Source organism: Stieleria maiorica (assembly GCF_008035925.1).
GTDB lineage: Bacteria > Planctomycetota > Planctomycetia > Pirellulales > Pirellulaceae > Stieleria > Stieleria maiorica.
Genome location: NZ_CP036264.1, coordinates 8151685 through 8613057, shown reverse-complemented (window position 1 = coordinate 8613057; position 461373 = coordinate 8151685). Strand labels below are relative to the sequence as shown.

The following is a 461373-nucleotide window of genomic DNA, read 5'->3' as shown; positions in this document are numbered from 1 at the left end:
GATCCTTTCCCGCGATCGTCGCGTGCATTAGAACGTGGGAGCCTCCATAATCTTCATTTGAATCGCCGCATTCGAATCCCACTCCCATCTATTCCTAACACCCCTGCTGATTCGCATGACTTCTCATTCCGACTACCCGATGGACCTGTCAAAAAACACAATCGCGCTGATTCTCGGTGGCGGTCGCGGAACGCGGCTGTTCCCGTTGACAAAGATCCGCGCCAAACCCGCCGTCCCGCTGGCAGGGAAGTACCGCTTGATCGACATCCCGATTTCCAACTGCATCAATAGCGGCCTGCGACGTGTCTTCGTGTTGACCCAATTCCTCTCGGTCAGCCTTCACCGCCACCTGCGACAAACCTATCGATTCGACCAGTTCACCGGCGGCTTTGTCGAACTGCTCGCCGCCCAACAGACGGTCGATTCGGGAACCGATTGGTATCAGGGCACCGCCGATGCCGTTCGAAAAAACTTGCGCTACATCGATCAACCGGAAATCGAACACATCTTGATCCTATCCGGCGACCAACTGTATCGGATGGATTTTCGCGACATGATGAAGTCGCACATCGACTCGGGCGCCGACGCAACCATCGCGGGAATTCCTGTCGATCGCAAAGACGCCAGCGCGCTAGGCATCATGCAACTCAACGACGACGGACGAGTGACCGGCTTTGTGGAGAAACCGCAAACCGAAGAAGAAATCGCAAAGGTCCGTATGGACCCGGCCTGGATCGACGCCCGTGGCATCCCCAGCAAGGGACGCGACTGCCTTGCCAGCATGGGACTGTATATCTTCAAGAAAGACGTCATGATGGATCTGTTGCACGGCAACGACCATTCCGACTTCGGCAAAGAAGTGTTCCCCGCGGCGATCGACAACCGCAAAGTCCAGGTGCACCTGTTCGACGGCTACTGGGAAGACATCGGAACGATCCGAGCGTTCTACGAAGCCAACCTGTCGTTGGCCAGCAAAGCACCGCCGTTTCAACTCGGCAGCTTCGACGCGCCGATCTACAGCCGCCCGCGATTCTTGCCGCCCACCGTGGTCGGTGACGACGTCACCGTCCGCGGCAGCCTGATCGCCGACGGTTGTCACATCGGAAACAATGTCACGATCGAGCACAGCGTGATCGGGTTGCGGACCACCATCGGCGACAACGTCACGATCAAGAACAGCGTCGTCATGGGGGCCGATTACATCGAAGACCCCGAAACGTTGCCCCCCGGACGAATCCCCGTCGGTATCGGCAACAACAGCGTCATCAGCGGTGCCATTCTGGACAAGAACTCCCGCATCGGTACCGACGTTTCGATCACCAATGCGGAAAACGTCGATTCACTCGGCGAAGACGAAGCGCTGCAAGTCCGAGACGGGATCTCGATCGTGATCAAGAACGGTTCCATCCTGAATGGAACCAAGTTCTAAAACGCCCCCGCCATCCATAGCCGCGATTGTTCGTAAATCGTTTCATAGAAAAATGGAACGATTCCCAACAGAACCATCAGCACGGTCGAAAGCCCCAACGCCGCGACGATCGACGCCGACGGACGAATCGGTGGATCATCTTCAAATCCAGGCTCGATATACATCTGCCTGACGATCCGCAGATAGTAATACAGCGAGATCGTCGAATTGATCGCCGCGAGTGCGACCAACCAATGGAACCCGGCTTTGGACGCCACGCTGAACAAGAAGAACTTGCCGACGAACCCGGAAAGCGGCGGAATCCCGGCCAAGCTGAATAACCCCAACATCATTGTCAGAGCGACCAACGGATTCGTTCGCGCCAACCCGCGGTAGTCCTCGATCTGCTCCCGCCCGGTCTCGTTCAAATAAAACCCGACCACGCCGAAGACCAGCATGTTGGTGACCACATAGACCAGCATGTAATACACCATGCTCGCGGCACCGCTGCGATCAAGAAATCCCATGATCAGATAGCCCGCCTGTGAGATCGCGCTGAACGCCATGAATCGTTTGATGTTGGTTTGCACGACCGCCACGACGTTCCCCAAGGTCATCGTCACCGCGGCCAACACGGCCAGTGCCATGGAAACATCCGCCAAGGTATTTCCCAACACGCGATAGAACAGTTGGAACATGAACGCCAGACCGGCCGCCTTGGATGCAACCGACAAATAAGCCGCCACCGGAAGCGGGGCGCCGCGATAGACATCGGCGGCCCACATGTGAAACGGCACCAGCGTCAGCTTGAACCCGACTCCGACAACGACCATCGCGATCGCCAGTTTTGTCACCGGCCCAAAGCTCAACTGTTCGCCCATCGTCAACAGATCGACCGATCCGGTCAGCCCGTACAGCAGCCCCAGTCCGAACAGCAACGCGCCGGTGGAGGTGGCCCCTAGGATGCTGTACTTCATCCCGGCTTCGGACGACAGCGGGTCACCGCGCCGCCATGCGACCATCAGATACAGCGGGATCGTCGCCAATTCCAGACAGACATACAGATTGACCAGATTGGTGGCTGAAATCAGAAACATCGCCCCGACCAGATTGAACAGCATCACCGTGTAAAACTCGCCCCGATACAACAGGCCTCGATCTCGCCCCGCAGCCGCTTTGATCCTGCCACCCAGCAAATCAGCCGACAGCAAGACGGTCAGCAGCCCGGCCGACAAGAACGAGATTTTGAACCATCCGGTGACACCGTCGAATCGAAACTGACCATTCAAGAATTCACCATCGCCACGGATCATCAGATCGACGACCGCTACCAATCCGGTCGCCAACCCCAACACCATCACCGGCGTCTGCAAGGGGCGATGACGCGGCGGCAAAAACATTTCCATGCCCAGCACCGCAAAGGCGGTGACGATGACGATGATTTCCGGTTGTAGATACATGACGTCAATGATGTGGTGGTGCCGGCCGTTGGTTCAAAAACGATTGGCGATCGGAACAATCGCATGTTCGATCAAGTCGATCAGAACGGGCGGATACATCCCGACGATCGCCAACGTGGCGACCAGGATTCCCGTGCAAAGCTTTTCCGCCGCGGTGGCGTCGTTGAGCTGGTTGAATTTAGGATCGGAGATCTTGCCTTGAAACACACGGGCCAGCCCGCGTAACACATAGACCGCGGTCACCACGATCGAGGACGTCGCCAGCAAGGTGCAGATTCGCATCGTCATCGAATCGACCCAGCGGTTGCCGAAAAACCCGCCCAGAAACACCGTCGACTCGGCGACAAACCCGGACAATCCCGGCAGCCCCAGCGACGCCAAACCGCCGATGTAAAAACTGGTTGCCAACCAGGGCATGCGACCGGATAGCCCTCCCATCTTGGTCAAATCACGCGTCTTCGAACGCCCGTAAACCATCCCGATCAGCCCGAAAAACAGCCCCGTCATGATCCCGTGGCTGAACATCTGGATCACCGCCCCCTTGAATCCCATCAGGTTCAGCGAGCACAGCCCGAACAAGACAAACCCGCAATGGCTGACCGACGAATAGGCGGTGAAGTACTTCAGGTCGGTCTGTCTGATTGCCGCATACGCACCGTACACGATGTTGATCGTGGTCAGCACCAAAAAGAACAGCGCCCACTGCTTTGCCCCTTCGGGCATCAGGTACACCGCCACCCGCAACACGCCGTAACCGCCCAGCTTCATCAACACACCGGCGTGCAGCATCGAGACGGCCGTCGGCGCCGACGCGTGACCGTCGGGCGACCAGGTGTGAAACGGAAACAGTGCCCCGAGCACCCCGAACCCGACGAACACGCAGGGAAAGACCCACGATTGCAGGTCGGCGGAATAGTCGACCATCGCCAACTTGTTCAAGTCAAACGTCTCCGCCCCGGCAGCGTGATAGAGCGCCAACAATCCGACCAACACGAACGCCGATCCGACCATCAGCATCAACGTCAACTTCATGGCCGAGTATTCCTTGCGGCCCGTCCCCCACACGCCGATCAACAAGTACATCGGCAACACGGCGACTTCATAGAAGACGAAGAACAGGAACAGATCGACGCTGATGAACACGCCAAAAACACCGGTCACCAACACCAGCAGAAACGCATAAAACTCGCGTGATCGTTCCCTGACGTCCCAACTGGCCAGCACCCCGGTGAAAATGATGATCGCGGTCAACACGATCATTGCCATCGATATCCCGTCCACGCCGACGTGGTACTCGATTCCCATGCTGGAAAACCAAGGCACGGAGTGTTCGAATTCCATCTTGGAAACCGTCAACAGCGATGCGTCCCCCGCACGCTGCTGGACCGCCTGCATGTACGCCGCGCTCATCACAAACGACAGCGTTAGCACGATCCCCGTCCCCAACAGCGCAATCCAACGTCGGGCATACCACTTGGCATCAGGCGTCGCGACGACACCCAACGCCGTCGCCAGCGGAATCAAAATCAGCAGACTTAACCAACTCATTCGAGCCTTATTCCTTGCACCACTGCGCTACTGTTGAACGAGCCACAGAAACACGACGACCAAGATCGTTCCATTGATCATCCAGATCCCGTACGTCTGCACTTGACCGGTTTGAAAGCCGTTCATCCGGACCGCGAACCAACGCACCACCCCCGCCGACAAATTCATCGCACCATCGACGACATGGCGATCGAACCAGGCCGCCGGCGCCGCGACGAACCGAAAGATCATTCGCGTCAAAAACAGATAGACTTCGTCGATGTAAAACTTGTTCTTGACCAAACGGTAAACACCGCCGAGCGACCGCGCGATCGTTTCAGCGTGATTTGTCTGGCCCCCACCGTACAGCCAACCACCGTACAGCTGACCGCCATACAACCAAAACGCGGCTCCGATCCCGACCGCCGCGGCCGCCACTGAAATCCCCATCACCGCCAAATGGGCATGAAGCTCGACGCCCGGCAGGACGAACTGTGACACGCCGACCAAGCCGCCACACAACGACATCACGGAGAGTACGACCAGCGGGATCGTCATCACCGCCGGCGATTCGTGAGCACGCTCGGCCGCTCCCGATCGGCAACCGCCCAGGAACGTCAGAATGTACAACCGAAACATGTAAAACGCGGTCAAGGATGCCACGAACACCCCGACCCCGAAAACCAGAGAGTGATGCCCGTCCCAAGCCGCACCCAGGATCTCGTCCTTTGAAAAAAAACCGGCCAACGGTGGCACGCCGGCAATCGCAAGCGTCGCCGCCAGGAACGTCCCGTGCGTCCACGGCATCGATTTCCGCAACCCGCCCATGTCGGTCACCTCGTTGCTGTGAACCGCATGGATCACCGAACCGGCCCCCAAGAACAACAGCGCCTTGAAAAAGGCGTGCGTGTAAAGGTGAAACATCGCCGCCCCGAACCCGGCCGGATGTTCCGCCGACGCGACACCCAACGCCAACGTCATGTATCCGATCTGGCTGAGCGTCGAAAACGCGAGCACTCGTTTAATGTCCGTCTGGGTACACGCGATCACCGCCGCGAACAAGCATGTAAAACAGCCCACCGCGGCGACGACGCGGAGTGCATCTTCGGACGCCGCAAAGCCGGGAAACATCCGGGCCACCAGATACACACCGGCAACCACCATCGTCGCCGCGTGAATCAATGCCGACACCGGCGTCGGCCCGGCCATCGCGTCGGGCAGCCAGACGTGCAACGGAAACATTGCACTCTTGCCCGCCGCACCGACGAACACCAACAGCATCGCAACCGTCAACAAGTCGGCACCGAGGATGCCGGGCTGGCCCTTCAACGCCAGTAACACGCCGTCCGCATTGATCGTGGCGAAATCCAGTGCCTGGGTCTGCGCCGCCGTTTCGCCGCCGCTCTGACCGGCGACGACGAACTGATGCACATAGAAGCCCAGAACCAAAATACCGGCCAGAAAAAACAGGTCCGCAAACCGCGTCACAATGAACGCCTTCTTCGATGCCGCGATCGCTTCGGGCAACGTGTAATAGAACCCGATCAGCAGAAAAGAACTGACGCCGACCAGCTCCCAAAACACGTACATCTGCACCAGATTCGGCGCCAGCACCAAACCCAACATGCTGAACGTGAACAAGCTGAGAAAGACGTAGTAGCGAGCAAACCCTTCGTCATCAGCCATATAGCCGAGCGAATAGACGTGGACCAGCAAGCTGACACTGGTCACCACCACCAACAACAACAGCGAAATCGGATCGATCAGTGTCCCGAGCGAAACGACCAGATGATCCTGATAGCGCAACCACTCGATGCTCCACGTCACCGCCCCGGCACCCTGGCCCGCCCAGCGCAGGTAGGACACTCCCAGCCAACAGGTCAGCAGGAACGCCAAACCGATCGCCGCCGAACCGATGATCCCGGCCACGGCACGGTTTTCCCCGCGTGCGAACATCACGATCAGCACGATGGAGATCAACGGCAAAGCCGGAATCATCCAGGCATTTTCGAAAATGAATCCCGTCACGGCGTCGAGTTCCCCGATTCACAAAGACGGTCGGTCTGTTCAAAAATCTGGTTGGCCTGAGTCACATCCAGCGTGTGCCGATGCCGGTAAAATGAGACGAAGATCGCCAACGCCACCACCGCCTCGGCCGCCGCAACGGCGATCACAAACAACGCCATCACCTGACCATCGACATCGCCCGACGCGACAAAACGGTTGAAGATCACAAGGTTGAGCACGGCCGAATTCAGCATCAGCTCGATCGACAATAGAATCCCGACGGCATTACGCCGCGTGAAGATCCCGTACAGCCCGATCGAAAACAGCAGAGCCGATAGCGTCAGCCAATGCGTGATGGTTGGGTGGTGCAACATCGTCAACTTCCGACGTCGGTGGGATGGTTTGTCAGGTCCTGGTCATGGTCCTGGTCCTGGTCCTGGTCCTGGTCCTCCGGAGCATGCTTTCGGGCGATCACGATGCCGCCGATCAACGCCGACAACAGCAACAACGAAATCACTTCGAACGGCACGATGTAGCCGTCGCCTTGATTGCTGAGCAGCTTGCGACCGATTTCATCGGCACCTTCATGGGACACCGCCAGCTCCTCCGCCGACGGCACCGGAAAATCGGCGTTCATGTAAACCGACACCGTGACCGCGAAAAACGCCGCCGCCACAGAGGCCCCGGCGACCCGGCGGCGGAGCGTCGGTTGTTGCTCAAACGTGTGCCCTTGGCTGGTCATCATGATCGCGAACAACAACAAGACCACGATGCCGCCGATAAACACCAGCACCTGAATGCCCGCGACGAACTCAAACCCCAGCACCAGTGTCAAACCGGCACTGCAGCCGAGCACGCCGATCAAACAAATCGCCGATCGCAGCAACCGTCGTCCCAGCACGACGCCGAGCGCCAACGCGATCGAGGAAGCGGCGAAAAGATAAAAGAAAAAGGTCGAAATGGCCCCGTCATGCATCGTCTGATTTCCCCGTGTCCAACTTGGGAATCCCATCCAATTCGCCGCCGCACATCGGCACCGGGCCTTGATACTTTTTCATTGGTTTCATCTGAGCCTTGGCCAATTCTTCATCGCCGAGCTTTTCCAACTGATCCGCGGTGGGGCCGGCGTACTCGTTCAGGTTGAACACCAGCAGCCGTCGGTCGTAGACCGACGATTCAAAGTCGCCGGTCATCTCCAACGTGTCGAACGGACACACCAAGACGCAGATGTTGCAAAACGTGCAGGTGTCCTGCCGCCAAATGAATTGGTCCAGCGCCGGCTTACCGGTCGCCTCGTTCTTCTTGTCTTTGGTGACGATGATCGAACCGTTGGGGCAGAGACGCTCGCAAATCTGGCACCCCGTGCATCCGTGTTCGCCGTCCTCGTTGTGGATCAATGACAATCGCCCCCGGTACCGTTCGAACATCTGCAACGTGTCGCGGTTTTCGGGGTACTGTTGTGTGACCACCGTGGAAGGACGTCGAAAGTAGCTGAGCGTCGTCAGCAAGCCTCGCAAAATGCCCTTGGCCGACAACCACAAGATCCCTGAAAGACTGCGACGCCGCCCCATGATCGACGGACGCGGCGCGACGCATTGCGATTTCAAGTCGCCGAAATCCATCGGCGGGCTCTCAATATTCGCTTGGTCAGATGTCGTCGTGGTCATGGTGAATCACCGTTCATGTCGCGGTGGGGAAAAAATACAGTCCGGTCAGCACCACGGTTGCCGCCAGGATCAGGTTGGCAAACCCGAAAGGCAAAAGCACTTTCCATTCCAGCCGCATCAATTGATCCATGCGCAGCCGCGGAAAAGTCCAGCGAAACCACATCAACACAAAGATCAACACGGTGCACTTGGTGCCGAACCAAAACAACGGCGAAATCACCGGCGGCAGGATGTCCATCACACGGTTGAATGCTTCATAGTCGCCGATATGAAACGGCAACCAACCGCCCAGGAAGAACGTCGTCGCGAGGGCCGAAAAAACAAACAGGTTGGCAAACTCGGCAAGAAAAAAGAACGAAAACCGCAAGCCGCTGTATTCGGTGTGATAACCTCCGGTCAATTCGCTTTCGCCTTCGGGCAAATCGAACGGCGTCCGGTTCAATTCGGCCGTAGACGCGATCAGGTACAAACAAAACGCGACGATCGCGACGCCGTGGCCCCGCCAAATCCACCAGCCCTGTTGTTGACTTTCGATGATCTCGGAAACGCGCAGCGTGCCCGAAAACATGACCACGACCAAGATCGCGATCGTCAATGAGATCTCATAGGAAATCATCTGCGCGCCCGCTCGCATCGCCCCCAGCAGCGACCACTTGTTATCACTGCTCCAGCCGCCCATCAGGATTCCCATCACACCGATGCCGCTGACCGCCGCGATGTAGACCACCCCCACGTTCATATCGACGACCTGGATCCCGGGGGCCACCGGAACGATCGCCAGCAACAGGATCGTGGCCGTGATGCTGAAAATCGGCGCGCCGATGAAGATCACCTTGTCGCCGTGCCCCGGTTCGATGCCCTCCTTGAACAACAATTTGATGCCGTCGGCCAACGATTGCAGAATCCCGTGCGGGCCGACTCGCATCGGCCCCAGGCGGCATTGAAAATGACCGGCCACCTTGCGTTCAATGTAGCTCATCACCAACCCCAGCACCGACACGACGACCAGCACCGCGACCAGCCCGATCGCGATGTACAGCACCGCAGCCCAGATGCTGTACTGGAGTGCGTCTGCGGCGCGGTCGGACACCGTCCGTGCACGTTCCATCGACGGAGCAGCACCGGCAGCGGCCCGGCCGGCCTGGGCCAGCAGCGGCGCCGAAATCAGATTCATCAGAGCCTGTGCCACAGCGATGGAACCCTCTCTAGCGATCGATGTCCGGGATGACCAGATCCAGTGACGACATGGCCCCGATCAGTGATGCGATGTAGTCGCCTTTGATCATCGGTTCCAAGCACCACAGGTTGTTGAAGTTCGGCGAGCGATAGTGCAGTCGATACGGTTCGTCTTTTTTGTCCGAGGTGATGAACACACCGAGGATCCCGCGTGCCGTTTCGAGCTGGCTATAATAACGCCCCTCGGGAAGCTTGATTTTGGAATTCAGTTTCTTGACCAAATAATCGCCCGGCGGAATGTTGTCGAGCAGCTGTTCGACGATCCGCAACGACTGCCGCATCTCTTCGACGCGCACCCAATAGCGGTCCCAGCTGTCACCGACCGTGCCGACAGGAACTTCGAAATCGGCTTGATCATAGACGCCGTAGGGGTGGTCTTTTCTTAGGTCAAACGCGACGCCCGATCCACGCAGCACCGGCCCCGTCGCCCCATACTGGACCGCCGTTTGCGCCGACAAGACGCCCACATTGCGAAGCCGTTCCTGGATGATGACGTTGCCCGTCAACAAGTCGTCGTATTCATCCAGCTTGGGACGAAAATACTTGATGAACTCTTTGACACGGTTGACGAAATTCGGATGGATGTCCGCCATCAGCCCGCCCGGAAGCACGTAGTTCATCGTCAACCGGGCACCGATCGTTTCCTCCATCACGTCGTTCAGGACTTCGCGATCACGGATCCCGTACAAAAACGGTGTGAACGCTCCCAAGTCCATCCCCAACACGCCCCACCACAACTGATGGCTTTGAATCCGCTCCAGTTCGGCAAAGATCGTGCGGATGTATTGGATCCGATCGTTCACCTCGATGCCGGCCGCTTCCTCCACCGCCTTGGCCACCGCCCAGTTGTTCATGATCGACGACAGGTAATCCATGCGGTCGGTCAGATGAACACAATTCATGTAGTTCATGTGCTCGGAGATCTTCTCGATGCTGCGGTGGATATAACCCAGCACGGGGATACATCTCAGGACACGTTCGCCGTCCAGCTTCAACACCAGACGCAACACGCCGTGGGTCGACGGGTGCTGCGGCCCCATGTTGACGAAATACTCTTGGGTGTCCGGCGAACCGCTGGTCCCGCTGGCTTGTTCCACCAGCTCTTTCAGAGAAGAAACTTCTACGGTCATCTTGGCCTGTCGAGCATGAAGTCGTCCTGATAGTCCTTGCGCAACGGAAACCCGATCCAATCATCCTCCAGAAACAACCGCCTCAGATCCGGATGATCCTCGTACAGCACGCCGAACAGGTCGTAGACCTCGCGCTCCTGCCACTCGGCGACCGGGTACAGGCGACAGACCGTCGGCACCCGCGGATCCTCGCGAGGAATAAAGACAGAGACAAATAGAAAATGCTTGTGCTTGAAAGAATAAAGGTGATAGACCAGTTCGAATTGTTCGCGATCGATCCAGTCGACCGCCACATGGTCCAGCAACTGCGCGAACGCGAATTCGGGTTCGTCGCGCAGCCGCCGCAGGATCGCCGGCAGCGCGGCCGCCTCGACGACCACCGCCGCCCGATCCGCATTTTCCTCCAGCGGCCGAATCGACGAATCGAGCTGGCAGACCGCCGCTTGCAGGGCTTCACGATCCATCGTTGGTCCCGCTGGGCCATTTGAGTTTGTCGACCGCTTGGTGGACATCGACCACGTTTTCCTTGACCAGCAATTCCTTCATTTCGCCCTGAATGTCCTCCAGCGTCACGCCTTCGGGAAGCGCACTGATGACCGGTTTGCGGCGCACGCCGGGCTCGCGAATCGTCTCACCCTCCTTGATCATTTTTTGCAGCGTCAACAAGCCGTGGAACAATTGCTCCGGACGAGGCGGACAGCCGGGGACGTAAACGTCGACCGGAATGATCTCGTCGGCACCCCGCACGGTGGTGTAGGAGTGATAGATGAAAGGGCCACCGGAAATCGTGCAGGCCCCCGTAGCAATCACGTACCGCGGCTCGGCCATCTGTTCGTACAAGGTCCGCAATCGCGGGGCCATCCGTTTGACGATCGTTCCCGCCAGGATCAACAAATCAGCCTGACGCGGCGACGGCCGCGCCACCTCCGCGCCGAAACGTGCCATGTCGTGCCGCGGGCCGCCGGTGGCCATCAACATCTCGATCGCGCAACAACTGGTGCCGAACGTCAACGGCCAAAGGCTGTTGGCTCGCGCCCAGTTGATGATCTCGTCGAACCGAGTCACCAAGACGTTCCCACCGGGCACCTTCTCCAACGCACCGGGCAACTTGTCCGTTACGATTCCCATTCCAAAACCCCCTTCTTCCATGCATAGACGAGACCGACGACCAGAACCAGCACGAACATCACCACCTCGATCAGCCCAATGATCCCCAGCTCACGCAGCACCACCGCCCACGGAAACAGAAACGCCGCTTCGACGTCGAAAACCAAAAACAGAATCGCAAACAAATAATACGCAACGTTGAAGTTGATCGACGACGACCCGATCGTTTCCTCGCCGCATTCATACGGCGATTGTTTCACCGTCGTCGGATTCCGGGGCGCCAACAAGTACGACGCCAGGATACCGCCCAGCACCATCGCGACCCCCAGGCATACGAACAGAAAGACGAAGAGATAGTCCATGTCTGCTAATTGCACTCTACAACCAATGTTGAATGACACCAAACGCGACGGACATCCATTCCGCGGGCGAGTGATGATTCTCGGTGAGGCGACACTGGGTCCATTTTACAGGGTCCCGTGCACAGAATCTACACAAGCGGCTTTCATCAGCCGCATTCGCCCCAGCGGCGGGCAAGTCAAGTCGCGGACAGCGCCACGCCAACGAAGCCACGCTCGGTGCGAGCGTGGAAAACACCTGGGATCCACCTTCTGGCGAAGGTAGCGACGTCGTCCCGCCGAATGTCGTGCGCGACCTTTCACCACTGACCGGTTTCCAGGTACTCGTGCATGGAGCGTGCCGCGGTCCGTCCGGCGCCCATCGCCAAGATCACCGTGGCGGCACCGCTGACGATATCCCCACCGGCAAACACGCCACGTTTGTTCGTCCGCAAGGTTTCGTCATCGGCGACGATGTAGCCCCACTTGTTGGTCGCCATGTCCGGCGTGGTCGATTGCACCAACGGATTGGCGCCGGTGCCGATCGCGACGACCGCCACGTCGATCGGCATGACGAATTCGGAACCTTCGATCGGGACCGGTTTGCGGCGTCCCGATTCGTCCGCTTCGCCGAGTTCCATCTTGATCAGTTTGACGCCGGTCAGATTGCCGTCTTCGTTGCCGAGAAACTCCAACGGATTGTGCAGGTTCATGAACTGCACGCCTTCGTCCTTGGCGTGATGCACTTCTTCGCCCCTGGCGGGCATCTCCTGTTGGCTGCGGCGATAGATGATGTAGGCGTTCTTGGCGCCCAACCGTAACGCCGACCGGACGCTATCCATCGCCGTATTGCCGCCGCCGATGATCGCCACGTTGCGATCACGGCAATCGTAGATCGGCGAGTCGTATCGGTCGCGGTCATAGGCCTTCATCAGGTTCACACGCGTCAGGAACTCGTTGGCCGAATAGACCCCGGCCAACTCTTCGCCGGGGATGTTCATGAACTTGGGCAGCCCCGCGCCGGTGGCGATGAACACCGCATCGTAGCCTTCTTCCGCGAACAGCTCGTCGATCGTGACCGTTTTGCCGATGACGACATTGGTTTGAAAATCGATCCCCATCGCCCGCATGTTGTTGACCTCCTGCCGGACGATCTCCTTGGGCAAGCGGAACTCGGGGATCCCATAGATCAACACGCCGCCGATTTCGTGCAGGGCTTCAAACACCGTCACCTCATGCCCTTTAAGGGCCAGGTCGCCGGCGCAGCTCAACCCTGCCGGACCGCTGCCGACGATCGCGACTTTCTTGCCCGTCGATGGAGCCCGCTCGGGCAGCCCGACTTGGCCCGTCTCGCGTTCATAGTCCGCGACAAACCGCTCGATGTATCCGATCGCCAGCGAATTAAAACGTCTGGCCAGCACGCAGGCGCCCTCACACTGGTTTTCTTGTGGACAAACACGCCCGGTCACCGCCGGAAGCACATTGTCCTCGCGCAGCTTGGCGGCCGCGGAAAGGTACTCGCCCTCGCGAACCAAATCGACGACTTCACGGATCTGCACGCCCACCGGACAACCGTGGGTGCACTTGGGATCGGCGCAGGTCAAACAACGCTGCGATTCCCGCTGTGCGATCGCTTCGTCCAATCCCAAATTGACTTCGCGAAAGTTGTGCGCACTCTCACAGGCATCCTGCTCGGGCATCGTCTGACGAGGAATCTTGGTGCGTTCCTTGGGAGGCAGTTTATCGACCATTGTCGTCTTCGGGGGTGATGGTTGGTAAAGGGAACGTTTGCGTCGTGAACGTTAGACCGTTCTCGGCCCCACCTCGGGAAACCGCTGTTCCATCTGGCAATGATGGGCTTCCTCCAGATCGTGCGTGGGATCCTGTTCGAACTGCTCGAGCGACTCCTGCTCACGTTGGCGATACATTTGGTTGCGTTGGATCAGATTGGTGAAGTCGACTTGGTGGGCATCGAATTCCGGTCCGTCGACGCAGGCAAACTTGCACTGCCCGCCGACGTACACCCGGCATCCGCCACACATGCCCGTGCCGTCGACCATGATCGGGTTTAAGCTGACGATCGTGGGAATCTGATGCGGCCGAGTGACCTCGGCGACGGCCTGCATCATCGGAATCGGACCGATCGCCAGGACGTGATCGATCGTCCGCCCCTGGTCGATCAGCGATTGCAACTTTTGGGTGACGAATCCCTGTTCACCGTAGCTGCCGTCGTCGGTCATCAGATACAGCTCGTCGCTGGTCGCACGGACTTCGTCTTCCAAGATCAGCAATGACCGATCGCGGGCACCGACGATGGTGATCACATGGTTGCCGGCTTGCTTCATCGCCACCGCGGTCGGATAGGCGATGGCCGTTCCCACTCCGCCGCCGATGACGACGACCGTGCCGAAGTCCTTGACTTCCGAAGGTCCACCCAGCGGACCGACGACATCCAGAATCGCATCTCCGGCTTCCAGTTCATTCAGCAACCGTGTCGTCTTGCCGATGCCTTGGACGATGATCGTGATCGTGCCGTCGTCGACATCCGAGTCGGCGATCGTCAACGGGATTCGTTCACCGTGCTCGTGGATGCGGACGATGACGAACTGCCCGGCCTGCCGCTTGCGCGCGATCCGAGGCGTCTGGACACGAAACAGTTTGACGTCCTCGGACAGAAAACGCGATTCTTTGATGGGAAACATGGCGACCGGTGGTGGGCAATGCAATCCTGCTCTCTGGGCCGTAAGCTGATCTCGGGCCGCCACGCCCCACCGCAAATGCTGTGCCCGATGCCGAATCCCCCCGGGCGAACCGCTATCAGATGCACACAACGCATGATGTGGCGTGGACGCCGCCCCAGCCCCTCGGACTGGCCTGATGAAAATGACATCGCGGCTCAACGTAAGCGACCCGTATTGGAGCAGCAATTTCACAGGACAAAAATGATCGGACTCCGGGCCGGACAGGCATCGCCAAGCGAGAATTTCTTTTTGCCATCCCTCCGATGTGCCCGAATGCGGCGCGCCATCCGAGCGGACGTCACGCAGCGGCGCGCAATAACGCACGAATGGCACGAGCGGTTGCAGCGTCCCACAGACGACAGCTCGGAAGGGGCATCGTACCTGCGTCGCTCCCTCCGCTACCCGGCAACACGGCGGATCGCTGCCTGGACCGAACGTGTCACCGCAGCGGCGATCAAAAGAGTAGCCGAGGCGAACATGCCACTCGGCCGAATCCCTTCACCGCCACCTTCGGAGACATCCCCATGGCCAAGTACTTCGTCCAATCCGGAACACTTCGCACCACCGTCCAAGCCGAATCCTCTCGCAAGGCAGCGCTGTGGGCCGTTCACCAAGCCATGCTGCAGGTCTTGCCCGTGGACGACTCCGACGGCCAATCGGCAGAATCGAAAACGGAATCGGCCGCGACCCGCGGGATCCGCGTGATGGATCAAATCGTTCGGGTCAGCGAACTGGGGTTTGACCGCGACGACGCGCCGGCGCTGTCCACCATGGAAGTCGTTCAACAATGGAATGAGATGTTCGCCACGCTGGCCCGCTTGCAACAGATGCTGCACGACGGTGCGACGGCGGCATGATCGCACCCCACGTCATGACCACGGTGTTGGCTGCACCGCGATTCGCCCAACGCCGCACGACCTTAAACCGGCGAGATGATCCGGCAACGCGTTCAGCCGACTCGGTCGGCAACCACACGCAGACGTGCGGGGAAGTCGGCGGTGAACCCACTCGGTGCTTGGGCATCGGCGAAAGCGTCTTCTTCTTCCACCTCATCAAATTCAATGTACACCTCGTCGGTCGCATTGGCGGCATCGGTGACATTGCGTTCCGATGTCGCCGCCGGAATCGGGCCGCGGTGTCCGTCGTGAAAGCATTGTCGATCGCGACCGTGTTGCGGATCGCGTTGACAAGGGCGCACCTCGGGGACGATCCCCGCTTCCAACGCCGCTTGGGCCAATGATTCGCGCGTCTGCCGCCGCACACGGTCCCGTTGCTCCTCCCGCGATGCATCCGGAAACAAGCCTCCCCAGGGACGGTTGACCAAGGTCGCCACCAACAGACACAACGCGGCAACAATCCCGACGTGCGGAAAATCATAGGTGGACCCGATCACGATCGTCGTCGCCATCAGAAACGCGACCGTTGCTTTGATCAGAAAGTCCGATGCCGAAACCGCCAGTGAAACGCTGCGATAGGAATGTCGCGGCCGCATCGATCGACCGGGCCTGAAGATCAACAGGTGCGTGAACCGTGCAAACGCTCGCAACACGGCAAACGCGATCACCAGCATCGGAATCGGAAACGTCACGGCGCCCGAATGGTCAGGGAAGAACAGAAACAGAAACACCGCGACGACGCACAGCACGGCGATCATCCCCCGCGTGACCAGTCGCAACTGATGCGAGGCCTCGAACGCCGTGACGATCGCAGACCGAGGGCTTGAATTGCGATACAAGTCCGCTTGCGGTGGTGACGAACCCTCTCCGCCGGTTGCGGTCGACTTGCTGCTGATCATTCGATCCGATTGCCCCTCTGCTTGACTGACATTGTGCATGACCGTCAATCTCCACTGTGCCCTGTCATTGGAACGGAGCGGTCATTTCATGCCGCTTCGGGCCCTACCAGATCGGGGGCATCCTGCCATTTCTGGGCCACGAACTTCCGCTCGCTGCTTCGTAATGTTCTCCCTGCCGACGGTGTCTGCTCTTTCGTTATATTCAAGAACGAGACGCTGTCGAGCGAATTTAGTGCGGAACATTCAGCAAAAACGCGGCTGCGACGCGAAACGATGTCAAACTGACGCACCTGATCAGAAGATCAGAGTACAGGTGTGTTGCAACGCTGACGGCGCGCCCGGATGCGTCACTCGTCGTCTGCGCTGGCAACCGTTTTGTCTCCGGCCCGCCAGCGCAGAAACGCGTCCAAAAATCCCTGCAGCTCACTGCCGTCGATCACGCTGTTGAAGTTGCCGACATAGTGTCCGGTTCGGGCATCCTTGACACGTTGGTCGGGGTGCAAGAAGTAGTTGCGGATCTGGCTTCCGAACCCGGTTCTGGCTTGGGTGCCGTACTTGGCCGCGATTTCGGCCTCGCGTTTCTCCTCCTCCAACCGGGCCATTTTTGCGCGCAGCATCTTCCACGCGTTGGCTTTGTTCTGGTGCTGGCTGCGTTCGCTTTGACACTGCACGACGGTGTTGGTCGGGACGTGGGTCAACCGAATCGCGCTGTCGGTCTTGTTGACGTGTTGGCCGCCGGCACCGCTGGCCCGAAAGGTATCTGTCCGCACGTCCTTCTCTTCGATTTCGACTTCGATGCTGTCATCGATTTCCGGGGCGACGCTGACGGCGGCAAAACTGGTCTGACGTTTGCCTTCACTATTAAAGGGGCTAATACGCACCAAACGGTGCATCCCTTCCTCCCCTTTCAGGTAGCCGTAGGCCATCGGCCCCCGGATGGCGATCGAGGCGCTGTTGATCCCGGCTTCTTCGTTGTCGTGACGGTCGAGCAATTGGATCTTGTAGTCCTGGTCCACCGCCCAGGCGGAGTACATCCGCAGCATGATTTCGGCCCAGTCGTTGGCGTCGGTTCCGCCATCGCGGGCATTGATGGTCAAGATCGCGCCGGCGTTGTCGTTGGGACCACTCAGCAGCGCCTTGAGCTCCAAATCGTCCAGAATGTTGTCCAGCCGCTTGAGTTCCTCGGCGACCTCGGCGGCCACCGATTCATCTTCCTCGGCCATCTCCATCAGGACACTTAAGTCCTCGACGCTGCTGGACAATTCCTTCAGAGGGCCGACAATGGCTTTCAGGGCCTTGAGTTCACCGACCGTCTTTTGGGCCGCCTCGTTGTCGTCCCAAAAATCCGGTTGGCCCATCTTGGCTTCGATTTTTTTGACCTGCGATGCCTTGCCTTGATGGTCCAAGGACTCGGCGAGCAGTTTCAGGCGTTTCTTGATCTTTTCACTGCGCTGAACCATTTCCGCGTCCATCAGTGATCACATCCTTTTCGCCGATCACGACGAATTCTTAACTTTGAAGAGACATATCCGGGAGGTTGAAAACTATACATGGCACGCGTGGTCCTGGCGATGAGTGGGGGAGTCGATTCAAGTGTGGCGGCACATCTGTTGCTTGAGGCCGGACACGAGGTCATCGGCGTCTTCATGCGCCACGGGGAGGAATCCAGTCAGGTCTGCAAGATCGACGGCTCGGCCGAGGGCGGCAGCTCGACCTCCTCGCTTCCTGTCTTGGCGGGGCTGACCGGCGGACGCGCCGATCACAAACAAGGCTGCTGCACCGCCAGCGATGCCGCCGACGCCAAGCGTGTCGCAGCCAAATTCGGCATCCCATTCTACGCCTTGGACCTGCAAGCGGACTTTCGTCGCATCGTCGATTACTTCGTCGACGACTACCTCAACGGTCGCACGCCCAACCCCTGCGTGAAATGCAATCACTGGATCAAGTTCGGCCGATTGTTCGACTACGCCGAGGGCGTCGAGGCGGACTACCTGGCTACCGGACACTACGCCCGTATGATCGACGGCCAACTGCACCGCGGGCTGGACGGCAACAAAGATCAATCTTATGCGCTGTTCGGGATCGGTCGCGGGCGGCTGCCCAGGATGTTGCTGCCGGTCGGTGACTACCGAAAAACCGAAATCCGCTCCATCGCCGAAAGCCTTCAACTCGGTGTCGCCGGCAAACGCGACAGCCAAGAAATCTGCTTCGTCACCCAAGGTCACCACAGCGACTTCGTCAAAGCCCGACGCCCGAGTCGGGTCGGAACCACCGCCGGCGAGTTTGTCACGACCGACGGCCGAGTCGTCGGCACCCACGACGGCTACGAAGCCTTCACCGTCGGCCAACGCAAGGGTTTGGGGATCGCCCTGGGCACGCCGCACTTTGTCGTCCGAATCGACCCCCAGACCAATCAGGTGGTGCTCGGCGAAAAGGAATCGCTGGCCTGCGAGGAGTTTTCCGCTGCAGACGCAAATTGGTTGGTCGAGACGGAATCGCTGGCCTCACTCGGCCACGCGGGGGACCGAAGCGATGGCTTGGCCGTTCAGATCCGCTACAACGGATCCCCGCAACCGGCATCGATCCGAATCGACCCCGCCGCGCCGGATCGATTCCGCGTTCGCTTTGACCACCCCGTCGACGCAGTCGCCCCCGGGCAAGCCGCCGTCGTCTACCACGACACGCAAGTCCTGGGCGGCGGATGGATCGAATAGTATTCCGCCGCAGCTAAATTTGCGGGTAGCCGATGCGTTCGGAGAGTCGCCGTGTTCTCCGAACTCGGCACCCACAAAGCGAAGCTTTGCAATGCGCCGACCTCGGAGAGGACGGCGACTGTCGGGCCCAACCGAAAACCAAGCTGCGGCGGAATACTAGCCGGCATCGACAAAGACGCAACGATCCAGAGAATGACAACGGTCTTGCACGTCGAGCGTCGTGAACCGAGGATCAAACGTAGCTTCCTACGCCAGAAGGTGGTTCCCGCACGACCCCCACGCTCGCATCGAGCGTAGCTACCGCAGTATGGTTTCGCCCGAGAAGGCGTCCGACCTGAACGAGACATTCCGAAAATCGGCGACAGCATGGCAAAGAAAAAACAAAGCACGGCAACAAAATCACAAGCCGACAACGAGCCCCCGATCGACTTCGAATCCGCACTCGCGGAGGTCGAAACGGTCGTAGAAGCCCTCGAAGGCGGCGAGTTGGGGCTCTCCGAATCGCTGGTCCAGTACGAACGGGGCATCGAAAAAATCAAACTCTGTCACCAAGTTCTGCAGCGGGCGGAAAAACGCATCGCCGTGCTGACCAGCGTGGACGAAGACGGTACGGCGTCGGTCGAGCCGGTGGACACCGGACAGGGCAGCAAACTGCCCCCCAACGGAGCCGAGGCCGCAGCCGGCCGCAAACCTGCCAGAAAGTCCCGCGGCTCAGTCAGCGACGTGGACGAAACCGGGGGGCTTTTTTAAGCTGTACACTACGGGGATTTATCCCAGTTCACCCCTCTCCGCTCCAGTTGTCAGCCTTGCCCGCCTCTCCCATCGACCAAACTGAACCGCACGACGCCGAGCCGACGATTGATCACGCGCTCGGTGATCTGCTGCCCGCGATCGAACAGGCGCTCCAACAGGCGTGCAGGTTCGGCCGCGGTTGCCCTGACCGCTTGGCCGATGCAATCCGCTATGCCCTGTTGGCCCCCGGAAAACGCCTGCGACCGGCGTTGGTGCTGATGGCGGCGGAGGCCTGCGGCGGCTCGATCGACGATGCGATGCCCGGAGCGGTTGCGGTGGAAATGGTGCACGCCTACTCGCTGATCCACGATGACTTGCCGGCGATGGACGATGACGACCTCCGCCGCGGACGGCCGACCGTTCACCTGGAATTCGACGAAGCCACCGCGATTCTGGCCGGCGACGCCCTCCAGCCCTTGGCGTTTTCCCACCTCTGCCGCAACGTCGCTGATCCGCTGCGCAGGGCACGAGCCGTCGAAATTCTGGCCGCAGCCGCAGGCCCCGAACAGTTGGTCGGCGGCCAAGCCGATGACTTGGCGGCCGAGTCGGGGCAACTGCCTGACGCGGTTGTCGCGGACCTGAAACAGCTTGCCGCGGACCCGAAACGGCAGGCCACAGACCTTCAGCAGCAGGCTGCGGTGGCGAACGAACCATCGGAGGGGAATCGCCGTACTCCAGAGCAACACGCCTCGCTCGCGTTTTTGGAATCGATCCACCGCCGAAAAACGGGCGCCCTGTTCTCCGCCTCACTGCAACTCGGGGCCGCCCTGTGTGGCGCCGACGAGCGGCAATCACGGGGGCTCGCTGCGTTCGCCGCCGACCTCGGATTGGCCTTCCAGGTGGTCGACGACCTGCTGGACCACACCGCCGACGAATCGAGCATGGGCAAGCGAGTCGGCAAGGACAGCGGGCGGGGAAAACTCACCTACCCCCGACTGATGGGGCTCGATCAAGCACAAACCTTTGCAAGCGACCTGGTTCGATCCGCAAAATCTCACCTGGCTGTTTTAGGACCGTCCGCTTGGCGGTTAGAACGGCTGGCAGATTACGTCCTCGCTCGCTCCCACTAATTCCAAGTCATTTCAAGCCACCCCTTTGCCGCCGCAGCAACGGATTGACGCCGCGGACCGCCCCCAACAGGAAGCCACATTGAACGACCCGAAACACCCCCTTCTGGCGAGCTTGAAAGACGCGACGGGCCTGCGTGATTTTTCGCCCCAACAACTGGAGTCGACCGCCGACGAAATCCGTGACGTGCTGTGCAACCTGCTGGCGACCCGCACGGCTCACTTCGCCTCCAACCTGGGCGTCGTCGAACTCTGCCTAGCGCTGCACTGCGAATTCGACTTTCGCACCGATCGCCTGATCTGGGACACCGGGCACCAAATCTATCCTCACAAACTGGTCACCGGTCGCTACCACAGCTTCCCCTCGATCCGCACCCAGGGCGGACTGATGGGATACCCTAACCCGGAAGAGAGCGAGTACGACTTGTTCATGACCGGCCACGCGGGCTGCAGCGTCAGCACGGCGGTCGGTTTGCGCAGCGGCGATCTGATGGTCGGACAACCGGATCGCCGCACCGTCGCGGTGATCGGTGATGGCGCCTTCCCCAGTGGCATCGTGTTTGAAGCACTCAACAACGCCGGCCACCTGGAAGACGACCTGACCATCGTCCTGAATGACAACAAGATGTCGATCTGCCACCGCGTCGGGGCCGTGGCCGGCTATTTGGATCGACTGCGCAGCAACCCCTATTACACGGGCCTGAAAAGCGAAGTCGGAAAACTGCTCGAACAGATCCCGATGTTCGGCGATCCGGCCGAACGCTTTCTCGCCCAACTCAAGGAAGGCGTCAAAGCCGGGCTGGTCGGCGGCATGCTGTTCGAAGAATTAAACATCCGCTATGTCGGACCGATCGACGGACATGACATCGCGCTGGTCCGAAAGTACTTGGCGATGGCTCGCGAGATGAAAGGCCCGGTGCTGTTGCACGTGGTGACCGAAAAAGGCCACGGATACAAACCCGCCGCAGCCGACCCCGTGTTCTTCCATACCCCACCGGCATTCGAAGACCGCGACGGCAAACCGGTGCCGCGACACAGCGACGGACTGCCGCCGTTCACCCTGCACGCCCGCGACGCGATCAGCCAAGCGATGGCGGCCGACGAAAAGGTCAGCGTGATCACCGCAGCGATGTGCCAGGGCAACAAACTGGAACCGGTTCGCGAAAAATTCCCCAAGCAGTTTTTCGACGTCGGGATCTGCGAATCCCATGCGGTCGCCTTTGCGGCCGGCCAATGCAAGGCCGGTGCGCGGCCGATCGTCGACATCTACAGCACCTTTCTACAACGCAGCTATGACCAGATTTTCCAAGAGGTTTCGCTGCAAGACCTGCCGGTCGTGTTCATGCTCGATCGTGCCGGATTGACCGGTCCCGACGGACCCACCCACCACGGCGTGTACGACGTCGGCTACATGCGACTGTTCCCCAACATGGTCGTGATGGCGCCCGGGTACGCCGAAGAGCTCGGGATGATGCTGCGGTTCGCGCTCGATCAAGACCACCCCTGCAGCATTCGTTACCCCAAAGCCTCGGCCCTCCAGCGTGAGCAATCGATCCCGGAAATCGAACTGGGAAAAAGCGAAGTCATCCGTGAAGGCAACGACGGAACGATCGTCGCCTTCGGCGCTATGCTTGAAAACGCCCTCGAGGCAGCCGAACTGCTGGAAGGCGAATTGGACATCTGCGTCATCAACGCTCGGTTTGCCAAACCGATCGACGGGCAGATGGTCAAACAGACCATCGAAACCGGACGCTTTGTCCTGACCGTCGAAGAGAACGCGGTGATGGGCGGTTTCGGATCCGCCTTCCTGGAATCCGCCGTCGCACAACGACTGGACACCCGTGGCGTCCAAACACTCGGGCTTCCCGACCGCTTTGTCGAACACGGCGATCGAAATGACCTGCTGCACCAATGCGGCCTCAGTCCCGAAGCGATCGCCGAGCGGTGTCGCCAAGCAACCCCGGCGACGTCAACCGTTGCGTGAACCCGCTGCCCGGATCAAAATCGGGATGGTCAAGAACTGGGATCGGCCTCTCGCGGTCTAACTCAACTCCGCCTGCGAACCTCACGATGCGCTCCAAATGTCGCCGTGTTCTCCGAACTCGGCGCGGGCGCGAAAAAGCGAAGCTTTCCGCCGCGCCGACCTCGGAGACGACGGCGACTGCCGAGCCCAATCGAAAACGAAGCTGCGGTAGACTTGTAGTGATGTGCCGCCTTTTAACTTTAGGGTCCTGCCCCTCGGGGCGCTAGAAAGCCATGACGCGCAACGCCGCCGACTACCGCTCGAACAATCGAATCTGGCCCAGCGGTCACCGCAACGTCCCCCGTGTTGCCATCCTCGGCGCCCCGGATCGCGATCGCGTACGCAGCGAAGCGATCCGCTTGCGACCGCTGATCGCCCAACACGCCGAAATTGTCGCCGAAGATTTTCACTTCCAGTACGGCTTCGACGATCCAGACATTGATCTGGTCATCGTCCTGGGCGGTGACGGGTCGATCCTGCAAACCGCCCGTCAGCTGGCGGGAAAGAAAATCCCGGTACTGGGCATCAACTGCGGCAACCTCGGTTTTTTGGCAGCGCTTTCCCCCGACGATTTTTTGGAAGTCTGGCCCCAAGTCTGCTGCGGGGCATTTGAAGTCATCGACCACCTGATGCTGGAGGTCAGCTTGATTCGCGACGGGAAAACCGTCTGCGAGCAACTGGTTTTGAACGAAGTCGCCGTGCTGGGCGGGCCGCCGTACCAGATCCTGGGAATTGATTTATTCGCCGATGGAAACCTGGCGACACGTTATCGTTGTGACGGGTTGATCCTCGCGACGCCGGTCGGATCAACCGCGCACAACTTGTCAGCCGGCGGCCCGATCCTGCGACGCAACCTGCAGGCCGTCGTGATCTCACCGATCAGCCCCCACACGCTGACCTATCGCCCCCTGGTCGATTCGGCCGACACCCTGTTCGAATTGACCGTAAGCGAACCGAACGAATCGACCAGCGTGGTCGTCGACGGCCGGATCCTCAGCCAATTGCTGCCGGGTGACCGCGTCCAGGTGCAGCGATCGGACCACACCTTCGAAATGTTGTCCGTCCCTGGGCAAAATGATTACCGCACCCTGCGAGAGAAACTGGGCTGGGGCGGATCACTGTAGGCAAGTCACCGCGGACTTGCCCGCCGACCGTACGCCGGCCCTTCTGGGCGGGCGCTTGGCCGGTTCCCGGCCACCGGGTGCCGACAGTCGACCAGGGGGAAACAGGACCAATACGACACATGGGACGCATAGGTCCTATCGGTCGCATAGGTCCTATGGCAGCGCTGCCTGCACCGGGCGCGGACCGCCTGCGGCGGGCATTGCCGACCGTACGCCGGCCCAGAAGGGCCGGCGTACAGCAGACAACAGGGCGCGCACAAAAAAACCCTTCGACGGAGAACCGTCGAAGGGTTTTTTAAAAAATGGCGAGACCTACTTTCACGCTGGTGGGCACTATCATCGGCTCGGAAAGCTTAACTGCTGTGTTCGGGATGGGAACAGGTGGGACCTTTCCGATATGGTCGCCAAAAGACCGTGTGAGGGGTATTTCGCCCAGCACACGGCCGGTTGTCTGGTAATGGCAGCTACTTCGAACCAAACGTTATCCGAAGCGACGCATGACAGAATCATGAGTGCGGGATATCGATGGCCAACCCTTCGTCCGTTAGTACCGGTTAGCTGAACACGTTACCGTGCTTACACATCCGGCCTATCAACCTGGTCGTCTTCCAGGGGACTTTCGACAGTTGTCTACGAAACCTAATCTTAGAGCGGGCTTCACGCTTAGATGCTTTCAGCGTTTATCCTTTCCGAAGTTAGCTATCCAGCCGTGCCGCTAGCGCGACAACTGGTACACCAGAGCTTCGTCCAACTAAATCCTCTCGTACTAAAGTTGAATCTCTTCAAGTTTCGAACGCCCACGGCAGATAGGGACCGACCTGTCTCACGACGGTCTGAACCCAGCTCACGTACCACTTTCATTGGCGAACAGCCAAACCCTTGGGAGCTTCTACACCCCCAGGATGTGATGAGCCGACATCGAGGTGCCAAACCGCATCGCCGCTGTGGACGCTCGGATGCGATAAGCCTGTTATCCCCGGAGTACCTTTTATCTGATGAGCGATAACCCTTCCATTCGGGATTACCGGATCACTAAGGCCAACTTTCGTTCCTGCTCGAGTGATGGCTCTCGCAGTCAAGCACACTTCTACCTTTACGCTCTTCGCCTGATTGCCGACCAGGCTGAGTGTACCTTTGCACTCCTCCGTTACTCTTTGGGAGGAGACCGCCCCAGTCAAACTGCCCGACTGACATTGTCCTTTGCCTGGATTCACAGGATCAAAGTTAGAATTAAAATATGACCAGGCTGGTATTTCAACAACGGCTCCTTCGACACTGGCGTGCCGAGCTCAAAGCCTCCCAGCTATCCTACACAAGACATATCTCAACCCAATATCAGCCTACAGTAAAGGTTCACGGGGTCTTTCCGTCTAACCGCGGGTACGTGGCATCTTCACCACGACTACAATTTCACCGGGTCGGTGGTTGAGACAGTGCTGAATTCGTTACGCCTTTCATGCAGGTCGGAACTTACCCGACAAGGAACTTCGCTACCTTAGGACCCTCATAGTTAGGGCCGCCGTTTACTGGGGCTTCGGTCGCTTGCTTCGCTTGCGCTAACAATCTTCCTTAACCTACCAGCACCGGGCAGGCGTCAGTCTCTATACATCCACTTGCGTGTTAGCAGAGACCTGTGTTTTTGATAAACAGTCGATACAGCCGATTTTCTGTGGCCTCAGGTAGCGTGAACCACCCGAGGCGCCCCTTATCGCGAACTTACGGGGCCATTTTGCAGAGTTCCTTAACCACCGTTCTCCCGAGCGCCTTAGAATACTCTTCTCGCCTACCTGTGTCAGTTTTAGTACGGTCAGTTGCTTAACCTAGCAGCTTTTCTTGGACGTCCTTCCAATGACTTCGAGAACTTAAGTGCTCTCGAGCTACGCCTTGAATTGCGAGGGTGATTTAATCCCCTCCATCTCGGCCTTCGCTACGGACATTTCTATTCGTACCGCTCACTTTCTGGACGCCGTCCCTGCATCGGATACACAACCGGCGAAGGAATGTTGACCTTCTCTCCATCGTCTACGCCTTTCGGCCTCGACTAAGGTGCCGGCTAACCCTGGGCGGAATTGCCTTCCCCAGGAAACCTTAGGCTTTCGGCGAACAGGATTCTCACCTGTTTTATCGTTACTCATTCCGGCATAATCACTCGATGACCCCGACACCACTCGTTACCGTATGGCTCGTATCTGATCATCGACGCTCTCCTACCGCTTGTGCTAGGCACAAGCCCGCTGCTTCGGTGACACACTTACTCCCGTTCATTATCGGCGCAGAAATGCTCGACTGGTAAGCTGTTACGCACTTTTTAAATGGTGGCTGCTTCTAAGCCAACATCCCAGCTGTCACAGCACTTCAACTTCCTTAGTGACTAAGTATGTCTTAGGGACCTTAGCAGGCGATCTGGGTTGTTTCCCTCTCGACCCTGGAGCTTATCCCCCAGGGACTGACTGCCGAGATAATTTTACCGGTATTCGGAGTTTGGTTCGGTGAGGTACCCCGGGAAGGGCCCCCATCCGATTCAGTCTCTCTACCCCCGGTAAATAGTGGCTCGACGCTATCCCTCAAGATATTTCGGAGAGAACGAGCTATCTGCTGGTTTGATTACACTTTCAGTCCTCCCCACAGGTCATCCCCTCAGTTTTCAACCTAAGTGGGTTCGGTCCTCCACGCAGTTTAACCCACGCTTCAACCTGCCCATGGGTAGATCACACAGCTTTCGCGTCTGCAGCATACGACAATATTCGCCCTATTCAGACTCGGTTTCCCTTGGGCTTCGTTCCGGAGGAACTTAACCAAGCCGCATACCACAACTCGCCGGATCATTATGCAAAAGGCACGCCGTCACCCGTTCAAATCGGGCTCCGACCGCTTGTAGGCACATGGTTTCAGGTTCACTGTCCTCCCCTTACAGGGGTTCTTCTCACCATTCACTCACGCTACTGGTTAGCTATCGGTCATTAAGGAGTATTTAGCCTTGCGGGATGGTCCCCGCGGATTCAGTCCAGGTTTCACGTGACTGGACCTACTCAGGTGCTCCTACGATGCGTGTTTATTTTCGTGTACGGGACTGTCACCCTCTGTGGCGGAACTTTCCTGAACCTTCCACTAACAACACACAATTCGATATTGGAGTCCTACAACCCCCAGAGGGAAACCCTCTGAGTTTGGGCTATTCCGATTTCGCTCGCCGCTACTGACGGAATCGATTTTTCTTTCTCTTCCTCTGGTTACTTAGATGTTTCAGTTCACCAGGTTGGATAGGGTATCCCGGGATCATCGCTTGTTTGTCAACTCCCCCAGGCATTTCGCAGACTTCCACGCCCATTCTCTTAATGCCAAGGCATCCCCCATGTGCCCTTGGTAGATTGGCCAACGAAATCCCGAACTCAACACTCAAGTCGAACCGGCCGAAGCCGACGCAACCTGACGCCAAGAATCGTGATCGTCGTTTGTGCTAATCACCATAACGATATCACATGACTGGATTGATCGATCACAGCACCGCGGTCGCGATGCCACAACGTCACAAATCAGTATTCGCACAGAATCCTGTCAGATTCGCTTCTAATCGGCCAGCAACTTTTCGCCAGGGCTTAAGGAACCCTGTCGACGTTCACTGGCCACGCTTGTTCCGAAGAACTTTGTAGTCGCCGATCAATCGATTTCGATCGACCGGCAGATTACTGATGCCAATTACCAAACAACCAAATTGTCAAAAATCAGTTCTCCGTTTCCGGCCCGCGTCGCGGGGGAAAGCGAAGGACGCTGCGTGTGCAGCCGCCCGCCGCAGAACTTTGCGGCGAGCGGTCACTCACGAGCGAGGCGGGAAGATAGAGCCGTCAGGCTCGACCGTCAACCGTTCTTCACAAGAAAAATGACGAAACCTCAAAGACGCCTTCCCGATGCCGCTCGAAGCGGCGGAAAAGCCGGGAAAGACGGTCTATTTTACCGCGAATCCGGCCGGATTAGGGACGCCGGACCGGCAGAATTGGGAGCCGTACGGAGAACTTGACACGCGAAGAGGTACTGGCGAGGACGGCAGAATGCCCGCTGCCGTTCGTTCCCCACGCCAAGACCCAACAGCAAGTCCATACTCTCGACAGTTTTTTTGCATCCGCTGTCGATTTCAGTCTCCGCGATTCGACCAATGGTCAGAACGACACGTTACAAACCACCCCCTCTCCAACAATACCTACAACCAGGAGCATCGAATGAAAGTCATGGTGATCGTAAAAGCGACCGCAAGTTCCGAAGCGGGGGAACTACCAAGCGAAGAGCTGCTCATTGCGATGGGGCAGTTCAACGAGGCGTTGGTCAACGCCGGGATCATGAAGGCCGGCGAAGGCCTGAAACCCAGCAGCCAAGCGGTGCGAGTCCGTTTCAGTGGCGAGAATCGCACCGTGACCGATGGCCCCTTCGCAGAAACCAAAGAGCTGATCGCAGGCTATTGGCTGTGGGAAGTCAAGTCGATGGAGGAAGCCGTCGAGTGGGTCAAACGCTGCCCGAATCCGATGATGGAAGATTCGGACATCGACATTCGACCGATCTACGAAATGGAAGACTTCGCCGAAGTCGATCCGCAAGGCGAGGTGGAGAAACACGAAGACGAGCTACGCAGCCGCATCGCCACACATGACGCCGCCGTTCAACCCTACCTGTTCTTCGGCGGGAGATGCGAAGAGGCACTGGAATTCTACAAGCAAGCCATCGGCGCAACGGTTTCCATGTGCATGCGATTCAGCGAGAGCCCGGATCCGGCGCCGGAGGGCATGATCCCGGAGGGCTTTGAAAACAAGATCATGCACGCGTCCTTCCAAGTCGGCAAGATGACGCTGATGGCCTCCGACGGCTGCGGCGAAGACTCCGCGTTCGGTTCATTCCGCCTCACACTCACCGTGCCGTCCGTCGCCGACGCCGACCTGCTTTTCAACGCACTGGCCGACGGCGGAACCGTCGACATGCCGCTGACGAAGACGTTCTGGTCGCCACGCTACGGCATGGTCACTGACAAATTCGGCCTCGGCTGGATGGTGATGGTCCCCGGCGAACCGTGCTAACCAACTCCCAACTCTCAACTCCCAAACCAATGAAATACATGCTCCTGATCTACGGCGACGAAAGCTGCTGGACCAACGACGAGCGGCTGGAGTGCATGCTCGAATCGATGAGAATCTCCGACGAACTTCAGCAACAGGGAAAGCTGATCTCATCGGATCCATTGCATTCGGTCACCACGGCTACCAGCCTCCGCATCCGCAACGGCCACAAGCAAGTCACCGACGGGCCGTTCGCCGAAACGACCGAACAGCTCGGCGGCTACTACCTGATCGACGTCGACAACCTCGACGAAGCGATCGCAATCGCCGCACGACTTCCACCGGCGAAAAAGGGAACGATCGAAATCCGACCGCTGTTTCCCAAACCGCAGGTCGGCGCTGAAGGTTTAACCGACGAAACAGCAGAACCTTCGGCTTAGGATCGAATAAAGAACATCCCTTCAATCGTAGCGACCTTCGCCAGAAGGTGGATTCCCCGTGCTCCCCACGTCTTGGAGAGCGTGTCCACGCAGCCGCTACATCGCCCCCCCTGGAAGCCGACCCCACATCGCCCCATTCCGTTTCATCACACTGGAGTACACGTCATGAATCGCAATCCCGTCGGCTGGTTCGAAATCTACGTCGCAGACCTCGATCGAGCCAAGACCTTCTACGAAACCGTGCTGAAGGTTCAGCTCGAACGCCTGGAGACGCCGACTGCGGAACTCGAGATGCTCGCATTCCCGATGCAGTCGGACGCCGCCGGGGCCAGCGGTGCGATCGTCAAAGCGACCGGCTGCACCCCCAACGGCAACGGCACGCTCGTCTATTTCTCCTGCCAAGACTGCGCCGACGAAGCATCCCGCGTCGAAGCAGCCGGCGGCAAGATCCACAAACCAAAGTTTTCCATCGGGCCGTACGGTTTCATCGCGTTGGCGATCGACACCGAAGGCAACGTGATCGGGTTCCATTCACTCAGCTAAAGTGACCTCATGCAATTCAAACAAAAACTCACTCCGTTCCTCTCCTACACCGACCGGGCCGAAGCAGCGGCGGCGTTTTATAGCGACGTGATTCCTGGCGGCCGCGTCCTCCGCACCGTTCGCAATCCGCAGAACGATGCGGTTTTGACGGTCGAATTTGAAATGGCGGGGATGACCTTCGTCGCGCTCAACGCCGGCCAGAATTGGGAATTCAGCCCCGCCATTTCACTGGCATTGGCCTGTGACACCCAGGAAGAAATCGACACCGTGTGGCAACGCCTGACCGCCGACGGTGGCAACGAGGTCGCCTGCGGATGGCTGCAAGACAAGTTCGGGATGTCGTGGCAAATCGTGCCGTCGAAGATCCAGGCTTGGCTCGACAGCGGTGACGCGGCGGCGATCCAACGGATGTTCGAAGCGTTGTGGCAGATGAAAAAGCTGGACATCGCCGCCCTCCAAGATGCCTTCGATGGCAAGTAGGGGAGTCACACGACGCCATAAGCCAACATCGCGTCGGCGACCATTTTGAATCCGGCCAGACTCGTTCAGCAAGTTTCCTGGTCGGTTTCTGTTTGCTTTCTCGTCTCGCTAGGCTGACGCACTACTCGATGACGTCGACCGTTCCGTTGTGCATGTCGTAAACCGCACCGACGATGCGGACCTGCCCGGCCCCGATGCTTTGCCGGACGTCCGCAATGCTGGAGAGTTTTTGGACGGCGTGAATGACGTTGGTCCGCACGCATCCACTGACCCGCTCGGCATGCTCTGTGTCCTCGGGCAAGCTCTTCAGTGCGGGCTCGATCCGCTTGATCAGCGCGACCACCTCCTTGGGCTGTTCGCTGGGGTTGTCGTAATGATCGACGGTCGCCTTGACGGCTCCGCAACCGGTGTGCCCCAGGATCAGCACCAGCGGCGTTTGCAGATAGTGCACCGCATACTCGATGCTGGCGGTGACATCGGTGTCGACCACGTTGCCTGCAACGCGGATGACAAACAGGTCACCGAATCCCTGGTCGAACAATAACTCCGGCGGAACACGCGAATCGCTGCAGCCGAGGACGACGGCAAACGGATGCTGGCCCTGTTCCAGTTGGGCCCGCCAGTTTCGCGTTTCATGCGGGTGGATGGATTTGCCGGACACAAACCGGGCGTTGCCTTCTTTGAGACGACGCAGGGCATCGGCGGCCGCAGGCAGCGTGGTGATATCCGGCGTCCGCATCCCGAGCGCGACGTCGCTGACCGCAGACACCGCGCGCAGCCGCTGGCAGTCCGTCGCGTCGACCCGCATCTGTTTTGCCAGTCGCAGCCGCAATTCCGCGCACATCGGATCGGCCGTGCCCTTGATCAACGGCGTCAAACTTCGACCGCTGATGTTTCCCGGGATTTCGATTCCACACAGATCACACAGCGTCGGAAAGAGATCGATCGATTCGACCGGTGACGGCGTCGAAGCGATCGCTTGCCTCGAAGCCGGCCGAATGATCAACGGCACCCGAGTGGCATGTTCCAGAGGGCTGTTGACGCCCCACATGCCGTGATCGCCGAGATGAAAACCGTTGTCGCCCAAAAGAACCACCGTCGTGTTGTCCGCCAACCCCAGGGACTCGAGTTCAGCGAGCAACAAACCGATCTGGGCGTCAACATACGACGCACAGGCGTAATAGCCGTGAATCATCTCGCGTTGCAGTGCCTCCGGAATCGCACCCTGCCGCGGCACGCCTTCGAAGTTCCGCAGCATGCCACCCGGATGAACGGAAAACCCACTCGCGTAGTCGATCTCGCCGCGATGGGACGCCAACGCAAACTGATCGCGATGATAAAGATCCCAGTACTTTCTGGGCGCGACGAAGCGAGGATGCGGCTTGGTAAATCCGACGGCCAAACGCTCGGCCGGCCGTTTCGGGAGAAACGACAGGGCGCAGTTCACGCTTCGACCTGCTGGCGGATCCTTCCTGTCCCTTATCCGCTTTTAATGCGGTTCAACCGCCTGAGTGATTTCGCAGAAGCTCGATGGACTCCGTTCCGTCGGAGCCCCACGGGACGGCGGCGGTTCGCACCGTGCAACACTTGCGCGTCGATGAGTTTTCTTCGCACCATTCGGTTCCGGTAAAATGCGGCAACCAGCCCGCCTGCGGTCGACTTACATTCGCCCCTCTCAACCTGGAGTACACCATGACCAGCGAGCGTTTTCGGATCTTCGACGTTTCCTCGTGGGCACGGATCCAACTCGGCCTCGTCCGCCTCGGCCTTGCGTGGGTGTTCGTCAGCGCCGCACATCCAACTCCGCTTTTCGCTCAACGTCCGCTCGAACCATCGACGTCTGCCAAAGCCGATCCCGCCGGTCAATTGACGCCTCACTTAATCGGCCCCTGGGTGAAACTGGTCGGCCAGCCCCCACTTGAAAAATGGGCTTCGCCAAAGGCCGAGCCGGTCGATTTCACGGTCTTCCAAGCCGACGACGGGCGATGGCAACTGATCTCCTGTATTCGTCACACGACTCATCCCGGCGGCACCCGGCTTTTGTATCGCTGGTCCAGCCCGGAATTGACGCAGGAAGGCTGGAAGCCGGAGGGCATTTTCTTGTCGTCCAAGCCGGAATGGGATCATGCCGACGGCACGGTGCAGGCACCATTCCACGTCCGAGATGCGGACCGACACTACCTGTTTTACAACAGCCGCGGGGGACATCTGATGACCAGCATCGATGGAATCGATTTCGAGCCGGTGGGCAACCAAGCCGTGTTTCCGATGGGTCGCGATGTCTGCATCCTCGACGATCGCCAACGATCCGGTCAATGGATCGCCTACTACACCTCACCGGAACCGGGGATCAACCCGGCCACACGCGACCATACGATTCGAGCCCGCACCGCCAAAAACCTGGAGGGACCATGGAGCGATACGGCGATCGAGATTCCTCCGATCACACCGCCAGCGGAAGGCTACACGTTCGTGTATGCAGAAAGCCCGCTCGTGGTCAAACGCGGCGGCGTCTATTTCCGTTTTGAACAATTGGAAGTCTTTCGATCCGACGACCCGCTGAAGTGGGGCGGCCCACCGGTCGCGCGTCTGGCACCGCGAGATCCGCTCAAGCGACTCGCCCCGGAAATTGTCACCCACGACGGCCAAGACTATCTGGTTGCATACCAATGGCGTGGTCGCGATCCACGGGGGATCTACTTGGCCCGTCTTGTCTGGAAACCATGACCGAACCAGACATCCCCCCTCTGTACAAGAGACTCCGTTGTTGGCCGCTCAAACGTAGCTAGCTTCGCCAGACGGTGGTTGGCTTGTTTTTCCACGCTCAACAGACGCAGTGCTCACTCAGCCAATCGATGAGCGATTTGGGATTGAAGGGCTTCATGAGAAAACAGACGGCATGAAAACTCTCCAGTTGTGCCAAGACATCATCGTCCCGGTGCCCGCTGATCAAAACCGTCGGCACGGCCCGTCCTTCTTTGGTCAGTTGCTTCAACAAATCGATGCCACTTTTTCCCGGCAGACGCAAATCCACCACCATCGCGTCCGCCGTTTGTTCAGCCTCATCGTGCAGGAATTGCTCGGCACTTGCGGCACAATACGTCTCGAATCCGAACGCACCGAGCAACACGCTGACCGACTGCTGAACGGCGACGTCGTCGTCAACCACCCAAACTTTGGCTTTCATAGCATTCATGGACGGGTTCTCCGCTCAGTGGAAGGACCACAAGAAAAACAGTCCCGCCAGACGTGGATTCCTCGACGACCAGCGATCCCTCGTGGGCTTCGATGATCGAACGAGCAACGGCCAACCCCATCCCCATGCCCTCCGGTTTGGTCGTATAAAACGTTCGAAAGACGGTCTTGGTATCCTCTGACCTGATCCCATTGCCACGGTCCTCGACTCGAATTTCGACTTCGTCCGCTGTCGACGAAGTTCGGATGGTAAGTTGTCTTCGTTCGCGCTGGACCTGATCCATCGCTTGGACGGCGTTTTGAAACAGATTCATCAAGACCTGTTGAAGCTGGACCTGATTTCCGGAAACCGTCAACGACTCGGCGTGAAATTGAAGGTTCACGTCGACGCCATGGCCGCGCAAATCCGGTCCCATGATCCCCAGCGAACTTTCAATGAGTTGATGGATGTCGGTCTCTTCGTTGTCGTTCTCGTTCGGCTTGAGAAGACTTCGGATGCCGCGGACGATCTCTGCCGCACGCTCCGCCTGCTGGCGAATACTTGCCGCATGCTGTTCAATTTCGCCAGCCTTCAGAGGTGATTCGGTCGACAGTTTCTCGAGCACAAAGGCATAGTTGGTCGCCGCGGAAAGGGGTTGATTCAATTCGTGCGCGATCGAAGAGACGAGTTCGCCGAGCAGATTGACACGACTCGCGTGAGCCAGCTTGTCACGATGATGCTTCAGTTGCCTTTCGATGCGTCGTTTCTCGGTCACGTCTTCGGTGATCGCCAAGACGTGCACCACGTCCTCACCGCCATACCGGATCGGTACCTGCCGCGTCGTCATCGTGCGGCGTCTGCCCTTCAATCCGATGATCTCGAATTCCAGGCTATTCGATTCGCCTTCGAAAACCTCTTGGGTGCTTTCGATGAACCGCTTGCGATCGCCCTCGGAAATGACATCGAAAATGCACTTCCCCAACACATCATCACGCTCGGCCTCCAAGGATTGCAGTCCGGCAGGATTGATATCCACCAGACTGCCTGCGCGATCGACCAGCTTCACACAATGAGGCTCGGAATCAAAGATCAGACGGAAACGCTGATTGCTTTCCAAAACCCGGTTCAGCGCCTCCTCCCTCAGACGATCGTAGTCACGGAACCGGCGGACCACCAGCACCAGGAGTGTTGTCGACAAGCCGAGAAAGACGCATCCCAACAGCGCGCTCTCGATCCTGGTCTGTGCCAATACCGATGCGACTTCATCGTGAGACGACCCGTGCGCCGCATTGAGTCGCCCCAACAGGCCGGAGATGACTTCTCGGAACCGATCCACGTCGCGTTCAAAGGCACGAAAGTCAGCCGGTTCCACACCCCCGACGCGCTCGTATCGGTCGATCATCCGCCTGCCGCTGGCCACAAGCTGTTGCTGGCTCTGGACGACCGATTCGAACCGCTCGCGAGAACGTTCGTCCAGCATCGTCCCCTTCAGGAACGACTCTGACAGTGGCCCCAAGTCCGCGACCCGCTGCTCAAACTCTGCCCGTTTGGCGTCATCCCCGGCGATAACATACGCCAGGCACTCCTGCACCGCAGCGTTGGTTCTGCCGCGAAGGTCGATCAGTCGGCCGGCCGCCGGCGCCGTCCCGCTGGTCGTGCCAATGGCGCGATCGACCCGCCAAAACAAGTGGGCGCAATAAACAAAGCTCGCCACCAAGAGCACTGCAAAGGAGATCAGCAGCGTCCGGGAATACGCGGTGCGAGGAGCGTTGAATTGTTCGTTGATCATTCGACCGGCAGCCGTTCGTGGACCCAACGGTGGCTGTCTCGGCGCGTTGTCGACGGCTTCGGGTGCGCGGCAGGCATGTCCGACGCGATTGAGGCGGCGCAGAGAGTCTGCCCCAAAAGTATGAGCGAAGGATGCACGCCAGCCAAGACCAACGACGAATCAGGCACCGGGATGCCCCATCCTCGGTGATCCGGCGACGGCGAGAGAAGACGTGTGGTTTCGTCATCCCCTCAATCGGCACCGTCGCCGAAAGGCCGTTTCACGTCGCCTTCCCGGACGGCCACGCCCCGCAGAAGCCCGCGATCAGCGTTTGCCTGGACGTCTCGTCGACCGGTCCGATGTTGCCGCCGAATCGTTCGATGAAGCAGCCGACATCGGTCGTTGGCGTGATCCCGCCGGTCGTTGACGATCGCCTTCGCTCCTGCGATCGAGCTGACGCAGTGGCGCCACCTGAACATCCGGACGACGGACGGTTGGGCGTCGCTCGAGCGGTCGACTTGTCGATGGTATCTGATGTGGCCGACGTGGGGCAACGGACGGACTCGTGCGGATTCGCTGCGGCGTGCTCGGACGCGTCGCCGCCCCATCGGGCAATCGACGGGGTGCAGGAAACGTCATTCGCGGCACATCACGCGTTGTGCCGATCGGTCGACGCCGCAGCAAATGTTTCACGGTTCGATCGACCGTCGGCCTGACCCTGTCGGGACTGTCGGCGGGCGTCCGGATCAAACGCGGGCTCACCATCGGCGGAGCGATCAACAGCGGCCTTCGCAGGCCGGTCGATTGGGGCGCGATCCAGCGTGGGCTCGCGATGATGTCGCCCCGAGAAACCGGCGGTTCTAGGATCGGCATCCCGCCAGACGTTGAACCGGCCAGATCTTCGTTGAAGACGCCGCCGAGCGACGGATTGATGGTCCCGCACGCCAGATCGTTGGGCGCCGGGTACACCAGGTTCCGTTCACCTAAATCGCACCAGGGCAATGCTTCGCCATCCATCAACACAAACGGGGCCGTCTGACCGTTCGCGGCAGCCTGCGCCGCCGCTTGATCCGAAATGACATAGATCTGTCTGAAACCGATCGGACGACCGATCCCACTCTTGCTGATCTCGATGTGCAGGTGTGGATGCGAGGAATTTCCCGAGTTGCCGATACGGCCCAGGAACTGCCCCGCACTGACCGCCGCACCGACCTCCATCAACGCGCTGTTGAGTGTGTTCTTGCGAAAATGGTAATAGCTGGCGATTTCACTGCCGTGACGAATTCGGATGAAGTTCGCCCCACTCCCTTCTGCACCAGGCAAATGATCGTTCTTCCCGTCTTCGAAATCCAGCACGACGCCGTCTGCCATCGCATAGATCTTTTTGTTCCAGACCAGGTAATCTTCGTTCGCAGAGCCATTCGCATTGGGACACAGTTCCACCCAATCTCCCAGGCCGGCATCCCACCGCAGGATGCCGAGGTCCAGTGCGAACATCCCGGATTGCGATTCGCGATGATGCCCTCCGCCGGCATTGCTGCTGCCATTCCAAAACTGATTCGTCCCCAGACTATCCAACTTGGCAGGGTAACGGTACGAGCACACGCTGTTGTGATAGACCAGCACGTCACTGGTATACGTCGCAGCGCCGGCGAATCCGTGACAGTACAGAAACACTTTGACCAATGACGGGGTCTGTCCGGCAATCATCGGAAACGAAAGATCGGGCAACATCAACAATCGCACGACTTCGTCGGGCTCCAACGCCGCATCGTCGACCAACCAGGACGTGCCGCCACCGTCCTTTTTCTTCATCTTGTCGAACAGATTGACATTTTTCAGCACGGTGCCGGATTGCGAATACACCACGACCTGTGCGTTTTTCAGATCGATCGCGTTGGCGGAGGTGTTCTTGACCTTCAAATTGAAACACAACTCCCACCCCTTCGTTCCACCTTCATAAGACGGAGCTGTCGGAAACACGACCAGCTTCTGGCTCTCGGTCGGCTCGGCGCCCACAAAACTGATCGGCGGCGAGGCAAACAGTGACGCCTCGGACTGTATCCAACTCAACGGGAAAACCGCTGCGGTGACCACCGTGACCAGCAGACTTTGCTTCAACATCGAAATCGCCTCGTAAAAAGGAGTAAGTCAGAGGCACTAACGGATCGCCTCCGAACTCACATACGAGGTGCATTACACGGTCCGGCTAAATCCCGCCCGCGACGTCGATGAATTGACCGCTGGTGAAGCTGGCACGGTCGGACAGCAGCCACACAATCGCCTCGGCCACTTCTTCTGCTGTGCCGCAGCGCCCCAGCGGAAGTTTGGGGCCGATTCTCTGGGCTCGGCCGGGTTCGCCACCGTCGGCATGAATCTCGGTATCAATGATTCCAGGCCGCACCGCTTTGACGCGGATCCCTCGGCCGGCCACCTCTTTGGCCAATCCGATCGTCAGCGAATCGATCGCTCCCTTGGATGCCGCGTAGTCGACATATTCGTTCGGCGATCCCGTCCGCGAGGCGACCGACGACACGTTGACAATGCTGCCGCCGACTCCCATCCGTCGAATCGCTTCTCGGCAGCACAAAAATGGCCCCACCACGTTGACCGAAAACACCCGCTGCAATCGCTCGCGACTGATGCCTTCCAATGGCGATTGTTGCTCCAAGATGCCGGCGTTGTTGACTAGCGCATCCAGTCGGCCCCAATGATCGCGTGACTCAGGAATTCGACCCCGTGGCACGCTCGGGTGCAAGATATGTTCAGGCGAGTGCCGGTACGCGTTCTCCCTCAGCCTCCGCTCCTTCCGCAGACTCTGCTGGCGGCGTCGGCGAATCGCCCTTCCGATTCCGCTGCGTCTGCCGACGACGCGAGCCTGCACGTCGCCACCAAACGACCACGCCGGTCACGTACAGGACGGCCGGCGTCAATCCGATGACGAAAACGATCCAGCGACCGAGCAACCCGAACGCTTCACCGTTGTGAAGCGGAAACTGCCAGGCGAAAAACGCATCGGCCGACGTGCCGTCTTGGGGACGCCGCAGCGCGAGCAGCTCTCCGCTGTACTGATCGAGAAACACCTGGGAACGGCCGTAAGAGGTTTGCACCTCACCCGGCTGACGAAATGCGACTTCGTAGAAACCGTCTGCCCCCTGCGGAGGATGCAAATGATCAAACGTCGCCCCCGGAAATCGCTCCTGGGCAATCGCGATCGCTTCATCGGGACTCAATCGGTCCGCCTTTTCAATCACCGCCGATGTGAGCTCCCCGGGCGGATCGGTCACCTCAGCAAATGTCCCAATCGCCGCTCGAAACCAATCATGAAACTCCATGTAGACCCCCGTAAAGGCGATCACGAGCAAGAACACGGCACTCGCCATCCCTGCCGACTTGTGGAGATCAAAGCTGAAGCGTGCACCCTTGCGAATCGCAAACGCCGCCCGCCAACTGTTCTTCCACAGCGGCCACCATAAGTAGACTCCGGAGACAATTGAAACGATTGCGATGATCCCCACCAGCCCGACAATCACCGCCCCCGGCGTACCGGCCAGCAGCCGAAAGTGAAGCCGATAGACCCACGACATCAAATCCTCGCCCCAGACACGTTGCCCCGTCACGCCGGCCGTGAAGGGGTCGACATGAACAGCGACGAATCGGCGACCTTCCTCAGAGCGTTCGGAAAACCAGACCGTCCAGACGCCATGGTCGACGCGCGGTCGAGTGACGGAAACCGCCTGATTCGCCGAACCCTGGTACCCGGCCTCGGCGGCCGCGACGACTTCCGCCACCGGTTTTCGATCACCACTTTCTTGCGAAAGCAGCAGCGTCGGATTCAACCACTCATCGATGGCATGATCGAAGACCAGCAGGCTACCGGTCAAACCGACCAGCACCAGGACGGCTCCGACCGTCAAGCCCAGCCAACGATGGAGGATGAGCCACGATTTTCTCAGCGTGTTTTTCATTCGGTTTTGTCTCGGGCAGTTTTCCGGATTGAAGGATGACGAAGCACTAGTTGCCCACCGCGGGCCCCGGTGGGGCCTGCCGCGGGGGCCGAGCGCGTTCCTCGGACTGCACTTTCGCACCGGTAATCTCGATCGCCGGCAACGTGTTCTCTTCCTGCTTGACGGTAAACGTCCACGGTGATTTTTCCGCCGTCGAATAGGCTCCCGACAGGCGATCGGCAAAGGACGGTTTCGATGCGTCCGGAGGCCATCGGATCAACACGTCATACTCTCCCGCCGGAGCACCATCGCCGATCTCGTAGGTCGACAGCGCGAACGTGCCATCGGCTTCGACAAGCGCCCAGGGACGCGAGTTCCGCACGTCGGGCTGCGATCGCCCACTCGCTACCAATTCAACCACGGCCCCCTCGGGCGGCTCGCCGTTGACCGTGATCGTCCCGTGTGCCGGATAGGTGTCCGCTTGCCAAGCTTCGTCCGCACACCCCGGTAATAAGACCAAGCCCGGTAGGACCAGCAACAGCCCCAATCGATTTAACTGCCATTTCAGCATTCGAACGTTCATGTCACGGCCGCTCATGGAATCTCCTCCACCACTTCATTGCCGTCGATCGAGGTGTATCCACTGAGCGTCTCCAGGTCGATCGACTCGGTCACGAAACGCACCGAACCGTCGGCCAAGCTGATATGAATCCCGCCGGGATGAAAGGAGTAGGGGCTGCCCCAGTTGGCGACGTTGATGACGTCCGAGCCGACAAAATAGGTGACGTTCGGAGGCCCGCCGGCCGGATCCACCGTCACCTGGAACGGATACATCCAGCTGGAATCAAAGTGCCCCGCCCATGCCCGATACTCTCCGGTCCACCATGCCGGTGGTGTCGTTTGTCGACCGTGGACGTACAGGGTGGTGCGGCCGGCCGACTCGTACTGCATGATCGTGTTGGACAACCCGTCCAGGACGTCGCGGAACTTCCGAAACTCATTCTGCTCGAACATCGAATGGTTCGGCGACGGATCGGTGATCCAACCGGTATCACTGCGGATGTAGGTGTAATCGGATGTCTGGAACCCACTGGTCGGCTCACTCTCGCCCGCATTGGGCGTCGAAGGGCACTGGTAGGTCGCCGGCATCAGCGTTGCCAACTCCGCGTTGTTGGCGTGGTCCCATCGCACGTTGTAGTCATAGCGGTCTTCAATACTGCTGCCTTCCAATTGCGGCAGGATGGCGGCGTTGGCGTGGGCGGTTTGTAGCGGCGACGCCCACAACCCGTCCCAATCCGCCCAAGCCGGGGGCAGTGACCGAAACGTGTCGTGGTAGTTGTGCAACGCCAAGCTGATCTGCTTGAAGTTGTTGCTGCACTGCATCCGCCGGGCGGCCTCGCGAGCGGCCTGCACCGCGGGAAGCAACAAACCGACCAAAATGCCGATGATGGCGATGACCACCAAGAGTTCCACCAGGGTGAAGGCGGATCGAGAGCGGGAACGCGATACCTGAAGCATGAAAGCCTCGTCGTCAAAAAGGGGGGCATGGAGGTGGGTAACCGATCTGTCGGCGGGACCTTGCTGGCTGAGCCCAGCGTGAGGGACGCTGGCGATCGCTGGCTAACGAACAGCAGGAAGACAGATATTGAGAATCGTTATCATTAGCACCCTTTGTATTTCAACGCTCCGCCTCGTCAAGCGGAACAATCCCCAGAGAGCCCCAGAACCACATTGCGAGACCCTAAGGGACACCCAGACACCCCTTAGTCTTCGATTGGGCAGAACTGTCGCCGTCCTCTCCGAGGTCGGCGCGGGCAAAGATTCGCTTTTTCGCGCTCGCCGAGTTCGGAGAACACGGCGACTTTTGCGGCTCGCCGAGTTCGGAGAACACGGCGACTTTTTGTGGCTCGCCGAGTTCGGAGAACACGGCGACTGTTCGCAGACGTTGTCAGGTTCGCAACTTGAGTTGCGTAGATTACAAGTGAGCTTGGACGACTGCAGCAGGTCGCATTCCCCGGCCATTTCCTGCCAAATGGCCACAACCGATCCACGCCGGCGGTCAGTTCTTCTCGGGGAGTTCCAGCCGGACGAATTCACGGACCTGGTCTCGGATCGCGGTCTCGACCGGCAATCGCTCCATCGAACTGGCGCCGTAGAACCCGTGGATGTCACATCGCTCCAGCATGAACCGCGCGTCATCGGGCATCGAAATCGGCCCGCCGTGGCACAGCACGATGACATCGTCGCGAACGCCGCGCCCGGCATCGGCGATCGCGTTGACTCGTTCCACGCATTGCTCCAGCGTGCCTGATGTGTCTGCGCCGATGGCCCCTCCGGTGGTCAGCCCCATGTGGGCGACCAAGATGTCCGCGCCCGCTTCGGTCATCGCCTTGGCCTGATCGACATCAAACACATACGGCGTCGTCAACAGATCCAACTGATGCGCCGCCGCCACACATTCGACCTCCAGGTCATAGCCCATCCCGGTTTCTTCCAGGTTCGCGCGAAACGTCCCGTCGATCAGCCCGACGGTCGGAAAGTTCTGGATCCCGGAAAACCCCAATTCGATCAACTCACGCAGAAAATGATCACGAATCATGAACGGGTCGACGCCACACACACCGGCAATCACGGGCGTCCGCGTGACTGCGGTCAGGACTTCCCGAGCCATCTCCTTGACGATCTCGTTGGCGTTACCCAACGGTAAGAGCCCTGAAAGCGAACCGCGACCGGCCATCCGAAAGCGGCCGGAGTTGTAGATCACGATCAGGTCGATCTCGCCCGCCTCTTCACATTTCGCGCTGATCCCGGTTCCCGCCCCCCCGCCGATGATCGGTTGACGGTTGGCGATTTTGGATCGAAGCCGGTTCAGGATGGATTGGCGATCGTGACGCATGTTGCTGGCAGTGTTCTTCTGATGTAACGGGTATCGGTGACGTGTCACCGGGTGCTTTGTTTCAATTTGATTTTAGCTGGATAGCGCCGCATTGACGTAGCCGCACTCGATGCGAGCCTCCGCATCGGCGAGCAACTACCGCCAGCCCTCGACGAACTGGCATTGGCGACCGTTTTCGGGCGACGGGCGGTGGCGAGTGACCTCGTCGGCTTGACGAAGGGTCTCAAGGACCTCAATGGCATCGCCCGGCTGAACGAATCGGTGCCGAATCAGCCAGCAAGCGACCACCATTCCGGTCCGCCCCACGCCGCCGAAGCAATGGACAAACACCGGTCGGTCGGCGGCGAGTGACAGATCAACCGCGTCCAGGATGCACGCCATTCGATCCGTCGAAGGCACACCCAAATCTTTGATCGGAAAACGCAGATGCGTTGCAAAGTCGCCCGCGGGGGATGCGAGCTCACGGACCAGCCCGTCGTAGGCGAGAAACGGCTGACCGTAATGATTCGATTCATCTTCTTCGATCAAGTTGATGAAGGTGCGAATGCCAAGCTTCCAAAGCTGCTCCACGCGGTGTCGATGCCCTGGCGGATCCGCCGCACCGGGATAAGCACCGGCGAGAAACCTGGACTGGATCACCCAATACGTTCTCGCCACCGGTGATTTCGCAGGTTTCTGGAGTGACAATGACATAGACTCCTCGCTCCACTCGGCCAAACGTCAACCGGACCGCGACGGTAACCATCGGATCAAACACACGCACCCATCAGTGCATTTCTTGCATCCGACGTTGGATCTCTTCGTCGCTGACGTCCTCGACATGGGTTCCCAAACACCATTCGTAACCATAGGGATCGGTCAGCATGACCATCCGATCACCGTAGAACTGATCGGCCAATTCCCGCTTGACCGTCATTCCAGCGTCGATGGCTTGTTTGGCACGAGCATCGACGTCTTCGACGTACAACGTCAGTGTCAACGGGCACCCGCCAAGCGATTTCGCTCCCGTGATTCCCCACTGGGGAACCTCTTCGGCCAGCATGATCCGGGTCCGGCCGATGATGACTTCGGCGTGACCGACGGTACAGTCCTGCATCCTCAGCACGACGCCCGGCTTGCCTCCGAGCGCTTTGACGTAAAACGCGATCGCCTCGTCCGCTCCGTTGACGATCAAGTACGGAATGAACCCTTCGCAGTTGTCTGGGATTTTTTGAACGGACATTCGATCTTGCCGTCGAGGGAATGAGACTGCCTGGCACAGAACAGTCATTCTACCCAATCACGGGCAACCAAGTTGGCGCATCAAGAAAGTGATCCGGGAACCGATGCTGCGCGGGCTTTAGCCCAATACCGCTAGGTGAAGCGTTGTTTCCTGCGGGGAGGGCCCGTAGGCTTGCGTCAAACGCCTGATCATCGTCCGACATCAGCCGGTTCGCGCCAGCGTCCGGGCTTCTCCCTCGGCCTTAACTTAGCGGTATTGGGCTTTAGCCGCCCGCTGTCGCTGCAAAGCAGCGACCGGGAATCGCCTGAAGGCTAGACACCAGCGGTTGCTGAATCCCTTTTCGCTGATGCCCGTGCCATTGGCTGCGGGCACTTTTCCTAGTTCTTGCCAAGGTGGTTGAAGATTTCGTCGATCTCCGCGTGCGACAGGTTGTTGCCCGCGGTTGGTCGGAACTCCGTCGGCGTCGACTCCGGAACCTTGATTGTCGATGCCTCGCCTCGAATGCAACGCTGTGGATCAACCGACGTGCCTTCGGGAAACTCGTCGGCCGGCAGGTCGGCCGCTGACGTTCCATCGGTGATGTCGTCCAGGTCGACCAGAATCTGTCCTCCAAAAAAATTGGTCGAGTCGTATTCGTAGAGGTCAACGTCGAACGTTTCCATGTAAACCTCCTGTTGCCAAATCGGATTCTCCGCGTCTCGCCACGGATCGGCAACGTACCATTGACCGCTCGGATCATCTCGGAGCTGAAATCGAACGAATTTGTGTAGCAGGACGCCCGGTGTGATGATGATCGGTTGGACGTTGATGACTTGTTTTCGAGTTTCCGGGAACGTCTCAACCATCCAATTCTTCCATTCTTCGCAGCCGTCTCCGTAGGATCCGCCGGAAACAAACACGATCGCATTGCCAATGAGCCCACTGGACACCGAATCGACGTCTTCGAATCGCTGTTGTGTGCGGGCTTGTAATTCTTTGTAGAGCGCGGCGGGAAAGTGAAATAATCCGCGTTCGGCGGCAATGCCTGAATCGATCCGAACCTCTGCGGGGCCGTCGTCGACCGGACCGACCGGGTCACCGTGAAACAGCCGGCGTGCTTCTAATGTGTCGAGAGTCAAACGACGCGGACCACGTTTTCTTTTCTTGGACGTTACCGTACTCATGTTTTGCTCCGAATCGAAGGTGAAATGATTCGAGAGCAACTAACCACAAATCCGGCGGATCCTGCGCGGATTCAAGCCTTTGGGGCGGCAAAAACACGAAGTTTCATTAGAGGGCTCGTATCGCCGGTCAATTGTCGCTACGAGGTACACGTACAACGGGTCGGTGTTCGGGCAATTGGGCGTGACGAATGATTCACTGACATTGCCTGTCGAATCACGGTGAGCGTTCCACCGTCTGCTCCACCCATGCCCGATTGAACCGAGCCATGGTGAGATGTTGATGAGCAAAGCCGTCATCGCCGCCGCGTTCATAGAGGCAATAAACGGTGCCATCAGGGCCGACGGCAAGGTCGGAGTATCCGCTGATACCTGGCTGGAGCAACCGTGAGACTGGCCACGTCCTGCAATCATCGGTGCTCATGCGAATCGTCACGTTTTCGCGATGGCGGAATTGATTCTTTCCGTGAAAGGCGGGATTGGAAGAACTGTCCGGATTGCTGAACAGGAACGTACTCTGGTTGTTTGCGAACGGCTGCGGAAGCTGAACGATCGCCGCCATGCAGATCGGTTCATACAGCCCCTCGTCAAACATCACGGAGGACCAATTCGTCGCGCCGTCTCGGCTGAAGGCGAGCGCTCGGCGGTAGTTGCGATTCTCGCTGCGAATGTTCAGCACGACGCGGTCATCAGAAAGCTGAGCCGCGATGGTTTCGCTCGGGTTAATCAGCGGATCAGGATGTTGACAAACGACTTCGCCCACCTGCCAAGTCGTTCCGTGGTCATCACTGTAGATCACCGAGACCGCCGAGGGGCGATGATGCTTCAGCTCCGTCGACATCCAAATCGGCACGAGCAGGCGGCCGCTGCGCAGTTGAATGCCATGTCCGGGGCCCGTCGCCACAACCCTCCAATCGTACTCGCTTCGAATCGGTTCGATGTCCGATGTGATCTCACGCGGCTTGCTAAATGTGACTCCATCATCGTCACTGAACATGTAATAACACGCGTGGTAATTGATGCAATACAGAAAGTGAATCCGGCCGGAGTCTCGATCGACAATCGCGACGGGATTGTTAATCGTGTCGTTGCCTGAATCCGCGATCCGCTGCGGGGGCGACCACGTGCGACCGCCATTGGTGCTTCTTGTCAGCAGGATTTCGATGTCCGCCCAGTCGGACCGACTTCCTCGGCGCGCTTCACAGTACGCAAGCACCGTTCCCGCGTTGGTCACAACGACACCGGGGATTCGAAACGTCTCGTATCCGGCCTGCTTGGCAGTGAACAAGTCGGTCTTGTCCAGGAATGGCTCGGTGGCCGACAGCGTGGAAAGGTTGCACGCGACCACGCAAACAGAAAAAACAAATCGTCTCAACATCGTTCTCCCCCGAATCATACTGCCTTCCTTATCACGAGTCACTTGCGGGGCCACCAGTCGTCGTTCACTCAGCGGGCGAGCCGCTGGGAATCGCCAGCGGCGCCGCGGCATCTCCGTCCACTTGGGTCGGCAGTTGGAACACGTTGCCGTCGATGTCGGAAAAATAGAGTTGTGAATCGGACGGTTGCCGACCGTGTCCATCGGCCCAGATGCCGATGAAGTCCGGGTGGGCGTTTAATGCACGACGGACATAGGTGTGATTCTTGGAACTTCCCGCTGTCATCTGACGCGTACGTTTCCACGTGGTGCCCTGATCTCGACTCTGCCACATCGCGATTTCACCGCCCGGGTTGTAAGGCTGCGGTCCTGTTTCCGTCGGCCCGATGACTCTCCAGTCATCCGGGGCAATCATCCACAATTCGCCGAAGTCGTAGTTATTGTCCGATGTCGTGACGGTACCGTATTCCCACTGCTCCCCCGTCCACCGCGCGGTCGTCCAGGTTCGAGGATCATTCTTCGGTCCGGACTGGTATCCCTTGCTGGTGATGTACAGCAACACGGGCCGATCGTGCTGGTCAAATCGCAAGTCTTTCAGGTACACGTTCAGGCCTTCGCTTTGATAATCACGAATCAGCGCCGGGTTGATTGCAGTGGTCAGCGGAAGCGAGAGCGGTTTCCCATCGACCGTCTGCCACGAGTTGCCACCGTCGCTCGATTCCACGTAGTACAGATTGGTTCGCCAGTTCAGACCTTTGCCCTTGGGGTGAACGTTAAAAAACGAACCGATCTTGGAATTGCCGATTCCCGAAATCTGATAGTGCCCTTCTTCGATCGCGGCGATGCGTTGCCAGGGACTCCAGTTGACGCCGTCGTCACTGCTCATGAAGCAAATCGTTCGTTGTGCCGGGTAGCCGTAGCGAGTGAAGAAGACTTGGAACCCGTTTTCCGCCGAATGCCAAGCTTGCAAATAGGAGAAATTGTCGATCGGCTTTCGCGACTGGCCGTCCGATCGACTCGCGGAGACAAGCTTGAACGAATCGATGTCGTAGGGTCGTTCGCTACGATGGATGTACGACGGCCGCGCCCGCCCGTGCGACGTCGAAAAGATCCAAATGTAGCCGCTGTCGTCGACCGAGATCACGGGATTGTCGTGTGCATCGCTGGTCTTTTTGTCCAGCAGAATCGTCGGCCGCGGTACGGTTTTTGTTTCATGGTCAAAGTACGACACCATATGCAACAGCTTGCGACTATCATCTTTTGTCGCACCGCCATAACAGAAGAACGTCTTGTTGACCTGGGGACAATAAATGGCAAACGGCCGGTGCTTGGCACAGTACGTTCCCAAACCGCCGCTGTACTTGTAAACATATTCGTCGCCCGACGGCTGATTCATGTACCAAATACCGCGATAGCCGTCAGCCTTTTGATTCAGCGTCACCACATCGTCGGCGACACCGCAATCACCCAGGAGTCCCCAAAACACGATCGAGGCCACGCCGATTGTCACAGCTTGAAAAGAATTGCGAACGGATTTCGGGTTCATGATGACTCACTGCTTGAACAGGAAATGGCCGGGTCTCTGACTGACGTGATGGAATATCTCACTTAGACTATAACCGCCGAAGAAACTCGGCACACGTCTGACACCTCGCGAATGAAAGATTCATGAATCACTCCTCAGCAATTGGACTTCTTCTACTCTTCACCTTGCCATTGGCAGCGCATGCCCAAGAGCCTGGTTTGCCCGGGACCGATTCCCCAGACGCCATATCGTCCCGGTCCGCCGTGGACGGTGCGATGTTCCACGTCCCATGCGACGGGACCTACAAACATCATCTGCAAGGTATCTGCACCGACGAGACGTCGATCTATTGGTCGTTCACGACGACCCTGGTGAAGACGGACATGGATGGAACCGTGCTGAAGAAGACCCCGGTCGTCAACCATCACGGCGACCTCTGTCACCACGACGGCAAACTTTTCGTCGCCGTCAACCTTGGCAAATTCAACGATCCACAGGGAAACGCCGATTCCTGGGTTTACGTCTACGATGCCACTTCGCTGGAGGAACTTTCCCGCCACGAAACACAGGAGGTGTTCCACGGGGCCGGCGGGATCGCTGTTCGCGACGGCCACTTCTTTGTCGTCGGCGGACTACCCGATGGTGTCGACGAAAACTATGTCTATGAGTACGACGGCGAGTTCACCTTTCTGCGCAAGCACATCATCAACAGCGGTCACACACTGATGGGGATTCAAACCGCGACCTTCGCCCACGACCGTTGGTGGTTCGGTTGTTATGGCAATCCCACAACCCTGATCGTCACCGACGCCGACTTCACCATGCAGGGACGCTATCCGGTCAACTGCTCGCTCGGGATCGAAGGGATGACGGGCGGACGCCTCCTGGTCGGCAGCGGTCACTGCGACAAAGACCACGGATGCGACGGCATCGCAACGGTTGCGATTCCTGACCAGACGTCTGGATTCCTTTTGCGAAACGGTGCGGCGCCGTGATTCGCCGGCACAATTGCTACAGCGTGATCAATCGCCGAATCCGGGTCCGCAGACGGGCCGGTTTGAAATGCTTCGCCGATCTCGCCTAGAGCCCCCGCAACACGCGACTAGGGTGAGCGTCTTGATTTGTTGACGGCGAACCTTTTCTGGGAGCAACATTGGCGATGAAACCGGTCCTTCTGTTAATCGTACTTTCGACGATTTCGAGCGGCCTGAGCGTGACTTGTTCGGTGGCTGCGGAATTGCAGGACGGCGAAGTTTCCGCCGCCGAGTTGGCAACCGACAACGTCACTGCCGCGCGTGATCTGTTCGTGCAGTCGCTCAAAGCAACCGGCAGGGACCGCTTGGCAGGACTCAAGAAATCATTTGAACAACTGGAAGTGGCGGCGGCGGAAAGCGATCAACTGCCGCCCGCGCTGACGATGTGGGGTCGACTCCTGTTGGCGGCCGGCGATCAACGATCGGGGCTGCGGGCACTCCAGCAAGCCACGACCGCCCATTCGGACGGTCCCGATGCCTATGTGTCGCTCGGCAACCTGGCCGTCCGTCGCGGGCAACTTGCCGAAGCACGCTTGTGCTACAACGAAGCCGACCGCCTGATCGCGATCTGGTCGGAAACCCACCCACGCCGAACCTCGCTGCTGGCCCAGGTTGCCGCGGGTCGCGCCTCGGTCGCGCAAGCCCGCATTGCTCTTCTGGCCTCCACCGAGCAGCGTGAAATGACGGACCACTACCACGCCGTGGCGCTAGCGAACCTGCGAGAGTGGGTGTCGCTGGCCGCCGACGACCCGGTCGCACACCAACGCCTGGCCGAAGCGATGATCGCTGCGGGCGATGTCGACCAGGCGATCGCTGCGTTTGACAACGCACGAAAATTGGACGCCAGCCTTCCACTGACCGAATTCCGATTGGCCAAAGCCCTGCTGCGACAAGGCGATCGATCCCAGGCACTGATGCAGGTCCATCAAGCGGTGGCCCAGCACTCGGACTCTGCCAACGTCCGCCTGACCGCGGCTGATCTGCTGCTTTCGCTCGGCGAGATCGAATCGGCCGAGGAACAGATCTCGGCGGTGCAAACCCAGGACGCGGACAACACGGCTGCAAAGCTGTTGCAGGCCCAGAGCGAGCGGTTTCGCGGGGATTGGCAGGCTGCGGCCGACATCCTGCAGACGCTCCACACCCACCATCCGGCCAACGTCGAAGTCGCCAACATGCTGGCGTTGACGTTGTCGGAAGTCGATTCGCCCGAAGCCCAAAAGCGCGCGCTCGCCCTGGCCACGGTCAATGCCGAACGATTCGATCAACTGGAATCCGTCGCCGGACGTCGCGCACGAATCACGCTGGTCTGGACCACCTTCGCCGCGGGCCAGCCCCAGGCGGCCAAGAGGAGCTTTGCGGAGTTGCTCAAGGCGGGCATTGCGTCCAACCAAGTCAGCGGCGACGAAGCCTACTACGCCTCTCGGTTGTTGGTCGAATTCGGTCGGCCGGAACTGGCCGCGCCCCTGCTGGGCAGCGTGCTTGCGCGCGTCGATGCCTTCCCCAAACGGGCGGCCTGCGACGACCTGTTGAAGCAACTGCAGTAAGGCTCCCTCTTGCTTGAGTCGGGCGTCGCGGATCTCGATCGAAAGCGGCGGTTTTGATTGCGTCGAGAGGTGCTCTGTTTAGACTGATTCGTCGACGCTCACGAAGTATCTTTCGTTCTTAGGATGACTCCCGTGTCAATTACTGGTCTTCGTCCCAGTCGCGGACTCTGCGTTTTTGTCTGCGTGCTGATGCTTTTTCAATCCATCGTTCCTCCGGCCGTGGTGTGGGCCGACGGGGGCGGCACCGTTGTCGCCGGCAGCGCCACGATCGCCCAAAACGGCACGACGCTGAATGTGACCAGCCAGAGCGATCGCACGATCATCAATTGGCAAGGGTTTTCGATCGAAGCCGGCCAGACGGCGAACTTCTTGCAGCCCTCGGCCACCTCCGCCGTGCTCAATCGAGTCGTCACGCCCAACAATCCCTCGGCGATCTACGGAACGCTAAACTCCAACGGCAATGTCTTCTTGGTCAACCCCTCGGGAATCGTGGTGGGCGCCTCGGGCGTGATCAACACCAACGGATTTACGGCATCGGTTTTGGATATTCCGGACCACGAATTCATGCAGGGCGGTTCGCTCACCTTTCGCGGTGACTCCACCGCCAGCGTCTTGAACCGCGGCACGATCCGAACCGACTCGGGCGGGGCGGCGTTGATCGGGGCCAGCGTCACCAACGAAGGCACGATCACGTCCGACGGCGGTTCGATTTCGCTGGCCACCGGTGGCAGCGTGACGCTGGCCGATGGCAGCCGTTTCACGCACGCCGATCTGGCAACGATCGAATCAGGGATCAGCCCCTATGCAGGTGTGATCAAGAACTCGGGCAACATTCGAGCGACCGGAGCCCTGGAAGCGGGCGGTGAAGTGTACTTGGTCAATCCCGGCGGCAAGGTGATGCAACAGGGTTTAATCGCCGCCACCAAGACGACGTCCGACACCGCCGCCAAGACCGTCGGCGGAAACGTGGTCGTAACCGGCGACTCCGTGGAATTGTCTGCCGCAACGATCGACGCGTCTGGGGAACATGGCGGCGGTCAAATCAACATCGGCGGTGGCTACCAAGGCGGCGATCCGAACATCATCAATGCGGCCGAAACGTCGGTCGACGAGCACAGCGTCATTCGGGCCGATGCGTACGTCAGTGGAGACGGCGGGCAAGTCATCATTTGGTCGGACGGTAAAACGCACTTCACCGGCACGGCCGGGGCCCGGGGCGGCGTCGACGCAGGCGATGGCGGTTTCGTGGAGGTGTCCGGTCACGACGTCTATGTGGCCGGCCGCGTCGACGTCGGCGCCGATCGCGGCACGGGCGGCCTGTTCCTGCTCGACCCGACCAACGCCTGCTTGGCGTTCGACGCGTCGTCCTGTGCGCCGGGCGAGGGATTCGGAGACATCGACACGATCGTCGCGACACTTAACGGTGGAGGCAGCCTGTTGGTGGGGACCGCTGCGGGCGGAACCGACGCCGGCAACATCCGCATCGTCGACAGCATCCAAACGAACACCTCCGGCACCCAAACGCTCACCATCCGCGCCCACGGCGGTATCAGCCTGGAAAACGGTTCAGACATCATCGACAGCGGTGACGGACTGAATCTGCAACTCCTCGCCGACTTCGATGCCAGCGGCGGCGACACGATCAGCATCGCTTCCGGATCGACGATCGACACCAACGGCGGTTGGCTGCGGATGAGCGGCGCGGACAACGTGATCATCAGCGACAGCATCACCTCGGGCGGCGGCGCCATCTCCTTCCTCGCCGACGACTACTCGATCAATGCCACCGTGAATGCCGGCGCCGGAACCGTCCTGTTCGATCGCGCCACCGCGGGCAATTTCGGGCTCGGTTTTAACGGCGGCAATACCGCGACACTCAACGCCGCCGAGTTGGGCCGCATCTCGGCGGCCAATCTGGTCATCGGTGACCCGACGGCAGCCGACAACCAAATCGTCCAACTGGACGTGCAAAGCACGTTCGACCTGTCCGGCACCATCACCGGGCTGGTCCAGCTGAATGCCCTCAACCGTGCCGGCTCGTTCGTCTCGCCCTCCGGCGCACAGACCTTCCGTTCGATCGAGATCAATGCCAACGACGGGGTCACGTTCATCAACGATGCGAGCATGACCACCACAGTCGGTGACGCGATCTTCAACACCGACGCCGACGCGACCGGTGTCTCCGGCGGATTCGATGACTTTCGCGCCCAGGGCGGCGCCGTCAACATCACAAGCGCAGCCGACCTCATCGTGAACGCGCCTCAGTACAGCGAAGTCAACGGAGGGACCACGAGCCTGACCGCGGCCGATGCGATCACTTTCCAACGCAGTACCTCGGGAACCATCGGCGTCGGCACCGGCAGCGGATTGACCTTCAGCGACGCACAGCTGGCCAGAATGAACGCGGGCACGATCCGGTTCGGTGACCCGAGCACAACAAACAACACAACCGGGATCGACGTCGCCGACATCGATCTTCGCCACGTCGCCAATGTGGAATTCAACACCGCCGGCACCACCACCTTCGGCGGCACGACCAGCTTCGACGCCGTTTCAACCCACGGCGGGACGGCCACGACCGTCAGCAACGCAGCCTCCGTCGATGCAACGGACACGATCGCGTTCAACACCACGACGGTGAACTTGGACGGAAACTTGACCGCGACCGGCGGCATCAGCGGGAACGCGACAACGGTCAACGTGATCAGCCCTGATGCCGAAATCCAGGACGGCATCGCGGTCGCGGCCAACTCGGGCGCCACGGTCACGGTCGGCGACGGAACCTACGCCGAATCCGTTCTGCTGAACAAAGCAAACGTCATTCTGGTCGGCGGCGCCGACGCGATCATCGCCCCTGCCAGCCCGGCCGTCACCATCAGCGCCGCCGGCACGACGGTCGACGGGTTCACCTATTCCGGCACGTCGGGATCGCCCGCGATCCTGGTCACCAGCGGCGCAAACAATGTCACCCTCACCAACGGCGTGATCACCGGCACGACGGGCAATGGTGACGGAATCCGAATCGATAACACGGTGACCTCGGCGCTCGCCATCGAGATCAGCAACGTGACGATGACCGCCGTGGAACGAGACGGCATCCTGTTTAACAACTCGCTCAACGGCGCAGACATCGCCATCCGCGGCAATTCGATCCTCGGCGGACGGCACGGCGTCCACTTCGATAGCCCGATCACGGGCAACACGACCGTGATCGACATTGCGAACAACGCGTTGATCGAGGGCGCCAGCCAGGGCATCGTTTTCTCCACCAATGTCACCGACGCGACGGTCCGCATCCGTGGCAACGGCACGGATGCGTCGGGCGGCATTCGCGCGCCCTTCGACGCGATCGCGGTCAACGGCGGCACTCTCACCGATGCGACCTTTATCGTCGGCGGCGACGCGGCGGCCGACGGCAATTTCATCGTGTCCAGCAGCCAGGGGCTGGACATCGATGCGATCCACGGCGGGCGTTTCGTCGTCGCCAACAACGACCTGATCCAGGGTGCCGCGGCGATCGAGTTTGAACAATCGATCAGCAACGGTGCCGAGATCGTGGTTGTGAACAACGGCGATTTCAGCAGCGGGGGCATCGGAATTCAGTTCCGCGATGACATCGACGATGCCGTCATCACCATCGCCGGCAACGCCTTTGCCAACACCGCCGGCGATGCGATCCGTTTCAACGCCAACAACCTGTCCGGATTGTCCAATCGCATCACCGACGCGAACATAACCATCGGCGGCGCATCCAACGTATTGATCGACCAGACGACCGCCAGCTTCGCCGGCAACGCCATCAGCGGCAGCTCCAACGGCAACGGCATCAATGTGGCCGCGGCGGTGCAAGGTGACACCGATTTCGTCATCAGCGACAACTCCATCGGCGACAATGGAAGCCGTGTCGGCCAGGACGGTGTGCGGTTTTCCGGCGGCCTCCTCGACACGGCGACCGTTTCCATCGGCGGTACCAACCAGGTCTTCGCAACCGAACAAGCGATTCAGGTCGACGATCTGCAGTCAGCGTCCACCCTGGCGATCACCGGCGGCAGCTATGACGGCAGCGACGGGGCGTTGTTGATCGACAACACTGGCGTCGCCGGCAGCGCAGGCCGACTGGACATCGGCGCCGCGTCGCTGGCCGGAGGTGCAAGCAGCAACGTCGTCGAAATCATGACGGACACGGGCAACGCGGGAGTCGATCTGGAGATCACTGGCGGTGCAACGATCAGCGGGGGTGCGACCGGCATGCTGCTATCCGGCTCGGGCGTCAACATCCTGGGTGATTCGCTGGGCAGCCTCGCGTTCACCGGTCAGTCGTCCAGCTACATCGCCCTGGCCGACGGTGCCGAATTCTCGCCCGGCAGCCCGACCGTGATCGATGCCACGGCCGTGACGTTCGACGGTTTGACCGGTACCGCCATGACCTCGGCACAATTGATCGCGGTCGAAGAGATGCTCACCCACTTTCCCGATGACAACACGCTGGGCTTGATCGACATCTCGCCACTGTTCGTCGTCGACGGCGAAAGCATCCAATCGGCCATCAACGCGGCGGGCTTGTTGGCAGGCCCGCAAACGGTGACGGTCGGCTCCGGCACCTTCGGCGGATCGGTCGAGGTCTGGGTCGACGATCTGACCTTGGCGGGCGCGGGCGCCGCCACCATCATCGACACCGACGCCGTCGATCCCTTTGCCAACAACGGCGACGTCGACAACGGATTCCAAATCGCCGCAATCTCCGGCTCGTCGGGCGGCGGCGATGTCAGCGGTGTCACCATCGACGGTTTCAGCTTCGAGGCGTTGACCACCAGCGGCGGCAACACCGGAATCGAACTCGGCGCCGCAGGCTCCAGCAGTGCCGGCGGCACCACCGTGATCAACAACCACTTCACCGACCTGAACCACGGCATCCTCGCAACCGATCTTGTCGACACCACGCTCGTGCAGGACAACGTTCTCACCGGCGGGGCATTTGGCATTGTTGCCGACCAGTCGGCAGCCGGTGCGATCAACGGCCAAATTGCAATCGTCGAGACATCGGTCACTGGCGTGAGCGACACCGGACTGCTGTTCCGCAACAACACCCCCGGAAACACCCTCCACGTCACGTTGCAAGGAGTGACGATTCACGGAGGTTCATCCCCTACGGACCATGGAATCGTCTTTGACGGATCGGGTTTATCGCTCGATGGCAATTCATTGGGCGACACCGTTTTGCTCGCGCAGAACGGCAACTACATCGAACTGCGAAACGGCGGTTTGTTTGATCCCGGACGACCGACCTTGATTGATGCCACCGGAATCACGTTCGACAGTTTCGACGCGACGACACTGGCAGGTTGCGAAGCGGTCGAACTGAAGATCGTGCATTTCATTGATGATCCAACCTTGGGACTGATTTACCCCGGCGTCCAAATCGACCTGACCGATGAATTGACCTACGACCGGTTCACCCGATACGACGACTACTTCCGAACGATCGGAAGCCTGCTCGAACCGCGTTCGGGTGTCATTCGCTATCCGGCGAACGTGATCGTGATTGCCGATCCCCTGACGGAAGCAACCGATTGATCCAATCGTTCCCTGGCTCCGCCTGCGCTGTGCAAGATCGTTCGATTCTTTCGCGTTTTCGTTCGTAAAGGTTTGGCGTTTTCGATTCCGCTAAACGCTCTTGGCATCAGCCGTTTGGCGTCAGCCTACGGGCTCCCTATCAGCCTACGGGCCTCCATCGACACTGGGGCCCGAACGCTTGCGCGAATCGGCTAATGTCACTCGTGTTCCGTCGCCATATGGATGCATTGAGTCGACCATCCACCGCGTAATTATTTCACGTAATTGCTGCGTCACCGCAAAATCCAGATTCTGCTCAACCCAGGCTCCGCCTTCGGTCCGTGAGGCGGAGCCTCTAGAGTAACGTGTTCCCAGGCAGGAGCCAGGGAACAAGGCAATCCTCTCAGCCAACCCGATCGGCCTACGGACGTGGACCAAACAGAGAGACAAACCCGAGATGGATCCGGTCTCGGGTCGCCGCACCACCGACCGCCTCGAAACCGTGTGCATAGTCAACCCGCAGGTTGGTGCGGTCTCCCACCTTCCATCGCAGGCCGGCTCCCAGACTGATCAGAAACTCGTCGGTTCGTTCGCCAACTAACGGATCCTCCACGTAGGCTTCACCGGCATCGAACAATCCATAGACGCGGAGCGTGTGACAACGATCTCCGCAGCCCCATCTCCAGGGCTCGGGCCCGAGTTCAAAGTTGGTGATCCAGCCCGAGTCTCCCGAGAACACTCGTTGATCATACCCCCGCACCGAATCGAATCCGCCGAAGCCGAGTGTTTCGCTGAACAGCAACCGCTCGGAAGTGATTTGGCCGGTACCGCGAGCGACGAAATCCCATCCACTGGGCAAATCCCACATGCGTTCCAACCGACCACGTGCGTAGATGTAGTCGGGAGAGGTTCCGGCGCGAATTGTGTTCATGGCGGCCGTGTTGGCGTTGGAGGTGAATCCGCCGCCGGGACCGATAAACGTGTCGACCGACCACAACGAGTATTGGCGGTTGGCCATTCGATTGATGCCGCGAAGCCCGACGCGAAGTTGTGCCAGATCCGCATCGGAGTTTTGCACATTCACGCCACCAAATTCCAGGTTGTTGTTGGTCGATTTAAAATCAAACCCGAATGAGCCACTGATGTCTCGGCACCGGTTCTTGATCAGGTGCCGCGTCAGACCCACGCCGGCTTGCCAGCTCTCTCCGCCTTGCGAGAGCCCACCGGTCAACACGGGGTCGACTCCAGCCCAACTACCGTAGGTCTGGAAGCTCCAGTCTCGGTTCAGGGGCTCGGAATAGAATGCGGCGTGGGCATGCAGATGAGCGAAATCGGCATCGGCGGTGTACTGATAGCTCAACGTGGCGTCACGTCCGAACGCATTGCCCCACATCACGCCGGCGTACAACCGTTCCAGCATCAACGAACGCACGCCGGTGTCTTCGTATCCCAGGTAAGCGTTGATCGGGCGGACGTCGGTCATTTCAAAAATGACATCCGTCGTCCCGTCGGCTTCTCCTGGACGCAGGTCAACGTCGACCTTTCGAAACGGATTCTGGTTCAACCAAAACAGATCAGTGGCGATCGCCGATTCATAGATGCGTGAACCTCGCCGAGTGCACCCGATCCATTTCCCCATGTCACAGGGGTCGAAGTAGCAACCGCCCTCCACTCTGATCCTGCCGACACGTGACTCGACGACGACCAATTGCACCGTGCCGCCGGTGATTTTTTGCTCCGGAATGATCACATCGACCACCGGTTGGCCGCACCGGCGATAGTACAGAATGATGTCGCGCGCTAGCTGATTGAGATTCCGCAGCGTGACCGGGCCGCCGAGATAGCGATCGACGATCTGGGTCAAGCCCCGACTGTAGACCAGCGAACTGCGGGCGTCGAAATCGTAGTGGATTCCGGTCAGTTCCGCGTTGGCCTGGTCCGGTTGGACCTTGTCGTTGTGGTCCAGGATCACGACCGCGTCGAGCGATTCGAGCAATTGGCGATCGCTTCCCTCGACGGCCGGCAATTCGTCGGGCCGCATCGTCTGCTGTGCCGCGTGCGGGGGAACGGTCAGCGGCTTGTAGCGTTCAAAATTCTGGGCACGCGAGTCGTCCGCCTGCACGGAGATCAAAAGGCAGGCCAGCAAGAGGCTTACGGCGCGGCGCGTCTTCATGTTCCTGACCTTCCCTGGTGTGATGCGCCTCCTCCTGAGGCAAATCGGTCGACTCACCGATTGGTTCTTTGATCGGCGAGTCCATCACGCCCGGTGAAGGTCACCGGAGGATCTTCCTACACGTGGTACAAACCGAATGACCGGAATCGCTGGACGAACGCCGCTCCGATTGACCGTTCACCACGCTCCGGAGAACGACCGACCGGAGCGGAAAGCTGCCGACCGGCTATTGAACTTCGACGACCACGCGGTGAATCCGGCCGCTGAACTTGGTTTCGTGGGGGCCGTATCCGATGCCTTTAGCGACGGGGGTCTGGTTGTCGATTCCCACATCGGCCGTTTCGTCCGCCGAAAACAGGTTGGGCTGCGTCTTTTCGATTCGGCCTTGAGCGACCTGCCGTCCGTCTACCGAAAGTGTCGCGGTGCCGCCTTTACCGTAGCCGCCGCCGTCGTAGTCGAATTCCAGCCGGACGGTGGCCTTACCGGCGGGAAGCGCCGTGGGGCTTTCGACCAGGTAACGTTGCATGCCTAGCCAATTGTATTCGTAGGCCGGCTTGACCTCGCGCAAGTGCAGCGACCAACCGCCGAAACGGCCTCCCTGGACCAAGACGGCACCCGAGGCTCCGCCGTCGGGAATCTCCAATTCAGCGGTGATGGTGCAAGAGCGGTTTTTCACATTGATGAAGGTGTTCTCCAGCATCCCCTCCATCCCCTCGTAAAGCGTCAGTGAGGTTCGGTCGCCGAGGACATCGGGGCGGCCGGCCAGCGCGGGGTTGGCCCGTTCGATCGTGCGGTCGTCGATCGGCAAGACATGATGTTTGATCGCCTCGGTCATGAACAACGCTTTCATGTCAGCCAGCTTCTCAGGATGCTCCGCGGCCAAATCGACGGCCAGGCTGTAGTCTTCGTCGACGTGGTACAGCTCCCAGACGTCGCCGGTCAACGGAGGCAGGTCGGTCGTCTTCCAGGGGGCGCGGTGAATCGTTCGGGCGAGCCACCCGTCACGATAGATGGCCCGGTTTCCGAACATTTCAAAGTACTGCGTCGTGTGGCGATCGGGGGCGTCCGCTGAATCGAAGGTGTACAACAAACTTGTGCCTTCGATGGGCAATTGGGGGACTCCGTTGACCACGGTCGGCTCGGGCAATTGACAGGCTTCCAGGACCGTGGGGGCGACGTCGATCACGTGTCCAAACTGCGTGCGAATTGCTCCACCATTCTTAATCCCTTGTGGCCAGTGAACCACCATCCCGTTGCGTGTACCGCCGAAGTCCGATGCCACTTGCTTGGTCCACTTGAACGGTGCGTCAAACGCGACCGCCCATCCCGCTGCCATATGCGGGAACGTCTCTTTGCTACCCCATTTGTCGATCAACGGCAGCAGGTCTTTGACTTTCTCCGTGACGCCATTGAAGTACGTCATTTCGTTGTACATGCCGACCATCCCACCTTCGGCGCTCGTGCCGTTGTCGCCCGCGATGTAGAACACCAGCGTGTTGTCCATCTGGTCGATCGCTTCGATGGCGTCGACCAGGCGGCCGATGTGGTGGTCGGTATGTGCGACGAACGCACCGAACACCTCGGCCTGGCGACGAAAGAGTGTTTTGTGATCCTCCGGCAGCGAATCCCAGGCCGCAATGTCCTCCGGCCGCGGCGGAAGTTTCGTTTCAGCCGGGATGACGCCGGCGTCTTTTTGGCGTTCGTACGTGGCCTGACGAACCGCGTCCCAACCGTCGTCAAATTTGCCGTGAAACTTCTCGATCCAGTCCTTCGGCACATGATGCGGGGCATGGGTCGCGCCGGTTGCGAAGTACATGAAAAAGGGCTTGTCAGGCGTCATCGACTGCTGGGCCTTGACCCAGTTGATGGCCTGGTTCGTCATGTCCTCGGTGAAGTGATAGCCTTCGACCTGAGGCGGATTCACCTTCTTCACGCCGTCATAGATCAGCGGCGCCCACTGATCCGTTTCGCCACCGATGAAGCCGTAGAACTTGTCAAATCCCTGTCGAGTCGGCCAGCGATCGAACGGCCCCGAGACGCTCGTTTCCCAAGGCGCGGTTTCGTGCCACTTGCCGAACGCCGCCGTGCTAAACCCATTCAATCGCATCATCTCCGCAAGCGGTGCGACACTGTTGGGGATCGCCCCGGTGTTGCCCGGGAACGCCGTCGATGTCTCCATGATCGATCCCGCATTGGCGGTGTGATGGTTCCGTCCACACTTCAAAGCCACGCGTGTCGGAGAGCAAAGCGCGGTGGTGTGAAAGTTGTTGAATCGCAATCCCGTCTGGGCCAGACGATCCAGCGTCGGTGTCGGAATCGGACCTCCGAAGGTCGACGTGGCTCCGAATCCGAGGTCATCCACCAGGATGATCAGAACGTTCGGAGCCCCCTTGGGTGCCGTCACCTCGAATCGGGCCGGTGGTTTCGCGTCGCGCACATCCAATTCGGTGTACGTCGGACGCTGTGGTTGCGGAATCGGAAGCGTCGTGCGATTGAGCGACGCGGGTTGGCTGCCGGTCGCCGCCCCCACCTGCCCGAACGCACTGGCACCTAAAATGGTGGCACCCAAAATAGTGGTGCTGAAAACCAACGTCAGCGAAACCCATGACGCGAGAGAGCGATGCGGTCGATTCAAGGCGTAATTCCAGTTCATTAGGCGATTCCAGTGACAGAGCTTTTGTGCGGCCGGCGCGCATCTTAGTCCACAGCGAACAAAGATTGTGCGAAGGATGCGTGAAGAGATTGAAATCCTCGCGAGCCGATTCATCAATCGATCGCGAGACATTTGGCCGATGAAGACCATAGCCTTCTCCCGAGCCTACGACATCATGCGCACAATTGAATACTGCTTCATCTGTCAAGGAGCAACACGTTCCGGTCGCCGCACGATTCTGACGATGATCAGCAAGGTGGCGACCGCCAGGACGACTGCGATGGGACGATTCAGCAACCCCAACGGGTTACCGCCGGACGCGGTCAACGCTTGAATCAATCGTTCCTCCAAGGGTCCGCCGAGCACCAACCCCAGGACCACCGGCCCCAACGGGAACCCACGCCGATTCAAAATGAATCCGGCCAGTCCCATCACCAACATGACCGTGACGTCGAACAGGCTGCCGTTGAGCGAATAGGCTCCGGTGACACAAAACAAAACGATCACCGGCAATAGAATCTGTTTGGGAATCCGCACCAGATGAAGCCCCAACCGGATGGCAAGCATACCGATCGGCAACATCACCAGATTGGCAATCAGAAAGATAAGATAGATGCCGTAAACCAGTGACGGTTGATTTTCAAAGATCGCCGGCCCCGGTGTCACGTTCTTCATCAACAACACGCCGATCACGATCGCGGTGACGGAATCACCGGGGATCCCAAACACCAAGGTCGGGATCCAGCCGCCGGCCAAGGCGGCACTGTTGGCCGTCGTCGCATCGCCGATCGCATCAACCAATTCCTGATCCGCGTCGCAATCGCCCCCACGCTTGGCTGCAGCGAACGTCACCCAAGAAGCGATGTCCGCGCCGGCGCCGGGCAGCATGCCGATCAAGACCCCCATCAAACTCGATCGAGCCGTACCGGAGGGACGCGTGACGAACCGCGACACCATGGCCGCCCTGGAAGACCGAAGCATCGCCCCAAACGACCCCATCGGTACACCGGACGGCAAGTTGTCCTCACCTCGCTTGGCAGACGCCAGGTTCGCAAACACCTCCGACAACCCGAACAGCCCGATCATCGCCGAGATGAACGAGATCCCTTGATACAGATCCACGGACTGGAACGTGAATCGCGGCTGAAGGTGCACTGCACTCAGCCCAACCGTGGACAGCAGGATCCCCAAGATCAAACTCAACAGCGCCTTCCAGCGCGTCCCGACCGGTGCCACCAACACACAGCAGCTGAGTCCGATCAGGTACAGCCAAAAGTACTCGGTCACGGAAAACCAACTCGCGATCGCAGCGAACTGGTTGCCCAAAACCATCAAAAGAACGGCTCCGATGACGCCGCCGACGACGCTGCTGACCAACGAAACCGACAGAACCTGATGCGCCAGCCCCTTCTCCGTCAGCCGATACGCTTGATCGGCATAAGCGGCCGACGCCGGCGTGCCCGGAATCCGCAACAAGACGGTCGGGATGTCTCCCGCAAAAATCGCGCAGGCGACCATCGTCACGATCGCACCGATCGCGGCCACCGGATCCAACCAATAGGCCACCGGGACGAACAATGCGACCGCCATCGTTGCCGTCAAACCGGGGATGGCCCCCACGAAAATGCCATAGCAGGCCGCGGCGACAATGATCAACCAAAGGTCAACGCGGCCGAAAACTTCGCCGGCCGCTTGCAACAGCGATGGATTCATGTCACCAACCCAACCAGCCCCAGGGAAGGGGAACGCCCAGCATGCCCGCAAACCCGTGATACAAACTGGGAACGATCACCAAGGTCGCCGTCACCGCGATCGGTAATCGGACTCGCAACATCAACAACATCGCAATCAACATCACGCCCGCGGAAATCACGTAGCCCAGCGTTTCGCACGTCACGATGAACCACACGATGACTGCGGCAAAACCGAACAACCGTAATGTAGCGACGCTCGCAAGAGCGTGGAAAGCGTTGGGGAACCACCTTCTGGCGAAGGTAGCTACGGTTGCACGGCGACTCTCGATACCTTTAGAACGAAGTAGTGATTTCCAGTTAACCCTGCCCGTCGGTTCTGCCGTCACATCACTGCCCTGCGTCCTCCTGGAGACGCCCCAACCGAACACGGCGATCGCAAGTCCGAGCGCGGCCAGGATCGTTGGGAGAAAATAGGGACCGATCGCTGACGCAGACGATTGCGTCATCTGCGGTTGATTCAAGATTCTGCCAAAGTCCGCATCGGATTGAGCGAGAAAGGATGCGAATTGCTCCCCGTCGGCGACCGCCACCTGGAATCCAGACGCCTGCATGAACTGGCGAAACTCGTTGCTGCCTGCGACCCGCAAAACCGCCTGCCGCATCCCGGTGACGCGTTCGGCCGGTACGCCTTTGGGATACAGCAATCCCCGCCAAGCCCCGATCGACCAATCGACGCCCTGCTCGGCAAAGGTCGCGACGTCGGGCGCCGCCGGGCTGCGCTGGTTGCTCATCACGCCCAGGCATCGAATCTTTCCGGCATCAACGAGCGCGCGTGCTTCGGGGATCGAACAGCAGACAACCTCCACACCACCGGCCATCAGTTCCTGCAGCGACGGCGCCGCTCCGTTGATCGAGACCCAGGTCACCGCATCGCTGGGCAATTCACTGCGGTCCAACCACCCCAACAACGCCAAGTGCCAGATTCCGCCGGCCGCCGTTCCCGACGCACGCAACGGATCGGTTGATTCACGCAGCTTTCCTTCCAGATCCTCAATCGATTGCCACGGAGAATCCGTCGACACGAAGACCGCGGCTGCATCTTGATTGATCCTCGCCAACGGCTCAAAGCTGTCCGGCGTGATCGGACACAGGCTGCGCCAGTGCAGCATGTTCAGCTCGACCGTCGCCATGGTCAGCGTGTATCCGTCGGCCGGCGCGGTGGCGCCGCGCGTGTGCCCCGTCACGCCACCACCGCCCGTCGCATTGACGACGTTCACCGGCACGCCGAGTTCACTTTCAAGCTGCACCGCAAATTGCCGCGACACCCGATCGGTGCCGCCTCCGGCCGACCAAGGACAAACCAATGTGACCGGTCGATAAGGCCACTGCTCGCGCCGATTGCATCCGAGAGTCGCAAAGCAGACAGCCGCAAGACACGCGGCCAGCCAGACGATGGGCACAGACGTTTTCATTCCGCTCCCAGCGGGCCAGAAGCGTCGCTGACGATCTGCCGTAACGTTGCCCCGTCACTGACGATCTTTCCCGCCACCACGTCCTCTTCACGAAACGTCGCCATCAAAATATGACGTTCCCCGGTGCGACTGAAATCGTAAATGATTCGGATCGTCCCGTCGGATGTCTGTTGTCCATCGGGATACGAGACCTGATTGCGTTCGTCCAACAACAGCCCCCCGCTCCAGCTTTTCCCCTCGTCGTCGGAGACGAACGCGGTCAGGTGGGATCGGCCGATCCTTTGGTCGACCGGACCGTGTTTGACCAACAGCAGCTTGCCGGAGTTCAATCGACGAATGAAGAACCTGGCACTTGGGTGGGCGATGCCCGATGGAGTCAATTCCGGCCAGGTGCGTCCCTGGTCGGTCGAAACACTTTCGCCGATTCCGTAAGGGGTGCGCGCCAACATCCACAGCGTCCCGTCACGTCGCTCGATCAACATGTGTTCGTCAAATGCACGTTCATTTTCCGGAACGTTGCAACCGCCCCGCAACTCCCAGGTCGCACCGTCATCATCGGAAACGATCACGCGGGCGCTGTGGTCGGTCTTTCGCCACGTCGACGCCGGAAGCATCCACTCGCCGGAAGACGAAACCAGCGGCTTGCACATCATGATCCCGTCGGTGATGCGTTCGGGCGGCTCGTATTCTGGACGGGCATCGTCCGGATTGGTAATGGCCAGAAACCAAACCCCGGCGATGGTCCCTTCGTGTCCGATCGCCTGAGCCCATGCCAGACGAAGCTTGCCGTCCGGGGCCATCCACAATTCCGGATCATAAGCTCGAACCGGACCGCCTTCGTCGGGGTCGACGATCAGCACTTCGGTCCACGTCTTCCCATCGTCACCGCTGGTGCTCAGCACGACGTAATTGTTCTTGTCTTCACCGGGCGTGACACCTGCGTACCAGGTTGCCCACAATCGGCCGCCGGGAGCCACCGCCAGACTGGGAATCCCTTGAAACGCCCGATTGCTGGATGCATGAATCGGATTCCCCGATCGCACCACCGCGGGAGGTTTCAAAAACAGATCGCCGTCATCGGCAATCACCGAGACCGTCGGCATGAGGAACAGACAACTCATCGCGACAACGCGAATCAAACGGCAATGCATTGGGTATCCTATAGCAAATCAATGAAGTCGTACTTGTCCGCGCCACATCACGGGCACGTTTTTACAGACGCCACAGTCTAACCCGATCCGAAAGCCGCCGCACACGCGCCATCGGCCCGAATTGTTGAACGCTCAGTACGCTGGCGACGACACCAACTGACTAGCTGGACAGCGCCACTTTGGCGTGGCTACGCTCGATGCGAGCGTGGAAAACCCCGGGGATCCACCTTCTGGCGAAGGTAGCTACGTTCGACCGGCGATTCACGGCGTTTCTTGAGCAAAGTGGCGCTGTCCAGCTAGGCTCCGGTCTTGTTGGTCAAAAAATGGGGTGGTCAAAAAATCAAACCATACAGGAGTCGAGCTAACGCAAACACGACACATCTTTCGACCACCCCATCTCTTGCCCCCCATCTTTTAACCACCCCATTTTTTGACCACTCCATTTTTTGACCACCCAATTTTTTGACCACCCAATTTTTTGACCACCCAGTTTTCTGACCATTCCATTTTCTGACCATTCCCTCTTTGGACCTCCATTTCATCCCTACTGTGAACCGCCCCCGTGACGTTTCCGGTGCGTCCCGCGCGATGAATCGGAAGCGACGCATCGCAGCGCAGGCGTTCTGGCCTTGCCGTCGGAAGGTTGGGTCCCGGCAACGATCCGCTACAATGTCTCGTTGCATTTGGTGGGGCAGCGTTTGCATCCGCGACGACGGCCGTTTTTCAGCAGCGACGCCTGCCAAGCCATCTGGGCAACGGTTAGAGTGCTGTCGGAGTGAAACACCACTCCACGACCGAACCGATCTTCATTTGTTTCCCACCATGAGCTCCGAAAAGACTGTCAAAAGTTCGCCCCAGCAACGCACCGGCGCGGTAGCCGACGGAATCTTGGTTTCGGTTTTGCGGTTGTCGGCCTTTTTGTGTCTGGCCGGTTGGACGTGGCAGCATCTCTATTGGGAAGGCCCCTACGGCGTTCTGCTGTGGCAGGACTGGACGTACGATTTCGCGCAGTGGTTGGGGATCAGTTGGGAAGAATTTGTCGGAAACGGTGTCGACGATGGTTGGGTGCAACGCTGGATTTCTCGGATCGGTTGGATCTACCTTGTCTGCGCGATCCTGAGTCTCACGGCCGGAAGACGATCCTACCTACAGATGCTGGTTCTGCTGACCGGCACCGGGATGCTGGCCGTGTTGAGCTATGCCAAGTATGTCGCGGCGCAACGTCAGTTGCCGATGCTGGTGGAACACGGCGGGCAGGTGCTCGCCCCCGCGCTGTTGGCACTGGCGTTGGCACTGGGAGCGCGACATCGCGTCACTGTTCTGGTCGCCATGGTCGCCGTGGTCACCACCTTTGCCGGACACGGCGCCTACGCCTTGGGTTGGTGGCCCACCCCCGGCAATTTCTATGCGATGATTTCCCTGTCGTTGGGACTCGACTACGACTCGGCGACGATCATGCTACGGATCGCCGGAATCATGGACCTCGCCGTCGGCGTGCTGCTGTTCGTCCCCCCGTTGCGTCGGGTCGCCGCCGGGTACGCCGTCCTCTGGGGTCTGTTGACCGCGTTGGCCCGTCCCGTTGCCGGCATGTCGACCGGTCTGATCTACTGGGGAGCGGACCAGTATGTTCACGAGTCGGTACTGCGGGCGCCACACTTTCTGATACCGCTGTACCTTTTTCTGCTCTGGCGCCGCCCGCAGCCGGCGGATGCTACACTTGAATCCACTTCCTGAACTCGCCCGAATCTCCTGAAATCACCATGCACTTCCCGCCTCGAACTCTTTCGTGCTGTTTCCTGTTGTTGACGGCTTTCAACTTCGTCGCCGCCCCGTTTGCCGCGGCCCAAACGGGCCGAGCGCGCCCGCGAGGCCGTGTGGATCTGAGCATTCCGACGGTCGAGAAGAAGGACCTCATCTGCTTTGCCCTTTACACCGTCAGCGACAAGACGCTCAAGCTGACCGCCCAGCTGTACCCGCTCGCGGATGAGGATTCGAAAACCGTTCGACTGGAGATTGAAGCTGACGGCCGGTGGATCGAGGCGGCTCGTACGACCGCGATCGATCCCGGCTGGACGGCGACCTTCCGGATCGAAAACTGGGACGATACGAAACCGCACCACTACCGCGTCGCGCACGGGACGGAAGCGTTCTACGAAGGCACGATCCGCAAAAACCCGGTGGACAAGGATGAAATTGTCGTCGCGGCATTCACCGGTAATTCGATCAACCCCGCACACGGCGGCGACATCTCGCGCCAGGACTTGATCGACAACGTCGAACGAGCCGATGCCGATCTGCTGTTTTTCTCCGGCGACCAGGTCTACGACCACAATCGCCATTACGCCGCGTGGTTGAAATTCGGCCGCGACTTTGGAGACATCATCCGCAACCGCCCGACGGTCTGCCTGCCGGACGATCATGATGTCGGCCAGCCGAACCTGTGGGGCGAAAGCGGAAAGATTTCCACGCTCAGCGGCGCCGCCGACGGTGGTTATGCGAAACCGGCCGTCTACGTCAAAGAAGTCGAACGTGCGCAAACGAGCAATCTACCCGACCCGGTCGACCCTCACACGATCGGACAAGGCATCGGTGTTTACTTCACCAACCTGAACTGGGGCAACGTCGACTTTGCCATCTTGGAAGACCGCAAATTCAAAACCGGCCCCGCCGGCCGCGTTCCCAAGCAAGGCCCGCGTCCGGACCATATCCGAAACCCCGATTACGATCCGGCCAGCGTGGACGTCGAGGGCGCGGTCCTGTTAGGCGACCGCCAATTGCAATTCCTTCACGCATGGGCTCAAGATTGGCGCCACGCGGATCTGAAAGTCGCCCTCTCGCAAACCATCTTCTGTGGCGGTGCCCACATCCACGGATCTGCCAACGGGCGGTTGCATGCCGACATGGACTCCAACGGCTGGCCCCAATCCGGACGCAATCGAGCACTCGATGCGCTTCGCAAAGGTTTCGCATTCCACCTGGCCGGTGACCAGCACCTTGCCACGATTTTCCAACACGGGATCGAAGAACATCGTGATGCGATTTGGTCGTTCTGTGTTCCTTCGATCGCGAATCTCTACCTGCGCTGGTGGGAACCGGTTGACCCCGGAAAGAACCGTGAACCCGGAGCCCCCGAATACACCGGCGACCAACTGGACGGGTTTGCCAACAAGGTGACCAATTTCGCGGCCGCCAACCCTGAAAAGAAACCGGCCGGAAACTTGTTGAACACCCGTGCCGCCGGATTCGGCATCGTGCGATTGAACACCAAAGACCGCACGATCACGATGGAATGCTGGCCACGGAACGTGGACATCACCGACGCAGACGCGCAACAGTACCCCGGATGGCCGCGAACGATTTCCCAGTTCGACAATTACAACCCGCCGTCCTGGGGCAAGCTGGGTGAACTGACCTTCGATGTCGCCGATCCGGTCGTTCAAGTGATCGATGCGGACAGTGGCGACGTGCTGTATACCGTGCGTGCCGAGGGAACAGCGTTTGCCCCGACGGCACCAAACGGCAAGACATTCATCGTCAAAGCTGGCAAGGATGCCCCCACGACGGTGGTCAGTGAAAACGCGAAAGTCGGGGATGCGCCGATCGAAGTGTCACTGAAATAGCAAAGCGAGTTCCGGTGCAACTGTGGGTTGGTGCAGCACTTACGCGGCGGGGATTTGAAGGCAGAATGATGCGGGGCAGAATGATGTTGCGCGCCTAACCCTGCCCCGTATCATTCTGCCCCGTATCATTCTGCCCCGTATCATTCTGCCATCCGCAGCGGACGTCGCTGCCGACGGATACAAATCCCGCGACGGACGGGACGAAAAATACGCGTCGCACCAAATCGCTGTGCCGCCGGCGCTGTTACAATCGGGCCCCTGCAATGCCCCCCTCACCCTCTCGGCGATTCCGCATGAAGGTCCTTCCTGCCCCATTCGCGCACGCTTGTCGCCTCTTGGTCCTGGCGATTTGCCTCGGAACGCAGATCCAAGCCGCTGCTGAGGAGACGGATCCCGAGACAAGAACACCGAACGCCAGCACAGCGTCCGTCGACTTTCGTCGCGATATCCAACCGATCTTGCGCGAGCATTGTTACCAGTGTCATGCCGGGACGACCGAAGAAGGTGGCCTGAACCTGGGGATTAAAGCCGAAACGTTGCAGGGCGGGGACAGCGGTGCCGCGATCGTTGCGGGAAAGGGCGAAGACAGCTTGCTCGTCCAATTGGTCTCCGGCGCCGACGAAAGTCGCGTGATGCCGCCGGAAGGGAATCAGCCGCTCAACGAAAAACAGATCCGACTCCTGCGAACCTGGATCGATCAGGGCGCCCCATGGCCGGATGACGCGGATGTGGTGGATCCCAAACTGGATCGCGCCAAGACGCACTGGGCGTTTCAACGTCTTCACAAGCCCGCGGTGCCTGCACGACCATCCCATGACCGTTGGTCGAAGGGTCCGATCGACCGCTTCGTCCTTCAGCGATTAAGCGGCGCGGGACTTCGCCCTGCAGAGCCTGCCGATGCGCGAACGCTGGTGCGACGTTTGTACTATGACCTGATCGGGTTGCCGCCCACCGGGGCGCAGATCAGTCATTTCATCCGAGACCATGCCGAAGACCCCGACTCGGCAATCCAGAATCTAGTCGACCAATTGCTCGATTCTCCCCGCTACGGTGAGCGTTGGGGCAGACATTGGCTGGACGTGGCGCGGTATGCCGACAGCGACGGACAGGAAGCCGACCGAGATCGACCGCACGCGTACACCTACCGTGATTTTGTGATCGATGCATTCAATGACAACATGCCCTACGACCAATTCGTGCGTTGGCAGATTGCCGGCGACGAATTCCAGCCGGACAATGACGCTGCGATTTCGGCCACGGGATTTCTAACCGCCGGGCCGGCGTTCAAATTGCCCGAATCGTTTCTCGAAAGCGAACGCCTGTTGAATCGCTACAACGAGCTGGACGACGTGATCTCGACGCTCGGTTCGGGGTTGTTGGGAATCACCGTCGCCTGCGCCCGCTGTCACGATCACAAATACGACGCGTTTTCGGCGAAAGAGTATTACCAGTTGCTGGGGGTCTTTCACAGCGGCGATCGCGTGTCGGAGAAACTGCCCAGTGGGAAAGAGGCGTTCTTCTTTCGGGACTTTGACGACAACCGCCGAACGACCTGGTTGTTTCGCCGCAGCGACTTCTACGATCGCGACATCGAAGTCGACATCGGATTCCCCGCGATGCTTTCCTCCGGGGCCGACGCCGGCGACTATTGGCGGCAAGCCAAGGAAGACTATGCCAAGATCGGTCAAGCAAAAAGCACGCTGCAGCGTCGCGCCTTGGCCGACTGGATCACCGACACCGACCAGGGCGGCGGGGCACTGTTGGCCCGAGTCATCGTCAACCGAGTTTGGCACCATCACTTCGGCAAAGGCATCGTGGCCACGACAAGCGACTTCGGTGTTCGCGGCGATTCCCCGACACACCCGATGCTACTGGAGGACCTGACCTATGAATTCGTCCAGGATGGCTGGAATCTCAAGTCGCTCCATCGCAAGATTCTCACCAGCGCGGTTTGGCAACAAGCCGGCACGCCGGAGGCCATCGACGACCGGGGACCACAGATCGACCCGGCCAACGATCTGCTTTGGAGAATGACACCGCAACGCTTGGAAGTCGAAGTCATGCGGGACGCGATGCTGGCGGTCAGCGAAACGCTGAACCTTGAAGCGGGCGGGCCGGGATTCAAGCCGTACATCGCTCCCGAAGCCAACCTCGCCCGCAACATCCAGGGCGAACGCTATCCCAGCGACGCCAAGGACGACGCGACCACTCGGCGGCGCAGCGTTTACATGTTCCACAAGCGGCTGATCCCCTATCCGATGTTCCAGGCGTTCGACCGCCCGGACTTGATGACCAGCTGTGCGCAACGGCAAAACACGACCGTGGCCCCACAAGCCATGGTGATCCTGAACGATCGCTTTGTTCGATCCGTTGCTCGTGATTTCGCAATTCGTCTCGCTCAAGATCAAACCGAAACGCCAATTCCCAAAGACCTCGATCTGCAACCGATCATCGAACAGGCCTATGAAGCCTCGTTCGCGCGGTTGCCGACAAACAGCGAACTCGAGACCTCGATCCAGTTCATTCAATCCCAAACCCGATCGCGAACCGAGCGAGGTGAACCGGATCCGCGGCTTGAAGCACTGACCGACTATTGCCAGTCGTTGTTCGGGCTGAACGAATTCATCTACGTCGATTGAAAAAGCAAAGATGACCAAGAAGACTCCGTTGTATCCCTGCGGTCGTGTCGCCAACCTGCTCAGTCGTCGTGAATGGCTCTGCCGGGCCGGCGGCGGAGCCGGGATGATCGGCCTTGCGGGCCTGCTGGCTGAACAGAAGCTGCTTTCCGCTCCTCCGCCGGAAAATTTATCCGATCCGGCCACTTCCTTAGTTCCGCGCCCGGGCCACTTCCCCGCCAAAGCCAAATCGGTCATTTGGCTGTTCATGGAAGGTGCCCCCAGTGCAGTCGATATGTTCGACCGCAAGCCCGAACTGGATAAACGCGACGGCGACACCACCGACATCCAGGCGTTCTTCGGCAACCCCGGGCCGCTGATGAAGTCGCCGTTTTCCTTCAAACAATACGGTGATTGCGGACAGTGGGTTTGTGACAAGTACTCCAACGTCGCCAAGCATGTCGACAAGATGGCGTTCATCAAATCGTGCTACAGCGAATCGAATGACCACGTGCCGGCGATCTATCAAATCAACAGTGGACTGCCCCGCCCAGGCTTTCCCACCGCCGGGGCCTGGGTGACGTATGGACTGGGCAGCGAAAACCAAAGCTTGCCGGGCTACGTGGTGATGGGCAACACCAAGGGCGCCAAAGGCGGTCCACACAACTGGGGCTCCGGGTTCCTGCCGTCGACCTTCCAGGGAACGCTGTTCCGATCCCAGGGCACGCCCGTTCTGAACCTCAAACGTCAACCCCAGGTCACCCAGCAAGACCAACGCGCGCAACTGGACTTGATGGCCGAGCTGAACGACCAGCATCTGCGTCGTCACCCCCGTGACGCAGAATTCGCCAACCGCATGCAGTCCTTTGAATTGGCGTTTCGCATGCAGAAGGAAGCCACCGAAGTTGTCGACCTGTCACGAGAAACAAAGGCGACGCACGAGCTGTACGGCATCAACAACCCGAGATCAAATTCATTCGGTTCCAAATGCCTGATGGCCCGGCGGCTGGTCGAAAGCGGCGTCCGCTTCGTCCAGGTCTACAGCGATGGCGAATGGGACGCACACGACAATCTGGAAGAAAACCACACGCACCATTGTGCCGCCACGGATGTCCCGGTCGCCGGGCTGCTCGCCGATCTGGAGGCTCGCGGCTTGCTCGATTCCACGCTGGTGATTTGGGGCGCCGAATTCGGGCGCATGCCGATCTCGCAAAATGGAAAGGGACGCGATCACAACCCGAAAGGGTTCCTGCAATGGATGGCCGGTGCGGGCATCAAGGGAGGCGTCAGCTATGGCGAAACGGACGAAATCGGTTATGAAGCCGTGGAAAACCGAGTCAGCGTGAACGATTTTCACGCCACCATCCTACACCTGCTCGGCCTCGACCACGAACGACTGACCTACTTCCACAACGGCCGCAGCTACCGACTGACCGATGTCGCCGGAAACGTGATCCAAGAAATCCTCGCCTAACAGCCGCAAATCGCCGGAGCTGGCCCATTGCCCAAGTCGACACCCGCACGCCGCGATATCCAAATCGAGTCCGAACACGTTGAGATTTCGGCATTAACCGCTTGCTACAACCGACGGGTCCTCGATGCGTTCGGGTTCGGGCAAGCGTTTTGGGTGGTCAGCGATGATACGGTCGCCCATCGATCGGTTGCACTGTTGGGCAGGCAAACCCGCGACCACAAGGACGCGGGGACGGATTCCCCCGACGCCTGGTCAATTGTTCGGCTGAAGACGCGGCTATCAAAGCATTCGACCGACAAAGAGACCGACGATCCTGAATGCGTCGCCCGCGTCGGCGGGTGGATCTATGTTTTCGGATCGCACTTCGGCAGCAAATCCGGGCCTCTGGAGCCGGAACGTCACTTCGTGGCTCGGTTTAACGAGTCATTGGTGCGGATCAAGGGTAACAAACTGAAAACCGAGATGGACGTCTGTCGCGTCCCTTTCGCCTTGCACCGAGCGATCAATGACGCGATCGCACAGCGGGATATCGAACTCATCCCCGAAGGCCGACAAGTCCTGGCGAACTACATCCGGGCGACGATCGCGGCTTACGAAGACGAAAAACCAAAATGGCGACGACGACTGCACCATAGCGATCGGCCAATCAACATCGAAGGAACGGCATTCCTTCCCAATGGACGCTTGCTCGTCGGATTGCGATATCCGGTCACGTCAGAAGGGAACCCGATCCTCGTTGAAATCGACGGGATCGACCGACTGTTTGAAAAGCGAGGCGTGAAGCGGTTTGGACGATTGAAGGCGACTCGTGTGTTCGTTTTGGAGAACGTCGGCAATCCAGATCAACCGGCCGGCATTCGCGCCATGATCCAACGCGGCCATACCGTGTACGCGGTCAGCGGTGATTTAGACTCCGCCCCGGACGAATCCCAAGTGCTCGCCGACCATCCCGCCGGATTCGAGGCGCCAAACCGGTACCATGTGTTCGAGATTCCTGAAGGCCCCGACTACGGCGTCGCTCACATCAAGGTCGATACGAAACTGACGTTTGAGGACCAAGACAACATCGAAGGGATCGCCGTGACCGATGACGGCTTGGTCTGGCTTGCTCACGACCGCGACGAAACGATCCACTTGACAGTCTTGGAGCGATAAACCCTCCGCCGCGAGAACGGTTGTCACCGATGCTCTTTTCGGGCACGAACTCTCCTTCGTGTCCATGCTTGTGATTCATCGCCCCCAATCGTGCGGATGTTTCACTGAATATCTCACCCCGCGTTGGTGAGCATCTCGATGACTTCTGGATGCCCCCAACGCGGCCCCAGTTGGTCGCCTCGATGACGGGCCCACTGAAGCGCGGTTGCGTTGTGCTCGGGATCCTGCTTGGACGCATCGGCCCCGCGGCCGAGCAGAAACTCAACCATCCGGGGCTTCGCCTCCCATGCGGCCCAGTGAAGCGCGGTGGCCCCATCAAGATCCGCGTTCACATCAACGCCCTCGGCGAGCAGGAATTCGACGACCGGCACGCGGTCACAGACGACCGCACATCGAAACACGTCGAACTGTTTGTCCGGGTCATGCAGCGACGCCCACTCCGTTTGCACCCGTTCGATTTGCCCCGCCCCGGCCGCCATACGGGTCGAGAGCACCTTCGCTCCTCGTCGAACAAGCAGATCCACGACATCGACCATTCCGAAATGAACGGCGAAATCGAGGGGTGTGCCATCGGGGATACCTGGATAGTCGGCGACCGCCTCCGTGTTCGCGCCACAATCAATCAAGACTTCTGCCACGCCAGCTTCCCCCAGGCTCGCGGCGCCGTGCAGCGGTGTCTCACCGGACGTCGGCAACCCATCGACCGGTGCCCCCGCCTCGATCAGCACTCTCGCCAATTCCGCCTGCTTCCCATGATCCCACAAACGATTGAACGGAGCGTCGCTCAAGTAATGAAGCGGTTCGGTTTCGCAGGGACAGTGCGCCGGCCCCCACGTGATCAATGCCGATGCCTTCGCGGGATCGTCGGTCAGGATCGCACGCACTCGATCAACGTCACCGTTATCAATGGCCGCCTTTATTTCCCGATTCATCGATCGCTCCAACGTGCCTCGCCGACCTTTCAGTCTTGCTGTGAATTCCACAGCCTACCCGAAACCGGCCATCCGTTCCGGGCCAAACCATGGATTGTATCGGCGTGGTGATCGCGGTTCGGTTCACCCCCTGGTGTTTTGGTGCGGGGGGCAAATCAACCAACTCCGGCCCGAACACCTCCCACGTGGGGCCAGCAGACCGGTCCCGGCGGCCGGTCATTGCGGCAATCCACAACACGGGGCCCCGGCTTGCCTCCAATTTTCGACTCGCGAAGTGTGCACTAGACTAGCCGCAGTCCGCGTGCTTGGATGAAATAGCCACCGAGAGTTGGAAATGCGCACAGAATGGAACGTCTCCCCATCGGCGAACGCATTCGGCAATGCGGTGACATCGATCGACGTGGATGTGCTATCGAAACTGTTTGATTCGGCCCCTGATGTCGCGTTCTTCGTCAAAGACGCCGCGGGCCGATACGTTGCCGTCAATGAGTCGCTCGTCAAGCGACATGGCTTTAAGGCCAAATCCGATGTGATCGGACAACGCCCCCGCGACATTTGTCAGGGCGACTTTGGTCAGGTTCCGTCGAAACAAGACGAAAAAGTATTGCGGACCGGACGCCCGCTCCAAGAACATCTTGAGATGCAATGGCATCGGCCTCAAAACCCGGTCTGGTGCTTGACAACGAAGCTGCCGATTCACGATTCACAGGGGAACGTCGTCGGGCTGATCGGATTCTCCCGTGACGTCCGCGTTTCCATTCCCGCCCAAGAAATCCCGACGGCTTTCGCCGCCGCGTTGGAGGAGTTTGAACGGACACTTGGTGCCGCGGTCACGCCGGCTTGGCTGGCGGAACGTTCTGGTCTGACCTCCCAGAAACTTGCCCGATTCACGCGACGAATCTACGACCTGACGCCGACTCAATTGATCGCCAAGATTCGCATCGCAGCGGCATCCAGACTGTTGCGTGAGACCAACAAGCCGGTCGTTGAAATCGCGTTGGCCTGCGGTTTCTGTGATCACAGCGCGTTCACTCGAGCCTTTCGACGCGCGACGGGCGTCACGCCGTCGGTGTTCAGGAAACAATGCTAAAAGCGTTGGCGTGCCCCCGGTTGCTCATGCCCGCGGCGTGCCTGTCAGCACCTCTTCTCTGTGACGCACTGCCTTCCCTTTCTGCCGCTCTGTGGTAACTGACAAGCCGTTAGAAATCGAGTCCACCAGGGGCGACACATCGGGCCACCGCCGGTCCAACGGCGACCCTCGACGCAGGGCTGTTGTAAAGCACTCGCACTGTGCGCAGAAACATCGTTGCGAGGCGATCGAAGCATATTATTAAAAGTACGGACGCCTATCATTATTTTTCAGTTACTGCATTCCCATCGTCTTGTGGTTAGGGACTGTATCAAGGTCTCGCCCCCGAGTAACCGGGTCTGCATTTTTCTCTTTTTGGGTTCGATCTTTCCGTTAAGGAACTTTGCTATGCGTAGCTGTCATGGACGCAAAGGATTCACGCTTGTGGAACTTCTTGTCGTCATCGCCATCATCGGAATCTTGGTGGGCTTGCTTCTCCCCGCCGTTCAAGCGGCCCGCGAAGCCGCTCGCCGAATGAGTTGCAGCAACAATTTCAAGCAGGTCGGCTTGGCGATCCACAACTACCATTCGGCATACCAGCAACTGCCGAAACAAGGCGGCGGGACGTACTCGACGACCCGACGCGAATTCGCCCCCGGTGGCAACAGCGTGGAACTTTCCGCACTGGTCGGGCTTACTGCGTTCATTGAACAGCAGGCACTCTGGGACCAAATCTCCACCCCTTACAAAGTACCGGACGGGGAAATCGGCGCCGGAAACATCTATGCCCCGATGGGACCCTATCCGGGTCGAGTGTTTAGTCGTCTGATCCATTCAGACGCCGGGCCATACGATCCGTTCGAATCCGATATTCCAACATTCCGTTGCCCCAGCGATCCCGGTGTCGGGCTTCCGGCCATGGGACGCACCAATTACGGCGTTTGCATGGGCGACTCGGTCCACCGGACCAACTACGGAGCCGCCTACACCATCCGCGGGGACAGGAAGTCGTCGGACATCATCCAATCCGCGCGAATCAGCAACCGAGGTTTTTTCAATTGCCAGTTTAAAACCAAGTTTCGAGATGTACTCGACGGCCTGTCCAACACGATCGCCATGGGTGAGTTTATCACCGACCTGGGTGATGATGACAAACGCTCCCGACACGTCAACGGCACGACCGGGGCGACGGGGCCGATCAAGTCGCCCGGCGGTGCAATCGCTTGCGAGTCATTCGTTGATCCCGATCGACCGATGTTTTGGGGTCCCGCTGCGCCGTTCACCAGCAACCCCCACATCGACAACCGACGCGGATTTCGCTGGGCGTGGGGCTTGCACCTCCACACGGGCGTCTACACGATCCTGCCTCCCAACCGAGAATTGTGTTTCGACCAAAACTGGTACCAGTCCGAGGGGATCTGCCCGCCGAGTAGCCGGCACCAAGGGGGCGCGCACGTCTTGATGGGCGATGGTGCCGTCCGTTTCATCACGGACTCGATTGACGCGGGAAGTGTGTCGAGCCGAGCCATGGTGTCAAACGCCTCGGTGAACACCGACCCGATGTCGGTTCCCGGTTCACCCAGCCCCTTCGGACTTTGGGGAGCCCTCGGCACGCGCGCCGCATCGGAAGTGCTCGACGGTGAGTTTTAATCGCGTCTCACTCTCGGAATCTGTTGCCTTCTTCTTTTACCAGGGATCTGTGATCACAATGAAGTTTTTCGCCCATTCGCTCGTCTTGTTGTTGGTACTCTGCTCCGCGGGTTGTGCCGAAGAGAAACCGGAACGAACCTACGGCGCTTCCGAAATCGAGCAGTTGCTGATGGAGCATCCAGAATTAAATGATGCACCTCCTCCGGAATTCCAAGAAAAGGGAGAGGTCTACGACTGATCGGGCGTGATTCGTGATGCAACGATCGCACCCTAACAGGCATCACTGCGGTCGTTGCGTCGATCAGCGGAATTCACGTTCAGCAACCGTTGGTGTTTAGCCTTTAGGCGATTCCCGGTCGCTGCCACGCAGCGACCATGCGCTAAAGCCCCCACACCAGCACGTATGCCCGCGCCACTCATCCAGGGTCATGCCCGCCAAGTCATCCATCAAACACGACCAGACACATGAACTGCACGCTTCGTCTGCTCCCACTCCTCTTGATTGCCACCGTTGTCTCTGCGTCCAACGCCAAGCCGCCGAACGTCGTGTTGATCCTCTCGGACGACCAGGGTTACACCGACTACGGTTTCATGGGGCATGAGAAAATCGAAACCCCCAACCTGGACAAGCTGGCCCGCGAGAGCACCTTGTTTCGGCGGGGCTATGTTCCAACCGCATTGTGCCGTCCCGCATTGATGACGCTGGCAACGGGACTCTATTCGCATCAGAACAAGACGACCGGAAACGACCCCGCTCGCACCCCACAGAATAAAGCCCACGCCGAAAAGGCGGGCAAAGACGCTCGCGCGCTGCTGCTCGAACACATCGACCGTACCGGCGCCTTGCCTCAGTGGCTGGCCGAGAAGGGGTATGTCAGTTTCCAAAGCGGAAAATGGTGGGAAGGTTCTTATCAGCGCGGGGGTTTCACCGAAGGGATGACCAAGGGGTATCCCAATCCAGGCGGTCGACATGGTGATGCGGGACTGGCGATCGGACGCGAAACCATGACGCCAGTCACGGAGTTTATTGATCGCAGCGTGGAAGCGGACAAGCCGTTTTTTGTTTGGTACGCACCGGTCATGCCCCATACACCACACAACCCACCGGCTCGACTTTTAGACAAGTACCTCAAGAAAGGAGTGCAGGAACGAATCGCCAAGTACTACGCGATGTGTGAATGGTTCGATGAAACCTGCGGCGTTTTGTTGGACCACATCGACAACTCGAAAATTGCCGAAGAGACACTTGTCATTTACGTCACCGACAACGGCTGGATTCAAACGGAAGCCGGTCGCTACGGCCCGCGATCCAAACGGAGCCCCTACGAACATGGGACACGAACGCCGATCATGTTCCGCTGGCCAGGAAAAATTCCTCCGGCGGATCGTCCCGAACTCTGTTCGTCGATCGATTTCGTGCCCACCGTTCTGGCGGCTGCCCGCGCAAAAGGTCCCCACGACTTCCCCGGACTCAATCTGCTGCCGCAGCTGATGTCCGGCCAAACCATCGAACGTGACACAATATTTGGCGAAGCCTTTGCCCACGACATCGCCGACATCGAAAATCCTGAAGCATCGCTCCTTTATCGCTGGGTGATCAACGGCCACGACAAACTCCTGCTGACGTACGATGGAGCGCCTGGGTACATGAGGTATCCGCCCCAAGACGCCGCCCCCCAGCTCTACGATTTGAAAGTCGATCCCGGCGAAAACAAGAACCTCGCCGAGACGGATCCCAAGAAGGTCATGGAACTCAGTGCACTGCTGGACGAGTGGTATGTTCCCACCCAGCGCAAATCCGGCAAATTCGCCCCCGCCACGCCCTAGGCAGCCTGTTGATTCAATCAGCCGTTTGGCGCGAGCCTACGGGCGCCAGTGCGTATTCTTAGTATGGGAGGCCCGTTTCTTAGTATGGGAGGCCCGTTTCTTAGTATGGGAGGCCCGTACGCTCGCGCGAAACGGCTGATCCCACATCTGATCGGAACAAATCAACAGGCCGTCGAGAACTCCCCCATATCCCACAGCGAGCGCCAATCCTCCTTCCGCCATTCCACTTGCCGGTTCAACACGCGAGACAGCGATGAAAAACAAGACAGCGATCAATTCTCTATTGGCCTCGTTGGTTGCCCTCAGCATCCTTTCAACAACGGGATCCGGCCAAACACCACAGAAGAATGACAAAACGCCAAACATCGTGTTGATCATGGCCGATGACCTTGGCTGGAAGGACCTTCGTTGCTACGGCAACGACAAACTTGACACTCCCCACCTCGATCGGCTGGCAGAGCAAGGCCTGCTCTTCACCGATGCTTACTCAACTGCACCGGTTTGCACACCGACACGCGCGGCGCTGATGACGGGCGAATCACCGGCGCGTCTCAACATCACCAATCACGCCGGAGGACACCCTCCCAACTTTCGAAAACCCGGTACGGATTTGATCACCCCCATATGGTTGCGACACCTGCCGTTGGAACGGGTGACCTTGGCCGAGCAACTCAAGCAGGCGGGGTACGCGACAGGCTTTGTCGGAAAGTGGCATCTCTCCCATCGCAGCCGATCAGACTCCAATTCCGACCAGGAGCAGCCGACCGAACCAGAGTTGCGTCCTGAATATCAAGGCTTCGACATCAACATTGGAGGTTGCCGATTCGGGGGGCCGCCGAGCTATTTCAGTCCGTACAGGATTCCCAATCTGATCGGAAAAACCGACGGCGAGTACTTACCGGACCGATGCGCCGACGAATGCATCGACTTTATCAAGTCCGCCCAGGCCGATGGCAATCGCCCGTTCTTTCTTTGCTGGTGGAATTATTCGGTTCACTACCCCTTTCAAGCCCCCGCCGATTTGATCGCCAAATACGACCAACGGAAAGGACCGGGCGTCGAGAATCCGACTTACGCCGCGATGATTGAAGGCATGGACCGATCGATCGGCAAAGTTATCCAGGCGATCGACCAGCAGGGCCTGGGCGAACAGACATTGGTGATTTTCACATCGGACAACGGACCGTTCGGATCCGACGTTCAACCGCTGCGGGCAGAAAAAGGCTACCTGTATGAAGGCGGAATTCGCGTCCCGATGATTGTACGCTGGCCCGGCCGCGTCAGCCCGTCCACCCAGACGTCGACGCCGGTGATCACCATGGACATTCATGCGACGATTCTTGACGTGACAAACCTGAAACCTGATCCCTCCAATACGCCCGATGGGATCTCGCTGCTACCACTGATCAAAAACGAAAGTCAGCCCGAACGCGAATCGATCTACTTCCACTATCCCAATTATGCGTTCCACAAACAGAATCGATTGGGAAGCGCCGTTCGCTCGGGTGACTACAAACTGATCCTGTACTATGACGATGACTCGATCGAACTCTACAACCTCAAAGACGACATCAGCGAGTCGCATGATCTCGCCGACGAACTGCCCGAAAAGGCTCAGCAGCTTCGATCCGAGTTGGAGGCGTGGCTGAAAACGACCAACGCCAGTCGGCCACAGAGGGCGAAGTGATCTCCCGTCAAACGATGAAACCTTGTTACGAACATCCGGTATTTCCTGGAGCTACGAAATGAAGACCTGCCTCTGCTCACTGGCACTCTTGCTCATCGCCGGCTGCTTTGCACAGGCGTCCGACCGGCCACCCAACGTGGTCCTCTTTCTTGCCGATGACCTCGGCTATGGTGACCTCGCTTGCTACGGCAACCCGATTGTTCAGACGCCCCACCTGGACCGCTTCGCTTCGGAAGGCGTGCGCATGACCGACTGCCATTCCGGTGGCACGGTCTGCTCACCGTCACGCGCCGCGCTGCTGACCGGGCGCAATCCCTACCGCAGTGGTTTCTTCTACATCCACACCAAAAACACCTACCTGAAAGACGAGGAGGTCACCCTTGCCGAGGTGCTGAAGGAAAATGGCTATGAAACCGCATTCTGGGGCAAGTGGCATCTTTCCACACTCGAAAAGACAAACTACGTCCATCCCGGGCCTGGCGAGCAGGGCTTTGACTACTGGATGGGTACAACCCTCAACGCATTCGACAAGCTCGGCGGTCCGCGCAGCCCCAAGGCGTTTATCAAGAATGGCAATCCATTGGGCACGGTCGATGGCTGGTATTGCGACGTGATCGTTGACGATGCACGTGACTGGCTAACCAATCAACGTGACAAGCAGAAACCGTTCTTCATGTATGTCTGCTCGCACGAACCGCACACTCCGATTGATCCCCCAGAAGAATACAGCACCCGATACGACAACGCCGAAGTGGAGCGATTGGAGAAGCAAATCGGATACGGCAAGGTCAGTCGTCCGAAACGGGACATCTCCCGCTACAAGAAGGACTACTACGGAACGGTCAGCCAACTCGACGAGGCCTTCGGACGCCTGATGAAGACGCTCGACGAGGAGGGCCTCAAAGAGAATACGTTGGTACTGTTCACCAGCGACAACGGGCCGGAAACTCCGGTGACGTTCGAGGAATCACGGGGCCAGTGGCAAGATCCGATCCGCGACAAGTGTTTCGGCACCCCCGGCGTGCTGCGCGGCATGAAGCGCTATCCCTACGAAGGCGGCCACCGCGTCCCCGGGCTTGTCCGTTTTCCCGGAGTCATCCCCTCTGGCACCCAAAGCGATGTTCTCTTCAACGGTACCGATCTCCTTCCCACAGTCTGCGGGCTTGTCGGTGCCAAGGTGCCTGCCGATCGGAATGTGGATGGCGTCGATGCCTTTGATGCTTTCTTCGGAAAACCGGTTCGACGCCGCGATTCAGCCATCTGGTTCTTCCCACACCACGGTGACACGTGGTTCCGCATGCCACAGATTTCGATGCGGCGCGGCAACTACACCTTGGTCGCTTGGTTGCCAAAACGGGGCCAGGGCATTTCACTCGACCAGTGGCTCGCGACCTCCGATCCCGATCGAGTGGAATTGTATGATGTCTCGATCGATCCCGCGCAGAGTAACGACATCGCAAACGAACATCCCGAACTCGTCCGCACTATGAAGCAGGAAATGACCTCACTTTGGCGTGAAATGCGCGACGAAGGCTTGGCAAAGTAGCAGATCGCCGACTTTCAATCACTTATCGTGCATCCGGCTGGACCGGAAGCAGTTGCAGCGCGTCCACGATCACAAAACCGGTCGTGTCGGTGTTCGTGATTTGGATCACGGTTTCCGCATCCGCCTTCAGTTCGACCGTGCCGATCGAACGAAACGGTTTACCGCGGGGAAGTGGGCTGGTTTGGTCGACCAGGATCCTTTGGCTTTGATTCCCGGACGAGACGGTCACGGGGACCTGCTTTGCCCGGGTTTCGTGTGCCGAATACGCCATCAGCAGCTGATAGCGACCGGATCTCGGCACGGTGAACTGGAACGTCGCCGTCGCTTTCCCGTCGCCTTTTGTTTTCGGATCTTTGTCTCCGCAAAAGATGTACCCGCTGCCGATGTACGGTTTGAAATTTATTGACGGGGACCAGTTTCCGGTCCGCTTCGCTTGCGTGTCGTCGATCACGATCCCCGGTAAGGACTTTGCATCGATGGAGCCATCGACGGTTGGCAGCTCCGATTCGTCCGGCAGGTCCAGGACCTGTTTCTGGGCCAGCAGTCGCTCACGGAGGATTCGGTACTCCAATTCCTGTACTGCCACGTCGTCATGCGCCGCCATCGCTGCAGCGACGCCGGCAGCCTGCCCGATGACCATCCATGCGGCTTCGATCCTCAACGACGACATACCGACGTGGGTGCAGGACAGCGCAACCGGGACCAGCAGGTTGTCGCACTGGTCGGCCTTCGGCAGGATCGCACGGTAGGGCACGTGGTAAGCGTATCCCTGCCTCGGAAATCGCCGCACCGGAAAGATCGTGCCCTCGTTGATCACTCCCCCATCCTTCAGTGCGACGCGTTGGACATCGTGCGAGTCGATGGGGAATGACGAGACGGCGATGGGGTCATCCTTGCTGGGCTCATGCAGGATGTCCTTTTGGCTGATGACGTACAGCCCCTTCATCCGACGCGATTCGCGAACGTAAAGCGCCGGTGAGAAGTGTGCGTGACTTGCGAATTCGTCTTTGCAGAGGCCCAGACCGGCGTATCGGTCACGCATCGCCGCGGGAACGGCCGGGTCGGTTGTCAGAAAGTGAATGAACTCGAGCGTAAACTGTTTGTGCTGTTCCCAGATCCGTTTTCGCCCCGCTTCGTCCGCCGAGTGCCAGTTGTTTCCCCCGCCGACAAAGCCGATCGAAAACTGTCCGCCGATCGAATTGTTGCCATCAAACTTGTTTCCAGGTAGCGGATAGAGATCGAATCCGATGCGTCTTTCTCCCCCCTTCAAAGCACGCCGGACGATTTCGAAACGGGCCGGGTCGTAGTTTGTCGGCTTTGGCATCGGCACACGATTGACGGGGTCGGCCGTCAAACACAACCGAAAGCTGTACGTCATGATGCTCTCGTCCCCAACCTCCTCGGGGCCGGCATCGTCGGTGGTGACCAGCGGCAATAATTTGCCGTCATCGTCAAAGCCGTTGATGTTCATCGTCTGTTTCGGGTACTGCTTCCCCGCCAGTGACTCGCCGTACTCGCCACGGCCCTCGCGACCGATCGTCCAATCGACGCCCGCGGCAGCCATCAGATCGCCTTCGTAGCTGCCGTCGACAAAGACCTTGGCCGTGAAGGTCCCGTTGCTCGTGACCAGAGTCTTGATCTGGGAGCCTTCTTTCGTGACGGATTGCAGATAACGTTTTGTCAGGACGGTGACGCCGGCTTCATCGAGCATCTGCATCGTGATCCGCATCGCCACATGCGGCTCGAACGTCCATCGCGACTGATCTTTCACCGCCGGGTTGTACGGAGCCTCCATGCCGCGATCGGTGTAGTCCTTAACAACCCGCCGGTGCCACTCGTCAAAGAGTCCCATCAAGGTGCTGCGGACCATCTGGTTCGAATCGCAGTGGCTGAGCCCACCGGTGTTCATCGCCCCCACATGGTCCGTCGGCTCCAACAGAATCACCGAAGCATTCTCGCGGGCAGCGGCGATCGCGGCGCAAAACCCGCCCGGTGTCGAACCATAGACGATGACGTCTGCCGACGTGACCTCCGCGGAATCCTGAGCGTGCAACGGAACCGTCGACAGACTCGCTAGAGCAACAACAACAAGATGGATCATCTTCATGATTCTGTGTTCATTCCTTGGATGGAGGGCCCGAGGGGACATCAAACACAGTTTACCGGATCCCACACAGCGAGCGGGTGGCTACGTACTCGCGCAAGGGCTCCGAACGAGTCGTTGCACGCACAGGAACGAACGGCACTAGCGAAAGGGGCGAAGCCCCGACAATTTGCCTAGCCCAGCCCAGCGGGCTGGGGCACGGTAAGAATTAACGCTAGGGCCAACGGCCCGACCGTTTAAACGCGAGTGTGCTAAAACATTTCACCATCAGCCAATTCCAAGCTCACAGAGGCAATCGATCATGCCGCAATCTCATGCGCAAGTTTGGCTACACATCGTTTTCTCGACTAAAGATCGGCGAATCTTCTTGCAGAAGGACACGTTCCGAGCAGAAATGTTCCGTATGCTCTCCCATCATGTGAAACAGTCGAATTGCATACGTGCATCAGTAGGTGGCTATTATGATCATGTACATTTGTTGGTGGGGCTTTCGCGAACAATCACAATCGCGAAGTTGGTCGAGAAGGTGAAGACTGAAACTTCGAAATGGGCAAAGCATCACAAGGATGGAACCTCTATCTTTGCTTGGCAATCCGGATATGCTGCGTTTTCCGTCAGCCATTCATTGATGTCCACGGTTGACACGTACATTCGCAATCAGATCGAACACCACGCGAAGATGTCATTCCAAGATGAGTATCGACGCATCTGTGAGAAACACAATATCGAGATCGACGAGCGATACGTGTGGGATTGACCTCAGGCAAATGGTCGGGCCTTTGGCCCTCGGCTCCCGATGAGATTCGAGGTCCCAGCCCTTCGGGCTGGGCTAGGTAAACTACTGAGCCTTCGGCCCGAAGAGATTGCTGAGCCATTCTTCCTCGAACTTCGCACCCTCGAATGACAACGGCGCACTAAAGAGCGCAAGAGCGCTGGGGCCGTCTACTGTCGATTGCCTCAACCGGACGCACGCTGGGGTTTCGTTCAGCGCAGCGGTCGGTCCGGGCGGATCCCAATCTTGACGCCCCCTTTCAGTCGTCAACAAACAGCGGCTCCAACCACCCCGGACGTGCGGGTGTCGCTCGGTCGATGCGACCTTTCCACGACGTATCGTCGACAACCTTCTTGTCGGCGAACTCGTAATACGGAAACACCGCTCCGCGGCAAAGCAATTCCTGGCCTTGATGAGGGTACAACACATAGACCGCTTGGGGACGACTCACCGCGATGTGAACGTGATTTCCCTCGGCATCGGTCAGCACACTCACGCAACGCATCGCATCGTCCAGTGGACTCGCGGCCGAATACGCTTCGTAATTGAGTAGCCCCGCAAGTTTTTCGCCGTAGTTGGTGATGAATTGCTGGTCTTCGGCCGTGAGCGTCTGATCTTCAAGTTGTCGATCGGCCAAGTCCTGCAATCGCTCGCAGATTTCCGCCAAACGCAGCCAGCGGACACGATTCGAACTGCTTTCGCCCATCAGGATCGCTCCCCGGGCCGCGGGGTCGCTTGGCAATTCTCCTCGTTCAATGCAGTCTGATACCTGGACGATGGCGGCCAATGCGCGCCGGGACGTGCTGTCATCAAGACGGTCCGCCCCCAGCCATAACAGCGGATTCGATGCACCCAAGTTGTACAACACATCGAAGACAAACTCCCGATCTTCTCGCGTCAATTGTCCTTGGAATTCATCGATCCCGATCCCCTCCTGCTCCAACGCGTCCATCAGTTTGAAGCAACGGGCGAATTCGTTCAATCGAAAGTGCAAGTGATGATAGTTGATGTCAAACGCGCCCAACGCATCGAGCAAGGTTTCGATCCTGGAAGCCAATCGACCGAGACGGCGAAAAAACTCGGGATTGGGTTCGACGAAACCCGCCCCTACATGTGATGTTTCACTCAGAATCAGGGCGTTCTGTTTCGCCTGAAGTGCAAACGTGTGGCGCATCTGAACCCAACCACCCAGAACGGTCTGGCAACTCTTCAGTCGCCAGTCTCGCGTCGACATGAATTCCGGCGCCGCGTCAGTCGGTTTCAACAACGTCGCGAGGCATCGCAGGTAGTCTCCATAGACGGAATTGTCACCGTGCAACCCGTCGAAGCGATCGGTTTGATCAATCGAACCCAACACGTTCGATTCGGCAAGAGGCTCGGCTGCCAGCGTTGAACCGAGGGCAGCGCACAGCAGCAATCCGACGGAATCCAGAGAACGCGCCGATTCAGCGGCCTGCTGGAACAAGATCGCCTCGGGAGTGCGAAACGCGGAGAGCACACGGAGAGACAAGCTCTCAGGATCCGAAACGGAATCCACCAAGGCGACCTGATCGTTGATCCTGCTCGGCGTCTCCTCGCGGTGTCTTTTCAGAAGCAGGGATCGCATCACACGGATCGAATCCGGAGAATCGTCGAAGTCCGATTCCATCGCATGCACGGTCTGCAAATCAAAATCGTCGGCACCACCGAAGAAGTCACGATAGGTCTGTACGAACGAAACCCAGTCGGTGCCTTTGGCCGCCTCAGCAATCAGCCCCATTGCAATCAGCTGTTCGTCGTCGCCCACAAAAAAGGGAATCGTTTGCAGCCATCGGACCGCTCGGTAATGTCGCCGAAGCACATCGCTGCGGGCGTGAAGTCCCTCGGGCGTGAATCGCGAATAGTCGATCGCAAGAAATGCCGGCCTCGGTTCTCCCAGCCAATCGGGCATCGAACGGCCCATTCCGCTTTCCACCCGCCGCGTCTCCGCTCGCACAATCATGCGGATTTCCGATTCGGGATCGTAACCCGGATCGATCAGCTGGCGAGCGACGCCGACGACGATTCTCGCACGACGACGGGCGGACCGGATCATGTCGGAATCCGCGGACGGATCCGCCCCGGCAAGCCGCTCCTCGAGCGTCGGCAACAGCCGCTGCAGCCGTTCGATCTGGCGGAATTCCAGCTTGACAATCGAGTCTTCGAGAATCCGATGAAAGGCATTCAAAATCGAATCGGACGTGATGAACACCGGATGCGCTTGATTGGCGTAAGCTTGATAAAACTGCCGAAACGTTTCCGATGTCACGGCGACTTTACGCGCCGGTTCCTGCTCAAAGACGGCCAGTTGTTCCCGACGCTTCACCGGACCTGTCGGAGCGATCACCCGTGAACCAGCCAGCTTCGTCTGTTCAATCGGACGATCTGCGTATCGCTCGAAGGAGGAATCAAACTCGACCGAAATCCCTCGCAGCTGCCTTCGTTCATCGTCGGAAAGATCGAATTGACCAGCCTCCCAGCGTTCTCGCAAATGACGCGGGGGCCGGCCAAAGGCACCAGTGCGTTCAAGCAAAAATGCCATTGCGATGAAGGAGAGCAGGAGCGAAGCAGCGATCAGCAACCATCGCCGTTTGTCGTTGGTACCCCGGTCGGTACTTTCGCTCATATCCAAGCCAATAAAAACGTGAATCGCAAGCGACCTGTTGATTCAATCGTATTCGATGAACGGACAGGAGAATACGAGCCCGAAGCGCAAACGAGTGGATCCGTAGCAATCACTCCAACACCGCCGGCTGCCGGTCGATGCCGTGCTGCGACAGGTACCGCGGACTATGCTCGCGGCGCGTGTACCGCCACACTTCACGTTCTTGGTGACGCAACACGAGTGTGGTGTAACTGTGACGCCCGGCCAGGAAGAACCACCTCAGCCCGGCGTCGGTCATGCGGCTTTCAAGCAACAGAAGGATCTCCGGATCGGTCCCCATCACGAACGCAAACAGTGCACCATCGTTTTCCGCATCATCCTGTGAGGCATAACGATAGAGCGGAGCCGCCATCAACCGCAACGTTCGATCCTCGTCTCCGTCGGTGCCCCCAAGCAGTGCGGTGAACTGCCGAGACAGCGAACGCATTTGAAAAAGACGTCGCGAAGCCGAGTTTGCCACCTCGGGTGAACCCGGAACCATCTGCCACTCCTCTTTCGCCACCGGCGGCGCCTGCCAAAACGGTCGTCCATCGTCATCGGCCACCAGGGGCCCGTCGGCAAAAGAGTTGAACGCCCGCGCGACGTTCCGCTGATCGTTTTCAATCGGATAGGAAAAGATCGATGCGACGGCGAAGGCTTTTCCATCGCGCGTCCACACGAAACACTCGCCATGGGTCGTCGATCGCAGCGGGTTTTGCCAACGCAACACCGGCTCCGGAACCAAGGTCAACGTTTCGTCCCCCGGATCCGCCAGCCGCAATTCATAACTCTTCGCTTGCTGCAAATAGTAGGTCGACCATTTTTCGATTTGCTCTTTTTCCAGTGCGTCGTCACCCTCGACCGACTGGGGAATCAACGCGACCCAAAGGGCGATCGAACACACGCAACGAAAACCAATCATTTCAACTCCCCGCTGGATACAAATTAGACGGCGTGTCGATTTTACCAGAAGGAAAGTGCGTCAAATACTCCCCAAGATCGGACACCGCAGCTGATCAATGCGTTTGAATGAACCGTGTTGATTCCAGCGGTTTCGTAATCGGCGCTTCTGCCGTGTGGGCTGCTCCGCGTTTCACATTGCCTGCGTCGCGGTCAGAGAGAACCGTTGGGGAGAACGGGACTATAGTTTCCGTTCCGCAAATGGTGCCCGATGTGGGGACGCGAGCGATTGAAGGGATCGCAGCGGTGCTGCCGCTGACGCTCCCCTCTTCGCGGGTCGTCTTCGGCTCACGCGGTGTTGCGTTAGGCCACGTTTGTCTAATGGCAAGCTATTGATTGCTCGTTGTCGGTAAACCCGCACGTGCACTCAGCCCCCCATTTTGCCATGAACGACCTGTCACTCGACCCGTTGACTTCGTTGAACCATTTGACATCCGCCGAACCCGCCTTCGCGATCGCAACGCTGTTGGTGTGCGCGGTCATCACCGTTGCGTCCTTCAAAGTATTCATCGCTTGGTTCGGCGACGCCTCGCCGGGCTATGTCCAGTGCACCGCGTGGTTGCTGGCCATCTGTGTGGTGAATTATGTGGCGGCGTTCGTCGTGGAAGCGATCATGCGACAGCCCAACGCGGTGGTGACGCTGCCACTGGTGGGTTTCTTCACTCTGTACCTCACCTCCTGTGCGGCCAAGTCGGAACTCTTTACCTCGTTTGTGATCATGAGTTTGCATCTGATCGTTTCTGCGGTCGGTACGTGGGCCGTATTGTTAGCCGCGATACACGTGCAGGCGGCAACCGGAATTTCCAAACCTTTCGATGACACCGCGTTCGTTGTCGCGACCGAGTCAGAGTTCCGACGACCGCACTCGACCGACGGCTCCGAACAGATGGCAACCGTTTCCACCGACTCCGCCCGTTTCAAAACGGGGGTCTCCAAGACTGCTCGCGGCAAAACAATGTTAAATCCCTACTTCCAAAATTAGATTGAGAGCTGCCCCCGAATCGAAATCGGAATCTTTCCGGTGGGGACGAAAACACTCGTCAGAACGCCGGGCCCCGCTTCGACGCGTCATCGGCCGGTCGTCGATGTCGCTTGATCGCTTCGCTGATTTGTTGATCGGAATAAACCACGACGGAATAACCGATTCGCGCAAGCGGATCCATCTTTCGCAATTCATCCAACCCGACATTGCTGATCTGGTAGATCTCCCGGTTTCGGTCGTGAACGACGGCCGGGTAACCGTGCAGCAGGTTGACACCGATCGCATAGGAACCCGGTGGCACCTCAGGCGGAATCGTCCTCGCGATTCGAAACGGCCACGAATCGATGTCGCGGACGTCCAGGTCAAACGGGTTGTACTGGGACTGGAACGCCAGGTGGACGGGCAGATCAGACGGGTCGGCGGATTCCAAGATCCACTGTTCCAGGTTAAGAAGGTCCTGTCCCCAATCGATGTTGCTGTTGAGCAGATGGGCGGCACCGTTTCGGGGGCCGCCCGCGAATTCGTTGAAATACGACAAGCTATGCGGGAAGTACCACAGACTGGTCACGACGGAGTATGCCAACAATGCCGATGCCGCCATCACGATATAACACGACTCTGCAGGTCCCTTGTGACGGCCCGCCGTATGATCCTCCGATTGCATGGTATCGTCCGTCCGGGATGTGGCTAGGCGATCGCAAGGGTGCGGAGCAAAGCATTGGCTGACCCAAATGTACAAGAACGGAAAACTGGGCAGAACGTAACGGAGGTGGTGGCTGAATCCCGTCTTTGAGCTTGCCGCGATGAAGATGACGATTGCGGGGGACAGCAATACCAGATGGTCTCGCCAATCGACAACGCGATGTGCGCGACGAAATGGCATTGTCACCAGGGTTAAACCGAGCAGTCCCAGCACGCCGCCGGGGAGCTTTACCAGTGAAGCGTACAGATAGTAGTACCACCATCCTTTTGCTTGAAATTTGCCGCGGAGATACGAGGGGCGACTTAGACTTTCAAAGTCATTTTGTTGGGAATCGATTCCAAGAACATAATCAGCGGGAAGGGGCACGGGGACAGCGGCGAAGATCGTATTTTGAAACCGATTGTGTTCTGATCTTTCGTCACCGGATAACATCGCACTGACGAAACGAAACTCTCCCAGCGGCGTGCCCGTGCCTTTTCCGAGATAGCCAAGATTGAGCAGGTACAGCCCGATCCCCAGGATCGAAGCGATCATCTTTGCCTCGCGCCACCACCAATCCCGCGAAGGCCTGTCTTCTGCGCACCAGCGGTAGACCATCCAGATTGCGGGCCAGATGCCAACTAGCAAAACAGCCGTCGTCTTGCTCAACAGGGCGACACCGAGTACGCATCCGGTCACGAGAGCGCGTTTCCAACATGGAACGTTTAACCATCGCCAAAAGCAATAACTTGCCAGCACAAAGAGCGCCGCTGCCGCGCAATCGGGCGTCATCAGCGCTCCATGGCCGAGGATCAGCGGTGAAAAACACCACAAACTCGCGGCCACCAAACCCGACCGGGGTGAATACAGATCTTTGGCCCACAAAAAGCAGGTAACTGCTCCGACAACCGAAAAGCAGCTCAAGAGGACGCGTCCCAATCGAAAGTACAGTAAACTGCGCCGACCGTTCGCCCGCACAAAATCTTCTCCCACGGTGAACTCCGAGCGAGTCCCGGCATACGTTGCGAGTCGCCCCCAGTCGACTTGGCAATCCAGCAGGAGTGCCGGAACCGCTGCAATCAATCGCACCAACGGAGGGTTCACTCGATACAGCGAGTAGTCTCCGGTGCGACCGAGGTGAACCCCCGACGCCAAATGTGCCGGTTCGTCCAACGTCGGGCTGTGGATCCAAGCGGAATAGCAGAGCAGACTGACGTGAACCACTATCAGCGCCAGCATCGCAACCGCGTACGTTCGATGGTCACGGAGCGGTTTGAATCGATTCTTCAGTTCCATGGTTCTCGTTGAGTATCCAGTCCGAATGCCAAAAACTGATCTCCAACCGTGACAGATCGACGTTGGGATCAACCAGATAGCGAGGCCGCCTTCCGTTGAGCGACATCTTGACCTCGGCAACGTACGCGACATCCTCACCATACTTTTCGCCGAATCTGGTGCGCAGGTACTGACACAGTTGTGCGATCGCATCGGGAAACAAAAAGATTCGCTGCCGCTGGGCTTTGGTCGTCATCCCGGAAAGCACGACGGGGACTTTGTTCCTGCCTGAATCCGTGATCGCAAAAATCTCTCCCGTTGAACTCTTGTCGCAAAGCATCATCCGCCATGCGAACCGATTACCTTCGCCCGTCCATGTCGCGTTGCCTGGAATGAGGTACCCGCGCAAAGGAACGAGCAATTGGACCGCGAAAAAAACAGTCAACACCGTCGTGACCGCCCCTCTCGGAGCCCTACCGACGTAGGTTTGTCCGCCGCTCAGGATCCTGTTTTGAAGTGATCTCCAGATGCGATCGGGCAGAAACATGAAGGTCAATAAGATCGCCAAGAATGGAAAGAAATCGATATGAAACAAAAACCAATTCGTGAGGTGAAACGTCGTTGCAACGCCAATGGCAAGCCAGCGAGTTTGGTTGAAGAGCAAAGCCGGGGCGATTAGCAGGTCAAACAGCATCCCCGACCATGCGGCCGCGACAGGGAGAAAGTGAAAGCTGCTGGACAGTTCGTGATTCAAACGCGACTCCATGAACATCCGCATCGGCACGCCCGAGAGCCAGTCCGCATCGATCTTTGCGATGCCCGCAAAGAAGTACACGACTCCCATCTGAAATCGCAGCACCACCATCGGCCAGGCGGGAATCGTCGCCACCGACACCTCCGCTTTGGAATAAGTGTCGATCGACCAAGCCCGACCGGCCGGCGAACTGGCGAGCAGAAAACTCAAGAGACAAGTGAGGTAGTAGTGATTGACGTAATAGCTTGCATCGAGCAAGAACACGTACGTGAAGATCAGAGCAAAGCCCCAAGCAGCTGCACGAAAGAAAACGCCCGCAGCGATCAACAAAGCCAGGAATGCCATCAGATAGTGAACCGTGACATACCACTCACTCGGCAATTCCGGAATCCAGCGAAACCACAGATACTTGGGATGAAAGTCGGAATGCGTGTAATAGATATCGACGCCACGGTGCAGACACTTCAGGACCAAGAAACAACTCAGCAGCACACCGAAACCGATGCGAAACACCACCAAGGGGAGAATCGCGTGCGGTGCAAAAAAGGCCTTCCGGGCGTGTGCTGCCGAGGCGGATAGCATCGTCAATTCCCCGTCGTCTCTGCGGCAGATTCGCCGGCGCGATTGCCGCCAGCGTGCGGCCAGTCGAATACTTCGATCGCACGTTCGGTCGCTTCAACCAGCAATCGTTCACCGCCAGCGACGACATGGCGGCGATCCGAATCGGCGTGTTCAACGACGGTTCCGGGCAATAAGACCGGCAGTGATAAGGCAGTCGCCTTGACCTGATTCAACTGGATTTCCTCCACCGACACGCTGGCTTCACCGATGACTCCGAATTCACCCGCCGGCTCGCTGAGCCGACGCAATTGGCGAGAACGAATCTGAAACGGCAGCGACAACCCCGATCCGATGTCTCGATAGTCGCGGAACGAAACCTCCATTCGGCTGTCTTGCCGCGTCGGTACTCGAGACCGTTCCATCAATCGACGCCGCGGCATGAACCCCAACGCGGGGTCCAACCAGATCCGATCGACCCCTTCCGTCTCTCGGTCAATGACCACACATTCGAATCCATCGACCCGCTCCGTTGCAGTTGCCAAACGGGCTTGACCGACGATCAGGACCGACGGAAAAAAATAGTCCGGCCTCGTGGCAGGCCGGTCAGGATAGGGCCATACCCCGAGCTGTTCAAAGTACTCGACACTCAGCCCTTGATGCTGCTTGTCCGACAATTGGTACTCGAGCTTCCGAAAGCTCGGCCAATGTTTGGAAATCACACCTCCGTATTCCCGCATGATCGGCATTCCGGGATGAAGCGGATGATCGTGCAGTGAGCCCGCCACCGACTGCCGAAATAAGTTGCTGTGGCGTGGAGTCCAAATGTAGTGAACCGCCTCGACCACGGGATTCCCACGGTTTTGCTTTTGCAGCGACCAACGCTGATCACTGTAGCGAATCTCGATACTTTCGACGGACTCGATCCGGTCCGTTTGCGTGGATGCGATCTCTTGCAGATTGAAAGGATGATCACAAACACCGGCACACGGCCCGATCAACGACAGGGCCAACCACCATGCACAGCGGATGACAAGCTTACTTGGATGATAGACGGACATGTTTCTTTCGGTTTGCGCGTACGACTGCGAAGATCACGGCAATGGCCCCACCTGCCAGCAGGAACAGCAGGATGTTGCGGCGCCGCGCGGATGTGATGCGTGCCAGGGCACGGTTGATCGACCGTTCGGTCGCCTGAACATCTTCTCCGAGCACATACGACAACGTGGCCCGTTCGCCGCCGACCGAGTCGATGATCGTGTTGTCCATGACCGTGCTTCCCACCACCGGCTTGGGCTCGAAGAGTCCCTGCGAAACCTTCCCCCCGACGACGACCTCTTGGAGCGTCGCGATGGTGGCGAATTGCACGGTGTCCGCATCATGACCCGAATGGGTGTTACGATCGACCATGAACTCCCGTCGGGCTTTCCAGGGAAGCCACAGTCCGGGAGCGACGGAACGAAAGTCGGAATTGAGATACCGCATCATCAGTTCCCCGCCGTCGGCCCATCGCCACAGTCGCTTGACGAGCGCGAAGGAGTATTCCGGGGCCAGGAAAAGGGTGTCGCGGCCGGGACGCTCCCAGACATGGCAGGGGATTCCATCGACCTTCTCGGTCCGCTTGAATTCGTACGCGCCGCTGCGCAGCCCCTGGATGATCGAAAACTCAACGTCTCGGGGCGCCTCTGAGGTCTTGGCCCCGGCTCGCACCGCTTCGCGACGCCAAACATCCATGTAGATGCCGTCATAGAAGGGGCTCCCGATGAACTCCAGGTACTGGCAGGCCTGCTCCCGTTGCCCATTGTGTCGTTCATCGCCACCTTGATAGACATGGTAATTCTCCGCAGATTCTTCTCCGTCAGCGTTTTTTCGAATCGCTTGCGAATAATTTGTCTCTCCGTCGTTCCAGTATCGAGAGATCCTGACCTCACCGCTTTCCATCGCCTGCTCGAATTCCCGGTACTTGCTTTGCTTCAAGTCGAATGCGATCGCATATTGATCGGGGGTGTAGATTCCGAAGATTTGATGGGCGGCATCACCGAGATCCTGGACGACGTCAAATTCAAGAGTCCAGCTCAGGTGCAACCGATTTGCGTTTTCAAACGCGGATTGGATCCGGTCGGCGACGGTGTTCGGATCAGGCGGGGCGACGGTCCCATTGGTTGACTGGGCGACCGCCGGATGGCCGGCCCAACCGAGACCGGCCAAAAGCAGGCAGCAGATCCAGCGGATCCTGTGAAATCGAGACGTTCTCAGCTGTCGCATCATCGGCACTCCTAGAAAGTTTGTTGTTGAATTATGTTGCATCATCTTCAATCTCCAACGCGACTCGAATTGCATTGATTCCATGTGTCAGCAGACACGGTTCGCTATTCAAAAGCGAATCCGGAATGGTATCCAGGTATTCCACGACGTATCGGGCTGCGTCGGCGAGTTGTTTGTCGTTGACGCGTAGTTCCTTTTCGACACGCACCTGCCACTCGAGATGATGGCCGGTGATCCAAACGCCGTGCGCTTCGGGCTCGGCGTATCTGGACGCACCTGCCCCGTCACCGCTCCAATTCGGATGCCAGGCCCCGTCGGAGTCCTGAGAACGCTCCAGTAATCGAGATGCGGTGCCAAGGAAATGTCGGATCTCCACGGTCGTCGTGGGCGCGAGGATGTCCGACTGTTCATCGACCGCAAGCAGGGTCGTGAGCAGTTGCAACGCATGAGTGCCGCCACAAGGCCCCGAGTATTGTCGACCGTTTTTCGCAACCATCAAATGGTTGGCGATCTGGTCAAACGTAAAGACCTCTCCGAATTGGTTCGTCCACGATTTGGCAGGCGGAAGATAGGCCGCCAAAGCGTGAACCACCCAGTAGGGTTCCTCTTGCATGGAAAACGTTGCGATAGAGTCGTTGACGACATCCTGCAGCGTCATCGGGCCGGTCGAAGTCGTGATCGGCGTCGATGTGTCTAGTCCGATGTTGCTCAGCACGGCCAATGTTTGTCCGGCGTGTGCCTCCCTGGTATTCATTTCCTGATCCGACGGCGACCAAGTTCGATCAGAAAAACGCGCGCCGTAGCCGGTTGCGATCAAGTAGGGCGGGCTGTTGACACTTGCCCGCGGAAAAAACGTCAGGTACCGCGAATGGTGGAGCAACGCCTGGATGAAGTTCCCGAACGCCACCTCGTTGCGGTCGCGACACAGCGGTGCCAAATGCAACAGATCGGGAATGGTCCCGTTTTCGTCGATCGAACACCGCTCCAACACCGATCGGTATTTCTGGATGTCGATTTGACGAGGGTGAAGATGCCAGCGCACGGGGACGTCGACCGGCGCTCCCGATTGCCGCGGCAACTGTGCTGCCGGATGATCGACCGGGTGTGCCTGGGCGTGTCTCTCGATCGATGCTGTCTGCTCGGAAGATTTCTCGCAACCCGTCATCAAGACGTTCGCAGCGACGAGCGCCGCCACAGCCCCATACCCAGCCAGAGGGTGCAACCGAAAAACCCGGCGAGCAACCACTGCCCGCTGGCGACGGGCGCCTCGCTGGGGATCAAAACATAACCTGTCCATTCTCTCGATAGCTCCGCTGTTGATACGGTCGTAGTAAGCGTGGTCAATGGATCAAACAGTCGAAACCCCTGGCGATCGGATTCCGCTAATACAAAGTAATGGCCTGGCTGAGTGCCTTTGGCGTGGTAAAGAATCACACAGGGACACGGCAACGTCTTCAGAACCTCCGGTGAAGTCTGCACGATCCGGCTTTCCACTCCCAACGTTGCTGCCGCATCAGCCATCGACGCGAAGGACGCACCTTTTCGCGATACGGAAACCAAGTCCCTGACATCGGCCAGCGAAACGTCGGCTCCCTGACCTCGCAGATACACATAAAGTGCGTTGGGACCACAACTCACCGATTCCCGCCAACCCGGCGTCTCGCCGCGGGCCTGGACAATCCCACCGCATGCGAGGCCGATCAACAGACCGAATCGCAAGCACTGGCTCCACATAGCATTCACCTTCATTGCCTCCGCCCAAAGATTCATAAACACACAGTCTCTACCCGCCCCGAAATCCGACACGACGACCATCGCTTGGCCCTCCCCGATGCTTCGGCACACACCCCCGGCGGCAGATGAACCGAATCAGCGACGATTGCATGACAGAAAAACCCTCGCTGCCCCAGAGGCACTGCTCTTAGAGCAGCGAAAGTCATCGGGAGGAATCACGAACCGAACGTCGGTCGTCTAGCTCTCGTCACACGAGGTCTGGTTGACGTTTTCAAACACGCCACAACTTCCACCGGTCCCGCCGGCGCAGTACGAACTCTCCAGCTGGCCGTACGCGTAGTGCCAAAATGATGAGGGGCTATAGTCGGAACACTGTGCCGTGCAGCCCCCGGTTCCACAACCATCGCCGTCGTCATCCCATCCGCTGCACCCGGCACCGTAAAGTGCCGAGGCCTCCGAGATCGAAACGTGGCGCAGGTCTGTCGCCGTGGCACTTTCCTGAAACGTGATGCCGATCGTCAATAACGCGGCAGCGGCGATCGCCGCCAGAGCCAACCTTAGCATTGCTAAACCTTTCTCTTGAGGGAAACTTACAAAAGCTCCGTCAACGAGTCTAAAGGCAATAAGCCGCCGCGGCCTTTGATGGAGTGATGCGTTGCAGCGAGTCATCGACAAAATGACATGCCCGAAGAGAAGATTCCCGAACGAGCATTCTTAGCCAATCAGGCCACGAAGTGATCTTGCGCTGCTCACAAAAACGCGATGGCGACAACCGTCGTTGTCCCACGTGAATCAAGAATACACATCACTGCAGTAGGTGAAACTTTTGCCCCAGTCCCGATGACTCAAAGGAGTCAACTGGCGATCAATGTCTAGGTGCCGCAATCCGTTGTCAAGCAAATTCAGTGGTTTTTGTTTTATAATTTTCCGGCATGACATTTCATGTCTGATTCGGCGTCGTCATACAAAACGCGGAACCGCCGGCATGCATGACACTCAAAAACGATCGCGTCGACGTTGCCCGACACGCTCGCTGCGGTCCCGGTGATTGGTTGAAAAACCTTCGCTGCCCAGAGGCTTTACACTCGGAGCAGCGAAAGTCATCCGAAGGAATTACGAACCGAACAACGGCGCTTTAACTCTCGTCACACGCGGTCTGGTTGACGTTTTCAAAAACGCCGCAGCTTCCACCGGTCCCGCCGGCGCAATACGAACTTTCCAGTTGTCCGTACGCGTAGTGCCAGAAAGACGAGGGGCTATACTCGGATCCTTGTGCCGTGCAACCTCCGGTTCCACAACCATCACCGTCGTCATCCCATCCGCTGCATCCGGCACCGTACAGTGCGGAGGCCTCCGAGATCGAAACTTGACGCAGGTCGGTCGCCGTGCCACTTTCCTGAAACGTGATGCCGATCGTCAATAACGCAGCAGCGGCAATCGCCGCCAGAGTCAACCTTAGCATTACTAAACCTTTCTCTTGAGGGAAACTTACGAAAGCTCCATCAACGAATCTAAAGGCAAAAGGTTGCCGCGGACTTTAATTGAGTGATGCTTCGCAGCGAGCCATCGACAAAATGACATGCCCGAGGAGAGGATCTCGAACGAGCATTCTTAGCCAGTCAGGCCACGAAGTGATCTTGCGCTGCTTACAAAAACGCGATGACGACAACCGTCGTTGCCCCACGTGAATCTAGAAGACACATCACTGCAGGAAGTGAAACTTTTGCCCCAGTCTCGTTGACTCCATGGAGTCAATTGGTGATCAATGTCTAGGCGTCGATCAGCCATGTCAAGCAAAAACAGCGATTTCATTCGGTTTATTATCGACGCGGCGAATCGACTGCCGTCCGGCGATGTTGAAAGCCGCGATGTTGAAAGCGGCGATGCATCAACGCGTTGCTTTGCTGTTGATCCCGGCGATAACCCGCCGACCGCACCGCGTTCCATGCAGTCACTTCAGGCCGCCCTGCCCCGCCCGTTCTAACCAAACGCACCCGTTCGAGCCCAACGCAAGTTTGCAATGTTATCGACACGACAGTCCCGCGCCATGTCTGCCGTCGCGGCGTGACGACCATTGCGACAGCGTCGTTCACACCGGGTGCGAATTGATCTACAAGAATTGATCTACAAGAAAAATTTGACAACGTGCACTGATACCTCCATACTCCTGTTCGGCGATCCGGAATTCATGGTTCTCGGTTCGCCGTTCTACAATCGCGTCCGTGGGGCACATTGAGGCGACGCTCGAATGATTGATTACAATCTCGCACGTATGGTCGTGCGACATCGCGGTGTAAGACAACCACACACCCGGATTGATCCACCGCATCGGTTGATCAACGTCTGCGACGGGAGGATTTTCGAATGAATGTTTCGATTATCGTCCCCGTGTACAACGAGGCAAAGACGGTTGAACGCGTCTTGATGGAACTGGTGGCCGTTGCGAGTAACGACTGGGAGATCATCGTGGTGGACGACGGATCCACCGACGGGACTCGTTCGATCTTGCAAACAGTTTGCCAGGAGATCGGTGTCGCCGTCGTCTTCCGTGATCACAACGGAGGAAAAACGGCAGCGGTCAAAGACGGATTGGAACTTGCCTGCGGACGCTGGGTGATCTTTCAAGACGCAGACCTTGAGTATGATCCTCGCGATATCCATCGATTACTCGCGCACGCGGAAACGGGGCATCGAGTCGTTTATGGGAAACGCCGCGGCAGTTGGCATCGCCCGAATCGCTGGGTGTTTGCCTTGGGTGTCCTCGGAGTCGATTTGTCGATCCTCCTCCTGTTCGGCCGATTTGTTCGCGACCATGCGACATGCTACAAGCTGATCCCTCGGTCCGTCCTCACCTCGCTTCAACTGAGATCGGTGGGATTCGAGGGATGTGTTGAGATCACGGCGAAGTTGATGCGGTCGGGAATCCCGATCTCGCAAATCCCGATTGGTTACACACCACGTGCAATGTCCGACGGAAAAAAACTGACACCGGCGTACGGATTTCGAGCATTGGGGGCCGCGCTGCGGTGGCGCAATTGGCGCCCCTGCCCCTCGCCGGCCGAACACACCGGTTCTTCATCCACGTTGCCGGCCAAACGCGCAAACTCGGCATTGAATTGATCACTCCCGGACGCCGGTCATGGGCGACCGAGCGCCGCGATGGGACGGCGGGTCCCACGCATTTCAGGAGACAGCGACTTTGGCCGCCGGCGAGCGAGTTTGAACTCACCGATCGACGGCGAAACACACTTCGGCACTGACAAAATTTCTTCGAAGATTTTTATGAGTGGGGCACCCATGTCAAATGATGAGCTTGTCGACACGGTCTCGATCGTCGTTCCCTGTTTCAATGACGGTGCGTTATTGCAGGCACTGCTGACGCGCACGCGCGAGGCGTGCGAGAACTGCAATGTCGAGTTCGAATTGGTCATCGTCAACGATGGTTCCACCGATCGCAGTTGGGATCAAATCCGCGATCTCGTGACGACGGACCGACGTATTGTCGGTGTCGATCTGACACGGAACTTTGGCCAAGACCGCGCGATCCTTGCGGGACTCAGCTACTGCACGGGCGACTGTGTCTTCGTCCTGGATGCGGATCTTCAAGACCCGCCGGAGTTGTTGCCCGAAATGCTCCGCTGCATTCGCGACGGCGCAGACGTGGCCTACGGTCGCCGACTTTCTCGATCGGGCGAAACCATCGCGAAACGATTGACCGCTTGGGGATTCTACCACTTGATCAATTTGGTCTCGGACATCGAGGTGCCCAAGGGCGTCGGAAATTTTCGCCTCATGCGGCGCGAGGTGGCCCACACGATTGCGGGTTTGAAGCAGCAGCCCGATTTTTTTCGCGGCCTGTGCGCCTGGGTCGGTTATCGACAGGTCGCGGTGAACTTCCATCGAGATCCCAGGCACGGGGGCGTCACGCACTGGCCGCTACGGCGGATGCTGCAACTGGCCTCCCAAGCGATCGTGTCCTTGTCGTCGGCCCCACTGTTACTGCCGACCTGGATCGCCTCCTTTGCGACGCTTTCGTGCATTGCTCTTCTCGCCGTCCCCGCGGCTGCGACACCACTCCGCACGGGTGACTGGCATCTGCCAGCGATGATGTGCTTGGCGATCGCAAACGCCTGGGTGCTGGCAATTTTCGGACTCTACCTCATGAGGATCTATCACGATGCGAAAGGGACACCTCCATATTTGGTCAGGGAAACGGTCAGCAAGGTCAACTATCTCGAACCGGCACGCCAATCCAAGTGCCCGGTCGGGCATCACGCTTATTGAATTGCTGGTGGTCATCTCGGTGATCACCATCTTGATTGGATTGTTGCTTCCCGCAGTGCAGGCGGCCCGCGAGGCATCACGCCGCCTGTACTGCTCCAATCAGTTAAAACAGGTCGGGATCGCGATGCAGACGTACCACATCACGTACCGGATGTTTCCGATCAACTCCAACTTTGGCACACCGTTGGGGGAAGACGGCAGGACGCGGAGTTGGAATCAATGCCTGCTGTCTTTTCTCGAACTGGCAAGCGTCGAAGGGTTGATCAAAAGCGAGCACCCTCTCGCAGACAATCGTGCCGCCGCCGAAACGGCCGTGCCGGCCTACCTTTGCCCCTCGGGACATAGTTCGGTCAATGCATTCAACCGCGCCGACATCAGCCCTGACTGGCATTGCGGCGTCACCACTTATAAATCATGCGCCGGATCGAACTGGGACTGGGGACGGTTTGCGCGCGAAGAACCGACCGGCCGCTTTGCCGGTCAGCGAGACGGGATGGCAAAAGGAAACGGGTTCCTCTCGGCAGGTCGAGGAAAACTGGTCACGACACGGACACGCGACATTCGCGATGGATTGTCGAACACCTACTGCGTTGGCGAGACCCTGCCCGACCTGACGCGTTGGAGTTGGTGGTACCATTCCAACAGCGCCGCGGCGACGTGCGCCATTCCGCTCAATTTCGGCATCGACCTGAAGGATGAAGATGCCTGGCAGGAGAACAATGGCTTCATGAGCCGGCATCCCGGCGGCGCTCACTTCTTATTGTGTGATGGTAGCGTCCGCTTCGATTCGTCGAGTATCGCTGCGGACGTCTACTATGCGAGCGCCACGATCGATTCGCACGACGGGAAATGAGACGGTGAACCGAAAAGTGACTCAACGGGATTAGGGATCGACGCAAATCAATGAATGCTGAAATGGAATCGGCCGATCCCTCCAGCGATCCGCCAGCGGAACAGTCGACGACGTCCCCGAAGGAGCAGCGTCGAGACGGCAGCCTGGTCTACGCGCTCGTTTGTTACTACTTCACCAGCCTGATCGTGCTGGCGAGCGTATTCTTCAGCGCAGACTTTGTCAGGCTGTGCGACGCGCATCCCGACGCGCGACGTATGGATCGCATGAATCCGCTGGAGCGATTCGGTCCCTGGGACGGTGTTTGGTATCGCCAGATTGCGAACGACGGCTATAGCTACGATCCCAGCCGCATGTCGAACGTCGCCTTTTATCCACTCTATCCGACTTTCAGCTGGTTGTTGGGCGCCGCCACGGGCCTGAGCGCCGAAGCGTCTTTATTAGCGGTCTCGCAGCTGTTTCTTCTGTCTACCTTCGTGCTCTTGGCAAAGTACCTGCCCGGGCGTCCGGAACTCAATTGCCCGCTGGAGTGGAAAGGCGCTCTCTTGGTCTTTGCCCTGTTTCCGACGTCGTTCTATTTTCGCATGAGCTATTCGGAGTCGACGTTTTTGTTTTTTGTGCTTCTGTCGATGTACGGGATTCAAAAACGATGGCCTTTTGGGACCATCGCGTTCCTTGCAGGAGCCTCGACGGCGGCCAGGCCCGTGGGGCTTGCCGTCTATTTGCCATTCTTATGGTACGCCGCACACCGTTCGCAGACTTGGAAGCAAGCCGTCGTTCGAGCCGGGGTCTATTCCCCGATCTGCGTTTGGGGAATCATCGCTTACATGGTCTACCAACACTTCACCTTCGGCGATCCCCTGGCGTTCGTCCGCACCCAAATCCACTGGTATGATCGCATGCCACCGGAAGACATCGGCGGAAAGCTTTTGATGCTGGTTTCGCTGGAGCCTTTCTGGTCAGTCTACCAGCCGGATTGCGAATGCTATTGGGCGAACGTCCCCCCCAATCGAATTGCAGAATTCAACCTGCACTTCATGAATCCATTGTTTGTGCTGTTCGCCTGGGGGATGATCGCCATCGGGGCGGTCAAGAGAATCCTCACCGCGCCAGAGGTCCTGCTGAGCTGCGGGCTGCTGGCGATCCCCTACGCGACACATTCGTTTCGCGCCTGCATGGCCTCCGAGGCGAGGTATGCCGCGGTGGTCTTTCCGGTCTACATCGTGGTCGCCGCGATTTTGCAGCGTGCGGCAGCGGAGTACCGCGGGCTCGTTTACGCATGGATGGCTTTCATGCTCTCGATCGGGGCGATGATGTTCACCGCGTGGTACTGGTACTTTTGAAGTCACGGCCCACACGGGCCGGGCTCGGTGGTCCAACGATCGCCGTCTGTCCCGGGCGATGAGTTGCGATGAACACTCCCAGGCGATAGGATCGATCTTTCCGGGGGGCGATCTCCCGATCCACCTGTTTCACGGGAGTCACGATTCGATGGGATCCTGCATTCTTGCTTTTGGTTGGCGGTTTATCCAATCGAAGGGATACGTATCGGCGTTCTTAATGGTCGCTTTGCTGTGCGGGACCACCGGCTGCAAGGAATCCGTTCAAGACGATGCGGCGGACGGTTTGCAGCCGCCCGTCGTTGACGACTCGATGGCGGCTGATTCTAGCGACTCGGCATCGGCGTCATCGGATGCCGCTGGCAATAACGATTCCGGTCTTCCGACACTGCCCCCGCCCCCGGAAAAACTTGGTGTCGGCGACCCGAGCCCCGGCTTAGAGATTGCGAAGTGGATCCGCGGCGAGCCGGTCCAGGGTCCGCTTCGTGACCGCGTGCACGTGGTTGAATTCTGGGCCACCTGGTGCGGCCCGTGTCGCCGAGGCATGCCACACATCAGCGAGCTGCAATCTGAACTTGCCGATGAAGTGACGTTCATCGGAGTGACGAATGAGGACGAAGCAACCGTCGAAGGTTTCCTTGGCGAGACGGCCCTGGGCGAGAAAACGTGGGACGAGATCATTGAGTATCGCTTGGCCATCGATGATGAAAACTGGATGAACCTTGCCTACATGAAGGCCGCCAACCAAGGCGGCATCCCCTGTGCCTTTGTCGTCGGTCGCGACGGCGTGATCGAATGGATCGGCCACCCCGGATCCATCGACCAGCCGCTCCAAGAAATCGTCTCCGGAACCTGGGACCGCGCCGCTGCCATCGCAGAATACAAACAGCAGGAAAAGCTGCAGGAGTTGGCAGATAACGTGAGTTCGCTGCTACGCGAACAAGACTACGACGGCGCCTTGGAACAACTGAACAAGTTTGAAAAAGCAGAAGGGACTTCCAAGACGCTGCTGAACTATCGTGTCCGAGTTCTGGAAATCGCCGGCCGCAACACTGAAGCCGCCGTCGCCCGGGAAGCCCTCGTCGAAGCCGCCTGGGACGATGCCATGTTGCTGAGCCAAATCGCCTGGACCACCGCAACCAACGGCGACCCTTCCGATCTGGAACTCGCACTCAAGGCGGCCAAGCGGGCGTCACAGCTGCGAGAAAATGAAGACGGTCCGATCCTGGATACCCTGGCGCGCTGCTACTACGAACTCGGCCGACTCGACGAAGCGATCAAGTGGCAGCGGCAGGCCGTCGAACATTCCAATGGACAGCGGCAGATCGAAGCGACACTGCAAGGCTACTTGGACGAACAGGCCGCGGCGGAGAAATCCGACACGGAGAAAACGGACGCGGAGGAATCCGACGCGGGCGAGAAGGACTCCGAGCCCGAGGATGTGGCTCCCGAATCGGACGAAGCGTAATCGGCCCCCGGTCGCATCCCATGAAGACTTGTATCAGCTTCTACATACTGTACGTAAGTTTCCGCCGTTCCCTACTCGGCATTTAGGGTGAAACTGGGTGCCGCTAGCGGGGCCTGTGCCGATCGTTGACGAGATGCGATTGACGAGCAGGGCGTGAATCGAACAATCTGATGGCTGGCTTGTGCCCAGTCGCGTCCCCCCAATCGGCGACGCCCCACGTGTGCGTTGGCAAACGCTGGAACGCTGGCGCAGGCGAATCACCCCATTCGATCACGTCAAGGAAGCCAATGATGAATAACGCTCCGTCGACACTCAGCGAAGATCAGATCGCTCAAATCGAACAACACAAGTACTTCATGAGCGAAAAAGCCGGCTACGACGTCGGCTGGGAACACGCCGAACAGGATTGGCGTGAAAAATTTGGCCCCGCAGCGACCGGGCATGAGGCTGCCACCACGACGATGCCACGCCCCAAAGGTCTCGGCGGTTTCTTCCGGCGTTTGATTTCCCGAGCCGCGGTGTAGGGCATCTCGAGGTACGACATTATGTACGCCCCGGTGTCGAACACGACGTACGACATCCTCCATCGATCAAGACGCTGCGTCGGATGGCGGTTTGTCTGATGAAGTGTTTGCTTGGCTCGGTTGCGACGGATCGCCCGACGGCGTGCTTGGACATCGGGTCCCCGTAGGTGGCGACGCTTCAGGAGACGTTCCCGGGTCGGGCACCGATTCTTCGGTTGCATCAACCGGGGGCGGACCGTCGGGATGATGCGTTAGCGATTGCGATTGCTCGTCGATCGCGTTGCGGACGCGCCGTTGAACAAACTCGACGTGTAGTCGCAGGTTATAGAACTCCTCCATGTAGGACAGCGGGACGGATTTCAGGTCATCCAGTTCGCCTTGCATTTCCACCAGCGTCGTCTCGTCTTTGACCAGGCGTTCGACGTCTGTTTCGCCGCGTAATTCGGATTCGATCCCGCGCAGAATTTCGTACCAGCGATAGATCCGCGAGCGAATCCTCCAGCGGTACAGCGGCGGGGCCATGCGGAACAGCGGCAACAACAACGTCACCGCGGGCAGCAGCAAGATTTTGCCGCGATTGATGGCCGACGCGACCCAAAACGGCAAGTACTTTTGCAGAAACGGTGGCCCGTCCTCGAAGAACACCCGGGCGGATTGATTCAGTGGAAATTCGACGAACTCCGTCGACGGCAACCGGCCCGGTTGCAGCACGCTCTGTTCGCCGTGGTGCGTTTGCGTCGCGGCCCGCAACAACAACGGGATCAACGCGTCGTGCAGCGATCGGGTGGCGATCAAATTGGCGGCCGGTGCGATCAATTGAACATCGCGCGGCGGATAGTCGTGTTGCAGATCGATCACGCCGCGTTGGAGCGTGACGGCTGTTAGAAACGGGTGTCGCCGAGAATAGGCATCGTCACGTTGGAAATTCATCAGATGAATGTCTTCGTCGGCGATCAGCTGGCGGATCAGACCGGACTCGGGTGGCAAGACAAAGATGGCCGCGTCGATTTGCTTTTGTCTCAGTTGAGCGACCGCGTCGATGCCCCCCACCCCGACCAACGTTGCTCCCGACTGGGAATCGATCCCGTTCTCATCTAATAACAGTTTCGCGATCGATTCGGTGCCGCTTCCCCGGCGGCCGATGGCGATCCGCTTGCCGCCCAGGCCGCGTAAATCCGCCGGCGATGCTTCACCTCGATAAAACACCCAGATCGGTTCAAAGTACAAACTGGCCAGCGATTCGATCCTGGCCGAATTGCCGAACGTTTCCGGCGCCGTCCCGCCCTGAACGATGGCCAACGTGACCTGCGGATCCGAGTCCAGCAGTTGGTAGTTTTCGATCGAGCCGGCCGTCGGACGTAGTTCCAGTGTGACGCCCTGGCGACTTAAGTAATCACGGTACTGGAGCGCAAACCGATGGTACGCCCCGTCGGTCGGACCGGTCGCCATGACGATCGTCCGCGGGGGAGCCGGCTGGATGAAGAACCATGCCAGGGCGAACCCGAACAGGACGACCAGAAACCCGCCACCCCAAATCTTCAGCAACAGTCCCCGTACTTGGCGACGGGTTTCGCGAAAATGCTCGGCCAGCAAACTCTCCGAATGATCGCGCGTCGTTTCAGTCAAATGCCCGGCCCTGTGATCACGTCGTTTGCTCGCTCGCCTGCAATGCTTGTGAAGCGATTAATGTTGCTTGATGGAATCGATCGTCGGTGGCGCATAGTTGCCGTGCCACATCTGCTCGAACGTGTCGTGGTTGGATGCATGGGCGACCGCTTCGTCATGAGAGATCACGTCCCGCTTCGCCAGATCCACCAAGTATTTCTCAACGATAAACGATTCCGACATCACTTGCTGCATCCCGGCACGGATTCCCTGCGCGTCGCCGGACAAAATGCAGTCGGCGATTTGCTTCGTGTCGTTGAACAAGAACTCCAGCGCCGGAACACGTCCCCCTCGGACTTTTGCGACCAGCCGCTGACAGATGATGCATTTGACGCAGTCGCGAAGCTGGAGCCGTACCAGATCTCGCTCGATCGGGTCAAAGAAACTGACGATCCGCGTGATCACTTCCGAAGCCGTGTTGGCGTGCAGCGTACTGATCACCAAGTGACCGGTCGCCGCCGCACTGATCGCCGATCGGATCGTATCGCTGTCGCGCATTTCGCCGACAAAGATGACGTCGGGATCCTGACGCAGCGCCGCGCGTACGGCCTCATAAAACGACTCCACGTCCTCGCCGACTTGACGCTGCGAAATGATCGACTTCTTGTTCACCTGAGCGTATTCGATCGGGTCTTCGATCGTCAGGATATGGCGAGCCTGATGCTGATTGATCCAGTCGATCAGCGATGCGACCGTGGTCGATTTTCCGCTGCCGGTCATTCCGGTGACCAACACCAACCCGAAATGCAGCGCCCCGAGCTTCTTCATCACGTCCGGCGGTATTTGCAGATCGTCAAACGATGGAATCGCTTCGGGCAAAAACCGCATCGTGCAATGCGGCACCCCGCCCCGAATGAATGCCGAAACCCTGGCAAATCCGACGCCCGCCTGGTGGTACCGGAAACTGCATTGCGAATGCTCCTCGTACTCCATCCAGTCCTTTTCGGGTGCGAGCTCTTTGATCAATGCCGTGATCTGATCGGCCGTCAACGGGTGGCGCAGATCCGAACGTCGAATCGCGTTGTCGACGCGGAACACCGGATCGGCATCGGGATACAAATGCAGGTCGCTGGCGCGAAACTTCACCATCGCTTCCATCAAACGGTGCGGACGCAGCGTCTCTCGACGGAAACGCTCGCCTTGGAAACGCCAGACGTCCGGCAACAGCAGTTTCCCGGAAATCTCTTTGATTGCGGCAAGCGATGCGTCCAGATGATGGGCGATCTTAAGAAACTCGACGTCGAACACGCCCTCTTCGACTCTCACCGCCGCATTGGGAGGAAACGTCTTTGCCGCTTCCTGCAGCGCCGCCAGCGTCTCGCCGTCGGCACTGATGCGAAGCTTGTACGTGTCGAAGGGGCCATCAAAGCCCTTGCGGAGCGCCTGCAGCTCGATGCCACTGGCGTGGCCGACGATGATTTTTGCGCCGCCGTACGTCCGACGAATCTCCTGTTCAAGGATCTCGGCGATCACCGCCAAATCCGATTGCTGCCCGACGCCGATAATCTTTTCTGGCATGGCTGATCCCCCACTGACACGGCCACCTTGCCCGCAATTCATGATCCCCTGATTTTCGGAGCCGCGATCACCACGGTCAATCATCATCCGCGGCGATGAATTCACGAAACCGTGATTCGTTGCGTGACGTGGTGACGCCAGCGGCGCAGGATCGACCTGCCGAACCGGATCACCATGGATTGCCGGAATTGAGTTGACGCGGCAGCGCAAACGGTTTACTTTGCAATACAAAGCAATCCCACTTCGCTCCGATTCGGGTCACCGTGATGGAACTTCGCGAGGCGCTCCGCCAGATTTCCGAGATTCGCGTCTGTCTGTCTCGGGGCGAAGTGTTTCGCGGCTATCGATCCGCGACGGTCGGTTGTTCGGCCTTGATCGGGATGATCGCCGCGGGGTTGCAACCACACTGGGTTGCCGCACCGGCGACCGATCTGGGACGATACCTGCTCGGCTGGATCGCAGTGGCGGCAGTCAGCGTGATCGTGGTGGCCGCCGAACTCACCTGGCGAAGCGATCGGAATGGGCCCGGCCGCTCGCGCGAGATGACGCGTCTGGCGGTCGAACAGTTTTCCCCCTGCATCGTCGTCGGCGCGCTGCTGACACTTTCGATCTATCGTTACGCTCCCCAGGTCGGTTGGATGTTGCCGGGGCTGTGGTCGCTGGTCTTCGGACTCGGCGTGTTTGCGTCCTACCGATTGATGCCGCGTCAAGTGTTTTGGGTCGGCGCCTACTACATCGCCTGTGGCTGCGGATGTTTACGCTTCGGGCAGGGGGAGAACGCGTTTTCCCCTTGGTTGATGTTCATCAGCTTCGGCGGCGGCCAATTGCTGAGTGCCTCGATTCTCTACTGGACCCTGGAGCGTCCCGATGCCGGCTAAACGAAAAACCGATTCGAAAAAGCCCCCATCCGCCCCGGCATCTCAGCCTGCCCCCGCTGAATCGGGACGGTTCGCCTACAGCGGGCTCGATCGTGTCTTGCACGAAAAGGCTCGACTGGGAATCCTGGCCTCCCTGGCGGCGAATGACGCCGGATTGCTGTTCAACGATCTCAAACAACTCTGCTCGCTCACCGACGGCAATCTCAGTCGTCACTTGGGCGTCTTAAGTGACGCCGGACTGGTCGAGACCTGGAAAGGAACGGGCGGCACGGGCACCAGGGGAACTGGCGGATCACGGCCTCAAACCATGTACCGCCTGACCGACCAAGGACGCTGCCGGTTTGCCGATTACATCAACGAATTGGAACGTGTGATCGCCGACGCACAACGTGACGCCACGCCGCGGACCGAGCTGCCGAACGGACCTCCGCGCGCCGCGCACCGATGGTCCGCGACCTGATTGCGGGCTCTTTTTTTGCCACATCACTTTGCATTGCAAAGCTACTTAGATGCCCTTTTACCGACTCGATTGAAGAGCGACGCCATGAAACCCTGGATCCCCCGCGCCATGCGGATCGCGCCTCCGCTTGATCCCCACCCGCCGACGTCGCCGATCCGCCCGCGACAAGCCTTGCTGATCAATCCGTTCTATCCCAAGGATCCGCACGCCAGTTTCGGCAAGCACGTGTTGACGCCGACGTTGGCTTTGACCAGCGTGGCCGCGGCGACACCGGACGAGTGGCAGGTCAGCTATTGGGATGAAAACTTGCTGCAAGGTCCTCCGCCGAGCGACCCGATGCCGGCGGTCGTTGGCATCACGGTCCACCTGACCTTTGCCGAGCGAGCCTACGAGCTCGCACGATGGTATCGCCGGCGAGGCGCGGTCGTGGTCCTCGGCGGGCTGCACGTGATTTCGTGTCCCGACGAGGCCGCGCCGCACGCAGACGCCCTTGCCATCGGTGACGGCGTCTCGCTGTGGGGCCGAATCTTACGCGACGTCGACGATGGCACGCTGCAGCCCATCTACCGCGCCGATTTCCGCAAGCCCTATCGTGACGACCCGCCGCCGCGCCGGGATTTGCTTCCCCGCGAGAGTTTTTTGACGACCTCCAGCTTGATCGCAACACGCGGTTGCCATAACCGATGCGGATTCTGCTACCTCTCGACCAAGGGGCTGCACATGCCGTACTTGGTTCGCGATGTCCAGCAGATCGCCGACGAGTTTCATCGCGATGGGCAACCGTATGCGGTGTTCACCGACAACAACCTGGGCTCCAAACCGGAATACCTTCGACAATTGTGTCGCGCATTGCGACCGCTAGAGAAAATCTGGAGTGCCGCCGTCAGTATCGATGTCACCGATGACCCCAGTCTGGTCCGCGAGATGGCGTTGGCGGGGTGCACCGGTGTGTTCATCGGATTCGAGTCACTGCAGAATGACAACATCACCGACGCGAAAAAGAAGAGTCCCAGAACGGAAGACTACGCGCGGCGTGTCGCGCTGTTGCACGACAACGGGATTCAGGTCAACGGCAGCTTTGTATTGGGTTTTGACCATGATCGCGAGGACGTTTTTGAGAACACGATTCGCTGGGTCGAAGAGAATCGGTTGGAGTGTGCCACGTTTCACATCATGACACCCTATCCGGGCACGCCGCTGTTTCGTCAAATGGAATCCGAAGGCCGGCTGCTGCATCGCGATTGGTGCAAGTATGACACCGCCAACGTGGTCTTTCGGCCCAAGCACATGACCGAGGAACAATTAGCCGCCGGTTACGCGCGTTGTTACCAGCGTCTGTTTTCACACGCATCGATTTGGCGGCGTCGCCCGAAAGACTGGCGCGCGGTTCCGGCCTATCTGGCGATGTCGTACTTGTACAAACGGTCCAATTGGATGTGGCACTTGCTGATCAAGTACCGATTGACCGCACGCGTCTGGCGACCGTTGGTGGAATTGACGCGGCGGCGTCATGTCAAGTTTCGGCGGCGATTGCAGGCTCAACCCGAAACGCCCGCCCGCGGCAGCACGGTTGTTTCGGCAGGCGTGTAGTGGAACGCGCCGGCGGATGTTAAACCAACGAACTCAAGCCATCGAATCCGGCAAACAGCTCATCCACCGACCGCATCCGATCCTCGTCATCGTCGTCGTGAACAGCCAATTGGATGGAAACGGCAGATGCCGATGTCATCACCGGCGGCGGCTGCAGCGCCAAGAAGTTCAGGACATGAAGCGCATCGCGCGGCGTGATGTCCCCGTCACGATTGACATCAAACCTCCAGTCCGTGGCCGTCGGAAATCCAGACGCCAGTCGGTTCAGGACCGTCAACGCGTCCAGCGGTGAAACCTGGTCACGTCCATTGACGTTCAACGGATTGAGGACCGAGTTGAGTGCCCGCTGCAACTCGGCTTTGTCGATTAAATCCGGTGTGATCGGATCGGGCGCCCCCGGCAACGCAACCGCCGCGGCATACCGGTTCTCGAACGGGCCGAAGTCCAACTGGTCGACGCCTCCGGAAACATCCAGATCGACATACTCCGGAGCGACACCGGTCGACGTCCCGAACCAGTACGCGAAGGTTGCGAAGTCCAGCAGGTCGACGCGGGCGTTGCCGTTCCAATCGCCCTTGAGTGAGAAGAAGCGATTGATGCGGTCCCCGGTGAAGGTAAACTGCGGCCCCGACGTGACCTCGGGTGACAGCACCAATCGGTATCGCCCGTCGGGCAACTGGCCCTCGTCCAGCTGGATGGTGATCAATCGGCTGCCGGGGACGAAAGTGATCTGGTCGCCACGCAAGGTGATTTCGACGGGAGCCCCCGCGCCGGTCACGCCCAGATTGCTGAGCACGATGCCGCGCGGGGGGATCGTGTCGATGTTGTCACCGAGTTCGATCACGATGTCGCGGAGCTGGCTGCGTTGCCGCGCCCAAGACGTCGGCTGTGTTCCGTGCGGGAGGTCGTTCGGGTCGCTGCGCAGGCTGTTGATTGTCACCACCGGCGGATCGGCGGGATCGCCGATGATCGTCCCGCTGGCCGACGCCGTTGCGCCGACGATGTACGGTCGGCCCGTCAATTCCAATTCACGCGAACTGTCGCGGCTAAACTGGTTGACCTTCAGCATGGTGTGTCCGGCAAAGGCATAGCTGTCGTTGCCATCAAACGCCAACCCGAAGATCTCCGAAAACGCCTCACCGGGATCTTGTGCGGGTTTGGGTGCACTCTCGATGGTGCCGCCGGTTCCGGGGGTGCGAATCTCGATCAGCGAATCGGCCGCTTCGCCGGGCCGGTTCGCAGACAGGACCAGATGTCCGCCCGAAACATAGTCGAGATCACCGCTGGAGACATAATTGCTCGGCAACAATCGCGCGGCGAGCGCGCCGTCGATGTCGAAGACGGTGGTGACATTGTTCAGAACCCACTCGTCGTCGGCGACCTCCAGATCGAGCAAGTGCAGATCCAAAAAGTCCGCACCGACGGCAAACAGGTCGCCCTCTTCACTTCCAAAATCACCGTCGCGGCTATCAATCAACGCGTTAGCGCTCGGGATTCCGTGAGAATTGATAAACGTCGACGCGACGACACCACCCTCGATTTGGTCCGGGTGGACTTGGTACAGACGATCCTCGGTCAGGGCAAACAAGTCGCCTTCTTCGGTGAACGCGATGTCGGTGATCGTTTGCGTCGTGTTGATGGTGCCGATGACGTGCACGCATCCGGTTTCCACATCCACGGTGGCCAAGCGGTTTTCGTCATCAACGACGTAATAGTCGGTCAGCTGACGAGTGACGAAGTGTGCCGCGGCACCATAGACCGGCCCGAACTCGTCGGCCGAAACGATCGTCACGATGATATCTTCGTCGCGTTCGATCAGCGAATCGCGGATCGGTCGGACCGCCAGTTCGACCGTCGATTCCCCCGGATAAAAGGTCGCCGTTGCGGTCACCGGCCCGCTCGCCGGAGGCTGGTCGGGAAAGAAGATCGTGTCGTTTTCGACTTCCCGTGCGGTGTAGTCGACGCCATAGATCGCGTCGCCGGAAAGCTGAAATTTGACCGCCAGGATCTCATCGGTCTGATCACGCGTCAGCGAATAGACGATGCGTTTGGCCGGGTCTTCGGCGATGGCGACAGGAGACTCTGCCGTGACGGAAATCGTGGCCGCCAGCAACCGCCGATCCTCCAACGATTCCAGCCGCGACCGTCGGCGAAACGGCGATGGGCGACGTCGGTGCTTGAAGCGATCGTTCATCCTTCCGGAAAAATCGTGAGTGAATCGTGGATCGTCAGCGGCGGCAGCGATCACCGGTGGGGCAACTGCCGATCGCCGAACAGGGGGAACGGCCGTTCGGCCCCCCAGCGTGCCGGGGCTGATTGGACGCACCATTGTGCTCAAAGTTGCCAGCAAATCACGCACAGACAGGGATTTTTGCCAGTTCTTCCCACCAAGATGCTACTCGGGAAGCCTCCGCAGGAACCGCACGCCGAAATTCGCATAATCCTGACCATCGACATCGCCGTCTCCGTCAAAGTCCAGCGCGGGATTGAATGCGGGATTTGGCGAAGATTTCAGGAACGTCAGCCCCAGCCGGCCATAGTCCTGGCCATCGACGTCCCGGTCGCCGTCGGTGTCCCCGAAGAACCGGAAGAAATCGTCGACCGCATCGGTCCGCATCTTCAGCTCCCCTGCAACCACCCTGTCGTGAACGATCCTTAGGCGATAATTGCCGTCGGCAAGAGATCCGCCGATCGTGGATTGTCCCTGGAACGTCAGCGTTGCGACCGTCTTTCCGTTGACCACCTCGGTTGCCACGTCGGGTTGAATCGAACCGCCACCGATTTTTTGAATTTCAAACGCGCCGGGATCGAAAGTGACCAGCGTATCGAATCGAACGGTGATGCGACGAATGACACTCCGCTGGCGTGTTCCATCTCCGATCTGGATCGATTCCACCTCCGGAACGTTCGCCAGATTGATCGTGATCGTCGCCTGGTCCTTCAAACCATGACCATCGGTCACTTCAATGACCAAGGAGTACGAGTTGACCGACTCAAAGTCGAGTGCCGCCCCGTTGACGACCGTGATAATCCCACTGTTGTCGATCGCGAATCGCCCCAACCCCGATCCACCCACGATGGCGAATGATTGAGTGTCCTCATTCGGTGCGATCAGATCCGGGTCGGCGTTGATCAATTGGCCGACAATCTGACCATCGTCGGCCATCTCGTTGACCACCATCACCGCATCGTCAATCGATGGTGGTGCGTTGATCGGGGTCAACCGGATCCCACGGTTGGCACTGACGGTTGTGGAACCGTCGTCGCCGAGTGTGATGTTGATCGTGCGATCGATCGGTGTCAGACGCGACGGCACATTGAGGTAAATGTGCGGTACAGAAAACTCGCGACTGCCGACCGCAAGTGTCACCTGCTGTGTTGGGCTGCCGTCACCCCAATCGACGGACAACACGTGCGTGTCTGCTGTCCCGGGATCGCTAAACTGTCCCGTCAGTGTGAACTCCTGCCCCTCAGTGACATCGGTCGGCGCTGTCAAACTGGTCAGAACTGGAGCCACGTTGTGCACGGCAACTCCCATCGGACCGCTTGCGCCGCTGGATCGTCCTAGGTTGTTGACCAACGTGGCCGTGACAACGAACTGCCCACCAGCCGCGGGCACGCTGTCCTGTGCATAGGTCCGGTGGATTTGAAAGGACGTCTGTCCGGCGGAAATCGCATACGTCGCAATCGCGGTCCCATCGCCCCAATCGACTTGCACCGAATGCGATGTCGCCGCGCTATGGTCGATGATTTCACCCGAAAGCGTCGCCGTCCCGCCCTCATTCGCATTGGCGGAAAGCGAAAGAGAGGTGAATTCCGGTAGGAAAAAGACCTCGAATTCCCGCACGTAATTACCACCAGGATTCGCGTCACCGTCGCCGTCAATCAGCAAGCCCGCAGTGTCACGCACTCCGCCGGTCTGATCGCTTTGAACCGAAAAGCGGTAAGTGCCTTCAGGCAGAAAACCCTCAAGGAGGGACGGTGCGAGACTTTGTGAAATTGGGCCGTCCGCTATCGGGCTTTGCGAGAGCAGACTTTGCTGTGCCTGGGCAAACAGAATCTGAAGATCTACGAACGAGTTGCCCAGACTGAACTGCGGAACGAGCTGATAGACGACGTCATCGCCGTCACCGAACGTTCCGTTCGCGCCGGCCTCACGCAGCTCATACGCGGCAAAGGATCCGGCGTCAAAGTAATTCACCTCCTCACTGAACTGAATCCGAACCGAATCGATCAGTGCCGAAATCGGTTGTTGCTGCCCGATCGCACCGGGCAGCGTCGACGTGACAAGGGGGGCCAGATTGTCATCGCTGGACCCACGAAATTCGAGGGCGCCGCGATCCACCTGGCCGGGTCGCAGCTCGAAATCGATCGCCTGATTCGCAGCCGGCGATTGCGTCAATGGCGGCAAAACAAAGTGCGTCCTAGCGGATCGTGGATCCGCATACCCGGCTACAGGACTGCCGGAGACGTCGCTTCCATAGCTAAATCGGAACTCTCCGTCGGCATACAACGTGACCGCAAAATCGACGTCGCGCCCATCGTCGACATGGGTCGCGTCCCAACGTATCGTCACCTGATCCGCAGTCGATTCGTCGATAAAAATGTCGTCATCCGTTTCGTTGGTTCGCAAGTTGTCCCACAAGGCGGCGATTTGAGGCGCATCGGAGAATCGATCCGCGGCCGTCTCGTCCCAGTGGATAGAGCCAGTATTCTCAAACTGAATCAGGCCCCCAGTGGTGATCGTGACCGTCCCATAGACTTGGCCGAAGAACGGAAACGCGAATGGCAGCACGTACTGACTGGCGTAGTCGGGATACCCAGCTTTCCAATTCATCGCCGTTCCGGATGAAACAAAGGGCGTGTCGCTGATCGGCGTTTGAAAGTAGTCGAGCGATCCCGAATCTGGAGTCGCGACGTCGTCGCGACGCGGCGACCCGATGGCGTCAGACGCGAACGCAACCCAGCTAAACCCACTGTCGATCGCCGGCGACGCTTTTCCGAGCGTCCAGTTGTCGTCCCGTGAGTGATCCTGGCCGTCGACGTACCCGAGTCGGTTGTCGATCCCATTGACATCCAAGAACAACGGGTCAGCGGCGATCGAACGTGCCGCATCGCCGGTCGCCGCTTGCCAAGCCGCCAGATCGCTCTGAATTTGACCGGCAAAAATGCCGTAGCTGACCGAAGATCCGGTTCCCAAGTGCACTAGGTTGTAATCACTGGCAAATCCAAACTGGGCATCGGCGGCGACACTGATCGCCGCGCCGTTTTCCACCCACAGGATGTTGTTCGACAGACGCACGTCGCTGGACTGTTCGATCGTCACCGCATCGCCGACCGATTGGTAAATCGTGTTGCCGGTGATCCGGGGATGGGCCTCGCCGCTGCGATAGCCGCCCTTCAAATAGACCGCCGAGTTCGTGTTGGCGTAGACCAGGTTGTTTGAAATCGTGACATAGTTCTGGCCATCGATCCGAATCCCCTCGCTGTTGGAATACACGCGGTTGCCGACCAGCACCGTGTCATAGCCGCTGGTGGTTCGAATCCCGATCCGGTTGTCGTAAACCCAGTTGGAATCGACCGTGGCACCGTATTGGGTGCCGATCCCGACATCGTTGCCGTGCACCACGTTGCCACGCGCCACGCTGCCCGGTTCCATTTGGATACCGACCCCGCTGCTATGTCCGTAGACTTCGTTGTCGATCGCTTCGGTATTGAAACCGTACAAATAGATCCCCTGAGACGTGTTGGAGTGAACCACGTTGTCGATGATCGTTCGCTGGGTCTGTTGCCCCGTGTATCCGGCCGACACACCAGACTGGTTGGCGTACACGCGGTTGCCCGAGACCGTCGTCCGGTCACCGTCAATTCGAAGCCCGTAGTACACGTTGTCGTGAACGGAGTTGCCTTCGATCAGCGTGTCCGTGTTCCCGCCGAACACAACCACGCCGTGCGTTTGGTTGCCGAACAGATCATTCCCGACGATCGTCGTGTTCGTGTTGCCGGCACTTGTCCCCAGATGAATCCCGCTGTCGGCCCCGCTGATCGACAGGTTCGACAGCGTCACCGAATCGGTGCCCACCAGATCGAACACATAGCTGCCCGCGTTGGTGTTGCCGCGATCCAGGATCGCCGCCTTGCCGACCTCCGTCGGACCCACGATTCGCACACCCGAGTCTTCCGCATCGATCACGATGTTGGCAAGCAGGTCATACGTCCCGGTATCGACATAGATCGTGTCTCCGGGATTCAGGTCATAGGCCCGCAGCAGCGCCGCGATCGATGCCATCGGCGTCGACGGCGATCGACCATTGGCCGCGTTGTCACCGGCCGCGGTCGTGTACTGGTTGTCCGTCAAGTCTGCGTCACCGGCGACATTGACGTAAAACTGGTTGCCAGCCGGCGTGATCATGAACGCCGATGCCGAACGACCGCTTACACCGCCGCTGCGCACACGAACCAGCGCCGTCGACCCGGTGGTGATGAACCCGCTGAGGATCGTCCAGTCGTATCGGCCCACACCGCGGGTGTCTAACGCAATTCCCGTCGCGATTTCCGCCCAGCTGGCTCCGCCATCGGTCGAAACATCGATCGCGGCCGTCGGGTTCGCCGAACCGTTGGTGTTGGGCTGCAAGACCTCGATGCCCGCCAGACCTTCGGCAAACCAGCCGTTGACACTGGCCATCTCGATCACCAGCCCTTCATCACCGACCACCGTGACCGCAAACTCCTTGACCAGCCCTCGTTCCGTCCCGCCGGCTTGAGCATTCAGATCGACACTCGATTCCACCACCTGACCTTGCAGCGACAAATCGAACGTCGTGTAGGGTGTCGAGACGAAGTGCAGTCGGACGGTGTAGCTGCCGCTGCGAAGGGGCAACTCGTAGCGCAGTGGTTCGACGGAGTTGGCGCTGTACGCATAGCTTTGATAGATCTCCGCCGGTGCAGGGTTCGGCACCGCCGTCAGGTCCACCGGTTGTGCCACGTTGGCGCGATGGGAATTGCCCTGGAAAGCATTTCCACTCCAACCGCCGACGGCCGTTCCCCCGGCATTGAGCGCCAACGCGGTCCGCATCGCCGTCAAGCCACTGGAGCGGAATTCGATCGTTTCGGTGTCGCCCGCCGTCCACTTCTCCAGACCCACCGGCGACGTGACTTGAACGGTTTGCGAATCACTCGGCGTCGCTTCGGACGTGTTCCCGTAGGCACCCAGGTTGATACGATCGCCGCTGGGCAGCGGTTCCAGGAAGTACGGCGAGAGCGGATCGCCACGGTCGATCGCCGGCGAACCGCTACGCAAATGAAAATCATCGTCGATACCGCGATCCCCGGCGATCGCGTCCAAACGCATCGCATCGGCATACGAATAGCGGAACCCACCGGTATCGATCAGCGTGACCTGGATCGTGTCACCCGACGCCACATAGTGGCCGAACCATTCCCAACCGTGGCCGTCGGCGATGAAGTCGTCCGCCGCGTCGCCGCCGAACTCGTATTGTCGTTTGTTGACCACTCCGATCTCTCGACCGCCGCTGCTGACGCGGTATTGTGCGTCGGCGTAGTAGTCACCCCGCCACGTCGCAGCTAACCGGTACGTCGTGCCGGCGGTCAGGCCCGAGAACGTCCAGGTGGCCGTCCCGTTGTCCCCGAAATCTCCCTGCCGGTAATCGTCATCAAATCCGCCGGGGTTGCCGCCCCCGGTGGTGTACGTCGTCCAGGTTCCGGTCGTACTGAATCCCGCATCGCCGTCGTCGATGATCATCGTCGAAAGCACGTCGCGGTCGAAACCGACCAGGCCATCGTCACCATCGACATCCAAGAACATCGGGTCACCGGACAGACCGTCAAAATCAAACCCCAATTCGAATCGCCAACTGGCCAAGCCGTCGATCCCCTGTCCGTCCCAGCGAGACAGAATCCCCGCCCCGGCAAGATGGAACAGGTTGTAATCGCTGGCGAAGCCAACCTGGGCATCGGCGGCGACACTGATCGCCGCGCCGTTTTCCACCCACAGGATGTTGTTCGACAGACGCACCTCGCTGGACTGTTCGATCGTCACCGCATCGCCGACCGATTGGTAGATCGTGTTGCCGGTGATCCGGGGATGGGCCTCGCCGCTGCGATAGCCGCCCTTCAAATAGACCGCCGAGTTCGTGTTGGCGTAGACCAGGTTGTTTGAAATCGTGACATAGTTCTGGCCATCGATCCGAATCCCCTCGCTGTTGGAATACACGCGGTTGCCGACCAGCACCGTGTCATAGCCGCTGGTGGTTCGAATCCCGATCCGGTTGTCGTAAACCCGGTTGGAATCGACCGTGGCACCGTATTGGGTGCCGATCCCGACATCGTTGCCGTGCACCACGTTGCCACGCGCCACGCTGCCCGGTTCCATTTGGATACCGACCCCGCTGCTATGTCCGTAGACTTCGTTGTCGATCGCTTCGGTATTGAAACCGTACAAATAGATCCCCTGAGACGTGTTGGAGTGGACCACGTTGTCGATGATCGTTCGCTGGGTCTGTTGCCCCGTGTATCCGGCCGACACACCAGACTGGTTGGCGTACACCCGGTTGCCCGAGACCGTCGTCCGGTCACCGTCAATTCGAAGCCCGTAGTACACGTTGTCGTGAACGGAGTTGCCCTCGATCAGCGTGTCCGTGTTCCCGCCGAACACAACCACGCCGTGCGTTTGGTTGCCGAACAGATCATTCCCGACGATCGTCGTGTTCGTGTTGCCGGCACTTGTCCCCAGATGAATCCCGCTGTCGGCCCCGCTGATCGACAGGTTCGACAGCGTCACCGAATCGGTGCCCACCAGATCGAACACATAGCTGCCCGCGTTGGTGTTGCCGCGATCCAGGATCGCCGCCTTGCCGACCTCCGTCGGACCCACGATTCGCACCCCCGAATCCTCCGCATCGATCACGATGTTGGCTTCGACGGTGTACAGCCCCGTATCGACAAAGATAATGTCTCCCGGTTCCAGGTCGTAGGCGAACAAGATCTCGCGGATCGACGACTTGGGCGCATCGGGCGAGGTGCCGCTGAATGAGGGGTCGCCGGCGGCGGTGGTGTACTGGTTGTCGGTCAGGTCAGCGTCGCCGGGAATGTTGACGTAGTACGCATTGATTTGACCGGTGACATGGATCGGGAATGGGGTCATTCCGGCCAAGCCAGCCGCCGTTTCAACGCTGACGATATAGGCTCCCGGAGGGACGGACGTGTCAACGGTGAACGTGAATTGCCCGTCGTTGGTAGTGTCATCAGCAATCAAAATTGGCGTGCCGCCACCGTCGGGAACCAGTTGAATGTCAACCGTTCCCCCCGTCTCGCTGGTGCGCCAATGAATGGGGAAGGACTGACCGGCCGGCCAGTTGGCGGCCGCGGACGGTTTGGTCACCAACATGAACTGCGACGGGCTCTTGGATGCTGCGGTTGTTCCTCCATAGGCTCCCAAGTTGATGTAGCCGCCATTGTCGCTCGGTTCGTCACCCACCGGTATCGATTCATCCCCCCTGTCGATTCCGATGGATTGCCGTGCATCAAGCATCCAAGTCCCGATAGCCAACACCGGCAATCCGTTTGCGGGATCGATCACGGGGGCAAAGCTCTGACCATGCAAGCTGCCGAATTGGCTTTGCAAGTGGAAATCGTCGTCAAACCCGCGAGCCGTTCCGCTGGCACCAACAATTCCATCGGCTCCGGCAACGTCAACAAAGTGAGGGTCGCCGACCAAGCTGGAAGCATCGGCACCACTTGCAAGTTGCCATGCACTGAGCGTGCTTCGCGCCACCCCGGCCCAGACTCCCAGATTGCCCGTCCCTGTGACATGGTACAGGTTGTAATCCGACCGATGAGTCAACTGGCTGGGAGCGTTCAAATCGAACACGCTACCACCATCGACGACCAGAATATTGTTTGTGACGGACGGGCCGTGGCCATCCACGATACGCAACGCCGCAGCATGACCGCCGACCACGATCGTGTTGTTGCGAATTCGAGTTGTTTCCTGTGGCTGATTGAGCGAAACCGCGATCTCGGCAATGTCGTAAACCAGGTTATTGTTGACATCCTCTGAGCTGTTGAATGCCAGGATGCCATAATCGTTTGAATAGACGACGTTGTCCCGGATCGATTCATCGTAGTATCCACGAACGCCATCGCGATTGTCGTAGACGCGATTCCCGATCACCGGCCCATACGAATCGATTCCAACCAGATTTCCGAACGAGACATTGTTCTGAACCGTTCCGCCGGATCTGTTTCGCACACCGGCGCCGGAGGCGTTGCCGTAAGCGACGTTGCCGGCGATCAATGCGAGTCCACTGGCGTACACACCGTCGCCCGCGTTTTCATAGAACTGGTTGCCCGCCGCGAGTGAAAGGTCGCTGGTGCCGATCACTGCACCATCAACCAACCCGTAGGCGAAAAGGCCATGGCCGTCGTTTCGAGACGCCGTGCTGGATGTGATCGTGACCGACCCGGCTTGGTCCAGATACAGACCGCTGCCACCGTTGTTGTAGAACGCCGATTGGTTGATCAAGCCGACGTTTCCGGTGATGCGGACGCCGCCACTGGCATTGTCGGAAACATCAGCGGCGACCAATTCGCCCACCGATCCTTGGGAATAGATTCCGAACCGCCCGTTGTCAGCCGCCGTGATCTCGGTCAGTCGCTGTGCATGTCCACTACCTAGAGAGATCCCGTCCACGTCATGTCCGCTGACCTCAAGTCGCTCAGCCGTCAGCGAGGTCGTCCCGTCGCTCGCATACAAACCGTATTGGGCATCATTTAAGCGAAAATCCGAGACGGTCACGAAATCCGCGTCGAGCAGTTCGACCAAGGGCGCGACGGTCAATGGTCCGGCGTGACGCAGCGTCGTGGTCCCATTTAGAGCGCCGCGCATCACAAACCCTTCGTCGTCGCCGATTCCAGGAACATTCGAAATGGTGATGGGATAAAACAAGCGGTAATCACCGTTGTCCGCGTAAAGCGTGTCACCGGCCGACAACATGTATGCCTGCAGCACCGAATCGATCGACGGTTTCGGACTTGTGGGCAAGCGGCCGGTATTGCGGTGGCTACCGGCGGCCGTCGTGTATTCGTCTGCACCGCTCAGGACATCATTGACGAAGTACTGCGACGATTGCTCCGGGACGCTGAACGATTCAAAGCTGCGGTCAAACACGATCCGATCGTTTGCCAGGGAAAGTTGAAGCCGCAAGCCATGGGTGCCGAAATCAATCCCGCTGGACACGGGAGTCCATGTGTATTGCCCGTCGTTTGCCGTCGCGGTTGTGATCGTCGTCAAGAAGGCGGGACCATCGCTTGTGTCTTGCCACAATTCGATCCGAATCGGTTCGTTCGCCGGCACATCGTGTGAATCCCAGTGAATCGTTTTGGGAACATCGCGTTCCCAATCGAGATACAAGTCGGGACGGCGGAGATACAGACGTGGTCCGGCGATCTGGCCGGCATCGGATTCGGAGCCGCCGCCCGCTCCCAGGTCCGCCGCAAAGGCATCATCGACGAAGATCAACGATGCGTCGTCGATCAACTCCTGTGTTCCAACAGGCGCCGCACCATCGGACACCACGCGGTACGCCACGCTGCGCGTCAGCGGTGGGATCGCGACGCGGTCGCCGACCAGAGACCAGCGATCATCGGATGCGTCGGCATCGACCTGGACCGTCTTCAAGACGGAATCGGATGCCGAACGAAACTCCAACTCCAGCCGCAACGTTGACTTCGGTGGCCCGCCGCCTTCAACGCGTACACGAAGCGATGCGACCGCATCCATTCGTCCCGCATCAACTTTCGTCAGATCAACCCCGACTGAATTGAGACCAACAACTTGTGAAAGCGTTCCTGAGATCGAGGTGGCGATCCGCAGCGACTGGTTGCCCTGATAGAATGCTTCGGTACTGAGCGAACGTGATAGCGTCGGTGACGCCGTCCATCCGGTCATGCCGCCGGAGAACACGGGATTTGCGATCGTGTTTGCCGCGACCGAAGTCGCCACCGGCGTCAACGATGATCCGCCGTCGGTTCCCGGACCGGTCCGACGCTGATTCGCCGCGGCGCGGATCAAACGGTCCGGTGGTGATGTCCCGAGCGAATAAACCGGTTCGATGCCGGTCGGGGACACCACCGTCGTTCCGAACGAGTTCAAATCGAATTTGTGAAGATCGCGTTGCCAGTCCAAGATGTCATCGAAGTCCGTCACCGAGTAACGCACCAGATGCCCGCCGTCTTCCGCATGTAGCAAATTGTGATCGGAAAAGAACCCCGGCTCGCTATCGGGTTCGACGACGATGTTTGTTCCTCCCGACGTCGACATCAGGTTGCCACGAATCTCCGTCTCCATCGCTTGGTTGTGGAGATGGACGTGGGTGCCGCTGGTGTCGACGAAGGTATTGCTTTGAATTCGTGTGCTCGTCGTGCCGCTGACGTCGATCGATGTCGCACTGTTTTGAAAAACGTTGTGCGAAATCGTTTGCGTGGACGCGGCGCTGATGCCGACCGATCCGCCGATGATGGTATTGAATTCGATCGGTCCGGTTGTGGCGATGCCGGTCGTATTTCCGACCAACCGATTCGGCCGCAGCGGATCGAAGCCACCCGCACGGCCGACACCGCTGATGCCAACGCCATTGTTGTGAATCTCTTGTCCGGAAACGGTCGCATTGGTCGTATTCAGCAAGACGCCGGTCCCATTGCCTTCGATTTGATTGGTCGCGTGAACGCCGACCTGGCCGAAACCGGAAGCGGGATCGTTCCAATCGACCACGACACCGGTCTGGTTTCCATCGATTCGGTTGTCCCGCAGTTGCGCGGGCGCCGCGTAACGCACACCGACCGGTGAACCATGGAAACGGTTGTCCTCGATCGCGCCCGTCCATTCGGCTTGCAGATCGAGTGTGCCGACGACAGAATTGGCTCGCATGACACCGCTTGTCACGCCGAACACGTCGATCCCGTCTGACGCGACGATGTTGTCGTTGATCGCCACGTCGACGGCATTCCCGGTCAATTCCAGCCCCGATTGGAACCGGTTCTGCGACAGCAAGATTCCATTGCCGGCACCGGCCAGGGTCACGGGAAAGCCGAAGTCATTGCGGATGAAACTCAGGTTGTTTCCGCCGCTGACGAACACGCCGCCGACCAGAAGCGAGGAATCCCGCATGGTGAAGTTTGACGCGTCGAGGATCGACAACGAAGACTCAAGCTGCAGGTTTTGCAGCAGCACGCCGGTGGCGCCGTCGACGGCAACGGGGCCATGGATTGAAACTCCTGGTGCACCAAGGATCTGGACGCCGGAGTCCGCGGCGAGCACCGTGAACCCGACGGGCTGATCGCCGACGATCACGATCCTGTCGCCGGGATTCAGATCAGTCGTTGCCAGAATGTTGGCGACCGTGTTGGTTGAATCGGCCAGAAAGACGTTGGTTGCCGAGGTGCCTTGGCCGACCAATCCGATCGCCCCGACACCGTCATGTTGTCGCGCCCATGTCAACCAGAGTCGCCCCGACGAGTCGACCGACGACACGATCGTGTCAATGTCATCTTGCCCGCGGACGATGCCCGCACCGCTCGCATCGCCGCCAATTGCCGCTTGGAATTGCAGCCCCGACCATTGAAGCGAAAACACTTTGCCAGGATCAATCGCATCGCGGTGGTCGATCCAGCTGAGATACAATCGCCCGGCGTTGGACGAGAGTACGGGATCGTGTACCCTGCCGGTGGATTGGCGGATCGGCCCCGAAACACCTCGTTCGGCCGCCGATCCGGTTCCCGCATCAGTCCACGTCGTCCCTGTCCGGCGAAGGACATAAACTTCCGAGCCGAATGAGTCGGACGAAAGCGAATCGGTCCAGGCCGCAAACAGTTCGCCTTGGTGATAGGCGACGGACACTTCGGACGCCGATTCCGCCGCATCGCTGATTCCGGTGACCGGTGATGCGGACAAGTCCGTCCAACTGACTCCTCCGAACTCTTTCACATGGACGTTGGAGACCGTGCCGTCGGTCTTGGTGAATCCGATGGCGATTTTCGAACCGTCCACATCGACGGAATAGTCCAGCACGTTTTGTGTCAGGCAAACACCAAAACCGTTGGACGATCCGTCCAGCCCGACCCACTGGTTGGCGACGCCATCAAATCGAAACGCGGCCAGATCGCGTGTGCCGGTCAGTTCGTCGATCCAAAAGACGACGATGCCGGCGGTCGTTGAAACGATCTGAGGCTGGGACGCCCGCCCGCTTTCACTGGCACGGCTGGACTGCCCCGCCCCGGCCAGCGATTGCCAGTGGCCGTCAACAGGATTCCAGACCGCCACATGGATGTTCGACTGCGTCCCGGATCGTTCTGTCCAGGCAACGACCGGTCGGCCACTGGCATCGACCGTGATCGAAGGTGCCCGCGAAGACGATCCGCTGTTGGAGATGCCGCCGTAACCGGCGGACCGGTCCAACTCGGTCCAGCCGCTGGCGGAGTCATGGCGTGCGACGTAAATCTGGTAGGTTCCCGATCGGTCGTCCGCCCATGCGACGTAGCGCGCGTCACCAACAATGGCGATGGAGGGTTCGGTCGCCAACGCGACACGCCCGCTGATCCCGTCGGAACCGTTGGATCCGCCGACGCCATGCCATCGTCCGGCTTCATCGTCGCCGGTTGGCAATGTTGACGCTTGCGATTGTGGCAAATCCTGCGACTGGACCGCGGGGGCGGGGGTGGGACTGGGAGGGATGAAATCATTCGGGACGGCGGACTCACCCGAACCGAAATCGACGACGTCGCTCGCCCCGGCGCCCGGGTTGATCGCATCATCATCGCCTTCGCCGAACAGCAAGTCGTTCCCGCCGCCGCCGAACAGTTGGTCTCGTCCGGGATTGCCCATGGTGACCAGCACGGTCGTGCCGACGCTGCCGATGCCAAAGTCACCGTACAGATAATCGACCGCGTCGTCGTCATCACTGCCCACCGCGGTGTGTCCGTAGATCACATCGTGGTCCGCTTCGCCGAGCAACGTGTCGCTTCCCTGTCCGCCTTCGATCAGGTCGTCGCCCGATCCGCCATGAATCACGTCGTCGTCATCGCCGCCGGCCAACGAATCGTTTCCGCCGAATCCGTAGATCACATCTTTACCGGGTCCCCCGTCGGCGATGTCGGCACCGTCGTCGCTGCCGCGGATCACATCGTTGCCTGCACCGCCCGACAGTTGATCGCCGACGCCACCGCCGCCGATCAATTCATCATCTCCGGCGTCGCCGGAGATCACGTCCGTTCCGGTGCCGCCGTCCAACAGGTCGTCCCCGTCTCCGCCGTACAGGCCGTCGTTGCCGCCGCGGCCAAATAGTTTGTCATCGCCACTGTGACCGATCAGGATGTCGTCGCCGAACACGGATCCGTACAGCACGTCGTTGCCCTCATCACCGTGGCCGACGTCGTGGGTCCCGCTGCCGAGATCGATCAGGTCATCACCCCATCCGCCCTGGACAAAGTCGCCACCGGCTCCGGAACGAATCGTGTCGTTTCCGACGCCACCGAGGACATGATCGGCGCCGCCGAGCGCATCGATCGTGTCCGCCCCGGAGCCGCCGTCGATGAAGTCACCGAAGTAGGTCGCATCGCTGAAGTCGGGATCTGATTCACCACCTTCATCCGAACCGGTGATAAAGTCGTCGCCTGCGTCTCCGCGAATCACATTTCCGATTCCCGATCCGGCGATCAGACGGTCATCTCCCGAACCGCCTTGGAGGGTGTCGACCCCCGATCCACCCTCGATGGTGTCATTACCATCGTCGCCCAATAAATGATCGTTGCCTTGTTCTCCAAAAATTCGGTCGTCATCCTCACCGCCGGCGATCACATCGTCGCCCTCACCTCCGCGGAGTTCGTCCCTGCCCGTTCCTCCTTGAATCGAGTCGGCTGCCAAACCGCCTTGGACCCGATCATCCCCCGCGCCGCCAAAAATCGTGTCGGCCCCTTCACCGCCTTCGATTTCGTCGTTACCGTCGCCGCCGTCGATCGAGTCGGCGTCTTCACCACCAAACAATGCGTCATGACCGTCATCGCCGTTGATGACGTCGGCCCCCGCACCACCGATCAGGCTGTCGTTTCCGTGGCCACCAAAGATCGTATCCGGTCCTCCCTGCCCGAGAATCGTATCCTCGTGGTCGTCTCCATAGAGCGAATCGGCGGCTTCGTCGTCGGCGGTACCGCTGTTGCTGTGCCCATAGATCAAATCCTTGTCCGGACCACCGCGAATGTGATCGGGTCCGCCATTTCCGATCAGCAGATCGTCACCGTATCCGCCGAGCAACGAATCGCTGGCGAGATCATCGCCGGCCCCGCTGGCGGAATGTCCATAGACAAAGTCGTTCTGTGATCCGCCATCCAGGGTGTCGCTTCCGGTGCCCCCTTCGATCCGATCGATGCCTTGTTCGCCAAAGATTTCATCGTCGCCGTTTTGGCCGTACAGGAAATCGTTGTCGCCGCCGCCGCGGATGATATCGGGACCGCCGCCACCGTAGATGGTGTCCGCACCGAAGCTGCCGTTAAGACGGTCGCGTAAATTGTCATCCCCGGTGCCATCGATCGTATGACCATAGATGGTGTCGTTGCCCGATTGTCCGTCCACGAGGTCCGATCCGCTGCCACCTTCGATCGTATCGTTGTCGGGCCCCCCATAGAGCTCGTCGTTGCCACTTTCGCCACGCAGCGTGTCTTCGCCGAATCCACCTGACAACGTATCCATTCCCGGCCCGCCATACAGAACATCGTCTTGATTACCGCCGTCGACCGCATCATTACCGGCATCCCCATACAAGACGTCTTGTCCATCGCGTCCAAACAGTCGGTCGGTTCCGTCGCCGCCATGCAACGTGTCGGCGTCGTCGCCACCGTCCAGGAAATCGTCGCCGTCTTGGCCATGGAGTTCGTCATCGCCTCGTTGTCCATACAACACGTCGCCTGATAAATCTCCGGGCGAGTTGGTGCGATTGTTGCCGTACAAAACATCGTCATCATCTCCGCCGCGCAACAGGTCCGCGCCTGAGTCTCCTTCGAGTAAATCGACTCCGTCACCGCCGTCGAGCGTATCGTCGCCGGTCCCTCCGGACAGTCCGTCATTGCCACGGTTGCCGAACAGTTGATCGTGGCCCTCGTCGCCGGACAAGAAATCGTTGCCGAAGCCGCCGTCGAGAAAGTCGTTGCCTGTTCCACCGTGAAGCGAGTCGGGGGCGGAGTCATCGGACGTCCCCGGAGAGGCCGGATCGAGGTGTCCATACAACAGATCGGACCCGCTACCGCCTTGCAACACGTCGGTGCCGGTTCCGCCCACGAGCAGGTCATTGCCGGAATCACCATCGATTCGGTCATTGCCGCTGCCACCGTACAGGCTGTCCCAGCCCGTACCGCCGTACAGCGTGTCGGCGCCTTCTCCGCCGCGGACTTCGTCTGGATCGCCACCGCCGTCCATTTGATCGGCACCCAAACCGCCGACCAACGTGTCGCGTCCCGAACCGCCATTGATCGCATCGTTGAGCATGCCGCCGACCAAGAAATCGTTGCCGGCACCGCCGTAAAAATCGACTGCGATATTGAAGTCGTCGGCCGCGACGATCGTATCATCGCCTTGACCGCCGTCGGCGACGACCTTGGTAATCGTCTTGCCGGGTTGACCGTAGACTTGAACGAAGGGACCGAAAGTCACCCTCACGACGCCAGGCGTTCCGGTGTTTTCGACAGAAAACGTCTCATTGCCATCGGTCGTGTTGACCGTCTGCCGGAACCCCGCCCGCGGCCCCATATTCAACAATAACGTCAATTCGTCGGGTCCGCTTCCCGGCACGAGCGTCGCCAGCGTCGGCGGATTCACCCCGCAATCGGCCAATGCCACGTGCGCAAGATCATCGCCGGATTGATTGGCATTGATCAGGTCGATCAATCGATTGGTATCATTGGTCAAATTCGCCACGAAGTTGTGTGCGCTGTTGGAATGATACAAATTGATGCGGGCCAGATTCTTTTCATCGGAACCTGCCTTCCCGGCGCGGTAGAACGCTTCGATGACACCATCGATCTGTCCGTAGAAGTCGAATTTGCAGTGCATCCCGACCTGGGTCAGAATTGCCGACGCATCGAGCGCGCCGTCAGAACCGGTAGCGGTCAACTGATCGATGTTGTCACGATACTGCGCCGTTTGTTCCCACTCCGTCGCGCGGATTTTGCCGTCGCCGTCGGCATCTTTCGGCTTCAATGTGACGTTGACGTCGATGCCGCCGCGCAGCCCCGCGCGGCCGACTGCGATGCGTTGCTCGTCCACCCATTCCACGACTTTTGCGACGGAATCGCAAATCCCGGCGATCACCTTGTTGCATTTTTCGGTGACTTTCTTGACCGCTTCCAGGTAGGGCAAGCTGATCTCAAAAGTCGCCAAGTCGACTGTGATTTCGCCACCAAGCTCGATCAACGAATCATTGGCATAGACAAACGGGCCATCGATGTTGTCATATCCCAGATGAATGTTCGCCCTGACCCGGACTTCACCGCTGAGCCGGTTGCTGAACCCCGGCAGGAAGTCCCAGATCGTCACGCCAAAGCCACGGTTGATCGTGTGACGCAGATTCAACTCAGGCATCTGGAAATCGACGATCGTGACGGGCCGGCCGATCAACAGATCCGAAAAGCCACGTGCGTTTCGCAGCAAGTCGATTTGAAGGTCCCCACCGCCGTTGACTTTCAACTCGTTGATTTTAAAGGCGTACTCGCCCGACTGAGTATCAAAATCGGTGATCACGTTGGGGTTGTTGTCGTCATACAAGACGACGTCGATCCAGTCACGACGGTTGGTCGGCGACTCGGGTTGCAGCGGATCATAGTCATTCATCAACAATTGGAATCCGCCGATATCGATGAACCCGGCGCCCGGTTGCGACGGGTTCATGTCGGCGATGATGTCGATGACCTTGAAGAACTGGTCCATGTCTTCGAACGATTCGATATCGCCGGTGACGGATTCAACCATGTCCAAGATGGTCGTCGATCCGAAGACTCGACGCAGAGTCCAATGGGCATCCGATGACACGACCGGCTTGCGCAGCGATTCCACCGGGTCACGCAGCAACGTCGTCTGGGCTTTAAGTTCATCGATGACCGGTTTGGCGAATTGCCGAATGGCTTCACCGACGTTTAGTTCTAGCCCGACGAACTCCACCGATTGTTGGGCCAGTGAGATGCTGTCGGCCAACTCCTTCGGCGTGAACGCTCGCGGAACGTCAAAGTCGATGGGCCATTGGGTTTCGATGCCGAAACGCATCAGCGGTTCGTTGTGTCGCACCACCAGCTTTGCGTCGCTGAGCAACACGTCGCCCTGGAAACCATTGTCGACGCTCAGTTCATAGACCAGTTTGCGCGCCCCCGCGGGAACATCGACCAATCCACGCAACTGCACCCCCGCAGAATCCCATGCTGGCACGCCCACGATCGAAAACTGTTGCCCGACGATGTTCAACGACTGGCCCGAACCGACGGGTTGATTTGCAGCGTCCAAGAACCGAACGCGCAACACGCCGGTGTTGAATGTCGGCTGCTCGGTGGTTCGCACGCTGCCATCGAAAATGACGCGGAGTGTTCCACTGTCGAGTGTTGCCGGTGTGTACCCGGCACGCTCGACGAGATCCAACGTGCGGCTGACCGGACCGGGCGTGTCGGTCTCGATCGCCAAGTCGTCCAACGACAGATAATTAAATCCATCCTGCGAGTCACCTTCGACGACGACATCAAAGAACGCATCGCCCTTGACCTGCGATCGTTTGACCGGCGCCCTTTGGGGATCCGCCTTGATGTCGTCAACGGTCAACCCCTTATCGAGCTCGCTCTCATAAATGATGTCATCGCCTTTCCCGAGATCGAAGACAATCTTCTCTTGAATCCGAGTGCCACCGAACCAAGCGGCATAGCTGCCTGACGAGTTGGTGAAGTCATCAATTTCAATGACATACGTGCCGGCAACCGACGCGATCGCGTCCCGGCCGGCAAAGATCACCGGATCGCCTGGATTCGGCGACGACGAAAAAGTATCCAGAAACGGGGTACTGACATCCAACACAACCGAGCCGCCCCCCGGCTTGGTGACTTTGACACGGGGCCGCAACGTGGCACTGGGCATGACGACGACTTGAATCGGATCGCCGACATTTAAATCGACCGAGTAGCTGTGCCGATCTCCCTCGGCGAACGTCCGCGCATGGGTCAGGATCAGACTGTCGTCGCGGACGTAGGTTTCGATGCTGCCCTGGTTTCCTCTGACCGGTTCGAGCTGATTGAATTGCGGCACCGCTCCGACCAGGCTGAGATTCAATTCATCCAGCTCCTCCAGTCCGATCACGGGCTCATTGAGCACAAAGTCGTAACCGAAATTCATCGCCACGGTCCCGTCACCGACCAGGATCGCGTCGACATCGGTCGAAAGCCCAGGGATTCCGCTTGCGAGGGGTTGAATCCGGGTGATTCCCGGCAGCCCCGAAGTGATCTGCCCCGTCCAGAGAATGTCTTCCGGAGGAGCGGCGACCGGCGGAGGCACTGGTGCCGGCGGTGGTCCAAGATTGAAGGTTTGAAACACGGCCTGAACGTCCGTAAAACTTGTCCGGCCGGCGGCAAACTCCGACTCCAGTGCCGTTGCGATTTCGTTTCCTAAATCCGACAAGAATGTCGAATCCGAAAGCGACTGTCCGATAATCGGCTGATTGACATCACCCACCGACGCGTTGAACGTCGTCTGCAACAAATCGAAGACGCGTCGTACGAATCCCGGCATCGCACGCTGGTCGGCAAACGCATCGAACTGATCGACAATGTCGGCCAAGTCGGGGGTTGCGACCGAAAAGTCCATCGCTGACAAATCGGGGACGTCAATTCGCAATGCCGGACTCAAAGCGACCGAGGTTGTCGGATGAGTCAAAGGCAATGTCAGGGTCGACCGGCCTTGCACCGTTGCTTGCACTGCGCCACCGTCATTGATCGCCGAAGCGACGTAACGGCCACCGGCGATCACTGGCAGTGACAATTGATAACGGGCCGGTGCACCATTTCCATCGTCCAGCACGATCGAACCGCCCGAGACGGCCATGGACAGCGGCCCGGAATTGACTGTCGTGTTGAAATTGTTCTGATCGATTTGCACTGCCAGATCGACATTGCTCGTGTCGCTGACATAAAGCACTGGCTCCAGTCCCGGTGTCAACTGGAACCCGAAGTCCAAATGCACGTCACCGCCGCCGACCGTTTGGACGCTGCGTCGGTTAGACTCGTAGAGCGATCGTGAACGCGACCACTCGGGAATGCCACCGACCGTGGCATTGGACAACGCGGTCAGATCGATGTCGATCGAGGTCAACTGTTGTTTGGGATTCAGCTCCCAATCCAACCCGACGTTCAAGCTGCCATCGGTTGCGACCTGAAGTGTGACTTGCGAATCGGCCAATTCGAATGCGGATTCGATCGCAGATTCCAGCTGCTGCAAACTCGCGACCTGGGCCTGGGAAAATGTCGCTGATTTCCCCTCGTAGTCAGAAACCAGTTCCACCGCTTTGGCAGTCGTTTGCGGCGAGTACAACAACGGTTGGTTTACAGCTTGCGCAGAAAGAAACACGCCCAACACGCGGCCGATGTCTGTAAATCCGGCTACCACGTCGGCAAAGTCAAGCGTTAACAGCGGTTCCAATGCGCCCAAGTCTTGGCCCGACAACGCGATGACTCGATTTCCGAACAAGTCGTCGATCGACACATCTAACTGCGGCGAGCCGGTCAGCGTGAGCAGGTTGCCGGCCGGGGTGATGGGAAGACTGACGAACGCATTTCCGGTGCGCTCAATCTGAAACGTTGTGTCAGGCTTATTCCATTCGGCCAGCAGATCGTCCAGTGGAAGCGGTTGGTTGGCCGGCGACGCGATCAGCAGTGAATACGTATTGGAAACGCTGCCGTTGGAAATTCCAACATCGACGAATCCGTAGCGAGCATCGGCAGCAAAGACGTTGCTGGTGCCAGACACACCGACGTCGACAACCAGATTATCGAGCAACACTCGACCGTCGAGGGCATCGACGCCGCCACCGAGCGCGATCGGTCCGAGCGAAGCTAACTCAACGGCCAATCCCAGTTCCAGTACCGCCGGATCCCCAACCGTCGATGTCAGCACCAGACTGGGTGTTTCCACGTCGTCGGTCGTGAAAAATGTTAACGCGTCCTCGATCCGATCAACCCCGACATTACCGAGTCCTGATGCCGTCAATGCATCACGAATGTCGTCGAGCAACATGTCGGTCGACTGATTGTCGGCCGTGGATGCCGAGTTGACAGTGACCGCGACCGTTGGTTCACCGTGCACACTGAGGTTGAAGTGAGCATCGCCGGTCAATTGACCTGACGCGTTGAGCGATTGGACACCCGACACACTGGCAACCGTCGATTCAACTGGCCGCGCCAGCCCCAGTTCCGTAACCGCCGTGTCCAGTGGATCCGCGATCACGATCAACGCGCCCACGGAATCCGATTCAGGCGCTGTCATACGTAACCGTCCTTGGTCCAAGGTTACTTGAACGTCAGACAAGCCCGCAGCGCTGAGCGCGGTGAGGAAGTCATCGACCAAATCGGCGGGCCCGGTGTTATTGGTGTCGCGCGACACCAATACCGAGACGGGGGATTGTTCATTGATTGCCAATGCGAAACTGGCATCGGAGGATAATTGACCGTCGGCGGGCAAATCGACTTCGCCACGGAAAGTCGCCTGAAACGGTGAAAGGTCGATTTCAACGTCAAATCGAAGCTCGTTGTTGCTCGCCACCAACGAAATCGAATTCGTTTGATTGAGTAGTGTGAGCGGTGCCAGATCAACGTCGAACACTGCTGCCGCGGCCGACGCGTCGAATTGCACCCCGTTCAGCGGAAGGTGGAACGACAGACGGTTAGAAGCCGTGTCGTAGCGGGGATCGATCTCGGCGATCGGACGTCCGGTCGCAACGACAAGCTGCTCGGCCAGTTCCTGAACCGTTGCAAAGGTCGGGGCATCGCTATCATCGACCAATGGGCTGACGAGCTGCGTCGTCACAAGATCGCCAAAGTCAACCAGATCCCCAAAGGTCGTGTTCTGGACAAGTGGCAACTGGACCTGCAATGCGGATGTTTCGGCGAAGGCATCAAACCAGCGGGACAGTTCCTTAAAAAGGCTGACGGTTTGCCCCGCGTCAATCCGTCGAAAACTACGAAACTCCTCCAGCCCATCGCCGGCGTAGGTGATGGTCGGATCGACCCCTTCGTAAACGTCGTCGGAAACCGTGACGACCAGTGGCTTGCCGATGTCGAATCGGTTCGTCGCGTCACTGGCAAATTCAGAAACCAAAGGCAAGCGTGCTTCAAACGTCGACGCAAGGGTCGTTGTCGTAACGAACTCGGAAAGCGTCATTCCCCGAAGCTGGGCCGATGTGATTCGCGGTGACGATCCCTGATCGGGATCCGACAGTTCGGCCTTCACCTGGACGTCAACGTCCATCGCGCCGGACGACGTGTTCATCGACAAAAAACCGACGTCGGCATCCAGGATCAGATCACCAGCGTTGACCGAACTGGAGAACACCATTTCGGTCGGCTCGATAAAGAAACTGTCGATGGAGTCAATTTCGGGATCAAGATCCAATCCGAATCGGAGCCGAAGATCGACTCCACTTTCAACCGAAACGGTGACCTCCTGCGAGGCATCGATCCGCAACACCGACTCATCTTGCAATCGCGATAGATCGATCTGCTGTGTCGCTGTACGGATCTCATTGATATCCACTTCAAACAACAACTGATTCGAAGTGGAGAGGTCGGTCGCATTCAAAAGGGCTGCCAGCGCGGTGCTGTCGCCGACACCGCCTGCCAAGGAGGCAAAGTAAGACGAGACCGGGTCGACAAGTCTGGACTCCAGAATCGATCCGATCGGAAGATGATCGCCTACTGTCACACTCGCCTGGACCGCATCGGGGCGAATCACTGAGATAGGCAGGTCCAACTCGCCAAAGGAACGCAACGATTCGGACCATTGCGATAGATTCTCGAGCCCATCAACGAGCCGCTGTTGCGATGGTTGCGGCATCGCTACCGCGGTGAGCAGTCTGCGCTGCTCAAGACACTCCAGTTGCAAGCGTCGTCGGCGTTTTTCGGTGGCCCTAAGGCGACGTTGCGTAGCGAACCTTTCTCGCGAAACGGAAATGGATGACCGCACCACTAAAAACTCACGTGTCGAATAAAACCAAGATCAAATCGTGAACATCACCTCCATCACGGGAAAGAAGACGGGAGCAAGCATGCGAAGAAGGCTTGAGCACTTGCGTGCGACCAGTTTTGGCGCACATCAACCTCAGCACGCGGTGGCAGCCGCACCGGCTCTGCAGGGCCCGGCATGCCCCCTCTTCAGCACCGTAGAGAGGCAAGTGCAGATTCTAGTGACGCGAGCGATAAAGCACTGTACTTTTGTTGCAAAATCGGGAAAAACTTTCCCGCCGTTGCTCGCAGCGCAACGGGCAGCACCGCCTATCTCGAACGAGCCTTCGAGTGCTGTCGCGCGGTCATTGGAGAGTTCCCGTTCAGAGCCTACTGGGCGTTCTGTCTGGGTTACAAACACCAACTGGACCGGGCTCGAATATCGAGCATCGGGGCGCTGCGGTGCAGCGCCCCGATGCGGGCGGATTTCGGCGTGGAGCTACCACCGAAGACGGTTGACCCAGAAACCGTCGTCAGTCGCTTTGAACGCTCCGTCACCCAGAAAACCTGGGGACAGGAAACGATTCCCGCAAAACGTTTGCCTACGTTCGAAATCCGCCTTTGTGTGCGGTGTTTGTCGCTATCTCGGCCCGGACCGGTCACGTCAGCGGCCATCCGATCCAAGCCATAAACGCCGAAATAGCCGCCGACAAGCAGCCCTGTCAATGGCGATCTGACCGCCAGGGGCGAAACGGGCGACCGCGACCGAATCGATTCCGCCGATTTTCCTACCTCCAAAATCTTCCTATCTCCTCCGCCCCGCCACACTTTCCGGTCACATCGGAGGCGGGGTGTACGACGTCCTTTCGAGGTCGTCGCGCTGAGCCCCACGGTCGACGGCCCGGAAGGGCCATCGTATTTGCGGAAGTACGTCGCCCTCAGCTGGACGGTCCCAAGAGGGCGATTCGACGCGTTCCCCGGCGAATGCTCTTGTATTCATCGGTTCGCGATGCTTACAAGCCAATTGGAGCCATTCGATCTCCCAATACTTTTTTGGTCCCACCCTTTCGCTGCGGGCGGATGATGTCTTTTTTTCAGATCACTTCGCGAACACAATCGGCGTCCCCCAGACCGGTGCTGCGTCTGCTTTCGGCCGCCCTGCTGATCAGCGTCTCCATCCAATCGCCCAGCACGCTGCACGGGCAAGTCCCCGCGCTGCCGGTCGATCTGGCCCCGTTGCCCGATGATCCGGCCACGGTCATGGCCGTCGTCGGTCAATCGCCGATCCTGTGGGGTGACATCCAGCCCAAAGTGGACGGGCGAATCAATCAGGTGCTCGAAGAGAAAAACCTCCAACTGCCTCCGGAACAACTCGCCCCGGCCCGCATGAACCTGGCCCGCGGCGCGCTGACCCAAGCGATCCAGACCAAGATGATGAGCGAGTCGTTTTTGCTGGAACAGGTCGGAACCCAAGCCGCCGAAAAACGCCGCGAAGTCAGCGAGATGATGACCAGCCGGGCGCGACAGATGTTCTTCGAAAACGAGCTTCAAGGGCTGAAAGAAAAGTATGGCACCGAAGACCTGACCGAACTGGACGCCAAGCTGCGGGAAACGGGAACATCATTGCGAGCGCGGCAGCGTGAGTTCACCGACATGATGCTCGGCCACATGTACATGCGCAGCAAGATTGAAAAAGACCCGCCGGTCACGATCGCCGAAATCAATGCCGCCTACCAACATGACCTGGACTCCTATCGCCACAAAGCCAAAGCGCGTTGGGAACAACTCTCGGTGCTGTTTGCCAACCATCCGTCGCGGGAAGCAGCGAGGGCATTGATCGGCGAAATGGGACGCGAGGTCTGGTACAACGAAGGCTGGAAGGAAACCGCACGTCAAAAGAGCGAAGAACCGTTTGCGGCCGATGGCGGACAACATGACTGGACGTCCGAAGGGTCGCTGGCGTCCAAGCCGATCGAACAGCAGCTGTTTTCGATTCCGCTAGACAAGATGAGCGAGATCATCGAGGACGATCAGGGGCTGCACATCATTCGTGTCTTGGAACGCAAGGAAGCCGGAGTGACGCCGCTGGCCGAAGTGCAAGACGACATCCGCGAGAAGATCAAACAAGAAAAGATCGCCGCCTCCCAAGCCAAGATGATGCGTGAGATGCAAAAACAGGTTCCGGTCTGGTCGATGTATCCCGAGGACATGCCCGGTGCCAAGCCGCTACGTCCGACCAGCATCGCGACCGGGCCGACCAACGATGCGGATTACCGATAAGGCCGTTCGCGCTCTGCCAACTTGTTCCCAGGCTCCTGCCTGGGAACACACTGTCACGGAGGCTCCCGCCTCTTGACGACTATCGGCACGTGGCGGGAGCCACGCCGACCTCGCGTTCCAAGGCGGAGCCTTGGAACGAGTTCCACTCCAACCCATCCATGGCAAGCAGGATGCTGACCCCACGATTACCGAACGTCGCTTCCGTCCTGATGGTGCTGGGCACGTTGCTGGTGACTCAGGGTTGCGGACAGCTCGCTTATCGATTGGACCGTCGCGCGCCCGAACAGTTCATTCCTAACCCGTTGGAACTGCCACCACTGGAAGACCAATTCGTTTGGTCTCAAGTCGTCGACACGGTGGACGACTACTTCCGCATCTCGCGTGAACAACCGGTGCAAAACTCCAGCAACTATCTGTTGGATGGGCGTCTGGAAACCTCGTATCGCGTCGGCGCGTCGGTGTTGGAACCGTGGCGCAAGGACAGCACGGCGGGATTCGAGGCGTTGCAAAGCACGCTGCAATCGATCCGCCGCAAGGCGACCGTCATCGTCCGACCGCGCGGCGCCGCCTACACCGTCGAAGTCATCGTGCAAAAGGATCTCGAAGACACCGACCGGACACAGTATGCCACCGAGACCACCGCCACCCGGCGTCACGACGGGACGGTAATACGCCAGGTCAGCGGGGCGGGCGATTCCCCTCAGACACTGGGTTGGATTTCGCTGGGCCGCGACACTTCACTGGAACAACGGATTTTGAGGGACATTTTCCAGCGCGTGACCGAACAGGACGCTCGACGTTCCCACCTATAGCTTTTCTCGGAAACTAATCTTCCGCGTCCTCGCCGCCGATACCAACGCTGCAAAGGTGGCCGGTCGACGGAAGGTGTGGACTGGCTGCCGGGGCATTCGTCTCCCCACATCCGTCCACCACCCAGTGAATTTGCCTACATGATCGGGTTTTCTTCGCAAACCATTTCTTTCGACAAATTTTGCCGACACGTCGAAGCCTACCTGTGTCGGATCGGTCAATTGGAACCGGGGCAATTCCCGATGACGCGTCGACAGGTCTTACGTGGCGGAGAATCGTGTGGGTTGTATTTTTGCGTGCACGGGCCGCGGAGTGTGAAATTGACCGCCGTTTACGACCACCGCAAGAAAACGACCATCTACTACGGCACCGACGGTGTTCGCCGTAGCCAGGAATCGATCAGCGTGAAGCTGCCTTCTCCTCAGCCGCACTCGGCTTGAGATAGCGGGCGGAGAGCGCAAACGGATCGCTGAAACATTCCGGCGGCTGTGCCCGCGATCCGGCGACCAAGCCGGCCGCGACCAGCCCCACGCCGACGGCATCGGAGTTTTCACAGACGGACACCCGATCGGCCGCCGAATCGGCATGAATGGAACGATCCCCCGCGATCACCCGATCGGACAACTCGAGCGTTTCGGCGACGCGGCGATCCCAGTCGCCTCGCGCGAGTACCTGGGCACGGTCGTCGCAGCGGTGGATCAAATTGTCGCGGGTCAGTTCCTCGCGTGAGAATTCGGCGGCAAAAACTTGGCGGCGGTAGGCGTTCAGGCCCACCAGAACGTGCTCGGCGGGCTGCTCGTGCAGGGTCACCGCCGCGATCGCCGCGAGTGAACCGACCGGAATCACGGGGATTTCCAAGGCATAGGCCAGCGTTTTCGCCGTTGTGATCGCGATTCGCAGCCCCGTGAACGATCCCGGACCGACCGCCACCGCGATCGCGGCCGGCTGCAGCTCACGCTGGTCGCACCAGCGGAGTGCGGCATCCAATTGGCCCGCGATGTCGGCGGCGGTCCGACGCTGCCGGCCGAATCGCCGATCCCGCAGCACGTTTTTGCCATCCAAAACCGCGATCGAGCCGTTTGTTCCGGTGGTTTCCAGGGCGAGCTGAATCATCGAGGGTTGTAAGGAAACTAGAAATAATGCGGTGTCCGACGCGCCGAATCGCGTCTGTGCCGTGGGATTGTCGCGAATTTTTGGTTACCTTTACAATTCGCTGACCGATGGATTCGTTTGTCGAATCCCATTTGCATCCTCAGCCCTTTTTCCCCCGCCAGGACCAAACAAAGTGAAGCGAGCCCTGATCAGCGACATTCACGGCAACCTTGAAGCGCTGCTCGCGGTTCTGGCCGATATCGGTACCCAATCGGTAGACGAAATTTACTGCCTGGGCGACATCATTGGCTATGGGCCCAATCCCTGTGAATGCCTGGACCAGGTGATGCAACACTGCAAGGTCACCATCTTGGGCAACCACGATCAAGCCGCTTTGTTCGATCCCGACGGATTCAACCCGATGGCGTTGCAGGCGATCTACTGGACCCGCGACCAATTGGACAACGGCCCCGGCAACGCCTCCCAGGTCAACGGTCGCTGGGATTTCCTGGGCGAGCTGCCCCGCTACTACGACGAGGATCAATACAAGTTCGTCCACGGCTCCCCCCGTGACCCGACCAACGAATACGTTTTCCCCGAATACATCTTCGATCAGCGGAAAATGGAAATCCTGTTCGGCAAGGTCAAGCAATACTGCTTCATGGGACACACGCACCTGCCGGGCATCTTCACGACCAACTGCGAATTCATCCAGCCCGATGAGTGCGACTACCAATACCGGCTGACCAGCGAAAAAGCGATGGTCAACGTCGGCAGCGTCGGCCAACCGCGCGACGAAGACAACCGCGCGTGCTACGTCATCCTGGACAAAGACGCCCCCGGCGGGCCGTTGGTGACCTACCGCCGAGTCGAGTACGACATTGAAGCGACCGCCAACAAGATTTACGCCCAACCCGACTTGTCCGACCAACTCGGCGACCGAATCAAACACGGACGTTAAGTGACCCGAACTGCGATCCTAAGCGATATCCACGGCAACCTGACCGCGCTGCGCGCCGTGCTGGAACATGTCCAAACCCAACAAGTCGACCGCATCGTTTGTCTGGGCGACGTCGTCGGCTACGGCCCCCAGCCCTGCGAATGCCTGGACGTGGTGATGGAGTTCGCGTTCTGCGTGCTCGGCAACCACGACAGCAGCGCGCTGTTTGACCCCGAAGGCTTCAACGCGGCAGCCGAACAAGCGATCTTTTGGACCCGCAGCAAGCTGGAGAACCACGCCGGTGAGTCCGCCGAGGACTCCGGACATGCCAACGCCTCGCGGCGACGGTTGGATTTTCTGTGTGCCCTGCCACGCACCATCCGCGAAGAAAACATCCTGTTCGTGCACGGTTCCCCACGCGGACCGACCAACGAATATGTCATGCCCGAAGACATCCAGAACAGCAAGAAGATGGAAAAGCTGTTCTCGCTGGTCCCGCACCTGTGTTTCCAAGGCCACACCCACGTGCCAGGGATCTTCACCACCGACCTGCAGTTTCTCCGTCCCAATGACGTCGCCGAAGGCTATGACGTCAGTGATCCGTCGGCGCGGCTGATGATCAACGTCGGCAGCGTCGGACAACCACGTGATCTGGATCCGCGCAGCTGTTACGTGATCTACGACCAGCAACAGGTCTTCTTTCACCGCGTCGAATACGACATCGAAGACACGATCGCGAAGATCGAAGCCGAGACGGAACTCGATAATTTTCTCGGCTACCGACTCCGCGACGGCCGCTAGGGCTGTCTTTATGAGCCGACGGCGCTAGCCGCGGGCCTTGGATTGCCGTTCGCGACCTGTAAGGCCCGAGGCAAGCGCCGACGGCTCAGTTTGTGATCGAAAGAGAATGATGAGAGGCACCACTCATTCGATTCAGCTAATCTTCCTACCTCCAAAATCTTCCTACCTCCCCACCCCGCCACGACCTGGCGACACTCCCAATGAGCCGCGGGGAAACGAGTGCAAAATCATGGCCGAAAAACCACAAAAGCGACAATGAACCGCATTAACTGACATTTTCGCGGGTAGAACCACCCCAAAAAGGAATACATTGAAGGCTACCCTGCCATTCTTTTCGATTCCTTTTCAGGAGGTTTTTATGAAACGGCATGCGAAATCGGGCTTCACGCTTGTGGAGCTGTTGGTTGTCATCGCCATTATCGGCATTCTGGTCGGGCTGCTGCTGCCGGCAGTCCAAGCGGCTCGCGAGGCGGCGCGACGGATGAGCTGCAGTAACAATTTTCGGCAAATCGGGATCGCCGTGCACAACTACCACGCGGCCTACAAAGAGCTGCCGATGCACGGGGTGGGAACGACCAGCCCCGGCGGCGCCGCCCCCCCATTCGGCCAAACGGGACCGAACCATGACTGGTGGCGAAACTACTCCCACTCCAACTCGTGGCGGCTGAGCGCCCTGGTCGGGCTGACCCCGTTCATGGAGCAGCAAGGGATTTGGGACCAAATCTCCAACCCCAACAACAAGGACGCCGTCGACCCGACGGTGGTCTACAATCCGCCCTGGCCGCCGATGGGACCAGTCCCCACTCAGGCCAGGTACATCCCCTGGGTGACGGAAATCCCGACCCTGCGCTGCCCCAGTGACCCGGGCGTCGGCTTGCCGGCCCTGGGACGAACCAACTACGCCGTCAACTTGGGCGATTCCTGCTATTGGTCGATCCGAGGTGGGCGTCAATTCCCCAACCCGGAAGACGGAACGTACCCGGAAACCAACGGCTGGATGCGGCACTCATTAGCGACCGACCGCGGGATGTTTGTCCAGCACAAGCGGGCCAAATTCCGCGACGTGTTGGATGGCTTGTCCAACACGATCGCGATGGCCGAAATCGCGACCGACTTGGGTGACCGCGACAAACGGACGCTGGCTGATCATGAATCGACCCAAGCATGGGCGTTGATTCGGGACAATCCGAAATGGTGCGAAGATCAAGGTTACCTCGATCCCGATCGTCCTCGATTCTGGGAGCCGAACCTGCGGATGATGAACCGCACCAATGGGCGCGGCTTCCGCTGGGCGGATCACCGAGTCGAGATGACCACGATCCACACGATCCTGCCGCCCAACTCGGAAATCTGTGCCCAACGTAATCCCGGCGGGACCTTCCTGGCACCGCCCAGTAGCCGCCACCAAGGCGGTGCGCACATCCTGATGGGCGATGGGGCGGTCGTGTTCATGACCGATTCGGTCGAAGCCGGAAACAGTCGCGCCGGTATGGTTTGGCGAAATGGTACCGGTGGACAAACCCCCGGCAGCATCAGCCCCTACGGCCTTTGGGGTGCCCTGGGCACACGGGCGAGCAATGAAACGATTGAAGAACAGCTCAATCAATAGTCTTCCGCTTGTCCAAAGGATCCACGCAATGAAATCTCGTTTTTCATGGCCCGTTGTTTGTGCGGCCCTGCTGGCGTTGCCCTCGGCCGGATGCGGAGATCCGCAGCCGAGCAATGTGATGGAGAACGTCGACGAGCAAGCGTTTGCCGATTATGAACGCATGATCTCCGAAGACGCGAACGTCCAAAACGATGCGGAGCCGGATCAGCAGCGGCCCGAGTAGTCCGCCGCGGACCGATCGTGTGTTTACCTACAAAGCCCCCCGCGAGTCATCGCGGGGGGCTTTTTCTTTTAGCGCGATGTGGTGCTCGGCGCCACTCGTCGGCAGGGCGCCCAGCTACAATGTGGCCGAGACGACGCTGCGGTAGCGACGCCCGCCAACACCTGGAATGCGTATCGAGTTCTGGCTTCCTGTGACGGGCACACGCACCACAGACGAGGTTACCCTCCATCGCAAAGATCACGCGGAGTGTGTGGCGGGAGCCACTCACGCACCAGCGTTCCCGGGCGGAGCCTGGGAACGAGGCGTGGGGGGATGTCTTAGAATTGCTCTCCCTGTCAGCTCTTTTTCAAACTCCACCATTTTGTTCGACAACACCACCATCATGAATCGAGTCACTCGCCGCGCGATCACCGTCGCACTGCTGTCCGTCTTTGTCATCACAGCCCTTCCCGGATTTCAGGCCCAAGCGAGTGCTGAAGACGCGAAACTTCGGGCGTTGATCATCGACGGTCAAAACAATCACACCGCTTGGCCCCAAACCACGATGATGACGAAGAAATACCTGGAGGATTCAGGCCGCTTCACCGTCGACATCCAGCGGACGCAATTCACTTGGAAAGGCGGCAAACTGCTCGAACAATTCCCGCTCGAGGACGGCAAGCAGTACCAGGACCTGCCCCAACCCAAATCGGATCCGGATTTCAAACCCGACTTCGCCGACTACGACGTCGTGATCAGCAACTTCGGTTGGAACGCGGCGCCCTGGCCCGAAGCGACCCAAAAGGCATTGGAGGGCTTCATCGGAGGTGGCGGCGGTCTGGTCGTGATTCACGCCGCCGACAACTCGTTCGCCGAATGGAACGAGTTCAACAAGATGATCGGCCTGGGCGGCTGGGGCGGCCGAAACGAAGAATCCGGCCCCTACGTCTACCTGAATCTGGACGGCGAAGTCGTCCGCGACACCAGCGCCGGACCGGGCGGGAACCACGGGCCGGCGCACGAGTACCAGGTCGTCGTCCGCACGCCCGATCACCCGATCGTCAAAGGTCTGCCGAGCGCCTGGATGCACACCAAAGACGAACTGTATCAAAAGCTCCGCGGACCGGCGGTCAACATGACCATCCTGGCCACCGCCTACGCCGACCCCCAATACAAAGGGACCGGCCGCCACGAACCCAAGCTAATGACGATCGACTACGGCAAGGGGCGGATCTTCCACACCACGATGGGACACGACGCAGTCTCCTTCAGCGGCGTCGGGTTCATCACCACGTTGGTCCGCGGCTGTGAATGGGCGGCGACGGGCGACGTGACCTTGACCGACGTGCCGGAGGATTTCCCGAGTCCGACGGAAAGTAGCGCGCGGGAGTTTTAGCGGCTCAGGTCCGAGAGGACAGAAAAATGGGGGGCAGAAAAATGGAGTTGGGCTGAATCGAAGGACAAGAAAATGGGTGACAAGAAAATCGAATGCTCGGAAATACTTTCGATCACAAACTGAGCCGCGGGCGCTAGCCTCGGGCCTTACACGTCTCGAAGGGCGATCCAAGGCCCGCGGCTAGCGCCGTCGGCTCATAAAGTACGTGGCATTGGGCGCGAGCCTACGGGCCCATCCGTAGCGGTACTGGTCGTTGCAGGATGCTAAAGCCCGGGGATCCATAGCAGGCGATACTGGCGGCGCAGCGGTTCGGCGGCGCGCCGCTGGTTGGCGGGGTCATAGATTTCGAAACTTTGCTCAGCCACGATTTGGTCTTCCAAAGTGAGCGTCATTCGCCAGGTGCCGAGTTTGTCATGGATCGGTTCCCAAACGGTGTCGCCCAGATAGAAATCCCAGTCATTTGTTTTCACGTAGACCACGTCTTCGAAGGGTGGGCGACGTTTGCCCTTGGCATCTCGAATCCCGGGGTGGTCGATGCAAAAGTGCAGCGGCAGATTCTTGCCGCCGACCACGTTGATCACCAACCCGAATTCGACGTCCACCTCCGCCGGGATCCACGTCGTGCATTCCAGAAACGACGGCAATTCCTTCGACCCGGAATCCCATTTCGAATACCGTCCATAGGTTCGCACACTGACTTCAGGTCTCTGTTTCGTCATCGGTTTTGGTCCTCCGGTCGTTTTGGCGAATCTTCGAAAGTCTTGGCGACCTCCGCCACCGCATCAACCCTATCTTCAAAAATGGGCGACATCGATGATCGATCGCTTGGCACCCTCGCAACGACCTCCCGGAGCCAATTCAGGCACGCAACGTTGGGAATCATTGCTGTTTTGTCACTGGGAAATCGATCCGGCCCAACTGCGGCCCCATCTTCCCGCTGCGATGGAATTGGACACGTACGACGGCCGCGCGTTCGTCGGGATCGTTCCCTTTAAGATGCGCCACATTCGCCCGTCCTGGCTGCCACACCGCTTCGCATTCAACTTTCTGGAAACCAACGTCCGCACCTATGTGGTCCACAACGACCGCCCCGGCGTCTACTTCTTTTCACTTGACGCCAGTTCCCGTTTGGCGGTCATGGCGGCACGGATCGGTTGGTCGCTGCCCTACCATTTCGCTCGGATGTCCAGCGAACAATGTGGCGACGAGCAAATCTACCAGAGCGTTCGCCGCGGCGGACATGCCAAACACCGAGTCGCGTTTCGCGTGACCGATCACTTGGGCCCCTCCGTCCCCGACTCGCTGGAACACTTTTTGTTTGAACGCTACTTGTTGTTCGTCGAAAAGAACCGGCATGTGTATTGCGGCCAAGTCCACCACGATCCCTATGACGTCTGGTCGGCCGAAGTGACGGAGATCGACGACCAGCTGGTCACCGCCGCCGGGCTACCGAATCCGCAGCAACAGCCCGCACTCGCGCACTTCTCCCCCGGTGTGGACGTCGAAGTGTTCGCCATTGCAAGGTAGCGACCTTCGCCAGAAGCTGGATCCCGCCGTAACGTCCACGCTCTGGCGAGCGTAGCTACGACAACAGAGCCCTGACCAGCTGGAGCGGCGTGGCGTTGATCTGTCCGGGTAGCACCCTACCGACCGATCGACCGTAGATATGCCTCGGTCAGGTCCTGGTCCACGCGAATGTGGTGGTCACGAAGGGGCGGAAAGACCTTCCCTTGCGACGTGTCCATGAACATGTGTTCGCTCGCCCCGGCCGGCATGTGGCAATCGATACAGTTTTCCCCCAACTGCCGACCGAGCATCGGTTCCATGCCACAATTCGATGCCTGGTGACATTGCAGACAGCGTTTTGAAAACAGTTTGCGATTGCCGCGTTCGCTTTGGTGCGGATTGTGACACGTCGTGCACGTCATGTCGCTTTCGGTAAAACACGCACTTTCGCCCAATCGCACCAACTGGTTACTCGAATGAACGCCACCGGCCACGTCCGTCGGCGGCGGGTCATAGTGATCCGACAGCTCATCGCCGGGACGGAACTGATACGGCTGGCCTTTCAGCTTCGGCATCCCGTAATGGCACTGTCCGCAAATCTCCAATTGTTGTTGCCGCGAGAGCGATGCAGGATGCGTGATGAATCGCGATTTCTTCTCGTCGGGATTCTGTTGATGAAATTGCACATGATCTCGTCCCGGACCGTGGCAACGTTCGCATGAAATCCCCAGCACCAGCGACTCGGGGGTGTAGTGATTCGGCAAGCCCCGAACGTCTGCCCAGGTCGTATGACATTCCAAACAGCGGTAGGTGACCGGTCGGTTATAGATCGCTTGACCGTCAGGGTAGCCGGGGCTGTTGACCCAGCCGGCGGTGCTGGTGATGTACGAAACGTTCATTTGGAAAAGCGCATCGTCGTGCCAGAACAAATACGTCTGCCCGAGTTTGGACGACCCGGTTGACAGGTCGAACGGAATATCACATTTCCATCCGAACAGCGAAACCTGTTGAAACAATCGTTCGTCGCGCCGGATCATCTTGAACGATAGATTCGGGCTGGTCGTCGACAATGTGTTGGCGGGTGGCTGAAATGAACCGGCGATCGTCGCCTGGCTGGCGATCGCACTGGTGCGGTGATGAGCGGTGTGAACGAACGACGCATGGCGATCTTGGTGACACGGCTGGCACGCGTCGGCCCCCAGAAACCCTGGGTTCGCGTTGACCGGCGCCAAGTCCTTGGCAGGGCTGGGAATCATTTGCGGACGAAACGGCAGCATCAACTCACTCTCGTCTCCCCGTTTCGAAACGAACCAGTTGCCGCCCGGCTCCCAATCGACGGTGAAATCCGCCGGTGGGGGCGCATTGTTCGTCTTGGTTGATTGCGATGACGGATTCAATTCGGAATCGTTGTCCCAACCGTCGGCTCGGTCGACTTTTTCAAGCAGACGAGCGGCATCGCGTTCGGCATCTTGCCGCGAATTGATGTAAACGATCCCCGCGATCAACAGAATCGATAATCCGAACAGGATGCTTTTTCGCATGTTGATTCACGACGCGCAGTGAGCGGGCTTGGGGCGAGATCGCAGGTGACGTGTACCGCAAGATCTCGATCCATTGTATCGGGCGGATCATTGTATCGGGCGGATCGTCAGCAAGTCATGCAACGGTCACAGCGGAAACTCCGGCGGCTGCTCGTACAGCGGCAAGAACCGATAGTAGACTTCTAAAATCAGCGCGCACATCGCGGTCGTGTAGACACGACCGCCGACATCGCCCCATTGGTCCTGAAAATGCCAGCTGCCGGCTTCATGCCCTTCGGTCGCCTGGCTGCGCACCAGATGGTCACGCAATTGATCGTTCCAGGTCTCCCAGTCACGATGACGAAAATGGTGCAGCGCCATCGTCGCGTAATAATCGTGATACACGTTGGTCAGCGTCGGACCATCTTCGGCCAGTTTGTGAACCGCGTCATCAAACGGCGTGTACCCCGGCGTTTGTCCCAAATACATCAACAACGCCAGCGCGATCGCGGTCGTCGTCTTCTCCGCTTTCGGCGATCGATAACCGAACTGATACTCCGGTTCTTCGCGAACGCTCATCAGAAACGCTTTCGCCCGGCTGAACGTATCGCTGCGGGTTTGAATCCCTGCCTTGCGGGCGCCGATCAGCGACAGGATTTGCCAGCCGGTCAGAGTGGTGTCGCCGGGGCTTCCGGGCGTGTAGCCCCACGATCCGTTCTGGTGCTGGGCGATCACGGTAAACCGCGTGCCGAGGTTGGCGTAATGATACAAATCGCTGTCATAGCGCTCGTCATGCTTGGTCATCCCCAAGGCTTCGGAAATCGCCATCAGCGCGATCCCCTGCCCGTACATGCTGCCGCCTTGCTGCCAGTCGTATCCGAACTGAGACTCTGCCGCGGTGCTGCGCAGGTAGTAAAGCCCCCGCTGGACAACATCCTGGTATGGCCCGGTCTCGGAGGTGTAGCCTGCGCCCAAGAACGCCAGCAGTGCGAGTCCTGTCGCTGCGGTTGAGGGCGTCGGGGTGTCGTCGTTCTCCTTCCGGCCGTGCCGACATCGCCCCTCGCAGGGAGCCAAACGCAGATCGAACGACCAGGACCCGTCGTGTCGTTGATGGTTCGCCAGCCAGCGCAACGCGTTCTCCACCGCCGCCTCGCTGGCCGCCGTCGCGCCGTAGCGGTCACCGTACTTCTTTCTCCCCTCCGGCGTCCGCGCGGACATCCCACCACCGCCGATGAAGACGACTTGCTCGGATGCCAAAGCGGCACCGCCCGTCAGCGATCCGACCAACGATTTTTCGTCGATCGCCGTTGCTTGTTCGGGTGCGACGATCGACGCGTTGGCAAGGTGGTCGCTGACAACCAAAGCCTCGACTTCGACGGGCAACTCCTGCGACTCGTTCTGATTCTCCGACGTCGCCTCGGTAATGGTGATGCTTTCCAGCCGCGTCGTCGATTCCGGCCCCGACCAGGCCCCTTCGATCAACAGCCCCCGCTCGGTGCCTCCCAGCCGGTACGTTAAAAGCGCCAGAATGATCAATGCGATCAGGTGCAACGCGGCGCTGGCCAGCCAGGACGAATTGCGAATCGTCGCCAACCGGGCAAAGATCCCTCGCGGCTGCTGGTCCGCGGCCGCATCCGGGTCGACTGCCAGACTCCCGTCCTGGCCTTCCGATCGAGCCGTGACCGGCGGGACGGCCGTTGGTGGCGACGCCACCCCCACGCCAGATTCAGCTTGCGCCGACGTCCGACGCTGGCCTGTCGAAGCGATCGGCGGCGCGTCACGCCACCGCGCACTCGAATCGGTCGGCGTTGAATCGGTCTGCGTTGAATCGGTCAGGGCAGTTTTGCGGGTCACGGCAGGCCGGACTGACGGAAAAAGTTCGCCGCAAAAAGACAAAAGCGGCACCGTCCCAGTATAGCTCGCCGCTAAAAACCGGCCCTTCAGCAGCTGCCGGACCAATCTCCGACCGAAAAGTCCTTCGGGACGGGCACCTAGTTAAGACGAAACCCTCCCTGGCAAAGGCCGTGCGGTTTTTACCCCTGAGATAGCAGGAATTTAAGTTCCTCACCCTCTCTGGTAGGACCGTTTTTTATTGAGGTGGTGCGTTCGGGGTAGAGGTCTCGGGAAAACGAAAAAGCCCACGGATAGCAGCGAGAACCCACGGATCCCCGATCACAAAACATCCGTGGGTTCGCGCTGCCATCCGTGGACAATGAACTCGTTGTGGCCCAGGCGGGCGGGGAAAGTGCCTGTGGCCCTGCCCCCGCTACATCTCCGCCGGCGCCGCGACCACGGCGTCATCCAAGACCGGGATGTCGTCTTTGGCCGTTTGGCGACTGTCGAACAACGTGGCCATGATGAACAACCCGACAAACACAAACGATCCGATGAAGCACAGGATGTTGAACGGCTTGTCCCATGCCAAGTGCATGAAGATCGCACCGACCAAAACGGCCTTGATCGTTGCGATCACCATCACGATTAAAACGTCCAAGCTGCCAAAGTTGAAACTCGCTTGAGCGACCGTCAGTACGGTCAGCAGCGTCAGCACGAGGAAGGTCCCGGCCAACAGCGGCAGCGGCAACGGGTGGGCGAAATCGTACCCTTCTTGAGCGTTTTCGTGAGCGGACATGAGAAATCGATTGAATGAAAATGTTTGTTGGAGTTTCTGCCCGACGCCGGGCACCGATGGCAGGCGGCGTTATCGAATCAGGTACATCAGCGGGAACAGGTAGATCCAAATCATATCGACGATGTGCCAATACAATCCGACATAGTCGACTGGGCCGAAGTAGTTGCGATTGAAGTCTTGGCGGATCGAACGGACCAGCAGCCACACCAGGACACCGATCCCGGCGAGGATGTGGATCGCGTGGATCCCGGTCATGCAGTAGTAGATGCTGAAGAACACGCCCGCACGGCTCGGTCGCAGCACGTCTTCGGGGGCACTGGCGATGGTGGCGGCCGTGTCGTCGGTGACGTCATACAAAATGCCGCCGCCGGATCGCTGCGATTGAGCCCGGCGTGCGGCCAATTCGTCTTGCAGCCCCGTGTTGGTCGCATCACTCGCCAGACGCTCGATGACGGCCAAGTCGGTGCTCTGGTTCACCATCGCGCCAGCTGGCGGCAGCTCGACCACGGCTTCGGCCTCAGACGCTTCGGCATGCTCCGCGTGTTCGCCTTCTTTCTCATGCGAATGACCTTCGCCATGATCTGCCGCAGCACCGTGTTCGCCATCAACTGCAGCCACGACCGCGTGGCCATCCTCGTGATGCCCTTCGTCACCGCCGCTTTCCAGGATCGTTCCCAGGCCGACACCGACGAAAAAGCACAGGCAGACCACCATCAGCGGTTTGGCACATTCGAATTGAAACTTCGCTCCCCGTAGGAAACTGACCACCAACCAGACCGCAACGGCGGCAGTGATGACCACGAACGGGGCACAGATATAAGCCAGGTAATTCGGGCCGCCGACCGGATGCGGGTTGCTGGGGTCGTAGCTGAACAAGCCGGCGGGCAACAGTCCCAAATGCCACTTGTGTGAATACTCGATCGCTTTGACACCCAAGAACATGGTCGCACAGGAAAGCGTCGTCGCCAGCATCGCCGTCAGCAGCTTGTGCTGTTCTTTCTGGGCACAACGAACGCCCCAGGCCATCGTGAACGAGCTGAACAACAGCACGCCGGTGTTGATCGCGCCGAGCTTGGTATTCAAAAACTGGCTGCAGCCTTCGAACACCTCAGGCCGCCAGGCACGAAAAATCGCATAGGCACAGAACATCCCGCTGAAGAACAGGACTTCCGTCACTAGGAACAGCCACATTCCCAACTTGCCGCTGTCGAATTGCTGCTCGGGCGTGTCGAAATGGTGCGCCAGGTACGACGGATGATCGTGATCACCGTGGCCATGGTCGGAATGTCCGTGACCGGGTTGTTCATGTGCGTCGGACACGAGCCCAGCGTCGGTAGTAGCCATTGAATGAGTCAAGCAAGCGAAGGAATGAAAAACAAATACAACTTTTTACGATAACAATGGACCGAATCGCACGTCATCTGGATGCGAGGATCCGGTCGATGGTGAACCCGCCGGCGTTCTATTCACCGGCGTGGGCGGGCGTCTCCGCGGGCGTCTTTGACGGAACGACCTCGCGTTCCGGCACGACCTTCACATAGCGATCCAATTCGGTGTCCCAACGGATGTCGCCGAACTCGTAGGGGTCACCCACCACCGGAGCACGCTCGAAATTGTAAAACGGCGGCGGGGACGTGCAATTCCACTCCAGCGTCGCACCGCCCCAGGGGTTGGCCGGAGCCTTTTTGCCGTTGATCAGTGACATGATCAACACGAACAAGGCCACGAATAGACCGACGCCCAGGATCAGTGCCCCGTAGGTACTCATCTGGTGCAGCGGCGCGAACTCGGGGTCGTACGTCGCATAGCGACGCGGCATCCCGCGGCTGCCCAAAATGAACTGGGGCAGGAAGGTCAAGTTAAACCCGATGAAGACCAGTGCGGCGGAGATCAATCCGCCCGCCTCGCTGTACATCTTGCCGACCATCTTGGGCCACCAGTGGAACACACCGCCCAGGAAGGAGACCACGGTTCCGCCGACCATCACGTAGTGGAAGTGGGCCACCACGAAATAGGTGTCGTGCAGGTGCATGTCGGTCGCCAGCGTCCCCAGGTGCAACCCGGTCAAGCCGCCGATGGTGAACAGGAAGATGAAGGCGATCGCATAGACCATCGGGGTGGTCAAACTGATCGACCCTTTGAACATCGTCGCCACCCAGTTGAACACCTTGATCGCCGATGGCACCGAAACGGTGAACGTCAACGCGCTGAAGATGATCGTGGTGATCGGGCTCATCCCGCTGGTGAACATGTGGTGTCCCCACACGATGAAGCTCAACAGTGCGATCGCGATCGACGAATAGGCGATGAAGCGATAGCCGAAGATTCGCTTGTGGCTGTGCACGCTGATCAGCTCGCTGATAATGCCGAAGGCCGGCAAAATCATGATGTATACCGCCGGGTGGCTGTAGAACCAAAAGAAGTGCTGGAACGTCACCGGGTCCCCGTTGTACTCGGGATCAAAAATCCCGATGTGCATGGTGCGTTCGGCGATCAACAACAACAGCGTGATCCCCAACACCGGCGTGGCCAGAACTTGGATGATGCTGGTCGAATAGGTCGCCCAAAGGAACAGCGGCATGCGGAACCAAGTCATTCCCGGCGGCCGCATCGTGTTGATCGTGACGATGAAGTTCAACCCGGTGAAGATCGAACTGAAACCCAGGATAAACGCACCGGTGGTGGCCAAGATCACCGACGAATCGGTCGTCGTGCTGTAGGGCGTGTAGAACGTCCAACCGGTGTCCAATCCGCTGGCCAACAGCGCCATGACGAAGAACACCGCACCGCCGACCCACAGGTAGAAACTGCTCAGGTTCAAACGTGGAAACGCGACGTCCTTCGCTCCCAGCATCACCGGCACCAGGAAGTTGCCCAGTGCGGCCGGAATGCTGGGGATGATGAACAGGAACACCATGATCGCCCCGTGCAGCGTGAACACCTGGTTGTAGATGTCGTTGGGAGCCTTGTCCGGGGCCAGCCATTTGAACAGGCCGTTGTTGAACAGGATCCCGTCGGGGGCGAACAGGTGCAGACGGATGCCCAACGCCAGCAGCCCGCCCAACAGGAACGCGGACGACACGCCGACCAGATACATCATGCCGATGCGTTTGTGATCCAGCGTGAACGCCCAACTCAAGATCCCCTTGGAGTTGGTCAGGTAGTTCTCTTGCGGAGTCGGATAGCCAGGGTCTTTGACTTCATAGCCCGACGGCACGGATCCTGCAGACATCTCTTACCTCGATGGAAACTTCATTCGGTCAGAGCACGCGACCGACCTCCAAAGTGTTCCCGGCGGATGAATTCCGCGGGACGACCGGAGACCGCTTCGGCGGCGTACCTTGCTACTGAATGCTTTCTTTTGGATTCACAAATGGGTTGGTTGTTGATTCAGGGGTCAACCGCAACCGCGATTGTCCCAGATTTCCCGAGTGTTCGGGAGTCAAATTGCGGAGATCACTCCGATCTGTGTTTTGATTTACTGTGTGTTGATTTATTCTGTGGCGTCACCGCACCGCGATCATTCGACCGACACGGGCTCGGCGTCCTCGGCCGCCGCGTCGTCGGTCTGTTCGGCCACCGACGCGTCTCCCAGGCTCTTGATGAACTCGATCAGACTGTAAATGTCGTCGTCGGACAGCTGGCCTTTGTAGCTGGGCATCACCGGTTGGTAGGCAACGCCTTGCTGAATGGCAACTTTGGCTTTCGGGTTGAGGATTGATTCGCGGATGTAATTTTCGTCCACCTTGACCGGATCGCCGCCGACGATCTCTCGCATCGTGCCGAAGCTGCCCTGGTAGGAGGGGCCCACCATGCGTGTGCCATCGATCGAGTGGCAGCTCTTGCAACCGCGACGCTCGTACAACTTGGCACCATAGGCGGCCGGCGATTCGTCCGGGCCACGCGAACTGTATTTCTTGATCCAGGCCTCCAGCTCCGCTTGGGTCTCATGAACGACCACGACCGTCTGCATTTCCGAGTGGTTCGTTCCGCAGTATTCGGCACAGTAAAGGTCGTAGAAGGTGTATCCGTCGGGCGTGCACTGCCGCGCGTCGTAGTCCCAAGACAGATTTTCTTCCTTGTCCTTGGCGGCCAGCTGATTGAGCTCTTCGTCCGACATCACCTTTTCGCTCGGCTCCATCGCCTTGAACCAGAGATAGTTGAAGCGGCCCGGCACGATATCCTTCTTCACCCGAAATGCCGGGATGTACAGACTGTGAATGACGTCCTTGCTGGTCATCGTCAACTTGGTCGGTTCCCCGGCGACGACATGCAGTTCGGGGTGAATCACCCCGTTTCCGTAGTTCATCCCCCAGCCCCACTTGTAGGCGTCGACGCCGACGTTGTAGGCACCTTCGGGGATCGAACGCATGTCCAGGAAACCGCGGGCACCGAAGTAGAACATCACGACCAACAGAAACGATGGACCGATCGACCAAACCAATTCCAGAGTCGTGTTGTGATCAGTCTGGCTGTCGGCCGGTTCGCCCTTCGCCTTTCGATACTTCCACGCGAAGCCGAACAACGCCACCCCGATCGGGATGAAAAACACGACGCAGACGATGCTGATGAAGTGAAACACCCAGTCGGATTCGCCGGAAAACGACGACGCGGATTTTGGGAAAACCGAGAGCTTGCTGCTGGTGTAGTCGCCTAACAGAGACATCATCACGGGAGTTGTTTGTGTCATTGGAAAAGGAAAGTGTTCGTTTACCGACGGCTGCCTCCGGGCAGCCCTCATTGAGTGTCGTTATCTGCCGTTGTCGCTATCGCCAGGCGGCGACGTTTGATCGGCGGCCTTTGTTTCGCCAACGGCTTGTGAATCGCTAACGGCTTGGGGGTTGCCCTTGCGTCCGACCCAGTAGGGCACCAACGCGGTCAACAACACGCCGATGAATCCCAGACCGCACAGTCGCATGATTCGCCACGCGTGCGGGGTGTAGGAATTGGAATCCGGGTCGTAGCTGTAGCACCACAATATGAACTGATCGACCGCGTTACCCACGGTCCCCTCACCGGCCTCGACCAACGCTAATTTCAATTGCTCCGGCGGAAAGTCGATCGACAGCGAATAACGCGTGATCACACCGTCGGGCGAAACGAACGCCAGCATCGCCGGGTGGTTGTATTGTTTGTTGGCCGCGTCGTAGCGGTACTGGAACCCCAACGTGTCGGCGAGTTTGGTAATGATCGGTTGCTTGGCGGTGGCAAAGGTCCACCCCTGGGCCGCAGCGGGCTGGTTGGACAACACCGACACGTATTTGTCTTTGGTTTCCGCCGCACGACGACTCGTTTCCTTGGGGTCGATGCTGACGGTCAAAATCCGAAAGTCTTTATTCAGTTGTAATTCCAGCTGATTGAGCGACTCGGTCAACTTGTTCAGCTGGACGCTGCACAACATCGGACAATCGCTGTAATTGAGCGTCACGATGGTGGGCAGATTGCCATTGATGACGTACCCGGTCTTGATCGCCCGGCCTTCGGAATCGGTCAGCGGCAAATTGGTCGGAATCGTTTCGCCCAAGTTCTGAACGACGGTGATGCCCCGTGCCTCCGGCGGCAGCCCCTCGTTCAAATCGACTTTGGACCCCAGACGGACCGCATCCTGAGCCACCACGTCGCGCGGCGCGCACAGCACCGCGACGAGCGTCAAGGCGATCGCGGCGGCAAGGCACGCACTGCCTGGATGGCTGGATGGGACGGGTGCGTTAGGTGGCGTCTTTCGTGTCGGCATCGTTTGAGTGATTGTCGGATTCCGCTTGGCTTTCCTTCGCCACCAATTTCATCGCCTCGGAGATCGGAATGGTGACATTTCCGGTCAGCGGATCCGCCCCATAGTTGGAAACGGTATCGAGCTGTTTGTTCAAAATCGCATTCTGTCGCTTGTAGCTGCTCTCAGCCTGCAATTGGCTTTGATGGGCATCCACCAACAGAAAGTACACGTACTGAACCGCCAAAATGGTCACCGCCGTCACAACGACGGAGGCAATTCCGATGATGAAAATCTGTCGGGTGTTCAGGTCGTCGTATTTGGCCATGGCTCTCTTTCGAAGTTTATCGAGCGGACGATGTCTGGAGGGCTAAAAAACAGGGACGTGCGACGCGGTGTCCCCTAAAACGCTAAATATTTTCGAAAATGATCGATTCACGCAGCCGTGGATCACGCACCGGGACGATGCGATTGCCCCCCGCCACGCGAAGCACCAACCCGACCACCAGCGCCGTCATCCCGATCACACACAGCAGGCTCGCCAGGATCCCCAAGCCGCCGCCGAAGCTGGGAACGGTATGCTGCTCGACCATGCGGGCTTCGGGCATCACGATCCAGTAAATGTCGATGAAGTGGACGACCAGGATGTAGGCCGCCCAAAACGCCATCACACCGGGACGGCGGCGGACATGCCGGCTCATCGTCCCGAAGAACGGCAATAACCAGTGAAAGAAAATCAGCCCGATCGACAGGTATCCGAACCCGCCTTCCTGGCGGCTGAAGAACCATTCGGTTTCTTCCGGAATGTTGCCGTACCAGATCAGCATGTATTGGCTGAACGAGATGTACGTCCAGAAGACGATGAACCCGAAAATGTACTTGCCCAAGTCATGGTAGTGCTCCGGCGTGACTTCTTCTTTGAGCGCCCCGGCCCGCTGCAACACATAGGTCAGCAAGGTGATCGCACAGTGGGCGGCCAGGATTCCGCCGGCGAACATGTACACCCCGAACATGGTCGAGAACCACATCGGCGCCAGGCTCATGCCCCAGTCAAACGCGGCAAAGCTAAGCGAAAGCGAAAACGCCATCACGGCCGGGCCGGACCAATACTGCATCCGATCAGTCGCCGCCCGCTCGCCGGTCTCGTCCTGGTTGACGCTGCCCCGCCAGTAATAGACGGCCAGCGCTCCCCAGATGCCGAAGTAAATCAACGCACGCACCAGGAAAAACGGTCCGTTGAGAAACAGCTTTTTGGTTTCCCACATGTTTTCGTCCAAGTGCAGCTTGGACGCATATTCCGAATCGGTCCAGACGAACAGGGTTCCCTCGCTGAACACCGAAAACAGGATCGGCAGGAACAGGAACGCCATCGGGATGGTCATGATCATCATGCATTCGGCCACACGCCGTACCACGACGCTCCAACCGGCACGCACCAGGTGCTGGATCAAGACGAAGAACAAACATCCCAGCACGATCGTCAACACATACAGGAACGCCGTCAGGTAAGCCGACATTCCGAACCGCGGCATGTCCGCATCGCTGACGGAGAATGCCAAGCCCATGCCGATCAGCAGGGCGACAAGTCCGCCACCTAACAGCGGCATCTGCAAACTGCGGAGTGATGCAGGCAGCTGGAAGGCCGGGTCATCGGCCGGTTTAACAGCGGGAGCAGCGTGTTCTGACATGGTCAAATCGGTTGTCGTATAACTGCGGTGACGCGAGCGCGACCGCGTGGGCGTGTGAGGTTTGGGGGTTGGTTCTGCGACACCGACCGGGCGGTGTCTTTCGGGTGGTTATTGCTGTGCTTGCTGGCGCGCCGCCGCGGCCTTTTCGGCTTCTTCGGCCTGACGTTTCAGTTCGGCCTTGGCTTCTTCGACCGCTTTTTCAACGGCAGCCTTTTTCGCATCGGGCACCAAGTCCAGCGACGCGTTTTGGCTTTTCTGCAACGCTCGGACATAAGCGACGATCGCCCAGCGGTCTTTCAATTTGATTTGGCCCGCATATCCGGGCATCTTGCGAATGCCGTTGCTGATCGTTGAAAACAGCTTTCCGTCGGGGTACTTGTCGGCGTACAGGGTCTCTTGGTGCATCGATGCCGGCGGCACCCACGTCGGAGCACTGATCGATTGGGCTCGTTGGTTGACCAGTCCGTTGCCGTACCCGTCCATGCCGTGGCAGACGCTGCAGTAGATCGCGAATTGTTGTTGCCCGATGGCCAGCAACTCGGCGTCGACGGTCAACGGGTTGTTTTCGACCCAGGGCGTCGTGTCCATCACGCTCGCCGGGGCAGCCTCGGTCACTTCGGCGGCTTCTTCCGCTTCTTTTTCCAGCGTTTCCTGTTCCTCCGCTTTGGCTTCGTCGTCGGCTTGCATGTAGGCACGCACCAGACGCTCGACCCGCGGCGGGTCGGACAGCGTCAACGCTTCGACATCGATCCCGGACAGCATGTCCAGCGACTCTTCCATCTGCCCGCGGGCGACGGTGCCGGGGACATCGGACCGCATGGCACGGTTGTCGGCAAACAAACTGGTGACTTGTTGCGCATCCTTGGCCGGCGAGAAATCCATGTCGAAGAAGATATGAAACCGCGGTCTGGAGCTGTTGGTCACCCGCATCGTCAGGATGCAAATCAACGGCACCAGCGACGCGGCCACAGCCAGCCCCCAGATCAAGAAGACCGGCTTGGGCACTTCCTTGGGCGAATCGTCTTCGACCACTTCGTTGATATAGTCGCTGCCGGTATCGGCCATCAGACTGCGTACGCCCGCCGCATCGTAACGTTCATCGCTGGCGTCGACGTACAGGAAGAACCGGTCGTCGGTGGCCCGATCGAATCGCGGGTCGGTGAACATCGGGTTGCTGAACTTCGGCAACCCGTTCAGCGCCCACATCCCGAAGAACGCGCCGAAGGAGGCGAGCAGAATCGTCAGCTCGAACGCCACCGGGATGAACGCCGGCAACGACAGGTAGGGTTTGCCGGAGATGATGTATTTGTAATCGATGCTGTTCATCCAGATCTGCATCGCCAGCGCGATGCACGTCCCGGTCGCCCCCGCGATCAAGCAGATCCACGGCAGCGCCGTCGGCTTGATGCCCAACGCCTTGTCGATCCCGTGAACCGGGAACGGCGTGTAGGCGTCGGTCTTCGTGTAACCGGCGTCCCGAACCCGGCGACAGGCGCTCAGCAACGAATCGACCGTCGTGAACTCGGCCATCATTCCGTGAACGGTCGTTTCTATTTTCGTTTCCGACATAGTTTTTTGATCCATCGAAACAGATCGTTAATGCTTTAAAAATGAATGATTCAGTTTCTCAGTGACCTTCGCCAGCTTCTTCACCGTGACCGTGCAGATGAGCCATGTGCTCTTGCTTGGCCAGCGTCGCTTTGACCTCCGCCATGTTGATCACCGGCAAGGTGCGGCAGAACAACAAGAACAGCGTGAAGAACAACCCGAACGATCCGATCAGCATGCCCCAGTCGACCCAGGTCGGCGTGAAGTACGCCCAAGCACTCGGCAGGTAGTCCCGCGACAAACTGCTGATGACGATCACGAATCGTTCGAACCACATTCCGATATTCACAAAAATCGACACGACAACGATGATCCATGGCGTCGTGCGGGCTTTCTTGAACCAGAAGATCTGCGGGCTGATCACGTTGCACGAAATCATCGTCCAATAAGCCCAGGCGTACGGTCCGAACGCTCGGTTCAGGAACGCGAACTGCTCGGCGGGCACTTGGCCGTACCAGGCGATGAAGAACTCCGTCCCGTACGCCAAACCGACGATCGAGCCGGTCGCCAGGATGATCTTGCACATGTTTTCCAAGTGCCGGATCGTGATCAGTTTTTCCAGATTCAACATCTGACGTGCCGGCACCATCAACGTCAGCACCATCGCGAAACCGCTGAAGATCGCCCCGGCGACGAAGTACGGCGGGAAAATCGTGGTGTGCCAACCGGGGACCTGCGACACGGCAAAGTCGAACGAAACGATCGTATGGACCGACAAAACCAGCGGCGCGGCCAGGGCGGCCAGAATCGCGTAGGCCTTTTCATATCGCATCCAGTGACGCGACGAACCGCTCCAGCCCAGGCACAGAATTCCGTACGCCATGCGGCGGTATTTGTTTTTGGATCGATCACGGAACGTCGCCAAATCCGGCACCATCCCCATGTACCAGAACAGCAACGACACCGTCCCGTAGGTGGACACCGCGAACACGTCCCACAACAGCGGGCTGCGAAATTGCGGCCACATCCACAGATTCAAACTCGGATAGGGCGCCAACCAAAACGCCAACCAGGCACGCCCGACGTGAATCCCCGGGAACGTCCCCGCACAGGCGACCGCAAAAATCGTCATCGCCTCGGCCGCACGGTTGATACTGGTCCGCCATTCCTGACGGAACAGGAACAAAATCGCACTGATCAACGTCCCCGCGTGGCCGATCCCGACCCAAAACACGAAGTTCACGATCGGCCAACCCCAGAAGATCGGCGCCCGGTTACCCCAGACACCCACCCCGGTGTAGATCAAATACACGATCAGCAAACCGAGCATCTGCAGTAACGCAAACGCGACCAAAAAACCTCCGATCCAGCCCTTGCTGGGCGGACGCTCGGCGACCTTACAAACCGCTTCGGTGATGTCGTGGTACGTCGTTTCGCCGAGGACCAACGGGGCGCGTTCGCCGGGGCGTTCGACGGTGTTATCCAATCCGTTTGGAATGGCAAGTGACATGGTCAGTGTTAGCTAGAAAGTGGAAGTGGTTTGTTTGATTTGCTGTCTTCGGGGGACGGTCGCCGGGCACCGATTGCGATCGCCGCAGGATTCGTTTCCGCGAATCACCGCCGGCGACCGAATCGTCAGTGGGCCTTTTCTTTGTGATCACCGTCTTTGTGATCGTGATCATCGCCGTGGTCATCGTGATCACCATGACCGTCGTGATCATCGTGACCATGGTCACCGTGACCGTGATGCGACGTGATCGTTTCCAGGTCGTGCAGTTGCTGCAGCGTCATCAGACGCGGGTGGGGATTTCGAACCCGCGCCAGGTATTCCGTCCGCGGTTTGATGTTCAATTGTTCCAGCACGCCATAGGCCCGGACGTCGCTGTGCTTCTTGGCCACCGCGGAATTCGGATCGGCGATGTTGCCGAACTCGATCGCGTTGGTGGCGCAAGCCGCTTGGCATGCGGTCACGACGTCGCCGTCCTTGATCGCTCGCCCACCGTCTTTGCGAGCTTCGATCTTGGCTTTTTCGACCCGCTGGACACAGTAGGTGCACTTTTCCATCACACCGCGGCCACGCACCGTGACGTCGGGGTTGAGTACCAAGGCCTGCAGTTTTCGGTTGGCCGATTCGATCGCCCCCGGGAAGGCTTTGACCCCGTAGCCGACGCCGACGTCTTCGTTGTAATTGAAGTAGTTGAATCGACGGACTTTCAACGGGCAGTTGTTGGCACAGTAACGCGTTCCGATACAGCGGTTGTAGGCCATCGCGTTGATGCCCTCATTGGTGTGCACGGTCGCGGCGACCGGGCACACCTGCTCGCAAGGTGCCGTCTCACAATGCACACACGCGACCGGCATGTGAACGACCTGGGCGTCTTCGGCATCGCCTTGGAAATAGCGGTCGATTCGCAACCAATGCATTTCGCGGCTGTTTTTGACCTGTTCGGCACCGACGATCGGGATGTTGTTTTCACTCTGGCAGGCGACGACACAGGCGTTGCAGCCGGTGCATTTGGTCAAATCGATCGCCATGCCCCACTGCGGTATGAAATCGAGCGCCGGGTCGGACTCGATTTCTTCGATCGGCTCGGTGCCCAGCGAACCGTACTTGCCCACCTTGGGGACGTGCGGAGCCTTGGGTTGTTCGTTGGCAAACGTCGGCACGTCTTCGAGCAACTTGGTCGTGCCCTCACGGACCAGGTTGTAACTGCGGCGTTCGGTTTCTTCGCGCCCGATGTCGTCGATCGCCCAGTGGTCTTGGGTCGTGGCGAACTCGTATTCGTTGTAATTCGGCCGGCCTTCGACCTGGTACGCGATCATCATCGCGTCGCTGGTCCGCAGCGGCGAAACGTCAAAGCCGACCGCATCGATCCCTTCGGCGGTGAACCCGCCGACCTTGCCGACGCGGGTTCGTCCGTAACCGATCGACGTCATCACGACACCGGGAGCAACACCGGGGACTTCAAAGACGGGCAATTCGATCTTGCTGCCGCCCTTGCGAAGGGTGATGTACAAGCCGTGATGCAGATCCAGCGCCCGAGCGGTCGCGGGGCTCATCATCGCCGCGTTGCCCCAGGTCAACTTGGTGATCGACTGCGGCAATTCCTGCAGCCAACCGTTGTTGGCGAACCGTCCGTCGTACAACCCGTCGGCAGACGTGAAGACGACTTCGATGTCGTCTTGGTTGATGGTCTTGGCCGACGAGACCTCCGGGTCACCGCCGGGCAACTCCGGTGCGGTGCCGGTCACCTCGGCGGTTCGCGCCGCCGAGCGAATGTCTTCGGAGTAGCCGTCGTGAAGCAACTTCCGCCACGCACTCTCGCTGAGCGAGCGACCGCTGACTTCGTCGGCCGTTTGTCGGACGATCTGCATCGGATCGATGACTTCCTCGTCCAACATCAACGCCAAGACTTCCGCGACGGTTCGGCCACCCATCAAGGGCAGGATCTGCGGCTGGCAAACGCCGTACAAACCGTCGTCGTTGATGCAGTCGCTCCAGGATTCCAGCGGATGGGCCAGCGGCAACGACCAATCGCACAACACGGCGGTCTCGTCGTCGTATTCGCCAAGATAAAACGCTTTGCCGCCCTGGCGGACCTTGCCGATCATCCCGGCGACGTCGATGTCACTGGGCGAAGCGAACACGGGATTGTCGCCGAGGATCAACAACGATTCGATGTCGCCGGCGTTGACCGCAGCGGCCAACTCGGCCAGCGACTTGGCTTCCAGGCTCTCGTCCACGCACGGCGTGAACGACTGGGCCTTGCCCAGCGAGCCGAGCTTTTGATTCATCGCGATTCCGGCGGCGACCAGGTCTGCCCCGAGCGATTGGCCGACAATCACCACCGCATCCTCACCGGCTTCGACGATGTCGTGAGCCAAGCAATCCATGAACCGTGACTGTCGCTCGGCGGCCGTGATATCGGGATCGTTGAACGGCAACTCTTCGCCGCCGTGGTCATGCGTTTCGCCGTTCTTGAGTGCGTCGACCATGCGTCCCAACGCGGCCAGGAACGCCGGCATCTGGCTGGGGCGAACCGCCAAACGCGAATCCGCCATCGTGCCGGTCGTCGTGTAACCGCCTTCGACCACGTACAGACGGCTCATTTCGCCGGCCAGCGGGTCACGCCGCTCAGCGAAACTGGACGCCGCGGTGAGCGAACCGGGCTCGCTGCCCAGGAAGTCTGCGCCGAGCGAAAAGATCACCTTGGCCTTGCTGAGATCCAGCACCTGGTTCGACTCGGTCCCCAGCATCTGCTTGGTGGCGTTCCGCATGACGCCGTCGTTGACACCATCAAACCGAGCGATCGTTGCCGCGGGCAGCTTTGCCTTCAGTTTGCCCAGCATGCGAACCGTTGTTGGAGATGCCGTCGGCGACATCAGGACCGCAAAGCCTTTGCCGTCTTCATTGCTAGCCGCCTTTTGGACCGCCGCACGACCGACCGGGACAAACTCTTCCCACTGCGATTCCTGCTTCCGCTCGCCCTCACCGCGCATCAACACCGGTCCGTCGTCGCCGCGAGACCGATCCGGATCATACAGCGACAGGATGGACGCCTGGACATAGGCGTTCGTGCCGCCCGCCGAAGGGTGGCTTTTATTCGGCTCGATGTGTTGCGGGCGACCGTCGAAACAACGGACGAGCAAATTGTGCACCGAACCGGCCAATTCGAAGTTGGTCGCCCGCTCGTAGAACTCACCGGGAACTCGGCCTTCGGGGCGGATCACAAACGGCGCGATAATCTCTTCGGGATAGCGGCACCCCGACACGCCGGCCATCGCCAGCGAGGCACCCATCAGCTGCATCCAGCGTCGCCGCGAAACCCCCTCGGGGAACTCCGAAGCGGCCACCGGAAACTCCCGATGCAGATAATTGTTCTGGAACTCCTCGCTGCCGTGCAGCTCCGAAATACTGCGCCAGTAAGTCGGGGCGTTGCTTTTCGCGTTGGATTCGTTGTGGGTCATATTGGTTCGAATGGATCGGTCGTAAACGGTGTTTACTGGCCAGGGCGGTCAAGCGGACAGAAGGACGGGACTATCGGTGACAGACGGCACAGTGGCGCTGGGGATGGATGTTTTGCTCGGCACGCTGTTTTTCGGCAAACGCGTCTTGGTCCCAGTCCGCCGGCGGCTCCCAGTCCAGCTTGGTGACAAACTCTTTCGGCCGCAGGTGATCGTTGGGGTTTTCGTGGCACTCGATGCACCACGCCATGGAAAGCTGCTCGTGCTGGTACACGACTTCCATCTGGTCGATCCGCCCGTGGCAGCTGACACAACTGACGCCGGAATTCACGTGAGCGGCGTGATTGAAGTAAACGTATTCGGGCAAGTTGTGCACGCGTTTCCATTGCATGCTCTTGCCGGTCTTCCAGCTTTCGTGAATCGGTTTCAGCTTCACGCTGTCGGCATGCACGGCCGCCAACGCGGTTTGCCCCTGGTCGTTGGCCGGGCTGTGACAGTTCACACAGGTCGCCGTCGGCGGAACCGCAGCGTGAGCGGCGTCAAAGACGGTGTTGTGACAGTAACGGCAATCCAATTTCAGCTGGCCGGCGTGAATCGCATGGCTGAACGGCACCGGTTGCTCCGGCTCGTAGCCAATGTTCAAGGTCACCGGGTCGGTCACCAAACCCCCAACAGCGGCAGCAAACAAGCCACCGCCGCCCAAGGCGGCACCGAGAACCAGCAAGAAGGGGTTGGACCAGCGTGGAAACAAAAAACGTTGCATGATCATCGGCCGGGTCAAATCCGGACGCGTTGAAGCAGAAAAGAACGGAAGACAGTTCGGAGCGGAAGTATCGGTCGGGCACTAGCAAATTGGCAAGGGCAGCCGACAAGCGAGCGACATTGTGTCGCGAATTTTTCTTCAGTGGTGTGGGGCGGATCGTCGCACCGACGGTTCAAGCCGCCGATTTCACCACCAACCACCGTCCTCGGTCACCGGATGAGCCGAACAACGCATCGAATCGAGCGCCGAAGCAAGCTCCGAAACCGCCCAATCCAAATCGTCTATCTCCAGCCGGTACTCCGGCCAGCGCCAACCACCAGGCCACATCTGATGAGGCGCCGGCCATCCATTTTCGCTGCTCGTCTTTTGAATCCGAACCAGCAACCGGGGCAAGCCGTCCGACACCACTCCAGACAAGATGGGTCGGCCTTCGCGATCACGTGGCTTAACCCGATTGGGCAACTTTGGCAGAAAGCTGGAGACCCAACGCTGCCCGCCGCACGCGTCGGCGCCCTCTTCAATCGCTGACTCCTCGGTCCGAATAAAAACACCGTGCTCGCCCGCCAACCGGCGGCACAGCACGTCCCGTGTTTCTTGACGACCGGTCACCAGCGCCAGCGAAGCCGCGCCGGCCGATAAATGGTCGGAGATCTCTTGCAGCGTCCAGCCGAATCGCGGATCGCGAAAATGTGCCGCGACATCACAGGCCGGTTGCAACACAAATTGCCGCGCGGTGTAACGCGGATGCGGGACGACCAAGCCGGTGTTCCCGCCGACCAAGTTGCCATGCAAAACGACGTCCAAGTCGATCGATCGCGCATCCCAGCGTCGCCGTCGCTGACGGCCGAGTTCGTGCTCAAGCTGTTGCAGCATCGACAACACGGCCCGCGCCGGGGCCTCGGTTTGGAACACGCCGATCGCGTTGAGAAAGGGTTCCTGGCCCCCTGGGCCTCCGATCGGCGGCGTTTCAAACAGCCGACTGGTTTTCAGTGCATCGCCTTCCAGAATCAGATCGGATGAAGCGATCTGTTTCGCCGCCGACGCGATCAATTCACGTCGGTCCCCGAGGTTGCTGCCAAAACTGATCACGCACTGGGAAACCGGCCGGTGTTTGGCGGCCCGTGTGCCGGGCAGGGGAAGCGACTGGGGGTGACCGGGCTGGTTCATGCCCGGGATTGTAACCCGTTCGCCGCAAATCAGCGATATTCACCCCCGTGGGATATCGATTGTATTGCTGATGGGTTCAGCTTTCCTGGGGTGGCGGTCACTTCGCTGCGCTCGCTCCCTGACCCCAGGCTATGGATGTGGATGCCCTTTGGGCAAGTGCTGCGGAATTCATTCCGCAGCATCGTGAATCAGCTTTCGGAACATCAACAACCGCATCTCGGCGACTTGGGAACCGGGCACCTCGGTCGCTTTTAAACGCAGCGTTTTTCTGCCGGGACTCAATTCGATCGTGCCCAGCGTCATCGGCTGCCACCAGCGCACGTAGCCTTCCTGCCGCTCCACCCGGTCCTGCTCGGCACCGACCAGCGGACTTTCCACCGCCGTGGTGATCTTCGTCGTCAAAATGGCGTCACCGAGCGACAACTGGATCGTTGCCCCCACATCATCCTGCGGGCACACGTAATACAGTTGCACTTCGTAGCGTCCGCTGCCGAGCACATCGACGTCCCAGCGGATTTCGCTTTCGGTATCCTTCCAATTCAAAAGGTACGTGCAGTTGGGGAACCGATTGCTTCGTTTGATCGCACCGGTAAAGGTGGCGTCACGGGCGGGCAATTGCGTCCACTCGGCCTCCGGATGCCCCAGCGGGAACGGACGAGGCTGTTCGCCCAGGGTGCCGGAATAACTTTGCTTCCAGTCGTTGATTGCCTGCCCCAACCGCTGGGCGACTTCGGGTCGCTCATTCGCAAGGTCGGACTTCTCGCGGCGATCGGACTGAATGTCATACAACTGGCCGTTGTCGTGCATCCGGTATTGTTGTGTGCGGGCCGAGACGCCTTTGCGCCAGCGGCTGAAGATCACGCGGTCCTGCTGGCCGGCATCCGGTCCGCCACCGGCCAACTCGCCGGCGATGGAGAGACCGTCGAGCGGTTTTCCGGACCGCTGCTTCGATTTCCAGTCAATCCCCGCGAAATCGGCCAGCGTGGGCAGCAGATCGATCGCCCCGCTGATCGATCCGACGACCGTGCCGGGTTTGATCTTGTCCGGGTAGCGAATCAGGCACGGTGACCGTAGACCACCTTCATACGTCGACCCCTTGCGGCCGCGAAGCCCGCCGTTGAATCGCGCGCCGTTGGGGCCGTTGTCGCTGAAGTAGACCACAACAGTGTTCTGGTCCTTGCCGGTCGCTTTGAGGTGGGCCAGCAAGCGACCGACGTTGTCATCGATGTTCTCGCACATCGCCATCGCCGCGCGTGTGTGTGGCACGTCTTGTCGTTTGCTGTTTTCCGGTTCCGGATCGGGGACCATCGGCTTTTCGGCGAATCGGTCCCAATACTCTTGCGGGACTTGCATCGGCGAGTGCGGTGTGTTGAGCGCCAGATAGACAAAGAACGGCTGGTCACCCGATCGGCTGACGAAGTCCATCGCGTGATCGGTCAAATCGTCGACGATGAACCCTTTGCCTTTGACGATCCGGCCGTTGTGCTCCAGCATCGGGTCGAAGTAGTTGCCCCAGTGCCCGCTGCAAAAGCCGTAGTAGTCGTCGAAGCCGCGGGCGTTGGGATGGTACGGCCACTGCATCCCACTGTGCCATTTCCCGTAGGCCGCCGTCGCGTAACCGGCATCGCGAAACACTTCGGCAATCGTCTGTTCGCCGGCGTCAAAACGCTCTCCGCCGGCCGACGTGCTGTAGACCCCCATCCGCGTGTGGTACCGGCCGGTCAGAAACTCCGCCCGGGTCGGCGAGCACACGGCGCACACATAAAAGTTCTCCACGTGAGCCCCGTCGCGGGCCATCGAATCGATGTTCGGGGTCGACAAGTTCGGGTTGCCGTGCAGGCTCAAGTCGCCCCAGCCCTGGTCGTCGGCCAAGACGACGATCACGTTCGGCCGATCGGCAGCCCATCCGGTGCCGCCGGCAAGCAGCGAGAGAGCGAATCCGAGGAGGAGTGGTGATGGAAAGCGTCGAAGAAGCATCTCGAGCAGGTCTCGGTGGGGAGTGGGGAGTGGGGAGTGGGGAGTGGGGAGTGGGGAGTGGGGAGTGGGGAGTGGGGAGTTTAACCTGAGTGATCGGCCGCGTGGGATGGAGATTCACTTTGCCTCGTTGACCTCGTTCCAAGGCTCCGCCTTGGAACGCGCTGCAGGTGTGGCTCCAGCCACACGCCGCCGGGTAACGCGAGGCGGAGCCTCTTGAAAGCCCCGTTCCCAGGCGGAGCCCGGGAACGAGAACGGAAATACCTCGTTCCGAGGCTCCGCCTTGGAACGCGCTGCAGCTGTGGCTCCAGCCACACACCGCCGGGTAACGCGAGGCGGAGCCTCTTGAAAGCCCCGTTCCCAGGCGGAGCCCGGGAACGAGAACGGAGATTCACTTTGCCTCGTTGACCTCGTTCCGAGGCTCCGCCTTGGAACGCGCTGCAGCTGTGGCTCCAGCCACACACCGCCGGGCAACGCGAGGCGGAGCCTCTTGAAAGCCCCGTTCCCAGGTGGAGCCCGGAAACGAGGTGGGGCATTGCCCGGAAGGGCCGTCGTACAGCGAGATCTAAAACTCCATCAACGCGACGGCGAAGTGCACGGTCAAGACGAACAGCGTCGTCCACAGCACGGTCGACGTGATTGATCGGCTGACGTCACTGGCCGATCGCTTGGGTGCCAGTCCCTGGTAATACGCGATCGTCGCCGTCCCCAAGCCACAAACGACATTCTTCAGCAACACCCACTTCCATCCGTGGTGCAGCCAAGGCGACTCGCCCGCAAGGTTGCGGCCGAAGTGCTGGTCCCAGAAATGCGGACCGACGTCGGGAAACGAGGCCGAGAACGCGACCATGCTGATGAACCGCGCCGCGTAGAACGCCAGCGATTCCAACAGCGGTGTACCAACCACAAACGCAATCACGATCGGCAACAACAGGTACGCCCGCGGCGCAACCCCCAGCGTTCGCATCGCATCGACTTGACCGCCGTATTGCTTGACACCGACGTCCGCCGAAACCGCCGCGCCGCAGCGGGCCGCGACCAGGATCGTCGCCAAGATCGGCACCAACACCCGGTAGAGTGCAAATCCGATCGATGCCAACAACTCGTCGATCAACAGCGGCTGGGTGTACAAGCGAAAGGGCAAGAACCGAAACGTGAAGTACGTCGAAGTGAATCCGACGATCAGCCCGGCGATGATCAAATAAACCCATGCCGATGGCCCGGCAACCAACCGCAAGTAGTGCAGCGTGAATCGAAACGCCCAACGGACGCGGGGGACGATCGGCAACAAGTCCAGCGGCAACCAGAACGCCGCCGAAACCGCTCCCCCGGTCGTCTCGAACAACGGATTGAGCATCCGTCCGATCATCGACGCGGGTTTCGCCTGACCGGCCCCCGCCTCGTCTTCCAAACTGGAAACCGGGACCATCCGATCGGCGATTTCTCCCCACTGCTCGCGTGGGATTTCCACCAGGTCTCGTTTCTGAGGGTCCAGCAACAAGACCTTGTCCGCGATCGGCAGCAAGGTCTCGTAATCGTGCGTCACGACGATGCTGGTCCGGTGATACGTCGACTGTGTTTCCCGAATCAGCTCGGCGACCAATCGACCGCTGGCCGAATCCAGCCCGCTGGTCGGTTCGTCATACAGCACGACATCGGGCGACGCGGCCAACGTCCGCGCGATCGCAAGACGTTGTTTTTGGCCGCCGCTCAGATCGGCGACGGATGTTTTCAGCGGAACCCCCAAATGCTCCAACCACTCGGTCGCGCTCCACGAAACCGGTTGGCTTTTGGGATCCGTGGCAAGCCGCTTGGGGCGGTGGTCGATCGCAAATTGGACGTTCGCGGTTGCCGACAATTCGTCGAACAACGCGAATTGCTGGAACACGATCCCGACCCGAGGACGGTCTGATCCGGTTTCGTTGCGTCCGATCGCCCCGGACCAGCGGATCGATTCGCCGTGACGCGGCAGCAGCCCGGCCAAGATTCGCAGCAAGACGCTTTTGCCCGCGCCGCTGCCGCCGACGACCACCGTGATCTTGGCCTCGGGGAATCGTGCATCGACCTGATCCAGCAAACAGCGATCGCCGGCAACGACACACAGGTCTTTCAGGCACAGCGGGCTGACCGGCATGTCCTCCAGCGGAGGCGTCGTCGATGGGGTGGATTCAGAAGGCATGTGATCAGGGATGCCCCACGTGCTCCGTCAGATTCTGACTTTGGAGTAGCGGAACTCGCCAAGAGTTTCGCTTTCTCGTCAATTCGCCGAAAGTCTTGGCGACTTCCGCTACGGATTCAATCTCAATTCGTGAACGAAACCGATCAATCACGCTCGGCCGCCAGATAGACGATCGGATAGGGCATCGGCTTTCGGGCTACCTCGACCGTACCGTTGCTGGCACCGGTGTGCCAGGCGACGATCCAGCGACGGTCCTTCCGCAGGATCTGGCTGCGGAGCACGCGGGCGAAATCGGGATTGATGCCGTCTTGCTCGGAGCCAAAGATTTCGTCGCCGATTTTGCGGATCACCGGTTCCAGCCGCTCGCCGGCGATGTCAAAGGCCGCTTGGGCTTCCGGGCTGCTCCACACCCCGCGCCACACCTCGCGCAAGCGTTCATTTTCCACAAACGTTTCTTTCAAGATCGTTTGAATCAATTGTCGGCTCTCAGGATCCGACGCGATCTCTTCGGCCACGCCGGCCAGTTCCCTGCGGATCGCCGGGCTGGCCGAGATATCTCGGACGCTGCGTTGGATCGCGACGACGACTTCGTCCATGTGCTTTTCCAGCACCGGAACGGCTTCTTCTTCGACAAACCGCTGCCATTCTTCGCGCACCAGGTCCTTTCGCGGCAGCGGCGTTTTGTCGTAGATCGCCCGCCATCCGAAACGGAACAGTGACGCACGATCCCACATCTCGCGTCCGATTTCTTCGGCCGGCGGCTGACCGTGCTTTTTGACGATCGGCAAAATCTCCCGCCGCGCCAGCGGGATCAATCGTTCTTGGACCAATTGATCCTTCCAACGTTCCGCCGCGTCGTCCAGCTCGTCACGATGCCGGGCGACTGCCAGACGAAACTCGTCCTCGATCACCGGCAGCGACTGCTTCAAACTGTCTTCGACCAACGGGATGAACGCCCGGGATAAATCCTCGCCGTGGCGCGCCATCGCGGCAGACAGCTCTTGGCGAATCGCTTTCTGTTTCGCCGGCGGAAACAGCGTTTCGACCACTTCGCTCAGCCGCCCCGTGCTGTGGTATTGAAACAGCTGGCATTGATCGGCGGGGGCGTCTCGGTCGTACCACGTGATCGCGATCCGACGCCCGCCCGATGAAGCGGTGTCGGTCGGGACACCACGATCCGGCGGCAGAACCGATTCGACCCGTCCGGCCTGATGATACTGTCCCGTCTCAGTCGCCAAAAACACAGGGTCTCCCGGCCGCAAACGCCCGGCCGGGTCGTCCGCATGGATCGTCGTCTGCTGCCGCATTACATAGCGGGAGATCGAGGCGATCGTCCGTCGCGTCGTGTCGTCATGATCGGCCGTTCGCATCCAGTGAGCCGCTGCGGCGCCCGCGGAGATCAGTGCGATCGCCCACACCGTCACGCCCAGGAGCCGTTTTCTTGTCCGTTTCAAATCGATCGTGTTCCGTGGTGAAAAAAAGGCGTGGGAGCCCTGAGTCTATCGTTTTTCGCCCGCACTCACCTAAGCTTGGCAAACCAATTAGAATGGCGGCAACCTTCCTTTCCCACCCTCCGATTCCAGCTTATACGTGCGTCTAATGTCTGCCATGCAACAATTCGTCGCCCCGTCGCGTCTCCTTGTTCCCGTCCTGCTCGCTGCATTTCTAGCCGTCTCGGCACGCCCCGCCGTCTCCGACGACAAACCCGAGGCCGAAAAAACAGAAAACGTAGGCGCGCCGAAGCAAGATGCGGAAGCCGAAAAGCCTGCTGAAGCGAAGCCCGAAGAAAAGAAGCCCGAAGAAAAGAAGCCCGAAGAAAAGAAGCCTGAAGAAAAGAAGCCTGAAGAAAAGAAGCCTGAAGAAAAGAAGCCTGAGGAAAAGAAGCCTGAGGCGAAGAAACCTGCGGAGAAGAAAGCCGAACCGAAGAAAGAGGCTCCCAAGCCGGTCGTGTCGGCGTTCAAGGACAAGGCGCTCGAACAGGCGGTGCGGGCCGAAGTGTTCGCCAAGCGTTTCAATGACGAACCGATCACGAAGGAGGACGTGGCGAACATCTCACGCGTCGTCGGGGTCGGCAAACAAATCAAAGACCTATCGGGGTTGGAGCACTGCCATGCCCTGATGTTGATCGACTTGGCCGACAACCAGATTTCTGACCTGGCCCCGATCGCCAACCTGAAACGGTTGCAATCGGTCACCCTGGCTGGCAACCGAATCAAGACGCTCGAACCGATCAAGGAATTGACGGGGATGCAGTACCTGGATGTCTCCCGCAATGAGATCGATGACCTGAGCCCGCTGGGCAAGATGTCCAATTTGCGGACGCTTTATCTGGCCGAGAACCGAGTCGCATCGCTCGAGCCGATCGCGCCGCTGTCGAAGATCTGGTCGCTCGATGCGTCGGGAAACGAGCTGAAGACGGTGCAGCCGATCGCCGGACTGAAGTGGATCACGTCGCTGGACCTGCGCAACAACTACGTCGAAGACGTGACGCCGATCGCGCAGTTGCCGGGCTTGAACATCCTGCAACTGAACAACAACCCGATCAAAGACCTGTCGCCGTTGGTCAAGGCCTGTCAGGCGGATCAGGCCGGTGAGAATCGTTTCGCCCCCTACCTGCGGTTGTTCCTGGGCGGCAACGAGATCCCCGAAAAGGAAAAGACCGCCGCCATCGAAGCCCTCAAAGCCTGCGGCGTGAAGGTCAAGGAGTAAGGTCGCACAATGCGTGACCTTTGGCCGATCCCGAGTGGCATGCTCGGGATGTGAAACTTATTGCCCCCTTGCGAGCAAGACAATGTTGCCAGTCCAAGCTTGGTAGGCTCGTCTCTTTGCAAGACGGTCTTGATGATTCTGGCTCCCCTCTCCCCAAAACAGATCGCGCGAAAATAGTGATCAATCAGTGACGTTGACCGCGATCTGTTTTGGGGAGAGGGGAGCCATTTTAAAGAGGGAACGCATCGTAATGAATCAGCGATACATTTCAGGTCCCCAACATGCCCTACGCGTTTAGCATCTCCGCGTACGCATCGGTCAAATACTCCAGCGGATAGATGCAGAACGAGTGTTCGCGGCTGTTCCAGATCGTTGCCTCGCGGCGGCGATCTTGCAGTCCGACCTTTTCGGCGGTCAGGTGATTGCGCAGTGGTTGCAACTGCGACGCCAGTTGTTGATTCAGTGCCGTGATCTGCTGGTGCCAACCGCGACGCCGGCCCTGCGGTGGGATCGACTGCAGGAGCTGGTGTTTGGCCGCGACTTTGTCCGGATCCAGGCCGCCTTGCTCGGCATAACGCTCGGGTTGAAAGTCCAATTCGCGGAGTTGGCGATTGTGGCGGCGGATCGCATCGTCGATCTCCGCGACGGGATATTGTTGATGCCCGGGCAGCAAGACGGTCGCACTGATTACCATGATCCGGGAGGGATCCGTGCCCCAAAAGGCTCGGCAGATCAGATCGCCCAGTTGGTCGTACTTTCCGCCGCCGATCCCGTGCAGAAAGAGATCGCTGAGCACCATCCGCGCGTACATGGTCGTGATCAAAGCCCGGCTACGGATTTTGAACTCGGGGCTGGCCAGCGCCAGGAAAGCATCCGCGGCGGCGGGTTGCCCGGCCGCATGAATCTTACGGTGTCGCTTGTCGCGATCACTGATCTCCATCACCGCCCCGCCCTGCGACAAACGCACCCAAACGCTGCACCGCTTGGGCGATTGATTGCCGTACACCCAGAACGGCGCCTCGTACCAATCGCCGTCACGGCCCAGATTGGGAACCGGGTGGGCCTTGCTGCGAATCCCATGCGCCGCGCGATAGAATTCCGCCGCGGCGTTGTAACAGTCGTGAAACCTGGGCAAGTCGCGCAGGATCTGCATCGCGAACGCCGCGAACGCTTCGCCGCGACAAACGACGCTTTGAGGAATCTCCAGCGTCTGCAGCCCCAGATCGGCTTCCAGACTGTGCCTGCCCTGGGCGAGGGCGCATCCGGCGAATCCACAACGGTTGATCGCATCGCGGGCGTGCTGCCACAGCGAGTGGATCAAGGGGGCGTCAACGATTCCCGAAACCGACTCGGCCACGTTTCGATCAAACGCGTCGAACAGCTCGCGGTCTTCGATCAACGATTGTTCATACGGCACCCCACCGCCGCGACGGTCGAACGCGACGATGTCGTGTCGCAGCGCCCCGGTCTGGCGGTCCAGGTGTGGAACGCGCACGCTGCTGGAACCAGCGACGTCACTGTCGACGACCAGATTGACGGCCAGGGCGCCGGTCGTTTTGCCGACGTGATCGAGCGCAAAATTCTTGAACCAAACCCCCGGATGAAACAGCGTCGGCTGGTGACCGGCCATCACGATCTTCTGCGCAGACGTGCCCGCAAAATCCACGTCGCGATACGCCGACGTGTAGCGTCTGGCGTCTCGCACCAATTGATCGCGTGCCGGCCGGCGGAGCGACGAAACCTCTGCGGGATAGGCATCGCCACGCGACACATTCTCCGACATGACCTCGGCGGCAACATCGATCGCGGGCCGGACCAAGCGTTCGCAATGAACGCGCGGCGCCTGGTACGATTCAAAATTCGAGTCGAACTCCGTTTCAATCGATGGGTCTGGGGTGCTCATTCGGCGCCTAACGGGCCTCGTGGACGCAAACCAAATCCCCGCTCGACGCGTGGGTCACGTGACGGCCGGCGGCGCACAACCTGGCGATTTCATCATCGATCACCTGATTGTACAGGGCGAGCCGTGTTTCCGCGTGATCAAGTGCCCCGCCGAACGATCGTTGCAGATCCAGATAGATCAGCGGCACTGCCATTTCGACGATTCGCAGTCCCGCCTCGGCCGCCTGGACCCACAACTGCAGCGGCATCGCGTAACCGGTGTCGGTGATCGAAAAATGACGCAGCGCTTCGCTACGATAGGCTTTGAATCCACAAAACGCGTCGGTCAGTTTCAGCCCCAGCCGGCGGTTCAAATCCGCGGTGATGCGGCGGTTGATAAACATCCGCTCTTCCGGCGGCGCATCATCGCCCTCGAAATACTGCAGGTAACGGCTGCCGGAGACGATGTCGGCCTCGTCGGCCATGTCGATGAACGCGGGAATCCGCTTCGGTTGATGCTGGCCGTCGCAGTCGAGCGTCACGACGCCGTCAAATCCGTGCCGCAGCGTGTAATCGAATGCGGTTTGCAAGGCCGCCCCATAACCCCGATTCTGCTCGTGGCGAACCACTGTCACGTCGGCACGCTCGGCGAGAAGTTTGTCGGTCCCGTCGGTCGAGCCGTCATCGACAACCAACACGTTGGACGAGTATTGAACGACTTGGTCCAAAATCTCGCTCACGTAGTCGACTTCGTTGTAAACCGGCAGGGCGGCAAGCCATTTCTCTCGTCTCGTCATTTCGACTCCATCGTCACGGTCGGTTAACTTCATCAGGTCGGCGTCAGCGGCGGCGGGACGGACGCCCCGGATTTCCTAAGGAGAGTACTCGCCCGAACAGCCTGGCCTTACAGTGTGGGCATGGAATTCGGCGGCCCTGCGGCGGCACCAACCCCTCCATTGTCGCATGAATCCACGGCCTGGAAAACCACGCCGCAAATGGCATGCCATAGGCATCCTGTCGCGGAACCCGCGGCGGCCGGTCGTAGACGCCGATCCTGTACGATGGCCCTTCCGGGCCGTCGTTGCAAACGACTCGACGCGACGACCTGGAAAGGACGTCGTACATTCGATGCTCAGCAGCCGGGATGGGCCGCCGTGCGATTGGGACCGGCGCGAATGACGCCGCGTCCGGGAGCGTCAAATCATCTGGACCGGGTCGCTCTCGGCCCGGCTGGGCCAGACCGTCAGCGTGGGCAACGCCTCGCCGATCCGCACCGCCAGACGCTCCATCGCAAACCGTTCACTGTGGAAATGCCCCAGCAAGCCCAAGGCCATCCCACGCGATTCGGCTTCCAGGCAATCGTGAAAACTGGCCTCGCCGGTGACCAAAAGCTGGCAACCGCAGCGCGCCGCTTGGGCAACGAACGAGCCGCCGCTGCCGCAGGCAAAGCCGACCTTGGTGACCGGTTGATCCAGCGGTCCGACCCCGCGCGGCGGCGAAGTGGATTGGACCAGCGCCGCACAGCGGCGGATCACCTCACGCGCCGGAGCCTCGCTCTCCAGCAGACCATAGCGGCCACTGCCCAGGTTGTTCTCGGCTGAAGGGTCACTGGCTGAAGGGTCACTGGCTGAAGGGTCACTGATCGGGCGGACCGCTTGCAGCCCCAGCAATTCGGCCCAACTTTGGTTGATCCCCTCGGCGGCAGAATCGAACGCGGTGTGGGCGCTGTAGACGGCGATTTTGGCGCCGATCAATCGCCACAGGATTTCGCCGGTGATCGAATCACAATTGATGCGTGGCAGCGGGCGAAAGGGGATCGGGTGATGCGTGACGATCAGGTCGGCCTGCTGATCGACCGCTTCAGCCGCCACATCGGGCGTGAGGGTCAAGCAGGTCAGCACCCGTCTGATTTCGCGGGCCCGGTCCCCGACCAGCAAACCGACGTTGTCCCAGGATTCCGCCAGTTTCAGCGGAGCCCATTGGGCGAGGAGTTGGCAAACGGCATCGACGGTGACGGCGGACATAAAGCCCCAGCGAGGCGGAATAAATCAGCGCAGCGGAATAAAATCAGCATAGCGAATGGAAAGCAGTCGTGGACGACGCGAGGAGTCCTTGCAATTCGCAATCCGTATGGACTCGTCGCCTCGTCCACTACTCGAAAACCAAGCCGATCCCAGCGTCAGCCGCGGCGTTTCTAGCGCGGGGCGATCATGCAGATCATGCGGCGGCCGTGTTGCTGGGGGGCGGTTTCGACCTTGCCGACTTCGTCCAGCAATTCGATGACCTGCTCCATCACCTTGCGGCCTTCTTCGATGTGGGCCATCTCGCGACCGCGGAACAGCACACTGACCTGCACCTTGTCCTTGTGCTTCAAGAACTTTTCGGCGCGACGAATCTTGGTGCGGATATCTTCGTCGCCGGTTTTCGGCCGCAATCGAATTTCTTTCGTCTTGGTATGACTTTGGTTGCGGTTCGTTTTTTTGTTCTTGTCGTACTTGTATTTGCCGTAATCCATGATTCGGCAAACAGGGGGTCGCTCATTGGGAGCGACTTCAACCAGATCGAGTCCGACATCACGTGCCCGCTCGAGGGCGTCTTCGGTCGCGATCACTCCGAGTTGTTCGCCGGTTTCGCTGACGACTCGGATCGGACTGATGCGGATACTGGAATTGATGCGAACGGTGTCGCGATTATCTGGTTGAGGATTTCGTCGTGCCAACGCCACTAAAAGTTTCTGCTCCTGCCGGTGGGCATTCCGGACATCAAATGAAAATGGCCTCGAGACCGGAGCGGCATTGAATCAATCCATCTCCTGTCTTGGGGGTGCAACCACGATCCTTTGAAACGTTCAAAGAAACGGGTTCGTCAACTGTAGCTCACCGAGGTGATCTAAACCGAGAAGGGCGGAAATTTTGCCGCCGCCGGATTTCTCGATGCTTTCGCAGTATCCGGCGGGGGATCGGGGAGCGTCAACAGTGAAACTGCCGGTTTCACCGACTTTTCAGCTAACAATCGAAAAAGGTTTCGTCCAGCGTGACGCGTTGGCCCATGGTTTCCACCACGTCGCCCAAAAACAGCTGTTTTCGCCGCCGCGTCTCGACTTGGCCGTTGACGGTCACCTGGCCGTCCTGAATCCAGATCTTCGCCTGGCCGCCGGTCCCCACCAGTCCGGCCCGTTTGAGCGCATCGTCCAGCCGCATCATGGGCCGGTCGGCGGCGTCGCTGGCGGCCGGTTGCGGGGAGTCGTGGTCTGAGTTTTGGTCGGTCATCGGATCGAGAACATCGTCGGGAGAGAGACATGGTCGGTCGCACTGCCGACGTTGTGTAACGCCTATCGTATCTTGGCCGCCTGCGGAAATCGGGTAAGAAAATTTCGGAGGTAAGAAAATGATGGAATGCAGCATCCATTCGATTCAGGTAATTTTCCTACCCCGCAAATCTTCCTACCTGTCCACCCCGCCACAATGCGCGGTCCAGCTAGACACCAACGATTTTCGGGCGAATCGCTAGGCCGCTTTTTGGTCGTCCTCGCCGCCCAGGCCGCCGATCGAGCCCCGCTCGCGACGCAGCGATCGGATCGTGGCGGTATGGGCATGGATCTCGTTTTGCAGCTCGCGGATCGTGGTCTGGGCCTGCTCGTTGGCTTTCAGACTGTCCTCGTGTTCGGCACTGACGCGTTTCAGATGGGCAATCAGATCGGCACTTTTGGCGGCCAACATCTTGTTGGCCGCCCGCAATTCATCCAGCTCCTCCAATTGTGATTGCAGGCGTTTGACGGTTGCCGTTTGCTGCTGCAACTCCTCGGACGCCTGACGCAAGTCCGCGATCGCCGTGTCGTGCTGTTTGGATTTCGTCGCCAGGCGTCGATTCAGATCGTCGACCGAAACGGTTTGCACTTCCAGGTCTTTGCCGAGCTTGGCGAACTGAGTTTCCAGCGTCGCGTTGGCGGCCACCAATTCGTCGCACCGTGCGCTCGCCTTTTCCAGACGGTCGCGGGTGATCGCCAACTGTTTGTTGGTGGCTTCCAATTCGGCCACGTCGTGACGCAGCCGCAACAATTCGTCGCGTTGTTCGGCAAACGCCCGCGTCTGCAGATCGCTCTGCTCTTTCAGTGCGATCACGTCGCGATCCCGCATGTGCAATTGCTTTTCCAAATCGACCACGGACCCCATCCGCCGATTCAGGTCCGCGATCACCGCCTCACGCTCGGTCAGCTGCGCCGACAAGGTCTCCGACTGTCGGCCCGACTTGGCCAGCTGTTCGTCTTTCGCCTGCAATTCAGCCCGCAGCGAGTCGAGTTGCCCCAACTGACCTCGCAGCGCGTCGATTTCTGATTGATGGGCCTCGACGGTCTCAACCAGCGCGTTGCATTGGGCATCGGTTTGATGAAGTTCGGACTGCAATTGGTCATAGCGCTGCTGCAAACTCGCCAGCTCGCGTTCACCGTTTCGCAGCGTCTCGATCTCTCGATCCTGGTCGTTCAAGCATTCCCGCAGCCCGGCTTCGGCCCGTTCCAGTTTGGCCACCTTTTTCGCCAACGTTTGTTTCTCTTCGGTCAACAAATCGATGGCTTCGCAGCGTTCGGTCAGCTCGCGGATCTCGTCGTCTCGGCCGCCCAACTGGTCCGTCAATTCATCGATCGTTGCTTGACTTTCCTGGGCCTGTTGCGACAGCGACTCGATCTCGGCCTGGAGCCCCTCAAGCTGTTCACAGCGTTCGGTCAGTTCAACGATTTCGGCATCGCGATCACGCAGGTTGGTCGCCATGTGATCGAGTTTTTCGAGATTCGATTGCAGTTTTCCGGCAAGCGATTGATTGTCGTTCTCGAGTGCCTCCATCAACTCCAACTGATGCGAGTGGTGGGCGACGGCTGCTTCACTGTCTTGCAATTGTGTCGTCAATTGTTCGATCGAAGCCAACGAGGCTTCCAGTCGCTGCGACAGCGAACCCTTTTCGCCTTCCAGGGTGCCGATCAGCTCCAACCGCTCGGATTGCAAGGCGACGGTTTGCTCGGCTTCTTGCAGCTGTGCGGTCAACGATTCGATCGATTCTTGCGATTCGGCGAGCCGCCCGGCGAGCGATTGCGTTTCACTTTCCAGCTGCTCCATGTGATGCAGTTGCTCGGATTGCCGGGCGACCGTTCGCTCGCTCTCCTGCAGTTTTCCGGTCAGTCGGTCGATCGTCGCGGAGGCCTGATTCAGGTTCTCCAGCAGCGACTGTTGCTCGCTTTCCAGCGAATCGATCAGCTGCAATCGATCTTGCAGCTGGGTAACGATGTGGTTGCTTTCGTTCAGTTTGGCCGAAAGTCGATCGATGGTTTCCCGGCCCGTGGCGCACTGTCCGGTCAGCGATTTGACCTCGTTTTCCAGCGGCAGGATGGCTTCGCAGCGTTTGGACAGATCGGCGATGGTCGTCGTCTTTTCGCTCAGCTTGCGTTCCAGTTCGCTGCGGATGGCGCGTTCGTCATCGAGCTCGCTGGCGGAAAACTCCAATTCCGCATCTTGTTCTTCGATCCGTTCTTGCAACTCGGCCAGCTGTCGGAGCTGCTCGGCTTGAACGTTGTTCTTGTCGTGCAGCGCCTCATTGATCTGTTTCAGCTGATGCAATTGTTCGATCAGCTCTCGGACTTCTGCTTGGGCATCGGCACCTTCCTGTCTGGCGACCGTCAATTCGTCGATTTCGCTGCGGAGGGATTCCACGACGCCGTCACGCTGTTGCAACTCGGTCGTCATTGCGTCGAGTCGGATTTCCAGATCGGTCAGGGTTTCGTTTTTGGCGGCGAGTTCGGCACGCACCGTTTCCAAGTCTTCTTCGGCGGCGGTGATCTGGCTTTGTTTTTGCTCGATCAGATCGGCCAATCGTTCGTTCTGGTCGGCGGTCCGTTCGGCCTGGTCCAGGGCACTGGCGAGTTGTTGTTGCATCGTCTCGATGCTGGTGACGACCGACGCGTATTTCTGCGACGCCTCGTCGCGCTGTTGCCGGAACTCGTCGCGTTGCCGCTCGAGTGCTTCGATCGTCTGCTCCCTCTGTTCGGCGAGTTGCTGGGCGGACGTTTCGGAGGCTTCGATCTTGGCTTGGACCTCGTCCAATTTGTCTTGAGTCGCCTGGCGGTACATCTCGCTTTCGGCCAGTTCATTCTTCAGCCGCGCGATCAACGCCTCACGCTCGGCGACGTCCGATTCGCTGGTCTCGCCTAGCCGTTCGACTTGCTCTTTGAGGTGCTGAATTTCGCCGGCCTGCGTCTCGTTGGTCTGGGTCAGCGACTCGATGATTGCGGTTTGACGCCCCAGTTCGTCGCCCGCTTCCAGCGCGGCGGTTTCGTTGGCCGTGATCCGCAATTCCGCGGCATGTTTGTCGGCCAGCGTCTCTTCCAATTCACTCTTCAGCGAATCGTAGTCGTCTTGCAACGCTTGAAGTCGTTCTTGGGCACGTTGCAAGTCTTCGTGCAGGTCTTCGTTCCTGATCGTCGCGGTTTCATGCGTTTCGTCGATCGATGCTTGCAGCGTGGTGTTTTCCTGGCGCAGCGTCGCGGCTTCCTCACGGGCACGCTCCAAATCGGCGTCCTTCTGCTCCAGGGATTGCTCCAGCGAGCGGACCGCGTCTTCCCGATCGGATGAATCACCTCCTGCGGCGGCAAGCTGTTCCTCCAGCTCACTGATCTTCGCGTCCAGACCGCTGGTGTCGCGGTACCAGAACAGATGCCCGAGCAACAGGCCGGCGGCAATGAAGATGAATATCGAAACAACCGGTAAACCGAAGATTACGCCCATCAGTCGAATCCGTCCTGCGTCAATGACCAACCGCTGCGACCGGGCTGTCTCGCTGGCGAGAAACTCGGAAAGATACGGTGTTTTGCGAAATTGGGCTCGCCATCCCTTGGAAGCCCGGCACCGGAGTTTGGCACCACCCTGGCGGCTATAGCAAACGGCCGGAGAACACGTCGAGCCGAGTTTGCCAAGAATCGGTGCTACGGGTCTTGCGGGCCGTGATGGCCAAAACGGTGGCCGGTGAACCTTGCACCGTTCTAAGTCGATGAAGACGAAGCTCCACCCGTTACGTAGTTGGCATCAACAGGCCGCCGAAAGTCTTGGCGACTTCCGCTACGGCTTGAGCGAAAACTCTAGATCTGGATCAAAACAAACGTTAATGCCCCTGCAAGGACGCTCTCCCATGACGGTGAAAACCTTCCAATCCCTCGCAGCCCTGGCGTCTCTGCTGCTGTTGCAGTGTGCTGCCGTCGCCCACCATCCCGGGCGAAAATCCTTGGCCGACAAACATGGCCCGGCGGGGATCGCCGGCGACCACGTTCACGAAAAGGGGGAATGGATGGTCGAGTACAAGTACATGAACATGTACATGGAGGACAATCGGATCGGTGATCGGACGGTCAGCGATTCCGAAGCGATCGCCTTCGGTGCGACCAGTTCGCCGGTCACCAACCGGATGGCGGCACCGACCCAGATGACCATGGAAATGCACATGGCCCACATCATGTACGGTGCCACCGACAATGTGACGCTGTACACGATGCTGATGTTGCCGAGTTTGACGATGGACCACATCCGCGGTCCGATGAACCCGGCCGGACCGGGAACCGAGTTCACCACGCACAACAGCGGTTTCGGTGACACCACGATCGGCGCACTGCTGCGACTGTACAGCACCGAGCGCTGCGACTGGATGCTGAACCTGGGCGGTTCGGTGCCGACCGGCGACATCTTTCGCACCTCGACGACACCGACCGGAGGGATGATGTCCCAGGCGTTGCCCTACCCAATGCGACTGGGCAGCGGGACCTTCAACGCCCGCCCCGGCATGACCGTGCGCTACTTCGCCGACTGCTGGAGCTGGGGCGGACAGGTCCAATCCGATCTGCCGATGGGCAAGAACTATCGCGATTACCGTCTGGGGGCCGAAGTCCGGCTGAACACCTGGACCCAGTATCTGGTCTGTGACCACTTCGCGCTGTCGTTGCGTGGCGAACACGTCTGGCGCGAGGACATCCAGGGTGCGGACCCGGCGACCCCTGACATGGGAATCAGCACGAACGTCGAAAGTTTCCGCGGTGGGTACTGGTACAACCTGGGCGTCGGCGGCCAGCTGAACTGGCAAGGCCACTATTTGAACTTCGAAATCGTACCGACGCTGGCCCAGGACCTGGATGGAATCCAGCTGGAGACGGATTATTCGATCATTGCCAGTTGGTCGCGGGCGTTTTAGAGTGACGGGGAACGATCCCCCGTAAACACGCTTGCCATGCCACGCCCCTTCCCCCCACCAGCCTTTCGGATCGGCGATTTGGTCGTCGATCCGCCGATTCTGCAAGCCCCGATGGCGGGGTTCACCAACGCCGCGTTCCGACAGATGGTCCGCGAATACGGCGGCACAGGGCTGATTGCGACCGAGATGGTCAACGCTCGAGGCTTCGTCTGGATGGATGAAAACGAAGCCGAGCACCCCGAGCGTTTGTGGGGCGTGGCAGAGGAACCGCGGCCGTTGGCGGTGCAGATCTGGGACAATGATCCAGAAACCATGGCCAAGGTCGGTCACCGGTTGGTCGAAGAATACCGGGTCAGCGTGGTCGACATTAATTTCGGTTGTCCGGTCCGGCAGGTCACCGAAAAGGCACACAGCGGCAGCTATCTGCTGCGGACCCCGCAGCGGATGTTCGAGATCATTTCGCGGCTGGTCAAGGCCTGTGCCCCGACGCCCGTGACCGCAAAAATCCGACTCGGCTGCAGCCCCGAATCGGTCAATTGCAACGAGGTCGCTCGGGTGGTCGAAGAGGCCGGCGCGGCGGCGCTGACCGTTCACGGCCGCACCGCCAAAGACATGTTTCGCGGTCACGCCGATTGGGACCGCATCAGCGAAATCAAAGCCCACTTGACACAGATTCCGCTGATCGGAAACGGCGACCTGGACTCGGCGGAAAAGGTCGTCGATGCGTTTCGCAACTACGACGTCGACGGCGTCATGATCGCCCGCGCCTGCCTCGGTCGCCCCTGGCTGTTCGCCCAATCCGCCGCCGCACTCCGCGGCCAGCCGATCCCGCCCGAACCCAGCCTGCCCGAGCAACGTCAATGCATGCTGCACCATTACGACCTGGTCAAGGAACGTTTCGGTGAAGAAAAAGGCACGATCTTGATGCGGAAATACGCCTGCTGTTACGCCCAAGGAAAGTACGGGGCCAGACATTTCCGCACCCACGTGGCCGGCGTGTCCAGCGCCGAGGAGTTCTATCGCGTGGTCGAAGAGTATTTTCCGATGAAAACCAAAGAAGAAATCCGCGCCGAGCGTGAAGCCGAGCAGGCGGGTTCAATGACGTAGCCACTTGACGGTGTGTCGCAAGCGTCGCCGTGTTCTCCGAACTCGCTGTACGCGGAAAAGCAGAGCTTTGCCCCCGCGCCGACCTCGGAGAGGACGGCGACGGTTTGACCCGATCGAATACAATTTGATCGCCGGGTCGGGAATCCGCCGGCAATCCAAGATGCTCCCTGTGCAATGTTGCATTTCTTTCAGCCAATGACGGACGTTATCCCGATGTTGCTAGCGGCACGATATCGTGTTCACACGTTCGTCTCCCTTGTCGTCTTGACGATGCCTCTTGCCGGGGTGAGGGCGCAGGAAACGCAACCCGACGCGCCGGGCCCGGCGGAAACCACGCCCGATCTGGCCGCGCTCCGGCCTCTGTTCGCCCGGCTGAGCACCGCGAAATCGACGCGGGCGAGCGTCCAGTTGTCAGCCGATACGATCATCGACGGAGCTGTGATCAACACCCAAACATCGGTGTACCAGATCGCATCGCAGGCTCCCGATCAATTCACGATCTATTTGAAAGACCAGAACCAGCGGGTGCGGATTTTCAGCGACGGCCAAACCACGACGGTGGCCTTGTCCGAACAGGCATTCACCGTGCTCGATAAGCCGCTCGCGATGCAGCAAGCGGTGTTCGATTTGCCACTGCCGATGGGGCCGTATCCGGAACCCGTTTTGGCCCTGACGCTGGCCGGCATCGATCCCGCACTTTCGCTGACCGCGGGGATGAAATCGGTGCGATTGCTCGATCGCAATCCGTTTCGCGGCGAAACCCCGGCGATCCACTTCCAGGGCATCCAGGAAGACAACGTCCAATGGGACCTGTGGATCACCCAAGACCAATCGCCCCGACCGCTGCGGTTGCGTGTGGATCTGACGGAGATGTTACGGGCCAACGGCGGGTTGGAGCTGCCAGCCGGCTATCGCTATGCGCTGCGATTCGATTTCACCACTTGGCGGATCGATCATCCCAACGCCGCCTCGTTGTTTCGCTACGAAAAAATCCCCGGTGCGAAGGAGTACGAATCGATCGAGGCGTACTTCGATCAAACAAAGTGATCGATGTAATCGTCCTATCCTACCTCCAAAATCTTCCTACCTCTCCACGCAACCGCTCAGCGTGGACCTGGGGTTACGTCCGGATTCGCTGGGGCTCATCCGGTCTCACCCCAGGCCAAATTGTAGATCGCCGTTGGCGAACCGAGCGTAGTGATCTTTGATAACGCACGGAACAAAAGCAACTGAATCCATCAGTAATACAATCGACGTCCCACGCAGCGACCGTGGGCGGCTAAAGCCCAATACCGCGAAGCGAAGTTAAGCGTCGTTTCCACTGGGGAGGGCCCGTAGGCTCGCGTCAAACGGCTAATCATCACAAGTTCACCGCGCCAGTTCGATGCGTCGCAGCGCGACATCGGCGACGAAGACCGACATCGCGATCATCAGCAACCAGGGCCACAGCGGCATCGGTTCGCGGGCGGTCGCATCGATCGGCTCGGCGATCGATGCGGGCGTCGGATCGAATCGACCGCCGCTGACCGTCGCGATCCGCTCCAAGGTCGTCGTCGCGGTCGGCAACAACCGCAATTCGTCGCTGTAGCCGACCGAGATCCCGCGTGAGGAGCGCTGGGTCGATCCGGATTTCCGCGTCTGCGCCAGATCCAGGTGGTACGCCCCCCGTCGATCCGTTTTGATCTCGGCTTCAAAACGCCCCGGGGCGGTCTGACGCATCTCCAGCTTCTTGCGGTCCAGGCCGGGATCGATCAACGTCAATTCGGTGGTCGCGTTCTCGATGAACGCTCCGTTTTGGTCCACCGAATCGAGCGAGACGAAGGTGGTTTCGCCCTCACGACGGACATCGACGAACACGCCTCGATTGTCATCCTTGCGCATCGCGTGGCGGATGATCTGAGCCCAGAAGGGACCGAAGTCCGGCCACGCCAACCATTCACCGGCCCAACGGTTCTTGGCATCACTGGTGAACGCGACGGACATGCCCAATCCGTACCGCCACCACGCCAACAACGGGTCTCCCGACTCGCTGGCCAGAATGAACTCCGCGGTCGGCTTGGGACGGGTGACCACATAGCCGAGCAACAGCGGCGACAATTCCAAATCGATGCCTTCCAAGACCGTGGTGGGTCGGACCAGTTGGGCGGTGAAGGGCAATTCGTTGATCGCCGACTTGCTCGCTTCCACCGTTTCTTTGGCGAATACCTGAGGGACGGCGTCGGGCGAATCGCAGAAGTAATAACGTCCGCCCCCGATCTGTGCCAGTTCTTCCAACAGGTCTTCGCTAGCCCCTTGCCCGAGTGCGACGGTGGACAACGTGATTCGATTGGCGGACATGTCCGATGCGGCGCCCTGAAAATCTCCCGGGGACGACACGCCGTCGGTCATCAATATGACGTGCTTCAGCTTCGCCGTCGCTCCGCGAAGTGCGTCCAGGGCGTCGACCATGCCGGGATACATGTTCGTACCGCCGGAGGCTTCGATGGTGCTGATCGCATCGATGATCTGCCCCTTGTCCGACGTCGATCGCAATTCAGAAACGGTGTAGGCCGAACCGTCAAAGGCGATCACGCCGATCGCATCACGCGGCCCGAGCAACTCCACCGCGGCGCGGGCCGCATCCTTGGCAAGTTCGATCTTTTGGCCGCCCATCGATCCGCTCTTGTCGATGACCAGCATCATCGCCAGCGAAGGCTTCTCGCGTTCCTTTTCAAAGTTGCTGCGGACCGGCAAGATCTCTTCGACTTGAGTCCGGTAATAACCGCCCAGCCCGAACGACTGGTCACCGCCCAGCATGATCAACCCGCCGCCGAGTTCTTTCACGTAGATCCGAATCAAGTCCATCTGCCGCATCGACATCGCCGTCGCGGGAACGTTCGACAGGACCAGACACTCGTAACCTTGAATCTCCGTCAGATCGCTGGGGATCCCCTCCGGCGGACGCACTTCCACGTCGATCGATTGCTCGTCCAACGCCCAGCGCAGCGAATCGGTTTGGTCCAAATCGGGATCGACCAACAACACGCGTGGGCGTCCCTGGGCATAGACCACGGTTTCGGATGCGTTGTTGTCCAGCAACGTGTCATCGAATCCACGCAACCGCGCGGCAAAGGATTCTTGCCGCTTGCCCAAGACGGTTTGCCGGAATCGAAACGTGTTTTCGCCCTGTTTGATTTTGACCGGCTTGGGTTCTTCATCACCGATCTGGATATCACCGCGGTACAGATCGATGTAGCCCTCGGTATCGCGATTGCTGCTGACGACGACTTCGACGAAGAACGGTTGCCCTTGGCGGACCTGTGTGGGGGCATCGACGCGGGTCAGTTGGACTTCCGGATCGCTGCGCGAGGGCAGCGGCACGGTCCAGATCGGGACACCACCTTGGGCGGCGGCGGCGATCACGTCGCCTCCCTCGGTCGCATTGCCATCGGACAACAACACGACGCGGCGAACACGCGACGGCGGCATCGATGCGATCGCGGTCCGAACGGCGGCTTCCAAATCGGTTCCGCGACGCGACGCAGCCTCGTCCGGAGTGCTCCCCTGAGGCTGGGACGCTTCCTCCGCCGCAACCGAATCGTCCGTTGACTCCTCGTCGAGCGATGCGTCCTTTTCGGCGGCTTCGTCTGCGTCATCGGCCGACTGCGACGCTTCTCCGTCAACGACGTCGGCCGACCACTGCTCCTGCAGCTTTCTCGGTTGGCGGTCAAATTCCAGAAAGCGAACCTCGACGTCCGCCCGCTCGGCCGCCTTGACGGATTGCTGCAAAAATGTGTCCGCTTTGTCCCGCGCCGCTTGGTCAATGCTCTCGCTGCGATCGATCGCGAACACGACCATTTGCCGATCGGTTTCACGCATCAACACCGGCCCGGCCAGCGCCGCGACCAGCAGCCCAAGGACCACCGCCCGCAACACCAGCGAGACGCGTTTTTGCCAGCTCGGAAAATCGCTCAACGAGCGGAGGTGGTACCAGATCAAAAACGGCACTGCCGGGATCAACAGGTACAACCAATTGAAATCAGACCACTGCACTGAAACGTTACCCCGGATGAAAAACAGGAGGTCGCAACAGCGTAGACTATAGCAGTTTTCTGATCCCGATTTAGTCTTGGAACAATTCGCGGATGCCGAAGGTGAAGAACGTTGCGATGCCGAAATTCAGCATTTCTTCCTGGGGCTTGTATCGCAGGATCAGCGTGTCGCCAGGCTGCACGAGAATGTTCTCCCGCGAATTGTTCATCGCGACCTGCAAGTCGACGGCAATGTTGTAGGTCCGCCCGCAGGGCAACTTGCGAATGATGTACAGTTGTGACGGGCTTGGGCCACCTAATCCTCCGAGCATCCCTCCGGCTCCACCGCCACCGCCGCCGCCACCTCTGCCCGACGATGCCACACCCGAACCGGCGAGTGCGATCGCTCCCAACACGTCCAGGTCATAATCGCGCGGTAGCGGATGCTGGCCTCCGCCGAGCAACCCACCGGTGTAGAACAATTCGGTCTCCCTGGATTCGACCATCACGATGTCGCCGGTTTGCAGGATGACATCGGAGGGGCGAATGTTGGGCTCGTTCCCCGGATAATATCGCAGCGGAATCCGAACCACGAATTGTTTTTCCAACAGATGTTCGTCAAATGCGATGCAATTGGGGTCGGTCGTGAGATAGTCGTGCACGAGCGGGACGCCTTGGCCGAAACATCCGCCGCCGCAGTCCTGTGACAACAATTGGCTCATCAATTCATGGCGTCGCTCGGCGGGGATTTGCGATGTCTTGTAGATCACGACTTCATTTCGCTCGTTGAATCCGGGTAATCCGCCGGATCCCATCAGAGCGTTCAGCACGTCGTTTCGTTTTTCGGGCAGATCCAGCGTGTAACCGGCAGCGGTGCCGTCGGTGTTGGCACTGCTGGCGTTGAAACGAACGACGGTGACCGTGTGTGTGCGACGTTTCATCAACGACACCACCGGATAATTCACTCCGGGCGGCAAGATTTCCTCTTCCCGGTAACGTCGCGTGATTTCCTGACGTGCCTGTTCGAGCGTCATGCCGGAAACATTGAATGCCGGCAGCAAGGGCAGATTGATCAATCCACCTTCTTGAACGGGAATCGGGTACCCGATGGACGGTTGCAAGAATGATTGCTCGCCCGGCAGATTCACCGGTGGCGGTGTCGGAGGACTTTCGGGTGAGGAAAAGGGGAGCACTCCATCCAGGTAGACGCTCAATACATCCCCTTCGTCCAGCACGTAGACCTCGTCGTTGGGACGTGCGAGCAACACAACCGGGACCTCAACCTGGTCGCGTTTCGGCACTCCCAACAACTCATCGGGCAGATCGAAAACCGGAATCCCCGTCACCGGTGTCAACACGGAGGTGCAACCGCCGCCGACGACCAGCAGCAGGGAATAGAAGGCGAGCCTGCAAACAGAGGCGACGTGATGAATGTGGTTGTCCATTCTTGGCATCCTTGCCGAAACGGGATTCTAATGATTGGCTCGATCGTTCGATGGTGTCACACAGGTCCATGTGCGACGTTTGCTACGCAGTCACTTGACCTAAATCAAATCGTTGGTGTCAGCTTCGGGTGTCTCGGGAGCGGGCAGCATTTGCATATCCAGTTCCACCTCCGGCTCCGGTTGCAGCGGTTCTTGGGGAAGCAACTCGAAGGTCTCCGTCGGTTCCGGGGAAGTCGTTTGGGCTTCCCTGCGACAACCGCACAATGCCAACGCCAGTTCGGGATTCAGCGGTGCCAAACGCCACCGATCGACGCCGCGGGCGACCGCATCGACATGCCCAAAGTTGTAACCCTGGTACCACGGCACGGCGGCCGGATAGGTTTGGTGAATCGCATGGGCACTCAACAGGCGTCGCGCGGGCACCGGCGGCGGACACTCGCCCATCCCCATCGCGGTATCGACGTAGGCCGCGATGTATCCCGCTTCGGCGTCGGACGCGCAGGGCGACGAGGCATAGCTGCTCTGGTAGCTCTGTTCCCAATTTCGCCGCGCTTCCTTCGTGGCCCGAACCTTGATTTCGGTCCGCTTCTTGGCCGCCGCATACGGCTGCCACGTGGATCGAATCGCGTCGGCCACACAGCCGGCACTACAAAGTGTCGCGATTGCAACGATCATGCCGCCGCAGCGAAGCGAAGCCGAACGTGTGGCGGACCGTCGCGGGTTGCCCCGACGCTGATGATGGTTTTCGTGCATTGCGTCACTCCGTTGTCGCGCACCTGGCTGAGACTTCGTCCCGGATCGACGCATCGCTCGCGCTGCAAGCATTACCGACCGATCCAGTGTTCATGATCGGCAGCTCGCCGCGTCGATACGCCTGATTCCCGCGGAGTCGGTTTATCCGCGACAAGCGTTACGAGCGGAATGCATCGGCCGGGAGATCCCTGCGGCTTGTACCGATCGGGAGCGTGGAATCGGCGGACGAGACGCGTGGTCGCCGATTGCGACGTGGTCCCGCTAGGCAACGTGGTCCCGCTAGGCGACGTGGTCCCGCTAGGCGACGACACGGCGTTGGTAGAGCGCCCATTCGGTGATCACCAGCCCGGCGGCCAGCAGGATCAGGTAAAACCAGGGCGAGCGACCGGCCGGTGGTAATTCGCCGGCCGTCGTTTCGGGCAGTTCCGGTAATCGCAAATCGCTTTCGTTGGCATCGGACAGATTGACGGCAACCAGATTGGCGTCGTCACCAGCGATGGACGCTGCGGTTTCCGCAAACGCTGCCTCGGCGTCCTCTTCGCTGGCCAAACGATAAACGCCGGTCTGGGCCAACGGTCCCAGTTTCACCTTGCCACGCTGGACGGTGACCAACGACCGTTCACCCGACGGTGCAATCAGCCGGGCCGTTTGTGACGGTGATTCCTCGGCGACGTCCCAGAGGACATCGCTGGACTGGCCCGTCGCGATCGCGGGACGAATCTCGCCGGTTTCACGAAAAAACCAATTCATCGCATTGGTCATCAAGACGGGGAAGGCGATCCGCAGCGGCAGATCGCTGCTGTCCAAATCCGAGGCCAGCAACAAGATCCGCCCCTCGCTGCGTTCGATCGACACGCACACGCGATCCCCACCGGCTGTTTCCAACAACGTCGTCGGCGCGCCCAACGCTTCGTTGACCTCCAAATCACGGCCGCCGGACAAGATCACGTTCTGCAGTTGCACGTGCCGCAGCAGCGGGGATTGTTTGTCCTGCTTGGCGATGATCGGTTGCTCGACCCGCCGGCCCAATCGCCAGGCCGGTTGATTGCCCGGCCCGACCACCGGCCCCGATTCAGGGACATCCACCAACAACAGCGGTCCCTCGGGAACGGTCTCCGGGACGGTCCCGGCAAACACGGTCAATCGCGCCGAGGCGTCCGAGTCAACGATCCTCACCAACGGAATCGACTCCAACACGCGTCGCAAGTAATAGGACTCCGAGGCGTCGCCGGTGACCAACTTGACCGGGATTTCCGGTCGATCGGGCAAGATCGCCCTCGCGACATCGTCGACCGGAAACACGTCCTCCGTTTTCAACGTCCCCGTCAACACGCCTCCGCCGCGAGACGTGCCGTCGATCTGTTTTCGAAACGCTCCTTCGGCTTCGATCTCCAACGGGATCACGTCAACCATTGCGTCGTCCAGTTGAAGCGTCAGCCGAGTCTCGACCGGATCGGAGGAAAAGTTGCGAACTTCGACCAACAGTGAATAACCGATCGGATCGACGGTGGAACGCCTGACCTGGAACGTGGTGATCGCCAGATTGTCGACCGAAGCCCCGACTTGGATCCAGCGGACATCGTCGCCGGAGAACCAGTCGGGTGGCACGTCGGGCGTTTCGGATTCCGCGTCGTCGGCGGACAGCTCGGAGGACGACGATGGACCACCGCTCAGCAGGTCTCGATCGGGGACGCCGCCGTCGCTGAAGACGACGATCCGTCGCTTTTTGTCATCGGCCGCCAATCGCCGCGCCGCAGCGATCGCCTCGTCGATTCGGGTCGGGCCATCGGTCGGTTGAATTTCCAGCAGGGCCTCTTGCACGGTCGGCGCGAAATCCGACATCCCCACCACCACGCGGACACTGGCCCCGGCGGTGATCAAGGCAATGTTGTCGCCCGAACGCAGTGTCCCGGCGACGTCCGATGCCCGGTCGATCGCTTGCCGCAACCGGGTCTTGCCCGACGCCGGATCGACCGCCTGCATGCTGGCCGAATTGTCGACGACCAGGATTAGATCCTGGCCGCTGTCTTCTTGCGAATTCCACAGCGGATCTGCGATCGCCAAGCCCAGCAGGGTGACAAACACCAATTGCAGCAACAGCGAGATCCAGTGTCGCAGGTTCTGCCAAAGCGAACGTTGACGTTTCTGTTCGAAGACCTGGTCCCAGAACAACAACGTCGCCACCGACCGCCGACGCAGCCGAGTCTTCAGAATATAAAAGGCGATGATCGGCAGCGCGGCCAACAGCCAAATCAATTTGTCCGGTGAAGCAAATGACATCGATTACCCCACCGCCGCGGCGCGCATCATTTTCAACAGCACGGCATCAAACGGGACGTCCGTTGTGGTGCGTGTGTGGGCCAACCCGTGCGTCCGACAATACGTCTCGACGTCTTGCACAAACGATTCAAACAGTCGGCGGTACTGCCGAAGCTTTCGTTCGGTCACCGTCACTTTCTTCTCGGTGCCCGTTTCGCAATCGACCAATTGGACGTCCCCCAGCAGCTTCGGGTCGGCCTCGCTGCGCGTGTGAATTTGAATCACGTGGGGCTCGAATTGCGCGTATCGCAGCCGATCGACCCCTTCGCGAAATCCCTGTTGATCGAACAGGTCGCTGATCACGATTGCCAAACCGGTTCGGGGGGCGCGGCCGACGAACTCGCCGACGGTCCGGCGCAGGTCGGTTTTTTCCCCGTGGCAGGCCAACCCTTCTAAAAAACGCAGCACACTTAAAATCTGGTCTTTCCCGCGCACCAGCGGCATCACCACTTTGACACCGTCGGCATAGGCGACGATGGAGACACGGTCCAAGTCCGCTAGCGCGATGTAGGCCAACGCTGCGGCGATCTGCCGTGCGAGCGTGAATTTCGGCGGGTCCGGGTCGACCGCCCCGTTGGATTCCACGTGCATGCTCTGCGACGCATCGAGCAGCAGGTAGACGTGCAAGTCCTCTTCTTCTTGGAACCGTTTGAGCAGCAGATCACCGTGCCGCGCGTAGACGTTCCAGTCCAAGTAACGCAGGTCGTCGCCGTGCATGTACTCGCGGTGATCGGAAAACTCGATGCCGCCACCGGTCTGCATCGTCCGCCGTTGTGCGAGCAGTTGGCCCTGGAACATCCGCTTGCTGAGCAGAGACAGGTATTCGAGTTGTTTTAGGAAATCGGAGTCGAACATGAATGATGCGGCTACCCGGCCAACGCCGCTTCCTGCCCCACCTTCTCCAGCAGGTCATCGATGATCTTGTCGACCACGATCCCTTCGGCCTGGCCTTCAAAGTTCAACATCACACGATGCCGCAGCACGGCGTGGGCGACCGACCGCAGGTCGTCCTTGCAGACGTGGAAACGGCCGTCCAAGACGGCTTTGATCTTTGCACACAAGATCAACGCTTGGGCACCGCGGGGGCTGCTGCCGTATCGCACGAATTGACGCACCATCGCCGTGGCCGCCTCGTGTTCGGGATGGGTCCCCATCACCAACAAAATCGCATAGCGTCGCACTTCATCGGCGATCGGGATCTGCCGCGAAAGATCACGCAGCCGCAACACCCGCTCGCCCGAGATCACTTTGCCCGGCGGTGGGATTTCACCGGCGGTCGTCCGGTCCATGATCGTTTCCATTTCCTCGGTCGTCGGGAACGGAACAAGCAATTTCATCAGGAATCGATCCAACTGGGCTTCGGGCAACGGATACGTGCCTTCCATCTCCAACGGGTTTTGCGTCGCCAGCACAAAGAACACGCCCTCGAGCCGGTGCGACGTGCCGGCGACCGTGACGCTGTGTTCCTGCATCGCCTCCAGCAACGCGGATTGAGTTTTCGGCGTCGCGCGGTTGATTTCATCCGCCAGGATCACGTTGGCAAAAAGCGGGCCACGCTGAAATTGAAACTCCTTCTGCCCACCCTCGCCTTCGACCAGGATATTGGTCCCGATCAAATCGGCTGGCATCAAGTCGGGCGTGAACTGGATCCGGCTGAAGGGTGCCTCCAAGACTTCACTGAGCGTTCGCACCAGCAGCGTTTTGCCCAACCCCGGCACGCCTTCGAGTAACACGTGACCGCCGGCGATCATCGAGATCAACACGCCGTCGACGATCGGCTCCTGTCCGACGATTCGCTTGGCCACCTCGGACCGCAACTGCTCGAACTCGCTGCGGAAATTCCTCAGCTCGGCACGAAACTCTTCTTCGGACAACTGCATCTTCTATGTTCCGTCTCGCATTTGAAATCGACTGGGTCGGGATGGCAATCCGGTGGACATCCCGCCATCCCCCTGACATCCGGCCCCCCCGGCGTCGGGTACTTAGTGATAACCGTTCCCGTCACCAGATGCAAAGGAATTGGCCATTTTCGTTAGACGGATTGTCTGGAAAAAATCTTCCCCCAAGACGTCCGTCCCGATCGGCTGACACCAACCGTCGCGTCTTTGGTGCGATACATTGGTGGTCACCGGTGGCTTTTCGACCTTCATCAAACAATTCAATGCAAAACCCGATGCGTATCCTTTCATCGTTGACGCTTGCTCCCACCCTGGTCCTTGCCCTCGCGACGACACTGCCCGCACAGACCCGAGAAGAAATCGTCCGGAGCGACAAAGAGAAAGTTCAGCGGGAAGGATTCTGGATGTACAACGACATTCCGGGGGCTTTTGAAGAAGCCAAAAGGACGGGCAAGCCGATCGTCGTCGTGCTCCGCTGCCTGCCCTGTCACGAGTGTGTCAAATTGGACGACGAATTGGTCGATACCGATCCGGTGATCCGGCCGCTGCTGGAACAATTCGTCTGCGTGCGTCAGGTCGCGACCAACGGACTGGACCTGGACCTGTTTCAGTACGACACCGATCAATCCTTTGCCGTTTTCTTCCTGGCCGCCGACAAGACGATCTATGGACGCTTTGGCACCCGTTCGCACCGCACCGATTGGATGGGCGACGTCTCATTGAAAGGGCTCGCCGAAGCGCTGCAAGGTGCACTGGATCTGCATGCCGATCACGCAGAAGTCAAAGACGCCTTGGCGGGCAAACGCGGACAACCGATGGAAGTCGCTTCGCCGGAACGCTACCCGTCGCTGGAGGATAAGTTCACCGACGAATTGGATTATCAGGGCGATGTCGTGAAAAGCTGCATTCACTGTCACCAGATCGGCGACGCCCAACGCGAGTATTACTGGCACGCCAAGAAACCGATTCCCGACAAAGTGCTGTGGCCGTACCCGCATCCCAAATCGGTGGGATTGATCATGGACCCCAACGAAAAGGCCACGATCAAAGAGGTTTCCGCGAATTCGATTGCCGACCAGGCTGGACTTCGTAGCGGCGACGTGATCGCAACGCTGGACGGCCAGCCCTTGCTGTCGATCGCCGACATCCAGTGGGTGCTGCACAACACCGATCCCGACGGCGGCACGGTGCCCGCAAGCATCCAACGCGACGGATCACCGGTCGACATGCAATTGCGTTTTCCCAAGGATTGGCGCCGCGCCGGTGACCTGTCCTGGCGCGTGACCACGTGGGGGCTGCGTCGCATCGCTGCCGGAGGAATGGTGCTGGAACCGTCGACCCGATCCGATCCCCAGTCGGCCGCCGGCGACAATGCGACCATGGCATTGCACGTCAAACGTGTCGGCAAGTACGGCGCCCACGGAGCCGCTAAGCGATCCGGCTTTCGCGAGGGAGACGTGATCACGTCCTTCGACGGGCGAACGGATCTGTCGAGCGAACAGGAATTGTTGACGTATGTGGTCACGTCGAAGCAGCCCGGTGACAAGGTCGACGTCACCATCAAACGCGACGGAAAAGATCTGACCTACACGCTGCCGATTCAGAAATGAGTTGTCACTCGAAACAACACGCGATCACACTCGACGACATTCAATCGGCCGCACAGCGGATCGCCGACCACGTGGCGCGAACGCCCGCGATCGCCAGCGAAGTGATCTCCAGGCGGCTCGGTTGCCAGGTCGCGTTCAAGGCCGAGAACCTGCAGCATGTCGGCGCCTTCAAGGCGCGCGGTGCGGTCAACGCGGTGATGAGCTTAAGTGACGAAGATGCACACCGCGGCGTCGTGACTCATTCCTCGGGCAATCACGCCGCGGCACTCTCCCGGGCGGCCAAGCTTCGCGGCATCCCGGCGTTTGTCGTCATGCCTGAAAACTCATCCCCCATCAAGATCGCCGCGGTCCGATCGTATGGTGTCCAGCCGGTGTTTAGCGGCCCGTCGACGCAGCAACGCGAGCAGGCGGCTGACGAGCTGCAACGACAAAGCGGCGCGACGCTGATCCATCCCTTCGAAACTCCGGCGGTGATGGCCGGCCAGGGCACCGTTGCGTTGGAACTGCTGCAACAGCTCCACCAGCTGGACGCCGTCTTGGTCCCCGTCGGCGGCGGAGGCCTGTTGGCGGGCATCCTGGTCGCCATCAAATCGCTGCGGCCGGAGATCGAAGTCTATGCCGTCGAACCGGAACTGGCCGACGACACCGCACGCAGCCTGTCCGCCGGATCCCCGCAACCGCCGACACGCTACGACACGGTCGCCGACGGGCTGCGGACCGGGGTCGGCGACCACACGTTCCCGATCATCCGAGACCTGATCGATGACCTGTTTCTGGTTTCCGAAGATTCGATCCTGTCGGCGATGCGGGGAATCGCCGAAGACGCGCACCTGGTGGCCGAGCCGTCCGGCGCGGTTGCATACGCGGGATTGGTCGAAAACGCCGAACGTTTTGCCGGCCGTTGCGTCGCGGTTGTCGTCAGCGGCGGCAATTTAAATTTCGGCGATTGCAGCCTGGGCGGACAACGCCGCGTCACACCAAAAACATCATGAATTGCCCGTCATTCGTAGCCACCTTCGCCAGAAGGTGAATCCGCAGCGTTTCTCCACGCTCTGGCGGCCTGTTGATTTAATCGTTTTCGATGAACGAACAGGGCCATACGAGCCCGACACGCTGGCAGGCTGTCGATTTAGTGAGCCGACGGCGCTAGCCGCGGGCCTTGCGGTGCCAGCATCGCCCTTCGAGGCCCGTGGCTAGCGCCATCGGCTCACGATTGTTTCGGTTGCGATTAAATCGACAGCCTGCTAGCGAGCGTCGCTCGTGTCAAAATCAACGGTGCCGTTCATTCGAACCATTCGGACTTGGTTTCACGCAAGATCTCGAGCGTGTCGGCCCGCGTCTGTGCGTCCAGGTGCCGATACGCGGCGTCTTGGTTCGCCCCTGTCAGCACCGCCAACAATTGACGCGTGATTTCACGTTTCAGCGGTTGCTGCATCGCATCGAAGGCCGGCGAATAAACCAGGTAACTGCACGGGTATTTGAACATCCGGGTCTTCAGATCAAAGTCTCGCAGCGATCGGCCACGGCGGTCGACCGGACCGCGCCGGGTGAATTCGTCGGCGAAGATGACCGAACCTTTGACCGGATCGGTCAGCGGCGTTTCATCGCAGAACAAGGCATAATCGACGACCGGCTTGGCGATCAATTGCAGCCGGGCATTCCATTCGTCTGGATCCTCGTTTTGATCTTCATCGGCGTCACGCTCGTGCATCATCTGGCGGACGGCAAAATCGGCCTGGGTGATCGCGTTGTGCATTTGAGTCTGGTGCTCCAGCACCATCAGCGCGACGATGTCGCTGTAGGGCGAAAGGTAATCGTGGGTATCGAACTCGTCCCATAGACTCAATCGATTTCCGTTGTCCTGTAGGTCCAATTGCCCGCCACGCAGAAATGTGTTGCCCATGTGACGCATTCCGCCATGCCGCCCGGTCACGTACCAACCGCCCCAACGCTGCGAAAAGGGGCTGGAGTGATCGGTGATGAATGAATCACGTTGCGACGCCACGCTGCCGTCGACCTCCGGGTGCACGCTGCGCACCGTGTGCCCGGGAACGCCCTGGGTCATCGAGGTCGCGTGGCAGCCCAGACAGTCATAGTGCGCCTGTTTGATCTTGGCACGCCAGGGCATCATGTCGACGGTGTAAAACGCGGTCCCCAGCTTCGGATCTGCGGTCGAAATCTCCATCAACGAACTGCCGCGAATCCATCCCACATAGGTGTCGTCGTTGAAGTAGATCGCCCGCGGATTGCGCCGTGAGATCGCCTGCACCTGCATGCTGGTTTTGGAAAACACCAGGACTTGCGAAGACTCGGGAATTCCGAGCGCCTTGAGAACTGAACGCAGGTAACCGGTCTCGCGCGAATACTCCAGTTGAATCGTCTTGGCCTCCAACCCTTCGATTAGCCGGCTGACCGGATTTTCTGCTTCGGTCTTGGTGTATTCAAACGGTGGCTCTTCGAGATCAATGCTGAGGTTGACTTGAGCCGAAAGGGGGCGGGAGCACAAGCCGATGCCGGAGGCGACGACCACAAACACGAACAGTCGAAGAATGATCCGCGAATCGAGGGCGCCGCTGGGCATGGTGTTGATCTGAAAACGGAGAGCTCGGTGGCGGGAGACGAAGCGCAGGTGCCGATCACGATCGCGGGCCAATTCCCGGCCGCATCAATCGCTGCCCCAACGACTGATCCGCCGATCCGGACGCCACAATCCTGCACTTGCAGGTGCAGATTGTAGCGACGGCGGTCGGCCGGGGCAATGCGGACCGGATTCAATGCGGCGTGAGTTTTGCGACAAAATCGTTCGATTGCGGCCAGAACAGGCGGTCGCGTGTAGACGGCGATGGTCATTCGCGCCAGATTGAACGTGTCACGAATTCGTCATTTGATCGCCAGCGGAAGGTGCGGTCGTTGCCGCCGCAGCGTCGAGCGGTCGCCCCTCTCGCCGTCCCCTGGAGAGCCAAGGTGATTTTTGATCCCTATGAATCACACAAGTTAACGGGCAAGCACGCAGCGCTTTACCGTGAATCACTCGGCACGATGGTGGATGTCTTTCGTGAGTCGCGTGCCGAGGGAGACGAAGACTACATTTCGATTTGGTCCTTCGGCGTCACGTTGTTTGATACCTTGCGTTGGCGACAACAGCTCGCTTTGCTGCTTTCGGTGTCCCGTTGCGTCTTGAACGGATCGGGTGACCCGGAGAAGTGGGATGCGTTGGAGAAGGCGGCGTTTTACGCGGTCTATCGAAACGTCTTGACGCACCTGGAAATCGAACGGGACATGGACTGCATGGAGGCATCGGGGCGGGCGTTCTCATTCCCCGAGGACGACCCGGATTTGGCGGACCTGGACGACTGTGACGAGGAGGAAGAGGAACGCGATGCGAACGAGCAGAGTTGGCACCAATTGATCGCCGGTGCGTACCAGGAAAAGTGTTTGCAGGAAGGCCTGTCGCCGGAGGAGATTGACAAGTACCTGCACTACGAGAGCGACAACAACGGTGATCTGCATCATTGGCACAGCCTGCTGGAAAGTCTGGCCGATCAGATCTTGGACGACCGGGACTTTGAAATGGCGTCGACCTTGATGGACGCCGATCCCGAGATCGCGTCGGCGATCAAAGTGCAACTGGGGATCCCGCGAGACTACTTCATCACGACCGCCGCCGAGCCGAGCGATGCAGCGGTGGAGCAGATGTTCCGCGACCTGATTCTGTTGGCCGGTTTGCGTTTTGGGGTAGGCGAGGAAGGAGACGACGCGCCGTTTTAAAGCACGTCGACCTGGCCATCCGCCGCCGGAGGCCAGATCCGAAAACGCGATCGGATCGCGCCACGAAGGTTCGCGACGCGATCCGATGCCTGTGATGTGACGCCGAGGCGGGCTCTCTCAGCTTTCGACGGTCTCGACCACCGCCTTGGGCTCCCACTTGAATTCAGCGCCCAGGCGAACTTGCTGTGCTTCGATGAAGGCCATCAGGCGTTCAACGAAGTCTCGGATTTCTTTGTCCTTGTTCACCAAATCTGAGGCATTCTCGGTGCCGCTGAGCGGTTCCACCGTTTCGGTCGCAAACTCGCCGAGTTCGATTTCACCTTGTTCGGCGACCGCACGCAGGTAGGCCAGGGCGACGGTCAGGTGACGGAGCGATTGTCCGGTGTCGTAACGGTATTGATCGCGATCGCGTTCCATCCGTGCCTTTTGAATCTCTTTTTCCTCGGCCACGATGTTGGCCGAAACGCCTTTTTTGGCGGCCGGGGTTTTCGCGGTCTTGTGATGGACGTAGTCCGCGGTGGCGCGGATCAGGTGCGACTTGGCGACCGCCAATTCGCCCATCGTGGCCAGCACTTCGATTTCTCGCGAACTCGGCGCCGAATCGTTGTCTTGCAAGCTGGTCGACACTTCATCCATGGTGTCGGCGATCTTCATGATTCTCGCTTCCTCTTTGACCATCGCCGCTGACGCCGCGAGTTGCAACCAGGCCGAGCATTTGTCCAGCGTGGCCGAGAGCGCCGCCTTGTCGCTCGATCCCGCTTGCTCGCGAACCTTCGTCAGGTTTTCCAACGCTTCGTAGCACAGCGGCCAGTAACTGCTTTTGGACACAATCACCCATCCACTGACGTTCTCGGGCCGCTCGTCCCGAATCGTTGGCCGATCGCTCGTTGACACCTTCGCCTCATCGGCAAGTCCACTGCCAGCCAAAACACTCAAACCGGCCACCAACGTTGCAACGGAAAACGTCATCTTCATTGCTCAAAGCCTCGCGTGAAAGGGAGAAGGGGGGATTGAGCTTCGAACAACTCAGCTCATTGCCGAGCGGTTAACGCAATCATCGGACCAATTCAGACCAGCAGCGTCGGAAGGTCTGAAAAAACTGGAGAAATTGGACTCCGTTACGCTGGACACACACGTAGCGACCGACGCCAGAAGGTGAATCCGCGTTCTTTTTCACGCTCTCTCTGGCGTCGCGACGTCTCCATGACGTTGCAACGCCAGTTTCGTTTTCACGATCATTCGCCGACCCGCCCGGCAGGGAAGCGGAAAAAGATTTTCCAATCGGCCACAAACATGTTTCCATGAGCGCGCCGCCGTCCAGGCTCAGCCTGGGCCGTGCAAGATCTGGATTCTGCGGTGGGTCAGCATTTACGCGAAATCATTCCGCGAAGGACGTCCGACTCACAGCAGCCATCGGGCGACGAAACACGAGTGACATCAGCCGATTCGCGCAAGCGTTCGGGCCCCAGCAGCGTTCGGGCCCCAGCAGCGTTCGGGCCCCAGCAGCGTTCGGGCCCCAGCAGCGTTCGGGCCCCAGCGTCGATAGCGGCCCGTAGGCTGGCGCCAAACGGCTGATCCCAACAGGGATTCGCGGAATCGAAAACGCCAAAATTCTACGAACGAAAGCGCGAACCAATCGAACGATTATGCGCAGCCCAGGTTCAGCCCCAAGCCTCCCGCAGCACGCGGACGAAGTTGCCATGAAAGATCGCGGCCATGTCGGTGTCGGTGTAACCGCGTCCGGCGAGGAGGGCCTCGAGTTTCTGCAGATCGGCGATCGTGTCGACGTCACAGGGGCATTGTTCGTTTCCGTAACCCCCGTCCAAATCGCTGCCCAACCCGCAATGATTCGGATTGCCGGCCAACTGGCAAACATGGTCGATGTGGTCGGCAATGTCTTCCAGCGTGATGTTCATTTCCTGGGGATGCGATTGACCGCGGACGAATCCCGGCACGACCATCCAGACATCAAAGGCTGCCCCCAAAACGCCTCCTCGATCGATCACCGCTCTGATTTGATCGTCGGTGAACTGCCTGGGGTCGTCGACCAGGCTGCGACACATTTGATGACTGGCCCAGATCGGTCCGCCGAAGATCTCCAGGGCTTGCCAAAAACAGGTTTCATTCAGGTGCGTCGCGTCAAGGATCATGCCCAATTGATCCATTCGCCGAATCAACTCCCGCCCCTGCGGCGGCAACCCACCCTCGACGTCGTGCCCCATCGCGTAGCGTCCCACGCCGTAGTGCGACGGCCCCAATGCCCTCAGCCCGTACTCCCAGGCCCGATCCAAATGATCCGGGGTAACGATCGAATCGGCACCTTCCAGAGACAAGACGTATCCGATCGGTTGTTTCGTTTCGGCAGCGCGGTCGGGATCGGCCCAACGCTCCAGGTGGCGTTCCAGCGCGGCCAGATCGGCCACCTGGACCATTTCGCCTTGCTCTTCCATCTCGCGATACCAGGCCAGTTGCCCCTGCGTCATTGCCCATGCCTGTGACGGCGATTCCCAATTGGCAACGAACGAACGCGGTTTCATGCAGCCACCGATTTGAGTCGCGACGCAGAGTCCGATGCCGCCGCGGCGCATGTCGCAGAGCGAAACCACTCCGGCCGCCTGCCCCGCCATCCGCTTCGGCAACGCCGCTTCGGCGGTGCGGATTTCTGCGACCGGTCGCCGTAGGTCTCGGTTCCATTCCAACGCGTTCAAACTGAGATCCAGGTGGGCGTCAAAGATCAATTTCATGGTCGGGTTGAAGCGAGTGGTGTTGGATGAAATAAATGGGGATGCCACCCGACGCGTTAGCGAGGGGGCACCCGGCGCCCCTCGCTAACGCGTCGGGCTGGCATGCTCCGCTCGCCGCACTTGACGGGTCGCGTCGGTTCCCAGCACGGCGATCGCGGCCAGAAAATACATGCCCGCGCAGGTCATGAACACATAGGTTTCGCCGCTGCCGGATGCTTCGCCCAGGGTCATCAATCGCGGCACCACCATCGAACTGGCCGCGGCGCCGAAATTGCCCCACATGTTGCCCCAGCCGAACACGGCGGCCGTGTTCTTGCCGCCCACGTCCTGCATGAACGCCCACACCGAGGGGTTGCCGATGTCGGTCATCAGCGACACCAACGCACAACACCCCACGACCCACCAAACCGACTGGTAACTCAAGCAGCCCAGGTACGCCAGACCGGCCAAACCGCAGGTCACGCTCAGCGGCACGATCCGGCCCCAGCGATGCCCCAAGCGCTGGACCGCATGATTGCCCAACCAACCACCGATCAGCTGCCCGGGAATCGCGATCGCCAACACTCCGGTGACCATCAGCGAACCGAGCAGGGCTTCGACGTTGCGTTCCTCCTTTAGGAACGTCGGCAGCCAAGTGATCAAAAACGCCCAGCCGAAGACCAAACAGAACTGGGCCAGCGAATTCAGCCACAGGGACCGACTGCGGACGATCGCGACCATCATCGGTCCGATGTCGCGTAGATTCGTTGTCGACGCCGCGTCCGATGTCGATTCCTCCGAACGACCGATCAGTTCCAACTCGGCGTCGTTGACCCCGGCGTGTTCCTCGGGCCGATTTCTCACAATCACGTAATAGGCGATCGCGGCGATCAATCCGACGAAGCAGTACAGGTACAGCACGTCACGCCAACCGCTTAGCTGGTACACCAGAAACGTCGTCAAGAACGGTGCCAGCGTGCCACCGAGTCGCCCGCCGATCGAAACGAAGGAACTGGCCTGGGCCCGGGCGCGAAAATGAAACCAGTTCCGAATCACGCCGCTGCTGGTCGCATAGGCGCCGGCTTGGGCGACGCCGAAGGCCAACCGCGCGAGCAATAATCCGCCCAGCGTCGTCCCCATCCCTGTCAATCCGGTCAGCAGCGACCAGGCCAGGATGTAAAACGTCAGCATGATTCGTCCGCCGAACCGATCGCTGGCCCAACCCGAAGGCACCTGAAAGAGCGCGTAAGCGAAAAAGAACGCCCCCAGCACATCGCCGATCTCTTCCCGCGAGGCCCCATCAAAATCGCGCAGGAAAGAATCACTTTTAACGATCTCGCCCAGGCAGACGCGATCCAGATACAACATGAACGCCATCAGCACGCTGACGGCGATGATCCGTTTTCGCACCGAGGTGGGCGGAACGCCAGACCGGTTCGTCCCGGTGCCGGAATTCATTGGTAGCTCGCTGGAATCCATCAGATCGTGATCCGCCGCGTTCTTGCGACGACGGGCCACCGCTGGACCGCGCGGCCTTGGCGGACGCACCACACCTCGGAGTGCAACGCGACGGTGGGGCAGATGTGCGTGGGAGCCCCGTACAGTACCGTGCCGACCGGAAACGCCTCGGCACGGTCAGTCTGTAGCACCAGGTGTTCTTCGCTATGCCCCACCGCGGTCGCATCCTCGAGTCCGAAGAAGGTCACTCGCGGAGGCTGCATCTCCGACGCGACCGCTTTGTGGCCCAGGTCGATGCACAATCTGCCTGGGGCGGGACGGCTGATCACGCGGGCCAGCAACACCGCGGCGTGATCAATCTGCATCGGCGGCGTGAACGTCGGCTGTCCGGCATCCCACAGCACCGACGTGCCCGCGCTGACCTCGATCGCTTCTCCGCCTTCCAATCCCTGTTCGGCCACCAGGATCCTGGACGACACCGTGCCGCAGCCGACGACCTTCGGCACCGTCAATCCCTCGGCCCGCAACGAACGCCTCAAGTCCCAAACCGGTTGAAACGCCTCGGCGATCTGACGCCGCACCAACGTTTCATCGGTATCGTGGATGTGACCGTCGTAGGCGTGCAGCCCCGCGGCACGAAGTCCCTGGGCCGCAGCGATGAAACGATATAATTCCGCAGCCCCCTCGCCGGGCAGAATCCCCGTGCGATTCATCCCGACGTTCAGATCGACCAACACGTCCACGGTGACTCCGCAGGCCTCGGCCTCCGCGGCAAGCATCCGAGCCACTTCGATGTCGTCGACGATCGTCGAAAACGTCGTCTCGGGAAACGCCCGAATCAACTCCATCAGTCGCCGGATGTTGGGACCGACGGGTTGGTACGCGAGCAAGACGTCGCGTCCGCCGGCCGCCGCCGTCATCTCCGATTCCGCGATCGTGGATGTCTTAAACTTGTCGATCCCCGCCTGCAGTTTCATTTCAATGATCTGAGGCAACTTGTGCGTTTTGACGTGAGGCCGCAAGCGATCGGCGCCACCCCAGGCTACCATGCGTTCAAGGTTCGCACGCACGCGGTCGGGATAGATCAGCAGGGTGGGCGAAGGGATTTCGTCTGCGTTTGTAAGTTCGTACCAGGACGGCATCAAATCGTTCTTTCGGGTTCGCCGGGCAGGGGTGGGAGCAGGGAGGTGGGAGGTGGGAGGTGGGAGCTGGGAGGTGACGCGGAGAATTGTAACGACATTCGGCTGGCTGCTGGGGCTGCCCGATCACAGGGCAGACTTTTGGCAACCGCGAAGCGAATCATTTACAATCGATGCCTGCCTAACTGGACAGCGCCACTTTGGCGCAGCGTGGAGACCCTCGGGGATCCACCTTCTGGCGAAGGTAGCTACGTTCGACCGGTGATTTTTGAGCAAAGTGGCGTCGTCCAGCCAATCAGTCCCCTGGCAACACCCCCACCCACCGCACCACACCATTTCTGATCCCCGCCATTTTCGATCCATCTTGAATACGCCCTCCCAGCCCTTCCCCGCCATCACCGTTTTTGTGGTCTCGTTTGTCTGCTTGGCCGGCTTGATGGTGCCGGTGACTTCAGTCGCGGACACTCCGCCATCGACCACGACGCCGGTTGAGTTTGGCAATCAGGTCTACCCGATCCTGCAGCGCGCTTGCTTTGAATGTCACGGAGCGGAAAAGCAAGAAGCCGGCCTGCGTCTGGACCGCCGGGAGGATCTCATTGAATCCGGGACGGTTGAACCGGAGGACCCGCAGGCGAGCGAGTTGCTTCGACGCGTGCTGCTGCCCCGCGGGCACGACGAGATCATGCCCGCGATCGGCGATCCGTTGCCCGCCTCACAGATCGACACACTGCGACGCTGGATCGCGCAAGGTGCTCGCTGGCCCGATACTTTCGTTGCCCCCAAGCACTGGGCCTATGTCGCTCCGCAGCGTCCCGAACTGCCACAGACCCGCCAGTCGGACTGGCCGCAATCACCGATCGATCACTTTGTGCTGCGACGACTGGAAGACCACAACATCCAACCGTCGCCCCAGGCGGAGCCGGAAAAATTAATTCGCCGCGTTTACCTGGACCTGGTCGGTCTGCCTCCGGCGCCCCACGAGGTCCAGGCGTTTGTTCGCGACCCCAGTCGCCGGCAGTTTGAATCGATCGTCGACGCGCTGTTGGGTCGGCCACAATTCGGTGAACGCTGGGCCCGCCCCTGGCTGGACCTTGCCCGCTATGCAGATTCCCATGGATTCCAACGCGACAACTTTCGCGACATCTGGGCCTACCGCGACTGGGTGATCGACGCACTCAACGACGACATGCCGTTTGATCAATTCACAATCGAACAAGTCGCCGGCGATCTGTTACCCGACGCGACGGCAGCACAAAAAATCGCCACGGGATTCCACCGCTGCACACCGACCAACGTCGAAGCCGGTTCGCTGCCCGAGGAAACGCGCATCGAACAGGTCATCGATCGGGTCAACACGACCGGCGCCGTCTGGCTGGGGACGACATTGGAATGCTGCCAGTGTCACGATCACAAATACGATCCGTTCACGACCCAGGAGTACTATCAACTGCTGGCATATTTCAACAACACCGCCCAGGAAGCCGATCGAGCCAATCCAAAACAACCATCGTCGATCAAGTTCCAGGGTCCCAGCATGCCCCTGGCCCAGCCAGCGCGCGATCAACAGCGCATCGGCGTGCAGCAACAACTCGACGAGGTGAAACAACAACAGCAGCGCCGGCGCCGGCAACTGGCCGCCAGTCTGGACGAGTGGAGCGTCGGACTTGCCGAGACAATTGAGCAATCACCGCAAACCTACACGCTGGACATCACCGAGTTTGAATCCCAAGGTTCGACCGACTCGCACGAACGACTCGACGACGGTTCGATCTTGTTGCACGGCGGTGATCCCCCGGACCAGGATGAATACCGCTTTCTGGCCCCTGCGTCGCGCCAACAGGTTGCCCCGATCCGACAGATCACCGCGATCCGATTGGACGTGTTGCTCGACGATTCGCTGCCCGGCAAGGGGCCCGGACGCAACGACCGACGCAATTTCGTGTTGAACGAATTTAAAGTCGAACTCGTTTCTGATTCTGCGTCCGGCGAAACCGCCGATACGCCGCCCCGCGCGATCGAGTTCTCCGCGGCCAAGGCAAGCTTTTCGCAAAAGCGATATCCCGTCGCCGACGCGATCGATGACAACCCGAAAAGTGGCTGGGCGATTTCGCCCCAACAAGGCAAACCGCACTGGGCGACGTTCACGCTTCAAGAACCGATCGACTTGGCCGCCGGTCAAGCGTTTGCGATCACGATGACGCAACACTTCGGTCGGGCGTTGACGATCGGACGATTCAAGATTTCCGCCCTGACGGGAAACGTCGATGCCCGAGCCGTTCCCGAAGCGATCGTCGCCGCCGCCGCAAAACCGCCCGAAAAGTGGTCCGCCAAGGAACGAAAGTCACTGGTCGATTTCCGGATCGAACACGACGAAAACTACCAATCGCTCGGCAACAAGCTCGATCAGCTGCAACGACGGCTCGACCAGCTTGCCCCCGACACGACACTGGTCATGGTGGAACTGGATCAACCGCGGATGTCCACGGTCTTCGAGCGCGGCGACTATCGCTCGCCGGGCGCGGCGGTTCAGCCCGGCACGCCGGCAGTGCTGCATCCCAGCCCCGATGGACCGGGCGATCGATTGACGCTGGCCCGCTGGCTGGTCTCGCGTGACAACCCGGTCGTCGCACGCGTGACGGTCAACCGCTGGTGGGCGGAACTGTTCGGCAACGGCATCGTCACCACGCCCGAAGATTTCGGCATCAAAGGAGAACCGCCGTCGCATCCACGGCTGCTGGACTGGTTGGCGATCGAATGGATGGACAACGGATGGTCGATGAAAAAACTGCTCAAAACGATCGTCATGTCGGCGACCTATCAGCAATCCTCCAACGTTCGTTACGACCTTCGCGAAATCGACCCGGACAATCGGCTGCTCGCGCGTGGCGCTCGCTTTCGCATGGATGCGGAAATGATTCGGGACAACGCGTTGGCGATTTCCGGTTTGCTCAGCCTGCGACAGCACGGCCCGCCGATCCGCCCCTACCAACCCGACGGGATTTGGTCCAAGGTCGGCGGCGAAGCCTATGACTATGAAGTCAGTCCCGGTGGCGAACAGCATCGGCGTGGCGTCTACGTCGTCGTCAAACGGGGCTCGCCCTATCCCAGCTTCATCAATTTCGACGCCACCGCGCGGCTGGCCTGCACCGTCAAACGCTCACGGACCAACACGCCACTTCAAGCGTTGACGTTGCTCAACGACCCGGTCTATGTCGAAGCGGCCAAAACGCTCGCGGCGCGGATCAACGCTGAGAGGGGTGATGCATCGATCGACGAAAAAGTCGATTACGCGTTCCAGCTTTGCACCGCGCGGAAACCGAACCCCAGCGAGCTTGCGACGCTGCGACACTTGTACCACCAGCAATCACACGCCGATGATCCGCTGTACGGCGTCGCCACCGTGCTGCTGAATCTGCACGAAACCATCACCAAAGACTGAGCCTACGGATGCCCAACCAACCTGCCGCATCAAGTCTGCATCGTGACCAACCACACGGCCAAGCTCCGCATTGCCCCGCGGCGTGTCTGGACCGCGACGACATTTTCCGATTAAACCGCCGCGGTTTTCTCAGCCGCGGCGGCATCGGCTTCGGATCGATCGCACTGGCGTCGATGCTTTGCGAACAGTCCTCTGCTGCCGCTGGCCCGCATTTCCCGCCGCGCGCCAAGCATGTGATTTATCTGCACATGATCGGTGCCCCGTCACAATTGGACCTGTTCGACGAGAAACCCGAACTGGTCAAACGGCACAACCAACCCTGCCCGCCGGAAGTCACCAAAGATCGCGACTTTGCGTTCATCGGCAAAACCTCCACGTTGGCCGGTTCGCCGTGGAAGTTTTCGCGGCATGGCGAATGCGGACACACGATGAGCGAACTGTGGCCGCATCTGAGCAACGTCGCCGACGAGTTGGCCTTCGTTCATTCGCTGCACACCGAGGAGATCAACCATGCTCCGGCGCAGATGTTTCTGCATTCCGGATTCGGTCGCGGCGGCCGCCCCAGCTTCGGTTCCTGGGTCAGCTATGGACTAGGTTCGGAAAACAAGGACCTGCCAGGATACGTCGTGCTGCTAAGCGGTCCGGCCGGCGGCGCCGGGACCAGCATGTGGTCGCCGGGGTTTCTGCCCAGTATTTACCAAGGCATCCAATTCCGTTCCGAAGGAGACCCGGTGCTGTTCCTTTCCAACCCTGAGGGACGATCGATCGAAGATCGCCGCCAAGTGCTCGACGCGCTCGGGGAACTGAATGAACAGCACCGACTGGCGACCGGCGACGAAGAAATCGCGACACGGATCAGCCAATACGAAATGTCCTACCGTATGCAGATGTCGGTGCCGGAACTAATGAGCCTGGAGGGGGAGACCGCCGAAACGCTTTCGCTTTACGGCGCCCAACCCGGCAAAGCGTCCTTCGCCAACAACTGCTTGCTGGCCCGGCGGTTGGTCGAGCGCGGCGTGCGGCTGATCGAATTGTACGATTCGGATTGGGACCACCACGGGACGATCGAGAAACGTCTGCCGGAGAAATGCCGCCAGACCGATCGCCCGATCGCCGCCCTGATCACCGATCTAAAACGGCGCGGATTGCTGAAAGACACACTGATCATCTGGGGATCCGAATTCGGCCGCACGCCCTTGAACCAAGGCAGTAACCAGGGAACGGGATTGTCCGGCAGAGACCACCACAAGGACGCCTTCACGTGCTGGCTGGCCGGCGGCGGGGTCAAGGGCGGCGTCAGCTATGGCAAGACCGATGAATTCGGCATGGATGTCGTCCAGGATGGCGTCCACGTCCACGACCTCAACGCCACCGTCTTGCACCTGCTCGGCCTCGATCACGAGCGGCTGACCTATCGATACCAGGGACGCGAATTCCGACTGACCGATGTGGAAGGGCGAATCGTTCGGCAATTGCTGGGTTGAGGGTTTCAAGTTTCAAGTTTGCCCAAAGACGCTCGACATTTTTCTCCCCCACTCCCCACTCCCCACTCCCCACTCCCCACTCCCCACTCCCCACTCCCCACTCCCCACTCCCCACTCCCCACTCCGCGGCCGATCACTCAGGTTAAACTCCCCACTCCCCACTCCCCACTCCCCACTCCCCACTCCCCACTCCCCACTCCCAACTCCCAACTCCCAACTCCCAACTCCCAACCGACCTGGCACTTGAAACCCGTCGATCGGTGCGGGCCTCCGGATCTTCTGCGAAACCTTTGGCGACCGACAGGATTAAACAATCTTGAGCACCGCACAGCACCTTTTGGCTCGTCAACTTCGCTTGCAGATCAAGGAATCCGATGGATCGCTCTACATTTGGCCACCACTTCGTCGCGATGATCGCTCTCGCGGCACTGTCGGGCGTCGGGCCCGCGTCGGCTGCCCCTGGGCCGCAATCTGATCCTGGGCCGCAATCGCCAGCCAAGTACCCAGCCAAGCAAGGGTATATTTTCATCGACGGCGAATACCTGGCCCCACCGTATGAGGTCCACGTCACGGCGGATTCGCTGACGCTCAACGGTCACGAGTTCGGGCCCGAGACGTTTGACCTGTCCGCCTATGCCGAACAGGCCCGGGAACGGGAGTCACGGTTCAACCGGCGCCGTCCACGCTGGATGCGCGAGGCCAACTTCGCCCCGAACGCCTCCGAAACCCGTTGGGTGAATTTCAGGGAAGGGCCGCGATTCGGCCAGACGGATCAATTCGGCCAGACGGATCAATTTGCCCGGGGTGATCAATTCGGCCGGGGTGATCGAGTTGGCCGGGGTGATCAATTCGGCCGGAGTGATCGAGTTGGCTCGGGCGACCGAGATGGCGAGGGCGGGTGGCGTCCCGGCGGCAGTCCAGGCGACTCGACCTCCAATCTGTTTCGGATCTTTGCCGACGACATCGCGTCGGTCGACTTCGGTACGGTCCTGGTGCTGTACACCGGCGCCCCGCCGGCACTATTGTTCCGCGAATCGGACGGCATCGAGTACTTGAGGGCGTTGAACGCCCCGGACAACCGCACAACCGCCGTCAATCTCACCAGCCTTGACAACCGGACCCACGCGGTCTTGGATCGACTGCTGACCGAATTCCAGCCCACAGCGGCGTTCAGCGAGCGTGCCCAGGCGACGTTTGACAAAATCGATGCGGCTGAGCTCGAGGGGGAACGGATCTCGGCGGGGACCCGCTGGCTCTCACGCATCTCCTATCCCCTGACCATTTTTGCGATGGCCGTGGTCGTGCTCGGCTTTGGGCACCTGTTGACCAATCGCCCCACGATCGAAGTGGCGACGGAGGAACCGACGGACTGGTCCAAGCATCGCAAGGTGGTCGGGCAATCCCTGTTGATCGTCGCATTGCTTTCGGTCGTCGATCTGGTTTGGACGCTGGGGACCGCCAATGCCGGAATGATGCGCGAACTCAATCCGCTCGGCAGCAGCATGATCAGCCAGCCGGTTCGGTTATTTTTCTTCAAAGCGGCCGTGACAGGGATTGCGATCGCCATCCTGTACCGACTGCACCGACGGCCGATTGCCCAAGTGGCCTCGTGGTGGTGCTGTCTGCTGTTGACGCTGCTGACCGCCCGATGGTTGATGTTCCAGTCGATGTTCCTCTAGCAGGCCGAGTGTTTCGGGGGCCGAGAGTTGGGGGTGGCTGGGCGACGAGGGGCGGGGCGCCGACGCCCCAATTTTTTATTTTTTTTCCGACGGGCCGAAAACCGTACGGGTGCGGTGTGACCAGGAATGCCAGCGAATCGCAGTAAGCCGTTTCGTGAACAATACTTACGGCACCAACGAAAGCCCCAGCATAATCCGGGCCAGTTTTTCGGGTTGGGCTTTCGTGAAAACTCCGCTTGTGATATTCTCCCACAACAAGCCTAGGTTCCAGCCGTCTATATCCGTGTCGCGACTCAGGAATGCCCGCCCGTGCGTCCCCTGATCCCGCAACCATCGCGGAACTCGATTGGTCACACTGTTTTGGCGAACGCGTTTACCGCAACCGAGTTGTCGATTCCTGGTGCTGTCGCATTGCGGCGGGATCCGGTCTTGGCAATCGGTCTTTGCCGATATAGCGATTCAGGGTCCTGGCTTCCATGTTTCCGGCCCAATTCTTTCCAGCGACCCAATGTCCGTAAATCCGATTCCCCACGTCAATCGGAATCTCGAACCTTTCGTGAGCGATGTGCCTGTTGGGGTCTGTGTGCCTCACGGGGACACAGTGTAGTCGCAGCAGCAGTGCTTGTAGCAGTTCGGTCGAAACCAATTCGATAGCCGTCCGAGATCATGGATCTCAAGTCCAGCAGGAGCTTTCTTTACCGATGGCAGTTACGTCCAAGCGTCGTCTGATTCCCACAACCGTCCGTCACTTTGGTACCGATTTGGGTGGCTTCGAGCTTCCCGATTTGACCGCTTTGCAGACCGCTTCTTACAAGGAGTTCCTGCAAGAAGACATCAGCCCGCTCTCTCGCCAAGACCATGGGCTGGAAAGCGTCCTGCGCGAAATTTTTCCGATCGCCAGCTACGACGGGAACATCACGCTGGAGTACATCCGCTACGAGCTCGGCAAACCTCGCTACACCAGCCAGGAATGCCGCCAGTTGCGGCTGACCTACGGGATGCCCCTGCGGATCTGGTTGCGTCTGAATCGTGAAGAACCGCACGAGGAAGAAGTGTATCTCGGCGACATGCCGATCATGATGGGTGGCGGCGAGTTCATCATCAACGGTGCCGAGCGTGTGGTCGTCAGCCAGTTGCACCGTTCACCCGGTGTCGACTTCGTCTGGGACACCGACACGACGACCGACCGCAAACTGCCCTCGTGCCGCGTGATTCCCGAACGCGGCAGCTGGGTCGAGTTCAATGTCACCAAGAAAGATGCGCTGACCGTTCGGATCGACCAGAGTGGGAAGTTCGCCGCGACGACGTTGCTGCGGGCGATGGACCCGAAGTACTCGACCGACGCCGACATCCTGCAAGCGTTCTACCCCACCCGCACCGAAAAGCTCTCCAGCGTCAAAAGCGCCTCGAAGATCGAAGGCAAGATCGCCGTTGATGACGTCGTCTTCCCCAGCGGCAGCGAACGGGCCGGTGAAATCATCATCGAAGCGGCGCACCGGATCACCAAGGAAGTCGCCGAAGCGATCTGCGTCGCCGGCGTGACCAGCATCCAGTGCATGGATGCCCCCAAGGTCCCGGTGATCTTCAACACCCTGATGGAAGATAACACCGCCAGCCACGAAGAAGCGTTGTTGCGGATCTACCAACGACTGCGTCCGGGCAACCCGCCGCAGCTGGAAAAGGCGCGGGTTCTGTTCGAAGAAAAATTCTACGACGACAACCGCTACCGGCTCGGCAAGGTCGGACGATTCCGTCTGAATCGAAAACTGGGTCTGGGCGTCAGCGAGTCGGTGATGACGCTGCGGCCGGATGACATCATCGAATCGATTCGTTATCTGATCGAACTGTTTGACCCGGACAGCCCCGCGGAAATCGACGACATCGACCACCTGGGCAACCGTCGTCTGCGAACCATCGACGAACTCGCCTGCGAAGAGCTCCGCAAAGGGTTCCTGAAACTGCGCCGCACGGTGCAGGAACGGATGAGCGTCAAAGATGCCCAGGACATGACGCCGCGATCGCTGATCAACCCCAAGAGCGTCTCGGCGGCGATCGATTACTTCTTCGGTCGCGGCGAGCTGTCGCAAGTCGTCGACCAGACGAACCCGTTGAGCCAGCTGACGCACGAACGCCGGCTTTCGGCACTCGGACCGGGCGGTTTGAACCGGAAACGAGCCGGATTCGAAGTCCGCGACGTGCACATTTCTCACTACGGACGGATCTGCCCGATTGAAACGCCGGAAGGCACGAACATCGGCTTGATCAGTTCGCTGGCGATCTACGCCGGCGTGGACGATTACGGCTTCCTGATCACGCCCTACCGATGCGTCAAAGACGGCGTCGTCACCGACGAAGTCGTCTGGTTGCGTGCCGACGAAGAAAACGAGGCCTACGTGGCGCCGGCCGACACCGAGGTCAAGGACAACGCACTGGTCCCCGGCCCCAACTTGATCGCCCGGGTCCGCAGCGACTTCCAAATCGTCCAGCCCAACCAGGTCAACTACATGGACGTCGCGCCCAGCCAAATGGTGGGCGTCTCGGCCGGGTTGATCCCGTTCCTGGAGCACGACGACGCCAACCGTGCGTTGATGGGTTCGAACATGCAGCGTCAAGCGGTCCCGTTGCTGGTGGCCGAACCGCCGATCGTCGGCACCGGGATGGAACGCGAGGTCGCACGCAACAGTGCGATGGTCGTCCGCGCCCGCCGTGCCGGCAAAGTCACGTATGTCGATTCCAGCCGCATCGAAATCGGCAGCGACCACTACGAACTGAAAAAGTACCAGGGACTCAACGAGCGCACCTGCCAAAACCAAAAGCCGCTGGTGCGGCTGGGCGATGACGTCACCAAAGGCCAGATCATTGCCGACGGTGCCGCGACCCGAGACGGCGAACTGGCCCTGGGACGCAACGTCCTGGTCGGCTTCATGTCCTTCGACGGCTTCAACTACGAAGACGCGATCATCATCAGCGAAGAACTGGTGCGGAACGACACCTACACGTCGATCCACATCGAAGATTTCGACGTCGAAATCCGCGAGACGAAACTCGGCCGCGAAGAGTTCACCCGTGACATCCCCAACGTCAGCGAAAAAGCCCTTCGCAACCTGGACGAAAACGGCATCGTCCAAGTCGGGACGTACGTCAAACCCGGCGACATCCTGGTCGGAAAGGTCAGCCCGAAGAGCAAGACCGAACTGACGCCGGAAGAAAAACTGCTGCACGCGATCTTCGGCCGGGCCGGTGAGGACGTCAAAAACGACTCGCTGGAAGTCCCCTCGGGGATCGAAGGGATCGTCATCGACACCCACAAGTTCTCGCGCCGCATGAGTCTGTCCGAGGACGAGCGGAAGGAGTTCGAACGGGAACTGAAAGACGTCGAAGCGTCGGGCAATGCGGAAATCGCCAGCACGTTTGAATCGCTGGTCCGCGATCTGGAAGAGGCCGCCGGTGCGAAGCTGAAGGATTCCACCGGAACGCCGCTGGCCGACGGACAGGACCCCAAGTTCGTCGCCGAACGCGCGATCGCATTCCGGCTCGATCACATCATGGATCAAGTCAAAGGCGAGGACAAACAGGCCGCGGTCCAAAAGGTCTACGACACCCAATGGTCCAACGTCGAAGTCGCCATCGATCAACGCGACCGCAAACTCAACAGCATGAAGCGGGGCGACGAACTCCGCAGCGGTGTGTTGCAGATGGCCAAGGTCTACATCGCCACCAAGCGTGTGATCAGCGTCGGGGACAAGATGGCCGGCCGGCACGGGAACAAGGGTGTGATCGCCAAGATCCTGCCGATCGCCGACATGCCTTTCCTGCCCGACGGCACCCCGCTGCAAATCCTGCTCAACCCGCTTGGCGTCCCCAGCCGAATGAACGTCGGCCAGATTTTGGAAACGCACCTGGGTTGGGCCGGAGCCAAACTGGGCTTCCAGTCGATCACGCCGGTCTTCAACGGGGCCAGCGAAGACGACATCAACGAAGCGTTGGAAGAAGCCGGGTTGCCGCGTCACGGCAAGGTCCAACTGATCGACGGTCGCACCGGCGAAGCGATGGAACAGGAAACCACCGTCGGCTACATCTACATGCTCAAACTGCACCACCTGGTCGACGACAAGGTCCACGCCCGCAGCACCGGACCGTACTCGTTGATCACCCAGCAACCCCTGGGCGGGAAAGCACGTTTCGGCGGCCAGCGTTTCGGAGAGATGGAAGTTTGGGCGTTGGAAGCCTACGGTGCCGCGTACATCTTGCAGGAGTTGTTGACCGTCAAGAGCGACGATGTCGAAGGCCGTACCAAGATCTACGAATCGATGGTCAAGGGAGAAAACACGTTGGAAGCCGGCACACCGGCCAGCTTCGACGTTCTGACCAACGAGATCCGTGGCTTGGCGCTGAACATGCAACTCGAAAAGAGACCGATTTAGTCACCCGCGATCGGCCGGCCGTCCGCCATCGCGCACCGCCGGCACCCGACGCCGCCGCTGGCCTGTCCCCCGTGACGGGTCGGCAAAGACGCCCCGGCGGAACAGCACTCCGCCGAACGCCGATTCATTCGCCGAAACCGCTCGCCCGGTCGCCGGCAACTTCAATACAAATCAATAGCTAACTGCTTACCGCTAACTGCTAAAGGCTTTCATATCATGTCGATTGGCGAAACCAGCAACTACGATCGCATCAACGATTACGCGTCGGTCCGAATCTCCTTGGCCCGGCCGCAGGACATCAAGAGCTGGTCGTTTGGTGAAGTCAAAAAACCGGAAACGATCAACTACCGGACCTATCGGCCCGAAAAAGACGGGCTGTTCTGCGAGCGAATCTTCGGCCCCGAAAAAGACTGGGAATGCGCCTGCGGCAAGTACCGGGGCATGAAGTACAAGGGCATGATCTGTGACCGCTGCGGCGTCAAGGTCACCCACAGCCGCGTCCGCCGCAAGCGGATGGGGCACATCGACCTGGCCGCCCCGGTCGTTCACATCTGGTTCTTCAAAGCGATGCCGTCGCGGTTGGGCAACCTGTTGAACATGAAGACCAGCTCCTTGGAAAAGGTGATCTATTTCCAAGACTATGTGGTCGTCGATCCGGGCCAGACCGACCTGGAACACCAACAACTGCTGACCGAAGAAGAGTTCCGCGCAGCCCGTCAGCAATACGGCCCGGGAAGCTTCGAAGCCGACATGGGTGCCGAAGCGGTTCGCAAATTGCTGAACCAATTGGACCTGGTTCAATTGTCCGAGCAGTTGCGGATCGAGCTGGACGAAACCGGCAGCAAGCAAAAGAAGAAAGACCTGACCAACCGGTTGAAGATCGTCGAATCGATCCGCGACAGCGACAACCGTCCCGAGTGGATGGTGTTGGACGTGATCCCGGTCATTCCGCCGGACCTGCGTCCGCTGGTGCTGTTGGACAGCGGCAACTTCGCGACCAGCGATTTGAACGACCTGTACCGACGGATCATCAACCGCAACAACCGGCTGCGAAAGCTGGTCGATCTGAACGCGCCGGAGGTCATCATTCGCAACGAGAAGCGAATGTTGCAGCAATCGGTCGACGCGTTGTTCGACAACAACCGTTGCAAACGCCCGGTGCTCGGTTCATCCAACCGTCCGCTGAAGTCGCTGACGGACATGATCAAAGGAAAGCAGGGTCGTTTCCGCGAAAACCTGCTCGGCAAGCGAGTCGATTACTCGGCACGAAGCGTGATCGTTGTCGGCCCGCGATTGAAGTTGCACCAATGCGGTCTGCCCAAAAAGATCGCCCTGGAGCTCTACCAGCCGTTCATCATCCGCCGCCTCAAGGAGCTCGGCCACGCCGACACGATCAAGTCGGCCAAGAAGATGCTCGAGCGCAAGGACGAAGAAGTCTGGGACATCCTGGAACAAGTCATCACCAACCACCCGGTGCTGCTCAACCGGGCTCCCACGCTGCACCGGATGGGGATCCAGGCGTTCGAGCCGACCTTGGTCGAAGGCAACGCGATCAACCTGCACCCGCTGGTTTGCAAGGGATTCAACGCCGACTTCGACGGTGACCAGATGGCCGTCCACCTGCCGCTTTCGATCGAAGCCCAGGTCGAAGCGCACACGTTGATGATGAGTACGAACAACGTGTTCGCACCGTCCAACGGGAAACCGATCATGAGCCCCTCCCAGGACATCGTGATGGGTTGCTACTACATGACCTGCGAGCTTCCCGACCGCAAGGGCGAAGGCATGACGTTCGCCGGGTATGACGAAGTCGAATTCGCCTACGCCCAAGGCATCGTCGATCTGCACGCCAAGATCAAGATGCGGTTGCCCAAGCACCAGCGTCTCAAGACCGAAGACAACGACGCCAAATACGGCGCGATCATCGAGACCACGCCGGGTCGGGTCCGCTTCAACGAAATGCTGCCCGACGGCATGGATTTTTACAACCGCGCGATGCGCAGCGGCGACTTGGCCGGCGCGATCAGCGATTGCTACCAACGACTCGGTCGCCGCCCGACCATCCACCTGCTCGATGACATGATGCAGATGGGCTTCCGCGAATCGACGCGCAGCGGCCTGTCGTTCGCCACCGACGACCTGGTCACGCCGGAATCCAAAGTCGGCTTCATCAAGGACGCCGAAAAAGAAGTCATGCGTCTGAAGAAGGCCTATGACCGCGGGCAAATGGCCGACGATGAACGCTACAACATGGTGCTCGACGAATGGACCAAGGCCCGTGAATTGATCACCACCGACATGATGGCGGCGATGGAATCGGACACCCGAAAAGGTGGCTGGTACATCAACCCCGTCTTCTTGATGAGCCACTCGGGTGCTCGGGGTGGTATCGCCCAAATTCGTCAATTGGCTGGGATGCGTGGATTGATGGCCAAGCCGACCGGCGAGATCATCGAGACGCCGATTAAGGCAAACTTCCGCGAAGGCCTGTCGGTGTTGGAATACTTCAGTTCCACCCACGGTGCACGGAAGGGTCTGGCCGACACGGCACTGAAAACCGCCGACAGTGGTTACCTGACCCGGAAACTGGCCGACGTCGCGCAAAACGTTGTCATCACCATGGACGACTGCGGCACGACCCAGGGCATCACCAAGGGCGTCGTCTACCGCGGTGAAAAGGTCGAAGTCCGCTTGGCCGATTCGATCAACGGTCGCGTCAGCCGAAAATCGATCGTCAACCCGGTCACCGACGAAGTCGTCGTCGGCGAAAGCGAAATGATCACGCCCGAGATCGCTCGCAAGATCGAACAGATGGGCCTGGAAAAACTGCAAGTCCGTTCGCCGATGACCTGCGACGCGCCCCTGGGCGTCTGCCGCCGCTGTTACGGCATGGACATGTCGACCGGTGCCATGGTCGAAGAAGGCATGGCGGTCGGGATCATCGCCGCACAATCCATCGGTGAACCCGGAACGCAGTTGACGATGCGGACCTTCCACATCGGTGGTTCGGTCAGCAAGGCGATGCAGGAGTCGGACATCAAGAGCAAGAAGGCCGGTGAAGTTCGCCTGACACGAATTCGTGCGGTCGAAAACGCCGACGGCCGCAAGGTGGTTCTGACGCGGAACGGCGAAATCGCCCTGGTCGACGACCGCGGGCGTGAATTCGAAAGCTATCCGATCCCGACCGGTTCGATGCTGATGGTCGAAGACGGCCAAAAGGTCAAACCCGGCGAAACGTTGTGCGAGTGGAACCCCTACTCGGTGCCGATTCTGTCGGAAGTCTCCGGTAAAGTCCGCTTCGAAGACATCGTCGAAGGCGAAACCGTCCGTTCGGAAAAAGAAGCCAGCGGCAAGATGCGGATGGTCGTCGTCGATCACAAGGGCGACCTGCACCCGCAGATCGTCGTCGAAGACAACACCGGCAAAGCGCTCAACGTGCAGTTCCTGCCCGAAAAAGCGACCATCTCCGTCGTCGACGGACAGGACATCGTGCCCGGGACGGTGCTCGCCGAAATGCCGCGTGACAGCGGTGGTGTCTCCGACATCACCGGCGGTCTGCCGCGAGTCACCGAGATCTTCGAAGCTCGAAAACCGAAGGACCCGGCGATCATCGCCGAAGTCGATGGCGAAGTCGAAATCATGCCCGAAAAGAAACGCGGCAAGACGACCGTCATCGTCCGCAGCGAATCGGGAATCGAACGCGAACACTTGATCCCCACCGGAAAGCACTTCCTGGTGCACACCGGGGACATGGTCAAAGCCGGCCAGTCGATCGTCGACGGTCCACTGGTCCCGCACGACATCCTGCGGGTCTCCGGCGAAGAAGCCGTCCAGCAATACCTGCTGCACGAAATCCAACAGGTCTATCAGTCGCAGAAGGTGGAGATCAACGACAAACACTGCGAAATCATCATCGCGCGAATGCTGCGAAAGGTGAAGGTCGAATCGCCCGGCGACACCAACCTGTTGCCCGGTCTGGTGATCGACCGATTCCAGTTCCGACATGCCAACCAAGAACTGACCAAGTGCATCAAGATCGCCGATGCCGGCGACAGCGATTACAGCGAAGGCGTGATCATTCCGAAGGACTTGTTCGAAGAAACCAACGCCAAGATCGAAGCCGAAGGCGGCACCCCGATGAAGGGCAAAAAGCCGAAGAAGGCGACCGCCAGCACCCAATTGCTGGGGATCACCAAGGCGGCCGTCCAGTCCAACTCGTTCATCTCCGCCGCGTCGTTCCAGGAAACGACCAAGGTCTTGACCGAGGCGGCGCTGGCCGGCAAGGTCGACAAACTGGTCGGTTTGAAAGAGAACGTGATCCTGGGACACCTGATCCCGGCCGGTACCGGTTTCCGCCTGTTCCAAGAATCGGAAGTCAACTACCGCCGCGAAGCACTCGAAGCGTTGGCCGAAGCCCCCGTGCAAAGCCTGGAAGAGTCGTTCCCGCTGCTGGAAGCCGGCGACGATGTTCTGGGCCCCGGCACCCCGGTCGCCGGAGCCTCCAACGACGCCGAAGCAGCGATGCAAGACCTGATGAACGACGCGTCGACCGACGCGGGTGCCTCCGGCGATGCACAACCGCCGGTCGGCGACGGTGACAGCGAAGCCGTTCTCGGCGAATAGAGCCCGCGGTTCAGTCCGGCCCCGAATTGGGCCAGTCGCCGTCCTCTCCGAGGTCGGCGCGGGGCAGAGCTCCGCTTTTTCGCGCACGCCGAGTTCGGAGAACACGGCGACACTCGCGTGCGCATCGGCCGGTGACGGTTGATCGCTCTGACCGGCGTTTGGCAAAACGACGACACGGATTATCCTGCCGCACATGAAGTCAAAACGCCAGCTTTTTGCAACTGTTTGCAAAATTGCGATCCCGCTGGGGATCATCGCCTTTCTGCTGTATCGGATCGAGCCGCAGCAGTGGGACGAACTTGCGCAGCACGACAAGAATTATCCGCTGCTGCTGGGCGCGTTGGCGGTCGCCGTCGCCGCGGTCAGCTTGTCGTTCGCCCGCTGGTGTTTGCTGGTTCGCTGCCAGGGGATCGAGTTGACGGTGTTGGAAGCGTTCCGGTTGGGCGCGATCTGCTTTCTGCTGAATTTCGTCTCGGCGGGCAGCGTCGGCGGCGACTTGTTCAAGGCGATTTTCTTGGCCAAACGACGCCCGGGCCGTCGCGTGCAAGCGGTGGCTTCGGTGTTGGTCGATCGAGGCGTCGGGTTGTACGGGCTGCTGTTACTCGCATCGGTCGCTTTCCTGTTCCAACAGGGCGGCGGTGCCTCCTCGGCCGGTGGCGAAGAGATGCATCAATTGAAGCTGGGGACCGCGGTGCTGGTCGGCGTCGGAACGGCTGTGTTGGCCGGATTGGTCTTCGGCGGCCGAGTCGTTGACCGCCTGGTCCACTGGGGTGAGACGTTGCCCTTGGTCGGCGGGATCGTGCACCGGATCGGTCCGCCGCTGCGGATGTTCCACGATCATCCGGTCGCATTCGGGATCTCGATCCTGATGAGCATCGGTGTGCACGCCATGCTGACCCTCAGCCTGTACTTGATCGCGTGCGGACTTTACCCATCGATCCCGTCGTTGGGAGAGCACTTCATCATCGTGCCGATCGGAATGCTGGCATCGGCACTCCCATTGACCCCCGCCGGAATCGGCGTATTCGAGGCCGCGATCGAGTGGCTGTATCATTTGATCCCGGCCGAACCGACCAACGCATCGGGGACCTTGATCGCACTGGTGTTTGAAATGGTCAAGGTCTTGATCGCGATCCTCGGGACGGTGTTCTACTGGACCGCCAGCGCCGAGGAGCGGGAGAGCCTGGAAGAAGCCGAGCACGCTAACCCGACGCCGTAGTGGACGACGCGAGGAGTCCTCGCCGTTGGTCAATCGAGTCGGCGCGTCGCCTCGCCCACGACCCGAATATGTAAGGTGCGGTGGAGCACGAGACGCCCCTCCCACGCGCTCATTCGCTGCATCGCGTCTCGGAATCTGTTTACAATTCTGGGATGAGAATCCACAACATCGCCCTACTTGCCGCCATGCTGCTGGCACCCGCCGGCGTTCGGGCGGCGGACCCGCCGCCGGTCGCCATCGATTTTTCGCGTGAAATCCTTCCAATCCTCTCCGACAAGTGTTTCGTTTGTCACGGCCCCGACACCGACGAAGGCGCGACGGTGCGGTTGGATTCGTACGAGGCCGCGACCAGTGATCTGGGCGGATACCGCGCGATCGATCCCGATGACCTGCCAGCAAGCGAACTGTTGCGTCGGATCACGTCGGCAGACGATCCGATGCCGCCGGACGACGCCGAAAAAACACTGACCGACCATGAGAAGCAACTGCTGGCGCAGTGGGTCGCCCAAGGCGGGACCTATTCCCAGCATTGGGCATTCGTCCCGCCTAAGAAACGTGTCCCCGCTGTGCCCGCCGATCGCGACTTCGAATCGCACGCCAACCCGATCGACGCGTTCGTGGCGGCCAAACAAAGTCAGCGTTCGATTGGCTTTGCCCCCCAAGCCGAACGAGAAACTCTGGCGCGGCGGGCTTCATTGGTCCTGTGCGGGTTGCCCCCCGAGCCCGACGAGCTGGATGCGTTCTTGCAAGATCGGCGATCGGGTGCCTACGAGCGTTACGTCGACCGGTTGTTGAACAAGCCCGGCTACGGGGAACATCAGGCACGCCATTGGCTTGACGCGGTCCGATACGGAGACACCCACGGATTGCACCTGGACAATCGTCGCGGCGTCTTTCCCTACCGCGACTGGGTCGTGTCCGCACTGAACGCGAATTTGCCGCTGGATCAGTTCATCACCTGGCAACTGGCCGGCGACTTGCTGCCCGACCCCGGGATCGAGCAGTTGGTCGCCACGGGCTACGTCCGGATGAACCCGACCAGCGGCGAGGGTGGGGCGATCGAAGCCGAATACCAAGCGAAGAATAATTTCGACCGCACCGAAAACCTGGGCGCAGTCCTGTTGGGTATGACGCTGACCTGCGCCCGCTGTCACACCCACAAATACGACCCGGTGCCACAGACGGAGTACTACCGTTTGATGGCGTTCTTCAATAGCACGTCCGAGCCGGCCCTGGACAGGAACAAATACGATTACGGGCCGACGACCAAAGCGCCCGGTGATCCCGGTCAGTGGGCACGGTGGAAACAGCTCGAAGCGTCGCGCGACGCATTGATCGACACCGCGAGGGACCAAATGGCGAGTGCCGACTTGGATCCAAAGGTCTGGGCCGAAGCGACCGATCAAGAGAAATTGGACTTGCTGGCGGCCCCCGATGGGCCCTTCGCCACACTGGCCGTTCACGCACAAGCACGTTCGTTGCGCACAGACATCGAATCGCTTTGGCAGAGCTTTACGACGACCCTGGTCGCCAAAGAACTGCCCACGCCGCGCCCGACCCGCGTGCTCAGCCGCGGCGAATACAACCTTCCGATCGGCGATCCGCTGGAACCGGGCGTGTTGTCAGTGATGGGCGAGTTTCCCGAACACGCGCCGCGCAACCGTTTGGGACTGGCCCGTTGGTTGACGTCGCCGAATCACCCGACGGTCGCACGCGTGTTGATCAACCGCGTCTGGCAACAAACGTTTGGACATGGGCTGGTCAGAACGCCCGAAGACTTTGGGGTCCAGGGCGCCTATCCGACACACCCGGACCTGCTGGATTGGCTGGCGGTGGAATTGCAAGACAGCGGATGGGACCTGAAACACATGTTGCGGTTGATGGTCACCAGCCGAACGTTTCGACAGAGTTCGGCTTGGCGAAACGACGTGGACGATCCGGAAAATCGGTACTGGTCGCGCGGCCCGAGCTATCGGCTGGACGCCGAAGTGATCCGTGACATCGGACTGTGGGCCGGCCAACTGCTCGACCCTGAAATGGGCGGCGAAGGCGTCAAACCGTATCAGCCTGCCGGCATGTGGTCGGCCCTGGCACATCCGGCCAGCAACACCAAGCTTTACGAGCGCGACAACGGACGTCGGCTGTACCGCCGCAGCTTGTACGTGTATTGGAAACGCACCAGCCCGCATCCGATGATGACCTTGTTTGATGCCCCGGACCGTGAAACGAGTTGCGTGCGTCGTTCGCGCACCAGCACGGCGCTTCAATCGCTGGCGCTGCTTAACGAAACCCAACGGATCGAGATGGCCCGGATGTTGGCCCAACGGTTGCTGCGGCAGCACAGCGACACCACGTCGCGATTGGAATTACTGTTCCGATTGATTGCCAGCCGCGGTCCATCGCCAACCGAAGCCGATGCGGTCGAAAAACTGCGACAGCAGATGCTTCAGCGGTACCGAGAAAACCTCGACGACGCCGGCATACTGCTGGCCACCGGAGACGCCGCCAGGGATGAATCTCTGGACCCTGCCGAGCACGCCGCCTGGACCCAAGTCGCACTGACCCTGCTGGCCAGCGACCTGGCAATCATCCTGTACTGAACGAATTTGACCGATGAATCCATTCGAAGCACTGCACCAGCACCAATTGGCCACCACGCGGCGGCAACTTTTCGGCCGCACCGCGCTCGGTCTGGGAACCGCATCGTTGGCGGGCCTGCTGGGCGATGAATTGTCCGCCGCGGGAAACCAAGCCTCGATCGACGGCGACGGGCTGCATCACGCACCCCGAGCCAAACGGGTGATCTATCTGTTCATGAGCGGGGGTCCGAGCCAACACGACCTTTGGGATTACAAACCGAAACTGAACGACATGTTCGGCCAGCAGTTGCCGGCCGAAGTCCGTGACGGCCAACGGATCACCGGGATGACGGCCAATCAAAAAGGCGGGCTGCCGCTGTGCCCGAGCAAGTACAAGTTCACCAAGGTGGACAACCACCAGGACGGAGTTTGGGTCAGCGAGTTGCTGCCGCACACCGCCAAGGTCGCGCGAGAATTGTGTGTCGTCCACAGCACGTTTACCGAAGCGATCAACCATGACCCCGCAGTCACCTACATCCAGACGGGCAGCCAGATCGCCGGCCGTCCCAGCCTGGGCGCCTGGCTGAGCTATGGTCTGGGCAGCATGAATGAAGACCTGCCGCACTACGTCGTGATGCACGCGCATTCCAAGTTCGCCGAACAGAGTCTTTTCAATCGACTTTGGGGCCCGGGGTTCTTGCCCGCCGATCACCAAGGCATGCTCCTGCGCAGCAGCGGCGACCCGGTCTTGTATTTGAGTAATCCTCCCGGCGTGACCTCGTCCGACCGCCGCGACCAACTCGATGCCTTGGCTGCGATCAACCGCGAACAACACCGGCACTTCGGCAACCCGGAGATCCTGTCGCGGATCCGGCAACACGAAATGGCCTATCGGATGCAAACGTCGGTTCCCGAGTTGATGGATTTTTCGGGCGAAACCGAGGCGACGTTCAAGCTGTACGGCGAAGAAGCGAAGACGCCTGGATCGTTCGCCGCATGCTGCCTGAACGCGCGCCGCTTGGCCGAACGGGGCGTGCGTAACATCCAGATTTTTCACCGCGGCTGGGATGCCCACAACCGATTGCCGACCGAGCATGAATCGCAGTGCAAAGACATCGACCAGGGCTGTGCCGCACTGATCCGCGATCTGCGGCAACGCGGGATGCTGGATGACACCTTGGTCGTCTGGGGCGGCGAATTCGGCCGCACCGTCTACTGCCAAGGCAATCTGACGCGAGAAAACTATGGACGCGACCATCACCCGCGTTGCTTCACCGTGTGGATGGCCGGCGGCGGAATCAAGGCGGGGATCACCTACGGGCGCACCGACGATTACGGCTACAACATCGTTCACGCCGATGGCAGCCCGATGATCCCGCGACCGGAAAAGGAGCATTGGACACCGGGGACCATGCACATTCACGACCTGAACGCCACGATCTTGCACCTGCTGGGCATCGATCACCGCAAACTGACGTATCGGTACCAGGGACGCGATTTCCGTCTGACCGACGTCGACGGCCACGTGATGCACGACCTGATCGCGTGACGCGGCGAATCTTCCTACCCCAAAATCTTCCTACCTTCTCCGCCCGAGGCAACGCCGCAATGACCGTTTCCCACGCCATCTCTTTTTCCGGACGACGCGTCCGAACCGGAAATCCTTCCGGGCTCCTGCTCGCCGCGACGATCGCGCTGTTGATCCTCAACTCGGCGGGTGCCAGCGCCCAAAGCGATAGCCCCATCTTTCGCGCCGGAGCGGCGACCAGCAACATCACACCGCCGCTGGGCGAGTTGATCGTCGGCGGTTGGGAACCTACACCGGCACAACACATTCACGACGAATTGCACGCCCGTTGTCTGGTGCTCGATGATGGCAAGACAACCCTGGCGATCGTGCTGTGCGACAACGTGGGCATTCCTCACGACGTGTTCGACGCGGCCAAGGCGCAAGTTCATCAGGCGACCGGGATCCCGATCGAAAACATGTTGATGGCATCCACCCACACGCACTCGGCGACGACCGCCCGCGGGGAAAGCAAGGTCATCCAGCAGAGCGAGTTGACGGATTACCAAAAGTTCCTGGCCGGTCGGATCGCCGACGGCATCCGCCGTGCACTCAATCACCTCGAACCGGCAAAGATCGGCTGGGGCGGTGTCGACGAGCCGTCGGAGGTGTTCAACCGACGTTGGTTCGTCACGGATCCCCAATTGGCGGCCAACCCCTTTGGCGGCGTCGACCAAGTCCGGATGAACCCGCCACGCGGCCACGCGGCGTTGGATCGTCCGGCCGGCCCGGTGGATCCGGAAGTCAGCTTTGTCTCGGTTCAAAGCCGGGATGGTCGCCCGATCGCGCTGCTTGCGAATTACTCGCTGCACTATGTCGGGGGCGTCCCCCGCAACGACGTCTCCGCCGACTACTTCGGCTACTTTGCCCGCGCGATCAAACAGCGTCTGGGAGCCAACGAAACGACGCCGGCCTTTGTCGGCATGCTGTCCAACGGGACCAGTGGCGACGTCAACAACATCGATTTCCGCAACAAGACCCCGAAGCGATACGCCAGCTATGAAAAGATGCAAGAAGTCGCCAACAAGATCGCCGATCGCGTTTACGACGCTCATACAGGCATCCAGTTCCATGATTGGGTGAAACTGTCCGCCGCATCGACTCCGTTGACATTGAAGGTCCGTCAACCGACCCAAGCCATGCGCGACTACTTTGCCGAACTCGAAAAGCAACCCGAATCGTCACCGCGACATCGACGCGAAGCGATTTACGCCCGGCGGATCGCCAACTTGGATGAAGCCCCCGAAACCGTGGACATTCAACTGCAAACCCTCCGCATCGGCGACCTGGGCATCGCCGCCATCCCCTTTGAAACGTTCACCGAAACCGGATTGGAATTAAAAGCCAAGGCGCCGACGGGGGACATGTTCACGATAGAATTGGCCAACGGTTCGTTCGGATACTTGCCGACACCGCGACAACATCGCTACGGCGGCTACGAGACCTGGCTGGGCACCAACAACGTCCAAGAGGACGCTTCGGAAAAGATCGTCGAGACGTTGTTGAAACTGTTCGATTCGATGAAGTAGTCCAGCTGCAAAATAATCTCCAAGTACGACGGCCCTTCCGGGCGGTCGCTGTTGAGTACGATGGCCCTTCCGGGCCGTCGTCCGAAGGGCTCACCGCGACGACCTAGAAAGGACGTCGTACTACCTCCCCCCACGAAACGTGCACCATGACCAAGCATCTTCCCCGACGTTCCGCACTAAAAACGCTCGGCGCCAGCGGCGCCCTGTTCGGCTTGGCCGAGACCGCCGACGGACAAGATCAATCCGCCGCCGCGACCGTGACGCCGCTGCCGAGCGTGAATTGGTCCGACACCCATGACCGAACTTGGCTGGCCGGAAACTGTTGGGCCAATCCGATGGAAGATTGGGTGATTCGCGATGGTGCCGCGGAATGTCTGACGACCGGCGGCGATCGCAACATTCACCTGATCACCCATCAATTGACCGATCCGTCGAAGTCATTTCAAACCAGCGTGATCGTCTCGCAAGTCGAAGTCGCCGGAAAAGACGACGGCGTGGGTTTCAAGGTCGGGGTCAAGAGCGACATCAACGAACACCGCAGCAACGTGTTTGCCAAAAGCGGCATCAAGGCGGGGCTGAAAGCCGGACAGTTGGTGATCAATCGAGCGTCTCAACCGGTGCCGAACTTGACGGCTCCCAAGGACGTGCGTTTGACGCTGACCGGCCAGCCGAACGGTGACAAAGTGAAACTGACGTTGACCGCCGAAGCATCCGGCGGAAAGCGGTTGGGGGAAGTTTTCACCAACGTTCCTGCCGATGCGGTGCTGGGCAACATCGCCGTGGTCAATAACTTTGATCCGCAACTCAAAAAGGGCAAGGGCGCCCGATACCGGTTCCGTGATTGGTCCGTCAGCGGCGACGCGCTGACTGTGGACGACCAGCGGACGTTCGGGCCGATCTTGTGGACCATGTATTCGTTAAGCGATTCACGCAGCGACGAAGGGTTTGTACTGAAGTTGTCGGCGCTCACCGGCCCCCTGGGGCAAGACGATCACAAACAGGTCGAATTGCAAGTTCGGCGAGAGGGGCGTTGGCAATCGCTGGGGACGGCCGAACTGGATCCCGATGCCTGGACGGCGACCTTTCGAATTCCGAACTGGGATGAAACGAACGAGACGCAATACCAAGTCGTCTATCGCGAGAAACACCCCAGCGGAAAAGAATCCGAATCGACATGGTCCGGCACGATCAAAGCCAACCCGAGCGGTCGACCGTTGAAACTTGGTGCGCTGACGTGCCAAAACGATTACGCGTTTCCCTACGAACCGGTTGCCAACAACGTGGTCAAATTCGACCCGGACATGTTGTACTTTTCCGGTGACCAGCTGTACGAAAGCCATGGCGGGTATGGGTTGATTCGTCGCCCGGCCGACCAGGCGATTTTGAACTACTTGCGAAAGTACTATCAATTCGGCTGGTCGTTTCGACACGCGATGAAGGACCGTCCGACGCTGTGTCTGCCGGACGACCACGATGTCTTCCAGGGCAACATTTGGGGCGAAGGCGGTGCGCCGATGGACGTCGAAGCCGGCGGCGCATCCTCCAACGGTGGTTACATCGAACCGGCGCGGATGGTCAATGTGGTCCATAAGACCAACTGTGCCCATCATCCCGATCCCTACGATCCGACACCGGTCAAACAGGACATCAGCGTCTACTACGGGGATCTGGTTTACGGCGACGTCAGCTTTGCCGTGATCGCCGATCGCCAGTGGAAAAGCGGGCCGCAGCGGGTGGACACGGGATCCGGTCGGGCCGATCACCTTCGTGACGCCGACATCGATCCGCTGACGTTGGACAAGCCGGGGTTGGAATTGCTGGGCGAGCGACAAAAAGCGTTTTTGACGGAATGGGCAAACGATTGGCGCGGGCATTCGATGAAGGTCTTGCTCAGCCAAACCGTGTTCGCCGGCATGGCGACACATCACGGCGGCTACAACGGCTATCTGGTTGCCGATTTAGACTGTGGCGGATGGCCGCAAACCGAACGCAACGCGGCGATTCGAATCGCCACCGCCGCCAAACCGCTGCACATCAACGGTGACCAACACTTGACCTCGCTGGTGCAATACGGCGTCGATCAACAACGTGACGGGTTCTGGTCCTTCTGCACCCCGGCGATCGCCGTCGGCTATCCGCGTTGGTGGCGCGCCGATGAAGTCGGGATGCAGCATACCAATCGTCCGAAACATGGATTGCCCCACACCGGCCAGTACCTGGACGGACTGGGAAACAGGGTTTATGTCTATGCCGTGGGGAATCCGGAGGTCGCGACGAAGAAGAATCGTTACGAAAAGGCGCACCAGAAAGGCAGCGGATTCGGCTACGTGGTGATCGACCCGAAATCCCAAACGTACACGATCCACTCCTATCGATTCCTGATCGACCCGCTGGACGGCAATCCCGACAACCAATTCCCCGGCTGGCCGGTGACGATTCACCAACAGGAAAACGGAGGCGTGAATCGAATCCAGTAACGTTGCGTGTGTGGGGGAGGCTTCCGGCGGGTCAGCGCCACTTTGTACACGATGCGCCGTCCGTTTCCATGTAGCTACCTTCGCCAGAAGGTGGATTCCCCGCACGTTCCACGCTCTGGCGAGCGTAGCTACATCATAGCGGCCATGTTCAGCCAAGCTTTTCGGATGCCTGCTGATGGCAGGCTGGAAGCCTCTGCGGCGATCAATCCGTCGGTGACATGCCCCAGCGGCGCACCGTTTTCTTCCAGTCGTCGATCAGGGCCTGGGCCAGGTAGATCGCGTTTTTTCCATAGCGCGGGACCAGGCGCCGGGGATCGCTGAGCATGCGGTAGGCCCATTCGGCACCGAGTCGCTGCCAGATCTTGGGCGCCCGTTTGGCCGTGCCGGCGATGAAGTCGAAGGACGCGCCCAGTTGAATGCTGACGGGGATTCCCAGCCGTCGGTAGTTTTCATGGATCCAACGCTCACCCTTGGGTTGGCCGAAGGCGACCAGCAAGATCTGAGCCCCTGATTGGCGAATCCGCCGGTCCTGGTCGGCTTGCTCCGCATCGGACAGCGGGCGGAACGGTGGCGATTCGATCCCGGCGATTCGCATTCCGGGATAATCGCGTGCGAGTCGTTTGGCGCAGGTTTCGGCGACACCGGGTGCTCCGCCCAGAAAGTAGATCCCCCATTGTTTTTGGCCTGCGCGGCAGGCCAGCTTGTGGATCATTTCGCTGCCGGCGACGCGTTCGGGCAGCGGATCGGGGCCGAGTTGGCTGCGCCAGACGATCGGTTGCCCATCGGCCAGAATCAGATCGGCGTCGCGGGTGATTTCGGGGACGTCGGCCTGCTCGTGGTGCAGCATCACGTAATTCAAGTTCGCTGTGATCACATAGCTGGGCCGACCGCGGGCGACCAGTTGCTCGATCCGGTCGATGGCCTCGGGCAAGGTGACACGGTCAAAGGGCACGTCCCAGATGTCACAACGATCCAGCGGTGGCAACTCGATCGTTGGCGGGGCCGATGGATTCTCGGCCGTTTTCGTCGTCGGAGTAAAGACGACCGGGGATGCGGGAGTCGTTGAGCCGGTTGTCGAAAAAGGGACAGACATAACAGCGTGGTGGCAAACAGCGTGACGAAACGGAGCCACTGGAAAAGGGCTCGATGGATCAAGCCTACGACGCCGCCAGCACCACGCCGGGACGGGGGTGGCCGCCCGGCGAGTCGGACTGCGGCTGCCCGTTGGCGTTATGCCGACGATAACGGGTCTGCGGACCATCGCATCGTCGCGGGTCGCGGCGGTCGCCCCCTCGCCCAGCGGTGCGTGAAGTGCATCACGGCCTGCTGATTGACTAGCCCGCGGTTTACTAGTCCCGCAGCGCAAGCAAGGGGCAGCAGATCCACTCGCATGCGTTTCGCCCCTTGGACGGCCGAGTTCGTTCGAGAGAAGGCCCACGGATGGCAGCGCGAACCCACGGATCCCCGACCGCACTACATCCGTGGGTTCGCGCTGCCATCCGTGGGCACCGACCTCCTTGTCGTCCAGGCGACCGGGGAAAGGCATGAAAATCCTATACGATCAACGCCTTGAGAACCGCACGACCACTCCCGCTTGGGTTTTGTCTTCATTTGGCGACGATGCCCTCGCCCAGCGGCCCAATAACGGTCGTCCGGCTCCCCAGCCCAAAGCCCGCCGATTGGCGACGCCGCACCCAGGTGTTACGCTGGCCCGAGATAGTTGTTCCGCCTGCTTCCCGATCTCCTCCCCGCCAATCCTCGTGCCCAAACTGTCGCTCCGCCCGCCGATCACCGTTGTCATCACGTTGGAAGGGCTGGCGACGTCTGCGCTGGGCTGTTACGGATGCTCTTGGAACGACACGCCGGCGATCGACGCCTTGGCAGCGACCGGCGTGACCTGGGACCGTTGGACATCGCCGATCGACCGCCCCGCTGGTTTGATCACGCGTTGGCTTCAGGATTCGCGCGAGCTGATCGCCCGGGAGGCCCAACCGAATGAACAGACGCAAGCCCAGCCGAACGAAGCTGATTCCACCGCCAGCGTCTTCTTGACCGACGATCCGAAACTGACGCTGCCCGACGATCAATTCGGCTTCGCACAGGCGATCGTCTTGGAACCGACGCTCAAACGGTTGCCTGCCGAGTCCGTCGAATCGACCGTGATCGCACAAGCGTTCGCCTCGGCGATCAACACCGTCACCACCAAGACGCGATTGCTTTGGATCCACAGCGGCATGCTGCGTGACCACTGGGATGCCCCCGCGACCGATGACGACGATCGGGAACAGGAATCTGAACCGGTCGAGGATCATGATCCGCAACGGCCCACCGCGGCGGAACCGTTTTTCTTGCCGCCATCGACCGATCCGCCGGCGAGCAAGCTCTCTGAATCGGACGACCCCGATTTGCTGTTCGCCTGGATGCAGCGGTATGCGGCCCAGGTCCGATTGTTGGACCAGATGATCGAACTGCTGGGGGATTCGCTGCGGAACCGCCGGCCGACGATTCTGTTGGCCGGGGCCAGCGGGTTTTCACTCGGCGAAAACGGCTTTCTGGGACACCACGTCGGACCGTTGCGCAGCCCGGACCTCCGCCTGCCGATGCTGGTTTCCAGCGGCGGACCGTTGCGCGTGCCCTCGCTGCAATCGGCTACCGATCTGCCCGAGTTGCTCCAACGAATGGCTGACAACCGCCCGCTGGTCACTCCGACGCAGTGGTGCCAGCGTGACGAGGCGGGTTCCCTGTCGGTGCAGACCGATTCGGACCGCGCGGTCAAATCCATCACGACGTCGAAGTGGTTTTATGTCAACGACGCCCAGGTATCCGGCAACGAGGGCGAACATTTGTATGTCAAACCCGACGATGTCAATGACGTCAACGACATTTCACGTTTGCGACGCGAAGTGCTCAACCAATTCTCCAGCGTCCCCTAAACCGATCTGACCGGGATCGATTGAAACGGACAAGATCGACCGCAGAGGCCCCATGCTGAACATCATCGGATCCCGCGAGTTGACGACGTGGCTGGCCGAGCACGGCATCAGCCTGGCCGTCTCGACCTACCAGGCCGGAAAACTGTTGTTGGTCGGGACGAAAGCTGATCGTGGGCTGGCGATCTTTGAACGCACCTTCAATCGTTGCATGGGGCTGTGGGCAGATGCCCAGACCATCTGGATGAGCACGCGTTATCAATTGTGGCGTCTGGAAGACATGGGGCCCGGACCGGTGTCGCAGCCGGAATTTGACCGCTTGTTCGTTCCGCAGGTCGGGTACACCACCGGTGACATCGATGTTCATGACGTCGCTGTCGATGGCAAGGGGCAGCCGATCTTTATCAGCACACTGTTCAATTGCATCGCGACGGTCAGCCAGCGACGCAGTTTTACTCCGCTGTGGCGGCCGAACTTCATTTCAAAGCTGGTCGCCGAAGACCGGTGCCACCTGAACGGGATGGCGATGCAAGACGGCAGCCCCCGCTATGTCACTGCCTGCAGCCGATCGGATGTGATCGACGGATGGCGTGACCGTCGTAAGGATGGCGGCTTGGTGATCGATGTCCGCACCAATCAGATCATCGCCGAAGGGCTTTCCATGCCGCACTCGCCGCGACTGTATCGCGGTCGGCTGTGGTTACTCGACTCGGGCAACGGATACCTGGGATACCTCGATGCCGACACCGGAACACTGCGACGCGTCGCGTTCTGCCCGGGCTATGCGCGTGGTCTTGCCTTCGTCGGCGACTATGCCATCGTCGGACTGTCGAAACCCCGACGTGATGAGCCATCGTTTCACGGATTGAACCTCGAGAATGAATTGGCCGCCAGAGGCGCTTCCCCACGCTGCGGGCTGCAGGTGATCGACCTGCGCAGCGGTGACGTGGTGCACTGGATCCGCATCGAAGGCGACGTGATCGGCGAGTTGTACGATGTGGTGGTGCTGCCCGACACGCGACGCCCCAAAGCGTTGGGGTTCAAAACCGACGAGATCCAACGCAATGTCTGGTTCGATGAAGAAGATCGATTGCAAAGCTGGACGGCGGAGGGGTAGCTGAGCGTTGGGGGATGTTGGCTACGTGATGGGGCAAAACGATGGACGGCAGAATGATCGGGGGCAGAATGATGGGGATGCGAAAATCAGAGCCCCAGCTCTCCCGCGAAAAGGGCGATGGCGCTGCGAGGGGAGGGCCCGGACGGTCGTCGTGGAGGGCCGCCGAGCGACGGCGCCCCCTCCCGTCGGGCGGTGAGGTCAGACGCACCGGGATCGCGTTGTGATGAATCCGAGTGCGTTCTCCGTTTGGGGAACATCGGCCCGACCGAGTAGGTAGAATGCGTCCACTACCGGACCTCCCAATCCCCCTGCCGAAACGATCGTCACCGCTGTTCTATGAATCCAAGGAAATCGGGCACGAAGAAGCTACGCCGGAAGAAGACCAGTGTCCGGCGTGATCGCAGAAGAGTATTCGGTGAGCGGCTGGAGCAGCGGATGTTGCTCGCCGGCGACCTGGATTTCGCGCCGTTTCCGCCCCCCGTGCCCGGAGCGACGTTCGTCGAGCACGAGCTTAGCACCGGGACGGTCGATGGACCGTTGGGCCTCGTGTCCGGAGACGTCGATGGGGATGGCGACAACGACGTGGTGGTCGCGTCGTATCGAGACGATTCGATTCGTTGGTACAACAACGATGGCGGGGGCGTGTTCTCCGGAAACACGATTGCCACCAATGCCAATGGCGTCCAAGACGTTGCGATCGCGGACCTGGACGGCGACGGAGACGCGGACGTGTTGAGCGCGTCAAAGTATGATCACCGGATTCGCTGGTACGAAAATGATGGCAGCGAAAACTTCACCGAGCACGAGATCAGTGCCATCGAAACCAATGCGTCCAGTGTCGCGGTTGCCGATGTCGATGGGGACGGCGATCTGGATGTCCTCAGTACCGCGTTTTTCTCCGACACCATTGCCTGGTTCGAAAACGATGGCAACGAAACGTTCACGCGGCACGTCATCAGTTCGACCGCGGATGGTGCCAACGACGTGACGGCGGCGGACGTCGATGGTGACGGCGACATCGATATTGTCGGCGTATCGGGCAACGACGACACGATCGCCTGGTACGAGAACGATGGAAGCGAGAACTTCACCGAGCATGTGATCAGCATCACCGCCGACAATGCCATGGCGGTCGGCACCTTTGACGCTGACGGCGACGGTGACGTGGATCTCGTCGCGGCGTCGAATTTCGACGACACGATCGCGTGGTACGAGAACGACGGCAACGAGAACTTCACCCGGCACGTTTTGACCACCTTGGCCGACCGCGCGTTCGACGTCGCGACCGCAGACATCGACACCGACGGCGACATCGATATCCTCGCTTCCTCCCAGAACGATCAGGTTCGCGTTTTCTTGGGCAACGGGGCTGGTGTGTTCACCGAACATCTCATCAGCGATGATTCCGCAAACGGTGCCAGCGGTCTGGCCGTCGATGACTTCAACGGCGATGCCAAATCGGATTTCGTCGTCGGCGGGCGCTACGGAGACAACGTCCTGTGGTTCGAAAACGGTTCCCCCGACTATGGCGATGCCCCGCAGCCTTATCCGACATTGATCGCCGCCGGCGGGGCATCCCACGTCGCGATCGGTCATCGACTCGGTGCATCGCGTGACGGTGAGCCAGACGGTTTGCCCTCCGCAGCAGCCGACGGCGATGGGGGCGATGATGACGGCGTCACGTTCGGTCCGCTTCACGTGCGCGCCTTCGACGCTGAAGTCACGGTGAACGTGCAGAGCAACTCTAACCAGCCCGGCTGGGTCTTCCTGGACGCCTGGATCGACTTCAACCAAGACGGTGACTGGGACGATCCGGGAGAACAGATCATCGAGTCCAGCGAAGTCCGCGTCTTTGACCATCAGCTAACCTTCCAGATTCCGCGCGACGCGCTCGTCGGGACAACCTATGCAAGGTTTCGCCTAAGCAGTGTTGGAGGGCTGTCGCCGACCGGCGAGGCGCCCGACGGTGAAGTCGAAGATTACCAAGTCACAATCCAACCGCCGATTCCGATGTCGCCGATCTTCATCGGTAGCGACATCAGTACGCCGGGAGCCTTGGGTGTTGCGGCGATCAAGTCGGTGGATCTCGATGGCGATGGCGACCTGGACGTTCTCAGTGCATCAGGGTATTCGAATCGGTTCGAGTGGTTCGAGAATGATGGAAACGAAAACTTCACCCGCCGGTTGATCAGCGACCAGGGTGATGATCCGGAAGAGATCGAGGTCGAGGACGTTGACAATGACGGCGATCTGGATGTCATTGCGGTCTCGTATTTCGGCCAGAACATCGTCTGGTACGAAAACGATGGAGCCGAAAATTTTTCGCCCCACATCGTTTCGCCGGACGATCGTGGCGTGCTCAGTGTCGCCACGGGCGATGTCGACGGTGACGGCGACCGCGACTTCGTGAGCGCCGGATTCAGCTACGAAATTTTGTGGTACGAAAACACGGGGGCCGAACCGTACACCGTCCACGTGATCGATCCCTCCGCCGGAGCGGCCAAGAGTGTGGCGGTCATCGATGTGGACGGTGACGGAGACCTGGACGTGGTCACCGCGCACGCGTTGGACGATTCGATCAACTGGTACGAAAACAACGGTTCCGCCTCGTTCACCAAGCACGTGATCAGCACCAACGCCAATGGTGCGTTGGGTGTGGCGGTGGCCGATGTGGATTCCGATGGCGACATCGATGTGTTGAGTGCGTCCCAGTCCGACGACAAGATCGCTTGGTACGAAAACGACGGCAACCAGAGTTTCACCGAGCACGCGATCACCACCTCGCTCGATTATCCGACGAAAGTCTCGGCGGCAGACATCGACCAGGACGGCGACGTGGACGTGTTTGCCACGTCCTACGGCGACGATTTGATCGTCTGGTATGAGAACGATGGCAACCAGAACTTTAGCGAAGCTGTGATCGATGCCAACGCGGATGCCCCTCTGGACGTTGAAGTCGCCGACGTCGACGGTGACGGCGATTTGGACGTGCTGGGTGCCTCCAACGGCAACGACCAGATTGCCTGGTACGAAAATGACGGCAACGAATCGTTTGTCGAAAACGAGATCGTTTCCTCACCCTTCTTGCCCTACGACGTCAGCTTGGCGGACATCGACGGCGACGGCGACATCGATGTGCTCGGCGCGACCTTCAACGACGACAAGATCACCTGGTACGAAAACGACGGATCCCAGGCATTTTCGCCGCAAATCGTCACGACGTCCGCCAATGGTGCGTCCAGCGTCGAGTCGGCCGACATCGACGGCGACGGCGACCTGGACATCGTCGGCGGTTCCTATTTCGATGGCAAAGTCGCCTGGTTCCGCAACGACAACGGTAACTTCACCGAACAGGTGGTGACGCTGGATGCCGCCGGCCTGAACGACGTCCACACGGCCGACGTCGACGGAGACGGCGACATCGACCTGCTCTCGGCCAGCGGCTACGACGACAAGATCGCCTGGTACCAAAACGACGGCAGCGGAAACTTCACCCCGAAAGTGATTTCCGCCAACGCCAGGTTTGCCTACAGCGTCGCGACGGGGGATATCGACGGCGACGGTGACCTGGATGTTGTCGGCGCATCCTACAGCGACGACAAGATCGCTTGGTACCAAAACGATGGCAACGAAAACTTCGTCGAAAAAATCATCTCCACCTCCGCGTACGGTGCGACGTCGGTGAAGACGGCCGACATCGACGGTGATGGTGACCTGGACATCGCCATCGCCGCCTTCACCGACGAACTGACGTGGTTCGAAAATGACGGCGCCGGTAACTTCACCGAGCGATTGATCCCGATGGAAGAATATTACGCGTTCGATGTCACTCCGGGAGACATCGACTTGGACGGCGACATTGACTTGCTGGTCGCCTCGCGAGACGACTACGTGATGTACGTCTTCCTGAACGACGGTCACCAGAACTTCCGCCAGCGCCCGATCGACTACTTTGTCAACGGTGCACGGCGAGTCGAACTGGGCGACCTGGACCGAGACGGGGACCTGGATGTCGTCGGTGTGTCGAGTTTTGATTACCGATTCCTCTGGCTGGAAACCGTACTCGCGGATCTCGGTGACGCACCGGAGTCTTACGCGACGCTGTTGGTCGATGACGGAGCGACCCACTTGGCCGTCGGTCCGCGATTGGGAGCCTCGCGAGACAGCGAACCGGATGCCGAGCCGTCGACCGACGCGGCCGGTGACGGATCCGACGAAGACGGCGTGCTGTTCGGGACATTGAAACAGGGACAATCGACCGCCGGTGTGAACGTCGACCTGCAAAACGGATCATCTGCCAAAGTCGACGCCTGGATCGACTTCAACGCCGATGGCACCTGGGACGCCACCGAACAGATCCTGGACAGCGTTGATGTGGTCGCGGGACTCCAGACGCTCAACTACAACGTGCCGCCGGCAATGACGTTGGGGCAAACCTACGCGCGGGTGCGGCTGAGCACCGCCGGCGATCTGGATCCGACGGGATTGGCCGATGACGGAGAAGTCGAAGACTACTTGATCACCATTCGCGAAGATGTCGTCTTTAGCCTTCCCCCAGCCTCCCCGGACGTTTCGTTGCGGCTGAATGGGGAGAATGCCGAACTGATTGACAACGGCAACGGCGGTGCGGTTCTGTTGTCCAAACCGGTGTTGACGACACAGTCGCTGACGCTGGTCGCCACCGACGGAATCGACACCTTCAACATCGACTTTACCAGCGGCGGGTACTTTTCATTTCCGGACGGCATCTCGATCGATGGCACCGACGAATCTGATTCGGTGACGATCCGGGGAACCGGAAACTCCGACGCCGTCATCCGGTCCGACGCCGGTAGCCTTGCCGCGGCCCCCCTCGAACTGGGCGGCCCCCCCATTGCTCCGACCACCATCGAAGTCAACGATGGCGGCCTGGTGACCGAAGTTCAACTTTCGAAGGTTGGACCGGTCAGTGTTCTGGCAATGAACTCAATTCAAATCGAAGGCTCGTTGGATGTGGGCGACCAGACGTTGTCCCTGGACGCGACCGCCCCGATCCCGCTGGGGACGATGACCGACCTGTCCGGTGGACGGATCGATTCGGTCGGTCCGATCACCGTCGGCGGCGGATTGAAGTACCGACCGCCGCTCGGCATCACGCCCGCGGTCGGAGATTCGTTCGTTCTGATGCAAGGCTCGTCGATCACGGGAACCTTTGCCGACACCGATTTGCCCACGCCTCCGCTGGGAAGCGACTGGGACCTTTCAGTCGGCCCGACGGAGGTGCGGCTGACGCTAGTCGATCTGGCACAGGTCGGGCAATTAACGCTCGGCGATGGTTCGGTCAGTCCCCAACGTTCCAATCTGACCAAAATCGACGTCCAGTTTGACGGCTTGGTCGACATCGATCCCGGAGCGTTCCGAGTCAGCAAACGCGACCCCGAGGGCGGCGTTGTGACGACGGCGTTTGTCGTGTCGACCGATCCCCAAGGCAACTCGGTGGCAACGCTGACGTTCAGCGGATCGCTGACACGTGGCCTGGATTCGGCCCTGGTTGATGGCAACTACCAACTGACGATCGATCCGTCGAAAGTTCGTCGTGCGGGAACCTCCGTCAGGATGGACGGCAACAACGACGGCCTGCAAGGCGGCGACTACTCGCACGGTCAAGTTGCGTCCGACAACTTCTTCGCGCTCTACGGTGACAGCGACGGCGACCGTGATGTGGACGGTCAAGATTACGGTCGCTTCGGCCTGACGTTCCTGAAATCCAGCGGCGACGCCGGATTCAACGCCTCCCTGGACAGCGACGGAGACGGTGACGTGGATGGACAAGATTACGGACGATTCGGTCAGCGATTCCTGAAATCATTGCCCTTCTAAACACTCGCCGATCCGGTCACACGTAGCTACCTTCGCCAGAAGGTGGATCCCCGGTGTATCCCACGCTCTGGCGAGCGTAGCTACGTTGAATCGGCGCTGCTCGGCTCGCGAACTGGTGTTATCGTCTCCCGACTTCTCCCGCATCGCCGACCGGGACCAACCGCACTCTGATTTGCGTGTGCGGTCCGCCGCGCCAAATCCGCTGCGTGACAGCGGGTCGATAACCATCGGCGGTGACTCGGAACCGCATCACGGAGAATCCGCTGGTGCGCGGCCAACGCAAACGTCCGGCCTTCATTTCACGTTTCAGATTGTCACGCCAGCGGACCGTCGACTTCCCCGAATCATCCACCGAAAGTGATCCGGGCGTGACGACAAAGTCGCCGATCGGTTCGGAGCTGACCGAGTCGACGACGACACCATCGATCAGCCACATCGCACGTGTTGCCGCATCGACCGATTCGATCGGGGACAGATCCTCGGCGGCGGACCAACCGCCGGCCCAGGACACGCAGAGGATTAAAAACGCGGCCAGGCGGTTCAGGAACCTCGTGCGACCCGAACGCGCCGCCGCTTTCTTGTCTGCGTTTCGCATGGAATCACTCGATCACGGCCAACAAGTCGCCCGCTTCGACTTGGGTCCCCGGAGGTGCGTGGATGGTTTTCACGATGCCCGATCGGGGCGCGTTGACGGTCGTTTCCATCTTCATCGCTTCGAGCACCATCAGCTTCTGGCCTTCCTTGATCTTGCCGCCTTCTTCCACGGCCACGGTGATCACCATCCCCGGCATGCTGGCGGCGACTTGATTCTCGTCCCGGGGGTCCGCTTTCACCGCAGCCTTGGTCTCGGGCTCGAGCGACTTGTCGTGCACGGTGATTTCACGCGGTTGGCCGTTGAGTTCGAAGAACACGGTGCGCGTTCCATCGGGGTGCGGTTGGCCGACGGTCAAGAACCGGATGATCAGGCGTTTTCCCTTTTCGATATCGACGGCGATCTCTTCACCGGGTTCTTGCCCATAGAAAAAGTTTGGCGTGGGCAATTTGGCGACATCGCCGTAGGTCTTTTGGTGGACGGCGAAATCGTCAAAGACCTTGGGATACAGCAAGTGGGTCACCGCCGATCGATCGTTGGCCGGTTCGCCGGTCAAGTCGGTGACTTCTTTCTTGGCGGCTTCGATATTCGCATCGGGCATCGATTCGCCGGGCCGAGAGGTCAGTGCGGGTTCGTCGCCGAGGATCTTTTTCATCACCGCTTCGGGGAATCCGCCCGGCGGTTGCCCCATCCGTCCGCCGATCAAATCGAGCACGCTGGCGGGGTAGGCGAGCGAACGATCGCTGGTCATCACGTCTTCGGCCGACATTTCGTTGGCGACCAGGAACAATGCCATGTCACCGACCGCCTTGCTGGTCGGCGTCACTTTGACGATGTCGCCGAACAATGCGTTCACTTGGGCGTAGGCCTTGCAGACTTCGCTCCATTGATCCGACAGCCCCAACGCGCGGGCCTGTTGGAACAGGTTCGTGTACTGGCCGCCGGGCATTTCGTGTTCGTACAAATCGCCGGTCGCCGGCAACACGTAACTTTCAAACGGCAGGTAAAACTCACGCGCCGCTTGCCAGTACGTCGCCAAATTGGTCAGCGCTTCGGTCGACAGCGAACTTTCGCGCGGGGTGTCCCGGAGGGCTTCGACCAGAGAGTTCAAATTCACCTGGCTGGTGCCGCCGGACAGCGGTGCCAGGGCGGCGTCGGCGATCTGCAACCCTTCGTCGGCGGCCGCCAGAATCGTCGACGCTTGAATGCCGGCGGTGTCGTGGGTGTGCAAGTGGATCGGAATCCCGATCTCCTCGCGCAACGCCCGAATCAGCTTGACCGCCGCCTTGGGCTTCAGCAGCCCCGCCATGTCTTTGATGGCCAGCAGGTGCGCGCCCATCTTTTCCAGCTGCTTGGCGAGATTGACGTAGTACGCCAAGTCGTATTTGGTGCGGCGGGGATTCTGCAGGTCGCCGGTGTAACAGATCGATGCTTCGCAAATCCCGCCTTCCTCGATCACCGCTTCCATCGCCACGCGCATGTTCTGTTCCCAGTTCAGCGCGTCGAAGACTCGAAACACATCCATCCCGGCTTGGACGGCTTCGCGAACGAACAACCGCACGACGTTGTCGGGATAGTTCGTGTATCCGACGGCGTTGCTGGCCCGCAGCAACATTTGCGTCAGAATGTTGGGGATCGTTTCACGCAGATCGGCCAGTCGCTGCCAGGGCGATTCCTTCAAAAATCGCATGCTGGTGTCAAACGTCGCTCCCCCCCACATTTCCAACGAGAACAGCTGCGAGGCCAGATGGGAGTAGGCCGGTGCGATGTGCACCATGTCATAGGTTCGGACACGGGTCGCCAACAGCGACTGGTGGGCGTCCCGCATCGTGGTGTCGGTCAACAACAGCCCCTTTTGCTGGCCGATCCATTTGACCAGCCCCTCGACGCCCGATTCGCGGAAGATGTCCTTGGTCCCCTTGGGCGGTTTCGCCAGCGGGTCGGTCTCGGGCACCGGAGCGGGCGTTCGACGTGTGGCGACGGGGCGTCCGACGACCAGCTCATTTCCGTTGACGATCGTTTCGGCCAGGTACGTCAACAGCTTGGTCGCCCGGTCTCGTCGCTTGGGCAATTCGAACAATTCCGGTGTCGTGTCGATCAGCCGCGTCGTCGCTTCACCGGCCAAAAAGGTCGGGTGATTGATCAGCTTCAGCAGGAAGGGAATGTTCGTTTTGACCCCGCGAATCCGAAACTCCTGCAAACAGCGATCCATGCGAGATCCCGCCGCGGCCAGCGAGGGGGCTCGTGCGGTGACTTTCACCAGCATCGAATCGTAAAACGGATTGACCACCGCGCCGCTGAAGGCTGTGCCGGCGTCCAAGCGGATGCCCAACCCGGCCGCCGAACGATAGTGGGTGATTCGGCCGTAGTCGGGCAGGAACTGGTTGGCCGGATCCTCCGTGGTGACCCGGCACTGCATCGCAAACCCGTTGGTGCGAATCTTGTCCTGGGTGCCGATCCCCACGATCTCGTCGGTCAGCTTGTGTCCTTGGGCGATCAAGATCTGGCTGCGAACGACGTCGATTCCGGTGACCTCTTCGGTCACGGTGTGTTCGACTTGGATTCGCGGGTTGACTTCGATGAAGAAGAATTGATTCGAATCAACGTCCAGCAGGAATTCGACGGTTCCCGCGTTCTCATAGCAAGAACCGTCCGCACCGACGGCCTTGCCGATTTTCAGTGCCGCCTCGCAAAGCCCGTCGCGGACATCGGGCGCAAGGTTGGGCGCCGGTGCCAGTTCGACCACTTTTTGGTGGCGCCGTTGGACACTGCAATCGCGCTCGTACAGGTGCACCAGGTTTTCACCGTCACCGATGATTTGCACTTCGATGTGGCGGGCGCGTTGGACGAAACGCTCCAGGAACACTTCGTCGCTGCCGAATGCGGTTTTCGATTCGCGCATCGCCGCTTCCAGCGCGGTCGGCAGCTCCTCGGCCGACGCGATGACACGCATTCCGCGGCCGCCGCCGCCGTGGGCCGCTTTCAAGATCACCGGGAATCCCATCGATTCGGCGAGCGCCACCGCTTCGTCCGCGTCACGCAGCGGTTTGTTCTGTCCACCCAACACCGGCACACCCGCCTTTTCGGCCAACTCGCGGGCCGACATCTTGTCACCCAGCTGGTTCAGCGAACGGACGCTGGGACCGACGAAGACGATTCCCGCCTTGGTCAATGCGTCGGCAAACCCCGGTCGTTCGGACAAGAACCCGTATCCGGGGTGCACCGCATCGATGTCGTGTTTCTTGCACAACGCGACGATCGCATCGATATTCAAATACGATCGAATCGGTTCCCCCGGCTCACCGATCTGATAGGCCTCGTCGGCTTTGAAGCGGTGCAGGGCGTAGCGATCTTCGTAGGAATAGATCGCGACGGTTCGAATCCCGAGTTCCGTAGCACTGCGGAAGACTCGCGTCGCAATTTCGCTGCGGTTGGCAACCAACAGTTTTTTAAAGGGCCGAATCGTCATCAATAGCAATCCAAATGGAAATCAGGTTTCGATACTGTCAAACACGCTCGCGCGCCGCCATCGCCGGACCTGCAATTTAACGAATTCAGTCCGATCCGACAGGACATCACCCTGAATCGGCCGGTGGGAAAACCGCGGCCGCAAAACTTCGCGATTTCGACCGATTAGTCGACCAGCAATGGCGCATCGGGCGGGCGACCGATCTCCCAAAACGTCGGCGAGGTTTCGCCAGAATCGGACGACGACGACGCCAGACGTAGCTACCTTCGCCAGAAGGTGGCTCCGCTGCGATCACCACGCTCTGGCGAGCGTAGCTACGTCAACGTCACGATGACCGCAAAGCCCTACAGTCCCAGCACGTAGGCAAAGACCAGCGGCGCGACGATCGAGGCGTCGCTGTGGATCATGAACTTGGGTGTCTCGCGGCTGAGCTTTTCCCAGGTGATTTTTTCGTTCGGCACCGCGCCGCTGTATCCGCCGTAGCTGGTTTCGGCGTCACTGATCTGGCAGAAATAGCTCCACAGCGGGACATCCTCTTTCAAATCCTGACGCATCATCGGGACGACGCAAATCGAAAAGTCGCCCGCGATCCCGCCGCCGATTTGAAAGAACCCGATCGGGTGCTGCGAAGAGGTTTCGCGGTACCAGGAGGCCAGTTTTTCCAATTGGGCCGTCCCGGGCTTCATCGCGTGATGTCCGGCGACGGTACCGTCGATCACGCGGGCGGTGAAGATATTCCCCAGCGTGCTATCCTCGACCCCCGGGACGAACACCGGGATTCCGGCGTCTTTCGCCGCCGCCAGCCAGCTGTTCTCGCGCGGGACCTGAAAGTGTTGTGGCAATTCCGGATCGTCCAACAACTCGAACATGAACTCCGCCGGCGTGCGGGGTTGGTTCGTCTCGGCGGCGTGTTTCCACAGCTTTGTCAGCCGGCCTTCGATGTGCCGCATCACGGTTTCGGGGATACAGGTGTCGGTGACGCGGTTGAACCCCTGTTCCAGCAACGCTTCTTCGTCGCTCTCCGAAAGCCCCCGCCAGTTTTCGATCACGCGGTACTCGTCGTGGGCGACCAGATTGAAGATGTCCTCCTCCAAATTGGCGGCCGTGCACGTGACGGCATGCACCTTGCCCTGGCGGATCATGTCGGCCAATGAAAGCCCCAATTCGCCGGTGCTCATCGCACCGGCCAGCGTGACCATCATGCGGCCGTCGCGTTTTTCGATCAGGTCTTTGTACGAGCGTGCCGCGGCCAGGGTCTCGCGGGCATTGAAATGACGGTAGTGTCGTTCAAGAAAGTCGCTGACGTTCAAGGCTGGTCTCGGTGGGGGACATTCGGATTCGATATGACCTGTTTTTTACAGAATATCCGGTGGAATCGAAAGTCGGGGGGCAAAACTCGCCATCACCGATTCACCGTAGCTACCTTCGCCAGAAGGTGGTCTTCCGATGGGATCCACGCTCTGGCGAGCGTGGCTACGAAGCACAGCAGCACACCGCTTAAACGCCACCGATCGTTTCTTTCAGACGTTTCAGCAATCGATACCGCTCGTCATCGCTCGATTTTTCGATCGTGGTCGTCAGCGAGAGCATGAACTCGGCGTAGTCGTTGTGCCAATCGTGGGCCGTGTGGGTGACATCCAGACGCGGCTTGGGCGTGCCTTGGGAGAGCGGTTTGGTGCCGGCGATCAATTCGAACGTCTCGTCGAACTGTGGCAGATAGATTCGGTCGCCATCCAATCCTCGGCTGCCCAGCATTTCACGTAGCATCTGCCGGGCATCGTCTTCGCCGTGGTTGAGGAACAATCCGCCGGTGATCGGGCAACGCTCCTGGATCCAATCCAACAACTCCCCCTGGTCGGCGTGAGCGGAATAATTCCCTAGCTCGCGAATGTCGGCCCGCACCTTGTAGGACTTGCCGTGGATCCGGACCTCTTTGGCACCGCTGCTGATGATGTGGCCCAGCGTCCCCGGCGACTGATAACCGACGAACAACACGGTGCATTCGGGGCGATAGATGTTGTTGATCAAATGGTGCTTGATGCGTCCGGCGTTGCACATCCCGCTGGCGGAAATGATGATCGCGCCGCCTTTGATGTTGTTGATCGCCTTGCTCTCTTCGAGCGAATGGACCAAGTGAAAACGCGGATGGCGGAACAACCTGGCTTCGTCCACCTCCACGTCCTGAAGCGCCCCGGCGTGTTTGATGAACACTTCGGTCGCCTTCTTGGCCAGCGGCGAATCCAAATAGACATCTGACTGCGGGATCTGGCCTTGCGTCAGCAAGTACCCGATGTCGTGCAACAGTTCCTGGCTGCGTTCGACGGCGAACGAAGGGATCACCACGTTGCCGCCGCGTTTGAGTGCGGTGGTCAGAACGTCGCGGAGAGCCTCACGCCGCTTTTCCAGCGTGTAATCGTCGCGGTCGCGGTTTCCGTAGGTCGACTCGCAGACGATGTAGTCATAGCCCACCGGCGCATCCGGTTCGGGATGGAACGCTTTTTCTTCCGGTCCGATGTCGCCGGAAAACAGCAGCGACAGTTCCTCACTTTCCTCGGGTTTGGTGATCTTGATTTCGACCGACGCCGAACCGAGCAGGTGCCCGGCGTTCCAGAACCGGGCGCGGATTCCTTCTCGGGGAGAAAACCAGGCTTCATATTCATGCGACTTCAACAACTGTAGCGTCGCATCGGCATCGTGCATCGTGTAGATCGGCTGAACCGCCGGCCGGCCTCGACGACGCAGGTTCCGGTTGTGTCGTTTGACCCCCGACTCTTGGATGTACGCCGAATCGGGAAGCATGAATTGAAGCAGGTCACAGGTCGCTTCGGTCGCGTAGATCTGGCCGACAAAGCCTTTCTTGACCAGTTTGGGAAGCAGCCCGGAATGGTCGATGTGGGCGTGGGTCAGGATCAAGAAGTCGATCGATTCGGGATCGAATGGAAAGTCCTGGTAGTTCAACTCCTGGGTCGTTTTGCTGCCCTGGAACAGGCCGCAATCGATCAAAAATCGATGCTTGCCGGTATCCAACAACGAACACGATCCCGTGACGGTTCCGGCAGCCCCGCAAAATGTCAATTTCGTCATCGAATTCCATCGCCAAGAAGAGTTGAATCAGCAGAGAACGCTAAAAGATATCGCGCCCGCGTTGGTGAACATACCACTGCCAGACCATTCGCGTGGCGATACTTCGTAGCGGACGCCACGATTCGGCACGATCGACGATCTGTTGACTCGACGCGTAATCGGTCTGGTCGATTTCTTTGATGCCTTTGACCAATGCCAGGTCACCCAGGGGCAAGATGTCCGGTCGCTGCAGCGCCATCATCAAAAACACATCGGCCGACCAGTTCCCCAATCCCAACTGGGCGACGATTTGTGATCGCACCGTGTCGTCGTCCAATCGAGACAACGCCGCGATCTCAAATTCACCGACCAGACAAGCGTCGGCCAGCGCCAGTGCGTAACGTGCCTTCTGGCGACTGAAACCCAACTCGCGCAGCCGATCGTCGCCCAGGTCACTGACCGCGCGGGGGCTGGGATCGTTTCGGCAGGCATCCGTCAGCCGGTCAAAGGTTGCTTTGGCCGATTCGACCGAGACCTGTTGTTCCAGGATGATATGGACGAACGTCGCATAGGTCGCGGGCCGCCGCAGCAACGGCGGCGGGCCGAACCGGCGGTGGATCTTTCGCAGCACCGGATCCGCCTCGGCCAGCCGAAGAGCGCCTTCGGCAAGCGTCTTCTTGGTCAGACGAACCGGCTTCGGCTGCGATCGGCTCAAAGGATCTGGTCCAGCTCTTCGGTCAGCGTCTTGAATCGTGCCAGCGTCGTTTTGACCGGTTCGGGGCTGGCCATGTCGACCCCCGCATCACGCAGCAAGTCCAGTGTATCTTTGCTGCAGCCCCCCGATAGGAACCTCAGGTAGTCATCCAGTTCCGACTTGCCGCCTTCGAGTACACGCCGCGACAAGGCAACGGCCGCACTCAATCCGGTCGCATACTTGTAAACGTAAAACGCACGATAGAAATGCGGGATCCGGAAACATTCCAGTTCCAGTTCTTCGTCGACGACAAAATCGGGGCCGAAATAGGCGTCCAACAGTTCGCGGTAGGTCGCTCGGAAGGACGCAACGGTCAGCGGCTCACCCGCCTCGGCCATCTCGTGGGTCTTCTTTTCGAATTCCGCAAACATGGTCTGACGCACGACCGTGGCCCGGATGCTGTCCAGTTCGTTGTTGATCAAGTACGCACGCTCGTTGTCGTCGGCGGCATGTTTCAGCAAATGCTCGGTCAGCAATTGCTCGTTGAACGTGCTTGCCACTTCGGCCACAAAGATCGTGTAGTCGTAATACTGGAACGGCTGATTCTTCGACGAGTACCAACTGTGCATCGAGTGCCCGGCTTCGTGGGTCAGCGTGAACACGTCGTTCAAGACGTCGGTTTTGAAGTTCATCAGAATGTACGGGTCGCCGTCGAACGACCCGCAACTGAAGGCCCCGCTTTGCTTTCCACGGTTGGGGTATCGGTCCGCCCAACGATTTCGAAGGCCGGCGGCGAGCGTCTCGGTGTATTCGCTGCCCAACGGGGCCAGTGATTCGATCACCACGTCGACCGCCTGGTCCCACGTGTGTTCCTTCTTCATGTCGCTGAGGATCGGAACATAGGTGTCGTAAGCGTGGATGTCCGGCAGATCCATCTTGCGTCGCCGCACGTCCAGGTATTGATGAACGCTGGGCAACGAATCGCGGACCGCGGCAATCAGATTGTCGTAAACGTCCACCGGCACGTTATCGGGGAACAACGCACCGGCCAACGCACTGTCATGGTTTCTCGCTCGGGCGTAGTAAACATCGCGATGGATGCTGCCCGCGAGCGTCGCGGCGAGTGTGTTTTCGTGTTCGGCGAATTCCTTGTAGTACTGATGGAATGCGTTGCGGCGGACCTTTCGCGCCGGGCTGTTCAGGAATTGAATGAACGAAGCATGCGAAAGCTCTTGCTCGTTGCCGTCGGCGTCTTCCACCGATCCGAACCGCAGGTCCACGTCGTTCAGCTGGCGAAACGCGTTTCCGGCCGCCGACGCCATCTCGCCCTGCATCGCCAGCAAGCGTTCCTCTTTGTCGCTTAACGTATGCGGCCGCTGGCGAAGCAACCGCTCCAGTTGCAGTTTGTACGGCTGCAGCAACGGATCGGCGACCAAGGCGTCCATTTTTTCGGGATCGATCGCCAGCAATTCCGGGCTCATGTAGCTCGCCGCCTGATTGGCACGGACGGCCAGATTCTGGAACCGCGACTTCATGCCCTGGTAATCACTGTTGCCCTGGTCTTCGGTCGTCTTCAGGAACGAATAAATCGCCACACGTTCGGCACGCCGCGAAAAACCCGAATCGAACTGCAGCACTTCCAGCAGCGTCGCGGCCGATTCTCCCAAACGGCCGCGATAGGTTTCATAGGTCCCGAGTTGGGATTCCAACTCCGCGAACGCGGCTTCCCAATCGGAATCACTGGCGAACAGACTGGCCAGATCCCAACAATCACTCGGTGGCACCTGGGAGCGTTCCGGGAGCGACTTGGGGGCGGAGGGTGTCGAAGTTGCGTTCATTGCAATCAGGGAAACGGGGGTGTGAAGGGGGATCGCGGGTTCCAGCGACGGTGGTCGGGACCGCCGGAATCAATCAAACGTTTCGTCGGGGCCAGGAAAGCTACCGTCACCGACCGCTTGGTGAAACGCCGACGCGGCGGAACGAATCGTCTCACCGATCGAAGCGTACGTTCTAACAAACTTGGGGGTGTAACCCGACGTCAATCCGATCAAGTCGTGGGTGACCAGGACCTGGCCCGTCGTCGCTCGTCCGGCGCCGATTCCGATCGTCGGAACGCGAACCGCAGCGTGGATCGCTTCGGCAACCGATTCGGGAACACATTCGATCAGCACGGCGAAGGCCCCCGCACGCTCGGCGGCAACCGCATCTTTGACCAGCGCCGCTTCGTCGCGCTGGACCTGGTATCCGCCTTGGACGAAGACATTTTGCGGCCGCAAACCCACGTGGGCCATCACCGGGATCCCCGCGGTGACCATCGCTTCGATGCGCGAGGCCTGTTCGGCGCCGCCTTCCAGCTTGACCGCGTGGCAACGTGTTTCTTTCAGCACGCGGGCGCCACAACAGATACTCCGCTCGATCGACAGCTGGCCGTCGGGGAAGGGCAGGTCGACGACCACCATCGCTCGGGAGGCCGCTCGACCGACCATTTCTGCGTGGTAAATCATCTGGTCCATGGTTACCGGCAGGGTGGTCTCATGTCCCTGGACGACCATCGCCAGCGAATCGCCGACCAACAACACATCGATCCCGGCTTGATCGAGCAATTGCGCCGTGGGGAAATCGTACGCCGTCAACATCGAAATCGAGCCGCCGGAATCGCGACGCCGTTGCAGCGAGCGAGTGGTCACGCGTTTGGGAGCTTTTTCGTCGACCATCGAGAGTTTTGCCATGCACCGATTGAACAAGATCCGACTGAATCATCGGCCGGAATCAGCTGGCAGAGTAGCAGACCGGCTAACGGACGAAAACCGTCCTCGGCGTGTCGATTGAATCGTCCCGGTGTCCCCAAGCGTCAGCAAGGAAGCTGCTCTCCCGAGTTCGCCAAAAACGCCGCTCGTGCTTTGTTTCAATTCGTTTTCGAGTGGGCTGGACAGTCGCCGTCCTCTCCGAGTTCGGCGTGGGGCAAAGCTTCGCGTTTTCGCGCACGCGCCGAGTTCGGAGAACACGGCGACTTTCGCGTGTGCGTCGGCAGGATCGCAAATCGAGCTGCGATAGACGACTCATGCATCGGATCGGCCGGAGCCGCACGACCGCACAACTCTGGGTAAACTGGTGCAATCTCCCCCGCTGATTCCCCCCGCTCGAATCTTTCGCCGGTGCCCCACCCATGAACCGCATCTCCCTGCCGCTGACCCTTCTGTTTCTGTCGATCCATTGCGGTTTCGGCGATCCCCTGGCCGCCCAAAACCCCGGCTTGGGCACGGCCGATTTCGGCCAAGGCCAGTCCAACGTGCCCGCCGGCACGCTGCCGGCCAACGAGGTCACCAACTTCAAAGGCACCCTGAAAGGCATGCGCCGCAATCTGGTCGTGATCGAAAAGGAGGACGGCAGCGAAGCGTTGGTCGCCATGCCCGATACGATTTCGTCGTTCCAATTCGTTGCCAAAGCGACCCCCGCGTTCTTGCAACGCGGCATGCTGATGCGTTTCTCGGCAAATTTCGGCCCCGGCGGCGTGCCCCTGGCTCCGGTTGGGAAAATCACGCTGTTCCAGCCGGTCGACCCACGCTCGCTGCACGGCCGCACCAAAGAGCAATTCACGCCCGGGATTTATTCCGACGCCCACCGCGGCAACCGAAACCAACCGATGGTCGGCAAACTGTCGATCGTGGGGCGATTGATCGGGCTGGCCCCCAACGGCGTGCTGGCAGTCCAAGCCGGCAAAATGCCGGTCCAGGTGCCGGTCGATGCCAACACCACCCTGGAAGTCCGCTACAACAATCTGGTCCTGGCGCAGGAAGGTGATGCGGTCACCGTCGCCGGTTTCTACCAGCCCCCGAATGAGAATCAGGTCAAAGCCGACCGCATCACGATCACCACCGACCGCGTCTACGGTGAATACCAACCCGCTGGAGAGCGAAAATCGAGACGTCGGCGCGGCGACAAGCAGGACGGCGACGAAAAGCAGGCGGAAGCGGAGCAAACAAAAGACCCGCAGCCAAAGGAGACGCCACCAACGGGGCTGGGAGACGACGCGGAAAAAGCAGACAATTCAAAGTCGGACGACGCCCAACCCGACACCGAGCAAGAGGATTCATGAGAACTCTGATTCAAGGAGGACGTCTGATCGACCCCGCCGGGAACCTCGACCAGATCGCCGACCTCTGGCTCCAGGACGATGCGATCATTTCCAGCCAGTCGCTGGCCGCAGAGGATGCCGACCGCGTGATCGACGCCCAGGGGTGTGTCGTGATGGCCGGTGGCATCGACATCCACACGCACATCGGCGGCGGAAAACTGTCCATCGCGCGATTGTTGATGCAGGATCGCATCGACGACGATGCCCGCGCCACCGCTCGTACCGCGGCCCAGTGCGACTACTTGCCCTCGGCCGCCGTCGCCGCCCAGCGTTACCTGGAAATGGGATACACCGTCGCGCTCGAGCCGGCGGTGATTCCCTGCAATGCCCGCGCGGCGCATGCGGAAATGGCAGACATGCCCGATTTGACCACCGGCGGATTCTGCTTGCTCGGAAATGACGAATTGCTGCTATCGCTGATCGCCGCCTCGGCACCCCAGGCGGAGATCAACGATTACGTCGCCTGGATGGTCCGCGCCACACAAAGCATCGCGGTCAAAGCGGTCAACCCGGGCGGGATCTCCGCCTTCAAGTTCGGCCGCCGCGAACTGGACGTCGACACGCCCCATCCGCATTACGGCGTCACGCCGGCTCAGATCATTCGCCGGCTAGCCAGGGCCGTCCACGAAATCGGTCTCGTCCACCCGCTGCACATCCACACCAGCAACCTGGGCGTGCCGGGCAACATCCGCTCGACGATCGCAACGATCGAAGCCGCCGACGGATTCCCGATCCATCTGACGCATGCCCAGTTTCATTGCTACGGCGATGAAAGCCAATACGGAATGTCGTCGGCCGCGGACCAGCTGGCCGCCGCCATGGCCAAGCACCCCAACGTGACGATCGATGTGGGACAAGTCATGTTCGGCCAGACGGTCACCATCAGCGCCGACGAGCCCCACCAGTACGACAACCGCCGTCACGCGTCGCCTCGCAAAACCGCGATCGTCGACATCGAATGCGAAGCCGGTTGCGGCGTCGTCCCGTTTCGATACCGCCGCCGCCAATTCGTGCACTCGCTGCAATGGGCGATCGGATTGGAATTGTTTCTGATGATCGATGACCCGTCGCGTGTGTTCTTGACCACCGACCATCCCAACGGAGCTCCGTTTACCGCGTACCCGCACTTGCTGCGGTTGCTCGGCGATCACTCCTTTCGCGAAACGGCGCTGGCGGAAATTCACGCCGATGCCGCCGCAGCGAGTTCCCTGGGTGGCCTTTCGCGGCAATACACGCTGCAGGACATCGCCACCATGACACGCAGCGCCCCGGCCGCCATCATGGGGCTGTCTCGGCACGGCCGGCTGACGGCCGGCGCAATCGCCGATGTCAGCGTGTACGACACACATGACAACCTGGAGACGATGTTTCGAACGCCGCGCCATGTCTTTGCCCATGGCCGCCACGTCATCGACGGCGGAACCTACGCGCCGTGGGGATCGCCATCGCCCGTGACCAACCGGCCGCCCCACAACACCGTCACCGCGGACGTTCATTTCGACCCGCAATCGGTCCAGCGGTTCCGAAGTCTGTACAACGCGTCGTCCACGTTTGATCTGAGTCGGTTGCGGATCAGTGACGATGAAATGCAGTCGGTCCTCCATTCGCATCCGCTCAAGCAAACGATGCGGGAGCGTGTCCAGTGAACGACGAATCAAAACATCCGGATACCGACAACGAGGCCGAGGCGAATCGGCCGCTGGAGATCAACGGGGTGCGCATCGAAGCCACCTTTGCGGAAGCCTTTGACATGAAAGCCACCCGTGTCATCATCACGGCGATGGACGAGATCTGGGCCGAGCATGCTGCGTCGGCGATGAGCGGATTTGGGACCAGCGTGATCGACTGCAAACTGGAAATCGATATCGAACGCCGACTGTTACCCAGCGAGACGCCCGACGGCCGCCCCGGAATCGCCCTGCTGGCCTTCGCCATGTCGGGCGGCGACCTGGAAAAACAAATCACGCGACGGGCCGGACAATGTGTCCTCACCTGCCCGACGACCGCGCTGTTTGCCGGGCTGACCGACGAAGTGCCCCGCGACAAGCGAATCGCATTGGGCAAGACGCTTCGTTTCTTCGGTGACGGCAACCAGATCAGCAAGGTGATCGACGGCACCCGATTCTGGCGCATCCCCGTCATGGACGGAGAGTTCATCTGCCAACACGATGCCCCACGCGTCTCGGGGATCGGTGGCGGCAACTTCCTGTTGGTCGCCCGCGATCTGCATGCCGCCAGCCGCGCCGCCCGAGCCGCAATCGGTGCCATCGACCCGATCCCCGATGTGATCACGCCGTTCCCGGGCGGTGTGACACGAAGCGGTTCCAAGGTCGGTTCGAAATACAAGTCTTTGATCGCGTCGACCAACGATGCGTATTGCCCGACGCTGCGGGGCATCACCGACTCGCAATTGGGCGACGGCGAAAACGCGGTGCTGGAAGTCGTCTTGGACGGTTTAAGTTACGACGCGATTGCCGAAGCGATGCGCACCGGCATCCGCGCGGCATGCAGCAGTTGCGGGGAACACGGTTTGGTTGCGGTCACTGCCGGAAACTACGGCGGCAAACTTGGACGACACCATTTCCACTTGCACGAGATCCTGTCATGACGCGCTGGCACTTGCAACGCCGGGGGACCGACGGCAACGACTCCGCACCGGTCTCGATCGACGCGTCCAACATTCGACTCAGTTGGATGACCGGCAAATCGGCCGCACAGATCAACGAACTGCCCGTCGGCGCCGACGGACGATCCGTTCGATTGGGCGATCTGTTTGAACTGACGATGGATGATTCTCCAACCGATCGGATCGTCGTCGAAGGCGAACTGGATCACGTGCACGGCTTGGCGGCGATGCACGATCGCGGCGACTTCGAAATCATCGGATCGGCCGGCCATTACGCCGCATGCGGCATGACAGGCGGCCGGGTCTGTGTCCGAGGTGATGCCGGCGACTACGTTGCCGCCCCTTGCGGCGCTCGCCGATCCGGCATGTCCGGCGGCGTGATCGAAATCCATGGCGGCGTCGGCAATTACGCGGGGCATCGGATGAGACGCGGGACACTGATGGTTCGCGGATCGGCCGGATCGATGCTGGGAGGGTCGATGGTCGCGGGAACCATCTGTGTCGGCGGAGCGACCGGCAACGGATTGGCAGTGGGCATGAAGCGGGGCAGCGTGATCTTGGCTGACGCTGCCAATGTCGTGCGGCAAGCCGATCAAGATGAAGACGGCGCGAAGCGGCGGTATTCGAGCCCGATCCGGTTTGACCCCGCGTTCTTCGGCCTTTACCACGAGCCGATGTTTCAAGAGATCACCCAGATGCTGCTGCGGTTGCCGGTCTTTCGCACGCGAGCCGACCGTCACGTCGGCGGGCTGGGAGAAGTGATATTCGCGGCGACGGCGGAAACGGCTGTCTCCTAGCCGAGCCGCGTCCCCGTGATGGAGCTACGCTGGCCAGAGCGTGGAAAACACAGGACAACCACCGTCAGGCGACGGTCGCTACGTCGGAGCAGCAATTCGAGACGCTTGCCGTGAAAGAGTAGCGGTGTCCGCTACTAAGCTCCGATCGCGTTGCCGGGTGTTCGGTCGCGGTAGTCCCCGCGACCGGCTTCGACCATCGCAAACCGCTCGCGCCAGAGAAAACGTTGCAGCAGACTGGGGCGACGCAAGTTGGGGTCGTCGGCGTCGATCGTATGCACCTTGCCCTTCGCCGTGACAAGCCTCAAATGACCGTCGGGCAGGACCTCGTCGACCACCCAGAATTTGTCAACGACATAGCCGTAGGTCTCCCCTTTCGGCGATGCGACGACTTGAGCGGCGCGGCGTCCGGGATTGGCGCCACTCTTGCTTTTTCGATAAACAGCCCAATCCCCCGGCTTCCAGTTTATGTGCATGACTTGATCCTCTATTTCGCCTAAATCTGCCCGGCTTCGCCTTCAAGATGCCCGGCTTCACCTCGGAGTTGCTCGATCGCCTAACCTCACTCGATCCACACAGCCAACTTCGACCATCACTCCTTGATCGGGCCTCGCTCGCTTGGTTCGAGTTGTCGTGACCAACGATCACGACGCCCTTTCTCGAACCATGCGTCTGAACAATCAATAAGCCGCTCCACTGTAACACTACGCATATTGCCGGCGTGGGGACAGTTGAAAACGTGTCGAGAAGTCCATTTCTTCATGACTTTCATACTTTTTTCGCAAGATCTGACGCGATTGCGATGCGGCACGACCCAATTTTGCCATGATCGCATCGCTCGAGTTGGTCATTTTAGTTTGCCGGCAAGTAGCGATTGTATCGCCGCGTTACCTTGCGAGCGGACTCCGCGACGCCTTAAGATACGCGGTGATGGACTGTCATCCACGATGGCATTCAGACACCCCGGTTGGCCTGTTTGTCATTGACAGCAGCTCACCCCGAGAACTCATCACGCTTCAAAGGAATTGCGTCGTCATGTTGCTCGCCCCGTCGTCTGTGTTCGCCGCAGATCTATTCGCTGCTGATTCCACTGTCGTGCCGACCGCAGCGATGCAACTGCCGCTGGCCGCCAACGGAGCGTTTTACGCCGCGTTGATCGCCATCGGAACGTTGGTGTTTCTGATTTTTGTCGCCGTGATGGGGTTCTTTCTGCTGCGTTACGGAAAACTGTGGGTCCAGGCCTACATGTCCGTCGCGGATGTCAGCTTGCCGAGTCTGATTCGGATGCACTTCACCAAGGTCAATCCGAACGTGATTGTCCAAGCCAAGGTGATGTCGGCGCAAGCCGGATTGGATATCGGCCGCAAAGCCGGGATCAGCACGCGGCGGCTGGAAGCCCACTATCTGGCCGGCGGCAACGTGATGAACATCATCCACGCCATCATCGCCGCCGCGCGGGCGGAGATCCCTCTCGATTTCGACCAGGCCGCGGCGATCGATCTGGCAGGCCGCGATGTCTTGGACGCGGTTCAGACCAGCGTCTATCCCAAAGTCATCGACTGCCCCGATCCCAGCCGCAGCGGCAAGACCACGTTGAGCGCGATCACGAAAAACGGTATCGAGCTGCGCGTCCGGGCTCGCGTGACCGTGCGAACCAACCTGGAACAATTGATCGGCGGTGCCACCGAAGACACCGTGATCGCCCGCGTCGGCGAAGCCATCATCAGCTCGATCGGTTCGGCAGAAACACACTTCAAAGTGCTCGAAAATCCGGACATGATCACCCGAGTCGTCCTGGATCGTGGCCTGGATGCCCAGACCGCGTTCGAAATCGTTTCGATCGACATCGCCGACATCGACGTCGGTGAAAACATCGGCGCCCGGCTGCAAAGCGATCAAGCCGAAGCCGACACGCGGGTCGCCCAAGCCGAAGCGGAAAGCCGTCGCGCCGAAGCGGTCGCCCAAGAGCAACAGATGCGAGCGATGGTCGCCAGCAACAAGGCGCATCTGGTGCTGGCCGAAGCCGAAGTGCCCAAAGCGATGGCCGAAGCGTTTCGCGCCGGTCGCATTTCGGCGCCCAACGGATCTGCCATCTGACGGGCCCCGTGAACGAACACGAATCGACCTCCTACCGCGTCAGGTTCCCCAGCGGAGCCGATCGCGCTGATCATCTTGCCGGCATCATCGACCGCCCCAAGATGTGGCACCCCTGGAAAGACGCCGGCGGCACCCGACCGCGGCCGGTCGTCGTTTATTCGCATTGCTTTACCTGCAACAAAGACTTCAAGGCGACCGTCAAAATCAGCCGTGCCCTGGCCCGTTACGGGATCGCAGTGCTGCGCTACGACATGACGGGGCTGGGCGGCAGCGACGGCGATTTCTCCCAAACCAACTTCACCACCAATCTGCGTGACCTGGCGGCCGCGATCCGTTTCGCCAACGACGAATTGGGGCCGGTCACCGCACTGGTCGGGCACAGCTTCGGTGGCATCGCCTCCTTGGTCACCGCCGCAAAAGCTGCCGACGATGAAGGTGCAGCCCGAGAAAACGTGGACCTGCTGCGGGAATTGAAATTCGTCGCGACACTGGCCGCCCCCAGCGACACCCAACACCTGGCGACACTGCTTTCCCGGATGAACCCGGCCATCGAATCCGAAGGGCAAGGGGACGTCACCATCGGCGGCATCACGTGGACAATCCGCCGGCAGATGCTCGAGGATTTTCGCCGCCACAATGTCACCAGCTTGCTGCCGCAAATCGATCGCCCCGTCCTGCTGCTCCATTCGCCCGTCGATGAAACCGTGGGGATCGATCACGCGATTCGGTTGATGACATTGATCCAGACCGATCGATCGACCGACGACCAGGGGCTCACGCCGGTCAGCTTGATGGCGTTGCCCGGGGCCGACCATCTGCTTGCCAAACATCCCCAAGACCTGACCTTCGTCGCCCGCATCCTCGCCGCCTGGTGCCACCGCTTTCTCGACGACGATCACACGTCCGGCTAGTGCTCTACCGCGGCCTCGTTTTCGATCGGGCCAGACAGTCGCCGTCCTCTCCGAGGTCGGCGCGGGGCAAAGCTTCGCTTTTTCGCGCACGCGCCGAGTTCGGAGAACACGGCGACACTCGCGTGCCCATCGTCGATCCACCTCTGCTCGCTCGCGCATCACCTGCCCGATGTCGATGCACGATCTGCCTAGAAAGCCCTCAGCTCGCGCCCCGGAAGTCATCGCAAGCCATCGGAAATCCGCTTCAAGGCTGCTTTTGCGGAAAGCAACGCCCCCTTAAAGAGAAACAGCTGCGCACCGCCGTCCCGCGACCTGGATCTTTAATAAACCGCTTCCCACCCGGTGAATGACGGGGATTTGGCCCCTCGAGTGCACCTCTACCAGGGTCCGTCCTTTCAGGAGAACCAGACCATGACCTTCGAAGAGCAATTATCGAGCGAGCAGATCCGCACACTCCCGCTGCGTGACGCGATCGCGATCGACGAGCACACGGTGGCTCGGGCGGCGATCGCGTTGATGCGGACGCACCACTTGGGCTGTGCGGTGATCGTCGACCAGAACTGTCGTCCCACCGGCGTGTTTACCGAGCAGTCCGTGATCCGTTTGTTGGTCGCGGGAGCCTCCTTGGACACGACACCGATCTCAAGCTTTGCCGAGCCGGATTTCAGTGTCGTACGAGCCAGCGATCCGATCATGGTGGCATGGAAAGCCGTGGTCGACTCGGGCCGACGATTCATGTGCGTGACCGACGACGACGGGTACCTGATCGGATTGACCGGCCAGCGTGGGTTGGCCGATTACGTTTGCGATTGTTATGCGAAACAGATCACCGTCCAGCGTCTCGGAAGTGCCCCGTGGATGCTTCAACGCGAAGGAGCTTGAACAATGAGTTCGTTTTTTAGATTGGACCCGGCCGAATCGATCGACCCGCTTTCCAACTTCGAGCCGGCCGACTACGACAGCGAACTGGAGCGGGCACTGGCCGAGGACGCCGTCGCAGAAATCGATGCCAAACCGTATCTCCAGATCAGCCCGTATGCGACGGTTCAAGAGGCCGTGGAGATGCTGCATGATTCCGGTGCGGCAAGCTTGTTGGTGGTCGACAGCGACCGGCTGGTCGGGATCTTCACCGAACGCGACGTGCTGGAAAAAGTGGTCGAACGCTACCCGCGGATCTGCTCCCGTCCGGTCGAAGAATTCATGACCAGAGATCCGACCATCGTTTACCAGTCCGATCCCTCGGCGGCGGCCGCGGCGGCCATCGCCGTTGCCGGTCACCGCCACGTCCCCGTGTTGGACATGGACGAACGCATCCAAGGCATCATCAGCCCTCGGCGGATGTTTGCCTTCATGGAAAGGCATTTCAGCTGAAGCGTTTCGCGTCGCAATGGTTGGACGACGGCCCGGAAGGGCCATCGTACTCCGAGAAGCGTGCAGCAAAAGCCTGCAATCCAGCGTACGTTGGTGTCTAGCCGTTAGGCGACACCAGCCACCATATCACGGATGATCGTGATCGTGGTCATCATGATGCTGCTCGATATGCTGTCGCAGCAGGTCTTTTCCGTAATCGTTTCCGTTGGGTGTTCGAATCACCGCATGGATGTGGTCGCGCGTCGGCTCAGACGATCGAAACGGAGCGACGCGTCGCTCGTGATCGAATTCGATCAACAAGACCGGACTGTGGACGCGATAGTAATAAACACTGTCGTCATTCGTTTCGCCGACCCAGGAAAAATACGTCTCGTCCAGGTGCCGCCGGACCTCGTCCATCTTCACCTTCGCATGCCCTTCGTCCATGTTCCCGACGTACAGGCCGATCACCTTGAGCAGCAGCTCGCGTTGCGATTCGTTCAACTTTGACGCGGGGATCCCGGCATAGTCCAGATCGATGTTGTCCTTGTACGCTTGGGCGACCGCGTTATTGCCGCTCTTGACGCTCGACACGATGGACTGCTTTTGTTGCTCGGGGTCCAGAGATCGCATGAATTCCAGCCCTGCGTATTGTTCGTCCTGTAGCACGATCGTGCCTTTAAACTTTCCGCTCGTCGCGTGCACCGGTTCGCTGCCGACAAAAACCGGCGACATCACGACTTGATCGCCGAGGACAAAGTAATTGATGATCAGGTGATGGCCATCGATCTGCCATCCCCACGGCTCACTCGTCGAAGGTTCGCCCATCACCGTGATCCAGTACAGCCATTCCCCGTATTCGTCGAAGTTGTTGGCCAACTCCGCCAGGGTGCCGTTCAGCTTCATGATGTCTTTGGACAACTTCAGGCCTTTCGCACTCAAACTGGCGCCAATCAGATCGAAGGCGAGTTCGCGTTGGGCGGGCGACATTTCGTCAAACCCGACGCCCTGGCGCTTGTAGAAATGACGGTTGTCCCACTTTCGCCACTCCAGGTCATCGACCGGGTACGTCGTCCGCGATCGCTGTTCTTCGCTTAACGAGGCCAGGAACTTTTCCGCGGCTTCGACGACGGGCTCCGTACTGACACCGGTCGACTCGATCTTGAACAACCCTTCGCGGATCACGCCGCCGGAGCTGATTCCACGAAACGGCTCACTCAGCGATGCCTCGCCCCCGCCGCGGGGCGGTCGGCGCCCCGGTGGCTGCGAAACGGCGTTGAAACCGACACCGGCGGCAGCCAGCAACACAGCGACAAACCAGATCTTTTTGTTGCCAAACATGGACATCTCTTGCGACAAAGACACGGAGTCGAAACCCGGATTTCGGAGACGATTCATGATACCCGGCGACGGTCCCGACGTGTGCCATCACCCCATCACCTGCTCCTTCGGGGACGGCAGCGGCTGACCTGGGGCGTGACCTGACCGGAACGACCGCTACATGCCTCACCGGTTCGCTCCTCCCCCGACCGCCGCGCAGGAATTTCTTTTGACTCCGGCGGCGTGTCCCTGCGCGTGTCCTATCAGTTTCTTTAGTCGCGATCCATACGGCGACAAACTCACCGATTCGGTCGGAGTCTCTCCAGGATCGATCACACGCTAAAAACAACAACCCGATTTACGTTGGAGGCCCACCGTGGCTCACGCAATTGCCTTTCGCCCCAGTCGTGCCCGAAAGGGTTTTTCGCTCGTCGAGCTGTCGGTCGTCGTCATCATCATCGGCGTCCTGGCCGCGTTCGGCGTCCCGCGACTGTTGCAAAGTGTTGAACGAAGCAAAGCATCCGAATCATTCAAATTTCTCGCCAGCGTGCGTGCGGCGCAAGAGCGTTATCAAGCCCGACAAGGGACTTACGCGTCGGATCTGACTCAATTGGACATGGAACAAGCCCCGCCGAAGTACTTCAGCGTGGGCGTCGCAGCCGCTGGCGGGACGGGTAGCCTGGAAGATTCCTGGACGCTGACGCTGACGCGATCCGGTTCCAGCTCGGGTTACGGCGCTTACACCGTGACCTTCACCGAAGACGGTTACGACGCGCTCAACAGCACGATCGATCCGGAAATCAATCCGCAGAGCACCTAGAGCCTGACGGCCTGACCGCTTTCTGGGGGAAAGCGTGGCATGATCCGTCATCGTGACCTTCGATGCCACCACCGATCCATTCAGCAGGGGCAGTCCGTAACCATCGACGGGCCGCCCTTTTTTCGTGCCAGGTTGCCTGGCCTATCGCATCCTGATGCGGCAGCGGGTTCTCCACGTCACCGTGGGAACCCCTGACGCATCGCCGGAGGGGACGTTTCCATCATGACCACAGGTAGCGATCGATCTCGCAGCCAAGTCGTCGGGGTGTTGTTCGGAAAACAACACCTTCACGGTTGCCGCGCGTCGACCACCATGTTCGGTTCGGTGCGGTACGAGTACGCCTCTGTCGAAGTGCAAAGCGATGCTTTGGATCATTCGCTCTCGCAACTGCTCGACGCGTTGGACGTCTCCGACGCCCCCGTCCCCATTGCCGCTGCGATTCCGACCAGCGAATGTTACTTTGCCACGCGCCCGATCAACTCCGGAGGCGGCAACGCCAGCCCGCGCACCTTGCTGCGCGAATCGCTACGTAGCACCACCGCCAAACTCGACCAGCTTGCGATCGATGTGCTCAATTGGCAGGCCCATCGTCGCCAACTGGTCAGCATCGTGGCCGCCCCGCTGGATCGGATCGCATCGATTCGCGAAACGATCGCCGACAGCAAACATTCGCTCCAGCGACTTGAACCGGCCGCCAACGCGCTGATCAGTGCGGCCGTGGAAAACGAACGCAAGGAGCGACGCGACCGATTGGTCACACGCGTCTTTTTGGGCGAAACCAGTCTGTTGGCGGTGATGACCAAAGGAATCCGCGCGATCCATTGGCAAAGCATCCCTTTGCCACAAGGCGACGAGGGGACGGGCATCGTTTCCATCGTCCGTTCGGTCGAAGCCGCTTATGCCGCGTGTGGCTTGGAAACACCACCCGACTCCGTCAGCATCTACGGCCGACGCGAACTCCAATCGCTGATCGATCGACAATGGTTGAGCAACAATCTGCCGAGCGATTTTCGTTGGCTTGACGCACCGTCGATGAAACCGGAACACATCGCGCGAGCCTGCGCCGATGGTTTTCTGGCCGACGACGAAGACGAATTCGATTTCGTCCGCGAGTATCGCGAGCCGCTCAAGTTGCACCGCGTCGTGCCCTACAAAGAAATCGCACTTTACTTGCTCGCCGCCTGCGTCCTTGCGATGGTGCTGCACGACCGTCTGAAACAGGCCGAAGCGAATCACGTCGCGCTCGTGGCCAGCGCCCCGGCCATGATCTCTGATGGATCCAATCCCCGTCCGGAGCGCGACCGATTGAACGCCCGGGCGTCGGCCGTCAGTACGTTCATGGACAAACGTGTGCGCTGGAGTCCGATGCTCGGCCAGATCACCTCGGTCTTGCCCGAAGGCACACGGCTGACCGGGATCCGCGGCTCGGCGACGATGACCCAAAAACGAAAACGCGCCGTCAAAACCGCCCCGACCACGCTGATCCTGCAGGCCGAATGTGTTCTCGATGCTGACGGACAGCTCCCCGCTTCGGTCAGCCGACTGACCGAGACCGTCGGCCGGCTGGAAAGTGTCACCGAACACTTTCAACGCGTCGAACTGAGCGACCTGCGACGAACCCTGTCCCAGGAAACCGGAATCGCCGGAGCCGAGTTCTCGATCATCCTGACCACCAGCAGCAAAGCCCAGGGCTAGACGATGACACATCCCGAAGCGAAGAAAGACTGGCGTCAGGAACTGCGGCAAGCCGCCGAACAGTTGCGTGATCCGTTGCGGATGCGGATCGCCGTCGCTCTGGTCATGGTCGTCATCATGTTCTTCGCGATCAGCGAGCCGCTGCACGGGAAAACCAAAAAAACACGTCGGGATTTGCAACAGCTGCGCGAGAAAGTCAAGACGGCCGAGGAGGTCATGGTGCTGGAGGACGCGTTGGAACATGTCCGGCCCCGAATCATCCAGGGCGAAGGCAACGATGCGGTGACCAGTTTTTTCATCGATCTGTTCCGTGACGGCGGCGCCGACTTGCTGCAAATCAATGCCGAAGCCCCGCAACGGCTGGGACCGATCTACAACGTCCGCGTCACCCTGGATTTGGCGGGCGAATTTTCCGAACTCAACCAGGCACTGTTCCGGCTGGAATCACAGCCCGAATTGATTCGCGTCGAGTCGCTGGTGATCAATCCGGCCGAGCGTGGTGACGCGAAGCCCACGATGCAGCTGTCCGTACGCATACTGAAGGAGAAGGAATGAACGTCGCCCTTCAAAAGTACGGACCGCCCACCGTGGTGATTGCGATCGCGTTGTACCTCGGTTGGCCTCCCCCGGCTCCGTTGGACCTGGGTGAAGACGTCGTCCGCGCGAAATCGGTGCGTTGGAAAATTTCCGATCTCCAATCCCCGTCCCTGCCGACGGTGATCGGCAAGGATCCGTTTGCGGCCGTGCTGGTCGAGCCAACTTCCGGCGATCCGGCAACCACCGCGAAGACTCCGGAATCGGTCCCCGACGAACCGACCGGGCCGACGCCCGCAGATCTGCACGTCGGATTGCGGCTCGGTGGAATCGCCCAGACCGATCACCACCGCTGGGCCATCATCAACGGCCGGGTCTGCAAAATCGGCGACCAGCTGCCGGTCATCGGATTCACGGATCTGTCGGCGACCGTCCGCGACATTGCCGCCGATCATGTCACCGTCGTGGCCGGTCCACTGACCGTCGAATTGAAACAACAAGAACGAAAACCTCGCTCGGGCAAGACGACCAATGCGTCTCCACCAGCGGTGACGCCGTCATCACCACAAACGGACTCGCAAACTCCCGATCCAGACGAACAAGATCCAGACGAGGATCTGGAAGACGAAGATTCGGCGTCGGCAACTTCGCCGCGCCCGGGCAATGACGGAAACCCGAGCACGCCGTTATTCCAAGCGACCCCCTGAGACCGCAGCAACAAAGTCTCGGTCGTAGGCGGATCAACCAAACTTACTCGCACATCGCACCGCACAATGAGCAACGCAACCTCTGCTCTGGCATCACAAAACCATCCACTGATCATTCGGCTGCTGGATTCGATCGAAAACCTCGATCCGGAAAAGCTGGAGGAGCTTTGGCAATCGGTCGGCAAAGCGGACGTGACGATTGAGGAGTCGATCATTCGCTGCGGCGTTGCCACGGAAACCCAAATCGCCAAATCCTATGCGGATCACTACTTGGTTCCGTTGTTCGATCCGCCGGCCGAATCGCCACCGCCGATCGACCCGTCGGTCGCGTCGGTGCTGCCCAATCGACTTTGCCGTGATCACTTGATCGCACCGCTCAGCGACGACGGCGGCGTGTTGGAAATCGCGGTGTTCTCTCCGGATTCCTTGTTGCTGGCCGATGAGATTAAGTTGCTGACCGGTCGTCAGATGCGTCCGATGTTCGCGCCGCTTTCGGTGATCGAACGGCTGCTGACGATGCTCTACGAGGAAGGCGGTTGGAACACCGCGATCCCCGTTTCGAGCGCGACCAGTTTCCAGGAAGTCGACGACGCCGATGACCTGGACCAGGAAGAAGCCGCCGAAGCGACCGAGGTCATCCACCTGGACCAGGCACCACCGCCGGGACGCGACGGCCGCATCATCCGCTACGTCAACAGCATCTTCGAACAGGCCCTGTCGACCGGCGCCAGCGACATTCACATCGAACCGTACGAGGACGAATGTCGCGTCCGTTTGCGTGTCGACGGGGTGTTGTCGGAGATCCAACCGCCCGCGATGCCGTTGCTCAATTCGGTGATCAGCCGCTTGAAAGTCCTCAGCAAAATGGACATCGCTGAACGACGACTCCCGCAGGACGGGGCGATCGCTTTGCGGACCGGCGAGCACCGGGTCGACATGCGGGTCAACACCTGTCCGACCGTGTTCGGCGAAAAGATTGTGATGCGGGTGCTGGACAAGAATGCGCTGCCACACGATTTATCGATGCTGGGCATGGACTCGCGGCAATTCAAAGATCTGACCGAATCGATCCAAAGCCCGCACGGGTTGATGCTGGTCACCGGGCCGACCGGGAGCGGGAAAAGCACCACGCTCTATTCCTGCCTGAACGCGCTGAACGACGAAAAAACGAACCTGTGCACCGTCGAAGACCCCGTCGAATTCAAGTTCGGCGGCATCAACCAGGTCCAGACGCGCGCCAAAGTCGGACTGACGTTCGCCAGCGCGCTGCGAGCGTTCCTGCGGCAAGACCCCGACGTGATCATGGTCGGCGAAGTCCGTGACGACGAAACGGCGGAGATCTGCATGCGTGCCGCGCTGACCGGGCACTTCGTGTTTTCCACCCTTCACACCAACGACGCACTCAGCAGCATCACGCGTCTGCAGGACATGGGCATCGAACCCTTTCTGCTGGCCAGCACGCTGCGTTTGCTGGTCGCCCAGCGGTTGGTCCGACGCCTTTGCGATGAGTGCAAGGTGCCGTACCAATTGGACCCCGAATCGAGCCAGCGATACGGAATCCCCCGCGAGATCCCGGTCTTCCGCGCCGGCGGTTGCGATCGCTGTCGCAACATCGGCTACAAGGGTCGGCTGGCCGTGTTTGAAGTGATTCGGATCAACCAAAACCTCAAGGACATGATCCAAGCCGGCGAATCGGTCGGCGCCATGAAACGTGCCGCAGTGGAAGACGGCATGAAGTTGCTATCGCAAAGTGCCGCGGCGAAGGTCGCCGAGGGCCTCACCAGCCTGGAAGAAGCCGTCAGTTTGTGTAACGATCACTAACCCCCTACCTGTCATGTCTCTCGACGCCTGGTTCTTGTCTCGCGCACGTGTCTCTGCCAAGCAGCATGGACGCGCGAGCCTGGACGACAAGATGACATTCTTCCAACAACTCGGGTCGCTGCTGGCATCCGGGACGCCGCTGTTGCGCGCCCTGCACGTGGCCGCCGAACAGAATCAAAGCAAAGCGTTGCAGGCGGTGATGGAAGAGGTGGCCGAGCGGGTCGCCTCGGGCATGCCGCTGCACTCGGCGATCGAAGCGACCACCGATATTTTTCCCATGCACTGGGTCGCGATGATCGCCACCGGCGAAGCGACCGGAAAACTGGATGAAGTCCTGGTCGATCTGAATCGCCAGATCCGCGAAGCGGCCGACACACGCAGCAAGTTTATCGGGTCGATGATCTATCCCTGTGTGCTGATTTTTGTCGCCGTCCTGGTCGTGTTCGCGATGCTCTGGTTTGTGGTCCCGACCTTCGGTGACATGTTCAAAGAAATGGGCGCGGAATTGCCCGGCATCACGGTTTTCGTGTTGGACCTCAGCGACCAGGTCGCCGCCTACGGACTGTATGTCATCGCAGCTTGCTGCGTCGGCGGCTACCTGTTGAAACGGTGGCTGGGGACCGATGCGGGCCGACGACGATCGATCAGCGTCATGGTGGCGATTCCCGTCATCGGCGATCTGGTGATCCAATCATCGATGTATCGGTTTGCTTCCAATTTGGCGTTGTTACTAAAAAGCGGCGTTCCGATGCTGGAAACGATGCAGACGGTCGCCGACGTCTTCGCCGCCCAACCGCCCTATCGCGAAGCCATCGAGTACGCCAAGAACCGCATGGCCGCCGGTCGCAGTTTGGCCGATGGCCTGGAGGAATCCGGTTTATTCACATCCATGATGGTCAACGCGGTCCGCGTCGGCGAAGAATCGGCACAACTGGGCCGCGTGATGGAAGAGATCGCGCCGTACTATCGCGAAAAGACGCAAGCGTTCATGTCACGCGTCACCAAACTGGCCGAACCGGCGATCATCATGGTCATGGGCGCGGTGATCAGCGTGGTGATGCTGGCGATCTACATTCCGATGTTTGAAATGGCGGGGAACGTGAAATGATCGCCCGCCACAGACCGAATCGAGCCGCGTTCTCGCTGATCGAGGTCATCGTCACGATGACGATTCTGGCCGTGTTGCTGACGTTCGCGGCCCCCAGCGTCGTTCAAACGATGGAACAGTCGCACGCCGATCTGGCCGGCGCCAGTTTGCGTTCGATCGCCTCCGCCCAGCGGTTCTTCTGGTTGGAAAACCGCACCTATGCGACGACGCTTCAGGAATTGATCGACACCGAATTGGTCGACAACGAACTGATCAATGCATCGCCCCGCTATGAGTTCTCGATCACCGCGGCCGACGCCGCCGGGTTCACGGCCCAGGCGCGCCGGCGAAACTTCAACACCGCCGGCAATCCCGTCTACAACGGGGCCTGGAGTGGTGACTTTCAGATCGATGAGACGGGTGAAATCACAGGCGACGTCGAGGGCAGGTTCAATCCGATCCTCGGCAGCGCCCCCACCGTTGCGCCGGGTTTTTGAGGACACCCGTGATGCCCGTACAGAATTCTGTTACTTCAGCACGCCGTGGGTCGACCTATCTGGAGGTCCAAGTCGCGATGGTCCTGCTCTCGATCGGTATCAGCGGACTGTACAGCTTGTCGGTGGTCCAGTCGCGTCAAACGGCCCAGCTGCAGCAAATGCTTCCCGCGGATCAAATCGCATCGATCAATCCCGTGACCGCCGGCAGCCCCGCCGAAGCGGCCTGGGCAAAAAAGTTTGGTGTCTACGCAGACATTGTCCCCGACGCGGTCGCGGCACCGTCGCCCATTTACCCGCTCAACTCGGGGTACCAGGCGATCCGTGACAACGAAGACAGCAGCGGCTTTACCACCCACGCGGCAACCGGCGGCGATGACTGGGAAGAGTACGGCGGACACCCGGGCGACAATGAATCAACGGTCCATGAAATCCAAACCACCGCCGCCTATGGGTCCTATGCCTTGTTTTCGTTTTATAGCGTCCCGCCGGGTGACTACGAACTATTCACCTACGTGCCGGAAAAGAAAAGCTCGTATGCCGGCGAGTTCGGTTCCGCCGTTCCACACCATGTCTATTGCGACGGGTTGGTGGGTACCGTCCACGTGGACCAACGCTCGCTCAAGCACGACCTGGAACGGTCCGGGCGCTGGTGGGAAAGTTTGGGCACGTACACCTTTACCCACAGCACCGTGCACGTCCTGATTTACGACACGCCGGTCTCCGGTGATTGGTTGATCGCCGATGCCGTCATGTTGCGATGCCGTCGATCGGTCGAAATCGTCACGCCTGCCCTGGCGACACCCGACGGCGGTGCGACGGTCACGGTGGAGCTGGACTGATGGCGAGCAATCTCGGACACCAACGACGGCGGGGGCTGAGCCTGCTGGAGGTCACCATCGGATCCATCATGGCGGCTACGATCACCGTGATGGCTGCCGGCGTCACCATGGACCTGACGCGCAACGTGGCAGACAACATCGCCCGGACGCGGGTGGCCGGCGAAGCCCGATTGGCGATCGAAGCGTTGCGACGAGATTTCTCCGGAAACGACCCGGACACTCCGACCGGAGACCGCAACCGCTGGCGGCTGGTCGGCCGCATGATCCCCAGCGCCGAAGAATTACGACTTTGCTTTGATGCCGGCGTCGACGGATCGGCCGATTGGGTCTCACCCGATCGCGTCATTATCTATTCGGCCAGCGACGGACAACTGATCCGTTCCGATCTGGAAAACGGGCGGACCAACGTGGTCGCTCACCTGGTCGATGCGGTGAACTTTGAAGTGATCGGTAACGAATTAAGGATCACGCTCGATTTTCGATTGGGCGGCGTCACGGAAACCTACGTCTTCAATACCCCCGATATCTAACGCCATGATGCAGCGACGCCCTCCAAGCCGACGACGCGGGTATGCCATGCTGGTGGTGATGCTGTTGATCTTGACCACCACCGCCATGGCGGCCGTTCACGCCCGCCAACTCGCCTCGGCACTGCGCATCGAACAAGCCCGAATGCGAAGCGAATCGCGGGCACGCGGACCGATGATGGTGCTAGCCCTCGCCTGTCAACGAATCGAAACCGGCAACCCCACGAATAGCAGCGTCTCGTACCAGTATTCACATCACGACGGCGTCCAAACGACGCTCTACCGGATCACCTACCAATCCGTCGACACCGACAAGTGGGATGTCACGGCCGAGCCCGATCCGCTGGCCGGATCGCTGCCGGTCTTGCCGGATTCGTTTTAGTGCCACCCGTTTTCCGGTAGCGGAACTCGCCAAGAGTTTCGCTCGCCTGAGGATTCAGGTCGCGGGGGAACAACGAAAGCCTTGGCAGCTTCCGCTACCGCTTTCACCCCGACAGATCACTCGTTCGCCCGCAGCCAACTTCGCCGAGATCGCATCAACGACCGCAGCGGCGCGGCGAACGAGTAGTAGCAAAACGCGATCGGCAGCGCCAACCAATGCAACAGAAAGACGCCGCCGAGGGCGAACATCGCTTGACCGATTTGGTGCGTCGTGCGGCGTCCCTTGACCCATTGGGCCACCAAGTGCGGGTACTGAAACCGAGACACCATCAAATACGCCAGCACCCCCGCCAAGGCAGGGATGAAGTAGTGGGAACCGACCAACGCCGCATCCGCGATCGCCTGAACGTTTTCGGGGTAGATCTTGTTACTGGCCAAGTCCTTCAAGTCCGGCATCGCGATCGCAAACGCGGCCAGTGTTCCCGCCGCGGCCGGGCTGGGCAGCCCCTCAAACGTCTCGTGTGAATCGTCTTCACCGGTTTCGACGTTGAAACGGGCCAGCCGGATCAACACGCACAAGGTGAACAGCACACCCACGGCCCACAGAAACCGCTGCGGCAACGCATCACTGATCCGCCAGATGATCACCGCCGGAGCGGTGCCGAACGTGACGGCATCGCACAAGCTGTCCAGCTGAGCACCGAACTCGGTCTCCTGGCCGGTCATCCGAGCCGCCGATCCGTCGAGCGCGTCGAACAGCATTCCGCCGAAAATCAGCATTCCGGACGTGAACAGTTTTTGCTCCAACGGCCAGCCCAGTTCGGCACCGCTGACCGCCACGGCGATCGCCCCCAGCCCACAGACGCCGTTGCCGAGGGTCAGCATGGTGGGCAGCACCGCCAGCATGACTTTGCGACGACGCTTGCGTTTCTGCCGCCGAAAGTCCTTGCGCGACAACGGCTTGTCCGCTTCCTGCTCCTCCGGCGCCTCGACCTCCAATACCTCGTCGAATTCATCCGCCGAGTGGAGTTCGCGTTTTAATTCACTCATGAATGTCTAAGGGGTGACCGGAGAGAAAGTGCCGTCGAAGTGGATCAAAATGATGGAAAACATTGTACGCAAACGACTCTCATCCATGAATATTTGTAGAACATTTGTCCCAAATGTTCTCCCACCGCCGTCCCGGCGGCGCGTCTATCCCCTGTCAGCTTCGCTGCCACCAGGGAACAGCTGAGACAGCGGTTCTACACTGCGAGTGTAGAACATTTGTCCCAAATGTTCCCCCACCCGCCGCCTCGGCGGAACGCGTATCCTGTGGCAGCTTCGCTGCCACCAGAGAACAGCTGAGACAGCGGTTCTACACTGCGAGTGTAGAACATTTGTCCCAAATGTTCCCCCACCGCCGCCCCGGCGGAGCGTCTATCCCCTGTCAGCTTCGCTGCCACGAGAGAACAGCTGAGACAGCGGTTCTACACTGCGAGTGTAGAACATTTGTCCCAATTGTTCCCCCACCGCCGCCCCGGCGGAACGCGTGTCCTGTGGCAGCTTCGCTGCCACCAGAGAACAGCTGAGACAGCGGTTCTACACTGCGAGTGTAGAACATTTGTCCCAATTGTTCCCCCACCCGCCGCCTCGGCGGAGCGTCTATCCCCTGTCAGCTTCGCCGCCACGAGAGAACAGCTGAGACAGCGGTTCTACACTGCGAGTGTAGAACATTTGTCCCAATTGTTCCCCCGCCACCGCCCCGGCGGAACGCGTGTCCTCTGTCAGCTTCGCTGCCACCAGGGAACAGCTGAGACAGCGGTTCTACACTGCGAGTGTAGAACCATTGTCCCAATTGTTCCCCCGCCACCGCCCCGGCGGAACGCGTGTCCTCTGTCAGCTTCGCTGCCACCAGGGAACAGCTGAGACAGCGGTTCTACACTGCGAGTGTAGAACCATTGTCCCAATTGTTCCCCCGCCACCGCCCCGGCGGAACGCGTGTCCTCTGTCAGCTTCGCTGCCACCAGGGAACAGCTGAGACAGCGGTTCTACACTGCGAGTGTAGAACCATTGTCCCAATTGTTCCCCCGCCACCGCCCCGGCGGAACGCGTGTCCTCTGTCAGCTTCGTTGCCACCAGGGAACAGCTGCGACAGCGGTTCTACATTGCGATTGTAGAACATTTGTCCCAAATGTTCCCCCACCGCCGTCCCGGCGGAGCACGTGTCCTCTGGCAACTTCGTTGCCACCAGGGAACAGCTGCGACAGCGGTTCTACATTGCGATTGTAGAACATTTGTCCCAAATGTTCCCCCACCGCCGTCCCGGCGGAGCACGTGTCCTCTGGCAACTTCGTTGCCACCAGGGAACAGCTGCGACAGCGGTTCTACATTGCGATTGTAGAACATTTGTCCCAAATGTTCCCCCACCGCCGTCCCGGCGGAACGCGTGTCCTCTGTCAGCTTCGCTGCCACGAGAGAACAGCTGAGACAGCGGTTCTACGCTGCGAGTGTAGAACCATCGTCCCAAATGTTCCCCCACCGCCTAACTCGGAATGTCCACCTCGTCCCATTCCGCGTTCTCAAAACGGGTCAACCAATTCAGCGCGTGTTGCCGCTCCGCGATCACGCCGCCTTCGATGCCCGCCGGGGGTTCCGTCTGCCGCGTCGCCGCATCGCGGGCCGCCCACAGCAGTCGAAAATTCATGTCCAGGGCGTCCAGGATTTCGCCCGTTGGTCGCAACGCCGCCGATTCGATCATCTGTCGCGCCGGCATCGCGATCATCTGGCGGGCAACCTCCGGGACATCACAAATCGCGTCGGGAAAGGCAAGTTCCGAGTGCATCCCCAAGGACCATTGCAACAACGCGAGCGCCTCGTAGCGCCAACCCGCGGCCGAAACATCGGCTTCGGGCGGCGACTCGTTTTCCAAAAAGGTGGTCTCCCAAGACGTGAGCGATTGGAACGCCAAAGGAGACTTCTCCCGTAACGCCGCGACCGGGATCGGTTTTCCGCTCGACAGCGATTCGGCGCGGACCGCCACGACGAACAACGCGAGCATTCGCCACACGACTTCATCCGCCGAACGCAAGGTAACTTCGAATTCGCTGACCACCGGCGGCAATGCCTCGGGCGTGTCGATCAATCGGTTTCGAAGTTCGATTTCTGCTTGAGCCTTTCGCTGTCGGGCATCGGGCAAAAACGGCAATTGGGCGTTCGGATCAGGCTGCACGGCCGCCGGGTCGTACAGCACCGCGCCGTTGGGGTCGCGGATACTGCGGTCGGGCAGAAACAGGATCGCGTTGGCCTGCCACGCCCAAGGAGCGATCGCTTCGATGTGCTCGCCATCGACCTTCATCGCCACCAGCATGTTGGTCCGCTGCAAGTGCCGACAAATCGCGTACACGGTCTGACTGAACTGATCCTGCTGCGATTCAAACAGGTCTTGGACCAAACCCATCAGATGTTCGACGAATCCCGGAGTCGACTCGTCGCGCACGAACACCGGTTCGTGGGGGAATTGCGGTTCGGGCGGATCACGGTGCGTGCAGTACGCAAAGATTTCAACGGGCATATCAACCCAACAACTCGGCGTCGAGCTTCTTCTTACAGGCGCCGATGACGCTTTGAACCAGCGCGTCGGCATCGTCACCGCTCAGCGTCGTCTCGTCACTTTGCAACTGCATCGACAGCAACACGCGTTTGCGATCCTTGCCATCCTTTTTCGGATCGCGATACGTTTCACGATAGGTGACCGATTTCAGCTGATCGCCGACGGCCGATCGGACCACATTTTCCAGATCGTTCCAACGCACCGATTCGGACATCACGAAATTCAGGTCGCGTTCGACCGAGGGGAACATGCTGACGATGCGTTGCTGTGGCACCAATTCGGCATCGGCCAACAACGCGGCGATCGACAATTCGGCGACCACGACGTTGCCCGATAGTTTCCACTGTTTCAAGGTCTTGGGTGCGACGACACCGAGATACCCCAGTGGTGAATCGCCCAGCGACAACTGGACCAACTGACCGGTGACGAAGCCGGGAGAATCGACCGGGGAGACCGAAACGGCTTGTCGTGCGCCCAATCGCTGGCACAGCGATTCGATGATGCCTTTGGCGGCAAAGAAGTCACCGCCACAGACCAACGAGACCGCGTAAAGCTCATCGGGCAACTCGTCTTCGGTCTCACCGGGCAGGTAAAGGTGCGCGATTTCAAATAGATCCGCTTCGATCGACGCCGATGCCCAGTTGTTGGCGCGTGCTTCGATCAAGCTCGGCAATAGCGTGCGGCGAAGTCGCTTGGCGCCTTTTAACATCGCCGTCTGAGTGCTCAAGGCTGGTCGTTCGGTCCATGGCGAAAGTGACGAATCAAGCTTTTTCGTCACCACACTCGGCGTCATCGCTTCGCTCAGCCCCGCGGCGGTCAACACGCCACGAATCTTTTCCGTCGCCGAGTCGAAGGTCCGCTTGCTGCTCGGCGCAACCGGGATCGGGCTGTCCTCGGGGATCTTGTCGTAACCGTGAATCCGAGCCACTTCCTCGATCAAATCGGCCTCGCGGGTCAGGTCATGACGCCACGATGGGGCACGGTAGGAACCGGATCCCGCCGTGATCTTGGCGTCACTTTGGCAACCGAGCGCCGTCAGGATGCGATCGACTTCGCCGGGCTCGATCGTGATCCCCAGGATCCGTTCCAGTTGCGACCGTCGCAACACGATCGGCGGTCGCGGTTCGATCTCCGGTGCCGTATCGATGATTCCTTTGGCGACGGTTCCGCCGGCCGACTCGACGATCAACTGGCAAACGCGTCGGCTGGCCCAATCCACGCCGACCGGATCGACGCGGCGTTCGAACCGAAACGACGAGGGGCTGTGCAATTTCAGCGTTCGCGCCGCCCGTCGCACGGAAAGCGGAGTGAAGATGGCCGCCTCGATCACCACGTCGGCCGTCGAATCGGTCACTTCCGAATCCGCTCCGCCCATCACACCGGCGACGGCGGAGGCCGATTTTGCGTCGGCGATCACGCACATCGACGGATCCAGTTCGTATTGGCGGTGATCGATCGCGGTGATGATTTCTTTTTCGCGTGCCGGCCGCACGACGATTTTCTGGTCCGCAATTTTGGCGTAATCAAACGCATGCAACGGCTGCCCGCATTCCATCAACACGTAATTGGTCGCGTCGACGACGTTGTTGACCACGCCGATCCCGACGCTGGTCAGGGCGGCCTGCATCCACGCCGGGCTGGGGCCAACCTTGACGCCCCGGATCACACGCGCGGTGTAGCGTGGGCAAGCTTCGGTGAACTCATTCTCAACTTTCAGCAGCGACGCGACGTCTGTCTTGGACTCCTCAAGCGTCGGCGACGGCACCCGCAACTCCGTGTCATACAGCACCGCGATCTCTCGCGCCACGCCGATGTGCCCCAAACAATCGCCGCGGTTGCTGGTGACTTCCAGGTCGATGCAAACGTCATCGGCCGCCAGCGCCGGGTTCTCGTTCGACGTCTCCGTCCCTTCGTGATTCAGCCCGCTCAAACTGAGCCGGGTTTCCAACTCTTCACGGTCGGCCGGCAGATCGACGTAGCGGGTGAGCCATTTCCAAGAAACAAGCATTGTTCTGGTTGGGGGTTCCAGGTTTCACGTTCCAAGCCCCTCAGGAATCGCAACTTGAAACCTGGAAGATCGGAATATCGGAACTGAGTTAAAACTGTGACAGAAAACGCATGTCGCCGCTGTACAGGTCACGGATGTCCTTGATGCCATGGCGACGCATGCACAACCGTTCGACGCCCAGGCCGAACGCAAACCCCGAGACTTCTTCGGGATCGTAGCCGACCGCGCGGAACACGTTGGGGTCGACCATTCCCGCGCCCCCGAACTCGATCCAATTCCCGTCCCACAAAAAGTCGACTTCGACACTGGGCTCGGTGAACGGAAAGAACGACGGTCGAAAACGAATCTCGACGTCACCGCCCAGGTAGTTGGTCGCAAACACGCGCAACACGGTTTTCAAGTTCGCCATCGTCACGTGCGTGTCGACCAGCAACCCTTCCATCTGATGAAACATCGGAAAGTGGGTCGCGTCCGGATCATCGGGACGATAGACGCGGCCGAGCGAAATGACACGGACCGGCGGCTTGCGGTTGGCCATCACACGGATCTGAACCGTGCTGGTTTGGCTGCGCAGCAACCGCGTGCCTTCGATGTTCTGCTTTTCCGTCCCCGTGGCTGCGGTCGCCAGATAGAAGTTATCCAACGGATCGCGGGCCGGGTGGTCTTCGGGGATGTTCAGGGCGACGAAGTTGTGGTGGGGGTCTTCGACCTCGGGACCCTCGGCCGCTTCGAACCCCATCCGCCCCATGATCTCGGTCAGGTGCGTGATCGTCTGGGTGATCGGATGGATGTGCCCGATCGTTGGCCGCACACCGGGCAACGTGGGATCGAACGTCGGATCGACGCCGCTGTCGCCGCCACCGGATAGTCGCGACTGGGCCTCGGCGACCGCTTTTTCGATCGCTTGCTTGACTTCGTTCAGCCGCATGCCGGCGGACTTTCGATCGTCCGCCGCCACGCCGCCCATTTGCTTTTGAATGTCTTTCAGTGCGCCTTTCTTTTGGCCCACGTACTTGACCCGCGCAGCCTCGAAGGCCTCCGGATCGGAGGCGGCATCAAGGGTTGCAATCGCCTCGCTTTGCAAAGCATCGAGGGCGGAGAGAAAATTCTGCAGCGACATAACTGGAACGCTTGGCGGAAACCGCGGCCGAAGCCTACGCGGCCAACGCTTCTTTGACCTTATCAACGACGGCCTTGAAACCGGCTTCGTCGTGGATGGCCATTTCGGACAGCGTCTTGCGGTCCAATTCGATCCCGGCTTTCTTCAAACCGTGAATGAATTCGCTGTATCGCAGGCCGTGCATGCGGGTCGCGGCGTTCAGACGCGTGATCCACAAGCGACGGAAATCGCGTTTTCGCACGCGGCGGTCGCGAAAGGCGTACGCGCCACTGCGGAGCAGCGTTTCCTTGACCGATCGGGTCAGACGGCCGCGTCCGCCGACGTAACCTTTGGCGCGTTTGAACAGACGTTTCTTGGATTGCCGACGAGCGGCACCTTTGGTCGCACGCATGGGTGCATTCCTTCCGAGGTTGTTTTGAATCAGGCCCCGACGTCAAAGAAGTTTGCGTCGATGTTTCGCCTATCCAAATGGGTGAAATTCGATCGTTAGTTGCTGTAACCGTTCAGCGAGGCCTGGATGGATTTTTCCATGCAGGTGTCCACCGCGGTCGTGCCGCGCAGGTTTCGCCGACGCTTTTTGGTCAAACCGTTTGCCAGGTGGCTGGTGCCACTTTGGCGGTGCATCGCCTTGCCCGTGGCGGACAAGCGAAAGCGTTTCTTGATACCCTTATGGGTCTTCATCTTGTTGCCCATGATTCCATCATCTGCTGGGGGTCATTGATTTTTCCCGTCGGAGTCGGTCGACGGAGAACCGCGAAAGGTAGCAACTGGCGTCCGGGTCCGGAAGAGGGTTCGAGCGGCCAAAACGGCAAAATCGCCTGGATTCGACGACTTCACGGGGCCTAATCAATTCACTGGGCCCAACTAACTCACCAGGTCCAATTGCGCGTTCATCTGCTCGGTCGCCGCCCGGACCGCGTCGTGCCAGCGTGCGTCCCCGAACTTATCGGCATATTCCGGGCGGGCATGAGCGAAAATGATGTGACGGGAACTGTTGACCACCGCCCCCATCCCGCCCTCGTGAAACCCGACCTTGACGTCGTCGGCCGCACCGCCCTGGGCACCGAATCCGGGGATCAGGATCCAGCTGTGAGGCATCGCGGCCCGCAATTCGGCCAATTCCTGCGGATACGTCGCACCGACGACCGCCCCCAAAGGCCCGTAACCCTCGGCGTTTTGCCGCGTCGAATTCAACTCGGTCAGCAATTCTGCGACGGCTCCGAACACCGTTTGCCCATCGGTTTCGCGGTTCTGCAGTAGCCCACCACCGGGGTTGGACGTTTTCACCAAGACGAACACCCCTGCCGCTCGAGAATCGCAAACGTCCACGAACGGCTCGATGCTGTCGCGTCCCAGATAGGGGCTGACCGTCAGCGAATCGCTGCCCCAAGGGCTCTCGGCGCCCAGGTAAGCGTCGGCGTAGGCGGTCGCGGTGCTGCCGATGTCGTTGCGTTTGCCGTCCAGGATGACCAACAGGTTTTTCGATCGGGCGTAGGCGATGACTTCGCCCAGCGAGATCATTCCGGCAGGGCCGAGTTGCTCGAAAAACGCCGCTTGCGGCTTCACGCAGGGCACAAGATCGCCGACGACGTCGATGATTTCGCAGCAAAACTGGGTGTATGCCGCCGCCCATTCCTCCGGCCGGTCCTGGCTGACCGAGTCACGGATCGGTGCCGGCAGCGAGGCTTTGCGGGGGTCCAGTCCGACGCAGGTGACGCTACGAGTCCGCCGAACCGCGTCGGCCAATCGAGTCGCAAAAGACATGGTGTGGGGGTGCTCCGTGGAGAATGCAGGGATCAGCCAAGAGTGTGCCGCAAAGTCGCCGAGAGCGAAACCGTCCCCTTTCTCCAAAGCGGGGACGTCCAGGTCAGAAGCTTCAAGCGTCGAAGATGTCTCCTAGAGGGCATCAAACGAAGTTTTCACAGTTACCCTGGCTCCCTTCTCCCCCGGCTTTGCGGGGGAAAAGGGCTGGGGATGAGGGGGCGAGCGGCCTGAAGAGTGACTCAATGCGGATCTGCAGATCAAGTGAGCTCGCGCCTCACCCCTGACTCCCGCTCTCCGATCCCCACTTCAAAAACTGAACCCAAAGCCGATCGTTCCGGTCTAGAAAAGAAAATCACTGTTCGTTACCCTATCGCACCCGAGCGGGATGTGGCTCAGCCTGGTTAGAGCGCTGCACTGGGGGTGCAGAGGTCGCAAGTTCGAATCTTGTCATCCCGACTCACGATTAACCCCGTCAAGCGATGTGCTTGGCGGGGTTTTTCGTTTCCGGACCGGGAGGGTTCGATGAGGGGCAGGAAAATGCGTGACAAGAAGATGTTGCGTTCCGGTGGGAGTGGCGTTGGTCGCTGAAATGAAATCGTTCGACTAAAGTGACCTCATTCGGTTGCATCCGGTCCGTTCATCGTCGAGATCAAGATGGTAAGTCGTCGCCAATTCCTGGGCACCGTTCCGATCAGCTCCGTTGCCGTCTCCGCGATCGGGCTTCAACAGTCCGCTCAGTCGCAAGGGACCTCATCGGATCCGACCGACGCGCGGGGACTGCTCGCCAGCCCACCGGTGGTGCAAAACCCGCGTGAAGACGGCTTCGGCGTCAGCGTCGCGGTCCGGGGACTGGCCACCGCCTGGGTTGAATACGGGCTGGCCGCCGATGACCTGCGGTTCACTTCCGTCGCCAGTGACCACGGATTGATTCGTGCCGATGACCGCGCGTTGCATGTTCGCATCGAACACCATGAACCGCTGCCGACCGATCGCCCGATTTACTATCGTGTGCTGGTGCAACCGCTGCACTATGTGAACGCCTATTCGCTGCAACGCGGTGAGCCGGACGCGACTCGCACGTATGCCCTCCGGTTGCCCAGCGGCGCGAAGAAACGGATTCGTCTGGTCAGCATCAACGACACGCATGAAAACCTGGAGACGATCCGAGTCCTGCACGGCGAAATTGAAAAGCTCCGGCCGGACGCATTGATCTGGAATGGCGACAGTTGCAACGACTTTGACGCCTCCGATTCCCCCGAGCAAATCTTGCTCAATCCGGCTCAGGATGCAAACCTGGCCTGGGCCGGCACGCGTCCGCTTCTGTTCAGCAACGGGAATCATGATGTTCGAGGCCAGCGGGCGCGCGAAGTCATCAAGAGTTTTGCGGGTTGCCCCGAGTCGACAGAGCTGCCTTACAACCAGGCGTTGCGGCTCGGTCCGCTGGCGTTGATCACACTGGATACGGGAGAGGATAAACCGGACAGCCATCCGGTGTTTGCCGGAACCGCCGCCTACGAACCCTATCGTGCACGCCAAGCCACATGGCTGAAACGCGTGCTGGATCGCCCCGAGATCAAGCAGGCGCCGCTCAAGGTGGTCGCGTGCCATATCCCCTTACGCGGACTCGACGGCCAGAACGACGGGACGACTCTGGAAGGCTACGCCAGCTATTGCGGTTTCGGCGCCAAACTGTGGCTGCCCGTCTTAAAACAGGCAGGCGTTCACGCGATCCTGTCGGGACACATGCACCGCGACCGCCTGGACGCGGCGAGCGAGGAAATGCCGGTCCTGCAATTCGTCGGCGGAGGACCGCGACCGGGCCAAGCGACACTGACCATCGTCGACGCTGTTCAAGAAGACGCCGAACAGCGACTGGAAATCCGGATCGTCAACCTACAAGGCGATGTGCTTCACCGGCACCAGTGGTCCTGATCACCTGCATCCCGTCGGGACGATCTCTTTCCATTCTCCTTTCGCTTTTGGAGCCAAGCCAATACTAGAATTGGCGGTCCCGGTGCACGTCGACTTGACAAGGCTGTCCATCGGTTACGCTTAACATTGTGAACGAGATTCGAAGTCAGAATGCGCTTCGCCTTCGCTGGCGGACTGCATTCCGATTCACTTTGAAAAAAGGACGTACCGATGAGCTTGGTTGCGAGCGCAGACGGCGCAAACATCTTTTACAAAGACTGGGGGAACCCCAGCGATCAGCCTATTGTCTTTCATCATGGCTGGCCGCTCAGCTCCGATGATTGGGATTCCCAGATGCTGTTCTTCCTGTCCAAAGGCTATCGCGTGATCGCTCATGATCGACGAGGCCATGGGCGATCCAGTCAGGTTAGCGATGGTCATGACATGGATCATTATGCTGCCGACGTTTCCGCCGTGGTGAAGCATCTTGATTTACGAGACGCTGTTCATATTGGCCATTCGACAGGCGGCGGTGAAGCGGCTCGTTATGTTGCGCAGCACGGAGCGGGGCGCGTTGCAAAACTGGTACTCATCGGCGCCGTTCCGCCGCTGATGGTGAAAACGCAGCATAACCCGGATGGACTGCCACTCGATGTGTTTGATGGGTTTCGTGAGCAATTGCTGGCCAACCGGACGCAATTCTACTGGGACGTCGCCAGCGGACCTTTCTACGGCTTCAACCGTCCGGAGGTGACTCCCTCGGCACCTGTCGTGCAGAACTGGTGGCGGCAGGGAATGATGGGAGGTGCCAAGGCGCACTACGATGGGATCAAGGCTTTCTCGGAAACGGATTTCACCGACGACCTGAAGGCGATTGACGTGCCAACACTCGTCATGCATGGTGATGATGATCAGATCGTGCCCATCGGAGCCTCCGCGATGCTCTCGGCAAAACTACTGAAGCAAAGCAAGCTCAAGATCTACGAAAAGTTTTCGCACGGAATGTGTACCACCAACAGCGATGTCATCAATGCGGATCTGTTGGCATTCATTCAAGGAGAGTCAGTCGGCACCTGAGTTGTTCGATTAGCAGGTGCTACACTCCCACGCGATGGCAACGCGATGGCAACGCGACTGCTTCGCGGTGCAACAGCTTGCATACCGGCCTGTTGATTTATTCGTTTTCGATGGAAGAACAGGACAAAACGAGCCCGAAGCGCTAGCGAGTGGATCCGACTCGCCCTTGCTAGCGCCGCTGGCTAGTAAATCAACAGGTCAATACGCGAGTGGCCACCCCTCCAGGACAATTTTGCCGATGCTTCGTCCGGTTTCGATCAGGCGATGCGCCTCGCGTAGATTGTCCGCAGAGATGGGGCTGATGACTCGATTGACCGTACTGCGAAGCCCCCCTTGATCGACCCACTCGGCGATCCGATGCAGCAGCCGGTGTTGCTGCTCCATGTCGTTGGTTTGGAACATCGATCGGGTAAACATGAACTCCCAGGCAAGCTTGGCCGACTTGGCCTTCATCACATCCTGGCTCAACGGCCTTTTGTTCTCCACGATGGTCACAATCGTGCCTTGAGGCCGTATCAAGTCGGTGGCCGCGTTCCAATGACCGTCGGTATCGTTAAACAAGGCGATGAAATCGAGATGCCGCAGGCCAATCGCTTCGAGCTGTGGCCGCAAGGGTTCCCGGTGGTTGACAACATGATCGGCCCCCAGTTCGGTCACCCACTGCACGGACTCGGGCCGAGAGGCGGTCGCCACGACATTCAGTTTCGCAATTTTCGCGAGCTGAATCGCGATGGATCCGACACCGCCAGCGCCGCCTACAATCAGTAGGCTCGGCTGCCCGTTTTCGCCATCCGGGTCGAGTCCGAGACGATCAAATAACGCTTCATAGGCCGTGATGGCGGTCAACGGCAATGCTGCGGCCTGCGCGAAATCAAGCGACGAAGGTTTGTGGCCGACGATCCGTTCATCGACGAGTTGCATCTGGGAATTGCACCCCTGGCGAGTGAGATCGCCGGCATAAAAAACCGCGTCTCCAGGGCGAAACAAGCTCACTTCGGAACCCACGTCGAGGACGATGCCGGCGGCATCCCAGCCTAGGATTCGCGGTGTCGGCTCTACCTGATCCTTGGGAGCTCGCACCTTTGTGTCCACTGGGTTGACCGCGATTGCTCTTACCTCGACGAGCAGATCACGCGCTTTGGGAACCGGTTTTTCGAGGTCGACGTCAATCAGAGAGTTGGAATCATCAATCGGCAGATAGCGTGTGAGGGCAATGGCTTTCATGGTTTTCTTCAAATTGGTGGAATGGTTCGTAGAATGATCCAGTCAAGGACAGGCGTTGCAAGTCCAGCCAAACGAGACGTTATGTGTCAAAAGTCCGCGTCGAGCACGATGCGGTAGCGGGCCTTGCCGGCTGCCAGGTGCTCCATCGCCTCGTTCATCCGGCTCATCGGAAAGTGCTCGGTCTGTGGCGCAAGACGATGCCTGGCGGCAAAGTCCAGCATTTGCGCGATGTCGGTTGGTGAACCCGTTGGAGAGCTGGAAACGGACCGTTGCCCCATCAGCAGCGAAAACACGTCCACTTTGATGGGCTCGGGGACGATGCCCACGATGTGGAGTCGGCCGCGGGGCGCGAGTGCAGCGATGATCGCCGGCCAGTCGAGAGGAACTGCAACGGTGACGATCAGCAGGTCGAAATACCCGGCGCGTCGTGCAAACGACTGCGAATCACGACTTGACGCCACGTGGTGGGCGCCCAGCTGGCGGGCCTCGTCAAACTTGCCCTCGCTGGAGGTGAACGCGGTGACTTCGCACCCGTAGGCGGAAGCAAACTTGACCCCTAGGTGACCCAGGCCCCCGATTCCCACGATGCCGACGCGGTGGATAGGTTGGGCGTAGAGTGCCAGCGGGTTGAAGACCGTAATACCACCACAGAACAAAGGGCCTGCGTCTTCCGCGGCTATGCCCTCTGGCAAAGGAATCGTCCAGGCCCAGTGAGCTCTCACTCGGTTCGAAAACCCGCCGCGGTGCCCAACGATCGTTCCCTGGGCATGGGCGCACAGATGTTGATCTCCCGACATGCATTGGCGGCAATGCATGCAGCTGCTTGCCGTCCAACCGATTCCGACACGTTGGCCGACCTTGAGTCCTTTTGCGGCGGGCCCCAGCTCCACAATCCGACCGACCACTTCGTGGCCGAGGACTGCGGGGTACTGAGTCATGCCCCACTCATTGTTCAGCATGGACAGATCGGAGTGGCAAATGCCACAATGCTCGACCTCGACTTCGACCTCCTCCGCCCCCAATGGTCCAAACTCGATTGTCTGGCGAGTCAAAGGTTGATTGGCAGCGGTGGCAACCCACGCTTCAGTTGTCGTCATGGCGGTTCTCTCCGTTCAAGTAGCGAAGTATTCAAGATCGATCCCTGTGTCGATCTCGTCACTGAATCACTGAGCGGAAGAAGTGGACACTGTACTTCTGACAAAGAACGAATGCCCCGAGAGTCGGCCTGTACGAACTCCAGCAACTAGCTGGACAGCGCCACTTCGTGGCTTCAAATTATCGGTAAGTCGTGACTGGAATGCGACTTATCTCGCTTGACGTGGAAGCCAAAAAGAAACGACCCTCCGTGTGCTTAAGTTTCACGACGAAACCACGGAAGGTCGCTTCAATGTCGCTCCAGGATATCGCATCGCTCGGGAAATTGCTCGCCCAATTTCTGGCTCTCTTCGCCGACTGTTTCCATGGCGTCAAAGGCCGTCGACTTTTGTCGACGTATGTCTGTGGGTTGCTATCAGACTTGCAACGCAAGAACGTCGAAGCGATCGCCCTAAAACAGGGAGTTCGGCCCAGAACGCTCCAACGGTTTCTCGAATCGATCAAGTGGGACCACGACGAGGTGCTTCGTCGATGCCGCAAGATCGTTGTCCAAGAGCAAGCCGATCCCGACGCCATCGGTGTGATCGACGAGACCGGAACAGCCAAGAGCGGCAACCAAACGGTCGGAGTCAAACGCCAGTACAACGGCAATCGGGGCAAAGTCGAAAACGCCGTCGTCAGCGTTGCGTTAACCTTCGCAACCAGAACCTTCCAAAGATTGATCGCCGCTCGCATGTACTTACCCAAAGAGTGGGCCAGCGATGCGTCGCGCCGAATAAAACTCATGTTCCAGACGACATTACGTTTCTAACCAAGCCGCAAATCGCATTGGTACTGGTCGATGAGGCAATGGCGGACGGAATTGCGGTCAAAGCCTGGGCCTTTGACGAATTCTACGGACGAGACGGCAAGTTCCTTGACGGCCTCGATGAACGCAAGCAAGCATTTGTAGGTGAAGTGCCTCCGAACTTCATGATGTGGACTCGGAAGCCGCAAGTCCTGCGAAAACCGCCCCGAAACCGTAACGGACGTCCCAAGAAGTATCCACGTTTGGCTGCCCGTGACGCAAAGCCGTACGAGGTCCAAAACCTCGCCAAGCATTCGCCCGGCTTGGCTTCACAAACACCGCAGCGATACCGTGTCCGTGATTCGCACAAAGGACCGGAAGTATGGGAAGTCAGGTGGCACGTTTGTTATCGAAAGACGCACGATGGTCGGCTTGTCAGTTCGCAGTGCACGCTGATTGTCGCGAGAAACGTCCGTACGGGAGAAACAAAGTACTTCATCAGCAATCGGATTCCCGGTCGCGGTGGCTGGACGGTTCGCGAACTGCTGCGAGTCGCCTTCGGTCGCTGGAAGGTCGAAGCTTGCTTCCGTGAAGCGAAAGAAGAGCTGGGCTGGGACCACTTCGAGTGTCGTGGATGGGGCTGTGTGCATCGTCACTTCATCGTGACGATTCTTGCCCAGTTGTTCTGCGCTCGTGTTCGGCATCGGCTCTGTCGCTCAGAAGTCGTCACCGACGCAGAGCGATTGACGGTAGAGCAGGTTCGCCGCGCAGCCGATGTGTTTATCCGTTGTATGGGTCTCTCTCGTCCAATCCGATACCGGGAATATGAAACGGAGCTTGAACGAATCAAGTATCATCAGGTTCGAAACGCAGACGCCAGTCGCTCTCATCGGAAAAAGCGAATCGCGGAGTATCTCGCAATGGGGATCGATCCAGACGCGATCAAATCCGTGGAGGACAAATCGACGTGAAACTGCCACCTCAAGCCACGAAGTGGCGCTGTCCAGCTAGAATTTGGCAAGATAGGTGCGAGCGATCTCGGAATCGGGATTCAGTAAGAGCGCCTTTTCCAGCGACTCACGCGCTTCGTCGTATCTGCCCAGCGAGAGCAGTGTCGCCCCCAGTTTGGTGTGCGCCGCGGGGACATGGGGAGAGATCGCCACCGTTGCTTGCAGAAAGCGAATCGCTTCGTCGGGTGACTCGCTTCTCAGCGCATCGGCCAACACCATGTTGGCAAGAAAATCGTCGGGTCTTTCGCGTTGGATCTTCCGTCGGAACGAAAGCGAGTCGATGCCAGCCGCGTCCATCCGATCCGCAAGCAGACACAGTAGCTCAACTGAAACTTCGCCGTCGAAGTCTGTTTGAGAAAGCGACAAAAGTGCCTGGGGTTTGGCCCAATTTTCCGAGTTTCTTGCTTGGCCGCGCCACCCTCGAGGATCCGGATCGGCATTCCTGGTGATCTCCAACAACCACTCTCGGCGATCCAAATCTAGCGTACTTGCGGCCCAGTCGTCCATTGCGGCCAAAAGAGCGTTGTGCGTGTCCATTTGACGAATGCGGGTGGCAACCTCTTGGGGCGTGTCGGAAATCGCGGCCAGCCCAGCATTCTGGAAGAGCGCCTCGTAGCTCCGCTCCGCGTCGCGGTTGGTCTGAGCAGATCGCCCAAGCATCTTGCACGCAGAGACTCGCCGGATCGTCACCAACCCCAAATCTTCGACCAATTTTAAATGGCTCAACGCACTGTCAATTCGCTCTCGCAGATCTGCAAATCCTCCGTCCCCTAGTTTCCCCAGCAGCGCATCGGCTTCGGAAAACTTCTCGGCGCGCATCAATTCCAGGCCGGATTCAAGTCGCGCGGTGAGCCGGGCTTTCTCGGCTCGACGACCTGCCGCGAATGCGACCTCGCGGGAGCCTTCGACGGCGAGCAAACCGAGAAACGCGGTGAACATCAAGAACACTGCGGCGAGAGATGGATTTCGTCGTCCCCATCGCACAAAGCGCTTTGTCCGGCTCAATGGTCTGGCGTGAATCGGTTCGTGACGAAGGAACCTTTCCACGTCGGCAGCGAGGTCGTCCGAGGTGGCATAGCGTCGCTGTGGATCTTTCTCAAGACATTTCAAGCAAATGGTATCCAGATCGCGAGGCGTCTTGGGATTCAGCCTGGACGGAGGCACAACCTGGTCATTGAGCAACTGTCTTTCGATCTCGGCAAAACTTGATGCTCGAAAGGGGGGGCGACCGGTGAGCATCTCATAGAGCAGTGCCCCCAATGCGTAGATGTCCGCCGAAACCGTGAGCGTCGTACCGAGAACCTGCTCGGGCGCCATGTAACTGGGAGTTCCCATTCGTGCGCCCGTTCGAGTGAGCGCGGTTGCGTCATCCACCCTTCGTGCAAGACCGAAATCGGTGATTCTCAATTCGCCGTCGGCCGTCAGTAGAATGTTGGCGGGTTTGAGGTCCCGGTGAATGATCCCTAAATCGTGAGCCGCCTGCACTGCAGACGCGAGCGTCGCGATCACCTTGGCCGCGTCACGGACCGAATGGGGGGCACTGGCAAATCGCTGCCCTAGCGTCCCCCCGTCCACAAATTCCATGGTGAAGAACGGACGGCCATCCACCTGCCCCACGTCGTAGATCTGGACGATATTGGGGTGCCGAAGTGCAGCGAGTGCCTTCGCTTCGCGAGTGAATCGCGCCAGTTCTAGCTGGCTTGCGTAGGAGCCGACCAGTAGCATTTTCAGGGCGACGGAACGATGCAGGCTGAGCTGAGTCGCCTTGTACACCACGCCCACGCCACCTCGGCCGAGCACATCCTCGATGTCGTAGCCTGGCACGGTTGGCAGCGCTGCCCCTGATGGAAAAGTTGCTGACGCGGGCCATGCCGCTCGTTCCCGGGACGGAAAAAGCGAATCGACCTGCAAGGCAACGGCCCGGATCTGTTCCAGTCGAACTACCACCGCCGGCAACAGGCTCGGTTCGAAGCGGCAAGCCTCTTCTGTCGAGATTTCGGACTCCATGATCTGCTCAACGAGTTCTTCTACTCGCGCGTTGTGAGGCATGGCCACTAGACTCCATTTGGCGTTGATGCCATGGGATCAAGATCGCTGAGTTTCGCCGAGAGTAGCATCAGACTTCGATTCAGACGCCGCTGAATCGTCTTGGTAGAGACTCCGACAAGTTCAGCCACCTCGACGTGGCTCATCCCCTGCACACGTACCAAGCTAAATGTCTCACGTTCCGCCTCGGGCAGTTCTTCGATCGCCTGCAAAATACGTCGCGCGTTACCGCTCAATTGTGAGCCGCTCGGCTCAGGCGAAGCGACGAGTCCTTCTTGCAATTCGAGCGCTGCCGATGGTCCGTCCAGTTGCCGCGCAAGGTCATTGAGCTCCCAACGAATGTGCTTATTTGCGAGCGCAAAGAACTGGCGAACCGTCTTGGGTCTGACTTCTCGAATCGCCCGTAGCAGTCGGTCGACAACCGCGCTAAGCAGTTCCTCTGTTTGCAAATTGAGTGGCGGGGACAACAGGCGAGGATAGCTTCTGAACAATAGCGACCCACAGAGCAACTGGAGTCGTGCGACCGAGCGAGCGATGAGCTCGCCGACGACGGGGGCCACCGCAGCATCGCCCTCCATCTGGGCAAGTTCTTCCAGGTAATGCTGAACAGCCAAAGTCGTGTGATCATTGTCCATTCTCGGAGCCCATTAAAGTCGACTTCCACCATACGTGCACAAGTATACGTACCTGCTGGGGATTGAGGGAAGCTTCCGGACCGACCGGTGTCCCGTGCGTCACTTGAAGCAGTCTCGGGTGAGCGACATTTGCCGAACAGGGCACCACCACCTAACGCGGCCTGACTGCTGCGTCAACGAATGTCATTGCGGTCCGGTGTCCACCTCCTACGCTCAATGAGACTGCCGAAAGAAACAGGTTCCTTCTCTCAAGCGACTGCTCCCCGAAGTGTCTCCCACAGCCTACACAATCGTTCTAATACACGGACTCTGGCTCTCATCGCAGAGTCTGGAACGCTTTGCAGAGTACTACCGATCGCGGGGATACAACGTTCTGGTCCCCGAATGGCCTCGGTTTGGTGAGACGGTAGGTCAAACATGCCAGCGGGGAAGGTCAATTGCCGAGCTGGGCACGGCCGAAATCTTCGAGCACTACGAGCGGTTGCTTGAGAAGCTCGACACTCCGGTGCTCCTGATCGGACACTCCTTTGGCGGCCTCCTGGTGCAATTGCTGTTAGACCGTGGTTGGGGCAGCGCAGGAGTAGCCATCGCGGCGCCTGCGGCACCTGGAGTGTGGCGGTATACGTTCGTACAACTCCGCATGATCGCCCCTGTGTTACTCAATCCGTTCAACGACGGGCGTTCGGTATCCCTGTCATCGAATCGGTTCCGAAGTGTGGTCGCAAATGCGGTGGACGACGACGAGGCAGCAGAGCTCTTCGATCGTTATGTGGTTCCGGCGCCTGCCCGCGTGCTTTTTGAGCTAGCATTCTCGAACCTGACCCCGCGCTCACCACTTTACGTGAATTATTGCAATCACAAACGAGCACCATTGTTGCTGGTTTCCGGTAGCGACGATCATCTAGTCCCAAACACGATCACTCGACGCGTCTTACACCGTCATGCTTGTTCAAACTCGGTGACCGATTTCAAAGAATTCTCCGGCCGCTCTCATTTGTTGATTGCCGAGCGTGGCTGGGAAGAAGTGGCATCCTACACGCTTGCATGGGCGTTCTCTCAAACCAAGCGACGCAACGACTATCGCTTGAGCGATTCCAATCAACACTCCCCTGCAACGCCTCCGTCCCACGATTCCGAATAGCCATCGGTATTCACGATGCGTCACCTTTCATTCAGGAGATCCCCATGACCGACTCAGCCATTCCCGCGACTGACATCCACAATCTCGGATCAAGCATGAGGAAAGAGCATTATCACAATGTCGTCATTGGCAGTGGCGAAGCGGGCAAGTTCCTGGCTTGGACTCTTGCCCGTCAAAATCAGTCGACGATTGTCGTCGAGCGCAGCGCACTCGGTGGTGCCTGCCCCAACGTGGCGTGCTTGCCCAGCAAGAACGTGATCCACAGCGCGAAAGTGGCCTCGCTACTGCGCCGCGGAGAAGAGTTTGGTATTTCGACGGACAGCATTTCGGTCGATATGCGAGGCGTGGTGCGTCGCAAGCAAGGTATGATCGACGGGCTTGCCGACCTGCACATTGAGCGGTTTAACACCAGTGGCGCCGAAGTTGTCGTTGGGGAAGGGCGATTTGTCGAAGACCGGACGATCGCCGTCGAGTTGCGATCGGGTGGAACGAGGCTGCTGCGCGGCGAACGGGTCTTCATTGCAACTGGTACGCGCGCCCAAGTTCGAATCGCGTTTCGCATCGGAGATGAACCGAAAACCGAAATGATTACCGCAACCGACCTTCTTGTCGCCGCAGGAAGGACGCCGAACACCGACCGCCTGGACGCGTCGAAAGGCGGAATCGAACTCGACGCAGCAGGCTTCATTCGTGTGAACGACCGCCTTGAGACGACGGCAAGAGAGGTGTGGGCATTAGGCGAGGTGGCGGGAAGCCCGAAATTCACTCACGTGAGCTACGACGACTTCCGCGTCGTTCGCGACAACTTGGCAGGCGGCAATCGCACGACCACCAATCGCTTGATCCCTTCGGTAATGTTCACTGACCCCGAACTCGCTCGCGTGGGACTGAACGAAACGGAGGCAAAACGCCAAGGTATTGCGTTCCGGGTAGCAAAGATTCCTATGGCAGCTGTGCTGCGCAGTCGTACACTCTCGGAGACTCGAGGGTTTGTAAAAGCGCTCGTGGGAGATGACGATCGCCTTCTCGGGTTCACGGCATTTGGTGTGGAAGCGAGCGAGATGCTGGCGGCCGTCCAAACGGCGATGTTGGCACCAGTGCCGTACACCCTGTTGACGGATGCGATCTTCGCGCATCCCACCACCGCGGAAGGTTTGGGGGTATTGTTGTCCGAACGGCCAAAATACGAGCCCATCGTTGTAAGGGACGATCAAGTGACGGTCTAACCTGTCGCGTATGCCGATCCCAAATCAGACAACGTCATTCACTTCGCGGCTAGGCGATGCGCTGTGAAAACCCTGTCCTTTGTTTTACCGGTCGAATTCCAATCCGGTTGCTATGAAGTTGGCCTCGAAAGCACTACCATGAAGCTGGTCGGTAATGCCGAACAATGTGTTTCAATGATGCTGCGACAGGCCGTGCCGCTTCACGGCTTGTCGGAGTTCCGAGGTTCCTCCGCAACTCCTGCCGGCTAGCTTTGGCGGTCGGCGAAGGAGGCATAGACCAGCAGGTTGCATCATGACGCGGACAGTCCAACCACTGAAATCCTTGCATCCGCTCACCCCCGATGATCGGCTGAGACACGTGCCGTATGCGTTCCGGCACACGAGCGCGACGCTCGGCTGGAATGGACTTCGGGTCGAATACAACACGCGGCAGCCCGCGAGCGACTTCGTCCATCCGCCGCTCGAATGTCTGATGCTCGTCCTCACGGGCGAGATCTTTCCGGAGCGTGCCGATCACCGTTGCGATGACGCCCGGTACAGCGGGGACGGCTTGCCGCACGCCGTGAATCTTCTGCCCCCCGGCGTCGAAAGCCGATGGCGGTGGCGCAACACGGGCGACTTGACCGACTCGACCCACTACCAGTTGTCCCCGGCGTTGGTCGCCAAAGTTGCGGAACAGGCATTCGATCTCGACCCGGCCCGCTTTCATTTTCCAGTTCGCTACTATGACCAATCTAGCCCGGAGGTAATCGCTACCCTCACGGCCCTTCGCCGCGAGCTGGTTACCGGTGGTCCGGGCGGGCGACTGTGTGCCGAGTCGCTGGCGAATGTGCTGGTCGTCCAACTGATTCGACAGATGTCCAACAGGCAGGGTTCGGGCGGGGGCATCCGCGAGGCAGGCGGCCGACTGCCGCGACATGCGCTGCGGGCGGTCGAAGAGTACATCCACGCGCATCTCGACCAAAACATCTCCCTTGCCGACCTTGCCGATGTCGCCCACCTGAGCGAATTCCACTTCGCGCGGCTGTTCAAGCAGACGACCGGCCTGCCGCCGTATCAGTTCGTCATCCACCAGCGCGTTGAGCGCGCCAAGCGACTCATCGCCGCGCGGCAACTCTCGCTTGTCCAGATCGCCATCGCGGTCGGCTTCAGTGATCAGAGCCAACTCAACCGGCACTTCAAACGGCTCGTCGGCGTCACTCCCAGGCGATTCGCCTGAAGACAGCAAGAATCGCCAAAGAGTCCGCAATAACCGCCGATACTCTCCTCATCCGGTTTTCTATCCTGCTTTGCAGACATCGCGGTGTCGCGGTGCAGAACAGAGAACTCTTCTCTTCTGGAGAAAACCATGAGCACAGTCAACAAGTGGATGATCGACCCGGACGATTCGGTGATGCTGCTAATTGACCACCAGAGCGGGCTATTTCAACTGGTCAAGGACATCGAACTCCCCGTCCTGCGATCGAATGTCATCGCCTTGGCGAAGGTGGCTCGTCTCGCCAAGGTTCCGACCTTCACGACGGCCTCGGTTCCGGACGGGCCGAATGGCCCGCTGATCCCTGAAATCCACCAGCAGAACCCGGAGGCGGTGTACATCTCGCGGACTGGCCAAGTCAACGCCTGGGACAACCCGCTGTGGGTGGAGGCCATCGAGGAGACGGGCCGCAAGACGCTGCTCATCGCCGGCACGCTTACGAGCGTCTGCATGGCGTTTCCCGCAATCAGCGCCGTCGTCGCGGGGTACAAGGTCTTCTGCATCATCGACGCCTCGGGCAACCACTCCCAACTGGCCACCGACTTGACGCTCGCCCGCATCGCTCAGGCTGGAGCGATGCCGATCGACACGTTCGCCGTACTAGGCGAACTGATGAGCACCTGGAACCGCCCCGACGCGATGGACTTCGCGGCAGTCATGGTCGACCTGGTGCCGCACTACCGGGCGCTGATGGAGAGCTACGACAAGGCGCAAAGCGTGCAACGCGATGGGCGCGAAACCAAGCTGGACAGGTTCGAGGCCGGCGCGGGCGAAGAAGTGATTTACGCTCGCTGAGCAAGCGAAGACGCCGAACCATCCCCTGCACCTGACCGGGGCCGCATGTCCGCTACTTGGTGCACATTATTGTTCAGCGTGCCTCGGTTGCTCAGCAGAATCGTTCATCGATGTATCGAAATGCAGATTGCAATGAAAGCGATAATACTGAAGTCGTTTGGTGGCCCGGAATCGTTCGAGCTTTGTGACGTCCCCAAGCCGGTGCCGCACGCGAAGCAAGTCCTGGTCCGGGTACATGCAACCTCCATCAATCCGTTGGATTACCAGGTCCGACGCGGCGATTATCACGACCTGGTGCAACTGCCGGCCATTACCGGACACGACGTATCGGGCGTGGTCGAAGAAGTCGGAGCGGGTGTGACGACCTTCTCTCCAGGAGACGAAGTCTGGTACACCCCGCAAATATTTGACGGGCCCGGGAGTTATGCCGAGTACCACGTTGCCGCCGAAAGCATCATCGGAAAGAAGCCTGCCTCGTTGAGCCATCTTGAGGCGGCAAGCCTGACCTTGGTTGGCGGAACGGTGTGGGAAGCACTGATCGTACGTGCGGTGCTAAGAGTTGGTGAATGCATTCTGATACACGGTGGCGCAGGAGGAGTCGGTCATGTGGCGATCCAGCTCGCAAAAGCCATCGGAGCGAAGGTGTTCACGACCGTGCGCGAAGCAAACGCTGAGTTCGCACGAAGTATGGGGGCCGATGTGATCATCGACTACCAAAAGGAGGACTACGTCGATTCCATCATGCGGGAAACGGGTGGCCGAGGAGTCGATGTGGTGTTCGATACCATCGGCGGCGACACCTTGTCGCGCAGCCCCGACGCGCTGGCCCAACTTGGCCGCGTTGTCACAATCGTGGACACCGCGCTGCCACAAAACCTCATTCAAGCCTGGGGTAAAAACGCGAGTTATCACTTCGTTTTCACAAGACAAAACCGCGGCAAGCTTGATGAGTTGAGTGCATTGATAGAGCGCGGTCAGCTCCAGCCACACGTGGGCGCTGTCTATTCGCTCGCCGACATTCCGCTCGCACATGCGCGTCTTGAGAGTTCCAACAACGGTGTGCAAGGAAAGATTGCGATTGCAGTCGACCGTCGGCTTCGTGAATCCATGGAATAGACAAAGGGAGAATGCCTTCTCGGTGACTCGCTCGCAGCCTCGCTGAAACCATCGACCTGTTCTGCAAGGGTACTACGGACGCAACTTGTCGGGAGTTTGGCGAGGGAGTTCACCGGGTCAAATCCCCTCCACGATGAGGCCGCGGTTGACCGCGCCACGGAAACGATGCTGAGCGGCTTCCTGGTAGGCCGGGCTGTCGTACCATGTGCGAGCCTCCTCCACGGTGGGGCGAACTGGCGACAAGAAAATGGGTGACAAGAAGATGTTGCACAGGCGTCAGCGTCGCGATCCGGGGACTGGCGACCGCTTGGATTGAATTGGCTAGCACTTCGTGCCGCCGTCTTCAGTTTTTGCCCGCTCTAATCAACCGCTTCATCGGTGCGCGTCCACTGAGCAATCGGACGGCCAGCACGGCGCCACCACGAACCGGCTTTGGCAAGGGGAACGTCCGCTGGCGAGTCCTCCCAGGTTTCCTGGCGGCCGTCCGCTGTCAGGTCGAGCAACTGCAGCGAAGGCATCATGGCTTCGATTCCACGCCATTTGGTTTCGTAGGTCTGGAACACCTGATCGTCGGTTCTCAGATAGCAGCGGAGGTCGCCGCCATTTCGAGTCGCCAAGACGTCCGGGGAGTCGGCGGTCGAGTACCATGGCATCGTCCAGCCCATGAAATCCCGATAGGCGAGAATCTCGTCGATCGGGCCGCTGCTGAAGACGGCGTAGGTCACATCTCGCTCGGCCAGATAGGCACACACCGCAGCGGTCATGGCCGCTTGACTGTGCGTGCACCCTTCGCACTGCTGGTGGTGTGGCTTCCCGTTTTTCCACATGAAGTGGTAAACGATCAAGAGTCGCCGGCCCTCAAACACCTCCTGCAGCCCAACGGATCCATTTGCCCCGATGACCGTGACCGGTTCCATCGGCGTCATCGGTAGCCGCCGCCGAGCTGCAGCCAACGCATCGCTGGCGTGCGTCTGCTCTTTTTCGCGAGCAAGCAGCTCCGCGCGCGCTTCATTCCATTCGGTTCGACTAACAATTCGGTTTGGCATTCGTCAATCTCCTTGATGAAGTGGTCCATTCAATTCGTGTTTGCTGCTCTCCGTAGCCCCTGAAGCACTGCCCTGCCGCACCCGAGGACTGCAAGCCTGCAAAAGGGCCGCTTCCAGAGCGTCGGCCTATCGCTCCACGGCTTGGGGGTCCATCCAGAACGGCTCCCAGACGTGGCCGTCGAGATCGGCGAAGGATCGGCCGTACATGAAGCCGTGGTCTTGCACCGGATTGATGTCTACGGTGCCACCATGTTCCCCGGCCACCTCGATCATTTTGTCCACGGCGTCGCGGTGATCGCAAGAAAAAGCCAGCATCACTTCGCTGGATGTGGCGGGGCAGATCGGACGATCGGTGAACGTTTGCCACTTTGGGTGGGTCAGCAACATGACGAAGATGGCCTCGCTCCAAACCATGCAGGCGGCCGTTTCGTCGGAGAACTGCGGATTGTTCTTGAAATCAAGTGCTTGGTAAAACGCTGTGGAGCGTTGCAGATCAGAAACGGGCAAGTTGACAAAAATCTGTTTGCTCATTGAGTGATTCTCCGAGTGGAAGTTACGCTCGCCTTCTCGTCGGCCTTCTCGACCCTTTGATCCGGCGATCATAAAGTTGTCGAACGACGTCAGGCGAGATCGACAATTGACACTGGAAAAACAGAAATCTTTTCCCCAACCGTCCTTTGCTGCCAGCCATCAATCAGGTCGGGTAGCGATGGGCATTGGGCACGCTAACGCCTGCAAAGCGAAGGTCAGGCGTGGTTTGTGAATGGCACCATTCTGGCAGAGACGCCATTCAGGCAGGTTGGGGAGATCTGGTCAAAAGATGGGTTGGTCAAAAAATATTGGTGACTTGGGAGTCATTGCTGCGAGGTGGCTCCATTTTTTGACCAACAGATTTTTTGACCCCCGCTTTCTTTCCGGTCCCCACCCTCATGTGGACTCGGCAAGCTTGGCGTCTCGCGGGCCGTCGTTTGGTGCAATCCATCATGAGCATGACAGAAAAATGAGGTGCAGAAAAATGGGACGGGACGGTCGGAAGAACAGGTGAAAGGAAATTGGGTGCCACTCGACAACAACCCTTCGTTTTCCGGAACCCACCCAAGAGGTTTCCGGAAACTCAACGATCATAGAATTGCTTGGCCGACAATCGCTCTGTAAACGTTTTCAGCGTGAAGCAATCTTGCATTACCGCTTGATCGCCAGCTTTGTCGCAATAGACGCTGCGACGACTCATGGACCTGGAACTGCTGACCATGCCAACGGAATGTCTTCTTGGTGCCAGCGAAAGAGCTTCATATTGCGATAGTCAATGCACCAGGCGCCTTCCGCAGGGTCGATCCTAAAAATGCTGTCATCAAATCCGCTAGTGGATAAACGAAACCCATCGTTCGTTAGAACGTCCATCGCATAAGGCCCCTTCAAATTGTGAGGACGAATGAATTCGTAGCGATTGACAGTGATTGCTGAAACATAATCGTCTTTGGTTCCGGCACTCCCAGCGTAGGTATAGGAGATCTCGTTCATGAGCCTCCCCTTGGAGTAGTGCGAGGATCGAGTCGGTCGATACTCGTTGTCGGCATCGCAAGCAAATTCAGTCCGGAAAACGTAATTGCGAATCGGTTCATGCCGGATCGTAACATAGACGCTTCCCGCCTCCTCGCGCGTCGAACACGAGGTTTTTCCATTATCGCCTAGTTTTTTCAAGTTAACCACGGCAAAGGGGCCGTCATCGCTCGCCACGAAAAAGCCATGGCATGCAAAGAGTCCATAATAGAAATTGGCGACGGACGGGATGTAGGTGCTTGGTCCTCCGAAAACACCGTACTCCAGAAACGTTCCCCCCGCTTTTTTCCCAGTTGCATCGATATTGTGAAGTGTATACGCGCCTTCGAGGACGCAGTGCCTGGTGTGCGCAAAGCCCATTTGGCTGGTGTCAGTGTTCATCAACCAATCGAATTCTTCGACGCTGAAGTTCCCGCTTTTGAAGTCGATCGATAGGCTTCGCTTTTGTGGGTACGCCGTCTCTTGACCAGGGATATCTTTGCCTTTCCGCTGACGAGCGCTCAGCGAATTGTTGTAGCGTCCAGGCATTGAGACTGAGGTGCCGCTGAAAGAGTAGTGTAAGGACGGGGCACGACTGGACCGCTTGCCCCACGCCTCAATGACCCTGCGTTCCAGTGGTGACCTATCGGTTGCCCAGGCATTATTCACCCCACTCCATGAAACGAGCAATGCAAACAATGCATAGCAAAAAGATCTTGCGATAGCCTTCTCAGATGGCATTGACGTCTCCCCTCGGTTCCAACGCATTGCTACTGCGCAAGTTTACCAATAAAGATCACGAGAAGGCATACGATTTGGTGCCACCCATTTTGAGAATGACAGAAAAATGGGACACGACAGTAGAGCGAACAGGCGACAGGAAAATGGGTGACAAGAAGATCAGGATGGTTAGAAAAGCCGCAGCTGACCGGATTTGGCGGCGGGAGGCCGAAATAGATCGCAGTTGTAAGGTGGCATTTGGCGGTCCAAGCCGTGCTTGTGACGGAAAATGCGGAACAGGTTTCGGATCTGATCGGCGACCATCCCTTGGCCGACCATCCGCTCTCCCCAAGCGGAACTGTTTAGTTTTCCACCCCGAGCCTGCTGGAGTCGGCCCAGCACTTTTTCTGCGTGGTTGGGGCGGACCCGCCGGAGCCACTCGATGAAGACCGGTTCCACCGTAAGCGGGAGTCGAAGCAGCGTGTAACCGGCCGTGATCGCTCCCGACGTTTTGGCCGCCTCAAGAAGTTGTGGGATCTCGGAATCGTTCAGGCCGGGAATGATCGGAGCCGTCATCACGCCGACCGGGATCCCCGCTTCGGAGAGCAATCGGACGGCTCGCAATCGGGCGTTGGGGATACTGGTCCGAGGCTCCATGTCCCGAGAGAGTTCTGGGTCGAGACTGGTAATGGAGAGATAAACATGGACAAGCTTGTCCGCAGCGAGTTGCTGGAGGATTCCCAGATCACGTACAACCAATGCATTCTTTGTAATGATGCTGATCGGCTGGCGGCATTCCAAGGCAACCTCAAGACACTTCCGAGTCAGACGAAACTCTCGTTCAGCCGGCTGGTAACAATCCGTGACACCCGAAAAAGTAATCGGCTCGGGTTTCCAGTTCCCCTTGGACAGAAACTCACGGAACAATCGAGGTGCGTCTCGCTTGACGACGATCCTGGTTTCGAAGTCCAGCCCGGCGTTGAACCCCAAGTATTCGTGCCCCGGACGAGCGTAGCAATAGGAGCACGAATGGACGCACCCACGATACGGGTTCAGGCTGCACCGAAACGGAATGTCGGGAGAGGAGTTCTGCGAGACGATGCTCTGAGAAGCGTCGTCGATGTATTCGATTTTCCGATCGGTCAGCGAACGCAGATGCTCCTCGTCCCATTCCAGGTGTTCGAGGTCAGGTTCCCGATGCAATGCTTCGAACCGGTTCGGCGGGTCAATGTTGGCCCCGTGACGCATGACGATTCCCCAATTCGCGACCAAACGCTGTCAGTTCCTAAAACCTGATTTTACCGTTGGGGGCCGTGGCGGGGCTAGGTTCGTGCGTGACACCAAATCGAAGCGTGATACAGGCAGATCAGATCGGATGGTGACCGCGGGGAGCGTAGGAAGGCAAAATGATTCGGGGCAGAATGATCATTTAGATCCCACCCTGACTTCATTATTCTGCCCCTCATTATTCTGCCATCCTTTCCCGATAGACAATGCTCTCTATCGCAACTGGTTCACGGCGGCGACCACTTCGGCGGGCTCGGCTCGTTTCTTGTAGTCCGCGTCGAGGAAGGCGTAGATGATCTTGCCGTCGGTGTTGATGACGTAGGTGGCTGCCAAGGGCAGTTCCATGGCGTCGTTGCCGTTGCGTTTGGCAAGTTGCAGCTTGTCTCGATAGACCGGCAGGATGGCATCCGGCAATTGGAACACGATGCCGAACTTCCTGGCCAATTGATTGTTGGCATCATGCAGGACGAGCATGTCCAGATCGTTGGCCTCGGCGGTCTCTTTCGCGTTTTCCGGAAGTTCCGGCGACAGCACAATGAGCTTGGCCCCCGCCCCCTCGATCGCGTGGATTTGTTTCTGCATCGCTCGTAGTTGCAGGTTGCAATAGGGGCACCACCCCCCGCGATACCACATCAAAATGACGGGGTTCTTCTCCCACACTTCACTGAGCGTGACCGGCTGTTCGTCCCAACCTTTCAGCGTCGAATCGGCAGCCGTGTCACCGACTTGTTTCGCCGATTTTTCGATGCCGGTGGCGCGAACGTTTTCGATTCCGGTTTGGAAAGTTTGGAGGACTTCGGCCGGATAGCGTTTGGAAGCGTTGGCCGCCGTTTCCTGAATTTGGACGGAGAGTGTTGACGGATCGTCAGCGGAAACACGGGTGTTCATGGCGGTGGATCCTGCGACCGTGGAAAGCAAGGCGGCACAGAGCGAGAAGCGGAGTTTCATGGGCTTGGAGAACTGAGGGGCAACGAACGCAAAGATTGCTACATCGACAACGATCTAATGTCTGCGGGCCGGCAAAACCCGCCATGGCTTGTCGACGTCTTGGCCAATCGCTGGCGACGGCGTGTTGATTTTCCCGACGCTTCCGATCCAGCGTGCCTGTGCCAGCCCGACACGTCAGCGGGGGGCGATGGAAGCGATGGAAGCGATGGCGGGTCAGGCGGGGTCGGTGGCGAGGTAGTCTTTCATGACTTTGGCCACGTCGGCGACCGAGGCGCGGAGCCGTGTCACGCACTCGGCGGCGTCGTCAAACGGCCCCTCGTCTTGAACCGAACGCAACCCCTGCGCGATCTCGGATGTCTCCGCCGCGCCGACGCTGCGGGAGGCCCCACTGAGGGTGTGCCCGGCGCGGCGGACGCCCTCGCCGTCATTGGCCAAGATCGCCGATTCGATCTGCCCCAGCAGCATCTCGCTTTCGTCCAGATACATGACCAAGAGTTCACGCATCAGTTCTTCGTTGCCCGCGACCATGGTGCGGACGGGTTCTAAGTCGTAGCCGACCGCCCGATCGAGGTCGCCGTCCCCAGCGCTGCCCTCATCCCTCGACTCCATATCCCCCGACTCCATATCCCCCGACTCCATATCCCCCGACTCCATTTCTGCACTGCCGTCGGTCTCCGCCTCCGCCGACTCTTCGCTCGCGCATGCAGATTCGGCAAACTCGGGCGGCTGACAGGTCGGCTGGGCATCGTCGGGCGAGGGGCCCTGGAGCACTTTGAGGAGTTTTTCTTTCAGGACACCGATACGGATCGGTTTGGCGACGTATTCGTCCATTCCGATATCGATGCATTTTTCGCGATCGCCTTTCATGGCGTGCGCGGTCATGGCGATGATCGGAACGTGACCACCGGTTTCTTTTTCGAGTTCGCGGATCGCTTCGGTGGCGGCGAAGCCATCCATGACGGGCATTTGCACGTCCATCAGTACGACGTCAAAGTCGTGGTTCTGAAACGCTTCGACCGCTTCGGCGCCGTTGTTGGCGACGGTCACTTGATGTCCGAACCGAGTGAGGACTCCGATGGCCAGCTTTTGGTTGATCGCGTTGTCTTCGGTCAACAGAACCTTCAAATTGTCGATGGACTCATGAACGGGTTCATTGAAGTCATAGTCCGGCGTGTCCTCGGGCGCCGTCACCCCGAGCGTGCGAACGATGGCATCAAACAACTCGGATTGTTTGACGGGTTTCATCAATCGTTCGGAGATGTCCAGCCGGTCTCGCAACGCATCCTCGCCTTCTCGACCGCCACTGGTCAGCACGATGATGGGCGTTTCGGAGATGTCCGGGTCCCGACGTACTTCTTCGATAAAGTCATACCCGCTCATTTCGGGCATGTGCACATCGCTGATGACCAATTTGCAGGGTTCGTCACGCTGTTCGGATTCACGCAGCAAGTCAAGGGCCAGCTCTCCGGAGTCGGCCAGGACGGGAACCATCCCCCAGTTCCCGAGCATCTCTTGCAGGATCCTTCGATTGGTGGTGTTGTCATCGACGACCAGCACTTTCGAACCGCCGACGTACACCAAGCCATTGAGCGCACTGGCCTCGGTCCCATTGGGCGCTTGTCGCAGGTGAATGTTAAAGGCAAATTGACTGCCCTGGCCGACTTCGCTGCTGACCGTTATCGCTCCGCCCATCAATCCGACCAGGCGGGACGAGATGGCGAGCCCCAGGCCGGTGCCACCGAAGCGGCGTGTGACGGATGTGTCGGCCTGTTCGAACTCTTCGAAAATCGCGTTGCATCGATCTTCGGGAATCCCGATTCCCGTGTCTCGCACGGAGACTTGAAGTTCCAGTTCTTCATCGGATTGTGAAACGAGCTCGACTTCGACGAACACTTCCCCCTGTTCGGTGAACTTGATGGCGTTGCCGACCAAGTTGACGATGATTTGACGGAGCCGCCCTGGATCGCCGGTCAGGTAACGTGGGATCGCCGGGTCGACGCGAAAGGCCAGTTCCAATCCTTTGGCGTGAGCCTTCAAACCGAGCGTCTTCATGGTATCGCCCAGGCTTTCGCGGAGGTCGAAGGTCTGGCATTCGATCTCCAGTTTTCCCGCCTCGATTTTGGAGAAGTCGAGGATGTCGTTGATCACCGCCAGCAACGCTTCGCCGGATTCTTGGACCATCGAAAGGAAATTGCGCTGGGTGGCATCCAAGCGGGTGTCGAGCACCAGATCGGTCATGCCGATGATGGCGTTCATCGGCGTGCGAATTTCATGACTCATGTTGGCCAAAAAGTCGCTCTTGGCCCGGTTGGCCTTGTCGGCGATCTCTTTCGCCTCCATCAGTTCCTTCTCAAACTTCTTCCGTTCGGTGATGTCGTGGCCGATGCCGACCACACCGATCACGTCCCCTTCCGGGCTGCGCAGCGGGACCTTGGTCGTCAACAGCCAAAGTTCTTCGCCGCGGTCACCGTGGTGCGATTCTTCGCGATCCATCAGCGGTTCGCCGGTCCGCATGACGTTTTGATCATCGGTGACATAGTTGCATGCCATCTCCGCCGGTGAAAAATCGTAATCGGTTTTTCCGATCAGCTCTTCGGGCGACTGCAACCCGAGCAGATCGACCAAAGCTGCGTTGGCGGTGATGAAACGCCCCGCGCGGTCTTTGACATAGATCAGATCGGGGACGTTGTTGATGATCGTTTTTAACAAATCGCGCTCGCGCGAGAGTTCCTGTTCGGCTTTCTTTTGATCGGTGACGTCGCGTGAGATCCCGAAGGTCCCGACGATCTCGCCGTTGAGATCTCGCAGCGGAACCTTCGTCGTGCTGCACCAGGTGTCGTCGCGATCGGGGTAGTTTTCACGTTCGATCTTGGCCAAGATCGTCTCGCCGGTTTCCATGATTCGGCGTTCGTCGGCGAGCGCCTCGCGGGCATGTTCACGCCCGAAGAAGTCGGCATCGGATTTTCCGATCGCCTGACGCGGATCATCCACACCGAGTTTGGCGGCGCAACTGCGGCTGAGCCGAATGAAGCGGCTGTCGACGTCCTTGAAATAGACGGCATCTGGAACGGTATCGAGCAAAATCGAGAGCAGGAATTTTTCGTACTCGACCTGATGTTCCGCGTTCTTTTGGTCGGTGATGTCCCAGAACATGACCTGAATCCCGACGACTTTGCCGTTGACGTCGTGAACCGGCGCCTTCCAGACCTCGACGTGTTTCAGGTTGCCGCTGGAATCCTGGTGCCGTTCGACGTTGTGGTGCAGTTTTCCGGTTTCGATCACTTGCCGGTCGTCGGCCAAGTATTTTTTGGCCAGGTCTGCGGGGAAGAGGTCAAAGTCGGTCTTTCCGATGATGGCCGGTGCCGAGACGCCCATCACGTCACACGCCAATTCGTTTGCGTATTGCAAGCGACCACGCGTGTCCTTGCGCAGCACGCACAACGGCAGACTTTCAACCAGTGAACGATAGACGGCTTCGGAATCACCCAGCGAACGACTGAGATGCCGTTGTTCGGAAATGTCGTGGCTGGCCCCGCACAGCAGCGGCTCCGGCACTTGATCGTGAACCAAAATGACGGTTTCACGAATCCAGATCGCCGGCCCCTCCGATGTCGCCAGTCGATAGTCGTATTGCGCCTGTCCGTTTTTTTCCAGATCCCGCCAGACTCGGGTAATCAACGAGCGGTCTTCCTCGTCGATCAATTCCAATCGGGCATCCGGTTCGGACAGCAGCTCTGCGGCAGTTTTGCGAAACACGTTCTCTGACGCCGCATCGATCCATCGAAACCGAGGCCCATCCAGAGTAGCGGTCCAGCGGCACTCGCAGGAGTGTTTCAGCAAACGGTCCGGGAGCGCGAGAGTCGAGTCGAGCGCGTCTGAGCTCGCACCATCGTGGTGGCCGATGGCCGAATTGGCATCGTCCGGACCTGCATCGGCTGGACTCGATTCGAGTTCGGAGTTGTTGGAAGGACTTCCGATTTCTGCACTGGCCATGGCGACAAACCGACAAACTGGGGAAGGACTCGGTTTCCCTTATCATAGCCACTCGGTCATTCGACCGCGGTCAAAAAGCGGCGTGGATCGCCCCTGGAGCATAAGAAAAACTGGACCTCGGCCGGAGGATGAGTAATCATGGGGCCGTTGACACGATCTCGATTCTGCCACGAAGAGCGACACCACGATGACACGATTTTGCGGGCCAGCGTTCTGCCGGCCGATGCCCCCCCTGGTCTTGCTACTGTGCGTGTTTGTCCCAGGCGGCTATGCACAGGAGAAGGATGAAAAGGCCGCGCCCGCCGACAATGCGGTTGCAGAACCGATCAAGATTGATGGCACGTTTGAGGCGCTTCGGCAATTCGAAGTCACGCCGGGCAACGAACATCTGACGCAATTGCTGATCGAGCGGATCGTTCCCCATGGCACCCAAGTGACAAAAGAACAGTCGCTGGTTTGGTTTGATACCGAGCCGCTGGACGACAAGATCCGCAGCGCCGAATCGGACCTCGCGATCGCACGTCTGGACCTCAAAGCAGACGAATTCGCACATGAACAGTTTTTGAAACAGCAGACGCTCGATAAGGCGAAGACGCGTCGAACGCGCGATTTGGCGCAGCAGGCCTACGACAACTACCAGCGGACCGATCGCGAGCGGACGATCAAACAGGCGGCGTTTTCGCTCGCGTCGTCTGAGTTCTCGCTCGAAAGCGCGACCGAAGAGTATCGCCAGCTGGAACAAATGTACAAAGAAGACGACCTGACCGAGGAGTCGGAAGAGATCGTGTTGCGCCGCGCCAAGCGGGCGATGGAGACGGCCGAATTCGCTCTCGAGCGGGCCAAGATTCAACACGACCGGACGATCAAACAATCGGTCCCCCGAAGCGATGCCGAGCAGGAAGAGGCTTTATCGCGGGCCGACATCGAATACGAAAAATCGATGCACGCGATGACGATCGACGAACAGAAACGCGATCTGGAATTGCAACGCAAACGCGTCAAGCTGGAGGAACAGGTCGAGGCGTTTGAAGAGATGCGGGCCGAACGAAAAAAGGTGGTTCTGAAATCAGAGATCGATGGGATCTTTGTTTACGGCGCGATCACCCGAGGCAAGTTGCCGGCAAAACCGGTCGAACTGGAAAAGGATACGGCGGTCACCGGCAAACAAGTGGTCGGGACGGTAGTTGACCCCTCCAAGCTGCGTGTCCGCGTCGAGCTGCCGGAAGATAAATTGAAGGTCGTGCATGTCGGGGACCGTTGCACGGTCGTTCCCAAAGGCGTCTCGGATACCGAGCTTGATGGCGTCGTCAAATCGATTTCGATCGTCCCGTTTGCCGCCGGCAAATTCGATTGCATCGTGAACGTGCGAGGCAAACTGCCTGCCGAAGTGTTGCCCGCGATGACCTGTGAGTTGCACTTTGATGCACCGGAAAACGATGCCGACGACTCGGAACCGAAACAGGACAAACCGGCCAAATGAACTCCTTTGCGCGATGTTTGCTGGCGGCGGTTTCCGTCCTGATGCTCGGCCCGTCCGACGCTCGGACTGAGGAAACGATTCGGATCGGGGATGAAGTCCGCCCGTTGCCCGTGGTCGAGCCGGCGGCGGAAGACGATTTGCAGACTGCGATCGGACGCGGCGTCGAGTTCTTGATCGCCGACCAGAACGCAAACGGGTCGTGGGGATCGCCGACCAAAACCAAGGGGTTGAATATCTATGCGCCGGTCCCGGGGGCGCACCATGCCTTTCGCGCCGGAACAACTTCGCTGGCACTGTCGGCGCTGTTGGAAGTCGCGCCCGAGGATCCGAAAGCCCAAGCGACGATCGATCAGGCCGAGGCTTGGCTGTACGAGCATCTCGGGTCCCTGCGTCGCGCCAGTGGCGATGCGATCTACAACGTCTGGGGACACGCCTACTCGATCCAGGCACTCGTGCGTTTGCACCGACGACACGCCGGTGAGAGTGCCGCCCAAGAAAAAATTGTCGCGTTGATCCGCGATCAGTTTGAAATGCTGCAGCGGTATGAATCGGTCGACGGCGGCTGGGGCTACTACGATTTTCGCTACCAGGCGAATCAACCGACATCCAGCTCGATCAGTTTCGTCAACGGCGCCGTATTGATCGCGTTGGCCGAGGCCCGTGACATCGGAGTCGAGCCTCCCGAGCGAATCGTCGCACGGGCCGTCGCCGCCACCAACCGCCAAAAGAAGTCCGATTTCAGTTACTTGTACGGTGAGTATCTGAAAGATCGACCGGCCCGGGAAATCAATCGCCCGGGCGGAAGTTTGGGACGGACGCAGTGCTGCAACGCCGCGCTCCGGGCGTGGGGAGACGAAACGGTGACCGACGACGTGGTCAAAACCTGGCTGTACCGACTGTATGTCCGCAACGGATGGCTGGACATCGGGCGCAAACGGCCGATTCCGCACGAGTCTTGGATGCAAGTGGCGGGCTACTTTTATTATTTCGGACACTACTACGGTGCCCTCTGTTTGGAACAACTTCCGCCCGATGATCGGGCGCCCTTTCAGGCCATGCTGGCCAAGCTGATCTTGGATCGTCAAGAAAAGAACGGATCGTGGTGGGATTACCCGTTGTACGATTACCATCGCCCCTACGGTACCGGGTTCGCACTGATGACGCTGCACCGTTGCAAAGCGGTCGGTGGGGAGATGACAGAAAAATAGGGGGCAGAAAAATGGGAGAGGAAGTTAGACAGGAAAATGGCTGACAAGAAGATTGGTTGAAAACGAATTGTGGGGGACTCGGAACGGGACTATGGGATGTTGTTGTCTTTTATTTTTCTGCCCCCCATTTTTCTGTCATCTCAGCCGCAATCCCAACGGCCTGCCCTACCGATCCAATTCCACTGCCCGGTGCTCGCGGGCTGATTGATAGCAGGCGTCGACCAGTGCCATGGTGGCTAAATTGTCGTCGCCGTTGATTGCCGGTTGGCTATCGGTTTCCAATGCGACCAACAATTCCGCCATCGGTCCCAAGAATGCGTCGGGAAACCAGACCTGGTCCCATTGCGGGCGATGCCAAATGCCGGTCGACGTGGTGCTGTACTGCAACGTGCTGGGGGTTCGTTCCGGGTACTTGGGCCATCCGATTTCCCCCAGTGCCAGCCCTTCGGTGCCTTCGACACGATAGGTGATGCCGATGGCCTGGGCGGCCCCTTCGCGTGCCGGTCCGGTCCAGACGTCATCGCAGATCATGCAGCGCAGCCCCGATTCGTATTCCAGGATGTAAAGCCCGATGCCGTCGTGGTGATCGAACTGAGTCCGCGGATCGGTCCGAAAGCTGGCATAGACGCGATCCGGGTTGCCGAACCAGTAGCGCATGGTGTCCAGGTGATGGATCGACATGATACGACAGGTGACCCAACCCTGACGCTGTTGCCAAGGCATCCAGTGCGGGATCGCTCGCATGTCGATCGTTGCCAAGACCGGATCGCCCAGGTCACCGCGATGAATCAGATGATGACAGGCTCGGACCGATTGGTCGTAACGCATGTTTTGGTTCACGCACAGCGTGATGCCCGCATCGCGACACAATTGAACGATCTGTTCGGCCTGGTCCAGGCAGACGCCGAGTGGTTTTTGTGCCAGGATGCCTCGGATCTGCGGGGATTTCACAACGTCGCGGACGACATCGAGCAAGCAATCCGGCGGGACGGCGATGTCGACGACTTCGACGCGCCGGTCCTGCAGCATTTCATGGTAGGTCGAGTAAACCGAGCCGATCGAATGACGCTCGGCGACCCGCCGAGCATTTTCGGCCGTGCGCGAGGTGATGGCGACCGGTTGCAATCCGGCCTCGCGATACGCGACCAGATGGCAGTCGGCCATGATGAAGCCCGCGCCGATGCACCCGATGCCGACGTCCAGATTTCGGGGCAAGGTGGGCAGGTAGTCCAGCGGTTCAGGGGCGGGGCGGTCAGGCATCGAAACCGTTACTCGTCCTGCAGCGACTTGGCGCTGGCGTCATGGTCGGGATCCAGAAAGGCGGCTTCGGCGGTATCCTCATCGAATCGTTTGACGCCGATTGTCTTGATCGCCGAATCGTCCAAGCGTTGGATCGGTGTGTAGCGGGGGTGATGCGAATCCTTGTAGGGATCATTGGATTTTGCGTTGTAGCAACAGATCATCGACCAACGCGGATTGTCCGACTTGTTCTGATCGCTGCGATGCAACAGGTTGGCGTGGAAGAACAAAACGTCACCGGGATCCATTTCGACATAAACCAATTCCATTCGTTTTAAAATCTCACCCACCCGTTCGACGTCCGCCCCAGCTTGATCACCGGTCAATTGATGGTGAATCCGTCCGCAATGATGGGAGCCTCGGATGACCTGCAAGCAACCGTTTTCGCGGGTGGCGGGGTCCACGGCGATGAAGGCGCTGACCAGGTTCGGCGTCAGGACGCCGTTTGCGTACCAGTACCCGTAGTCCTGGTGCCAGGCCCACGCGCCGCCGACGCGGGCGTCTTTCATGATCATTTTGGAATGGTAATGATAGGGTTCGTCATCGAGCAGTTGCTCGGCGGTGTCGACCATCCGGTGACAGCGGGCGAAGGCGCCATAGATGCCTTGGCCGGGATGATTCCAAAGCGACAATCGCACCGTCCCACCTTCGCCATCGGCACGACCGAAAGCGTGATCGTCGAGCTGTTTGTCTTCCCGAGCGGATCGTCGCAGCAGGTCGATTTCTTCGGCGTCGAACAGCGACTTGCGAAGCAGAAACCCGTCGCGCTGGTATTGCTCGCGGTCAAGATGGGGGATCGGTGCGGACATTTGGGTTCGGGGCGAAGCGTGGGCTTGGGCGGGAAGCCTCAGGATAGCAAATTTCGCAGCCGCACCGGGAGCGTTGCAACGCAGGAGCATGCCAGGCGTTTGTCTCGTTCCAAGGCTCCGCCTGGGAACGCACTGCACGTGTGGCTCCAGCCACGCACGGCCGCACATCTGGAGGCGGAGGACGTAAGATTTATTGCTGACCAGTACCCTTGCGAGCAAGACAATGTTACCAGACTGACCCAGGGACGAGGGATAAAAACTCGAGACCGCGGTTGGGTGCCCCGTCGGATGTGCGGATGGTTCACACCCGAGGCGCGCTCGATCGGGCCCAGTGAACGATTTGGTCGGTGTTCATCGCGCCCGATTGGCGCGCGATTTCGCTGCCCCGCAGAAACAAAATGATCGTCGGAATACCGGACAGCGAAAACTGACCGGCCGTTTGCGGTGCGGCGTCGGTGTCCAGTTTCGCCAGGATGAACTGGGGAGACAGTTCTGCGGCGGCTTCGGTAAATGCGGGGGCCATCATTCGACAGGGGCCGCACCACGACGCCCAAAAGTCCACGAGCACCGGGACATCGGAGCGTGCGACGAACTTGCCGAAGGACTGATCGGTCAGCGCGACCGGTGCGGAGGGCAGCAGCGTGGTTTGGCATTTGCCACAGATCGGTCGGTCATGGAGACGATCTGCGGGGACTCGATTGACGGCAAGGCAGTGGGAGCAAACCAGCGTCAGGGGAGCAGCATTCATGAAATGGTATGGATTTTGCAATTCATCAAAAACGACGATGTGCACCGGGCACGTCTGCCAAACAATGTATCACGTGTTTTCAATGAAGGAGAGTGAGATGGGACTTCTGACCAGACATCGTTCTTCCTTTCCGACAAGCATCGATCGGATGCGAGACGAATTTGATCGCGCGCTGCAAAACTTCTGGGGTGGAAACGGCGATTTCGAAAGCATGCTGCCGGCCAGCGAATGGCAACCGAGTGTTGACATCTCGGAGACCGACCAAGCATTGCAAGTCAAAGTCGATTTGCCGGGGATCAAACCCGAAGACGTTGAAATCAGCGTCAGCGAAGATCGGTTGACGATCAAGGGCGAGCGGAAAGAAGAAGCGGAAACCGACGACAAGGAAACCAAGGTGCATCGCATCGAACGTCGCTATGGATCATTCTATCGCAGCATCGCACTGCCTCCGGGGACCAAAGCCGAAGACGTGGTCGCCGAAGCCGACAACGGAGTGATCACGATCCATTTGCCCAAAGGCGAAGTCAGCAAGGCTAAACGGGTGGCGGTGAAAGCCAAGTAAGCCCTCACCATCCGCCCGACCGTCGTAGCCACCTTCACCAGAAGGTGGTTCGGCGGCGTTTTCACGCGTCGGCGAGCGTCGCTACAGCAGCGTGGGGTTGCTCAGCTAGTCGCGGGTTTCGACCACGCTGTTTTGTTCCTGCTGCGAAAGCGGTTGGCGACTGGCAAGCTGTTGATCGAGCACTGCCAGATCGGCGTCCGAAGCATCCTCGTCGCGGGCGATGCGGTCGGTGATCCGTTGCCGCAGCGTTTGTTCGTCGGCGCGGCAATCAAGGATTCCGAACGTCGCCCCTTCGCGACTGGCCAAGGATCGAAAGGTCTGGCGGTCGGCCTGCCGCAGGAAGGTCGCATCGACGATGACCGGATAGCCGGAACGAAGGATGCAGCGTGCCATCCTGTGCAAACGTTCGTAGGTGGCATGGTGCGCCGTTTCGCAGTACAGGGTTTGCTTTTGCCGGTCGCTGACGCGGTCGGAAGGGGCCAATCCGAAGTGCCGCTTGCGCTCGATGTCGCTGCGCAGACGAATCGCACCGTGTTGCTGCACGACCCACTGGCTGGCGGTCGTTTTGCCGCTGCCGCTGACCCCGTGCGTGATCCACAATTGGGGGCGGTCACGCAGCGAAAACTGGTATGCCAATTCGACATGGTGTTCACAATCGTCCATCGCGGCGGTCTGATCGGCGGCCGACATGCCGGGCTGGGACGCACGGATCGCCGACACTTTGGCACGAATCAGCGCGCGATAGACCAGGTACCAACGCAGCACGACCAGCGAGGCGTGGTCGCCGGTGTTTTCTAAGTAGGCATTGATAAAGCTGCGTGACAGATCCAATCGCTCTCGGGCCGCAAAGTCCATCGCCGCGAACGCCGCATCGCTCAGCACGTCGATCCAACGAAATGACTCGTTGAACTCGATTCCGTCAAAGGGGATCAGTTGGTCGCCCCAGTGAACGATGTTTGCCAGGTGCATGTCACCGTGACACTCACGAATGAACCCGTTGGCGACACGCTGGGAAAAGACGCGGCGGTGCTCGTGAAAGTACCTGTCGGTCCAATCGCCGAGGACGCGGACGACCTTGGCCGAATCGCCGCCGACCACATTCCGAAGTGCCGTCAGGTTGTCGGTCGCGTTTCGGTAAACCGATTCGATCGAACCGAGTTGCTTGTTCCCGGTTTTGAGGTCCAGACGCTCGGCCGATTGATGAAAATCCGCCACACATCGTGCCAGTTCGAACACTTCGTCGGTCGTCAGCTTGTCCGATTCGATGCGTTCACTGAGCAGCGCGCCCGACGGAAATCGCCGCATCTTGACCGCGTATTCGAACGGCTCTCCCGAGCCCTCGACGATCGGTTGTCCATCGCACAATGAAAGCGGAACGACATCGAGGTAAAGATCCGAGGCAAACCTGCGGTCCAAGCGGAGTTCCTCTTCGCAAAAGTGCTTGCGTTTCTCCAGCGTGGAATAATCCAGGAAGGCATTGCGAACGGGTTTTTTGATCTTGAACGCGACATCGCCGACCAGAAAGACCCACGAGATGTGCGTCTGGTGCAGTTCGATCGGTCCGGGATCGCGGCCCGAAGCGATGATTTTGGGATACGCCTCGGGGCGGGTGAGTGCCTGGATCAGTTGTGAATCCGTCGGACGGTTGGCGGTCGCGGTGGCATCGGCGTGACTCATCGTCGTACCTGTAGGGTGTCACACGGACCGCCATTGATGAAACCACCTTGTCCAATCGGCGCATCCGTCGGTTAGGTCATCGGCAACATGCATGATTCTGCCGTTTCGTCGTCTTCATTGATTTCAATCGGGGATTGGAATCCTTCGGGTTTGAGTGCGAGGACGGAACACTTCATCGCCGAGAGCAGGTTTTCGGCGGTGTTGCCGATCAGAAATCCGGCCACTCCCGTGCGGCAAACCGTCCCCATGACAACCAGGTCGGCTTCGATCTCATCGGCGACACCAAGAATATTGGTTGCCGCTTGCCCGCGCTGCAGGTGGACTTCGATTTCGTCGCCGCCTTCAAACGGCGGCTGCAACAACCGATCCAGGCGATTGCGCACCTTGGCTTCGCGTTTGGCAAGCGCCGCATCGACCTCTGCGTCTCCGGCGCGTCTGCGCAGGGATTGTTCCATCCACATGTCCCAGACGCTGACCAGATGCAATTTTGCCTGGTCACGCCGGGCGACCGCATAGGCCAATTCCAGAATGTCGTTGTTCAGTTTCAAATGGGTTTCATCATCGGCATCCAAGTCGATGGCCGCGAGCACCTGGTTGAACGCCGCGTGGACCTTGGGTTTCAGGATCCAAAGGGGGCAGGGACAAATTCGCAGCAGTGTCCGAGCGATGCTGCCGAACAAACGCCCGGTCGTCGTGCATCCGTCGGCGGTCTTGATGACCAGATCATGCCCGCCGGCGAGCACCCGCTTGGTGATTTCTTGAGCGGGCGAACCGCAACGGACCAGGATCTCGACCGACAGACTTTCGCGGCAGAACTGATTGGCCAGATCGACCAACCTCTGTCCGCGGTCTTCGATCAGCAAATGCTCCAATTTATCCGGACTGGCCTCGTGCGTCATGATTCCGATCGCACTGGGCAAGGGTTTAATCACATCCATCAGCGTGACCACGGCCTTGTTTTCCTTGGCAATCTCAAAGGCCCGTGCGATCGCTGTTTCCGGGTCATCCGTTCCCGCATAAACCAAGATGTTCTTAAATCGTTGCATGGCAGTTTCCTTGGGGGTGTTCGGCAGACAGGTTTGCATGATTTGTGCCAAAATCAAAACATCGTCAGGGGCGAGTGAGATCGGCTTGCGCAGCGCGCGTATTGTCCCACCTGTGCGAAATGGCGCGCCCGTGCCGATTCGATGCGAACAAGGGCGATGGCATGCGCATTGCATCGAGTCAACGGCGACCGAATTCCTGTTCCCACCTGATCCCGAGTGTCACGATGAGTACGGCAGCAGACTCCGCCACGGACGCGATTCGCTGGTTTGACCAAGTCGGCATGGACGATGTCGGCATCGTTGGCGGCAAGAACGCCTCGTTGGGCGAGATGTATCGCGAATTGACGCCCCGCGGCGTGCGGATTCCCAACGGGTTTGCGACGACGGCGTCGGCCTATCGTCGGCATTTATCGGAGAGCGGGCTGGACGACAAGATCCAGCAGATTCTCAGTGGGATCAATTATCGGGACGTCGGGTCGCTGCAACATCACGGCCGGATCATTCGTCACATGATCCTCGATACGCCGCTGTCGGACGAGTTGTCCAAGGCGATCGTCGACGCCTACCACCGGTTGTCCAAGGAGCGTGGTGAATTGGCCGACGTTGCGGTCCGCAGCAGCGCGACGGCGGAGGATTTACCGGACGCCAGTTTCGCCGGCCAACAGGAGACGTATTTGAATGTTCGCGGACAGGCCAGCTTGTTGGACGCGTGTCGACGCTGTTTGGCGTCGTTGTTCACCGATCGGGCGATTTCCTACCGCGCGCACCACAACTATGACCACATGCAGGTGGCGCTATCGATCGGAATCCAACAGATGGTGCGTTCGGATCTGGCGTCGTCGGGGGTGATGTTTTCGATCGACACCGAAACCGGTTTTCGTGACGCGGTGTTGATCAACGCCGCTTATGGTCTGGGCGAGAATGTGGTCCAGGGGAGCGTGAATCCGGACGAGTACTACGTGTTTAAACCGACGCTCCGCGACGGCTATCGCCCGATTTTGAAGCGGACGGTGGGGTCCAAGTCCATCAAGATGGTGTACGACTTGGGCGGCAGCAAGATGACCAAGAACGTGCCGGTCGCCGATGACATGGCCAAACGTCAGGCGCTCAGCGACGAAGACATTTTGCAGCTGGCGCGGTGGGCGTGTGTGATCGAGGACCACTACAGCGACCTGCGCGGTACGTTTTGCCCGATGGACATGGAGTGGGCCAAGGACGGGAATACGGGGGAATTGTTCATCGTTCAAGCCCGGCCCGAGACGGTCCAGTCGCGGCGCTCGGTGCATGAATTACAACGTTACCATCTTCAACGTCAGGGCGAGCAACTGCTGGAGGGACGCTCGGTCGGCGAGAAGATCGCGGTGGGCCCGGTCCGCCTGGTTCACGATGTGAATGAATTATCCCACTTCCGAGACGGCGAGATTTTGGTGACCGACAAGACGGATCCGGATTGGGAACCGGTGATGAAGCGTGCCGCGGGAATCGTCACCAACCGCGGCGGTCGGACCTGTCATGCAGCGATCGTCAGCCGTGAACTGGGGTTGCCAGCGATCGTCGGCACCGGCGAGGCAACCGATCGATTGCGTGACGGCCAGGTCGTCACGGTCAGCTGTGCCAGCGGCGATGTCGGCGTCGTTTATGACGGAGAACTACCGTTCGAAGTCGAGACGATTGATCTGGGCGCGATCGGGCGACCGAAAACCAAGATCATGATGAACGTCGCGACGCCCGACGAGGCCTTTGCGCTGTCGTCACTCCCCAACGACGGAGTCGGCCTGGCGCGGGTGGAGTTCATCATTTCCAACTCCGTCAGGGTGCACCCACAAGCATTAATCGATTTTCACCAACTGGCCCCCAGCACCCGCGCCGCGGTAGATCAGGCGACGTACGGATACGACGACAAACCACAATTCTTTATCGACCGTTTGTCCGAAGGCATCGCCATGATTGCCGCCGCGTTTTATCCGAAAGATGTGATCGTTCGAATGAGCGATTTCAAAACGAACGAGTACGCGAATCTGATCGGGGGCCGGGCGTATGAGCCGAAGGAAGAGAATCCGATGATCGGTTTTCGGGGCGCGTCGCGGTATTACAGCGACCGGTTTCGCGATTCGTTCGCGCTCGAGTGCAAAGCCGCCCAGCGGGTCCGCCGGGAGATGGGGCTGACCAACGTCAAGCTGATGGTTCCGTTTTGTCGCACGATCGAAGAAGGAAAACGCGTGCAAGCGGAGATGGCGAAACACGGCTTGGTGCGTGGCGAAAACGGTTTAGAGATCTACGTGATGTGCGAGATCCCCAGCAACGTGATCCTGGCCGATCAATTCGCGGAGATTTTCGATGGGTTCTCGATCGGGTCCAATGACCTGACGCAATTGACGTTGGCGGTTGATCGCGATTCGGCCATCCTGGCCCACGTCTTCGATGAACAGAACGAGGCGGTCAAGCGAATGATTTCCAGCGTGATCGCCCAGGCAAAGCGAAGCGGCCGCAAGATCGGAATCTGCGGCCAGGCGCCGAGCGACTACCCGCAGTTTGCCGAGTTTCTGGTCCAACAGGGGATCGACAGTCTTTCCCTGACCCCCGATTCGGTGTTGAAGACGACGATGCACATCCTGAAAGTCGAGGCGGCCGGTTCCTGACAGAATCGGTGTCCAAGGTTACAACAGTAGCGTTGCCGCCCCGGCGTGCGTGGGGATAAATGTGAGGGGATGCAGCAAACGCTGGTGTCCAGCCTTGAGGCGTCTTCTGCCGCTGCGAAGCAGCGACCGGGAATCGCCTAAAGGCCAATGCCACTTACTTTCGGTCACAAACTGAGCCGTAGGCGCTAGCCTCGGGCCTTACAAGGGAAATCCAAGGCTCGAGGCTAGCGCCGTCGGCTCAAAAAGTAAGTGGCATTGGCCGAAAGGCTAGACACCAACACTTGTCCCCGTGAAGTTCGTTGCCGTCCACTTTCAGTGAGATTTTGATGTCTGACGATTCTCAAGTCCTGTTTGACCGTCTTGGCGGCACCGCCGCAGTCGCTGCGATTGTTCAAGAAATGTATGCCCGAGTTCTGGAGGATCCGGAGTTGGCACCGTTTTTTGAGGGGGTCTCGATGGAACGCTTGCGGACGATGCAATTCCATTTTCTGGCGTCGGCCTTTGACGGGCCTGCCGAGTATTCGGGGGCCGATTTGACCCGGATCCATGCCGGTCGCGGGATCACCGCGGTGCACTTCGCAAAATTCTGTGGGCACTTCGCCGACGCGATGGAAGACTACGGCGCCTCCAAACGCGACGTCGATGACGCCTTGGGGCGACTGGCACTGTACAAAGACAAGATCACCGGCGACGCCAACGTCGACGGGTAAATCCCCAAGCCAGCGAGTGTCGCGGAATCACTCGACCGCGCTCAACGGTGCTTCCGCTTCGCTGCCGTTGAAACGTTCCAGCAATCGATAGAGTTTGCGTCGGTGGATGCCCAACACGCGAGCCGCTTTGGCTTTGTTGCCATTCTCTTTGGCCAACACGTACATCACGTGTGCTTTGGCGATGTCGTCCAGTTTCAGCGATTCGGGTTTAAAGGCCGCGTCGCCGTGATCGGATTCGGATGAATCGGCGTTGCCGCCACGGTCGCTGGGGTGCCGCGGGGCGTCGCCATCGGCACAATCGGCGATTTCAGAGGGCAGGTCGTCCAGCGTCACATCGTGACCATCGGCCAGAATCGTGGCGCGTTGGATCACGTTGATCAGCTGCCGAACGTTTCCGGGCCAGGGGTAGCGATTGAGCGCATCGCGGGCGGTCTGGTCGACATGCCACGGAACCGGCAAATAATGATCGACCAATCGATCCACGTCGCCGCTGCGTTCCCGCAGTGGGGGGAGTTGCAGGGAGAGCACGTTGACGCGGTAGAACAGATCCTCGCGGAAATTCCCGGATTCGACTTCCTTGGCCAGGTCCCGGTTGGTCGCGGCGATGATTCGCACGTTGACGAACCGTTCCTTGTGCGATCCGATGCGTCGCATCGAGCCGTCTTCCAAGACACGCAACAGTTTGGGCTGCAAAGAAAGCGGCAGTTCACCGATTTCGTCGATAAACAACGTGCCTCCGTCGGCGATTTCGAACAGACCGGGTTTGTCGGATGTCGCGCCGGTGAAGGATCCTCTCTGGTGGCCGAACAGTTCGCTTTCGACCAACTGTTCCGGTAGCGCGGCGCAGTTGATGGTGACAAAGGGTCTGTCGCTCAGGCGGCTGTTCTGTTGAATCGCGCGGGCCACCACCTCTTTCCCGGTGCCGCTTTCACCCTGGATCAAGACCGGTTTGTCCGTGGGGGCGACCTTGTGGACCATCTTGACGACTTGCCGCATCGACGGTGATTCACCGACCAGTTCCAACGCGGGACGGCTGCGCGAAATGATCGCTTTGAGCTGTTTGTTTTCGCGACGCAAACGGCCTCGATCGCGGGCCAACATGCAATGGTGTTCCAGGTCGCCCAGCGAACATGGTTTCGTCAAGAAATCGCATGCGCCCAACTTCATCGCCGAAACCGCCGATTCGATCGTGCCCTGGCCGGTCAAGATGATCACTTCCATCTCGATCTTGTCTTGCTGGACCCGCTGCAGCAACTCCATCCCCGACATCCCCGGCATATTCATGTCGAACACCGCGACGTCAAAACTGTCTTGGGCGCACAATTCCAAGGCTTCCGCTCCGCTCGCTGCGGCGCTGACGTCGTGCCCCTTTCGCTCCATCCAGCGGGCGGAAGTTTCACGGAAATCGTCTTCGTCTTCCACAAGCAGCAGCTTGATCGGTGAATTAGACATGGTGGTTCGCTGGACTCGTTGGCAAGGTGATGCGGGTGAAGTAGGTCGAGGGGGCGATCAAGGATGCCAAGCCGCTGGTAATCGCTTGAAGCCACTCCGGGTGCGTGGGTGAGATCGACTACCGAGTGTGCATTCTCGCACACCCGTGACGGAAGTGCACGGTCGGCACGTGGTTTTCCGCTTCGATGACGGTGCCGTCGCGAGGCCCCACCGGTCCGGATCGCGCGCCACCGCCGTGGGACGGAGAGAGCATCGTTGGCGATCGGCGGTCGGCGAATTCGGTGCGATCGGCAACTGTTGGCAAGGCCAACGTGCCGTACTGGTGAATTCACATGGCCGTTTCGTTTCCACGATCTCTCCTCGTCGTGATCCACCCAAGGGCTTGGGACTTTCGCTGAACACCGGCCTGTGATGCAAACAGCGGACCAAGCGGGTTGGAATTCGGATCGCTGCGGCCGCATTGGCCTGTCAATTGCACCGCATCGCTCCCAGTCTACCGCCACTCAATTTTCGGGTCGACGGTGCGTTCGGAGAGTCGCCGTGTTCTCCGACCTCGGCTGATTGAAAAGCGAAGCTTTGCTCCGCGCCGACCTCGGAGAGGACGGCGACGGTAGAGCCGAATCGAAAACAAAACGACGCCAGACGGAAGATCGAGCGATGAAGGTGGTGATGTTTACCAACACATTCACACCGCATGTCGGTGGCGTGTGTCGCAGCGTGCAGCAGTTCACCCAGGAGATTCGCGCGCTTGGGCATCGGGTGTTGATCGTGGCACCCGAGTTTGAAGGTGCGCCGACCGATGAGACGGGCGTGGTACGGATTCCGGCGGTGCAGCATTTCAACGGTTCGGATTTTTCGGTGCCGGTGCCGATTCCGGGTTATTTGAAGACGACGTTGGATCAGTTCCAGCCGGACCTGATCCACTCGCACCATCCCTTTTTGCTGGGCGGAACGGCGCTCCGGGTTTCGGCCGGGCGCGACATTCCGATCGTGTTCACGCACCACACGCAATACGAGAAGTACACGCACTATGTGCCCGGCGATTCCAAAACCATGCAACGATTCGTGGTCGAGTTGGCGGTCGGCTACTGCAATTTGTGTGACGCGGTGATCGCTCCGGGCAAGACGATCTACAAGCGGTTACGGGAGCAGGGGGTGACCCGACCGATGGCTGAAATCCCGACGGGAGTGGATGTCGTTCGTTTTCGTCATGGGGACGGCTCGGAGGCGCGAAAACGTCTGGGCATCGACGAGGGTCCGTTTGTGGTTGGGCATGTCGGGCGTTTGGCGCCGGAAAAGGGACTGGAGTGTTTGGCGATTTGCGTCGCCCGATTTGTCCAGCGATGTGCTGACGCCATGTTTGTGGTGGCCGGCCAGGGGCCATCGGGCAAGACCGTGCGCGATGTGTTTGAAAAGCACGGCGTGTCGGACCGTTTGAAGCTGTTGGGCAATCTGCCACGCAACGACCTGGTCGACCTTTACCATGCGATGAACGTGTTCGCGTTCAGCTCGCAAAGTGAGACACAAGCGATGGTGATCACCGAGGCGATGGCGGCGTCGGTGCCGATCGTGGCGGTCGATGCTGCGGGAGTCCGCGACGTGGTTCGCGACGGCGAAAATGGTCTGTTGATCAAGTCCCCGATTCCCGGGGGCGGTGATGTTGACGTGGTCTCGGATCGATTTGTCGATGCATTGATTCAAGTCCACGATGCCCCGCACGATCGCTATCGGCAGTGGAGTGCCGGGGCCTGGCAGACGGCGCAGCGGTTTTCGATGGAGGAGATGGCGGCGCGGACGATCAGGCTGTACGAACAGGTCATGAGCAGCAATCGCGACGGGAACCATCGGCATGACGCCTGGTCAGCCGCACTCCGCCGGATCGAGGAGGAGTGGCAGATCTGGTCCAATGTCGTCGATGCCGCCGGACACGCGATCATCGGCAAAGACATTCACGTCTTTTGAGGGCCGGGCTCACTCCAAATCGAATTTGATCCCGCCCACGAAGGTGGCGCACATGTTGTACAGAAGTGCCCCGATGATTCCGCCGATGAAGCCACCGACGCCATAAAACAAGGGCATCAGGACGATGGCGCCGATGCCGCCGATCAGCCCGGCCACCGCATCACCGCCCTGCGCGGCGACCCCGACCAACGCCATCAACGTGAACATCGCACCGACGATCAGCCCCAGGATCGCGTACAGCACACCCAGCATGGTTCCGCAGGACATTACGTCCAGCCGCTTGACCGTGACGGTCCGCCGCGTGGGCGTCATCGATGGAGGAGCGGCGGACGATTCATAGGGATTTGCGGCGGACATGCTGAGAGCCTTTGGTCTGACGGGCGGCGGGATAAATGAACGCGTTAATAGAGTAGCGTATCGTTTGCGCCGTGGGGCATCGCATCCTCACCCGCCGGCGTGACTTGGACGTCGCTTGGTTTCGCGTAGTGGACGAGGCGACGAGTCCATTCGAATTGTGCACCGCGAGGACTCAGGTGTTCCATGAATCGTTTGATGGTCCCCCCTTTTCCGGCCGCGTCACATCCTTCAAACAGGATCACCACTTTTTCTTTGGATTCCTTGACCCAGGCCTGAAGTTTCAGCAGTTCAACCAGCAACTGGTACTTTTGTTTTTCATACGTCTTTCGCGACATCAAGTTGCGATAGGGGAATGCGCCGTCGCGCCAGCCGCTGGAGAGTTGGTCGTCGGGGCTGCTGCGTCGCCGACCGCCAGCACTGGGGTGTGACTTCTTGAACAAGGCGTTGCGCAGCACGGTGGCGTCTTCCGGGGAAGCGCCGTCGATGATCACGTCCAATGTCTTGGCCAGCGTGTGCACATCGTGCGGGGGCGTCGTCTCGATGATGTCTCGGACGGCGCTGATTTTGCTCTGCAGGGCCGCTGCGACGGACCGATCGACCTCGAAATCCTCCAACTCCTGTGGTGTCAGCGAAGGTGACGTGTCACCCTCAGCGACCAGCCGATTGCGACGTTTGGTCTTCTTTTTTGACTTCGACTTCGCGTTTTTCGTACCGTTTTTTGACGGTTTAGCAGGCTTCGTTGACATTTCCGAATGGGGGGCAAACGGGCGTCTACAGGCGATCGGGCGCGGTGCAGGCACGCAGTCGAGGCGCGCAGGGTGTTGGGGATTCGGGTGTCGGGGATTCGGGTGTTGGGGATTCGGGCGGTGGGGATTCGTCGTCAGAGGCATAGCTTGTGCCAAACCGCTGATCGTCCGTAGATTTCCGCAGGTTCGTGACGGCGGCACCACACCGCTGGCTGGCGGCGACGGTTACAATCAGGGCCTTGCCCTTCTCCCCACCGTTCGCTTCGTCCGGAGCTGTTTCATGTCGCGACTACCGATTCGAGATGTCGTTGGTGCTTGTTTGGTCGTTCTGTTGACCTGTCTTTCTGGGGCCAGCCGCGCCGATGCCCGCGAGGACGGTGGTATCCGCGAGGATGCGTCCGAACTGATCGAGCAGGCCGGCGTCAACGCCGGGTTCTTCGTGCACTTGGATGCCGGGGACGGCCGGCTGACCGCGGCGCTGCGCCAAAACGATGCGACTCAGGTTCACGGGTTGGTCCGGGATGCGAATCAGTTGAATTCGATCCGCGACCGGGTGATCGCCCAAGGCGACTATGGTGACATCGCGTTTGACCGTTTCGACGGCTATCAGCTTCCCTATGTCGACAACATGGTGAATTTGCTGATCGCCGAATCGCTGGGTGACGTCTCGATGGACGAGGTCCTGCGGGTGCTGGTGCCGGCCGGCGTCGCCCTGGTCAAGAACGGTGACCGGTGGGAAAAACATCGCAAGGAGCGACCGGACAACATCGACGAGTGGTCTCACTACTTGCACGACGCAACGGGCAACTCGGTCGCCCACGACGACGTCGTCGCCCCGCCGCGACACCTACAATGGGTGGGCAGCCCGCGATGGTCGCGGCACCACGACCGGATGGCCAGCATGAGTGCGTTGGTGTCCACCGGCGGGCGGATGTTTTACATCATGGACGAAGGCAGCCGAATCTCGATCCAGTTGCCGCCCAAATGGAAACTGATCGCGCGCGATGCCTTCAACGGCAGCGTGTTGTGGAAAAAAGACATCGACAACTGGCAACCGCACCTCTGGCCGCTCAAAAGCGGTCCGACGCAATTGTCGCGACGATTGGTTTCGACCGAATCGGAAGTCTTCGTCACACTGGGATTCAACGCGCCGCTGACCGCATTGGATGCGGCGACCGGCGAGTTGCTGCGAACCTATGAAGGCAGCGATGCGACCGAGGAAATCATCTCCACCGGCGATCTGTTGTTCCTGGTGGTGCGAAAAGGGAAAGCGGAACTGCAGGACTACGCCCCGCTGCACGGCACCGTCGGTGACCAGGCGCGTTCGCGCAGTTTTTTCTGGAACGAAGAACCTCGCGTGTTGATGGCGTTTCAAGCCAGCACCGGAAAACAGCTTTGGGCCAAGCAGACGAAGGTGTCTCCGCTGACGTTGGCGGCCCAAGATTCACAGATTTTCTTTCACGACGGCGAGAAGATCATCTCGTTGGATGGACATTCTGGCGACATCGTCTGGGAAAGTGAATCGGTGACGCGTCGCGATTCGTTCACGTTCAACTTTGGTCCCCGCTTGGTGGTTTACGAAGACGTGGTGTTGTACGCCGGCGGCGACGGCAAGATGATCAGCAGCGACGCGAAGAGCGGAGAAAAACTGTGGGAGGCGAGTTTTCCCAACAGCGGCTATCAATCACCGCAGGACTTGATGGTCGTCGATGGTTTGGTCTGGTTGGCGCCGTTGACATCGGGTAGGGACAGCGGCGTCTACACCGGACGCAACCCGCGAACCGGCGAGGTGGTCAAATCATTTGCGCCCGATGTGGACACGTATTGGTTTCACCACCGTTGCTACATCGCCAAGGCGACCGACAATTTCTTGATGCCTTCGCGGACCGGGATCGAGTTTGTTGATCCCGACAAAGAACATTGGGACATCCATCACTGGGTTCGCGGCGGGTGTCTGTACGGCGTGATGCCCTGCAACGGTTTGACGTACGCACCGCCACACAACTGTGCCTGTTACCCCGAAGCCAAACTGTTCGGGTTCAACGCTCTGGCGCCGCTGGCCCCGACCCGTCCGATCCCGACAAAGGTCGCCGAAGCGGGGCGACGTGAAAAAGGCCCCGCGTTCGACGTGGCGTTGGCCGCCGCCAACCCGGCCGGATCAGACGATTGGCCGACCTACCGCCGTGATGCGGGACGCAGCGGCGCGACTGTCGGAACGATTCGCTCCGACGTCGCCCCCCGATGGACCGCGGACTTGGGCGGCCGACTGACCGCCCCGGTGATCGCCGACGGGCAAGTCTATGTCGCCCAGATCGACCAGCACACGTTGCATGCCCTGGACGAAAAAACGGGCGATGCGAAATGGAGCTACACCGCCGGGGCGCGGATCGATTCGCCGCCGACCGTGCATCGTGGCCGCGTCGTCTTTGGTGCCGCCGACGGCTGGGTGTATTGTTTGACCACCGACGGCGAACTCGTCTGGCGATACCGTGCCGCGCCGATCGATCGTCGTGCGATGGCCTATGAACAACTGGAATCCTTGTGGCCGGTGCACGGCAGCGTGTTGATTCACAACGACTCGGTATACACCGTTGCCGGGCGATCCAACTTTTTGGACGGCGGAATGCGGCTGTTGCGGCTGGATTTGGCCAGCGGAAAAAAGCTGGCCGAAACGATCATGGACGAGACCAATCCGGAGACCGGAAACAACCTGCAGGAGAAACTGCAAATCCTGCAAATGCCGGTCGGGCTTCCCGACATCTTGTCCACCGACGGGCGGCACTTGTTCATGAAGAGCCAGAAATTTGACTTTGACCTCAACCGATTAGAGATCGGACCGAATTCGGGCGACTTCGCCACACAAGCCTCCAAGCAGCGCGGCCAAGACGCCCACATCTTCGCGCCGATGGGCTTTTTGGACGACACCTGGTTCCACCGCTCGTATTGGGTGCTGGGCCAGAGTTTTGCCGGCGGTCATGGCGGCTACTATCAAGCCGGCAAGTACGCGCCGTCGGGACGCATCCTGGTCAAGGGTGACGGGTACGTTTATGGCTACGGGCGCAAACCACAATACTTGCGTTGGACGACAGTTCTGGAGCACCAGTTGTTTTCCGCCGAACAGAATCCGCCGGAGATTCCCGAAGGGTTTGGAAAGAAACGCGGAGGGGGCGGGGCGTCGGCACCGTCCGCGTCGTTCCCCAAATCGCCGAGTTTGAATCCACAGGGTAAACCGATCACGGTGGAGGCTTGGATCACATCGACCAAGCCCCAGGGAGTGATCATCGCGCGCGGCGGTCCATCAGCCGGATTCGCGCTGACGCTGAAAGCGGGCAAACCGCAGTTCTTGGTCCGCAGCGAACAAGGGCTGTCGACGATCGAAGGGCCCAAACGGATCGTCGGCGGGTGGCACCACGTCGTCGGCGTGTTGGGTGAAGACAAGTCGATGTCGCTGTACGTCGATGGAGAACTCGCTGCCAGCGGCAAGTCATCGGGATTGATTCACGTCGACCCCGCTCAAGGCATGGATGTCGGGGCCGATGGTCAAACCGCCGTCGGTGATTACACGTCTCCGTTGGCCTTCTCTGGAGCGATCGACGAGGTGCGGTTGTATTTCCTGGCGGCAACCGCCGATCAGGTCGCCAAACGCTACGGCGACGGTTCGGAGATCTCGGCCGATGCCGTGCTGGCGGTCAGCTTTGACGACGGCACCGCTCGCGATCACAGCTTGCATCGCAACAACGGCACCCTCGAAGGCGGCAAACTGGTCGACGGGAAATTCGGCATGGCCGTCCAGTTCACCAGCCGCAATCAAACCGCGAAGAAGGGCGGGAACAACAATGTCAAACCCGGTGATTCGCTGGTCAAACCGAAGTGGGCCAAAGATGTTCCGGTTTACGTACGCGGCATGGTGTTGGCCGGAAACAAGCTCTTCATCGTCGGTCCACCGGACACGATCAACGAAGAAGAAACGTTCCAGCAACTCAGCGAGAGCGATCCGGAAGTCCAAGCGTTGCTCGATGACCAGGACGCGGCCTTGATGGGCAAGGATGGGTCGTCGTTGTTGGCGGTGAACATCGACACCGGCGAAATCGAAAATGAGATCAAGCTGGACACGTTACCAGCGTGGGACGGACTGGCCGGCGCCAATGGCAGTCTGTTTCTTTCAACGCTCGACGGAAGTGTGATGTGTTTTGGGAAGTGAGCTTTTGAAGTTCAGAACACTTCACTTTGCCGGATTGTTTAGACCACGTTTGAAACTGGTTGTTATGTTTGCTGCTTCGATTCATGAATACCGCATGATCGCTCGTTTCGATCGTGGTGCGTCGGATGCCCCCTCACCCCCAGCCCCTCTCCCCCGGATTCTGGGCAAGTGGAGCTTGCCCAGAATCCGGGGGAGAGGGGAGCCATTGAGGACGATTGAATCAGTGACGATGTCATGTAAGAGCATTTTCCGTCGCCCAAGTCTTGGTCCCACCTGCCATTCTTCGCGGGGACTTGTCCTAACCTTCATCCTTTTGGCATGGAGTTCTTGCGCCGGCGCGTGCAACATTCCCGTCTTTCGCTACGCACTGGAACGATGGACGCCGGATGATTGCGAAGTGATTGTTTTTCACGATGGACCGCTCTCGCCCGCCGACGCCCGCCTGATGAAACGATTGACCGCTTCGACCGACGACCACGGCGGGCACGCCAACGCCAAGGTCATCGCGGTCGATCTGGCCAGTGGGAAAGACCGCTCGCGCGAGACTTTGTGGCAGGAAATCAGTGCGGACGATCAAGCGACGTTGCCGCATGTCCTGGTCCGGACCAAGCTGGGACAGGGACGCACCGTCAACCACTGGCACGCAGCGCTCGGCGATGCGGATCGGATGGGGATTTTTCAATCACCGGTTCGCAACGAACTCCGCGATCGGTTGCTGGCCGGTCACAGTGTCGTCTGGTTATTGGTTCGATCGGCCGACGATGGAAAAACGGCTGCTGCAAAGCTGCTGGTCGAAGACACATTCAAAACACTTCAGTCGAAAATCAAGTTGCCTGAAGGGATCGGATTGCCGGGCTCGGAATTGTACGCCGACTTGCCGTTGGTGGTGAAATTCAGTCTGTTGGAGATCGATCCGAAAGATCCCAGCGAGAGGTTCTTGGTCCGTTTGCTTTCCGGATTGCGCGGACAGGCGTTCGAAGAAGGCGAACCATTGTTGGTTCCGGTCTTTGGCCGCGGTCGGGCACTGGAAGTGATCCCGGCACGTGACATGACGCCGCGGTTGATGGAAGAGTTGACGATCTTCCTGAGTGGTGCCTGTTCGTGCCAGGTCAAAGAACAGAATCCCGGTTTCGATTTGCTGATCGATGCCGACTGGGACGGTGAACTGTTCGGCGACGTCGACAATCGTCCCCCGGATCGCAGCGCCGAAGAAGGCCGCAATCGCAATCCCGTCCTGGTTCCGATACCACAGGGTCGCAGATAAACTAAAGCTATGAATCGAACATATATCTTAATGGCCGGCTCGCTGGTCGCACTGATCGCCATCGGCGTGATGCTGGGCGGAAAAGAAAAGCCGTCGACCAGCGGGCGAGCGGTGATGTTGTACTGTGCCGCCAGCAACCGTGCGGTGATGGAATCGATCCGCAAAGAGTACGAGCAGGAGTTCGACCGCAGCGTTGAAATCCAGTACGGACCGTCGCAAACACTTCTTTCGTCGATCGAAGTCGCCAACCAAGGGGATCTGTATTTGCCGGCCGACGACAGTTATCTGAAACTGGGTCAGGAAAAGGGACTGATCGCGGAAGAGCTTCCGATCGCGAAAATGCAAGCCGTGATCGCGGTCCCCAAGGGGAATCCGAAATCGATCAACAGCCTGGACGATCTGTTGCGTGATGACGTCCGTGTCGTTCTGGCCAGTCCCGATTCGGCGGCGATCGGCAAAGTCGTCCGCGAAACCTTGGATGCGTTCGGTCGCTGGGACTCGTTGGACAAGGCCACGAGTGCGTATCGTGGAACGGTCAATGAAGTGGCCAATGACATCAAGATCGGGGCGGCCGACGCCGGGATCGTGTACGACGCGGTGCTGCACACCTATCCGGATTTGACCTTCGTCGAAATCCCCGAACTGGCCGCGACGGCATCGCAGATTTCGGTCGGTGTGATTGCGTCGACCGAGCATGCAGCCGATGCATTGCATTTTGCTCGCTATGTTTCATCAGCCGATCGAGGGCTACAGCATTACGCCGAGCACGGCTTTCGCGTCTCCGGCGGTGACACTTGGGCGGACCATCCCGAGTTGTCGGTGTTCGCCGGTTCGATGTTGCGTCCGGCGATCGAGGACACGATCGCAGCGTTCGAAAAACGCGAGGGCGTGAAGGTCAATCGCGTCTACAACGGATGCGGGATCTTGGTGGCACAAATGAAGGCCGGCCAGCACCCCGACGCCTACTTTGCGTGTGACAGTGAGTTCATGAACCAGGTTCACGATCTGTTTCCCGAACCGGTTCCGGTCTCGCAAAACGAACTCGTGATCCTGGTCCAGAAGGGTAACCCCAAGGGGATCGCCTCGTTGCGGGATTTGGGCAAAGAAGGGTTGCGTGTCGGGATCGGCCACGAAAAACAGTGTGCGATGGGCTGGATCACGCAAAACACGTTTCGCGAAGGCGGCGTTCAGCAGGAGATCATGCCCAATGTGACGGTGCAGACACCGACCGGCGACATGCTGGTCAACCAGTTGCAAACCGGTTCGCTGGACGCCGCGGTGGCTTATTTGAGCAACGCCGCCGGAGCGTCGGAGTTTTTGGACGCGATCCGGATTCAGGGGATCGAGTGCAGTGTGGCGACTCAACCATGGGCGGTTGCCAAAGAGTCACCGTATCCGAACTTGGCATCGCGCCTGTTCCAGCAGATCTGCTCCACCGAGTCACAAGACATCTTCGCCGCCGAAGGGTTTCGTTGGCAGAATCTTGGTAAAGCAGCGACCGATGAGTGAGCCGGTGGACTCCACTTCTTCACGGACGTTTCGGCGCCGCAGCGACACGCCATTTTTCCTGGTGATGGGCGGGATCTCCGCCTGCTTCATCGTCTTGATCGTGCTGTTGTTGGTCGCGGACGTCGTGTTCACCTCACCGAGTGACTTCATCGATGCACTTCGCAAACCGGAGATTCAAGCGGCGTTTCGGTTGACGATCCTGAGTTGCTCCGCCGCGGCCGTCTTGTCGTTGTGGGTCGCGACGCCGCTGGGGTACTTGTTGTCACGCTATCGATTTCCGGGACGCTGGTTGGTCGACACCCTGGTCGATATTCCGATCGTGTTGCCGCCGTTGGTGTTGGGGCTGAGCCTGTTGATCCTGTTTCACCTGCCGATTTTTGGTTGGGAATTGGAGGCGTGGTTGCGCGACAGCGTCGGATTCCCGGTCACGTACCAGTGGCCCGCGGTGGTGCTGGCCCAGTTTTCAGTGGCGTGCGCGTTTGCGGTGCGAACGATGCGTGTGACGTTCGACCAAATTGATCCACGCGCCGAAGACGTGGCGCGGACGCTCGGTTGCACGCGGGGCCAGGCGTTCATGCAGATCGCGCTGCCCCAAGCGTGGCGAGGGATGATCGCCGCGACGACGATCGCGTGGGCGCGGGCGCTCGGCGAGTTCGGACCGATCCTCGTGTTCGCCGGGGCAACGCGGATGCGGACGGAGGTGCTTTCGACGACCGTGTTCTTGGAATTGAGTATCGGTCAGTTGAACGCCGCGGTCGCCGTGTCGTTGTTGATGGTCGCGATGGCCGTGGTCGTGTTGTTGATTCTCCGCGTGCTCGGGACGGGATTAAACGCGTGATCCAGCTGGACAACGTTGCCATTCATGCCGGCGATTTTTCGCTCTCGGGCATCTCCATGCACGTCCCATGCGGTCACTACGCCGTGCTGATGGGCCGGACCGGACGCGGCAAGACGACGATCCTGGAATCGATCTGCGGCTTGCGCAAGGTGTCTTCGGGGCGGATTTCGATCGATGGCGTCGACGTGACGACCTGGTTGCCGGGAGATCGTCAGATCGGATATGTCCCCCAAGACCTGGCGCTGTTTCCCACGCTGACGGTCGCACAGCATTTGGCGTTCGCGCTGCGGCTGCGAAAGCGGCCTCAGATAGAGATCGATAATCGGATCGCTGAACTTGCCGAAGTGCTCGGGATCGAAGCGTTGTTGGGGCGAAAGGTCGACGCGCTCAGTGGTGGCGAATCGCAACGTGTCGCGCTCGGGCGGGCGATCTCATTTCGACCCGCAGTGTTGTTGCTCGATGAACCCCTGAGTGCCCTCGACGAATCGACCCGCGCGGAAATGCACGCCCTGCTCAAACGGGTCAAGGAGACGACCGGAGTGACCACGCTGCACGTCACCCACAGCAACGAAGAAGCCGAAGTCTTGGCGGATCAACGGTTCGAACTTCACGAGGGAGTGTTGAGGGAAGTGTAGCACCATTGTCTCAATTGTGCTGTTGCAGTCGCTTGCGGCTGCCAGGGTGTGGCGGGGTGTGGCGCTGCGCTTTCAGGAGGGAACAGTTGGGGACAACGGTTCTACACTTGGCGGCTGGAGGGCAGTGTAGCACCATTGTCTCAATTGTGCCCCCGCAGTCGCTTGCGGCTGCGGGGTTGTGCCGGGGTGTGGCGCTGCGCTTGCAGTGGGGAACAGCTGGGGACAGCGGTTCTACACTCAGCGGCCGGAGGGCAGTGTAGCACCATTGTCTCAATTGTGCCCCCGCAGTCGCTTGCGGCTGCCGGGGTGTGGCGGGGTGTGGCGGGGTGTGGCGCTGCGCTTTCAGGAGGGAACAGCTGGGGACAGCGGTTCTACACTTGGCGGCCGGAGGGCAGTGTAGCACCATTGTCTCAATTGTGCCCCCGCAGTCGCTTGCGGCTGCGGGGTTGTGCCGGGGTGTGGCGCTGCGCTTTCCGGGGGGAACAGTTGGGGACAACGGCTCTACACTTGGCGGCTGGAAGCCTGGCTTCCTAATAGGTCGGGATGGTGGGATCGATTTGCTTCGACCAGCGGATGATTCCTCCGTTGAGGTTGCTGACGTCGGGGAAACCGGCGTCGCGGAGGATCTGGACGGCTTTGGCGCTGCGCATGCCGAGTTTGCAGTGGACGACGATCGTCCGTGATCGATCGAGTTCACCGAGACGCGTGGGCAATTCATCGAGCGGAATCAACGTCCCGCCAAGATTGCAGATGTCATACTCGTGCTGCTTGCGAACATCCAAAACCGTCATCGGCTCTCCGGCATCCAGTCGTCGTTTGAATTCCGTCGGTTCGATGTCCCAGGGGCTTTGCGTGCTGTCCTGTTTGGGCGTCCCACAAAACTGGTCGTAATCGATCGGCGCGGTGATCGTCGGCTGATCGCCACACACCGGGCAACTCGGGTCTCGGCTGACTTTCAGTTCGCGAAATCTCATTTCCAACGCGTCGAGCAACAACAGCCGACCGGAAAGTGACTCACCGATCCCCAGGATCAACTTGATCGCCTCGGTCGCCTGGATCGTGCCGACGATGCCCGGCAGAATCCCCAGCACGCCGCCCTCGGCACAATTGGGGATCATGCCGGGATCGGGTGGTTTCGGGTACAGACATCGATAGCAGGGGCCGCCGGGAAGTCCGAACACCGAGGCCTGGCCTTCGAAGCGAAAGATGCTGCCGTAGCAATTCGGTTTGCCCAGCAGCACGCAGACGTCGTTGACCAGGTAACGCGTGGCAAAATTGTCGGTGCCGTCAATGATGATGTCATAGTCGGCGGCGATCTGCATCGCGTTGGCGCTGGTGAGCGCTTGATCGTGCCGGTCGATTTGGATCAGCGGGTTCACGTTGCCGATGGATTCGGCAGCCGAATCGACTTTGGGGCGGCCGACGTCGTCGGACCCGTGAATGATCTGTCGCTGCAGGTTCGAATACTCGACGCGATCAAAGTCGACGATCCCCAGGCGGCCGACGCCGGCGGCGGCCAGGTACAGAGCGACCGGCGATCCCAACCCGCCGGTTCCCACGACCAGGACCGAGGCCGATTTCAGTTTGACTTGGCCCTCGGTGCCGACTTCGGGTAACGTCAGATGCCGCGCATAGCGAGCGGTTTCTTCTCGCGCCAGCATGCCTTGGTCCGACATCGGTTCAGCCTCCCGCGATCGCCGGGACCAACAGAATCTCGTCGGTCTCGCGGAGCGGTGTCGCTTCGTTTTCCAGGTCGCGGATGTTGCGATCGTTTACGAAAACGTTGACGTAGGAGACCAATTGGTTGCGGTCATCGAACAGACTGCTGCGCAGTTGGGGGTGTGCCGTGACGACCTGTTCGAGGGCGTCTTGGACCGTGGTGGCGGCGATGGAAAGATGGTTCTGGCCGCCGGTGTGTTTTCGCAGCGCCGTGGGAATGATGACTTTCATGAGACAGCCGTGGAGGGAGCGTGGGGCAGATGACCACAGGTGGGGCATTCGGGACGTCGGTTCACGTTGAGCCGATGGAAGCTCATGTCCCGCAGGTCCATTTTAAGCAATCGGTTGACCAGCGGCTGGCCGATTCCCGCAATTGTCTTGATCGTCTCCATCGCGGCCATGCAGGCGACCGTGCCGGAAACGGCGCCGAAGACGGGGAACTGGCGGGTCCAGGTCGGCGGTTGTTCGGGGAACAGACATCGCAGACAGGCCGATCGACCGGGGACCAGCGTCGTCACGTGGGCTTCCAGTTCGTACATCGCACACTCGACCATCGGTTTATTTTGCAGCACCGCCTGTTCGTTCATCGCGAACCGTTCGGGGAACAGCGGCGCACAGTCGACGATGATGTCCGACTGGGCGACCAAATCCGCGGCGTTGGCCTGGCTAACATTTTCACCGACGGCCACGATCTCCAGCCGTGGATTCAATTCCAACAGCCTGCGCCGAATCGACTCGATCCGCGGTTTGCCGATCCAGTCGTGGGTCATCAACAGCTGGCGATTCAGATCGCTCGGTTTGACGTTGCCGGCATGAGCGAGCACCAACTTGCCGACACCCGCGGCGGCGAGTTCATAAGCGACCACACTGCCGACGCCGCCGACACGCGAGATCATCACCGAGGCGGCTTTCAGTTTTTCTTGGCCGGATTCGCCGAAGTCGGGAACCCACATCTGCCACTCGTACGTGGCACGTTCTTCATCGGTCAGCGGTACGGGCGTCGGCATCAGGTGGAAAGCGTGTTGCGGTGGAGCAGAAGTCTGGGGATCGGCGCGGAGTAGTCTATCGCACCCGGGGGTTGATTCCTACCGACCGATCGCCCGACGGACCTGTCTCTGAGACATCGCTGCGCTCGCCAGAGCGTGGAAAACGCAGCGGAACCGCCTTCTGGCGAAGTCAGCGACTTCAACACGCCCCGGCCCAGCCTAGACACTCGTTTCGATTCGCCGCGTGACTTTACCCAATAGCGATCGGGCGAATTCCATCAGCGTCGCCACTTGCGGTCGCCAGTCATCGGGCGCATAGAAGTCCAAGTGGTCTTTGCCGAACAACAGTTTCTCCAGTTCAAACTCCGATGCCTTTTGATGCCGAAACGCACGCAGGTCTTTGATCAGATTGCGACAGCGGACACCGGTCGTGTGATTTGTGTAAAAGTTTGTTTTGCCTTTGACCAATAGTTCATAGAGTGCGAACGGGAAATTCGCTTTGGCCGCGATTGCCAGCGGCAGCGACCCCCAAAACCGGGCGTTGATTTCCAAAAACACCCAACCACCGGTTTCTCGGTTGTAGCGGAATTCGAACATGCCGACACCGGTGTAGTTCAACCGCTGGACCAGTTTTGCGGTCGCCTGGGTCAGCTCGGGAATCTCCGAGATCGTTTCGCGATACGTGCTGCCACCGTCGATGGTTTCACGAAGGCGTCGATGCTGGAGTTGCATCAGGATTCTCCCTTGGTGGGCCAGCACTTCGACGCCGATCCCTTCGCCGGAAAAGCTTTCCTGAATCAGCACGCCATCGTCAGGGAATTCATGAATCAGGACTTCGGCCAATTGATCGGGAGTTTCGACGTGCCTTGCGGCGCGTTTGTTCGCGACGTCGCAGGCGGTGATCGATGAACGCGGTTTGACGAAAACCGGAAAGCGGAGTGGTCGCCGATCGACCAGCGTGAACTTGCGGTCGTTGAATCCTCGCTCCAGATTCTCCGCCGTGATTTCACATTCACGCGGCAGATTGATCCCCAATTCCGCCGCGAGTTCGCTGGTTTTGGCTTTGTCAAAGGCGACTTGGAACGCGTCGTCGTTGATTAAATACCAATGCGTGTCGGGATCGAGTTTTTCGCGTTCCAGTTGCAAGGGAACGACGGCAAAGTCGTTGCACGGGATGACCAGGTCATAGTGGTGGCGTTTGACCAACCCGTGCAACGCATCAAGCCACCCGTCGTCATCGGCCGTGTAGGGGGCAAGCGAGTGAAACGCGTTGACGTAATGCGATTTGAGTGCCGGCGAATTTGCATCGCACCAGCCGACATCGACGGAGATGCCATTGCGACCGAGGCCCCGGGCAACGGCCAGCAGCACGCGGTCGTCGTTTCCCAACAACAACACCTTGCCGGTCAGCGGTTGCGGAGGTTCCTGTTGGCGGGACTCTGGTTGATCGATCAGTTCTGCCAAACTCATGAAGGGTTCATGCCAAAAGCGGAGCGGAGTTTTACAAGTGCGCTGCGACGAAGCGCATCGCTAACCAATAGCGGGGTGTACCAGGCGGCCAGCAGCAACGAGACCAGGGACAGTAAGGCGATCCATTTACCCAGGCAAATCGTGAACAAAGCAGCGCACACGACGAACACACCGGAATCGATTCGCAGCCGGTGAAGTTTGCAGATCAGCAGCACGCCGCCCAAGACGATTGCATGGGAGATCAACGTGGAGGCCACAACACCGTCGATCCCGAAGTCGCCGATCAATGCCAGACCGACCAGGAAATTGCAAACCAGCCCCAACAGCAAGCAACAGCTGCTGATCCAGGTCTTCTCCAGGCACCAAAAGTATTTTTGTGCGACCATCGTCATCGCCGCCAACGAGCAGTAACACAGCGTCATCGGCAACAGCGACTCGCCGAGCGAAAACTTGTCTTTCCAGAATTCGCCGAACAGAATCGGCGCGAGCAGCAGGATGGCGACCGACGCGGTCACACAAAACAAGCCGATCGCTTTGAGCATCAGGTTCATCCGCCGGCCCACCGCCTGACGGTCGCCCGATTCCCAGTCCTTGCTCAAGTAAGGCAGCCCGGTCGATGCCGCCATGGCGCCGATCGTCATCAGCAACAAGGGGAAAATGCATGCGGTGTGGTATTGGCCCACCAGATATTGAATGTCGACCGACGGATCGGGAAAGAAATTGACCAGAAGCAATCGGTCGCAAACCGAAAACAGGTTGATCAATGCGTTGCTGACCCAGACCCAGACCGCAAACGGAAGAATCTTTCGCCAAATCGAATCGGCCTGATCGGTCTCGGGCGGAAAAAAACGATGCAGCAACCGTTGGTGTCTCGCCTTGAAGCGATCCCCGGTCGCCGCGACGCGGCGAGGCTGGGCGGCTAAAGCCTGAACACCGACGGTTGTGCCCGCGGCGTCGGGAGTGACTTCTTGGGGTGGCGTCTGGCGCCGGTCCAGCAGCGAGTAGCTGGCGCCCAACGCTGTGCCGACCAGGCAGGACAGCAGGTAGGCCGTGACGACCGACGAGGCGTTGACCGCGGCCAATTGAAACAGGACGACACACAGCAATGCGAAGAATAGTGTTTGGGCGAACTGGATTCGGAAGACGAATCGATTGAGCCGTTTGCCGGAAAACCAGCTGGTTGAAAAATTGAAGCACACAATGACCGGCAGCCCGATCGCCAGGATGGAGACCAGGGATGCGTCCCCGGCGCTGCCGAAAAAGTACCGCGCCACCGCGTCGCGAAACAGCCAAATCAACGCCGCGGCGGGCAGCGTCAACGCCAGGCAGGCCGCGAGGGTCTGGCAAAGGAATCGCCACTGTTGACCGCTCTTTTCAAATCGAGCGACATAGCGACCGAATGAGCCGGGGATCCCGAGGACCGCCAGCGGGGCGACCAGCATCAAGAAGCTGAACGCCAGATCCCAGCGCCCGACCTCGGCCGCCGGCAATGTGCCGCAAACGTAAAAGCTGCGGACGAATCCGATGCCTCGCTGCACGACCATCAAGCCGCCGATCAGCAACACACTTTGCGAGAACGTATCGGCGGTAAGTGTCTTGGCCGATTTCGTCGCTGACTGGGAAAGGCTGGCTTGGCTCATGGACCGGAGAAGCGTGAACGTCAAATGTCAGTGCGATCGGCGGTTTTTGACAGTCGTTCTTGTGTCCCGAACCGCGATTTTGCGTGACGAACGACCCCTGGTTGGGCAACCTTACGTTGCGAAGAAAGCCGCTCGCGCCGATCGCGACCGCAGGATCGTTTTGCCCACGAGCCCAGTTCCGGCTAGTGCGATTGGTCCGGTCGCAATGACGGACTGCCGGGTGAAGCCTGGATCCGGACCGAAGTTCTTCTCCGACGGTTGCCTTCGCGATGGTTCAACCCACATTTTTTAGCGCGGACTGATCCACGCACCTCTTTCAGAGGTATCCGAATCTTGACCGGACCAAAGCATGACTCCATCGATTGAATTGATCAGCAGTGTCGACCAGTTATCACAAGGTGATCTTGATCGTTGGAACGAGCTGGCCCATAACCCGCTGCAGCGTTGGGAGTGGTTGGGAAGCTGGTGGAGGGCGTACCAACACAATTATCGCCTTTCGATCGTCAAGGTCCGTCGGCAAGACGAAACCATCGCCTTCGTGCCGTGGTGTTTGGAGAACCGAGTCGGGACGGGAAAGACGATTCAGTTTCTCGGATCGGGAAAGGCCTGTACCGACCACCTGTCGCTGTTGGTGTCCGCAGGCGATTGCGAAGCCGTGTGTACGGCGGTCGCCGGCTGGTTGGCCCGTTCGGCCGACCAGCATCAAACCCCCAACGTTCAGCATCTCGTTTGGGATGCCATCGAATTGATCGGAGTGGATCAGGAAGACGCGGCGATGAACTCGCTGGCCCGGGCGATGCGCACGGTCGGGTTGGACGTGGAACAAACCGAGGGTCTGGGGTGTTACGCGATCAATCTGCCGCCGACGTGGGACGAGTATGTCCGGATGCGTTCCAAGAGTGGACGTCGCGAGGTTCGACAATCGCTTAAAAACATCGACTCCGGGACGATCGTGGTGCAACGCGTCGAAAGCCGCCCGCAACTTGATTCGGTTTGGGACCAATTCGTCACGCTGCACCAGCGTCGTCGCCATGCGTCGGGGACGACGGGATGTTTTGATCATCCACCCTTTGAGGCGTTCCTGCGGGATGCGGCCGCGCAGTTGCTCGACGCGGGGTTGCTGGAGCTGATCATCGCGACCCACGACGGCGCAGCGGTGGCGGCCCACTTTGCGATCGCCGACAAGGACCATTGGTATTTCTATCAATCCGGAATGGATCCGGATGCGGAGGCATTGCGACCGGGATTAAGCATGTTCTGTCATGCGATCCGCGAGTCGATCGTGACGGGGCGCAAGACCTTCGACATGATGCGCGGTGACGAACCGTACAAGTTGCGTTGGCGGGCCGAGCTTTTGCCGGCCCAGGAAATTCGTGTCTGCAGTCCCCGGCGTGCGGCACAGTTGCGCCATCAAGTCGTCCGCGCCGGCGTAACGTTCAAGAATCTGGTCAAGTCGGGCCTGGGGATCGGCCAACCGCAATCTTAGGACGCAGAAGATGAAGAAAGCACGAGAAATTGCGTTACACGCGTACTACTACGGCACGTTGCCGATGCGAATGCGGTACCGCCGTCGGCTGGAGGCCGCGGGACAGGCACCGCTATGCGTGTTGTTTTATCACCGGGTCGCGGATTCACATCCCAACGGTTGGACAATCGGAAATCGCGAATTTCAACGCCAGATGCGTTGGTTGAAACAGAACGCCGATGTCGTTTCGCTGCCGGAGATTCAAACGCGGATGCGACGTGGCCGCAACGATCGGTTGGCCGTGGCGGTGACGTTTGACGACGGTTATGCGGAAAACTGTGAACAAGCGATCCCGTTCTTGATCGAGCACGAGATCCCGATGACGTATTTCGTGGCCTTGGATTTCGTCGTCCACGCTCGGCCTTTTCCGCACGATCTGGAACGGGGGATTCCGTTGCCAGTCAATACGCCGGATCAGCTCCGCCAGATGGCTGCATCGGGGATCGAAATCGGGGCCCACACTCGCACCCATTGTGACGTCGGGGCGATCGCAGATGCGGCAACGATGGTCGATGAAATCGTCACCGCGACGGAGGAGCTTGGCCGATTGGTGGACCGGCCGATCCGCTACTTCGCATTTCCGTACGGACAGACGAACAACCTGAGCGCGGCGGCGGTGCATCTGGCGGGTGAACAGGGATTGCGGGGCGTGTGCTCGGCCTACGGCGCCTACAATTTCCCCGGCGCGGATCCGTTTCACATTCAGCGTTTTCACGCGGACCCGGAGTTCATTCGTTTGAAGAACTGGGTCACGATCGATCGTCGCAAGGTCGGTTTTGGGCGTGGGTACACGTTTCCCGAAACCGACGTCAGGGTCGTCGATATCGCTGCCGCGACGATCTGTTAAGCTACGCGAGTTCCTTCACACAACTCGCGAGCGGGATCCGACGCTGCGGATCCTTGGGGTGATCACCACTGGATGGCCAATCAACGTCCACCGCGTCGGCGTAAACAACGACACCGTCACGCCGATTTTGAACAAGCAATGGTCGAACTGGCCCAGCAGGGCCGGTTCAATGAAGTCGTGGCCGCGTGCGAACGACAGCGGAAACTCGTTCCGTTGTCGACGTTGGCCAGCCATGTTTACGGCGTCGCGTTGACCCGGCTAGGGCATTTTGATCAGGCGGTCGAGATGCTTGAGCTTGCACAGCAAAGCAGCCAAGCGGAACCGAACGCCGCGCAAGCGTTGGCGATCCGAAATGATCTGTCCAAGGCCTATTTCGCCGCGAAACGGCATGACCAAGCGATCGAGGTTTTGACAACGCTACGACAGCAGCATCCGGATGAAATCGCGATCGCCCGCAATCTGGTCTTGGTGCTAGAGGAATCCGAGCAGTGCGAAGTCGCGTTGAGGCATTGTCGCGCCGCGGTCGAGCGTTGGCCGGGCGATGTACAGCTGGCGGTTCAGCTGGCGGACTTGTTGATGGCGACCGAGTCGTGGCGGTCGGCGGCCGACGCCTTGTCGCGGGTGTTGACGTTGGATCCTGGTCACGCCCGAGCGAGGAGAAAGCTGGTCACGGCGTACCGAAGGTTGGACGATCAAGACGCCGTCACCCAAACGCTTCGCGAATGGCTGGATCAAGAGCCCGACAATTCGATCGCCCGTCACCTTTTGGCCGCCCAGGAATCGCTGGCCGCGGGCGCCGCGGCGGCGCCCGCGCGGGCGCCCGACGACTATGTTCGCGACGTGTTCGATCAATTCGCCGAGACCTTTGACGATCAACTGAACTCACTCGGCTACGCGGCGCCGCAGTGGGTCCGCACGCTGCTTGCCCGATTGGACGTGGCGGCCGATGGCAGGCATTGCGTGCTTGATGCGGGCTGCGGCACAGGGTTGATGGGGCAACCTCTGCGTCCGTATGCATCGGAGCTTGTCGGCGTGGACCTGTCGCCCAAGATGCTCTCTCGGGCCCGAGATCGTGGCTACGACTCGCTGGTGTGCTCGGAATTGGGGGCGTTTTTGATCGATCATCCGGAGCAATTTGATTTGATCGTGTCGATGGACACGTTGATCTACTTTGGCGAATTGTCCGCCGTCTTTCGCGCGGCGCATCGGGCGTTGCGTGGGGATCGAGCGGCGCTGGTTTTTTCGCTCGAAAAATGGGAGGTGACGGATCCGACGACGGGGTATCAATTCAATGCGTCGGGGCGGTACGCGCATCATGCGGGCTATGTGCGCGAGACTCTGGAGCGATGCGGATTTTCGGAGATCCGGATGTCAGAGTCGGTCTTGAGAAAAGAGGCCGGCAAGGACGTCACCGGTCTGTATTGGACGGCACGAAAGAGCGGCCGGAGTGATTGACGGAGTCGGACGAACGGTTGGCGGAGTTGGATGCGGCGGTGCCGCTCTACTCACGCGCAGTGGATCAAACGCAGGAATCCGCTTCCGTAGCGTTCGATGTTGACTTGAAACGCGTCGCTTCTCCAGGTGGGTTTCATCGGAGGCGTCTCGGCCTGTTTTTCGAATCGCACCTCGCTAAGTACGACGCGACGGCTTTGCGGGTAAGAGAACAGGTTGACGCAGATGTTGAAGACTTCGTAGGCGTTGGCTCTCAGATTGGCGGACAGTTCGCCCGATTCCAGACTGTCGTCGACGACGCCCATCGGGATTTGCGTCAGCGCGGCGCCCAAAATGGAGGCGCAGCGGAGGTCACACACGATCTGGCCGCGAATCAGATCGTGACCGTCGGTATAGGTTGCGACGGCCGCCAGTGGCTGGCAGAGTTCCTGGGACTTGATTTCGGTGGTCGAAACCTTCAATCCGAACAGGTGAGTCATGAATTTGCCGATTTCGTCGGCAAGGGGAGCAGGGCTGGCGATAGACATGGAATCAGTCAAAAACGGTTGGACGGGGCATCGTGACTTCGGACCGCAGTGACACGCTAGGCGAGGATCGGATCGAGTGCGGCTTGCATCGAGCCCGGCGTGAAGGGTTTGGTGACGAGGAAGTCGGCGCCGGATTCGTGAGCCAATTTCTTGGTTTCCAGACTGCTTTCGGAAGTGATAAAACCGAAGCGGACGCGGTTGCCCGAATCACGAACACGTTTGAGCAGGTCGATGCCTTTCATTTCCGGCATGTTCCAATCCGACAGGACAAGGTCGGGAGATTCGCTGGCGATCTTGGAGAGCGCCTCGATTCCGTTTTCTGCTTCGATCACGGTGAAACCGCTGAAGTCGGTTTGCTTGAGTGTACGGCAGACGATCATTCGCATTGCTTTGCTGTCGTCGACGATCAGGATTTTCATCTTCGTTCTCCTCGAAACGATGGGCGATTAGTCGGGGTGGGGCTCATTCTTGGAACAGCACGATGGTCAGTGGGGCACCGCAAACGTCTTGCACGATCGTCAGTCCGCCTGACGTCGGATCCGGTTGGGCGGGGCCGACACAGGGCAGCGAGAGCGTGCAATCCTGGTCGATCATTCCTTTCAAGTTCCCACCGATGACATTAACGACTTCGCCGAAAGCGTCCAAAACGTCTTCGTCGTCCAGGACGCCAGGAGCTTGCGCAAACATAGCACAGGCGATGTGTCGGGCCAGTTTCTCGGGGGCGTAAATCTGCAGAGTTGCACTCCAGTTTCCGGCGATCCGAATGGCCGCCATCAGTTGATCCCGGCCGCCGGATTCCGGCGACGCGTCCCATGCCAGACGCGGCAATTCGAGCATCGTTGCCAAGACGTCTTGAACCATCGGGGCAAGCGTTTCGGGGCCGATCTCGGCGTCGCTCGGCCGCTCAGATGGCAGCGGGTCGATAATGGACGGTGTCATCGATTTCTTTCCTTTGGTAGGGAACGCACAATCCGATCAGGGTTTCGGCCGCTCCGATGAACAGATAGCCGTCGGGACGCATTGCACCGCGAAGTCGTTTCAGAATGTCTTGTTTGGTCGGTGGATCGAAATACAGCAGCACGTTGCGAAGCAGCACCAGGTCAAACGGCCCCAGGTACGGCCAGGGACGCAACAGGTTGATGCGATGGAATTGGATCCTCTGACGCAGCTCGGGTTTCGCCTGCCACGCCGTACCGTGACGATCAAAGTAGCGAAGCCGTTTTTGTGGCGGCAACCCGCGCGCGGTTTCCAGCTCGCTGAACGCGCCCAGTTCCGCCCGCCGAATCATGTTCTGTGACAAGTCGGAAGCCGTGATGCGGATGTCCCAGTCATCCAGGTCTGCAAAGTGTTCACCAAGCAGCATGGCCATCGAGTACGCCTCTTGACCGCAGGAGCACGCGGCGCACCAGATCCGCAGGTGTTTGCGGTCAGCGTTGTTCGCGATGATTTTCGGTAGCACGCGGTGCGCGATCGTTTCGAAGACGTTGGCGTCGCGAAAGAAGCTGGTTTCATTGACGGTCACGGCTTCGGCCACTTGCGCCGAAAGGTCCGCGTCATCGCTGCGCCGCAACCGCTGGACCAGGGACGTCACGCTGGGCAACCCGACGGCCCCGGCGACCGATGCCAGGCGTTGTTCGAGCACGGCGGCGTGACGTGCCGCAAGCCATTGTCCCGATTGACTGGCGACAAGCTCGCGTAGGAAGGTGAAATCGGCAGTGGCGAGAGACATTGCGACGGCGACCGGCTGTGTCGTGGAAATCAACTGGACGAGACGGTCATGGATTCACGCACGCCCGAACCGACGACGCGAACGACGTGGGAGGCGATTTGGTCGAGCGGTAAAACGCGATCGGCGAACCCGGATTGGGCCACTTGGCCGGGCATTCCCCAGACGATGCTGGTTTCCTTGTCTTGGACAAAGACTCGGCCGCCACACGATTTCAGGGCTTTGGCGCCGCGCGTTCCATCCTGCCCCATCCCGGTCAAGACGATTCCCAGCGAGTGTTCACCGAAGCATTTGGCCAGCGAACAAAACAGCGGATTGACCGAAGGGCGGCAGGAGTTTTCCGGTGGATCTTGGTTCAACCGCACGCGGACTCCGTCGTGCTCGCGCGAGGCCAACATGTGATGATCCCCCGGGGCGATCAGGACGGTCCCCGGGGTGAGCCGATCGCCATCGACCGCTTCCCGCACGTCGTGTCCGGTTTGGGCGGACAGGCGTTGGGCCAGCAATCCGGTGAACACCGGTGGCATGTGTTGAACGATCAAAATCGGCGCCGCGAAATCCTCGGGCAGTCCCGAGAGCAATTTGGACAGTGCCTGGGGGCCTCCGGTCGAGACGCCGATGGCCACGGCAGCGACGTTCGGTTTAGCGTCCTCGGCTTCGAGGGATTCGTAGGACGCGGTGGGGGCCAGATCGGCGCCCGGGGCTGCAAGACCGGAATCATCTCGCTTGCCCGCGGTCCACTGCAGCAATTTGGGAATCAGGTCACGCCGCAGCGACTCCAGAGCCTGTTGGATGTGTCCGGCGCCGGTCGGTTTGGTGGCGAAGTCGGTCGCGCCGGCGGCGATCGCATCGAGCGACGCTTCGGCGCCGCGGTTGGTCAGCGAACTGAACATGATGACCGGCAGTGAACGATTCAGTTTGCGGATCTCCCGCACGGCCTCGACACCATCCATGACGGGCATCTCGATGTCCATCACCACGATGTCGGGACGGGTTTCTTCCAGTTGGTCGACGGCCTCGCGTCCATGCTTTGCCTCGCAGACCACCTTCAAGGACGGCTCCAGGTCAAGCGCGGTTTTGATCAACCGGCGCATGATCGCGGAGTCGTCACAGAGCATGACGCGGATTTCTTTGTTCATTGTCTGACTTCCTTCGACGTTAGGAAAGATCGCTGGGATCACCCTGGGCCTCGGGCAGGACTTCGCCGAACAGCGCATCGACGATTCCGTTTTCGTTCTTCAGCAATTGCGGGTGTCCGATCTTGGCGATCACGTGTGCCCCGCGGTTGAGGCCGACGTCATAGTCGGTGGCTTCTTCGTAGCGTTGGAAGTGGTTGGCGATGTGGTCCGCGGCGGCGACCAACGCGATCAGCTTGCTGTCCGGGTGATGGGTTTCCGGCAGGTGGTGCAGTTCGATCGACGCGACCAAGGCACGGGGGAGTCCGTTGTGAGTGGCGAACCAAGCCCCGAAGGCACAGTGGTCGATGCCCAGGATCTCGTTTTCGGCCGTCAAGCACTGGCCGTCTTCGACGAACGCCAGCGGATCGGCCTTGGCGAACGATTCCGGGGCGGCGACGGCCAACAACAGGCGGCCGAAATCGTGCAGCAGTCCCGCCGTGAATTCTTCGCCCTCGAATCCCATGCGAAGTTTTTTGTTGATGTAGGTGGCTGCCTTGGCCGTCCGAAAGCTGTGTTGCCAAATGACTTCGCGAACCCACTCCTGTTCCAACGGCATGCTCTTCATCAAGCTGGCGGCGCTGGAGGTCAGGATCAGATTTCGGCATTGCCGCAGTCCGAGCCGAACGACGGCTTGGCGGAGACTGACCACCGGGGCGCTGGCTGCAAAATACACGCTGTTGGAAAGCGACAGGATCTCCGTGGCGAGTTTGACGTCGCGTTCGATCACGCCGGCGAATTCCGAGGCGACGCAGTCGGGATCCTGAGCCAACTCCAACGCTTCGGTGGCAACGGCCGGCAGCATGGCCAATTCGTCCGACCGCTTCAAAAGGGCTTGCTTGAGCTTTTCGGGTGGTGAGCAGGTTTCGACGGTCATCTGATGTACCACGTATGATTATTGCGTAGAAGAGTCGGGCAATTGTCGGTGGCGTTCAGCGGCGGGGTCGGAACGAAGTCCGAATTTTGCAGAACGTGAGGGAAGACGGACAGACGCGTCAAAAGGGGTCAGGCCCCTTTTCCAGCTTCAGCCAAGACGCTGAGCCGTAGGCGCTAGCCTCGGGCCGTACCGCCGTATGAAAAAGACGTGTCAAGGCCCGCGGCTAGCGCCGTCGGCTCACTAAGTCCGTTCCATTCGGGCCTGACGCCCTTTCGCAGCGGTCCCCTTCGCGGCCGCTAGAGCGTTTCCAGGAACTCGTCTTCTTTGGCCGCCGCCAGGCGATACTTGCCTTCTGCGGGGACTTGGTCGGACGCGGTGTCGTCGCCGGAATCGTCTCGTCCGGCGAACTCGCCGGATTGCCCGACCAGCAACATCAGGTCGGCGGCCAGCCGTTCGATGCTGGCGGCGGTGACCAGGGTTGCGTCGCTGCCGGATGTCGTGCTCTGGGCCGTCTCGGCAACCATCGTGATGCTCTTGACGATTTCGTAGCTGCCCGAGGCGACGTCGGAGATGTTGCGAGAGATTTCGGAGGTCATCGCGGTTTGTTCTTCGACGGCACCGGCGATCACGTTCTGGCTCTCATCGATCTCGCGGATGATTTCGCTGACCAATCCGATCGCGTTGACCGCTTCTTGGGTGTCACTTTGGATCGCTTCGATGCGTCCGATGATGTGTTTGGTGGCCCGGCTGGTTTCTTTGGCCAGTTCCTTGACTTCGTTGGCGACGACGGCGAATCCCTTGCCGGCTTCGCCGGCCCGTGCCGCTTCGATCGTCGCATTGAGGGCCAGCAGGTTGGTCTGCTGGGCGATCGAATTGATGACTTTGATAACGTTGCCGATTTCGGCACTGCTTTCGCCCAGCCGGGTGATGGTGTGGTTGGTTTGTTCGGTCGCGGAGACGGCATTGCGGGCGACCGAGGCGGCGTTGGCGGCGGTGGCGGCGATCTCCTTGATGCTTTCTTCGAACTGTTCGACCGCGGTCGCCAAGGCGTGTGCGTTGGCGCTGACTTCCTCGGCCGCACCACTGGCCATCGTGGCTTGAACGGAGGTGTTTTCGGCGTCGCAGCGAAGTCGCCGGCTGACGTCGGTCAGGTCGTGCGTGGACAGGTAGCGGAGATTGGTTGCCGAGCGGCGCAGCGGTTGGATCGTTTCGCGGGCGACGTAGGACCCGAACCCGGCGATCGCCAACAAGATCACCGCAGCGCCGGCCCATGACAGGGCCATGCGTGCATCGACCAAGGCGTCCACGGCGGCTTCGTCCGAGGCGTTGCGTCGGGTCGCCATCGACGCGACCGCATCGACGGCCGATTTGTGTTCTTCATACAACCGCCTCATCGTGCCCCGGGAAAGCGATTTGGCAGTCGCGACATCACCGCTTAAGCACGCCGGAACGAATTGCTGGTCACGCACGCGGAAGAACTCCATCGCCGTTTCATAACAGTCGATGGTTTTCATCTTTTTCATCGCCCCGTCGGTCAATTCCTGTTCCCAGAAGCGATGTCCGGCTTCGAATTTTCGTTTCAAGTCGGTGCCACGTCGGACCAGCGATTGAATCTGGTCCCGTTCGATCCCCTCCTCGACGTCATCGGCCATTTCCAGCGACAACAGGTAGGATTCGATCAAATTGTTTGACGGCGGAATCGTGTCCGAGATCAGGTCCTTGCCCTGGATGATGCGGTTGTAATACGGCCCATGGACTTTGGCGACCGCGAGCGTGTTCCAGGACCAAAGTCCGTAGCCGATGAACGAAAGTGCGCAGGCACCGACCAGGATGAAGATTTTGGTGCGTACGGTGAGGCGTTTGAAGGACACGAATCGATTCCTTTTCGGGCGAAACGGTTGGACGTTGTTGGGGTGGCGGGCAGTCTGGCTTGCTGGGCAGTGTGGCTTGCTGGGCAGTGTGGCAGTCAATGGGCGACGGTGGCGACGCGGTCGGCATCAAGGATCAAGAGCAGGCGTTGTTGCAGTTTGTAAGCGCATTGCAGGAACAGGCGCTGCTGGCGTCGGAGCGTTCCCGGGATCGGTTCACAGTCCGCTTGATCGACGCGAACGACGTCACAGATTTCGTCGACGAGCAAACTGACCGGTCCTTCGGGCGAGCGAACGATCACGTTCATCTCTTGTCGGACGTTGGATCCGGCCGGCAGCCCGAGTGCGCTGCGCAGGCTGAGGGTGCTGACGATGTGGCCGCGCATGTTGATCAGCCCACGGACGACGCCCGGTGCAAGCGGGACGCGGGTGGTCGGCTGGGTTCGGAGGACTTCTTGCACCTTTTCGACTTCGATGCCGTACAACAGCCCGTCGACGAGGAACGTGCAATACGAATCGGCTCGGTGGTGCGTGGTGGTGTTGGTCATGTAGGTGGTCTCGGGACGAGCTCGCCAATCGGCGGGCCGTCGTGCTATGCGGCAAAGCCGGCCTGGTCCCATTGCCGGAGGGCGTTTTGGAGGAATGATTTCAGGTCGATGACCTGGGTGACACGTCCTTGAATCACCAAATGAGTCGGATCGCGGTCATCGTCGGCGATTGATTCGCGCAGCGATCGTTGCTGCAGGATGTCCAGGATCGTGCCGACGACGACCCCGGCGACACGATTTCCGTCCCGGAAGACGACCGTGTGCAAGGGCGACGAGGTGCCGCCGTGTTGGGACGTCATCATGAGAGGTTGACATTCAAGCGACGGGCTGAAAGCGAACAACGGAATCGTCTGGCCGTGGTATTGAACGACATCAAATCCGCCTAAATGTTCCACGTTTGATGCGGAAAACTCCTCCAACCGTGCGACCGAGGACAACGGAATCGCGGCGCGGGCATCGTTTCCGATGTCGACGATCAACAGCGATTGTTGTGACGCGGCGTGGGGGCGTTGGGAGGGCATGGTTGTCGGCAGCTGGCGTTCGGTCTGGCCATCGGTGACACCTCCGGCCAGGGCCAAACCGATCGGATCCAGGATCAAGCAGACTCTGCCATCGCCCATGATGGTCGCGCCCGCATACACGGGGATGTCTTTCAGGTGATGGCCGAGCGGTTTGACGACGATCTCTTGGGTGTCGGTGATCTCATCGACGACCAACCCGAATTGACGCCCGTCGGACTGCAGCACGACGATGTTCAGGTCCGTCGGTCGATCACCACGATGACGCGGCGGGTGCAGGCCCAATTGTTCGTCTACATAGACCAGTGGCAACAACCGGTCGCGAAGCCGGAACATCGGGGCATCGTGAATGAATTCGATCTCGTGTCCGGCCCGCTGGCTATCGATGTGAACCAGTTCGATCAGACTGACCTGTGGGATCGCGTATCGATCGCCGTCGGCGGTGATCAGCAGGACGGGAATGATCGCCAGCGTCAGCGGAATTCGGATTCGCAGTGTGGTGCCTTTGCCCGGCTCACTTTGAATGCTCAACGTCCCACCGATCGACTCGATATTTGTCTTGACGACATCCATTCCGACGCCTCGGCCGGACACGTTCGTCACCGACGATGCGGTCGAGAACCCCGGCAACAGGATCAGGTTGGTCAATTCGCTTTGGCTGAGCTTTGCAGCCTGTGATTCGGTCAGAATGCCTTTTTCGATCGCTTTGGCGCGAACGGCGTCGGTATCGATGCCGGCCCCATCGTCGATGACTTGGATGATCATCTGGCCGCCTTCGTGGAACGCTTTGAGTTGCAGCGTGCCTTGGGGGCGTTTTCCGCAAGCGATGCGTTGCTGCGGCGGTTCGATGCCGTGATCGATCACATTGCGGACGATATGGGTCAACGGATCCTTGATCGCTTCCAGGACCGTTTTGTCGATTTCTGTTTCCTCGCCCTCCATGCGGACGTCGATCTGTTTGCCGCAAGAAGCGGCCAGATCACGAACGACACGTGGCAGTTTTCCCCAAGCGTTGCGGATCGGTTGCATCCGCGTTTTCATCACGCCTTCTTGCAACTCCGTCGTGATCTGGTTCAGACGCTGTGCCGCGGCCAGCATCGGGGCGTCGTCCATCGATCGGCTGAACTGGACAATCTGATTGCGTGCCAGGACCAGTTCACCGACCAGGTTGACCAGTTTGTCGAGCAATCCGACATCCAAACGCACAGAGGCATCGACCAGCGAGGGTTCCTGTTTGGAGGGAGCCGACGCTGCGGGACCACTCTGGGTGGACGCGTCGTTCGCATCGCTCGCCCCCTTTGCGGTGACATCGTCGGAATTCGCCTCGTCCGGTTTCTCAGTGGCGATTGCGTCTGCGGGGGCGGTTGTGGCATCCGCCGGATCCGAGCCCTCCGAATCCTGCGATTGTTCCAGTGCCGCTTGCAGACGGTTGACCAGTCCGTCGTAGTCCTCTTCGCCTTCACCTTGCCCCAATTCGACGCGTTGCAGGATCGCGCGAATCGCATCGACCATTTCAAGCAGCGTGTCGGCGATCGGACGGGTGAGTGTCAGTTCTCCGTCACGCAGCGGCACCAACAGGTTTTCGCCGACGTGGGTGACACGTTCCAATTTGGGCAGGGCGAGGAATCCGGAGGTTCCCTTGATGGTGTGGACGGTGCGGAAGATGCTTGCCAGCCGCTCGCGGTCCTCGGGCGTACCTTCCAGGGCGACCAGATCACCGTCAAGCTTGTCGAGATTCTCGTAGCTTTCGACGAGAAATTCCTTGATGATGTCTTCGAAACCGTCCACAAACAATCTCCGGGTCTGTCCCAATGAGGGGCAATCATCGGAGAGCGTTTCGCGCCCGCGTTTTTTACGTCAATCGCCCCCGATTCAATGGTTGTCATCGAATCGCCGCGTCCAGACTTGCCAATTGATTGGTGAATCTGAACGAGTGAATCAGAAGGGTTGACGAAGGTGGCGTCTTTTCTGAATAGGCGAATGATCAACATCAGCACATTGAAAGCAGTACGGATGGTTGGACGGTTTGGTCCGACCGCACGGATTGCTAGGTCGACGGGTCTGGCTGAGTCGGGTTGACGAGTGCCAACAAGGTGTCGCCGGCGGCCGGCGCGGCCGGTTCATCGGTGGTGATGATCTCCAGCGACTTCTTTTCGGTCAGGATCGCCAAGACGTACTGTTCGCTGTACAGCTCTTGAAAGTCTTTGAAGGTGAATTCATCGCTGATCGCGGTGGTCTTGAATTCGAACCCTGCAGCGAACAGTTGGTTGATGCGTGTGTGGGTCAACCCGGGTTCGAACAGTTCACGGCCCATCAGGTGCCGCGTCATCCCGCGAGGGTTTTCTGATTTGAAGGTCAGCTGATAGGTGTTGGCCCGTCCGAAGATCGATCGACATTCGCGGACGGCCAGACTGTTGACTTCGTCGTTGGGGGTCATGGCCAGCATGTGTCCGATTCCCGACAACGGCAGTTCTTCGCGAGCGTGTTCGTTCATGAGGTTGGCGCAGATCGCCTCCAACCCCTCCAATTTCGCCTTGGTGACCTTGCGATAGTTGGTGTCGATCATGACGACCGGGCAACCGACTTTCTTCAGCTCCATCGCCAAGCGGATCACCCAGTCGTCCGCCCCGGCGATCAGCAACCCGTTGCGATTGGGATCGGAAAGCCCCAGCCAGCGAGCAATCGGGGACGCCAACAGGCCATAGACGGCGACGGTGCCGACGATGACGATGAAGGTGATGGTGGCCAGCTGGTCGGCGTCGGCCACATTGATTTTGGCGGTCTGTTCGATCCGCAACGCGAAGATACTGCTGACCGCCGCCGCCACGATCCCGCGCGGGGCGAGTGTCGCGATGAACGCTTGTTCGCGGAGATTCAGCCCGCTGCCGAGCAGCGACAGAAATACCGACGCCGGGCGGACCACCAGGATCAACACGGCGACGAACAACAAACCGGACCAGCCGACCTGTCCGACCGCGCTGATGTCGACGCGAGATCCCAGCACGATGAACAAGCACCCGATCAACAGTGTCCGCAGGTGTTCTTGGAATTCGATGATGTGTTCGATATCGAAGTTGTGTTGGTTGGTCAGCCAGATTCCGAGCACGGTCACCGTGATCAAACCGGATTCGTGCGCGAAATGGTCGCTGACCGCAAACAGCAACAGCGCGGTTGTCAATGCGACGACGCCGTGCAGGTGATCGGGAATCAGGTAACGCCGGATGCCGTAGGTCAACAGCAGACCACCGGCCGCCCCCAGCACCGTGCCGACCAGGACCGTCCATCCCAACAGCATCGCCCCCTGCCCCAGGTTGGCCTGGCCGGGATGCAGCAGCAAGATCTCGAACACCAGAACCGCCAGCACCGCTCCGATCGGGTCGATCACGATCCCTTCCCACTTCAGCGTGTTGGAGACACGGCGACTCGGTTTGACTTGCTGGAGCAGTGGGCCGATGACGGTGGGACCGGTGACGACCAGGATGGCGCCCAGCAGCGCGCTCAACCGCCAACCGAAGCAGAAGCAGAAGTGGGCGGCGATCGTGGTGGTGATCGCGGTGATGGCGGCACCGAGCGTGCACAGTCGAAACGCCGGCGAACCGGCTTCGCGCAAGTCGCTCAGCTTCAACGACAATCCGCCTTCGAGCATGATCACGGCGACCGCCAACGACACCAGCGGAAACAGCAATCGCGGGCCGGTCGTGGTCGGGTCGCCATTGACCAATTCGGCCAGCAGGTCATCCGGACGCGTCAGTCCGCCGACGGCCACGCCGATCAAGAGCAACAGCAAGATGCCGGGCAGATTGGTCCGCCAGGCGATCCATTGGGCGGCCACCGCCAGGGCGGGAATCAACGCGAGGTAGAGTAGGAATTCCATGAGCCGAGCTTGCAATCGTGTGGGGGCGTCAGGTCGGTCGTGCAGTTCGGTCCGTCAGATCGCTTCTCGCAGCGGGCCGGGGATCGGATCCTCGTGATCTTCGTGCACCTGATTGGCCACCGGCAATTCCGGCAATTCTTTGACGGCCGGTCGTCGTCGCCGGCGCGTCTTTTTGGGGACCAGATGGCGGAGGGTTTCCAGTTTACCGAAACACAGCAATCGGTCGCCGGCTTGAAGTTCACGATCGCCGCGTGGGTTGGGGATCACCGAGGCATCACGGTAGAGCGTCAGCACGTTGACATGATTGTCTGTCAGCCCGCTGCTGGCAATCGTCGAACCGACCATGTCGGCTCCTTCGGGGATGCTGATTTCCGTCACGCCATAACCGCGGCTGACCGTCAATCGTTGTCGCAGATCGATTTCGGGAAAGTCGACGTGGGAAGCGATGTGGTCGACGATCGCCCCGGCGATATCCAACTGGGTGCAGCGTTCAATGCCCTCCAGGCCCGGCGAGGAGTTGATTTCCATGATCTGGGGGCCGTCACGGCCTTCCAACATGTCCACGCCTGCCACGCGCAACCCCATGATTTGGGTGGCCCGCAGCGCCGTGTTGCGATATTCGTCATCCAGTTCGATCGCTTCGGTGACGCCGCCGCGATGCACGTTGCTGCGGAACTCGTGACCCTGAGCGACACGCCGCATCGCCGCAATCACTTGATCGCCGACGACGAAGGCGCGGATGTCGCGGCCCTTGCTTTCGGAGACGAATTTTTGAATCAGGACGTTTTGGTTTTGACTTTGCAACAGTTCAACAATCGTCTCGGCCGACTGAATCGTCTCGGCCAACAGCACGCCGATCCCCTGGGTCCCTTCGAGCAGTTTGATGATCACCGGCGCCCCGCCGACTCGCTCGATGGCCGGTAACACGTCCCGTTTGTCACGTACAAACGTCGTGCGGGGGATCCCGATTTGGTGGCGGCTGAGAATCTGCAGGCTGCGCAGCTTGTCACGTGAATTGGCGATCCCGGATGACGTGTTGGCCGAAAACACGTTCATCTGCTCGAACTGCCGGACGACCGCGGTGCCGTAGTACGTGATCGATGCGCCGATCCGGGGCAGGATCGCGTCGTAGTCGCTGAGATGTTTGCGGCGAAAATACAGATCCGGCGCACCCCGTTCCAAATCGATCGCGAATTTTAACGTGTCGAGCACCTTGACCTTGTGCCCACGTTGGACGGCCGCCTCGCGCAATCGACGCGTGCTGTAGGCCCGGGGGCTGCATGAAAGGATTCCGAGTTTCATGGGACCATGTCTGGCGGGGTGGGGGAGTGGAGCCGACGCTGACGGCGACCGCGAGTGGAAGAAACGCGAACACCTAGGGGTGACGTTTCCGCTTTTTGGGGATTCCCCCACGATAGGACTTGCCGGGATCGATCAAAAAGCGTCGGCGAAACGCTTCCCGTCCGAGCAGCATTCGGAAACCCATTTGGTTGCGGTCGGCCAACGTCAGTTCGATGTCGAATTGTTGGCCCATCAGTCTCACCGCCGTCTTCACCACCGGGCGGACCTGCGTCTCGCCGCTGGAACTGCGGATCGCCCGCATGTCGATCACCGGAGCGGTCGATTCGATCTCCCACGTCTCGTTCCGCTGGACCGGATTGACTTTGAATCGCGCCCATTGCCCACCGTCTTGTTCAAACACCTCGATGTCGAACGCATGCAATGAGGAAGATCGGGCGCCGGTATCGATCTTGGCCTTGATGAATTTGATGCCCAATTCGGGCAGGGCGATCCATTCGCGCCAACCAATGATCGGCAGGTTGGTTTTGTCGGTCATCTCTGTTGTGATCGAGAGGTTGGGGGATCACCGGTGGTTCAAAACGTTCCAGTTGAACCTCACCGTGACGATATCGCACATTTCATCGGGATCACGTCCTCAGTGCAAGTGAAGGTGGGATATTCCGTTGGGGGAGTGCGTGAACCATCGGTATTCGGCGATTTCCTGACTTGATTTCAAGTTTGGAATGAATGTTGCTTTCCGATTGCCGATAAGCCATTACCAGATTCTTCTCATCATCGGAAGCGAGATCACAAATGAGCACAATCAATCCGCAAGCGGCGTCTAACGGTCCTTCAACTTCCCAGATCGTCATTTCGACAGTCCATGGCTTGCTGTTTACGGTCCCCGCCGACTGGTTAAAGAGTTCAAATAGCGGGCGAGTTGCTAGCGATTTGCCGTCTTCTGCAGCAGCGCCCGCTGGTCGCACCGTGCGTGAAACTCGATAGTCGTTTTCGGGGCCCGTAGAACCCTGGCGTCCGGTCCAAGTCGAACGCCAGAGGAAAGATTTGATGACCCAACCCTCCCTCGGGGAGGTCGTGCGTTTTTTTCCGCCAAAGGCCGTTCACGCCCATGGCCTAGCGGCACGACGTTTCCAGGGAAGGTCGCGGAGGCGTGAGCCGCGCAACGCCCCAACAGTCCGCCATCCCCTAACCCTGCAACGATCCGAAGTCGAGTTCACCATCCAGGCTGGGTGATGTCTCTTTCGGCGGTTCGGCGGGCCGCCGCAACGGTTCCACCGCGTCTTGATCTCGCGGTGCCGATGGGACGTATTCCTGATCCGGGATACTTGCGTCGGGAACAAGCGACCCGGGCGGATCCATCGGCGCGATCGAATCGACCATCGGTGCGGCGAAATTGGGCAGATCGGTGGGGGCGACGCGGGGGTCACAGCAGGCGACTTGTCGCTTGCAACAGCGGTCACAGGTTCGTCCGCCAAGCAGCGGCCCGGTGAGTTCTTCACAGAGCGATTGACGAGACACAAAGATCCGGTCGCCCGGTTTCAAGTGATAATTGGTCGTTGTATCGCCCAGTTGGGTGATCGCCCGGTAGCAGACCGGCAGCGTGACCCGACAGGATCCCGGTTCGGTCGGTCGGGCGAGCAACAGATCGCACGCCGAGGCCCGCGGCGTCAATCCACCGGCTTCCATGATCGCGTCCAGCACGGTTTCATGGCCGGTCAACGAATAGGCCCCCGGCGAATTGACTTCTCCGATCACGTAGTAGCGGTGAATGGGATCGATCAATCGGACGTTGACGTGTGTCGGCCGGTCGGTGACTTCATAGATCAGGCGTTGGATGGCCGCTTCGGCTTGTTCCAAGGTCTTGCTGGCAACGACGACGCGACCGAAGCGTGCCAGATCGATCGTTCCGTCGGCGAGGACGCGTTGATCGGCGGGCAGACGAAAATCGACATCCGCGTCGATCGTTTCGATCAGCAACTCGTCGCCGGGTTGCAGGTAGTGGGCCACCTGGACCTCTTTGGACAATTCACGGGCGACGTCCAAGTTGCGCGGCGTTTGTTCCAGCACCGCCTTGGTATCGTCGGTCATCACGTGGGCGACCGGATAGGTTGAAAACCCGAGCGCACTGCATCCCGCCAGCAGCGGCAGTAGGGCCATTTGCAAGAACAACGGGATCAAGTTTCGCGTGGTAGTCATAACCGGAGTATCGGCATGACCGGTCGCACCAGAATCACAGAAACAGACCAGGCGTTACAGTTTCACCACCCGTTACGGATTAAGACGTCGGGGGGAACGGATCACTAATCGATCAGCAGCGAGTCGGCGATGATCAATCCGAGTGCTTGTTGGCGTGCAAAGCGACTGGCGTTGGCTCGCAGCGTTTCGCCGGTCATCAGCCGGATCACCGGATCACGAGCCGGACCGACCATCTGAATCACGATGGTACGATCGCTCAGAATTCGATTGACCGCACCGATCGGAACGATCTCGGTCAGTGTTTCGGTGCCGAGTCGTTGAAGCAGCACGTTTTGGCCTTGGAAGTTTCCGGTCGAGATCACGGTGTCGATGTCCAGTCGGCGATTAAGCAGGCCGACCTTGCCGCTGGCCGTGACCTGGACGCGATCGGATGTCATCGCGACCGATTCCAACAGCAAGTCGCCTTTGCGGATGCGGCCGACCGCTTCGCCCTGTTCGAATCGGACACCGACCAGCGAGGTCGCGCCGAGCAGCGAGCCGGCTGAGGAAAGTCCAGGGACGGCGGTCGCGTCGGTTCCGCCGAGGCGCACGCGAAATTGGCCCTCCAAGTCGCGCGCGTCTTTGATGTTTCGCCCTCTCAGTCGGAAGTCGCCCGTCAGGTCACCGCGACCGATCGTGCTGGTGCCCACGTAGGTATCCAGCAAGGACTCGAAATCGACATGGTTGACGCGCCAATTACTGTCCAAGTGGACTCCGTCCACGTTTGCTCCGGCCGACCGAAACGCCAGATTCCCTGTCACCCGGCCGCCGGCCAATGTGGAACGAATGGCGGGAAAACGTGCCCTCCAGGTCAGCGGAGTGAAGTCGACGGTGACGTCCATCGGACTGGTGGCGTCGCCGACGGGCATGCCGAATGTTGTCCCTTTTTCGACCCGAACCGAACCGGAGATGCGGAGGGAATCGACCAGCCCGTCCCCGCGACCGGTCAACGTCGCGCGTCCGATGACCAGACCTCCGACCCACTGGTCGGCTTGCGGGTGAATCGGCAACAAGATCCTGCGGCCATCGGCGCGGTTCAGCCTGGCGGTCAATAGTTTTTCGCCTTCCCCGAGCGTCCAACGGCCTTCTGCATCCAGTTGGCCGCCGGCATAAGTGCCGCGGACGGACTGAATGACCGGCGTTAGGCCGACCAAATCGGCGTCAATTCGTAGCGTCCGGGCGACCAACACTCCGTCAGCGGTTACCCCGTCCAACCGAATCGCCAGGGCCGCATTCGTCTCGGCGGTCTCGGACGTGATCGACATTGCGGTGGTCGGCGTCACGACCAGCCCCAAACGTCCGTCATAGCGGGACCGGTTGGTGGTCGTCAGACCGATCAGGCGTCGCAGCGAAAGTCGGTCGAAACGAAACTCGTTGAAACGCAACGTCGCCGGAATCTGGTCCCAACGGGTTGTCGTTTCAAGTGCCGCGTCGGATTCAATCAAGAAGGTGCCGCCCAGCAGCGTTCCGCCTACCGACAGTTCCAGCGACTCGGGCGCCACCTTGGCCTGGACGTCGGCTTGACCGACCGTTTCCTGGCCGATCTTCAACGCCTGCACCTGGATCGAAAGTTCTCCCCGATGAACATTGGGTTGCATCAGTTTGTCCGCCGGAGCACTCCACCGGACGTCGCCGGAGGTCTGTACCGACAGTTTGGCGTTCTGGGCTAGCGCGCCGAACGGCAGCGTGAATTCCGGATTGATGTTCTGCCAACGCACATCCAATTGATGCGTCAGGGCAGCGTCCCGAGCGAATTGCCCTTCGCCGGTCACCGTACCGCCGAAGAGCTGTCCATTCAGATTGCTGAACCGTGCAATTTGATCCGTCGTTTCGAAATCGGCATCCAACGACTGAACGATCAACTCGGGCGGCGGAGCCGATTGCGGTGCGCTGTTGTTCGCCGAACCGGCCGGTCTGCGAGCGGCAATGGAAACGTGATTCTCCGTCAGACGGATGTCGTGTTCCAACAAGCCCAGTTGCACGCCACCGAGTGCGACCGAGGGAGACGCGACGGTCAGGTTGGCGTCCAGCGTTTTGACGGTCGTCTGCGGTCCGATTTCGCCGTTGACGCTGCCTTTCGCATCCAGTTTGCCCTGCACGATGGATTCCGCGTCGGCCAGGATCAGTCCCAGCAGCTGGTCCAATGGAGCGTCGTTGGCCGACAGGTTGGCATTGAACGCAGTGGAGTCGGCGAATCGGACATTGGCGTCGGCGTTGATGAAGAAGTCGGGACGGTCACGCGATTCGATCCGCAGCTCGGGCAGGTGCAGTTCACGCTGTTCCCAGCGGAACTGTTTGGCGGCCAAGTTGAATCCGATCGCGGGAGTGCGGCGCAGGTCGGTCGCCGCTAAATCGCCTCGAATCGTCAGATGTTCCGGCTGGCTGAGCTGGTCGACTTGCCCATCGACGGAGACCGTGGCGGTGACCGCGCCTTGGACGACACCCCGGGCATCGACGAAACCGAAACGCGAGAGCAGCTTTCCGATCGGTCCGATACGTAGGTTGGCGGTATTGACCTCGGCGTTGAACTTGCCGCGAGGCAACAGTTCGGCCGAAGCGGTTCCGGTCAGCCGACCGCCGCCGGGAGCGACCTGGCCGGACTCATCAAGTTGCTCGATGCAGCGCAGGGCGTCCAGGTCCAATCGGCCATCGGCATAGGTCACTTCGGCTTGAAATAAATCGAACCGGATTTGGTCGGCGACCAGATCACGGATCGTCAGCGCCCCTTCGATCCGATAGGCCTTGCCGGTGCGAAGTGCGTTCAGCGGAACGCTGACGTCGAATTCCACCGTCGCCAGCCCGTCGACTTTGATGGGCAGCCCCAGGCCGATCGCGCGCAGTTTGTTGGCCAAGTCCCCCACGGCGATGTCTTTGAGCGACCAGTGGGTGGTCCAGTAGCGATACGTGGGCTGAGCAGGGACCGGCTGAGCAGGGGCCGGTGGATTCTGTTGCCCCGTCGCGGGGGACGCGGCGAGTGCGGCGATCAGCAGCGGGATCAACAGGTTTGCGGGACGGATCATGATTTCGGGATACTCGATCGCGATCGCGTTGGCTAGGGCAATCCGGTTGGAATGTGCGTATTCGCCCAGCTGAGGCGATTTGGCACGACATCCAGTCCAGCGGAGTGACCGCGGTGTGGATTGGAGCCGTACTTTACGTGCGGCACAGCGATTGCTTGCCTAGGGGACCCCGGTTCGCCGGCGCTGGCATCGGGACAGTGTTGGCCTTCGAATTCGGTGTGCACCTTCAGCCAAAAGGATTTGACGATGAAACGACTCGCCATTGTACTTCTGATCGCATTGCTACCGGTGGTCGGCTGGGGAATTGGGCCACAAGCGGCATCCGAGACGAGGGATCCGGCGCCGAAGCTTGATCAGGACGATGCCAAGACGATGAGTGTCTGGATGGAGAAGAAACTGAAACATTCCCAAGCCATCCTGCGTGGGTTGGCGATGGGCGATTTCGAGGACGTGAAATACAACGCCGGTCGGTTGAAGTTGCTGAACCGGGTGGAGGGATTTGTGCGTCGCAGGAACCCCGATTATCGGGTGCATTTGAACACGTTCAGCCGCGTCAGTGCGGAAATCGAGCGTCAGGCCGAAAAGCAGAATATCGAGGGGGCGACGCTGGCCTTCAACCAACTCACCGTCAGCTGTGTCGAATGCCACAAATCGCTGCGGAATGATGGCGGGCCTGAATCCGAGTGAGGTCGCTGTTGTCGCCAAACGGCGGCCGAACCATGCTCGGCCGAACGTCCCGATTGAATTCTCCGATCAGCACGGCTCGGCAGGGCGGGGACCGACCACCCGTTATTCGATCGATTCTTCGCGATGGACGGCATCGGTTTTGCAGTACAATAACGGGCAACCTCTCGGGCTTTCCACCGAGCGCGGAAACGCGCACCTACGTTGGAGATTGCGATGAACAGCAAAGGGACCTCCGAACTTTGTCATCTGTTCGCTGACTGGCGAACCGAAGACCGGAAACTGGCCGCATGTGTCGACGAGATCCGTGACTGGATGTCGGAGGTCAATCAGTTGGGGGTCCCGCATTTCGGCGAAACCGCATCCCGATTACAGCCGCTGCGTGACTGTTTGACGGAGCACTTCGAGCGTGAGGACACGATGTTGGCCAAGTTGGCCGAGCTCTATCCCGCCGCATCGCCGGAGGTCAATGCGTTCAAGCGGCAAACGAGTGCGGATCATCGTCTGTTGCTCTCTCGTTTGGACGAACTGCATGACCGGCTGAAGGAGGTGGATCCTCCGTTTGCCAGTTGGACCGACGCGATGGACGAAGTGGACGTGTTCTTCGAGGAAATGGAGCAGCATGAACGCAGCGAAGCGGATCGCGTTGGCATGTTGATGCCGGGGACGAGCGATCCGGGAGACGGTTTGGTCGGCGGATCATGATTGTCTCACCTGCAAGAATCCGCCGGAGCGTCAAAGGGGAGCTTCAACATGATTTCTGAATCCACGGGCCGGTTACTCGTTGCCGACGTGATGAAGGGCAAGGTCAAGACGGTCTCGTCCGAAACGCCGACCGGCAAGGTCTTGGAGATCATGGAGGAAAATCAAGTGCACGCGTTACCGGTCGTCGACCATGACAAGTGTGTGGGGATCGTCACGGCGACCGACTTGGTGAGGTTGATTCGCGAGACCAACGCGGCACTCCGCAGCGGTTACCCGCACTACGAAGACTGCTTGTGGGCGGTGGACTTGGCGCATCGGAAATTAGATCAACAACCGGTCCACGAGATCATGAGTGTCTCGGTCGAGACGGTCTCGCCACAGACACCGCTGTGTGACGCCGCCAAGCGATTATCGACCTGTTCCCGCCATCACCTAGTTGTCGAAGAAAACGGCAAGCTGGTCGGTTTCCTTTCATCCTGGGACGTGGCCGGCGCGTTTTGTTAGCGTTTATTTTGGCGTTACAATCTTCGGTTCCGGACAAGCGTTTGATTTGGAGATCGTGTGCTCTTCAGGACGGCTGCTGTCGAACGGGCGCTCGGAGTCGTGAATTGGGCAATAAAGCTGAATCGATGGTTGTCACCGCTGTTTCCGTCCTGAATTTTGCGGTACCCATATTGGTACTCGATCCCCAACGCGACCGAATCCGTTGCATTCCACAACAGGTTCCACCAAGCCTGCTGAAGCACTGCATTCTGGTTCGCCATAACCGCATCCGAGTCAACAAATCCGTACGCAATGTTGGTCGTCAGGTTTGACAGTTCATCCGATCGGCTTAACACCTGCTGAAACGCAACGTATCCGCCATAGTTCGTTAAAGCGTTTATTTGTTCGGGCGACGTGACGACGGCCGCATCGACACCGCCGAAGATGTACCCGCCGATTCCTTCACCGCCAACAGCGCCACAGTAAATCGCTCTTGTTCGTTCGGAATTGGCTCGCCTTCCAATGAAAGATAATCCCCACCCGTCGGTCGTGCGGTCGACAAACGTCGGGCTAATGAATCCGATCGGCCGATACATCGCAGCGATTTGATAGCTGTCGAAATCGTCAGGGCTGAATCTGACTCGCGATACGAATGCCGGCCAGTCATGAAGGTCTTGGTCGTTTGCGATGACGTCGCTCGCAGTGAATGATTCTTCAATCGCGAATGTTGTTTCAATCGTATCTGAATCCCAATGGCGCGTGAGGCGGATCTGATTGATACCAGCATGTGTAAACGTACTTGGATCAATTACCCCGGGTGCTCCAACGGGAACCGCACCGTGAGATACCAACATTGGTGCTGATCCCAGGTCACCAAACGCGGTTTCCGCCTTTCCAATCAGAAAACCGAAGTCTCCGGAGTACCCCCGGGCAAAGTAGCTACGCCCACGCAAATCTCCACGACCGGCGTAGAAAAAATCTGCATAGGCCTGCAGGAGATCTGACGCAAAGAGGCCCTTGAACGTATTGTTCAACTGTGCCCGAACGGGGATATTCTGCAGGCTATCTTCCAAGTCGTTGAAGACCGCATTGCCACGCTTGCGCGCTGCTGCAGTGTTGTCCAACGCAATATTGCCAGGAAAAAATCGATTCGGTGTCGACTCAAAAGCGCCCGTGTCATAGTACACGCCGGGACGGACCTGCAGAGCGTAGGACGTTGTCGGCAAAGCGTTGGCGTATTGCGTTCCTATCGGCAAGGCTAGGAATTGTAGAAGCCGAGATTGTGCGGCAACGCTCAACCCGGGATCGGAGACCAATGGATTGGCGTGAAAATCGTTGGGATCAGCCGAAGGCGGCAACTCGTCGAGCGGTAATCGGTATTCCCTGCTATCGGAATCATAGAACAATGTCGTGCCATCTTGAGGGTGGACTCGGTACCGAGTGATGCCCACCTTTCGCAGGCAATCATCTCTTCCCAGCATTGAATTGATGGCTCGATTGGTAAGAGACGTCGCAGCGACGCATTCCTCCGATTGCAACCATTCGGTAGGTGTGTCCCCTGAGTGCGCTGGGCCGTCGTTCAGGCTCGATGGCAATTGGAGTAGCGAAGCAGGGTCGTGTTCTACTTCGACTTCAGGGTCCACTGCATTGGCCGGTACAAATGCCAACAACATGAGGTGGGTCATAAAGATAATTGCAATTCTGCTCATGTCGGTGTCAGCATTTCGGCCTGATAAATCAATTACATTTGGTGTAATCGGTCAAACTTGTGACGGAGTCCAGCCAATCGGGGGAAAAGGCGCCTCCCCACCAAGCCGAACCGAAGTTGGGTCTGGATCTTGCGGGGACTGATCCGGTTGCGGCCCAGGCAAGGCTGCTAATCGCGGTCGGCGAAGTGGGCAAAACCGGTCGCAATGTGGGTTCCATCCACCAGAAACACCGGGCCGCAATGACTGAAAGCAGCGATGCAGTTGAGTGAGTTATTGAAAGAGCACCGTTCAGCAGGCAGATGGTCTCTGTCGGCAGACGGCTGTCGCTGGAGGTCGCGAAATCGGCCCGTCAGGTAGGAAGGTCGCTGACCGCGATGTCGTCATTGGGAAGGCAAAGTGTCGCTGCGGACAAAGCAGTAAAGATGCGATTGGTTTCCATGCGTACTGACGTAAACCGCATCGTCGGCCAATAGGATATCGCCGGGATAACCGAACGCCTTCAAACGGGTCATCGCTTTCGTATGCGGATGCGTGACCAACTCGGAAAAACGGGGGAGGCTGTTGAATTCATAGCTCCACAGTTTCTCTCCCGTCGCGGTGCTGTGGACCTGCAGCGAGCTATCTGTCGTCAGGTAAAGATGCCGACCGCTGACTGCCAGAGTGTTCTCCGTACCGCGGCACGCGTATTGCTGATTGCTTTTGGGAAGGTAGCGATTCATGCTGAACGCACAGTGGCCGTCCAGTTGTCGGGGCGGTAGCTTGGCCGACCACGCAATGGTCCTCAGGTCAAGCGACAGCGCGACGACTCGATCCACCAGATGCAAGTAGAAGTGTTGATCGTCAACCGCCATCCCAACACCCAACTCCAGATTCGCGTGCCCAAAGGTACTCTGTTCACGGACCGGCGGTAGAATCGCCGATGGGATCACTCCATCGATGGAAAAGTCATCAATTTTTCGGCGGACGATTCGCTGTTCGCCGGCGGTGACTCTTTCCTGACAATAGACGAATTGACCGTCAACGCTGATGGCCATCGCATTGACGGCGTTTCGTGCGCGATTGGTCATTCGTTGGTCGTCGCTGGTCGGCATCGGATCTTCGAACAGATCCTCTCCGGTCGGGTTGTCGCGATTCGTGACGCGTCGTCGCGCAAGGATGACGCCCCGGTCGTCTTCGACTCCGACTTTGATGTACTCCTGCCAAGAAAAAACCGCATCCGGCCGGTGTCCGCTGAGCCCTCCGCGGGTAAACAGGATCAATTGGTCGTGATCCCAAACGGCGCAGGGGACGGAGACGTCCCGCAAAACGACTTGATGTTCATCCGGTCCCCAGCGGACCAAATGGCTCCCCCAGCGGTAACTCGCGCCGGCATCGATCCAAGCCCCGCCGCCGTTGAGATAGAAACGGCCCTGCAACCAGCGAGGTCCTTCACAGGCGTGCCCAGCGATCTTTTTCCGCATGTTGATCTGGGTCAGATCCAACGGCGAGAGACTTCCGCCGGAGTCGATTCCGAAAAGCCGCTGGCCTGAATAAAAGTTTCCATAGAAAACGAAGGGGGTTCCAAAACCGGGATCGTCGTGAATCGAAACGACACGTTTATTAGCCAACGGTTGCGATTTTCCGTCAGACGTCCGCCCCAGAAACTCTCCCGTACGACGATCAAAAACGGCGACGCGTTTGCCACTGGTGTAAAAACCGATTTCAAACGCGTAAAGGAAATCTTGGTCCATCCGCCAAGCGATCCCCAATCCGGCGGGGGAAAATTCGAACGGTCTTTTCCGCCCAAACAGAATACTGTTGTCGGGAGCGAGCGTCGGGTTGAACTTCGACAGATCGATCGTCCATTTGAGCGTAAGTGGCGGCCCCGGCGCATCGGCCAAGTGCGCGCGGCCATGGGACGGTCCGCGGTACCGGCACCACAAATCGTCTCGTCGCGGCTCGTCGGCCCCCAAATGGCTGGCGAGCGCGAGGAGCGCGTAGACCACAAACGCAAATGGACGGATGAGATTGCAAGACATCGTCCACCCACAACACTTCATCACTCGTATCCTTCACTCACTGGCTGATCGATCGAGTTCGCTGGACGTCCGACAACGGGGGTACCGGATTCAACGCCACCCACCAAATGTAGCGATTGTCCTCAACGGCTCTCCCGGCCAGCCGCATCGGCTGACCGGGTGTTTTGGACGTGTCCGCTTCGCGGCCACACGTGAACAGCTGAGGACAGCAGTTCGACACTGTTGCGACTCGATCGGGATCAGATCAGATCACCGAAGGCGGCGTCCAGGGCGTTGATGCGGTCGTCCTCGTCATCGTCGTCGCCTGCAATCGCGTCGATGAAATCGCTGGCGATTGCGGAGCTGACCGGTTCGGAATCGCTTTCGTCACCGATTTGCTCTCCTTCGACCATCTCCCCAAGCCCGCTGATCGCCTGGCGACGCGCCAATTCATTGATCACCGCCAGTGCATCCAGGGGCGAAATCAATTTGTCGCCGTTGACGTCGTAGTACGGAGGTCCGACGTCCGTGTCTTGCACCGGAATGCTCGCCGAGGATTGTCGGGCCAGGTGGTTGATCACCAACAAGGCATCGATCGGCGAAATGTCCCCGTCGTCGTTGACGTCGGGATTCAGATCCGGGTTTTGCAATCGACTGCCGGTCACCTGCACTTGAACCGTTCCGGGGCTACTGACGCGTCCGGCCAGATCGGCGATCGTGTAGGTGAAGGAATCAATTCCCAAGAACCCGTCGGCCGGGATGTAGCGAATGGTTCCGTCGCCGAGTGGCACGACATCACCGCTGAACGGCGAGTCGACGATCTGAATCGAGGTCAGGTCCAGTCCGCGGTTGGGTGCACCTGCGACCGCGTCGGGATCCACGTCGTTGGCGGCCACGTTGATCACGATCGTTTCGTTGATGAATGTCGATGCCTGATCGTCGCGGGCAATCGGCGCCGCATTGGCCGCGATCGTCACCAAAGCCTGGTTGCTGTACTCGCCATCGTTGTCCGCGACCCGATAGCGGAACACATCTTCCAGTGCAAAGCTTTGGAAGGCGGTGTAGGTCACGACACCTTGATCGTCGATCGACAGGGATCCGAACGCCGGTTGCAGCGTGATTTGGATCGACGTCGGAACCAAAACGCCATCGGCATCGGTGTCATTCGCCAGGATCTCGATGATCGTGGGGCCGCTCGGGTTAAGCGTCGGATTATCGGGACGTGCGACCGGGGCGTCGTTGCGTCCTTCAACCGTGACGGCAACCGACACGATGTTGCTGAGTGCCCCTTGGGAGTCGACGACTCGATAATTGAACGAGTCGACACCGGAGCTGCCTTCGGTCAACGCCTGCAAGGCGATCGAAGTGGACGGGTCGTAGGTGATCACACCGGTTGCTTCGTCGTAGGACACCCGAGCACCGCTCAGGGAGAACGACTCGGCATCCAGCACGATCGTCAGCGAATCACTGGGGTTGTCGATGTCCGGATCGATGTCGTTGGCCAGCAACTGCGCCACGCTGATTGTCAGCACCGAGTCTTCGTCGGTCGACACACTATCGGTCACGGCCGTCGGACGATCGTTGACCGCGGTGATCACCAATCGCAACACTTCCTGGGCACTCGATTCGCCGTCGGAATCGATCGCGGTGACGGTCAAGTCGACCGACCCGTTGGCGTTGGCCGCAGGAATGAATCGCAGGATCCCGTCGTCACTGATCGTCGGCAATTGCTGGAACAGGCTTTGCGCGTCGACCGGCGTGGCGACTTCGAATCGAACCGTTTGCGACGACTCGTCCATCGGCCCTGGGCTGATGTTGGACGCCCAGACTTGGGAGTAAGGGCCGCTGTCCTCGTTGACGGTGATCGGATTGTCCACTCGATCGAACGTCGGCGGGTCGTTCACCGCATTGACCCGCAACGTGAACGTCCGCACGGAGCTCGACGCCTGGGTGGTGCCATCGGTCGGAATGTCGAACAACTGGGCGGTAAACGTCGCCACACCGTTGGCATCGGGTGCCGGCGTGAATTCAAGCGCCGCGGTGTTGTTGCTGCTGTCGACGACGGCAACGGGGTCCACAGCGAACAGCCCCGGGTCTCCACCATCGATCCGTGTGATGGTGAAGAAGACCGCCTGGCTGCTCAGTTCGTCGATTGCCGTCGGCGGACCGGCCAGCACGTTGGTGGCCCAGTTGGCGATCGAAACGGCACCGGCATCCTCGCTGACCGCCACGTTGGCCGGCCCGCTGAACTGGGGTGCGTTGTTGACCGGATTGACTTGAATTCGGACCGTGTTGGAAGCGATCCGTGGATCAGGCCGTTCGGCACCATCGGTCCCAAAGTCGACGGTGATCCCGTTGTCGGTCACGCTGTAGGTGAACGTGTCGATGCCCACGAAGTTCGCCCGCGGCGTGTACCGCAGTCCGGTCAGGACACCGTTTTCACGAATCTGTGTGACGGTTCCCCCGAACGTCGATTGAATCGGCGTGGGTTCTTTCAGCGTCAGCGTTTGATTGCCACCGGGGGTGATGTTCAATGCTTCGTTGTCGGGGCCGACGGCAAAGACGTCCAACAAGCCCGGCGTCGTGCCGTCGCCGATGCTCATCACGTCGATGCTGGTGTCTTCCAGGATCGCGAAATCCAGCGGCGTCGAATTGGGCCGAATCACCGGGGGATCGTTGATCGGCAGCACGTCGATCGTGATCGTCCTGGGGTCCGACGAGATCAAATCGCCACGGGTCTCATTGCCGGGACCGTCGTCGGTGAGCACGATTTCGAAGTCGAAGCTGCCGAAGACGTCCGGGGCGGGACGGAAATTCAACCGGCCATCGGGCGTGATCGAGGGGAACTCGGTGAAGAAGTCACTGGCCTGGGACAGCGGGAACCCGAGCGAGGTGACACTGAAGCGAACGTTTTGCCCGGTGGCAAAGTTGACCTCATCAAAGGCCGTCGTCGGCGGACCGGCTTCGATATCGAAGGCGAAGTTGTCGATCGTCGTCGCCGCGCTGTCTTCGAGCACTTCAATGGTTTGCAGCGGTCCGGTGGGATCGTTCAGATCCGCCGGCGGCAGATTGATGGCGAACTGCGGCTTGTCGTTGACCGGGTTCAGGTTGAACCGCACGACGTTGGTGCTGGACTGCGGGTCGGAGACCAGCTGTCCATTAACGTACGTGGTGCCGTCGTCGATGACCGAGTAGGTGAACTGGTCGACACCGCCGATTTGATTGTTGTAATCCTGCGGCGGCGTGTAGAAGACGCCGGGGACGCCCGACGAATTGACGCCGACGGTCAGCGTTCCGCCCAGAACCGTCTGCGGCGGCACCTGGCCGATGTCGAGCGTCTGGTTTCCGCCTTCGATCGCCGCACTGGCCTCATTGGCGGGGCCGACGGTGAACACATCCAACAACCCGACCCGGTTGTAGCCGATCACCGAGGGATCACGTCGTAGCGGGATAAAGTACTGTCGCGGCGGATCTCCGACCGGTTGCGTGTTGTCTTCGCGAAGCGTGTAGGTGATCGCCGCATCGATGATCGCTCCCGTGTTCGGGTCGACTCCACGAGCGACCGAGTAGGCGTCGTCGGCGTTGTTGACCGCCGAGCTTCCGGCCACGCTCGGGTTGAACCGTGGTGCGTCGTTGACCGGACGGACGTTGACCGTCACGGTGACATCGGTCGACTGCGGGTTGGTCGGGTGGTCATCGGTGAACGTGAACACGTAGACGACCGATCCGACGGCATCCGCATTCGGGTACACGGTCAGTGCGCCGGTATCGTCGACGTCGGGAAGTTGCGCCATCACACCACGCACATCGGTGACGCTGATGTTGGTCACCGTCGGCCGACCTTGCGTCAGCAACTCGTCCTCGGCGGAACTCGGAGCCGGCAACACGGTCGTGAAGACGTCGGGAATCGTCGCCTGGGCCGCCGTCGGATCTTCCATCACATCGACCTGATCCTCGTTGACGATGAAGGGCCGGTCGTTGGCCGGTTTGACGCTGATCGTGACCGTTGCCTGCTGGACACTCTCCTGGGCCGGCAGAATCCGAATCAGATTCGCGACGGGCAGGCGGGTGCGTCCGTTGTCGGCGATCTTGTAGGTGAACAAGTCGACCGGGGCAAACGGAGGCAGTTCGTTGTAGTTGACCGGTGGAGCATACGTTCCACTGACGAAAATGCCGTTGGCAAAGTTGAACGTCAGCAAGCCGCCGTTGGCGGTGCCCAGCGTTTGTGAGCCGCTGAATCCGGCACCGACGCGAACCGTGCCCTGGTTGGTCGAAAATGCCACGACCCGCAGCGACTGTTCGATTTCGTTGTACGGTGCCGGCAGGTTTTCGTCGAAGTCACCGGCAACATCGGGCAGTTCCGTCACGACGATGTCGGAGCTGTTGGACAGATGCAGCGTGTTGCCGTCGGCGGTGACCGCGTATCCGTCGGCCCGCAACAGGCTTTCCAGATTCGCCATCAACAAGTCGCCGCTGTCGCCGTAGGCGTACGAGACGACGTAGTCCGAACCGCTGGCGGCAATGCCCGTCGTGTTGAATTCCACGACGACCGGGTTGCCATCGACGGTCAACGTGATCCTTTCGCCGTCGACGACCAGGTTGGCCTCGGGGGCGACGATTTCGGTCGCCGAGACGGTGAAGGAAGTCATCGGAGGAAGCACCGCACCGGCAACAATGTCACTGAACGAAAGCGACCCGTCACCGTTGTCGGTCACACCGAGACCTTGACCACGCAGTGCCGTTTCCAAATTGGCGGCGATCGCCGCGGCCAGATCAGCGGCCGCGTATTGGACCACCACGTCGGTCCCCGCCGCGGGCGTGCCCGTCGTGTTGAATTCAACGGTCAACACGCCACCAAGCCCGTCAGCAAGCGTGATCGTTTCACCGTTGATCAGTCCGGCACCGTCGGGAAGTGTCATTCCGGACGCCGATGAGGTGATCTGGGAATTCGGATCGTTGATCCCTGTCACCGAAGTGTGGTTGAACAACAATCCGGCACGTCCGGCATTCGGCGCCGGATCGTCGACCGAGCCGATGCCGGCGGCCAACAGGGCCGCCTTGATCGCCGCGCTGATGGTTGCGGCATTGTCGGCGGGGTTGAATTGCACCAGAAGATCGGCACCGGTCATGGAAATCCCACTGGTGCTCAGTTCGACCGTGGTCGTCGCACCGCTCTGGTCGGTCAGGCGAATGACTTCGCCGCCGATCAACGTCGAACCGTCGGGGACGGAAATCCCGCTTCCCGACGCGGAGCTGACGGCGGTGTAAACGGTCGTGGAGACGGACGAGACGACCGGCAACGTCACCGTATCGGTCGCCACCAATCCGCCCAAACCGGACGATTGCAGCTGGCTTCGGAATCGTGTCGCGACATCGGTCGCCGTGTCCGTCAAGAAATAGGTGACCAACACGTCGGTACCAGCCGATGGCGTTGCCGACGTGCTGAATTCCACGACCGTCACGTTGCCGCCGCCATCGGTGATCGACACCGTTTCGCCATCGATCAATTGAGCCCCGGCGGGGAAGACGACCAGTCCGGTCGACGCGATGATGGACGACATCGGGGCGAACTCGACCGCCGATGCGACCGCCCGGAAGGACACGCTGCCGTCGCCGTTGGAAATCGCACCGACCTCCAGACCTCGCAAACTGGCCTCCAGGCGGTTCGCCAGCACGAGCGCCGATTCACCGGCGGCAAACTGAACCAGAATATCCGTTCCGGCCGAGGGCAAACCGCTGCTGTTGAACTCGACCCGGATCTGTCCAGACCGGCTGTTGTTCAAGATCACCGTTTCGCCTTCGAGCAGGTCGTCGGCATCGGCCATGATCAATCCGTCGACCGTCGACGTGATTGCGGAGCTCGGGTTGGTGAACCCGGCCACGGTCGTGCTGCTGAATTGCACCCCGGCGCGTCCGGCGGGCGGGGTCGGGTTGTCGATTCCGCCGATGCCGACCGACAACAACGCGGCCTTGACGGCCGAGCTGACCGTCGCCGCAGTGTCGGCGGGCGAAACCACCACCAGCAGATCCGCACCGGTGATGGAGACACCGGTCGTGCTCAATTCCAATGTCGTCGTTCGACCGCGACTGTCGGTGAACTCGATCATCTCGCCGCCGACAACCATCGATCCGTCCGGAACATCGAATCCGGCCGCCGACGCGTTGGTGACCGCGGTGTAGCTGCTGGTCGCGATCGAGGTGACGTTGGTCAATTCGACCCGATCGGTGGCGTTGACGCCGCCCAGGCCGGCAGCCCGCAACAGCGTTTGCAAACGTGCCGCGATGTCGGCCGCGGTGTCGGAGGCCGAGTAGGTCACCAGCACATCGGTGCCGACCGATCGCAGTGGCGACGTGCTGAACTCGACGACACTGCGTTTACCGAGCGAGTTGGTGATCACGACCGTCTGGCCGTCCACCATCGATGCCCCATCGACCACGGTGATCGAATTGGAGGTTGTCATGATCGGTGATGGGACCACACCGCGACCGACGATCAAGTCGTTGGCGGTGAAGCTGAGGATCGCCGGTCCGGCCGGTTCCACCGCCTCGACCACGCTCAGGTTGCGATCGTAGGCGACCGGTGCATCGTTGACCGGTTCGACAAAGATCGTGCTGGTCACGCTGGCGCGTCGGAAGTTGTCCGTCCGCGTGCCGTCTTTGGCCTCATCCTGTCCCTGGTCCTCGACTTCGTATACGAATTCGACTTGGCCGTAGATGTCATCGGCCGGCGTGAACAGAACGTCGCCGGTGGTCGCATCAAGGGCGACGCTTCCGAAGAAGGGATCGATCGACACCGCGGTGATGCGAAGGTTTCCGTCGTTTCCGTTGATGCCCTGATTTTCATCCTCGGCTTGCGGCGATCCTTGCAGATCGTTCGCCAGCAGGAACGCTGACGGAATCAGCAGAGCGTTGTCCTCGGTCGGCGTCGGAACCTGCAGCCCTTGATTCAGATAGAAGTTGCGATAGCTGTCATCGGAAATCGAAATCAATTCCGGCAACGGCGTCGGCAGGGTGTTCTGGGGCGTCACGCGAACGCTGGCCACCCCATCGGCGGTTCGCGGCGTTCCGCCAACAATGATTCCGTTTCCGTCCAAGCTTCGGCCATCATCCTGAACCGTGAAGGTGAAGTTATCCAACAGCGGCGGATCGGTATCTGCTCTCAGGTTGTCGCTGTTGAAGTAGTCGGCTCCCTGATAGAAGATCCGCGTGATGAACGTTCGATCGAACGTCGTGGGATCCAGCGGGTCGGCCAATTCGGTGTCAAACTCGGCCGTCACGGTCGCCCCTCGCGGGGTGGTGCCGACGGCGGATTGGTTTGCCGCGTCGATCGTCACACCGCCGACGGTGATCGAGATCAGCCGCAATCCGGCGTCCTGGTTGGATTCATCGAATGGCAACCCGGGGATCATCGGATCGCCATCGCCGGTCGCCCCTGCCAACAGCGTCGACGCGAGGAAGACCTCCGGCTGGTCGGCCGGCGTTTGACCGGGCTGGTACTCCAGCGCGACCAGGTTTTGATCGAGCACACCGGGTGCGTCGTTGACCGGCGTCACGTTGATGGTGACGGTCGCAAACGTCGCATTGGCCGCGACCGAACCGCTATTGCGTTGGGTGCTGAGCCGATAGGTGAAGGTGTCCTGGCCGACAAAATCACTGTTGGGCACGTAGCTGAACGAACCGGTCAGTTCGTCGCCGGGGTTGATGACCAACGTTCCGTTGGCCGGTTGTCGTCCGACGAAGAAGCGAACGGGCAACAATTGATCCAAGTTCGTGTCGTTGGCGATCAACGTCGGAGGCGTGGCGATGCTGGTGTCGATCACCAGCGTGCTGTCTTCGGCGACGGTGTATTCATCCGGCGATGGCACCGGGGGATCGAACGGGGCGATCGAAACCATGTAGTCTTCGACTTCACCGCCGACGGCGACGCCGGTCGGGCTCAGATCACCCGATTGGCTCAGCCGCACCCGCATCCAGCGGTCTGGCAACTTCTGGCCCTGAACGTGTCCCGGCGGTACCGCGTCGGCCGGGAAGGCACTTTGCGGGATGATGATCGGATTCGGATTCAAGCTTTCACTGACCGCTTCGTTGCTGGCGATCTTTTCGTCCGCGTCGAAGGTTCCGTTGCCGTCGAAATCGACCCAGATATCGACCAGGCCGCTGCCGGTCACGAAGACCGGGATCGTGCTGCCGGACGGGTCGCTGGGGTTCAAGAATCCGACGACGTTGTCGGCGTTCAAATTGCCGGTGATCGTGGGATCGTCGGCAAAGACCAGATACGGGACGTTGTCCTTGATGTAGGTTCCCACCGGCACGCCGTCTTCATCGTCGATCGGTTGAAGCGAGATCGTGTCGCCGGACAGATTGATCAGCACCGACGTGTCGATGACATCAAATTTCGCTCGGATCTGCTGGAAGATCTTCAGCGCGATACTGTCGGCCGATTCGCCGTCGACAAAGGTGATCGGCTCGTTTCCGCCGGTCGGGTTGTCGGTCGCGCGGATCATTTCGAAGGTGACCGTTTTTGATCCGATTGTGACCGCCAGCGTTTCCCCACCTGCGACGGCCCCGGAAACCACGATGGTGTTCGGTTGGAACGTGAACAGGTCACCGGTTTCGTTGAACGAGATCGCCAGCAGCGCGTCGTCCGATGCGGGCGACGGTTGACCATCGACTTCGGTGTCCAAGTAGACGCCCAATCGAGTCACACTGTCCCCGGACACGGTGTGGCGTGCCCCGTTGTTGGCCAAAAGCGTGTTGTAAGAAACCGGGGCGTCACCGAAATCAAATTCGACCTCGGGCATCACGATGGTGAATCGCGTCTCGTCGTTGATGCGGGTCTCGCGAACACGATTTCCGCTCAAGTCGGCGATCGGCGGCAGATTGTTGCCGATGCTGATCAAGACACCATCGAAGTTGCCGTCGACCAACACCGCGCCTTCGATCAGAAGTGTTCCGCCGCCGGGATTGAACGACTGGACGTTCAGGTTGGCGTCGCGAATCGCCGACTGCAATCGAGCCGCGGCGATCGAGGCGGTGAAGTCGGCCGTCTGGGTGTACGGCAGCGCGATCGCGCCGACCGAGACGCCCGGGGCCCCCTGCAACGAAGCGGCAGTGCTGGTCAAAAACGCCGTGTCGCCGATCTGTCCGCCCAACGCGACGCGGGCATTGTCGATCGCCGCGGCGTTGCCCAATCCGATCGGCTGCGTCGAGACCGCTGCGGCGAGAGCCTGGGCGATCTGATCCGGCGTGTCGGTCCGCGAGAACAGGACCGGGACAAAGGTCGGATCGCTGGTCGTATTTTGAGTGAACTCGAACGTGACCGTGTTGATCCCGTTGCTGTAGACCAGACGGTCGCCTTGGGAAACCCCTTGATCGACACCCGACTGAAGGATCGCGGTGGAGGTGGTGGTCACCAGATGGCCGTTGACCGTCCCGAGTTGAATCTTGTCAGAACCAACGGCAATCGGTGCCAAACCGATGGCCTGGGCGACCGTTTCGGCCGGATTGGAACCGGGGTCCACGCTCGAGAGCGCCGCCAGGATGGCATCTCGGACTTGGACGATCGTGCCGGCGCTGCGGACGTCCACCGGAATCGATCCGGCGGTCGTCGAGCCGTCTTTATCGAATTCCAGGACGCGGGTGTTTCCGCTCACGTCGTTGATCGTGATCGTTTCACCGTCGATGATGTTCAGGTTGATACCGTCGACGGTCAACGTCGTGGTTTCCGGGATCACCACGCTATACCCGGCTTCGAATTCGAAATTGGTGATCGTTCCGTCGGTTTCGGTGATGACAATTTGCGATCCATCGGGGATCTGATCGCCCGATCGGAGCGAGACTTCGATTCGCTGTTTGTTATTGAGCGTGATCTCGTAAACCGCGTCGGGTCGCCAGATTCCCGTCAGGGGCGTCAGACGAATGGTGTTGCTGTTGCTGCTGTAGCCGAAGATGTAATCGCGGCCGGGAATCAGTCGCGCGCCGTTTTCGGTCAGAATGACCGTTTCGTCGGTGACGGTGTCGGGATCGATCCCGGTCCCTGCCGGATCAAGCAATTGGACTTCGAAGAACGACAGCGTGCCCTCGGTCAGTCGGACAAAGGATCCATCGCGATCCTGGTCACCGCCATCGATGCGGAATCCGATCGCGTCTTGCGGTCCGGTCAGCACGGCCGTCGGACGCACGTCGTCGGCGCGGTCGATGGCACCGCGATCGATAAAGACGTTTGCCCCGACCCCGCCGGGCGTCGCGACCAACGGATCATCGACACGGGGTTGCCCGTAGGCGTCGAATTCCGGTGCGATGATCGGCGACGGCGAAATCCCCGCCGGCTGCTTGACCGTTTGCAGGAAGTTGCTGCGGTCCGGCAGCGATGCGAACGAGCTGTCGATCACCGCACTTCCGGCCGCCGGGATGTAGATGCCGCGGTTGGGATCTTCGAACAACGGCACTCCGGTCGGGACGACGAACGAGGACGTCGCCAACGGAACCGACGAATTGGTGCCGTTGTCCTGGAACGCATTGCCGCCGACAACGATCTGACCGAACTGGTTGGCGGTCGTCGCGATGCCGTTGGTGAAACCGCTGAAGATGTTGTTCAAGACGGTCGGGCTGGCCGCTCCGCTGATGCGAACGCCGTCACCGCTGCCTCGGTTGACCACGGTGTTGTTGACGATCCGACCGAACGAAACCGGCGAGGGCACTTGGCCGTTGGTGTTGACGTCGCCGCCGAAGTGGATCGCGGCATCGCCGGAGTCCGAGATCACGTTGTTGCTGATCACGACACCCGGGATCAAGCTGTCGCTGTTTTGGTTCCGCAACAGCCGCGCCGAACCCGGCACCGGCAACGAATCCGGTCCTGGATTGACCGCCAAACCGCCGTTGTTGACCAGTCGCTGACCGCGGGTGTCACTGACGGCAACCACGCCCGAACCGGCCGATTCGGTGATGAAGTTGCTGGCGATGACCAGCTGCCCTTGGTCCTGCACACGGTTCTGGTCGCTGATGCCGAACTGGTAGTCGACCATCAGCACGTCCCGCACCGGGATGTCTGGATTGGCCGGGAACAGGTTCGGCAGATTCGGATCCGCCGTCGGTTGGCTATAGACGGTCGGACGAATGGTCAACGCGTATTCGCCGAAGTCGGTTTCACGCGTTTGAGTGGAGATGAATGAACCGAAGAAGAACCCGGAAGTCGAACCATGTGTGATCGTCACCGGCGAGGCGATTTCGATGATGTTCAGGAACCGACCATCGGCTTGGACGCGGACGACGGCCGATTGGGTCGCGTTGATGACATTTTGCGTCTTCGTCGCGATCATTTCCGGCGTGTCGGTCGCGTTGATCAAAATCGGAACGTTCCCGGCGACCACTTGTGCGTTGGTGGTGTACTCGTACACGACCTGCGACGTACCCGACGAAATCGAAATCGTCTCGGCCGATGTGCCAAAGAAACTCTGTTCCAACAATGCCCCGGTGACGAATTCCGGAACGGTCATCGTTTGCGTCCCGAAGACATTGGCCGAGCTGACGACGACGTCAAAGAAACCGGTTTGCGGTGCGGTGAATTGCAGGAATGCCCCGCCGCTGGATTCACCCGGTGCGACGCTGGTTTCGAACAAGCTGGATTGGCGTGTGCGATCGATCGAGAATCCGAACAAATCCTCGGTCAAAATCTCGCCGTCGTTGAACACCGTGATCACGGGCAGGTCCAGAATCTCTCCGGCCCGACTGAATCCGAGTGTATCGACGTCGATGTCGACCGTTTCTCCCTCACGCAGGAAGATCCGCACCGAGTCGAAATCGGCTCCCGGATCGGAGGCGACGATGACCGCATCATCCTGCAGGTTGAACGGGGGCTGGCCGCTGTTGACCGCGTCACCGATTTTACCGATCGCGACAACCGTATCGCGTGCGGCGTCAATGAACCCGCTGGGCGTGCTGCGATCAAGTTCGTCGGCAAAGATCCGTCCTTGGACGCTTTCGGTGACCTGATCGACGATCGGGATTTGCCGTGACGTCTCACGCCCTTGCGAAGTCTCCGCGTCCACCAAATCCAATTTGATCATCCGCCCGCCGCTGGGATTGATCGTGATCGCCGAGGATCCGTACAGCTCGACACGGTTGCTCGTGCTGGCGGCTGACTGGAAACTGTCAGACGTTGCCGCCGTGATGTCCAACACGTTTTGGACCTGTGCCGAATTGATGGCGTTTCGGATCGAATCGGCCGTCGCAGAGGTCTGCGTGGAAATCGGGTCGAACACGACCGGCACGTGCCCGGGCGCGACACCGCGGTCAAGCGTGCTGTCGAATTCGAACGTCATTTCTCGCCAGCCGTCGTTGATGACGAAGAAGTCCCCATCGACCAACTCCAGCCCGGGCGGTGCGATCAGGCTGACCGCGCCTCCGGTCAATCGATCGTTGGTGTCGAACGAGCGGCCCCAACTGTTCAATTCACCCAATTGCAGGTTGATCGGGAAATAATCCTGCGGGACGCCATATTCGTCGGAGGTACGAATTTCCAGCGAGTAGGGGCCGGTCAGGATTTCGTTTTGCAGTTCCGGTTGAACCGCTTGCGGGTGTGTGTCGGGCAACGTTTCGGGGTTGAACGTAAACGTCCGTTCGCCGTTGGTGCTTTCGACCACCATCTCTCCACGCTCGGCGAAGCCGACGATGATGTCGTCGATGTAAACCCCTTCGACTTCGTTGTTGGATGCACCTCGGGTATCGATTTCGCTGTTGGCGAATCCGAACGGTCGCCCCAGCCCGAATTCGTCGCCGGGAACGGCCGACGTCGTCAAGGCACCCGAACCGTTGTCAAACAATTCGTAGCCCGACAAGCCATAGTTGCCGACGTCGGCGGGTGTCAGGTTGTACAACCGGATGCGGTCGCCGGCGTAGGCCGTGAAGTCACGGGTCTGTGATTGAGTCGGACCGCCGTCGACGTACTGTGCGACGCCTTCGTTCAAGGCGATCTTCAGCCGTTCCGCGACGGCGCGCGAGTCCATCGTGCTGTCGACCAAGATCGGGATCACGCCGCTGGTCGTCGCTCTGTAGCTGACGATGTTGGACGGGACACCCGACGGCGTTTGGATTTCGACCGACAGTGCGTCCAGCAACAGAATCTGGTCGCTGCCGAATTGGAAGCCCTGCAATTCGAGCGGTAATTGCGACAACACCATGTCGCGAACCATCGTCGGCGTGTTGGAAGCACTCGGATCAAAAATGATCTCGCCGAAGGCTCCCGTGGCGTTGGCCGCGGTGACGAACGAGAGCACGATCGGTGCCGCCCCTTGGGGGTCGCCCTTGGTGATCACCGTGACCGTCGTCGATTCCGTGATGCGATCACCGGACGGGAAGCTGATCGGAACTGCACTTTCATTGACGTCGCGGTCTTCCAGCGTGAATCGGGTCGGATCGGGCGTCGGCAGGATGACCTGTGCGTTGTTGTCCAAGATCAACAGCCCGCGACCGTACGGATCGATCTGGACCTGCACCGGATTGAATCCACTGCTGAGGGCGTCGATGATCTGTTGGTAAACGTCCTGCAGTTCCACCGCTGGATCAAAGGCGTTTCGGCTGAAGTAGATCTCGACGTCGTTGCTGGGCGGAATCGTCGAGCCGCGTTCAACGAAGACCAATGTGGTTCCAAATCCGGGGATTCCGAATCCATTGGGGTCCACCTCGATTCGCAATCCGGTTCGCAACTGGCCCAGATCCGTCAGCGGCAACAACACACCGGTATCGTCGTAGCTGTCCGTTGTGAAGCTGGCCGTCGGATTGAATCCGGACAGATTGATCGTGGTTGCCTGGACTCGAAGCGTGTTGGCGAACGGATTGTCGCGACGCAACGGATTGCTCGAACCGAGAACGACGGCAAGCCGTTGGGCGATCACCGCACCCGACTCGTTATTTGCATAGGGAACGGTGTCGACGGCCGGAGCACCGTTGAGCACAAACGTGATGACTCGGCCGTCGACGGTCAGCGTTTGGCCGTCGGTGATCTGATTGCCAACGGGCACTACGATTTCGTGGTAGTCGAGCGCGCCGACGCTGGAGAAGTTCGTGGTCGGGTCATCGGACATCACGGTCGAGACACCGAGGACCGTCAGTTCGTTCCCGCTGACGAAGGTTTCGGCATCGGCACCGAGCGCCGCAACGATGTTGGAAATGATCGTTGCCGCGGTATCGGTCGTGTTGTAGTTGACCGAATTCGGCGGACCGACCGCGGGGTTTTGAACCATCGTCAACGTGACAATACTGTCATCGCCGACCAACGTGATCGTTTCGCCGGAGCGGATTCCCGTCCCGTCGGGAACGGTGATCGTGCGGGCATTGACTCGACCCAGTGACATTGTGGTCGCCGACGATGCGACGGTGACCGACGCCCCGCTGAAGGACAATTCGCCTTGCGGGGTGACGTACGCGCCCGCGCTCGGCGGCAAGACCAGGGCGACTTGGGCGGCGATTTCAGCCGGGGACGCAAAGAAGTCGACCAGCACGTTGGTCACGCCGGGGATGTTGACCGGCGTGGCGGAAATGACGATCCGATCGATGCCTTCGGCGTGCTTGAACGTGTACACCTCGTTGGCAAACGACGTCGTGAATGAGAAATCAACCTCGATACGACTGAGATTCAGGTCACTTTGGGGCTGAATCAACGGTGACGGGGTGGCCGCGATGAATTGAATCGAATTCCCCGCCTGGACCTCGGCGAGCAGCGTGATGACGCCGTCGCCTTCATAGACCGGTTGCAATTCCAACGGCAGCAAGGCGAACAGCGCCCGCGCGATCGTGTCGGCCGTGTCGGTGCGGGTGTACAGGATCTCGTTCGGGGCACCGGTCAAGGTTTCGACGAACGTGAACTGATCCTGAATCGTCGGGTTGAGGGGATTGAACAGCCGATCGGAAATCTCGATCCGGTCGCCGGGGAAGATCTGATCGCCGTCGGGGATCACCAGTTGCAACGCACCGTCGAACTGGGTGTTCCCGTTGAAAACCGGATCCAAACGTTGAACCAGGACCGGGTTCGGATTCGCCAGCCCCAGTTGCACCGTCGAAGTCACGGTGCTGACCGCGGCAAAGCGGATTCGTCCGCCTCCCAGGTTGATCGGACGGGTGTGTCGGTCGATCGCGTCGAAGACGGCGGCGGCGACTTGACTGGCATTCATCGACGCGTTCACTTCCACTTCGCCGGGTCCGGCATTTGCGGTCACGAAGGTCAATGTTGCAACGTTTCCGTTGGCGCTGGACAAGGTGATCGTGTCGCCGCTGGCGATGTCCGCCCCGGCCGGGAACACGACGGTCGTCCCGACAACGTTCTCCAGCAGGATTTGGTTTCCGAGTTCGTCGTTGAAGGAAATCTGTTGACCGTGGACAACCTCATCACCTTCGATGCCGACCAATTCGACCGAATCGAAGTGGGGACGCATGCCGCCGGCGGTCGAGAAGTCGAACCGCAGACGCACGTTCTCGTTACCGGCAAGCGGAGACAAATCGACGCGTGCTTGTCGCCAGGCGTTGCTGTCGTCAAACAACTCTTGGACCGGAATCCCGGTTTCGTTGTAGTAGTCGTACTCGTCAAGCGACGGCAGCTGTCGGAAATCGTTGTTGGTCGCCAGCAGCTTCCATTCGCCGTCGTCCCCGGCGGCAAAGACTCGGAAACTGTCGCGTTGCAGACGGTTCGGTCGGTAGTCGTCGTCCGCCTCGACTTCCATGAAGTAGCTGAAGTACAACGTCGGCTTGTCAGCCGCACTGTATCCTTCCAGATTGATCGGGCGTGAAACGATCGTGCCGTGGGACCCACCGGGTGCGAGTTCGCCCAGGTTGCTGTCGTCGGCACGCGAGATGGTGTTCCCTTGCGGGTTGTTTCCGCCGTTGTTCGTCCCCGGGTTGACTTCAAAGCCGTAATACAGGCTGCCGCCACCACGCGTCGAAAACTCCGCGCGGCTATTGTCGTAGTTGTCCTTGATGCCGTGTCCGTCATCCAGGTTGCGGTCGGTCGTGTAGTGCCAGGGACTGGCTTCGAGGTTGCCGAATGCCAGACCGGTGGGTTGGCTGCCGACACCGACGATCCCGCTGCTGTAGGACAATTGGATCGCGGATCGACCGTTGTTGAGCACCCGCGCGGGTTGCACGCGGCCGTCTTCATCCAGGTTGACGGCGTACAACCAACCGTCATCGGTCGTCAAGAACATCGTCTCGCGGAACGCGCCGTCTTCGATCGTCCTCGGTCCGAGTGCCAAACCGCTAAACGAAGGCGGGAAGTTTCCGGACACCGCCGCGTGCGCGGGGTCTTTCTGGACGACGCCGTGGAACGTCGTCGGGATCACACTGCCGTAGCCGAACGCCGGGCTGGTCCGCGGAGCATCGACGGTGTCGGTGTAATCGAACGAGTGGATCCCACCCTGGTCGGTCGCCGCATAGAACTGGAAACTGCTGTTGGGGAAGTTCGCCAGACCGGTGATGTCCCCGCCGTCGCCGCCGGTCGGGAAGATGTTTCCGGTGTCGATGATCCCGTATTCGCGTTCATCCGATGCGGGTCCGAACCGGGTGCTGTAGGGAGCCTGTGCGGGAAAAGTCCGGTCGGCGTTGGCATTGAGACTTCCGAAGGTCGTGATTTCACCAGTGACCTGACGGAACGAATACAAGATGTTGCGTGTCAGTTCGATCGGGATTTCACCACGGCCGAGCGTGTCGCGGTAACCGACCAGGAATCCTTGTCCGTTGTTGTTGAGCGCGTTGGTTGTGATCGTGCCGGTCGGGCCGCCGCGGTCGGACAAGGGGAACGCCATCGCTTCGACGATCAGCTGGGCCGGGTCGTCGCCTTCCATCCCGTTGCCGGCCTGGTTGGTTCGACTGAAGACGATGCCGTCGTCACTGGAACTGAGCACCGATCCGTCGACCGGGCTGATGTTTTCATAGCCGCCGATGTTGCCATCGTCCGGTGCCGTTCCGGCCGGCGGACCGACGGTGTAACTAAATAATTCACCGTCGGTACGAGCAGCGATGTCGCCGGTCGGCTGCGACGACTGACCGATCAATCGCTCCACCACACCCGTGACCGGATTGACGCTGACCAACGACGACTGGTTGGTTCCGGTGATTCCGGAATCGACGCTGATAAACAACCGCATGTCGTCGAGCGAATACGGCACGATCGATTCGACGTCAAACGCCGGTTCGATAATCGGACGCTCGGCCGAGTAGTTGGTTTGGTCCAGCAGGGCGAACGATTCCGAATCGGCCGGAATGAACAATGGGTTGTAAAGGTCCAGGGAATCATCGACCAATCGACGGGTCGAGTTGATCGGCATCAGACGCACGTCCGTGTTGGCTGCAGTCGGATTGAAGAATTGATCCAGATCACTGGGGACCACGGCGGCATTGCTGACCGCCACAAAGTAGGTTCCCTCGGGCAATTCGACCGGGCCGATGTAGGCATCCAGCGAGCCGGCCGATCCGCCGTTCAGATTTGCCGAATCGACGCCGTTGAGCGGACGGCCGCGGTCGTCGGCGATGTTCGAATCGCGGCTGTGCAGGATCAATCGGCCGGCAGCATCGTAGACCGCGATCGATGTGTTGGGGCGTCCCAAACCGTCGGCGTAATCGATGTCGAACGTCGTGGTGACGAATCGGTTCTCGCTGTCAAAGACGTCCGGTTCAAGCTGCTCGTTGAACAGGTCCACTTGATAAACATCGACGTCTTCCAATCGGATGTTGGCATTGGTGGAATTGATATTCCCGATCTCGCCGTTGACGACCAACGAGCCGCGATCGGACGTCCCGAGGTTGCCCAGCTGATCGGCCTGGGCGTTGGTGAAGGAAAGACGATTGTTGGCCGCTTCCTGAGTGAACGGCGTGCCCGTCGCGGTGTAGTTGAGACTCTCGCCCGCGGTTCCGGTCAGCGGCGAGTGCAACGGCGCGCTGTTGACGGTGATCGCGTCGGTGGCGAAACGAATGTCGGCCAGCTGGATCGTCGACCCGGCGACCTCTTCGGTTTCCCGCAAGCGGACGCTCAGCTGATAGGAACCGGCCGACTTTCCGTCGCTGCGGACGCGAACGTAATAGGTGTTTTCGCTGGAATTCGATCCCGGCAGGATCACCCGCATCCCGGCGTCGTAGGGGTTTGCCGATTCGACGTTGCCGGTTCCGAGTTGATACAGCGGTTGGACCGTGCCGTCGGGCAGGGCGGAGAACAACAGCGAGCGGTCGTTGGCTTCGCGGAACGAATCGTCGCTGCGGGCCAGGACTTCGACATCCCCGTCGACTTCCTCGGCATTGGCGGTGACCAGTTCGACGATCGTGTTGAGTCCCACGCTGGTTTCGTCGATGTCGATGTAGACGCCCGTCCCGCCGGTCGCGGTGAAGCTGTAGGTGTCGACGTCGTCGGGCGACGCAAGTGCGCCGCGGATATTGAATCCAAGTCGTTCGTTTTCATCGCCGGCGAATTCGCCGCCGGCCAAGTCACCGACGATTTGCGCGTTGTCGGCAAAGGCGTTGGTCGCGATCGAGGCGGGGTCGGCGGTCTCCTGCTCCAGCACGTAGGCGACGTTGCGGTCGTTGATGTACGACTCCAGCCGCAGACCTAGCCAGTCGCCCGGGGCACCGCGGTCGGCTTGTGACCCGCCGGCCTGGCCGATAATCGAAGAGATCAACGCGTCACCGAAGACTTGTGCCGTCTGAGTGCTGCGGCCGATCTGTGACAGGTCGCCGGTGATTCCGTCAGTCGCCTGGACCAGCGGCACATAGTCGGCCAGGCTGGCGCCGAAGGTGATCTGTCCGCCGGGTTCGGTCACAAAGCTGTTCCCGGTTTCGACGTAGACATCCTCGTTGTCGATCGCCAGGGCACGGACGCCACCGTCCGTTTGGATCGAAACTCCCAAAATGCCTTGAACCGCCACATCGGCCGACCGCAGGCTTTGGATCGTCGACGCTTGGGTCAGGGATTGAACCAGATTCGTGCGGGGTTCATCGGTCGCCAGGATAATGAACTTCGCCGCGTCAGGTCGGAAGGCATAGTTTTGCAGCGTGAAATCGATGCCCGCGAATCCATCTTCGGCGGACCCCGCGGTCACAAAATTCTGCGCCGCAACGGCGTAGTCGGTCGCACTGCCGAACAAATTGCCGCCGACCAGCAGCGATCTGCCCAACTGCCCGGCGCCGGATCGTCCGAATCCGACGGCTCCGTAGCGGTTGCCCGCGGAGACCCCGATCCCGGCGGCCGTCAGGCCCGCTTCCAAATCGACAATGAATTGCTCGCTGAAATCTTGGACAAATCCCATCGAAACGGATTCATCCATCACGACCACGACGTCGACATAGGGCACATCGGTTTCGACGATGATGTCTTCGCACTGCAACGCACTGAGCGTGCAATTCATCGGCTCGCCGTCAGGCGTGAATCCGGCGCCGACGGTGGAGTCGTTCCAACTGGTCAACACGACCGGGTTGCCGGGCGTGCCGAGCACCTGCACCGTGCCGCCGATCCGATCTTCGATGTCCAGCGGACGCCCCGTGCCGACCAGCTCGGCGCCGGGACCGAACTTCACCACCAGACTTTGATTGGGGTCACTCTTGAGCCGCAATGCGCCGCGGTAATGATGGGTGGCCGATGCGATTTCACCTTCGACCACGTGCACGATATCCGTATCATCCCAAACACTGTCGGTCGTCAGCACTTCGCTGCGGACACGCACGGCGTTGATCGTGTTATCGTCCAGACGGTTGCCCGCGATCACCGGCCCCTGGTTGTCCATGTCGACGGTGAAGATTCCCACGCCCCCGGTCGATCGGCCGTAGTCCAGCATCGGATCGGCATTGAGCGCGTTGGGGTTGATGCTGATCGCGGCCCCGATGTTGCCTTCGATCGTGTTGCCGACCAAAACGGGTTGGCTGCCGCGGACAAAGATGGCGGCCTCATCGTTGAACCCGATACCGCCACGAGTGGACGCCGCGGCGAACCCGCTGTCGTTGTCGGTGATCGTTGAATTGGCGATGCGAACATCGGCCTGCAAAATTTCGATCGCGTTGAATTCGGTGAACTGACCGTCGATCGCGGTCGATCCGCCGCCAAAGCGGACCTCGGCAAAGTCCAGGCTGCCGCTGGCGTCTTGACGGAACACCAACCCGCCCCAGTCGCCCGGGGCGGCATTGTCGGCAATCGCGTCGTTGTTGGTATCGAACGTTCCACCGGCCCCGTAGCTGTCGTCACGGCGGCTGGTGAAGATGATCTCTTTGCCGTCCTCCCCTTCGGCATAAAAATCGGCGCCAAAACCGGCTTCGATCCGCGCGTTTTGCAGCTTGATGACCAGACCGGGGTCGATCGACAAGCGGGCGTCGAATCGGGGCAAGAACAGCGTGCCGTTGTTGCCGTCATTGCGCAGAATCCGCTGCGGCAAATCGATCTCGCGGCCCTCGTCGACGTACGACGTTTCTCCAGCGATCAGTTGGTCGATCAACTCGTACTGGCTGCCGCCGGGAATCGAACGATAAATCCGCAAACCGACAAATCCATCGGGAACGGCCGGCAATCCGGCCAGCTCGATGGACCCCGAGGCGGGCGCGACGAAGGACGCCGTCGAGTCGCTGGCCTGGGTTTCCCCGTCAAGTGCGTTGAAGAAGGTCAGGCGGTAATCGTACGCCGTGCCGGCGATCAGCGATCCGCCGGCACCGGCGGTGGTCGTGACTCCACTGGCATCGGGGCGGATTTGTTCGCGCAGCAATCCCCCGCGCGCCGATCCGTTGTCGGTGTAGCCGGTCGTCACGCGGTCGAGCTGCGTGACGAATTCGTAATTGGTCGACCCGGGGATACTTCGATACAAACGTCGGCCGACAAACTCCGGCGGCGTCGTCGGCAGATTTGCCAATCGGATCGTCTTGGACGTGCTGGACGTCACGATCGAAGCGGTCGGCAAGCTGGACAGCGATTCGTTGCCCGCGGCGGTCACGTAGGTGATGCGATAGTCATACGCCACGTTTTCAACCAGGGTTCCGTCGGCCCGCAAGGTCGGCGAAACGCTCAGCACGTCGGGCCGATCTTCCAACAGAATCGCACCGCCGGGTTGTCCCTGCAGCACCAGCACCTGGCTCAGCACGTGGACGATGTCCTGGTCGTCAAATCGGCCGCTGACCGTCATCGGCTCCAGCTCTCCGGCCGCCGGTGTCTCCACGCGGACGAACAGACCGTTGATGCTGTTGTTGATCAACCGGTTCCCGGAGATCTCCGGTCCAACTCGGTCATAGTCGCTGGTGAACCGTTGGGCGCGCTGGTAGACCGGCGCGTTGAAATTGGTTTCCAGGAAACTGTTCGGGTCGGCGCTGATCGCCGCATCAGCGCTGTTGCGGATCGTGTTGTAAATCAACGTCGGCCGACTCTCGTTCATCTGAATCGGCGTGACAATCGGATCGTTGGAACTGATACTGCCACCGCCATACTGGATGTTGGCGTGGGAGACGAAGTCCAGGAAGATCCCCTCGGTTTCCCAAACCGGACGGCCTTCGGAATAATCGAAATCGTTGCGGAACTCGATGCCGGCCCACTGTCCCGGCTGGGCGGTGGTCGGCAGCGGATTCGTGTCCACCCCCAGCGATTCATCGTCCCAGCTGGTGAAGAACACTTCGCCGGTCCCTCCGGTCTCGCCCGCGATCACGGGCGTTCCCAGAATCTGCAGCGCGGCCAGCGAGCGATCTTCGTCGACCGTTTCGCTACCGACGCTGACCTTGGCGTCTTTCATCTTGAACAACGAACCGGCATCGATCATCACGGTCACGCCCTTGGGGACGACGAATTCAGATCCGTCGCTGAGCGCCGAATTGCTCGAACCGCCGATGCCGATTTCATACGCCAGGTTGTCCTGCTGGGTGTGGATCAACCCGTCGACACCGCCGTTGGGCAAAATCCGCACGACGTCACCGGGGCGGGCCAATCGCAGCGCCGCGGCGATCGTGCGTTTGGGACGCTGCAGCGAACCATCGTTGACCGGGTTGCCGTTGATGTCGACACCGTCGTCACCGGTGACTTTTTCGACAAAGATCGTGCGGGGCTGACCGGCGGTGGCGTTGGTTACCGTGGGAGCCACACGGAACCAGAAATTGAACTCGCCCCCGGCAACGCCATCGGCGTCCCCGTCCAACTGCGTGCCGTTGGAGTCGGTGATCGTTTGACCGACCGAGGATTTGAAGGTCATGCGAAGTTCGTACGTGCCTTCGCTGGTCCCACCGAGTCCGCTGCCGGAGATCAAACCGTTGTACTGATCGTTGCCGCTCGCGCTGACGCCGACGATGTAATCGCCCGCGGCGATTTCCAGACCGATGAAGGAGTCTTCGCTGAAGAAGTCGTCGTTCTGCGCGACCAACTCATACTGGTCGGCCGCCGCATCGATGACACGGTACAGTTTCAGGTGCGTGTCCAGCAGGCTGCTGCCGTCGAGACGTTCGGCGATCGTTTCGATCGAAATCTGGCCCGTTTCGGTCGCGGTAAAGGAGTAGAAGTCGACGTCGTTGCTTTCGGGCCGATGCAATGCTTGCCCGATCGTGATGTCACTCTGGCTCAGGAACTCCGGCTCGACGGGCAGATTCGGCAGGTACTGGTCAGAAAACAGCACCGAGTTCGGTTCGTCCGGGCTGCTGCCGCCGGCCGCGACGCCCGGGGCCAGTTCAAACAGGTTCCCGATCCCCAGCAAGTCGCCCACGCCCCGAAGCGCCTCTTGGAAATAGCTCAACCGGTTGTCGGGCGAGAAACCGTATCCGTCGTACCAGTTCTCGCCGGCATCGAGGACCAACAGGCCCTTGGATTGATCCCGTTCATTGACACGGTACAGGCTGAGCGGCGTGTCTGCCCCGGCCCCGGTATCAGCCGTCTGGACGATGGCACGGATGTCGCCGGTGACGATTTGCAATCCGGCATCGGTGGTTTCAACGAACTCCACACCCAGCCGTTCGCTGTACAGATCCAGGACTTCGCGAACGCGCTGCTTCTGCGCTTCGGTGATCGCGTTTTCCAATCGATTGAATTGGGGATCGATGCCATAGATCCGCGCAAAGTTGTACGGAAAGATGTTGATCCCGACCGTCGTATCGGACTGTCCGTTTTGCTGTGCATCGCGGCGTTGGTCTCTCAGCCCCGGAGCGTCATAGGCGCCCGGCCAATCGGGAATGATCGGATTGGAGGCTTTGATCAGGCCCTCGGTCACGACAACACTTTGTGTGCCGGCGCCGAAGGTTGTTCCCAGCGGCATCGCGGCATCAAAGGTATCCGCGCCGCCTCCGCCGCTGGCCAGTTCTTGCGGAGCCAAGGGCAAACTGTCACCGCGGCCGACGCGTAAGCGGAATGTCCCCCCGACGATCGGATCGCCGTTGGCATCGGGCGGCAACAGATCGACCAGATCATTGCCCGGGAACGTCAATCGGGCGCGATTGAGCAGTGGTTCGTAGACGATCGATGACGGCGCCGTCACCAGGTCATCGGTGTTCTCAACCGTTTCGCCTGTGTAAATCAGTTTGTAGAACGACGGATTGACCACCGGCAGCGAACTGGTGGCCGACGAGATCGGTCCGGCCAGCGGGTTGGACAGCGGATCATCGTTGAAGTAAACGAACACCTGGTTGCGTTGCTGGGTCAACGTTCCGTTGATGTTCTCGACCGGCTGCGGGACGACCGAGACCACGCGTGGACCGACTTCGACTTCGAATCGGACGGTTTGGATCGGGCGGACCGGGTCGGTTGCACCGACCGTGTGCAACAGGTCCCCGTCGACATCGCGGAGGCCGACGATTTGCTGGTTGGAATCGTCAAACCCAGCCAGTTCGGCGACGTACTGGTCGTCGGGCAACGTCTCGGCGAAGCGGGCGACGATGATGTTGGTCCCGTCGTCGTCCTCAAATCCCAAGAAGCCAGGGGTGACGACTTGGTACCCGGGCAGGCCCGCGGCGGCTTCATTGGCATCGGGAGTGAACGAACCGTCGCCGCCGGCGCGTTTGAACTGGATCCCGGCGAGCGTCGCCGCATCGATCAGGTCGCCACCGAAGCGGAACTTCAATTCCGTCGGAGCGGTCGAGAGCACGGTGTTGTCTTGGAGATCGAACTGCTCGCCCGAGTTTGCCGAGACGGCGATCAAACGCGGTGCTTCCAGTTCCGCCGCCAGCAGTTCACGTCGCTCAAGCGTTTCGTGTTGCGTGCGTCGCGAAGACTTGTGAGCAGACTTGAGCTTAGTGTTTCGTCGAGAGGTCATAGGTTGACCTTGGCCTAGAACGGTGAGGAAATAAACAGGGAGGTATAACAAGGGAAAGTCGTCGTGCGACCGTCCGTTCAATCAAATCAGTTCTGACATTATGTCCGTGACAGCATAATCGATGTCGGCGTCGGGTCGTGGCCGTTTGTCCAGGTCGGGCGGCCACCCTGTGGTCGGGCGTCGCCCGCCTGGACCGAAGCCGATCGGGGGCGGGTTAGGGATCAAGCGGCGACTCCAATTCTGCGAACCAGTCGGCCAACGCGTCGTCGACCGACGATTCATCGGTCTCCCCGGCGGTGTGGTCTGCCAACGCGTTTCCGGCGGCGTCCAGGTTAACCGATTCGATCTGCAGACCCGCGGTCAACAGGGCGTCGGTCGACTCGGTCACCGTCATGGCCGGTTCGGTTTGCGGTACGATCGGCGCGGCAACGCGGTCGGCGGTGGGCAGGAAATCGGAACTCGGAGCGGCAAAGGCCGTTGCCGAGGCTCCGCCCGCCAATCCTTCGCCTTCGCCACCGGCGTTTTGCATCAACGCCAACGTGTTAATCACCACCAACGCGTCGTTGGGCGAGATCTCTCCGTTGCCGTCGACGTCATAGAAGTCCGGCGGCGCGGTACCGATTTCCGAAACCGGCAATGCCCCGGTCGGCGGATTGCGGCGGGCCAGCAAGTTGATGATCCGCAGGGCATCGATCGGGGTGACGAATCCGTCGGCGGTGACGTCGGCGGCGCGTCCGGCGATCGGGTTCTGGTACTGCGACTGACTGAGCGTCAACGTCACCGTTCGGAACTCGCTGAACCGGGATGAACCGCTGGCCGGATGATCCATCACGCGATAGGTGAAGGAGTCGGTTTGACCGATCGTTCCGCCGATGCTGGTGTAGACGAAGGTGCCGTCGGCGTTGATTTCCAAGGTCCCGCGTGACGGTTGAGTCACGGTGGCCAGGTCCACGGTAATCGGGTCGTTGTCGGCGTCGAAGTCGTTGCGGAGCAAGCCGTTGTTCGGATTGAGCACTCGCAACGTCGCACCGATCGCGACGTTGTAGGCATCGTCGGTCGCGACCGGAGCGTCGGGAACCGGCAACACGTTCAACGTCAACACATCGCGGATCAGCGATTCCGAATCGGCCGCTTCGATTTCGATCTCGACGAACCCACTGGCATCGGAGTCCAGGTTGATCGTCAACTGACCGCCCGCGGTCGAGATCGTGTCGATCAACGGATGCGGTTCGGCGGGCGGATCGGTGGTGTAACGCGTGTCACCGATTCGCACCACGCGATAGGTCAGCGTATCGCCATCGGGATCGAAGAATGCCCCGACACCGTCTCGCGTCGGTCGGGTCAGTTGCAGCGTGACCTGATCGCCCTCCATCGCGGTGACCGTTCCCAGATCGTCCAGCAACTCCGGCGGGTCATTTTCGTTGGCGATGCTGATCGTCACCGTTTCGGTGATCGTCGATTTGGGCTGGTTGTTTTCGTCCAGGTCGCTGACTTGGATCGTCAACAGCACGTTACCGAAGGCGTACGCGGTTTGGGTCAACGTCAGCGAACCGTTGTCGACCGCAGCGGCCACCACTTGGCTGTTGCTGCTGGTCACGGAGTACGCCAGGTTGTCGTTTTCCGGATCGGAGAACCAGGTATCGAGCACGTAGACCTCGGTCGCGTCATTCGGCTTGCTTTCGGCCAACGTGATCGTGTCGACGGGGTTCCCATTGAGATCCTTTTCGCCGTTGATGCCTTCGAATCGGGGCGTGTTGTTTTCGCCGCCGACTCGGATCGTGACCGCACCGAATGCTTCGGCACCTTCGCTGTCGACGATTCGATAGGTGAAACCGTCCGGACCGCTGTACAGTCCCGGCGGCGTGTAAACCAGTTGTCCGTTGACGTGGCGAACGACCCCACCGCGTTGGGTGCTCAGCCCGCCGTTGAACTGATCCAACGGCAGCGTGATCGTTTGGTTTCCGAGCGGTGGAACCTCATTGGCCGGTCCGGCGGAATCGTTGTCCAAGATCCCCACGATCGATCCGCCGCCACGAATGGCGATGGAGTAATTGGTGTCCTCTTGGGCATCGAGGAAGAAATCGGGGTTGGCGATCGGCGGGTCATTGACCGCGTTGATCGTGATCGAAACCGTCCCCGGTTTATCCGCCGACTGAGTGATCAAACTTCCTTGCAGCACATCGGCAACGACGAAGTTGAAGGTATCCGGCGCGGTGCCGTTGTAATCTTGCGGCGGTGTGTAACGCACGCTTCGCCCGTCGGCCAGGATTTCCAGGATTCCGCCGAGCGAGGAAACCGAGTCGCCGAAGACCGGGCTGGACACCGACTGGAAGATCAAGACTTGATCCGATTCGTTGGCCGGTCCCGGCAGGTAGAACGGATCGATCAGGTCCTCCGCGGTGAAGATCGTGACCTGGTCCTCATCGATCGTGACGTTGGTGGTCACGTCCGAAACGGTGGCAAACGGTTTGTCGTTGACCGCGGCGACATCGATCGTCACCGTCAGCGGATTCGGGTTGACCAACTCCGTTCCCGGTGCGCCCGGTTTGACGTCGGTGACCAGCGCCGTGAAGGAAACTTGGCCGTTGAAGTCGGGCTCGGGGATGAAGGTGAACGTGCCGTTGGCGGCCAGATCCAATTCACCGGCCTTCTCTCCCGAGTCGGTGAACAGGTCTCGAACGCCGACATCGCCGCGATAGATCGCCACCGGGTCGCCGTCGGGATCAAAGATGCCACGCAGCAGCCCGTCATCGGTCGGCGTCGTCGTGGACGAACCGTCCTCGTCCAACACCAACAGCGAACCGTCTTCCTGGGCGGTGTAAATCGGGTTGCGTTGGGCCGCGGGGATCGTGGGCGCCGATCCGGGGACCAGCAAGACACTGTAATCTTCCACTTCACCGCTGAGCGCCAAACCGTCGGGTTGCAGTCCGCCTTCGCGCGACACGCGGAAGCGGGCGTACGTCGTCACCGACTCCGGTGGCGGCGAGGCGAACGGCGGCACGGTGACGTTGAAGACGCGGGTCACCGGCGATCCGATGTCGCTGAACACCGATCCCGGCGTCGACGCACCGATGATCTGCTCGCCCGGATCGTCCCAGTCGCCGTCGGCGTTGAAGTCGATCCAACCTTGCAGGTGTCCCCCTCCGGTCACGGTGACGCTGATCGGTGTCGGAATCCCCTTGCTCAGGTTTCCGTTGGGGTTGAATTCGCTGGCAAAGGAGACGCCGTCTTCGTCGTCGCTGTAGACGATCACGCGATCACCGATGACTTCCAATTCGCCCGCATCGAGTCCCGTCTGCCGGATCGCCGCGGCAACCGCTTCGGCGATCGAGGCGGTCGACGTCGGGTCGGTCGGCGTGATGGCGAAGTTCTGCTCGGCGAAGATCCCGTCGATATCAAATTCGATCGTGACCGTTCGGTCGGCCAACGTCAGCGTGACCATGTCGCCGTCACGCGTCAGCGGATCGACACTCGAGAGCACTTGGATCTCTGCGAAACCGTTGCCCTTCAACGCTCCGAACAGTCCTCCGTTGACCGGGAACGTCGAGATGGACACCACCAGATCGTCGCCATCGGCGTTGCCGGTGACTTGGGCATCCGGCTCCGAATCGACCCGCGAGCCGAGTTTCAGATCGGGCGTGACGACGTGCCGTGCACCATCGTTCAGCAGCAAGGAGGCATAACGTCCGGGAATCAGATCGCGTGGATCGGGCGCATCGCCGTAATCCAAGGCGACCGTCGGCAACAGCAGCGTGAACTGCGTGGTGTTGTCTTCGCGGTTGGGCATCAACGTGTTGCCGCTGACGTCCTTGATCGCCGGCAAGAAGTATGAATCCAACACCCCTTCGAACAACCGGCCGTTTTCGACGAACAACGTCGCTCCGCCGCGATCGGTGGCAAACAGGGTCGATCCCGATCCGATCGAATTGATCGCGTTGAGCAGGGCCTGGTTGATGTCGAACTTGGAATCGGCCGGCGAGAAGTTGACCGCCACCGCCCCGCCGGGGACGCCGCCCAGGATCAGAGAAGGAGCCGTCGCCACATCGATCAACGTGCCCGGAACGTCATTGAGCGCGACCAGGCCTTGTGGCGTGACCGCGGGATCGTCGGTGAAGACCAATCCACCCCGGTTGCTGCTGATGGCGGCCGCCAAGCTGTTGGCGACATCCAGCGTCGTGCTGCCGGGTTGGAACGGAACGGGGATCGCCCCGCTGCGAACACCGCCGCCGTTGCTGATCGATTCGAACTCATAGCGGACACTCACCGAGCCTTGCGTGATGGTGATGAATTCACCGTCGGCAACGATTCCGCGTCGTGTCGTCAGGGCCGAGGTCGACGTATCGACTCGGCTTTGAGCGATCTTGCCCAGCGAAATGTCGCCGCCACCCAGATAGGTCGCGGTGACACCGATGCCGGCCGCATTGATCGCCGTTGTGATCGCGGTGGCGACCGCCACTTGATCATCAAACCTGGTGAAGACGATTCGTTGTGCGGTGGGATCCAGCAAAATACTGTTGGAATCAAATTCGAACGGGACGATGGCTCCGTTGGCATCGACCACCGTGAAGGTGTCACCGTCGTTGGGCGCGGTGAACGGAACTTCCATCAACAGCGGGCCGAACACCTCCAACGTCGACGCACCGGTCACGCTGGGCGTCCCGGTCACTTCCAGGCTGTTGCCGGTCACGGCGAGCCCCAAGCCTTCTTCCCCGCCGATCCGCAAGATGCCTTGCCCGACCGCGCGGATATCGCTGATCGGAAGCCCGGCGATCGGGTTGGCGCCGAGTTCGTTTTCGATCGCCGCTTCGATGATTCCGGCCAGTTGATCGGCCGTGACATCTCGCGTGATGTTGATCGGAATGTTGGTCGGGCTGTTCGGATCGACGCCGTCATCGACGATCAGCCCGCCCTGACGCTCGTCGGTTCGGTTGATTTCGAACACGACTTGGGGGCTGCCATCGGTGGGCGTGATTCGGATCAGGTCCCCGTCACCTGCGGTGCGGCTGATGCCGATCACGCGCAGTCGACCCGACGGAACATCCGCCGAACCATCGACCGGCAGATCCAAGTACACCGTGCGGCCGATGATCTCGGGGGTCAGGCTCAGGCTCGAAGCGTTGATCGATGCCAGGATCGCGGCGGCCACTTCGTTGGAATTGAGTGGCGTGTTGCCGGTCACAGGGCTGATGTCCACACCGACCACACCGGCCGGCGCCGGGTTGGTGGCATCGACAAACTGGAACGTTTGGGTCGTGTTGCCGTCGTCGACCACGAAGGTTTCGCCGACAATGACGCCGCCCACATCCGCTCCGGCCAACGGCACTTGCAACCCGAGTGTTCTGGCGGCGGCGACCAAACCGCTGGTCGACACATCGACCCGCGTGCCCGGCTCGCTGCTGAGAATCACTTTGGATCCGTCGGTACGGACGTCGACGTCCAACAGCAATCCGGGATTGTCGATCACGCCCTGGATGGCCACGCGAATGTTTTCGGCGATCGATTCCAGGAACAGTTGGCGTTGCGTTTCGTCGACGGGTGTGGCCGTCGCGGGCAGCGTGACCGGGACACTGCCCGGAACGGTGGTCCCGTTGGAATCGAACTCGAAAATGATGTCGGGGTTGACGCCGTCACCGATCGAGAAGACTCCGCCATCGATCAAACCGCCCTGGTTGGTGCCCTGACGCGGCACTTCCAACGTCAGTGCTTCGGGCAAATGCATCAAGTAGCCCGACTCGAACTCGAAGATCACCGTGCCGCCATTGCTGTCGACGACCGAAAGCTGGTCGCCGTCGGTGACCGAGGATGAATCCGGAGCGATCAGCACGGTACGGTCGCGGTTATTCAACTCAATCCGATACGAACGATCATTTCGCCAAACGCCGGCCAGCGGTTTCAGCGTGATCACGCCGCCGGTTTCGTCGAAGCTGAACGTGTAATCGATGCCTTCGACCAGCAGATTGCCGTTTTCGAACAACGTCAGGTTCGCCCCGGGATTGCGCAGTCCGTCGATCGGCGAAACGACGATCGTGTCGTTGTCGATTCCCGAACCGACAAACGGGTTAGAATCATCCCCGAGGTCTTGAACCAGAATTCGGAACTCGGTGAACACGCCCGTTTTACGGTTGACGAAACTGGTCGCCGGGTCGGTATCCCGTCCGGCGAAATCATTGTCCTGTGGTGAATCCAACGTCGCGGTGGGACCGACGAAATCGGCACGGTCCAGTGCACCACGGTCCTTGAAGACGTCCGCCCCGATGCCTCCCGGAGGCGCCTGGGTGGGTTCGTCGGCACGCAATTGTCCGGAGAAATCGCGTTTCGGTGCATTGATCGACCGGGTCGGGATTCCCAACAGCGAATTCAGCGTGAACAGATCGACGTTCGGATCAAGCGAGTCGACGGCGCTATCGATGATCGACGAATTCAGCGCCGGAGTGAACCGCCCCGCAGCACCGTCTTCGAGAACGTCATCGCCGATGAAGGTGATGAAGTTCCCCGGCGTTTGCCCCGGGGTTCCCGGTTGCTGGACGACGAAGTTGAAGTCCGAATTGCCACCGGCGATGTTGCTTGGTCCCGTCCGCAGATCGGTCGAAAGACTGGTGTCCAGCGACTGGTTGCGGTTGACCGTGCCGCCGACCCCGACCCACCACGAGATGTCCGATCGCATTTGGGTGTTGCGATAGTCGTCGTACTGGAACGCGTTACCCGCAGCAACCACGTTGCCTTGCTTGATACTGATGTCCGGATTCTGCGCGTCGATCCGGCCGCCGAATCCGAACACGCTGGATTCCTCTTTCACCATGCTCTGGTGAGTGTTGACGACAACGTTGTTCAGGATCGATGCGCTGACACCACTGCCGACATAAATCCCTTGTTCGGCCAACAGTTGATCGGATTCGGTCGCAAACTCCGAATTCCGCAAGTCGCCGTTGGCCAAACGCGAGTTGTCCGGGCCGAGTTTCAGACCCGCCGCACGCGCCTCGGGGCTCAACTCGATTTTCGCCGCGTTATCGATCAACACGTACAACTCGTTCGTTCCGCGGGAATCGGTGAACGTGCCGTTGGGAACGATGTCAAGCGATCCGCTTTCGCGACGGTCGTGCCCGAATCCGGTCGTAAAGTCGATCGATCCGAAGATTCCGTACGGGCATGCGTCGATGTTCAGGAACAGGTCGCACCCGCTTTGCCGGATCATGTTGTTGATGCCGATGTTATCGCCATAGGTGCCGCCGAGCGCCTGGGCCTCGACCCGTGTGACGGGGCCATCGCGACCGTCCGGCCCGTTCCCCACTTCGTGGTTGGGCATCGCCGGGTTGTTCAAGTAGCCGTTGATGGCATTGGCGATCGACCGCATGATGTCAGGAACTCGGAATCCGCCCGCGCCCAGGAAGCTGGTCGAAAAGATCGGGACGTTGATGTTGCCGTTGTTCAGAACGATGCTGTTGACACCGTTGGTGAATTCGAACGTCACGCGGTTTCCATCGGGAACCACGCCCGCGTAGGCATCTCCCGTTCGCGTCGGCACCTGGTAATCGGGAATCTGGGAAATCGTGAACGTCGTTCCGACCAGACTGCCGGCACCGGCGGGACCGCCCTCTCCTTGCGTGCCGTTGATGTTGCCGCTGATGTCCTCGTTGCCGAACGGGCCGATCGGGTGATTGTCCAGCGAGAACACGAACGACTTCGGTGCCAGCACGTCGATTCCCAGGCTGTAGTCGCCCGTTCCGCCCAGCCCGGTGGTGCGTTCGGTCAAGCTTTTGGCTTCATACGTCTCATTGCCGGCGCTGCTGACACCCACGTAGTAGGTGCCTTTTTCCAGGGCCGTGAAATCGATGAACCCGTCCCGTGCGTTGGCGTTATCGGTCAGCGGGAACTCGACCGTCGAACCGGGTTTCAGGTGAGTCGCCAGGGCCCCGTTTTCACCGATGGCGACCTGGGTTCCCGTCGCGTCGAAGACACGCAACTGGGTGGCCGGTCCGTCGACAAGCGTATCGATGTCGACGATCAGCCGATCGCCCACTGCCAATTCGACCTTGAAGAAGTCGACGTCTTGATCGGCGGTCAAGAAGTTGTTGTTGTCACCGATCGTGCCGTCGCTAAAGAAACCACCGCGATGACTGACTTCCAACTTGGTATCGACCGCATTGGCGATGACGTCATTGGGTTCGTCGGTCGCCGCACCCACCGCGGGAGAGAGCGAGCCGTCTTCAAGAATCGCACCCTCGGTACCGTCTGATCCTCGGATGGTGTTGTTGATCAGTTTGGCGAGCGGTTGCGGAGCTTCGGCGATCGGCATCATCGCCGCCGCGGTGTTGCTCGTTTCACCGGTTTGGAAATTGAAGATCGTGTCGATCTCCAGCGGACCGGTGAAACTGCTTCGCTCCAAGTTCAGCATGATCGGACGATTCTGTTTGGTGAACGCAGCCGAAGTGTAGATGGCCGTCGCACCTTCCAGATAGATCGCCGGGGTGAAGAAGTCCAAGTAGTTCGGGTCGATGATCTGGGGACGCAACAGGGTATCCAGATCTTCCGCCTGAACGAGCGGCGCATCGAAGGTTGTCAACGACGGGCCGAGCGTCGGACGCACCAGTTCGACCAGATCATTGGTGACCAGAATGCTGCCCTGGATCGCCTCGTAGATCGCCATCATCATTTCATGGCTGGTGTATCCGACATTTCGAACCGGATCGGGCAAAGCAGGGTTGTAGGTCGGACCACCACCGAGCCGGTAATAAACCGGAACGTGACCGTCGACGAATCCGTCACCACCGGCCGCTCCGCTGCCGCCGAAGTTGACCGGCGTTCCACCGATGTCCTCGAATTCAAAGACCACTCGCGTTCCGCCGGCGTCGATGGCAAACGTGAATCCATCGGGAACCATGATGTCACCACGGTTGGGCATCTCGGTTCCGCCACTCAAGTAGGTCCAAATGATATTGTTCCACTCGATGACCAGCGGCCGGGTTTCGCCGTCGACCTTGATGCCCGTGTAACCGGCCTGGTCGATGATGTTGTTTTGGGCCACCAGTCCGGGCGCCAATCCGCCCGGGACCGAATCGTTGAGTTCCGGGAAGTTGATCACGCCGCCCAGTTGCGTGTTGCCCACCGGCGGCATGTCGATGAAGTTGTTGCCGGTCGGAGCGGGCACGAAATCCGGTGACCGGTTGTCTTCGGGATCGGTGCCACGGAATCCGGGGTCGCTCCAGATGCCGATCGCGTGGACTTCGGTGATCTGGTTGTTCTCGACGATCACTTGCCCCTGCGTACGTACGGTATTCCGGTCTCCCACACTGTCGCGGAAGATGGCAGAGAGGATCAGCGAGCCGTCGTCGCCGACCGGCAGCGGCGTTCCCGGTTGCGGGGCATCGCTAATGCCTTGCACCGCATGGAAGTTGCCCGCCGCAGAGCCGTGCAGCGCGATCCTGGCGTCGGTGGGTACCGGATCCGGCGCCGTGGGATTGTTGAAGTCCCACTCGCCCGAAACGGTTGACGCACGGAGTTGCAAGCTGCCCTGAACGACGCCGGAGTTGATCACTTCGATGATGCGACGCGCGACCTGTGCGGCGGAGTCACCCGGAGAGAACGGCACACGGATGTTCCCGAAGCTGACCACCGAATCGGTGCTGAATTCAAACGTACGGGTGCGGCTTCCGTCGCCCAACCGGAACGTATCGCCTTCGCTGAGTTGGCTGCCGGCGGGAGCGATCAGCGTCAAATCGTCACCGTGGCGATCGTTGGTGTCGAACGACTCGGTCAGCTCGATATTCTCCGCGTTGACCCTAAAGAACGCGTAATCGGTCAGACCGCGAATCGCGATGACCACTCGGTTGACGATGCCCGTCTGAGTATCGTTGCGGGCGAACGGAACGGGGACCGCGTTCGGATCGACCAACGACGCATCCTGACGCGCGGTTTCCACCGGTTGGTATTGGAACGTCAGCGTCTCATCGACTCCCGTGACCGTATTGAGCACGTCGATCGTGAACGTGTCGTAGGGAACGATCGCCCGTCCCGCCTGGACACTCAGGTAGACCGGGTCGATCAGTTTTGGCGCCGCTTCCAGGGCGCGTTCGACCAGGATGCCTCCCTGGATCGACTGCGTGTAGGTGGTACCGGGGCGGATTTCCAACTGGTATTCGCCGGGGGTTCCGGTGAACGTCGTCGTGAAGTCGGCTTCGCCGAACAGGGCGTCGGAAACCATTTCCCCGCGTTCGGCGAATCCGACGATAAAGTTGTCCAGATACAAACCTTCGGCCGTATCGTTCAGATCCGTGTTGTAGATGAACTCAATCACGATGCCGGTATCGCCGGCGAACTGCTCGAGCGACAGCACCGCTTGGCGCCACTGGCCGGCCAATGCCGGGTCATCCAAATCAACGTCCAGTTCCACCGGCGTCGACTGCTCGTTGCTGAACGCTTGCACGCTGATATCGTCAGCGGCGGCCCGATCCACGAAGTAGTCGAAGTAGAACCTGGGCAGATCCGCGGCGGAGTATCCGGTCAGATCAAACGCGTTGGACGTCATCCGACCGACCGCTTCGCTGCGATCAAAGTGATAGGATTCGTTGCCGACACTTCCGGACGGCAAATTCGCCAAGGCTCCGAACAGGTTCAGCCGAGCCCCCGAAACCGAAGTGCCCGTCAAGTTGGACAGCGGATCGGCGCCCTGCATGATCGCGGTTTTCAAATCCGTGACGGTCGCCGAAGGCTGGAAACCGGCCAGGATCGAAACGGCTCCGGCGACGTGCGGCGACGCCATCGACGTTCCGCTGTTGAGTCCATAGCCGCCACCCAACGTCGTGCTGAGGATGTCGACCCCGGGAGCCGCCAAATCGACGCTACCGAGTCCGAAGTTTGAGAACACGGCCAGGTCGTCATTGTCATCGGTGGCTGCCACCGAAATGATTCCCGGCAGGTCAAAGCTGGCCGGATACGCGGGGAATTGGTCGTTGTTGAGCCCACTGTTGCCGGCCGCTGCGACGAACGGAATCCCCTCGTTGGTGTTGACCAGGATCGCGTCACGCATCGCAAAACTGGGGAAGAACCCGCCGTAACTGTTGTTGGTGACGACCACGTTGATCCCGAAGTCACGCTTCATCATCGTGACGTAATCGAGGGCTTCGATCACCGCCGTGTTGGGAATGCCGTTCACGTCGCCGACACGCAGCGTCATGATCTTGGCGTTCCAGTTCACCCCGGTCACCCCGATCGCGTTGTTACCGACCGCGGCAATCGTTCCCGAGACGTGGGTGCCGTGTCCGACCGTGTCTTGCGGCACACTGTCGCCGTCAAACGGATCGAGTCCGTTGATGTCGTCGATGTAGCCGTTATTGTCGTTGTCGATACCGTCACCGGGGATTTCGCCCGGGTTGACCCACAGGTTGTCCACCAGGTCGGGATGCGTCAGATCGATCCCGCTGTCGATCACCGCGACGACGGTTTGCGCGTTGCCGGGCGTGATGTCCCACGCTTCGGGCGCATCGATATCGGCGTCGATCGTCCCGCCGGTCTGCCCGGTGTTATCCAGACCCCACATCGAAGGATACAACGGGTCATTGGGGACCAGCGAGGTGGTGTACAGGAAGTCGGGCTCGGCGTACTTGACTTCGGGCAGTTGCGACAAACGACTGACCTCGGCGGGGATATCCGCCCCCGGCTGGGTTTTGACGACGATCGCATCGATCGAATCGAATTCTTTGGACAGTTCCAATCCGTTCTGATTCAGGATTTGATTTCGCTGGACGACCGAGACCCCTGGTTGGAATGCCAGAACGATCCGATCGGCCACGAAGTCATCCGCTTCGATGCCGACGACGGGGTCACCTGAATTGGTGCCGTCGTCGGAATTGGTCATCGAGAAATCGGAATTGAAGACCGTATTGAAACCCGTCACAGGAATCGTCGGCACCGCCGGCACCGTTTCGGCGCCATCATCGCTGGTCAACGTGGACAACGTTCTGGGACGGTCGTGCCCCAGATCGACGTCGCGATTGGTCGTGATCGACCATCCGCCGCTGGCAGTCGCAACGAACTCCAACTCGCGCGGCGCTTCGGCCGTCGCGCCACCGATGACTTCGATGTGGTCATCGAAGATTCGCACACCCGAATCGACGGGCGTTCGACGGACGCGCGGATTGTCGATCAATTCCGTCGGCACACGGCCGCTTTCGGTCACGGCGATAAAATAGCTTCCCGCCGGCAGTGCCACCGGACCGATCAATGGATCACTTTCGCTGATCGATCCACGCTCCAACAGTTCTCCGATCAGTTCTGTGCTGAGCGGACTGGACTGGTCGTCCAACACGTTGCTGTTTTCGCCGAACAAGACCAACCGGGCCTGATTGGGGTTGCCCGTGGGCGAATAGAACACGCTCAGGTTGGTGTCGGGTCGATCGAACCCGGCGGCGTAATCGATGTCAAACGTCGTCGATCGTCGCAGGTCCGTCAGCGATCCGTCGCGATCGATGTCCAATTGGTAGAAGTCGACGTCGGAAACGTCGGCCAGCTGACCGCCGACGCTGATCGTCCCGGTCTTGGTCTCGATCAGATCGCCCAGGTTCTGCGGCCGAGAGTTCAGCACGGTCGGATTGAGCAGGTCTTGTGGACCGTAGAACCCGCCGTTGATCTGGTCGTTGCTGGCGTACAAGTCGGTGCCGTAACGGGGTTCGCCGTCGATGCCGTATCCGCCCGCGATCGGCAAGCCACCGGTGCTCAGGTCAATTTCATCCCGCGCCGCTTGCGAATACGGATCGGCCGCTTCGTTCTCCTGTGCCTCGCCCAACAGCGGCGAGGAGCCCGGGAGCGCTTGGACATGAATGCCGTGATTGGCATAGCGGATGTCGGCGTGCCGCACGACACTGCCGGGGAACTCCTGATCTTCTTGCAAACGCAATTGGAATCGGTAGGAACCGCTGCTGGATCCGCCGGCGATGTCATCGGGATCGACAGACGCCCCCCGAATCCGGATGTAGTAGTCACTTCGCGTGCCAACAACGCCCGGCAAGGTGACGCGCAATCCGGCGTCGCTCAGGTTCGTCGATCCGACGTCGTAATAGGTGCCGTTTTCCCAACGTTTGATCTGTGGGTTGTCCTGATTGCCCAGGCCGCCGGCGAGGACACCTGGGGCCAGGAGATCGAGCTGGGAGGGATCTTCGACCTCTTGGAAACTGTTGTCCGACCGAGCGATGACGTTCCCGTGATCGTCGACCAATTCGATCATGGTGTCCAAACCGAGCGAGGTCTGATCCACATCGATCCAGATCTGCGTGCCCCCCGACGCGGTGAAGCCGTAGGTATCGATGTCGCCCGGCGCGCTGATGTAGCCGTCGACTTCAAAACCGAGACGCAATTGGTCGTCACTGGCGGTCAGCCGATCGGCCAGGTCGCCCAGGATCTGTGCGTTCTGGACCGAAGCGTTGCGTCCCGGAGGCGCGGTGGTGGTCAATTCCTCTTCCAGCAGAACCGCGACGTTGCGGTCGTTGCTGAACCCATCCAGAAGCACGCTCCGCCAATCGTTGCTGTCGGGCCGGCTTCCGAATCCATCACCGTTGGTGTCCGTTTGCGCGGTGCCGTCGGAACGACGCCCGGCGCCGACCGAGTCGTCTTTCAAGCTGGTCAGGACGACCGGTGCTCCGGGAAGCCCGATGATGTGCACGGTTCCGCCGATGCGGTCATCGATATCCGCGGTCGACCCCGTCGCGGTGATCCCGGTTCCGGCGGTCGCACTGTTGGGAGTTCCACGTCCGGCAAACTTGACGACCAGACTTTCATCCGGCCGGCTCTTGAGCGTCAAGCCCGCCGTTGAGACGAGATTGCCGACGATCACGGACTCGTACAACACGTGTGCCATGTCGGTGTCGTCGAACACGGTCCCGCCGGTGATTTCACCGCCGCGAATCCGCAGACCATTCAGCTGACGGCTGCCGTCGACGTCACCCGGTTCGCTGTCGCTGGTGTTGTCGCGGATCAGCGGGCCATGGTTATCGCCGAATCCGGACAGCAGATCGATCGCACCGGTTTGGCGTCCCGAATCGACGATCAGCTCGTCGGTCATCGACGCGAGATCGATATCGATGATCGCTCCGTGGTTGTCCACGAAGTCGTTGCCGGCAATCACCGGTTGTGTGAATCGCGCGTAGATGGTTGCCGGCGTGATCGCCAGCCGACCGTTTCGCCCGACCGGGCCGGAGCCATCTTGTGCGTTGTCGTTGTATTCGAAACGGGTGTTGGTCACGCGGGCAGTGGCCTGCTGCAGTTCCAACGCGGCGAATCCACGACTTTGTCCGCCTTCGATCAAACTGACGCCGCCGCCGTAGGCCACGATCGCGTTGTCCAGACTGACATTGGCCGTCGGACCGGCATAGATGCCCGACCAATCGCCACGCTGCGGGTCCGCTCCGCCGCCCGGTGTGCCGGCATCCTTGTTGGTGTCGAAGGATCCGCCCGCCCCGAATCGGTCGTCCAGGGCACTGGTAAAGACGACGCGCTGACCGCTGACACCTTCGGCCAACAGTTGGGTTCCGTGATCGAGTTCGATCCGGGCGCCACGGAATTTGACCACCGTGTTCGGGTCCACGACCAATGATCCGTTCAGCCGACCGCGTATCCCCGCTCGGCTCAAGTCCAACGCCGCGCCACCGGACGTCGAACCGTCGTCGACAAACGACGACGACGAACGGTTCAGTTCGGTCACCAGCCGATACGCGCCATCGACGGGGTCCAATCGGTACAGCCGACGCGTGACATAATCCGAGCCGCTGGTGATCAACGGCAAGTTCAACACTTGAACCTGACGCGCGCTGGCGGTCGTCGTCACGCTGATCGTCGGAGCACTCGCCAACGATTCGAATCCGGATCGATCGACAAAGGTGACGCGATAGTCGAACGTTCCAACCGGCAGCGAGCCGCCGCCGGTCGCGTTGAGCGAGACCGACGAGGAATTGGGAACGAATCCGTCTTGGATCGGGCCACCGGGTTGGCCGGCGATCACCACGTTTTCGGCGATGTAGTGGACGATGTCCACGTCATCGATGTGTGCGGCAACGGTGATCGGGCGCGCCGGTTGACCGATCTGGGTGATCGTGCGAATGAACAGGCCGTTGATGCTGTTGTCGATCACCAAGTTCTGCTTGATGTCCGGACCGATCCGGCTGTAGTCGGCCGTGAACGTTCCGGCCTGTTGGAACTTCGGCTCCTGGAAGCGGGTCTCCAGGAACGCATCGGGCGAGGCACTCATCGCCGCGCTGGCGTTGTTGGTCAATCGGTTGAACGTCACCGTCGGTCGCAAATCGACGATCTGAATCGGGTTGACCGTCTGCTGAACCGAATTGATCAGGATGTTGCTGCCGCCGCCGTAGCGAATGTCCGCATGATTGACGACCTGCAAGAAGATCCCCTCGTCTTCCAGGTTGGGGCGGCCCTCGCTGCGGTCGAAATCGCTGCGGAAGATGATTCCACCCCAGTTGCCCTCGGCCGGCTGGGGACTATTGCCCGATGCCGTAAAATCGACCGAACGATCACGGGTGCTGGTGAACACCACGTTGCCCGAGGCATTCAAATCGACCAGTCCGGAATCGAAGTTTGCCGCGCCGAGCGGGCTGGGATCGGAAACCTGCAACAACGTCGGCGTCCCGAGCACCTGGAGCGCTCCACCGTTGCGATTGCTGAGCAGGTTGTTGCTGCCCACGCTGAGCGTCGCACCGCGGAGTTTGAACGCCGCCCCGGCGTCGATCATCGTGGTCACGCCTCGGGGGACATCCAGATGGCGTCCGTCCGGCAGAATGCCGCCGTTGATCTCGGTCAAACCGACCTGATAGGCAAAGTTGTCCCCGAGCGTGGTGATGTCGTTGTCTTGACCGCCGTTTCCGACGATGCGAACGATGTCGCCCGGCAAGGTGGCCGAAAACGCGCCCAGTCCCGCCGCACCGGCGATGTTATTGAAGGGCTGATCCAGACTCCCGTCGGCAACCACGCTGGCCACCTTGTCAACGAACAACGTCCGCCCCAAAGCTTCGATGCCCTGGAAGACCGGGCTGAATTGGATCGACCGTTCCCCGGTCAAGAAAATTTGCGCGGGGGCCAAAGGATCGCTCGTGTCGACCTGCGGGCTCGCGCTGACACCGAGCGCGCCACCGTTGGCACTGATGACCGACGCCAGGTTCACCGCGATGTCGGCGATGGCGTTGACCGCACTGAATCGAACCGCGATGTTGCCCGGCTGTGCCGATTGACCGACCGGGACGAATTCGAACGTCCGCACGGAGTTGTCCGCGCCGCGAATGGTGATCGTCTGACCGGCAACGATCCCGCTGCCGTCCGACACGACATTCAGGATCCGATCCAGCGGACGTGTTTGGAACCAGAAATTGTTGACGCCGGACGGTTTGCCGTCCAAATCGCCGTCGAGCGCGGTTCCGGGCACGCCGACGCGGTCCGAATCCAAGTCACGGATCACGTCGTTGCGGCTGACCTGCGGTTCGAACTTGACCAGCAATTCGTAGTCGCCCTGGGTCCGTCCACCGAATCCACTGCCCGCGACTGTCGGGTTGTATTGGTCATTCCCGCTGGCCGCGACCCCGATGTAGTACACACCGTTGGCAAGTTTGGCGGTCATCAACGAGTCGCTGCTGAAGTAATCATCGTTGCGCGTCAGCGCGACCGTTCCGCCGCCGGACAACCGGATCGGAGAAAAACTTCCCAGTGAAGAATCGATCACGTTGGCGTTGATGTCGCCTTCGACCAGCGAAACGCTGAACAGCGAGGCGGCGAACGCATTGTTGTTGATCGCGTTGATGACTTGACCGACGGTGACCCGATTGACGTTCGCACCGCGACGCGGCAGATCGACACGGATCGCGTTTTCGACCAGTTCACCGTTGGCGCTCGTCAGCCGGCCGATCTTGACGGCGGTATCACCGACGACTCGGTCCGATTGGATGAACTCGATTCGCGAACGGTTCCCCAGATCGCCGGGCAACTGCGAATCGATTTGAACCGTCACCGCGGACCCGAGGCCCAAGTTGCTCGTTGCCGATGCCGAGACGTCTTGAAACAGCGTCAGCGACGTGTCGAGCAAGCTGGAATCGGGCAGTCGCTCGGCGAACGTCTCGACGGTCAACGTTCCGAACTCGCGGCCCGCGTCGAGTGCAACTTCGAAGCGGTACAGGTCGACGTCGACGCTGTCCGGACGATGCAGCAACTGGCCGTGCAAGATGTCCGACCGGCCGGGGAAAATCGGCTCGTCGCCTTCCAGGGCATTGGGAAGCGGGTCATCAATCGTCAGCGAATCGATCGCCGGATTGATGGTCTGTTGCAACGAGGTTTGGACAGGGATGAAGGGATCGATCGGCGAAATAAACGCCGTGGGGTCGATGGTTTGATTCAGGAAATCCGGGTCCAGGGCCATCAGGGTCTGGACGGTGACGTCGTTGTTTTGTTCCAGCCCCAACAAGAACCCGATTCCGGTCATCGCCTTGCGGAAAAAGTCCTCGCCGTAGTTCAGGTCAAAGTGGGCTTGGTTGCTGAACACCATCGCCGATTCGGCGAAGGTCGGATCGATCCGCAAATCGGCATCGAGAACGGGGATCGAACGGATTTCCGTCCCCGCCGCGGCGGTCAATTCACTCGGCGTCCCGAGTGCGAAGGTGATTCCCGAATCCTTGGTCTCGCGGAACTGCACGCCCAGGTACTGCGACCACAGAGAAATGGCTTCTCGAACGCGGCGTTTTTGGATCGCCGTGATGTTGTTCAACTGGGCGGGGATTCCGGTGCCCACGCCGCCGGAGAAGATGCCTTGGAAGTTGTATTCGATTTCGGTGATCCCGTCGGTCGAATCGGGACCGAAACGGTCGTTGATGTTCTCTGCCAACGCCCCATTGGAATCGGCTCGCCCCGGATCCGTTTGCGCGCCGGGCAATTGAATCCCATACGGCAGCGGGTCGATCGATTCTGAAATCAACAAGCTGGACAACAGCTGACCGCTGGATTGTCCGAACACGCCGATGTCGGTCGCCGTGGTCAACGTGTCGCCGACCGCGGCCAACTGCAGCGGGGCCCCGTTGGCCAATGTCGCCGGAACGACCAGGCCGCCGCCGGAACCCGCAACGCCGCCGCGGGAGAACGAGATCGAAACGACGGCGTCCACCGAGGGCGTGTTTTGCGTGACATTTCGGAGCTGCGCAACCGTCACCGTGGTCCCGCCAAAGTCGTACACGATGTCGTCGGTTGCCGGGTCGATCGAGACGCTCAGCCCACCCGCTCCGCTGTTGGTGAAATGGATCAGCCGATTGCCGCTGGCTTCACCGAACACCTTGGAAACCCACTGCACTTGCAGGTCCGACGCGGCGCCCAGATTGCTGGAAACCCGCGGAACGACGTTCAATTCGGTCGGCTGGATGATCAGATCTTCCGCCTGATCGACCGCGGTTCCGATCCGCAATCGGAACGTCCCGCCCTCCAGCGGCACGCCGGGCAACAGATTCAGGTCGTCGTCAAAGATCAATCGCGCCGTGTTCGTCGGCGCGTCGTAGATGACTCGGTTGGGCTGATAGATCGTGTCGTCGGTCGTTCGAACCGTTTCTTCGGTCAACAACAACTGATAAAACCGCGGGTTCTCTGCCGATCGCTCCGTCGGCAACCCGGTGGCGGGATCGTTTTCGACAAACAACTCGTCGTCGTTGAAGTAGACCAAGATCTCATCGCGCCGTTGCTGCAACGTGCCCCCATCAAGCCGCACAACCGGTTGCGGCACGACGGCTTCGACCCTGGCCCCCAGGTTCAATTCGAAATTGATGTGCTCGGCGTCTCCCACCCCGTCCCGAGCGACCAACAATTCGCCTTGCACGTTACGCAACCCGACGATGCCACTTGTCGGAGCATCGAAGCCGAACACATCAATCCGGTAGCTGTCATCGGGCAACGAGTCGGCGAACCGAACCACGACTTCGTTGTCCGCCAGAGCGCCCAGCGAGACCGATCCGGGCTGGATCCGGACATCGTCTGCCGTTCCGAATTGGTCGTCCGGGCCGTCGCGGGTGATTTGAATCGCGCCCAACGTGGCCGGATCGATCTGCTGGTTCTCGTCAAATCGGAACGTCAGCGACCGCGGGGCGGTGTCACGCACGGTCCCGTCGACGATCAATTCACCCTCATTGGGCTGAATCCCGATCAATTGCGGACCGGCCAGCAACTGACGCTGTTCGAGTGATTCGAACAACTGACGTCGCCGCAACTCACGCGGCTTGGACGAACGTCGTTTTTTGCTTCGACCGGAAACAACGGATGCGGCAGAACGTGACTCAATGATGTTCGACTCGATGACGTCCTGGGGAGCACTGTTGGACGTTGAGTTCTTTCGCTCACGCGAAGTCATAGACCAGACCTTCATGGGGGCGTTGCTGCGTACGTCGAGCAGAAGCTTGATGCGGCAGACCGGCCGGTGGGGTGGACAATCGTGTTGTGGGTCGGGCGATCTCGGGTTCAAAAAACCGCCCAAAAAACAAGGCAAAATGACAAGTCGCTCCTCGACCTGGAGGACGGTCGAGAAACGAGAGCCGAGTATAGTTCGACCGAAAAAACCCGCAAATAAATGCGTGCTCCACGGTCAACGCAGCCATTTTTCGGGGGACGACCCTGCCGATCATGACGGTGCGAACGCTGGAATGAGATAATCCGCCACCGGCCCTTCCAGGCGGTTCCGGCACGAGAATTCCCGCGAAATCGGCATTCTCGGCACACTCCGACGTCGACGTTGGACGACCCAACGCCGCCAAAGTTCCGCAGAATCGTCCATCCGATGGGCGACCGACGATCGACACCACCTGTTTGGGGAATCTGCGGTTTGAGGGTTTGCCGACAGACCAGCGTTTTCGGTGCCTATAAATGCGCCACCCGTTACCGCTGGCACGGAACTTCGCCGACGCATCGCCCCACTTTTTGTCGCCCCCTGCGCGATCAAACCGATTCCGACGCCCCGCAAGGGTTGCGCCAGGATTGCCGCCTGAAACGACGCCCACCCCGCATCCGGGACCGGCGAATCAGGGGCACCAAACATCGGGCACATTTTGTCGCACGGAATCCTTGACCGCGTGGGTGGGAACCCCTTACCCTAGACAGCGAGTCTTGAACGCCCGACCGCCCATTTGAGATCTTTCTCGAGGCCGACATGAGCAACGATTCGCAATCCTCTCGTCACGACCACCCGCTGACGACTAGTCCCATCGAGTCCCTGACCCGTTCGGTACGCAAGCGACTGTGGCTGGCCTCGGTCGTCCAGGGTGTGACGTCGGGGCTGTTGATCGGAATCGCGGCCGCACTCGTGTTTGCCTTGGCACGGGCGATCCTGGCACCGGCCACCCACTGGGGATGGGCCGTTGCGATTTCACTGCTGGGCGGTGCAATCGGGCTGCTTTTGGGCGCTTCGCGAATCCGCAGCGCCCAGTCGGCGGCGCGAATGATCGACGAGCACTTCAATCTAAAAGACCGGTCGATCACCACGCTGGAATTCCTCGCCGCGGCCGACCAGTCGTCTGCCGACAACCAGACCGCCAAACGGCTGCAGATCGAAGAGGCCAACGCACACCTGGAAAAGATCGATGCCCACCAGTGCGTTCCGATCCAATCCTGGAAACGGCCACTGCGATGGGCCGCAGGATTAGCCGCCGGTTTAACCCTCGTCCTCGCTCTGACCGGCAGCGGGTTGCCCGAAGTGGACGCCAACCCCGTGCTGGCGCTAGCGACCGAGCAATCGATGACGCTTCGCGAAACGATGCTGACCGAATTGGAAGAACTGGCCAAGGAACACGAAGACCCCGAGATCGAGAAACTGCTGGAGGAGCTTCGCGAAAAGGTCGACGAGCTGGAGTCCGAAACGATGGATGAAAGCGACCTGATGGCCTCGCTCTCTGAAATGGAACAGGCCCTGGCCGAAGCCCGCGAGGCGATGCAGTTGGAAATGACCGACGCAACCATGCAAGCCCTGGCGGCCGCCATCAAACCGTCCGATCAACTTCAACAAGCCGCCAAAGCGCTCCAGTCGCAAGACTATGAAAAGGCCAGCGAAGAATTGGAATCGGTCGACCCGTCCAAAATCGGCGACAAACAACGCCGCGCCGTCGCCGACAACCTTAAAAAAATGGTCGCGAAACTTAGCCCCGGAAAAAACGGCCAGCTCAGCGAGTCGATCGCCCAACTCGCCGAAGGGCTGAGCAGCAAGAACATGAAGGAATGCAAAGCGTGCCTGTCCAAACTGGCCGGTGAGTGCAAGAAACAAGGACAGTGCAAAAAGATCGGTCAGTGCATGTCGTGCCAACTCAATCGACTCTCCCAATGCAAAGGCCAGTGCCGCAGCCAGTGCCAATCGAAAATCGCCAAAAAGTCCAACAGCCCCAGCACCAAAGCCGGCATGGCCTCCAGCGGTCAACCGCTCGGTGACAAAGCGACCAACATCAACAGCACCCGCAAAGAAGAACAACTGACGGGGGTTCAAGGCGAAGGGGCCAGCGAGACCGAAATCACGCAAGCACCCGAAGGGGAACAAAACGCAGTTCGAGCGTATGCCGGAAAGTACAACGATTTCCGCCGCCAAGCCGAAGCCGTCCTCGATTCCGAACCGCTGCCGATGGGCGTCCGGGAAACCGTGCGAACCTACTTCGAAGCCATTCGCCCCAACAGCGAAGAGGCCGCGGCGACTGCCGAAGCAACCAGCTCCCCGTAGCTAGCGACCAGGACGAACGCGTGGCATCCCAACGCGAATGGTTCGGCCGAACTTGCTGACGCTTAAAACGCGGCCGAAATCGATCAAGTCCGCGAGCTCCTGCGGATCGCGTGACTCCTGAACGATCCACTCGGTCATCATCGCCCCGGTGGTTTGCACGTCGCACTCCGGATTACCGACCTGGGCCAGAAACGTCTTCCGCACCTCACTCAAATCCGTGTTTGGACCGTGCATCAAGATGATCCGAATCTCCGACTCCCTCGGCCCGCCCATCGCACCCCGTTGATCCGCGTTCATTCGCGATGAGGGCGATTGGAACGCCGGCGGGCTCCAACCCGGCCCCCGCATCCTGGCCAGCGATTCTTCGTGGCGGCGCGAGATCTCGGCGTCCCGATACGACTTGACGGATCCACCGATGATCATCAACACGGTCAACAGAGACATCTGCAACAGGTAGCCGGCGGCGGCCACACGGACGATGCCGATCTGTTTCCACAGGAACACGATCAGGGCGCTGATGCAGAGAAAGACCACCAGTGACCCGACGATCGCGCCGACGCTGGACGGATCGAATCCCGAAAAGTCCAAGTTCTCGTTGCGATTGGCGCGCCGCGCGATCCGCAACCCCGCTTTCGCACCGACGGCCAAGATCAACAACAAGACGCCGCCGGCCCCCAGCCCCGCCATTTGAGCGCCGATGCCCTGGGAGACTTTCTGGACGAGATGGTATCGCGGAAGAAACGTGGCCCCCGCGATCATCAAGCCCACCGGCAACTCGATCGCACAGAAGACCAGCAACGGAGGAAAGAAGACGCAAGAGAGCAAGGCGACAACGTTGATCGCGACGATCGCCGTGACGATCTTATGATTTCCGATCCAACCCAATAGCTTCGTCGCGACCGTTCCGCCCGAAGAGCTGCGACGCGATTGCGCGGAAAACCGGGCCGGCGTGGGTCCCGCAGCCGAAGGCACATCGAGTTGCCCCAAGTCGACCGACGCAGCATCGGACGGACCAGGCGGCAACGAAGCAAAGTCCACGTCCGGCGGTGCCGCCACCGGCGCGGATCTCCCGCTTTTCGGGGGCGATGCAGGCCGGCTCGTTACCGCCGGTTGCCCCCGCGCGGGCAATGCGACCTGCGTGTTGCACTTCGGACAGGCGACCCGAGCCGGCTTGTCCAACAGTTTGACAGACAGCTTCGTTTGGCAACCGGGGCAGGCGACGACGGTCGATTGCGGAATCGGCGTTTTCGTGGGTCGTGTCACCGCGGCGGGGGCTTGTGCCGGAACGCCCTGTGCCGGAATGCGTTGTGCCGGAACCACACAGTAGGACTGGCACTTAGGACACTGAACCTGTCGTCCGACCGATGCGGAATCGACCGCCAAAGTCTGCGCGCACATTCCGCAGGGAAACTTGATTCGGCCAGTCACATCCACTCCCCGGCATCGAGAAAAGGCAATCGACAAGAATACGTGACAAGTGAACAGCCTTGTCAGTCTATCGCCTTTGATCGACTCGAGGGGCGACAAGTTCCGTCAATCACCCCTGCATCGACCAAGAAAGCAGGCAGGGTGCCCCAGGAAGAACCACGATCAACAACTCCGTGCGTCTAACCTCCCACCATCCTCCTGCCCCACCATCCTCCTGCCCCACCATCCTCCTGCCCCACCATCATTCTGCCCCACCATCATTCTGCCCCACCATCATTCTGCCCCACCATCATTCTGCCCCCATCGTCTTGCCCCCATCGTCTTGCCCCCATCGTCTTGCCCCCATCGTCTTGCCCCCATCGTCTTGCCCCCATCGTCTTGCCCCCATCACACTGCCCCAACCTCCACCCCCAACAGCCCCTTCGCCTGGCTCGTCATCTTCGACGTAGTAGGTGAAACGTTGACCCACTGGGCATTCTCGGGGAACCAGTCAGCCTCGATGTTGGTGGCCACGACGTTGACCAGTTCCTGTGCGGCGGCGAGTTTCTTGGCGACGGCCGGCGAGAGGTTGCCACTGTAAATGGCCATCCCGTCGACCCTGATGCCGCGGGGGCCGAACAGGTCAAAAGCGGGAGAGAATCCGGCCTGCCAAGGATCACAGGACGTGGATGCCAAGACGAGGTTGCAATCCAGCGTCCCGCCGGGGATTGCCCCGGCACATTGAAACTCCGCCGCCCCGTCCTCGGGCGCGCCAGAAAATGGCGCGATCGCCACGTCCTTCAAGACGCCGTCGGATTCCATTCCCGAGGCCGAGACACAGACCGAGTGCATCTGGACCGGCGCCCCGCGCAACGCTTCGAGCGCCCAGTCACGATCCGCCATCGCCTTTCCGATGCCCGCGTCCAACGCCGCCACTTCGACGCCGGTCAATCGAGTCAGTGCGTCGATCAAATGCAATCCTCGCGTCGTCCCGGTGAAGCCCGATCCGTACAGCAGGATATCCCCGTCACGTGCCAATGAAGCACCGATGATGCGCAGCGACGAAGCATGGTCGAGTGCCAAATCGGCGCGATCGATCGAGCGTTCTCCCAATCGCAGTGCACCATCACAGCCATCGGAAATCAAGAAGATCGCGTCAAGTTCGGCCTGATCGGCCAGCGCCTCGGCCATCTGTTTGATCCCGTCGTGCTTCGGGTCCAAGTAGACGATTTCCAGCGGTTGGCCGTTGGCCACCAAATCGTCGACCCGCGATTCATGTTCCCCGACGCTTAAATCGACAAACGCAAACTGGCGGGGACAAAGCCCGGCAGTTCCGAGCGAGTTTTCCTTTTTGCGTCCGTACCAGGAAACCGTCTGCGTCTTCGGGGTCGGTCGGCTGGCCGAATCGCGACGGATCGACTCACGTGCATCGTGGGCGCCATCCATGGCGATGTAATCGGCGACGTCGGCATCGATCAAGACGCGATCTTCGACGGAATCGGAAACACGACGACGCGGAGGAAGGTTGGAGCGCTGGGTGGGAGTCATTGTGGTGGCCGGCTCCGTGGCTGGCGACGCTTGGAACGCCCGCAGCTCACGAAGACTTGAGGGAGGATGAATCGCAAGTCACGTTGCACCCGAAACGCGTACCCGACGCGTAACACGTGACCTTCGTCCCTACCGTTAACGGCCGAGGGCAAACCCTCACCGAAGCGAAACCCGAGGGTTTTCCCTCGGCCGTCGATAAGCTCTTCCGATCAGGCTGACACTTGCGCTATTAGCGATGATGACGATGAAAGCGTCGCCGGGAGAGGACAGAAAAATGGCGGGCAGAAAAATGAACCAGACCGAAGGCAGAATGATTCGGGGCAGAATGATGGTTTGGATGCTGCTCGGGGCTTGATCATTCTGCCCCGGATCATTCTGTCTTTCTGCTTGATCGACCGAGCGTCCGCCAGACGTAGATGAGAGTACCCGGGACCGGACTCGAACCGGTACAGCCGCATTTGGCCGGGGGATTTTAAATCCCCTGTGTCTGCCAATTCCACCACCCGGGCATCAGGCGTGCGGAAAGTTTAACCGCCCGCGGCCGAGTTTGACCAGGGATCGGAAAGAGAATCAGTCCGTTTGACAACGCCCTGCGTTTTCCGGTTCGCGGCAATTACGGGACCGGTCCGAATTCAACATCAAAAAACCCGAAATCAGGAACGAACATGTGCCAGGCTTGGATCAGCCACATCGCCAATAGCAAAAGAAGTACGATCCCTCCAAGCACGCTCCACCACACCCGCAACATCTGCCGAGGCGGTGGGCCGTCGTCCTCAGGCGGCTGGTAGGGATTCATCACAATCATTCCCAAAAGGAATAACGCCGCTGCGCAGACTACTTTCTTGGCTTCAGTCCGTTTCGCGTCGCAACCGCGGTGGTCGGATCGTCCGGCCAATGGTGTTTGCCATAACGGCGTTTTAATTCTTTGCGGACTTCGACATACGTCGTCTTCCAAAAACTTTCCAAGTCGTCGGTGATCTGCTGGGGACGGTGATTGGGGCCGAGCAAATGCAGCTGTAACGGGACCGATCCGCCGGCGATCCGCGGCGTCGCGGCCCAGCCGTAAACCTCCTGGATCCGCACCGCCAACGTCGGCGTTTTGCCCGGCGGGTAGGCGAGTCGGATGCGGTTGCCACTGGGAACCACCAGCGATTCGGGAGCCTGCTGGTCGAACCACTGCAATTGCTCGTAGCTGAGCAACCCCTTGAGATGGTCGATCCACGGCGCACGGGCCAATTCGCTGAATGTCGTTCGACCGCGACAGAGCTCTCGCAGCACCGTTTCGAGTGCTTGATCAATCGACATCGGCAAGGGCGACGCCTCGCAATGTTCACATAAAAAACGCCAGCGCGCGATGATACTCTCCAGCGGCTTGTCTTTGCCAGGCAGGATCGAATCCAGGTTCGACTTCGCATGCTGAAACAACAACTCGGTCGTTTCGTCGTCACTGTTGCACGGTGCGGTCGATTCGCTGATCAGCAGATCCAAAAAATACGTCCGGTCCCGTGCGACCACCGCTTTCAAACTGGGATGAAAGAATCGTTCGCGTCTTGATTCGATCAGCTCTTTGGGCAACCAGGCTTCGTCAACCGCCGAGGCAAGCCGCACCAGCGATTCTTCACCTTTGCCATCCACGCTGACGCAAACAAACAATTCGGCACTGCGAACCGCTGACGAACGATCCAGTTTGACGCCGCGCCCGCCGACCATCACCCCGGATTCCGATCCCGGCGCGCGACGCTTGGCCAACCGATCGGGAAAAGCGGCCAACAACGACCGCGAAATCGCCTCCTCGGTCGGCGGCCGATCGCCCGCGCCGGTTCGATCGGTTGTAACAGTTTGGTCGGGCGTGTCGCGCAACGACTTGCCGAGTGTCTCGGCGACACGCTTGATATTCTTAGCACCCGCCGGATGGATGCCGGGATCAGGCGTCCCATCAATGTGACGCTGCAGACGAACAACGCGATGGATCAAATCACTTTGCAGGCCTTCGTGGTGCGCATCAAACCCCAACGACCGCTCAAACGGGTCACGCTCGGACAACAGCGCCGCGGCGACCGACGCAGACGCCACACAGTCGTATTGTTTCGCCGCCAGCATCAGACGCGACAATCGCGGATGCAACGGCAATCGATTCATCTCCTCGCCCAGCGACGTAATCGCGAGCGACCGGTCGATTGCACCGAGTTGAACAAGCAGATCGACGGCCGCGGCGACTGCATGCTCGGTCGGCGATGTCACCCATGGAAATTCAAAGACATCCCGCTCGCCCCACGATGCCAACATCAACAACGCCGATGAAAGATCGGCGGTTGCGACTTCCGGCGGTGTGTGATCCGGCCGACTGCGATGCATCGCCGACGGCCAGAGGCGAAAGCACACACCGGGTGCGGTCCGGCCAGCACGCCCGGCACGCTGGTCGGCAGAGGCTTTGGAGATCGGCTGCAGACGCAAACTGGGAATTCCGACCGAGGTGTCGTATTGCATCGCCCGAGCGAGCCCGCTGTCGACGACGCAGGTGATGCCCGGAATCGTGATCGACGTCTCGGCGACGTTGGTCGCCAGCACGACCTTGCGTTGATCCGATGACGCCAGCACGGCATCCTGGTCGGCCGGCGACAGATCGCCATAGAGTTTACGTACCTGAACACCCTGTTTTTGCGTCAGGCCTTCGACCAGGTTCGCCACTTGATGAATCTCGCCGACGCCCGGCAGAAACACCAGCACATCGCCGTCGCGACTTTGCAGTGCGTCGGGAATCCGAGCAGCAACGGATTGTGCAATGGCACCACGAGTGTTCGACGGGCGAGTGAGGGATTCGTCGTAACGGATGTCGACATCGTACGCGCGGCCGTGGCTTTCGATCACCACCGCATCGGGCATCAATCGTTCCACCGGTTGAGTGTCCAAGGTCGCACTCATCACAATCAGCCGCAATTCGGGCCGCAACGTGGTGCGGACCCGATGCAGCATGCCCAAGGCGAGATCGACTTCCAGAGACCGTTCGTGGAATTCGTCCACGATGACACAGCCGACGTCTTCCAACAGCGGATCGCGGGTCAATTGACGAAGCAGGATCCCGGTCGTCATCGAAACGACTTTGGTCTGCGGTGACACCTTGCGGTCGAATCGGACGTGGTAACCGTACGCCTGGCCGATCGGCTGACCGGCCAGCCGGCTCAAACGGTGCGCGGCGGCACGGGCGGCGATCCGCCGCGGCTGCAATAGAATCACCTGACCTTCGGGTAGACAATCGCCGTTGACCAGCGTGGGGGGAACGCCCGTCGTTTTCCCGGCCCCGGGTGGGGCGCGCAAGATCACGGGGCGTTCGGCGCCGACGGCCGCAATCACTGCTTCAAGACAATCCTCAATCGGCAATCGGTCAGGCATCGTTTTCCCACGCAGAACAAGACGGACGCATGGATGATACGCGAAGTGGAGCCTTCCGGTCGATCCGCCCCGATCACGATGCGGGGGAGAGGATCTGGTCAAAAAATTTACTGGTCAAAAAATGGAGAGCCGCTCAATCGAGCACGGTTCCACATCTTTTGACCAACCCATCTTTTGACCAACCGCCCGATTCACTTTTGCCCACTCGCTCGGCGTTGTTCCAACAGCATCTGTTCAAGCGACGAAACCGGGCGCAACGGCGTGACGCCTTGATCGTCCAGCAAGGGCGCAACGGTACCTTGATTGCCGGCTTGTAGCGCGATTCGAACGACGTCCAACGTTCCGCCGGTGAATTGGTCTCCCGGCGGGATCTCGAACCGGCCCAAGCCGCGGCCTTGAAAGTGACTGTCTTCGATCACGTTGGGGCTTTTCCCGGTGCGGTCGATGGCAACTGATTGCAACCGCCATTCGTGGACGGTCAATTCGTAGCGTGGTGACGGGCCGATCGATGTGGAGACCTGGCGGGTGATCTGCGATCCGTCGGGGGCGTAGGTCAGAACGTGCCGGACCAGATCGGCGCCGGCGTCACGGTGAACGACCAACAGTTCGCTTGCCCCCGGCGCGATCCGGATTCGTTTTGATTGATCAGGCGCGACGCGGTCGGTCACCGTCACACGGACTTCTCGCTGGGCGGAATTCATCAGGTTCGCCGTGACCGGCGGTAACGGTTGCCGTGGGACAATTTGTGAATCGACCACGATGGATTGCATCAGCGGTTGGGCATAGCGGCGGGGCCCGAACGCGGGCCCCCATCCCCACGGCCCGACGCTGAGCGTTGTGCCAAAACTGTGCCAGCCGTAACCGAACGCGGGATAGCCGTAGGGGCTGACGAAGTACGGAGGGATGAAGGCCCAACCGTGACGATGGTGGTGTCGCGGTGGACGGCCCGGTCGGCGGCCGACCGGGCGCACGCTGCGTCGCGAGAAAACGTAGCGGGGAAGCACGTGGTCCAAATCGGCGACCTGCAACAACCCGAGGCCAGAACGCGGAAATCGAACGACGCGGTTGACCGGCGGCAACCAGTATCCGGCATAGCGGCCGTCAAACGAATCGAACGACCGATCGCGCTGAAACAGGTACTGCCGTCCGTCGGCGTCGTTGACCACCATCTGTCCGTGACGCATGTAAACGTCCGCCGTGATCACGCCCGAGGGCTCGACGAGTTGATAGTCCTGTGCCGGGCAAGGAACGGCAGCCCAAGTGCCGGCGACGCATAGAATCAAAAGCAACAAACGCATACCAGAACCTCCTCGGACGAGTCTCACTTTAGTCTACCGCCTTTTCCGAGGGCGCAATGGCCTTTTCCGGGCCGTCGCCCGTGGGGCACAACGCGACGACCTAGAAAGGACGTCGTACGGGTACGATGGCCCTTCCGGGCCGTCGTCAGTTGGACGGTCCGTTGAACTCGCCGAAAAGCTGTTCGAAACGGATGGCACGGGCATGGTGAGCCGACGGCGCTAGCCGCGGGCTTGATACGCTTTAACACGGCGGCAAGGCCCGAGGCTAGCGCCTACGGCTCAGCGTATTGGCTTATGCCCGTGCCATTCGTGCTTGACACCTTATTTCCGCGATCGAAGCACTTGATCTCCATAGACTTCCACCAGTGCGTCAGCCACGAACGTCGCAATCACCCCACTGCCTCGGGGATTGCTGTGAATCCCGTCATCGCTGAGCTGGGCGTCCTTGAACCACATCCCCGGCGGTGCCGCCGGGCTCATCAAAACAATGTGGCGCAGCCACCGATCATCGACCAGCTGCAGGTCAAATTCGTAGGCAAGCTCGCGCTCCAAACTGGCGTACGGATCGATCATGAACCCCCGCGGGATCTCCATCAAGATGGGTTCACAATCGTTGGTGCGACAGAGCGTGATCATTTTCACCAGATTGGCCTTCGTGCTCGCGCGGCTGTGAAACTTCAGAAAATCATGGCCGCCGAGTTCGATAATGACGGCTTGCGGACGGTGCACCATCGCACGCTCCAGGATCCCGATCGCCGGTCCGGTCGCGATCCCCGAGGCACCAAGATTGATGACCGTCGGACGCACCATGGTTGCGAGTTGTCCCGGGTAACCCGGATCGGGGATCATCCCTTGAGTCAGACTGTCGCCGATGCAGACGATCGGGCGTTCCGGATCGTATCCCACTTCATGATTGCAGGTCGCCGAACGGCGATATTCAACGAACATCAGCCCCCACAGGATTGCCAGCATGACTGGCGAGAGCCAGCGATAGCGGAGCGTGATCTCGGGCCGTGACCGGGATCGAAATCGCCAAACTGCAATCGCCACCATCGCCACCGCCAACAACATCATCGCGGGAGTCCGCGGGACCAGCCGGATCGCGAGGATCAACGTGCAGGCGAACAGTGGCCAATAGCCGGGCGATCCCTTCATCACAGCGAGCGTGTGCCAGAGGATCCAAGCGGCAATCATCCAAGGCAACCAGTGCGGGAAACAAAGCAGACTGGCGACAATGACCAGGCAAATCCCCAATGTTCGAAAGATTCGGCGAAAGACGCCGGTTGTTGCCTGTGATATCGCGTCGTCGGGCATAAAATGGTGGTTCCACTCTCAGGATGGACTGCAGCGTCCCGAGTATTGTAGCTTTCCCCCAATCTCGTATTCCCGAGCTCGCATTCCCACTTCTCGCCTCCCCTACCGTCGGCCATTCGGCTGGCCCCGCCCCATGCTTCGATTCCAGATCACCACGCTGACTCTGCTGGTCGCCAACGCGATATTCGCCCAGCCGGATTGCAACGCAGCCGACCGACCGATTCGATTCAATCGCGATGTCCGCGCGATCCTGAGCGACAAGTGTTTCGCCTGTCACGGCCCCGACGCTCAGACCGTCGAGGGGGGATTGCGGCTGGACCTGCCCGATGAAGCGACCGATCCGTCGATGGGCGCGATCGTTCCCGGGTCTCCGGAGGAGAGCGAAGTGGTGCGTCGGATTCTTTCGACCGATGAAGACGAAGTGATGCCGCCGGCTTCGTCCCACAAGAGCCTGACCGAAGCTGAACGCGAGATCCTGGTTCGATGGATCGCCGAAGGTGCCCCGTACGAAGCCCATTGGGCGTACGAACCGATGCGTGAAATTGACGGCGACGGCGTCGGTCACAGTGCGACGAAAACCATCGACCGAGTGATTTCGGCGCGACTGGCCGACGAAGGCATCCGGCCGACCGAGCGAGCCGATCGGATCACCCTGATCCGACGCCTGTCGTTTGATTTGACGGGCATCCCACCGACGGCCGAGGAGGTCCAAGCGTTTCTGGACGACGAATCGACCGATGCCTATGCCGATCTGGTCGACCGACTGCTCAATTCACCCCGCTTCGGCGAACGGATGGCGATCTATTGGTTGGACCTGGTGCGTTACGCCGACACTGTCGGGTACCACGGCGACCAAAACGTTTCTCAATCGCCCTATCGCGACTACGTGATCAACGCGTTCAACGACAACATGCCGTACGACCGGTTTGTCCGCGAACAGATCGCCGGTGACTTGCTGCCCGACGCGACACTCGATCAACAGGTCGCATCGGGTTACAACCGACTGAACCAAACGACCGAAGAGGGCGGTTCGCAGGCAAAAGAATACTTGGCGATCTACTTTGCCGACCGCGTTCGAAACGTCTCGCAAGTCTTCATGGGCGCGACGGTGGGATGTGCCCAGTGTCACGACCACAAGTATGACCCGTACACCGCGCGCGACTTCTATTCGCTCGGCGCGTTCTTTGCCGATCTGGACGAACGCGGCGTTTACGGGGCACGCAGTCGCCCGCCAATGATCCGCGTTCCCGGCGAAAAATTGCAAGCCGAACTGGAGGCGATGGACCGCGAAATCGAGACGATGAAAGCGGGGATCGAGCCGCTGCGTCAATCGTTGATCGCGGACCAGGACCAGTGGGAATCCACCGTGATCGACCGCCTGGACGATCACCAAGAAGTTGAAACGTTTTGGATCGACGATGAATTGTCATTGGAGGCAAGGAAGAGCGGAGAGTGGAATTTTGTCGCGAAGGACTCCGATCCCGTCCACCGCGGCGATCGTTCCCGCAAACAACAAAGCGACGCCCTGACACAACACCTGTTCGACGGTGCGAAAAAACCGTTCGTCGCTGCCAAGGACACACGTTTCTTTTGCTGGGTCTATCTGGACCCCAAGAATCCCCCTTCGGCCGTCATGCTGCAATTCAACGATGGCAATTGGAACCACCGCAAGGTCTGGGGCAGCGATGACATCCCCTATGGATTGAAGAAGGAAAGCGACGCCGCCTATCGCCGCGGTGGAGACCTGCCCGCGACGGGCCAGTGGGTGCGTTTGGAGGCGACCGCGGAGGAGGTCGGACTGGCCGAGGGCGCGAAGGTGGGCGGCATGGCGTTCACGCAATTCGGCGGTCTGGTCCACTGGGATGAAGCCGGCGTGGTCACCGCCGGCGGCATTCCGCCCCAGGTGGCCGAAGCGCTCCGAATCGAAAAAGACGAACGCAGCGACCAACAGCAACGGGCAATCAGCGAATACTACGTGGCCGAATCCGAACAGATGAAGGCGCACGTGGAGCGGATTCGGCAGCGGGAATCCGAACGCAAGGCGAAGTACGAAACCGCACCGGAGACCGTCGTCTCACGCAGCGTCACTCCGCGAACGATCCGCGTTTTGCCCCGCGGCAACTGGATGGATGACTCCGGCGAAGTGGTGGCTCCGGCGATCCCCGCGTTTTTGGGCGAACTGGAAACAGACGACGCGCGAGCGACGCGGCTGGATTTGGCGAACTGGTTGTGCCGCGACGACAATCCGCTGACCGCGCGGACGATGGTCAATCGTTTGTGGAGCTTGTTGTTCGGTCGCGGCATCTGCGCCAGCGTGGATGATTTCGGCGGCCAGGGGACTTATCCGTCCTATCCGGATTTGTTGGACGCATTGGCGATCGAGTTTGTCCGGTCGGGCTGGGACATCAAACACATGATGCGGTCGATCGTGAACAGCCAGACGTACCAGCGTTCGTCGACGCCGACCGACACATTGCGACAACAAGACCCGTACAACGATCTGTTCGCCCGGCAAGGACGATTCACGGTCGATGCGGAAGTCGTCCGCGACGGCGCGCTGGCGATCAGCGGGCTGTTGGTCGAAAGCATCGGTGGTCCGAGTGCTCACCCCTACCAACCGGCCGGCTACTACGCCCAATTGAACTTCCCGCGACGCGAATACGCCGCCGACCAAGGGGCCAACCAATACCGACGCGGGCTGTACACGCACTGGCAACGCACGTTCTTGCACCCGATGTTGAAAGCCTTTGATGCGCCCAGCCGCGAAGAATGCACGGCCAAGCGGGCCCGTTCGAACACGCCGCTGCAAGCGTTGGTGCTGTTGAACGATCCGACGTTCGTCGAAGCGGCGCGAGTGTTTGCCGAGCGGATCATGCGTGAAGGCGGCTCCGACGTCGACCAGCGTCTGCGTTGGGCTTACCGCAGTGCCGTGTCGCGTCCGGCCGAACCTCGTATTGCCGAACAACTGGCGGCTATTTTTGAAAGCCACCTGACACACTATCGATCCAACCGCGACCAAGCAGAACAACTGGTCGCCCACGGTGATGCGGCGATCGCCGACGACCTGGATGCGGCCGAACTGGCCGCCTGGACCAGCGTTGCCCGCGTGATTTTGAATCTCCATGAAACCATTACGCGCTACTGAACACGCGATGAATCTTGAAACTGCGATGAATTCTGAACACGACCTACTCGGGCGTCGACTCGCTCGCCGCACCTTCCTGCGCCGCACGGGGCTTGGATCGATCGCTCTGGCGTCGTTGCTGAAGTCGGATTTCGCCGGCACAGCCACTGCCGCCACCGCTAGCGTTGCTTCGACCGGCCCGTCCGGGACCCGTGCGATGGAAGGCATGCTCGCCTCGCCGCATCATCAGCCACGCATCAAACGCGTCATCCATTTGTGCATGGCCGGCGGCCCCAGCCATCTGGAGACGTTCGATTACAAACCGGTGTTGGCGGAGATGGACGGCAAACCGATGCCGGATTCGATCACCGCAGGCCAACCGATCGCCCAGTTGCAGGGAAAAGAGCTGAAGGTGATGGGGCCACAGCACAAGTTCGCCGCTTGTGGCGACAGCGGGCAAATGATCTCCGACGTCTTCCCGCATATCCGCTCCTTGGCAGACGAAATGTGCATCGTCAAATCGATGCACACCGAGCAAATCAATCACGATCCGGCACACACGTTCTTCAACACCGGAACGGCCATCAGCGGTCGGCCTTCGATGGGGTCGTGGGTGCTGTACGGTTTGGGCAGCGAAACGCAGGACCTGCCGGGGTTCATCGTGTTGACCAGCGAAGGCGGGGGACAAAGCCAACCGATCAGCTCGCGACAATGGCACTCGGGTTTTCTGCCCAGTCGTTACCAAGGTGTCCAGATGCACGCCAGCGGAAATCCGGTGCATTATGTCGGCAACCCCAGCGGCGTCGGCCGCGATCAACAGCGTCAGATCGTCGACGCGGTGGCGCAGATCAATCGGATCCGCAACGAGGAACGGAACGATCCCGAGATCGCGACGCGATTGGCGGCCTATGAGATGGCGTTTCGCATGCAGGCCTCGGTGCCCGAATTGACCGACATGTCGGGTGAACCGCAGCACATCATCGACAGCTACGGATGCACACCCGGCGACGGTTCGTTCGCCAGCAACTGTCTGCTCGCCCGCCGCTTGGCCGAACGTGGCGTGCGGTTCATCCAGCTGTACCATCGCGGCTGGGATCACCACGGCGGCGTCAAAGCGGGCGTGGCCAAGACGGCGGAATTGGTCGACCGGGGGACCGCGGCGCTGGTTCATGATCTGAAACAACGCGGCATGCTGGACGAAACCCTGATCGTCTGGGGCGGTGAATTCGGACGCACGCCGATGGCCCAGGGCAGCGGCCGTGACCACCACATCAAAGGATTCTCGATGTGGATGGCCGGCGGGGGAATCCGCCGCGGGACCAGCTACGGGGCGACCGACGAATTCGGGTACAACGCGGTGGAGAACAAGGTCCACGTCCGTGATTTCCATGCGACGATGCTGCACCTGTTGGGCATCGACCACAAACGATTGACGTTCAAGTTCCAGGGACTGGACTTTCGCCTGACCGGGGTCGAGGAAGCGGAAGTCGTGCACGAGTTGTTGGCTTGAAACGGCTTCCGAGACGCTTGACGAGCGGAAAGGGGTGATCGGTCAAAAAAAGATGCAGCCGAATGTGTCGTGTATCGCTTGATTGCGGTGGGACGCCGATGTTCGTTGGGTGACCTGATCGCTACCGAACCGCCGGGTGCCTGGGTCGTGCAACACATTTTTTAACCACCCCATTTTTGACCAGCATTTCCCGGTTTGCATGGTCGAGGTGCGCTCTGTTCGCTCCCGACGGAGATTCAGCTGAGCGCCCGCGTGTAGCTCAACAGGAACAGGCCCATGTGCAGGGGCAAGGTCCCGAGCGCGGCGTAGCGATAGCGGCGTTTCGAAAACAGCCCGACGATCGACAGGATCGTGCCGAGGACTGCGACCAAGGCACCGCCCGGGGGGAACCACCAGGCGCCCAGCCCCGCGAACACCAGCACGACGACCGCGGCGGCCGAGGCCCCCATGGCGGTGTACAGGAACGGCCCGAACTCCCCGTAGGCGGCTTCGCCCGAAAGCGTCAAAACCGGGTTTACAGCCGACGGTGGTTGCACGTCTGGCGGATCGACGCGGAAGGGAGAACCGGTTCGGACTGGCGCTGATGATTCGACTGGCGCTGATGATTCGGCCGGCGCTGATGAATCGGCCGGCGCTGCGGAAGCAGGACTGGATGCCGGATCGACCAGCTTGGCAACAAACGGGGTGTCCCCGGTTGCCTGCCGATCATCGTTCTGTACTGGCGTCGGCGCTGGCGGTGACAGTGGGTCGTCGTCGGATCGATTCATGAACGATGGTTGTGATGGTGCCGGCGTTGGAGTTTCCCGAACCGATACTGCGGCGGAGCGACTATTCTAATGGATCTTTCCGGCGGGCAGATAGCCATTGAGTTGACGTCCTGGACGATGCGCCGATATTAGATCTGTTGTGCTTTCCCGCCACCGCTTTGTTTCCAGCCGTACCACTGTTTATGAATGTTCCGCGTTGCAGGTTGCTGTTGTCTCGCCTGACAGTTCGAAACGGCCATGGCCGCAGGTGTTCGATTCGATCATTCGCCTGGATAATGGCCGGGCTGTTGGGTTGGTCCGGCGTGGACGTCGCTGCGGCGGATGTGAGTACGCCGCAGGCCCTGCCTCCGGAAATCGCCCAGGCGTCCGGGGAGGCGGCCGAAGCGATGGCGGCGATCCGCATTCCGGAAGGCTGGACGATCAGCCTGTGGGCGGCCGAACCCGATTTGGCCAACGTCGTCGCGTTTGACATCGATCGGCAAGGTCGTGTCTATGCCTGCGAGACGTTTCGCCAGAACCGCGGCGTGACGGACAATCGCGGGCACGACCAACAGTGGCTGATGGCTGACTTGGCGTCCAAAACGGTGCAAGATCGGATCGACTATCACAAGCGTCTGCTGGGTGAAGCGGCGGTCACGTACACCCAACACGACGATCGGGTCCGGCAACTGTCGGACACCGACGGCGACGGGCGGGCAGACAAGAGCGTGGTGCTGGCCAGCGGATTCAATCAGCTCGAAGAAGGCACCGGGGCCGGCGTGCTGGCGGTCGACGGCAACGTCTACTACACCTGCATCCCCAAACTGTGGAAGCTGGTCGATCAAGACGGCGACGGTCAGGCGGACGAACGTGTGGTGCTGTCGGATGGATATGGCGTCCGCGTCGCCTTTCGCGGCCATGACCTGCACGGGCTGATTCGCGGCTACGACGGGCGGCTGTACTTTACGATCGGCGACCGTGGCTATCACATTCGCACGGCCGAAGGAGAGGTCTTGAGCGATCCGGCCAGCGGCGCGGTTTTCCGCTGTGAGCTGGACGGAACCGGGCTAGAAATCTTCTCGAGTGGATTGCGCAATCCGCAAGAGATCGCGTTCAACGATCGCGGGGACTGGTTCACGGTCGACAACAACAGCGACAGCGGCGACCAGGCCCGGATCGTGCACGTGTTGCAAGACGGCGATACCGGTTGGCGGATGTATTACCAGTACCTCAGCGACCGCGGCCCCTTCAATCGGGAAAAGATCTGGGAGCCGCACAACGCCGACCAGCCGGCTTCGATCGTTCCCCCGGTCGCCAATTTCACCGACGGGCCGAGCGGATTGGCGTATTACCCGGGCACCGGTTTCGGCAGCGAGCTGGACGACACGTTTCTGATTTGTGATTTCCGCGGCGGCCCGAGCAACAGTGGAATCCGCTCTTTCAAAGTCCAGCCGGCCGGTGCGAGCTACAAATTGGTCGCCGACGACCAACCGATCTGGACCTGTCTGGCGACCGACGTCGCGTTCGGGCCCGACGGGGCGTTGTACGTCAGCGACTGGGTCGACGGCTGGGAAGGGCTGGGAAAGGCGCGGCTGTATCGCCTCCGCCATCGTGAATACGCCGACGATCCCGTCGTCGCGGAGGTCCAGAAACGGCTGGCGAGCGACTGGCGGGCGATGACGACCGAGACGCTGGTGGACATGCTCGGGCACGTCGATCGCCGGCTTCGGCTGGAAAGCCAATGGGAACTCGCCCGACGCGGCCAGGCCGACGCGCTCGGCACAGTCGCCGGCGATGCGGACGCGGCGTCCAAAGCACGCTTGCATGCCGCCTGGGGGCTGGGCCAAATCGCTCGCTCTAAAACCACGAACGACGATGCGAAAGCCAAGGCCCAGTCGGTCCTGACGAAGTTGATCGCCGACACGGACGATGACCTGAGTGCCGCGGCACTGGCGATCGTCGGCCAGCAGGGCTGGACCGATGCATCAACGACCGCCCGAGCCGCACTTGAGCGGGAAAACGCCAGGGTGCGCTATGCAGCCATCGACGCACTCGGACGACTGAAAGACGACTCGGCGATGGACGCCGTGTTGGCCAAGGCGACCGGCGGCGATGCCGCCGACCCGGCGATCCGCCACGCCGCCGCGATGTATTTGTCGCGGGCCGTCAAAGCCGATCGGGTCGCCGCGCTGGCCAAGCATCCCAACCCGTTGGCGCGTCTGTTGGGCGTCATCGCCCTGCGGCGACTTTCCAGCGGCGCGGTCGCCGGCTTTTTGAACGACTCCGACCGCCGCGTCGTCGTCGAAGCTGCGCGGGCGATTCACGATCAACCGATCCGGTTTGGAACCGCGGCGCTTGCCGAATTGATCCATCGACCGCTGGAATCAGATGCCTTGGCCCGACGCGTGTTGAACGCCAATTTTCGAATCGGCAGTTCCGAAGCGGCGATCGCGATCGCCAAGTATGCAACGCGATCCGAGGCCAGTGAAGCGATGCGAATCGAAGCCATCGAGATGCTCGGCCAATGGGGTGCACCGGATCCGCTGGATCGAGTGACCGGCGATTACCGACCGCTGGAAAAACGCGACGCAGGCCTAGCCGCGACCGCATTGGAACCACAAATCGATCTGTTGATGGTCGCACCAGAGAACGTTCGGTTGCGCGCGATCGAAGTCGCGGCGACGCTAGGGATCAAAAAGATCGCCGGCGCGTTGGTCGATCAAGTCGCCGATTCCACCCGCAGTTCCGAGGCGCGTGCTCGGGCGCTGGGCGCACTTGCTCGCCTCGACGCAGCGAGTGCCATCCGGCTGGCCGAATCGATAACGCCGGCCGATGCGCGCGGACCGCTGGGGCTGGCCGGTCTATCGGTGTTGGCCGATCACGCGGCGGAAAAATCGATCGATCGGTTCGTGGCGGCCACCTCCAATGCCGACACCCGGATGCGACAAAAGGCCTGGGACATCCTGGCCGATCAAAACACCCCCAAGGCCGATGCCGTTATCGGTCAGGCGATCGACCAGTACATCGACGGATCGCTCGATCCACGGGTGCAGCTGAATGTCATCGAGGCGGCCGAGGGGCACCTGGATGAACCCCGACAAAAACGGCTGGCCGAACATCGCGCCAAACTGGCCGAATCGGAACCGCTTGGCAAATGGTTGGACTCACTATCCGGAGGCGACCCGGACCGTGGGGCCCAGCTGTTCTTCGGAAAAACCGAGCTGTCCTGTGTCCGCTGCCACAAAGTCGATCGCGCCGGGGGGGAAGTCGGACCGAATTTGACGGTGATCGGCAAAGAACGCGACGCCCGTTATTTACTCGAAGCGATCTGCTTGCCCGATGCCAAGATCGCCAAAGGTTTCGAAACCGCCGTCATTATCGACCTGGACGGGCGGGTTCACAGCGGCATCGTGAAAAGTGAAACCGACGACGTGGTCGAACTGATCCTCGCCGACGGCAGCCAACAACGCATCCTGCAAGACGACATCGAAGTCCGCCGCAAAGGAAACTCGTCGATGCCGGCCGACCTGGTCAAACAAATGACGCCGCGTGAGCTGCGTGACCTGGTCGCCTACCTGGGCAGTTTGCAAGTCGACCCCAGGAGCGCAAGCGACGTGGAGTGAGCGACCTGCAGGGGCACAAAGCACACCAAGTGAAAATAAAATGCTCGCTGGAAGAGGTCGAGCGGTTTTTGACCTTGGACAGATAAGGCGTTGACGCGTTTCACTCTCCATGGCAGGAACCTCTCCTTGAGGTCGTGCGTTCGGGCAGGAGGTTTGGAGGAATCGAACAAGCCCACCGATGGCAGCGCGAACCCACGGATGTGATGCGGCCTGGGATCCGTGGGTTCGCGCTGCCATCCGTGGGCAATCGACTCCCTATGGTTCGGGGGGACCAGAGAAAACTGCGCGAGCGAATTTACCCGGCATTCTCATCGTCCGGTTCCGACTCCGACTCCGGCTCTGATTCCAGCAATCGAATGACTTCGATCCGCGAGTTGGCTTCGGCGACCATCAGGAAACGATCATCGGGACTGAATTCGACCGCCACCACACGCTCTTTCCGCGGTTGCAATTCGATCAGCTCCAATCCGCTTCGGGTGTCCCAGATTCGAATCACGCGGTCGGATCCGGCGGTCACGATCCGGTCGCCGGTGATTGACGCGGTCACCCGGGTGACCGGATTGCTGCTGACCAACAACCGCTGGGCCAGTTGAACGCCAGCGGAACCGGGCGTCGGGTCATCAATCTGAGACGCCAGGGGCTGCGGGATCGGGTGGGCCACCGAATCGTCGGGCCCACCCGCGGCATCAATTCCTGGCGGATTCCAGATCGCACAGCTGCCGTCATCGCCGACGGTGGCCAACTGATTCCGCTCGCCGAGCCAGACCAAATCATTGACCGCGCTTGAATGTGCCTTCCACATCTCCACCGGCGCACCGCTCCAGCGCCATTGGCCGGCATCGGATCGCTGCAGTGACGCATAAAAAACGCGTCCGCTCCTGGTGCAACCGAACACCCGATCGCCCGACGGGGCCATCATCAGTCGTGAAATCGCTCCCAATCGAGGCAGCGTCAATTTCGTCGGCGGCGCGTCGCTGTGCAGATCGTACAACAACAAACTCTCCTGTCGAATGATCGCATCGCCATCGGCCTCCCCTCGGGTCTCGTCCGGGGGAAGCGCGGCGTCCTGCACCATGCAAGCGATCAGGTGGCGCGAATCGACCAAGGTGACCGCGGTCAGCACCGAGCGTTTTTCCGTCCCGATCGATCGACTGGCGACGACCTCGACCATTCCGGCTTCGAATACGAAGAAGCTGTTTCGCGAGAACATGGCAACGCGGGGCGGCTGTGTCACCGAAGGCGGCTGCTGTCGGTGATTCGGCGCCTTCCCGATTCCGCGGCCGAGCCGGAGACGTCGCATTTCGACATCCAGTTCGTGCTTGGCCAGCGAATGTGTTTTATAGAACAGATTGCGCTGACGTCGACCGCCGGAGGTGGCCACGGCAATTTGTCGAGGCGACATCCAAGTGGCGTCGACCAGCAATCGCTCGGAAACGTTCAGCGCTGCGATCGCGTCGTGGCCTTCGTTGGACCACCAGAGCACCTTGCCGTCGTCGCTGGCAGTGACGAGAAACGGTTCGCAAAAACGCAGCTTGGGTTGGCCCGGTCGCGGTTTCCCTGGCAGGTTACGACACGGAGCCAGGTACAGGCAATCGCCCACCCTGTTTTCGTGCCCGCGGTAATCGCGAACATGTCGGATGGCCAACGGTAGCGAAGGTTCCACGGCCGACTCCGTGCCTGCCGCCGCCTGTTCGGCCGCCTGTTCAGTCGCCTGTTCAGTCGCCTTCGTGCCATCCGCGGCCACCTTCGTCGCATCCGCGGCCACCTTCGTCGGATCAGGGGACGACTCGGCCGCATCGGCGGCGGGCTGCGGTGCATCGGGCGATTCGATCAACGACCAGCGTGAAACGTTGCCGTCGCGACCGGTCACGACCAATTCATTCCCGCGTGGCGAAAAACGAACCTGCGACGCCGGTCGATGACTGGCCTGAAACTGATACGGCGGGTGTCCGATCGGCAAACGCAGGTCTTTGACGTACGCCATCCCGATGTCATCGCACCAGGCGATTCGCTGGGATGGGGCATGAAAGTCCAGGCCACGCATTCCCAGTCCACGCCAAATCACTCGTTCGGCGCGCAGCGATTCGGGACTGCACTGCCACAGTTCAACCAGCCCCATCGTCCCCATCGAATCTTCGAAACGACCTCGTGTCAACACAAACCGCGTCTCGTCAATGAAGCGGACTGAAGTGACCGCGGGGCGATCCCCCCAGCGACGTTCATAGGTGCTTTCAAAGATCCCCGACTCGCCCAACTGCAATCGGGCCAACCAACTGTGCTCATCGGTGTCACGTTCGCCGTTGGCGGCCGAACCACCTCCGATCACCAGCTGGGTGGAATCGGGTGAAAACGCCAGGGCGTGGCCACGCCGCAGCTTTGGCAAACTGATTTGTTGGTCCCGTTCGTTTTCCTCCAGATTCCAAACCGTCACGTCGCTCTCGCGATCGATCCAACACAACCACTTCTGGTCGGGACTGACCACCATTGCGTGAACGGCGGCAGACGCTTGCACCAACACCTCGGCGCGACCGACCCCGCGCCGCTTCTCCTTATCCGCATTGAAGAACTCTCGATCGGTCGGCAACCGCCATTGCAAGATCGTCCCGTCGCTGCAAGCGGCAAACATCCGCCGGTGCTGACGAGAGAACGCCAGGGCGTTGACCGGCGACGTCGACGCGACACCAGGGACGTCCGCACTTAGCAGGACCGATGGCGAGTGGGAAATGAGATCGAGCAACCGCCATTCCCACTTCCGCATCGATTCGGGAATGTTGCGCAGCAGTTCCAACCCACGTGTCCGATCGCCTTCGGCCAACTCGTGTGACGCCCGCGACAGCTCCACCATGTGGCGGTGAACGAGCAAGGCCTCACGTTCAGCCTCGCTCTGTTGATTGCGACGGACCAACCATTTCGCACGATCGCTCATCTGGTTGTGCCGTATCTGGAAGACCAGCATCCCCAACAACAAGACCAGGACGATAGGGATTCCGGCCGCCAGCAGCGCGTAGGCGGGATGGAGCCGCGCCCACACCCAAACGTTCTCCGGCCACGACACCTTGCGAGCCAAGATCGGCTCGCGTCGGCGAAAACGTTGCAGGTCATCGCGCAGCTCGGCCGCCGAGCGGTAGCGTGAGGCGGGCGACTTGGCCAGACAACGCAGTGCGATCGTTTCCAGGTCGCGCGGAATCGCGGCCCGCCGGCTGCGCGGCGGCGTCGGGATGACGGTCTTGGTCGCTTGCAGCACTTCGCGGGTTTTCCCGACAAAGGGCGGCGTCCCGACCAGCATCTCGTACAACAGCGTTCCCAAGGCGTAGATGTCCGTGGCCGGTCGGTTCGCGTTTTCGGCCCCCTCGGCCTGTTCGGGACTCATGTAGGCCGGCGTCCCCAACACCGTGCCTTCGGTGGTCAACCCGGACGACGCCTGCGGGTAACTGGCCAATCCGAAATCTAGCACCATCGGACGGTTCTGGTTCAGCATCACGTTGGCGGGTTTTAGATCGCGGTGCACGATGCCTTGTTCGTGGGCACAGGCGACCGCGTCGGCGATCTGAGCCATCCAGTCCGCCGCCTGGTCGAAGTCCAGCGGCCCATGATCCTTCAAGTACTTGGCCAGCGAGGGGCCATCGATCCACTGTTGAATCAAGATCGGCAAACCGTCCTCGATCAGCACCTCATGAACCTGGACCACGTTGGGATGCGTGATGGCGGCCGCGGCGCGTGCTTCGGTTTGAAAACGCGCCGCGCTGGTTTCGCTGGTCACACGTGAAGCGTGCGGTACTTTTAACGCCACCCAACGCGCCAACCGCGCGTCGCGGGCGCACCACACGCTACCGGTCGCGCCGGTGCCCAGCCGTTTGCGAATTTCGAACCGCCCCAGCCACACTTTGTCGCGGTCCAACGTGGCCAACTCGGCCAGTCGGCTGCTGGTCGGCAACCGTCGACTGTTGAGCTCGTTGGCGGGTACCTTGACCGTCTGGTCACAGGTTTCTTCGGCGTCACGGTAGGCCGCGTCGATGGCGTCCAGTTCCTGGGTCAGCTGAGCCCGCCAGTCCTTCGGCACGCCGGCCAGAAACGGAGCCCGTTCCACCTCTCCCTCTTGAAGCGACGCCTCGTAGGCATCACATAGTCGATCAATCGTGATCCATTTCTCCCGCGAATCCTCCGCCGACCCGCCCTGCGGATCAGGATTGTCGGTGTTCATCGGAGTTCTCCAAAATCGGACTCCACAACCGACGGATCAGATTCAGTTTTCGCTCGACCGTTCGAGTCGCACAGCCGAGTTTTTCGGCAATTTCTTCGTTGGTAAAACCGTGCAACTTCAACGACACGATTCCACGCAGCGTGGCTTCGGAAAGCTGTTCCAAAAACCGCTCCACCGCTTCGTTGGACGCGGCGAGTTCCTCGCCCGAGCGTTGGTTGGCGTCGCGGACCGCGTCGAGCGGAAAATCTTCACGTTTCCCGCTGACCCGCTGCGAGGCGAATTCGATCCGCGACGAACTCGGTGACGCCGTGTCGCCGATCGGCAAACGGTTTCGCCCCACCGCCGAACCGCCTGCGGCCGATCCACCGGTGTGCGTCCCGCCAGAAGGTTTCACGCCGGGCGAGCCGGTGCCGGGTTGATTGGATAGCAAGTTCACGCGAGATGATTTCATCGCCTCGCCACCGGTCAACGATTCCGATGCACGACGCCCGCCTTCGCCGCCGCGACACAGGGCATTGTCGTAGCGGACCGAATCGATCGCCTTGTTCCGCGTCAAACGGGCCAAAATCGCCCAGGCCTGTCCGCCGGTCACCAGGGCATCCAGCTGACCGGTTTCGATCCGATCAAAGAAGCTGCGAAAGGCACTTTGCGCCACATCCTCCTCGTCGGCTAATCCGCCACCGGGCGTCAACCGCCCCCGCGCGACTCGCTCGACCTGACGACGATAGCATCGATACAGCTTCGCCGCAGCCAGCTGTCTCTCCTCTTCGGTCCCCGCCTGACGAAGCTGATTCAGGATCAGTGTGATTGAACTTTCAGACATATGCGTGAAGGCGGAGGGTGAAAAGCAACGTCTCGAAACGTCGAGCCGCCTAGCCTTGAGTGTTAATAGTCTGACATATTTTGAAGCAACTTGTCAAAGTTGTTCCGCGTCAATGGAGTGATTTTACGCCCCCCCGACGAGAGATTCAAACGGCTGCCAGTCGACCCTCACCGGCCAGATCGCCGTGTCGGCAGCGATCGCGGCCGAGGCGACAAACCCTTCCCGTGGCGAGGAGCACACAAAACTCCATTTTTTCCCCTGGTCCAAACCCGGCGAAAGAAAGCGAATCGTCGGCTGATCCGAGTCGATCTGCTCGAATGCAAAATCGGACAACGGCGTGTACAAGCCCGTGCCGATGGCCTTGATGAAGGCTTCTTTGAGCGTCCAAATCCGCAGAAAAAAGTACTGTTGCCGATCGATCGGCTGGCTCTCCAGGAACTGTACTTCCGGGGCCGCGAAGTAGCGTTGGGCCAATTCGTTCGACGTCCGGCGGTGGATCGATTCCACATCCACCCCGACCAGATCCACCGGCGGGTCGGCAACGCCGCACAATACCAATCCATCGGTATGGGCGATATTGAACGGCACCATCGCTTCGGCAGGCCTCTCGACCTGCGGTTTCCCGTGTCGTCCGATCCCGAATCGAATCTCCTGCGGCGCGACGCGGCGGTCCCCGAGCAGCCGACGCGCCATCGCTCGACCGACGACATGTTGATTCCGTGTGGTCGTGCGCCGAAATCGATCGGCACCGATCCGCTCGTCCCGATCGAGCAACTGCTCGCATCGGCGTTCGAATTCGCCACACTCCTCGGTCGACGTGGCCGAATGCCAAACACGCAAATGGTACCGACGCGAGGCGTTTGTTCGCGGCTCATCTGCCATGACGGTCACGACGCCCGATGTGTCACAGGGGCCACCGGGGCAGACGTTTCGGTCTGCAATAATCCGGGCATCGCCAGCAATCGCGGTCGCAACTCTCCGGCCAAGAAGAACGAGCCGCAAATCACCAGTGTGCCCCCGGGGGATGCAGACGAGATCCCCTCGCGGAGCGCTTGCTGGGGATCGACGACGCCACGAACACGCAGGTTTTGACGCCCCTGGCAATGCGGCACCAGCGCGGCGAGCAGGTGATCGGCCGAAGCCGCACGGGGATTGGTGGTGTACCGCGTGCAGATCACTTCATCGGCAATCTTGGCAAGCTCCGCCGCCATCACGCCGACATCTTTGTCACGGCTGGTGCCAAACACGACGACGACCGGCCGGCGGAAATGCCCCGACGAATCCGCCGCGGTGGCCCTATCGGCGGCGGGCCGGAACTCAGTGGGTGGCACCCGAGCGGAGCTCTTTGAGGGACTCTGAGCGGAGCTCCCCGCGGCCAACGGGTCCGCTCCGATCACGCGTCGGTCGACCGTTTGACACAACGCCAGGATCGAATCTTGATTGTGTGCGGTGTCCAAGATGATTTGGACCGGTGAGGGGCCGGTCAGCGAAAACCGTTCGAATCGGCCGGTGCAACGGACCGTCCGCAGTGCATCGGCAATCTGTTGGTCACTGACCGATAACCGCTGAGCGATCGGATCACGATTCCGCAGCTCACTGTTCAATAGCCGGATGATCGAGATCGCGATCGCCGCGTTATGCACTTGGTGAGCGCCATCGAGCGCCAAAAACAGGGGCAATCCGCCAGCGGACGTGTGCGTTTCCGGGTCTTGCGATGCCAGATCCTCGGAAATGGCTTGATAGACAAACTCGCTGCCGACGGCCAGCGTCGGTCCGCAGTGAACGTCAAAGGCGCCCCCTTTTTCGAACACTCGGCTCCCCGAACGCTCGGCCGCCCGGCGGATCGCCTGGCGTGCCTCGGGTTGCATTGCACCGGAAACCACCGGCACACCGGCCTTGATAATTCCCGCTTTTTCGGTCGCGATCTCGGCGATCGTGTCGCCCAGGATGCGTTGGTGGTCCAGACCGATCGAAGTGATCGCCGCGATCGTGCTGGCACAGACGTTGGTGCTGTCCAGGCGGCCGCCGAGTCCGACTTCCAGCACGATCACATCGCAATCATTCCGATCAAAATGCAGGACGGCCATCGCCGTGGTCAATTCAAAGAACGAGACCGGATTGCCGGAGGCGTCGAAGCGGTCGACCACGGGGGCGACGCATTCCACCAGTTCGATCAAATCTTGCCGGCTGCAGGGAACCCCATCGATTCGAAAGCGTTCTTCCAAATCGGTCAGGTGCGGAGAGGTGTACAGTCCGACGCGATACCCCGCGGCGGTCAGAATCTGGCTGACCATCGTCGCGGTGGAGCCCTTGCCTTTGGTCCCGGCGATATGAATCAGCGGGACTTTGGGCCGCGAATCGCTGGCGTCGGCGGGGCGATGCAGATAGTCGCCCAGTGAGAGTTGCTGAAACAACGCCTCGGTGCGTTCGAGCCGAAACAGATGGTCATCACGGCTGCCCGCGGTCCGTTCGTAATCGATGCGGTCGTACAGATACGCGACGGCTTGCTGGAAATCGGACCGGCGACTTGGCGGCTGGACGTGACGCGGATCTAGCACAAAGCGGTCTGCAGCAAAAGGATTCTGGAAGTGGGATTACTGATGGGGACCATCGGTCGCCGGCGCCGGTCGCGGTATTGTGCCAAGGCGGGTGCCGCCTTGGCAACGACGCATCGCAGTGCCGCCGCACAAAAAGCGTCGACTTCCCGATAGCACTGGCTGACAGCGAGCACTGGCTGACAGCGAGCACTGGCTGACAGCGAGCACTGGCTGACAGCGAGCACTGGCTGACAGCGAGCACTGGCTGACAGCGAGCACTGGCTGACAGCGAGCACTGGCTGACAGCGAGCACTGGCTGACAGCGAGCACTGGCTGACAGCGAGCACTGGCTGACAGCGAGCACTGGCTGAGAACGAGCACTGGCTGGCGATCAGCGGCCGTGCAGCGGTATCGAAAGAGTCTGTGGGAAAATGTCCGAACCGCCGGGAACGATCCCGCGTAGCGTATCCAACCCTCGGTTTTCCGGCTGAATTTTCAGACAGCCCCGCCTGTTTCTGCCCGCTCAGCCCACCCTTTTTGCCCTTTTCTACGGAAGCCTTTGTTCGTGGATACCGATTCAACCGCCGTCGCGGACTCCGCCGACGAAAACACGCCCGCCGGTGCCGCCTCGGCCGCCGCCAGTTCGAGTGCGACCAGCAGCGATGTCGTCATCGAAACCCGCAACCTGAGCAAGATTTACAAGGATTTCTGGGGCCGAAAGAAAGTCCACGCGTTGAAATCCTTGGACATCGAAGTCCGCAAGGGCGAAATCTTTGGCTTGCTCGGCCCCAACGGGAGCGGTAAGTCGACCACCATCAAACTGATTCTGGGGCTGCTGTTTCCCACCAGCGGACGCGTGTTGGTGTTCGACAAAGACGCCACCGAAACCAAAAAGAACGAACAGATCGGCTACCTGCCCGAAGAATCCTACCTGTACCAGTTCCTCAACGCCGAAGAAACGCTGGACTTCTACGGGCGTTTGTTCGACATGTCGGGCCGGCAGCGGAAACAACGCGTCGAGGAATTGCTGACCCTGGTCGGCTTGCAAGGTGCCCGGCACCGACAACTGCGTGAATACAGTAAAGGGATGCGTCGCCGGGTCGGTTTGGCCCAGGCGTTGATCAACGACCCCGACTTGATCCTGTTGGACGAACCGACCACCGGTCTGGACCCGATCGGGATCCGCGAGATGAAGGATTTGATCCTGGCTCTCCGCGATCAGGGGAAAACCGTCCTTTTGTGCAGTCACCAACTCGGGGACGTGCAGGACGTCTGCGACCGCGTCGCCATTTTGCACCAGGGCGAACTGAAGGAACTCGGTCGCGTGACCGACCTGCTGAAGGTCCAGGACGTGACCGAAGTCCACGCCAGCGGACTGAGCGAGGATGCCAAGAACGAAATCCGCGACGTCATCGCGCGTCACGGTGGCGACCTGAAATCGATGGACAACCCGACCGCGACGATGGAGGACCTGTTCCTGAACATCGTCCGCGAAAGCGAAGCCCGCCCCGGAGCACGCCGCGTTTCGGCCCCCGCCCCCGAGGCGGCGTCCGACCAGTCGGCCGATTCGCAGGCAGACGAGGGATCGCAATCGGGGAGTGACCAGTCATGAATTTGCAACCAGATGATTTCTGGACGTTCTCCGAATGGCTGTTCCGGCCCGGAGCGTTTTTAGAGAGTGCGTTCCTGCAGGGCGTGGTGCTGATCGTCCTGTCGATCGTGCTGGGTTTGCTGGTCGGCTACGTGATCTCCGCGGCCCGTTACGGTCCCGGCGAAGGCTTTTACGCGGTCGCGCGTGCGATCCGCGACCTGCTACGAACCGATCTGCCCGGGACCAGCCCCAGCCGGATCGTGGCGCTGGCGCGACTGGCGTTCAAGGAAGCGATCCGCCGCCGCGTGCTATTCGTCGTCGGCCTGTTCGTGGTCATCTTGCTGTTGGCCGGCTGGTTCCTGAACCCCGAAAGCGACGACCCGGCGCGGCTGTACATCAGCTTTGTGCTCACCGCGACCAATTACCTGGTGCTCGCGTTGGCGTTGTTCATCAGCGCGTTCTCGTTGCCACAAGACATCGAAAACCGCACGATCTACACCATCGTGACCAAGCCGGTTCGCGCCACCGAAATCGTGCTCGGTCGCATGCTGGGCTTTGTCGCCGTCGGCACGGTGATGCTGATCCCGATGGGATTGGCCAGTTACATCTTCGTCGACCGCGGACTTGACCACACGCATTATGAGGTCGTCGAAGCGGACGAGATCGACGGCCGCATCGTCGGCAAAACCGACCGCGTGCGAAAACACTCGCACACGTTCACCATCGAACCCGGTGAAACCCAAGGCCTGACCAACTTCGTCCGCGGACACCGGCACGTCGTCACGCGCAACGACGACGGCAGCTTTACGATCGGCCCACCCACCGGTCAACTTCGCGCCCGGATTCCCTCCTACGGTGAAATCCAGTTTTACGATCGCAACGGCGATCCGAAAGAATCGGGTATCGACGTCGGAGCCGAACGGCTGGCCGGCGGCTACGGTTCGGCAGGGATTTCTCGTCTGATCGGTGTCGCCAAAGGCAACCGCAAACTCGAACACTCTTACATCGAAGGCGGGACGCTGGGGATGGCGGAGTTCACCTTCGACAACGTGACGCGGCAACGTTTCCCGGACAAGATTCCCTTTGACCTGTCGATCCGAGCGTATCGCTCGTTCAAAGGAGACATCGAATCGGGCATCCGCGGATCGTTGACCTTCAAAAACCCCGACACCGGATTCTCACTCACTCCCAAACAGTTCACGGTGGAGGAGTACCAGATCGATGAACGGGAATTGCCGCTGACCTTTGAATGGTTGAACAAGGAAACCGGCGAAGTCGAAACGCGCAACATCTTTGACCACGTGGTGACCGAAGACGGTCGCATGCAGGTCTTGCTGAAGTGCCTCGACAGCAGCCAGTACCTGGGGGTGACCAAGAGCGGTTTGTACCTGCGTCCGGCCGAGTCGAGTTTTGCATGGAACTTGACCAAGGCGTACGGATCGATCTGGTTGCAGATGACGATGATCATCGCGTTCGGTGTGATGTTCAGCACGTTTTTGAGCGGGCCGGTCGCGATGGTGGCAACCGCCGTCTGCGTGCTGCTCGGTTTTTCTGCCGAAAGCATCTACGACACGCGGCACTTCATCGATTCCAACATCGAACGCGGCGGCGGACCGATCGAGTCGCTGGTGCGTCTGGTCAAACAAGACGCGATGACCACGCAGTTGGACGTCGAAGGTGTCGCCAACACGTTGATCAAATCGGCCGACGCGGTGATCGTCTACACGATGGACGCCGTCGCAACGGCATTGCCGAACCTGCCGCGAATGGTCTCCACGGCGGAGTATGCCGCCAGCGGAATCGATATTTTCAACGCCGTGCTGGCGCGCCATTCGGTGGCGACACTCGGCTATTGCCTGTTGGCATTTTTGATCAGTTACTTCTTTTTGAAAGCTCGTGAGATCGCGGCATGAATCAGTCGACTGCTTTTCGTCGCAAGATCATTTACTTGGTGATCCTTGTGGCGACCCTGGTCCCGCTTTACTTGTTGGGGCAGCCCTCCGATGGAACGCCCGATTCGGGCGGGCAGCTGGCAACGATGCGCCAGCAATATGGCATCGCCGAAAGCGACCTCGGTGAGATCAGCCCGGCCAGCGAGACGATGAAACTCGCGTCGTTGGGCCTGCGTGGCGTCGCGGCGACCCTGCTGTGGGAAAAAGCGCACAAGTACCGTGTGCTGCACGAATGGGACCGTCTGAAGGCGGCGCTCAACAACATCGCCCTGCTGCAGCCCCATTACGACAAAGTCTGGGAGCACCAGGCGCATAACTTGGCCTACAACGTTTCGGTCGAATTTGACGACTATCGCCAACGCTACGAAATGGTCCGCGAAGGCACCGAGTTCCTGACGCGTGGCGTCCGCCAAAATCGCAAGGCGCCGCGGTTGATTTGGTACACCGGTTGGTTCTACGGCCAGAAAATCGGGATGTCCGACGAAAAACGGCAATTCCGACGCCTGTTCGCCGACGACACGGTGCTGCACGATTCGTTGGCCAACGAAGGGATCGCGGTCGACAGCAGCGAAGCGCTCGGCCCGTTCCAAAAACCCGACAACTGGCTCGTCGGACGCCTCTGGTTGAACCACGGCTATGACGTCGTCGACGCCGGCGTCGCCATCCGTCGTCAAACCCCGATCAACTTCTATGAAACCGGGCCCAAGTGGTCCATCAAACACGCCGAAGCGATCGAAAACGAAGGCGTCCTGGATCAACGCGCCATCAGCGCCTGGACCAAAGCCTCGGAGAATTGGGACCGATTCGGAAAACGGAGTATCCCGACGCTCGCCCGATTCACCGTCAAACTGGGCTCTCTGGCGGACCTGTTAAACGAACGCGGCGAGATCATGGACCGCTTTCGTGAGCTTGCCGGAGACGTCTATTTGGACATGAAACAAGAAAAGATCGATGCCCTGCCGATCGACATGCGAAACGTCTACGAAAAAAATCCGGAGGATCGCACCGAGGCCGGCAAGCAGGCGATGCCCAACATCCTGCTGGCAATCGAACCCAACCCGGATGAGGTCACCCAACGCCTGCCCGCGGAGAAACAGTTGCCCGCGCTACAGATCCTGGACGAATTGGAAGACCTGAACGACCGGATCCAAAAGACCGATGGTCTGCGCAAGCAGATCAACTACGTCTATTGGGAAAGCCTGTCGATGGCCGAACAAGAAGAACGAACGGTCAAGGCGCGGAAGTTGATCTATGACGCGGAAAAAGCCAACCGCGAGGCCGAGGTCGACTTGGCCATCAAACTCTATCTGGAAGCGTTTCAGATCTGGTACGAGATCTTCGAAGACTATCCTGTCCTGACGATCGATGATTCGGCCGAAGACCTGTACGCGTCGATCCGACGCTACATGATCATGATCGACTCCGAAGAGCTTCCCGAGGACTTCCCGCTGCTCGCATTTGCCGAAATGATGCAGCAAGGCCTGGGACGAACCGGACCGGAAAGCTACGAACGGTTCCGCGAGGAACAAGCCGAACTGGCCGCAAAACGCCAAAAGGAGCTCGAGGAAGAAGAGCGTCGACGCGAGGCTGAAGCCGCCAAAGAAATGAAATCCGAAGCGAGCGAACAGCCAGCTGCGGAAGAATCGTCGGAGGAGTCGAAGGAATCATCGACGGAACCCAAAGCCGATTCAGAGGATTCAAAGCCAGAGGAAAAGGAAACGGAGTCCGACGAATCACAGGCGGATGAATCCACGGCGGACGATTCAGAGCCTGAGGAGGGGAATCCGAAGGTCGCAGAAGAATCCGCTGCCGATGACGACCAAACGGACTCGGACGCGTCGCCGCAAGAGTGAATCGGAATGTCGCCGTGTTCTCCGAACTCGGCGTACCCGAAACGCGGAGCGTTGCTCCGCGCCGACCTCGGAGAGGACGGCGACGATGTCCCGCTACAACTCGGTCTCGATCATCGACCAGGATGCCGAGTCGGTCTCGCTTTTCCAGACGCTGGCCAAATCCTTGCCGCTTAACAGGCACTGAACGACCGAGGCCAACGGTTCGGGGATCACCATCGCGACAACTTGGTCGCGGCCTTTTTTCACGCACTTGCGCAGCGCCTTGTCGACGCGGGCCTTGGCCACGGCGACGGGCTCGCCGCCGGGCGGACAGAAATCATCGGGGTTTTCGGCGCCTTGGCGGTAAACCTTGGGATGATTGCGTCGCACCTCGTCGATCAACTTGCCGTGCCACAAGCCGTGATCCAGGTTCTTGAACGCGTCGATGACCTTGACCTTGACTTCGCGTCCGGCCGCCCGCTGCTCATCGGCGAGCCGTTTGGCGGTCTCGCGAGCCGATTCGCAGGGCGAGGAATAGATCGTTTTGACGCTCACGCCAGCCAGTTCCCTGGCCAGGTCGGCCGCCTGCTCGGCGCCGCGGCTGCTGAGCGGCATGTCCAGGCTGCCCTTCATGCGGCCCTGGTCATCAAAATCAGTCGCACCGGGGCGTATCAATAACACCCGTGTCAATGTTGCCGAACGAATCATGAGACGGCTCCTGCGATCGCGTCATCGAGCGCCGCGATCGCCGACGCATAATCGTCCTGCTTGAAGATCCCCGAACCGACGACGAACAGGTCACAACCGGCCGCCCTGGCTGCCGCGATGGTCTGCAGGTTGATGCCCCCATCGATTTCCAGCAACAGGTCCGGGTGGGACTGCTTCAACGACGCGAGTTTCTCAAGTGCCACCGGGTTAAAGGCCTGTCCGCCGAACCCCGCATCGACACTCATGACCAACACCAAATCCACGTCGTCCAGGCAGCCGTCCAGCGCCGACAGGTCCGTGCCCGGGTTCAACGCCACGCCGGCCCCCACGCCCATCGAGCGGATCTCACGCGCGACCGCCCCCGCATCCTCCACCGCTTCGACGTGAAACGTCAGCAGATCCGCCCCCGCATCGACCATCGGCCGTGCGAATTGCAGCGGATCGCTGATCATCAAGTGAACGTCCATCGGAAGCTCACTGTGGCGGCGGATCCCTTCGACGATCGGCATGCCGTAGGTCAGATTCGGCACGAAATGTCCGTCCATCACATCCAAATGCAACACCTGCGTTCCGGCATCCTCGAGAAGTGCCAGTTCGGTCTTTAAGTCGCCAAAGTCACACAACAGCAGACTCGGCAAGACACTCGGTCCCGCATTGCGTATCAGTTCAAGCTTGTCTTGCGACATGCAGTTCTCTCATCAGATTCGGACGAGCAGACACCGCGTTGGCCCGAGTTTCCCGGGGCCTGGACACGACCGAGACCATCGCCTCGATCCGCTCCAGGAACGCCACCGGCTCGGTGGCCTCCATCGCTGCCGCGAACCCCCGCAGGGTTTCACGTTCGATCTGCTCCAAATTTGTGAGCGACAGGGTGGTCAAAACACTGGCCAGTTGTCAATTCGACTGTCTCCGGCCGGCCCACCAAAATGGCCGAAACCCGCTCCGTTTTTCCCAGTATTTCGCGTCACGTGCGATTCCGGGACGCCCCTAATGGGACTTAAATTCACCTTAAAAAACATTCGACTCGACGCCCCGAAAGCCCGAAAATCTTCCCAATGCCGCGATAGGATCTCAACCGCTGGCGAAAACGTCCGATCAACCGAAAGATTATTCCGCCCCCCAGCTGCGAAACTACACCATGCGAGTCTTTGTCACCGGTGGGACCGGGTTGCTCGGAAACACCGTGATCCGCACGCTCAGAGAACGCGGGCATGAGGTGAGCGCTTTCGTCCGCAGCGAGCCCGAGGCCGATGTGTTTGCCGGCTTAGACGTCACCCTGGTTCACGGCCGGCTCGTTCCGGATGCAGATGGGCCCGATGCGGATGGGCCCGATGCGGATGGGCCCGATGCGGGGCGATCAAACGACGCTCCCGCCCCGGACGACCCGGTCGATCGCGCGATCGCACAGTCCGATGGTGTCGTTCACGCCGCGGCAATGATCCATCTGGGCTGGAAAAAAATCGATGAGTCGATGTGGGTCAATTGCGAAAGCACGCGACGCATCATCCAATCCTGCATTCGCCACGCAAAGAAACTCGCCTACGTCGGCACGGTCAACGCCATCGCGCTGGGGTCGCCGCAGACGATCGCCGATGAAACGACTCCCTTGGACCACGCCGGTGGACAAGTGCAGTGCGCCTACGTCCGAAGCAAACGCGCCTCCCTGGAACTGGTTCGCCGCTGCATCGCGGACGGACTCCAAACCGTGATCCTCCATCCGGGGTTCATGCTCGGACCTTGGGATTGGAAACCCAGCAGCGGCCGGATGATGCTGGAGGTCGGGACGGGGTGGAAACCGATCGCCCCCTCGGGCGGTTGCAGCCTGTGTGATTCACGCGATGTCGCCGCAGGCGTGATCGCGGCACTGCAGTCGGATTCACCCAACGGACGCGAGTTCATCCTCGCCGGTCACAACTGGACGTACAAGAAACTGTGGACCGAGATGGCCAAACGGATGGGCACACGACCGCCGATCCGCGCGGCCGGGCCCGGGATGGAGTACCTGGCGGGGCTGGCCGGAGATTTCTGGGGCCGCGTCACCGGCGTGGAACCCGATGTCAATAGCGCCGGCGTCGCGATGAGCAGCCAATACCATTGGTATTCCAGTCGACGCGCGGAGGCGGAACTGGGGTATCAGATTCGCGACGCCGACGAAACGCTTGATACGGCGGCCGAGTGGATTCGTGATCGATTCGTCTTGCCGGGCAAGGTTGAAACGAGCTAGTCTCCGAAAAGCCTTCCTTTTCGACTCTCACGTCTCCCAATGGTCATGATCGGACACGGACGTCCTCCAGTGCCTCGCCGCGCCACGTTCGCCCCCCGAGCGGTCGTTGCAATCACGGTTGTTGCAATCGTGATCGTCGCGCCGGGCACTGCCACAAGGTGCCCAGCCCAAACACCGCCAGATCCGATGGCGATGCGGGCCGAATCGATGCCGGAGCCCGAATCGCCGGTCGCCAGCGCCGCAGCAGTCGCCGCTGAAAACGCTGGGGCGCGTCTGGACAGCTCCACACGCCCCTTCGAATTCCGCTCGGCCAACCCCGCCTGGCCCTTGGTGGGTGCCGACGACGGATGCCAACTTTCGGTCAGAATCCGGGCGTTGCCGCAACATGCCGACCGCGACTTGGTGTTGAGCTATGAATTGATTCGCGTCGATGACGGCGTCATGGTCGGTCGCGAACAAACTGATCTGCGACTCGATGCGTCGGGCGATTCGACGGCGATCGCGATCGCGGCGTCTTCACCCCGCATCGCCGGCGTTTATGAAATCCGTTGCCGCTTGAGCGAAAAAACCGATCGCATCTGGTCACGCCTGACCGGATCGGAAAATGAACTCGCGTCGGTGCAAACACCGTGGATGGTCTTTCAAGACCTCGGCGAACCCACGGAATCTGCAGCGCAATCCGGCCCCGCCATCGCTCCCCTTCAATGGCGGCAACGGGGACCGATCCGGCCGTTGGATCCGTCGGACTGGCAACCGCTGGGGTGGATGCCCAACGGGGCGACCCAACTGGTCCCCAAAGTCAAGCGGGTGAGCGAGTCGCTGCCTTTCACGCCGCGCCGTGCCGCCTCGGGGAACGAGCCGCACACGATCGGCCCGGGTGAATCCTGGATCGGGCTGCTGAGCGATTTGAACGTCCACCAGCCATATCAGTTGTCCCTCACGCTGACCGAACCGAAAGCCCCGTCGCCTCCGAAAACCGTCCGCATCGAATTCGCCAACCGTCCAGACTTTGATCCGGTCACCGATTCACTCTCGGTGCAACTGGGACGTCCGATGGATGTTTCCTCGGAAGACGATGCGGCCGTCATCACCCAACAGATTCTGCACTATGCCCATCGGGACAATGAGTTCGTCAGAATCACCAACGACTCTTCTGACCACCCCCTTTCGGTCGAATCGCTGGTGCTGGCCGAACAGGATGTCGACCGATCCGCGCCCCAAACGGCCCCACCGACACGCCAAGTCGCGTTTTGGGTCGAATCCACGGGCTGGCTCTCCCACCTGACCTCCGACCACGCGGACCAGCTGTCTCAAGGCGGGTACGCACAGTCCACAGTGTTGATGTTTTCCCTTTGGAAGGCGACATCACGGCTGGCCACTCACGCCGCCTGGTGTGGCTACGACAACGTCTCCGTTCCGATCGATCTTCACCAATGGGATTTCATCGCCGGCGGCCAGCCCGCGGACGCATCCGCCCCCGCCAAGCCGACTTGGATCGTCAAGACGATCACAACAGCAATCGAATCCTGGACCGCGCCGGGCGGGCTGCGGGTGCAGCCGCGTTTGACACATGGCCACCGATCGGTCTCGATGGAGAATGTGGACCGACAGTCGCGTCCGCACCTGTTGATCGGCGGTCAATCCTCGTTGACCTCGCCGGCTCGTTTTCTAGAGTCCTGTGTGCACGAAGGGTCTCGGGTCCTTTCGATCCGGACGGTCGAATTGCCCTTTGCACTCAATCGGTCCTTTCGCCAAACGATGAACCACTGCCGGGCAATCGCAGCGGATGCCCGACCGGTTCGGTCCGCGTCGAATTCCGAATCGGACTACGTCCACGTCTTGGTTTCCGAAGCATCACACAACCGGTCACCCGATCAAGCTTCGTCGATCGATCTGACCGTGATCAACACCGCTCCTTGGACAAGCCAAGTCAAATTGCGGTTTTCCAACGAACGGATCGCCGACTGCAGCCTTCTCTGCGCCGACGATCCGAATGCGATTCTTCGGCCGACCGGTGCCTCCGACTCGCGTTTGTTGACGCTCGCGCCGACCTCAATCGTGAGGCTGCAGGTGCGCGGCGAATCAGAACCGGTATCGCTGGCCGGGTGGTACGGCAGCATGGTGGGCGGCGATCAAACGCTCCAGCGATTGAAAGGACATGTCAGCGCGGTTGTCGGCAAAATCGGCACGCTCGCCTCGCCGGAAGACTACAACGAATTGACCAATGGCGGCTTCGAGATCCAAGGACAAGTCGGCATCGTCGGCTGGATGCACACTCAATTCCCATCCGACGCCGTCACGCTCGACTCCACCGAATCGATCGAGGGCAGCCACTCGATCCGAATGACATCCGACACGGCATCGGCAGGTCGCATCTGGTTGGTCAGCGAACCGATTCCCGTGCCGGCCTCGGGGCGCATGGCCGTTTCTCTTTCGGTTCGCGCCGGCAAGCGAACGGCGGACGCCAACCCGGCCGCGACCAACGTGCTGAAGTCGACAGCAACGGAGCCGCCGCCGAACGAACCACCACGTCACCGCGTACGCGTTTCCTTGGAAGGAAATCGGTTGCGAAAACCCGTGCGTTTTTCGACCGAATTCGACGTCCCCTGTGACGGACACTGGCAACCCAGGCACCTGGTCCTGGAGGCCGATCAGATCCATCGGGACCAGATGGAATCCGTGCGGTTGACGATCGATAGCCTGTCGCCGGGTAAACTTTGGATCGACGACATCCATCTGCACGACCATTTTCCCACCGAAGCAGAACGCACCGCGCTGCAGGAAAACGCGTTCCTGGCGATTCAGGGTCTTCAGCGAGGAAACTTGAAACCTGCGGCCGGACTGCTCAATAATGACTGGTCACGGGACCTGATGGCACGATCCGCGATGCGGCCGACCCCATCGCCGCGATCGACCGACCGAAACCCTCCGCCGGTTGCCGGCGTAGTAAAACAAACCGGGGCGGTCCCGGCGGACGAAGCAAGCAACTCCCGCATCACGTCACCCCCCCCCCAAAAACGGGAAAGTGTGGCTGACCGACTGCGTGACTGGTTGCCCAAACCGATTCGATTTTAGAGAGAACACGGGGCTATGTGGAAGCGTTTGATCAAACGGATGCTCTTGGTCGGCGCTCTCCTGATCGCCTCGCTCGGTGCCACCGCATTCTGGGCACATCGGGAAACAAAGAAGGTCCCCGAATTCTACGAACGGGCCATCGCCACACCCCCGCCACGGGATGTCGCCGAGTCGATCGAACAACTCGAGTGCGACGTCCAGCAACTGCAAGACGATGTCGCCCGGCCCGGAGCCTGGGAGGCTCGGTTCGCGGCCGAACAAATCAATGCCTGGTTGATCGACCAGTTGCCCAAACGGTTCCCCAGGCTCAAGGCCAAAGGGTTGCAGGAACCGCGGATCGTGATCGACGACGGGGTGTTGATGGCCGCCGCACGTTTCAAGGACCAACGCCTGGACGCCGTGTTGTCGTGCGAATTGAGAGTCCAGTTGACCGACAAGCCCAATCGTCTGGCCATCGCGATCGATCAGATCCGTGCCGGCGCGCTGCCGCTACCAGTATCCCAATTCAAAAACCGGATCAAATTGATCGCGTCGAAGTTGAACCTGAACTTGCAGTGGGAAACGCGTGACGGCGAATCGATCGCGCTGATAGACGTCCCCGAACAATACCCGCAACACACCGAGGGTGCATTGATCATCGAATCGATCGAACTTGGCGACCATCAACTGAAAGTCTCCGGACAAACCGGCGATCTGCAAACGTCCACGTTTTCCCCCCAAGGTGCGGTCTACATCCTCGCACAACTGGACGACGAACCGGAATCCGACAGCACCCATCCGACGCGCGATCCGAACCCCGATGGGTTGCCGGAACAGACCGCGCCACGCGGGTTGTAGTCGCGCGTCAGCGAGCGACAATGCCAGCGGGCGGCGTCACGGCCTGTTGATTTAGTGAGCCGACGGCGCTAGCCGCGGGCCTAGCGGTGCCAGCATCACCCTTCAAGGCCCGTGGCTAGCGCCATCGGCTCACTCTTGTTTCGGTTGCGAATTAAATCGACAGGCCGGTCAGCGAGCGACACCTGCATCAAACATCCACCACGAGCCACGTGGCTCACGTCACGCGCCGGCATCGACACATCAGTGACCGACCACCGTCGCATCCCACCACGTCGCCGCCCCCAATTCATCACGCTCGGTCGCGGAAAACCGCACCTCCGCCGCGCCTCCGGCAACGGCCCCGCCGGAGCCTCCTGCCTGAGGATTCGACCACCGGAGCACCGCTTCAAAACAGCGGTCCGTTTGCTGCTTCAATTCATAGTGTCCGGTCATCAGTTGCCGCACCGAACCGCGTCCTTTCCCGATGTCGCCTTCAAAATCCAAATAGCGCAGACGGTGATCGGCCAATCGCAGCGCCGGTGTCGTGACCGGAGCTCCACTTGCTGCGGCTGAAGCGGTCGAGCCGGAAAGCTGCTCAGCCAACCACGGTAACGGATCGGTCGCCCAGGTCCACACCCCCGCACCGCCCCGTTGATTCACGGACCGCTGGAACAACCAATCCCAATGCACCGGGCCGGCCGCAACCTGATGCATGACCGGTTCCGACTGCCTGGCGAAACCGGGGCCGACGGTGTGAATCAGAATCGTGAATCGTGGCAACGTGATGTCCATTTGCATCAGCGACCGGCCGCGCGTTTCTTGAGGTGTTTCTCCAACAGCACCGCGTTGCGTCGATTGGATTTCCAATACAAATCGAACACGTCGCCGGCGATGGGAACTGAACCCAGTGTCGCATCGACCAGCAAGTTCCCGCACATCCGAATCAAGACGCCCTTGGGAACCTTCATCCGTGCCGCCTCGGCGATCAACCAGACGCCCATCGCCGCCGTTGCCGCGTCGCCCAAGCCGGGCAAGAGCCCCAGCAAACTGTCCAGCCCGAACCGCAGCCGGGTTCCCGGCAGGGCGAATTTGTCGTCCATCAATCCGGCAAACTTGCGGACCCTTTCCAGACGTCGCTGAACGTCATCCCACTGCGACATCTCACGCACTCCCGTTCCTCGTATTGCCATTGCCCCAGACGACCAAGTTTACCTATAGCAACCTAAAACGATCGAGAGGGTGATTCGGCAAGGAGGCCGAAGTGGGGATCTTTTCCAAACGTCGACGAAAGAGCTCCTTCAGCAGTTCGAATCCGCTGCTGCGCTGGTTCGGCCCGGGCGCCACCACACTCGGTGTGTTGTACGCGGTCTACATGCTGCTGACCGGAGGCTTAAGTTTTTCCTCGCTGGATGGATTGCTGACCCCGGATGCCGCGTCCGAATTTCGTGGCGAAACGATTTCCCTGGGCGACCGAACCGACCGGCCGCCGGATCGCATTCGCATCGCGACCTTCAATATTGAACACTTCGCGGACAAAAAATCCAGCATTCGCACCAACGAGGACGGCGTCGATGTGTTGGGGACGATCGCACGAATCGTCAGCACCTTCGACGTCGTGGCGATCCAAGAACTACAGGGGGCCGACGGCATCGCCCTGCAGCGACTGGTCGCGTTGCTGAATGAATCCGGCGGAAGCTTTGCCGCGACGATGAGTGACCCGATCGGCGAATCCTACCTGGAATCATACGCCTTCGTCTGGGATCGATCGCGGATCAATCTGGTCCCCGGATCAGCCTACGTGGTGCAAGACCCCGGCAAACGCATGTACCGAGAACCGATGGTGGCGACTTTCGAAACCGTCGTCCCGCCCGATAGCGGACAACCGCCGTTTCGATTCACCATGATCAACGTCCATACCAAACCCGATCGCGTGGATCCGGACGATCAAGAAAGCGAAATCAATGTGTTGGCGGACGTCTTTCAACGGGTGCGGGATTATGAGTTCCAGCAGTACTCCGAAGACGACTTCATCCTGCTGGGCGACCTGAACGTCAGCGAAAAGAACCTCGGACGACTCAAATCGATCCCCGGCGTGCTCTCGCTGGCCGCCGACATCCAAACCAACATCAATCGCACCAAGACGAACGATCACATCCTGATCGACAGCAGCGTGACAGCCGAGTATTCGGGGCGGCGAGGCGTGATCGATCTGAAGGCCGACCTGGGATTGACCGAGCAGCAGGCCAATGCGATCAGCGACCACATCCCGCTGTGGGCCGAGTTCGATCTCTATGAACGGCCCCCCGTTCCCCGAGGCCCCGCAACGGCGACCGCCAGCGGCCCCGGAACGCGTCTGATTCAATAGACATCGTAACTTGGTGCATAGAGGGTTGCCCGCCGTTAGCCCCTCCCCCCTCGGAATGCCTGCGAAAACGGGGGGTAAACCCTCATCGTGGCCCTACAACCGCGACGTCCGTCATAACGTACGCGGGGGGGCGTCAGCCAAGAAACCGTTCTTCTGAGGAAACGCCGCTTTGCTGAGGCAAATTGACATAGCGTTTTGTTACCGCGTTGGATTCCAACGGTTCCCCATCATGACCCTCGAAACGGCAAACCGCGTGTGAACGTGGGACGCAAAGCCATGGGTCCGAAACGCATTTTCCGAATGCGATCGGATCGCCAGGCCACCGAAGGGGACAAACAGAATCCGACGCGTGATCCCTTCTTTTCTGCCTCGTCCAAACAGGGAACCGAAATGTCTCCATCCATCACACGATTCGGTGCTGCGCGCACCAGCTTGATCGCCGGGGGGCTGTGCTTGCTTGCCATGCTGCATGGCCAGGCGTTTGCCGAAGGCCCCGAACTCTTCATGGTCGAAGAGGATTGGGAGATGACCATCAACGATCCCGAGCCGAACATCAACTCGCCTCAAGTCGCCTTCTTTCTTTATCCCGACTCCGAACACGACGACTGCTACTTCCAGTTGCAAATGAACTACGCCGCCGAGGACAGCTATTCCAGTGGTGGATTTCGTGTCGGGGCGTTCTGCAACGAAATCCCCGTTGATGAAGAACGCAGTCCGATCCGTCAGTCACTCGCCTGGGACAACGACCACATCGAGTGGACCAGCGCGATGGCCGTCTTCAACGGGCAACTGATGTTCGCCGTCAAAGACGGTCACGGGATGCAATGGGGAAACTTCGGCGGCCCCGAGTACCTGGTGCAGATGGATGACCAGAACCTCCACTGCCTGGATCACTACACGCCCCAGAAGAGCCTTGAGTCGGTCGACATCGGATTCGGCGCCAATCGCGTCGCTTCGATTCGACTCAAGACAGTGCGATTGACCTACACCGACGGTCACACCACGACCATCCATGTCAATCAAGTGGCCCACTAGAAATGTGTGTCAGCTTGATTGTCAGGTAGCGGAATTCGCCAAGAGTTTCGGCCCTCCCGGCTGGACGCCGAAAGTGTTGGCGACTTCCGCTACCGTTCGACCCGAAATTTGAGCTGACATTGAAACTATGCGCCGTTCGGATCCCCATCGATCACTTCATCTTCTAAGGTCATCCCATGTTCCACACACAAACCATGAGCGACAACGCGTCCCGCTCGCGCGGCTGTTCAACCAAAACAAAAAACAATCGCTATCCGGCAGATCGCCGCAAGGGTTCGGCTCTGGTCTTCAGCGTCTTTTTGGTCGCGGGACTTTTGGTCGTCTCCGCGGTCGCGATCGACTTTGGACACATCAACGTCTCACGATCGGAAGTCAAGCGAACCGCCGATGCAGCCGCCATGTCGGCGTGTTGGGAACTGTTCGACGGTGTGGTCCAAGGCAACGATGCATCGACCGTGGAGTGTGACATCAACGACGCGGCCAGTTCGATCGCCTCGAAAAATGTGATCAGCTCTCGCGCGCCGACCTTGAACGCCGCCAGCGACGTCGAAATTGGGTTTTACGACCGCAACAATCCGGGCGTTCTGGACAACTCCGATCCGTCACGGTTCAACGCCGTTCGCGTCCACGTCCGCCAAACCGGAGCGAACAACTCCGCGATCCCACTGTTCTTCGGATCGGTCACCGGCCGGGCCGAACAGTCGCTGCAAGCGCATAGCACCGCCGCGCTGTTCAAGACCATTTCCGGATTCTACACGCCCAGCGATGCGGGTGAGACGCTGGACATCTTGCCCATCGCGTTGGACCTGGAAACCTGGGAAAAGGTCGTCGCCAAGGAGACCGAAGACAACTACAGCTACTCCGGCGGAACGGTTTCGTCCGGCAGCGATGGTTTCTTTGAGTGTTCGCTCTACCCGACCGGGACCGGTTCGCCGGGCAACCGTGGCACGGTCGATATCGGAGGTGCCAACAACAGCACCAGCGATATCAGCCGCCAGATTTTACACGGCATCTCCGCCCAAGACATGGCTGACTTCGGCCGCCCCCTGGAGTTCGATTCCAATGGCGAACTGGAACTCAACGGCGACACCGGAATCAGTGCCGCGATCAAAGACGAACTTGCAGACATCATCGGCCAGCCCCGGATGATCCCGATCTTCACCAGCGTGCACGGAAACGGCAACAACGCGATGTACACGATCGTCCGCTTCGAAGGCATTCGAATCTTGAGTGTCAAACTGACCGGCCCGATGAAGAAGAAACACGTCACCATCCAACCGGCCCCGATGGTCGCCCGCTACTCCGTCTTTAGGGAAGCCGCGATCGAAGAAAGCGAGTTTCTGTTCACTCCGGTCATGCTGGTCGACTAGCCGATCCGCAGCCCAATGAAACAACGACAACCGTTCGGGTCCACGTCGGCCCGAAGCATCCACTTCAACAACACCCTGAAATGTCAACCAATCCAGTGAAACATCGCCAACGCAGAAGGCCTTCGCGTCGCGGAGCCGCGACGGTCGAATTCGCCTTGATCGTCCCCGTCATGTTGACCTTCACCTTCGGGCTGATCGAAATGGGACGAATCAGCATCATCAAGGAGGCGGTCGTCCAAGCGTCACGCGAGGGCGCCCGCGTCGGAATCCGCCCCACGGCATCGATCGAAGACGTCCAAGCACGCATCGACGAAGAACTGGCGATCATGAACATCACCAGCGCAAATGTGGTCATCACGCCCTCGTTCCTGGAAGAAGCCGAACCCGGGGACGATATCCGGGTCCGCATCACGATCCCGATCACCGAAGTCAGCTACGTGCCCGGTTTCTTCGCCTTTGAGGGGATGGACATCGTGGCCGAAACCGTGATGCGTCGCGAAAGCACCGGCTGATGCGGGCAGTCTGCCAGCACGTCCCCCTGCCAGCACGCCGCGTAAGCCGGTGGCCCGTGATTGCGCCCCGTGCCGCTCGCTGACGCGTCCCGCTGGCATTGCTTTCCGCTGGCGGGGGTTCAGCCTTCGGGGTCGGCGAAGTAGCGATTGAGAAACTCTTTGCGATCGCCTTGTTCGGCGGCGAATTGAACCATCGCGTACAGCCGCTGTTGGTCGCGGCGTTTCTTTTCCGCCAGTTGATCGTCGACTTGCAACCTGGCCGGCAACGGCGTCAGGACTTCGAAACACTGCGGCGGCCGCGGGCCGGCCACGACCCCATGTCGATCCAGAATGGAGATCGCGGTGGCGATTCGGTGATCGTGTTTGCTGCGGCGCTGCAATTGGCGGTTCATCCATTCCAATCCGAACGCACGGCATTGTTCGCCATGCTCGGCCATCAACTGATACAGCCGGGTGTAGAACGCGGCATCGGGATTCGACCACTCGATGAACTGCATTTGCGTCATCAAGTCTTCTTGTGCGTACAACCACACGCAACGACTCGGTCGACCATCGCGTCCCGCGCGGCCGATCTCCTGGTAATAGGATTCGATCGATCCCGGGGTCTCGGCATGCACGACCAATCGAATGTCTTCTTTGTCGATCCCCATCCCAAACGCGTTGGTCGCTAACACCAGATCGGCATCGCCCGACATGAATTCGTCCTGCACACGCCGGCGGTGATGGCGGGGCAGATCCCCGTGGTAACAAACGTGATCGATTCCCTCGGCCAGCAAGTGGTCACTGAACCGCTGGAGCGTCTTGATCAACGAGAAGTAGACGATTCCGCTGCCAGATCGGTACTCGGGATCACGCAAGACCTCGCGGAGCTGAGCGAATTTTTCTTCTTCGTCGAACACCGGGACCACATCCAAATGCAGATTCGGTCGATCGATGCCGGCGTGGAACAATTTGATCTGCGATGCGTCGATCCCGATTTGCCGGTAGATGTCTTGGCGGCACTCGGCGGTCGCGGTCGCGGTCAGCGCGATCGTCGTGGGGTGATCGATCGACTCGCGGATTTCGGCCACACGCGTGTAGTCGGGACGAAAGTCGTGTCCCCACTGGCTGACACAGTGCGCTTCGTCGATCGCCAACAGACTGACGGTGCGGCGTGACAACGCCGCACGGAAGTCGTCTTTGCGAAAACGCTCGGGTGTGACGAACAGCAGTTTGTACCGCCCTTGGGCCAGATCGTGATAGCGTGCCAAACGCGTTTCACGGTCCAGAGACGAGTTGATAAAACTGGCGTCGATCCCGCGCCGCAGCATGGAATCGACCTGATCCTGCATCAGCGCGATCAACGGCGAAAGGACCAGAACGAGCGAACGATCTGCGTCGGCACTTGACAGCGCCGGAATCTGATAGCAGAGCGATTTGCCCATGCCGGTCGGCATCACCACCATGGCGTGCCCCCCGGCCAAGACGTGATCGATGATCTCCGCCTGTCCGGGACGAAAGTCATCAAAGCCGTAGTAGCGGCGGAGCAATTCCTTGGGGGGTGGCGCATTCATGCCAACATTCTTCACGACCAGGACCACTAGGGAACGGGGCAGCCAGCGTTTTTTTGCGTTGCGCGCCGTTATCGTTCATATTACCCCCTCACTCCTCTTGTCCGACCTCTCCGCTCCTCTTGGATGACCGCCTCGTGAACGACGAATCGATGATCGATTTTGAAGATCTTGACAAAGCGGAGGGCGAAACGGAACTTTCCCCTCCCGAACTCTTTGCGGCCAACCTGATCGAATGGTCGCTGGAACGACATGCCAGCGATCTCTTTGTCTCCGACATCGACGGTGCGATCCTGATCTCCGTCCGGCGACTGGGCCGAATCGAACCGGTGCGAAAACTCGCCCGCGACTACGGCCGTCGACTGCAAGGACACTTGCGGGTACTCGCCGGTGCCGATGCCGGCGAATCGGTCCGCCCGGTCGAAGGCCGCGGGAACATCACCACACCGGACGGCTCCAAGGCGCATCTTCGCCTCAGCAGTATTCCCACGTTGTACGGTCAAGACGTTTCGATCCGACTGTTTGACCCTGTCCGTGGGGCAAGACCGCTGGACCAGTTGGGAATGGATTCGGTCGACGTTCGATCGATCGAACATTTGATCGGACAACGCAGCGGATTGATCTTGGTCACCGGCCCGGTCGCCAGTGGCAAAAGCAGCACGCTGTACGCGATGATGAAGCGGCTGAATGATGGCACCCGGAAAATCCACACGATCGAAGACCCGATCGAGCACGCGCTTTCCGGGGTCATGCAGTCCCAAACCAACCCCCGCGTGGGACTCGGGTTTGCCGAGTTGTTGACCGTCGTGCTGCGGCACAGTCCCGATGTGATCATGATCGGCGAGATTCGCGATCGCCAGACGGCCGAGACGGCGATCCGCGCCGGTGCGAGCGGTCAATTGGTGTTGGCAACCGTCCATTCGACCAGCACCGCCGAAGCCGTCGACATGATGCTGCAATACGACAGCGACCACGTTTTTCTTGCCAACGCTCTGTCGGGCGTGATCAATCAGCGGCTGGTCCGTCGACTCTGCCCCGTCTGTCGCAAACCGGCCAGCGGCACCGACAACCGGGAGGTTCCCGAGCGGATTCGTTGTCGAATGAAAGACGCACAGCCGTCCATCTTTGATCCCTTCGGTTGCCACCTGTGCCACGAAGGCGGCTACGACCAATTGATCGCATTGCCCGAGATCATGCTGGTCGATGAAACAATCGAAGCGGCAATCGCCAAGCGAGTGAGCGCGACCGAACTGGAAATGATTTGCGCCGAAGACGGAATGCTCCGGCTAGCCGAAGTCGCGCACAGCTACGTCCTTCGCGGGCTCACTTCGCTGGACGAAATCAATCGCGCCGTGACCGACCCGCACATCGCCAGCATGCAACACCACAGCAAAAACGCAGGGTGACCTGCGTCCAGCTCCGCCGGTCTCATGAAACCGCTAGCGGTTCATTGCTCGGACTCGTCTTCCGCTTCGAGACGCGCCGGCGGTTCGGCTTCGGCGGATTCGGCTTCGGCGTTTTCCGATTCCTCACCGCCCGAACCGTTTTCTGCATCACCCTCGGCTTCCGGCCGGCCGCCGCCTCCGCCGGACATCTCCTCTTCATCGTAGGATGCGGGCGGTTCATCATCGGGAGCCGGCGCGATCGGGCGATCGGGTGTCACGATGTCCGCCGCTTCGTAGACGAACTTCGCGTGGCGATTGAACATCAAACTGTCGCCGTTTTTCATGTACACCGCGTACAGCTTGTGCGGTTTGACGATCAGCCCGCCCGGCCAATGGAACACCTCGACGGTGTAGCGGCCGTCCTTGAAGGTGTGGACAGGCTGTTTCCCGATCAGCTCTCGAACCTGCTCATTGGACAAGAATCCGGCTCCCTTACGATTGGCCGTCATGCTGGCATCGGTGATCTGATCGTAAGCGGCGTTGACCGCCGGCCGGGCAACCAGATAGTCGTACGCAAGTGCGGCGACCATCAATCCCAGCAATCCGTACAGCAAGATCTTGCGGCCACCGCCGCCGGAATCGTTGCGGGGCGAGGGTGCATCCTGTGATTCGGCTGATTCCTGGGGCGTCGCTGACATGAGAGGTGCCTTCGTGATGAATGGGGAAAAGAGGGGCGTCGATGATTGCCCTACGTTGTACTAAAGCTTTTCGGGGCGTGGGATCCGCGACCGCTTGGCGGCGCGATTAATGCCAGAAAAACCGAGCCGACACTGCCTCCCGGAATCACTGCCTCCCGGAACCACTGCCTCCCGGAATCACTGCCTCCCGGAATCACTGCCTCCCGGAATCACTGCCTCCCGGAATCACTGCCTCCCAGAACCACTGCTTTCCCCAACTGCAGTGCCCGCCGTCGTTCAACGCGTAAAAGACAGTCGTACCGGGCCGGCGGATTGCGAGATCATCGCGACGGGAGCCAGGGGCGTGGCGACATCCCAGCGTGCCGCCAGGTACCGCAGGTAGGTCGCCTGATCGACGTTGACGCCGTCCCCGGATTGGAAACTTTCCACCAGACATTTGACCAAGACCTTCAGTTTGGACTTGGATAAATGCGAGAGCGTTTCCACCGCATCGACCAGCAGTTCACGACAGATCTGATCCAGACTGCCGGCGTCGGAGAACGACAGCAACGGTTCGGCCCCCAAGTCATCCACCAACCTGGATGCCCCCGCCGCCAGACGACGCAGTTGGTAGATCGTCGCGAGATTGACGATCATGACGAACACGACCGCGCCGACCGCAAAACCGACCAGAAAGTACCAACCCACGATCGGCATCTGCTGAACGACCTCACGCACGTCACCAACCCGGGCCGCCTGAGAAACACCTTCCCATTGCTCGATGTAAACACCGGTCAGGACGTCTTCCTGCCCCGATGCCTGCCGCAACTCTTGTGGGATGAATTCATAGCGCATCAGATTGAGGTACGCATACACGCCGAACGCATACCCACAGGCGAGCCCACAAAACAGAAACGTTTGTATTTGGGCGATGATGCTGAAACACAACATCGATCCCCAAGACATCAGATTGCGCATCACATCGCCCGGAGCAAGAGTACTTTCGACCCACCGTGCGGAAGCTTAGCTTTCCGAACGCCGACACGCCGGTCGGCAAAACGAGTCCCGGGAATGCGGCGAAAGACGCATCACTGCGGTTGTAGTGGTCAGAGGGATTGCGCGGCGGGATCGGGCGGCGGGATCGGGCGGCGGGATCGGGCGGCGGGATCGGGCGGCGAGTCTACGTCACCGAGAGAGCGACGTCATCTCCGACGCGGCACAAAAAAAGGCGGCTCTTGCCAGTGAGCAACCCGACTCGTTCGAGTCCCGGTCCTTGCCCCGAACCGGGTGGTCGCGTTCACCGACGAAGACGCCGCCTTTGCCCCGTGCCCCGTTGCCCCAAGAGTCCAATGAGTTGCCGGTCTTCAACTTTTGCTAGCAAGCTCGTTCGATCGCTTGAACGTGTCGTGTCGGCGGCAAGAACGCCTGCCCCGCGTGCTCCGTGCGTCGCGACACATTCAACTCAGAAACAAGTAGGCGGCTCAGAGGAATGTTCCGGCGTTGCCGCCGGAACATTCTCCAAGAGCCCCATTGGTTCTGCGGATTCTTTCCGTGATCGAAGCCCCCGCCTCCGTGCTAAGATCCTTCCGGTGAATCAATAACTCCATCGATGGGCGGAGTATTGCAGAATCGCCCGGTGAAGAATTAGAGAAGAAACCGAAAAGCGATGTGGAAACCCGCAACGCGTCGGAAGGATCGTTTATGTATCCAGCATGTCCGCTTCGATCACCATCCGCACCAGGTCGACCACCGATTCGGCTTGCAACTTGGTATAGATCTCACTGCGTCGGTTCTCGACGGTTCGGACACTGACGTCAAGACGATTGGCAATCACCTTATTGGGTTTGCCGGCGACCACGTAGGACAACACCGTGCGTTCAGACGGTGTTAGTTCATTGATCCGTTCCCGAATCGCTTGGCGGTGCGCCTCCTCGACGCGCTTGCGCGCATCTTGGGCCAGCGCTTTGCGGATCGCATTCCAGAGATCGTCATCGACATAGGGTTTGTCCAGCAACGTGATCGCGCCACGCTGGATCGCCTGGACGGTGACCGGCGTTGTCGCAAACGCGGTCAAGACGATCACCGGCAACAACGACCCCATATCGCTCAGTTCCGCCTGCAACTCCAACCCGCTCATCCCCAGCATGCGGATATCGGTGACCAAGCATCCCGGTTTGTCCTTCGTGTAATACGCCAGAAAGTCTTCGGCCGACGCAAAGGCCATCGACTCCAAGCCCATCGAACTGACCAAGGCACAAACCGATTCCCTGGCGCGTTCATCGTCATCGACGACAAATATGACCTGTTGCTGCCAAGACATCGGATGCGTTCACCCCTAAACGACGGATGTAAAATTGAACAAGGTACCGTGAAAAGCCCGACTGAATCCCATTCGCAGGGTAACGGTATACCACCACGGGCGACGCCATGTAGACATCAGTGTCGAGTTTTTTGACCGAGTTTTCAATCTGTGGGCGCCAGTAGAGGGGGGCATCGCGATTCAACCACCTCAACACGCGACGCATTTGAACGAGGCACGCACACGTTGGCACGCCTCAGGTCAAGGTTGAATCCGCAAGTCACGCGGAGCATAATGAAATCTTAACATGCCGGAATACGCGCCGCTGATCGGCCCGAACGCCGCAGAAAATCACGCTACCGCGTCAGTCTCCTCTCTGTTCTCGCCGCAAACTGAACATTAATGCACTTCAAGGCATCGCACGACGCGATTCAATCGAGCCGCTCCGAGCTGAAATTCACGATCGATCCGCGGCAAGCGACTGCCATCACCGACTACCTGGGCGCTCGGCTCAGACCCGACCCCCATGCCGTCCCCGGCGGCTATCCGGTCTGCAGCGTGTACCTGGATAGTGCCGACGACCTGCTGATGCGACAGACCAACCAGGGCCTTCGCAATCGATTCAAGCTGCGGGTGCGAATTTACAACGATGACCCGCGGCAACCCGCCTACTTGGAAATCAAACGCCGCGAAGGCAGCGCGGTCAAGAAACAACGCTGCCCGGTCGATCGCACCATTGCCGCCACGATTCTATCGACACAGCAGGGCGCGGTCCGTCCGCCGGCGACGTCGGCGGGCGATCCAAAAACACAACAGCAGTGGCTTGCGTTCCAGGAATTCTGTCGCCTGCGCGACATGATTTCCGCGATCGGAACGACGTACGTGTATTACCGGCGAGAAGCCTTTGTCTCGCCGCACAACACCGATTGGCGAGCGACGTTTGACCGCCAACTGGTTGCCAGCCCCTACGTGCCGGGATCACCGTTACGAATTCCGACCGACGTGGTCCCCGCGGGCGGAGAGCAGACCGTCGTGTTTGAGCTGAAATTCACCGACCGTTTCCCCAACTGGATGCGAGATCTGGTGCAAACCTTCAACTTAGTGGCCGGGCCGTTCCCGAAGTACGTCACGTGTCGCCAGTGCATCACGCCCCAGCGCAGTGATGCGCCAAACGATTCGCCTGCAGTCGTGCCGAATCGGCCGTCTCCTATCACCACCGCCGGTGCGGTGCCATCGAAATTCCCGCAGCGGCGACGAACCAATCCCACGGGGCGATCTTGATGTCTCAGTGGATCGACAATCTTCTGCGTCATGATCGTCCGCCGTCGGCGGACTTTCAATCGATCGTGTTCGCCTTCCTGCTGGCATTCGTCATGGGCCAGATCATCGGCTGGGTCTATCAACGAACCCATCGTGGTCTGTCGTATTCGCAATCGTTCACCGCCAGCATGGTCGTGATGCCGGTGCTGGTGGCCATGATGATGTTGTTGATGGCCGACAACATGACCATCGCGTTCGGTTTGCTCGCGGTGTTTGCCGTCGTTCGGTTTCGCAACGTCCTCAAAGACACCCGCGATACGATTTTCGTGTTGTGGGCGATCGTCGAAGGCATGGCCGTCGGCACCGGACGATCGTCTTTGGCAGTGATCGGCTGTGTCTTTGTCGCCGCGCTGATGTTCTATCTGGCGATCACCCAGTACGGCGCCCGCACCAGTTTCGACACGATCGTCAACTTGATGGTCATCGACGATGCCGGCGAAATCAACGAGAGCATCGACCGCGTGCTGGCCCGACACAGCCTGACGACCCAGTTGGCATCGATTCAAGAACTCACCCCCGGCAATCTTGACGCGACCTATCGGTTGAGAATGCGAGACCCGTCCAAACGCATGCAGTTGGAATCCGAGTTGAGAGCGATCGACCAAATTGATCGCATTTCAATTTTCGTCCACGATGATGAATCGGAGGTCTAGCGCCGTCATGCATGACAACGCCGACCCGATTCCCGTTCCCTGGTCCAATCGCATCCGTCTGTTATTGACCCAGCAGCTTCAAGGCTGGCTATTTGTCGCAAGCGTGATCGCGGTGACCGCCCTCTGGTTCGGCGACCGTCCACGCCTGGTGTTGCCGGGACAAGTCGAAATGGTCCGCGTGGTCGTCCCGGCGTCGCGAGACGGCATCCTGACAACCACGCAGGCCCCCCTGGCCCGGTTTGACCGAGTCCGCCAAGGTGTCACGCCGCTGGCGCAAATCGACGTCACCGATGCCCTGTTGGAAATGCAAACGCTGACCGCCCAGCGGAGTCAATTGCTGGCCGAATTGGAATCACAGCGACAAACGATCCGTCTGGAAACCATGCGCTGGCGATGGGAATCCGATCAAGAACGCCGTCAACGCGTTGATCAATCGCTGCAACGTGAGCGCACAAGACAATCGGCACGAGAACACGTCGACCAACTGACCAGCGAAACGAACCGGACGGACCAGCAAATCCGCGCCCTCGCCGTCCGCCGCCGCGAAAATCAAGCCTCCCTCCGTCAAGCCGAAATCGCCGTCCAATCCGCCCTCACACGGCGTGATCGCGTCGACCGCATGATTCGATTGCGGCTCAGCCCGGCGACAGAGCGTGAAAGCATCGCCCGGGAACTCGCGCTGCAACAGACCTCACTGCACACGGCACAAGAACTCGAAACGATGCTCGAGAACGACGCCGCTGAATTGGATCAACAATTGGCTGCGACAAGCAAACGGCTTGCCGATGCCTCCGAGCAGCTGAAAACGCTGCAAGACGATTCGTCCATCGACATCGCATCCGAACCTGCAGTCGACATCGATGATGCGTCCCAAGGGGTCGACTCCCAAGCGATGCTCGAACCCTACGTCCAAGCGATCGCCGCCCACGATGCCAAGATTCGTGAATTGGCCAACCGGATCTCGGCGAACGAAATCCTGGCCCCGGTCAGCGGCACGGTTGCAGAAATCCACCAGCGACCGGGAACCTTTGTCCGCCGCGGCGATCCCCTGATGACCATCGCATCGGATCAACGTCGTTGGATCGTCGCGTATGTTGACCAGGCCGATCGAGCCAGCGTTCAATCGGAAACCCCGGTTCAAATCCGCATCGACGGGACCGACACCTTTGTAACGACATCGACGATCGCGGAGCTGGGCAATCAATTCGAAAGCGTCCCCATCCAACTGCGTCGGGACGCCAACGTCGACCAGTGGGGCGTGCCGATCAAAGTCCCGATCCCTCCGGGAATCCCCGTCACACCCGGCCAGCGCGTCGAATTGCTGATTCAATAGGCCTCGCCGCCGGTCGCGTCGAGCCGTAGTTTGGATCGCAACACCGCACAGCGGTATTCCAAGTCCAACTGATCGCGGCGGTGATCCAAGATCGCTTGCTCGATTCGAAGCACCTGCTGGCCGGTCAACACGTCTTGCGTGTCCTGGGCGCGAAGCACACGTTCCAGTTCGGCAACGATCGAGTCCACACGATCATGTTCCAGTTGTGCGGCAATCGATTCCAATTCACGATAGTCGCGCGCGAGCGCATGAATGATTTGGTGACGTTTCAGTCGCGACTGGTCCTCCAACAGTTGGGCATTGATGGATGTCGCCGCGACGCCGGCCCGACCGTCGTCGTGAATCGGCAGATCGGACTGAAAGCGGACGCCCACGGTATCGTCATTGCGTCCGAGGCGGTCCTGGTAGCGCGGCCCCATTTCCATCGACAGTGGCGACAACCGAGCCTGTTGGTGCTCGATCCACCCCCGGCGTGTCGCCCAATCGGCCGCAAGCAATTCTTCTGATGCCCCGATGGCGGCGTCGATCACGTCTCTTAGCGGTGGCAAGGAAGCCGAGCACTCACCCAGCAGTGACTCAACCGACAGCGTTTGCACCTCCTCCAGTTCGGTTTGCGGATCCATCCCGATTGCCTCGGCCAGACGGTTGCGGGCCAACGACAAACGGCGTCGGGATGTGAACCGGTCTTGGGCCGCCTGCCGGACTGCGTTTGCGGCGTTGACATGGTCGACCAGATTCTCAGCCGCGTCGCCTGAATTCCTGCCGGGTGCCAAAAGCGCGTGGCGTCGCAACGCCAATTGGTAGGCTTGCCGGTCCAATTCGGCTCTCGCTTCCAAGAAACTCAAATCGATCGCCGCCGACAACGCATCGTCAATCACGCTGCGCAAGGTCTGCTGATAGGAAGCGTCCGCCCGGGCCACTTCTGCCCTGGCAGCGCGGACCCGCAATCTGATCGCCGGTGTTTGACCGATCGGAAACGTCAACCGCGTGGACAGCTCCGTCGCGTCCTGGTCGTCGTGGACGGG

General features: G+C 59.7%; 293 protein-coding genes, 2 tRNA genes, 2 rRNA genes, 1 pseudogene and 1 riboswitch (1 of these 299 only partly in view). Of the genes and pseudogenes, 128 read left to right on the top strand and 170 right to left on the bottom strand.

Going from position 1 to position 461373, the window contains the following annotated elements:
* Nucleotides 1-115 precede the first annotated feature (115 nt).
* Entirely contained in the window at nucleotides 116-1429 is a 1314-nt protein-coding gene (locus tag Mal15_RS29195) for a glucose-1-phosphate adenylyltransferase (protein WP_233903098.1), read from the top strand.
* Here Mal15_RS29195 and Mal15_RS29190 read toward each other — a convergent pair.
* The 13 genes from Mal15_RS29190 to Mal15_RS29130 all read right to left on the bottom strand — a co-directional run bounded on the left by Mal15_RS29190 (nucleotide 1426) and on the right by Mal15_RS29130 (nucleotide 14582).
* The gene (locus Mal15_RS29190) at nucleotides 1426-2868 is read right to left on the bottom strand and encodes an NADH-quinone oxidoreductase subunit N (RefSeq protein WP_147870984.1); all 1443 of its coding nucleotides are present in this window, start codon (nucleotides 2866-2868) and stop codon (nucleotides 1426-1428) included. The two genes, Mal15_RS29195 and Mal15_RS29190, sit on opposite strands and share 4 nt — an antisense overlap.
* Nucleotides 2869-2901: 33 nt before the next feature.
* Nucleotides 2902-4416 (bottom strand): complex I subunit 4 family protein, encoded by a 1515-nt coding sequence (locus Mal15_RS29185; RefSeq protein ID WP_147870983.1) that lies wholly within the window; start codon nucleotides 4414-4416, stop codon nucleotides 2902-2904.
* Nucleotides 4417-4443: 27 nt separating this feature from the next.
* On the bottom strand, nucleotides 4444-6423 hold the full coding sequence (nuoL, locus tag Mal15_RS29180; protein WP_199773761.1) for an NADH-quinone oxidoreductase subunit L: 1980 nt from the start codon (nucleotides 6421-6423) through the stop codon (nucleotides 4444-4446).
* Nucleotides 6420-6776, bottom strand: a complete 357-nt coding sequence (gene nuoK, locus Mal15_RS29175; RefSeq protein WP_147870981.1) for an NADH-quinone oxidoreductase subunit NuoK — start codon at nucleotides 6774-6776, stop codon at nucleotides 6420-6422. The genes nuoL and nuoK overlap by 4 nt, the downstream gene beginning before the upstream one ends.
* A gap of 2 nt (nucleotides 6777-6778) precedes the next feature.
* Nucleotides 6779-7378: an NADH-quinone oxidoreductase subunit J family protein gene (locus Mal15_RS29170; protein WP_167547114.1), complete on the bottom strand. Its 600-nt coding sequence runs from the start codon at nucleotides 7376-7378 to the stop codon at nucleotides 6779-6781.
* On the bottom strand, nucleotides 7371-8069 hold the full coding sequence (locus tag Mal15_RS29165) for a 4Fe-4S binding protein (RefSeq protein WP_147870979.1): 699 nt from the start codon (nucleotides 8067-8069) through the stop codon (nucleotides 7371-7373). Before Mal15_RS29165 ends, Mal15_RS29170 begins: the two co-directional genes overlap by 8 nt.
* Nucleotides 8070-8082: 13 nt before the next feature.
* Nucleotides 8083-9258, bottom strand: coding sequence for an NADH-quinone oxidoreductase subunit NuoH (gene nuoH / locus Mal15_RS29160; RefSeq protein ID WP_233903097.1), 1176 nt, complete (start codon nucleotides 9256-9258; stop codon nucleotides 8083-8085).
* A 16-nt stretch (nucleotides 9259-9274) separates the two neighbouring features.
* Entirely contained in the window at nucleotides 9275-10435 is a 1161-nt protein-coding gene (locus tag Mal15_RS29155; RefSeq protein ID WP_147870978.1) for an NADH-quinone oxidoreductase subunit D, read from the bottom strand.
* Nucleotides 10432-10899 carry an NADH-quinone oxidoreductase subunit C gene (locus tag Mal15_RS29150; RefSeq protein ID WP_167547113.1) on the bottom strand — a complete coding sequence of 156 codons (468 nt, stop codon included), beginning with the start codon at nucleotides 10897-10899 and terminating at the stop codon, nucleotides 10432-10434. Before Mal15_RS29150 ends, Mal15_RS29155 begins: the two co-directional genes overlap by 4 nt.
* On the bottom strand, nucleotides 10889-11563 hold the full coding sequence (gene nuoB / locus Mal15_RS29145; RefSeq protein WP_147870976.1) for an NADH-quinone oxidoreductase subunit B: 675 nt from the start codon (nucleotides 11561-11563) through the stop codon (nucleotides 10889-10891). The genes Mal15_RS29150 and nuoB overlap by 11 nt, the downstream gene beginning before the upstream one ends.
* Complete coding sequence (locus Mal15_RS29140; RefSeq protein WP_147870975.1) at nucleotides 11551-11904, bottom strand: NADH-quinone oxidoreductase subunit A; 354 nt, start codon at nucleotides 11902-11904, stop codon at nucleotides 11551-11553. Before Mal15_RS29140 ends, nuoB begins: the two co-directional genes overlap by 13 nt.
* Before the next feature lie 296 nt (nucleotides 11905-12200).
* Nucleotides 12201-13631, bottom strand: coding sequence for an NADPH-dependent glutamate synthase (gene gltA, locus Mal15_RS29135; RefSeq protein WP_147870974.1), 1431 nt, complete (start codon nucleotides 13629-13631; stop codon nucleotides 12201-12203).
* A 51-nt stretch (nucleotides 13632-13682) separates the two neighbouring features.
* The gene (locus tag Mal15_RS29130) at nucleotides 13683-14582 is read right to left on the bottom strand and encodes a sulfide/dihydroorotate dehydrogenase-like FAD/NAD-binding protein (RefSeq protein WP_147870973.1); all 900 of its coding nucleotides are present in this window, start codon (nucleotides 14580-14582) and stop codon (nucleotides 13683-13685) included.
* A 563-nt stretch (nucleotides 14583-15145) separates the two neighbouring features.
* Between Mal15_RS29130 and Mal15_RS29125 the strand changes: the two genes are divergently transcribed.
* Nucleotides 15146-15478, top strand: a complete 333-nt coding sequence (locus Mal15_RS29125) for a hypothetical protein (RefSeq protein WP_147870972.1) — start codon at nucleotides 15146-15148, stop codon at nucleotides 15476-15478.
* Between the two features lie 92 nt (nucleotides 15479-15570).
* Here Mal15_RS29125 and Mal15_RS29120 read toward each other — a convergent pair whose 3' ends face one another.
* Nucleotides 15571-16455: a hypothetical protein gene (locus tag Mal15_RS29120; protein WP_147870971.1), complete on the bottom strand. Its 885-nt coding sequence runs from the start codon at nucleotides 16453-16455 to the stop codon at nucleotides 15571-15573.
* Between the two features lie 308 nt (nucleotides 16456-16763).
* Complete coding sequence (gene prfB / locus Mal15_RS29115; RefSeq protein ID WP_147870970.1) at nucleotides 16764-17888, bottom strand: peptide chain release factor 2; 1125 nt, start codon at nucleotides 17886-17888, stop codon at nucleotides 16764-16766.
* 78 nt (nucleotides 17889-17966) lie between these two features.
* Here prfB and mnmA point away from each other — a divergent pair, with 78 nt between their 5' ends.
* The 5 genes from mnmA (at nucleotide 17967) to Mal15_RS29090 (ending at nucleotide 24136) form a co-directional block, all read left to right on the top strand.
* Nucleotides 17967-19130 (top strand): tRNA 2-thiouridine(34) synthase MnmA, encoded by a 1164-nt coding sequence (mnmA, locus tag Mal15_RS29110; protein WP_147870969.1) that lies wholly within the window; start codon nucleotides 17967-17969, stop codon nucleotides 19128-19130.
* A 366-nt stretch (nucleotides 19131-19496) separates the two neighbouring features.
* A complete protein-coding gene (gene xseB / locus Mal15_RS29105; RefSeq protein ID WP_147870968.1) occupies nucleotides 19497-19880 on the top strand; it encodes an exodeoxyribonuclease VII small subunit in 384 nt (127 codons plus the stop codon).
* A gap of 56 nt (nucleotides 19881-19936) precedes the next feature.
* Entirely contained in the window at nucleotides 19937-20992 is a 1056-nt protein-coding gene (locus tag Mal15_RS29100) for a polyprenyl synthetase family protein (protein ID WP_390623421.1), read from the top strand.
* Nucleotides 20993-21071: 79 nt separating this feature from the next.
* On the top strand, nucleotides 21072-22973 hold the full coding sequence (dxs, locus tag Mal15_RS29095; protein ID WP_147870967.1) for a 1-deoxy-D-xylulose-5-phosphate synthase: 1902 nt from the start codon (nucleotides 21072-21074) through the stop codon (nucleotides 22971-22973).
* Between the two features lie 272 nt (nucleotides 22974-23245).
* Nucleotides 23246-24136: an NAD(+)/NADH kinase gene (locus Mal15_RS29090; protein ID WP_147870966.1), complete on the top strand. Its 891-nt coding sequence runs from the start codon at nucleotides 23246-23248 to the stop codon at nucleotides 24134-24136.
* A gap of 300 nt (nucleotides 24137-24436) precedes the next feature.
* On the opposite strand, the gene rrf is transcribed toward Mal15_RS29090, so the two are convergent.
* Together rrf and Mal15_RS29080 are read right to left on the bottom strand one after the other, a co-directional pair.
* Nucleotides 24437-24545, bottom strand: a 5S ribosomal RNA gene (gene rrf / locus Mal15_RS29085).
* Between the two features lie 116 nt (nucleotides 24546-24661).
* Nucleotides 24662-27510, bottom strand: a 23S ribosomal RNA gene (locus Mal15_RS29080).
* An 849-nt stretch (nucleotides 27511-28359) separates the two neighbouring features.
* Here Mal15_RS29080 and Mal15_RS29075 point away from each other — a divergent pair.
* The 4 genes from Mal15_RS29075 to Mal15_RS29060 all read left to right on the top strand — a co-directional run bounded on the left by Mal15_RS29075 (nucleotide 28360) and on the right by Mal15_RS29060 (nucleotide 30638).
* Nucleotides 28360-29196, top strand: a complete 837-nt coding sequence (locus tag Mal15_RS29075; protein WP_233903096.1) for a YciI family protein — start codon at nucleotides 28360-28362, stop codon at nucleotides 29194-29196.
* Between the two features lie 29 nt (nucleotides 29197-29225).
* Entirely contained in the window at nucleotides 29226-29615 is a 390-nt protein-coding gene (locus Mal15_RS29070; protein ID WP_147870964.1) for a YciI family protein, read from the top strand.
* 165 nt (nucleotides 29616-29780) lie between these two features.
* Entirely contained in the window at nucleotides 29781-30158 is a 378-nt protein-coding gene (locus Mal15_RS29065; RefSeq protein ID WP_147870963.1) for a VOC family protein, read from the top strand.
* Between the two features lie 9 nt (nucleotides 30159-30167).
* Nucleotides 30168-30638 carry a VOC family protein gene (locus tag Mal15_RS29060; protein ID WP_147870962.1) on the top strand — a complete coding sequence of 157 codons (471 nt, stop codon included), beginning with the start codon at nucleotides 30168-30170 and terminating at the stop codon, nucleotides 30636-30638.
* Between the two features lie 121 nt (nucleotides 30639-30759).
* Here the strand turns inward: Mal15_RS29060 and Mal15_RS29055 are convergent, their stop codons facing one another.
* Nucleotides 30760-32085, bottom strand: a complete 1326-nt coding sequence (locus Mal15_RS29055) for a carbonic anhydrase (RefSeq protein WP_147870961.1) — start codon at nucleotides 32083-32085, stop codon at nucleotides 30760-30762.
* 245 nt (nucleotides 32086-32330) lie between these two features.
* On the opposite strand from Mal15_RS29055, the gene Mal15_RS29050 reads away from it, so the two are divergent.
* Nucleotides 32331-33365: a glycoside hydrolase family protein gene (locus Mal15_RS29050; RefSeq protein ID WP_147870960.1), complete on the top strand. Its 1035-nt coding sequence runs from the start codon at nucleotides 32331-32333 to the stop codon at nucleotides 33363-33365.
* A gap of 97 nt (nucleotides 33366-33462) precedes the next feature.
* Here Mal15_RS29050 and Mal15_RS29045 read toward each other — a convergent pair whose 3' ends face one another.
* The 13 genes from Mal15_RS29045 to Mal15_RS28985 all read right to left on the bottom strand — a co-directional run bounded on the left by Mal15_RS29045 (nucleotide 33463) and on the right by Mal15_RS28985 (nucleotide 47727).
* The gene (locus Mal15_RS29045) at nucleotides 33463-33825 is read right to left on the bottom strand and encodes a response regulator (RefSeq protein ID WP_233903095.1); all 363 of its coding nucleotides are present in this window, start codon (nucleotides 33823-33825) and stop codon (nucleotides 33463-33465) included.
* Nucleotides 33800-35602 (bottom strand): sensor histidine kinase, encoded by a 1803-nt coding sequence (locus Mal15_RS29040; RefSeq protein ID WP_147870958.1) that lies wholly within the window; start codon nucleotides 35600-35602, stop codon nucleotides 33800-33802. Before Mal15_RS29040 ends, Mal15_RS29045 begins: the two co-directional genes overlap by 26 nt.
* A 303-nt stretch (nucleotides 35603-35905) precedes the next feature.
* Nucleotides 35906-37705, bottom strand: coding sequence for a M23 family metallopeptidase (locus tag Mal15_RS29035; protein WP_147870957.1), 1800 nt, complete (start codon nucleotides 37703-37705; stop codon nucleotides 35906-35908).
* Nucleotides 37706-37790: 85 nt separating this feature from the next.
* Entirely contained in the window at nucleotides 37791-38327 is a 537-nt protein-coding gene (locus Mal15_RS29030; protein WP_199773759.1) for an SDR family oxidoreductase, read from the bottom strand.
* 19 nt (nucleotides 38328-38346) lie between these two features.
* Entirely contained in the window at nucleotides 38347-39549 is a 1203-nt protein-coding gene (locus Mal15_RS29025; RefSeq protein ID WP_147870955.1) for a PepSY-associated TM helix domain-containing protein, read from the bottom strand.
* 46 nt (nucleotides 39550-39595) lie between these two features.
* The gene (locus Mal15_RS29020; RefSeq protein WP_147870954.1) at nucleotides 39596-40126 is read right to left on the bottom strand and encodes a hypothetical protein; all 531 of its coding nucleotides are present in this window, start codon (nucleotides 40124-40126) and stop codon (nucleotides 39596-39598) included.
* Entirely contained in the window at nucleotides 40123-41046 is a 924-nt protein-coding gene (locus Mal15_RS29015) for a DUF1559 family PulG-like putative transporter (protein WP_147872653.1), read from the bottom strand. Before Mal15_RS29015 ends, Mal15_RS29020 begins: the two co-directional genes overlap by 4 nt.
* 541 nt (nucleotides 41047-41587) lie before the next feature.
* Entirely contained in the window at nucleotides 41588-42424 is an 837-nt protein-coding gene (locus tag Mal15_RS29010) for a phosphoenolpyruvate hydrolase family protein (protein WP_147870953.1), read from the bottom strand.
* 135 nt (nucleotides 42425-42559) lie between these two features.
* Nucleotides 42560-43117 carry a protein-tyrosine phosphatase family protein gene (locus tag Mal15_RS29005; RefSeq protein ID WP_147870952.1) on the bottom strand — a complete coding sequence of 186 codons (558 nt, stop codon included), beginning with the start codon at nucleotides 43115-43117 and terminating at the stop codon, nucleotides 42560-42562.
* A 73-nt stretch (nucleotides 43118-43190) separates the two neighbouring features.
* Complete coding sequence (locus Mal15_RS29000; RefSeq protein WP_147870951.1) at nucleotides 43191-43646, bottom strand: VOC family protein; 456 nt, start codon at nucleotides 43644-43646, stop codon at nucleotides 43191-43193.
* A gap of 377 nt (nucleotides 43647-44023) precedes the next feature.
* Entirely contained in the window at nucleotides 44024-44809 is a 786-nt protein-coding gene (locus Mal15_RS28995) for a hypothetical protein (protein ID WP_147870950.1), read from the bottom strand.
* A 214-nt stretch (nucleotides 44810-45023) separates the two neighbouring features.
* Nucleotides 45024-46181 (bottom strand): sialidase family protein, encoded by a 1158-nt coding sequence (locus Mal15_RS28990; protein WP_199773758.1) that lies wholly within the window; start codon nucleotides 46179-46181, stop codon nucleotides 45024-45026.
* Between the two features lie 67 nt (nucleotides 46182-46248).
* Entirely contained in the window at nucleotides 46249-47727 is a 1479-nt protein-coding gene (locus Mal15_RS28985; RefSeq protein ID WP_147870948.1) for a BNR-4 repeat-containing protein, read from the bottom strand.
* A gap of 254 nt (nucleotides 47728-47981) precedes the next feature.
* Here Mal15_RS28985 and Mal15_RS28980 point away from each other — a divergent pair, with 254 nt between their 5' ends.
* From Mal15_RS28980 to Mal15_RS28970, 3 genes are all read left to right on the top strand, one after another.
* A complete protein-coding gene (locus Mal15_RS28980) occupies nucleotides 47982-48701 on the top strand; it encodes a hypothetical protein (RefSeq protein WP_147870947.1) in 720 nt (239 codons plus the stop codon).
* Nucleotides 48702-48865: 164 nt separating this feature from the next.
* A complete protein-coding gene (locus Mal15_RS28975) occupies nucleotides 48866-50284 on the top strand; it encodes a tetratricopeptide repeat protein (protein ID WP_147870946.1) in 1419 nt (472 codons plus the stop codon).
* 189 nt (nucleotides 50285-50473) lie between these two features.
* Nucleotides 50474-55858 (top strand): beta strand repeat-containing protein, encoded by a 5385-nt coding sequence (locus Mal15_RS28970; protein WP_167547112.1) that lies wholly within the window; start codon nucleotides 50474-50476, stop codon nucleotides 55856-55858.
* Between the two features lie 400 nt (nucleotides 55859-56258).
* Here the strand turns inward: Mal15_RS28970 and Mal15_RS28965 are convergent, their stop codons facing one another.
* The 5 genes from Mal15_RS28965 to Mal15_RS28945 form a co-directional block, all read right to left on the bottom strand.
* Entirely contained in the window at nucleotides 56259-58010 is a 1752-nt protein-coding gene (locus Mal15_RS28965) for a ShlB/FhaC/HecB family hemolysin secretion/activation protein (protein WP_147870944.1), read from the bottom strand.
* 226 nt (nucleotides 58011-58236) lie between these two features.
* On the bottom strand, nucleotides 58237-60663 hold the full coding sequence (locus tag Mal15_RS28960; RefSeq protein WP_147870943.1) for an arylsulfatase: 2427 nt from the start codon (nucleotides 60661-60663) through the stop codon (nucleotides 58237-58239).
* 204 nt (nucleotides 60664-60867) lie between these two features.
* A complete protein-coding gene (locus Mal15_RS28955) occupies nucleotides 60868-62376 on the bottom strand; it encodes a tripartite tricarboxylate transporter permease (protein WP_147870942.1) in 1509 nt (502 codons plus the stop codon).
* 1 nt (nucleotide 62377) lies between these two features.
* Nucleotides 62378-63829: a tripartite tricarboxylate transporter substrate binding protein gene (locus Mal15_RS28950; protein WP_147870941.1), complete on the bottom strand. Its 1452-nt coding sequence runs from the start codon at nucleotides 63827-63829 to the stop codon at nucleotides 62378-62380.
* The gene (locus tag Mal15_RS28945) at nucleotides 63826-64980 is read right to left on the bottom strand and encodes a sialidase family protein (RefSeq protein WP_233903094.1); all 1155 of its coding nucleotides are present in this window, start codon (nucleotides 64978-64980) and stop codon (nucleotides 63826-63828) included. Before Mal15_RS28945 ends, Mal15_RS28950 begins: the two co-directional genes overlap by 4 nt.
* 822 nt (nucleotides 64981-65802) lie before the next feature.
* Here Mal15_RS28945 and Mal15_RS28940 point away from each other — a divergent pair.
* The 5 genes from Mal15_RS28940 to Mal15_RS28920 all read left to right on the top strand — a co-directional run bounded on the left by Mal15_RS28940 (nucleotide 65803) and on the right by Mal15_RS28920 (nucleotide 73844).
* Complete coding sequence (locus Mal15_RS28940) at nucleotides 65803-66714, top strand: hypothetical protein (protein ID WP_147870940.1); 912 nt, start codon at nucleotides 65803-65805, stop codon at nucleotides 66712-66714.
* Between the two features lie 26 nt (nucleotides 66715-66740).
* The gene (locus tag Mal15_RS28935) at nucleotides 66741-68600 is read left to right on the top strand and encodes an alkaline phosphatase D family protein (RefSeq protein ID WP_233903093.1); all 1860 of its coding nucleotides are present in this window, start codon (nucleotides 66741-66743) and stop codon (nucleotides 68598-68600) included.
* A gap of 293 nt (nucleotides 68601-68893) precedes the next feature.
* A complete protein-coding gene (locus Mal15_RS28930) occupies nucleotides 68894-71239 on the top strand; it encodes a PSD1 and planctomycete cytochrome C domain-containing protein (RefSeq protein ID WP_147870939.1) in 2346 nt (781 codons plus the stop codon).
* A gap of 10 nt (nucleotides 71240-71249) precedes the next feature.
* Nucleotides 71250-72689: a DUF1501 domain-containing protein gene (locus tag Mal15_RS28925; protein WP_147870938.1), complete on the top strand. Its 1440-nt coding sequence runs from the start codon at nucleotides 71250-71252 to the stop codon at nucleotides 72687-72689.
* A gap of 27 nt (nucleotides 72690-72716) precedes the next feature.
* Nucleotides 72717-73844, top strand: a complete 1128-nt coding sequence (locus Mal15_RS28920) for a hypothetical protein (protein WP_147870937.1) — start codon at nucleotides 72717-72719, stop codon at nucleotides 73842-73844.
* A gap of 113 nt (nucleotides 73845-73957) precedes the next feature.
* Here Mal15_RS28920 and Mal15_RS28915 read toward each other — a convergent pair whose 3' ends face one another.
* Nucleotides 73958-74776 (bottom strand): ankyrin repeat domain-containing protein, encoded by an 819-nt coding sequence (locus tag Mal15_RS28915; RefSeq protein WP_147870936.1) that lies wholly within the window; start codon nucleotides 74774-74776, stop codon nucleotides 73958-73960.
* A gap of 334 nt (nucleotides 74777-75110) precedes the next feature.
* Between Mal15_RS28915 and Mal15_RS28910 the strand changes: the two genes are divergently transcribed.
* The 6 genes from Mal15_RS28910 to Mal15_RS28885 all read left to right on the top strand — a co-directional run bounded on the left by Mal15_RS28910 (nucleotide 75111) and on the right by Mal15_RS28885 (nucleotide 82555).
* Complete coding sequence (locus Mal15_RS28910) at nucleotides 75111-75866, top strand: AraC family transcriptional regulator (protein ID WP_147870935.1); 756 nt, start codon at nucleotides 75111-75113, stop codon at nucleotides 75864-75866.
* Nucleotides 75867-76253: 387 nt separating this feature from the next.
* Nucleotides 76254-77495 (top strand): DUF1559 domain-containing protein, encoded by a 1242-nt coding sequence (locus Mal15_RS28905; RefSeq protein WP_147870934.1) that lies wholly within the window; start codon nucleotides 76254-76256, stop codon nucleotides 77493-77495.
* A 58-nt stretch (nucleotides 77496-77553) separates the two neighbouring features.
* Entirely contained in the window at nucleotides 77554-77733 is a 180-nt protein-coding gene (locus Mal15_RS28900; protein ID WP_147870933.1) for a hypothetical protein, read from the top strand.
* 227 nt (nucleotides 77734-77960) lie between these two features.
* Nucleotides 77961-79322 carry a sulfatase family protein gene (locus Mal15_RS28895; protein WP_147870932.1) on the top strand — a complete coding sequence of 454 codons (1362 nt, stop codon included), beginning with the start codon at nucleotides 77961-77963 and terminating at the stop codon, nucleotides 79320-79322.
* Between the two features lie 253 nt (nucleotides 79323-79575).
* On the top strand, nucleotides 79576-81009 hold the full coding sequence (locus Mal15_RS28890) for a sulfatase (protein WP_147870931.1): 1434 nt from the start codon (nucleotides 79576-79578) through the stop codon (nucleotides 81007-81009).
* A gap of 58 nt (nucleotides 81010-81067) precedes the next feature.
* Entirely contained in the window at nucleotides 81068-82555 is a 1488-nt protein-coding gene (locus tag Mal15_RS28885) for a sulfatase family protein (RefSeq protein ID WP_233903092.1), read from the top strand.
* Between the two features lie 22 nt (nucleotides 82556-82577).
* Here Mal15_RS28885 and Mal15_RS28880 read toward each other — a convergent pair whose 3' ends face one another.
* Nucleotides 82578-84662 carry an FAD-dependent oxidoreductase gene (locus Mal15_RS28880; protein WP_147870930.1) on the bottom strand — a complete coding sequence of 695 codons (2085 nt, stop codon included), beginning with the start codon at nucleotides 84660-84662 and terminating at the stop codon, nucleotides 82578-82580.
* Nucleotides 84663-84960: 298 nt separating this feature from the next.
* On the opposite strand from Mal15_RS28880, the gene tnpA reads away from it, so the two are divergent.
* Complete coding sequence (gene tnpA / locus Mal15_RS28875; protein ID WP_147870929.1) at nucleotides 84961-85416, top strand: IS200/IS605 family transposase; 456 nt, start codon at nucleotides 84961-84963, stop codon at nucleotides 85414-85416.
* A 274-nt stretch (nucleotides 85417-85690) separates the two neighbouring features.
* Here tnpA and Mal15_RS28870 read toward each other — a convergent pair whose 3' ends face one another.
* Together Mal15_RS28870 and Mal15_RS28865 are read right to left on the bottom strand one after the other, a co-directional pair.
* Complete coding sequence (locus Mal15_RS28870; protein WP_147870928.1) at nucleotides 85691-88075, bottom strand: DUF3160 domain-containing protein; 2385 nt, start codon at nucleotides 88073-88075, stop codon at nucleotides 85691-85693.
* Between the two features lie 109 nt (nucleotides 88076-88184).
* Nucleotides 88185-89015 carry a hypothetical protein gene (locus Mal15_RS28865; protein ID WP_147870927.1) on the bottom strand — a complete coding sequence of 277 codons (831 nt, stop codon included), beginning with the start codon at nucleotides 89013-89015 and terminating at the stop codon, nucleotides 88185-88187.
* A gap of 423 nt (nucleotides 89016-89438) precedes the next feature.
* On the opposite strand from Mal15_RS28865, the gene Mal15_RS28860 reads away from it, so the two are divergent.
* On the top strand, nucleotides 89439-90035 hold the full coding sequence (locus Mal15_RS28860; RefSeq protein ID WP_147870926.1) for a hypothetical protein: 597 nt from the start codon (nucleotides 89439-89441) through the stop codon (nucleotides 90033-90035).
* 58 nt (nucleotides 90036-90093) lie between these two features.
* On the opposite strand, the gene Mal15_RS28855 is transcribed toward Mal15_RS28860, so the two are convergent.
* The 8 genes from Mal15_RS28855 to Mal15_RS28820 all read right to left on the bottom strand — a co-directional run bounded on the left by Mal15_RS28855 (nucleotide 90094) and on the right by Mal15_RS28820 (nucleotide 98765).
* Nucleotides 90094-92013, bottom strand: a complete 1920-nt coding sequence (locus Mal15_RS28855; RefSeq protein WP_147870925.1) for an ArnT family glycosyltransferase — start codon at nucleotides 92011-92013, stop codon at nucleotides 90094-90096.
* Nucleotides 91979-93328: an HTTM domain-containing protein gene (locus tag Mal15_RS28850; RefSeq protein ID WP_147870924.1), complete on the bottom strand. Its 1350-nt coding sequence runs from the start codon at nucleotides 93326-93328 to the stop codon at nucleotides 91979-91981. Before Mal15_RS28850 ends, Mal15_RS28855 begins: the two co-directional genes overlap by 35 nt.
* 2 nt (nucleotides 93329-93330) lie before the next feature.
* Complete coding sequence (locus tag Mal15_RS28845) at nucleotides 93331-94365, bottom strand: hypothetical protein (protein WP_147870923.1); 1035 nt, start codon at nucleotides 94363-94365, stop codon at nucleotides 93331-93333.
* Nucleotides 94343-95569, bottom strand: coding sequence for a hypothetical protein (locus tag Mal15_RS28840; protein WP_147870922.1), 1227 nt, complete (start codon nucleotides 95567-95569; stop codon nucleotides 94343-94345). The genes Mal15_RS28845 and Mal15_RS28840 overlap by 23 nt, the downstream gene beginning before the upstream one ends.
* 31 nt (nucleotides 95570-95600) lie before the next feature.
* A complete protein-coding gene (locus Mal15_RS28835; RefSeq protein WP_147870921.1) occupies nucleotides 95601-96734 on the bottom strand; it encodes a hypothetical protein in 1134 nt (377 codons plus the stop codon).
* Complete coding sequence (locus Mal15_RS28830; protein ID WP_167547111.1) at nucleotides 96734-97318, bottom strand: cysteine peptidase family C39 domain-containing protein; 585 nt, start codon at nucleotides 97316-97318, stop codon at nucleotides 96734-96736. The genes Mal15_RS28835 and Mal15_RS28830 overlap by 1 nt, the downstream gene beginning before the upstream one ends.
* Before the next feature lie 222 nt (nucleotides 97319-97540).
* Nucleotides 97541-97867: a hypothetical protein gene (locus Mal15_RS28825; protein ID WP_147870919.1), complete on the bottom strand. Its 327-nt coding sequence runs from the start codon at nucleotides 97865-97867 to the stop codon at nucleotides 97541-97543.
* A 571-nt stretch (nucleotides 97868-98438) separates the two neighbouring features.
* Nucleotides 98439-98765 carry a hypothetical protein gene (locus Mal15_RS28820; RefSeq protein WP_147870918.1) on the bottom strand — a complete coding sequence of 109 codons (327 nt, stop codon included), beginning with the start codon at nucleotides 98763-98765 and terminating at the stop codon, nucleotides 98439-98441.
* A 324-nt stretch (nucleotides 98766-99089) separates the two neighbouring features.
* Between Mal15_RS28820 and Mal15_RS28815 the strand changes: the two genes are divergently transcribed.
* The 7 genes from Mal15_RS28815 to Mal15_RS28785 all read left to right on the top strand — a co-directional run bounded on the left by Mal15_RS28815 (nucleotide 99090) and on the right by Mal15_RS28785 (nucleotide 105769).
* Nucleotides 99090-99287 carry a hypothetical protein gene (locus tag Mal15_RS28815; RefSeq protein ID WP_147870917.1) on the top strand — a complete coding sequence of 66 codons (198 nt, stop codon included), beginning with the start codon at nucleotides 99090-99092 and terminating at the stop codon, nucleotides 99285-99287.
* Nucleotides 99288-99667: 380 nt separating this feature from the next.
* Nucleotides 99668-100423: a glycosyltransferase family 2 protein gene (locus tag Mal15_RS28810; protein ID WP_147870916.1), complete on the top strand. Its 756-nt coding sequence runs from the start codon at nucleotides 99668-99670 to the stop codon at nucleotides 100421-100423.
* Nucleotides 100424-100600: 177 nt separating this feature from the next.
* Nucleotides 100601-101587, top strand: a complete 987-nt coding sequence (locus Mal15_RS28805) for a glycosyltransferase family 2 protein (protein ID WP_167547110.1) — start codon at nucleotides 100601-100603, stop codon at nucleotides 101585-101587.
* 7 nt (nucleotides 101588-101594) lie between these two features.
* Nucleotides 101595-102440, top strand: coding sequence for a DUF1559 domain-containing protein (locus Mal15_RS28800; RefSeq protein WP_167547109.1), 846 nt, complete (start codon nucleotides 101595-101597; stop codon nucleotides 102438-102440).
* A gap of 50 nt (nucleotides 102441-102490) precedes the next feature.
* The gene (locus Mal15_RS28795; RefSeq protein WP_147870913.1) at nucleotides 102491-103780 is read left to right on the top strand and encodes a hypothetical protein; all 1290 of its coding nucleotides are present in this window, start codon (nucleotides 102491-102493) and stop codon (nucleotides 103778-103780) included.
* A gap of 148 nt (nucleotides 103781-103928) precedes the next feature.
* Nucleotides 103929-105245, top strand: a complete 1317-nt coding sequence (locus Mal15_RS28790) for a TlpA disulfide reductase family protein (RefSeq protein WP_167547108.1) — start codon at nucleotides 103929-103931, stop codon at nucleotides 105243-105245.
* A gap of 290 nt (nucleotides 105246-105535) precedes the next feature.
* Nucleotides 105536-105769, top strand: a complete 234-nt coding sequence (locus Mal15_RS28785; RefSeq protein WP_147870911.1) for a hypothetical protein — start codon at nucleotides 105536-105538, stop codon at nucleotides 105767-105769.
* Nucleotides 105770-105835: 66 nt separating this feature from the next.
* On the opposite strand, the gene Mal15_RS28780 is transcribed toward Mal15_RS28785, so the two are convergent.
* Together Mal15_RS28780 and Mal15_RS28775 are read right to left on the bottom strand one after the other, a co-directional pair.
* The gene (locus Mal15_RS28780) at nucleotides 105836-107395 is read right to left on the bottom strand and encodes a TAXI family TRAP transporter solute-binding subunit (RefSeq protein ID WP_147870910.1); all 1560 of its coding nucleotides are present in this window, start codon (nucleotides 107393-107395) and stop codon (nucleotides 105836-105838) included.
* Between the two features lie 57 nt (nucleotides 107396-107452).
* Nucleotides 107453-108952 (bottom strand): type IV pilus twitching motility protein PilT, encoded by a 1500-nt coding sequence (locus Mal15_RS28775; protein WP_167547107.1) that lies wholly within the window; start codon nucleotides 108950-108952, stop codon nucleotides 107453-107455.
* Nucleotides 108953-109218: 266 nt separating this feature from the next.
* Between Mal15_RS28775 and Mal15_RS28770 the strand changes: the two genes are divergently transcribed.
* The 3 genes from Mal15_RS28770 to Mal15_RS28760 all read left to right on the top strand — a co-directional run bounded on the left by Mal15_RS28770 (nucleotide 109219) and on the right by Mal15_RS28760 (nucleotide 111880).
* Complete coding sequence (locus Mal15_RS28770; protein ID WP_147870908.1) at nucleotides 109219-109830, top strand: hypothetical protein; 612 nt, start codon at nucleotides 109219-109221, stop codon at nucleotides 109828-109830.
* A complete protein-coding gene (locus Mal15_RS28765; RefSeq protein ID WP_147870907.1) occupies nucleotides 109820-110290 on the top strand; it encodes a transcriptional regulator in 471 nt (156 codons plus the stop codon). Before Mal15_RS28770 ends, Mal15_RS28765 begins: the two co-directional genes overlap by 11 nt.
* A gap of 84 nt (nucleotides 110291-110374) precedes the next feature.
* Nucleotides 110375-111880 (top strand): B12-binding domain-containing radical SAM protein, encoded by a 1506-nt coding sequence (locus Mal15_RS28760; RefSeq protein ID WP_147870906.1) that lies wholly within the window; start codon nucleotides 110375-110377, stop codon nucleotides 111878-111880.
* 19 nt (nucleotides 111881-111899) lie between these two features.
* Here Mal15_RS28760 and Mal15_RS28755 read toward each other — a convergent pair whose 3' ends face one another.
* Entirely contained in the window at nucleotides 111900-114074 is a 2175-nt protein-coding gene (locus Mal15_RS28755; protein ID WP_147870905.1) for a dockerin type I domain-containing protein, read from the bottom strand.
* A gap of 201 nt (nucleotides 114075-114275) precedes the next feature.
* The gene (locus Mal15_RS28750) at nucleotides 114276-136016 is read right to left on the bottom strand and encodes a right-handed parallel beta-helix repeat-containing protein (RefSeq protein WP_147870904.1); all 21741 of its coding nucleotides are present in this window, start codon (nucleotides 136014-136016) and stop codon (nucleotides 114276-114278) included.
* 1190 nt (nucleotides 136017-137206) lie between these two features.
* Between Mal15_RS28750 and Mal15_RS28745 the strand changes: the two genes are divergently transcribed.
* Together Mal15_RS28745 and Mal15_RS28740 are read left to right on the top strand one after the other, a co-directional pair.
* Nucleotides 137207-138403, top strand: a complete 1197-nt coding sequence (locus tag Mal15_RS28745) for a peptidylprolyl isomerase (protein ID WP_147870903.1) — start codon at nucleotides 137207-137209, stop codon at nucleotides 138401-138403.
* 170 nt (nucleotides 138404-138573) lie between these two features.
* The gene (locus Mal15_RS28740) at nucleotides 138574-139215 is read left to right on the top strand and encodes a hypothetical protein (protein WP_233903091.1); all 642 of its coding nucleotides are present in this window, start codon (nucleotides 138574-138576) and stop codon (nucleotides 139213-139215) included.
* 397 nt (nucleotides 139216-139612) lie between these two features.
* On the opposite strand, the gene tsaB is transcribed toward Mal15_RS28740, so the two are convergent.
* Complete coding sequence (gene tsaB, locus Mal15_RS28730) at nucleotides 139613-140326, bottom strand: tRNA (adenosine(37)-N6)-threonylcarbamoyltransferase complex dimerization subunit type 1 TsaB (RefSeq protein WP_147870901.1); 714 nt, start codon at nucleotides 140324-140326, stop codon at nucleotides 139613-139615.
* A 172-nt stretch (nucleotides 140327-140498) separates the two neighbouring features.
* On the opposite strand from tsaB, the gene Mal15_RS28725 reads away from it, so the two are divergent.
* The 5 genes from Mal15_RS28725 to Mal15_RS28705 all read left to right on the top strand — a co-directional run bounded on the left by Mal15_RS28725 (nucleotide 140499) and on the right by Mal15_RS28705 (nucleotide 145253).
* Nucleotides 140499-141266: a metallophosphoesterase family protein gene (locus Mal15_RS28725; protein WP_147870900.1), complete on the top strand. Its 768-nt coding sequence runs from the start codon at nucleotides 140499-140501 to the stop codon at nucleotides 141264-141266.
* On the top strand, nucleotides 141267-142046 hold the full coding sequence (locus Mal15_RS28720) for a metallophosphoesterase family protein (RefSeq protein WP_147870899.1): 780 nt from the start codon (nucleotides 141267-141269) through the stop codon (nucleotides 142044-142046).
* Between the two features lie 358 nt (nucleotides 142047-142404).
* Nucleotides 142405-143655: a DUF1559 domain-containing protein gene (locus Mal15_RS28715; protein ID WP_147870898.1), complete on the top strand. Its 1251-nt coding sequence runs from the start codon at nucleotides 142405-142407 to the stop codon at nucleotides 143653-143655.
* A 28-nt stretch (nucleotides 143656-143683) separates the two neighbouring features.
* Nucleotides 143684-143878, top strand: coding sequence for a hypothetical protein (locus Mal15_RS28710; protein ID WP_147870897.1), 195 nt, complete (start codon nucleotides 143684-143686; stop codon nucleotides 143876-143878).
* A gap of 382 nt (nucleotides 143879-144260) precedes the next feature.
* The gene (locus Mal15_RS28705; RefSeq protein WP_147870896.1) at nucleotides 144261-145253 is read left to right on the top strand and encodes a ThuA domain-containing protein; all 993 of its coding nucleotides are present in this window, start codon (nucleotides 144261-144263) and stop codon (nucleotides 145251-145253) included.
* A gap of 263 nt (nucleotides 145254-145516) precedes the next feature.
* Here Mal15_RS28705 and Mal15_RS28700 read toward each other — a convergent pair whose 3' ends face one another.
* Nucleotides 145517-145972: a DUF3859 domain-containing protein gene (locus Mal15_RS28700; RefSeq protein ID WP_147870895.1), complete on the bottom strand. Its 456-nt coding sequence runs from the start codon at nucleotides 145970-145972 to the stop codon at nucleotides 145517-145519.
* 94 nt (nucleotides 145973-146066) lie between these two features.
* On the opposite strand from Mal15_RS28700, the gene Mal15_RS28695 reads away from it, so the two are divergent.
* Nucleotides 146067-146780 carry a YqjF family protein gene (locus Mal15_RS28695; protein WP_147870894.1) on the top strand — a complete coding sequence of 238 codons (714 nt, stop codon included), beginning with the start codon at nucleotides 146067-146069 and terminating at the stop codon, nucleotides 146778-146780.
* Nucleotides 146781-146896: 116 nt separating this feature from the next.
* Here Mal15_RS28695 and Mal15_RS28690 read toward each other — a convergent pair whose 3' ends face one another.
* From Mal15_RS28690 to Mal15_RS28605, 17 genes are all read right to left on the bottom strand, one after another.
* A complete protein-coding gene (locus Mal15_RS28690) occupies nucleotides 146897-148300 on the bottom strand; it encodes a multiheme c-type cytochrome (RefSeq protein ID WP_147870893.1) in 1404 nt (467 codons plus the stop codon).
* 126 nt (nucleotides 148301-148426) lie between these two features.
* Entirely contained in the window at nucleotides 148427-150133 is a 1707-nt protein-coding gene (locus Mal15_RS28685; protein ID WP_147870892.1) for a prenyltransferase/squalene oxidase repeat-containing protein, read from the bottom strand.
* 412 nt (nucleotides 150134-150545) lie between these two features.
* Nucleotides 150546-150911, bottom strand: coding sequence for a cytochrome C oxidase subunit IV family protein (locus tag Mal15_RS28680; protein WP_147870891.1), 366 nt, complete (start codon nucleotides 150909-150911; stop codon nucleotides 150546-150548).
* A 69-nt stretch (nucleotides 150912-150980) separates the two neighbouring features.
* On the bottom strand, nucleotides 150981-152255 hold the full coding sequence (locus Mal15_RS28675; RefSeq protein WP_147870890.1) for a cytochrome c oxidase subunit 3: 1275 nt from the start codon (nucleotides 152253-152255) through the stop codon (nucleotides 150981-150983).
* 118 nt (nucleotides 152256-152373) lie between these two features.
* The gene (locus Mal15_RS28670) at nucleotides 152374-154143 is read right to left on the bottom strand and encodes a cytochrome c oxidase subunit I (protein ID WP_147870889.1); all 1770 of its coding nucleotides are present in this window, start codon (nucleotides 154141-154143) and stop codon (nucleotides 152374-152376) included.
* Between the two features lie 288 nt (nucleotides 154144-154431).
* Nucleotides 154432-155580, bottom strand: a complete 1149-nt coding sequence (locus Mal15_RS28665; protein WP_233903090.1) for a cytochrome c oxidase subunit II — start codon at nucleotides 155578-155580, stop codon at nucleotides 154432-154434.
* Between the two features lie 81 nt (nucleotides 155581-155661).
* Nucleotides 155662-156645: an SCO family protein gene (locus Mal15_RS28660; RefSeq protein WP_147870887.1), complete on the bottom strand. Its 984-nt coding sequence runs from the start codon at nucleotides 156643-156645 to the stop codon at nucleotides 155662-155664.
* Nucleotides 156620-156949, bottom strand: coding sequence for a hypothetical protein (locus tag Mal15_RS28655; protein WP_147870886.1), 330 nt, complete (start codon nucleotides 156947-156949; stop codon nucleotides 156620-156622). The genes Mal15_RS28660 and Mal15_RS28655 overlap by 26 nt, the downstream gene beginning before the upstream one ends.
* A gap of 82 nt (nucleotides 156950-157031) precedes the next feature.
* The gene (locus Mal15_RS28650; protein WP_147870885.1) at nucleotides 157032-158309 is read right to left on the bottom strand and encodes a hypothetical protein; all 1278 of its coding nucleotides are present in this window, start codon (nucleotides 158307-158309) and stop codon (nucleotides 157032-157034) included.
* 108 nt (nucleotides 158310-158417) lie between these two features.
* Entirely contained in the window at nucleotides 158418-159893 is a 1476-nt protein-coding gene (locus Mal15_RS28645) for a quinol:electron acceptor oxidoreductase subunit ActD (RefSeq protein WP_233903089.1), read from the bottom strand.
* Between the two features lie 43 nt (nucleotides 159894-159936).
* On the bottom strand, nucleotides 159937-161367 hold the full coding sequence (nrfD, locus tag Mal15_RS28640) for an NrfD/PsrC family molybdoenzyme membrane anchor subunit (RefSeq protein WP_147870884.1): 1431 nt from the start codon (nucleotides 161365-161367) through the stop codon (nucleotides 159937-159939).
* Between the two features lie 125 nt (nucleotides 161368-161492).
* Nucleotides 161493-164825: a TAT-variant-translocated molybdopterin oxidoreductase gene (locus Mal15_RS28635; RefSeq protein ID WP_147870883.1), complete on the bottom strand. Its 3333-nt coding sequence runs from the start codon at nucleotides 164823-164825 to the stop codon at nucleotides 161493-161495.
* A gap of 70 nt (nucleotides 164826-164895) precedes the next feature.
* A complete protein-coding gene (locus Mal15_RS28630; protein ID WP_147870882.1) occupies nucleotides 164896-165585 on the bottom strand; it encodes a cytochrome c3 family protein in 690 nt (229 codons plus the stop codon).
* Nucleotides 165586-165771: 186 nt separating this feature from the next.
* On the bottom strand, nucleotides 165772-166752 hold the full coding sequence (folK, locus tag Mal15_RS28625) for a 2-amino-4-hydroxy-6-hydroxymethyldihydropteridine diphosphokinase (RefSeq protein ID WP_147870881.1): 981 nt from the start codon (nucleotides 166750-166752) through the stop codon (nucleotides 165772-165774).
* Between the two features lie 168 nt (nucleotides 166753-166920).
* Nucleotides 166921-168729 carry an arylsulfatase gene (locus Mal15_RS28620; RefSeq protein ID WP_147870880.1) on the bottom strand — a complete coding sequence of 603 codons (1809 nt, stop codon included), beginning with the start codon at nucleotides 168727-168729 and terminating at the stop codon, nucleotides 166921-166923.
* Nucleotides 168730-169291: 562 nt separating this feature from the next.
* Nucleotides 169292-170905 carry an ABC transporter permease gene (locus Mal15_RS28610; RefSeq protein WP_233903088.1) on the bottom strand — a complete coding sequence of 538 codons (1614 nt, stop codon included), beginning with the start codon at nucleotides 170903-170905 and terminating at the stop codon, nucleotides 169292-169294.
* Nucleotides 170906-171048: 143 nt separating this feature from the next.
* On the bottom strand, nucleotides 171049-172359 hold the full coding sequence (locus tag Mal15_RS28605; RefSeq protein ID WP_147870878.1) for a hypothetical protein: 1311 nt from the start codon (nucleotides 172357-172359) through the stop codon (nucleotides 171049-171051).
* A gap of 154 nt (nucleotides 172360-172513) precedes the next feature.
* Between Mal15_RS28605 and Mal15_RS28600 the strand changes: the two genes are divergently transcribed.
* The gene (locus Mal15_RS28600; protein WP_147870877.1) at nucleotides 172514-173614 is read left to right on the top strand and encodes a leucine-rich repeat domain-containing protein; all 1101 of its coding nucleotides are present in this window, start codon (nucleotides 172514-172516) and stop codon (nucleotides 173612-173614) included.
* Between the two features lie 286 nt (nucleotides 173615-173900).
* Here the strand turns inward: Mal15_RS28600 and Mal15_RS28595 are convergent, their stop codons facing one another.
* From Mal15_RS28595 to Mal15_RS28570, 6 genes are all read right to left on the bottom strand, one after another.
* Complete coding sequence (locus tag Mal15_RS28595; RefSeq protein WP_147870876.1) at nucleotides 173901-175517, bottom strand: hypothetical protein; 1617 nt, start codon at nucleotides 175515-175517, stop codon at nucleotides 173901-173903.
* A 7-nt stretch (nucleotides 175518-175524) separates the two neighbouring features.
* Nucleotides 175525-176325 carry a glycosyltransferase family 2 protein gene (locus Mal15_RS28590; RefSeq protein WP_233903087.1) on the bottom strand — a complete coding sequence of 267 codons (801 nt, stop codon included), beginning with the start codon at nucleotides 176323-176325 and terminating at the stop codon, nucleotides 175525-175527.
* Nucleotides 176326-176691: 366 nt separating this feature from the next.
* The gene (locus Mal15_RS28585; protein WP_147870875.1) at nucleotides 176692-177519 is read right to left on the bottom strand and encodes a Nif3-like dinuclear metal center hexameric protein; all 828 of its coding nucleotides are present in this window, start codon (nucleotides 177517-177519) and stop codon (nucleotides 176692-176694) included.
* Nucleotides 177520-177689: 170 nt separating this feature from the next.
* Nucleotides 177690-178220, bottom strand: a complete 531-nt coding sequence (gene infC, locus Mal15_RS28580) for a translation initiation factor IF-3 (protein ID WP_147870874.1) — start codon at nucleotides 178218-178220, stop codon at nucleotides 177690-177692.
* 280 nt (nucleotides 178221-178500) lie between these two features.
* Nucleotides 178501-178764, bottom strand: a complete 264-nt coding sequence (locus Mal15_RS28575; protein WP_233903086.1) for an RNA-binding S4 domain-containing protein — start codon at nucleotides 178762-178764, stop codon at nucleotides 178501-178503.
* A gap of 237 nt (nucleotides 178765-179001) precedes the next feature.
* Nucleotides 179002-182265, bottom strand: a complete 3264-nt coding sequence (locus tag Mal15_RS28570) for a hypothetical protein (RefSeq protein ID WP_147870873.1) — start codon at nucleotides 182263-182265, stop codon at nucleotides 179002-179004.
* Between the two features lie 400 nt (nucleotides 182266-182665).
* On the opposite strand from Mal15_RS28570, the gene Mal15_RS28565 reads away from it, so the two are divergent.
* From Mal15_RS28565 to Mal15_RS28555, 3 genes are all read left to right on the top strand, one after another.
* The gene (locus Mal15_RS28565; protein ID WP_147870872.1) at nucleotides 182666-183715 is read left to right on the top strand and encodes a transporter; all 1050 of its coding nucleotides are present in this window, start codon (nucleotides 182666-182668) and stop codon (nucleotides 183713-183715) included.
* A gap of 36 nt (nucleotides 183716-183751) precedes the next feature.
* A complete protein-coding gene (gene dusB, locus Mal15_RS28560; RefSeq protein ID WP_147870871.1) occupies nucleotides 183752-184822 on the top strand; it encodes a tRNA dihydrouridine synthase DusB in 1071 nt (356 codons plus the stop codon).
* Nucleotides 184823-185017: 195 nt separating this feature from the next.
* The gene (locus tag Mal15_RS28555) at nucleotides 185018-185869 is read left to right on the top strand and encodes a DUF2092 domain-containing protein (RefSeq protein WP_167547106.1); all 852 of its coding nucleotides are present in this window, start codon (nucleotides 185018-185020) and stop codon (nucleotides 185867-185869) included.
* Nucleotides 185870-186190: 321 nt separating this feature from the next.
* On the opposite strand, the gene Mal15_RS28550 is transcribed toward Mal15_RS28555, so the two are convergent.
* The 6 genes from Mal15_RS28550 to Mal15_RS28525 form a co-directional block, all read right to left on the bottom strand.
* A complete protein-coding gene (locus tag Mal15_RS28550; RefSeq protein ID WP_233903085.1) occupies nucleotides 186191-188854 on the bottom strand; it encodes a VWA domain-containing protein in 2664 nt (887 codons plus the stop codon).
* Nucleotides 188855-188924: 70 nt separating this feature from the next.
* Complete coding sequence (locus Mal15_RS28545) at nucleotides 188925-190277, bottom strand: polysaccharide biosynthesis/export family protein (protein WP_147870868.1); 1353 nt, start codon at nucleotides 190275-190277, stop codon at nucleotides 188925-188927.
* 99 nt (nucleotides 190278-190376) lie between these two features.
* Entirely contained in the window at nucleotides 190377-191030 is a 654-nt protein-coding gene (locus Mal15_RS28540) for a hypothetical protein (RefSeq protein ID WP_147870867.1), read from the bottom strand.
* 297 nt (nucleotides 191031-191327) lie between these two features.
* Nucleotides 191328-193310, bottom strand: a complete 1983-nt coding sequence (locus tag Mal15_RS28535) for a vWA domain-containing protein (RefSeq protein ID WP_147870866.1) — start codon at nucleotides 193308-193310, stop codon at nucleotides 191328-191330.
* Nucleotides 193311-193313: 3 nt separating this feature from the next.
* The gene (locus Mal15_RS28530; RefSeq protein WP_147870865.1) at nucleotides 193314-194204 is read right to left on the bottom strand and encodes a DUF58 domain-containing protein; all 891 of its coding nucleotides are present in this window, start codon (nucleotides 194202-194204) and stop codon (nucleotides 193314-193316) included.
* A gap of 11 nt (nucleotides 194205-194215) precedes the next feature.
* On the bottom strand, nucleotides 194216-195229 hold the full coding sequence (locus tag Mal15_RS28525) for an AAA family ATPase (RefSeq protein ID WP_147870864.1): 1014 nt from the start codon (nucleotides 195227-195229) through the stop codon (nucleotides 194216-194218).
* Nucleotides 195230-195522: 293 nt separating this feature from the next.
* Between Mal15_RS28525 and Mal15_RS28520 the strand changes: the two genes are divergently transcribed.
* Together Mal15_RS28520 and Mal15_RS28515 are read left to right on the top strand one after the other, a co-directional pair.
* A complete protein-coding gene (locus Mal15_RS28520) occupies nucleotides 195523-196857 on the top strand; it encodes a Trx7/PDZ domain-containing (seleno)protein (protein WP_233903084.1) in 1335 nt (444 codons plus the stop codon).
* On the top strand, nucleotides 196854-197849 hold the full coding sequence (locus tag Mal15_RS28515) for a threonine ammonia-lyase (RefSeq protein ID WP_147870862.1): 996 nt from the start codon (nucleotides 196854-196856) through the stop codon (nucleotides 197847-197849). Before Mal15_RS28520 ends, Mal15_RS28515 begins: the two co-directional genes overlap by 4 nt.
* A gap of 290 nt (nucleotides 197850-198139) precedes the next feature.
* Here Mal15_RS28515 and Mal15_RS28510 read toward each other — a convergent pair whose 3' ends face one another.
* Nucleotides 198140-199438, bottom strand: a complete 1299-nt coding sequence (locus tag Mal15_RS28510) for a hypothetical protein (RefSeq protein WP_233903083.1) — start codon at nucleotides 199436-199438, stop codon at nucleotides 198140-198142.
* Nucleotides 199439-199821: 383 nt separating this feature from the next.
* Here Mal15_RS28510 and Mal15_RS28505 point away from each other — a divergent pair, with 383 nt between their 5' ends.
* Nucleotides 199822-200625 (top strand): hypothetical protein, encoded by an 804-nt coding sequence (locus tag Mal15_RS28505; protein ID WP_147870861.1) that lies wholly within the window; start codon nucleotides 199822-199824, stop codon nucleotides 200623-200625.
* A gap of 117 nt (nucleotides 200626-200742) precedes the next feature.
* On the opposite strand, the gene Mal15_RS28500 is transcribed toward Mal15_RS28505, so the two are convergent.
* The 4 genes from Mal15_RS28500 to Mal15_RS28485 form a co-directional block, all read right to left on the bottom strand.
* The gene (locus Mal15_RS28500) at nucleotides 200743-201600 is read right to left on the bottom strand and encodes a hypothetical protein (protein WP_147870860.1); all 858 of its coding nucleotides are present in this window, start codon (nucleotides 201598-201600) and stop codon (nucleotides 200743-200745) included.
* 686 nt (nucleotides 201601-202286) lie between these two features.
* The gene (locus tag Mal15_RS28495) at nucleotides 202287-203369 is read right to left on the bottom strand and encodes a dipeptidase (protein ID WP_147870859.1); all 1083 of its coding nucleotides are present in this window, start codon (nucleotides 203367-203369) and stop codon (nucleotides 202287-202289) included.
* An 84-nt stretch (nucleotides 203370-203453) separates the two neighbouring features.
* Entirely contained in the window at nucleotides 203454-204806 is a 1353-nt protein-coding gene (locus Mal15_RS28490) for an MFS transporter (RefSeq protein ID WP_167547105.1), read from the bottom strand.
* A 20-nt stretch (nucleotides 204807-204826) separates the two neighbouring features.
* Nucleotides 204827-205948, bottom strand: a complete 1122-nt coding sequence (locus Mal15_RS28485; RefSeq protein WP_147870857.1) for a D-TA family PLP-dependent enzyme — start codon at nucleotides 205946-205948, stop codon at nucleotides 204827-204829.
* Between the two features lie 361 nt (nucleotides 205949-206309).
* Between Mal15_RS28485 and Mal15_RS28480 the strand changes: the two genes are divergently transcribed.
* The 10 genes from Mal15_RS28480 (at nucleotide 206310) to Mal15_RS28425 (ending at nucleotide 230965) form a co-directional block, all read left to right on the top strand.
* A complete protein-coding gene (locus Mal15_RS28480; protein WP_233903082.1) occupies nucleotides 206310-209384 on the top strand; it encodes a PSD1 and planctomycete cytochrome C domain-containing protein in 3075 nt (1024 codons plus the stop codon).
* 8 nt (nucleotides 209385-209392) lie between these two features.
* Complete coding sequence (locus Mal15_RS28475; protein WP_147870856.1) at nucleotides 209393-210868, top strand: DUF1501 domain-containing protein; 1476 nt, start codon at nucleotides 209393-209395, stop codon at nucleotides 210866-210868.
* A gap of 374 nt (nucleotides 210869-211242) precedes the next feature.
* The gene (locus tag Mal15_RS28465) at nucleotides 211243-212547 is read left to right on the top strand and encodes a DUF5658 family protein (protein ID WP_147870854.1); all 1305 of its coding nucleotides are present in this window, start codon (nucleotides 211243-211245) and stop codon (nucleotides 212545-212547) included.
* Between the two features lie 701 nt (nucleotides 212548-213248).
* Nucleotides 213249-216971, top strand: coding sequence for a DNA-directed RNA polymerase subunit beta (gene rpoB / locus Mal15_RS28460; RefSeq protein WP_147870853.1), 3723 nt, complete (start codon nucleotides 213249-213251; stop codon nucleotides 216969-216971).
* Nucleotides 216972-217187: 216 nt separating this feature from the next.
* On the top strand, nucleotides 217188-221594 hold the full coding sequence (gene rpoC, locus Mal15_RS28455; protein ID WP_147870852.1) for a DNA-directed RNA polymerase subunit beta': 4407 nt from the start codon (nucleotides 217188-217190) through the stop codon (nucleotides 221592-221594).
* Between the two features lie 193 nt (nucleotides 221595-221787).
* Nucleotides 221788-222813, top strand: a complete 1026-nt coding sequence (locus tag Mal15_RS28450; protein WP_147870851.1) for a lysylphosphatidylglycerol synthase transmembrane domain-containing protein — start codon at nucleotides 221788-221790, stop codon at nucleotides 222811-222813.
* Nucleotides 222814-222965: 152 nt separating this feature from the next.
* Nucleotides 222966-225413: a DUF1553 domain-containing protein gene (locus Mal15_RS34450; RefSeq protein ID WP_199773757.1), complete on the top strand. Its 2448-nt coding sequence runs from the start codon at nucleotides 222966-222968 to the stop codon at nucleotides 225411-225413.
* A gap of 13 nt (nucleotides 225414-225426) precedes the next feature.
* Nucleotides 225427-226941, top strand: coding sequence for a DUF1501 domain-containing protein (locus Mal15_RS28435; RefSeq protein WP_147870850.1), 1515 nt, complete (start codon nucleotides 225427-225429; stop codon nucleotides 226939-226941).
* A gap of 59 nt (nucleotides 226942-227000) precedes the next feature.
* The gene (locus Mal15_RS28430) at nucleotides 227001-228488 is read left to right on the top strand and encodes a neutral/alkaline non-lysosomal ceramidase N-terminal domain-containing protein (protein WP_147870849.1); all 1488 of its coding nucleotides are present in this window, start codon (nucleotides 227001-227003) and stop codon (nucleotides 228486-228488) included.
* A 146-nt stretch (nucleotides 228489-228634) separates the two neighbouring features.
* Nucleotides 228635-230965 (top strand): alkaline phosphatase D family protein, encoded by a 2331-nt coding sequence (locus tag Mal15_RS28425; RefSeq protein WP_147870848.1) that lies wholly within the window; start codon nucleotides 228635-228637, stop codon nucleotides 230963-230965.
* A gap of 202 nt (nucleotides 230966-231167) precedes the next feature.
* Here the strand turns inward: Mal15_RS28425 and Mal15_RS28420 are convergent, their stop codons facing one another.
* Nucleotides 231168-232058 carry a WecB/TagA/CpsF family glycosyltransferase gene (locus tag Mal15_RS28420; RefSeq protein ID WP_147870847.1) on the bottom strand — a complete coding sequence of 297 codons (891 nt, stop codon included), beginning with the start codon at nucleotides 232056-232058 and terminating at the stop codon, nucleotides 231168-231170.
* A gap of 667 nt (nucleotides 232059-232725) precedes the next feature.
* On the opposite strand from Mal15_RS28420, the gene Mal15_RS28415 reads away from it, so the two are divergent.
* The 3 genes from Mal15_RS28415 (at nucleotide 232726) to Mal15_RS28405 (ending at nucleotide 240871) form a co-directional block, all read left to right on the top strand.
* Nucleotides 232726-233898: an alkaline phosphatase family protein gene (locus tag Mal15_RS28415; protein ID WP_147870846.1), complete on the top strand. Its 1173-nt coding sequence runs from the start codon at nucleotides 232726-232728 to the stop codon at nucleotides 233896-233898.
* 52 nt (nucleotides 233899-233950) lie between these two features.
* Complete coding sequence (locus tag Mal15_RS28410; protein ID WP_147870845.1) at nucleotides 233951-235012, top strand: TIGR03032 family protein; 1062 nt, start codon at nucleotides 233951-233953, stop codon at nucleotides 235010-235012.
* A gap of 336 nt (nucleotides 235013-235348) precedes the next feature.
* Nucleotides 235349-240871 (top strand): FG-GAP-like repeat-containing protein, encoded by a 5523-nt coding sequence (locus tag Mal15_RS28405; RefSeq protein ID WP_147870844.1) that lies wholly within the window; start codon nucleotides 235349-235351, stop codon nucleotides 240869-240871.
* A 118-nt stretch (nucleotides 240872-240989) separates the two neighbouring features.
* Here the strand turns inward: Mal15_RS28405 and Mal15_RS28400 are convergent, their stop codons facing one another.
* From Mal15_RS28400 to panB, 7 genes are all read right to left on the bottom strand, one after another.
* Complete coding sequence (locus Mal15_RS28400; protein WP_147870843.1) at nucleotides 240990-241466, bottom strand: hypothetical protein; 477 nt, start codon at nucleotides 241464-241466, stop codon at nucleotides 240990-240992.
* Nucleotides 241467-241470: 4 nt separating this feature from the next.
* The gene (locus Mal15_RS28395) at nucleotides 241471-244932 is read right to left on the bottom strand and encodes a pyruvate carboxylase (RefSeq protein ID WP_147870842.1); all 3462 of its coding nucleotides are present in this window, start codon (nucleotides 244930-244932) and stop codon (nucleotides 241471-241473) included.
* Nucleotides 244933-245276: 344 nt separating this feature from the next.
* A complete protein-coding gene (locus tag Mal15_RS28390; RefSeq protein ID WP_147870841.1) occupies nucleotides 245277-246242 on the bottom strand; it encodes a deoxyhypusine synthase family protein in 966 nt (321 codons plus the stop codon).
* Between the two features lie 187 nt (nucleotides 246243-246429).
* Entirely contained in the window at nucleotides 246430-248016 is a 1587-nt protein-coding gene (locus Mal15_RS28385) for an MBL fold metallo-hydrolase (RefSeq protein ID WP_147870840.1), read from the bottom strand.
* A 40-nt stretch (nucleotides 248017-248056) separates the two neighbouring features.
* Nucleotides 248057-248710: a DNA-3-methyladenine glycosylase family protein gene (locus Mal15_RS28380; protein WP_167547104.1), complete on the bottom strand. Its 654-nt coding sequence runs from the start codon at nucleotides 248708-248710 to the stop codon at nucleotides 248057-248059.
* A complete protein-coding gene (gene pepF, locus Mal15_RS28375) occupies nucleotides 248707-250527 on the bottom strand; it encodes an oligoendopeptidase F (RefSeq protein WP_147870838.1) in 1821 nt (606 codons plus the stop codon). The genes Mal15_RS28380 and pepF overlap by 4 nt, the downstream gene beginning before the upstream one ends.
* Before the next feature lie 69 nt (nucleotides 250528-250596).
* On the bottom strand, nucleotides 250597-251418 hold the full coding sequence (gene panB / locus Mal15_RS28370) for a 3-methyl-2-oxobutanoate hydroxymethyltransferase (protein ID WP_261344531.1): 822 nt from the start codon (nucleotides 251416-251418) through the stop codon (nucleotides 250597-250599).
* A 437-nt stretch (nucleotides 251419-251855) separates the two neighbouring features.
* Between panB and Mal15_RS28365 the strand changes: the two genes are divergently transcribed.
* The 4 genes from Mal15_RS28365 to Mal15_RS28350 are packed head-to-tail and all read left to right on the top strand — an operon-like array spanning nucleotide 251856 to nucleotide 256247.
* Entirely contained in the window at nucleotides 251856-252785 is a 930-nt protein-coding gene (locus Mal15_RS28365; protein WP_147870837.1) for a hypothetical protein, read from the top strand.
* Complete coding sequence (locus tag Mal15_RS28360; protein ID WP_147870836.1) at nucleotides 252782-254470, top strand: formylmethanofuran dehydrogenase subunit A; 1689 nt, start codon at nucleotides 252782-252784, stop codon at nucleotides 254468-254470. Before Mal15_RS28365 ends, Mal15_RS28360 begins: the two co-directional genes overlap by 4 nt.
* Entirely contained in the window at nucleotides 254467-255432 is a 966-nt protein-coding gene (gene fhcD, locus Mal15_RS28355; protein WP_390623419.1) for a formylmethanofuran--tetrahydromethanopterin N-formyltransferase, read from the top strand. Before Mal15_RS28360 ends, fhcD begins: the two co-directional genes overlap by 4 nt.
* Nucleotides 255429-256247 carry a hypothetical protein gene (locus tag Mal15_RS28350; protein ID WP_167547103.1) on the top strand — a complete coding sequence of 273 codons (819 nt, stop codon included), beginning with the start codon at nucleotides 255429-255431 and terminating at the stop codon, nucleotides 256245-256247. Before fhcD ends, Mal15_RS28350 begins: the two co-directional genes overlap by 4 nt.
* Before the next feature lie 134 nt (nucleotides 256248-256381).
* On the opposite strand, the gene Mal15_RS28345 is transcribed toward Mal15_RS28350, so the two are convergent.
* Both Mal15_RS28345 and Mal15_RS34785 read right to left on the bottom strand, forming a co-directional pair.
* On the bottom strand, nucleotides 256382-256720 hold the full coding sequence (locus Mal15_RS28345) for a hypothetical protein (RefSeq protein WP_199773756.1): 339 nt from the start codon (nucleotides 256718-256720) through the stop codon (nucleotides 256382-256384).
* Between the two features lie 228 nt (nucleotides 256721-256948).
* On the bottom strand, nucleotides 256949-257095 hold the full coding sequence (locus Mal15_RS34785; RefSeq protein WP_233903081.1) for a hypothetical protein: 147 nt from the start codon (nucleotides 257093-257095) through the stop codon (nucleotides 256949-256951).
* 259 nt (nucleotides 257096-257354) lie between these two features.
* Here Mal15_RS34785 and floA point away from each other — a divergent pair, with 259 nt between their 5' ends.
* The 4 genes from floA to Mal15_RS28325 all read left to right on the top strand — a co-directional run bounded on the left by floA (nucleotide 257355) and on the right by Mal15_RS28325 (nucleotide 260623).
* Complete coding sequence (gene floA / locus Mal15_RS28340) at nucleotides 257355-258341, top strand: flotillin-like protein FloA (RefSeq protein ID WP_147872625.1); 987 nt, start codon at nucleotides 257355-257357, stop codon at nucleotides 258339-258341.
* An 8-nt stretch (nucleotides 258342-258349) separates the two neighbouring features.
* On the top strand, nucleotides 258350-259252 hold the full coding sequence (locus Mal15_RS28335; RefSeq protein WP_233903080.1) for an alpha/beta hydrolase family protein: 903 nt from the start codon (nucleotides 258350-258352) through the stop codon (nucleotides 259250-259252).
* 411 nt (nucleotides 259253-259663) lie between these two features.
* Nucleotides 259664-260134, top strand: a complete 471-nt coding sequence (locus Mal15_RS28330; protein ID WP_147870834.1) for a CBS domain-containing protein — start codon at nucleotides 259664-259666, stop codon at nucleotides 260132-260134.
* Nucleotides 260135-260137: 3 nt separating this feature from the next.
* Complete coding sequence (locus Mal15_RS28325) at nucleotides 260138-260623, top strand: CBS domain-containing protein (RefSeq protein ID WP_147870833.1); 486 nt, start codon at nucleotides 260138-260140, stop codon at nucleotides 260621-260623.
* 126 nt (nucleotides 260624-260749) lie between these two features.
* Here Mal15_RS28325 and Mal15_RS28320 read toward each other — a convergent pair whose 3' ends face one another.
* Entirely contained in the window at nucleotides 260750-261943 is a 1194-nt protein-coding gene (locus Mal15_RS28320; protein WP_199773755.1) for a DUF3500 domain-containing protein, read from the bottom strand.
* Between the two features lie 355 nt (nucleotides 261944-262298).
* Between Mal15_RS28320 and Mal15_RS28315 the strand changes: the two genes are divergently transcribed.
* The 10 genes from Mal15_RS28315 to Mal15_RS28270 all read left to right on the top strand — a co-directional run bounded on the left by Mal15_RS28315 (nucleotide 262299) and on the right by Mal15_RS28270 (nucleotide 270831).
* On the top strand, nucleotides 262299-262742 hold the full coding sequence (locus Mal15_RS28315) for a type IV pilin protein (RefSeq protein ID WP_199773754.1): 444 nt from the start codon (nucleotides 262299-262301) through the stop codon (nucleotides 262740-262742).
* Nucleotides 262743-262964: 222 nt separating this feature from the next.
* Nucleotides 262965-264437, top strand: coding sequence for a hypothetical protein (locus tag Mal15_RS28310; RefSeq protein WP_147870832.1), 1473 nt, complete (start codon nucleotides 262965-262967; stop codon nucleotides 264435-264437).
* Nucleotides 264438-264440: 3 nt separating this feature from the next.
* On the top strand, nucleotides 264441-264992 hold the full coding sequence (locus Mal15_RS28305; protein ID WP_147870831.1) for a GspMb/PilO family protein: 552 nt from the start codon (nucleotides 264441-264443) through the stop codon (nucleotides 264990-264992).
* A complete protein-coding gene (locus Mal15_RS28300; RefSeq protein ID WP_147870830.1) occupies nucleotides 264989-265678 on the top strand; it encodes a hypothetical protein in 690 nt (229 codons plus the stop codon). Before Mal15_RS28305 ends, Mal15_RS28300 begins: the two co-directional genes overlap by 4 nt.
* A 66-nt stretch (nucleotides 265679-265744) precedes the next feature.
* Entirely contained in the window at nucleotides 265745-267499 is a 1755-nt protein-coding gene (locus Mal15_RS28295; protein ID WP_147870829.1) for a GspE/PulE family protein, read from the top strand.
* A gap of 13 nt (nucleotides 267500-267512) precedes the next feature.
* A complete protein-coding gene (locus Mal15_RS28290) occupies nucleotides 267513-268607 on the top strand; it encodes a type II secretion system F family protein (RefSeq protein WP_147870828.1) in 1095 nt (364 codons plus the stop codon).
* Complete coding sequence (locus tag Mal15_RS28285; RefSeq protein WP_147870827.1) at nucleotides 268604-269083, top strand: type IV pilin protein; 480 nt, start codon at nucleotides 268604-268606, stop codon at nucleotides 269081-269083. Before Mal15_RS28290 ends, Mal15_RS28285 begins: the two co-directional genes overlap by 4 nt.
* 11 nt (nucleotides 269084-269094) lie before the next feature.
* Nucleotides 269095-269922 (top strand): type IV pilus modification PilV family protein, encoded by an 828-nt coding sequence (locus tag Mal15_RS28280; protein ID WP_147870826.1) that lies wholly within the window; start codon nucleotides 269095-269097, stop codon nucleotides 269920-269922.
* Nucleotides 269922-270452: a type II secretion system protein gene (locus tag Mal15_RS28275; RefSeq protein WP_147870825.1), complete on the top strand. Its 531-nt coding sequence runs from the start codon at nucleotides 269922-269924 to the stop codon at nucleotides 270450-270452. Before Mal15_RS28280 ends, Mal15_RS28275 begins: the two co-directional genes overlap by 1 nt.
* A gap of 4 nt (nucleotides 270453-270456) precedes the next feature.
* Nucleotides 270457-270831, top strand: coding sequence for a hypothetical protein (locus Mal15_RS28270; protein ID WP_147870824.1), 375 nt, complete (start codon nucleotides 270457-270459; stop codon nucleotides 270829-270831).
* A 116-nt stretch (nucleotides 270832-270947) separates the two neighbouring features.
* Here Mal15_RS28270 and Mal15_RS28265 read toward each other — a convergent pair whose 3' ends face one another.
* The 7 genes from Mal15_RS28265 to pyrF form a co-directional block, all read right to left on the bottom strand.
* Nucleotides 270948-271880, bottom strand: a complete 933-nt coding sequence (locus tag Mal15_RS28265) for a CDP-alcohol phosphatidyltransferase family protein (protein WP_147870823.1) — start codon at nucleotides 271878-271880, stop codon at nucleotides 270948-270950.
* Between the two features lie 1474 nt (nucleotides 271881-273354).
* A complete protein-coding gene (locus Mal15_RS28260) occupies nucleotides 273355-274383 on the bottom strand; it encodes a DUF4272 domain-containing protein (protein ID WP_167547102.1) in 1029 nt (342 codons plus the stop codon).
* A 1-nt stretch (nucleotide 274384) separates the two neighbouring features.
* Nucleotides 274385-276430 carry a phenylalanine--tRNA ligase subunit beta gene (gene pheT / locus Mal15_RS28255; RefSeq protein WP_147870821.1) on the bottom strand — a complete coding sequence of 682 codons (2046 nt, stop codon included), beginning with the start codon at nucleotides 276428-276430 and terminating at the stop codon, nucleotides 274385-274387.
* An 88-nt stretch (nucleotides 276431-276518) separates the two neighbouring features.
* Complete coding sequence (pheS, locus tag Mal15_RS28250) at nucleotides 276519-277550, bottom strand: phenylalanine--tRNA ligase subunit alpha (RefSeq protein ID WP_147870820.1); 1032 nt, start codon at nucleotides 277548-277550, stop codon at nucleotides 276519-276521.
* A gap of 34 nt (nucleotides 277551-277584) precedes the next feature.
* Nucleotides 277585-277941 carry a 50S ribosomal protein L20 gene (rplT, locus tag Mal15_RS28245; protein WP_147870819.1) on the bottom strand — a complete coding sequence of 119 codons (357 nt, stop codon included), beginning with the start codon at nucleotides 277939-277941 and terminating at the stop codon, nucleotides 277585-277587.
* A 95-nt stretch (nucleotides 277942-278036) separates the two neighbouring features.
* Nucleotides 278037-278243: a 50S ribosomal protein L35 gene (rpmI, locus tag Mal15_RS28240; protein WP_095742399.1), complete on the bottom strand. Its 207-nt coding sequence runs from the start codon at nucleotides 278241-278243 to the stop codon at nucleotides 278037-278039.
* 171 nt (nucleotides 278244-278414) lie between these two features.
* Entirely contained in the window at nucleotides 278415-279314 is a 900-nt protein-coding gene (pyrF, locus tag Mal15_RS28235) for an orotidine-5'-phosphate decarboxylase (protein ID WP_147870818.1), read from the bottom strand.
* 381 nt (nucleotides 279315-279695) lie between these two features.
* Here pyrF and Mal15_RS28230 point away from each other — a divergent pair.
* From Mal15_RS28230 to Mal15_RS28220, 3 genes are all read left to right on the top strand, one after another.
* Nucleotides 279696-279770: transfer RNA gene (locus Mal15_RS28230), tRNA-Pro, on the top strand.
* 198 nt (nucleotides 279771-279968) lie between these two features.
* Nucleotides 279969-281246, top strand: coding sequence for a metallophosphoesterase family protein (locus Mal15_RS28225; protein ID WP_147870817.1), 1278 nt, complete (start codon nucleotides 279969-279971; stop codon nucleotides 281244-281246).
* A 210-nt stretch (nucleotides 281247-281456) separates the two neighbouring features.
* Nucleotides 281457-282302 carry an alpha/beta fold hydrolase gene (locus Mal15_RS28220; protein WP_147870816.1) on the top strand — a complete coding sequence of 282 codons (846 nt, stop codon included), beginning with the start codon at nucleotides 281457-281459 and terminating at the stop codon, nucleotides 282300-282302.
* 198 nt (nucleotides 282303-282500) lie between these two features.
* Here the strand turns inward: Mal15_RS28220 and Mal15_RS28215 are convergent, their stop codons facing one another.
* Together Mal15_RS28215 and ahr are read right to left on the bottom strand one after the other, a co-directional pair.
* The gene (locus Mal15_RS28215) at nucleotides 282501-283526 is read right to left on the bottom strand and encodes a zinc-binding alcohol dehydrogenase family protein (RefSeq protein WP_147870815.1); all 1026 of its coding nucleotides are present in this window, start codon (nucleotides 283524-283526) and stop codon (nucleotides 282501-282503) included.
* A gap of 86 nt (nucleotides 283527-283612) precedes the next feature.
* Nucleotides 283613-284623: an NADPH-dependent aldehyde reductase Ahr gene (ahr, locus tag Mal15_RS28210; RefSeq protein WP_147870814.1), complete on the bottom strand. Its 1011-nt coding sequence runs from the start codon at nucleotides 284621-284623 to the stop codon at nucleotides 283613-283615.
* A 200-nt stretch (nucleotides 284624-284823) separates the two neighbouring features.
* Between ahr and Mal15_RS28200 the strand changes: the two are divergent.
* Nucleotides 284824-286379, top strand: a pseudogene (locus tag Mal15_RS28200) (IS701 family transposase).
* 36 nt (nucleotides 286380-286415) lie between these two features.
* Here Mal15_RS28200 and Mal15_RS28195 read toward each other — a convergent pair.
* Together Mal15_RS28195 and Mal15_RS28190 are read right to left on the bottom strand one after the other, a co-directional pair.
* Entirely contained in the window at nucleotides 286416-288467 is a 2052-nt protein-coding gene (locus Mal15_RS28195) for a serine/threonine-protein kinase (protein WP_147870811.1), read from the bottom strand.
* Nucleotides 288468-288472: 5 nt separating this feature from the next.
* Nucleotides 288473-289099 carry a sigma-70 family RNA polymerase sigma factor gene (locus Mal15_RS28190; protein WP_147870810.1) on the bottom strand — a complete coding sequence of 209 codons (627 nt, stop codon included), beginning with the start codon at nucleotides 289097-289099 and terminating at the stop codon, nucleotides 288473-288475.
* 268 nt (nucleotides 289100-289367) lie between these two features.
* Here Mal15_RS28190 and Mal15_RS28185 point away from each other — a divergent pair, with 268 nt between their 5' ends.
* The 5 genes from Mal15_RS28185 to Mal15_RS28165 all read left to right on the top strand — a co-directional run bounded on the left by Mal15_RS28185 (nucleotide 289368) and on the right by Mal15_RS28165 (nucleotide 294632).
* Nucleotides 289368-290240, top strand: coding sequence for an alpha/beta hydrolase (locus Mal15_RS28185; RefSeq protein ID WP_167547098.1), 873 nt, complete (start codon nucleotides 289368-289370; stop codon nucleotides 290238-290240).
* A 44-nt stretch (nucleotides 290241-290284) separates the two neighbouring features.
* Complete coding sequence (locus tag Mal15_RS28180) at nucleotides 290285-291466, top strand: dihydrolipoyl dehydrogenase family protein (RefSeq protein WP_199773753.1); 1182 nt, start codon at nucleotides 290285-290287, stop codon at nucleotides 291464-291466.
* Between the two features lie 322 nt (nucleotides 291467-291788).
* Nucleotides 291789-292685 (top strand): helix-turn-helix domain-containing protein, encoded by an 897-nt coding sequence (locus Mal15_RS28175; protein ID WP_233903079.1) that lies wholly within the window; start codon nucleotides 291789-291791, stop codon nucleotides 292683-292685.
* Nucleotides 292686-292814: 129 nt separating this feature from the next.
* Nucleotides 292815-293516 carry an isochorismatase family protein gene (locus Mal15_RS28170; RefSeq protein WP_147870807.1) on the top strand — a complete coding sequence of 234 codons (702 nt, stop codon included), beginning with the start codon at nucleotides 292815-292817 and terminating at the stop codon, nucleotides 293514-293516.
* A 120-nt stretch (nucleotides 293517-293636) separates the two neighbouring features.
* Nucleotides 293637-294632: a zinc-dependent alcohol dehydrogenase family protein gene (locus Mal15_RS28165; protein ID WP_233903078.1), complete on the top strand. Its 996-nt coding sequence runs from the start codon at nucleotides 293637-293639 to the stop codon at nucleotides 294630-294632.
* 117 nt (nucleotides 294633-294749) lie between these two features.
* Here the strand turns inward: Mal15_RS28165 and Mal15_RS35195 are convergent, their stop codons facing one another.
* The 7 genes from Mal15_RS35195 to Mal15_RS28130 form a co-directional block, all read right to left on the bottom strand.
* Nucleotides 294750-294854, bottom strand: coding sequence for a DUF1330 domain-containing protein (locus Mal15_RS35195; protein ID WP_390623542.1), 105 nt, complete (start codon nucleotides 294852-294854; stop codon nucleotides 294750-294752).
* Between the two features lie 137 nt (nucleotides 294855-294991).
* Entirely contained in the window at nucleotides 294992-295678 is a 687-nt protein-coding gene (locus tag Mal15_RS28155) for a DUF899 family protein (protein WP_147870806.1), read from the bottom strand.
* A gap of 126 nt (nucleotides 295679-295804) precedes the next feature.
* On the bottom strand, nucleotides 295805-296209 hold the full coding sequence (locus Mal15_RS28150) for a VOC family protein (protein WP_147870805.1): 405 nt from the start codon (nucleotides 296207-296209) through the stop codon (nucleotides 295805-295807).
* 696 nt (nucleotides 296210-296905) lie between these two features.
* Nucleotides 296906-297958, bottom strand: a complete 1053-nt coding sequence (locus Mal15_RS28145) for a hypothetical protein (RefSeq protein ID WP_147870804.1) — start codon at nucleotides 297956-297958, stop codon at nucleotides 296906-296908.
* Nucleotides 297959-298126: 168 nt separating this feature from the next.
* Nucleotides 298127-299185 (bottom strand): PA0069 family radical SAM protein, encoded by a 1059-nt coding sequence (locus tag Mal15_RS28140; protein WP_147870803.1) that lies wholly within the window; start codon nucleotides 299183-299185, stop codon nucleotides 298127-298129.
* Nucleotides 299186-299437: 252 nt separating this feature from the next.
* Nucleotides 299438-300112 (bottom strand): peroxiredoxin-like family protein, encoded by a 675-nt coding sequence (locus tag Mal15_RS28135; protein ID WP_147872610.1) that lies wholly within the window; start codon nucleotides 300110-300112, stop codon nucleotides 299438-299440.
* Between the two features lie 273 nt (nucleotides 300113-300385).
* Nucleotides 300386-303928: a PAS domain-containing hybrid sensor histidine kinase/response regulator gene (locus Mal15_RS28130; RefSeq protein ID WP_167547097.1), complete on the bottom strand. Its 3543-nt coding sequence runs from the start codon at nucleotides 303926-303928 to the stop codon at nucleotides 300386-300388.
* A 424-nt stretch (nucleotides 303929-304352) separates the two neighbouring features.
* Here Mal15_RS28130 and Mal15_RS28125 point away from each other — a divergent pair, with 424 nt between their 5' ends.
* Nucleotides 304353-305645: an HlyD family efflux transporter periplasmic adaptor subunit gene (locus tag Mal15_RS28125; protein ID WP_147870801.1), complete on the top strand. Its 1293-nt coding sequence runs from the start codon at nucleotides 304353-304355 to the stop codon at nucleotides 305643-305645.
* Nucleotides 305642-306853 (top strand): prenyltransferase/squalene oxidase repeat-containing protein, encoded by a 1212-nt coding sequence (locus tag Mal15_RS28120; RefSeq protein ID WP_147870800.1) that lies wholly within the window; start codon nucleotides 305642-305644, stop codon nucleotides 306851-306853. Before Mal15_RS28125 ends, Mal15_RS28120 begins: the two co-directional genes overlap by 4 nt.
* Nucleotides 306854-307018: 165 nt before the next feature.
* Here the strand turns inward: Mal15_RS28120 and Mal15_RS28115 are convergent, their stop codons facing one another.
* The 3 genes from Mal15_RS28115 to trxC form a co-directional block, all read right to left on the bottom strand.
* Nucleotides 307019-308113: a Gfo/Idh/MocA family protein gene (locus Mal15_RS28115; protein WP_147870799.1), complete on the bottom strand. Its 1095-nt coding sequence runs from the start codon at nucleotides 308111-308113 to the stop codon at nucleotides 307019-307021.
* 8 nt (nucleotides 308114-308121) lie between these two features.
* Complete coding sequence (locus Mal15_RS28110; protein ID WP_147870798.1) at nucleotides 308122-308961, bottom strand: phytanoyl-CoA dioxygenase family protein; 840 nt, start codon at nucleotides 308959-308961, stop codon at nucleotides 308122-308124.
* Between the two features lie 301 nt (nucleotides 308962-309262).
* Nucleotides 309263-309709 (bottom strand): thioredoxin TrxC, encoded by a 447-nt coding sequence (trxC, locus tag Mal15_RS28105; RefSeq protein ID WP_147870797.1) that lies wholly within the window; start codon nucleotides 309707-309709, stop codon nucleotides 309263-309265.
* Between the two features lie 97 nt (nucleotides 309710-309806).
* Here trxC and Mal15_RS28100 point away from each other — a divergent pair, with 97 nt between their 5' ends.
* Entirely contained in the window at nucleotides 309807-310271 is a 465-nt protein-coding gene (locus Mal15_RS28100) for an Hsp20/alpha crystallin family protein (protein WP_199773750.1), read from the top strand.
* A 105-nt stretch (nucleotides 310272-310376) separates the two neighbouring features.
* On the opposite strand, the gene Mal15_RS28095 is transcribed toward Mal15_RS28100, so the two are convergent.
* Nucleotides 310377-311948, bottom strand: a complete 1572-nt coding sequence (locus tag Mal15_RS28095; RefSeq protein WP_147870796.1) for a bifunctional aminoglycoside phosphotransferase/ATP-binding protein — start codon at nucleotides 311946-311948, stop codon at nucleotides 310377-310379.
* A 71-nt stretch (nucleotides 311949-312019) separates the two neighbouring features.
* Nucleotides 312020-312994: a universal stress protein gene (locus tag Mal15_RS28090; protein ID WP_147870795.1), complete on the bottom strand. Its 975-nt coding sequence runs from the start codon at nucleotides 312992-312994 to the stop codon at nucleotides 312020-312022.
* A gap of 224 nt (nucleotides 312995-313218) precedes the next feature.
* Here Mal15_RS28090 and ppsA point away from each other — a divergent pair, with 224 nt between their 5' ends.
* On the top strand, nucleotides 313219-315633 hold the full coding sequence (ppsA, locus tag Mal15_RS28085) for a phosphoenolpyruvate synthase (RefSeq protein ID WP_147870794.1): 2415 nt from the start codon (nucleotides 313219-313221) through the stop codon (nucleotides 315631-315633).
* Between the two features lie 326 nt (nucleotides 315634-315959).
* Nucleotides 315960-316343 carry a group I truncated hemoglobin gene (locus tag Mal15_RS28080; RefSeq protein ID WP_147870793.1) on the top strand — a complete coding sequence of 128 codons (384 nt, stop codon included), beginning with the start codon at nucleotides 315960-315962 and terminating at the stop codon, nucleotides 316341-316343.
* 27 nt (nucleotides 316344-316370) lie between these two features.
* Here Mal15_RS28080 and Mal15_RS28075 read toward each other — a convergent pair whose 3' ends face one another.
* On the bottom strand, nucleotides 316371-317795 hold the full coding sequence (locus tag Mal15_RS28075) for a sigma-54-dependent transcriptional regulator (protein WP_147870792.1): 1425 nt from the start codon (nucleotides 317793-317795) through the stop codon (nucleotides 316371-316373).
* Nucleotides 317796-318464: 669 nt separating this feature from the next.
* On the opposite strand from Mal15_RS28075, the gene Mal15_RS28070 reads away from it, so the two are divergent.
* Nucleotides 318465-319757, top strand: a complete 1293-nt coding sequence (locus Mal15_RS28070; RefSeq protein ID WP_199773749.1) for a glycosyltransferase — start codon at nucleotides 318465-318467, stop codon at nucleotides 319755-319757.
* Nucleotides 319758-319766: 9 nt separating this feature from the next.
* On the opposite strand, the gene Mal15_RS28065 is transcribed toward Mal15_RS28070, so the two are convergent.
* Entirely contained in the window at nucleotides 319767-320114 is a 348-nt protein-coding gene (locus Mal15_RS28065; RefSeq protein WP_147870790.1) for a hypothetical protein, read from the bottom strand.
* A 44-nt stretch (nucleotides 320115-320158) separates the two neighbouring features.
* Nucleotides 320159-320860: a polyphosphate kinase 2 family protein gene (locus tag Mal15_RS28060; protein WP_147870789.1), complete on the bottom strand. Its 702-nt coding sequence runs from the start codon at nucleotides 320858-320860 to the stop codon at nucleotides 320159-320161.
* Between the two features lie 280 nt (nucleotides 320861-321140).
* Between Mal15_RS28060 and Mal15_RS28055 the strand changes: the two genes are divergently transcribed.
* From Mal15_RS28055 to Mal15_RS28035, 5 genes are all read left to right on the top strand, one after another.
* Nucleotides 321141-325061: an outer membrane protein assembly factor BamB family protein gene (locus tag Mal15_RS28055; RefSeq protein WP_147870788.1), complete on the top strand. Its 3921-nt coding sequence runs from the start codon at nucleotides 321141-321143 to the stop codon at nucleotides 325059-325061.
* Nucleotides 325062-325506: 445 nt separating this feature from the next.
* Entirely contained in the window at nucleotides 325507-326325 is an 819-nt protein-coding gene (locus Mal15_RS28050) for a hypothetical protein (RefSeq protein WP_147870787.1), read from the top strand.
* A 9-nt stretch (nucleotides 326326-326334) separates the two neighbouring features.
* On the top strand, nucleotides 326335-327834 hold the full coding sequence (gene modA / locus Mal15_RS28045; protein WP_147870786.1) for a molybdate ABC transporter substrate-binding protein: 1500 nt from the start codon (nucleotides 326335-326337) through the stop codon (nucleotides 327832-327834).
* A gap of 4 nt (nucleotides 327835-327838) precedes the next feature.
* Nucleotides 327839-328672 (top strand): ABC transporter permease, encoded by an 834-nt coding sequence (locus tag Mal15_RS28040; RefSeq protein WP_233903077.1) that lies wholly within the window; start codon nucleotides 327839-327841, stop codon nucleotides 328670-328672.
* On the top strand, nucleotides 328669-329307 hold the full coding sequence (locus Mal15_RS28035) for an ABC transporter ATP-binding protein (protein WP_147870784.1): 639 nt from the start codon (nucleotides 328669-328671) through the stop codon (nucleotides 329305-329307). Before Mal15_RS28040 ends, Mal15_RS28035 begins: the two co-directional genes overlap by 4 nt.
* A 530-nt stretch (nucleotides 329308-329837) precedes the next feature.
* Here Mal15_RS28035 and moeB read toward each other — a convergent pair.
* The 5 genes from moeB to Mal15_RS28010 form a co-directional block, all read right to left on the bottom strand.
* Nucleotides 329838-330983 carry a molybdopterin-synthase adenylyltransferase MoeB gene (moeB, locus tag Mal15_RS28030; RefSeq protein WP_147870783.1) on the bottom strand — a complete coding sequence of 382 codons (1146 nt, stop codon included), beginning with the start codon at nucleotides 330981-330983 and terminating at the stop codon, nucleotides 329838-329840.
* A gap of 4 nt (nucleotides 330984-330987) precedes the next feature.
* On the bottom strand, nucleotides 330988-331257 hold the full coding sequence (locus Mal15_RS28025) for a MoaD/ThiS family protein (protein ID WP_167547096.1): 270 nt from the start codon (nucleotides 331255-331257) through the stop codon (nucleotides 330988-330990).
* Complete coding sequence (locus Mal15_RS28020; RefSeq protein ID WP_147870781.1) at nucleotides 331254-332033, bottom strand: HesA/MoeB/ThiF family protein; 780 nt, start codon at nucleotides 332031-332033, stop codon at nucleotides 331254-331256. Before Mal15_RS28020 ends, Mal15_RS28025 begins: the two co-directional genes overlap by 4 nt.
* A 198-nt stretch (nucleotides 332034-332231) precedes the next feature.
* The gene (locus tag Mal15_RS28015) at nucleotides 332232-333482 is read right to left on the bottom strand and encodes a carboxylate--amine ligase (protein ID WP_147870780.1); all 1251 of its coding nucleotides are present in this window, start codon (nucleotides 333480-333482) and stop codon (nucleotides 332232-332234) included.
* Nucleotides 333479-335122, bottom strand: coding sequence for an oligosaccharide flippase family protein (locus tag Mal15_RS28010; RefSeq protein ID WP_147870779.1), 1644 nt, complete (start codon nucleotides 335120-335122; stop codon nucleotides 333479-333481). Before Mal15_RS28010 ends, Mal15_RS28015 begins: the two co-directional genes overlap by 4 nt.
* A 349-nt stretch (nucleotides 335123-335471) precedes the next feature.
* Here Mal15_RS28010 and Mal15_RS28005 point away from each other — a divergent pair, with 349 nt between their 5' ends.
* The 3 genes from Mal15_RS28005 (at nucleotide 335472) to Mal15_RS27995 (ending at nucleotide 338949) form a co-directional block, all read left to right on the top strand.
* Nucleotides 335472-336608 (top strand): GNAT family N-acetyltransferase, encoded by a 1137-nt coding sequence (locus tag Mal15_RS28005; RefSeq protein WP_147870778.1) that lies wholly within the window; start codon nucleotides 335472-335474, stop codon nucleotides 336606-336608.
* A 10-nt stretch (nucleotides 336609-336618) separates the two neighbouring features.
* Complete coding sequence (locus Mal15_RS28000) at nucleotides 336619-337494, top strand: polysaccharide deacetylase family protein (protein ID WP_147870777.1); 876 nt, start codon at nucleotides 336619-336621, stop codon at nucleotides 337492-337494.
* A gap of 138 nt (nucleotides 337495-337632) precedes the next feature.
* The gene (locus tag Mal15_RS27995) at nucleotides 337633-338949 is read left to right on the top strand and encodes a tetratricopeptide repeat protein (RefSeq protein WP_167547095.1); all 1317 of its coding nucleotides are present in this window, start codon (nucleotides 337633-337635) and stop codon (nucleotides 338947-338949) included.
* 50 nt (nucleotides 338950-338999) lie between these two features.
* Here the strand turns inward: Mal15_RS27995 and Mal15_RS27990 are convergent, their stop codons facing one another.
* The 14 genes from Mal15_RS27990 to Mal15_RS27925 form a co-directional block, all read right to left on the bottom strand.
* Nucleotides 339000-339473 carry a hypothetical protein gene (locus Mal15_RS27990; RefSeq protein WP_147870775.1) on the bottom strand — a complete coding sequence of 158 codons (474 nt, stop codon included), beginning with the start codon at nucleotides 339471-339473 and terminating at the stop codon, nucleotides 339000-339002.
* A 56-nt stretch (nucleotides 339474-339529) separates the two neighbouring features.
* A complete protein-coding gene (locus tag Mal15_RS27985; protein WP_147870774.1) occupies nucleotides 339530-339892 on the bottom strand; it encodes a response regulator in 363 nt (120 codons plus the stop codon).
* Nucleotides 339893-339935: 43 nt separating this feature from the next.
* On the bottom strand, nucleotides 339936-340412 hold the full coding sequence (locus tag Mal15_RS27980; protein WP_147870773.1) for a chemotaxis protein CheX: 477 nt from the start codon (nucleotides 340410-340412) through the stop codon (nucleotides 339936-339938).
* On the bottom strand, nucleotides 340378-341202 hold the full coding sequence (locus Mal15_RS27975; RefSeq protein ID WP_147870772.1) for a CheR family methyltransferase: 825 nt from the start codon (nucleotides 341200-341202) through the stop codon (nucleotides 340378-340380). Before Mal15_RS27975 ends, Mal15_RS27980 begins: the two co-directional genes overlap by 35 nt.
* A 29-nt stretch (nucleotides 341203-341231) precedes the next feature.
* Nucleotides 341232-342338, bottom strand: a complete 1107-nt coding sequence (locus tag Mal15_RS27970; protein WP_167547094.1) for a protein-glutamate methylesterase/protein-glutamine glutaminase — start codon at nucleotides 342336-342338, stop codon at nucleotides 341232-341234.
* A gap of 19 nt (nucleotides 342339-342357) precedes the next feature.
* A complete protein-coding gene (locus Mal15_RS27965) occupies nucleotides 342358-343251 on the bottom strand; it encodes an HDOD domain-containing protein (RefSeq protein WP_147870770.1) in 894 nt (297 codons plus the stop codon).
* Between the two features lie 296 nt (nucleotides 343252-343547).
* Nucleotides 343548-345122, bottom strand: coding sequence for a methyl-accepting chemotaxis protein (locus Mal15_RS27960; protein WP_147870769.1), 1575 nt, complete (start codon nucleotides 345120-345122; stop codon nucleotides 343548-343550).
* A gap of 95 nt (nucleotides 345123-345217) precedes the next feature.
* Nucleotides 345218-345667 carry a chemotaxis protein CheW gene (locus Mal15_RS27955; RefSeq protein WP_147870768.1) on the bottom strand — a complete coding sequence of 150 codons (450 nt, stop codon included), beginning with the start codon at nucleotides 345665-345667 and terminating at the stop codon, nucleotides 345218-345220.
* Nucleotides 345668-345711: 44 nt separating this feature from the next.
* Nucleotides 345712-347973 (bottom strand): chemotaxis protein CheA, encoded by a 2262-nt coding sequence (locus tag Mal15_RS27950; protein WP_199773748.1) that lies wholly within the window; start codon nucleotides 347971-347973, stop codon nucleotides 345712-345714.
* Nucleotides 347974-348232: 259 nt separating this feature from the next.
* The gene (locus Mal15_RS27945) at nucleotides 348233-350059 is read right to left on the bottom strand and encodes a cation:proton antiporter (RefSeq protein WP_147870766.1); all 1827 of its coding nucleotides are present in this window, start codon (nucleotides 350057-350059) and stop codon (nucleotides 348233-348235) included.
* A gap of 54 nt (nucleotides 350060-350113) precedes the next feature.
* A complete protein-coding gene (locus tag Mal15_RS27940; RefSeq protein ID WP_147870765.1) occupies nucleotides 350114-351361 on the bottom strand; it encodes a RimK family alpha-L-glutamate ligase in 1248 nt (415 codons plus the stop codon).
* Nucleotides 351362-351434: 73 nt separating this feature from the next.
* Nucleotides 351435-351896, bottom strand: a complete 462-nt coding sequence (locus tag Mal15_RS27935; RefSeq protein ID WP_147870764.1) for an ATP-dependent zinc protease family protein — start codon at nucleotides 351894-351896, stop codon at nucleotides 351435-351437.
* Nucleotides 351897-352546: 650 nt separating this feature from the next.
* The gene (locus tag Mal15_RS27930) at nucleotides 352547-353557 is read right to left on the bottom strand and encodes a polysaccharide biosynthesis/export family protein (RefSeq protein ID WP_147870763.1); all 1011 of its coding nucleotides are present in this window, start codon (nucleotides 353555-353557) and stop codon (nucleotides 352547-352549) included.
* 104 nt (nucleotides 353558-353661) lie between these two features.
* A complete protein-coding gene (locus Mal15_RS27925) occupies nucleotides 353662-356616 on the bottom strand; it encodes an AsmA-like C-terminal region-containing protein (protein ID WP_147870762.1) in 2955 nt (984 codons plus the stop codon).
* Between the two features lie 246 nt (nucleotides 356617-356862).
* On the opposite strand from Mal15_RS27925, the gene Mal15_RS27920 reads away from it, so the two are divergent.
* The 3 genes from Mal15_RS27920 to Mal15_RS27910 all read left to right on the top strand — a co-directional run bounded on the left by Mal15_RS27920 (nucleotide 356863) and on the right by Mal15_RS27910 (nucleotide 358509).
* Nucleotides 356863-357303: a hypothetical protein gene (locus Mal15_RS27920; RefSeq protein WP_233903076.1), complete on the top strand. Its 441-nt coding sequence runs from the start codon at nucleotides 356863-356865 to the stop codon at nucleotides 357301-357303.
* A gap of 213 nt (nucleotides 357304-357516) precedes the next feature.
* Nucleotides 357517-358005 (top strand): hemerythrin domain-containing protein, encoded by a 489-nt coding sequence (locus Mal15_RS27915; RefSeq protein ID WP_147870761.1) that lies wholly within the window; start codon nucleotides 357517-357519, stop codon nucleotides 358003-358005.
* Between the two features lie 48 nt (nucleotides 358006-358053).
* Entirely contained in the window at nucleotides 358054-358509 is a 456-nt protein-coding gene (locus Mal15_RS27910; protein ID WP_147870760.1) for a CBS domain-containing protein, read from the top strand.
* Between the two features lie 14 nt (nucleotides 358510-358523).
* On the opposite strand, the gene Mal15_RS27905 is transcribed toward Mal15_RS27910, so the two are convergent.
* The 4 genes from Mal15_RS27905 to Mal15_RS27890 all read right to left on the bottom strand — a co-directional run bounded on the left by Mal15_RS27905 (nucleotide 358524) and on the right by Mal15_RS27890 (nucleotide 405802).
* Nucleotides 358524-360197 (bottom strand): hypothetical protein, encoded by a 1674-nt coding sequence (locus tag Mal15_RS27905; RefSeq protein WP_147870759.1) that lies wholly within the window; start codon nucleotides 360195-360197, stop codon nucleotides 358524-358526.
* Between the two features lie 380 nt (nucleotides 360198-360577).
* Complete coding sequence (locus Mal15_RS27900; protein ID WP_147870758.1) at nucleotides 360578-362215, bottom strand: hypothetical protein; 1638 nt, start codon at nucleotides 362213-362215, stop codon at nucleotides 360578-360580.
* A 239-nt stretch (nucleotides 362216-362454) separates the two neighbouring features.
* The gene (locus Mal15_RS27895) at nucleotides 362455-386421 is read right to left on the bottom strand and encodes a tandem-95 repeat protein (RefSeq protein ID WP_147870757.1); all 23967 of its coding nucleotides are present in this window, start codon (nucleotides 386419-386421) and stop codon (nucleotides 362455-362457) included.
* A gap of 214 nt (nucleotides 386422-386635) precedes the next feature.
* Nucleotides 386636-405802 (bottom strand): S8 family serine peptidase, encoded by a 19167-nt coding sequence (locus tag Mal15_RS27890; protein WP_147870756.1) that lies wholly within the window; start codon nucleotides 405800-405802, stop codon nucleotides 386636-386638.
* Nucleotides 405803-406579: 777 nt separating this feature from the next.
* Here Mal15_RS27890 and Mal15_RS27885 point away from each other — a divergent pair.
* Nucleotides 406580-408130: an Hsp70 family protein gene (locus Mal15_RS27885; RefSeq protein WP_233903075.1), complete on the top strand. Its 1551-nt coding sequence runs from the start codon at nucleotides 406580-406582 to the stop codon at nucleotides 408128-408130.
* Here the strand turns inward: Mal15_RS27885 and Mal15_RS27880 are convergent, their stop codons facing one another.
* From Mal15_RS27880 to Mal15_RS27850, 7 genes are all read right to left on the bottom strand, one after another.
* Nucleotides 408131-409528, bottom strand: a complete 1398-nt coding sequence (locus tag Mal15_RS27880; RefSeq protein WP_147870755.1) for a hypothetical protein — start codon at nucleotides 409526-409528, stop codon at nucleotides 408131-408133. It abuts the gene before it with no gap.
* A 417-nt stretch (nucleotides 409529-409945) separates the two neighbouring features.
* A complete protein-coding gene (locus Mal15_RS27875) occupies nucleotides 409946-411085 on the bottom strand; it encodes a DUF4347 domain-containing protein (RefSeq protein WP_147870754.1) in 1140 nt (379 codons plus the stop codon).
* Between the two features lie 423 nt (nucleotides 411086-411508).
* Nucleotides 411509-411594, bottom strand: a tRNA-Leu gene (locus tag Mal15_RS27870).
* Nucleotides 411595-411698: 104 nt separating this feature from the next.
* The gene (locus tag Mal15_RS27865) at nucleotides 411699-411881 is read right to left on the bottom strand and encodes a hypothetical protein (protein WP_147870753.1); all 183 of its coding nucleotides are present in this window, start codon (nucleotides 411879-411881) and stop codon (nucleotides 411699-411701) included.
* 38 nt (nucleotides 411882-411919) lie between these two features.
* A complete protein-coding gene (gene hrpB / locus Mal15_RS27860) occupies nucleotides 411920-414475 on the bottom strand; it encodes an ATP-dependent helicase HrpB (protein WP_147870752.1) in 2556 nt (851 codons plus the stop codon).
* Between the two features lie 191 nt (nucleotides 414476-414666).
* Entirely contained in the window at nucleotides 414667-415773 is a 1107-nt protein-coding gene (locus Mal15_RS27855) for a hypothetical protein (RefSeq protein ID WP_147870751.1), read from the bottom strand.
* 321 nt (nucleotides 415774-416094) lie between these two features.
* Nucleotides 416095-417087 (bottom strand): GDSL-type esterase/lipase family protein, encoded by a 993-nt coding sequence (locus tag Mal15_RS27850; protein ID WP_147870750.1) that lies wholly within the window; start codon nucleotides 417085-417087, stop codon nucleotides 416095-416097.
* Nucleotides 417088-417220: 133 nt separating this feature from the next.
* Between Mal15_RS27850 and Mal15_RS27845 the strand changes: the two genes are divergently transcribed.
* Together Mal15_RS27845 and Mal15_RS27840 are read left to right on the top strand one after the other, a co-directional pair.
* Nucleotides 417221-420232: a PSD1 and planctomycete cytochrome C domain-containing protein gene (locus Mal15_RS27845; protein ID WP_147870749.1), complete on the top strand. Its 3012-nt coding sequence runs from the start codon at nucleotides 417221-417223 to the stop codon at nucleotides 420230-420232.
* A 25-nt stretch (nucleotides 420233-420257) separates the two neighbouring features.
* Entirely contained in the window at nucleotides 420258-421721 is a 1464-nt protein-coding gene (locus tag Mal15_RS27840) for a DUF1501 domain-containing protein (RefSeq protein ID WP_233903074.1), read from the top strand.
* A 236-nt stretch (nucleotides 421722-421957) separates the two neighbouring features.
* Here Mal15_RS27840 and Mal15_RS27835 read toward each other — a convergent pair whose 3' ends face one another.
* The gene (locus Mal15_RS27835; protein ID WP_147870747.1) at nucleotides 421958-422488 is read right to left on the bottom strand and encodes a hypothetical protein; all 531 of its coding nucleotides are present in this window, start codon (nucleotides 422486-422488) and stop codon (nucleotides 421958-421960) included.
* Nucleotides 422489-422763: 275 nt separating this feature from the next.
* On the opposite strand from Mal15_RS27835, the gene Mal15_RS27830 reads away from it, so the two are divergent.
* A complete protein-coding gene (locus Mal15_RS27830) occupies nucleotides 422764-426090 on the top strand; it encodes a PVC-type heme-binding CxxCH protein (RefSeq protein ID WP_167547093.1) in 3327 nt (1108 codons plus the stop codon).
* 295 nt (nucleotides 426091-426385) lie between these two features.
* Here the strand turns inward: Mal15_RS27830 and Mal15_RS27825 are convergent, their stop codons facing one another.
* From Mal15_RS27825 to Mal15_RS27810, 4 genes are all read right to left on the bottom strand, one after another.
* Entirely contained in the window at nucleotides 426386-430291 is a 3906-nt protein-coding gene (locus Mal15_RS27825) for a WD40 repeat domain-containing serine/threonine-protein kinase (protein ID WP_147870745.1), read from the bottom strand.
* Nucleotides 430272-431114 carry a sigma-70 family RNA polymerase sigma factor gene (locus tag Mal15_RS27820; RefSeq protein WP_147870744.1) on the bottom strand — a complete coding sequence of 281 codons (843 nt, stop codon included), beginning with the start codon at nucleotides 431112-431114 and terminating at the stop codon, nucleotides 430272-430274. The genes Mal15_RS27825 and Mal15_RS27820 overlap by 20 nt, the downstream gene beginning before the upstream one ends.
* Nucleotides 431115-431237: 123 nt before the next feature.
* Complete coding sequence (locus Mal15_RS27815; RefSeq protein WP_147870743.1) at nucleotides 431238-431996, bottom strand: 4'-phosphopantetheinyl transferase family protein; 759 nt, start codon at nucleotides 431994-431996, stop codon at nucleotides 431238-431240.
* Nucleotides 431997-432001: 5 nt separating this feature from the next.
* Nucleotides 432002-433672, bottom strand: a complete 1671-nt coding sequence (locus tag Mal15_RS27810; protein WP_147870742.1) for a bifunctional folylpolyglutamate synthase/dihydrofolate synthase — start codon at nucleotides 433670-433672, stop codon at nucleotides 432002-432004.
* Nucleotides 433673-434216: 544 nt separating this feature from the next.
* Here Mal15_RS27810 and Mal15_RS27805 point away from each other — a divergent pair.
* Genes Mal15_RS27805 through Mal15_RS27795 form a run of 3 tightly spaced genes read left to right on the top strand, consistent with a single transcriptional unit; the run spans nucleotide 434217 to nucleotide 439047 of the window.
* The gene (locus Mal15_RS27805) at nucleotides 434217-435263 is read left to right on the top strand and encodes an ABC transporter ATP-binding protein (protein ID WP_147870741.1); all 1047 of its coding nucleotides are present in this window, start codon (nucleotides 434217-434219) and stop codon (nucleotides 435261-435263) included.
* On the top strand, nucleotides 435260-437155 hold the full coding sequence (locus Mal15_RS27800) for an ABC transporter permease (protein ID WP_147870740.1): 1896 nt from the start codon (nucleotides 435260-435262) through the stop codon (nucleotides 437153-437155). The genes Mal15_RS27805 and Mal15_RS27800 overlap by 4 nt, the downstream gene beginning before the upstream one ends.
* Nucleotides 437152-439047: an IRE (iron responsive element) gene (locus tag Mal15_RS27795; RefSeq protein ID WP_233903073.1), complete on the top strand. Its 1896-nt coding sequence runs from the start codon at nucleotides 437152-437154 to the stop codon at nucleotides 439045-439047. Before Mal15_RS27800 ends, Mal15_RS27795 begins: the two co-directional genes overlap by 4 nt.
* Before the next feature lie 93 nt (nucleotides 439048-439140).
* On the opposite strand, the gene Mal15_RS27790 is transcribed toward Mal15_RS27795, so the two are convergent.
* From Mal15_RS27790 to Mal15_RS27780, 3 genes are read right to left on the bottom strand one after another with little or no spacing between them, the layout of a single operon-like run.
* The gene (locus tag Mal15_RS27790) at nucleotides 439141-439734 is read right to left on the bottom strand and encodes a histidine phosphatase family protein (protein ID WP_147870739.1); all 594 of its coding nucleotides are present in this window, start codon (nucleotides 439732-439734) and stop codon (nucleotides 439141-439143) included.
* A complete protein-coding gene (gene rpe, locus Mal15_RS27785) occupies nucleotides 439731-440420 on the bottom strand; it encodes a ribulose-phosphate 3-epimerase (protein WP_147870738.1) in 690 nt (229 codons plus the stop codon). The genes Mal15_RS27790 and rpe overlap by 4 nt, the downstream gene beginning before the upstream one ends.
* A complete protein-coding gene (locus tag Mal15_RS27780; RefSeq protein WP_147870737.1) occupies nucleotides 440401-440613 on the bottom strand; it encodes a hypothetical protein in 213 nt (70 codons plus the stop codon). Before Mal15_RS27780 ends, rpe begins: the two co-directional genes overlap by 20 nt.
* A 259-nt stretch (nucleotides 440614-440872) precedes the next feature.
* Between Mal15_RS27780 and Mal15_RS27775 the strand changes: the two genes are divergently transcribed.
* The 3 genes from Mal15_RS27775 (at nucleotide 440873) to Mal15_RS27765 (ending at nucleotide 445870) form a co-directional block, all read left to right on the top strand.
* Nucleotides 440873-441958 carry an NAD-dependent epimerase/dehydratase family protein gene (locus tag Mal15_RS27775; protein ID WP_147870736.1) on the top strand — a complete coding sequence of 362 codons (1086 nt, stop codon included), beginning with the start codon at nucleotides 440873-440875 and terminating at the stop codon, nucleotides 441956-441958.
* A 186-nt stretch (nucleotides 441959-442144) separates the two neighbouring features.
* The gene (locus Mal15_RS27770) at nucleotides 442145-445033 is read left to right on the top strand and encodes a hypothetical protein (RefSeq protein ID WP_147870735.1); all 2889 of its coding nucleotides are present in this window, start codon (nucleotides 442145-442147) and stop codon (nucleotides 445031-445033) included.
* 15 nt (nucleotides 445034-445048) lie between these two features.
* Nucleotides 445049-445870: a hypothetical protein gene (locus Mal15_RS27765; RefSeq protein ID WP_147870734.1), complete on the top strand. Its 822-nt coding sequence runs from the start codon at nucleotides 445049-445051 to the stop codon at nucleotides 445868-445870.
* Nucleotides 445871-446110: 240 nt separating this feature from the next.
* On the opposite strand, the gene Mal15_RS27760 is transcribed toward Mal15_RS27765, so the two are convergent.
* Both Mal15_RS27760 and Mal15_RS27755 read right to left on the bottom strand, forming a co-directional pair.
* Nucleotides 446111-446647, bottom strand: a complete 537-nt coding sequence (locus Mal15_RS27760) for a hypothetical protein (RefSeq protein ID WP_147870733.1) — start codon at nucleotides 446645-446647, stop codon at nucleotides 446111-446113.
* Nucleotides 446647-447009, bottom strand: coding sequence for a DUF4112 domain-containing protein (locus Mal15_RS27755; RefSeq protein WP_147870732.1), 363 nt, complete (start codon nucleotides 447007-447009; stop codon nucleotides 446647-446649). Before Mal15_RS27755 ends, Mal15_RS27760 begins: the two co-directional genes overlap by 1 nt.
* 101 nt (nucleotides 447010-447110) lie before the next feature.
* Between Mal15_RS27755 and Mal15_RS27750 the strand changes: the two genes are divergently transcribed.
* The 4 genes from Mal15_RS27750 to Mal15_RS27735 all read left to right on the top strand — a co-directional run bounded on the left by Mal15_RS27750 (nucleotide 447111) and on the right by Mal15_RS27735 (nucleotide 451131).
* On the top strand, nucleotides 447111-448214 hold the full coding sequence (locus tag Mal15_RS27750; protein ID WP_147870731.1) for an exonuclease/endonuclease/phosphatase family protein: 1104 nt from the start codon (nucleotides 447111-447113) through the stop codon (nucleotides 448212-448214).
* A 233-nt stretch (nucleotides 448215-448447) separates the two neighbouring features.
* A riboswitch (cyclic di-GMP riboswitch) is annotated at nucleotides 448448-448541 on the top strand.
* Nucleotides 448542-448604: 63 nt separating this feature from the next.
* Nucleotides 448605-449249: a hypothetical protein gene (locus Mal15_RS27745; protein ID WP_167547092.1), complete on the top strand. Its 645-nt coding sequence runs from the start codon at nucleotides 448605-448607 to the stop codon at nucleotides 449247-449249.
* Nucleotides 449250-449425: 176 nt separating this feature from the next.
* A complete protein-coding gene (locus Mal15_RS27740) occupies nucleotides 449426-450619 on the top strand; it encodes a pilus assembly protein TadG-related protein (RefSeq protein ID WP_233903072.1) in 1194 nt (397 codons plus the stop codon).
* A gap of 80 nt (nucleotides 450620-450699) precedes the next feature.
* Complete coding sequence (locus tag Mal15_RS27735) at nucleotides 450700-451131, top strand: TadE family protein (protein WP_147870729.1); 432 nt, start codon at nucleotides 450700-450702, stop codon at nucleotides 451129-451131.
* 119 nt (nucleotides 451132-451250) lie between these two features.
* Here Mal15_RS27735 and Mal15_RS27730 read toward each other — a convergent pair whose 3' ends face one another.
* Nucleotides 451251-452684, bottom strand: a complete 1434-nt coding sequence (locus tag Mal15_RS27730) for a RecQ family ATP-dependent DNA helicase (RefSeq protein ID WP_147870728.1) — start codon at nucleotides 452682-452684, stop codon at nucleotides 451251-451253.
* Between the two features lie 134 nt (nucleotides 452685-452818).
* Between Mal15_RS27730 and Mal15_RS27725 the strand changes: the two genes are divergently transcribed.
* Nucleotides 452819-454087, top strand: a complete 1269-nt coding sequence (locus tag Mal15_RS27725; protein ID WP_147870727.1) for a GspE/PulE family protein — start codon at nucleotides 452819-452821, stop codon at nucleotides 454085-454087.
* 41 nt (nucleotides 454088-454128) lie between these two features.
* On the opposite strand, the gene Mal15_RS27720 is transcribed toward Mal15_RS27725, so the two are convergent.
* The 3 genes from Mal15_RS27720 to Mal15_RS27710 form a co-directional block, all read right to left on the bottom strand.
* The gene (locus tag Mal15_RS27720) at nucleotides 454129-454764 is read right to left on the bottom strand and encodes a hypothetical protein (protein WP_147870726.1); all 636 of its coding nucleotides are present in this window, start codon (nucleotides 454762-454764) and stop codon (nucleotides 454129-454131) included.
* A 276-nt stretch (nucleotides 454765-455040) separates the two neighbouring features.
* On the bottom strand, nucleotides 455041-455721 hold the full coding sequence (locus Mal15_RS27715) for a hypothetical protein (protein WP_147870725.1): 681 nt from the start codon (nucleotides 455719-455721) through the stop codon (nucleotides 455041-455043).
* A gap of 721 nt (nucleotides 455722-456442) precedes the next feature.
* Nucleotides 456443-457063 (bottom strand): response regulator transcription factor, encoded by a 621-nt coding sequence (locus Mal15_RS27710; protein WP_147870724.1) that lies wholly within the window; start codon nucleotides 457061-457063, stop codon nucleotides 456443-456445.
* Between the two features lie 381 nt (nucleotides 457064-457444).
* Here Mal15_RS27710 and Mal15_RS27705 point away from each other — a divergent pair, with 381 nt between their 5' ends.
* The 3 genes from Mal15_RS27705 to Mal15_RS27695 are packed head-to-tail and all read left to right on the top strand — an operon-like array spanning nucleotide 457445 to nucleotide 460348.
* Entirely contained in the window at nucleotides 457445-458323 is an 879-nt protein-coding gene (locus Mal15_RS27705) for a polyphosphate polymerase domain-containing protein (RefSeq protein ID WP_147870723.1), read from the top strand.
* Nucleotides 458323-459015 carry a DUF4956 domain-containing protein gene (locus Mal15_RS27700; RefSeq protein WP_147870722.1) on the top strand — a complete coding sequence of 231 codons (693 nt, stop codon included), beginning with the start codon at nucleotides 458323-458325 and terminating at the stop codon, nucleotides 459013-459015. The genes Mal15_RS27705 and Mal15_RS27700 overlap by 1 nt, the downstream gene beginning before the upstream one ends.
* Before the next feature lie 7 nt (nucleotides 459016-459022).
* Nucleotides 459023-460348, top strand: coding sequence for an HlyD family efflux transporter periplasmic adaptor subunit (locus Mal15_RS27695; protein WP_167547090.1), 1326 nt, complete (start codon nucleotides 459023-459025; stop codon nucleotides 460346-460348).
* Here the strand turns inward: Mal15_RS27695 and Mal15_RS27690 are convergent.
* Nucleotides 460342-461373, bottom strand: the 3' portion of a protein-coding gene (locus Mal15_RS27690) for a TolC family protein (protein WP_167547089.1). It continues 450 nt past the right edge of the window; the window shows 1032 of its 1482 coding nt (coding positions 451-1482); its start codon lies beyond the right edge, outside the window; the stop codon is at nucleotides 460342-460344. The two genes, Mal15_RS27695 and Mal15_RS27690, sit on opposite strands and share 7 nt — an antisense overlap.

Bases quoted from the DNA above. Each gene is read 5' to 3' on its own strand.
- Mal15_RS29195 (WP_233903098.1), top strand. From the start codon at position 116: ATGACTTCTCATTCCGACTACCCGATGGACCTGTCAAAAAACACAATC.
- Mal15_RS29190 (WP_147870984.1), bottom strand. From the start codon at position 2,868: ATGTATCTACAACCGGAAATCATCGTCATCGTCACCGCCTTTGCGGTG.
- Mal15_RS29185 (WP_147870983.1), bottom strand. From the start codon at position 4,416: ATGAGTTGGTTAAGTCTGCTGATTTTGATTCCGCTGGCGACGGCGTTG.
- nuoK (WP_147870981.1), bottom strand. From the start codon at position 6,776: ATGTTGCACCACCCAACCATCACGCATTGGCTGACGCTATCGGCTCTG.
- Mal15_RS29170 (WP_167547114.1), bottom strand. From the start codon at position 7,378: ATGCATGACGGGGCCATTTCGACCTTTTTCTTTTATCTTTTCGCCGCT.
- Mal15_RS29165 (WP_147870979.1), bottom strand. From the start codon at position 8,069: ATGACCACGACGACATCTGACCAAGCGAATATTGAGAGCCCGCCGATG.
- Mal15_RS29155 (WP_147870978.1), bottom strand. From the start codon at position 10,435: ATGACCGTAGAAGTTTCTTCTCTGAAAGAGCTGGTGGAACAAGCCAGC.
- Mal15_RS29150 (WP_167547113.1), bottom strand. From the start codon at position 10,899: ATGGATCGTGAAGCCCTGCAAGCGGCGGTCTGCCAGCTCGATTCGTCG.
- nuoB (WP_147870976.1), bottom strand. From the start codon at position 11,563: ATGGGAATCGTAACGGACAAGTTGCCCGGTGCGTTGGAGAAGGTGCCC.
- Mal15_RS29140 (WP_147870975.1), bottom strand. From the start codon at position 11,904: ATGGACTATCTCTTCGTCTTTCTGTTCGTATGCCTGGGGGTCGCGATG.
- gltA (WP_147870974.1), bottom strand. From the start codon at position 13,631: ATGGTCGATAAACTGCCTCCCAAGGAACGCACCAAGATTCCTCGTCAG.
- Mal15_RS29130 (WP_147870973.1), bottom strand. From the start codon at position 14,582: ATGTTTCCCATCAAAGAATCGCGTTTTCTGTCCGAGGACGTCAAACTG.
- Mal15_RS29125 (WP_147870972.1), top strand. From the start codon at position 15,146: ATGGCCAAGTACTTCGTCCAATCCGGAACACTTCGCACCACCGTCCAA.
- Mal15_RS29120 (WP_147870971.1), bottom strand. From the start codon at position 16,455: ATGCACAATGTCAGTCAAGCAGAGGGGCAATCGGATCGAATGATCAGC.
- prfB (WP_147870970.1), bottom strand. From the start codon at position 17,888: ATGGACGCGGAAATGGTTCAGCGCAGTGAAAAGATCAAGAAACGCCTG.
- mnmA (WP_147870969.1), top strand. From the start codon at position 17,967: ATGGCACGCGTGGTCCTGGCGATGAGTGGGGGAGTCGATTCAAGTGTG.
- xseB (WP_147870968.1), top strand. From the start codon at position 19,497: ATGGCAAAGAAAAAACAAAGCACGGCAACAAAATCACAAGCCGACAAC.
- Mal15_RS29090 (WP_147870966.1), top strand. From the start codon at position 23,246: ATGACGCGCAACGCCGCCGACTACCGCTCGAACAATCGAATCTGGCCC.
- Mal15_RS29075 (WP_233903096.1), top strand. From the start codon at position 28,360: ATGGTGATCGTAAAAGCGACCGCAAGTTCCGAAGCGGGGGAACTACCA.
- Mal15_RS29070 (WP_147870964.1), top strand. From the start codon at position 29,226: ATGAAATACATGCTCCTGATCTACGGCGACGAAAGCTGCTGGACCAAC.
- Mal15_RS29065 (WP_147870963.1), top strand. From the start codon at position 29,781: ATGAATCGCAATCCCGTCGGCTGGTTCGAAATCTACGTCGCAGACCTC.
- Mal15_RS29060 (WP_147870962.1), top strand. From the start codon at position 30,168: ATGCAATTCAAACAAAAACTCACTCCGTTCCTCTCCTACACCGACCGG.
- Mal15_RS29050 (WP_147870960.1), top strand. From the start codon at position 32,331: ATGACCAGCGAGCGTTTTCGGATCTTCGACGTTTCCTCGTGGGCACGG.
- Mal15_RS29045 (WP_233903095.1), bottom strand. From the start codon at position 33,825: ATGAAAGCCAAAGTTTGGGTGGTTGACGACGACGTCGCCGTTCAGCAG.
- Mal15_RS29040 (WP_147870958.1), bottom strand. From the start codon at position 35,602: ATGATCAACGAACAATTCAACGCTCCTCGCACCGCGTATTCCCGGACG.
- Mal15_RS29035 (WP_147870957.1), bottom strand. From the start codon at position 37,705: ATGTTGAAGCAAAGTCTGCTGGTCACGGTGGTCACCGCAGCGGTTTTC.
- Mal15_RS29025 (WP_147870955.1), bottom strand. From the start codon at position 39,549: ATGAAAAACACGCTGAGAAAATCGTGGCTCATCCTCCATCGTTGGCTG.
- Mal15_RS29020 (WP_147870954.1), bottom strand. From the start codon at position 40,126: ATGAGCGGCCGTGACATGAACGTTCGAATGCTGAAATGGCAGTTAAAT.
- Mal15_RS29015 (WP_147872653.1), bottom strand. From the start codon at position 41,046: ATGCTTCAGGTATCGCGTTCCCGCTCTCGATCCGCCTTCACCCTGGTG.
- Mal15_RS29010 (WP_147870953.1), bottom strand. From the start codon at position 42,424: ATGCGTCACGATCGCCAATCCATCCTGAACCGGCTTCGATCCAAAATC.
- Mal15_RS29005 (WP_147870952.1), bottom strand. From the start codon at position 43,117: ATGTCATTGTCACTCCAGAAACCTGCGAAATCACCGGTGGCGAGAACG.
- Mal15_RS29000 (WP_147870951.1), bottom strand. From the start codon at position 43,646: ATGTCCGTTCAAAAAATCCCAGACAACTGCGAAGGGTTCATTCCGTAC.
- Mal15_RS28995 (WP_147870950.1), bottom strand. From the start codon at position 44,809: ATGAGTACGGTAACGTCCAAGAAAAGAAAACGTGGTCCGCGTCGTTTG.
- Mal15_RS28985 (WP_147870948.1), bottom strand. From the start codon at position 47,727: ATGAACCCGAAATCCGTTCGCAATTCTTTTCAAGCTGTGACAATCGGC.
- Mal15_RS28980 (WP_147870947.1), top strand. From the start codon at position 47,982: ATGTTCCACGTCCCATGCGACGGGACCTACAAACATCATCTGCAAGGT.
- Mal15_RS28975 (WP_147870946.1), top strand. From the start codon at position 48,866: ATGAAACCGGTCCTTCTGTTAATCGTACTTTCGACGATTTCGAGCGGC.
- Mal15_RS28970 (WP_167547112.1), top strand. From the start codon at position 50,474: ATGCTTTTTCAATCCATCGTTCCTCCGGCCGTGGTGTGGGCCGACGGG.
- Mal15_RS28965 (WP_147870944.1), bottom strand. From the start codon at position 58,010: ATGAAGACGCGCCGCGCCGTAAGCCTCTTGCTGGCCTGCCTTTTGATC.
- Mal15_RS28960 (WP_147870943.1), bottom strand. From the start codon at position 60,663: ATGAACTGGAATTACGCCTTGAATCGACCGCATCGCTCTCTCGCGTCA.
- Mal15_RS28955 (WP_147870942.1), bottom strand. From the start codon at position 62,376: ATGAATCCATCGCTGTTGCAAGCGGCCGGCGAAGTTTTCGGCCGCGTT.
- Mal15_RS28950 (WP_147870941.1), bottom strand. From the start codon at position 63,829: ATGAAAACGTCTGTGCCCATCGTCTGGCTGGCCGCGTGTCTTGCGGCT.
- Mal15_RS28945 (WP_233903094.1), bottom strand. From the start codon at position 64,980: ATGCATTGCCGTTTGATTCGCGTTGTCGCGATGAGTTGTCTGTTCCTC.
- Mal15_RS28940 (WP_147870940.1), top strand. From the start codon at position 65,803: ATGAGCTCCGAAAAGACTGTCAAAAGTTCGCCCCAGCAACGCACCGGC.
- Mal15_RS28935 (WP_233903093.1), top strand. From the start codon at position 66,741: ATGCACTTCCCGCCTCGAACTCTTTCGTGCTGTTTCCTGTTGTTGACG.
- Mal15_RS28930 (WP_147870939.1), top strand. From the start codon at position 68,894: ATGAAGGTCCTTCCTGCCCCATTCGCGCACGCTTGTCGCCTCTTGGTC.
- Mal15_RS28925 (WP_147870938.1), top strand. From the start codon at position 71,250: ATGACCAAGAAGACTCCGTTGTATCCCTGCGGTCGTGTCGCCAACCTG.
- Mal15_RS28915 (WP_147870936.1), bottom strand. From the start codon at position 74,776: ATGAATCGGGAAATAAAGGCGGCCATTGATAACGGTGACGTTGATCGA.
- Mal15_RS28910 (WP_147870935.1), top strand. From the start codon at position 75,111: ATGCGCACAGAATGGAACGTCTCCCCATCGGCGAACGCATTCGGCAAT.
- Mal15_RS28905 (WP_147870934.1), top strand. From the start codon at position 76,254: ATGCGTAGCTGTCATGGACGCAAAGGATTCACGCTTGTGGAACTTCTT.
- Mal15_RS28900 (WP_147870933.1), top strand. From the start codon at position 77,554: ATGAAGTTTTTCGCCCATTCGCTCGTCTTGTTGTTGGTACTCTGCTCC.
- Mal15_RS28895 (WP_147870932.1), top strand. From the start codon at position 77,961: ATGAACTGCACGCTTCGTCTGCTCCCACTCCTCTTGATTGCCACCGTT.
- Mal15_RS28890 (WP_147870931.1), top strand. From the start codon at position 79,576: ATGAAAAACAAGACAGCGATCAATTCTCTATTGGCCTCGTTGGTTGCC.
- Mal15_RS28885 (WP_233903092.1), top strand. From the start codon at position 81,068: ATGAAGACCTGCCTCTGCTCACTGGCACTCTTGCTCATCGCCGGCTGC.
- Mal15_RS28880 (WP_147870930.1), bottom strand. From the start codon at position 84,662: ATGAAGATGATCCATCTTGTTGTTGTTGCTCTAGCGAGTCTGTCGACG.
- tnpA (WP_147870929.1), top strand. From the start codon at position 84,961: ATGCCGCAATCTCATGCGCAAGTTTGGCTACACATCGTTTTCTCGACT.
- Mal15_RS28870 (WP_147870928.1), bottom strand. From the start codon at position 88,075: ATGAGCGAAAGTACCGACCGGGGTACCAACGACAAACGGCGATGGTTG.
- Mal15_RS28865 (WP_147870927.1), bottom strand. From the start codon at position 89,015: ATGATTGGTTTTCGTTGCGTGTGTTCGATCGCCCTTTGGGTCGCGTTG.
- Mal15_RS28860 (WP_147870926.1), top strand. From the start codon at position 89,439: ATGAACGACCTGTCACTCGACCCGTTGACTTCGTTGAACCATTTGACA.
- Mal15_RS28855 (WP_147870925.1), bottom strand. From the start codon at position 92,013: ATGGAACTGAAGAATCGATTCAAACCGCTCCGTGACCATCGAACGTAC.
- Mal15_RS28850 (WP_147870924.1), bottom strand. From the start codon at position 93,328: ATGCTATCCGCCTCGGCAGCACACGCCCGGAAGGCCTTTTTTGCACCG.
- Mal15_RS28845 (WP_147870923.1), bottom strand. From the start codon at position 94,365: ATGTCCGTCTATCATCCAAGTAAGCTTGTCATCCGCTGTGCATGGTGG.
- Mal15_RS28840 (WP_147870922.1), bottom strand. From the start codon at position 95,569: ATGCGACAGCTGAGAACGTCTCGATTTCACAGGATCCGCTGGATCTGC.
- Mal15_RS28835 (WP_147870921.1), bottom strand. From the start codon at position 96,734: ATGACGGGTTGCGAGAAATCTTCCGAGCAGACAGCATCGATCGAGAGA.
- Mal15_RS28830 (WP_167547111.1), bottom strand. From the start codon at position 97,318: ATGAAGGTGAATGCTATGTGGAGCCAGTGCTTGCGATTCGGTCTGTTG.
- Mal15_RS28825 (WP_147870919.1), bottom strand. From the start codon at position 97,867: ATGCTAAGGTTGGCTCTGGCGGCGATCGCCGCTGCCGCGTTATTGACG.
- Mal15_RS28820 (WP_147870918.1), bottom strand. From the start codon at position 98,765: ATGCTAAGGTTGACTCTGGCGGCGATTGCCGCTGCTGCGTTATTGACG.
- Mal15_RS28815 (WP_147870917.1), top strand. From the start codon at position 99,090: ATGTCAAGCAAAAACAGCGATTTCATTCGGTTTATTATCGACGCGGCG.
- Mal15_RS28810 (WP_147870916.1), top strand. From the start codon at position 99,668: ATGAATGTTTCGATTATCGTCCCCGTGTACAACGAGGCAAAGACGGTT.
- Mal15_RS28805 (WP_167547110.1), top strand. From the start codon at position 100,601: ATGTCAAATGATGAGCTTGTCGACACGGTCTCGATCGTCGTTCCCTGT.
- Mal15_RS28795 (WP_147870913.1), top strand. From the start codon at position 102,491: ATGAATGCTGAAATGGAATCGGCCGATCCCTCCAGCGATCCGCCAGCG.
- Mal15_RS28790 (WP_167547108.1), top strand. From the start codon at position 103,929: ATGGGATCCTGCATTCTTGCTTTTGGTTGGCGGTTTATCCAATCGAAG.
- Mal15_RS28785 (WP_147870911.1), top strand. From the start codon at position 105,536: ATGAATAACGCTCCGTCGACACTCAGCGAAGATCAGATCGCTCAAATC.
- Mal15_RS28775 (WP_167547107.1), bottom strand. From the start codon at position 108,952: ATGCCAGAAAAGATTATCGGCGTCGGGCAGCAATCGGATTTGGCGGTG.
- Mal15_RS28770 (WP_147870908.1), top strand. From the start codon at position 109,219: ATGGAACTTCGCGAGGCGCTCCGCCAGATTTCCGAGATTCGCGTCTGT.
- Mal15_RS28765 (WP_147870907.1), top strand. From the start codon at position 109,820: ATGCCGGCTAAACGAAAAACCGATTCGAAAAAGCCCCCATCCGCCCCG.
- Mal15_RS28760 (WP_147870906.1), top strand. From the start codon at position 110,375: ATGAAACCCTGGATCCCCCGCGCCATGCGGATCGCGCCTCCGCTTGAT.
- Mal15_RS28755 (WP_147870905.1), bottom strand. From the start codon at position 114,074: ATGAACGATCGCTTCAAGCACCGACGTCGCCCATCGCCGTTTCGCCGA.
- Mal15_RS28750 (WP_147870904.1), bottom strand. From the start codon at position 136,016: ATGCCGCAACCATCGCAACAGCGGCTCGTTGATGGGCTCGAGAATCTA.
- Mal15_RS28745 (WP_147870903.1), top strand. From the start codon at position 137,207: ATGTCTTTTTTTCAGATCACTTCGCGAACACAATCGGCGTCCCCCAGA.
- Mal15_RS28740 (WP_233903091.1), top strand. From the start codon at position 138,574: ATGCTGACCCCACGATTACCGAACGTCGCTTCCGTCCTGATGGTGCTG.
- tsaB (WP_147870901.1), bottom strand. From the start codon at position 140,326: ATGATTCAGCTCGCCCTGGAAACCACCGGAACAAACGGCTCGATCGCG.
- Mal15_RS28715 (WP_147870898.1), top strand. From the start codon at position 142,405: ATGAAACGGCATGCGAAATCGGGCTTCACGCTTGTGGAGCTGTTGGTT.
- Mal15_RS28710 (WP_147870897.1), top strand. From the start codon at position 143,684: ATGAAATCTCGTTTTTCATGGCCCGTTGTTTGTGCGGCCCTGCTGGCG.
- Mal15_RS28705 (WP_147870896.1), top strand. From the start codon at position 144,261: ATGAATCGAGTCACTCGCCGCGCGATCACCGTCGCACTGCTGTCCGTC.
- Mal15_RS28700 (WP_147870895.1), bottom strand. From the start codon at position 145,972: ATGACGAAACAGAGACCTGAAGTCAGTGTGCGAACCTATGGACGGTAT.
- Mal15_RS28695 (WP_147870894.1), top strand. From the start codon at position 146,067: ATGATCGATCGCTTGGCACCCTCGCAACGACCTCCCGGAGCCAATTCA.
- Mal15_RS28690 (WP_147870893.1), bottom strand. From the start codon at position 148,300: ATGCGAAAAAGCATCCTGTTCGGATTATCGATTCTGTTGATCGCGGGG.
- Mal15_RS28680 (WP_147870891.1), bottom strand. From the start codon at position 150,911: ATGTCCGCTCACGAAAACGCTCAAGAAGGGTACGATTTCGCCCACCCG.
- Mal15_RS28675 (WP_147870890.1), bottom strand. From the start codon at position 152,255: ATGGCTACTACCGACGCTGGGCTCGTGTCCGACGCACATGAACAACCC.
- Mal15_RS28670 (WP_147870889.1), bottom strand. From the start codon at position 154,143: ATGTCTGCAGGATCCGTGCCGTCGGGCTATGAAGTCAAAGACCCTGGC.
- Mal15_RS28665 (WP_233903090.1), bottom strand. From the start codon at position 155,580: ATGATGTCTCTGTTAGGCGACTACACCAGCAGCAAGCTCTCGGTTTTC.
- Mal15_RS28660 (WP_147870887.1), bottom strand. From the start codon at position 156,645: ATGCCGACACGAAAGACGCCACCTAACGCACCCGTCCCATCCAGCCAT.
- Mal15_RS28655 (WP_147870886.1), bottom strand. From the start codon at position 156,949: ATGGCCAAATACGACGACCTGAACACCCGACAGATTTTCATCATCGGA.
- Mal15_RS28650 (WP_147870885.1), bottom strand. From the start codon at position 158,309: ATGTCAGAACACGCTGCTCCCGCTGTTAAACCGGCCGATGACCCGGCC.
- Mal15_RS28645 (WP_233903089.1), bottom strand. From the start codon at position 159,893: ATGGATCAAAAAACTATGTCGGAAACGAAAATAGAAACGACCGTTCAC.
- nrfD (WP_147870884.1), bottom strand. From the start codon at position 161,367: ATGTCACTTGCCATTCCAAACGGATTGGATAACACCGTCGAACGCCCC.
- Mal15_RS28635 (WP_147870883.1), bottom strand. From the start codon at position 164,825: ATGACCCACAACGAATCCAACGCGAAAAGCAACGCCCCGACTTACTGG.
- Mal15_RS28630 (WP_147870882.1), bottom strand. From the start codon at position 165,585: ATGCAACGTTTTTTGTTTCCACGCTGGTCCAACCCCTTCTTGCTGGTT.
- folK (WP_147870881.1), bottom strand. From the start codon at position 166,752: ATGAACCAGCCCGGTCACCCCCAGTCGCTTCCCCTGCCCGGCACACGG.
- Mal15_RS28620 (WP_147870880.1), bottom strand. From the start codon at position 168,729: ATGCTTCTTCGACGCTTTCCATCACCACTCCTCCTCGGATTCGCTCTC.
- Mal15_RS28610 (WP_233903088.1), bottom strand. From the start codon at position 170,905: ATGCCTTCTGAATCCACCCCATCGACGACGCCTCCGCTGGAGGACATG.
- Mal15_RS28600 (WP_147870877.1), top strand. From the start codon at position 172,514: ATGCAACAATTCGTCGCCCCGTCGCGTCTCCTTGTTCCCGTCCTGCTC.
- Mal15_RS28595 (WP_147870876.1), bottom strand. From the start codon at position 175,517: ATGAGCACCCCAGACCCATCGATTGAAACGGAGTTCGACTCGAATTTT.
- Mal15_RS28590 (WP_233903087.1), bottom strand. From the start codon at position 176,325: ATGAAGTTAACCGACCGTGACGATGGAGTCGAAATGACGAGACGAGAG.
- Mal15_RS28585 (WP_147870875.1), bottom strand. From the start codon at position 177,519: ATGTCCGCCGTCACCGTCGATGCCGTTTGCCAACTCCTCGCCCAATGG.
- Mal15_RS28575 (WP_233903086.1), bottom strand. From the start codon at position 178,764: ATGACCGACCAAAACTCAGACCACGACTCCCCGCAACCGGCCGCCAGC.
- Mal15_RS28570 (WP_147870873.1), bottom strand. From the start codon at position 182,265: ATGGGCGTAATCTTCGGTTTACCGGTTGTTTCGATATTCATCTTCATT.
- Mal15_RS28565 (WP_147870872.1), top strand. From the start codon at position 182,666: ATGACGGTGAAAACCTTCCAATCCCTCGCAGCCCTGGCGTCTCTGCTG.
- dusB (WP_147870871.1), top strand. From the start codon at position 183,752: ATGCCACGCCCCTTCCCCCCACCAGCCTTTCGGATCGGCGATTTGGTC.
- Mal15_RS28555 (WP_167547106.1), top strand. From the start codon at position 185,018: ATGACGGACGTTATCCCGATGTTGCTAGCGGCACGATATCGTGTTCAC.
- Mal15_RS28545 (WP_147870868.1), bottom strand. From the start codon at position 190,277: ATGGACAACCACATTCATCACGTCGCCTCTGTTTGCAGGCTCGCCTTC.
- Mal15_RS28540 (WP_147870867.1), bottom strand. From the start codon at position 191,030: ATGCACGAAAACCATCATCAGCGTCGGGGCAACCCGCGACGGTCCGCC.
- Mal15_RS28535 (WP_147870866.1), bottom strand. From the start codon at position 193,310: ATGTCATTTGCTTCACCGGACAAATTGATTTGGCTGTTGGCCGCGCTG.
- Mal15_RS28530 (WP_147870865.1), bottom strand. From the start codon at position 194,204: ATGTTCGACTCCGATTTCCTAAAACAACTCGAATACCTGTCTCTGCTC.
- Mal15_RS28525 (WP_147870864.1), bottom strand. From the start codon at position 195,229: ATGCAGTTGTCCGAAGAAGAGTTTCGTGCCGAGCTGAGGAATTTCCGC.
- Mal15_RS28520 (WP_233903084.1), top strand. From the start codon at position 195,523: ATGCGTATCCTTTCATCGTTGACGCTTGCTCCCACCCTGGTCCTTGCC.
- Mal15_RS28515 (WP_147870862.1), top strand. From the start codon at position 196,854: ATGAGTTGTCACTCGAAACAACACGCGATCACACTCGACGACATTCAA.
- Mal15_RS28510 (WP_233903083.1), bottom strand. From the start codon at position 199,438: ATGCCCAGCGGCGCCCTCGATTCGCGGATCATTCTTCGACTGTTCGTG.
- Mal15_RS28500 (WP_147870860.1), bottom strand. From the start codon at position 201,600: ATGAAGATGACGTTTTCCGTTGCAACGTTGGTGGCCGGTTTGAGTGTT.
- Mal15_RS28495 (WP_147870859.1), bottom strand. From the start codon at position 203,369: ATGAAATTGATCTTTGACGCCCACCTGGATCTCAGTTTGAACGCGTTG.
- Mal15_RS28490 (WP_167547105.1), bottom strand. From the start codon at position 204,806: ATGAATTCCGGCACCGGGACGAACCGGTCTGGCGTTCCGCCCACCTCG.
- Mal15_RS28485 (WP_147870857.1), bottom strand. From the start codon at position 205,948: ATGCCGTCCTGGTACGAACTTACAAACGCAGACGAAATCCCTTCGCCC.
- Mal15_RS28475 (WP_147870856.1), top strand. From the start codon at position 209,393: ATGCCCAACCAACCTGCCGCATCAAGTCTGCATCGTGACCAACCACAC.
- Mal15_RS28465 (WP_147870854.1), top strand. From the start codon at position 211,243: ATGGATCGCTCTACATTTGGCCACCACTTCGTCGCGATGATCGCTCTC.
- rpoB (WP_147870853.1), top strand. From the start codon at position 213,249: ATGGCAGTTACGTCCAAGCGTCGTCTGATTCCCACAACCGTCCGTCAC.
- rpoC (WP_147870852.1), top strand. From the start codon at position 217,188: ATGTCGATTGGCGAAACCAGCAACTACGATCGCATCAACGATTACGCG.
- Mal15_RS28450 (WP_147870851.1), top strand. From the start codon at position 221,788: ATGAAGTCAAAACGCCAGCTTTTTGCAACTGTTTGCAAAATTGCGATC.
- Mal15_RS34450 (WP_199773757.1), top strand. From the start codon at position 222,966: ATGAGAATCCACAACATCGCCCTACTTGCCGCCATGCTGCTGGCACCC.
- Mal15_RS28435 (WP_147870850.1), top strand. From the start codon at position 225,427: ATGAATCCATTCGAAGCACTGCACCAGCACCAATTGGCCACCACGCGG.
- Mal15_RS28430 (WP_147870849.1), top strand. From the start codon at position 227,001: ATGACCGTTTCCCACGCCATCTCTTTTTCCGGACGACGCGTCCGAACC.
- Mal15_RS28425 (WP_147870848.1), top strand. From the start codon at position 228,635: ATGACCAAGCATCTTCCCCGACGTTCCGCACTAAAAACGCTCGGCGCC.
- Mal15_RS28420 (WP_147870847.1), bottom strand. From the start codon at position 232,058: ATGTCTGTCCCTTTTTCGACAACCGGCTCAACGACTCCCGCATCCCCG.
- Mal15_RS28410 (WP_147870845.1), top strand. From the start codon at position 233,951: ATGCTGAACATCATCGGATCCCGCGAGTTGACGACGTGGCTGGCCGAG.
- Mal15_RS28405 (WP_147870844.1), top strand. From the start codon at position 235,349: ATGAATCCAAGGAAATCGGGCACGAAGAAGCTACGCCGGAAGAAGACC.
- Mal15_RS28400 (WP_147870843.1), bottom strand. From the start codon at position 241,466: ATGCGAAACGCAGACAAGAAAGCGGCGGCGCGTTCGGGTCGCACGAGG.
- Mal15_RS28395 (WP_147870842.1), bottom strand. From the start codon at position 244,932: ATGACGATTCGGCCCTTTAAAAAACTGTTGGTTGCCAACCGCAGCGAA.
- Mal15_RS28385 (WP_147870840.1), bottom strand. From the start codon at position 248,016: ATGACGAAATTGACATTTTGCGGGGCTGCCGGAACCGTCACGGGATCG.
- pepF (WP_147870838.1), bottom strand. From the start codon at position 250,527: ATGAACGCAACTTCGACACCCTCCGCCCCCAAGTCGCTCCCGGAACGC.
- panB (WP_261344531.1), bottom strand. From the start codon at position 251,418: ATGGCAAAACTCTCGATGGTCGACGAAAAAGCTCCCAAACGCGTGACC.
- Mal15_RS28365 (WP_147870837.1), top strand. From the start codon at position 251,856: ATGAACCGCATCTCCCTGCCGCTGACCCTTCTGTTTCTGTCGATCCAT.
- Mal15_RS28360 (WP_147870836.1), top strand. From the start codon at position 252,782: ATGAGAACTCTGATTCAAGGAGGACGTCTGATCGACCCCGCCGGGAAC.
- Mal15_RS28350 (WP_167547103.1), top strand. From the start codon at position 255,429: ATGACGCGCTGGCACTTGCAACGCCGGGGGACCGACGGCAACGACTCC.
- Mal15_RS28345 (WP_199773756.1), bottom strand. From the start codon at position 256,720: ATGCACATAAACTGGAAGCCGGGGGATTGGGCTGTTTATCGAAAAAGC.
- Mal15_RS34785 (WP_233903081.1), bottom strand. From the start codon at position 257,095: ATGACCAACTCGAGCGATGCGATCATGGCAAAATTGGGTCGTGCCGCA.
- floA (WP_147872625.1), top strand. From the start codon at position 257,355: ATGCAACTGCCGCTGGCCGCCAACGGAGCGTTTTACGCCGCGTTGATC.
- Mal15_RS28330 (WP_147870834.1), top strand. From the start codon at position 259,664: ATGACCTTCGAAGAGCAATTATCGAGCGAGCAGATCCGCACACTCCCG.
- Mal15_RS28325 (WP_147870833.1), top strand. From the start codon at position 260,138: ATGAGTTCGTTTTTTAGATTGGACCCGGCCGAATCGATCGACCCGCTT.
- Mal15_RS28320 (WP_199773755.1), bottom strand. From the start codon at position 261,943: ATGTTTGGCAACAAAAAGATCTGGTTTGTCGCTGTGTTGCTGGCTGCC.
- Mal15_RS28310 (WP_147870832.1), top strand. From the start codon at position 262,965: ATGACCACAGGTAGCGATCGATCTCGCAGCCAAGTCGTCGGGGTGTTG.
- Mal15_RS28305 (WP_147870831.1), top strand. From the start codon at position 264,441: ATGACACATCCCGAAGCGAAGAAAGACTGGCGTCAGGAACTGCGGCAA.
- Mal15_RS28300 (WP_147870830.1), top strand. From the start codon at position 264,989: ATGAACGTCGCCCTTCAAAAGTACGGACCGCCCACCGTGGTGATTGCG.
- Mal15_RS28295 (WP_147870829.1), top strand. From the start codon at position 265,745: ATGAGCAACGCAACCTCTGCTCTGGCATCACAAAACCATCCACTGATC.
- Mal15_RS28290 (WP_147870828.1), top strand. From the start codon at position 267,513: ATGTCTCTCGACGCCTGGTTCTTGTCTCGCGCACGTGTCTCTGCCAAG.
- Mal15_RS28285 (WP_147870827.1), top strand. From the start codon at position 268,604: ATGATCGCCCGCCACAGACCGAATCGAGCCGCGTTCTCGCTGATCGAG.
- Mal15_RS28280 (WP_147870826.1), top strand. From the start codon at position 269,095: ATGCCCGTACAGAATTCTGTTACTTCAGCACGCCGTGGGTCGACCTAT.
- Mal15_RS28275 (WP_147870825.1), top strand. From the start codon at position 269,922: ATGGCGAGCAATCTCGGACACCAACGACGGCGGGGGCTGAGCCTGCTG.
- Mal15_RS28270 (WP_147870824.1), top strand. From the start codon at position 270,457: ATGATGCAGCGACGCCCTCCAAGCCGACGACGCGGGTATGCCATGCTG.
- Mal15_RS28265 (WP_147870823.1), bottom strand. From the start codon at position 271,880: ATGAGTGAATTAAAACGCGAACTCCACTCGGCGGATGAATTCGACGAG.
- Mal15_RS28260 (WP_167547102.1), bottom strand. From the start codon at position 274,383: ATGCCCGTTGAAATCTTTGCGTACTGCACGCACCGTGATCCGCCCGAA.
- pheT (WP_147870821.1), bottom strand. From the start codon at position 276,430: ATGCTTGTTTCTTGGAAATGGCTCACCCGCTACGTCGATCTGCCGGCC.
- pheS (WP_147870820.1), bottom strand. From the start codon at position 277,550: ATGTCGCTGCAGAATTTTCTCTCCGCCCTCGATGCTTTGCAAAGCGAG.
- rplT (WP_147870819.1), bottom strand. From the start codon at position 277,941: ATGCGTGCGACCAAAGGTGCCGCTCGTCGGCAATCCAAGAAACGTCTG.
- rpmI (WP_095742399.1), bottom strand. From the start codon at position 278,243: ATGGGCAACAAGATGAAGACCCATAAGGGTATCAAGAAACGCTTTCGC.
- pyrF (WP_147870818.1), bottom strand. From the start codon at position 279,314: ATGTCTTTTGCGACTCGATTGGCCGACGCGGTTCGGCGGACTCGTAGC.
- Mal15_RS28225 (WP_147870817.1), top strand. From the start codon at position 279,969: ATGGTAAGTCGTCGCCAATTCCTGGGCACCGTTCCGATCAGCTCCGTT.
- Mal15_RS28220 (WP_147870816.1), top strand. From the start codon at position 281,457: ATGAGCTTGGTTGCGAGCGCAGACGGCGCAAACATCTTTTACAAAGAC.
- Mal15_RS28215 (WP_147870815.1), bottom strand. From the start codon at position 283,526: ATGAAAGCCATTGCCCTCACACGCTATCTGCCGATTGATGATTCCAAC.
- ahr (WP_147870814.1), bottom strand. From the start codon at position 284,623: ATGACGACAACTGAAGCGTGGGTTGCCACCGCTGCCAATCAACCTTTG.
- Mal15_RS28195 (WP_147870811.1), bottom strand. From the start codon at position 288,467: ATGCCTCACAACGCGCGAGTAGAAGAACTCGTTGAGCAGATCATGGAG.
- Mal15_RS28190 (WP_147870810.1), bottom strand. From the start codon at position 289,099: ATGGACAATGATCACACGACTTTGGCTGTTCAGCATTACCTGGAAGAA.
- Mal15_RS28180 (WP_199773753.1), top strand. From the start codon at position 290,285: ATGACCGACTCAGCCATTCCCGCGACTGACATCCACAATCTCGGATCA.
- Mal15_RS28170 (WP_147870807.1), top strand. From the start codon at position 292,815: ATGAGCACAGTCAACAAGTGGATGATCGACCCGGACGATTCGGTGATG.
- Mal15_RS28165 (WP_233903078.1), top strand. From the start codon at position 293,637: ATGCAGATTGCAATGAAAGCGATAATACTGAAGTCGTTTGGTGGCCCG.
- Mal15_RS28155 (WP_147870806.1), bottom strand. From the start codon at position 295,678: ATGCCAAACCGAATTGTTAGTCGAACCGAATGGAATGAAGCGCGCGCG.
- Mal15_RS28150 (WP_147870805.1), bottom strand. From the start codon at position 296,209: ATGAGCAAACAGATTTTTGTCAACTTGCCCGTTTCTGATCTGCAACGC.
- Mal15_RS28145 (WP_147870804.1), bottom strand. From the start codon at position 297,958: ATGCCATCTGAGAAGGCTATCGCAAGATCTTTTTGCTATGCATTGTTT.
- Mal15_RS28140 (WP_147870803.1), bottom strand. From the start codon at position 299,185: ATGCGTCACGGGGCCAACATTGACCCGCCGAACCGGTTCGAAGCATTG.
- Mal15_RS28135 (WP_147872610.1), bottom strand. From the start codon at position 300,112: ATGAACACCCGTGTTTCCGCTGACGATCCGTCAACACTCTCCGTCCAA.
- Mal15_RS28125 (WP_147870801.1), top strand. From the start codon at position 304,353: ATGACACGATTTTGCGGGCCAGCGTTCTGCCGGCCGATGCCCCCCCTG.
- Mal15_RS28120 (WP_147870800.1), top strand. From the start codon at position 305,642: ATGAACTCCTTTGCGCGATGTTTGCTGGCGGCGGTTTCCGTCCTGATG.
- Mal15_RS28115 (WP_147870799.1), bottom strand. From the start codon at position 308,113: ATGCCTGACCGCCCCGCCCCTGAACCGCTGGACTACCTGCCCACCTTG.
- Mal15_RS28110 (WP_147870798.1), bottom strand. From the start codon at position 308,961: ATGTCCGCACCGATCCCCCATCTTGACCGCGAGCAATACCAGCGCGAC.
- trxC (WP_147870797.1), bottom strand. From the start codon at position 309,709: ATGAATGCTGCTCCCCTGACGCTGGTTTGCTCCCACTGCCTTGCCGTC.
- Mal15_RS28100 (WP_199773750.1), top strand. From the start codon at position 309,807: ATGGGACTTCTGACCAGACATCGTTCTTCCTTTCCGACAAGCATCGAT.
- Mal15_RS28095 (WP_147870796.1), bottom strand. From the start codon at position 311,948: ATGAGTCACGCCGATGCCACCGCGACCGCCAACCGTCCGACGGATTCA.
- Mal15_RS28090 (WP_147870795.1), bottom strand. From the start codon at position 312,994: ATGCAACGATTTAAGAACATCTTGGTTTATGCGGGAACGGATGACCCG.
- ppsA (WP_147870794.1), top strand. From the start codon at position 313,219: ATGAGTACGGCAGCAGACTCCGCCACGGACGCGATTCGCTGGTTTGAC.
- Mal15_RS28080 (WP_147870793.1), top strand. From the start codon at position 315,960: ATGTCTGACGATTCTCAAGTCCTGTTTGACCGTCTTGGCGGCACCGCC.
- Mal15_RS28075 (WP_147870792.1), bottom strand. From the start codon at position 317,795: ATGTCTAATTCACCGATCAAGCTGCTGCTTGTGGAAGACGAAGACGAT.
- Mal15_RS28070 (WP_199773749.1), top strand. From the start codon at position 318,465: ATGTTTACCAACACATTCACACCGCATGTCGGTGGCGTGTGTCGCAGC.
- Mal15_RS28065 (WP_147870790.1), bottom strand. From the start codon at position 320,114: ATGTCCGCCGCAAATCCCTATGAATCGTCCGCCGCTCCTCCATCGATG.
- Mal15_RS28060 (WP_147870789.1), bottom strand. From the start codon at position 320,860: ATGTCAACGAAGCCTGCTAAACCGTCAAAAAACGGTACGAAAAACGCG.
- Mal15_RS28055 (WP_147870788.1), top strand. From the start codon at position 321,141: ATGTCGCGACTACCGATTCGAGATGTCGTTGGTGCTTGTTTGGTCGTT.
- Mal15_RS28050 (WP_147870787.1), top strand. From the start codon at position 325,507: ATGAAACGATTGACCGCTTCGACCGACGACCACGGCGGGCACGCCAAC.
- modA (WP_147870786.1), top strand. From the start codon at position 326,335: ATGAATCGAACATATATCTTAATGGCCGGCTCGCTGGTCGCACTGATC.
- moeB (WP_147870783.1), bottom strand. From the start codon at position 330,983: ATGTCGGACCAAGGCATGCTGGCGCGAGAAGAAACCGCTCGCTATGCG.
- Mal15_RS28025 (WP_167547096.1), bottom strand. From the start codon at position 331,257: ATGAAAGTCATCATTCCCACGGCGCTGCGAAAACACACCGGCGGCCAG.
- Mal15_RS28020 (WP_147870781.1), bottom strand. From the start codon at position 332,033: ATGCCGACGCCCGTACCGCTGACCGATGAAGAACGTGCCACGTACGAG.
- Mal15_RS28015 (WP_147870780.1), bottom strand. From the start codon at position 333,482: ATGAGTTTGGCAGAACTGATCGATCAACCAGAGTCCCGCCAACAGGAA.
- Mal15_RS28010 (WP_147870779.1), bottom strand. From the start codon at position 335,122: ATGAGCCAAGCCAGCCTTTCCCAGTCAGCGACGAAATCGGCCAAGACA.
- Mal15_RS28005 (WP_147870778.1), top strand. From the start codon at position 335,472: ATGACTCCATCGATTGAATTGATCAGCAGTGTCGACCAGTTATCACAA.
- Mal15_RS28000 (WP_147870777.1), top strand. From the start codon at position 336,619: ATGAAGAAAGCACGAGAAATTGCGTTACACGCGTACTACTACGGCACG.
- Mal15_RS27995 (WP_167547095.1), top strand. From the start codon at position 337,633: ATGGTCGAACTGGCCCAGCAGGGCCGGTTCAATGAAGTCGTGGCCGCG.
- Mal15_RS27990 (WP_147870775.1), bottom strand. From the start codon at position 339,473: ATGTCTATCGCCAGCCCTGCTCCCCTTGCCGACGAAATCGGCAAATTC.
- Mal15_RS27985 (WP_147870774.1), bottom strand. From the start codon at position 339,892: ATGAAAATCCTGATCGTCGACGACAGCAAAGCAATGCGAATGATCGTC.
- Mal15_RS27980 (WP_147870773.1), bottom strand. From the start codon at position 340,412: ATGACACCGTCCATTATCGACCCGCTGCCATCTGAGCGGCCGAGCGAC.
- Mal15_RS27975 (WP_147870772.1), bottom strand. From the start codon at position 341,202: ATGTCTCTCGCCACTGCCGATTTCACCTTCCTACGCGAGCTTGTCGCC.
- Mal15_RS27970 (WP_167547094.1), bottom strand. From the start codon at position 342,338: ATGAACAAAGAAATCCGCGTCATGCTCTGTGACGACTCCGCGATCATG.
- Mal15_RS27965 (WP_147870770.1), bottom strand. From the start codon at position 343,251: ATGACCGTCGAAACCTGCTCACCACCCGAAAAGCTCAAGCAAGCCCTT.
- Mal15_RS27955 (WP_147870768.1), bottom strand. From the start codon at position 345,667: ATGACCAACACCACCACGCACCACCGAGCCGATTCGTATTGCACGTTC.
- Mal15_RS27945 (WP_147870766.1), bottom strand. From the start codon at position 350,059: ATGGAATTCCTACTCTACCTCGCGTTGATTCCCGCCCTGGCGGTGGCC.
- Mal15_RS27940 (WP_147870765.1), bottom strand. From the start codon at position 351,361: ATGAAACTCGGAATCCTTTCATGCAGCCCCCGGGCCTACAGCACGCGT.
- Mal15_RS27935 (WP_147870764.1), bottom strand. From the start codon at position 351,896: ATGACCGACAAAACCAACCTGCCGATCATTGGTTGGCGCGAATGGATC.
- Mal15_RS27930 (WP_147870763.1), bottom strand. From the start codon at position 353,557: ATGACTACCACGCGAAACTTGATCCCGTTGTTCTTGCAAATGGCCCTA.
- Mal15_RS27925 (WP_147870762.1), bottom strand. From the start codon at position 356,616: ATGATCCGTCCCGCAAACCTGTTGATCCCGCTGCTGATCGCCGCACTC.
- Mal15_RS27920 (WP_233903076.1), top strand. From the start codon at position 356,863: ATGAAACGACTCGCCATTGTACTTCTGATCGCATTGCTACCGGTGGTC.
- Mal15_RS27915 (WP_147870761.1), top strand. From the start codon at position 357,517: ATGAACAGCAAAGGGACCTCCGAACTTTGTCATCTGTTCGCTGACTGG.
- Mal15_RS27910 (WP_147870760.1), top strand. From the start codon at position 358,054: ATGATTTCTGAATCCACGGGCCGGTTACTCGTTGCCGACGTGATGAAG.
- Mal15_RS27905 (WP_147870759.1), bottom strand. From the start codon at position 360,197: ATGAGCAGAATTGCAATTATCTTTATGACCCACCTCATGTTGTTGGCA.
- Mal15_RS27900 (WP_147870758.1), bottom strand. From the start codon at position 362,215: ATGTCTTGCAATCTCATCCGTCCATTTGCGTTTGTGGTCTACGCGCTC.
- Mal15_RS27895 (WP_147870757.1), bottom strand. From the start codon at position 386,421: ATGACCTCTCGACGAAACACTAAGCTCAAGTCTGCTCACAAGTCTTCG.
- Mal15_RS27890 (WP_147870756.1), bottom strand. From the start codon at position 405,802: ATGAAGGTCTGGTCTATGACTTCGCGTGAGCGAAAGAACTCAACGTCC.
- Mal15_RS27885 (WP_233903075.1), top strand. From the start codon at position 406,580: ATGAGCAACGATTCGCAATCCTCTCGTCACGACCACCCGCTGACGACT.
- Mal15_RS27880 (WP_147870755.1), bottom strand. From the start codon at position 409,528: ATGTGCGCGCAGACTTTGGCGGTCGATTCCGCATCGGTCGGACGACAG.
- Mal15_RS27875 (WP_147870754.1), bottom strand. From the start codon at position 411,085: ATGACTCCCACCCAGCGCTCCAACCTTCCTCCGCGTCGTCGTGTTTCC.
- Mal15_RS27865 (WP_147870753.1), bottom strand. From the start codon at position 411,881: ATGAATCCCTACCAGCCGCCTGAGGACGACGGCCCACCGCCTCGGCAG.
- hrpB (WP_147870752.1), bottom strand. From the start codon at position 414,475: ATGCCTGACCGATTGCCGATTGAGGATTGTCTTGAAGCAGTGATTGCG.
- Mal15_RS27855 (WP_147870751.1), bottom strand. From the start codon at position 415,773: ATGCGTTTGTTGCTTTTGATTCTATGCGTCGCCGGCACTTGGGCTGCC.
- Mal15_RS27850 (WP_147870750.1), bottom strand. From the start codon at position 417,087: ATGCCCGACGACGCGATATCACAGGCAACAACCGGCGTCTTTCGCCGA.
- Mal15_RS27845 (WP_147870749.1), top strand. From the start codon at position 417,221: ATGCTTCGATTCCAGATCACCACGCTGACTCTGCTGGTCGCCAACGCG.
- Mal15_RS27840 (WP_233903074.1), top strand. From the start codon at position 420,258: ATGAATTCTGAACACGACCTACTCGGGCGTCGACTCGCTCGCCGCACC.
- Mal15_RS27835 (WP_147870747.1), bottom strand. From the start codon at position 422,488: ATGAATCGATCCGACGACGACCCACTGTCACCGCCAGCGCCGACGCCA.
- Mal15_RS27830 (WP_167547093.1), top strand. From the start codon at position 422,764: ATGGCCGGGCTGTTGGGTTGGTCCGGCGTGGACGTCGCTGCGGCGGAT.
- Mal15_RS27825 (WP_147870745.1), bottom strand. From the start codon at position 430,291: ATGAACACCGACAATCCTGATCCGCAGGGCGGGTCGGCGGAGGATTCG.
- Mal15_RS27820 (WP_147870744.1), bottom strand. From the start codon at position 431,114: ATGTCTGAAAGTTCAATCACACTGATCCTGAATCAGCTTCGTCAGGCG.
- Mal15_RS27815 (WP_147870743.1), bottom strand. From the start codon at position 431,996: ATGGCAGATGAGCCGCGAACAAACGCCTCGCGTCGGTACCATTTGCGT.
- Mal15_RS27800 (WP_147870740.1), top strand. From the start codon at position 435,260: ATGAATTTGCAACCAGATGATTTCTGGACGTTCTCCGAATGGCTGTTC.
- Mal15_RS27795 (WP_233903073.1), top strand. From the start codon at position 437,152: ATGAATCAGTCGACTGCTTTTCGTCGCAAGATCATTTACTTGGTGATC.
- Mal15_RS27790 (WP_147870739.1), bottom strand. From the start codon at position 439,734: ATGATTCGTTCGGCAACATTGACACGGGTGTTATTGATACGCCCCGGT.
- rpe (WP_147870738.1), bottom strand. From the start codon at position 440,420: ATGTCGCAAGACAAGCTTGAACTGATACGCAATGCGGGACCGAGTGTC.
- Mal15_RS27775 (WP_147870736.1), top strand. From the start codon at position 440,873: ATGCGAGTCTTTGTCACCGGTGGGACCGGGTTGCTCGGAAACACCGTG.
- Mal15_RS27770 (WP_147870735.1), top strand. From the start codon at position 442,145: ATGGCGATGCGGGCCGAATCGATGCCGGAGCCCGAATCGCCGGTCGCC.
- Mal15_RS27765 (WP_147870734.1), top strand. From the start codon at position 445,049: ATGTGGAAGCGTTTGATCAAACGGATGCTCTTGGTCGGCGCTCTCCTG.
- Mal15_RS27760 (WP_147870733.1), bottom strand. From the start codon at position 446,647: ATGCAAATGGACATCACGTTGCCACGATTCACGATTCTGATTCACACC.
- Mal15_RS27755 (WP_147870732.1), bottom strand. From the start codon at position 447,009: ATGTCGCAGTGGGATGACGTTCAGCGACGTCTGGAAAGGGTCCGCAAG.
- Mal15_RS27745 (WP_167547092.1), top strand. From the start codon at position 448,605: ATGTCTCCATCCATCACACGATTCGGTGCTGCGCGCACCAGCTTGATC.
- Mal15_RS27740 (WP_233903072.1), top strand. From the start codon at position 449,426: ATGTTCCACACACAAACCATGAGCGACAACGCGTCCCGCTCGCGCGGC.
- Mal15_RS27735 (WP_147870729.1), top strand. From the start codon at position 450,700: ATGTCAACCAATCCAGTGAAACATCGCCAACGCAGAAGGCCTTCGCGT.
- Mal15_RS27730 (WP_147870728.1), bottom strand. From the start codon at position 452,684: ATGAATGCGCCACCCCCCAAGGAATTGCTCCGCCGCTACTACGGCTTT.
- Mal15_RS27720 (WP_147870726.1), bottom strand. From the start codon at position 454,764: ATGTCAGCGACGCCCCAGGAATCAGCCGAATCACAGGATGCACCCTCG.
- Mal15_RS27715 (WP_147870725.1), bottom strand. From the start codon at position 455,721: ATGCGCAATCTGATGTCTTGGGGATCGATGTTGTGTTTCAGCATCATC.
- Mal15_RS27710 (WP_147870724.1), bottom strand. From the start codon at position 457,063: ATGTCTTGGCAGCAACAGGTCATATTTGTCGTCGATGACGATGAACGC.
- Mal15_RS27705 (WP_147870723.1), top strand. From the start codon at position 457,445: ATGCACTTCAAGGCATCGCACGACGCGATTCAATCGAGCCGCTCCGAG.
- Mal15_RS27700 (WP_147870722.1), top strand. From the start codon at position 458,323: ATGTCTCAGTGGATCGACAATCTTCTGCGTCATGATCGTCCGCCGTCG.
- Mal15_RS27695 (WP_167547090.1), top strand. From the start codon at position 459,023: ATGCATGACAACGCCGACCCGATTCCCGTTCCCTGGTCCAATCGCATC.